Origin of the sequence: Leptospira sanjuanensis (assembly GCF_022267375.1) — a bacterium.
GTDB classification, from domain to species: domain Bacteria; phylum Spirochaetota; class Leptospiria; order Leptospirales; family Leptospiraceae; genus Leptospira; species Leptospira sanjuanensis.
Window position 1 is genome coordinate 344,920 of sequence record NZ_JAIZBH010000001.1, and the last position, 461,373, is coordinate 806,292.

Genomic DNA, 461,373 nt, shown 5'->3' on the forward strand with positions numbered 1-461,373 from the left:
TGGAGAAGGCCGGAACGAAGAAGTTTATTTTTTCTTCCTCCGCAGCGGTTTACGGTTCTCCGAAATATCTTCCGGTAGACGAAAAACATCCTCTTCATCCCGAAAACTATTACGGTTATACAAAACTCGCGATAGAAGAAAATCTAAAGTGGTTCGAAACTCTCAAAGGTTTCCGTTTTGCCGCATTACGTTATTTTAATGCCGCCGGTTATGATCCTAAGGGAAGAGTGCGCGGTTTGGAAAGGACTCCGGCCAATCTTTTGCCGATCATTATGGAAGCCGCGGTCGGCATGAGAAAGGACTTCGAAGTTTTCGGAACGGATTACGAAACACCGGACGGAAGCTGCGTGCGCGATTACATTCACGTAAGCGATTTAGCAAAAGCTCATGTATTGAGTCTCGAATATCTCGATTCCGAAAAAAAATCGCTGACCGTAAATTTGGGTTCCGAAACGGGATATTCGGTTTTGGAGGTCATTCGTCTTGCGGAGGAAGTGGTCGGAAAACCGATTCCTCATAAGATTTCAGGGAGAAGGGCGGGCGATCCTGCAAAACTATTGGCTTCTTCCGCTATGGCTCGCGAACTACTTCAGTGGAAGCCGGAATTCAGCGAAGCGAAAACCCTTCTCAAAACGATGTGGGACGTTTATCAGAACCCCGTATAACAGATTTCGCATAACGCGAAATCTTATGACGCAGGCACATAATCTCGTTAACGGATCGATCCGCATTCCGGATTTACGGAAGTCACGTATTCCAAGGGAAGATTCTCCAAAAATTCTCCGCCTGAGAATTTTCCTTTGAACTGGATCTTTCCCTCTTTGAATAGACGAACCCAGTCGTTCTGAAGTCGGTTTGCAACGGGCGCATACGACCAGTGCCATTTTTCTTCGTTGTATCCTTTGTTTCCGCGGGAAGCTTTCGGAGAATAAGGTTGGCAGAATCCGAAACGTTTCGCGTTTTTCGTCATCCAAAGATAGAATTTTTCGCCGCGTCCGCCTTTTTCAAAATAAGAATTTTCTAATGCGTTTAGATCGATATCCGTTCCCCAATGATGTCTGGAAGTTCCCGGAGCGCTGGAGAATTCCAGGATCAGCGAGACGATTTCCTGCGGCGTTTTTCCTTTAACGGGTTCGCGCATTTTCCGTTTGCCGGAATACTTTTCTTCCCAGATTCCTTTTTGATCCTTAAACGAACGGAACGCGGAAACGATAAAGGGCTTCTGTCTTTCTTCAGGATTTTCTCTCTGATACGCTTGAAAGAGTTCCAGCAGTTTTTCCAAAACGTCTTTTCTAAGATAATGAACTCGAAATTCTCCCGGATTGGAATAAGCGGTTAAGACCGCTTCCTGTTTAAAATCGCCGAGTACATACGAGTCGTTCGAAACGTTTCCCGTCTGAGCCAACAATGCGTTTTGCAAAAAGAAAACCGTAAGGATGGAGAATAGAATTTTCATACCTGGTTGTCAGGATGCAGAATTCAAAGTCTCTTGCAATGGGTTTTTGCCGCGGATTTCGGGCAAATTTCGATCCGAAAAATTAGATACGATTCTTTGTCGCGGGTTTATAATTAGGATTGAAATATTCCTGATTTCGATAGAGTAGGCGAATTCACTTTTCGGAATGTGCGTCTTTGAATGAAAAGAAACTATGCGCGTACGCCGGGATGTGGATTTTAGTAAAAAAATTTGAGGGAGATCCTTCCAATGAAAAAGTGGTTCATCACTTCCCTGATTCCTTTTCTGTTGCTCACAAACTGTTACCTTTTTGATACGATCGGACTTTCCATTCCGGATACCGTTTCCGGAACCGAAGCTAAAAATCAAATCCTGACCAGCGCTTTGATCGGCGCGATCGCTTCTCCGGACAACACTGCGATCATTGCCGTGATTTCTCCGCAGCTTGCGAAAGTCGACGAAGGTCGTTATTATAAAAAAGCGGATGTGGACGATTGCGCGAATTCCGCGCTGATCATCAACCTCGCTACGATCGATATCGGCGGTTTTACTTGTAACTTGGAACCGAGAGAATACGTTCTCTGGTACGTTTACTAATCGTAGGAATCTGCGGCCGGGCGGACTTCGGTTCGCCTTTCGTCGCAAAATTCGATTTTCATTAAAGGTGAACGTATTAAAATTTTACGAACCGGATGAGAACGTATAAGGTTTCGGCTTCGACTCTTAAATGAATTGCCGATCGAAGTCAAGCGCACATAACGTTTCGATTTCGATGTTTAAAAAACAGTGAATAAAAAAACGTAAAATTCGGGAACGTCACGTCAATTTGAAAACAACAATCTTCCTTCGCTGAATCTTCCCCGAATCTCTTCCTTTTCCAAATCTCCCGGATTTCCGAACAACGCGGTGTCTTCTCTCGTAAGTTCGATCAACTTAGAATCCTCTCTTAAATCGGCGATTCTGAAATCGGGAAGACCGCTCTGACGAACTCCCATCAATTCTCCAGGGCCTCTGAGTTGAAGATCGATTTCGGATAACGCGAATCCGTCCGAAAGATTCACCATCGCGTCGAGTCTGACCTTTGCATCTTCCGTGACTTTCGAATCGGTCATCAGAATGCAAAAACTTTCCTGATCTCCTCGACCGACTCGTCCGCGCAGCTGATGAAGCTGGGAAATCCCGAAACGATCCGCGTGTTCTATCACCATCACGGTCGCATTGGGAACGTCGATTCCGACCTCGATCACCGTTGTCGATACGAGGATCTGAATTCTGTTTTTGGAAAATTCCTTCATCACACGGTCTTTCTCTTCCGTTTCCATTTTTCCGTGAACGAGGCCGACTTCGAAATCGGGGAAGATTTCGTGTTTTAATTGTTCATACGCTTCGATGCAGGATTTGAGATCCACCTTTTCCGATTCTTCCACGAGAGGATAGACGATATAACACTGTCTTCCGGAGGAAACGTATTTGCGTATGGATTTGTAAACGCCTTCTCTTCGATCTTCTTGAAACCATTTCGTCTGGATCGGAATTCTTCCTTTGGGTTTGGATTTGATCGTCAAAAGATCCAAATCACCGTAAAGAGTTAAACAAAGAGTTCTCGGAATCGGCGTCGCGGTCATAGCGAGAATGTCCGGATTTTTTCCTTTGGAACGGAGCGTTTCCCTTTGATCCACTCCGAATTTGTGTTGTTCGTCTATGATTACGAGACCGAGTTCGGAAAAGATCACGTCTTCCTGAAAGACGCTGTGGGTTCCAATGACGAATAACGCGTCTCCTTTTTTGATGCGGTAGAGTTTTTCATATCGGTTCTTTTTCGGTTCCTTTCCCACGAGAAGTTCGATTCCCAAAAAAGGCATGTTCCCCAAAAAGGAAAGAATCGTTTGATAGTGTTGTCTCGCGAGAATTTCCGTCGGCGCGACCATACAAACCTGGATCTGATTGTCCATATAACGCAGAGCCGTCAAAAGAGCGACTAACGTCTTTCCCGATCCCACGTCGCCCTGCAGAAGAACCGCAATCGGCCGATCTTTTTTCGTGAGATCGTTGATTTTTTCCAAAGCGGAATTCTGATCCTCCGTGAGTTGAAACGGAAGATTTTTCCGAACGGTTTCCGCGGTTTCCGATTTCGGCAAAGGCCAGAGAACGCGCTTGATCTTTTCCCGTTCCTTCTTTTTGTGTTCGATCAAAAGATTGAAGTAAAACAGTTCCTCGTATTTGAGTCTGTATTTCGCGTTATCCAGAGAAACCTCGCCGGTCGGAAAATGGATTTCGCGAAACGCTTCTTCTCGTTGAATCAGTTCTCTTCGCTGAACGATTTCTTTGGGAAGAATTTCGGGAATTTTTCCCTTTAACGTCTCCAAGGCGGAGTAAAGGATTTTGCGAAAACCGCGAGAATCGAGTCCTTCCGATTTCAACGCTTCTCCGGAAGGATACAAAGGAATGATTCGTCCCGCGTGAATCATTTCGGGAAGTTCGGCCAATTCTTCCTCCGGTTCCTTTTTTTTGGAACTCGTCGCCGTTACATTGTATGTCGGTTTGATCGCGCTCGTGAGAATTTCGTAATCGGGATGAATGAGTTGAAATCCGCGGAAGTATTCGAGCTTGCCCGTGGCGACTAACGTGGTTCCCGGTTGGAAGATTTTCTGAAAGAAATTCACTCCGCGAAAGAATACGATAGAAATTCTTTCGTTGTTTCTCGTTTTGGCGCCGACTACGAGTCTCGACTTTTTTCCGTGCGCGAGATATGCGTCCACGACTTCTACGACGAGGGTTACGGTTTCTCCCGTTTTTAAAAGGACGTTGTCCGTAAGATTGCGGTCCAAATATCTTCTCGGAAAAAAGTTGAGAAGATCCTGAAAGGTATGAATGCCGATGGATGCGAGAGCCGCAGCCTTGGCCGGGCCCACTCCTTTGATGAGGGTAACGGGCGAAAGAAGTCCGCTGTTCCCGTTCGTATTTTCCGTTTTAAAGACCGAGTTCTTCATCCTTGACTTCTGTGGGCGTCCATTCCGAATCGGTAGTCTGCACAACGTTAGACGGAGAATTCTGATTCTCCGTTAAGGATTCTTCTCCTAAACCGAGATAACAATATCTGCATCCGTAAATTCTCGCGTGGCGTTTTATACCGGGAGAAGGAGGTTCAGCAATCACGGCATATAAATATTCCGTTTTTTGCAAGTATTTTCCGCAGACCGGGCAGATCCTCGGCTTCGGAAGATTCGGGTCCCAATTTTTCCCGTAGACTTTTTTCGGATCCCCGTATTCTTTCGAAACTCCGTTCGCGACGTCTCTTTTTTTTTCGGCGCGATCGATTCGTTTCGTGTCGACGGAGTAAAGAAGATGAAAGAAAACCGCGGCCACTCCCAAACAGAGCATCACGGTCAAAAAGCCGGTCATTGTTTTAGATAATCCTTGATTTTAGCCGCCATCGTCGGCGGAAGTCCGATGCCTTTATCCTGGAGTCGATGGGAATATTTATGAAACGAATACGTGTGCTGCGAGGTTTGAACGATCCCGTCGAAACATCCTTCGATCGATTCTTCCAAGGATTTGCTCAACGGGATGTTGGAAGCGATCTGTTGTTCGTATTTTCTCAAGAGCTTTCTGTTGACTCCTCTGCAGATCGATCGGTAAAAACAGAATCGAATCACCATTTCCGATTCGGCATGTCCGTTTAAAATATCCCGTTCCAGTTGATTCAGATTGATGCAATCCACGATTTCGAGTTTATACGCGTCCTTACTGTGTTCGTATGTGACGAGGTTCATAAACAAGTGTTTGAATAGGGAGATCTTATAACAATCCTCCATCCCGCACTCGCCCATTTTCGAATTTTCGCATTGAGTGTACATCACAATATCCGTGTCGGATTCCGCGGTCGCCTGACCGAAATTAAGCGAACCTAATATATCGAACGCGACGACGTCTCCTCCGAAGTTGATGAGCTTGGAGAATTTTTTAAAATCTTCGATTCTTTCTCTGGAAATTTTCGTTTCGTGGGACCGGAAATATCTTTTTAACCCGGTGAACTTTTGAATGGTGGGATTGTTTTTGAAACCTGAGATCGTCATTGTTAGATTCTCACAAAATTTTCTGCCGACACCTCCGAATCCTGGCTTACGAACGTCACGCAGGGAACGTTTCCTCTGCAATCTACGTTCATTAAGAGGCGAATTTTGTGGTCCACCAGTCTATTCAATTTTACGGTTTCTACAAGCCCATTTTCTAAAAATATTTCCGAGAAGAATCCTCCGGGTTGAAATCCGAAGACCGAATCCACCGCTCCGAAGTTGGAAGGATTTAAGAATACTGTTTTTCCTTTTTTGATTATTCCTTGGTCTTCGTGAACGTGTCCTGAAACTACGAGAGCCGGATGATAATCGTCCAAGTATCTCCGAATTCCCTGAGAACCCACGTTTCCGTAGTTCGGAATCTTATCCAAAAAACCGTAAGGGGGATTGTGAATCACGACGATGTCCGGTTGTTCTTCCTTGAAGAAGTCTTCTGGTTCGCTGTAACTCTTACCGTTGCGATTGTATTCGTGAAATTTGACGGCGAGCTTTTCGGGAATTCCGGAAGTGAGAATCGGAGCGCCGCCGTAACCCGCGAACTTATAGCCGTCCTGTTCGAACGTCTTACGATGAATGTCGCGTTCGTAAAGAGCGCTGTATTGAAGATCGATGTCGTAGTTTCCCGGAAGAACTCTTACCGGTGCGCGGGAATATTTTTGAATGAGGATTTCGATGAGTTCGTATTTTTCCTTCATCGTTTTTGCCGCTTGATGAAAGAGAGTTCTGTATTCTTTAGATTTTTCTACTATATCAGAACCGTATTTTTCGGGAAAACGAATCGCTCTTGTCGCATAATCGTAAGCGTTGATTTCCTCTTTTTGATCTTTGGAGATGCGGTACATCTCCTCTTGAATGGTGCAGAATTCGATGATGCGGTCTGTACTGAAGAAGGCTTTGTAGATGATGTCGCCTGAAAAGAGATATAGATCGGCCGTCGTTTGCTGAAGGATCTCTTTCAATCCTCTCAGACCGTCGTGGATATCAGTCAGATAGATGATTTTCATTTCAATCGACCCGAAACGTTACCGTCTCCTTTGCGCTACAGTTTTCCTTTCGAAAAACGGAGGCCGTACACTCAATTTAGAAATAGGTTATGGAATGTCCAACCTTTCTAAAGATTAGTCTCTCCACAGAAGAAGAAGGGTGTCGTGATTTTCGGAAATCGGTTCGATTCGAATGTATTCGGGACCGAAAAAATCGAGAAGCGGTTTTAAGATCGTTCCGGACTTTACGAATAAGAACACGTTTCCCTTTTCAGGAATCACCTTTTGAATCGTGATTTTTCCGGCGAGGTCCGGAATTTCCGAAAGGAAATAATCCATGTTCACCGTGATCACGTTTCGAATTCCTGTTAGACGAAGAATTTCCGGAATTTCCTCAACAATGGTTTCTAAAATGTAACGTCGATAGAATTGGAATATTTTCGAAAAAATTCGGATGGGATCGATCCTTCTCGGAGTGTGACTGAACAAACGAAAGGAACGAATCTGAAGGCGAACCTGATTCTGCACCACGCGAACGGGAGTTAGGCTAACGTTGTAATCGACGAAATCCGTTTTCAACAAACGGGACCAGAACAAACCTTGAATCGAAAAATGTCCGGTTAAAATCAGAACGCCGTTGCCCGAATCGAACTCGAGGGATTCGAGAGGATCGTCGGACTCGGCGATTTTTTTCTTCAAAATTTTATTCAAAGAATGGAGTTTAAGAGTGATTTTATAATTGCTCTTCTGGCTTTCCTTTTCGGACGAGTGTCCGAGAAAAATGTCAAGCGGATTGAAGCCTATGAGTTTCCTCAAATTGAGCATGGGAGATCAAAAATAGTTTGCGGGCAAAGAAGAGTAAACTAAATTATTGATTCGAAGTCGGGATCGATATTTCGGATTCGAATTACGAAAGAATTTTTTTCGACTCTATTCAGTCTTGAGGAGCTTTCATGAAAATCGGAGTGATCGGATCGGGAAGTTTTGGAACCGCGTTAGGAAGCCTGTTGGCGGACAAGGGCTACGACGTTACGCTCTGGTGCAGAAACGATTCTCAGGTGGAAAGTATCAACCGAGATCACGTCAACAACAAACACCTGCCGAGTTTCACTCTTCCCGAAAAGCTGACCGCGAGCAAGGATCTACGAACGGTCGTGGAAGGAAAGGATATGATCGTATCTTCTCCTCCTTCTCACGCGTTGACGGATATCTTACGCGAGATCAAAACGTACTTACCGGAAAAAGTTCCCATCGTATCGGCGAGCAAAGGAATCGAAAACGGAACCCTTCGTCTTGTATCGGAGATTTTCGAATCGGAACTTCCCGGAAAATATCACGCATATCTTTCGTATTTATCCGGACCTTCTTTCGCGAAAGAAATCATACAAAAAGTTCCCACCATCGTAAGCATCGCTTCGAAAAACGAAGCGACCGCACGGAAAGTTCAGGAGATATTCAGTTTCTTATATTTCAGAACGTATTGGACTCCGGATGTTGTCGGGGTCGAAGTGGGCGGCTCCTTGAAGAACGTAATCGCATTGGCCGCGGGAGTGAGCGACGGACTCGGCTTCGGACAAAACACAAGAGCGGCTTTGATCACGAGAGGACTCAACGAAATCACGAAGATCGGTTTGAAGTTGGGCGCGGACCCGATGACCTTTCTCGGTCCTTCCGGAATGGGGGATTTGATTTTGACTTGTTGCGGAGAACAATCGCGCAATCGTACGGTCGGTTTTCGATTGGGAAAGGGAGAAACGCTCGAACAAATTCTTTCCAGCATGAACGAAGTTGCCGAAGGAGTAAAGACGACGCAGAGCGCGTACGAACTTTCGCAGAAATTGGGAATCGAGATGGCGATTACGAACGAGGTTTATAAAATGCTTTACGAAGGTAAGAATCCGAAAGAAGTTGTGAAAGACCTAATGAAACGCGATCTAAAGAGAGAAGGCGTTTCCGTCTGATCCACCTTGAAGCTTCTTTCCTCAAAATTCTTACTTTATCTGTTGATCGGTCTTGTTTGTTCCCATTCCGTTGCGGCTCAGAACAAACAGGAATTCGGTTGGGCGAAAAGTTCGGACGGTTTTTCGTTCAACTTAAACGGAAGAACCGTTTTTCAATCGAACTCGGAAGTCAATTCCTTTCCCGATAGTTTAAGTCTATTAGAAAAATCTGATTTTCTATTCTTCGCCGGAGAATACTACGTTCTGAACAAGGACGTTCGGCGGTACGAGTCTCTGCTCAAGCTTACGAACGGCGCGGAACCCGAACTTGTTTTGGGAGGAATATTTTTAAGAATATTAAAAGAATTGAATTTTAATTCCAAGGAATCTTCCCGCGCGTCGCTTACGCAATTCGTCAGGAACGAAAAAAATTCTTATCTAAAGGAACTCGCGGAGGGTTTCGATCTTGCGGTCTTCGAAAAGAAATCCCCCGAAAATCTGAAGTGCTCCCGGAAGAACGTTTATTATTCTCTTTGTAAAACCCTGCGTTTGAAAAAATATCTTTCCGATTTTTCTCCCGAAACGAAATCTCACGAACGGGAATATCTGAATTTAAACCGAACTCTCGCCCCGTTTTTGGAGGATCCCGAACTCAAATACATTCCGTTTCTGAGTAATTTCATTTTCAGCATCGCGGATCAACTCGCGGAACTCGGTCTTTCCAAAGAAGCAGTTCACTTTCAAAAAATTCTCATCATATCCGAAAATTTGAGCGGAAGAATCATCGGATATTCGTACGAAAAGCTCGCGTATTTCTATTTGATCGGAGGAGATCTTGTTTCCGCCGAAAAGGTTTTGGATTACATTCTCAAATACCATCCCGACTTGCGGACTCCGTATAAGAATCATCTTTATCTAAAGTTGGGAACGATCGCATATCTCAATCAGGAATATAAGAAATCCTTGGATTATTATTTGAATCTGGATTTTCTGGAATGGTCTTCCACGATTTTAAATCCGTTTTTAGGAGAACCGATTTCGATCAACAGCGCGCGGGACTTGATTTCGATGGCGATTTGGAGATCGAAAAGTTCGTTCAAGGCAGTGGACGCGCTCAAGTCCGTTTCCACTCCGAAGAATTTAACGGAAGACGATCTGTTTACGCGACTTCGCATTATACAAATTCTTATGAACGACGAACCGGAAGTCGCCGGAAAAATGGCGACCGAGATTACGTTTCTCGCGCAGAGCAAGGGTTGGAAGCGCGTCGAATACGCATCCACTCTTCTCAACGGATTCATTCATTACAAAAAGAACGATCTGAGAAAAGCGATTATAGAATTCACGAAGGCATACGGAATTTTAAAAACGGCCGATCCGGTTTATACGGAAGAATGGATTCGATTGACGGGATTGTTCTATTCTCATAAGGAATCGAGAAATTTGAAAACGGTGAAAGGCGCGCTCGATCAAGCCGTTGCGATTACGATTCATCGAAGACCGGACGATATGCTTCTTCAATTGAAGAATTATCTTCCCGCCGTTTACGGCGTTCGAGAGTTCACGGATGCGGCTATCAACTACTACATTCTTCACGGACACAATACGGAGTTGTTGGGATTTTTGTCGCGTCTTGAACAAAAGGACGTTATGGGAAACACGGCTTATCCGAACACGCTTGTTTCGATGATCGATACGAGCCGAAGAATTTCCTCCTTTCGCGGATTTTATCCCGGTCCGAAAGAACATCTGACCTCGAGCCGATCGGAGATTCGCAAAACGGAGGTTGTAAGACTTCTGGAAGAGTTGGATCCGTTTCGAAATCAAGAAATCAAAAAATCTCATATTCCGGTTCTCAGTGTTTTTGTTCGCAATAAAAGAACGTATATATTTTGGAAGGCCGGAGATTCTCAGGAATTGGAGTTGAAGGAAATTCCTTCCGAGTCCGCGTCCTCGTTTACCGTTCAAGTCGTATTAAAATCTTTGATCGAATCTTTGTATAAACGGGACAGCGTTCAGATATATTTGAACGTTTCGGGAATGGAATCCTTCGATTATCTCAAAAAAGAATTTCCGGATATCGATTTCCGATTGTTCGCAAAATTCAGCAGAAAAGAAGACACGGTGAAAGCCGATCGGGTTTACGTAAGCGATTGTAAAAACGTCGAAAATTTAACGAAGTCGAATTTTGAAAAAGTGGGCTCCGCCTACTTCGAAGGGAACAAACTTCTCGCCGGAAATCATTCGATGATGGTTTGGAATTTGAAAGTGGAGGATAATTCTCCCGAAAGTTTGAACGAATATTCTTGGAGTTGCGGAGAGGATCAGATTCGTTTTTCCAGATTACATAGACGTTACGATTTTAGAAACACTCCGAGCCGTTTGATTTTTACGAGAGATTCTTTGAGCGGCAACGGTTGGAAAGGAAGATCCGAAGATTTTTTGGATTGGGTTTCTTTTTGGATCAATTCCGGAGTTCATCGAATGTATTATACGAAGTCCTTGGATTTGAATTCAGAATCGGACATAAATTTATTGGAAAGACTTTCTCAGGAAACGAACGAACCGGAATCTTCGTTTCGCGGAATCCGGATTCGAAAACATATCGAATGAATCGGATCGGTTTCTTTTTTTCATAAGAGCGTTCTATAAAATTCAAAGATTTTTGCTTTTTAACGATCGACATTTTACGCCAATTCAAAGACTCTATCCAGTAAGTCACATGGACCCCGAAGGTAGTCAGTTCTACATTCCAACGAACCTCAATTTCCGTCTCTTAAACCCAGAATCCGGGCGCATTTTCAAATCACACAATCTTAGATCCAATTTAATCTCTATTTTTCCACGATGGAACTAATCGGTTTTTTTATTATCATCCTACTTATATTCGCGAACGGGTTTTTCGTTTCCGCGGAATTCGCCTTGGTTTCGATCCGGCCCTCCCGCTTGGAGGAATTGATTAAGGAGAATCGACCTCTCGCGTTCATTACGAAACGTGCCGCGCAAAAGTTAAACGACATGTTGTCCGTTTGTCAGGTCGGAATTACGATCGCCAGTCTTCTGTTAGGTTGGGTCGGCGAGGGTTATGTTTCGCGCTGGCTGACTTTTCTTCTCGAGACGCTCGGGTATTCAGTGAACGATGCGACGATTCACGGTTTGGCGATCACGGTTTCGTTTACGATCATCACGTTTCTTCATATTCTTTTGGGGGAGCTTCTTCCTAAAACGATCGCGATTCAAAACACCGAAACGATCGCGCTTTTTATCAGCATTCCTTTATTCTTCTTTTATTATATATTTTACCCGATCACGTTTTTTTTAAACGAACTGACTTCCTTTCTGTTAAAGCTGATGGGAATTCAGGCGAACAAAAGTAGAATGATGCATTCTCCCGAAGAGTTGATGATCATCATTGAGGAACAGAATAAACAGGGTAAGATCGATCAGGAAGAATTTCAGATCATCCAAAATACGTTTCAGTTTTCCGAACATCAGGCGAAGGACGTGATGACGCACCGTCTGAGCATCATCGGAATTCCGCACGATACAACGATGGACGCTTTGATTTCGATTATCGCGGAACATCATTTTTCTAGATATCCGATCTACGAAGGAAACACGGATAAAATCATCGGAATCATTCACGTTCAAACATATCTGACTTGGTTGTCCAATTCCAAAAAGGGAAGAAAGGAAAAAGTCACCGCCATCATGCAACCGCCGATCTTCGTTCCGGAAGGGCTTTCGATCGAAAAAGTGATGCAGAAACTGAGGGAAAACAAACAGCACATGGCGATCGTCATCGACGAATACGGCGGTGTTTCCGGTTTGTTGACCCTCGAAGATATTATCGAAGAAATTTTCGGACAGATCCGGGACGAGACCGACGATCATGAAACCGATCCGTTTCCCGCGCAACATTCAGATAGTTTTACGATCGACGGAGAAGCGGAACTCGACGAACTCAAAGAGATTCTCGTTGGAGTTCAAGACGAGGAGATCAAAGATATTCGGACGATTGCTGGTTTTATTCTCGGGCGTTTGGAAGATATGCCGGAAGAAGGTTCTACGATCGCGCTTCAAACCGGAACTCTTACGGTCGAAAAGATGGAAGGAAATAAAATTCTTTCCGTTCGCTTTACTCGGGGCAGTTTGAGCAATAAGGCTCAGTCTAAGAAATAATACCGGAAAACATTATGGCCCATCCTGGAAAAGAAATACTCATTGCGGTTTCAGGAAGCATCGCAGCTTACAAGGCCTGTGAGCTTGTGCGCAATCTTACGAAAGAAGGATATCCGGTGAGCGTGATTATGACGGCCCACGCGACCGAGTTTATCGGACCGATTACCTTTGAAGCGATGACCGGAAAGAAAGTTCGGATCGACGAATACGAGCAAGGAATGGCTCATATCGATGCGAAGAATTCCGCCGCTGTGATTGCCGTAGTTCCGGCCACTGCGAATATCATCGGGAAAATGGCGAACGGAATTGCGGACGATCTTGTAACTTCCACCTACCTTGCAGCGAATTGTCCGGTAATCGTCGCTCCCGCGATGAATCCGTTTATGTATTCTCACCCCGCGGTTCAAAGAAATTTAAAACGCCTTGCGGAAGACGGGGTGATTCTTGCGGATCCTTCCGAAGGTGTTGTAGTCTGTGGAGACGAAGGTTACGGAAAGTTGGCCGACATTTCCGCGATTCAAAAGTTGATTTTGGACGTTTACAAAAGAAATTCTTAGATAAAGGTAAGAGATTGGGATTTTCCAAAGCTATTATCACTTCCGGGCCGACTCGAGAATGGATCGATCCGGTCCGTTATATTTCGAATGCTTCTTCCGGTAAGATGGGTTTTCACATTGCCGAAGAAGTAGCTCTCTGGATTCCCGAAGTTGTTTATATTCACGGTCAGGTTTTGGACGACTATAAAAGTCCGAAAGGAACGAAGAAGATTGCCGCTGAAACGACTTCCGATATGTGTGACGCGGTCCTGAGTGAGTTGGCAGAGGGCACGATTTTGATTATGGCGGCCGCTCCGGCGGACTTCCGACCATCTCGGAGCAACGAATCCAAGATTAAAAAGGAAGATGGTAGTGAAACCATTCTCTTGGAATTAGTTAAGAACCCGGACATTCTGAAAACCGTTAGTTCTAAGATACAAAAAGAAGAAATTACGGGTTGTTGTTTGGTCGGTTTTGCCGCGGAGACGGATTCTTTGGAAGATCACGCGCAGGGAAAACTCAAAAGTAAGAATTTGGACTATATCGTTGGGAATTATGTAGGGAAAAATCAGAAAGGCTTTGGAGAAGTGGATACGACCGTGATTATTTTTTCTTCGTCGGGAAAAATGACGGAAATCGGTCCTTTTTCGAAAGAAGTGATTTCTCAGAAGATCGTAGCGTTTTTAAAAGGGGAGGCCGAGAAATCTTCGTGAGATCCTAGTTTAGGTCGGAACTACGGCTTGAAAGAGGGATTTCGGTTGAACGAAACCTTCCTTCAAACCAACCCGGCTAATTTTTCCTGGTCTTGAGCAAGGAGAATAACGGATTCACAGTATGTTTCCCAATCGGTTCTGCCGGAAGCAAAGTCGAGATAAATGGATTCCAATAAAAGAAAAAACATAAATCACCTCTTTCCTATAGAATCGAACAGAACTTGGAATTTCCTTGAGTTCTTTTTCTTGCCGAAGATAATAGGGAAGTTCTTTAAGTATTAAATATGTCTCTCGCGCTTTCCGAATCCAAGATCCGGAATCTAAAACAAAGCTTAGAATCCTCTAAAATTCCTTTTAGGTCGGAAGTCCGTCTCGGAATTTTGTCTTCATTTAAAATCGGCGGCACTTGTCCGGTTGTCATAGAACCGGAAAATTCGGCGCAAGTATTGGAAGCGCTTCATAACTTTCATAAATTCGAAATACCTTGGAAAATCCTTGGGGGTGGTTCCAACATTTTGATTTCGGATCATCCGGATAACTTCGTAACTTTGAGATTATCGGGAAAATTTAAAGAGTTCGAATCCAAGGGTGATGGACGGTTCCGCATCGGGGCCGCTACGAACACTACCCCGACGTTTCGCCAAATCTCGCAATTGGGTTTCACCGGGGCCGAGTTTCTAAGCACGATACCAGGGTGGACGGGTGGAGCTGTCATTCAAAATGCAGGGTGTTACGGCGGGGAACTTTTTGATTTGATTCAATCAGTTGAATTCTTAAGAGGAAATGAAGTTTTAGTTCGTAAACCTTCCGAAATTCAACATGGATATCGACACACGGAATTTCTAAAAGAAAAGAACTCGATCATCTTAGGGATAGAGATTCTTCTTAAAGAAGGAAATATAGAGGAGATTGAAGACTCACTGAAGGATAAACGCGATCGAAGGAATTCTTCTCAACCCGAAAATAAAAAAAGCGCCGGTTCTGTTTTTAAGAATCCAAAAATTTTTCGGGAAGACGGAAAAGAAATCAAAGCGTGGGAATTGATCGACCGGGCTGGTTTGCGAGGAGAAACGCGAGGGGGTGCACAAATATCTCCCGAACATTGTAATTTTATCGTTAACGTCGGAACAGCGACTGCTTCTGATGTAAATTATTTGGTAGAACTGGTTTTGGACAAGGTATTCAAAACTTCCGGAGTTATATTAAACCGAGAGATCGAATATTTCGGCGACATTCCGTGATTCTTTCGGAATTCCGACCAACATTACCCATTCACAGAAAAATCCTAATCCTTAGACGCATACATAGAAAGATCAGCTTCGTGAATTAACTCATCCAGTTTTTGAAGTGAACCGACGGACATTCCCCAAGTAAAATTGTAGGGAGGATTGTGATCTTTGCATTTTCTAATCAATACCGACATCGCTTCATGGAATCTCGTTTGGGTCTGTGTAATTTTCTCTTTGTTTTCGTGTTGGACCAGGATTAAGAATTCATCCCCACCGATTCGAAATATTTTGTCAGTTCCCCGGATCACATATCGAAGAATATTAGCGAAATGGCAAAGAACCAAGTCCCCTGTTTTATGACCATAGGAATCGTTAATTACCTTGAAATCATTCAAATCTAAAAGCGCAACTAATGCAAGATGGTCTTCCATCCGTCTACCGGACCATTCTTCCTTTAGATGATTCAATTTGTTTCTATTAAAAACTCCCGTGAGAGCATCGCGAAAAGCAAGAACTTTCGTTTCTTCATATTGATTCGAATGAACTAACGAAATTGCAGTGAAGTCGGCAATCGTTTGCAGAATCACCAAGTCCTCTGGAGAAAAAGAAGAACCATCGAATCGGTTCACGAGCTCGATTACTCCGTGAACTTGACCTCTAAAGATCATCGGGACAGCGATAATCGTTTTCGTTTCGAATCCGGTTCGCTCATCGACCTTTCTAGAAAATCGCGGATCGTTTCTGGCGTTTTCCACAAAAACGGGACATTTCGTTTGAACAACGGAGCCAGCAATTCCTTCTCCAGACTTTAAGCGAATATTTTTAATTCGCTCGAGTTCAAGACCTTCGGCAATCAGAAAAAACAATTCTTCAGAACTTTCATCGTATCTCATAAGACTCCAGTTCTCAGGGCTGAAGAATAAGCGCACTTCTTCCATGACAGCATCTAAGATCTCTTGCTGTTCGAGTGATGAAGTAATAATTTTACCGATCGAAGAATACAGTTTGATCAGCTCAGGTTTTGTATCTTTTAAGGTCATAACGAATTCTATTTCTTTAGACGAATCCATGGTTTGTTTGCCATTTTAGCGTAAGTTTTTATTTTAAGAAACAAAACCACTATATAGCAAGAGATTTCTAAAAAAAAATCAGTATATTTTTATTTTATTAGGAATCAATGATCAGTTCAAAGACAATTTGTTGATTTTTGACCGAAAAACTTTGTAGCAGACTTGTTATTCTGCATTTCGTTTTATCAATTCTTTGATCTAAGAATTCCTTTATAGTCGATTTGCGCATTTCCAAAGCCATCAAGAGGACGAATGTTTTACACATAGACGTCCCCAAATATCTTCCGAGGGTTCGGAGTTCCGCCCAGTCTTGTCCGTTCGGTCGAAATGATATTCGCATTAAACCTAATGACTTCGATTGATATGATACTCTTTCTCGTTTATGAGGTTTTTGATTTTTTAAGATCTCAAATTTATAACTTTGAAGAAGATTTTTTAGATAGTTTGCTAAATTTCTATTTTGATGAATTTTTTTGAGAGCATACGAATAGAATTTAGTCGGGATGTAAACATCTGCAGTAAATCTTCCATTTGAAGTTTGTAATTCTCTGCTGTGTTGGAATTTCGGGAAACGTATCTTTTTACCGTTCATATCCGAAGCGGTTCCAAGACCTATTTCCGGAGAACGGTAAAAAAGCGATTTTTTTGTGAAAGCAGGAATTTTTGTACCAGCTTAATCACCGGAATTCCGACCACTAAAGATCCAGGATCAGCCGAACTCGCTCTTCCAGCCCGCGAACCCGATCTAGATACAAAGCATCAACGGAACAAGCCAACACCAAACTATGCAAAAGATCCACGCAAAGAGAAAGTTTTTCTTCCTTCCTTCGAATCCTTTCGTTCCGTTCAAAAGCAACTTCGAGTAATTTACGGTATTGACTTCCATATCTTTCTGTGTATTCGTTCTGTAAATTAACGGGGGCAGAGTAAATCAGACTAAAGGGCAATCTCGCTTTGTCCGGATATTCTTTTGCCGTTTCAGCAACCGCTTTAAAGATCGAAATCACTTCAATATGAAGGCCTTGATCGCGAACGACTCTTCTTCTAATCTCGTTGAGAATGAGAAGATGGGTCGCAATCAACGCCTTTCTAAAAAGATTTTCTTTAGAATGAAAATGATGATAAATGCTCGGCTGTTCTAAACCACACTCTTTGCTAATTTCTCTCAGGGATGTTCCGTGAAAACCTTTTCTAGAAAACGCGATTGCCGCTCCCTCCAAAATCCTTTCACGGGAATTTTTATAGTCTCTATTTAAGGGATATAGAGGACTTCCGTCTTTTCTTAACACTTGCTTGGTAACTCCGGCTTTATGGATCTTTTTCTATGGATGATCCTAAAGCTTTTTTTCAAATATCTTAATATTCTATCCTTCAAACGTCAAAATTCTTTTTTGAAAACCTCAAAATAATTTCGAGTATCGTTAGGGAGAATAGAAGGAGAGGGTCCGAAGCCCGGATTGTTTTGATTCGGATTATATTGACCTTTGTTGTCTTTCTTATTATTGTTTGCCTGATAACTTACCAAGGTGCTGAATAGAAGTTCAAAATTCGCAACATTTAATGTAGAATCTTCTAAAGTAATTTCTACTAAGAAGTGATTTCCCGAACTCGTGTAGTCAAATTCGTAAAAGAAGACTGGATCGGCATAAGCGGAAAAGATCGGAGCGATTTTCCTGTCTTTTTTGTCGCTTCTATAAATCTGGACAAGGAAAGAATGTGCCGAGTCGTCGTGCGCGAGTCCTATTCCCAGTTTGTAATTTTGTGTTCCTTCTTCTTGGATAGAAGGAAGATGAATTTTATAAATAACTGAGTTTCCTTTAAAGACGGCACCGTTGAATTGATGCTTTTTTTCGACGTTGTATCCTGAGTCTCTAAGATTTCTCCTGACTTCTTCCAGATATGCCTTGAGATCCCTTCGTTCGTCTGCCGGTTTTCCGACCACCGACGTTCCAGCCGGGGTCTTATCCTGAGGCTCAATGGAATTCGAAATCGAAAAGATAATTAAAAGGAGGAGGAATGGGACAATTTTATCGAATTTGGAAACGGATTCGTTCATTTGATTCTCTTCCTACGTAGTGTAGTCGAGGATATACTTGATGAAAAGATTTTTTTATTCCTTTATCTCCCCTTTTGTTTTTTTCCGATTCGCCGACATATAAAATAGAAACACCAATTCGGCGGAATTTCATGAAATTTAAGATCCTTCTTCCCCTTGTCCTATTAACGTTCACAAACTGCGTTTCCAATTCGAAATACGACTCGTTGCTCAAAGCGTACGAAGAATCCAAATTGGATAACCAAAGAATTCTCGGCGAAAAGGAAGGTCTCTCCCGTTCTTTGGACGAATTAAAACGAATTCAGGAAGAATCCGAACAAAGAATCCAGGAATACAAAGGATTGATGGCAACGTTCCGTTCGCTGATCGATGCGGGTAAACTTAAGATCAAAATTATCGACGGAAGAATGGTGGTCGTTCTTTCTTCCGATATTTTGTTTCCCGTTGGTTCTGCATTTTTATCCCCGTCGGGAACGGCGGCTATTCGAGAAGTCACCGGCCTTCTCGCATCTCTTGAGGGAAAACGTTTTCAAATCGAAGGGCATACGGACGATACTCCGACCGGTATTAAAGGTTATACGAACTGGGAACTGGCGTCATCTAGGGCTTTGAACGTTTTGCATACGATGGTCAAGGCGGGAATGCCCGAGGTAAGAATCAGCGCCGCAAGCATGGGAGCTTCACGACCTGCGGTTCCGAATACTTCTCCCGAAAACCGCGCGGCTAACAGGAGAATCGAAATCGTGATCGTTCCGGATCTGAGTAATCTTCCCGGAATGGAAGAACTGAAGAAATACTCCAATTGATTCCTTTCCGTGAATATTATAAAAATTGAATTTAGGTGAAGGTATAAGCCCAGTAGATCAGCAAAAGCTGAATGGGTAATCTTAACAATAGAGCCCACTTCGGAGGATCGGTCTTTCTTCTCGATTGATAGTGATATAGATTGGCGGGGAATACCGCTATGAGAAGAAGGATCACTCCCCAGGCGCCGATTTGTCTCGTTTCGGGAAAAAGCAACATTCCTCCCAGCGCGATTTCCACTACGCCGCTGAAATAAACGACGAACTTGGGATAGGGAACGTAAGGAGGCATGATTCTTAGATAAAATTTGGGTAATACGAAGTGCATTACTCCCGCAAAGATATAAAGAACCGCCATTGTATAAAGGCTGATCACGGATGTTTCCGGCATAATTGTTTCCTTTTTAAGAGTTAAAGATTATACCAGATCGACAAGAAATCGGATTTAAAAAATTTCAAACCGTCCTTTTTTCCCTTCCTCGGAAACGGCTTCTTTGTTTCCGGATTTTAATCCGAAATCCGGCGATTCGAAGAGAATGAATCTGCTTCTGACGAAATTCTTCCCTTTTAAAAAAGTCCTTCTGAGTAAGGAAACGGTTCGAAGTTAAATTCATAGGCAACATTCTCCTTGCCCTGGAATTACTCGGTCATCATAGGAAAGTTCGATAAAGTACAAGAAAAAAAAGTATCCGTCCGAAATTTTTTTACGTTTCGTTACTCAGGATAGATTTTCGTTTTTAAATTTCTCTTTCCTCCGTATTTAAAAATCGAAGGCTCGAAAACATGGATCTAGATAAACGGCTTAAAGACGTGATGACGACGCGGATCATTACCATAAATATAAATGACACGGTCGCAAGGATCGGCTCAATATTCGACAAACTGGAATTTCACCACCTTTTGGTGATCGACGACCAAAAGAATTTGATCGGTGTTATTTCCGATCGGGATTATTTGAAAACGATCAGTCCTTTTGCCGGAACTAGAATGGAAAGAATACAAGATACGCAGACTTTGACGAGGACGGCTTCGCATATCATGAGTTCCTTTTTAATTACGGTTCAGGAAGAACAAAACGTTCGGTACGCCGTGGAACTGATGCTCCGTTATAAGATTTCCTGTCTTCCGGTAATGAATTCTAAGAATGAAATTGCCGGTATCGTGACATCAAGGGATATATTGAACGAAATTTTGAAAGGTCCGGCCGGGTTAAACCCTTGATTCGGCGATTCTAAGAACGCCTATTCTTTCCTTCGGTTTATTCGAAAGATAATCCATAGAAATCGAATATTCGGAATATATGTTTTCTAAAGTTTCCGAGACTTTTTCCCAAGTGCATTCGATCGCTTTCTTTCTCGCTTTTGCGGCGACCTTTTTTCTTAATCCGGGATTATTGGAGAGAAAACTAGTCATATCGATAAATTCCTGTTCTTTACCAAAGCGAGGAAGAAGAGCGGAAGTTCCGTGCTCTAAGTAGGAACCCGCCGCCGCATATTGATAAGCGACCAACGGTAAACCGCTTGCCATCGCCTCCAAAACGACGTTTCCGAACGTTTCCGTCATACTTGGAAAAAGGAATAAATCTCCGGAAGCATAATGTTTTGCTAATTCTTCACCTTTCTTTAAACCGCAGAAAATCAAATCAGGATTCTTCTTTTCCAGAGTTTCGCGGAGCGGTCCTTCGCCGACTAGAACCATCCTTGCGTTCGGAATCGTTTCTTGGATTTTACGAAACGCTTGTACCGCAAGCTCTATGTTTTTTTCCGCCGCGATTCTTCCCACATAGAGCGCGACAAGTTGATCTTGCGTCACTCCCCATTCTTTTCTAAGGGAAGAATCCCTTTTGGATGGATGAAATAAATTCGCATCGATCCCTCTCGATACGATTCTTACGTTCTCGTATCCTTGTTTTAAAAGATGATCGACCAAGTCTTGCGAAGGAGTTAAGGTGATCGCCGTACGATTGTGAAGTCGTCTTAGATAATTCCCCACAAGTTTGCCCGCGAATCCTACCTTGTAATATTCCGTGTAAGAATGAAAGTTCGTTCTGAAATCGCTGACCACCGGAATTCCTAGATCCTTTGCGGCGCGAACGGCGGACCAACCGAGCGGTCCTTCGGTGACTACGTGAACGATATCGGGTTTTTCCTTTTTGAAATGTCGCTTTAATATCCGTTTTGCGGGAAAGCCGAAACGCATATCGGAATACATCGGAATCCTGCATCCGGCCATAAGAACCTCGGTATATCCTTTTCGATTGTGATTCGAATCATTCAACCCTTGTCTTGGACGGAAAAGAAGAATGTCGTGACCTCTCTCCACGAGATCGTGTACCATCTTGTGAAGCGTTTTTGCGACACCGTTGATTTCGGGATAATACGTTTCCGTGATCACCGCGATTCGAAAGATTCTTTTTCCTGGAATCGAAGCGGGTTGGAATGGTTGAAGTTCGGAGTCGGGTCTCATGCCCGGAGATGGTACCGGGCGGCGGTGAGATTCCCATTAAAGGAATATTAAATTTTCGTTACAGAGTCGAAATTCATCGAAAGAGATATTCTTTAATTCTTCTTTCCTTTGGAAGGTTTCGCGGGAGCGTTCTTCTTATTTTGGATCTCGTCCCATTTTTCTTTCAGCCAAATTCCGGATTCCTTCGTTTTTCCGTCGACGAATTTAACGAGATACGGTTTCCCGGATACGCTCGACTTGGATCCGATATGTTCTATAAAATCCGGTATGGTTTGGATTCGTCCGCCTGCGGAGTTCAGTTTTCTTTCCATGTGTTCTCTAGCTTCTTTCGGATCGTGTTCGGTCCCGTTGCGTACGAACTTGCAGGCGCAGGATTCAAGCGAACTCATCAATAGATCGAGGTCGTTCCGAAAATCCGAGTTTCCTTCGGCGAAAACGGATAAGGACAACAATAGGATGATAAAGTAGATTCGATTTTTTCTCATAGATTCAATTTCCTGAATATTCTTTTCTAAAATTCGATCCGGGTAAACAAAGCGAGATGAAACGTGCGGAATTCATACGTTTATCCGTTATCCTTGAACGACGAACCTCGAAACGCGCGTTGAAATTTTCAAAACGAAAACGAAATTTCTTTTCGGTTTCGAAAAACATTCTATAAGCGCTGCAGTTCTTCCAGAGCGTCCTCCAAACGGTCGTCCCCCCAGAATAATTCCTCGCCGATCACGAAACTAGGAGCCCCGAAAATCCCGAGTTCGACGGCTCTTTCGGTTTGTTTGCGAAGAAGATTTTTCACTTCTTCCTTTTGCGTGTCTTCGATAATTTTCGTACCATCGAGCTTCAGTTCGTCCAAAATGGGAATCAGAATTTCCGGTTTGGAAATGTCCGAGTCCTTCGCAAAATTAGCGCTGAACGTGTTTCTAATAAAAGAAGAAATCCACGGCGCTTCCGAATTCGCGACAGCAACTCTAGAGGCAAGCAGACCGTTTCTCGGAAATTGCGAAGGCATTTTGAACGGAATTCCGTATTTACGGCTTCTCCGCTCCAGATCCTTCCACATATACTTTCCCTTGGAAGGATATATGTTAAAGGGAGAATCGTTCCAGCCCTGTTCCTTAAAGATCGGTCCCAATAGAAACGGTCTCCAGAGAATTTGAATTTCTTTATTTTTGAGAAGGCTTTCGATTCTAATTGCGGAAAGATAGGAATAAGTGCTCGCAAACTCGAAAAAGAATTCAATTTTTTGCATATAGTTTCGACCTTTCGTTTTAAAAATTACGGTTCCCATGTCGATCGAAAGAAGGACCAGATGTCCTCCGCCGTATCGAGTTCGTATGTGGGAGTTCCGAGCGAACCTACGAAGGGAATTTTTCTTTCGATCCCGGGCCAATTGTGACCGCCTCCGATCACCTTGTAAAGACGAACGGAGGTTTTTCCTTTGCACTGATCGTAGGAACGGATTTCCAGTTTCGTATTATCGTCTTTAGCGTCCCGAGTTTCCAGCTTCGGATTTTTAGAACAGGAGTTCCAAGCGAGCCAACGATTCACGGAATCTTCCACGCTGAGAATTTGGCCCCCGTCTCTCACATAACCTCCGTAATACGGAACCGTGGGATCGTCCGTTCCGTTGATAAACGCCACGGAAACGTTTCCCTGCGGTTCGAAGTTTTTTAATACGAACTCGGAAATTTGAGAGGCCACGCTGACTCCCGCCCGAAAGCGCTTCGATTTTTCGATCAACATTCTTTGCGTCATAAAGCCGCCGTTCGAATGGCCTACTATAAAGATCCGATCGTTTGCGATCGGAAAAAGTTCGGAAAGATGATCGATGAGTTTTTCCAAAAAGAGAACGTCGTCTATTTTATCCCGGTCTGCGGGTGTCGCTCCCCGTCCATCGGCCCAGCTTCGATTGTATCCGTCCGGATATGCTACGAAAAAACCTTCCCTGTCGGAAACTGCGTTGAACTTGGAATCTTCCAGAATATTTTTTCCGTTTCCGAGTCGTCCGTGAAGTACAAGAATCAACGGAAGTTTTTGCCGATCGCCGATCGGTTGTTTGGGAACGTGAAACCAATAATTTCGCGTTTTTCCGTTTATGACGATGTTTTCATACGTGGAACCGTCCTTCAGAGGAATTTGGTTTCCGCGCAACAACCTGCAATCGGAGATTCCGATCCAGATCAGATATATTATAATTTTAGAATATATAAAACGGTTTCTCATTGTTTTTCGAATTCCTCGATCGAGTTCAGCAGATTTTTTTCGAAACTGGAAGAAGGCCAAAAAAAGGGAGAAAGCGGAAGGACCAAAATTCCTCGCCATTGATCCAGCGTTAGATGATGGACGGATTCTTTCGGTTGTTTCGATTTTTCCGAGATGCGATATATGATTCTGTGCTCGGTCCGATTGTAATACGGAACGATTCCCAAAGTGAAGAGGCTGGCGAAAAAATTCAGGACGTGAATCGTCCGGTAACTGTAGAAAGGTTTTTGTTCTTCGAGAATGATTTCCAGAAGCAGGTCGGCTGCTTCGTCCTCTTGAAATCCTTTTTCCAAAAGATTCTTTTTGATATGAAACATTTCTGAATTGTAAAGAGAAAATCCGGTGAATTCGAAACGGACTTTTTTGTCCTTCGGAAGCGCGTTTCCGTTTTGGACGATTTCGGTAGGATTGGTAAAACCGGCGCAAAAGTTAAACGTTAAAATACAAAAGAATATTATAAATTTTTGATTCATTTAATAAATCGACCTCGAATCGGATAGAAACTTCCTCGTATAAAGCGAATAAGCGGATTCGATTTCCTCGCCGTCGTCGATGAACGTCAAACCGAGTGAAATCCATCCGAAAGAATGGACGCTATCGATCGAATACGAGTATTCTCCGATCTTTTGATTCCATTTCCAAACGCGGAAGGTGATCTTGTCCTCGGACTTCTGTAAGATCGGTACGATGAAAAAAGTCTGAATCGCAAGAATTCGATTGAGAAGATACAGAGAAAAGGGCCACGGCTTTTTCTCCACCATCCAAGAAACGGGTTGCGGTTGTTCTCCGAATAAAAGACCGAGACGCGGAGATGATTCCAGAATGATCTGAATCTTAATCTCGGAATCGGTTTTCGTATGAAGCGAAATTCGTTTAAACCGATTGGAAAGATGAAGCGTTCGCAAAATTTCCGAAGCGAGTTTTTTACTGGAATCCTCCTGCCAACCGATGAGTTCGTACGTCACTTCCGCTTCGATTTGGGAAGAATCCTTCGGCGTGATCGGAAGCGAATTGCCGGTAAGAAATACGGAACAGCCTTGCAGAAAAAGGAAGCAGAAGGATAGAAGAATGATTCTCGACATTGATAGTAAGATCGGAAGTTTCCGTTTAAGATCAAGCCGGAATTGAAGCGGAATGATTAGAGGAGATTTCCCCAAGGATCGATTTGATGATCCACCGCATACAATCCGGGTGCGACCAGCTTTCCTTTTTTGGATTGATCTGCCATTCCCAAAGTCGCGGAGGCGAGTTGTCCGATGATCGCGTCCATTCCTTCCGTGGGAACCCCGTAGAATAAAAAGTTAATCGGACTCAAGTCGCTTAACAAAAAGAACGTCTTTTCGATTTCTTTCCCGTCTTTTGAAACGTTGAACGTTACCTTACCGCCTTGATCGATTCCCGATTGAGGATCCAATATACGATCGAATTCCAAGCGCGCCGGATAACCTCCGATCTTTTTGTCTTCGGAAAACGAAAGTTCGTCGAGCCAGTGAATCAAATCTGTGTATTCCGCGGTTTTGGTGGAACCGGAGGCGATTAGGATTTTCGATTTCGTTCCGTTCAGAATCAGATCTTCGAAATGTTCTTTTTTTAAAATCGAAATGCCCACGACTCCGAGAATCAGATCTCTGGAAAGAAATTCTTCCCTTGCGATTTCGTCTATCGTTCGATAATCGAGATTACCCGGTTCGGAAACTTTTAAATCGACTTGAACCAAATCCTGATTCGTATCGTGAAGTCGTGATCGCAGATATTTGCACAAGAACGTCCCGATGTTTCCCTTTGCTCCGAGAATCAGGATCTTTCTCGAAGATAAAATCATTCCTTGTCCGTTTAAAATGGACTCGATCGCGCTGAGAATGGAATACGCGACTTCTTTGGATTCTTCCCTAACCTTTTGGTTCGAGATCGCGATGGAGAACGCCGGTAAAAAGAGTTTTTGATTTTTGTCCTCAACGTTTTTGAGTCGATCGTAACCGTTTCGCGTATGTTCCACCGATCCGATCAAGGTTTGCGATAGGAAGTCCGCGACTTTCAATTTCGGCGTCGCGCGGTTTACGGAATATTCTTTGCAGAGAAACTCGACGTCCTTTCCCGCGATCGCGAATTCGTTGAAGAACGGCGCGATATAACCGCCGTCTTCCACTAAGATCGCTTTTTCCTTTTTTTCGTACGAATCCAAAAGTAGATTTAAGAAGAGATGTCCCGAAAGAAGTTTCATCGCGTCGAAGAAGCCGAGCTTTTCCTCTTCCAAACGGTCGTACAAATTTTTGAGTTTCGAAGAATCGCTGTAAAGCGGCGATACGGAATAATAGATTTTGTTTTTCGGTCCGACTTTGAGTTGAAGTCCGGACATATAAAAATGATCCGTGGGAACGTCCAAAAGAACGTCCAAATATGCGGAAGGAACCACTCCGCCGTATTTTACGAAGGCGACGGTGAGTCGTCGGGAGCCGAGTCTGCGAAAGGTTTCGATCAACGCGACGATTTCGGACGTGATATGATGTATTAGAAAAACGTTAAATCCCGTTAAATCGAAGTCGTGATTTTCTTGGTTCGCGATTTTTTCCAGGATCGGCATCCGCTTGAGATAATGATTCAGATCGAGGGTCGTCCGTTTTGTGTTGAAGCTGAAGTTCAACACGCGGTCCAAACGCGAAAGGTCGATATAAACTCCGGTTTCGTCCGTAAGTCGAACGAGAACGGTAAAACCTTCTTTGAGATGTTTTGTTATTTCATGATCTTCTAATACAAGAAAGATTTTTTTAAACAAGGGAAGAGCTTCGATCGGATCGGTTTTGACGATCTCATCGGAAAACCGTTTATCCCAGAAAACGCTGATCTGATCCAACTTTCCGAGAGGGGTTTTTTCGATTTGTTCGAATACGCGGGAAAAGGAACGATTCTCCTCCACGTAAAATTTTTCTCCTCTTTGCGCCGCGCTGAGAATTCCGTTGTTGATCGCTTCGGCGATTTTCGTGCTTCCCGCTATAAAGATTCTGGAACCGATATCGTCCACAACAACGTGCGGCACTGCGGTAAGATCGATGTTGGCTCGATCGTAATTTTCCACCGTTAAGCGAAAGAAGAATTCTCCCGGTTCCTTTTGATTGGGAACCCGTTCCAGGATGAATTGATAGTCGATGTTTTCGTTGGGGCTCGCGTGATGAAAGGGAAACACGAGCGCGTAGATCTTGCAGTTCGCCGGATCTTCTCCGTAAAATTCGGGATGTATTTTTTTCGCCCAAACCTGTCTTTGAAACGTTCCGAATACGGTTCTTAAATGATCCTGAAATTCTTCCTTAAAAAGAAGGACGTCCTTTAAAACTCCGGCTCTTGCGTAAATTTGAATATAACCGATATGTAAATTCAAAAGTTCGCTGTTTATATTCGGGTTGATCTTGTAAAAGATCGTTACGTCTCCGATTCCGTTTTGGACTTGTTCGAAAACTTCTTCGCCTAGGGTTCTGGAAAGAATGGAAAGGCCCGTAAAGATACGGAGGTTTCTGAGATCGAGATCCCAAATTCCTTCCTTGCCTTCCTTCAGATTCGATCCGAGGGAGGTTTCCAATTCTCTCGGAGATGAAGAGTTAGGCATGTTCGATCACTACTTTGATGGCTTCGGGCGTATGGGCCTTCGTGAACGCTTCCGGAAGATGATCCGGAGAATACGAATGAGTCACCATATTCTTTTCCAAAGCGTCGGAAACCTTTTTGTTTTCCTGAAGCAGTTTGATCGCCAGGTGGAAATCTCCGCATCGGGAAGAATGGATCGATTTATTCGCATTCAAAAATTCTAATAAAGAATTTCCTTTCGATTCTCCTTTGAAAAGGATCGCGCTGCGAGGACGGATCAGCGAATTTTCGTGTCGTGGGTTCGGGCGTATGAGAAGATCGATTTCCTCCGCGGTTCCCGCGATTCCCAGGTCGAAACGGGGAACGCGTCCTTGAAAGTCGGGCGATTCCAAAATCTTCTCCGCTTCTTCGACGCTTCCGTAATATGTTTTAAAATGAGAAGGCAGATTCAATTTACCGACGCTCGGCGAGACGTAAACCGTTTGGTTTTTGCGATTCTCCTTTTCCCAATGAAAGTTCAGATTTTCTTCGCTGAATTTCAAAACGGAAAGTTCGTCTACCACGAGTTCGGTGAGTTTTTTGACTCCGAACACTTCCTGGCCGTTCGTCGTCTTGAGATGCAATTCTCTATTAGAAAGTTTTAATGCGGTTTCGAATCCGGAGGTCGTACTGGTCGTATCGTAGACGATCGCGAAACGATCTTTGAGAGATTCAATACTTTCCTTTCTTAGATCGATCGCTTCGTCCGCTCCGAGATTGAGGGAAAGTTTGAGAAGGTGATCGTGTCTCGCAAGCGCCGTAATTTTGAATTTGATTCCGGAAGAGGCGCGAAAGGCGTCTAACGCGGCTATGACGAGGCTGCCCAATCTTCTCGGGCCGAGCACGGCTACGTTGTCTCCGTTCTTGGGCGGGGAAGCGATGACCGCTTGCAAAGACGCTGCGAACGGTTCGATTAGAACCGCGGTTTTATCGGGAAGATTTTGAAACGGGATCGCCGCGTTTTGCGGGGCCAAAATATAAGGACCGAATCCTCCGGGCAATCGATCGATTCCGAGAACTTTTCGTTCGGGGCTGTGGGACGGAATTCCTTCTTCGCAAAATTCGTCGGAAGGAACTTCTCCTCTTGCTTCGTATGTGTCGTTGATTTCGACCACGTATTTTTGTTTGATTCCGTTGTTCGCTTCCACGTCTTCCGCGATCACTTCGTGTCCGATCACTTGCGGAAGCGGGAAGGGAAGAAATCTTCGGGAAAGATCGGTGGAACAAACTCCGCAGAGTTTCGATTTAAGAAGTTTATAACCGGGGCCGAGATGCAGATATTCCTTTCCGTTTCTGGAAATGTCCCAACCTTTTTCCAGGCTTCCTTCGAACTGATAATCGGCTTTTTCAAACGTGTCGTCCGAACGATAGTCCATGGCTTCGAATTGGATTTTCATACATCACCCTTGGTTTAGACAAAGAATCTTGGAATTTCGGTCAGTGTAGAATTCGTAGGGATTCCGACAAATCCATTCTCATTGATTGGAGAATACGATTTTGCCCTTTCTCCAGACTTGAAACTGTCCCGGCTCGCAGATCGTCCATTCTTCGTTGGAAGTGAGAGGTCGAGTCGCGATCACTGTGACGATATCTCCGGGTGTTGCGACTTTTCGAAAGTCCACGCTGAGGTCCGCGTCGACAAGCCGGGCTTTTCCAAACGGAGATTTTCGGGTGATCCAGGAAAGTTTGGTCGAACAGAACGCGTAGAGATTTTTTGAATCGCTGAGAAGGATATTGGAAACCCCTTTTTGATGGAGTTCCGTCATCAGTTGTCCGATCGTTCGGAAGAGTTCTGTCTCATTGCGGGGAGAATTTTTGAATTTCTTTTTGAGTTTGCCTAAAAGCCAACAGAACGCGTATTCGGAGTCCGTACTTCCGACCGGGAGAAAATCACCGAGGGATTCTTCCTTGATCTTTTTGAATTGTCCGTTGTGTGCAAAAGTCCAATAGGAACCCCAAAATTCCCGTACAAAGGGGTGCGTGTTTTTGAGTTCGACCTTGCCTCGGTTCGCTTTGCGGATATGGCTGATTACGGTTTCGCTTTTGATCGGAAGTTTTTGGACAAAGGCGGCGATTTTGGATTCTATCCCCGGTTCCGGATCATGGAAGACACGAAGTCCTTTCCCTTCGTAGAAGGCAATTCCCCAGCCGTCTTTATGAGGCCCGGTTTTTCCTCCTCTTAGAACGAGGCCGGTCAAACTGAAACAAATGTCTGTAGGAACATTGGCGCTCATGCCGAGGAGTTCACACATGATTCTTCCTTTAAAAGTTCGTTTAATATATTAGAATATTTTTCGTAAAAACAGAATCTTTCTGTCCAGCGATTTTTCAAGGATTCCTTGCAGAAATGGACAGGCAACTGGAAACTGAGCCGGTGATTTTGCATATAGATACGGAAACAGGCTGGAGGGGAGGAGAAAGACAACTTCTTCTTCTGGCAGAAGGATTAAAGAAGCGAAAGATCCCACAACTCATCGTGGGCAAACCCGGATCCGCCTTAGAAGGACGGTGTTCCGACCATGGGCTTCCATTCCAAGCCATCGACATGAAGGGAGAATGGGATCTCGCATCTGTCAAATCGATCCGCGCTGTCGTTCAAGAAAAAAAAGTAAAACTCATCCACACGCACACCGCAAAGGCCCACACGCTTGCTTTGTTCGCAAAATCAAAACTCCCCGAAACGAAATTGATCGTTTCCCGACGAGTCGACTTCAGCATTCGAAAAAACTTATTTTCGATTTGGAAATACAAATCCAAACGCAACGATCTCTTCTTAACCGTTTCCAATAAGATCCGCGAAATACTTTTGAGGGACGGAGTCGATCCCGCAAAGACCGTGACCGTTCACAGCGGAATCGATTTCTCTTTCGCGAAAAAACTTCCCGATCCTGCAAAATACAAAAAAGAATTCTCGATCAAAAAGGATACGATCGTGATCGGAAACGTGGCCGCGCTTGTCGATCACAAGGATCAGAAAACACTTTTGAATGCGGTCGCGAAAATCGATTCTTCCAAAAACTTCAAAGTGTTTCTCATAGGCGATGGAGAACTCAGAAAAGAATTGGAAACGCTCGCAAATACATTAGGAATTTCTGATAAAGTCGTTTTTACCGGTTATCGCATGGATGTTCCCGATATTCTTTCCCTGTTCGATATTTTTACGCTAACCTCGAAAGAAGAAGGACTTGGAACCTCGATTCTCGACGCGATGGCGGTCGGACTTCCGATCGTCGCGACAAAGGGAGGAGGAATCGGAGAAATGCTGACGCACGAAAAAGGCGCCTTTCTCGCCGATGTGGGCGACGCCGAAGCTCTGGCAAAACATTATGAAACTCTAATGGATGACGTAAAACTCCGTAAAACGTTCGGAAGTTTCAATAAGGAATCGGTCAAACGATTCTCCATCAAAAACACGATTCGCAAAACGGAGCTTGCGTATTATTCGTTTCTGGGCGAAGAACTTTTCGGAGAAAAAGAATGAAACGTCTTCTTATCATCGACGGACACGCGTTCGTCTTCCGCGCGTATTACGCCTTCGGAGCCTCCAATCTCACCAATTCCAAAACCGGAAAACCGAGCGGAGCAACATTCGGTTTTTTTAAAATGCTTTTTAAACTGCTGCAGGATTATGCGCCGACTCACGTCGCGATGACCTTCGATCCGGGCGGTCCTTTGGAACGAGGAAAAACCTTCGAAGAGTACAAAGCCAACCGCAAACCTATGCCCGAAGATCTGCGTCCTCAAATCAAAGAAGTCATGGAGACTTTGGAAAAGATCGGGTTTAAGGTCTTGAGAATGGACGGCCACGAGGCGGACGATATCATCGGAACTCTCTGCGATACGTATCGTTCGACCGCAAAGGAGATTCTGATTTTTTCGGGCGATAAGGACTTATATCAATTATTAGAAAAAAAGAATATTAAGATGCTCCGCGGTAAAAAGGGAGTCACCGAATTCGTGGAAATCGATTCGACCTGGGTTAAGGAAGAACTGGGCGTGGACGTAAAACAAATTCCCGATTACATGGGAATCGTCGGCGATACTTCGGATAACATTCCCGGGGTAAAAGGAATCGGAGACAAAGGCGCATCCAAACTTCTTCAGGAATACAAGACTCTAGACGGGGTTTATAAGAATCTCGAGAAAATCAAAAATCCATCGATGAAAACCAAGTTGTCGGAACAGAAGGAAAACGCCTATCTTTCCAAACGACTTGCGACGATCCGCAGGGATTTGGAATTAGGAATCACTGAAAAGGATATCGAAACGCCCGATTACAAATCGGACGCAGCGATCCTCTATTTTAAATCTCAGGGTTATAACGTTCTTTCGAGAGATCTCGCGAAATCGGCGGGGAAAGAAGTTCCCAAAGACGCGGAAGTTGTCGATGCGGCCTCGGCTGGAACGGATGAAACGAAACCGCTTCCTAAAGGCGAAAAAGGAACGTATCGACTCATCACGAGCGCGGAGGAGCTTTCTAAAATCTGCAGAGGTCTTTTGAAATCCAGGGTTCTATCCGTGGATACGGAAACGACTTCGCCTAATCCTGTTATGGCGGAACTTCTGGGAATTTCCTTTTCCAATCAGGAGAAAACCGGGTTTTACGTTTCGGTAAAAAACAATGCGTCCTTATTTCAGGACAAGTCACTCAGTCTGGAAGAAGTCCGCGAACATCTCGGGCCTGTTTTGTCCAGCGATGTCCCAAAGGTCGGACAGAACATCAAATACGATCTGATCGTATTAGAAAATCATGGTTTTGTGTTGAACAATATTCAGTTCGACACCATGCTCGCTTCCTACGTTTTGCGGCCGGAAGGAAGACGTCACAACATGGACGATCTTGCGAAGGATTTGCTGAACTACGATACGATTACCTATGACGATCTGGTTGGAACCGGAAAAAAGAAAAAGGAACTGACCGACATCGATCCCGAACAAGTCGCCGAATACGCCGCGGAAGACGCGGATGTCACGTTCCGTTTGTATCAAATTCTCAGAAAGTCGATCAAAGAATCTGGAGTAGAACCGATTCTCCGCGATATGGAAATGCCCTTGATACCGGTTCTTGCCAAGATGGAAAAGACCGGAATCGCTCTTGATGTTCCCTACTTCGAGGAATTGGCCCGCGATTTCGATCGAGAGATCCGTCATCTCGAAGGCGAGATTCACAAACAGGCGGGCGGACCGTTTAACATCGCTTCGACGAAAGAATTGCAGAAGATTCTTTTCGACGATTTGAAACTCAGGGTCGTGAAAAAGACGCAGACCGGTTATTCGACCGACCACGAGGTTTTGGAAGAACTCGCGGGAGAACATCCGATCATCGAAAAACTTCTGGATTACAGGAAATACACAAAGCTAAAATCCACGTACGTGGACGCTCTTCCGAAAATGGTAAATCCTAAGACGGGAAGAATTCATACGAGTTACAATCAAACGATCGCCGCCACGGGAAGACTTTCGTCCACGGATCCGAACTTACAAAACATTCCGATCCGCGACCGGGAAGGAAGACTTCTGCGAAAAGGTTTCGTCGTCGGTTCGAACGATTACGAAATTCTCAGCTTGGATTATTCCCAGATCGAACTTAGAATCATGGCGCATGTTTCAAAAGACGCGGCGATGCTCGACGCGTACAATCACGGCATAGACATTCATAAAAGAACGGCCGCGGCCTTGTACGGGGTCGCGGAAAAAGACGTCACGCACGAGATGCGCGATAAGGCGAAAGTAGTTAACTTTTCCGTAATATACGGAGTTACTCCGTACGGTTTGAGCCGAAATCTTAGAATTTCAAGAGACGAGGCGAAATCGTTTATAGAACGTTATATGACACAGTATCCCGGCGTAAAAGCGTATATGGATTCGATGGTCGAATTCGCCGAAAAGAACGGTTATGTTCAGACTTTAACGGGACGCCGCAGACCCGTTACGGATATCAACAGCACGCACAAATCCGCGAAAGAAGCCGCTAAAAGAATCGCGATCAACAGCCCGATTCAGGGAACAAGCGCGGACATGATTAAGATCGCGATGATCAAAATCCACGACGAGATCGAAACGAAAGGATACAAATCGAGAATGCTGTTGCAGGTTCACGACGAATTGGTCTTTGAAGTTCATAAAAAGGAAAAAGAAGAGTTCAAGGCTTCCATGAAAAAGCACATGGAGAACGCAATGCCATTGGATCTGCCGATTCTCGTGGAAGGAAAGTTCGGAGTCAACTGGGACGAAGCTCACTAAAGTCGACATAAAGACATCGATTCAAGGAACGTAAATTCTGCGGATTGATAAAGAATCAGAAGAAAAACCGTTCAGTCCGTATTATCGGTCGTTCATTCCCTTTCCGAGAAACGCGTTCGAAGATTTGCAACTCGATCCGTTGTTGGATTGTTATGCTTGGTGCAACTCTTCACTTCTCATATAACGGGAAAAAAATAAAATTCCCGTTATTTCTTTTTCTGATTTTATTCATTCAAATTCTTTCGGTTTCCTGCACGATTTGGCCCGTTGTGACCGCTCTTGCTGCGCCCCAGTCGGGATCTTCCAATGATAACAGTTCTCTCGTTCTGCTTGCTCTTCTGCAAAACGGAAATACGACAGGAGCTTCGGAAACACCTGGAGGAAGCGTTAGTTCTGCAGGTTGTGCGCAGAGTAGCAGTTGCGCGGTTTTTTTATATATTCATCCGACTGCGATCGGAGGTAATTGGGGAGGCGTTTCCGGGGCCGATGCAAAATGTGCTTCGGGTGCACCGGGAGTTGGGGCGCCCGGGGATCCGAATAATTACAAGGCGCTCCTAATGGCCGAAGATGGAAGTCGAAATCTTACAACCGACTGGGTACTGTATCCCAATAAGGTTTATAGAAGTATAAGCAATAGCAATCTTACTGTCACGTCCACGGATGCCAACGGACAATTTATTTTTCCGGTTACGAATACGATCACCACGACTGCGAATGGGGTGTATACGGGAATCGACACAAGCGGGGCTACCTGGGTTCCTAAGACAGGACAAACTTGTGTGAGCGGAGGGGTATCTTGGACCTCAACCTCTACTTCCGTGAACGGCTCGTTTGGAATCAGCAACGGTAACGGTTCCTTAGGTAGCACGCTCGTGGAGGATGTGGGACCGGGATTTGCCTGTAACAATACCCTTGTGCTCTATTGCGTACAGAGGTAAAAGATGATACGAAGAATAATATATTACGGAATTATAATTCTTTTATCTTTGCAAACCTCTTTTTGTCAACATGCGCGGGTGGAAGTTGCGCCCATCGCGACCAAAAAAGCACAAACAAAGGAAATCAATCGTGAGACGATCCTGTTAAAACAGAATTATTATTTGATGGGACTTCTTCCCCGAAAATTGGAATATTCGGAAGCACAATATTGTCCCGAACGCGGAATCAAGGAAGTTCATCAATATTCCTCCTTTACGAATATATTGTTCGAGCAAATCACGATCGGAATTTATTCTCCCCGTTCCTTGGAAATCGTATGTCACTGATCGGAACTCTGTATTCATATTCAAAAACCGGAATACGTCTCCCGCGATTTACGGTTTCATTTCTGCTTTGTTGTTTCTTTTTGGCTTGTCATCAAACGAACATCATTCCTTCCAAATTTCCGAGAGCGGGCGAATCCTTCAAAGGAGCCAGCTTTACCTCCAGGAGTTACGTGCTCGGATATTTCGAGGGAGGACACGATCGTGCGGAATGTCCGGAAGGAATTGAAAGTTTTAAAATTTTCAGAAGTATATCCGATTTTTTTATCCACATCCTTTTCGGAGGCGTATACGATACGAGGAGCGTGGAAGTCGAATGCGTTCGTTCCAAACTCGATCTCGATTCCATTTTGAAATCGAACACGCTCGTGTTAAGAGGGGTTTATTTTAGATCCAACTCGGATCAGATCGACGAGGATTCTTTCGAAATTCTGGACGAGTTAGCCTCCATTCTGAAAGAGAATCAGAACTTGAAAATCGTGATTTCCGGCCACACCGATTTAAATGGAAATCGAAAACAAAATCAGGTTCTCTCGATAAAACGAGCCGCTTCCACGAAAGAGTATTTACTTTCGAAAGGAATCGATTCGAGCCGCGTGGAAACGCGGGGTTTCGGTTCGAATAAACCGATTGTCCGTCGTTTGGACGAGGTGGCTTCGTTTCAAAATAGAAGGATCGAAGTTCAAGCGATAAAACAGGACGAGATTCTTCCTTCCAAAAAAAGGATCGAACCGATTTCGGATGACACCGAACCGTACGCGTCCGTCATATTTCTCGGTAACGGTCGGAAGTTGAAGGGAAACATAACCGATCAAACGAGGGACGAAATCCATCTCGAATACAAAGGCGCTGTACAAATCATCTCGAAGAAAAAAATCCGCAGAATCAGATACAATCGTCGATAGAGTTCCTTTTTTTTCTTTTATCTTCCGAACTTTCGAAGTAGATTTTCGTTTTAAAGGAAAGGATAAAACGTATGAATTCGATTTCACGTTCCGTTTTTTTAAAACGAAGTGCCGCTTTCGCATTCGCGGCCGGCTTGATCGAAATTCCGTATCGGAATTTATTCGCAAACGAAGGAGCTAAGATCTTGGAAAGAACGATTCAGAAAAGCGGAGAAAAAATTCCTTCGATCGGCCTTGGAACTTGGCAAACGATGGATGTCTCGAGAGACTCCTCCGAACTCGATTCCTTAAAAGCAGTTTGGAAAGAATTTATTGCTGCCGGGGGACGAGTCGTCGATTCTTCTCCGATGTACGGAAGAGCGGAGGAAATCGTGGGCGTTCTTTCCTCCGAACTTTCCGAAGAATCGAGAAAGAAAGTTTTTTACGCCACCAAGGTTTGGATTCGAGGAGAATCCGCGGGTAAAGCGCAGATTCGATCCTCTTTCGAAAAATTCAAAACGGATAAAATCGATCTATTCCAAATTCATAATTTAGTGGATACACAGACGCATCTTAAAACTCTGCGAGCGCTACGGGAAGGCGAAAAGATCCGTTATATCGGGATCACTCATTACGTTTCTTCCGCGTTTACCGAAATGGAAAAGATCGCGAAGAACGAAAAAATCGATTTCATTCAGATTCCGTACTCGATCGCGACTCGAGCCGCGGAGGATCGTATTCTCCCGTTTGCGGAAGCGAACGGAATCGGCGTCCTTATCAATCGCCCCTTCGAGGAAGGAGAACTCTTTCGCAGAGTAAAAGGTAAAAACTTGCCTGCGTATTTTAAAGAATGGGATTGTGATTCTTTCGGTCAGGCGTTTTTGAAATTCATTCTTTCTCACACGGCGGTCACCTGCGTGATTCCAGCGACTTCGAAGGTTTCTCATCTTAAAGACAATCTAAAGGCCGGTTTCGGAAAATTCCCCTCGGGTACGGATCGGGAAGAATTCAAAAAGCGTCTCTTGCAAGAAATTTGATTTTTGAATTCGATTTGATTGCCTCGCCTCGCCTCGCTCTCAACGTCGCGATCGATTCTCACATCTTCGGTGCAGCTTAATCATATTCAAAATTTAGAATGTGATTTGTTAATCGAACTCGATTTAAATATTAGTTCTTTTTGATTATTTTTATCGGACATTTTAATTAGAATGGATTATTCTTTTCCCCTTGATTCTCTTGAAATTATAATTTAAGAGATGGAGAATTATCGTTCGGTCTTTTCAAAAATAGAATTCCGAAAACATTGGCTTTAGAACTAGCGGGGAGTCGTCCATGCATCGGAGCAGTCTCAAATTTATTCTATTGATTTCGGGAATTTCAATTTTATTCGCATTAACCTGTATCGTTTCCGGAACGGCTTATTTTTTCGGGAGAAAAAAGATCACCGAAAATTATATGAGTCAGATGCGAAGCGTAATCGGCGTTGTGGGCTTGGAATTCGACGCGTTTTTGACTTCTCATACCAATATCGCTTGGACCATCGCCAAAGATCCGCGAACCTTGGAATCGATCCGATCCGGAACGCCCGTTGCCGGAAGTTTCTATCAGGATCTAATGCAGCGGTACGGAGTATATGAGAATATCTTCATATGCCGTTTGGATGGAGATTCTAAGATCATTGCGGACGGCCGAGGCGGAGTCACGATCGGTTTTAAACTTTCGGAGGCGGGGATCGAAAAAAGTTTACAGGCCGCTAAGGAAGGAAAGGTTTATTTGGCAAAGGCGCGGAAATCTCCCGTTACCGGTTTAGCCGTTTCTTTGCTTTCCGTTCCGATCCTTGAAGGGAATCGTCCGATCGGACTTGTGGGCGTTGCCCTTTCTTTCGATTCCATTTCGGAAAAAATCATCAAAGAGATCAAAATCGGAGAACAGGGATATGTCTCCGCCGTCGATCACGACGGATTGATCATCGCACATCCTAAGAAGGAAATGATTTTAAATTTGGACGTTTCCAAAGAATCGTACGGTCAGACTATGCTCGCTCTCAAAACGGGAGAAGCAATGGAATTTACGTACAACGGAACGGACCGTTACGCTATGATCTACCGTTTGGATAACTGGGGAATCTCGATTGCGGCTATTCAACCGAAAACGGAAATCCGGGAATCTCTGATCGGACTTTTGGTCTTGATCGTCATGTCCGGTTTGGCGACCGCATCGATTTCCGCATATCTTCTCTATTTCCTTTTGAAAAAACGTCTTAGTCCTTTGGAAAACGCGAGTAAATTGTTTAAGACGATGGCGGAAGGGGATCTGACTTCGGATATCAAAGTGGTTTACGAAGACGAGATCGGTTCTATGAGCCGTGATATGAATTCGTTTATATTCAGTATTCGTAATTCGTTGAAAGACATTCAACGAGTTTCCACCGAACTCGCAACGGCTTCGGAGGAATTGACCGCTTCTTCCGATTCGTTCGCTTCCGGTGCGCAGGCCACCGCGGCTTCCACGGAAGAAATGTCGGCGACCGTAGAGGAGCTTTCTTCCGGTATGGACAGCATCGCATCGGGGACAGATCGTCAGTATAAAAATATAGTAGAATTTCATAATAATATAAAGAATCTTTCCTCCAGCGTAAGAGAGATCGGCCGGGAAATAAAACAAGCCTTGGAACTGACTCGGAATATTTCCTCGCAGGCGGCAAAAGGGGAAGAATCCCTCAGTCAAATGAAGACGATGGTTCAGAACATCATCAAATCCTCCGGCGAAATGTCGGCGATCATCGGAATCATCAACGACATCTCCGATCAGACGTCTCTTCTTTCTCTGAACGCGGCGATCGAGGCGGCGAGAGCGGGAGAAGCGGGGCGGGGGTTTGCGGTCGTCGCGGAAGAAATTTCCAAACTTTCGCAAAAGACCGCGTCTTCCATCAAATCGATCAGCGAAATGATTCTTCGAAACAATCGCGAATTGGATTCGGGAGCGAGCGGAATCGAGTCTTCTTCCGAAGTCATTCACGGTATTATCAAAAGTACGGATACGGTTTCCATAGCGATGGAAAAATTATTCGGAATCACGAGTTCGCAGGAAGGAATCAATAGACAAGTCGCCGAACACGCGGACGAAGTCGGAAAAGACGCCGAATTCGTAAAACAGGCGATGGACGAACAGAAACAGGCCTTTCATGAAATCACGCAGGTCATCGTTCAGATCAACGATCATACTTTGGGAACGGCTTCCGGGGCGGAGGAAATCTCGGCTTCGGCGAAAAGTCTCGAAATCTCCGCTGAAAATCTGCGGAGAATCGCGGATCGATTCATCTTATAAAGAATTTATTTCAAAAAGACGCATTCAATTCGTATAATAGTTGTTTTTTGCGATTTCTTCTGTAGGATCTAAATCCGCTTCCGATCGTTCCATTAGAACGTCGTGCGGAGGATGGGAATTGAAAATGAAATCGCTCACGACACTTTCCATTCCGTTTTTGTTCGTTATAATATTTCCGATCGTACTTTGTAAATATGATCCTCAATCTTCTTCGATCCCGGAATTGAGTTTCGGATTTACGCGGCTTAACGGGTCGTCCGGCTCCGGACCTTCCGGACCGATCGCTGCTTCCATCAATCAAACGAACTTTTCAGCTGGGGCGATATACGATTTTCAATCGGTGTTAAACGGATTCAAATCTCCTTCCGCTTCGATTACGATCACGAATTCTTCCGGCGGAGATATTCAAATTCCTGCATCTAATTTCCTAAGTCTAACCGGGGCGAACGCGAGCGATTTTGTCGTCGTTGGAGCGCCAACGGGGACGATCACGAGCGGTTCGAATGTAAACGCGTCCATTTATTATAACAGCGTTTCACCCGGAATAAAAACGGCGACTCTGACGATTCAACCGGGAGGAAATATTTCACCCGTCAGTGTTTCTCTGCAAGCAACGGGAGTTGCGAATTATTCCGGAAATTCTCTGACGATGCAGTTTGAAAGTATGTCATTTATCGATATATCCGGAAACGGTAACGGCGGAATTGTAACCGGTAATTTCGGGGGAACGATTGTTCCGGGAGTAGTAGGAAATGCGATCCGGCTCGGTTACGGACCGTTTCCTACATTCGATTATATTGATATTCCCGATTCCGCCGGAGGCAATTTTCACTTTGCCGGCAACCAATCGTTTAGCGTCACCGCTTGGATTTCCCCGGATACCGCATCGGTTGGAACCATTTTCGACAAGTCCGAAAACAACGGACCGTTTTCGAATTTGATTTTCGATTTTCACGCGAGTAACGGTAGTGTGGGCGTGATGTCCTGGAGAGAAGGGGATTTCAGCGAGGGGTTTAGTTGGGTCGGTCCGATTATCGGTTGGCATCACGTAGCCTGCGTTTACAATCCTAGTTTAGGGAATCCGAATACGACTTTATACCTTGACGGAGTTGTCGTTCAGAGCGGATACTTATTTTCGTCCACATTTGCGACCGCGAATTCCTATCCCGCCAATATCGGAAGATTTAGGAGGGACGCGAGTCAATTATATGTAGGCTTGATCGACGAGCTTAGAATTTATTATCCGGTCGCATTGACCGCCGCGCAAATTCAAACGATCTATAACAGCCGTTAAACGGAGAGTTTATGACTTTAGAAGAATGGAAACGTTCCGGTTCGACCGTCGCGTATCGAAATTGGAAAATCTTCTTTAAGGAAGAAGGCAAAGGGGAGAATCTTCTGTTGATTCACGGATTTCCTACCGCGTCCTACGATTGGGAAAAAATCTGGAAACCTCTTTCCAAAAAAAGAAGACTCATCGCTTCGGATCTGCTCGGATTCGGATTCTCATCCAAACCGGAAATCGATTATTCCATTTTTTTACAGGCGGACATCATCGAAAAATTGTTAAGCGACAAGAAGATTTCCGAGGTGAAGATTCTCGCGCACGATCTGGGAGACACAGTGGCTCAGGAACTTCTCGCGCGGTTTATCGAACGTAAAAAATCGAAAATAAAAGGTTTGAAGATCAAGGCCGTTACACTTTTGAACGGCGGAATTTTTCCGGAATCGCACCGGCCTAGATTTATCCAGAAATTATTGAATAGTCCGATCGGATGGATTCTTTCCAGACTGATGAATCGTAAATCCTTTCAGAAAAGTTTTGCGGCGGTTTTCGGACAAAACACGAAACCGAGTCGGGAAGAATTGGATCGCTTTTGGGAATTGGTCGCTTCCGACGGAGGAACCAAGATCGCACACAAACTGATACGATATATCGAGGAAAGAAAAACGAATCGAGAACGTTGGGTCGGTGCGATTTTGAATTCTCCCGTTCCCGTTCGAATGATCAACGGGGTCGACGATCCCGTCAGCGGCGCGCATCTCGTACAAAGATATAGGGAACTATCTCCTTCGGCGGATATAGTTGAACTGAAAGGCATCGGTCATTATCCGCAAGTGGAAGCCGCGGATCGAGTTTTGAAATCGATTCTTTGAATCGATTTTAATAAAGATCAAGAATCGCATCTTCGATTTAGAATCATTCTTTTTCGTTCGAGGGATTCTCCTTGAAAAAATGGAATGCTAAAAGATCGTGATTGAATCGGGGACAAAAGAAGATTTTCGATCGGAGAATCTTCGATTCTTTTCATGGCAAAATCGAGTTATAATAATCCTAGATTTTTCGACTTTGTTTACGATGAATTTTTAGCGGCGGCAGTCGATGATTCCGATTCTTCGTTTCAGGAAGGAATTCTGTTTCACTCTTTAACGAGCGAGAATATTCTGGAACTCCTCGAAATCACCGGAATTCTTCCCGAGATCAAAAAGAAAGGTTATCCGAAAGTTCAGCTCGAGATCACGGGTATGGGACAGGATTTTCAAAGACTTACCCTCGTTTCGGATAAAGAGATTCTTCTTCATCTTCGTCTTAGCATTCAAGAATATCGATTGGAAATCAACGACTACTTCTTTAAAGAAAAGTATCTGATCATCAACTGGCTACAGACACGTCATCCGAAATCACCTTCCATGGATAAGAGCCGATTGTATCCGGGACAGGACGTTCCGGGCCTGGGAATCTTTCATCAGATCTCCGACTTTATCGGATTTCTGATCTTGTCGCTTCGTTTGAACGGAGCGGTGATTCGTCCCGAATACTTTCATGATGCGGTTTTGTTTTCTAAGAAGTTTCATTTTCTAACTCCGGAAGCGCAGGCCTTGTTCATCGCTTTAAGAAGGGATTTTAAAAACGAATCGATTCGTGGAATTTCCACCTTGCTTCATTCCGGGAAAATCCGCGATCATAAGAACGTTCTCGAATGGAAAGCGGTGGAAATGATTTTGTTTTTGGAAAAAACACTGAACCCGTTCGTCTTTAATAAGAAGTTCGACAAGAAGGTATCGAAGATCTTGGACACGATTAAACTGAGCAGCGTTGAGTCCTAAGGGCGAATTTTAATCCGTTCGGTATAGCTTTTATTTTCGAACGCTTGATTACTTATTTTGATTTATAAAAAGCTATAAAAAGAACTTGTCTTTCCAAACTGTTGATTTCAAAATCTGACTTCGTCGAATTCTACATGAGCACGAGAGTCACCATGGATCAGAGAAAATTTGCCCGAGTATTTCCGGCGGCGAACGAAGTCATCGAGGTTCAATTGATGGGCCTGAATTTTTTGGATATTCTCAATGCGAAGGATATCAGCATCGGCGGACTCGCGATCGAAGTTCCCCATTTGTTCGAAGGTTGTGATTTGAATTCTCCGATTCAAATGATTCTGACTCTTCCCGGAAGAAATCCTCTGAAACTTTCCGGTAAGGTAAAACGCAAGGTTGCAGCTCCGGAAGCTTCTTTGTTTGGGGTTGAGTTTTCAGCTTTGGATGCGAAAGCGAAGTATCTGATTGAAACTTACATTCAATCGAGAATGCAGATGGCTTCCTGATCTTTTGAATTTCGTTTTATTCGTAACGTTTCTTCTTGAATTCGCTATTAGTTTTGGCATAAGAATTCACCGTTTTTTCTGCCGCTGTTTGATAACGTATGGAAACGATCGCTTTTCGAAGATTTTCAAAAAATTCGAATCGTTTTCATAAGAACCTGTCCCAAAACCGGGACAGAACCTTGCAGCTGATCTTTCTGGTAAAGTAAAATTAGGTTTTGGGACACGCTGTAAAATTCCAATTCCACTTTTTTTCCCTTTCGAGTCACCGGAATTTATTTCCCGTGTAATCTGAACGTAACGAGAACGAATATGATGGGGAACAATTTAAAACCGAAGGATAACCGCTATGGGCACAGGTTTAGACAACAAGGTTAAAACAGAAAGAAAACTGGAAGTTCGTATCGCACAGAACCAGTTGGAAATAGAGCGAACTCTCGCACTTCGTTATGAAGTATTCAATCTTGAACTGGGGGAAGGTCTTCCCCAATCCGCCGCAACGCGCAAAGACAGAGACGAATACGATCTTTTCTGCGATCATCTCATCGTAATCGATAAAAACCGCGACGATAAAATCGTGGGGACGTATAGAATTCTCCGCAGATCGATCGCAAAAAAGAACTTAGGTTTTTATTCGGATAACGAATTCAACATCACTAAGATCTACGAACTGGACGCGGAAACCGCCGAGATCGGAAGAAGCTGCGTTCATCCCGAATACAGAGACGGTTCCGTGATCTCGATGCTTTGGGCCGGCCTCGGATCGTATATGCGCAAGCACAACGTTAGATACCTTTTCGGCTGCGGTTCGATTCATCACACGGACGCACAATCCGCAAACGAAGTTTACGCTTATTTAAAAGAGAAGAACGTTCTCGCAGGAAAAGAATTCGACGTTACCCCTCTTGCAGGATTCGAAGTTCCGGGTTTCGATCCGAACTACCTAATCGACGATATGAAAGTGGTTCAAAAAAGAATTCCCGCTCTCATCAAAGGTTATATCCGCGCCGGATCTCAGATCTGCGGAATTCCCGCTTGGGATCAGGTCTTCAAAACCATCGATTTTTTTATCCTCTTCGACCTCCGTGACATAGAATCCAAATACGAAAAACGTTTTCTGGATTAAAACCGCCTCTACATCGCACCGGAACCCCCTTGACGGGAGTTCCGGCGTTTTATTAGTATCTTTTTAAGCGCAAGTTTAAAGATATCCTTTCCGATGAAACAAAACGAAATTGATTTCCAGCATCCTAGTAAAAAGGATCAGATCCGATTTTATTCCCTAGTCGCGATCGCCGGAATTTTGATGGTTGTCGCTTATCAACTGGGATCCCCTTCTTACTATTTGGGTTGGTTCGCGTTTTTTATCAGCGCGTTTTCCGTGGCCGGAAACGACGCGGTTCAAACGGTGGGAACGTTTATCGAAAGTAAAAGAACGGTTCACTGGATTCCGAAGCTCGTCGTTTTAGGCGGAACCGTCGTGATTATCTTTTTGGGTGCTTGGGTCTTTAACGATTCACAGGTTCACTTCGGACGTTTGGAAAGTTTTCCCGAAGTTAGACAATTCAATCTTATCCAACTGTTAGCGCCGCTCATTCTCGTCATCATCACAAGATTGAAATCTCCGATCTCAACGACCTTTTTGATTCTCGGTTTGTTCGGTGGAAGCAATATCGAGAAAATGCTCACGAAGTCCTTTTTCGGATACGGAATCGCTTTCGGCGTTGCGATTGTTGTCTGGGGAATTCTCGTGAAATTCGATCCGAAAGAATATACGGAAGACCACGTTCCCGATCCCAGAAGCGAAAAACGATGGGCCTTGTTTCAATGGTTGTCCACCGTTTATCTTTGGATCGCTTGGCTTCGACAAGACGCGGCAAACATCGTAATCTATCTTCCGAGACACCTTTCTCTTTTAGAATTCTCTCTCGCGATCGCGATGCTCGTGGTGGCGCTCGGAATCATTCTTTATACGAACGGGGGAACGATTCAGGAAATCGTCACCGAAAAATCGGACATTCAATGGTCCAAGGCGGCTACGATCGTCGACTTGGTGTACGGAACGATTCTGATCGTTTTTCACGAATGGAGTAAAATGCCCATGTCCACGACTTGGGTCTTTTTAGGGATGCTCGCAGGCCGGGAAATCATCTTGAACTTTATGACCTTTCGGGATCTGCCGTATCTCGAAACGTTTCGTAAAGTGGGGAAGGACGTTCTACTTGCGTCGATGGGAATCGCCGTCAGCGTTTTTATCTTTATTCTCGCTTCCCAGATCTATCCGGAAACATCCGCGGGTTTTTTAAAATAGGATAGAATGAAAAAAGTCCGCGGGTGTCTCCGCGGGCTTTGGGAATAGGAAACTGGATTAGACTGTAACGCGCGAAAAACGGAATATTCCGTTTTACTGAAACAGATTGTATCTCACGATACAATAGATCGCGCGAAACCCGTCCTTCCAGCCGATCTTTTTACCTTCCGCATAGGTTCTTCCGTAATAGGAAATTCCCACTTCAAAGATACGAACATCCGGAATTTTGGCCACCTTTGCGGTGATTTCGGGTTCGAAACCGAAACGATTTTCCTTGATCTCGATGGATTGGATAATTTCTCTTCGGAACGCTTTGTAACAAGTTTCCATATCCGTTAAGTTGATGTTGGTAAACATGTTGGAAAGAGTGGTGAGAACCATGTTTCCGATACGATGCCAATAATACACGACTCGATGCGGACCGCCCCCCAAAAATCTGCTGCCGAAAACGACGTCCGCTTTTCCCTTATAGATCGGATCGATAACGCTCGGAATTTCAAAAGGATCGTATTCCAAATCAGCGTCTTGAACGATAACGATGTCGCCCGTTGCGGCTTTAAAACCGGTTCTCAGAGCGGCGCCTTTGCCTTGATTGACTTCGTGAAAGATCATCTGATCGACGAGTTTTTTAAAAACGGGAGTTTTCAGAAGATCTCTGGTTCCGTCCTTGGAACAATCGTCGACGAGAATGATTTCCTTGTTTTTGATCGGAACTTTTTGAACCGTTTCCAGAATATTGCGGATCGTATTTTTTTCGTTATAACAAGGAATGACGATGGAAACTTTCATATTTACCCCAGACCGGTGATCTCAGCCATTCGAAAATCGCGGATGATCGTTTCGGCTCTTACGATTATTTTTTCAAGAGCGATCCCGAAAACCAAATTCTGATACGACTCGACCGCCTTGGGAAATTCTTTCTCGTCTATCTTGACCGAAAGAGTTTCGGAAACACGGTTCTTATTCACGCATTCCTGAATCGAAGTGATGATTCCTTTGAGAGCGAGGCAGACTTCTTTCAAAATATTCTGACCGTCCTTTTCCATCGCGCTCTGATTTCCGTTCGCGTCTAACAAGGCTTTGACGTGTTCGTTGATTCGAATCGAAGGCAAGCCCCTTCTGCTGATTCCCATTCTTTCGATGATCGTGATGGTATCTTTAAAAGCGGAAAATTCCGGAGTTCCTTTGAAGATATAAATCAAGGCGGGAAGTTCCGTTTCCGCAAAGGAAAGAATCGCTCCGTAAAAGTAGCGGATCTCGGGTTTAGCGAGAGGATGAAAATCGATTCTCTGGTATTTTTTGAGTCTGGCTTCCTGTTCCTCGAGGATCTTGTTAATTGTATCGCCTTTGGCGGCTTGTTTTTTATCTTCGAGTTCCTTGTGTTTGGCTTTCAGAGTTTCGATGAATTGAATCTCGTCTTTGAGAAACTGGGCGAGACTTCCCTTCTGTTGAAGGATCATCGTCAGTCTGGATTCGAACGCTCTGAGGTCGAAAACCTTGGGATTCTTTTTTGAATGTTCGGTGTATTCCGCTCTGAGTTTTTCGAGAACGGCTTTAATTTCGGCGCTTTGTAAGGGTTCCATAGGAGATTTCTCCTATTCAGTATCGACCCATCTTTCCAAGGAGATAAGCAAAGAAGATATATCTTCGGAACAATAGAGAAGAGCGGTTCTCGAATCCCGGAACATCTGTTGTTGGTTGTAAGGAAGTTGTTTGATGTGATTGTCGTTTTTCGTGTTAAGAACGTTCAAAGTGTTCAAGACCATCTTCTTCAGTTTTTGAACCAAACCGAGCATCATTTCCTGCATTTCCCAAAGGGTAACGAGTTTGAGTTTTTCGCTGTCCAAACTTTTGGACTGGAGAATCTGCTTTCTGGAAGATTCGTATTTTGCGGTGTAATAATTGACCGATCGGGGGTAGGTGGTCAGTTCCTTGTGATAGTTCACGATCTTATCGAGCTTTTGAAAAAACTCGATGTCGAATTCCCGGTTGAGGTTTCCGATGATGTTCTTGTTTTCAGAAGGATCTCCGGTGATTTCGAAAATCTTGGAGTTCTGGAGATTGTTGAGAACGGAATGAATTCGATCCTTGATCTTGGTAAGTTCGGAGATTCTTTTCTCGATCCCGCTCGAATCTCCGATCGAGGAGTTGGAACCGTATTCCATTCTAAGGGAAGAATCCCCCGAATCGCGGTATGAGGAAGAAGGAACCGAGTGTTCCAGGATGTTCAGATCCATTCTTCCCAAATCCAGATTGGAAGTATCCTTTGCCTTGTGCGGGTCCCAAGCGGGTTCTTGAAAGATACTTTTCTGAACCGCGGCTTCGTTGATCGCCGCACCCGATTCGTTCGGTTTCGGAAGTTTCACCGAAGTCTGTTGCTGGGTCTTTGCCATGATTTCCTGAAGAGAAAGTTTTTTCACTTCGGGCGGATGAATCGGTTTTATTCCCGATTGACGTTGCGGATGATGTGCGGCCGCAGTCGGATGCGAAACGTGTTTGTGCTTTTGCGCTTCATTCGGAGATTCTAATGTGATTCGTACGAACTCGGCTCTTCTTGTGTTGCGGTTGAATCGAAGAGCGAAACGATTCCCTTGTTTATCGATGAATTTTTGATTCATCTTATCCAAGGAAAGCGCGTTGGGGTCTACGGAAGAAATGGAATCGACTACGATGTATTCGGATTTTTTCAACATGAGAATTCTTCTCCGAAAGAGGAGAGTTGTCTAGGATTGGTCGAAAAAAAAAGGCGATCCATATCGAGAGACCGGAAATTCTTTTCGTCCATTCGGGCAAAATAAAAATCCAAATAAGCGTTCTGAAGAATTTCTTCCATCATCGAATAGAGCGAACGGGAGCAATGGAAACAGTAAGCGAAGATTTGTAAATAAGAAGTTTCCTGAATTATAAACGAGGCGGAAACTTTTTCACGTTCCATCGACAAAAAACACCTCCCGGTTTCCTCGAAGTCCCGCAAAGAGGAAATTCCCAGTTCCGCGAGTTCCGAAAGATCGACTTCCTCTTCTTGAAGACGGGAAAAAAAGTCCCGATCCAATGAAACGGTCAAAAAAATATTTCCAAAACGATTTCGATTCATTCTAGTTTCTCCGCTGGAAGCGGTTCCGGAGGGAGATAAGGCAGGTTCCGGTTCAAAACGGAATCGTACCGAAACCTAAGGTCGGATTTCGGGCAATTTTCCGAGAATTACGACGTACGGAACGGAATTTTCCTAGAATTCATTTGACAGGGGGTAGGGTACAGAAAACCTGGAAACACTTATTCGATAGGAAGTGTAAGCCTTGGCTAATATCAAGTCTTCAGAAAAGGACATTCGGAGAACAAAACGCAGAAATGCGGCAAATTCCCAGAATCGTTCCAGGCTCAGAACTCAGGCTAAAAAAGTTCTGAAAGCCATCAAAGAAAAAGACCAAAAAGCGGCGACAGCTCTCTTTGTAGAGTACACCTCTCTTTTGGACAAAGCTGCTAAAACAAACCTGATCCATTCTAAAAACGCAGATAGAAAAAAAAGTAGAATGGCAAAACGCCTCAACGCGGTATCTGCAGCTTAAAAAAACGGAATTATAGAGGGCGATTAGCTCAGCTGGTAGAGCGCCTGCCTTACAAGCAGGATGTCGGCAGTTCGATCCTGTCATCGCCCACACCCTTTCTTCCGCAAACTCCTCCTAAATCCAAACAACCCCTATGAATACAAAAAGCCCCGTATTCAATCATCCTGATCTGATGGTTTCTGTTTCCGGGATTCGAGGAATTATTCCAACCGGTCTTTCACCCGAAGTTATTTTTGACGCCTTGCGTGCGTTCGGAACTTGGATCGAAGGTTCCAAAATCGTAATCGGACGAGATTCCCGTCCATCCGGTCCTTATATTGAAAATATTGCACTCGGTTTGATGCAAGCCATGGGCAAAGACGTTTTACAACTTGGAATCGTTCCGACCCCGACCGTAAAGGCCGTGGTCAATCTTTCCAAAGCGGGGGGTGGAATTATGATCAGCGCCTCTCACAACCCGATCATCTGGAACGCGTTTAAGTTCGTAGGACCGGGCGGATTCTTTACCGGGGCCGCAGATCTGGAAAAGATTCTGGATACGGTACGCAATCAATCCTACAGACAAATTCAATACAAACCCGCTTCTAAGATCGTTTCCGGAAAAGAATGGTGTGAAAAGCACATCGAATCCGTGCTCAAACGGGTAAATGTAAACGCGATTCGTAAAAAGAAATACAAGGTCCTCGTGGACGCGGTCAACGGTGCAGGCAGTTCCCTGGTTCCCGAACTTCTTGAAAGACTTGGATGTAAGCCGATTCTACTTCATTGTAGTCCGGACGGAACGTTCCCAAGACCGCCCGAACCGACCCCCGAGGCGCTCAAGCAAACTTCCCGCAAAATGAAATCTTCCGGTGCGGACATCGGTTTTGCGCTCGATCCCGACGCGGATCGACTCGTGGTTCTTACGCCGAAAAAGGGCGCGATCTCCGAAGAATTCACACTTCCTTTGAGCTTTCTTTCCTTAACTCTGAAAAAGGCTCCGAAAAAAGCCAATATGGTCGTGAATCTTTCCACTAGCTTTATTAACGAATTTGTCGCCGGTCAATACGGAGTTTCCGTTACCCGCTCTAAAGTCGGAGAAGCCAATGTGGTTGCGGATATGCGCGCCCACAAATCCATTTTCGGCGGAGAAGGAAACGGCGGAGTGATTGATCCGGCTGTCGCTTCTTTCGGAAGGGATTCTTTGTCCGGAATCGCTCATATTTTAAATGTGATGGCTGCGACCGGGAAGAAGATCGATTCGATTGTGGATGAACTTCCCGCGATTCATATGCAGAAAACCAGCTTTCAAGTGGCCGGTAAAAATCTGCAGGATATTTATTCCAAATTCAGGGGAGAATTCTCCGCCTTTGCCGAAGAAACCTTAGACGGCCTTCGTTTGGCCTCCGAAGATTCCTGGATTCACATACGTCCTTCTAACACGGAACCCATCATTCGAGTCATCGGGGAAGCGAGGACCAAAAAAGACCTCAATTCTCTGCTGGACCGCGCGGGAAGGCTTATGGAGAATGCCTGAATATGTGTGGAATTGTCGGTTATGCCGGTAGTAAAAATGCGGAATCGGTACTTGTAGTCGGTCTAATCTGCCTCGAATACAGGGGTTACGATTCGGCCGGAATCGCCGTCCTCGACCAAGGGGACATCATCGTCAGAAAAGCAAAAGGAAAGATTAAGGATCTGGAAGCGCATCTCCGCGAATTTCCGGCTCCGGGTAACGTAGGGATCGGACATACCCGTTGGGCGACCCACGGAGAACCGAATCAGATCAACGCTCACCCTCATACGGATACGAATTCCACCGTTGCGGTGGTGCATAACGGAATCATTGAAAATTATCTCGAACTTAAAAACGAACTCAAAAAGAAAGGCCACGTATTTCAGAGTTTAACCGACACCGAAGTTCTTCCTCATTTGCTTGAAGAAAGCAAAAAGAACGGCAAGTCCAACAAGGATTCTTTCTTGGAATTGTTCGGAAAAATCCACGGAAAGTGGGCGGTTTCCACCGTGTTTGAAACGGAACCGGACCGCGTTTATTTTGCGCAAGACGGCGCTCCTCTTTTGATCGGAAAAGGAAAGGGAGAATACTTCCTCGCCTCCGATATTTCTCCTCTCACTAGAAACTGCGAAGAAGTGTATTATGTGAACTCCGGAGAATGGGGTTACTTTACTCAAAACGAATTCAGACTTTTCGATTTTTCAGGAAAGGAACTGACTCCGGTTTTCAAAAAACAGGAACTTCGCTGGGAAGACTTGGACAAGGGCGGTTATCCGCACTACATGATCAAGGAAATCCACGAACAAGCCGGGATCTTTCGTAAGATCATCCAAGAGAGAATCTTAGATAACGGTGAAATCGTTTTTCCAGAAATCAAACTCAACAAGGACGTTCTTTCCAGAGTCAACCGGATCATCATCCAAGCAGCGGGAACGAGTTATTACGCGGGAATGATCGGCAAACACTATCTTGAACATTTCGCGAAGATTCAAACGGACACCGAAGCTTCTTCCGAATTCCGTTATAGAAATCCGGTTGTCGAAGGCGATACTCTCATCATGGGGATTTCCCAATCGGGAGAAACCGCGGACACGTTAGCTTCCATTCACGAAGCGAAAGCGAAGTTCATCAAGGTTGTTTCGCTCGTCAATAACGTGAACTCAACGATCGCGAGAGAATCCGATTCTTACATCCGCACCGATGCGGGACCGGAAATCGGAGTCGCGAGCACGAAAGCTTTCACCGCTCAGGTTTTAAATCTTCTGTTATTCTCCATTTATATGGCCAACCTCAAGTGGCTCATCAGCGACGAAGAGAAAAAGGCGTTGATCGAAGAGATCCGTCAGCTTCCTACAAAGATCGAACGAATCCTCGCGCAAGCGAGCAAGATCGAAGAGATGTCTTCTCACTTTACCGCCGCAAAAGATTTTATCTTTTTAGGAAGAACTTACAATCATCCGATCGCTATGGAAGGCGCGTTGAAGTTGAAGGAGATTTCCTACATTCACGCATCCGGTTACGCGGGCGGGGAATTCAAACACGGACCGATCGCCCTCATCACGAACGAAGTTCCCGTCGTTTGTATCGCTCCTAAATCCGAAATTTATACGAAGATGGTTTCCAACATTCAGGAAATCAAAGCGAGAAAAGGGATCATTATCTCGATCGTAACCGAAGGAGATCACGAAGCGAAGTCCCTTTCGGATTATTCTTTCGAAATTCCGGAATGTTCCGAAATCTTAAGTCCGATTTTGAACGTGATCCCTTTACAGTTGCTCGCGTATTATTCCGCGATTTCGAGAGGTTGTCCGCCCGATCAGCCGAGAAACCTCGCCAAGTCCGTAACCGTAGAGTAGGCCATGTCTAAGATCCAGAGAATTCTCATCGACGAAAGAGAGGTTCCGGCTGGCTTACGATCTCTCACGAGAATTCGCTCCTTTTCCGAGATTCGAAGCGGAATTCTCAATTCTCTTCAAAGAACACGGGAACTTCATCCAGACGCAAAGATCTTCTACGCGCATTCGAATGCGACGTTTCAACAGGCTTTTTTAGAAAGAAATCCGAAACTTCTTCCGTACGACGATAAGGACGTCGATCTGGTTTTATCGCCGGAATCTTGTCTGCCTTGGAACCTGATCGACGGCATTGCAAAGAACATCGAAGCCGATATCGAACTCAGCCGAGACGTTCAAAAATGGATTCGTAAACTCAAAGTAAAAGCGAACCACTTTCACGTGGTCGGAAAATCCAAACACCTTCACGTTCATCCTTCCGCGATCGTTTATCCGGGAGTCGTTTTCGATACGACCAACGGACCGATCGTCGTCGACAAAGACGTGAAGATCACTTCGTTCACGTTTATCGAAGGCCCCGTTTATATCGGACACCATTCTCAAATCGACAACGCGAGAATCACCGGCGCTACAAGCATCGGAGCGACTTGCAGAATCGGCGGAGAGGTCGGAACCTGTTTGATCGGAGATTATACGAACAAGCACCACGAAGGATTCTTAGGACATTCCATTCTCGGAAGTTGGGTGAACATTGGCGCGCTTGCGACCACATCCGATTTAAAGAACAACTATGGGGTTGTGAAAATCCGGGAAGAACACGACGAATGTATTACAGGTTCCATCAAGTTCGGCTCGGTCATTGGGGACTATTGCAAGATCGCGATCGGAGTGATGTTGAATACGGGAACCGTCGTGGATTTCGGATCGAACGTGGTATCTTCCAGAATCGGCGGATACGTTTCTCCGTTTACTTGGGCGGAATCGGGACAACCGTATATTCTCGATCTATTTCTGAGGGACGCGCGGAAAATCATGGCGAGAAGAAACAGAGAACTCACGTTATCCGAAACCGAACTGATCCGCATCCTATACGAATCAAAAGTAAAAAAATAAAAATCCGGAGGGTTTTGTGGAAATCATAGAATCCAAAATACGTACGTCCTCATCGGAGTATAAAGAGAATTTTGAAGATCTGAAACAAAAGGTGGAATCCCTGCGCGGCTTAATTCGAAAGATCGAAATGGGCGGCGGAGCGAAAGCGATCGAACGTCATAAGGGAAGAGGCAAGTTCACTGCAAGGGAAAGAATCGCTTCTCTCATCGATCCCGGAACTTCTTTCCTGGAATTTTCTCCTTTGGCGGCGGAAGGGGTTTATCCGGACTCCGTTCCTTCTGCGGGAATTCTTACCGGAATCGGAAGAATCTGCGGAGTCGATTGTGTGATCGTTGCAAACGACGCTACGGTGAAAGGCGGAACGTATTATCCTCTTACCGTAAAAAAACATATCCGAGCGCAGGAGATCGCGCTTCAGAATTTTCTTCCCTGCATTTATCTTGTGGATTCCGGAGGAGCCTTTCTTCCGATGCAGGACGAAGTGTTTCCCGATAAGGATCACTTCGGAAAAATCTTTTACAACCAGGCCAATCTTTCCGCGCTCAAAATTCCTCAGATTTCCGTCGTGATGGGAAGTTGCACCGCGGGCGGCGCTTACATACCGGCGATGTCCGACGAGTCGGTGATCGTAAAAGGAAACGGAACCATTTTTTTAGGCGGACCTCCTCTCGTAAAAGCCGCAACCGGAGAAATCGTAACTCCCGAGGAATTGGGCGGGGCTTTGGTTCACAGCACGATTTCCGGTGTGACCGATCATTACGCGGAAGACGACGCACACGCGATCGAGATCACGAGAAACATCGTATCCACGTTGCATCACGCTGGGAATTCTTCGCAGAAAGGATCGATCAGTTGGGAAGAACCCTTGTATCCTTCGGAGGAAATCTACGGAATCATTCAGAAGGATATTCGTAAGTCGTACGACGTTCGTGAAATCATCGCTAGGATCGTGGACGGATCGCGTTTTCAAGAATTCAAAAAGTATTATGGAACCACTCTTGTAACCGGCTTCGCGAAAATTTACGGAAAGATGGTGGGAATCATCGCGAACAACGGTGTATTGTTTTCGGAAAGTGCGCTGAAGGCTTCTCACTTTATCGAGCTTTGCAATCAAAGAGGAATTCCTCTTTTGTTTCTGCAGAACATCACCGGGTTTATGGTGGGTAAGAAATATGAAAACTCCGGGATCGCAAAAGACGGAGCGAAGATGGTGAACGCAGTTTCGACTTCCATCGTGCCGAAGTATTCCGTTGTAATCGGCGGTTCTTACGGAGCGGGGAATTACGGAATGTGCGGCCGTGCTTTCAATCCGAGATTTCTATGGATGTGGCCGAACTCCAGAATTTCCGTAATGGGAGGAGAGCAAGCGGCTAACGTGCTATTGACGGTTAAGATGGAACAGCTCGAAAAAGAAGGTAAAAAACTTTCTGACGAGGAACAGTTTTCGTTTCGTAAGCCGATTTTGGACGATTATGAAAGCAGATCTTCCTGTATCTATTCTTCCGCACGTCTTTGGGACGATGGAGTGATCGATCCAGCTCGAACAAGGGATATACTGGGTATCGCTCTGTACGCCGATCATTCAAAAAAACCGGAATATCCTCGATATGGAATTTTTAGAATGTAGAAAAAATTGCTTTCAAATTATAGTTCGACTGGTTTCTCTATGGAAAGTATTTCGTAGAGAAACATGTCTGTAAAAAGTTATTTCCTCTTCTTTTTTCTTCTCTTATTTCTCCCTACCTTTCTTTCGGGAGAATCCATCATCCTTAAAGATGGAACCGTAATCAAAGGAAAGGTTTCCGCGCAGACTGCATACAACGTTACCGTTAAGACGGAAGACGGCAAAAGCCAAGACATTTCCAAAATCCGAATTCTCAAGATCGTTTATAAAGACGTGACGAACGAAGAAGCGCTTCGCATTAAAAAAGAAGAAGAAACGAAATTAGCAGAGAAAGAACAGAAAAAGAAAGAGCAGGAAGATAAGAAAAAGGCCGAAGAAGAATTGGCTCAAAAGGCTAAGGAAGAAAAACAAAAGCAGGAACTTCTCGATAAACAGGCCAAAGACGCCGCAGCGAAAAAGAAGGAAGAAGAGCGACTGGCTCGGGTCCGACAAAAGGGCTTGAGTCCTTGGAGCGTCGCTTGGAGATCCTCGGTTCTTCCCGGCTGGGGGCAGTGGACCGACGAAAGAAAAACTTCCGCAATTATCTATTCCGCTCTGTTCGTAAGTTCTCTTTATCTCGTTTATCGCGAGAATCAAATTTATAAAAACTCGGTGCGCGATCTGAATCACATGAACAATCCGTATGAAACGTTGATCCCAGTTCCCTCATTTTCCGATCCGGCCGCTCTTTATCTTTACAGCAAACCCTTCGACGATCAGCGCGATCGTGTAAATCGGAATTACCATAATTTGCAGTTGTCCATGATGTTTGCCGTTCTGGTTTATGCGGCCAATATCTTTGACGCATATTACTTTCATCCTCGTTTTGCAAAATCCACCTCTTCTCATTTGATCTTGGATTATAATCCCATGGCAAGATTGGATTCTAACTTTCTCTCAAATTCTTCCTCTTCTATAGAAAGCTTCTGGAAACTCGGTTTACGGTTTCATTTAGAATAACAGCAGTTTTTTGATTTTATTAGCATCTTCTATAGAGAAAGGGCAAAAAGTGAAAATATGCCCTTATTTTGAGCAGATTGAAGTACTTTATAAACTGTGCACTTTGCTGGTTTCGTAATTCCGACCTTGGCTGAACGGAAAATTCCTCGATTTCTCGATAAATTGTAGGATCTCCTTCATTTTCGGGTTATTCTGCTTCGTTCAGAGAATTCTTAAATAATTCTCCATCTGGTACCAATCTTGCATTAAAGTAGGCAAATTGATTTGGGATGAGAATGATTATGAATTGGACCAAGAGACTACTCTTATTGCTCACTCTGCTTCTTCCATTTGTTTTATTTGGACAAGAAGCGACTGCTCCTGCGGCGGCTCCCGCTCCCGTTGCGGATAAAGGAGACACGGCCTGGATGATCGTTGCCTCGGCACTCGTGTTTTTTATGATTCCCGGACTCGCTCTTTTCTACGGCGGTCTTGTAAGATCTAAAAACGTTCTTTCGACTATGATGCACAGCTTCGTAGCGATTTTGGTTCTGACTCTTCAATGGACCATCTTCGGATACAGCTTCGCATTTTCGGGAACCAACCCTTATTTCGGTAATTTCGATCTCGCTTTTCTCAACGGAATCGACGAAAATACTCTGGAATTAACGATTCCAAAATACGTTCACTTCCTTTTCCAAGGAATGTTCGCGCTCATTACTCCGGCTCTGATTTCCGGAGCGATCGCGGAAAGAGTGAAATTCGGCGGGTATGTCGTGTTTATTCTTCTTTGGTCCACGTTGGTTTATGATCCGGTCGCACACTGGGTTTGGGCGGCTGACGGTTGGTTGTTTAAAATGAGCGCTCTTGACTTTGCCGGTGGAACGGTAGTTCACTTGATTTCAGGGATTGCCGGTCTTGCGGCTGCAATCGTTCTTGGAAAGAGAAAGGGAGAAGGCCCAGCTTTGATCGCTCCCAACAATCTTACTTATACTTTGATCGGCGCCGGTTTACTCTGGTTCGGTTGGTTCGGTTTTAACGCGGGTTCCGGTCTTGCTATAAACGGAATTGCGGCGAGAGCATTCTTAGTCACATTGATCGCTCCAGCTGCGGCCGGTGTTGCTTGGCTCGTGATCGAATACGTTCACACCAAAAAAGCGACCGCTCTCGGTGCAGCTTCCGGTATCGTTGCAGGTTTGGTTGTGATCACTCCGGCTTCCGGTTTCGTAGGAGTTCAAGGCGCGATCATCATGGGACTTCTCGTTAGCCCTGTTTGTTACGGTGCGATTCTTCTGAAAGGAAAACTCGGATACGATGACAGCTTGGATGCTTTCGGAATTCACGGCGTAGGTGGTGCGTTAGGCGCCGTTCTTACGGGAGTGTTCACACTTTCTCTCGGCGCGGGTGTTGCGAGCAAAGGAGATCAGATTTTGGTTCAGGTAATCAGCGTTGTCGCAACCGGAGCTTATTCCTTTATCGTTTCCGTTATCCTCGTGTTCCTGATCGACAAAACGATCGGATTCCGCATCTCCGAGGAGAAAGAAATCGCCGGTCTGGATTCCGAGATCCACGGTGAAAAAGGTTACATCCTTTAATTTACGTTACTGAAGAATTTTAATAAGGAGATTATATGAAATTAATCGTTGCTATCATCCAGCCTCATAAATTGGAAGAGGTTAAGGCAGAATTGACCAAGAACGAAATTTACAGACTTACCGTAAGCGACGTTCAAGGTTACGGACAACAAAAAGGAAAGACCGAAGTGTTCCGTGGTCACGAATATCAAGTGAATCTTTTGAGAAAGGTTCGTCTTGAAATCGCCGTAAACGACGAGTTCGTAAAACCGACTGTTGACGCGATCTTGAAAGCGGCAAAAACCGGAGACGGAAAAATCGGCGACGGAAAAATTTTCATCACTCCTCTCGAAGACGTAATCCGTATCAGAACGGGGGAAAGAGGAAGCTCGGCGATTTAGAACGCGACCTGAATGCGACCCATAGGGAGCAGTCATTGAGTTGAGGGAGCGTTCTGCTGAGTTCACGCTGATCGGTCAAATGACCGGCCTGCGTTACTCAGCAGAATCTTTTCGAAAAATAAAAAGCCGGGTTTGTGCCCGGCTTTTTATTTTAGGATATAAGCGTTGTAGGAACTCCTACAAAACGAAGGTTGGACGGTAGCGTCATTTGTTGCTTTTGTCAACAAATGTAGGAACTACAACGAAAGATGATTTCGGCAGAAAATTACCTTCTTTAGCGGTATTTGTAGGAGTTCCTACGTTTTATCAAAAACGATGTTTGTAATTCGTCTAACGTCTCCGATTTATCTCATTAAAACGACAAACCGATCTTTTCCGGAAAGATCTTTTTCCACCTTTCCTTCTTTCCACCCGTTTGCAATCGCTTCCGCGACTAGAATCGGTGCGAGAGAAGGAAGGGTTTCCATATAAAGTTTGCCGCCTTCGTTCAGGCGAGAACTGGCTTCGTTTATCAATCGGGTCAGAAATTCCTTCGGATTTTCCAGGAACAACGCAAGATGCGGTTCGTAGTCGATCACATCCTTCATCATCGTTTCCTTATCCGTCAAAGGGATGTAAGGCGGATTGGTCGCGATCAAATCGAATCGTAACTCGGAAGGAATCGACGCGAACAAATCACTTTCCAAAAATTGAATGGATTCGCTTTCTTCGGACAGAATTTTTTCCGCGTTCTTATGTGCGGTTGCAAGCGCCTCTTTGGAAACGTCGCTTAAGATTACGTTCCAATCCTTACGGGCAAGCTTTAGGCTGATTCCGATACAGCCGCTTCCGGTGCAAAGATCCAAAACGGTTTGTTCCTTCGTGTTTTCCTTGAAATCGAACAACACTTTCTCGACCAATTCTTCCGTTTCTGGTCTCGGAATCAGAACCGATTCGTTCACGAAAAAGACGGAATTGTAAAACGCTTTTTGACCCGTGATATAAGCAGTCGGCTTGTTTTTAGAACGATCTACGATTCTTTCTCTGTAAGCGTTCTTTTCGGTTTCCGTCAAAAGCCGTTCGAAGTTTACGTAGAGTTTGACTCTTTGCAAGTTGAGGAGATCGGCCAAAAGGATTTCTGCGTCGAGTCGAGCGCTCTGGATTTCTTTCTTTTTTAAGAAGTCTTCCGATTTTTTTAAGAGGGAGAGAATCGAGTCTGGATGTTGCATGGATTTGAATCGGTTCGATTTTTCCCGCAATCGTACAGGTTATCATTCGAAGGGCATTGCCCCCGAGAGGATTCGAACCTCCGACCAAAAGTTTAGGAAACTTCTGCTCTGTCCACCTGAGCTACGGGAGCTTTTATGAATTCGGTTTCCGTTTTTGTGCGACTATTCTCTGAAAGTCCGCGATATTGTGTATAACAATTTTGTCTTCGTAGAGTTCGATTTTGCCGCTTTTGGAAAGGGTGTTGAGAACTTTTTGAACTTCTCCCACGGGTTGTGCGCACCATTCCGCGACGTCGTGTTGCGAAACGTTGAGAACAATCTCTTTAAAATCGCTGTGCGCGTGCATCTTTTCGTATAACATCAGGAATACGTCCGCGACCTTTCCCTGAATGTCGTCCATTAAAAGAATGAGAAGTCTTCGTTTGGCATCGTTGATTCTCACCGAAAAGATGGTGAGAATTTTCAACGCAAGCATCGGATTCTTGGTCATCAGGAGTTCGAAGTTCGCGCGATTGAAGTTCAAAACCTTCACTTCCGAAATTGCGATCGCGGTCGCGGAACGGGGTTGCTCTTCTAAGATCGCCATTTCGCCGAAGATATCCCCTTGTTCGAGAATGTCCAAGGTCTTGATGAGATAGTCTTCTTTTTTAGTCGGGTTCGGAACGGTCTTAACGATCTTCACCTTTCCGGATTGAATCAGATAAAAATTATTTCCAGGTTCGTTTTCACAGAAGATGATCTGATTCGGTTCGTAGGTCTGGCCGAATTTCGAAAACATGGATTCGAGCATCATATCCATCAGGTACTCATCTCCTTGGCTTTCAGTCTGGATTTTTGGGAGATGCTATCCTTTTCGGGCGGCAGAAGCGCGACCTTACCGTAAAGCATTCTCGCTCTCTGGCGATCCCCTTGCAGTTCGGAGATTTCGGCGAGATGAAAGAGCGATTCTTTGATCGATTCTCCCGATGGATATTTTTTGATATAAGTCGAAAAGGAAGAATTCGCGTTGTCGAGATCGTTCTGTTTCAACAGACAAACTCCGAGTTGAAAGAGAGAATTCTCCACCAGCTTCTTTTCCGAATCGAATTTGAAATCGGTTCTGTTGAGAAGATCCTTATAGATCACCATCGCTTCGCTGTGTTTACCCACGTTCACGAGCGTGTGAGCGCGATTGTAAAGCGAAGTAATCGAGTTGTCCACACCGGCCGTGATCGTCGATTTTTCAACGGCGGGTTTCATGATGTTTTGTAAAGTTTCGGGCGTGACTCTGCTCGTGCTTCCTTCGTAGACCAATGGAGGCATGTTCAGAGGGAAAGGACTTCCTCTTCTCGCGAGTTCGAGAAGTTCCGTCGCGCGTCCCGTATATGCGGTTCCGGGGTAATGCTGCAGATATTTTTCAAACGCATAGACTGCGTGAGGGAGATTGTTGTTTTTGTAAAAGACTTCCGCGACGTTCATCAACTCGAACGCCGGATTGCGCGTGTCGGATTGGCCCAAAATCTCTTTGAGCTTTTTGTGAACCTGTCTGAGCTGGCTGGAAAAAACTTTCATCATCTTGAGAATGAGATGTGTTTTTTCGGCAACGAATTGTTCGAACTCGTTCGGTTTAAAAACGAGGACGGTCGCACTTCCGATTACTTGAGCGGTTTCTTCTCTGGGGTATTTACCGAGCGCCGATTTGACTCCGAAGAATTCTCCGATCCGAACGTCTTCTTTGACTTCTTGACCGGTGTCGACGGCAGGAAACGTAAGAATGACGCGACCGTTTCTTAGGACGTAAATATCCTCGGCTTTATCCTTCTCAAAATATATGATGGATCCGCCTTTATAATTTCTGATGATCGGACCGGCCAAATGGATTACCTACTCAAAGTTATCAAATTCTTTCTGTGCGGGGAAAAATGCCAAATCCTTTTTGTAGCCAAGGGAGATGACAAGGGACTCCAGGAGTTTTCCGGGAGATGCAACTAAATATTTATCGGCATTATCGATGCGGATTCTTTCCACCGCCGCGCCGGATTCTTCAAAAAAAGATTCCAAACTAACGTCTCCGTAAACGGGAACTCCGTCTCGGAGAACGAGGCGTATGCTGTTCAAATCGGATTGGCAGAGATTGGAATACGGATCTTCCGAGTTTCTCGTTAATACGACCAAATCCGCGATTTTTCCCTCTTCTATACTTCCGAGTTGTTTTTCGATTCGAAATGCTTTTGCAGGATTAGACGTTACCATTTCAAAAAGCGCTTTCGGAGAAAGGTCTTCCCCGTATTCACTTTGATAAAATTTTCTCGCGGCGCGGATTTCCTCCAAAAGATTGAGCGAACCGCAGATGCTGGAATCCGTTCCGAGAGAAACGTTGACTTTGTGTTTCAGCAGATCGCGTATATCCGTCGTTCTTTCGTATAAAAACAGATTCGCTTCGGGACACCAAACCAGATGCGCCTTTTTTTCAGCGATCAAAGAAATGTCCGATTCGGATAATACGACTCCGTGAATCAATACCGTATGTTCTCCGAGACAACCGAGTTTGTTCAGAACCTTTAAAGAATCCCTCGATTCGGAATCGAATCCCTCCGCGATCCGTGTGATATACGGAATGTTCTGCTTTAGAGCTTTTGCATATTCTTCCTTGGGACCTTCCCCCCAATTCAAAGAATAGCTACAGATGCTGTGGGATAGGGCGTATTTGTCGAGAATTCTCACGGGCATCGTCGGAACGAACGGATCCTGTACAAAATGCGGAATGTGATCCTGAACCGAGGTTACGCCCGAGATCAAGTTCTTATAAGAACCCAGAAGATAGAGCTGTTCGGGATCGAGCTGCTGCCTTTCGGAAAACACGATCGACGATTTGAGATCGTTGTCCCAGGGAAGCCAATTCAAGTAAGGTTTGCTCGGCGCGACTTTCGGAAGATACGTACTGAGAAGATGATCGTGCGCGTTGATGAATCCCGGATAAACATAAAGACCGTTGAGGTTCAATCGGATTCTTTTACCCGGAGGAGGTCCGCCCGCGTTTACGGAGGAAATGATTCCGTCTTTTACGACGATGCTTCCGTTCGGAATCCATTGGTCCTTGGTTACGATGCAGGCGTTGACGATTTCGAATTCCATAGTTTTCTAATATTCTTCTTATCGAATTTGCAGACCCGGGTCGACCGGAACGCTTCCGCGGTTCAGTTGAAAGTAAAGTCCTTTGCCCGATTCAAGCGCGCCCAGAATTTTGGAGGAATCTACTGTGTCTCCTTCGGAAACGGATACGCTTTTGAGATTCGCATAAACGCTCGAATAACCGTTTTTATGCTCTAATATTACGTATTTCTTATATCCATCCATCTCGTCCACGACCAAAACCCTGCCGGAAGTAGCCGGTCGAACCTCGTTGTGCCGCGACGCTTTGAATAAAACGCCTTTGTGCGGAGCGAACGTAAGTTTGTTGAACGGAGTCTGCACGGGCGCACGGCTTTTTAACGGAAAGTGAAGAGGAGGTCGGGAAGAATCGAAAGATTCCTCAGGCAAGGGCCGAATCGATTTGGAAATCGGAGAAGGTTTGTCATTTTCCCGTTGCGACTTTTGAACCCGCAGCTTTTCACCGGGAATAAGATGGTCAGTCTGTTTCTTTCCGTTCCATTCCATAATCTTATGATAATCGACTTTGAATTTTTTTCCCAGAGAATAGTAAGTATCCCCCTTTTCGACGGTGTAAAAGGAAAGATTCTGCGATCCGGCCGCAAAGATCCGGGAAAAGATCGGAAAAAGCAAAAGAATTCCGATTTTTAAAAAGACGCGGTTCATCCTTTTTAATATCGGCAATTTTTCGGAGGGAAACCCGTCTCGGAATCCGCGCGGACAAAAAAAAGGAGCCTTTTCGGCTCCCTTTTTCGAAGAAAGAATTTCTTTCGAGAATCAATCTTCGTCTTTGTTGTTGACCTTGTATTTTTTCATCAACTCTTCCGCTACGTTTCTTGGAACCGGAGCGTATCTGGAAAATTCCATGGAGAATTCCGCCTTTCCTTGAGTTGAGGAACGCAATACGGTAGAATATCCGAACATGTCCGCGAGAGGAACTTCGGCTTCCGTTTTACAGTAAGCATCCTCTTCGGTCGTATTCAAGATCATGCCGCGTCTTTGGTTCAGAGATCCGAGGATTGCTCCTTGGAACTCGGAAGGTCCGTCGACTTCCACTTTCATGATCGGCTCAAGAATCTGAGGATTGGCTTTGTTGAATCCCTGACGGAACGCATAACGACCCGCGATTTGGAACGCCATATCCGAAGAGTCGACATCATGGTAAGCACCGTCGTTGATCACGCAGCGAACACCGATGATCGGGAACCCGATGAGGGACCCGCGCTCCAAGCAGCTCTTAAATCCTTTGTCCACGGACTGGATGTATTCTCTCGGGATCGCACCACCCACGACTTTGTTTACGAAATCGTAATCCAGCGTTTCTTCGAGCGGGATCGGTTCCATATAACCCGCAACACGACCGAACTGACCTTGACCACCGGTCTGCTTTTTGTGGGTATAATCGAAATCCGCTTTGGAAGTGATCGTTTCACGATACGCAACCTGAGGCGCTCCCGTGATCAGTTCCACTCCGTATTCGCGTTTCATACGCTCGATATAAACTTCGAGGTGAAGTTCTCCCATCCCTTTGATGATGGTTTGTCCGGATTCCGGATCTACGTGGGTTTGGAACGTAGGATCTTCCTTGGTAAAACGGTTCAACGCTTTCGCAAGGTTGTTTAAGTGTTTCGATTCTTTTGCTTCGATGGTAAGAGAAATCACCGGAGCCGGAACGAACATGGATTCCATGGAAACTTTGAGTTTTCCGTCGGTGAACGTATCCCCGGAAGCGCAATCGATTCCGAAAAGAGCAATGATATCGCCCGCTTCCGCGTAGTCGATATCTTCCATCTCGTCGGAGTGCATCCGACAGAGTCGGCCAACGTTGTGCTTCTTATTATTCGACATGTTGTAGATGGTCATACCTTTGGAAAGTTTTCCTTGGTATACGCGCACATAGGTGAGCTGACCGTAACGACCATCTTCCAGTTTGAACGCGAGGCAAACCAGGGGTTTCTCGTAGTTCGATTCGAGAACGATCATTTCTTCGTTGTTGTTTTGGTCGAGAGCCTTGTTCTTTACGTCCACAGGGCTTGCGAGATAATCCAAAACTCCGTCCAGAAGTTTTTGAACTCCTTTGTTTTTGAAAGCGGAACCCATAAAAACGGGGGTAAGTTTGAGTTCGATCGTTCCGGTACGAATCGCTTTTTTGATCATCTCTTCGGTTGGAGTTCCTTCGAGAAGGGCTTCGGTCAATTCGTCGGAGAACATAGAAGCCGCATCCAAAAGTTCTTCGTGTTTCTTTTGCGCGAGTTCTTTGAGATCATCCGGAATTTCTTTTTCCTGGATGTCCATTCCGTCCTTACCTTCGAAGTAGTAAGCTTTCATTTTAACGAGGTCTACGATCCCTTTCAGGTCGTTTTCCAAACCGATAGGAATTTGAACCGGAACCGCGTTGTGTTTCAGCTTTTCTTTAAGTTGTTCGATGACGCGGAAAGGATTTGCGCCGGTTCTATCGAGTTTGTTGATGAATGCTACGCGAGGAACGTTGTAACGTCTCATCTGACGATCAACGGTGATCGACTGTGATTGAACGCCCGCAACGCCGCAAAGGACGAGGATCGCGGAATCCAATACGCGGAGGGAACGCTCTACCTCGACGGTAAAGTCAACGTGACCCGGAGTGTCGATGATGTTGATCGTATGATCTTTCCACTGGCAATAGGTCGCGGCGGACTGGATGGTGATCCCTCTTTCTCTTTCGAGGTCCATGCTGTCCATCTTCGCACCGACTCCGTCCTTTCCACGAACTTCGTGGATGGCGTGAATTCGGTTTGTATAAAACAGAATTCTTTCGGTAAGGGTCGTTTTTCCAGAATCGATGTGGGCGGAAATCCCGATGTTTCTGGTTTTCAGAAGTTTTTCGCTCGGTTTGAATTCGGCTACAGCAGTGCTCATGGCCATCCTCTTATAAAAGATTGCAAATGCCCCGGTGAAATACCGGTAAGGGACGATTTGGAGAAAGTCCCTCAATTTACCATAATCCAAAAAAGAGCGGTTTTGTAAACTCAAATCGATGAGTCAGACCGTTTAAGAACCGTTTTTCATTTGCCCCGAAAGGATTTGGAAAAATCATGAGCTTTTGCATTCTCCGCCATGCATCCGTTAAAACTGATTAAAAGAAACGTAAACCGAATTGCGAAAGCCTTCCTTTTGCTGTCGGTGGCCAGAACCCTTTGTTTGGGTTTTGCTGCGGCGATTTTAATCGGTTCATTCGGAATTTACATTTCCGAATCCGGAAAACTGACTTATACGAATTCTTTGTATCTTGCGACATCCTCGATTTGTGTTACGGGGCTTTCGCCCGTTCTTCTTTCCGAACTCCAAAGATCCACTCAGCTGATCATGATGTTTCTGATTCAGATCGGAGGTTTGGGAATTATCACGTTTACGGTGTTGATCGGCGTGTTGGTCGTGCGCGGTTTGTCGCGAAGCACTCGTCTTGCTTCCTTCGTGTACGAAGCAACGGACGCTCACCTTGCAAAAAGATTGAGGGAGAAGAAGTCTCCTCCTTCTTCGGGCGTCGTCGCACCGGGAAAAACAAAAATCGAAGCCGAAGCTTCGTATGTTCGAAGAATGCTGATTTCTTTGTTTAACATTTCTCTTTCGATCGAAGCGGTGGGCGCGACTCTTCTGTATTTTTGTATGCCGGAAACGGACAAACTTCCGGGAACTCCCGGCAAATTGTTTTTAAGTATTTTTACTTCGATCTCGGCGTTTAACAACGCTGGATTTTCCATCGTGGACGATTTGAGTTTTTTGGCGAAAGATCCTCTTTGTCTTTTGATCGTTCAGTTTTTGATCGTGATGGGCGGGATCGGATTTCCCGTGATCATCTTTATCGAGAAGTCGCTCCTCGAAATCGTGCAAAAGTTTATGGGAAAGGTGGAAGCCGTTACCGAAACGTTTATGATGCGGAGAACGGTTCTTCTCGGAGAAGATCCTCCCGGATGGTATATCTTTGTCATCGCGACTTCGGTTCGATTGGAAGAGCGTTTGGAAGTGTATCGTAAGGAATTGTTCGGCGACGCGAACCGGATGCAGATGGCGATCATCGTTTTGGGTTCTTTGATCTTGATTCATATCGGAGGAATTTCGATTCTTTTGATAGAATATAACAACGTCGAGACGATCGGTAAGATGGGTTTTACGGAGAAGCTGTTCAATTCGTTCTTTCTGTCCGTTTCCTCTCGAACCGCCGGATTCAATACGTTCGACATCACCGAGATCCGAAGCGCGACATACGTATTGCTTTGTTCTTTGATGTTTATCGGTGGCGGTCCGCAAGGAGCCGCGGGCGGGATCAAGATCACGACCTTCTTTATATTAATCTTATATTTGAAAAATGTAATTAGCCCGCAGGCGCGGGTTCAGGCCTGGGGAGAAGACGTATCCAAAAACTCGGTTGCGATTTCCACTCGGATCTACTTTCTTGCTACGTTGTCTCTCGTTGTCTTTATGTTCATCATCACTCTCGCCAACGGAAACAAACACGGAATCGAAACGATCTTTTTCGAAGTCATGTCCGCGTTCGGAACCGTCGGTTTGAGTTTGGGGATGACTCCCTATACGAACGATCTCGAGAAGTTTCTTTATATCGCGCTGATGTTTATGGGAAGAGTGGGGACGTTCACTCTTTTGATCGCGTTTACCGGCCACTCGGGTCTCGGAGATCTCGGAAGCAAAGACGACGGTTTGAAAATTCAAGTCGGTTAAAGGCCGTTTTTGATGTTCGATCGTTCTCATCGTTTCGGAATATATACGCGTTTCCCTTCGATTCGATCCGCGTTTTCCATTCTTTATCTTAAAAAATTCTAGTTGCAGTTCCTTAAAAAAAACGGAATCTCTGGTCCGTGGAATACAGAACCAGGATTCAAAATCGCCATTATCAATTCGGAGATCTGAAGAATCTTCTCGCAAAGGCGAGTCCTCTACGCTCGGGGGATATTCTCGCGGGGATCGCAGCCGCGAGTTACGAAGAACGGGTCGCGGCACAGATGATTCTCGCCGATCTTCCTTTGTCCGTATTTCTGGAAGAACCTTTGATCCCATACGAAGAAGACGAAGTAACGCGCCTGATCCTGGATCGTCACGATCGGAATTCGTTTTCCAAGATCTCTTCGATGAGCGTGGGAGAATTCCGCGAATTTTTGTTAAGCGAAAAGACCGACTCGGAGGTTTTGAAAAGTTTAGTCTTCGGCATCATTCCCGAAATGGCGGCGGCCGTTTCCAAACTTTGTTCGATCCAGGATCTCGTTGCGATCTCTAAAAAGTGCAGGGTCGTTACGAAATTTCGAAATACGATCGGTCTTCCGGGGCGAATTTCCGCAAGACTCCAACCCAATCATCCCACCGACGATTTGAAAGGAATTTCTGCGGGAATTTTAGACGGACTTCTTTTAGGAAGCGGGGACGCGGTGATCGGAATCAATCCGGCGACGGACAATCTTCCATCGGTTCATTCTTTGCTGAATCTACTGGACGCGCTCATTCAAAAATACGAAATCCCGACGCAGAGTTGCGTTCTCAGTCACGTTACCACCACTCTCGAATTGATCCGCAGAGGCGCACCGGTGGATCTCGTTTTTCAATCGGTGGGAGGAAGTCAAAAGCTCAACGAAAGTTTCGGGATCAATCTCCAATTGTTAAGCGAAGCGAGAGAAGCGGCGCTTTCCCTCAAACGCGGAACGGTCGGAGATAATGTGATGTATTTCGAAACCGGTCAAGGCGCCGGACTTTCCGCGGACGCACATTGGGGAGTCGATCAACAAACGTTGGAAGCGAGAGCGTATGCGGTCGCTCGAGAATTCTCCCCTTTGCTCGTAAACACGGTCGTAGGTTTTATCGGACCCGAATATCTATACAATGGAAAACAAATTCTCAGAGCGGGAATGGAAGATCACTTCTGTGGAAAACTTTTGGGACTTCCGATGGGGGTCGACGTTTGTTATACGAATCACGCCGAAGCGGACGGGGACGACATGGATACGTTACTCACTCTTTTGGGAGTCGCGGGATGCAATTACATCATGGGGGTTCCCGGAGCGGACGACGTTATGCTCTCTTATCAAAGCACTTCCTTTCACGACGCGTTGTATCTCAGACAAGTTCTCGGTTTAAAACCCGCTCCCGAGTTCGAAGAATGGCTTTTGAAAAAAGGAATCTTGGATTCCAATCTGATTCCTATGGATGAAAAATTACAGACCGGACTTTTATCCGATTTGGAAACGTTGGCGGGTTGACGTATGAATTGGGAAGAATGGAAACGATGGACCTCCGCAAGAGTCGGCTTGGGCCGTTCGGGAGTTTCACTTCCTACGAAAGAAATTCTAAGATTTCGTTTGGATCACGCGCGCGCAAGAGACGCGGTCTGGGCCGAAGTGGACTTTGCCAATCTATTCGATTTTTTATCGGCGTACGGTTTGCCGTATGTCGATATCAAATCCAAAGCCGACTCGCGGGAAGAATATCTCGCTCGTCCCGACCTCGGAAAAAAAGTTTCTTCGCAAGGTTATAAAACTTTGGAAGCTCTGAAGGAAAGCGATTCCAAGTTTGGGGGAGAATTTGACCTGAGTTTGGTGATTTCGGACGGGCTTTCCGCGAGCGCGATTCGAGATTCTTTACTTCCTTTTTTGGAAACGTTTCTTCCCGCATTACAAACCCTGAAACTCAAGATAAGTCCGGTTACGATCGTAAAAAACGGAAGAGTGGCGATCGGAGACGAGATCGGAGAATTTTGGAACGCAAAGGCGGCCGTCATTCTGATCGGTGAACGTCCGGGGTTATCGACCGAAAACAGTCTCGGTTTATATCTAACGTATCAACCTACGAGCGGTCTGACCGACGAACGAAGAAACTGCATTTCCAACATTCGTCCCGGAGGAATGTCCTTTGCGGACGCTTCAAGAAAAGCGGCGTATCTTCTTGCCTTGTCCCTTCAAAAACAAATCTCCGGCGTTCAACTTAAAGACGAAGAAGCGCTTCCGATTTCGGAAACGAAAAAGATCGATTCGTAAAATTGGTCTGAAACGATTTCGAAAGAAAGATTCTATCTTGATTTCTGAATTCATCGATCCTCGTTCAAGAATCTCAGATCCGTTTTACCGTTTCCATGTCCGGTTTTTCCTTGCTGAATTGAGGGATTCCAAGGAATGTAACCGGGTATGCTCTTCCAGTATTTGAAATTGCTCCGAATCCATCAGTGGATCAAAAACGTAATCATTTTTGCGGGCATTATCTTTGCAAAGAAGCTGACCGATCCGGAATCCGTGCAGCGTGTGGTCGCGGCTTTTTTTCTTTTTTCCTTAGTCGCAAGTTGTCAGTATGTGGTGAACGATTATCTGGATCGTAAGGAAGACGCGCTCCATCCCGAAAAAAAACACAGACCTCTCGCTTCCGGAAAATTGGATCCTTCGTTCGCACTTTTTATCACGGCGATCATTCTTCCCTTATCCTTGATCCTCGCGTATTTATTGCATCCGGTCTTTTTCGGTCTCGTCGCGTTTTATCTCGTGTTCAACGTTCTTTACAGCAAGTTCTTAAAACACATGGTGATCTTGGACGTGATGAGCATCAGCATCGGTTTCGTGATCCGCGCGATCGCGGGTTCCGTGATCATCCACGTTTCGTTTTCTTCCTGGCTTCTTTTGTGTACGTTCATGCTCGCTCTTTTCTGGGGATTTTCCAAACGAAGGGGAGAATTGATCATACTCGAAGGAAACGCAAAAGGTCATCGGAAAATTCTGGACGAATATTCGACCGGATTTTTGGACATGATGCTCGGAATCGTCGCGACGATGACTTTGATGAGTTACGTTTTATACGTTACGAGTCCGACCACCATCGCAAACCTCGGAACCGATCAGATGATTTACACCATTCCTATCGTAGTATATGCGATCTTTCGTTCGTTGTACATCATTTACATCAAGAACATGGGGCATAACCCGACAAAGGCGATTCTTTCCGATTGGGGAGTTTTGTTTGCAGGTCTGATCTGGGTCGCGTTAGTCATCGCGATCATGTATTCCGGTTTCGGAAAGGGAATTCGTTTCGATCTTTGATCTGAAAGTTTTTTCCGATAGCGCGTTCATTGCGGCCGATTCTCGAAACGTTGTTTTTCATTTGATAGGTCTGGTTCTCGGTGGGATATTCGTTCAACGAAAAAACGATTCCCCAAACTTTTTGAACGAAACCTTTGTAGGAAATCCGCGATCGAACGTAACGATCCCAGCCGGGAAACGAATTCAATACCGATGAAAGAATTTTTGAAAAAGAGCGGAACCGCCGCTTTTTGGATTTTGCTGTTCTTAACGATAACCATAGCGTTATCGATTTTCAAAGCTTCCGATTTAAAACCGGGTGTTTCGCTCAACGGAACGGATCTGTACGGCGGAGGCAAATACGATTCCGGACAAAAGGTGACGGTCGCCTATTTCTGGGCGACTTGGTGCGGAGTCTGTTCGACCAATCTTCCTTTGGTCCGATGGTATGCGGATCGTCTCGAACAAAGTTCGAGATTCTCCTTTGTGAGTTTGGAAGAGGGGGAAAATCGCGCCGAACTCGAACGGTATGTCCGCGAACGCGAAGTGAACTTCAAGGTCGTTCCCGCCAATCCTCAATTATTGAAAGAATGGAAGGTGAACGCCTATCCGTCGTTCGTCGTTTTGGATCGTTCCGGTGTGATCCGTTTTGCCGATACGGGTATGATGAACCCGTTGAGTTTTTTCCTGAGAATCTGGATCGCGTATTTCTTTTTTTGAACGGAAAGTTTCCGTTTTCATTTTGGAAATATTTTTCCAAATTCTGGATTCAATTCTTCCGATAATGATTGTAAAATCGGTTTTTTTTACATCCATTGATACTGTGGACTTTCATCCCGGGAACTGCCGTTTCATGCGAACAAAAATGTCTTTTCGATTCTCACTTTTATACTTTATCACTTCCGTTTTCCTTCTTGCGAACTGCAAACCCAAACTCGAAGAAAACATCTGTGATCCGAATTCCAAGGCCTATTTAGAATCGGCTTTTTTAAGTTCCGGTTCGGGCGGTTTGTATCCTTTCTGCGGACCCGCTCCGACTTCTCTGAGTTATCCGGCTGCCGCGTTTGCGAACGGAAGTCCGATCAGTTTGAGTCCGACCGCGGTTGGAAACGGATTGAGTTATTCCGTTTCTCCTGCGTTGCCTACGGGCGTTTTTTTGGATCCGATCGGAGGAGGAATTTCGGGATCTTACATCGGTTATGCGGGAGTCGATTCCGTGTATCAAATCAAAGCCGCGAATTCCGCGGGAAGCATTACGTATTCTTTGGAATTGATTTTGTACGGGCCTCCTCCTTTAAAAACAGGTCAGACTTCTTGTTGGGACGGATCGGGAGCTGCGATTTCCTGCAGCGGAACCGGACAAGACGGAGAACTGCAAAACGGATCGACTTCGAGTTTAACCGGACCGACGAACGTAACTGGGACGGATTATACAACTACGGACAATCTTTCGGGTTTGATTTGGAAAAGCTGCGAAGAAGGGCAAACCGGGTCCACGTGTACGGGTGCGCCGAACAACTTGAGCTGGGCTGCGTCGCTGACCGCTTGTACCGCGTTGAATACTCCCGGGTATGGAAATCGAACCGACTGGAGACTTGCATCTTTGCGGGAATATGCGACCATGTTGAACTACAGCGGGGCAAGCCCCGCGACTTACGCTTCCTTCTTCCCGAACGCAAACGGTGTGGGACATTGGAGTTCTGATCGGGATCCGAACGCACCGGGAACCCAAAGCGTATATGTTTCTTTCACAGATGGAATCGTAGGATTGACGATTCAGGGAAATACGAACGACGCGCGTTGCGTATCGGGAAGCGCCTTGCCTTCTTTGTCGTTTAAGAATAACGGAGATTCTACGATCACAGACATTAACACCGGATTGATTTGGATGCAATGTACGGTGGGTCATTCCGGTTCCGCCTGCAATACGGGAATCGCGACTTCGTTGACTTGGTCGAACGCTTTGACCGCGTGTAATTCTTCCACGCAGGGTGGAAGACGTTGGAGACTTCCTTCCGTTAACGAATTGAGAAGCATCTTGGATTTGAGCGCGGTAAGTCCTTCGATCAGTACGACCTATTTTCCGAACACTCAGGCCGCGAACTACTGGACTTCTACGAGTTATACGAACCCGGCCGATGCGTGGGTGATTCAATTCGGAGCCGCAAACAACGTGATGAATCTTACGAAACCTTCGGCCGCGTATGTGCGTTGTGTTTCGACCGGGCCTTGAGTTTTTCGAAAGGATCTCGATTCAGAATCGATTCTTCCCAAACCGATAAATAGATTATGGAGCCGTTCAAACCAAAACCCCTATTGAATAAGTCGGAATTACGGCAGATCAAAAAATCAAGAACGAGGGTTGAAGGGAAAAAGGTAATCACGGACGACGTTAAAAAGCTGAAGTCGCTCAGCGTAACGCCGGATCTTCCCAAAAAAGAACTCATCCATTATTACAAAGAACCGATCTGGATCGAATATTACATTCCGAGAGAATCCAGATTCGCGTACGAAATCAAATATCTATTCGTTAAACTGGTCGATCCGATTCCGAAACCGGCGCCCGCTGACGAGATTCTGCGCGAGGCGATTTCCAAAGGAGAATTTGTCGACGTGATGGACGTGCTGTTTCGGTATCCCGAAAAGGAAACTATGATTCGAAACAGTTATCTCAATACGTTTTCGTTTTTGGAATCGATCTCCGCCAATTACAAACATTATCTGCAAACGAAGGACGCATACGACTTGAGAGTTCCCTTGTTTCACACCGAGGCGCTGATGAAACGAGAACCCACGGTTGCGACATTGGAATTTTTAGGGCCGTATACGATTTATAATCTCAATTGGTTGATCCGCAAGTTAAACGAGGCCGGACAGGAATTTTCCCTGGAAGACGAAACGATTTCCGTTTTGATCAAACGCAGAAACGAATACTGGGAGGAAAACTCCTTGGCTACGGACGAAGACTTCGAGTTATTTGCGGCCCTTTTCTACGAACAGGCCTTTCCGCATCGCGGTTCCGACTTCGACGACGCGCTTTTGTTTAAGGAAACGGGCGAGAATGATTTTAAAAAATAGAGTAAAGAATTCAAACATTAGTATATAGAAAGAATTAAATATTCTGAATATAAGATTTCCGTGTGTCCGTTTTCCGGATTTCTCGAGTCTACAAAAACAGCCAAACCTTTCCGCGCAGTTTTTGGAACGGAACCAAGCCGTAGTTTCTGGAATCCGTAGAGTTTTCGCGGTTATCGCCTAACACTAAAAAATAGCCGGGAGGAATTCTTCCCGCGTCTCCGATCGGAACGTTCCCTTTGACTGCGCTCATCGGAATCATGGACAGGGACGGCGCGATCGTTTTAAAGCCCGGTTTTAAAAACGTTTCCTGTAATGGTCCGTCGTTGATGAGAATGCGATCGTTTTCAAAACGGAAATAATCTCCCGGAAGTCCGACGACTCTTTTTAAACTGAGTTCTTCTTCCAATCCGTCGAGAACGAGAACTTCAAAACGATCGACTTTTCCTTCGATGAAGGAAATTTCCCATTTCCCGATTCTCGCAGGAAATCCCCATTTAGTGACTAAGATTAAATCTCCTTCCTTATAAGAAGGGGCCATCGAATAACCGGAAATGAAATATATTTGAAATAAAAAAATCCTCATCAGTAGAATCGTGAACAAGGAAAGGAATACGGGAAGAATACTTCGCATATACTTTCTTATCTTCGATTTTAATTCGAGGTCTTTCATTTTCTATTTTGCTCTGAAGTAACTTCTGTCAAACGCAAGAGCTCTTCACTACTCGGAACTTCTCTGATTACGAATTGCGCCGAAAACTTTTCTCGAACAAGAACGGATAAGGATTTGTCGAGCTGGTCTTCCACTAAAAAGAACGTTTCTTTCGGATTTGAACGGAGAATTTCCTCCAGGTCTTTCGGACTGTGAATCAGAAGAATCGTTTGTGAAAGATAATTTAAACCGAACGTATTCGCGATATGAATCTTTTGTGTAATAAAGACTTTGGATCGGTCCCAAGGGATTGCGTTTTGAATTCGATCGAGTTGGATCGCGATCTTTCTCATCAAGGGGATCACTTTTAAATTCACGTTGACGGAATAAAGAATCAAAATTCCAAAACCGAGTAAAATCAGATTCCGAATCCATTTTTTCGGATTTTCCGGAATTTTGATTTCGTTTAAAAGTACAAGCGGAATAAAAACACTGCAGGTCAGGTAACGTGAACCCCAATCGATATTCGAATCGTTCGGAGTGAGAATTCCTACGGCAATCAGATTCGTGCAAAAGGCGAGAATCCAAATTCTTACGCTATCGCTCGCTTTCTTCCACTTCCAAAATCCGAAAAGAAGAATGAAAGCATACCAGGGGGAATATCCGAAAAATCCAAGACGACCGTTCCCTGCGAATAAAAGACTTTGTACGCTTGAAATTTTCACCGAAATATTGAAGTCGGAGATCGATCGGTTGGAGGTAACTCGCGGACCTAAGAGCGAGTCATAATTTAGAAAATTATAAAGTACAAATGCGCTAAAGATTATGGCAAAGCCGAAAAGAAACGCGGTTATTTGTTTCCAGTCGTCGGAAAGTCGGCTTTGTTTCGAAAAAAACTTTACAAATACCGCTGAGCCGCTCAGACATACGGCAAGAATCAGCGCTTCCGGTCGATACCAGCAAGACAATCCGATTAGAGTTCCCGAAAGAAACATTGGTGCCGTGCGGTTTCCCGAAAAAATGGAATTTTCGCGATATACAAATAGAACGGCCAAAAGAATCAAAAGCGCCGCAACGGCAACATCCGAAAAAGAAATGAAGTGATGAAACAATGGCGTTGCGAACACTGCTGCAATCGAAACCATGAAACGTTTTGTCATCGTATATAAAAGAATTATATAAGCGCAAAAAAGAATCGCACAGAGATAAACGAGCCATCCTGGGCGATTGAGCCAAAGGAATGGGGCTGTGATCAAAGTGTTCGCGATCGGGAACGGACCGATTTTTTCGCCTCGCTCCGTGGTTGCGGTTGCGATCGGAAAGAAATGAAATTCAGAGTCGATTCGTTTTCCCAAATAAAAAACTTCCTGGGATCGAAAATCGCTTTCGACCCAGCCCTTCGCTTGTAGAACTTTCATTAGGCTGTCCGCCGCAAAGGAAGCGTCCGGTTTCGTATAGTAGGCCGCCGTCAAAGAACCTGCAAAAAGTAAAATCAGCGCCGCGATTTTGAGTCCGGTCGAAGAGGCGATTTTTCGGATCGATTCATAAGAAATATTTTTAAATTTCATAATATTCTCATGTATTTCCGTTTTCTGAAACGAGCGCACGATCGCGCTGCGCCCTATTTTTCCTCATATATCCCATAAAGGATCTCGATGCTTCCGATCTTTTTTTTATCCAGAATTCGAATGGATTCGATCTTGGAAACCGCGTTTGAATCGAAAAGGCTCAGAAAGCCGATCATTCCTTCTTTTGTGTTCGCGTCGTATTCCAAGGTTTTCATTCCTTCCGTATATTCTTTCGAATAAGCGAAGTATTCGAACGGAACCGACTTTCTTTTGTGGAATGCGGAAAACTTTTTCAAAAGATCGATGAGTTCCTGAACTCCGACCGCTTGATAGACCCGACCTTGAAAATACAGACCTTCGCTCGCCATTCCGCCGATCAACCCGTTTTGAAAGACGAGAAGATTCTCCTGCGGTTCTTTTAAAATAAATTCCTGAACGATCTTTGTATTCTTCGCGAAACCCTTCGTGGTTTTGTAATAGATCCAAGTCGGAAATACTGAAACCGCAAGAAGCGCGTAAAATAAAATTCTCCATACGACCGTTTGAGTTTTGAGAAACGTAAAGGTTCTGGAAGCAAGTAAAAACAATCCGGGAAGGCCGGGCGCGAGATAACGAGAGCCGAATTCCGCACCGCCGTCGTTCGGCGCGACGCTTGCGGCGGCGAGTATCCCCAGAATCGAACTGAGAATCAGAGCGGTTTCTTTTTCGGAGAATTCAATTTTTCTTTTTAAGAATAGAAACGCGGAAGTGAAAAGCCCGATGAATAAAAACGGAGAATATCCGAAAAGACCTAACTTTAGGTTTCCGTAAAATAAGAGATTTATGAAATTCTTAAATAGATTGGAGCCGCCGGCGGAGTCGTAATTCGCGTTATATCTCGGTCCTAAGGGGGAATGAAAGAACGTCTGGTTGAATCCGCAATACGCCAAAAACAAAAGAACCAGAATCGCCGAAGTTAAAAAGAATCGCGTTTGATTTCCGTTTTTTTCTCGGAACGGAAAACGGAAAAACGCCTCGCAGGCCCAATAGATTCCTATAAAAATCAGATATTCCAATCGGAACCAATAACAAAGAGATACGACGATCCCTGAGGACGCCGCAAATAATATCGATCGTTTCTCTTTGGATCTTTGGTAGAGAACCGTTCCGCATACGAAAAGAAACAGTCCCACTCCTACGTCCATAAATAGATAGCCGTTCATCACGACGGGAGTAAGAAAGGAAAACAAGAGAATCTGCCAGGACGGAACGTCGTATTCTTTGCCGATCCAATACAACGCAAAACCGATCAACAACGCGGACAAAAAATAAATTCCGTATGCGCCTCCGAGCGGATACGCAAACGCATAAAGAATTCCTAATGAAACAGGAAACGCGATGATCGTATGCCCGTTTACGATCGACATCTTGAGAAGGCTGAACTTGAGTTCCGGATCGAACTTTAATCCGGGATAAAAAACGTCCAAGGATCGGAACCCGCTGAGAAAGATCGATTTTCCGAGGATGAACTTTTCGTAGTGATCCGCGGAAAGAAGATATTTCGGAGGAACGGTTAGGTATAAAAAATAGGAAAAGAAAAAAGCGGCCGGTATGAGCGAAGCCTTATGGGTAAAAACTCGGGTGATAAAATCTTTCGTTCGAGCGATCATGAATTTGTAAAAATCGTTATTTAAGGAGGAATCCCGTAAGGAGTCAACGTATCGATTTCCGTTCCGAGGTCAATCCGTTTCGTTTTTTCATTGATCCAATCGGAGAATCGTGTAAAACTTGAGGATTATGCAGCAGGAAACTTCTACAGGTCAAAATTTACTTGGTCAATTTCTTTCAACGTCGCCGGTAAAAACTCTGATTTCCCGTTATCATACGGAACGCGGAAAAATCCGAAGTTTTATGGAAAAGCTCCCTCTGTATTCGAGCGCTCTTAAGGATCATGAATTTCAGAACGCCGATTCTCTATTGAGAAAAGAGTTGGCTTCCAAGATTTCCCTTTTGAAAGAACCCGTTCGAAGAATGGAAGAGGCTTTCGTTTCCGCAAGAAAGATGGATCTCATCGGGAGCAGCGAAATCGCGGTTTTGCTGATCGATAAACTCGTGAATACGATTCAATCGGCGGGTTACGGAACGACCGGGTTGGGAACTGGTTTTAAAGCGACTTCGGAAGAATTGGAAAAACTTGCGGAATTCGATTTTTCCTTGTTTAAAGAAGTGGAAGGAATCGAATCCAAAATTCAATCTCTCAAAGTTACGGCCGATTCCTCCGTTCAGGAAATTAAGAATACGATCGGGGACATTCGTTTCGCTTTGGACGGATTGGAAAACGCGTTTCGATCCAGAAAGACGTTGTTCTCGAAACTCTCTTGATAGGAAAGCGGGTCTTATCTTTCGTATCTTTGAAAGAATGTCGAAAGAATCGGCGTCTATACGCTCGTGCAATCTTAAATAACGATAAAGGAAATAAACCATGGCATTGATTGATGTAATAAAATACGAGGGACAACCCGGAGAAATCGTTTGGAAATTTCCGAGAAACGATATCAGTCACTTCGGTCAACTCGTCGTAAACGAAAGTCAGGAAGCTGTCTTTTTCAAGGAAGGAAAGGCTCTCGACGTTTTCGGTCCGGGAACGCACACGTTAAAAACCGGAAACATTCCGATTCTCGAAAAACTTGTAAACTTACCGTTCGGCGGACAAACCCCTTTCACGGCGGAAATCGTCTATGTGAACAAATCCGTTATCAACATGACCTGGGGAACTCCGGCTCCGATTCAGATCGAAGATCCGAAATATCATATCACTCTCGGATTAAGAGCATTCGGAAATTATAATATTAAGGTCATCGATTCCAAATCCTTCGTAAACACCGTTGTCGGAACGCAACAGAGATTCAACCACGACGGAGTGGACAAACTTCTCAAGCCGATGGTGGTTACGAGACTCAGCGATTTTATCTCCGAAGTCGTATTAAAAAACGGGGTTCCGATCACTCAGATCGCGCAACATCTCGAAGAGGCTTCCGCCGCCGGGAAAACGAAAACCCAGCCGGACTTTCAAAAGTACGGACTCGAGGTCGTAGACTTCTTCATTCAATCGATCAACTTCGATCAGAACGATCCGAACTTCCAAAAGATTCAGAAAATTCTCACCGATAAATTCGAGATCGATACGATGGGCAACATGTATCAGCAAAAGAGAATGTTGGATATCGGCGAAGCGGCTGCGAGCAATCCTGGCGGTTCCGCTGGAGAGGGAATGAGCGCAGGGATGGGTCTCGGAATGGGAATGAACATGGCGGGGATGATGGCAAACATGATGGGTCAAAACCAAGGCGGAGCAAAACCGGCAGCGGAAGACGCGACGGCAAGACTCGCCAAATTGAAAACCCTCCTGGATGGAGGGCTCATCACTCAGGAAGAATTTGATACCAAAAAAAAGGACATTTTGAATTCTATCTAAAATATGGTTTCCACTCTTACCCGATACAAAGCAGAATTTGAATGTATTAACGACTCTTGCAAAACTCGATACGATCTGAACGAAATCGTTTACGAGTGTAAAAAATGCGGAAGTCTTCTCCAGGTCTCACACGATTTGGACGCGCTCAAAACCGTATCGGGTCAGGAGTGGAAAAATCAATTCGACTCCCGATTCCGCTCCGTAAAGTTTCCGAATTCTTCCGGGATTTGGAATAAGAGAGAATGGGTTCTGCCTCATATCGAAGACAAGAACATCGTAACCTCCGGAGAAGGTCTCACCCATCTTTTTAACTCCGACCGACTTACGGAAAGCCTCGGGCTCGGAAGTTTTTATGTAAAACAATGCGGGATCTCCCATACCGGGTCTTTCAAAGACCTCGGAATGACGGTCTTATTATCCCAAGTAAAACACATGATCGCATCGGGTGTTCCGATTCATGCGGTGGCTTGCGCAAGTTCGGGAGATACTTCCGCGGCGCTTGCGTCTTACGCCGCTAAGGCGGGAATACCGGCGATCATCTTCTTACCTGCGGGGAAGGTTTCTCAAGCGCAGTTGATCCAACCTGTTTCCAACGGAGCCAAAGTGATCGCACTGGATACGGACTTTGACGGTTGTATGCAGATCGTCAAAGAAGTGACTCGCGAAGCGGGAATCTATCTTGCAAACTCGATGAATTCTTTGCGGATCGAAGGTCAAAAAACGATCTCCGTGGAAATCACGCAACAGCTTGAATGGAACGTTCCGGATTGGATCGTGATTCCGGGAGGCAATCTCGGAAACGTATCCGCACTCGGAGCCGGATTCGAAATGATGCTTTCCCTCGGGTTGATTTCTAAATTACCGAGAATCGTTTTGGCGCAAGCAGAGCATGCAAATCCGTTGTATCTTTCCTACTTAAAGAATTTTGAAAGTTTCGAACCGGTCGCCGCAAAAACGACGCTGGCTTCCGCGATTCAAATCGGAAATCCCGTTTCGATTCAAAAGGCGATCAAAACCCTCAAAAAATTCAACGGGGTTGTGGAACAAGCCAGCGAATCCGAGTTAGCCGATGCGGCGGCAAGAGCCGATCTTTTCGGTTTATACAACGATCCGCATACGGGAGTTGCGTTGGCGGCTTTGAACAAACTCGTCCGAAAAGGAACGATTGCAAAAGGGGAGAATGTGGTCGTAATTTCGACGGCGCACGGATTGAAATTCACCGAATTCAAGCTTCAATTCCATGACGGTAAAATTCCGGGAACCGATTCTAAGATTGTGAACTCCATTCATCGAATCGAGCCTAATGCGACAAAGGTCGTCGGTCTGATTCGGGAATTGTTACGCCTCGGATAAACTTTTTTCGGTTCGAAAACTTGGAATTTTTTTAAGACTTTTTTTCCTAATTATTTTTTTTTCGTCGAAACTCGGAAGTTTTTCGTCATATATCTCTAATTCATGAGGGAGTTTGACGACGTATCCGCCGATTTCCAAATGGAAGTCGATTCTGCGATTTCGAAAGAAATTCCCATTTCGTTGATCACGCACGTCCTCACACCGAAGGGCGAGAAAAAACTCAAATACATCATTCAAGGAATTCTCACCCGATACGATCGTCTCGATCTTACCGAACTTTTATACACGTCTTCGAAAGAATTGATCGTAAACGCCACAAAGGCCGCGATCAAACGGATCTTATTCAAAGAATCGAAACTGAATATCGAATCGACCGATGACTACGCTCGAGGGATGGAATCGTTTCACAGCAGTTTAAGCGACAAAAAGTTCCCATTTTATAGAGAGAAAATGAAAGAACATGATCTGACAATCAAAGTAACCTTTTATTTTAACGAACATAGAATCATTTTGAAGATATTAAACAACTTTCAGCTTACCGATCAGGAAGAAAAGAGGGTTCGGGAGAAGTTTCGTATATCAAGAGACTTCGACAATCTCTTCGAGTTCTTTATGAAGTTCGGCGATTCTACGGAAGGTGCGGGTCTCGGAATTACGATGGTGGAAATTCTGGTTGCACAGAGCGGATTTGACAGGCATCTGTTTACGATTTACAGTAGAAAAGGGATTTCCCAGACTGTTGCCAGAGTCGAAATCCCGCTCAGAGAGGATTACATTCCGAGAAGATTGAAGTTCGCCCGAGGGCAGAATTTCGCTTCGAGTATGTAGAATGAGGACGAATGGAACCGAGCAATCAAGTAAATAAATTACAGGAACAAGCGAATCTTATGAATCTTGCGCTTGAGTCCGTGTTAACGGAAGATCAAGCCGTTGAATTGATCCAAGGAAAGATCCGCGATGCTTTCTTATTAAAAATCAGAATCGATATCGAAAACCGAAGCGGCGCGGTAGTCGCAATCGTCAGTAAATATAAAAACGACGTCATTGAAATCTTTTCCTTATTTTCGAACTCGTCGTTGATCCGTAAAATCCGGAGCTTTGAAGACTCGGCCGCATTCGCTTTGGATATGGTGGAAGCCGCAAAATCCGAACCGTTCGATCCCGGTCTTTCGGACAGCATCGGAAGAATCGTTTATTCCAAACTTACGAAAGCCGTATTAGAATCTTCTTATGCGAATTGGGAAAAGAACGACGCTTCCAGCTTCGTAAACATTCTCGAGAATCAGATCAAAACTTCTTTGAAAGTGAATCAGGTTCGGATTCAGGCGGACGTTGAATTCTTATCAAGCCCTAAGTTCAGAGCGAAAAACGTTTTTGCCGGTATTATTCCCGCAGTAAACAGACCTTCGGAAGAACCCGCCATCGGACAAGTTCCCGAAAGCCAGGAAAAAACTCCGGTTCAAAGACAAATCGAACAATTCCGTAAACCGTTCGGAAGAGTGATTCTTTCCAAAACCGTTCTTGCTCCCGTTGGAGGAGTTGACTTCGACGAATTGACCGAAGGCGATAAATTATATTTTCAATTACCGACCGGATCCATGGACGAAAAAGCCATGGCGAAGACTCTCGGAGGTTTTGACGAAGCGGGAAATCCGAAAAACGTCATCGGAGAATTTATCGGAATCGCCGCAGGCAAAGGGGAATATCATATCTTCGCGAAAGGACCTTCCGGCGTTTTACTTCAAGCGTTTGAAGAACGTCCCGTGCGGCTTGCGAAAGTGAAGACCAAATCCGCTTCTTCCTCGCCAGCGCCCTCAAAGGTCGAATCCGGAGGCGGTGGTTCCTTGGGGATGATCATCGTGGCCGGTGTGGTGATCGTTGTGGGCCTGCTCGTTTTCCTGATTATGAAATAACGATACAGCCGCCGAACTGGGGTCGGTGTGTTCTCGGAACGTGTGGGGTTTTTCCGTAGTTGCGGGAGTTCCCACAAATTCCTAGTCTTACGATCCGACTGATTTGTCGGTGCAAGTTTTGTTGGAACTCTTACACGAAACTGAAACTTCGGTATATTAGCCGATCACGATATTGACGAGCTTGCCGGGAACGTAGATTTCTTTTCGAATCGTCTTTCCTTCCAAGATTCCTTTGATCTTATCCAGATTTTTAGCCAATCCGATCGCCTCCGCTTGAGAAACGTCCTTCGGAGCTTTGAACTCGTCTCTGAGTTTTCCGTTCACTTGAACCACGATTAGAATCTCGGATTCGACGAGATATTGCGGGTTAGCCTCGGGGAATTTTTCGTAGGTCAACGATTCTTTTTTGCCGGCGCGTTTCCAAAGTTCTTCCGCTAAGTGAGGAGCGAACGGAGCCAAAAGAAGAATAAACGGTTCCAGCGCTTCCTTCGGTCTACGGTCGGTCGGTGTGAACTCGTTCACAAAGATCATCAGCTGCGAAATCGCTGTGTTAAACGAAAAGTTCGGAATGTCTTCGCTGACTTTCTGGATCGTTTTGTGAAGAATTTTCAATTCTTCAGGGGTCGGAACTACGTCGTCCAAGCGGAAGGATTCTCCCTCGCCTGTGTGAAAGAGTCTCCAGATCCGATTGAGAAAACGGAACACACCTTCCACACCTCTCGTGCTCCAAGGTTTGACCATTTCCAGCGGCCCCATGAACATTTCGAAAAGCCGCAAGCTATCCGCGCCGTATTCTTGAATGACGTCGTCCGGGTTGACTACGTTTCCGAGAGATTTGGACATCTTGCGTTTGTCTTCTCCGAGGATCAAACCTTGGTGAATCAATTTCGCAAACGGTTCCTGTGTGGAAACGACTCCGATATCGTATAAGAATTTATGCCAGAACCTCGAGTAAAGAAGGTGAAGCACCGCGTGTTCGGAGCCGCCGACATACAAATCTACGGGCATCCATTTCTTTTCCAATTCCGGATCGCAGAACAGTTTTCCGTTTTTCGGATCGATATAACGCAGATAATACCAGCACGAACCGGCCCACTGAGGCATCGTGTTCGTCTCGCGCGTTCCGATTTCGCCCGTTTCCGGATCTTTGTATTTCAGCCATTCTTTCGCGAGCGCGAGAGGGGATTCTCCGGTTCCGGAAGGTTTAAATTCTTCTAAATTAGGAAGTTCTAATGGAAGCTCGGATTCAGGGATCGGTTTTGTGACTCCCGAAGGATAATGAACGAGAGGAATCGGTTCTCCCCAATATCTCTGTCTTGCGAAAAGCCAATCCCTGAGTTTGAATTGGATCTTTTTCTTTCCGATCTTCTTGTTTTCCGCCCACGCGATGATCTTGGAAGAAGCCGTTGGACAATCCAATCCGTCGATTGAAATTTCGGAGGAAGACGAGTTGATACAAACGGAAGTTTTAGAATCGAACGCGGTCGATTCCGAAATTTCACCTTCGATCACCGGAAGAATTTTTAATCTGAACGTCTTCGCGAACTCGTAGTCTCTTTGATCGTGTGCGGGAACGGCCATGATCGCTCCGGTCCCGTATCCGTATAACACGTAGTCGCTGATCCAAACCGGAATTTTCTGAGCCGGATCGGCGGGATTGACGACGTAAGAACCCGTGAACACACCGGACTTTTCCTTGGTCAGTTCCATACGATCCAAATCGCTCTTCAAGGAAGAAGCTTTTTGATATTCTTCCACCTTTTGTTTTTGTTCGGGAGTCGTGATCTCCGTAACGATCGGGTGTTCCGGCGCTACGACCATATAAGTCACGCCGAAGATCGTATCGGGTCTTGTGGTAAAAATTCGGATTCCGTCGAGTCCGCTCGGCAGAGTTGCGGGAAACGGAAACGTGATTTCGAGACCTTCGCTTTTACCGATCCAATTCTTCTGCATTTCCAAAGTGGAAGGAGGCCATTGAACCAGTTTGAGATCTTCGAGAAGTCGATCCGCGTAAGCGGTGATTCTCATCATATATTGACGCATCGGTTTACGAACGACTTCGTAACCCTTGCCGACCCATTCTTCCACTTCTTCGTTTGCGAGGACCGTTCCCAAAGCCTCGCACCAGTTTACGGGAATTTCCGCCTGATATACGAGTCTAAAGTCGGAAAGGATCTTTTCCTGATCCGCTACGGAGAATTGTTTCCATTCTTCCGCTGAGAATTCTCTATAATCCAGTCCGGCGGAGCCTTTTGCGGAGAATCGTTGTATAAGTGCATCTATGGATTCCGCCTTGTTCGACTCCGGGTTGAACCACGAACCGTAGAGCCGAACGAAGATCCATTGCGTAAATTTGTAGTAATCCGGATCGGTCGTAGACAATTCACGGGACCAATCGTAAGAAAGCCCGATCATCTGGATCTGGCGGCGAAAATTATCGATATTGTTTTTTGTGGTGATCGCGGGATGGACGCCGGTTTGCATCGCATAACGTTCCGCGGGAAGTCCGAAGGCGTCCCAGCCCATCGGATGCAGAACTTCAAAACCCTTCATTCTCTTAAAGCGGGAAAGAATGTCCGTCGCAGTGTAACCTTCCGGGTGACCTACGTGAAGTCCGGCTCCGGAAGGATAAGGAAACATATCCAAACAGTAGAATTTCGGTTTAGCAGACCGGATGTTTGTCTGAAAGCTTTTGTTATCTTCCCAGTATTTTTGCCAAAAGGATTCTACTTCCTGAAACGGATATTGCATTTGGATCCTTACTTTCTTACGGAGTCGATTACCTTGATCAATCTTTGAAACGTTTTACTCAAACAAGTTTTGCAAAGATCGTATTGGTAAAGTTGCGCGACTTTTGTTCTGCATCCGGTGCAAGTCAAGAGATGGTTTTCCTTTGTATCGGTTTGTTTTTCTTCGAGTAATTGCATTTTGCTCCCAGACTTATCCATGCTGATTTGTTTATTTACAGAGTGTCAATAAATCCGGAAAGAAACGTGATCCAACAACATCCCTTCCCGGCAGATCGGAGATTACGTTATAAAAACCGGGTAGTTTAGAGTCAAAAAAAATTAGCCGGCGGTGATCAGAAATAGATGGAATTTTTTTTAAAAAAAATAAGATCTTTTGTTTTATGTGGAATGCTTTTTAAAAAGCGAGTTTCCAATGGTTGATAGCCGATCGATTGGAAATTTATTTCATTTTTAAATCGGATAAGGAAAGGTGTTTCGTTTGCTACAAGTAAAAAATCTCAACAAGTCCTATTTAGTTTCCGGAAAAAAACTCGAAGTGTTAAAAGACGTTTCTTTTGAGATAGAAGAGGGAGAATTCATTGCGATCATCGGTCCTTCCGGTTCGGGAAAGTCCACATTGCTCGCAATTTCAGCAGGTTTGGATCGTCCGGACGATGGAGAAGTCGTTCTAGACGGAATTCCGCTTCTACAAAAGGAAGAAGACGAACTTGCAAAGTTGCGAGGAGAAAAGATCGGTTTTATCTTTCAGAACTTTCAGCTCATTAAGTCTCTCAATGCGTTGGAAAATGTCTCTTTACCTCTCGTGTTAAATTCGAAACTCTCTTCCACTCAAATCAGGGATCAAGCGATGATCTGGTTGGACAAGGTTTCGATGAAGGAAAGAGCTTCCAACTTTCCCGGTCAGCTTTCGGGAGGAGAAGAACAACGCATCGCGATCGCAAGATCGTTTATTCACAATCCGAAAATTCTTTTTGCCGACGAGCCTACCGCTAACTTGGATAAGAAGAACGGCGAGATGGTTATGAATCTTCTCGCGGAACTCAATCAAGGAACTTCCTCCACGTTGATCGTAGTTACGCACGATCGTTCCGTCGCCGATCTGGCCGATCGTGTATTAGAAATGAGTGATGGACGGATCGTAAAAGAAGTTCGTAAAACGACGAGGACTTCTAAAACGAAATCCACGACAAAGAATCCGACTTCCAAAAGTCGGCAGCGTTCTTCCTCAAAGAAAAAGGCCGTTTCTAAAAAAAGATGAAATTCAATCTACTCATTCAATCCATTCTCCGCGACTTCCGATCCAGAAAAAGTTCCGCTTTGCAGATTGTTTTGGCGATCGCGATCGGAACCGGCTCCGTTACCGCGATTCACGCCTATAGGGAAGAATTGAGCCGCTCCATTTTAAAGGAGGCGCGCAATCTCATGGGCTCCGATCTTCTCGTTCAGACTTCTTCTCCGCTTACCAAAGAACAGAAAGAATTTATGTCCTCTCGTCTTCCAAAAGGTTCGGAAACCTCGGAACTCGTGCAGTTTGCTTCTATGCTGCGGAACAAGGAAAACGACGAAACCACGCTTTCCCTGATCAAAACGATGTCGGGCAGTTTTCCGTATTACGGCGAAATCGTCACCGAACCTGCTGGCGCTTACCGCAAACTCAAAGAAGGGGAAATCCTTCTGGAAGAAAGTCTGATTAAGAATTTAAAACTGAAACTCGGATCTTCTGTTTCTCTGGGAGAACGCGACTTTATCTTAAAAGGTAAGGTTTTGAAGGAACCGGGAATTGCGGGAAGTTTTCTTTCGATGGCGCCCACTTCTATCATCTCCGGTTCTTCGCTTGCGTCCACCGGTTTGGAACAAAGGGGTTCTAGGATCAGTTATCTAGTTCCGATCAAACTGAAAGATCCTTCGATCGCGGGAAAATACAAGGAAGCGAACTTCAAAGAGTATATTCAAAAAGACTTAACTCTTTACGATTCAACGGAAACGAACTCCGGTTCGCGTAAATTTTTGACGAACACCTTGGATTTTTTCAGTCTTCTCGGTTTGTCCGCGTTCTTTTTGGGAGGAATTTCGATTCTTCTTGCAAGTCGAGCCGGAATCCGTGAAAAGTCGGGCGCGCTTGCGGTTTTGAAATGTTTGGGCGCGAGTCCGAGAACGGTGAGTTTGATCGTTTTGGGGGAATTGTTCTTCTTTTCTTTGATCGGTTCCGCTTTGGGACTTTTGCTCGGAAACGTTTTGTTGAATTGGATTCCCGATCTTGCGGGCGAAGACATTCTCAGTTTTCATCCCGTGATCGGATGGTCTTCGCTGTTGTGGGGATTGCTGATCGGAATTCTGATTCCGTTTTTCTCTTCGGCGGAATCTCTGATTACGATCCGATCTCTCAAACCGATTCTCGCGCTCAAACAGGAATTTCAGGAAGAAGCCGATCGGATTCCTAAGTTTAGAATCACGCAGATCGCGGGTTATCTGATTCTTTTTCTGATCTTTTTCGCGCTTGCGTGGTGGAAAACCGAAAGTCCGTGGAAGGGATTGATTCTCTGTTCGGTGCTTTTGATTCTTCCGTTGATCGTATTTATTGTATATTCCGGAATTCGAATATTCATTTCCCGTTTTAGGGACAAGCGGGAATTTACCCCGTTTGCGAGATTTATCATCGGAAAATTCGACAGACCCGGAACGACATTGTCGCTTTCCGTTATCGGACTTACGAGTTCTTTGTTCATTCTTCTTTTGTCTTTGATCGTTAGCGAAAGTCTTTTGGAATACAGCGGAGCCAAGGATACGGAAAGAAGACCGAATCTTTTCGTCATGGATATTCGCTCCGAACAAAAAGAACACTTCGAGGAAGTCGTTAAGGAATTCGGAGCGGAGAAGGTCATCGTCGCTCCCGTGATCGGCGCGAGATTGTCCAAGATCAACGGCGAAACGATCAAAAAGGACGAAACCGAAACCTCCGCGTTAAAACGCGATTGGAGATCCACGGCAAGAACCAGAGAATACTTTCTCTCGTATCGAAACGAACCGTATCCCACCGAAAAAATCGTAAACGGAGATTTTTGGAGAAAGGGAGAAGAGGATCAAATTTCCGTGGAAAAGGAATTCTCGACACACCTGAAAGTCAACTTAGGAGACAGTTTATCGTTCTTAGTCGGCGGCGTGGAAGTGACGGGCGTGATTCGAAACTTCAGAACGGTGAACTGGGCGGACATGAGACCGAACTTCGTCGTATTGTTTTCAAAAGGGATTTTGGAAAAGGCGCCGAGTTATTACCTGAGTTCGTTGCGTCTCGAATCCGAAGAAAAACGATACGATCTGCAGAAGAATCTTATTTCGAAATATCCGAATCTTACGATCATCGATACGGATAAGGCCGTCCGCGCGTTCTTGGGAATTTTGGAAAAAATTTCTTTCACGATTCGATTGATGACTTGGCTGATTTTAGGAGCTTCTTTGCTTTTGGTTTTGACGGCTTTGAATTCGAGTCGCAAGGAAAGAATCGAGGAAACGACTTTGTTGCGGATCATCGGAGGAACTTCCTCCTTTTTGAAAAAGGTATTTTTGTGGGAAGGAATTCTGCTTGGGACGTTTTCGTTTTTATTGGCTTTGTTGTTGGCTTGGATCGCGAACGAGATCATCAGCCAGAAAGTTCTAGAAATAGAACCTTCTCATCCTTGGATCGAGTATCTGCTCGCGTACTTGTTTACGATTTTTGCAACTACGGTCGTGTATTATCTGAACTTACGGGGAGAATGGAAAAAACCGCCGATCAGTTTTATGAAATCGATTTGAATGGAATCGAAAGACGCGCGAATTACGATCGGTTTTAACATCGTTCTATCGTTGCGGACCCGGTAACGAAGCGGTCCGCAACAAAGAACGAAAGATTATCGGCTAACGACGAAAAACGTATCGTTGGAACGGAAATCGTTTTTAGCGGAACAAACCTTGTAATTGGAAGCGGAAGGACAAGAAGCGGTGCCTCCTACCTTGCAGCCTTTGTCCTGACATTTCTTTCTGTTGTCGAACGTATCCGAGCCGGTAAATCTGCAATAGTCTCTGCAGACGTCGGCGGAACCGGAAGTGCAGATATAACATCCGTCCGCGGAAAGTTCTTTGATGAAGAATAAAGAAAGAAGAACGGTGAAAACAAAGAACGAAGTTTGGAATTTTTTCATCATTATGCCTCTCGGTTTTTTGATCCTAAAAATTCGAACTTCTCTGTAAAGGCGAAAAAACGGAATCGATTTTCAGTAGGAAGGCGTTCCTAAGAACGCGATCTCCGTAATCAGTTCAACATCGGATCTTTCGTGTGTTCGACGAAGTATTTATAGATTCCGCCTTTGCTTTTCAGGGCTTCTTGCCACGTCGTTTCCGGATCTTGATTTAAAACGAAATCCTTTGTCGCTTCGTGAACGACCCAAGACTTGCGGCTCATCTCCGTTTCCAACTGCCCCGCACCCCAACCGGAATAACCTTGATAGACGTGGAACTTGGACTTGGAATCCAATAACTCCAACAACGTATCGAAACTTCTTGCGAGATACAAACCGGGTATCACTTCGATGCCCGGTTGAGAAATGGTGTTGTCTTCGTGCAGCACGGAGATGAACGTCGGGTCGACAGGACCGCCGGAATAAATCGGAAGGACACGGCTGCCATGATCGGGGATTCCCTGAATTACGTCTCCGATCGAGGCTTCCTGTTTTTTATTCAGAACCAAACCGAAGGCGCCTTGACTGTCGTGTTCCACCATCAGGATCACCGTCTGGTTGAAATAGTCCATGACAATCGAAGAATTGGAGATTAGAATTTTGCCGTTGTAAGTTTCTTCCATACTTGAACCAATCTTAGACCGGGTTACTTTTTAGACGTTCCGTGGATTTCGGAAAGAATCTGATACGCGATTTCCAGCGTGGAAACGTCCGAACCGCGGGTAACGATCGGATCGGTTTCCTTTTTGATACAACGGATAAAATGCTCGTGTTCCTGTTTGAGCGGATTATCTTTGTGAACGAAGATTTTTTCCACGATGGATTCTTGGCGGTATTTGATTTCTTCGGATAAAAGAAGAATGTCGGACGTCGCCTGTCTATGAAGTTCGATTTCCTGATCCGTAAAATCGAGCATGATATACACGTCTTTTTGCGTTATGTTCAACGTTCGAATTTTGGCCTGAGTCGCTCTTGAAGCGATAATGCTTGCGAGACAGCCGTTTTCGAATTCGATCACCACGTTCGCGATGTCTTCGTGATTGGAAAGAACCTTGGTTCCGGAAGCCGAAACTTTTTTTACCGGCGAATTGACGAGGTTCAATACGATGTCGATATCGTGGATCATCATGTCGAGAACGACGCCGACGTCTTTGATTCTCGGATTAAACGGAGCGAGTCTTCTGGATTCGATGAGCAAAGGATCTTTTACGATTTTGCCCAATTCCAAGACGGCCCCGTTGAATCGTTCCACGTGCCCGACGAGAAGAACGAGATTCTTATCCGAGGCGAGTTTTACGAGCTCCTTGGCTTGTTCGGTGGTTTCCGCGATCGGCTTTTCGACTAACACGTGTTTGCCGGCGAGTAGGGCTTTTTTCGCGATTTCATGATGTAAAAACGTGGGAACAGCGATCACTAACGCGTCCACTTTGGAGATCAACTCGTCGATCGTAGGGAACGCGGAGGTCTTGTGCTTTTCCGCGATTTGTTTCGCTCTTTCCAGATCCGCGTCGTAGATTCCCACCAATGCGGCATCGTTCAAAGTTTTTGCGACGTTCACATGATATTGACCCATGTGTCCGGTTCCGATCACGCCGAGCTTTACTCTTTCAGTCATTGTACTTCCTTTTTGTTTTGCGCTTTGACGCGTCTTCGGTTTTCCCGATTTTTATAAAATGAAAAAACCGATCCTCCTTTTGCTCTTGGGGAGAATGGAAGACCGGATCTTTTTTTACTTAGTAAAGATTTTTCCCTTCGAACCGGGAATGTTTTCTCCCGATTCTCTCGCGAACTCTTCGATCAATTCTTTCTGTCTTCTCGTGATCTTTTTCGGAATTTCGATCTTCACGACTACGTGTTGATCCCCTTTTCCATAGGCTCCGAGATACGGCATTCCGTGGCCTTTCAATCGGAACACTTGGCCCGATTCTGTTCCTTCCGGAATTTTCATCTTGGCCTTTTTACCGTCGATGGTCGGTACTTCTATCTCCGCCCCGAGAATGGCTTGCGCCAAGGTTATCTTGCGAACAAGAATGAGATCGTTTCCTTCGCGGCTGAACAATTCGTGTTTTTTAATATGCGTTACCACATACAAATCGCCGTGAGGCCCGCCGTTCGGTCCCGCTTCGCCTTCTCCCGAAACTTTCAATCGGGAACCGGTTTCGATTCCGGGCGGAATTTTGATATTGATCGTTCTGCGTTTTTCCTGAAGACCTTGTCCGCCGCAGGACTTGCATGGATTGGAAATCGTGGTTCCCTTTCCCCTACAAGTAGGGCAGGTGGTTGCTACGGAAAAGAAGCCTTGTGTTCTTCTGATTTGTCCCGAGCCTCCGCAATCCGCGCAGGTTACGGGAGTGCTTCCTTTGGCGGCGCCGGAGCCGTTGCATTCGGCGCAGGATTCCAATCTTGGAATTTCGATTTTGTATTCTCTTCCAAGGGCCGCGTCTTCCAAAGAAACTTCTAAGTTATAACGTAAGTCGGAGCCTCGTTGCGGACCGGATCTTCTTCCGCCGCTGAAACCGCCGCGGCCGCCTCCGCCAAAGAAATCACCAAAGATATCGCCGAAGTCTCCGAAGATATCGGAGAAGTCCGTATACGCGCCTTGACCATATCCGGCCCCTCCGGCGCCAACGCCGGCTTTGCCGAATTGATCGTAAGCCTGACGTTTTTTTGCGTCTCGGAGAACCTCGTAGGCTTCCGTGGCTTCTTTGAATTTTTCTTCGGATTCCTTATCACCCTTGTTCTTATCAGGATGATATTTGATCGCTAACTTACGATAGGCGGATTTAATTTCCTCGTCGCTCGCGGTCTTGGAAACTCCAAGAATATCATAGTAACTTCTTTCACTCATTGTTTCTTTCCAAGGTTGCATTGAAGCGGACTTTTAAGTTCCGATCGATCTTCAACGCAATCGATGATTCCGATATTGTCGCGCGCGAAACTTTCATTGGAAACTCCGCGCGCGACTAAAATTCAATGGTTCTTACAGCGTATTGAAAGCCTTGTCTTCCTTACGGAACAAGATGCGCTGCAAGGTTCCCTCCAATACGATCGCATCGGAAGGGTTCTTATTTTTTCTCATCATCCACTACGGTATAATCCGCGTCGACGACCTTTTCCCCGCTGTTTGCGGAATTGCCTTGATCGTTCGGTCCTTGACCTGCCGATCCTGGGCCTTGTTCCGCACCCGGAGCGCCGCCTTGCGAATAGATCTTCGTAGCGATGTCGGAAGCGATTTTAGTGATCGAAGCCTTTGCGGATTCGATTCTCGCTTTATCGTTGCTCTCGATCGCTTCGCGAGCGCGTTTGATTTCGTCGGTTGCGAGTTGTTTTTCGCTTTCTCCGATTTTATCTCCCGCTTCGTTTACGGTTTTTTCAAGAGAATACGCAAGCGTGTCTAACTCGTTCTTCGCTTCGATGACTTCTCTCTGAGCCTTGTCCGCAGCCGCGTGCGCTTCCGCGTCTTTTACCATCTTCTGGATTTCGTCTTCGGACAATCCGGATGAGGATTCGATTCGGATCTTTTGTTCCTTACCGGTTCCAAGATCCTTCGCGGATACGTGTGCGATTCCGTTCGCGTCGATATCGAAGGTCACTTCGATTTGAGGAACTCCTCTCGGTGCGGGCGGAATTCCGATCAGATCGAAACGTCCCAGCGTTCTGTTTGCGGAAGCCATTTCTCTTTCTCCCTGGAGAACGTGGATCGATACCGCGGATTGATTGTCGGCCGCAGTGGAAAACACTTGCGATTTCTTGGTAGGAATCGTCGTGTTTCTTTCGATCAACTTGGTCATCACTCCGCCGAGGGTTTCGATTCCGAGTGAAAGCGGAGTTACGTCCAACAGCAGAACGTCCGATACTTCTCCCGCTAAAACCCCGCCTTGGATCGCCGCGCCGACCGCCACAACTTCGTCCGGGTTTACGGATTTATTCGGTTCTTTTCCGAAGATCTGTTTTACCAGTTCTTGAACCGCAGGAATTCGGATCGAACCTCCGACCAAAATCACTTCGTTGATATCGGCAGCTTTCAGCCCCGCGTCGCGAAGCGCATTCTCGCAAGGAATCCGAGTACGATCCACGAGCGACTTTGTAAGTTGGTCGAACTTCGCTCTGCTGAGAGTCATGTCCAAGTGTTTCGGACCGGATGCATCCGCGGTGATAAACGGAAGATTGATCTGAGTGGACATCGTTCCCGAAAGTTCGATCTTCGCTTTTTCGGCGGCTTCTTTCAATCTCTGAACGGTATTCTTATCAGCGGAGATGTCGATTCCGGTTTGGTTTTTAAACTCGGAAATCATCCATTCCATGATCGCCATGTCGAAATCGTCCCCGCCGAGGTGTGTGTCACCGTTGGTGGACTTCACTTCGAAAACTCCGTCCGCGAGTTCGAGAATGGAGATATCGAACGTTCCACCGCCTAAGTCGTAGACCGCGATTTTCGAATTTACATTCTTCTTATCAAAACCGTAGGCAAGCGCCGCAGCGGTCGGTTCGTTGATGATACGTTCCACTTCGAGACCCGCGATTCTTCCCGCGTCCTTGGTTGCTTGACGTTGTTCGTCGTTGAAGTAAGCGGGGACCGTGATTACAGCTTTCGTTACTTTTTGACCGAGATAATCTTCCGCGGTTTGTTTCATCTTCATGAGAACGCGCGCCGAAATTTCCTGAGGAGTGAATTCTCCCGCGGAGGTTTCAAACTTAACGCCTTCGTTCCCAGAACGTACTACTTTGTAGGAAACGTGTTTCAGTTCGGATTCCACTTCGCCGTGTCTGCGTCCGATGAATCGTTTCGCCGAACGGATCGTGTTCACCGCGTTGGTGATCGCTTGGTTTTTCGCGAACTGACCGACCAGCGTTTCTCCTTTTGCAGTGAATGCTACGATGGAAGGAGTTGTTCTCGCTCCTTCGGAGTTTTGAATAACGACTGGGTCCCCACCTTCCATGACGGAAACGACCGAGTTGGTTGTTCCTAAGTCGATTCCTATAATCTTTTCTTTGGACATTGTTTTCTCCTTTATACTTTCCCTGAGATCCTAATTATGACTTGGGTTTTCCGATCCGAACCCTTGCAGGACGGAGCGTAAACTTGTCTTCGTTTTCCTTGTAGTAATAGCCGGGTTGATACACGTCTATCACCGTCTCTTCCGAATACTGATCGCCTTCTTCCGAAGAAAGGGCTTCCATAGACATAGGGTCGAAGGATTCTCCCTTCGGATCGAATCGAACCACATTCGATTTTTCTAATACGGAATAGAATTCCTTGAGAATCATCGCGACTCCGTCCACGAAGGGTTTCAATTCCTCCGACGGTTCTTTAGTCGATCCGACTCGTTCGAGATTGTCGATCGGGTTCAAGAATCCGCTCACGAGGGATTTTACAGCCTCTTTGCGGATCGACGTAAATTCCTGCGCGGAACGGCGTTTGAAGTTTTGAAATTCCGCTCTTTCTCTCGCCCAAGAATCCTTCAGCGATTCGACTTCTTTTTTTGCCGCTTCGAGTTCGGCTTGAAGCGCGTTGGCCGGATCAGGCGTCGAAGTTTGTTCCGTTGTCTGTGTTGATTCTTCAGAATTCATGTTCTCTACTTTAGTTTCCTCTAATGTTGCTGTTTGAGAATTTTTCTCGTTGGCCTTTTCTTCCTGCGAAGTTTTGTTTTCCGAATTTGAATTGTCGGCCATACATTTTTCTCCCTTATTTACTAATGCGGGTCACCATTTCGGAGACGAGCTTGGACGTGAAGTCCACCAGAGGCAACGCCCTGTTGTAATCCATCCTCTGCGGTCCGATGATTCCGAGCGCTCCGATCTTTTTCTCTCCCATCTTATAGTTGGAAGTGATGATGGAAACTCCGGACATCGATTGATCTCCGTCCTTTCCGATGATCGTATAAACTCCGTCCTGATCGATGTAATCGGAAAAGAATCCTCTCAAAAATCCCTGGTCGTCCAGAAGCGAAAGAACCTGTGAAAGCTGTTCCTCTTCGTCCCGGAAGTTCGCGTAGAGATTTTTAAAACCGTCGATATACAGCGAGACTTCGGAATTGTCCGGAGTCATCGCGGAAGAAATCAGCCCTGCGATTCCGCCGAAATCTTCGGGTCCGTCCCTTCGGACCATCAACTTAGGAATGATAATATTCTGAATTTCGTATATATCATATCCTCTCAGGTTATCGTTCAGATACTTAGAAACCTGATAGAGCGCTTCCTGAGAATAATTCCGATCCACGAAAATATTTCTATGTTGAACGGTTCCCGATCTCATCACGAGAATCATCAGGATCTCGTCCCCGTGAACGTGGATGAGTTCGAGATGTTTCAGCGTGTCCAGATTCTTAGCCGGACCGATTACGATTCCCGCCGCGTTCGAAAGAGAAGAAAGAACCGAAGCGGTCGCTTTCAAAATCTGATCCAGCTTGAACTGCATCTTCAGATATTCTTCCTGAATGCGTTGTTTCTCTTTGAGGGTCAGCTCGTAGAGAATCACAAGCGAATCCACATAGAAACGATAGCCTCTCTCGGTCGGAATTCTTCCTCCCGAAGTGTGTCTGGAGGCGAGATAACCGTAATCTTCCAGATCCTTCAATACGGTCCGGATCGAAGCCGGTGAAAGCCCGATGTCGTGTTTGTCATAGAGAGTCTTGGAGCCTACCGGTCGGTTCTCCTGGATAAACTCGTCTACGAGGGCTTTCAGAATTCGTTTATGACGTTCTGTGAGATCCATTCTTTTTCTGGCACTCTGAATGTTAGAGTGCTAATCTATACAATTAGTTTCCGAATTCCGAATAAAAATGTCAAGGAAGAAAGTAATTCAGAGTGGAATTGGCTTGAAATTCCGATTTTTTTTAGCATTGAGGCGAGGAGAGTGCCGGATTGTCGGTTTGATTTGGGACATAATTCTGCCGGTGGTTTCGGAGAAGTCCGCATTTTTGTGGGAACTCCTTCGAAATTCCGGAACAGTTTTGAATCGAAAACAAGACTTTCCGAAATTCAACCATCCGACGATCTTATAAATACAGGATGAATTCTCGCAAAACCAGACTCACGATTCTATTTTCTTTTCTCTGTATTCTTTTCTGCATTCTCATCGGACGGGTTGTATTTCTCACCTTTTTCAACGAAAGAGAAGTCATTCTGAAAACGGGAGATCGAATCATGCGCGGCGCGATCTACGATCGAAGGGGAATCGAACTCGCGATGACCGTCGACGCGGCGACGATCGGAATTTATCCGGCAAACATATACGATCCGAATTTTACCGCGGTTCAACTCGCGCCGTATCTGGAGATGTCGCCTGACAAGATAGAGGCGATGATCCGCGAAAAGAGCCGTTACTTTCTTTTAAAACGCGAGATCGACGAATCCCTCGGAAATAAGATTATGGATCTTTCCTTGCCCGGCGTACGAAGAGAAAAAGAATACAAACGCGTTTATCCGCACGGAAATCTCGCCTCCAGTCTCGTGGGTTTTACGGGAATGGACGACGATCGCGCGCTTTCCGGATTGGAAGTTCAATACAATCAGGATTTGATGACTCCGACCGAAGCCGATTCCTCCCGCGGAAGCAATCTTCATTTAACGATCGACGGATTGATTCAATACAAATTGGAAAAAGCGCTCGCCAAACGTTTTGAAGAAACGGGATCGAAGAAGGCGATCGGAATTCTGATGGAGATCAACACGGGAAAAATTTTGGCGTCGGCTTCTTTTCCCGCGTTCGATCCGAATCAATACAACGAATCGGGGGAGGATTCCCATACGAACTGGGCGATCCGTCACGTCTACGAACCCGGTTCCACGATGAAGATCTTTCTAGCATCGGTATTGTATAATGAAAATCTAATACGTCCCGACGAGAAGTTTCATTGTCCCGGTTACGTCGAACTCGGAAAAACGAAGATCAAATGTACGGACGCGCACGGACATTTGAACTTGGAGGAGATTCTTCAGTATTCCTGCAACGTGGGAATCATCAAAGCCTCGCAAAGAATTCCGGAAACGTTATTGTACGATTATATGAAGAAGTTTCAGTTCGGAGAAAAAACCGGATTCCTGCCGAACGAATCCGTGGGATATTTTCCTCCGTTGAAAAAATGGACTCCCGCGACTTCCATGTTTATGGCAATCGGACAAGGGATTTCAGTGACTCCGATTCAACTCGTCGCTTCGGCCGCTTCGGTCGTTAACGGCGGGAGAATGCTCACGCCCCGTGTGGTTTCTCATTTCAGCGATTCCTACGGAGAAATTCTTCACGAGTTTAAAACGCAGGAAACTCCGATCGGAATCCGCGAATATACGACGGAACGAATTCTCAGAGCGATGACGAGAGTCGTTCAATCGGGAACGGGAAAGAACGCATACATTCAGGAATATTCGATCGCCGGGAAAACGGGAACGGGTCAAAAGGCCGTTTCCGGAAAAGGTTATGTGGAAGGTTTGTGGTCCGCTTCGTTTCTCGGATTTTTTCCGGCGGAACGGCCTAAGATCGTGGGTTTGATTCTTTTCGACGAACCGAAGGGCGGAACTCATTCGGGAGGCGGTTTGGCGGCTCCGGTTTTCAAAGAAGTCGTCGAAAATATCATTCCGATCATCGAACAAGGGGAAAGAACGGTTAACGTTTCTCTCAAACGTTTTCAAAGAAAGAATATAAAGCCGACCGAAATCGGAGAAATCCCCGATTTGATCGGAAAAAGCAAACGAGAAGCTCTCGAGATCGTAAGACCTCTCGGCCTTCCGGTTAAGTTTCACGGAAGCGGTTTTTGTTACGAACAGGAACCCGCACCCGGAAAAAAACCGCAGGACGGAAGGCTCAATCTGTACTTTAAATGATTTGTATATTCTAAAATTAGCATGAATTCCGTCGTCAACGAATCGATCCTCGAAAAGAATCTGAAAGGCTTGGCGAGTTTTACGCCCGATCTCGCGGAAAAAATTTCGAGAACGTTTTCACATTCATCGAGATCCGTTTCTTCGTCTTCGCAGACTTCGGTTTCGAACTCGCGCGGACCTTTGTCGGTTTCGAAAAACGAATCCCCGAAAATGGAGAATACCACCGCTTCAACCTTCGAAATTAAAACTTCCAAAACGGGACTTCCCGTTCTCGTCGCGGATGGAATCGCGCTGCACAGTTTAATGGACCCGGTCACCGAATCCAAACGGCTTTTGGACGGACTCAAAAAAGAGGACGAAGAAAGGGTGTTTCTTTTTTTCGGAGCCGGAATCGGTTACGTCGTTCGGGAAAGTCTTCGATGGACGAAGGTAACTTCCGTTTGGATGGAAGCCGAGCCGGACGTTCTGCGTTATGCGCTTTCTTGCTTTGATTATTCTCCGTTTTTGGAATCGGGAAAACTAAGAATTCTTTTGACTCCGATTTTAGAACTGGATTTGTATGCGGCTTTTCGGGGAATTTCCGGTTTCCCGATCAGTTTTATTCCGCATCGCGGAAGCAATCAGTGGAAAAAGGATTCGTACGAGGAACTTCGTTTTATCTCGGAAGGTTTTTTTCACAAGAAGGATGTGAATATTTCCACGCTAACTCGGTTCGAAAGAATTTGGACTCGGAATTTTATTTCCAATCTTCCCGACCTTTCGAGAATGCGACCCGTTCGTTCTTTGTTTGGAATCTGCAAGGGAAAGACGGATATACTCGTTTGCGGAGCTGGGCCTTCGCTCCTTCGTTCGTTGAACGAAATACGAACGTATAGAAATAATTTCCTGTTGATCGCCGTGGATACGGCGCTGATGGTTCTTTGGAACGCGGGCATAGATCCAGATCTCGTTTTTTCGGTCGATCCTCAGGCGCTCAACGCGAAATATCTGGAAGGTTACGGAGGGGACGCGAGGATCGTTTTCGATCCGACTTCTTCGTATCATACGTTGCGACTTCCGGGAACATTCAAAAAAGGTTATTTTACTTCTTCTCCCTTTCCTTTGATCAAAATTCTTTCCTCCAAGCCGGAAGATGAAATCGGCGCGATCGATTTCGGAGGTTCCGTTTCTACGAACGCGGTCAGTCTTGCGGAAAAGATGGAAGCGAGAAACATTCTGCTGGTCGGTCAGGATCTTTCGTTTCCCGATCGGCTCGCGCATTGCAAAGGCGCCGTCTTGGAGGAACGGCTCAATCATATCGAATCCAGAAAGTTAAGAAGGGAATTTCACAATCACAAACAGATGACCGCTCTTCCCGTAAAACGGGCCAAATCGATTCGAGGCGGAGAAATTCGAACCAACGAAAAACTTCTCATCTTCAAAAAATGGTTCGAAGAACATCCGAAACGAAATCCTTGGTTCAACTTGGGAAAGGACGGAGTCGTGTTGGAAGGAATTCCGAACACGGATCTTTTTAAATATATGCAAGAAACGGAATGTGATTTGTCGTTCGTTCGGACGGTTCGCGATTTGATCGGTCGAATCGCGGAAGGGAGCGAGGAAGCCGACGCAACCTCGGCCGGTTTCGATTCGACCGTAACTTGCATCGATCTTCAAAAGAAAATTCTTACCGAGCTAAAAGTACTGTTCGACCAACTCAAAGGTTTTTCCGAAAAGGTTACCCGCGGAAGAATTCTATCCGACCGTTTGTATTCTCAGATCCGGGCCGAAGACAAGTTTAAGGATCAGATTCTCAAAAATCTAAAAGAAATGGATCGAATCGACGAAGAGGTTTCTTCCCGAAAAGGCCTGACCGAAATTTTGGGAATGAGCATTCAAAGAACGGTTCTGATGATCACAGAAGGTTATGAAGGCGGCCTGACTCTGGAAGAAAAGAAAAACGAAAGACTCGGCGTTGCAAAGAAAAGTCTTTTGCTGTATCAAGGTTTGGAAGAAGCGTGTAAACTTCATTCAAAGCAGATCGGAAAGGCGATTGCGAGAATTTCGGACGCGAAAGGATTGGGTTGATTCTAAAAACTGATAGAAATCAAATTGAATCGGCGATGTTAGACAAGTGCAGACAGATAGGATCATAGAATCGCTTTTCCGTAAGAAAACGATTTTATAATCCTATGTTGAAACGGTCCGATTAAAAATCAGTGAACTTTATACACATATTCAAGAACCAACCCGTCTCCTCCATAAAGAAGATAATTGTTTCTTCTCCAGTCCGCTCTTTCTTGCGGGTTATTACCCATCGTATTGCTTCCTACCGGATAATAGGTAATGTTCGATTCGTGCGAGTTTCCGTTTACGAATAAGCCGATTTTATTCGACGTAACGTAAAAGCTAATGTTATTGATATCGGTAGCTGTAAAAGGAACCTGCAAAGAAATGCCGTCGATCTCTGTGTTATTGATTCCATCGATAAAAAATTCTATAGAGGCGCTATATCGCTTACCGCTCACTGTAAGGAATCTAGGAACTTGATTTTCGATAACGACCGGAATGAATTTGTTGGAAATTATACCGTCTGCATCCATTTCCCGAACGTGAAAAAGCAATCCTCCACCCGCCATTTGATCGTCTCCTTGCAAGACGATCGCCGTATGTCCGCTGGTTGTCTCTGTTTGGTTGGTTGTAGATTTCGGGTCTCCGCTTGTATTGCATTCACGAATCGTAGTTCCGCGGGTGTTCAATACGTTTGCTATCTGTGAAGAACCGGCCAGTGCGAGAAGCGAACTATTGTTTTGCGAATCCTTACTTTGATTACACTGAATTGCGCTGAAAAACGCGGTCAGCAGTGCAAGAAGAACGGCCAACGTGCGAAGTTGAACTCTATTTTTCCGAATTAAAAGAAACATTCTTATTTCCACCTTTTCGCTTATTTTAAACTCCGAAGGCTCCGCGTTTTGCAGATTTAATTTAAAAAACAGTCGTGAGTTATAAGAGCATGCTCCGGTTTTATCTTTTAAAAAAGACGTTTTCCCGAAACCGTTTCCTTGATTACCATAATAAGAATCCCTGCGAAGGCAGAGATTCTTTTTGCTTCAAACTCTGATTCAAAGAGTCGGTTCCGCACGACAAATCGTATTCCATTGAGCTTCAAGGCATACATAAGTTTGTTTTTTATTACAGCCCTTAACTTCAAAAGCACCGCCACCCAATTTTCGAACCGTTACATTTTCTTCGGCACATTGTGCTATTGATTCCTAAGAAGAATACTTACAGCTTGTCCCAAAACCTAATTTTACTTTACCAGAAAGATCAGCTGCAAGGTTCTGTCCCGGTTTTGGGACAGAACCTTATACGGTTTGATTGCAAGGTGAGAGTTCATATAGGATATATTTTCTCAAAAATCCGAGACCGCCGAAACATCGGCGTTTAGCCGATTTTGCAAGTGCGACAGAAAAAATATTTTTTTGCGTAATTTTTTCTTTTTTAGGTTGACTGAAATTGTGCAGTGCAATACAAAAGGATTGTGCATTGCACAAAGAATCTCAAGGAGAAAAATCGAATGGAAAAGCAAATTCTAGATGTTCTGAATGCGGGTCTGGGACTCATCAAAGCTGGTCAAGAAGGTCTGGGTAAAGCGAAAGCTGATCTCGAAAAAACCTATTTGGAGCTTGTTACAAAAGGCGCTGCCGACAATTCCGAAGCGACTGTAAAAATCCGCGAAACCGTTGATAAAGTTATCAACGACATCAAAGAAGTTACTTCCGTTGCTGGAAAGAACTACGAAGAGACCAGAGCTAAGATAATCGAGAACTACAACAAAATCACCGAAGAGATCAAAAACAAAATCCCTGAAGGCCAAATCGAAGCTGTAAAAGCAAAAATTAACGAAGTGGCTGAAGCGATCAAAACAACCACTTCCGGTAAAGCTCCGGCTTCTAAATAATTAGAATCCTATCTTTCCCTCTCGGGCGGGGAACACCCGCCTGAACCCTTTCTTTTTTCCTTTCTCTTGACAACCGACTTCCTTTCGATACACTTTTTGTCCTATGCAAAGAGCCGATTCCGATTACCCATTTCACGTTCTCATTTTTGCGCTTTTTCTAATATTCGCTTCGGACGTATTTTCGCAAAACGTCGTTCCGGTTCCGCAAAACGATCCGCACGAACAAGACCAAGGGAAGAATCCGGATTTGCGTTTCAATCCGAATGCGTCCGATCAACCGCAAGCGGGCCCCGGCCTTACGCAAAAAGAAATTCGAATGAAACGAAAATTCTTTTTGGGAGGAATTTATTTTCCGGGATACGGATCGACGATTCTCGGTTGGAACGCTTGGAAGAACGTCACGATCGGAGTTCAATACTATCAGAACTTACATAAAACAAACGGAGATTACGATTCGAGATATTCGTATATTATAAATTACGGAATTGCGAGACAATCCGACCGCGAATGGAAGACGGCGGGAGTCGGAATTTTTTTGAATTACTTCATCGCGGATTCTTCCGTTTATATTCCGATCGCGATCGGGGGAGAATACTTTAGAAATACTAGATACGATCAGTTTATCGATACGACCGGCGTCCAATCCTATCGTTCGGAAAGAATCAATCTGGATTACGGTCCCCGTTATTACGCTGGAACCGGTTTGGGAATCCGTCATCAACTCGAATCGGGTTTCTTTTTCGGATTCGAAGTCCTTTTGCGAGCGTTCGGGCCGTATCATAAAAACGTAACGATCGAAACTTTGGATATTGCGAATCGGCCCGTTTCCGTCGCGGATTATTGGATTCGAAAAGAAGAAATCAAACGAGATCACGCGGGAAGAGTGTATGACGCGGGCGTCGATTTTTCGGTGGGATTCGCGTTCTGAAATTATGATCGAAAGAATAAAAGATAAGAACGATCTGAAAGCTCCGCTCGTATTCGCGCATCGCGGCTTTAGCGGAGAATTTCCCGAAAACACGATGATCGCTTTTAAAAAGGCGATCGATGCAAAAGCCGATCTCATCGAGTTGGACGTTACCCTTTCGGAAGATCGGGAAGTTGTTGTCATTCACGACGACGATCTGGATCGAACCACAAAACTCGTGGGAAACGTTCGCAACTTTGAAGCGGAGATTTTAACGAACTTGGACGCCGGTTCCTGGTTTTCGCGGAAGTATAAGAAGGAAACGATTCCATTGTTAAGCGACGTTCTTCGGTTGATCCGGAAATCAAAGACGGATCTGAACGTCGAAATCAAATCGACTGCGATGGATTCTTCCGTAAACGAAAACTCGATCGAGACGAAGGTCTTGAATTTGATTCGAACGTTTCAAGTTTCGGATCGAATCGTGATCTCTTCCTTTTCCTGGGAATGTTTGGAAAGAATCCGCAATCTCGATCCGCGGATCAAGTTAGGCGTTCTTGTCGGAGACGAAAGCGGCAACGTGGAAGAGGCGATCGAGTTTGCGCAAACGATTCGCGCTTGGAGCATTCACCCTTCCGCGGAGGAAGCGACCGAGGAGAATCTCCGCCGCATCTCGGAAAAAAATTTCCTGAGCGTCGTTTATACGATCAACGAGGTCTCGGAAATGAAACGGTTTTTAGGAAGAGGCGCGAACGGACTTTTTACGAATTTCCCGAAACAAATGCGGCGGGTTAAATCGTCGCAAGGGACCGTAAAGCGCCGGGATCTGTCGGGATCTATCTACGAAACGATAAATTCTCCGCTCAAAGCTGAATTGTAATCGTTCCGTAATCGCAAACCAATACAAATCCGTCAGATTTTACATTTAAGGAACAACGTCTTCGTTATGAAAAACTTTTTCTCCGCGATCAAATTCGCACTCAACACACGCAATGATGCAACAAAAGGAATTCTCGAAGAAGAGCTGCAGCTGACGGTCGGAAACGAAACCGTGGGAATTCTAAAATTTTTTCCCGAAAACAAAACGACGACCAAAGGAACGATCCTCGCCGTAAACGGAATGGCGTATCTTGGAAATCAAGATCCTCGGTTTAAAGCCGTTTGTCGAGGAATGGCTTCTTGCGGCTTTCTCGTGTTTTCTCCGCAGATGCAGGAGATCAGCGAATTCAAGATCAAACTCGAAAGCATCGAAAAGATCAAGGGATTGATTCTTACCATATCCTCCGATCCTACGTTTTGTCCGGACGGGAGAATTTCTTTGTTCGCGCCTTCATTTTCCGCGAGCATGGGTTTGATCGCAGCGGCGGAACCGGACGTCGGACAAAGAGTCAAATCCATCTGTACGATCGGCGCGTATGGAAACGTACAAACGACTCTCGATTATCTGATGTCCGCGGAAGATTCGGACGAGTACGGAAGAATGATTCTTCTGTGGAACTTCGTTCATTTCGGAATCGGTGAAAACGAAGAAGTCCGCAAGGCGTTGCACGCTAGTATCATGGACGGAAGTATTCTCCGGGATTCTCCGGAACTTCCCAAGGTTTTAGAAACGATGAAGCCGGATAACAGAGAAATCTTTATCAAACTCAAAGAGGATCGTGAATATCGCTCCGAGATTTGGAATCGGATCATTCGTAACGCGGGACCGTTCCGTTCGTTTCTTCAGGATCTTCAGGTTTACAACAAACTCGAGGATTTAAGAGCGCATGTCGCTTTGATCCACGGTGTGAGGGATAACGTGGTTCCCGCTTCGGAGTCTTCTTTGATTTTGGAACGATTGTTGGAAAGGGATCTTCCGAGGAATCGATCCAAGCTGGTTTTAACGCCTTTGATCTCTCACGGAGATATCGGCATTACTTTAAAAACATTGCCCGCGCTGTGGAGTCTTTTGGGAGGGTTTGCGTTTTTTTTCAAACATGCGGCGTCCAAGACCGCCGCTTCCGTTTAAAGGGAGAATTCAGTTTCTTTCCACAGGATCTATGTCCGTGTTGATCCAGTATTCGTCTCCGTAATCGAAGAACAATTCTTCTCCCGCTTTGATTTTGCGGATCGCCTCGAATCTTGCGGTCTTCCAGCGAACCGATACGACTAACTTAACGTTCGGTTTGGAGCTGTGATTCATAAAGCGGGTATAATTGCTTTCTTTGCCTTCTCCATAGATCCAATAGTCCTTGCAGATCCAGAGTAAATACTTCGATTCGCAGTATTTGGATGAGTTCGCGATTTTATCCGAAAGAATTCTTCCGGTATAATAACCGATCGTATCGCCTTTGTTGACGTTCTCTTTGGGGAAGAGTCCCATGCCGATTCCAGGAATCGAAGACGCTTTGATATCGAAGTCCTTTTCTTTAAAGATACGGGAACGAGAAGACTTTTTACGTAACTGCATTGTTGAGACTCAAACTCCTAAGAAGACAAGGATGTTATGTGTATGATTCCCAAGAGAGTATAAAATTTGCAACTGAATTCCAAACATAAAACTTCTTGTCTTTTCAAAGCCGGACCTGAAGCCTATTCGTATGGAAAAGCCCTACAGAAAGAACGTCGGGATGGTCGTGTTCAATTCTCGCGGAGAGGTTTTGGTCGGCGAGAGACTGAATTTTTTAGGCTCTTGGCAGTTTCCTCAAGGCGGAATCGACGAAGAGGAAGATCCCACGACGGCCGCTCTGAGGGAATTGTATGAAGAAGTCGGAATCGACACCGGTAAAATCGTATCCGAATATCCGGAATGGATTCCGTATGACTTTCCCGAAAACCTTCCTCTCAACCGTCATCTTCAGAAATACAGAGGACAGCTTCAGAAATGGTTTCTCATTCATTGGGACGGAGAAGCCAATCAATGCGATCTGGACGTTCATGAAAGGGAATTTGAAACGGTTCGGTTTATACCGATCGAAAAGACTCTGGAGACCGTCGTGCCGTTCAAAAAAGACGTATATTATAAAATTGTAAATGACTTTGGGCCTAAGATTCGAACCTTTCTCGGAAAAACAGGAACGGCATCCTAATGGAAGAACGTCCTCTTTTTATTCCGCCGAGCGGTCCGCCCGGTCCGATTCCCGGTCTACAAACGGTTTTCGCTTCCGCAGGGGAGAATGGTCTACGCAGACTCGTTTCCGATTTTTACGATCAAATTCCGTCGAGCCAAATCGCTTTTATGTTTCCCGAAAATCTGGAAGAGAGTAAAATCAAATCCGCCGATTTTTTGATTCAAGTAACGGGCGGTCCTCCGTTGTATTCCCAGAACTACGGACCTCCGAGAATGCGAGCGAGACATCTTCCGTTTCCGATCGATGAAAAGGCTAGACGAGTCTGGCTTGCTTGTTATCGGAAGGCTTTGGAAGATTGGGAAGCGGAAGAATCCGTAAAGGAAATTCTTTGGAATTTTTTTAGGGATTTTTCGGCGTGGATGGTGAACTTGGAGAGCAAAACGGAGGAATGATCGATGGGATCAAAAAATAATTCAAGGGCGAAGATTCTCGCGCGCGGTAAAGTGCAAGGCGTCGGGTTCCGTTATTACATTCTTCAGAGAGCGCAGGAATGCAGACTCAGCGGTTTTACGCAGAATCTTCCGGGCGGAGAAGTCGAAACCGTCGTCGAAGGCGACAAGATGTTTATCGAAGACCTTTTTAAGGCGATTCAAAGAGGACCGAAAGGTTCCGAGGTGAAAGAAGCGCTCATCACTTGGGAAGATCCGAAAGGCAATTTTAGAACGTTCGAAATCAAGAAGTAAGCCACAGTTTCGTCTAACGCGATCTCGGTTTGGATTTCGGATTCGACACAACCTCCGTTACTGCGTTTTCCAATTCGACTTCGGTTTCGCTCAGCCATTCGGCCCGGATTTTTTCCAATTGTTTTCTGCGGTTTTCCTTATAAGCGATTTCGCGGCTGAGTTGTTCGAATTGTGTGATGGATTCTTCGTGTTCGAGAGAACTTTCCAACAGTCCGTACACTCCTAAAAAGCTCAACACCTTGGAAAACCACGAAAGATTTTCCTTGTAACAGGAATATTTCAGTTTGTTAAGAGCGGATTTGAAATCCGGATTCGCGTAGAGTTGTCCCAACGCGCTTTTTTCCTTTTTCAAAAGATATAAGAAATTCTTAATGAGTTCCGTTTTGAACGAATATTTCTCAATCATCAGTTGAATCAAAGAAAGGATCGTGTCCTCCTTTTTATTACAAAGGCACGCGATCTTTTTCCCTTTTTCGTACCAATCGCAGGAGATACAATCCGGGTCACGTTTGAGATTGTCCACGATCGAATAGGAAAATTCACGATCCTCGTCGAGATTGATCGTGACGAATTGCGATAAGGTCTGGTTTTTCATCGACATCATCGTTTTGAGCATCTTGATCGACTTTAGTTCCTCGGCGGACGCGCGCAGATTCCTTTCCCGATCGTGTTTTTGCGCGATGTAATTCGCCAATATTAGAAAATCTTTAAACGATTCCGGAATTAGATCGTTTAGGTTTTCGCGGATGATTTTCAGTTCGTCCGAAACGAATTTTTCCTCGATTCCCGAAATCGGTCCGCTGTGATTTACGTCGATCACGATTCCCTTTCTATATTCGAGAACCAAACTCCAGGCCGCAGGGAAACGTTCTTTCAGACGTTTGGAAAATTGGTTGAGATAATATCCTTTCAGGATTTCGAACGCTTTCGCGGAAAGTTCGTCGCTAACGTGGAACAATCCCGTCGTTTTTGTGACGGCGATATATTCGCCTTCTTGAATGTTTTCCAGAATGAATTGGATCGAATCGGCGATCGTTTCCTCTTTCAGAAGTTCGCTGAACGTGAACGTTTGAATCCATTTTTTGATGCTGAAGGATTCCTTTACGAACGTTCCCGCCGCGGTCCCGGAAATCAGATATTCGAAGATCGAAATGAGTTCGCTGATTTGAAACGGCTCGCAGCCGAGAATATAGTTTTGAATCGCGAAGGCGGATTTACTCAGGCTGTTGAGATAAATTTCTTTGAGGTTTTCTCGGTTCGAATTTTTGAATTCCTTTTCGGAGACGAGACAAAGACATACGGTGAGTTGGCTCGTTTCCGGCAGGAATTTGAATTCAGGAAATACGAAGATGAGATTTTCATCCGAGAGTTTTTTCAGCGTGTTGACGTAGATCGGTTTGGAACCTTCGTCCCTCCATATCTTCAGAATCTTTCCGCTGAAGAAACCTTCCAACGTGGTATGATTCCGAATCTGATAAAGAATCTCCACTTCTTTCGGGCTTAAAAAAATGGCTTCCTGATCCGTCGCGTCGGCTTCATTTTTCAAATAGAGATACGAGGGCATGAGTTCTTCATACTTCTCATGATCGTAAAGAGATTCCTTATCCAAACGCCGCACCTCGCACGAGTCGAATTTTAGAATAAAGGTCTAACGAGGATTCTACACTACATCGAATTTCAAAATAGCAAAAAAACCGTTCGGGGACTTGATATTTTCATCTGATAAAAAGAAATCAATTCTTTAATCCGAAGTCTAAACGGAAACGTATGCGAAAGTTCTGAAGGACTTTACTTCGCGTTCAAAATAAAGGTCGTTTCCGATTGCGTTTCGGCGCTAAAACGCGATTCTTGGCCTTTGTCTATAGGGGGAACAATTTGAAAAAAAGAAGACTGGGCAAATCGGGAATGGTGGTTTCGGAAATCTGCATGGGCACGATGACCTTCGGTTCCACTTGCGACGAAGCGGAAGCCTTTCGGATTTTAGACCGGGCCTTTGACGCGGGGATCGATTTTTACGATACCGCCGAAATTTATCCCGTTCCGCCTGATGCGAGTTATGTGCATGAGACGGAAAGGATTTTCGGCAAATGGCTTAAGACCAAACGAAGAGACTCGATCCTGATCGCGACGAAAGTATGCGGACCGGGACACGGCTGGTTTGTTCCTCCGGTTCGCGAAGGGAAGACTGCGCTCGATCGTAGAAATATCAGAGTTGCGATCGAAGGAAGTCTTCATCGTCTCGGAACGGATTACGTGGATCTGTATCAGACTCATTGGCCCGATTCCGATTTCGGCTACGAAGAAACGCTCGACGTTCTCACCGAACTTGTGCGCGAAGGGAAGGTTCGTTACATCGGGAACAGCAACGAAACCGCGTGGGGGATGATGAAGAGTCTCGCCGTTTCCGAAAAATTCGGCTTTGCGCGGTATGATTCCATTCAGAATAATTTCAGCATATTAAACCGAAGATTCGAGGACGCGTTAGCCGACATCTGTAGACGGGAAGGCGTAAGTCTTCTTCCGTATTCTCCTCTTGCGGGCGGGGTGCTTACCGGAAAATACAATTCTCCCAATCCTCCGCAGAACGCGAGGTTCAGCCGTTATCTCGCCGCGGGTGAAAGACAAAGAAAGATGGCCCACCGTTTTTTAAACGAAGGAACCTTGGCTTCCACGGCAAAACTCATAAAGATCGCGGAAGAAGCGGGGATGTCGCCGACGGTTCTTGCGGTCGCGTGGTCCAAACAACACGACTACGTAGCCTCGACGATCATAGGCGCGAACACGGTCGAGCAGCTCGAGGAAAGTTTGAAGGCTCAGAATGTCGTATTAACGGAAGACGTTTTAAAAAAGATCGACGAGGTTTCCAAAGAGATTCCTTATCCGATGGGATAAGCGCTCGTAAATCGTTTGATGCTTTCGGAGGTTCCGAAAAGAATCAACACTTCCTTTTCCCGAAATACGGTTTGCGAATCGGGAAGAAACACGACGCCTTCCCGGTTCGCAGAATCTTCTTCGTCCGTTTCGGCTTTTCGCACCGCGACGAGATTGAGCCGGAATTTTTCCCGGAGATTCAAGTCCTTCAGTTTTTTTCCGTATAAAAGAGGGGAAATCTCCACTTCAAAAAGACTGTATTCTTCGCTTAACAAAGTCGCCTTTTTTACGCCCTGATAGCTGAGCTGTTCGGCCATCGATGCTGCCGCTCTTTCTTCCGGGTTGAATAGATTTTCGATTCCGATCATCTGAAGAATTTTACGGTTCACTTCGGAATGATAACGGACATGAAGCGATTCCAATTTCATCTCTTTGAGATGATAAGCGGTCGTTATCAGCGCTTCGAAATTCTCCGCAAGCGAGACTACGATTTCGTCCATGTCTTCCAGATCCAATTCCTCCAAAGAGGATTTGCTGCTTGTGTCGACGCAAACCGCGAGAGCGCAGTGGTCTTTGATTTCCTCTATTACCTTGATGTCCTTGTCGATCGCTGTGACTTCGTGACCGTTCTCGTTGAGATAGACGACGAGGGCTTTACCGAATTCTCCCAAGCCGATGACTGCGATTCTTTTTTTATGAGTTTTCTTTTTGGTTGCCACAAACTCCTCCCGTTATCCAACGATAATCGATTCTTCCGGATAGCGAAGACCGGATTTTTTTTCTTTCGGAACGAACGCGATCAAGATGGTCAGCATTCCGACCCTTCCGCCGAACATCATCAAGCAGATCAGAATCTTTCCAGGAGAAGTCAATGAGGGAGTGATTCCTCTCGAAAGACCCACGGTTCCGAACGCGGATACGACTTCGTAACAAAGATCGATGAACTCGAAATTTTCCGTCAAAGTCAAAAAGAAGATTCCGAAAAAAATCAGAAACAGGGAAACTAAAATCCCGGCCGACGCTCTAGCGATCGAACCGGAAGAAACTCTCCTTCCGAAAATCTCCAACTCTTCCTTTCCTCGGATGTGATTGAAAAGATGCAATGTTGAAACGGCGAGCGTCGTCGTTTTGATTCCGCCTCCGGTTCCGTTGGGCGACGCGCCGACCCACATCAAAAAGAGAGAAACGAAAACCATCGGAATTCCCATTTTAGAAATACTTAATGTATTGAAGCCGGCCGTTCTCGTGCTGATCGAATAAAAAAGGGAATGAAACCATCGGTCCGATGGATTCAGACCGGCGAGTGTGAGTTTCGATTCAAGGATGAAATAGGAAACCGTCCCTAAGACGATCAACGCCGCGGAAACGGTCAGGATCAGCTTGGCGCCGAGCTCCATTCTTTGCGGAGAATTCTCCCGTTGCAACGTCCAGTAAATCAAATGATGCACCGTCGGAAAACCGAGTCCGCCTAACACGATCAAGATCATCACGACGGAGAGAAACATCCTCTGATGCGACATCCATTCCGTTTCGAATCCGGATGGAAAGATCGAAAAACCCGCGTTGCAAAACGAACTCACGGAATGAAACAAGGAAGAGAAGATTCTGTTTTTTAAATTCGTTTCGTTTGTTTCGGGATACCAAAGAAAAATCAACAAAGCTCCGAACGCTTCGATGAGAAACGTCTGGACCGCCACTTGTTTTAATACGAACGAAGCCCTTCCCACGGTTTCCTGGCTGAACAAATCCTTGATGAGAAGTTTGTTCGTAACGCTGACTTGTCCCGCTAAAAAGATCGCAAAGAAAACAGTGAGCGTCATCAAACCCAAACCGCCGATCTGAATCAAAACCATGAGAATCGTTTGTCCCGTTCCCGTAAGTTGGGAAGCGACCGCGATCGTGCTGAGACCCGTCACACAAACCGCGCTTACGACGGTAAAGAAAACGTCGACGAGAGCGATCGGAGTTACTTGCGCTCTCGGTGCGGACAAAGCAAGCGTTCCGAGCAGAATCAAAATTCCGAAACTGCCGGTGATGACGAGCGAAGGACTGATTTGTCTGTAATTCAACAAATCCGTTTTTCGGATCAAACGAGAGAAGTTACTGAACAACAGAAAAATTTGACTCAAGGATAAGAAGGCCAAACTCGCGTCTTCTCCGCTCAACGAATTCAAGGTAAGTAGTTCGTAGATTTCCTTGCTGATGATCTCCTGAAAGACGAGCAGAAACACGACGACCGCTTCGGTGATATGCGTTTTTAAATAATCAAGAAGATTTCCGATCGCGAAAAGAAACGAAAGGGCTTCGTAGACGACGAGGGAAATTACGATTCCGTTTACGAGCAAACGAATCCAATGCGTCCACTCGTGCGGATAATAAAATCCGTAGATTAAAATCAAGAGACAAAGGGAAAGAAGGCCGCAGATCGAATAATAGATTCGTAATATCGGATGGATCTTGGATTGATAAAAAAGTGCGGCCTCGCGTCGTATATTCCAGAAACTGAATTTAGTTTCCTGAGGAGAAGGCATTAGAAGCTGACGTTGAACAGGGAAATGTCGATCTTGTATTCTCTTCCCGGAAACGGCGAGGAGCCCGCGATCGGAATCGGAGCCGCATTTCCGAAACCAAGAGAATCCGCGGAAGTAGGTTCGACCGGAGGAGATTCGGGTTGATTCTCCTTTTTCATGGATTCGTATTCTTTCATATCGTGCCAAGCGTTTGCGAACGCGAGGCTTGTTCCGAAAACTCCGATAAATACCGAACCGCCGAACGTTTTCTGAAATTTATGAACTCCGTTGACTTTTGCGGCGGATGCGATCGCATAACCGAGTCCTAATGTGATCGGAAGCGTCATAAAGAAGATGATCGAAAAACGGCGGAAGGTGGTCTCTGTATATTTCTCTTCTTCGTGGATTTGATTCTGTCTTTTTTTACGATCGGCCTGCTGCGCTTGCCTTTGAAGAATCGCCTCTACGTTGATTTCTCCCGTTAAGGGATTGATGAGATTTTCCTGGCCTCGTTCCACGTTCGGATTGGTCGTTCTTCGTAAACCGCCCGTCGCGGAAAACGGAGGTTCGAACGGAACCTGGGCGTTCTTCGGAGAAACTAAAACCGGTTTTTTGAATTTAGGAGGAAGGGTATATTCCTGATAGCCGTCCCTGCTCGGAGAAGAATCCTTATAATTTCTCAAATTAAAATCATAAGGGTCCGCAAAGTCGGTTTGGCTTTGGGAAAACAAAGAATGCGGATGCAGGAACGAAAATATAAGAAGAACCGCCGCAAAATTTCGAAACTTTACGAATAAATTCGGCTTCTTGGCGATTTCCTGCAAACTGGGCATGGCCTTTCTTCTACAATCTCTCGTGGGCAAGTCGATGCAAGAATTTTTAATGCGGATTAAAACGCCGATTTTCTTCCGCTGAGAATTTCGGAAGTATAAAGAAACGAATTCTGTCTCACGGCTTCGAGCGTTTCCGCGTCGAGACCGATCTTTGCGGCCTTGGAATATTCCTCTTCGATCGTGGTTCCGAAGATTCCGGGATCGTCCGTGGAGATCGTGAATTTCATTTGATTCTTAGCAAAGCGGAGAATCGGATGCGACTCCGGATTGGAAACCATTCCGATGTATTCGTTCGAACTCGGACAGCTTTCGATGACCGCGTTCGTCGTATTTATTTTCGACATACAATAATTTTGAAAGCCGAGACATTCTTCGGAATAAGAAGAATCGAATTGCAAGGAGACGGTTTCCTTATGTTTGAGAGCGTCGATTTCGTTTCCGATCTTTTCTCTCGAAGGAAGTTCCAAGAAAGAATCCAGTTCTTCCCTTCGATCGTAATAGAATCGGAGTTGATCGAGTCTTTCTTCTTTCGACTCAAGAATCGGAACGTTCTTTTTTTCGGAAGGATGAAGCCCGAGCGCGATCGCGTGACCGAGACGATGCGCTCCCCATTCCGCGGATTCCAAAACCCAGCGGCACGCGGAAAGAATGGACTTATCCTGAAAACTTTCCCCCACGTGATACAGAATCGCGAGCGCTTTGTCCGTTTCGGCTCGATTGTCTTTGTTGACTTCCTCGAAAAAATTTCGTTTGTGCTTGGGCGGGAAACCTTCCTCAATATAACAAAAATCTAATCCGGTTAGATATTCCGCGATGAGGGAATTTTTTTCCATGAACCCTTTTAAGAGAGAATATTCCCGAAAGACGTCTCCTTCCCGATGAAGAGAAACGGCGAGCCGTCCGATCGCTTGGCCGTTCGTTTCCTGCTCGGCGCGGGCCAAACCTTCGCAGGCAGCGAGGGTCTTGTCGTAGATTCCCTGTTCCGTATCCAAGGGAGAATACATGATTCTATATTCTCCGTAGACGACTCCCTGGGAAAATTGATCTAGGACGACTCGTGTGGCGACTAACGCGACTTCTTCCGGATTGAATTTGGAAAGCGCGATGATGAGATTGAACTTGGCCTGAAATTCGGGAAACGGTCCTTTGTGATTGAATTGATAGAGTTTGCGGAAATCCTTCGGGTTTTTGTAATCCTCAAAGAAGGTTTCCGTTGAAATCTTTTTACCGAAACATTGTTGATATGAATTCGTAAAAATTTCCCAACGCGGGGAAGGGTTGGACTTTCCCATTTCGTACAGAAATTCGGAAGTGATCGAACCGTAGAGATGATTGTGAAGATCCGCGTATCGTTTCATGACGTTATAAGAATTTTTGTGTCCGTATCGTTTTCCATTCTTCGTTTTCCGAAATTCTCGCCGCGACAAAATGACGATTCGGTTTCGTCCGAGTTTGAAGATCTCTAACGTGGAAGAAAGTTTTTTTTGAAAATGGATGGTCATCTTGTTTCGGAATAAAATTCTGGGAGAACCGTGAGAACTCTTCATCATTTAGCTCATACTTTTTACAGAAACATTCGCCCGAGTCTTTTGAACTCGATGATCTTAAAACTTGCTGTGCCCGTCGTGTTCGGGATGCTCAGTCAAACCGTGGTTTGGGTGACCGATACGATGATGGTCGGAAGGCTCGGAAAAAATTCGATCGCAGCGATCGGGATCGGAGGAATCGCGCACTTTACGGTGCTTGCGTTTCTTATGGGATTTGCGATGGGGATTCAGGTCATCATCGCGAGACGATTCGGAGAAAAGAACGATTCCGAAATCGGAAGGATCGGAGTTACGACCTTATATATCGTTTTCGTATTCGGAGGACTTTTGTCGATCGGCGGCGCGTACGGCAGCGATTGGTTGATGAAGTTACTCAATAAGGACGAGATTGTCCGAGGTTTGTCGAGCGATTACCTTTATTTTCGTTTTCTCGGAACCGTATTCTTCTTTTTACTGTTTACGACAAGAGCGTTTACGGACGGGCTGGGGATCACGACCGCCGGACTTGCGTCCATGATTATAACATGTTTTGCGAATATATTCTTAAACTGGGTGTTGATCTACGGGAATCTAGGATTCGAAGCGATGGGAGTCAAAGGTGCGGCAATCGCTTCTTCCTTGGCGGGAGGAGCGGGTCTGATCGCGTTTCCGTTTTACTTCTACTCGAAAAGTCTCGGAAAATATTTTGCGGGCGTATCTTGGGGTTTTAGTTGGGATCATTTCCGCGAAATTTTAAAAGCGAGCACCGCACCCGCGCTTGCGGAACTTCTCAACAACGTTTCCTTTATGATCTTTATCGAGTTTGCGACCGTAGTGGGAACGACTGCATTAGCGGTTACGAATATGCTTTTTAGCACGTTGAGTTTATCGTTTCTTCCGGGTTATGCGTTCGGAATCGCGGCGACTACGATTTTGGGTCAGGCCTTAGGAGCGGGAAAACCGAAACTCGCGTATCACGGAGCGTTTCGTTCCGCGTTCTTTGCCGCGTGTGTGATGGGAAGCATGGGATTGATTTTTATTCTCTGGGGAAAGGAAATGTTATCCTTTTATACCAAAGATGAGGAACTGATTCAGGAAGCTTATTCTCCGCTGGTGATCTTAGGAGTCATTCAGATCGTGGACGCGTATCATATGGTGATTGCCTGTGCGCTTCGAGGTGCGGGATTGCAGGACTTCGTGTTTCGTGCGTATACGGCCGCTTCTTATCTGGTGTTTTTACCTTCCGCGTACTTTATGGGAATTTATCTCAAAATGGGATCGACCGGATTGTGGTCGGGAATCGTGGCTTGGGTTGGTGTTCTTGCGTTCGTATTCGTGGTTCGATTTCGCAGAAAGGATTGGGTTCACAGCCGGGTTTAAACGGCTTTTCGTCTGAGAATCAGGCATTAAACTTTCTTGCCAGATCCGGTTTTTGGGTTTTTCTGGTCTGAAGATGAAAAAAGCACTCATAACTGGGATCACCGGACAGGATGGATCCTATCTAACGGAGTTTCTCCTGGAGAAGGGGTATCAAGTTCACGGGATCGTCAGAAGATCCAGCATGTTCAATCGTGCGAGAATCGAACATCTCCGCGGAAACTCCAATCTCGTTCTGCATTATGGTGACTTAACCGATTCGAGTAACTTAAATCGGATTCTGGAAAAAGTGAATCCGGACGAAATCTACAATCTCGCGGCGCAATCGCACGTGGGAGTTTCCTTCGAAGTTCCCGAATATACGGCGGAAGCCGACGCGGTTGGAACACTGAGAATTTTAGACGCGATCAAACAGATCGGAGTCAAAAGCCGTTTTTATCAAGCATCCACATCCGAGTTGTATGGAAAGGTGCAAGCGATTCCGCAAACCGAAGCGACCCCGTTCTATCCGAGATCACCGTATGCGGTGGCAAAACTTTATGCCTATTGGGCGGTCGTAAACTACAGAGAAGCGTTCGGGATCCACGCATCCAACGGAATATTATTCAATCACGAATCACCACGCCGCGGAGAAGGATTCGTAACGAGAAAAATCACAATCGGAGTCGCCAACCTTCTCGCGAAAAAAGGCGGACCGATCCAACTCGGGAACATGGACGCAAAGAGAGATTGGGGATACGCACCGGACTACGTCGAAATGATGTGGATGATGTTGCAACAACCCGACGCGGATGATTACGTCGTCGCTACGAACGAAACTCATACGGTAAGGGAATTCGTGGAGAAGTCATTCGGATGTGCGGGAGTTCAAGTTCGCTGGGACGGAAAAGGCGATTCCGAAAAAGGATTCGACGCGAAGTCCGGTCAGCTTCTTGTGGAAGTGAACCCGAAATTTTACAGACCGACCGAGGTGGACATTCTCATCGGTGATCCTGCAAAAGCGAAGAAAAAGCTGGGCTGGGAACCGAAAGTAAAATTCGAAGAGCTCGTCAAGATCATGACCAAAGCTGATTGCGAATTGGTCGGAATCAAACTTTAAGAAGTAGATTCAAGTTTTTGCAAGTAGGCGAAGGCGTTTTGGGCGTCTCTTCGCTGGCGCGAAGACCGAGCTTGCTTCGCGCTCCAGCTAACGCTTTCGGCCGTCTCCTTCGGAGACGGCTGCTGCGCACGCTTCGCATCTCTGACGCGGGGCGATTCATTCGCAGAACGTTTTTGTGAAAAGGCTCGCGATCGCGCTGGAACTCAAAGTTTCTTCTATAGGTCGAAACAGAATGCTCTAATCCTCGCAAACTCGATTCTATAACCAAAATTTTTTTCGGTTCGGAATTTTCGCTCCGATCACAAGCAGTTTGACGCTTGTATTTTTGCATTTTTCGGTATATGCTTTTTTCGATCTTAACGATATTCATATTAAATTTGGAAGAAGTCTTTTAGAAAAGAATTGAAAAAATATGTCTCATAGTATTATTCTTGCTAAAAAAATCGAAATTCTTGAAGTTCTAAAAGGTAAAATTTTACACTGTAAATATGGCTGAGAATTTTCTGGATAACTTTAAATATGACGCCGATCGGGTAAACAAAGGTATAGATAAAGCTATATCCAGAGAAAAAAATAGTGCTCCTCGTTATAATCCTTATTTTCTTCTCCAAGAAACTCCTGAACTTGATGCAGCAATTGAACGAGACCTGAAAGCGCAATCCGTGCGTAAGTTCATTCGTTCCGGCGAGTGACAAAGAAGCGTTTACAAACTCCCGAAGAACTTCGTTATTCCAGGGCCCGGGATAGGATAGATTTATTGATTGGAACTTCCAGCTCTGAAGTTCAGGGGAACTTAAAACTTCTCGCACAAGAAAGATCCAAAATTTCCATCACGCTTATGCACGAATGGGCGATTCGTTATCAAGGTAAAATTCGTGGATTTGCAACTGCCTTCAACGGACAGGATTTACAAAGTATGCTCGGTGACGCTTACTTTCAATATATGCAATATTCGTTTATGTACCGATTTCTGAACGGTTTACATAACAATATTTTATATCGTAAAATCCTATCATTCGAAATTCATTATTTTACAAAGGTCGGTCTCTTAAAATTAGAGCGTGCTCTGCAATTAACGGACCCCTCCGACGATGAGAACTTGTTTTACATTAGTCCTTTAGGACATTTTTTGAGTTACAAACTACAAAAAGAATTTCATATCACGATCGCAAATTTATCCGAAGTGGATGAAAAAAATAAATTGTTTGATTATTTATTATATACGATCCGAACATCTTTCGGCGATTTCTTTAGTTCTTATAGTAGCGAACATGTCATTCCTTTAGACTCATTTCGGGAGTTCCTCAATCAACCGAACAACAAAAACATTGAGGAAATATTTAGAGTTATTGAAAAACGTCCTTTTGAGATGTTTTGAGCAAGATAACGCCCTAACTTTTTCGCACGTTTACGAGTAAACGAGAAGGCTCCCCTGCCGATGGAGATTGTAACCAAACAAATTCAAAAAAGAAAAACCTTCCCTGAGGGCAGTAGGAGAAGCTCTCGCAAGTTCTCATTTGTGCGAAACTTTAACGACACTGTTCACGAACTCTCCCTTTATCAGAAAATTTTGAAATACGCAAGTTGATTTTCTTTGCCAAAATCTGTGGGAACTCTTACAAAGTTAGGTTCTAATCGTTTCCTTTTTGGACCGCAGTTCCTACCAGCCCTCTCCGCCGTCCACATCGGCCCAAAGATACCACGAAAGAATCGTTCGATACGGAGAATATTTCTTCAGAGAGTGAATGATTTCTTTTTTATTGTCCTTTGAAATTCCGTAGTGTTTTTCCACGGATTTACGCAGAATCAAATCGTTGATCGAAAAGTGATCCCAACGATCCAAAGCGAAGATCAATACCATCTCGGCAGTCCAAGGTCCGACGCCCTTCAAGGAACAAAGCAGATCCAACACATTCGAATCTTCTAATTTACGAAGTTTTGCATCCGTGATTTCCTTGGTGGAATAAGATTCGGCGACCCGTTTGATTGTTTCGGTTTTTGCCTGAGAAACTCCGATCTTTCTCATAGCCGTATTCGGAATTTCTAATATCTGCTCGGGGGAAGGAAGTTTCTTTCCTCCCGCAAGCGCGATCAGACGGCGTTCGAACGTAAGAGCCACCTTGGTCGATAGCTGTTGTCCTAAGACGGATTTGATCAAAACTTGATACGGAGTTCCGATCGTTCTAAGTTGACATGGCCCGACGCCGTCGATCAGCTTCTTCGTGATCGAATCTTGTTTACGAAGCCAATCGGTCGCTTTTTGAAGCCGAATGTCTCTGTCCTCCGATTTTGCGTAAGTCGAAACAGAAGAATCTTTCGACTTGCCGTTCTTTTTATTCTTTAAAGGTTCCGACAAAACACGCGAAGATTGTTTGACGGCGCGGGACTTTCGGGACTTTGCGGAAATCGAACCGGAGGAATTTTTCGAAGAATCGGAATCGGAGGAGGGCATCTCGATCAAAGAACGCGTAACGGATTACGCCCTCTTCTTGAGTTTGTTTTCCATCTGGGATTTTTTTCTATAGATATGAACGAGTTTTTCGAGTTCGACCAAGTCGGTGCAACTGAGTTTTCCCTGGTCGAGTTTGATCCATTTGTTTTTGGTCAAAAGATCGAGAACGAGATTTTCATCCTTCGGATACGAAAGACCTACCATTTTGATTAAGTCCTTCGTGCCGATTTCGAAGTTGTACGAAACTTTCGGGGCGATCTTGATACGGTTCTTTTCGACGAGAGTCAAAAGAGTATCCGCGATTCTTCCTTGAGGATCGTTGATCATCAAGTTCGCGAGTTGCTTGTAGGCGGTCCAAATTCTTTCCGAAAGAAGGGTGATCAGACGGGTTGCGAGCTGAGGTTGAGCCTTAACCATTCCCTCGAAGTTCGCTTTGTTGATCGCGAGAAGTTGAACGTTCCCCCAAGCAATGGCGGAAGCGGATCTCGGTTTGTTGTCCAAAAGCGCCATCTCACCGAAAATATCCCCGTTCTGAAGAACGGCGAGCAATACCTCGTTCTTATCCACGATCTTGGTGATCTTCACCTTGCCGTTTTGAATGATGTACAGTTCTCGACCGGGTTCGTGCTCGCAAAAGATCATCTCGTTGTCCGCATACATACGGTTGAATTTGGTGAGATCGATCGCGGGAGCCTGCATAGGCTGGTTCATCGTTTGCAGTTTCAGCTTGGCTTGAGTCGCAAACGGACCGTTCGGAAGATATTGAAGATATTTCTGGAAAGCATACGCCGCGTGCGGGCTGTTCTTCTGGTTGAAGTAGTTTTCACCGATATTGTAAAGCTCGTTCGGATCTTCTTCCACCGCGGAACGGAAAGTTAGACGAGTGATCGTCTGGTCGAACTGACGGAGTTTCATGGAGAAGTAGCGAATGATTTTCATCGCTACCGGAGTATTTCTTTGAATGAGGGTTCCGAACTGATCGTAACTTACCTCGATCACCGAAACGTCGGTGAGTGCCACTGCAGACTCGATCTGCGCGTGCTGGCTCATCGCCGCAACGACGCCGAAAAAGTCTCCCGGACCTTGAACAGAATTCGGATCTTCACCGACAACGGGGTTTTCCCGACCGATTTTAACCTTTCCTTCTCGAATAATAAAGAAGCTAGGAGAGTCCTTTTTGCCCTCTACAATAATGTAGGAGCCCTTCTGGAAATTAACGATTTGGAAGATCCCTGTGGACATGCTGTTGTGTTAGTATTTTTTTTGAAAATCAGAGTTCAACTGTTTTCATTATCGGAATTTGCGAATCAAATCTCGAAAAAAAGAGCTACTTTTCTCCGCATTCCGACATTTCCGTCTTGGAACCGCTTAAAATCTCCCATTCGGAGAGTTCCAGAGCGGCTTTTTCGGCGAGTTCTCGGGAAAAAGACTGGGTGCAAATGGATTTAAAGACGTCCCGTGCCTTGTTTTCTTCCCCGATTTCAAGATAGAGTTTACCGGCTTCGAAAAACGCGTTCAAACCCTGGGAAGAAGTGGGTTCTTGAGAATATTGCTGCAGATTGATTTCCAGAACCTTTTCCGGACGGCCGAGTCTCGAGTAATTGTTCTTTAAGACTTGATACGCCTTATTCTTAAACTTGCTCGAAGGATAAAGAATCAGAAAACTTTTGATTTCTTCGATCGACTTATGGAACTTGCGGTCCTTGTAGGCTTCTTCCGCGATTCGTAATAGGTTTTCTGCCTGGGTTTCTTGAAGGGGACTCGCCTCCGACAACAAAGAACCGGAAAGCGTAATCCATAGTAAGAACAAAACAATCGGAAAGAGGAAGAATCTTTTTGCCTGCAAGATAAGCTCCGGAGGAAAAGATCCCCCTTTAAAGATTATCTGCAGGTTTTCCGAAAAGGTTGATTACTTTTTCTTGTCGATTGTCTTGCGATGGTGTTCGCAAAGTCTGTAGAGTTTGCCGGAGGAAGGGTTCTTTTTGGAGACTTTCGTTCCGCATACGATACAAAGGCCGTTGTTTCTTCTTCTTTGATATAAAAGTTGAACTCTTTCAGCGCCTGACAGATTATATTTACTAACCTGTATTCTGAATCCTTTATATAGATAATTTCCCACCGCTTCAAGGGATTGTGTTTTAACGCCTGTTACCAGGGACTCAAGATCGTCGTTCGAGATTTTTTTCGGTTTCATACAGTTCTTTATGACGGATTCGCCTAATTAAAATTACAGAAAAAATTTAACGTTGGATCATTTTTTATTTAGGTCCGGAAAAAAATGAAACATCTTTTTAACGCAAACGCAAATTAATAGCCAATCATTTGAAATAATTTTTTTCCTAAATGGAAGCGGGAAGAAACGAGGTCATCACTTCATTGAGTGGGTCCGTATAACGGATTAAGACGACCGACCGGTGGTCGGTTCATCAAATTATTTGAATTTAGAATCGAGTATTAGCATCGTTTGATTCTTCTAAACCGGTGAAAATCGGCTAAAAGCTTGCAAAAACGAATGGATCTCTTAAAATTAAGGAGTCTCTTTTTGAAATAGAAAGTAAGGAGGTTTGTTTATGAGAAATGAACGTTTGTACTCGAACGAACCATGTCGGAAAAACTTATCAAAACAAGAACAAGTTCCTAAGAATCTCAAATTTGTATATAGGGTATTTTACCCTATGCTCGTTCTTTCGATCTTCTTCTTCGCTGCAGTTTGTAAACAAAGCGCAAAGGACCAAGTCCAAAAGATATTAACCGATCATCAAATCCCCGTGGAAGAAAAAATCCGGCAATCCTCCTTTCTACTGTTAGGGGATCGTCTGAAGGAAATCGAAATTTCTCCGGGAGTTTCGCCTGACGGAACCACTACGGACTCGGTACGTGTGACTCTTGCGGTGGGTGGAAATTCCGCTCTTACTTTCTTGGGACAAAAAGAATATAAGGAAAGAATGAAATTGGAAGTCGCTTTGTTGTCCTTTCGGCTCTTGCAAACGTTGAAGGATCTTCCGATCGAAAGCTTTCGAGTGAGCATCGTTAAACCCTACTATGTGAAGAATTCCCCGAACGATTCCGTGGAAGAGTTCGAGGTGTTCCGCGCGAAAATGGAAAAGAATTCCATCGTACAGATTCGAGGATTTGATTCCGTAGACTCTTTTGCGGCCGATTCCTACGATTCACCGGACCCGGCGGTTTTGGACGTAATGGTACAGATCGTTCAATCTTGGAAGGTCGAACTCGACGAATTGAATCGTGTGGAAGTGAATTGATTCGTCGGAAAATCCGCGGTATTCGAATTAAATCGGAACGGAATCGATCGAGAAGTTGGGCCTGATTTCAATTCGGTTTCAATCGGTCGATTTCGCGCACGCCGCAACCCGAACGAAGGCGGTGCGTTCGGGTTTTCATTTCGGTTTACAGCGTGTCCCAAAACCTAATTTTACTTTATCGGAAAGATCAGCTGCAAGGTTCTATCCCGGTTTTGGGACAGGACCTTATATTCGGGTCTTACAATAGGAGAATTCTTCGATTATAAATTTTAATCCCCGGAAAACTTCCGTTTATAAACCGTAATCCTAAAAAGATCGTTCTGCTGTTTACGGGTTCGGCGTAAACTCCATTTCCGGGACCGTAGGCCGCGTTCTATCGCTTGTCCCAAAACCGGACCTGTGGGAACTATTACAGTTTCTCTTCCGGTTTCGGGATAACAAGCTCTTAATATTCCGAATCGGAATATTTTATGAATTTTGAATATTCGTAAAATATGTTGTACAAATTAAAAAATTTACAACTTCCGACGCCGATTCCGTTTTTTTGTTCGCATTATTTTACGTTTCCGGTCTATGAATCCGAATTTGAAAAGGGAGGTTTTGTATGCCTTTAGAAAAAGAAAATTCGGAAACTCAAGATTTTAAAAACGTACTTACCAAAGAGGAAATACGGAAACTGATCGATGCCGCCCGGAACTATCCGGATCACTACGTCTGGATTCGATTTTTGTTTTTGTTCGGTTTAAAACCGGAGGAACTCGTTTCGATCCGTTGTTCGGACGTGAACTTGGAAACGAGAATATTACGAATTCGTGGATTCGGACCGAGAGGAGATAGACTTTTAGACGTTCCTCTTTGTTTGTTCAAAGACTTTTATGCGATAACAAAGGGCAAAAAACCGGAAGAATTCTTATTCCGAGGAAGAAACGGCAAGTTGCATCACAAGACGATTCAGAAACTTCTTCAAAAATTAAAACGAAAAACGGGAATCGAAGTCAACATTCCTAAAATAAGAAGAACAATCGCCGTAAGAATGGAAGCATCGGGTGTATCAATCCGATTTATCACAAACTTTCTGGGATTTAAAACAAGACGCGCGACCTATAAGTTGATCGGGAAAAATTCCAAGTCCGAACCTGTAAAAATATTTCCATTGGATGAAATTCTAGAGATCGGGGCTTAAAAATGAGTTGTAAACGCGTTCCGAAACCTTAATTTAGTCCTAATTCTCCAAAAGGAAGCCATCTTTGGAAATCAAAACGAAAAAGATCGGTAAGCACACTCTGGTTGCGCTCAACGGTAGACTGGATATCGGACATTCAGACGAAGTCGAAGCGAAACTACTGGACGATGTTCAATCCGGACAGGGTGATATCTTGATCAACCTGGAAAACATTTCTTACATTTCATCCTCCGGGATTCGTATCTTCGTAGGTATGGTCCGGGAATTGGAAAAGCAGGGAAGAAAGTTGAAACTTTGTTGTATCACTCCTCCCGTAAAAAAAGTATTCGATGTGGTCGAACTCTTAGATCTGTTTGAAGTGTACGAAACAGAAAGTTCCGCTCTCGATTCGTTAACCTAAAATCCGGGATCTTCCCGGATTTCCACTCGGGTCTATGTCCCGGAACTCACTCGCTTCCATCTCAGCAAAAGCAACCCCTTGGGCTCTTTTGGTCCTTTTCCTTACTTTTTTCATCTGGATTCCCTCCAACGATCGACTCGAGTTTCCGCCGGTTTGGCCGGACGAGGTGCTTTTCTTTTCCCCTTCTCAGGACTTTGCCGCATTCGGAACGTTACGAACGCATGTGCTGGAAGGTTTGATTCCAGGAATGGAGGAAATCACTTTATGGATGCCTCCGCTCTATTTTTTAACCGGTGGAACTTGGATGAAATTCGTTTTTCCGGGAATCGTAGGGCTTCGACTTTTTACTCTTGTCACCGCAGCGGTTTCCATTCTGATCTTTTACGGAATTTTAAAACGAATCGGATTTTCCGCGTTATCCGCTTTGTTCTCCTGTTTGCTGCTCGGAACGGATTTATTGTTTTTACGCGTCGGTATGATGGCGAGAATGGAGATGCTTTGTCTCCTGTTCGCATTAACAAGTTTGTTCTTTTTGATTCGCACGGCGCTCGACGAACGAACCGAGGTCGTACATTGGGCGGAAGCGTTGTCGTCCGGAATATTTTTGGGTCTTTCCTTTCTTTCCCATCCGTTCGGTTCCGTCTTCGGAATTCCGGCCTTGTATCTTCTCTGGAAAAGAAAGTCGTTGCTCGCTCCTTTATTCTGGATCGGTGGATTGATTCCTCTTGCGGTTTGGATCGTTTGGTTGTTTCCGCACTGGAACTTATTTCTGTTTCAATTCGGACTTCAGTTCGGAAGAAAGAAGGAATTATTTTCCGTATTTTCGATTTTAACCAAGATCAAAATTCTGATCGGAGGTTATGAAAATCCGGGAGTCAGAATTCTTTTTTATATTTTTCTTTTGGCCGGAATCGGAATCAACCGCAGACTTTTAAAGGAAAAGAAGGAACGTTTTCTTTTTCTCGCGGTTTGGATTTTGGGGACGCTTATCTTTCTCTTTTTATCCACGGAATTCTATTACGTGATGTATTTGACGATTCCGCTTTCCGCGTTAGGCGGAATTCTACTGGAAGAATCGGACCGCAAGCGCGTGATCTACGCGGGTTCCGGACTTTTGTTCTGCAATTTGATCGTTTTGTTTTTGGCGTATCGAAAGGTCGGTTTTGTAAATCCGGAGTTCGATCTTGGAAAGAAGTTTTCCGAGGAAATCGGAGCGGAACTCAAGTATTCCAAAAAGGTTTATTTACAGGCGATTCCCGATCCGTATTTTTATCTGCGCGAAAAATATCCGAACCAACAGATTCTGGAATTCATACCGGGAGAACTTCCCATGCCTTCGGAACTGTTTTCCGGAACCCTAGATTCGATCGATACGTTCGTATTCAGCGAAGGCACGAAACGAAATGAAACGGTCGAAAATTATCTGAAGGAGAATGCTTCTTCCTTTTACAAAAGGAACGTGTCCGTATCGCCTTCGACCACCCGGAAGCTCGTGCGTGCTCAGGCGGAAATTTATCTTCGGAAGAAGAAATGAAATCTTCCGGATTTCGAAACATTCTTCCGATTTCGAATATTCTATTTTTCTTATTTTGTGCGTGTGTCGGAAAGGAACAGGATCAACAAGGACTTTCTTCCCTTTTGCCGTTGGCGGGGCAGCTTTTGAAAGTGGGAATCATCGGAGATTCTCTTTCCCAAAGATCCGACGGGTTCGGTTTAAGGGAGAAATTGGGAACCCGGTTTACGGTCACGGATTACGCCGTTTCCGGTCGAGATGTTCCCGGATGGATTCAATCCATCGGAACCGCCTTAACGGAACCGCAGGACGTTTTGATCGTGGAACTCGGAACGAACGACGTTTCCGGTTATCCCACGGATCAATTTCCGGGGAACTACGAAACTCTTTTGAGTCGGATTCATGAGCGGAGCAACGCCGCCGTTTTGGTGACAGTTTTACCGCCTACGATTTCACCGGGATACAGAACGAATATTCTTCAGATCAATTCCTACTTAAGAAGTCTGAGCTCGCGATACGCGATCGCGGATATGGAAACCGTTTTTTTGGAAACGGAAAAGACGATTCCCTTGTATCCGCAGATCGACCCGATTCATCCGAATCCGGCGGGTTACGATCTGATGGGAACCGTCTATGCGGACGCGATCCGGAAATTTTTCGTTCGATAAAGATAAGTTCGATGAGAAGGCGGATTCTTCTTTTCGGACGGTTTTTTAAGACCTTTTTTTCGTGAAATTTCGAATAAGTCCTTTTAGAGCGAGTCTCAAAAACTTAGATGTGGGAACTCAACCAAAAAGAAATAGAAACAAATCGATGAAATTCTGTGCCAGGAACGCGATTTGTGGGAACTCCCACAAATCGCTATGAGCTTGACAATCGTTCCTTTTAGAGTTTTGAAACAAGCTCTAATTTGAATATTCACAATTCAGAATAAACGGATTGAAAACCTGCGCGATATACAGTCTCCCCTCGAACGGGATTGCCGTGCTTCCCGCGGAAATCAGGGATCCGTCCGTTGCGAACACTTCCTCAAAATTTCCGTCCGAAGAAATCCGAAAAACCTGAGTCGGAGCGAGGTAGTCCGGGTTTTTCGCGTGTCTCAGAAATTTATACGTGGAACCGTGCCCGACAACGAAGATTCTCCCTTTCGAATCCAACTCGAGATTGTCCGAACCGGAATTGATCCGAATTTGACGCGCTTCTCCGAGAACCGGTTTCCCTTGTTCTCTGCGGATCGGAAATTGAAACACACTTTGATCCATGTATCCCGATCTGTATAAAAATTCGTTCCCTTTCGAATCGGGAGCGTACAGAATTCCGTTTCCGTAAGAAAGCGGATTTCCGAGGTTCGACCAGGTTTTGCCGTCATAGTAGGCAATTTCACCGCGTTTGAGTCCGAACAGATCGTCCCAAAGATAACGCACAAATCCTCCCGATCCGTGGTCGTTGGAAAGATAGATTTCGTTTTCGGAAGCGACTGATAAATCGTTCGGGCTCGTGATCAACGGGTCGGAAAGAGTTCCGACATGCGACCAATCTTTTCCTTTGCGTTCGAAGATTTCGACCGTATGGATTTTGTATAAAGTAGGATGAGAGATCACGTAAAGACGGTAAACGTCCTTGGTTTTCAGCAGACTCATTCCGTGAGGTCGGAACTCCGGCGGAAATTTCACCGGCAATTCCTTAGGCACGGAAGAATTCTTCAGATCGATCCAATAGATCTTACCGGTTTGATCGGAAATTCTTCGCTCGTGGCTGGAAATATAAAGAATCCGTTCTTCTTGATCCAAGGCCAAGTCTTCCGGGCCGGGAAGTCCTTCGATTCGTGTGCAGGCGGCCGCAGTAGGTCCGACGGCTTTGATATCCGCGCCGCAGTTTGTAAGGCTTATCGTAGAGGCGAAAACCAGAAGGAGAATCGTTCCAAGAGAAATACTCGAGGAGTTCCCACAAGTTTCAGTTCGTTTTAGCAAATTAGGTCGTTTCATATCGTTTTACGGCCTCCGAACTTCCCGGAAAGTCTCGGCTCGGGCAAGGAAAAAAAGCAAAAAAGTGATTGCTATTTTTATGCACTGCACAAAAATAGCAATAGAGATCCTCGAAAACAAATTGAGGGGTTGCTGTATGGAAAATAAGAAATTAAACGACATAATCAATGCAGGAATCGGGGCCGTTCAAACTTCTCGCGAGATTTTCGATAAACTCGTGGATGATCTGAATGAAGGCAAAGAAAAGATCGAAGAGAGATTCGATCAGTTGAAAGCTCAGGGTGAAAAAGACATGAGCGACAACGCGTTGAAATTAAAAGTCAATTTAGCTTGGGGTTTGGTCCGGTTCGAAGAAATCCGGGACAATATTCTCAATCATTTTATCAAGAAATAAGATCTTTGCTAAAGCGAAGTTCCCTGTTTCTTGCTCTCTGGGTTTTAATTTCCGCCGGAGAGATCGATTCCAAGGAAATTACACTATTCTCACACTTCACTGACTCCTCTCCTCGAATTGCCGGGGAGAGGAATCTTCTCAAACAAAAATTCACTCCGGCCTCCACGTTTAAATATTGGATTACCCTTTTTCTATTGGAAAGAAACCTAATCGGTCCCGCTTTCAAAAGAACAAGCAACGAAGCTCATATCCCGAACGCTCCGCGAGATTTGACTCTGCGGGAAGCGATGTATTATTCCTCCAATTCCTTCTTTCTCGCTTTTTTTGAGGAAAATCCTCTCCTCTACGAAGAACTCGAAGACTTCTTGTTACGGATCGGATACGTCCCAGAGACATTCAAAAAACATTATTTAGATAAAAAGAATATTTATTTTTCGGACGCGATCCAAAAATCCCCGGAAGAACAGCACGAATTTCTGCTCGAGTTTTTAAAAGACGAAGGAAGATCCAAAGGAGTGTCTCCTGAAACGTTTCGACGCTGGAAAGAAGCCGCGTTTTGGTCAGAATGCGATTCCAAAAACTCGATCGTCTACGGGAAGACGGGATCTCTCCGCGGATCGTTTTGGTTTTTGGGATTTTCGGAAAAGAAACAAAATCTTTGGCAGAGATGGATCGCAAACGCACCGAAAGAATATTCCGTAATTACGGTTTTGCAGACGGGAGAAGGCGTTTCAAGGGAAACGGCGATCGATTCTTTTTATAGAACCGCCGGTTGTAAGAGATAAGATCGTTTCGGAAACTTTAAAAATGTTGTTTGATCGAAACCTTTAGAATCGTTTGTGTTAGGTGGGATGGGATCGGAACTTGAATCCGATTGGAGTTCGGTACGATTTTTTTAGAACGAAAGAAAAGACGAATCGAAGTAAGAAAGCGGCGAAGATCAGAATCTCGGAGTGACTGGATTCGAACCAGCGACCCCTTCCCCCCCAGAGAAGTGCGCTACCACTGCGCTACACCCCGATTCTTTACTATACAGTAATGATTTCCGAAAAGGTTCTTCTGTAAACTTAAAAAACGCAGGAGGTCAGCAGAGAAAATCGGGACAGATGAACCAGATGATCTGTCCGTCTAAAAATTTTTCTCTGGGAACGTTGACTGCGAGAGCGGAACCGGGAGAAAAAAGAAAACTCTTACCCACGCCCGTGATTCCCAAAAGTTTTTCGGCAAAGATGGAAACGTCCGGACTATGTCCTACCAAAAGAATCGTATCCGAGTTCGAGTATTCGCGGATCATAGGACAAACGCGGGACATGTCGTTTCCCGCTTCCAAATAATCCAACGATTCGGTTTCCTGTTCGGGATGAAGAATGTCCGTATAAATTTTTGCGGTGTCCTTGGTTCTTTCGTAAGGACTATGATAGATCTTCGTGATTTTGAAACCGGTCTTGAGAAAATTCGCCATCTTCCGTACGTCGGCTTCTCCCTTCTGAGTGAGAAGTCTTGAACGATCGGTTCCATCGGGAGAAGTCGTTTCCGCTTCCCCATGTCTAGCAATAATAATCTTCATGTTTCCCAGAGGATTGACAGGGAATGATTCCCGAAAATCATTGATCCTTCTCTAGTTGGAACTTTCGTCTGCGGAAAAGGTCCAACGTTTTTATATTCTGAAAGCTTATCCCGAAGATCGGATTCTTTTTATAAAGTTCCGCGTTACGACCTATCCCTTACGGAGGATCGGATTCGTCTTTGGGACGATTTTAGAAAAGGCTCTGATTCCAAGGAAAAGCGCATGTCCGAATTTGCAATTGAAATCGATTCGATTCGAAAAAAATACAAGGAACAAAATGCTCTCAGAGGCGTCTCCTTTCGAGTTCCCCAAGGTTCCGTCTTTGGGCTCTTAGGTCCGAACGGCGCCGGAAAGACGAGCTTGGTTCGAATCCTCATGGGATTCTCCAAACAAACCGAAGGAGGCTTTCGTCTATTTGGACTTCCGTTTTCACCCCATTTGCGGAAAAGAATCGGTTACCTTCCTGAAAAAGTATCCATCCCGGGTTTTCTAACGGGAGAAGAATTCTTAACCTTCTCCGCAAAGTTAGCCGGAATTAAAAACGCTTCCATCCGGGAAAAGTCTAAGTTCCTTTTGGAAAAGACGGGAATCGCTGACGCCGCCGATAAAAAAGTTTCCGGCTATTCCAAAGGAATGCTGCAGCGCCTCGGACTCGCGTCTGCTTTGATCGGCGATCCCGAACTTTTGATCTTGGACGAACCCGGTTCCGGTTTGGACCCGAAGGGTTACATCGATTTCCGCGAAACTCTCGTCGAAGAAAACAAAAACAAGGGCACAACCGTATTATTAAATTCTCATAGACTTTTGGAAGTGGAGAAGGTCTGTCACGAAATCGGAATTCTCAACTTGGGAACTCTCGCCGCGCTCGGACCTCTCGAATCCTTGAAGGAAGGTAAGAATCGGATTCTTCTGAAAGTCGAATCGGTAACTCCCGAATTGGATTCATATATCCGTAAAATTTCCTCCGAACAAAAAGTTACGGAGAATCAGATCGAGTTTCTTCCGCAGAACGGAATCGATCTGAAACGAATTCCCGCGGAACTCGTGGACTTAGGAGCGAACATCTTGAAATACGAAAGAACCGTCGAATCTCTCGAAGAGGTTTTCTTAAGAGTCACCGGAGGAAACGATGAATAATCTCCTCTTCCAATTTCAGGATCAGTTTCCGAAAATCTTTTCGATCGCGTTTCTGACTTTGCGCGAAACTCTCCGTAAACGAATCGTATATTTTATTTTTATAATATCCGCTTTGTTCCTGTTTCTGAATTTCACGTGTCAGATTCAGATCGGCGGTCAGGATCAATCCGGAAATCCCGATTTTCAGATCTACATCGTCTTTTTGTTTTTCGCGTTTTGGAACACGGTTCTCGCATTGTTTCTTCCGATTTCCCTTTTGGGAGAAGAGTTGGAAAACAAAACCTATATTCCGATTCTTTCCAGACCGGTTTCCCCTTTGACATACGTCTGCGGAAAATCCTTGGGAGTTCTCGCACTCATTTTCGCGAACGGCGTTTTTTTGATCGGAACGTATCTCGTAAAACAGCAATTCGGTGGAGGCGCGCTTTCCTGGGATCTCTTAAAGGCCTGTCTTACGATGTTTTTCGTTTTTTACTTTCTGATTCTTTTCGGATTCGTGGGAGTTCTCGGCTTCGGTAAGAACGCTGCGTTTTTCGGAGGTCTTGCGCTTTTGCTTTTTACGACCTTTTTGGATTTGTTCATCTACGAATCGGCGGCTGCGAGCATGGTGCAAACCTCGGATTTGAAAAAACAAATTCTCGAGATTTTCTATTGGATTCTCCCGCAGGAAGGAACGGTGTTCTTTTATTCGAGTTCACTTCTTGCCAAAAGCCTTTCTCAGGTTCATTACTACGGAGAATATTCTCTGATTCAAATCGGCGTTTGGATTCTCCTGAGTTTCGTTTTAGCAAAAGTTATTCTGGACAGGAAAGAACTCTAAACGAAAAGTACCGGTTGACAAAACTTTAAAGAGTCATAATTCTACCTTGGGTCGGCGTATGCCGGCTCGGGTTGGTATTGGAAATCGGTACATGAAGATTCAATGGTTTCACTATGAAAAGGAGGGATACTTTCTCTCCGTCAAAAATCTGAACGAACCGATCGAATCGCTCAATCCTCTTTATCTCAGAATCACCCACCTCAACCGAAACATCGACAAGATCATCAGCTTTCTGCTGGATCGTTATCTTCAATATCTCGATATCACTCCGCTCCGCGAATGTATCTTTTCCATTTTGAGAGAAACGATCATGAACGCGGTCAAAGCCAACCAGAAGCGGGTCGTTTTTAAGGAAGCCGGTTTGGATATCAACGATCCGGGGCAATACGCGACCGGAATGGAGAAGTTCAAAGAGGAACTGATCTCCAAAAAGGATCTTTATACGGACCTTCTCGAACGGAACGGATTGCATGTTCTCATTACTTTCGGTTTTAATCAGAATAGTTTTCTTCTAAAAGTCACGAACAACGTGAGTATTCTTCCGGAAGAGGATCAAAGGGTTCGGGAAAGAATTTCGAAAGCGCACACATACAACGATCTTTCCGAAATTTTCGAAAATCACGGGGACGAATCCGAAGGCGCCGGGCTCGGACTTGCGATGTCGCTTTTGATGTTGAAAAACGAAGGGATAGAAGGCGATTCGTATCGGATCAAATCGGAGGAAGGGGTCACGTCGGCGTATATCAAAATTCCTTTCGGTTTTAAAAAGAGAAACATCAATCTTCAGAAAACCGGTGAAATACTTTCCGAAGTGGATACGCTTCCCACCTTTCCGGACAACGTAAATCAGATCATGAGTCTGATCAACAAACCCGATTCTTCCATTCAGAACATCACCGAGCTGGTGGGTCGGGACGTATCATTATCTACGAATATTCTAAAATTAGCGAATTCGGCTTCGTTTTCACAGAGAACCCGCGTCGAAAGTTTGGAAGACGCGATCAAGGTGATCGGTTTGTCCGAGTTGAACAGCATTCTTTTGAGTCTCGGAACAAAAAAGATTCTCGAGGAACGCTACAAAGAGTTCGAAGCGATTTGGGAACGTTCCAGTTTATCCGCGTTCATCTGCAGACGTCTCGGGGAAAGAATGGGCTGGAAAAAACAGACGATCACAGTTCTGGTCTGTGCGGCGCTTTTGCACGACGTGGGCCGAGTGATTCTCCTTTCTTTGGAACCCGAGATTTCGGCGAAAATATCCGAGATATTAGGGAATCGATCCTTTCCTTCTCCGTTGACCTTGGAGGAAGCCGCATTAGGAATTTCGCATACGACTCTCGGAGGAATGATCTGCGAGAAATGGAATTTTTCGGATACGATCCGAGTCTCCGCGGAAATGCATCACAGGCCGCTTTTGGTCAAAAAGGAATTTCAAGACGCGGTGTTTTCGATTTATCTTTCCGATATGATCATCGACATATCGCAGGGACTCGCCGACTTTTCGCTGATTCAGACAGTAGTGCTTCAGCATTTCGGTTTTAAAAAGGAACCCGAGTTCGCCGAGTTCATGGAAACAATCCTTCAGGAATACAAGGATTTCAATAAGAAGTCCTGAAGTTGCGTAAGCCAGACAAGCGCGGCCGTTTCGGCGTTTACGATCCAGGAAAACTGCGTTACCGCGCGGTTTCTGACGATTCTCGATTAAATCAGATTCAAAATTCTTGATATATAGACCGATAGAAATTCGGCCGCCTTATGAAATTCCCGCGCTTGCAATTCTTCGGGACGTTTGTCTAGATCGATCCCCGCTTTTTCCAAAGCCTGAAAACATTCCAAGCGAAACGATTCCTCCGAAAAAAATTTGGACGTATGCACTTCGTTCGGTAGAGACGCGATCGGCGCGTCTCGAAAGGAAGAAGCGAGTTTTTTTCTTTTTCCCCAAAAAGCGGTTCTGCAAAGACATTCCAGCGCGATAAAACCGAATTCGTTCGGAAACACGGAAGCGGCTTTGAATTCTAAGATGGAAGAATCCACGTTCGGTCTCGGATAAAACGCTCCGGCTTTGATATCCTTTTTCAAACTCCAGTTTCCGTACGCGGAAAGATAAAATCGGATCGAAGAAGGTTCGTTGGAAATTCGTTTGGCGAATTCTTTTTGAACCAAGAACGCCGCGCCTTTGAGTCCTTTCAGATTTTTTACGGCGCTTAACGTAAGTTCGGAAGAGATGTAGTAGGGGAGATTTCCGAAAAGATAAACAGACTCGCGGGAAAATTCGGGAAGAAAATCGAGCGCGTCTCCTTCCCTAAGTTCGAACTCGGGAAGATATTCCCGAAGCCAGCTTGCATAAACGGGATCGATTTCAAAGAGAGTCACCGGTTTTTGAAATTCCAAAAGACCGTGCGAAATCGCGCCAAGCCCCGGACCGATTTCCAAGATTCGATCGATGCGCGCAACGAGGTCGGAACTCAGACAGGAAAGAATGGCTTGGATCGCGTTGGGATCGATTAGAAAGTTCTGACCCCATTTTTTCAAGGGCGCGGAGGATTTTGACTCCAGAAATTTCCGGATCTCAGAAACTTTCCGAAATGGGTATTCTCTGGAGCTCATCTTTTTCCAGAAACACCCAACTCTCCGAAAGCCCAAGCAGTTTTCGGTTTTGATTCCAGACTTCCGCCTTGTCTTTGCTGCCGAAAGGAGTTTCCAAAAGAATCCAACCTCGACCCGTTTTCGTTTTTTGGGAAAGCGCAAACAAAGAATCCTTTTTCGTATGAAAGAATACGATTTTGGATTCGTTCCGAAGTGAAATTTCTCGAATCGGTTCCGACCTTTGAAGAGGAAAGCGACTCGCTGCGATCCACGGTTCCGGGTTTTGTCCGGCGTATAGGATCGGTGTTTTAGAAAGGTTCTTCAAACACGAGAAAGCCCAAATCAAACAGGATTCGTCTTCCACAAAAACGCGGTTCAAGGGAGAATCTTTTTGCGATTCGCAAAAATTCTTTTTGGTTTTTTGAAACGCTTTTGAAATCGTCTTGAATCCGTATTTGCATTTTCCCGAAAAGAAAAGAGAATCTCCGCTTCGTAGGATAAGGAAGAATCGATTGTAAATGAGTTTCGTTTCGTTTGGAAACAAGTCCGGGGATCGATACAACAGAACATGAAGCGCGATTGTAAAAAGGATAAACGAGCCGCAAAGAATCGAATCGATCCTCTTTTGGGAAAGGAATCTTTTTTTCGAAAACGATTCTTTTGAATGAGAAAATTGAGTTTGGAAGGAATATTCTGGATTTTGAATGTTATTAAGAGTTCCCTCGATACTATCAGTATTTGAGATGACTTTCGTAAAACGAAGATTTTTGTTTGAATTCTCCCGTGATCGAATTCGTTCGAGTGTTCCTGCGAAAGCGAACACACCGATACAGAGTAAAACCCAACCGGACATTCCGATCGCCGCCGCGTCCCCCATTTCCCTGTAAAAACCCAAAGGTTCGGAAAGACGTTCCGAAAGATACGCGAGAATAAATATTAAGAATTCCGTAATGGACCAAAGTAGTTCGTTTAACAACGGGACGGCGGTTTCCTGAACGCAGATGGAAAGATATAGAATCGGAAGAAGAATTCCCGCCAAAGGAACCACGAGCAGATTGAGTAGGATGGAACCGAAACTGAAAGAACCGAACGCGGATAATAAAACCGGCATGGTTCCGAGTCCGGCGGAAAAAGAGATCGATAGATTCTCCTTAAAAAAGGAGGAAATCCGATTCTCATCCGAAAGAAAGCGGAATAGGATCCGGATCGGATTCGAAAAAAGGAATATACCCGTTACGGCTCCGAAAGAAAGAGAAAAGGAAACCGAATAAAATCGGAACGGATCCGCGATCCATACGATCCACGCCGAACCGAGGAGCAGATCGATCGGACGGAGTTTCCGGTAGAACAATCCTTGAAGCAGAAGCATTCCCGCAAAGATCCAAGCTCTTGTGAGAGAAACGGGATAACCGAGGGCGGAAAGATAAAGAAATCCGGTCAAAAGCGGAAGGATTCTCGGCAAACGATGGCCGAGGCTCGGAATTAAATTGAGAAGTCGAAATTGAACTCCCATCAGAATTCCAAGGTGTAAACCCGAGGCGGCGAACAAATGAAGAATTCCTCCTTCTTTCGCTTTCTCTTTGAAATCTTTGGAAAGTTGTTTCGCTTCTCCGAAAAGCAAACCGAGCGCGATTCGTTGGGCTTTTTTTTCCAAAGCGGCTTGTTTTAAATCGAATAGAACTCGTTCCCGAAATCGTTCTTGGAAAATCTTTTCGGGTTCTCCGAAAAGATTCTTTTTCGGAACGGGCAGAAATGTGTTTTTCGGAAAATGTGAGGGCTGAAATCTTTCGGGATAGAAAGATGTCGCGGCCAAAAGAAAGAATATTCCAAAAAAAAAATATTCGGATATTTGAAATCGTTTTTCGAAAAACCCGCTTAATGAAAATGTGATGAGGACGATTCCGATCCAAAGGATTGCGGTTCCCGGAAAAAGCAAATCGAGTACGATTCCGGTTAGTGTTCCTAGGGAAAATTTCGAGAATGCGGAGCAGGGCACCCAGTCGAGGAGATGTTTTTTCATACCCGATACGGTTCTTGAAGCCGCCGCTCGGGTTTTCGTTTCGTAAAAAAATGGAAAGCCGCAGGCTTTTAAAAACGATACATTCCGAGAGCGGAACGCACTTGATCCAAAACCGCTACGATCGTCTTTTGCGCTTTTTCTTTCCCTTTTTTGAGAGCTTCTTCCGCATAAGATTTGTCTGCGCCGATCTTTTCGCGTTCTTTTCGATACGGAGCGAAGTAATCCAGCGTATCCTGCAAAAGCTGTTTTTTTAAATCCCCGTATCCGGTCCCCGGAGTCAGAAACTTTTGTTTCAGGGCTTCTCTTTCCTGCGCGTCGAGAAAAAGGGAATGAATTGCGTAGATATGACTTTTGGAAGGATCCTTCGCTTCGTCGACTCCTGCGGAATCGGTCATAATTGACATTATGGATTTCTTAAGTTCTTTTTCGGAATCGAAGAAGTTGATCGTATTGCCGTACGACTTGGACATTTTTTGTCCGTCCGTTCCCGGCACGAGCGCGGTCGCTTCGTCGATTTCCGGTTCGGGAACTTTAAAAACGGGGGCGACTTCGCGGTTGAAGCTCGAAGCGATATCTCTCGCGAATTCCAAATGTTGTTTCTGATCCTTTCCGACGGGAACTCGATCGCTGTTAAAACCGAGAATATCCGCGGCCATCAAAACGGGATAAAAGAAAAGACCGCCTCTCGGATGAAATCCTTTCGCGACCTTGTCCTTGAAAGAATGCGCAAGTTCGAGCTGATTTACGCTGATCGAATGACTGAGATACCATGTGAGTTCGGTCACTTCGGGAACGGAAGATTGCAACCAAAACGTGCAACGATCGGGATCGATTCCAAGCGCTAAAAAATCACAGACGGCGTTGTACGTATTTTCCCTTTGTTTCTCTTTTGAGGAGAAGGTGGTCAAAGAATGTAGATCCGCAACGAAACAAAATAAGTCCGTCGTTTCCTGATATTCTTTGAGTTTTCGAATGACGGAAAAAAAATTTCCTAAGTGAAGTTTGCCGGAGGGCTGGACTCCTGTAAGAATCCTCATGCTTCCTCCATCCTTGTCGTTTCGTAGGCTTTACCGGCAAGCCTTTCGTATTCTTTCATCAATGAGCCGAGTTCCGAGTCTATTTTTTTGTGCAATGTAAGTTTGGTGATCGTGAATTTGTCCTTGTAGATCACGGCGTAGTTGTACAGAAGTTTTGCCATTTCCAAGAAAACGAAATCGAGAGTCTTTCCATTCAATCGATTTCCCGAAACAACGGTCGAGTCGCAGTACGGAATGAATCTATGAAGAATTTTGATTTCTTCGATCACCTTTTCTTTGGAAACCAAAACCCGCTCGTTCAACTTCCCGGAAGATTCGTATTGTTTAGCGAGGAGATGATTCTCCACGATGATGTTGATCTTTTCCGCAAACTTGCCCATAAACGCGGCGGCGTCCCCGAGAAGTTTTAAAAGATTCTGAGTGATCTGATCTTCGACTCCGGCCGTTGAAGTCGTATGTTCGTTGTAAGTCGCAAAGCTGTATTGAAAGCTCGGATACTTTTTGTTGAACGCGTCCAAAAGACGAAGCAGGTTGTTGATCTGTTCGATGTCGTTTTTGAAAAGACCGGGTAGCATGATGATGACGTCGCGGCTTTGATTCTTCGTTCCCACTTTTACGGTTCCTTCGAGAATCGGAGCGTAGGAAGCCTGAAAGTCGCGCAACAGAAGATACATCAGTTTGTGAGGAGTTCCTTTAAAGGAAGACTTGATCGAAGCCGACTGCATGTTTTCAGGAACGTGGTTTTCGAAGTAGTCGTCCACGATCAAATTCAGGAAATCGAAGTTCATTCTCCCTTTATCGTCGATCCGGAAATAACGTTCTCTCAGATTCTGCAATTCTTCCTTACGGTTGAGTCTGGTTTGAATGTCGTCCGCAAGACGGATCAAAGTCGTTTCCACTTCCTTGATGATGTCGGACGAACCTTGAAACTTCGTTTCGTTGATGGGAGGAACGTTGAGCTGCTGAACGATTTCTTCCCAAGTGATCATGCGTTTGGTCGCGACGATGTGGAACGCGCGGATCGCATCGGACATTTTCGGTCTTCCGTTTTCGAGATTGAGTCCGTAGGAAAGTCCGGCCATGATCTGAGGCATTTTCGGAACCAGCTTCTCGTCCTTGCGGATCAGTTCCGGTACCTGGGTCATGATGATGTCTTTGGAATCCTCTCGGCTCAGATGTCTTGCATAATAAAGTTCTAATTTAGTCGCGCGGTTCAAGAAGATTTCGGGAGAAATCTGATCGATAAACAAACTGTCCAACGAGATGATGCTGTTGAGAAGTTTATTAAAATTTAATACGACATTGTATACGAGAGGTTTCCAATATCTCCAGCCTTGTTGTTCGCAGAAACGCAAGGCCTGTATCGTCGCGATGATCTGATCTTCCTTCAGAAATTTGAAAAGGTTCTGAACGCCCGGGGCGATCTGTAGTTTTCTTCCTAAAAATCCTACGTCGATGGTTCCCGATTCTTTCGCAAATTTGTTGATGGCGGGATTTCCGCCGAAGAGGTTCGCTAAAAAGCCGATGCTCGCTCCACCGGACGAAGAAGATTCGGTTCTGCGCGCGGGTTTGGCCGCTGTTTTCGCCGAAGCGGCGGAACGATCGGAACCGCCTCTTTTGGATCGGTCTTCTTCGTCGGGCTTTTTCGTATCGTCCTGTTTTTTCTTCTCGAACTCTTCGTCGACCTTCTTCATCAAATCGATACGAATGAAGATATCGTTCGACTTCTGAATGACTTCGTCGATTTGCTCCTGATGTTCGGGGCTTCTCTGTTTTCTATAGAGATCCGCGAAGATCTTGTGGGCGTCGGTCCTTGAGTTGAGAGACAAGAGAGATTATTCCTTTTCGTTCAGAGGGTTTTCAACGATCTGCGCGCTGGAGGGAGCGCTGAAGTTAAACAAAGAAGCGGAAAGACCTACGTTCGTTTGAACGCCTGAAAAGCTGATCGAAGTGTATTCTCCGGATCCTCTGTGTTTCATTCTCAATGATTTCGGTGTGTTATCGGGGTTCATGGTTACTACGATTTCTTCGTACGATTTCGTAGGAGATTTCAAACGGATCGATCCTCCGACTTGAGAGACTTCTTCGTAGCCGCTTAACAATCCGAAAACTCCGCCGGATGTTCCGCGAAGATCTTGTTTACCTACGATCGCTCTTGCTGGAGAATAAAACCAAAGAAATCTTCCGTTGGAAGACACAACTCTGCCGTCCGAGAATTTGACGTGTAAATAGTTGGGTTTCTTATAGGAAAGTGTTCCGGAAATTTCGTTATTGATCGTTACGCTCGCTCTGAGGGAGGAAATTTCTCCCATTCTTCCTAAGAGAGCGTTGAGTCTGTCTCGTCCAGGGTCCCCTGAAACAGAAATGCCGCAGATCATGATCAGAGCTGCGGCACCCGGGAGGATTCTCCTGATTTTCAAAAATGCCATAGTTTCAAACTATGGGCGAAGGTTGATTATCCAAGTACTTTTTTTGAATAAAAACTCATGCTCAACTCCCTCTAACGCAATTTCGCTCTCTGAACTCAATATCTCGCTTCCTAAGGGGCGCTCGATAGATCGCGAAATTCTCAATTCTGAGAATAACCAAAAATTACGCTCCGCTATTTTTGGTTTATTTCGCTCTCTACGGATCGCGAAATAGGGCGTTTCGCAGGTTGGTTATCCAAGTACTTTTTTGAACTCAGCAGTCACCGCAGGAACAACCTCGAACAGGTCGCCTACGATTCCGTAAGTCGCAACCTTGAAGATCGGAGCGTCTCCGTCTTTGTTGATTGCTACGATATACTTGGAAGATCCCATTCCCGCTAAGTGCTGAATCGCGCCGGAAATTCCGCAAGCGATGTAGCAGTTTGGAGAAACGGTTTTTCCGGTTTGTCCAACTTGGTGAGAGTGAGAAATCCAACCGGCATCCACAGCCGCGCGAGAAGCTCCGAGAGCCGCTCCGAGTGTGTCCGCAAGTTCTTGAAGAATCGGCCAGTTTTCCGGTCCTTTGATTCCGCGTCCGCCGGAAACGATGATGGAAGCCTCGGTCAACTGAACCTTAGAACCACCGCTCAGGTCGGTAGAAACGATTTTTACTTTCGCATCGCCAGCAGATGGAGAAGCAGCTTCCACAGCGCCCGCTCCGGCTTTCTGAGTGATTTCTTGAGAGTTCGGACGAACTGTAAAAACTTGAATCGCGCTTGTAACTTTGAAGTTCGCGTACGCTTTTCCGGAATAGATCGGCTTTTTCGCTACGACCTTTCCTCCGTCAACGGAGAATCCCACGACGTCCGCGATGATTCCCGCTCCGACCTTAACGGCAACACGAGGAGAATAATCTTTTCCTTGAGAAGTGTGTGGAAGAAGAACTACCGCAGGGTTTTGTGCTTTCACAACTTCCGCAACGATGGTGGAATAAGTTTCCGCGTTGTATTCTCCGGAGTTAACGGTTACGATCGTGTCCGCTCCGACTGCAGCCAATTCAGGAGCGTGTTTTTCAACTCCGCTTCCGATGAGAAGAGCTACAACTTTTCCTCCGATAGAATCAGCGATTTTTCTACCTGCAGAAGTGATTTCTCTGGAGATTTTTTTCAGTTCTCCGTCTTTCAATTCGCCAACAATTAATACGTTGCTCACTGGTGTTCTCCTTATATAACCTTAGCTTCTTCTCTGAGAGCTTTAACGAGTTGAGATGCGAAACCGTTCGCGTCAGCAGCTTCCAGTTTTCTACCTGGAATTCTTGGCGGAGGAGGTTCGAGTCCTACAACTTCGATTTTGCTAGCAGGGCTTCCGAGATCCGCAGCGGATTTCGTTTCAACCGGCTTTTTCTTAGCTGTCATGATTCCTTTGAGAGAAGGATAACGAGGTTCGTTCAGTCCTTTTTGTGCCGTAAGAGCCACAGGAGTGGAAGTTTCAACGGTTTGAGTTCCGCCTTCTACTTCTTTCGTAGCTTTTACTGCGGTTCCGTTGATTTCAAGGCTAACCGCGAACGCAACGTGAGGAATGGAAAGAAGTTCCGCAACTTGAACCACAACTTGAGAAGAATCCGTATCGATGGATTGTCTTCCTCCGATGATTACGTCCGCGTTTTCCGCTTTCGCGAAGTTTGCGATGAGTTCTGCGGTGTTGTTCGTGTCGAAAGGAACGTAGTTGTCAACTTTGATGTGAACCGCACGGTCTGCGCCCATAGCGTAAGCGGTTCTAAGAGCTTCTACGACTCTGTCCGGTCCAAGGGAAACGGCGATTACTTCTCCGCCGTGTTTTTCGCGCAGTCTGATCCCTTCCTCGATAGCAAATTCATCATAGGGAGAGATAATCCATTTGATTCCGGCTTCGTTGATGGATTTATCCCCTACTTTAATACTGGTTTCGGTGTCAGGTACCTGTTTCACTAATACGATGATTTTCATTAAATGGGTACTCCAAAAAAATTAGTGCTGTTAAACACAAAAATCTTGTGTCTATGTCGTGCAAACCACTTTTTCAACAGGTTTAAGCGGCTTCGTCGGTCGAAAGCAGATATTTCAACCAGTAGTAGGTCCAGATCATAAATCCGATTACGATCAGAACGTTTGCGTCCGTCTTTAGGAAAAACGCAAGTCCCCAAAAGAGGGGCAAAAGCATCCAGGCACAAAGAGACAGAAGCAGAAAAAGCGATTCTTTTTGAAAGGGAGAATTCAGAGCGTCTTGGAATCCGGAACGAATCGAGGACAATCGGAACGGATTTCCTGAGTTTCCTTTTTGAGCCCCGCTCTTATAATATAGAAATAAAAAAAGTCCACAAAGGATTGTCAAAATGAGAGCGTAGATCATAAGATAGTTTTTGGAAAACAAAGATTCTCTGTCGAGCTGTTTTAGTCGTGGGGAAGAGGATATTAGAGAAGAGGACAACATGAGAGCTATACTTGAAAAACCGAATGATTTATACAACCCGACCGAGAACCATCTCGCTCTTCGGGAGAACGTGGCGAAATTCGCAAAAGAGAACATGGATACGCAGGCGAAAGAGAATGACGATCATGAAACGTTCAATCTTCCTTTGTTTAAACGATTGGGTGCCGAACTGGGACTTTTCGGAGTAACGGTTCCGGAAGAAGACGGCGGAATGGGATTGGATGCGGTCGCTGCGGTGATCATCCACGAGGAAATGTCCGCTTACGATCCTGGATTTATGCTCTCGTATCTGGCTCACGAAGTTCTATTCGTAAACAATTTCTATCACAGCGCGAATCCCGCGCAAAGAGCCAAGTATCTTTCCAAAGTGATTTCGGGAGAATGGATCGGCGGAATGGGGATGACCGAACCCGGAGCGGGAACGGACGTGCTCGGAATGAGAACGATCGCCGTGAAAAAGGGCGACAAATACGTGTTAAACGGATCCAAACAGTACATCACCAACGGAAACACGGGAAGCGTATTCTTAGTTTATGCGAAGATGAATAAGGATTCCAAAAAGATGACCTCCTTTATCGTGGAGAGCGCTTTTCCGGGATTCAGCGTGGGTAAAAAAGAAGAGAAGATGGGAATGCGTTCTTCTCCGACCACGCAACTTATATTCGAAGATTGTGAAGTTCCTGCGGAAAATTTAGTCGGTCAGGAAGACGGGGCTCTCGTTCACATGATGAGAAACCTCGAAATCGAACGCGTGACCCTTGCCGCTCAATCCTTGGGAATCGCGAAACGTTGCGTGGACATCATGGCGGACTATACGATCCGACATAGAGAAGCGTTCGGGAAAAAACTCGCGGAGTTCGGACAAATCCAAAGACTTCTCGCGGAATCCTATGCCGATTATCAAGCCGCTCGCGCGCTTGTGTATCAAGTTGCAAGCGGAATCAACCCGGATAGCCGGAATTCTCTCGGAGCCGCTTCCGCGAAATTGGTCGCGACTCAAATGGCAGAACGAGTGTCTCGGAACGCGATCCAAGCCCTCGGCGGTTACGGATATTGCAGAGAATATCCGGTGGAACGACTTCATAGGGATTCGATTCTTCTTTCCATCGGCGGGGGAACCAACGAAGCGATGCAGAAGAATATCGTAGCTGACTTGAAAAAAATCTACGAAGGAACTCCTTGAGTCGAAAGAACATTCAACTTACGGAAAAACTGGAGGAATACATCTTCCGGAATTCCGTAAGGGAGCCGGACTCTTTTCGAAGATTGCGGGAGGAGACCGGCAAACTGGCTCAGGCCAACATGCAAATCAGCCCGGAAGAAGGGCAGTTCCTCCACATTCTCACCAAACTCAGCGGCGCCAAACGAATCATCGAAATCGGAACGTTTACCGGTTATTCCTCGTTGTGTTTCGCATCGGCGCTGCCGGAGGACGGAAAAATTCTTTGTTGCGATATCAGCGAAGAATGGACAAAGATAGCCCGCAAATACTGGAAAGAGAACGGTCTTGAATCCAAGGTCCGTTTGAAGATCGGATCTGCATTAGAAACTTTGCAAGTGTTGATCGATTCGAAATCGTTTCCGGAATGGGCGTCCGATTTTTCGTTCGGCCCGTCTTCGATCGATTTGGTGTTTTTGGATGCGGACAAGGAGAATTATCCGAACTATTATCCGTTGATTCTTAAACTTCTCAAACCCGGCGGGTTGTTGATCGTGGACAACGTCCTTTGGGACGGAAGCGTCGCGGATGAGACGCATCAGGAAATTTCCACAATTGGAATTCGCAAACTCAACGAAATGATTCACAAAGACGATTCGGTTGACGTAAGTTTGGTTCCGATCGCGGACGGGGTTTCGCTTGTGCGGAAGAAGTGAACGGAATTACCCCGAATTTTTTTGATGTTTTGCGATGCGCTTACTAATTTGCAATTAAGACTACTCGAAGGGAACTCTTTCCTCTAAGATCGGATACAATCGTACTGTTTTTTATGGATTTTTTAGATACGATTTCTATATGTACAGTCCGATTTCAGCTCAATAACAATACGAATCCTTTCTGCAATCCGATAGATCTCGAAAACACGTTGTAGGTTGATCCGCACAAGAGTAAGGCTGAGCGGCTCCACAACCGTTCGCAATTCCGCTTGAATTACAACGACCCGACCCGGATGTATTTTCAACGATGAGATCGAATTTAGTCGTCGCTTTCCCCGAATTCAGATTTGCGGTATATGTTACCCGCGTCTGGGATTGGGTAGGCGATCCCGAAAGTCTGCCGGACCGGCTATCGATGGAAATCGAATTCGTTAAACTCGGTGAAATCGTTACAATATCCGAACTGGACGGATTCGTGATTGTCGGTGCGAGAGAATTCGTCGCGTTCTTTACGAAGACGACAGTGTTCGCCCCGTAGGTGATCGTTTGTGTAGTTAAGGCCAATAGCAACATTAGGTTTGTTGTTTCATCGTCCTTAGGATCGTTTTTGCACGCTTGCGTAAAAAGCAAGAGGGAGATTGTGAATGTTGTTAGAAATTTTTTCATATTTCCTCGTTTCTTATTTTTTAAAGTTCTATCCGGATGTCGTACGATGCAGACAGAAATCGAGAAACGATGACGTTCGTTTTTCTATTTGATTATTTTAATTTTTAAAAAACATTATAAATTTATAATAATCAAAAATGAATTTTATTTGCGGGCGGAAATGTTGAAATTTTGTTTTTGAATTATCGGTTTAATTTTTAATTTGGTGTTCATGTTGTATTATGAATTCATAGTTCTGCTTTTTGCTTTGGGATTTCGTTTTAAAAGAAACTCGATCTCGGTCTGAGCGAAAGAAGTGTAGGCCGGGTTACCGGAAAATCGGCCGAAATCCGAAAAAGGCCGCCGGATTTGTGGGACTTCTATGGTTTTTATCAAAGGATGGCGTGGAGAGAAACGCTGTTTCGATCTTCAAGGAACGAAGAGGCGACTATTCAAAAAGTTTCATTTAGTTTTGTTCTCTTATTGAAAGATTCGACTTCGGTAAAAGAAAAATACTCGGTTTAAAAACTCTTACAAGTTTTTTTAGATGGATTCGATTTATAGTTTCCTTCTTGGAAAGCTCGTTCAATAGATGCTTCCTGCTGGATCGAATTCTTCGGTTCAAAGTCGGATCGACAAACTGTTTGGAGTTAAAATTGTGAATCCATTTCAACAAACGAATGATACATCTAAAAAGAGGACATTGGATCCTTTATCTTATGAAATCTTAAAGAGTGAAATCGTTCGAACCAAAATTCTTTGTATATTTTTTTCTTTTACGTCGGTGTTGATTGGGGTTATATTCACCGTTTTCAATGAAAAGATTCAAAAAGAGATCGGAGGGGAAATTCCTTTTTACCCCGTTCTTGGAGTGAATATTGGGATCGCCGTTTATGAATTCATCGCGAATCGAATCTTCAATCGTTTTTTGAAGAACAAGAAAAACATCATTCCTTTTGCGAGATTCGTGAACGTATTCGTGGAGATAACCGCCATTGGATTGCTGATTTGGCTGAACGTTAAAATCTTCGCCTCTCCTTTGATTCCGTTGTATTCCCCCGTGGTGATGATTTTCTTTATGTTCATCATTCTTTCGGTTTTGCGACTCGAGTTTTGGTTGAGCGTGTTTACCGGATTTTTGGCCGGAGTGGAGCTTTTTGCATTAGCATATTATTATATTCCGCAGAATCCGATCCCGATGCCGATTCAATTTTTCAATACGTTCGTGCCTTTCGTTTCCAAGGGGCTTTTGTTTTTGTTCAGCGGAGTCGCGGCGGGATTGGTGGGACTTCAACTAAAACGTTCTTTGATTTCCGCAATTTCCGCGGTTCAAGAAAAGAACGAAGTGGTCGGTATGTTCGGTCAATATGTTTCACCGGACGTCGTGGATAAACTTTTAGAGCAAAAGAACGAAAACTTTTCCGAGTCCAAAAGCGTCTGCGTCATGTTTTTGGATATCCGTAATTTTACCAGCTTCTCCGAAAAAAGGGCTCCCGGAGAAGTCATCGATTATCTCAATTACATCTTCAGTCATTTGATCGATATCGTGAATCAACACAACGGTATGATCAATAAATTTCTTGGAGACGGTTTTATGGCCGTGTTCGGCGCTCCTCTTTCGGACGGATCGAACGACGTGAAGAATGCGGTCGACGCATCGATGGAAATTCTCAGAAAAATCGAATTTTTAAATCAGGAAGGTAAAATTCCGGAAACCAGCATCGGGATCGGTTTGCACACGGGCAAGGCGATGACGGGTAACGTAGGTTCCGAAACGAGGAAAGAATATACGATCATCGGAGACGTCGTGAATCTCGCATCCAGGGTCGAACAATTGAATAAACAATTCGGAACGAAACTTTTGGTCACTCAAGCGGTTTACGAGGATATTAAAACGACGATGTCCGGCAGACATCTCTCTTCGATTCATGTGAAAGGTAGAGAAGAGCCGGTCGACGTTTACGAGTTGGATAAAGTTTAAATCTCCGCGTGGTTCGGGTATTTACGATCGGATAATAAGAAAATTCTCCGGTGAACGTTTGGCGAATTTAAATCGTAACCGTTCTTTGGGATTGGAAGGACGTTTTGTAAAGGATGGGAAGCGGAAAATCGCGATGAATGCGGAGAGAACAAAGCGGCACTTGGATTCCGAGGATGGAATCCAGGACTTAAAAAAAAACGGGGAACGAAAAACTGGCGATTCCCCGATTTTTATTCTTTAATCAATCTCTCGATCGTTCTTTCGGAGAGTTGTTTCATCTGAACGTTTTTGCCGGTGATCGCTTCCAAGGATTTGGAAAAATTATCCTGTCCTTTCAACATTCCCACGGAAAAAATATTCTCGGATTCTACTTCTAAGTTACGGATCGCGTCTGTGATTTTGTTTTTCTTTTCCTGAATCTGCTCTTTGAGAACGGCTTGGTCGATATCCGGATTCTCCGCAAGTTCCCGAAACAATGGAGTTTCTCCGAACAGAATGTTGATGAGTTCGCTGTTAGGCGTACTTCCTTCGTTCAGAACTCCGAGTTTCATTTGCTCGCGAGTGAATTCTCCCTGAAGACTTGAAAGTGTTTCCTGAATTTTCAGATAACGAGAGGTGAGTCCCGAAGAAAATTCGGTTTTGTCCAGACTTCCTTGTCCTTCTTGAGTGGGTAAGGCTTTCCCGCTAACGGAAGACCGTTTATCGCGGATGAGCTTTTCCGCAGAGCTTATCAGATTTGTGAGTGGAACGTCCATGTTCTTTCCTCCTCTTCAGAATTCAGATCCGGAAAGAATACCGACTATGGTGCAAAACTTTAGAAGGGACTTCTTTCGTTGAATACTCTATGTCGCATCAAGGATCTTACTTCTGTAGACAATCTATACTAGATATCGGACGGTACCCGGGAAATAAATGAATTTTTTTTCCGAAATTATAAAAAAAATTCAGTTCGCGCTAAAGCTGTTAATAATTTTTTGAACAATTTGACCGGACTCCGACCAAATCCGGAATCCTTGAATCAAGCCGGATTTCAGACAACGTTCCCGTTTTGTCTCATCCCGATAGGGAGTTTACGGGGTTCCTCAAATTTTAACCGGAGTGAAAATTCTTAAAGATTCATTTTTCGAAACATCCAGAAACACAATCCGAGAAAAAGTCCGGGTGTGATCCAAACTCCAACGAAGGGAGGAATAACGCCGTTTTCGCCGAGCGATTTTCCCGCGGAATTGAAGATATAATAGATCAACACGACTCCGATCGTGATTCCGAGAGACGCGACTCCCGCCGTCTTCTTCGTAAAATATCCCGCAATGGTTCCGATGAGCGTAACGATGATCGTCATCATCGGCAAAGCAAACACGGAATGTTTTTCCGTGAGAACATCTCCGTAGGAAAGACCTTTTTGAATTCTTCTTTTTTCCTCTTCTCCGAGTTGAAAGAGATTCATTTCCTCCACGGAACCCGCCGGAACCTTAAAGTAAGTCGGGTCTTCGGGAAGTTCGTATTCCTTTTCGTCGAACGATTCTTGGGAGGATAACTTAAGGTCGTTGTCGAAATGCCATTCTTCGACCTTCTTCATCTTCCAAAGTCTCGTATCATAGTTATACTTTGCCTTTAAGGAAGAGATTACGGTTTCGGGAGAACCGTCGGGTCGAAGACGGATGTAATTGAAGCCGCCGTTGATTTCGTCCTTATCGGGATCGTAGAAGTATAAATAATAAAATCCCTCTTTTCCTTTTACGTGAAACTGATAAACGCTGTTGGCGAGAGTTCCCATCCCTTCGGTGAGAGTATCGTGTTCTATCTTGGCGAGTTTGTTCACCGGTCTTACGATGAACTCCGTTCCGAGCAACATAACGATCCACATTAAAATTCCGAAGATAATGAGAGGCGCGACGATTCTAAAAAAAGAAACACCGGCGGCCATCATGGATACGAGTTCCTTGTTTACGGAAAATTGACCCACGGTGAAACAGATCGAGAACATCAAGGACATCGATACGACCGTGGTCGAGATGATCTTAGGCAGACTGTAGATTAAAAATAATGCGACATGATAACGCGGAGCCTTGGTGGCCGTGAAGTTCCGCATGTTGTCGTTTACAAGAGAAAGCAACATAATGCCCGTGAGAAGAATCACGGTTCCGATAAAGATCTTAAAAAATTCTCCGAATAAATATCGGTCTAAGAGTTTCGGCGGAAAAAATTCTTCCTTCCATTTGCGGAAGAAGGATCGGATCGAATCCGGATTGAGTTGAATCGAAGGTGTTTTCATTCTTTTTCGAATTCTCGAACCATTCTCGCAGAGTTCCCGCAATTGACAAGATCGTTTAAATAGAAACCGAAACCGCAGGACGCCCTTGCCCGGATGGTTTCTCTTTTTGGAGAAGATTCCTTTTTCCGTATTTCCGACCGGTAAATTCGAACGGATGGAAGGAGTTCCCCCGCAGATTTGAGTCGAATGGAACGACACGCGCGTTTCGGTGTCGTTTACAAAGCGAATCGGGTCCTATCGAAAAACCGCAAAACTCGTGAGATACAAGGCTCCGCCTATGATTCCCGCAGCAACCGCAAACCGAAGAATTCCCGGAACCAATCCGTCCGCGGTTTGAAACCGATCCCAAAGATCCAAACGGGTTTGTAGTTTTCGCTCCTGACCCGGAATCAAAGTCGGATATTCTGGAACCGCTTTCGAAGGCGGAGGGGCGGATTCCAATTTCGTTTTCGGATTCCGGATTTTTTCCGCGATCTTCGCTTCCGCGAGAAGAAGTTTTTCGAGGCTCGCTTGTTTTAGCGCGTAAAGCGCGTCGATCGCCTCGTTGATCCAAGAATCGACCACTTCCAGCCACTGCTGCATATTGTCTTCGGTCGCACGGGTGAATTTGAATTCGCTGAACGCTGAATTCCAGTCCTTCAATTCCAAGCGCTCTAGAAGTTCGGAATCCAATATTATGTTTTGCTTATGATTGTGCACGGCTGCGATCGCGTCGTAGACTTGATTGCCCGCCGATACGAGACGGATCAATTCTTGACCGCTCACGTGCCGATCCGCCGTTACGACCGCATACACGTTGTTCAACAACGCCCTGCTGTCCTCGATATTCTCCATTGAGTGAACCGCGTAGTGAAGCAAGTCCATCAAGCCGCGCAGATACTCGGGCCATCCTTGGCCGATCTGTTCCGCCGCTTTGAGATGGGCCGTTCTGCATTTTTGATCGTGTGCAAAAACTTCCGCTTGCAGTTCGTTACAATCCTTTTCCAAACTTTCGATGGCCGAGGGAAGTTCCTTTTTTTTGAGTTCCGTTCCGCGAAAGCGGATGATTCCGTCGGGAGGAGTGTAGAATCCTTCCTTGAGCGCGGTGAGAAGATTTTTTTCCTTTTCGAGAGAGCGGAGCTTCTCCAGTTGTTCCGTTAAATTCGGCGGATACAATTCGTTCAAGGCTTCGGAAACGGAATCGATCTTCGTTTCGTAAAATTTATCGGGAGATGACGCATAACGTGCAAAGGATCTTCCCAAATACGCGCCTCTATAACGGCTGTTTAGATATTCCTTTTCGTAGAATTGATCGACCGCGTTCAGGATTTCCGCGTCCTTACTCAGTTCCGTTTCGTAACGGGAAAGAAGCCGATCCGTGAATTTTTCACGAAGAGAATCCGCGTCGTCGAACACGAGCCAGCTGCTTCTATCGTCGAGCAAAGCGGGAACGTATCTCTTTTTCGCGTTCGCTTCCCGTTCATGATTGTATGGGTGGGTCGCCCACATTCTCGGAGGTTGAGCGATCTCGGACGTAAAGATGCGATGTCCTTGCGGATTTTCCGAAGGCAGCGCGGGAACTCTTCCGTAATTCGGATTGTTCCAGAGATTTCTAGACTTATCAATGATTTTGGAATGAACCGGAAAAATATCCTTGGCCGCTTTCCCCAAACGAACCTGATCGACAAGAAATCCCTGCGTCGTTTCCCATGCTTCGTCCGCCGCTTGCAGTTTATGAAGCGCGTGAATCAATGCGTCGCTTCCTGTGACCGAAACCGCTACGAGGTCCGCTTGGAATTCCATTTCTCTGGAAAGCGCTCTTTGTGCTAATACGACAAGATTGAAAAAGGATTCCAGAGCGGACCGCAAGGACCAAATGATTAAGCGAAGCGACCAACCGATCCAAGCGACCCGAATGTCGAATCTCGAAACCGAACGAAGAAAATCATCAAGCGCGTCCCTTCTTCCGATCAAATGCGCCGCGATCTGCTGCGCGATGTAAACCCAATTTCCCACGGCCATGCTGCGTTGCGCGAAATGTCCGAATTCGTGTGCGAGAACGGCTTTGAGTTCGCTGATGCTCAGTACGTTTACGAGCGCGAGTCCGATCTCCAGATTCTTCTTGGAAGGGAAGAAAAAATTGAGCATCGATAAATCGTAAAATACGCACGCGTTGACTCTCGGGGAAAGAAATACTCGATGAGGACGGGGCGCTCCGGTTTCGTCCGCTAAACGATATAGGAAGTGAAACAGTTGGGGCTGGTCTTCGGATGTGATTTCGTATTCTTCCTCCATGTTTCCTTTTTTTACGAAGAATAAGGCCTTGATCATAAACAAGGCGATCAGCCCGGAACCGATTCCCGCGATCCAGGAATAAATTCCCGCTCCGTCTTCGTCCAATCCGTGTCGAATCAAGGAATACGACGACCAAGCGAACCATCCGCTTAATGCGAGATATACGAGAAGAAAAAGAATCAGACCGATTACGGTCAGCCAAAGATTTCGTTTGTGAGCCCGGTTCAATTCGGTAAGATCCGAAGGAATATTCGCGGGGCTTGCGGGGTATAAGTGATCCATAACAACGTCCTTGAATTCGAGGATTTTGCGATTGTTTGTTCTATCGGTCAAGGTTGAAACGAGAGACACAAAACGAAAAGAACCGGCTAAAACCCGCGCGGAAGAAGGTGAATATTTGGATTGACGCTTTCGTTTCACCGCGCGATTCTTCCGAAGGAAAGGAGTCACTCATGAAATTTCGTTCTATTCTTGCTATTGCGTTCGCGGTTTCTTTTACAACCGGCGCTCTGTTTGCCGAAAAATCCACGGAAGAACATATCAAATCCCTTTCTTCCGGTTCCGATTCCGAAAAATACGAATCGGCGGTTGCGCTCGGAAAGAATAAGGAAAAATCCGCGATTCCGGAACTCATCAATCTTCTCAACCGCAACAACGAACCGAAGGTTGCTTCGGCGGCAGCGATCGCTTTGGGAAGAATCGCAGAGCCGGGCGACGCGACCATCGCACTGAAGAATAAAATTATTTCCTCCGAAAACGGGGACATCGTTTACGCTTCTCTCGCTTCTCTTTTAAATATCACGACAAAAAACGAAAAAGTCGAAGATTCCACGAAAGAAGCCTTCGAATACGCGGATAAGAATCGCAGAGGAGACGAGTTTGTTTCCGATTTTCTGGATCTTATCAAGAAGAAGTTAAAACTCTAATTTCCTAAAAGACCTTGTTGACTCCTCCGGAAATCAGCCGGTATTCCCGGAACATTCTTCTGGATGAAGTAAAACGAAAGGGTCAAGAAACCCTCAAGTCCTCCCGAGTGACCGTGATCGGCGCCGGGGGGTTGGGTTCTCCCGCTCTCTATTATCTCGCCGCGGCGGGAATCGGAAAGATCCGAGTCTTGGATTCCGATACGATCGACACCACAAATCTGCAAAGACAAATTCTGTTTAAACATTCGGAAATCGGTCTTTCCAAATCGGAAACGGCCAAACATAGAATCGAAGAATTGAATCCGTACATCGAGATCGAATCGTTTTCAGTTCGTTTGAATCCGGAGAATGCGGAAGAGCTTCTGAAAAACAGCGATTTGGTTTTGGAAGGTTCGGATAATTTCGAAACTAAGTTTCTTACAAACGACGTATGTTGTTCTTTGAAGATTCCTCTTTTAATCGCGGGAATTCTCCGTTTTGACGGAATGGTTTTGGGAATTCGTCCGGGCATCGATCCTTGTTACCGCTGTATTTATGAAACTCTTCCTCCGGCGAACGCGATCCCGAGTTGTTCGGAAGCGGGTGTGATCGGAAGTATTGCCGGAATCATCGGAAGCATTCAGGCGACCGAAGCCGTAAAATTTTTACTCGGACTTACCGCTTCGGAATCTCCCGGGGTTTTCGGTTCCATGCTTCAGCTCGAATCGAAGTCCATGGAATTTCATAAGGTTTCTCTGATCAAACGGAACGACTGCAAGGCTTGTTCGCATCTATGAGTAAAAAAGAATATTCTAAAATGGAAAAAGGATATCTCGAACAATCGGATATTCTGAAGGAATTTCAAACGCTTCCCGGAGTCGGGAAATCGATCGCAATGGATTATTGGAATCTCGGTTTTAGAAGTCTGGACGAGATCGGTTCGGCGGACCCCGAAAAATTATACGTTCGCTGCTGCGATCTTCACGGAGGAACCGTGGATCGTTGTATGCTTTACGTTTTTCGATGCGCTCACTACGCGTTGAATACGAAAAAGCCGAACGCCGAAAAACTCAAGTGGTGGAACTGGAAGGATTCCGGAAAACCTCAAAAATCGAAACGATAATTCCCGCCGATTTGAAAATACGTCAGAACGGTTTTCGAGTCGTACAACATCGGAATCAAAATTCTCGGCCCGAAAATCTTTAATCCGATCTGATCGCTACCTCCTTCGTTGTCCGTGATATATCCCGTTTGCAGTTTGTTTTTGAGCGTCATATTGCTCGCTTCCGCAAATAGGCTGAAGTTGCCGACGATCCTCGCGGAAAGTTTGAGATTGACTTCGGTTCCAGTTGATTTCCACCAATAATCCAAACCGGTTTGATTGAGACGGATCGTGGAAGAAGAGGACGAGCTGGGGTCCATTCTATATTCGTAATTTTGCAAACTGGAAGGGCTCGACATGCTGAGATGAAGCAGTTGTCCCTGAAACGTATATCGTTCCAAAAACTTGAACTCGAAACCGATACCGTAACTAATCCCTTTTTGAGATTGGGCATATTCGCGAAAGCTAATGCGACTCGGATTGATACCGCTCGCGGTCGTCTGGCCGAAGCTATCCACTTCCTGACTGGTCTTGGACCAAATTCTTTCCACGCCTCCGAGTATCTGCAAATCCAGAACCGGATGAGGATACGGGGTAAAACCGAAACGAGAGGACACCTTTTGGAATTTCGTGTTCGCGTCGCCTACGATGAGGTTCGCCGTTCTTTCGCCGGAACTCGAAGAGCCGCCGCCCGTTCCGAAAGCCAACGTTTGAATCCCGCTGACGTCTATGTTTCCTTTCGCCTCGGTTCCTCTCAGCTCTACCGTAAAACGGTTCCATGCGTATTTAAGTCGCGTCGTCGAACTCTTGTTAGTCGTCGTAAACGGGTCCATGAGAATCTCGGCCTGACCGGAACTGCTGAACAGCAAACCCGCGTAGGAAATCGTTTGATAAAAAGGACGAAGTTCGGTCTGTTCCTTGCCGCTTCCGGCTCCGAAGGAAGCTTCGAGATAATGTCTTTTGGAAGCCGAAAGTTCCTGTTCCCTTTTTTTGGCCTTTTCCTCTTTCGTTTTTTGTTTTTCCGATTCCGTCTTTTGCTTTTCGGCGAGTTCGGCCGCTTCTTTCTTTTGTTTCTCCGCAAGCTCGGCGGCCTCTTTCGCTTTCTTTTCTTCCTCGCTTACTTGCGGTTCCTTTTTCGTCGTAGCATCCTGAATTTTTGCGAAAGAGATTTTTCGGATCGTTGATTTCGGAAGAACCTTTACAGTTCCGTCTTCGAGTTTGAATGTCACCGATTCCTTATCCTGGCTCACGATATGCCCCTCCATCTTTTCGCCGGACTTTAAAAGAAGGGTTTCGCTTCGCAGCGAAAAAGAAAAAAGAAGAATGATAATTATAACATAGGAAATAAATTTTTTCATAAGCCTTTCGATCTGAAACACGATAACGGGAATGTTAACACACCGATGAAATCCTGCAATTCGATTTAAAATTCTTAAGATTAAATTCGATGGAAAAGAATCGGATTTTCTTACGAAAGAAATTCGGAATTTATGCTTTTGGAAACGTAGAATCCTTTCGGAAAAGAGATTACAACTGTAATATAAACGAAACTTTAAGAGTTGGGATTCCAATTATAGATCGGATCTCTTTTGAAAGAAAGTTTTATGATGACGCTCGTTACTCGAGTGAACCGGGTTCCCGGAAAAAAGTTCGAACGTTCGTTAGGCGATTTTGTTTTTTAAGAAAGAGATCAGCTTCTCTTCTTTGTCGAGTTTGCTTTCCAAAAGAAGAATTTTCAGATTCTCCGGAGGTCTCGAAATCTTAATCAGATCCTTTTCCGTACAAACCAGATAGTCGTTGTCTTTCGAAATCGTATCGAGCGCGTTTTCGTCTTCCAACGTATACGAATGGTGATCGCGGAACGCTCTCGTTTCCAACTCCAACGGTTGAAACTTGCGGATCATCGAAAAGAAAACTTCCGGATTTCCGATTCCCGTAAAGGCATACACCTTCCTACCGTAAAAGATTTTCGGAGAATCCAACTGCAGATCGGGCGATAACAACTTATCCGGTTCGGAAGTAAAACGCAGAATTCCCTGAGGAAATTTTTTCTGAATGTTCTGAACGATTCTTTCCACCGAAGGTTCGTATTTCGAGAATACGATCCAATCCGCCCTTGTAAGAGAGGAAATCGGTTCACGAAGATTTCCGGCGGGGATTAGAAAACGTTCGCGATGAATCCTGCTCGAATCCAATAAAACCATATCCACGTCTCGTTCCAATACGTGATGTTGAAATCCGTCGTCCAAAATTACGATCGGGTTTTCCTCCATCTTCAATTCTTTTTTAAAACGAAGATAGGACGCGTATCGATCCCTTCCGATCCACACTTCCGCGAACGGAAGATGTTTTTTTAAAAGAAGAGGTTCGTCTCCCGCTTCTCTCGGAGTCGATTGTATGGTGACTCGATATCCGCTCTTCGATCCGGTCGCGCCGTATCCGCGGGACAACAGCACGATTTTTTTTTCCGGGAACTCGCGATGAATCAATTTTGCAAGATAAATGGAGAAGGGGGTTTTACCCGTTCCGCCCATGGAAAGATTTCCCACGCTGATTACGAACGCACCGGGAAGTTTTTTCTTTTCCGTAAATTTCCGATCCAACAAAAAAATTCCGCGATAGACGAACGAAAGCGCGTATAGAATCGGGAATAGAACGACTTGCAAGAGCGAAAGGGGAGTAAAGGATTTCATGAGAGAATTATAATTTTCTTATGTTAGAAGGTTTCGGAGGATTCTACGAACTGGATGTCGTAGAGTTTTTTGTATTTGCCGTCGAGTTGGATCAGCTCCGCGTGTGTTCCCGATTCCACGATTCTTCCGTTTTCCATCGTAAAAATACGGTTCGCGATTTGAACGGTGGAAAGTCTGTGCGCGATGATGATTACGGTTCTGTTTTTGTAAAGGGATTCGAGGGCTTGTTGAACCAGTCGTTCCGATTCAGTGTCGAGTGCGGAAGTCGCCTCGTCCAAGATCAAAATTTCCGGATCGAGCAATAAGGCACGGGCGATCGCGATTCTTTGTCTTTGACCGCCCGAAAGCATCACGCCTCGTTCGCCCACGATTGTGTCGAAACCTTCCTCCATGGAAAGAATGAAGTCCATCGCAAAGGCTTGTTCGCAAGCGGCGTGAAGTCGATCCTCCGAAACGTTCGAGTTTCCGTAACAGATGTTTTCCCGAATCGTTCCGTTGAATAAAAAAACCTGCTGCGATACGATTCCAATTCTTTTGCGGAGATTGCTCAGATCCATTTCCCGAAGATCGATTCCGTCGACGGTGATGCTTCCTTCCTGAGGATCGATCAATCTCGGAACAAGATCGACTAACGTGGACTTTCCCGCCCCCGATGCGCCCACGAGTGCGATCGTTTCTCCTTTCGGGATTTCGAGATTGATTTCCTGGATCGCGGGGTTTTTCGCGCCCGGATACGTGAAGGTCACATTGTTAAACGAAATGCCTTTTTCGATTCTTTTTAGGATTTTAGGATTCGAGGGATTTCGAATGTCGGTTTCCTGATCCAGAAGTTCGAACACCCGATCCCCGGCGGAGATCGCGCTTTGGATCGAGTTGGACAACATGCTCATCTGCTTGAACGGTCGCATTAAAAAAATGAGCGTTAAAAAGAACGCCATAAACATCCCGCGGGAGAACGTTCCGTCTTCCATCAGATACGCGCCGAAGCTCAAAAAAATCACGGCTACGATCGAGCTGAACAATTCCGTAAGGGAAGGTCCGACTTGATGATAAAAATGTCCTTTGAAAGTTTTGTCCGAAAGATCTTGGTTGAATTCCCAGAAACGTTTCGCCTCCGCCTTTTCCATCGAGAACGCGCGGATCACACGGATTCCGGAAATGACTTCCTGAAGATGTCCGTTTAACGAGGACAGACGTTCCTGTTGGTTTCGGGTCGCCCTGCGGATCTTATCGGCGAATGCGGAAACGGGGCCCATCACGATCGGAACGATGATGAACACGGCAAGAAACATCTTCCAGCTCAGATAAAGAAGAAGAAGCAAATGCGTGACGATGTAAAAGAAATCCGTGATCGCGTCCTTCAAATCCGAACTGATCAGTTTACCGAGAACTTCCACGTCGTTGATGATTCTACTCATCAGGATTCCCGTTTTTTCCTGAACGAAGTGATTGAGAGGAAGAGTTTGCGCCTTTGCGTACAGTTCAGCCCGCAAATCCCGGATCGCCAGATAACCGGCCGAGTTGATACAATAAACCGCCGCAGCGAGAAAGATGAGCTTCAAAAGATATACGGGAAAAACGATAAAACAAAACAGAAGAACGAGTTCATCGTGACTCATCTTCTTCAGCGAAGAGTTCAGTTGCACTTTCCAGTGAGCGAGCTGCAGTTCGATGGATTCCACACTCGTAAAAGAATGTTTCTCTTCGTAACGCTGGATCAGGGCTTTGTCTTTTTTGGTAAGGGAAATTTCGAAATTCGTTTTTTCTCCCGTGCCAAGAGAATCGAAAATCGGAATCAAAGAAGTAAGAGAAGCTCCGTTCAGAACCGATACGAGAAAAGAAAGTACGATACCCGAAATCAATCTGTATTTGTACTTGAAGGAATACTTTAGGAGCCGTTTATAGATGTTCATTGGACAGGTTTAGTCTTTTGAATACTTCTCTACCCTTTTTTGCAGGAATCGTTGTTTTGTCCCTTCTTTTTTCCGGTTGCGGTTTGCAGGAGGAAGACCCCGAGGAATTGATTCTTTCTTTGCCTTCCGATCCGATCAGTTTGGATCCGCTCTTTTCCACCGATTTATCTTCGCGCACTTTGGGAAAATTCTTATATCCGTTTCTATTTCAAAAAACGCCGGAAGGAAATCCGGCTTATCAACTCGTGGAATCGCATCAATTAACGGGCAAGGGAGAAGTTCGTTCTCTCAAACTCAAACTGATATCGCATCGATTGACGAACGGTGAAGAATTGAGCGCTTCGCAAGTCAAAGATTCTTTGGATCGACTTAAGAATACTCCCGGTCCGCGACGAAATCAATACGCGTTCCTAAAAGAAATCAACGCGACCGGTGAAAAGGAAATCGAACTGAAAATCACGGGCGGATTGCGGCAAGCGGTCGACGCATTGTCCTTGCCGCCCGCTGCGATCGTATGCTGTAAATTTTCCGAAACGGGGAGTTTGGTGGCGGAGTCGCTTGAAACATTAGAAAAAAAGAATATATCCGAATCTGCGAAAGCGGGTAGATATATTCTCAAAGAATGGAAAAAGAACAATTACATTCTTCTTGAAAAAAATCCTTCCGTAACCGAAGACCTTCCGAAAAAGATCCGTTTGCGGATATTGGCTTCCGCGTCCACCGGCGTGTTTCTTTTTTCCAAAGGAAGAATGGATCTGATGCGTCTTCCGAATTTTCTATTAAAAAATCCTCATATTCAAAAAGAAAATCTCCGTTTTCGAAAAGGATCGGGCGTGCAATACGTCGCGATCAACGCGAACGAACCTTGTTTCGACGTGAACTTTAGAAAAGCCTTAAATACCGCCGTCAATCGTCATCTCGTCATCGAAAAACTTCTGGAAGGTAACGCAGATCCAACGTTCGGTCCGGTTCCGCCGGTAAACATTTTGCAGACAAAGATGCAGGAGATCGTCGGCGCGAATCCGGAGTTTTCGGCGATTCAAAGTCATTCTCCGGAAAAGGCGAAAGAATATCTGAAAAAGTCCTCTTGTTATCCGAACATTCTGGAAAGAGAAATCGATTTTAGAATGCGGGGCGACGACGAAAACAATGCGAACGGTTTGGCCTTGGCGGGTTTTTTAAAAGAACTCGGACTCAAGGTGAAAATCCGCCCGATGGAAAAGGCCGTTTTGTATAAGGAGAATGGAGAGGGCAAAGGGGATCTGACGTTGCTTTTTTGGTACGCCGATTTGCCGGGCGCTTGGAACTTTATCGATCCTTTGTTTTCGGGAAAGGATAAGGGGAACGGGGGAAACCGAGCGCACTATGAAAACAAGGAACTCGAACTTCTTTTTACGAAGGCGAGAAGTTCTGATTCTTTGAATCTTGAAACGGAAACCACCAAGGCCTTGCGGATTCTTTTGAGAGAATATCCTTGGATTTTTCTTTGGTCGCCGTATGAGACTTTTCTAATATCCGAAAAAGCGAAACGGTATCCTAGTTTGGCGGAATATCTTTAGTCGGCGGAAGTTCGAGTTCGACCGAATCTCCGTCTCCTTCTTCCGCTTGGGGAAGAATCGTCCGATCGTTGGTCGCGGTTCCTCCTTCCGGGGCGGTCGTTTCCGGTGTTGCGGCAGAGGTTCCCGCGGGAGGCGCGGGTTGTTCTCCGATATAATAATACTGTCCGTATAAAGGATAGGTGCAGGGAACGGAAGAATGAAGAAGACTTCCCGTGTCGCCGCACACGTCCACTTTCACAAAATCGCCGTTAAACGGTTTGATGAGCGTTTCCGAAAAACCGATGTTTCTAGCGATATAATTTGCGTAACGAAACCAGATGTTTCCGCTGATTGCGGAACCGGAGCCTTCGAACGGAGCGCCCACGTCGTTTCCGATCCACACGGTCGTTACTAAGTCGGGGTTGACTCCCGCAAACCAAGCGTCCCGGACCCCTTTGCGGCTTCCCCATTTTTTACGCGCTTCCTTAGGAGATTGAACCGTTCCCGTTTTGCCGCCCATCGGAAACGAATCCTCCGCTTTGAGGCGGAGCTTCATCGTTCCTTGTTCGCTCAACACGCCTTCCAAAAGATTGATCGTTTCCGCGCACGCGACCGGATCGAGGATTTGAATCGCCTCGTTCGGATCTTTTAAAGGGGCGGAAAACATTTCGCTTCCTTCCATATCCGTAATTCTTAATATCTGAACCGGCGTTACTTTCTTTCCTCCGTTCGCGATCGTCGAGTAGATCAGCGCCAGTTCCATCGGAGATAATTCTCCCGAACCGAGAGCCAGAGAAAGATTGGGTTGGAATCTTTTTTCCAGAGTTGTCTTGTCTATGTCCAAGATCATCGCGATCTTTTCGAGAAATTCGCTCACTCCGAATTCGTTTAACAATTTCACGGCGATCGTATTGATCGACTGTGCGAACGCGATTCTCGCGGTGACTTCTCCCTTGTAACCTTTGTACCAGTTTTTCGGCGAATATCCGCGTATGTTGATCTCCTCGTCCATGACCTTGGAGGAAGGAGTGATGATTCTGTTTTCGAACGCGATCGCGTAGACAAGGGCTTTGATCGTGGAACCGGGTTGTCTTACCGCGGAAACCGCCCGGTTGAGCCTGAATATATTAGAAATTTTGTAACTGCCGACCATCGCTTCGATATAACCGTTTCCGGGATTGATCGAAATCAGCGAACCGTTCATATTGTCGATGATGGATTGTTGGATTCTCGCTTCTTCCGAATCGCCTTTTTTCGCGTATGCGGCTTTGACGTCGGTCAGCTTTTTGCGTACGGACTCGATCCCTTCGCGCAAAGACTTTTCCGCAGCGTCCTGTTTGTCGTAATCCAAAGTCGTGTAGACGTTCATTCCTCTGGTTTCGATATCGATCTCGGAAAACGTATCGAGGATATGTTGACGGATTCCGTAATTGAAATCGGGCGCGAGATTGACTGTAAAGTCTTTGTCGAATCCGTATCTAGCGATCTCGGAGGCGTAGAATTCCTTCTCTCCGTCTTTCGTGATCTCGACCTTATAAAAGGATTTGAACGATTTCAGATTTGCGTCGATCTTCTTCGCAAAATTCTTATCGATGCTGGACGGATTCGGATGAAGTTGCGTGTTCTCTGACATCGGAACCATCACGAGCCTCTGCCGTTTGAGAGCCGTCTTTAAACTGCGGACAGGATTGTAATTGGAAGGAGCGGGAATGATACCCACGAGCATCGCGGCTTCGGCCGGGGTTAATTCCGCCGCGGCCTTGTTGAAGTAATAACGGCTCGCTTCTTCGACTCCAGTGTTTCCTTCTCCCAAAAAGATCCGATTGAGATACATCGAAAGGATCGTGTTCTTGTCGAACTGACTTTCGAGATAAAACGTACAGTAGAATTCCGTAATCTTGTTGAATATGTTTCTCGCTCCGAGATCGAGAGTCAGCTTTGCAAGCTGTTGTGTGATCGTCGAACCACCTTGTTTTTGAAACGTGGTCAGGTTGATGAGAATCGCGCGCAAAAGCGCGGTGTAGTTGATTCCGTGATGATTGTAAAATTCCCGGTCTTCGGACGAGAGAAGTGCCCAAACGATGTTGCCGTGTTCCTTGAGATTATCCGTGCGGATCGGTTTGAACTTTCTTCTCGAGAATTCCCCGATCAATTTTCCGTTTCGATCCAGGATTCGAATCGGACGGATCTGGCTGATTTCGTAATAATTCGTGACTTCGTTTTTGAACTTATCGAGATTGGAAACGACCTCGTCTTTTTTAGTAAGCCAAACGACGTAAGAACCTCCGATTAAAAACGAGGCGATCGCGATCGCGGCGATCGTCGCATAACGGAGAATTTGCCTCCAGTGAGCTTTGGAAAAGAGGAAAAGTTTACGAACGGTTTCTTGGATTGAACTTAGAAGGGAGAATACTTTCTCGTTGCCGGATGTCATCATTTCCTCTTATCGAATCGGATCTCAGAGAAAGACAATAGAAACCGTGGAAACTTTGTAAAGTATTAGAAAACGTTCCGAATAGAATCCTGTAAGATTTTAAAACGTTCTTCCCGTTGCGGATTTTTAAAATGTCAATCCGAATTCGCATCGAAAGAGTTGTGGGAACTCCCACAAAATCGGGTTTTTAGAAAGGTTGACTCCGGTTTTGCGTTATTTGGAAAGAACTTATTTTTAAATCGCGAATTTTCCCCAAAATCATTTCTTCTTGAGAATTGTGAAATTCACTCTTCGATTCCTTTTGCGTCCTTCTTCCGAATCGTTTTTGGCGAGAGGCATCTCGTCTCCGAAACCGCGCGTTTGGATTCTTGCCGCGGGAATCGAATGTTTTTGGGAAAGATATGCCGCGACCGCCTTGGCGCGTTTTTCGGAAAGAAGGCGATTGTCCTTTTTTTTGCCGACGTTGTCCGTATGTCCTTCGATCTGAATTTCGATCTCGGGATTTTCTTTGATGATTTCGGCGAGACGATCGAGTTCCGGCGCGGATTCGGGAGCGATTTGAACGCTCTTGGATTCGAAGAATAAATTATTGATCTGAATTGTTCCACGTTCCCGGATCGGTGGAAGTTGCAGAAGAACCTCCACCTTTTCGGAAGTTTTCTTTTTGGAACTCAGGTTCAAATTTTGGGAAACGGGAAGATATCCCTTCTTCTGAGCGTAAAAACCGTAGTTCTCTCCGAAGGGGAGAATGATCGAGAAATTCCCCGTGGAAGGATCGCTCTTTGCGCTACCGATTTTCTCATGAGACTTTAAAGATTCGTAATGTATGTCCGCTGACAAAGGATTTCCGTCCGTGTCCACGACCTTGCCTTCGACGACGACCACAGTTTCCGGACGCATTTCTTTCGGAAGATACGCCATAAACAACTGGCCTTCTTTACTGATATAAGCCCAATCGCTGTTGGCCGGAATCGAAAAGAAGTTCACACCTTTCAGGTTTTCCGAAACTTCCACGGGTTTGGTCCATTGATCCCAACCGTCTCCGAGCCTTCTCGTCATATAAATCGAAAGACCTTTGTGCCCGTCGCTGGAAAAATACAGAGTTCGATCGTCGCTCGCCAAGAACGGGGCCATCTCTTCGTGGTCGGAATTGATGACTTCTCCGAGATTCGTTCCCAAAGGAAACGTTCCGTCGCTTAACATTTTACTCGCGTAAAGATCGAGTTTGCCTTTCGAATCTTTGTGCTGGGAGGAATAGATCAGAATTCTTCCCGAAGAGGAAAGTGTGGAACCGCCGAACACTTCCTGGCTGGAATCGTTTTTCTTGCGGTAGAGATTGTAAAAATCAGGAAATTTTAATATACTCGGCTTGGACCAGGAATCCTTCTCCTTAAAACTTTTATACAAAGGAACTCTTCTCGTGATCTGTTTCGTCTTCTCGTCGTAGTCGTTTCTGAGTTCTTCGATTTTTTTGCGGTATTCGTTCGAGTTCTTGGAGGAACGCGCGGCCGATTCTCCCTTCGCTTCGAATTCCTTTTCGAGTTCGTCCAAAAGTTCTTTTTCGCCGAACGTCCCGAAGACGAAGAGCTCGTTACCGCCGGGCAACGCGGAGATGACCGCGGAAGGCATTTCGTTGTTGAGAGGAGCGCTCATTTCTTTTCCGTCTTCCCAAAACCCTCTGTCGTCGAGTTTGGAATACCAGATCTTCTGCGTTCCGGAACGGCCGCGTTTGATGTAAGCCGTCCAAAAAAGATATTTCCCGTCCGGAGAGGCCGTCGGATTGAATGCGAATATATTATGATTTACGTAATCGGGAATTTTTTTGATCGTCCAAGGTTTGAGTTCCTTCGTATCGAGAAAGGGATAGATTTCGTAACGGATCGGATTGCAGGTTGCACCCTTCATACCGCAGAGAATCCGCACCGTCTTATCGTTGAGTTTGGAAAGTTCGGAAGTGATTTCGTTGGATTCGATCGGGACGTATGCGTTTTCGGTTGCGAGTAATTTTCCGAACTGAAGGATCTTACCGATCAATAACTGATCGCCGCTTCCGAAGTGCGATTGTTTCCGAGTCGAAAGATTTTCGGCGACTGCAAGACTCCGACCCGTTCGGGATAGATGCCTATCTTCTGCCTGTAGTTCCGTTAAAAACGGAAAACTCAAAATCAAAGGAAGGATGGCCTGAAGTTTAGAACGCATACGATATAAACTTCGGAAGAATTTCAAAAGTCCTTAATTCTCCTTTTTCTTGGCAAAAAACCCTATCTTGAAAATCATGGTCATGATTCTCCCCTGGCAGGTATTCTCAGATGATCAGCACTTCCGGATTAACCCTAAACTTTGGTAAAAAAATTCTTTTTGAGAACGTTTCGGTTAAGTTTAAGGAGAATTGCAGATACGGTTTGATCGGAGCGAACGGTTCGGGTAAGTCCACGTTCATGAAAATTCTTGCGGGATTGGAACAGGCCGCAAACGGCGCGGTTTCCATCGACGCAGGATTGAAGCTCGGATATTTGAAACAGGATCATTACGAATACGAAAACGAAACGGTTCTCAACACCGTGATTATGGGGAACAAGGAACTCTGGGAAGTTTCCCAGGAGCGGGACGCGATTTACGCGAAACCCGAGATGTCCGACGAGGACGGAATGCGTGTTTCCGAACTTGAGGAAAAATATGGAGAACTCGGAGGTTACGAAGCGGAAAGCACCGCGGGCGAACTTCTCGAAGGTTTAGGGATTCCCACCACAAGTCATACCCAGACTCTCGCATTTTTAACCGGTGGTTTTAAACTTCGGGTATTATTGGCCCAGGTTTTATTTCAAAAACCGGACATTCTTCTTTTGGACGAGCCTACCAACCACTTGGATATCAAGACGATTCACTGGCTGGAAGAATTCTTAACGAACTACCGCGGCGTCGTCATCGTTATCTCTCACGACCGTCACTTTATCAATTCGATCGCGACTCATATCGCCGATTTGGACTATCAATCCTTGACCATCTATCCGGGCAACTACGACGACTTTATGGAAGCGTCCACGATGGCCCGCGAACGTCTGTTAGACGAGAACAAACGCAAGAAGGAAAAGATCGCCGAACTTCAGGACTTCGTAAACCGATTCAGCGCAAACGCGAGTAAATCAAAACAAGCGACTTCCAGACAGAAACAAATCGAAAAGATCAAACTCGACGACGTTAAACCTTCTTCCAGGGTTTCTCCTTATATTCGTTTTAAAATGAAGAAGCCTCTCGGTAAGGACGTAATTCTTGCGGATAATATTTCTAAATCCTACGACCGTCCTATCTTTAAGGATTTTACGATCAATATCACCAAAGGGGAGAAGATCGCGATCATCGGAACCAACGGAGTCGGAAAGACCACCTTGTTGAAAACGCTGATGAAACAGATCGAGCCCGATACCGGCAAAGTAACGATGGGAGAATCCGTGACCGCTTCCATCTTTCCTCAGGATCACAGGGAAGGTATATTAGAAGACGCTGATACGATTGTGGAATGGTTGTATCGTTACGCCGATCCGGGAACGGAAATGGAAGAGATCCGGGCGATTTTGGGAAGAATGTTGTTCAGCGGCGATATGGCCAAAAAACCGACCAGCGTTCTTTCCGGAGGAGAAAAATCCAGGATCATCATCGGAAGAATGATTATGACCGGAGACAATCTACTCGCGCTCGACGAACCGACCAATCACTTGGATTTGGAAACGATCGAAGCGCTGAATTACGCTTTGTCCATCTTCGAAGGAACCGTAATCTTCGTTTCACACGACCGCGAGTTCGTATCTTCCTTGGCGACTCGGGTGATCGAGGTTTCCACCGAAGGAATCCGCGATTTCAAAGGATCTTACGAGGACTTCTTGGAACGAGAAGGTGCGGAATTCTACAAACGTTTATCCGGCGGTCCTGTTCTGGCTGAAAGTTGAGGAAGAGGGGTGAAAACGTAAGAATTTTTATATTGAGTTTGTCCCAAAATAGTAAAATGTGGGAACTCCCAAGTTTGCAACGAGAGTATCGGTTCTCAAATTTTATAGCAAGTTTATTTTCAAATGTTTCGTTTCCACTTTCCAAAATCTTCTTTTATTCCATTTATAACATGCAAAAAATATAAATTACGTTTTTCGTGATTTTATAGATCGTTCTGTTTAGATTCGGATTCTCCGAAATTTTTTTTTAAAAATAGATTTGATTTCCTTTTGAATTCAAATAAAAAATTTTCGTATAAAAATTCTAAAATAAATTCAAAATTTTGAATCTACCGATGCCTTCCGAGAACCGTTTCCGATTAGAGACAGTTTTTTTGCTTGCTCAATTATTTTCTCGGGAGTAATTTATGATCATGCCAACGCTAATTCGAAAATTTCCTAAACGTTTGGGTGAGCTTTTGGGTCCTGATGGGATCGTAGAGTTTGTGGGTTTTCTCAATCGTTTCATTGCAAAAAGCCAGTCGAACGCAGTTGAGTTGGCGACGGATCGTTTCGAGCGTCGTCTTTCCGAGGAAACCGGTAAACTTCGTTTGGAAATGTCCGAATTAAAATCCGAATTGCGATCGGAATTTATGGATTTGAAAACGGATTTCGCGGATCATCGTGCCGATGTTAAATCTGAAATTTCGGAAATTCACAAAGCTATTTCCATTCAAACAAAATGGATTTTGGCCGCGGTTTTGGGATCGGCTGGAATCTTTTCCATGATCGTAAAATTCTAATCAATTCGATTACGATTTAGTTTTTAAGAATGTAAGTAGTTTCTCCAAAGCTTTTCTTCGATGCGAAACGGAATTCTTGTCGGATTCCGAAACCTGCGAAAACGGTTTTCGAAACGGCGGATAAATAAAAACGGGATCATAACCGAAACCGTATATTCCAATCGTATCATATTCTTCCGCGATGGTTCCTTCGCATTTCCCTTCGAAGATTTGTTCGATCGTATCGTCCACATAGGCGATCGCGCAGGAATAATGCGCGCTGCGGTTCGTGTTTCCTTTGAGTTTTTCCAATAGAAGCAGTGCGCGGCCTTTGTCGTCCAAACCCGGTCCTCCGAATCGCGCGGAATAGACTCCGGGTTCTCCGTTTAACGCGGAAACGCAGATTCCCGAATCGTCCGCGATCGAAGGAAGTTTGGTGATTCGATGGAGTTCTCTTGCTTTGATGAGAGCGTTTTCCGCAAACGTAACGCCGGTTTCTTCTGCGTCAAAAGAAACGTTCAAATCCTTAGGTGTAAGGATTTGAACTCCCAGCTCCGTAAGAATGAAGCCGACTTCTTTTACTTTATGCGAATTGTTTGTGGCGAGGGCGAGTTGTTTCAAAAAACGATCAGCGATTCAATTTGAATTCGTCGAAAGCGTCTTCGATATTCGGGACAACCTTGAAGACCTTATCCAACATCGTGATCTCAAAAAGCTGCAGCAAATCCTCGTCGTTGACCACGATGATGATATCGCCTTCGGCGCTTTTGAATTTCTTTTTGTAAGAAACAATGATGCCTAACGCGGTGGAGCAGATATGATTCACTTCGGTGAGGTCGATGATGATCTTCGGACTCGGATCGAAATTGTGTTCACTCAGATTTCGGTCCAATTCTTCGCTGTCGGATTGAAGAATGGATCCTGCAATTTTAATGATATGAATATCGTCTTGTACGGTTATTTCCATGGCGTCCCGTTACTTCTGTGGCTGTTTGAATTTGGTTTTTCAACAAAAAAACAGGACCGGAACGGGATTTTTGACGTCTTTTTCGAGGATTCCTCAGTTTTCTATGTCGCTTGCACAAAGAATTTTCGCTTTTTCTTCCGAAGCTTCGTTTCGTTCGGGTTTCATTCCGAAAAACGGATCTTTCCAGCTTTCAATGACTTCTTCTTTCGTGCGTTCTTTGGTCGGAATTACGGCGCTCAAAAAATAAAAGAGAAGAATTTTCCCGAATTTGTGATTCGATCCTTGAATCTTTCGGATTGGTTGGAGCATCAAGAATGGGAAAAAAGATCGGATATATTACACTTGGGATTTTATTCTTATTAGTTTTGTCCTATTGGGCAGGTCAAGGCCCGAAGGTTGCGATTCCTAAGGACACGAAACCGGGCGCTGAATTCGTTTTTCCGGGAGAAGAGCAAACGACGGCGGATACGCTAGCACTTTTGATTTCTTCCCTTAAGGAAAAATATCCGCAAGGCAGCGAAGCGAAAAGGGACGCACATCCGTTCGCACACGGTTGCGTGAAAGCGAAGTTTACCGTCGCCTCCTCCGTTCCGGAGGATTTGAAATTTGGAATATTCAATTTTCCTAAAACATATTCCGCGTGGGTGCGTTTTTCGAACGGTTCCATCACGAAAAAACCCGACTTTGAAGGGGATATCCGCGGGATGGGAATCAAACTCACGGGAGTGGACGGTCCGAAACTCGCCTCCGACGAAAAACGGACGCAGGATTTTTTACTCATCAATCATCCGGTTCTTCCGGTCGGAGCGCCGGACGAATATCTCGCATTGTTCAAAGCGGCGTTCGCAAAAAAGCCGATGTCGTATTTTTTCGGAGGAATGCCTTGGAATTGGAAGCTGAGCGCTTTGAAAGAATCGATTTCGATTCGTAGAAAAAAGATTCCCGATGTTTTGGAAATTCGTTATTGGAGTACGACTCCGTATCGTCTGGGAAAGGATTCCGCCGCGGTGAAGTATTCCGCAAGACCTTGCGAAACGAAAGAATTAAAAGTTCCCGAAAATCCTGCGGAGAATTATCTGCGTCAGACGATGGTTTCCCATTTGAAGGAGAGGTCCGCTTGTTTCGAATTTATGATTCAGAAACAAGGAGATCCGATTTCTATGCCCGTCGAAGATCCTGCCGTTCACTGGAATGAAAGCGATTCTCCCTTTGTGCCCGTCGCCAAGATAGAAATTCCGGTTCAAGAATTCGCAACGGACCAACAGGATCGTTTTTGCGAGAATCTTTCCTTCAATCCTTGGCATTCTCTCGAAGAACACAAACCTTTGGGAGGAATCAACCGCGTTAGAAAACTTGCGTACGAATCGATCGCAAAATACAGACACGAGCAAAACGCGGTAAAACACGTGGAGCCGGCGGAATAAAATGAAATATCGAATCAAAACCTCGTTTTCTTTTTTTCAAAAGAACCTTCTTCTTAGAATAAGCGCGGCCGCGTTCGTTTGTTGTTTGTTCGCATTAGCAAATCCATTATTCGCACAAACGCAAGGCGGCTATTACGCTTTGGTTTATTCCAAATCGGGAGTGATCGGTTCCATCGAATTCAACGGTATGACGATCGTTCCCGAATCGGGAACGGAAGACGTAAGCGGTCAAATCGATTTGAACGTTTGGATTCTCCCCGGCGTGAATCAAATCAAAGTCAAAGGAATCCGCAAAAGAAAAGAGGACGAGTTTGCGCCCAAGATAAAAGCCGTTCTCTACCTCGCGCAAAAAGGCCAATTCCCGGACGAAGGGCAGAGAATCGCCGGTTTCGAATGGGAAGAAGGAGAAGGCAAACCGGCTCTTCCGATCGAACAGGAAGTTACGTTTACTCCCGCGGAAGTTCCTCCCTCCGAACTCTGGAAGATCGCCGAAGAGATTCAACTGACCGACGAGGATAAACAAAAGATCCAAAAGGTCGTCGGAGATCTGTATGAAGGTTTTCAGAAGAAGGATGAGAAAAAACTTTTTGACTTAATGGAATTTCGAACGAAAGAGTTCGCACGTGCGAGATATTATTCTCCGGAAGACGATATCAAGGATTTGAAAAAGGGAATCCGGAGTATCCTCAAAACCATCGGCGGAAAATTGGACAAACTCGAATTGAACGAACTTCAATACCGGTTGATCTCGGATAAGAAGGTCGTCGTCGTTACGTTGAAATCCGGAAAGAGTCCGATCGAAAACAAAAAGAAAGGATTCTCCGTTCCTTTGCATCTTTCCAAAGTTAAAGGAGAATGGATTCTTTCGCGTTAAGCAATGTTTGGCAGTTCGATGCTTCTGTTTCTAAATGTCGGTTTAATATCCCGAATTATAAGTCGAAGAGGAGGTTTTTTCGGTTGAATCTCTTAGATCTTGACATTCGGAAAAGAGTAGATTAGATTTTCTTTATGGACGTGAAAACACCTTTGCAGCAGATTTTCTTTTGGTTTCGGAGTTCTCTTACGGTTCGGATTATCGGAATCGGTATTTTGGCTCTTTTGCTTTTGATTCCTTCGTTTATGGTTTCGAATTTGATCCAAGAACGGGAACAAACGCGAAACGCGGCCGAGGAGGAAGTCACTTCGAAGTGGGGCGGATATCAAGTGATCGGCGGTCCGATCGTTTCCGTTCCTTTTTACGATTCGATCAAAAATGATCGCGGAGAATCGGAACGGATTCTGCGTTATGCGCACTTCCTTCCCGAAGACTTGCAGATTACGGGAACGGTAAAACCGGAAAAAAGATACAGAGGAATTTATATCGTTCCTTTGTATCAGGCCGAGTTGAAGATCAACGGAAGTTTTTCCGCTCTCGATCGACATTCGCTTCCGATTTCCAACCGGGATCTGCTATGGTCCGACGCGTTTCTTTCTCTCGGCATCAGCGACGTGAAAGGAATCCGTGAAAAGATTTCGATTCAACTCGGGGGCGACACGAAAGAGATGGGACCAGGCACGAGAACGAACGACGTATTCGGTTCAGGGGTAAACGTAAAACATTCCTGGGATCCGAGTCGTTCCAAAACATTCTCCTTAAAACTTTCGTTTAACGGAAGTAAGGAATTGTATTTTCTGCCGATGGCAAAAGAAACGAAGGTGAACATCGATTCTCCTTGGCAAACTCCGTCGTTCGAAGGTGATTTTTTACCCGATTTTCGCGACATCACGAGTTCCGGTTTTAAAGCGAACTGGAAAGTGTTGGAATTGAATCGGAATTATCCTCAGGATTTTATCGGGGACTCGGAATCCGGTCAAGTCAACGGTTATCGCTTCGGAGTTCGCTTCCTTTTACCGGTCGACGAATATCACAAGACGATCCGTTCCTCCAAATACAGCGAACTCTTTCTTCTTTTGACTTTTATCACGTATTTTTTTATCGAAGTGTATAAAAAGGTCAGGCTTCACTTCATCCAATATTTGCTTTTGGGATTTGCGGTATTGTTGTTCTATATTATGCTTTTATCATTGACGGAACACATTCCGTTCAACGTTTCCTACTGGATCGCAAGTTCTTTGATTCTCGCGTTGGTGACTTTATATTCCCGCGCTTTTTTCAAGGGAGAATCTGTCTTTCTTGTGGCGGGAGGAACGGTCTTTGCGTTTTATCTATTCTTCTTCGCCTTGCTTCAGCTTGAAGACTTCGCGTTGCTTGTGGGAACGTTCGGCTTGTTTATCCTTCTCGCGATCGCGATGTATTTTACGCGGAGAATTCAGGAGTTGGAATCGGACAAGGATTCTCAATCGTAGATTTTTAATCCGTCCGATCGGGTTCCTTTTTCGGAAAATGAATTGTAGAATGATTCGGATCGTTCACTCTGACCCACCATGAACGATCTGAATCGGAAACAATTTATCAAATCCTTCTTTTATTTGGTTTTAAGCGGATTTGCTTTGGACCTTCTTTCTAAAGATAAGAAGGAAAAATCGAAAGTATCGGTTGCGAAAGAATATTCCGATTTCAAAAATACGCATCTCGATTCTAATTTTAAAAGCGTATATCTCGATGCTAAGTTGAGAAACGAATTCTTCCTCTTTCTTCAAAACGTCTATCATCTTTATCCCGAATCCGACTTTCACAATCTCATATTCGAACTTTCTCGATCGAAACAAAACGACAGGGAAATTTACGAAGCGATTCTGAAGGAAATTCCTCAGATTAAACCTTTTGCGGGAATCGTCACCTACGCTCTCCCCGCTCTTAAAAAACAAAAGTCGGAAATCTCGAAAGAGGTCGTCGATTTATTGGGTGAAGGAAATAAATTCAACGGTTATCTGGAAATCGGAACTACCGGAAGATACGTTTCCAATCTTAAAAAGAAGATTCAGATCGACGGCGACATATTCGTGTTAAACGATCTCGAACCGAAATACAGTCCGGAAGATTTGGTCGAGCGCGGTCAGATCGCAAAGGCGGGGAAATTCGTTTCTCTCGGAGATTATGATCCGATTCCCGAAGCGGCAATTGCGCCGGAAAGTTTGGATTTGGTCACGAACTTCATCGGCTTTCACCATTCTCCCGCAAAACGGCTCGACGGTTTTATCCAATCGATCGCAAAGATTTTGAAACCCGGAGGAAAACTCGTTCTTCGCGATCACGATGTGAACTCGAAAGAGATGCGTTCCATCGTCGCGCTGGCGCACGATGTGTATAACGCAGGCCTGGAAATTTCTTGGGAAGAAACTTCGCGTCAGATACGGAACTTTACTTCCGTTTCCGAGATCGAACAGCGAGTCGGTGAGTTCGGTTTAAAACCCTTGGGCAAATATATTCTTCAAAAAGGCGATCCCACTAAAAATACTCTGATGGCATTCGTAAAATCCGCATGAAAAAACTCATTCTTCTTCTTTTTGTTTTTGTAAATTCCGTTTTCGCCGATCCGACGATCGTAAACGACGTCACGCAGATCAATCCGATTCCGGTTTCAAGAGTCGCCGCACCGAAAACGTTAGACGAAATACGAGACTTGGTAAAGAATCATAACGGCCCGATTTCGATCGGAGGCGGAAGGTTTTCCATGGGCGGCCAAATCGCTACGGAGAACGCGTTGTTCATCGATACGAGGGAGTTCGATAAAATTCTTTCGTTCGATGCGAAGACAAAGCTGATAACGGTGGAACCCGGAATTACCTGGAGAAAACTTCAGGAATTCATCGATCCTTTCGGTCTTTCCGTTCAGATCAAACAAACCTATTCCAACTTTACGATCGGAGGTTCTCTCAGCGTAAACGCACACGGTAGATATATCGGTTACGGTCCGATGATTCTTTCGGTTCGATCCATCAAAGTCGTGTTAGCCGATGGAAAACTCGTAAACGCGAGTCCTAAGGAAAATCCGGAAATCTTTTTTGCCGCGGTCGGAGGCTACGGCGGGATCGGGGTCATCGCGGAAGTTACGCTTGCGTTGACGGAAAACAAAAAGGTAAAACGATTCGTGAAAAAACTTCCGATCACGGAATACAAAAAATTCTTTTTTGAAACCGTTCGTAATAACGCGAAAGCGCAGTTTCACAACGGAGATATCTATCCTCCCGCTTACGAAAACGTAAACGCGGTCACTTGGGAAGAAACGGAAGAACCCGTGACGGTGGAAGACAAGATCGTTCCCGTTAAGGAAAGTTATTGGCTTGAAAATCTCATCTACTTCTGGTTAACCGAACTTCCTTACGGAAAAGAATTGCGGGAGTCCGTTTTGGATCCGCTTTATTACCGCAAGGATCGAGTCGTCTGGAGAAATTACGAAGCCAGTTACGACGTCCAGGAATTGGAACCTCCGACTCGAAGAATCAGCACGTATGTTTTACAGGAATACTTCGTTCCCGTCGAGAAGTTCGACGAATTTTATCCGTTGATGCGTTCGATCCTGCAAAAGCACGACGCGAACGTGATGAACATTTCGATCCGTCATGCAAAAGCGGATTCTGGTTCTTATTTGGCTTGGGGAAGAACGGAGGTTTTTTCCTTCGTGATTTATTATAAACAACGAGTCTACGAAAGCGCCAAAAAAGAAGTCGGAGTTTGGACGAGGGAATTGATCGATGCGGTAACGAGCGTGGGCGGCGCTTATTATCTTCCTTATCAGCTTCATGCGACGGTTTCGCAGTTTCACAAGGCGTATCCGGATGCCGACCGCTTTTTCGCATTAAAAAGAAAACTGGATCCGAGTTACAAGTTCAGAAACAAACTCTGGGACAAATATTATTTTCATAAGGAAGAAGACAAAAAAATCCGGCTCGAATTGGATTCACTCAAGAATTATTCGCGCAGCGAGGACCAGACCTTTTTGACGCTTCCGGAATGGTATATCGTTTTTAGTTCGGACGAATATGCGAATTTTCTAAAACATTCTCCTCCGAGTGCGTTTCCGTATTGGGGAAGTGTCGCCCAGTTTTGGAGGATTTACGGAAGGGTGATCGTAAAAACTTGGAATTCTTACGAATTCAATTGGGGTTATCATCTGATGATCAACGTGATCGGAATCAGTTATTCGGGAGAATTGATCCTGAAGTCCCTGTATGAGAACACGATCGGAAGAATCACGGAACGGATCGCTGGAACTTCGGGGCTCACACCGGACACGAATGTCGAATCTTACATGCAAAAAGTCGCAAGAGAATATACCGATTTCGTTCGACTTCGTCCTTGGTATGAATATCCGTTTTATTCCAAGTTCAAGGAATTTTGGACGATCCGCGACGGAGAGGGGACGAGCGTTATTCGCAGATGGGAACGGAGACTGTTTTTTTCGGCGGAACTTCTTGCTAAAGCGACATACGGAAAATTGATCGCGATGGGAACGGAATCCGTTTACGAACCGGAAACGTTCGAAGTTACCGCTTGGGTCAAGGAAAACGGCCGTAGCGCGATCCGTAAAATCCCGAGATACGAGGCTTTTACGCGGACCGTGCCGCAGCTCGTAAAGAAAAACGTTTCCTTCGTGGAAATCGCGGGGAACCAACAAATTCTTTTGACCCTGATCGTTCCCATCGATGCGAATCTACGTGATAAAGAAACGATTCTCTACGAATGGAAGATTTTGACCGAGCCGAATTTAAAGCGAACTGCGGTGATCGTTCCGATTTCAAGACTTCATGAAATTCTAATAAAGACGGAATCCAACGGATATAAGCTCGACCATATTTTCGACTATTGAGTTTTATCGATGCGTTTTAGAAAACATGGGTAACCGCACTTTATGGATCGGTAATCGCGAAGTCTTTGCCCGCGAATCGACGCGCACGCTCCGCAGGTTTTTTGATTCTCTCGCTCTATAGGGATCGCACGGCATATTTACCATATTTTGTATGGGATCGTTTAAATCCGTCTTGCTGATTTTGCTTGAATTGAAATCCTTCGAAACATGAGATATATACTTCAGTTCTTATGTTTTCTTGTTTTCGTTTCCTGCGCCGTTACTTCGCGCCCGTCAACGATGGTAACCAAGGGAAAACCGGTTTCGGTAAATAATTTCGTTCCAACTCCGAAAGGTCCGATCGTATTTCAAAAAATAACCGCCGCCGATTGGGTCGTGGACCGCGGAGGTCTGATCAATCTGAAAGATCCGAAGGCGAAAGCGGCCGGATTAAAATCCGAGGAGGAACCGATCCAGATTTATTTTTACGTTATCGATCATCCTAAGTTCGGCAGATATGTGATCGATACAGGTCTTTCTCAGGTTTTTAGAAAGGATCCGAAAGAATGGCCCGTTTCCTGGATCGTAGCTTCGGTGATGAACACGTCCGCTCTGAAAGTAAAACTTACCGTCGACGAATGGCTCAAGAAAGAACCGAAAAAAGTGGAAGGAATTTTCCTAACGCATTTACACCTCGATCACATCATGGGGACGAGCGATTTCTCCTCCGATGTTCCTATCTACGTTGGGCCGAAGGAAGCCACGGCTAAGAAGTTCATCAATTCTCTAGTGCAAGGGAGCACAGACGGTTTGTTAGGCGAGAAGGTTTCTTTTTCGGAATTGGACTTTGCGGAAGCGGCAAAGAATTCTTCCTATCCCGCGATCGACTTTTTCGGAGATCAATCCCTCATTATCATTCATGTCGAAGGTCATACGAAAGGGAGTCTTGCGTTTCTGGTTCAGAGTTCTTCCGGGTCTCATCTTATTCTCGGGGATTCCTGCCATACGAGTTGGGGTTGGGAGAACGGCGTAAGTCCGGGCGATTTTACGGAGGATCAGGAAAAGAATCAGTCGAGCCTGAATTTTCTAAAGGAGTTCGCATCCAAAATTTCCGGCATCCGCGTTCATCCGGGACATCAGAGTTTACCCGAAAAGTAAATTTTAGAAATTTAGAATATACGAAATCATTTCTACGGAGAATACAAATGAAAGAAATTGACCGTTCCAAACCGGTTCTAGTAACCGGAGGCGCCGGTTATATCGCGTCCTGGGTAATTCGTTATTTGCTCGAAGATGGAATTTCCGTACGCGCCACCGTTCGGAATAAATCGGATTCCGCGAAGTTATCGCATCTTCTGAAACTCGCGGAACGTTTTCCGGGTAAGCTGGAGTTTTACGAAGCGGATCTTTTGAAGGACGGATCCTTTTTGAACGCGATGACGGACAAGGGAGGAGTTGAATTGATCATTCACACCGCTTCTCCGTTTTTTATAGACGGGGTCAAAAACCCGCAGAAGGAGCTCGTTGAACCGGCAGTATTAGGAACTAAGAATATTCTAGAATCTGCAAATGCAAGTCCTTCCGTGAAACGAATCGTTCTGACATCCAGCGTCGCAGCCGTGATGGGGGATAATATCGACGCCGCGTCCCTTCCCAATCGAAGACTTTCGGAAGAACACTGGAATACGACGAGCGACCTCGGTCACCAACCGTATCCGTATTCCAAAACGCTTGCGGAAAAAGAGGCGTGGAAGATCGCAGATGCACAATCTCGATGGGATCTGATCACGATCAATCCTTCGTTCGTGATGGGACCTTCCGTTTCGGACAGAGCGGACGGAACAAGCGTAAACTTTATGCTTTCTATGATTAACGGTAAATTTGCGCCGGGCGTTCCCGATATGACGATCGGATTTGTTGATGTTCGCGACGTGGCTCGCGCTCATATCCTAGCGGGATTCACTCCTTCCGCAAAAGGTCGTCATATCGTTTCGAATACGACCTTGAAGTTTTTGGACGTCGCAAAAATAATCCGCGAAAAATACGGAAACCGATTCCCGACTCCGAAAAGCTCCCTGCCTAAGTTTGTGACGTATTTGATCGGTCCGTTTTTCGGGTTATCCTGGACGTATATATCGCGTAACGTGGGAATTCCTTTCGAGCTCGATCATTCGTATAGCAAAAAAGATTTAGGTCTGACGTATCGTCCGATTTCGGAAACGTTCGTGGAACATATCGAGCAGATCGTTTCCTCTAAGATGCTTTCAAAAAAGGGCGCTTAAAAATTCCAAAGAAGAAAATCCGTTTTGTGTTGAAGGTGAAATCCAAAACGGAATTAGGAACGATCGATTATCCGTTCTTTGTTTCTTCGAATTGCGATTTTCGAACGGATTAAATATAAGAACCTCTTCCAAAACTGGCACAGGTTCTTGCAGTTTGTCCTATTATCAAAGTATAATTATGTTTTGGACGCACCTTAAGAAAATTAGAATATTAGCAAGCGTCCCCACCCGACAAAAACATCGTTTGCAGTTGATTGTTCTTGATTCTTGCAAACTCGTTTATGTATCCGTCGTAGCCGTTGTGATGAAGAATCAAAATCGGAGTTCCGTTTTCATCCAGATCGAGAGCGTCGTTTAGATGATATTGACCTCCGTAAACCGCTTGATCCTTGCTCAAAACATCGAATTTTTCGAAGATCCTCTTTCCGACTTCCCCGTTGTTTAGCTCGTAGATCGCCGCGTAATAGGCTTTTTCTTCCGGTTCGACCCGAAGTGCGTAACGAATATAAATATATTCTTTTTCCGGCGATTTGATCGAATAGAAGTCTCCCCGTTTTACGAACTTCAGCTCCGCGACTTTCGGATATTTTTTCTTGAAGATTGCCGCCGCGGAGGAATCGAGTAATGCGCCGATTTTTTCAGAGGGCTCGTAACGATCTGATCGAACCTTATCGCCTATGTTGGAACCGAACATCGCATAAACGGAATTCTGATACGTATTCAGTTTTTTGAATGCAGCTAAGTTTCCGCGAACCACTCGGATTTCCTGGCAACCGGTGGTTTCTTTTTTTTCCGGCGAGAATTCTCCCGCTATGCTTGCACGTTCGTATGCGTTCGCCTTTTCTTTTTCCTGTATCGCTTTCTTTTCCAAATAATACGCCTCGGCGGAGAAGTCGCTTGCGGAAATCCACTGATTTTTAATGCGAATCGCTAACGATCGAAACCAAGATCCTTCCGCGCTTGTATAAACCGAACCGAAGAGTTTTGCATCGGAAAGTTCTTCCGGCGATTTTTTACTTAAAAATTCGGACGCAGCATATCCTTTTGCTCCGGACTTTGTAGAGATCTCCTGCCATTCCTCATATTGGGAATCTTCTTTGACGAAAACGATTTCTCCCTTTTCGAGTTGAAACAACACTTTTCCGTCTTTCGGTTTTTCTCTTACGTTCAATTTTCCTTCCGAAGTCAGAACATATCTCTGCAATTTTTTATCCTGAGCATGGTTGGATTCGGCAAGAACTGTGATCCACACAATCGATGCGATCGCGAAAAGTTTCGTTAAAGATTGAATGGAGATTTTTTTCATGAGCTACTTCTTCGGTTTGGGATTGGTGAGAGGGTAGGCTTTCTTTTGCTGATCGTTTTCCCATTCACCGATAAAAATGATGTTTCCGGTTTCCTCTTTCTTTCAATAAAAATTCAAAAGTTATATTTTGCGTATTTTATGGAAATATCCTATCTTAGTTTGGGAAATAAAAAAGCCCGATTGAAACGGGCTTTCCATAGAAATTAAGAATCAAAGCGATCCATTGAATGGAACGGTTCCGGCGCCTGAATTTGTAGTGTTAACTAGGATGGTGTAAGATCCGGCTTTGTTAAATCGAATTTGAACATTCGTTGTAATCGTCGACGAGCCGCTTAAATACGTATAATCCGTGCCTGTCATGGCCGTTGTGCTCACCGAAGTTAACGGATAAATTCCCTTATCAAGGAGAATAGAAAGGGTTCCCGAGCTTGCCGTAATCGTTTTTGACGGCAGTCAAGTTATTTCAAAATCTAATGTGATTACAGAAAAGAAGAACGAGTAAATCACAAACGAATCTATCGACTCTACTTGGAATTGGGATTAAAATACCGAATTAAACGAAAACGGAAGAAATTATCGTTACTCACGATTCCAAAGATTGTTTCCAAGAATCCGGGAGAAAGGCGGTCTATGGATTTCATGTCGGATACATTGTATTCAGGTAGAAAATTCGGAATTCTGAATATTATTGATGATTGTGGACGATTGGCGATCGCTGCGAGGAGTGAATTTTTGATAACTGCCGGGGAGCTAATCGGAATTTTAAACGAGGCATCGGAAATTTACTCCTTACTAAAGCAGATTTTCGTAGATAATGTTCCTGAGTTTACTTCAAAAACTTTTTTGAAATGGGCTTCTGATCAAAGAATTGATATTCACTTTACTACTCCCGAAAAACTCACCGAAGACGCTTTCATTGAAAGTTTTAACGGTAAGATGCGAAACGAATGTTTAAACGAAAATTGGTTTAAAAATATTGAAGAGGCCAGTTCTTTGTCGAAAAGTGAAGAAACTTCTACAATTCGGAAAGGCCGCTAGCTTACTTGGGATTGGCTCCCGTGGAATATTTAAGATGAACTGCTTAAGAGGATTTTTAACACTTTGTACTGGCTCTAAAAATGGGGGTATGTCAGATGAAATAGCAAGAGAATGGAAAGGCAATGAGAGTGGCAATTATACCTTTGATAAGCAGCCCAACAAAACAAGTTCCTGCACAGATATGTTAGCGCACTCATATTTATCTTGCTATCTTCCATATGTTCAAACGGTTAAGTAAGAAGGAAAGTATGTTGAAGCGTATCTTTAAATTATTTTTCATAACGATTTTCTTTATAACAATGTTTCTCCCTAATGGCTGCAATAAAGTTCAGTCAAAACAATTCTCTAGGCCAGTTGGAGATCACGACAGGTATCTAAAAGAAGATGAAAATGGATTTTCTTCGGAAGATTGGAAGTTAGGTGAATTCATTGAGTTGTATGGGAAAGTTAGAAAACAGATTAAGCTTGGAATGAAAATGACAGATGTTGAGCGACTCTTTAATAATTTTCCATCGATGAGAAAATATACATATCGAAGGATGCATGTAAAGAATGTAATTTGTGACGACAAGAAGAGGGAATTTTTTTATGATCGTATTGTAATTTACCAAGACAATTCTGGGACCACCATTGATCGCAATAAAAATATAGTAAGAGAATCGTTAAGAGAAGTATTTACACTCAGCACATATTATAAGGATGAACACTTAGTGCACTATAGTGCTGTACATCAATATTTGGACTCTAATGATCCGATTTCCGGTCCTCAAACGAATTACTGTTATCTTGATATGAAAAGAGAGAGGAGTCTGGATTTTGGTAGCGATTCGATTATGCGATATCATATTGAAAACATTGAAACTTATAATGATCGCCCTTCAAATATGAGGGCCTGGTCGTTTATACAACAATTCTTAGGTGATGTGGAAACCAAAATGTATAAGGATGCGGTTTTGGGACAATGTAGAATCTCATTTGATTATGTAGAGGATGTTCCGAAAATCTCTTGTGCGAATAGTAAATATAACCGATATCTTAGTGATTTAGCAGCATTTGAATTAGAAAAAGAAGGGCTTTGGCGATTCTTACCCATGGAGACCGACAGTCATTTTTATCTTGAAAGAATATCTGATTCTGAGATTAGAATTAGCATAAGTAAAATGCCGTAACACCGTGATTACACACAATTTATCTGCATAATAATTTTTTCGGTCAATCCTTGGTCTCCATTTTTTGAATCGTATAAAAATAAAAGGCCCGGAGTTTCCTCCGAGCCTTTCGAGTATCTTCATAAAACTAAACTTCTTAGTTCAACTGAAAAGCAGCCCCTGTCGCATTGTTAGAAGTTACAATGATCGTGTAAGTTCCAGCGACGTTAAATCTGATTTGTGAGGTGCTCGTTACATTTGAAGTACCGGAAACGAACGAGTAATCAGTTCCGGATACAGCCAGCGTAGAAGTTGTAGAGAGAGGACAGGCACCTTTGTAGACAACGAATGAAAGAGATCCAGTCGTAACGTTGATCGTACCTAAGCTATTTACCGGTGCAGATGCAATTTGGATCGCTCCTAAGCCGATCGTACCGCTTGTAGTCAAGCTGATTGTCTGAGCTCCACCATTCTGAGTTGCGGAAATAGAAGCGATCGGAAGTGTAATTCCGGACGCAGTGTAAGTGCAAGTATTCGCACCACTCAATGCAAGAAGAAGAGCAAGGTTGGTTGTATCGTCATCCTTTTCGTCTTTTTTGCACGCAGAAAGAAGGCTGATCAGAACGAGACAGACTCCAATTTTTTTAACTAATTTCATTTTGAAAATCTCCAAGAATTTTGAAATATTACATCGATTTGGCGAAGGTTGGTCAAGTTTTTTTAGTTTTGTGTCCGTACCTTTTTTGAAATAAGGAAATACGGATCGATTCAATTTAAAACGGAACAGAATTTGAACCGGAAGGACAGATTCTAATTTAAACGCAAATATAAGAAATAAATTTCATTTGAAAATTCTGATCGCTGTTTCCGAGTATTTTTAATTAAAAAAAATGAATTTTGTGACCGTGAAAGAAATGAAAAGGATATAAATGGATCCTGAAAGTTGGGCTAAGTTGAAATTACCGAAACTCCGCCTGTTTTCATAAAGGACAAAAATCACATTAAGAAAACAGAATGCTTGCGCAGGTTCCCTTGTGTTTTTCGCTCTTAAGAAGTAATTCCGTTCCGGCCAATTTCGCAAAATCTCTGCAAAGTTTAATTCCGAGACCCGCGCCGTTTTCATTGAGAGTTCCGGGACAAGTATAAGATTCTTTCGAGAAAACGCGTTCCAATTCTTCCGAAGTCATTCCGATCCCTTCGTCTTCGATACAGATGAGTCGATTTTGATCGGAGGTTTTTTCGGCTTTCAGATAAATCTTTCCTCCGGGTTTGGAGAATTTGAGCGCGTTGACGAATAAGTTCCGAACGATCACTTTGAAGATATCTTTGTCGCTGAAGAGAGTGATCTCTTGGTCGAACCGCATCTCGACTTGAATGCATTTCAGTTGAATGTAGTCGTTGTAAAGCGCCGAAAGTTCTTCCAAAATCGGAATCGGCGAGAACGAAGTCTTATTGACTACGATGCTTCTCGAGTTCGCCTTCACCCAGTTCAGAGTATTGTCGATGAGATCGATCGTGAGATAGGTTTGAATATTCAATTTCGAAAGATATGGATACAATTCCGAAGCGGAAATCCCTTCGTTTTTGAAAAGAGAAATCAGAGATATGATCTGAATCAAAGGGGTTCGCAGATCATGTGCAAGAATGGACAGGAGCTGCGTCTTTGTGGAGTTGTTGTGACTCAGTTCGAGATTCAAGGTTTCGAGATCGTGTATGTCTTGGAACGCGACCGCATTGAGTTCTCCGAACTCCGTGCTTCGAACGTTAAACCAGCGTTCTCCGTTGTTCTTGGTTCGGATTTTTGCCTTCATCGAGGCGCCCGGTTTTCCGTTTTTTCTTCCGAAATCGACTTCGGACCACCATTCCTTCTCGATTTGTTTTCGGTAGTTGTCGTCCGGATAAGCCTGTTGAAACCAATCTTGGAGCGTGGGTATTTCCTGGATTTTATAACCGAACTGTTCGCGGAAACTTTTGTTGAGGTAAAGCGTTTGGAATTGATCCCCTTTGATATGGGAAAGAAGTACCGGACATGGTACGAATTCCACAAAACGTATTTTATCCCCGATGTGATCTAAGGCTTCCTGAATCAATTCCATTTTATTCGGTTCCGCATCGGATTCGAAATATGCTTCGAATCTTTCTAATATAAAGAATGCCTAATAGTATACTCCGCGAGTGTGATTCTCAAATAAAAAAATAATTTACAGCTGAAAAACGGAATTTTGTTTGTGTCAAAATTCTGTCGTAAATATTCGAAATCCATAATTTACCTTTCGATTTGAAGCATTTTGAATCTTCGGCAATCCGAGTATAAGCTCGCATTTTTCCGGGTTTTTTATCGAACGCATTCGAAAAATATAATATATTGAATCGCTCTTGGATCGATGTTTCTTTTTTCCGATTTTCCCTCCCAAAAAGAATTCTTTGTAAGCGGAATATAAGTGGGTTTTGGAGCGATTCGGTTAACATGCTCCTCAGTGAAAATTTCCCGTTCGGGAAAAGCAAAATACACAAAAGGTGAAACTTATGAAGAGAATTCTATCGATTCTCGCCATTTCTCTCGTTTTGGGAGCGATGGGGAATCTTTACGCAAGCCGCGGAGCGGTGGTGGAAAATCCGATCGACGTTTTTGAAAGATCCTTCGAAAACAAGGTTCTTTCCATTCAGAGAAAAACCCAAGTCAACGCGAACCTTCCGGTTCATCGGGCTCTTTTTTACGGAACCCATAACTCTTATAACAGCAAATCGTATGCGGGACCGTTCTTCTCATACGCGTTTCCGAACCAAAAATATTCGATCGGCGAGCAACTTCGGTTAGGCGCACGTTTTATCGAATTGGATATTCATTGGACCTTGGGTCTGCACGCGCGCAAAGAACTTCTTCTTTGTCACGGACAAGACAGTCACGTCGGCTGCAATGTTTTCGATCGTCCTTTTTACAAAGGTCTGGAAGAAGTTCGTGCTTGGGTTTCCAATCCGGCGAACCGTAACGAAGTTCTTCTTCTTTATATCGAAGATAAATTCGACGGTCATTCTTCCGAAGCTCTTCAAACTTTGAGGGATTATCTCGATCCTTGGTTGTATCGTTATTCGGGAAGTTGTTCGGACGTTCCTTCCCCCGAAAGTATGCCAAAACTCGGCGATATGGTTTCTTCCAACCGAAGAATTCTTCTGATGAGCAACGGCTGCTACGACTCTCAGTGGAGCGTTTACTTCAAAAGAATCTTTTTCGGTTCCGCGACCGGAAGTCCGAAAGATTTCCGCGGTTATCCGGACTGCAACTATTCGAGAGCGACTTACAATTCTACGATGGTGCGTTTCTTTAACGATACTACGAATTACTTCGGTTTTTACGACGGAGTGAAAGAAAGCGGTTCATTCACAAACGCTAATATTGCTTCCATGCTTTCCTGCGAAGTGAACGTTTTCGGCATCGATCAGTTCGATCCCGATTTTGCGAAACAAGCGATCTGGTCTTGGAACGCTTCCGAACCGAACAACTGGGCAGGCAACGAAAACTGCGCCGTTATGTGGAGCAACGGAAGATGGAACGATCTCAACTGTTCCGCTTGGAACCGTTTCTCTTGCAAGGATTCTTCCGGTAACTGGTATGTGACCGCAGGAGGCGGTTCTTGGTCTTCCGGTAATTCCCAGTGTTCCGCGGAAACCGCAGGTCGTTTTAAATTCTCCGCTCCTGCAACTCCGTACGAAAACAAAAAACTTCTGGAAGTGAAAAACGCGGCGGGTGCGGGCGATCTTTGGATGAACCTTACGGATCAAGGCTCCGAAGGAAACTGGACTCCGGGCAACTAACGTTTTCAACTCACTCTTTTAAAGAATCTTCGAGGGACGGATGCGGATCCGTCCCTTTTTTTGTTCTAAATATTTGAAACGAGGGAACAAAAATAGATGGAAATTTCTTATTTTTGTGACAGTCTTATGACCTAAATTTCAGGATATTAAGCGAAACCGCTCTCATTCAATCAAGATGGCCCCCGAAACGATCGAAACCAAGGAGGAAACCCTCCGTCGCTTTAATAAGGAACTGATGTCCTTGGCGAAAAATCCGGTCATCGACAGCGGCGATTTGAATGCGGCGTTGCACGTTCTTACGGAATCGATTGCAAGAGCTTTGTATTGCGAACGCTGCAGCATTTGGTTCTATAAGGAACTGAAGGTTTCCATTCAGTGTTTGGATCTTTTTATTCTTTCGGAGAATTCCCACAACTCCGGAATGGAACTCTTTCAACAAGATTTTCCTAAATATTTCGAAGTGCTGCAACACCAAAGATTGATCATCGCGGACGACGCGGTGAACGACGAAAGCACTAAGGAATTCGCGCAGAATTATCTCATTCCTCTCAATATCGTTTCCATGCTCGACGCTCCGATTCTGATGGACGGAAAACTTCTCGGGATCATTTGCAACGAACAAGTCGGCAAACCCCGCGCCTGGACTTTGGAAGAACAAACCTTTGTTGGCTCGCTCGCCGATATGATTCCCCGCATCTTTCAAGCCGTGGAAAGAAAGAAGGCTCAAGACGAATTAAAAAAAGCGAATGAACGTCTCGAACATACGGTCAAAGCGAGAACGAGAATCATCCTGAGTCAAAAGGAAGAATTGGAACATCAGATCAAGATGGCCAAAAAAATCCAAGGCGCGCTTCTTCCTTCCGTTTTACCCAAATCCAAATATCTCGATCTGCAATTTCTTTACACTCCGATGATGGATATAGGCGGGGACTTCGTGGATTTTATCTACGACGAGGAGAACGACGTTCTCGGATTTTTCATCTGCGACGTTTCCGGTCACGGCGTTTCGGCGGCGCTTCTCGCTTCGATGGTCAAGATGTCCTATCCGAATTGGAGATCGTTCATTCAAGATCCTGAATATGGAATCGCGCAAATCTACGAATCCCTTTGCGGAAAATTCGCCGGTCATTTTATCACAGCCGTTCTCGGCTCGCTGAACGTCAAAACCGGAGAAGGTAAAATGACGAACGCGGGACATTGTCCTCCGGTCCTTCTTCAAAAAGGGAAGAAACCTCGCGTATTCAACCGGACCGGAGCGTTGTTGACCGATTTGATTCCGTTAAAGCTCGAAACGATTTCGTTTCATCTTGACGCGGGAGACAGACTTGTTCTTTATACAGACGGAATCATAGAAGCTTTTAACGAGGATCGGGAAATGTTCTCCGAAGAAAGGCTTCTTGCGGTTTTGGATTCTCATGAAAACGAAACCTTGGACGGTCTTTGTCAGAATGTTTTTTCCGAAGTGAATCGTTTTATGGGAGTCGCACACGAGGGTTTTACGGACGACTTGACGATTCTTGCGCTTGAAAGAAGAATTCCTTAGGAGATTTCCGCTCTTATGAAAGTTGCCCCGACTTATTCCATTCTGTTGGCGGAGGACGATGAAAGCAACGCCGAACTTTTAATCCGTCATCTAGAACGATACAACTTCGATGTGGATCACGTCGTGGACGGAATCGCCGCCGAAATCAAACTCAGAAAGACACGTTATGACCTCATTTTAACGGACAATAGAATGCCGAAGATGAGCGGTTTGAGTCTTTTGGAAAGAATTCCGGAAACGAACCGTATGACTCCGATCATCTTTCTTACGGTGAGCAACGAAAAAGAAACGATCATTCAGGCGGCGCATAATAAAAAACTCGTGGCCTATCTTTTGAAGCCGATCGATACGCAGGTGTTGATCGATAAGATTTGTCAAGCTCTGGGAATCAAAAGCGATTCTCTGGTGGATAAGAAAGAATTTCCGTTCGAGATTCTTCCGTTCACGAATACGGATCAAGGCATCGGAGTAGGAATCCAACTTAAGGGATGTCCGTACGGAAAGAGCATCGAAAAACTCGTTCAAGAAGTTTCCTTTTTCTTAAAGGAGCTTCCGACGTTGAGAAGCATTTTGATCAAGGTCAATCCGGAATTCTTTTATTCGAAAAACGCAGGACAACTTCTTTCCGGCCTCAGAGACCGTCTTGCCATCAAATACGAAATCCAAAAAGAAGACATCGTCGTACAAACGGAACATTGAAAAAAATGGAACCTGCCTTTCTGCTCTTGGTCAGAGCTTTAGAAAATGGGAGGAATCCAATGAAAGGATTTTTAAAAGTTTCCGGTCTGATTCTTGTAGCCGCGGCTTTGTTTGCGGGAGGATGTAGATATTACAAGTCTCCGGAAAAAAGAGCGGAGTTCGTCGTTAAGAAGATCACTTCGGAATTGGATCTGAACGATTCTCAAAAAGAGAAATTGCATAAGATCAAAGACGAAATTCTGTCTAAAAGAAAAGAACTGAAACTTCAGGGACCTCGAATTCCCGCGGAGGCTCTCGCTGAGTTTCGTCAGCCGACTTTGGACGAAAAAAAAATCAACAAGTCCTTCGAACTTGAGATGAACAAAATGACGGAGATGAGAACCTTTATGACAAAGAAAGCGATCGAGTTTCATGCGGTCTTAACTCCGGAACAAAGAAACAAACTGGTGGATTTGATTACAGAGTTTCAACAGAAACATCGTCATCATGATGACTGAATCCGAATTTACGGAAATCGTTAGTTCCACTCGGGACATTGTCCTCTCTGCGATTGAAAAGAACCTCGCAGAGAGGTTTTCTTATGCCATCGACGACGTGGCTCAGGAAACCTATTTTCGCGCGTACAAAGCCCTTAAAAAAGATCAGTTTCGCAAAGAATCAAAACTGAGTACTTGGTTGTACGCGATCGCCAGAAACGAATCCCTGAGAATGAACGATAAATTAAGAAGGGAAGAAGAGCGGACCGAGAAGCTGGCCAAATCCAAAAAAGAAGAAGACTTCCTCACCGCTCACCCTAACGTGAACGGAAATTCGGGATATTCGGAACAGAATTCGCAGGAAGTCATCGGAATGCTTCAATCCCTGATGGCTAAAATTCCCGATAAGTACAGAAGGGTTCTCGAGTTTTATCTTGCGGGTTATTCCGAAAAACAGATCGCAGAAACGATGGGCGTAAAACCCGGAACCGTAAAATCGAGAGCCGCCAGAGGAAAAGAAATGATGAAACGGGTCGGAGTTAAGGAGAAATTTTATGAAGAATAACGACGCTTCTCCGATGAAAGGAGAAATCCTGAAAAGAAAAAAAGACCAGGATTGGGTGAAGAATATTTCCTCGAACGTGATTCGCAGGGATAAACGGGAAACGAGAAACAAACGCATGGTAGGCGCTTCTCTCGTTCTGTTTTTGGGACTGAGCGCATATGCTGGTTTCTGGTTTCAGGATTCCGATCTGGATCCGAGAGATCAGGATCTTTTGAGCATCGGAGTTTTTGAAGAATTGGAAAACGCGCTCGATAAATAAGAATCAACTTTAAAAGGATAATGGCGTTCGAATCGGAAAATACGCATTCCGTTTTTTGAATACGTATTGGCGAACGTTGTCTCCGTCTGTGTCGCTTAACAAAAGCGGTCCTTTGTGGACCGCTTTTTTATTTTATGAAACGGCTTCGGCTCTTTATCGGATTTTGGAACCTTCCTGAATTCCTTCTCCCGGAAATAAAATCACCTCGTCTCCTTCGTTCAATCCGTCTGCGATCAACGCGTTGTCTCCGCTTCTCGCTCCCATCTTGACCTTGGTCTTCTTAGCTTTATTCTTTAAAACTCGGAATACATACCAATCTTCGCCTTCGCGGAACAAAGCGGCGGTCGGTGCGATGATTCGGTTCTCCTTTTTCTCGCTTACGATTTTACAGCGAACTTGAAAACCTTCTCCCATTTCCGGCGGAGGAGCGAAGTCTACGATCGCGCGGACTCTTTGTTCTTCCACTCCCAATGAGGAAACTTTTGTGAACGCGGCGGGTTCCACGAGTTTCAACTTGCCTTCGAGTTTTTCCCCGCCCCATCCTTCGATTTCCACGGGGTTTCCCGGATGAAGGTGAACCGCTTCCTGCGTTAATACTTCGACCGCGATTTCAAGCCGGTTCGTGTCGCCCACTTCCAAGATCGGAGTTCCCATTTCGATCGGACCTTCGCTTTCCCGAAGAATCTTCAGCACCTTACCGTTGATAGGCGATGCGACGGAACGATCCATATCCCATTTCACGACCGCGAGAAGTTCTCCCTTTTTTACGGATTCCCCCGCGTGTTTGTGAATTCGCTTTAATACGCCGCTTACGGGAGAATAGATCGTGAATTTTTCCCGAACTCTCGTGATTCCTTCTTCCTCTACGATCTGTTGATACGTTCCTTTGACGATCTTCGCCGTTTCCGAAACCACGGGTTTGGGCCGGAGTAAAAACCAAACGAACGCGAGCACGACCAACACAACGGCGCCGATCCTAAATTTTTTATCGGAGAGAATCCGTTTGAATATTTCTTTTCGATCCATTATCATTCCCGAATCTTCAATACGGAAAGAAGATCCATATTTTTGATTTTTCTGTATAGAATAAAATAACTCAAGGCCGCGGTCCCGAGTGTCGTGAAAATCGACATTACGTAAGTTCGATACGATATGATCAACGGAATCTTAAATCCTTCCGTTTCGACCGTGTTCATTAAAAGATACGCGCAGAAATAACCGAGCAGACATCCCACCGGAAGGGAAGCTATGATTTCGAACCCCAATTCCCCCGCAAGGATTTGAAAAACTTCCTCTTTCGTAAATCCGAGAATACGCAGACTTCCCAATTCAAATACGCGTTCGGATAAGGAGATCATCGCGGTGTTGTAAACGACTCCGATCGAAATCACGGCCGCAAAGACGAATAGGATCGTGGTCGTCGCAAGAGTACTTCGGGACATCGTATCTGAAAAGACCTTGAGCGTTCCCTCTCTTGTGGAAACTCCCGAAATTTTCGGCACGTCCTTTAATTCCGCTAAGAGCCTGGATTCTTCCTTTGTGTCGGTCCGGAGGGCGATGAGATTCACGTTATCTCCTTCGCCTAACAGACGATTGACGGAAACGAGTTCCATGTAAGCTCCTTGTCCGAGGAGTTCCTCCACGAGTCCGTCCACTCGTACGGAGATTTTTTTGCGGTTCCCTTCCAAAACTTCCATTTCGATTTTGGAGCCGGTTTTGATTCCTAATTTGTCGGCCACGTTCGAGTTGAGAAAAATCCCCGACGTCGGCGGTGTCAGTATGTTTCTTTTTTTACCGACCAATCTTCTGAGTTTTGCGTCGTTGGGAATTCCCTGCAAGGCGAGTTCTTTGGAATGATGTCCGATGCGGATTCGAATCGGGATCATTCTATATCCTTCCGCGGTCAACACGGCTTTGTCTTTTCTCAAATCGTCCACGGCCGTATGCGACACCGGTCCTAAAAAGGAAACCGTGATCGATTCTCTTTGTAAAAGATCGAATTGGATTTCGATCATCGCGTTGACCGCGTCGCGGGAGAACATTCCCAGAACCATAATCATGACCGAGGTCGAAACTCCGAGAATGGCGACTAACGTTCGGGTCGGTCTTCTCGTAAGATTTCTGAGAATCATCCTGGATTGAGCCGAAAGCGAACCGATATACGTTTCGATCCAATTCTTTTTAAAATTCATAGGCACGGGGGGCCGCATCGCCTGAGCCGGATCCAAACGTAAAACTCGCAGGATAGAATACGCCGTTCCGGCGGCGCCCGCGAGAACGCCGATCAAAATTCCGATCAAACCGAGAGAAGGATTGAGACGAAAGTCCAAATGAGGAAAACGATAGTATTCCGAGTAAAGATCGGTCATCGCTTGGCCGAGCCAAACTCCGATGATAACCCCGAGAACGGAACCTAGTCCGCTGATGACAGTGATGATCTTCAGATAGTGAAGCGCGATTTCTATATCAGAATATCCTAATGCTTTGAGGGTCGCGATCTGTTCTCTTTCCTTGGAAATGATTCTCGTGGCGACGATATGAAGAAGAAACGCGGCGACTCCCAAAAAGATCGCGGGTAGAAAATACGCCATCGTCTTGAGTTGTTTGAACTCGTCCCGTAAAAAGGAGTGTGAAGGAAGTTTGTCTCTGTCATAGGAACCGTATCCTCCATACGGTTCCAAGATCCGGTCGATTCTTTTTAAGACGGAAGTTCTATGTGCGCCGGGCGCGAACGTAAAGATCGCGTCGTTGAAAGCGCCTATCATTCCGAAGGCGTTCTCCATTCCTTTGCGATCCATCCATAAAATTCCGAAATGTTTGTCGTCGGGCAGGGGATTGGTTCCCCGAAAGATATAAACGTATTCGGGGGAAAGCGCGATTCCGACCACGGTAAGAATTCTCCGTTCGCCTTGGAGAATTCCCACGATTCGATTTCCGAGCGTAAGTTTGTTTGCGATCGAGAACGCTTCGCTTAACAAAACTTCGTTGTCTCCTTTCGGCAATCTTCCCGATCGGAGATACGGAAGATTGATTCCTTCGGTGAGCGATACGAATCTTCCCGCGGTGGGAAGAGTTTCTCCGGGAATATCCAGTACTGCGTCTTGCACGATCCGGGTGCGGACGACTCCGATTCCCGGAACGTTGGACAATTCTTCCAACTTCGATTCGGGCGCCCGTTTGAGGGAGACGAATCCCTGCGCAAAATACGAGGATACGTAGAATTTTGCGCGAGCTTCGTATAACGAGTCGTAGGCGCTGCGGGATGAGATGAAAATTCCCACGCCTGCCGCGACGACCAAGGCGATCGTGATTCCTTGCGCCTTCAGCGTTTTCATTTCCCGAAAGACTTTTCGGTCGAGCATTTTCACCAGTGCAATTCCCCCGATGTTTTCTTACGGGAATTTTTGCGGTTAGACGTTACGGAGCCGTCCCTCATCTCGACGACTCGATCCGCCATTTCCGCGATGATCGCGTTATGCGTGATTACCACCGTTGTCGTTCCGAGTTCGGCGTTGACTTTCGAAATCGCGTCCAATACGATTCTTCCGGTTTTGAAATCGAGCGCGCCCGTAGGTTCGTCGCAAAGCAGAACGTCCGGTCGTTTTGCGATCGCTCTCGCGATCGCGACTCTCTGTTGTTCTCCTCCCGATAATTGCGCCGGAAAGTGATCCTTGCGTTCGAGCAAGCCGACCAAGTCCAACGCTTCTTCCGAACGCATCGGATCGGAACTGAGTTCGGTCACGAGGGAAACGTTTTCCAGAGCGGTCAAACTCGGAATTAGATTATAAAATTGGAATACGAATCCGATATGATTTCTGCGATAAAGAGTGAGACTTTCGTCGTCCGAAGAAAATAGGTCCTTGTTTCGAAAGCGGACAAAGCCGGAAGTCGGAGTGTCCAATCCTCCGAGAATGTTGAGCAAGGTGGATTTTCCGGAACCGGAAGGTCCGAGGAGGACGACGAATTCTCCCGATCTGAGTTCCAGGTCTACGGAGTGAAGAGCCGGGACTTCGACTTCTCCCATTTTGTAGATCTTTCCGATCCCTTGCGCTTCGAATACGATTTCGGATTTTTTCCCGGTTTTCCGCGTCATTTCAGGAAACCATTCTGCGGATTTTTTGAAAGAGGGAAAACAAAAATTATCCGATTCAGACTTGATTTACGTCATCGGAATCGTATTGTTTACCGGACTTACCCGCGAACTTCGCGTACACTTTTTACGGAAGGAAATATTTTTTACTATGCCTCCTCACGGTCCGCCTCCGCCGCCCGGTCTGCCGATTCCGGAAATTTCTTTCACGATCACGATCTTTTCCATTCTCGTACTTTGGTTTAAACGTCATCGTTTTTCGTTCGATCGATGGTTCGTGTTTTTTCTGATCGCTTTGAGTTGTCTTCACGTCGCTCATATTCTCAAGAGAAGTTTCGGGAGAATCTATTTCGATTTTTTTCATATACCGCAGCTTTTGTTCGGCCCATTGTTCTTTTTGTATTTGAAGGACATTTTGGGAATCGGAGTTCGTAAGAACGATCGGATTCATTTTGTTCCGTATTTTACGTTCGTCGTTTTGTTCTCCGTTCTGAGAATCGTTCCCGCTGCGGAACCGTTTTACGATTTGTTTTTCGGCCGGGACGGATGGGCTTTGCGGATCGTTACGTTTCTTTCCCTGCTTTTCTACTGCGCATTCGGTTTTTATTATATTTTGAAAGCGGAAAGGGAGAGCGGCAATCCCCTGTTCGAATCCCTGCAATTCGGCTGGTTGAAAGTCATGATCGGCCTTGTAGTCGGGATCGTTTTGTATCACGGTGCGGGTTTTGTGCTGAGTCAGGTTTCTCATTCTCCAGAACGTCCGCCCGTACTGCCTCCGATCCGCGGTTTCGACATTCTTGCGTTTACGATTCTTTTTTCCTTGTTCGGGGTTCGACAGAGCATTCTTCATTCCGCTTGGCTTTTAGGTCAGGGGAGCGCGTTCGACGGAATTAAAAAAAGAAAATACGAGCGCTCCGGTTTGGAAACGGATCGACTGAAGAATTATGTTCAAGCGGTCAAACAGCACATGGATTCGGAGAAGCCGTATTTGGACAGCGAATTTTCCTTAGACCAACTTGCGGATCGTTTACGGTTTCCAAGAGCACATATCACGCAGGCTCTCAACGAGGTCTTGGAAACGAATTTTTATAATTTCGTGAACGAATATCGGGTGAAAGAATTCATTCGTCTGGTGGATTCCGCTCCGGAAGAAAAGATTGCGGTTTTGAGTCTAGCCTTTGATGCGGGTTTCAATTCCAAATCCACGTTCAATCAGTCCTTTAAAAGAATCACGGGAACGACCCCTTCTTTATATCTTTCCGAAAAAAAGCAAAAAAAAGAGTCTTAGCCGATTTGTTCGGTCGACGATTTTCGTCCACTTGCATATACTTGAGTGCCATTGCAAAAGGGTGCCTGATTCGGCACGGGCGCTCGATATAAAGGAGAAAATATGATTCAAAAAACGATTCTAATCTTACTCATCACGGCCTCTTTCGTAGTCTGCAAAAAGGATTCGAACAGCAACGATGATCTTACGATCGCAACCCTGGGCGTGATCGCGGCTACGGGATTTTGTAACGGTAGTCTCGCGACTACGGGAACAAGCGTTTCCAAACAAACGGCTACGATCGATTCTTCCTCGGGCTGTGTAACGGGTGTCGTTACCTGTATGGATACGGCCCTTCCTTCTTGGATTAAAGACAACTTTAAATGTTCTACGGCGTATGTTTCCGGTTCGAACTACATTTTCAAATCGCAGAACGTCCCGAATACGAAAAGTTATTATTACGGAAGCACTTCTCCTTTGTTCGAAGCCCTTCCGGGCGGAAATTCTCCCGCGGGAACCAACTCGATTTCCAGCCAACGGCTGGTTTATTCGATTCCTTCCACTCCTGCGAAAGGAACGGGAACGGTGAGCACACAGGGCGGTCTCGTTTCCATCGGAATCACGGTGAACGGTCTTGCCATCTTCAACAACGCAGCGGCTCCTCCCGATACTCTCGCGGTGGAAGCGATGACGTTTGACAACTTCGGAGGTCACCCGCAAAACCAAGGGGTCTATCACCATCACGCTGCCGTTACGAAAATCAGCAACAACGACGCGAACCTGATCGGAATCATCCTGGACGGTTATGCGGTTTACGGTGAAAAATGCGATAACGGAACCGCCGCAACGGGAGATGATTTTGTTCCTGGAGATTTAGATTCTTTGCACGGTCACACTAGAGCAACGGTTCACTTTCCGACCGCAACCTATCACTATCACTACGTAATGGACGCGACCGCAACGATCAAGACTCTCATGGGTTCTTATTTTTACGGTGTCATCGGAAGTGTTTCGAACTAAACCCTTTTTTCTCTCACTCGTTTTCTTGATGGCCTTTTTTTGGATCGGCTGTCAAGGAGGCGATACGGTGGAACACACCGATTCCAATCTCGTCTTCTTTAAGGACAAACTCTATTACAAACGAAACCTCTTTACCGGAATCCTGAAAACGGACGTTTCCGCGTTAGGCGAAACCCAGACCGCGCGTTATAAGGACGGATTGGAGGACGGAGAATTTCTTTCCGTCAACAAGGACGGCCGCGTGCTGGAACGGAGATTCTTTCGCGAAGGATTGAAGGAAGGAGTTCACCGAGCCTGGTTTCCGAACGGGAACAACCGCTTTTACTCGGAATTTCGTTCCGGAAAATACGTAAACGACCGTTGGGAATGGTATGAAAACGGAAAACCTTCCCTTTACGAAAAGTTCGACGAGAATGGAAAACTGATCGTGGTGAAAAAGTGGAATCGAAACGGACAAATTTACATGAACACCGTGATCGCCGCCGACGGAAGTTCCCTGGGACTTCCCGGAAGCAAGATTTGCGAGCCCATCAAAAAAGCGGATTGAAGAATTCTTGTCGGATCGACGCGGCTTACGCGGTATAAAAAACCATGAAAAAGATTCAAATATTCGTATATTCTATTTTACTCATCTTGTTTGCGGCCGATTGCAGAGGCGATAAGGAAACGTTTAATCCCGAGTTGACGTATTCTTCCTCGCCGAAGGCGGGCATTCTTCCGTATTTCAAAGGCGCCGTGATGGATCCTTTTTGGCCGGAAGCGGACGGAAAACTTCCCGAAGATCTCAAAAAAGTGCCCGAGATTTCGCTCGTTTCGCACGAGAACAAGGAATTCAACAACCGCGATTTGAGGGACAAATACACGTTGGTCGTTTTCTTTTACGCGAAGTGCAAGGGAATTTGTCCGATGATCACGCGCAACATGATGAACTTTGTTCCTAAAATCGCGGATCAAAAGGACGTTCAGATCGTTTCGATTTCGATCAATCCCGAGATCGATAACGTCGAGATTTTGAAGAAGTTTCGAAGCCAATACAGGATCACTCAGAATAATTGGACCTTTTTAACGGGTTCTCAAAAAACGATCTACAATCTTGCGAGAAACGAATTCGGCGCGGACGTCAAAGTCATTCAAGGTAAGGACGACCTCAACGATTTCGTTCATACCGAGAACGTCTTTCTCCTCGACCGCAAGCAATATCTAAGAGGAATCTACCGGGCGAAAGGATACGGGGATTTGGAACGGCTCAAAATCGAACTGGAAACGTTGCGGGAATCCGATCGGAAAAATTCTTCCGTGTCGATGTCCGTGTTTTGATCTTAAGGAAATGCCGAATCGGCGGAAAACAGGGTTGAGCTGCGAACCGCCGTTAAACGAACGCAAAGTATGAACGCTTTTTAATATACCTTCAACTTAATATGTTTACTCATCAATTTGAAATGTTTATCCAATGTGAATAGTATCGCCTTGTTCTGAATCGCGTTCTGAGCGATTATCAGATCGGGAATTCCTACCTTATTGATTCCGTTTTTAAGATTCGAAATTTGATAATCTATAATTTGTTTCCAGTCGATTTCTAAGGTAAGACGTTCGATCACTTCCAAAGCTGCGACAATTTTCGATTGTTTTTTCGTTTTTAGAAAAGGAATCAATTCCGCTAAGATGAGGTCGTTCGTGTAAACGTTTTCATTGTCGATCAATTCGTCGACTTTACTCGAAATCGGCGAGTTTGCGTCCCGAAAATAATCGATCCAAACGGATGAATCCAATAAAATTCTGCTCACCGCTTCCGCATCTCGTCTAGGTTGATTCTTAAATTAACGACTCCCTTATATTTTTTAAGATTTTTCACTTTTTCCCTCCGAATCAAAGAAGCGAGTCCTTCCTTGATTACGTCTGTTTTCGTTTTTAAGTGAGTTAATCTCATCGCTTCTAAAAACAATTCCTCTGGAATATCCACGGTCGTTCTCATAGTATGCATAGCATGTTTGATTTATATGCACTGTCAAATCCGATTCTTTTTTCGGATGAGGGAGTATCTAAAGGTCGGCTCGGGAACGGCTGAAGATCGAACTGGAAACGTTGCGGGAATCCGATCGGAAAAATTTTTCCGTGTCGATGTCCGTGTTTTGATCTTAAGGAAATGCCGAATCGGCGGAAAACAGGGTTGAGCTGCGAACCGCCGTTAAACGAACGCAAAGAACAAAAAATTAGATTCTCGTTCGTTCTCCGTAAAAAAAATTCGAATTTACGCGCTCGACTTTGCACGCGCGGAACCGCTCCGAGCGAGGGAGAATTCTTCCTCGCATACAGGAGCATCGTATGAAAAATTTAGCGCATATCATTCTGGACGGAAATCTCACGGCCGATCCGGAACTCAAAACCTTAAACAGCGGCAAGAACGTAGCGACGTTTACACTTGCGGTCAATCACGATTATAAGTCCACTCCCGAAGAACCGGGCGAAGTTTCGTATGTGGAAATCGAGTTGTGGGAGAGACAAGCGGTCAATGCGAACGAGTATCTCAAAAAGGGAAAGAAGGCGACCGTGATCGGCGAATTGCGTCAAGATCGATGGAAGGCTCAAGACGGAAGCAATCGGAGCAAGTTGAAAGTGATCGGTCATACGGTTCGTTTCGACGGCTTGCCGGGAAGGAAAGAAAGGGAAGCGGCGTAAATCTGCGTTAGAAGAATGGTCGACGGGCGTCTCAAAGGCGCTCGTCGCCGTTTCGATTTCGGAAGAACGAAACGTTTCGCCAACGATCTTTGCGATTCTGAGACAAAATCCGAATTAAATTTTCCGTAAAATCAGAACGTAACGTTCTTCCATCTTCTCCATAAAAGAGAAGCGGGGAATGCGACCAAATACATAATCAATCCGTAAAGTAGAATCGTGATCAAAACCTTGGGATCTCCGGATTGTTCCTGCGCGAGCAGCAACGCGAGAGAAAGATTGCGGATTCCGCTTACGATTCCGATGCTTCTTCGATCGTCCGCTTTTTCGCGGAAAAGATAAATCCCGCTCGTAAACGAAACGACGATTAAAAGAAACAGGACGATCCAGATTAAAACTCCGAATTCTAGAATTTCTTTTCCGTATTTGATTCCTAAATAAAGAATCGAGAATGCGAGCGAGACGTTGCTGATTCTTACCAAAATAGGAAGAATGCGCAGCGACAAAGGTTCGTTAGTCCTTCGAGTCCAGATTCCCAATCCTAACGGAATTCCGAAAAATACGAGTCCGATCGAAAGAAGTTTCGGAAGAACCGAAAAGGTTTGTCCTATTTCCGAAAACGAATTTCCGCCATACAAGGTGATTAGAATCGGCGCGGAAAATAGGCTCGTGAAATTCAAAAGGCTCAACAGAACGGCTCCGGTCGCGGGAGCGCCTTTCGCTTTTAAGATAAAAAGTCCGGCCGAGGCTCCTCCGCCCGAACAAGCGCAGAGAAAAATTCCCAAGCTGATCGCGGGAGAAAGTTCGAACATTCTGCAAAGAAGAGACGCGAGAATCGGCAGAGTAACGAGATTCAATATACAAACCCCGAGCCCCGTCAGAGCGGTTTTACGGATCGAATCGAGTTGGGCTGGAATCAATTCCAAACCGAGGGAACTCATCGAAGATAAGGCCAATACCATCAAAGCGGCTTCCAACATAATTCTTTTGCAATTTTCCCCGATTTCGTAAAATTGCAATCAAAGATAGGGGTTCCGTTTATGAACCGGAGAGTCCAAGAAAGTAGGAGATCCTACAGGGGAAGAAAATGGGATTTCGCCGAAAGATCCGGAAAATGAAGGAGTTCCAACACAAGTTGTTCCGACAAATCACCGGTACGTGCTTTCCTATGGACTCAATTCGAATTTCAAAAATCTTGGTTGTAAGAGTTCCCACACTTTCCAAAAAATTAACTTCTTACCGAAGCGAAGGAGTTCCCACAGTTCAATTTACGTTATGAGTTCCCGTAAAATCACAGTCTTACAAGTCCAAGAGCCGACCCGTTCCATTTCCTTTCTGACTCGAATTCCCGAGGAAGAATTACCGCACTATCGAAATTCCCTGCCGCAAGGATTTCGCGAAGAAGTCGATTGCGACGAGGACACGGTCTTATTTCTTCATACAAACTTCTCGCCGTTGTCGTTTGAAACCGTACGGGAACCCTTGTTTCTCCCTAAAAACGAAATGATCCCCGTGGTCGCGATCGATCCGCAAGGTAAGATTCTCATGCAGGCGTTCGGAAACGAAGAAAGTCAAACTCTTACGATCGATACCGGTTACGCGCACTATTTCAGCCGATCTAGAAATCAACTCTGGAAAAAAGGGGATACTTCGGGACATACGCAGAAAATTCTTCGGATTCTAACGCCGTCCGACCGTTCTTTTTTGGTCTATCAAGTGGAACAGGAAGTGGCGGCCTGCCACGAAGGATATTACAGTTGTTTTTTTCGAGAAAGAACGCCGAACGGAGAATGGAAACCGCTTCCGGTTCCTCGAAATTTTCTTCCAGAAAAGAGCTGAAATTGCAATCTGACCCTGGACCGATTCGAAAATTCGCCGAAGGATAAAAAGAAGAAGGAGTTCCAACATTTTCAGGAAAAACGCGCGCTTATGAATCTAAAGAAATTTTTGATATACTCCGGATTAACGGTCGCGGCTCTTTTGCTGATCGCGATCACCGCCTTCTTCATCGTAGACGAACTCAAAGGAGGAGCGGTCGGTGCGGGTCAAACCAAGATCGATCTTTTGATCGAATCGGGCGACACTCCGGGCAAGATCGTGGAAACGTTGTCCACACACGGGATGATCAAGTCTTCCAAATACTTTCTCTACCTGGTTCGTTTTACGAGAAGCGCGGGAAAGATCAAACAGGGACTTTACGAAATCAACGACGGAATGGATTCGAGAAAGATTCTTCAGGTCATCACGGAAGGCCGGGTCAAACTCGTTCACTTTACCATTCCGGAAGGTTACAACAACCGTCAAATCGGAGATCTTCTTACCTCCAAAAAGATCATATCCAAACGTCAGGATTTTCTACTCGCAGCGAGCGAACCCGAACTCCTGAGAGAGTTCAAAATTCCCGCGACTTCCGCGGAAGGATATTTGTTTCCCGAGACATACAGCATTCCGATCAATTATCCGGTGGATAAAATCGTGCGGATGATGTTGAAACGTTTTTACGTTCGGATCGCGAAAATCGAAAAAGCGAAGGATCTTTCTCCGGCGGAACTTCATAAATTCGTAATATTGGCGTCGGTCGTAGAACGCGAAGCCAAACGAAACGAGGAACGTCCTTTGATGGCGGGCGTATTCAACAACCGTCTCAAACGGGATATGCCTTTGGAATCCTGCGCGACGATTCAATATCTTTTTGACAAACCGCACAGCCGAATTTTCGAAAAGGATCTGAAGATCGTTTCTCCGTATAACACGTATTTGAACAAGGGATTTCCGCCGGGACCGATTTCCAATCCTGGATATCCGGCTCTTGAAGCGGCCTTTTATCCGAAAGAATCGGAATATCTATTTTTCCTCTTGAAAGGGGACGGATATCACTACTTCGCAAAAACACTCAAAGAACACTTGGAAGCGAAGAAGAAATACATCGACGTTCTTTACGACTAAAAAAATAAAAGCCGCGTTTTGCTAAAACGACATCGTTTATAAAAGGCGGGCGCGTTCGGAGTTGATTCGGGCGCTCCTGCTCGATCCGATCGATCGACGAGGATCGTATTCAAAAAATCGCAGGCCGAGCTTGTTCCGCGCTCCGGCTTCGCCTTCGGTCGGCTTTCGCCGACTGCGTTGCACGCTCCACATCTCTAGCGCAAAAAGGCCCGGTCCGCGTAAAAATTCTTCTGTACAGAAAAGGAAAGATATTGTCGAATAAAGAAAAGAAGGTCCAAGCCGATTCGGAAACGAAGTTTTTTGGGACCGTTCTTGGATCGAAAGCTATCGTATGAAAACTCGCGACCTGGAAATCAAAAACGTAACACAAGAACTGATCGAAGTTCAGAAAGCTCTGAACGTATTCCGTGAAAAACAGAAAAACCGCGAATCCCTGGACGAAGCGGCGATCGAATTCGTGACCAAAGCCGACCTGGTCATTCAAAGAGCGGAACGAAAAGAAATCTTTCTGACCGAGGATCAAAAAAGAAGGATCAAAAACAACCTCTTACGAATCCGCTCCTCTTTGGTTCGCAATCAAGCTTCGTAAGAAAAGCGCTCCCGCGCATTCGAAACCATCCGCTTTCCGGCGAAAAAAACTCGATTCTCCCTTTCCAACGCGACTGATTTCGCGGAAGTCTTGTCACCAAATCCTTTTTGACACCCCAGGGCGGTAAAAATAGCCTATCTCCAGTGGAAAAGATTGAAGTCGGTGTAATCGCTGCGGCGGGCAAGGGAACCCGAGCCTATCCTCGGACAACTTACATTCCCAAACCCTTGTTCGAGTTTCAGGGGAAAACCATTCTCGAACGAAACGTTGAGCTGATGCAGAACACGTTCAAGGTCAAAAAAATCTACGTCCTGGTCGGTCACCTGAAAGAGATGGTGATCGCCGAAATCCAAAAGATCCAAAACAAATACCGCAACATCGAAATCATTCCTTCTCCTTGGACTACGAGAGGCCTTGCGAGCGATATCGCGAGTTTGGAACCGCAGATCCGTTCTCCGTTTATCACGATCCTCGGAGACGAGTTTTACTTTCATCCCGATCACAAGAAGTTTACGGACACGTTTCGGAAATATCCGAAACTCATCGCTTCCATCGGAGTTCAAAAAACTTCTCTTCTCTCTAGAATCCGGAAGAATTATTCCGTGGAACTCAAAGGGGATCGGATTCTCGAACTCGTGGAAAAACCCTCCGATCCTCCGAACGATCTTCTCGGTTTGGGAAGTTATCTTTTTACTCCCGCGTTCTTCGAATATTTTAAAACGACCCCTCCTTCCGCAAAGAGCGGAGTGATCGAGATCACGGACGTCATCGATCGGATGGCAAAGGACAGCGGAAAAGTTTACGCTACGACCCTCGACGTGGAATACTTCAACATCAATTCGATGCAGGATTATCATCACGCGGTTTACGAAATTCGAAACGAGGAATTCGCCCGTTTTAAAACGACATTGATCGTTCCCACGAAAAACAACGAACGTTCCATCGCGGACGTGATCGTGGACTTCAAAGGCAAGGTCGACGAGATTCTCGTCGTAGACGCAGGTTCCACGGATAAAACATTAGAAATTTCTAAAAAAGAAAAAGCGAAAGTGATTTCTTATGAACCGGAGAATGAGTTCGAAAAGGACGCGGACCTGTTCGGGAATCAGATTCGCCGGGGAATCAACGCCGCATCCGGGGACATCGCGATCGTAGTGACGCCGGACGGATCGTACAGGTCCAAGGATTATCCGAAACTTTTGGAATACCTCAAGGATTCGGATATGGTTATCGGAACAAGAACGACCCGTCAGATGATCGAACAAGGCTCCAACCTTCTTCCGGGAGTGCGTGTAATCAATCTCATCCTCGGTAAACTCATCGAGGTTTTCTGGTGGGGAATGGAACCTCGTTTTACGGACGCGATGTGTTCTTACTTCGCGATTTGGAAGGATTCGTATGCGAAGATCGAACCGGATCTCGAAATGAAGGACCAGAGAATCATTCCCGAACTCATGATGGAAACGGTGCGTTCGTATATGCGCTGTATCGAAATTCCGATTTCGTATTATCGTCCGATCGAATCCGTGAAAAAGAACATGGCCCGCGAATTCTTTTCCATCGTTAGGCTTATGTTTAAGAAGAAATGGCTTGGAAACTGAAGAAACCGAACGGAACCGAAAGATCGAACAAAAATTCGATTTAGAATATTGTAATTTTAGAATATAGAAAAGGGATATTTATGGCAAAGAAAGTTTTAGTGACCGGCGGATGCGGATTTTTGGGATCTCACGTCTGCGAATTGTTCCGCAAACAAGGTTGGGACGTGATCAGCTACGATAGCATGACCAAATACGAACTGAAAAGAACCGGTTACGGCACCGAAGCCACGAGAGAATACAACTGGAATTATTTGCAGGGAATCGGAGTCACGATGGTTAAGGGTGATATCCGCAACCTCGAACACCTAATGGATCGTACCACAGGCTGCGACTTTATCGTTCATACCGCCGCTCAACCCGCGATGACGATTTCTTGGGAAGATCCGGAATTGGACATGACGACTAACGTTGTCGGGACATTTAACGTTCTCGAAGTCGCCCGCAAAAGAAATATTCCCGTCGTAAACACGAGTTCCATCCACGTTTACGGAAACTCGATCAACGATACTCTCAAAGAAGGAGCGACTTCCTACGAAAGAACTCCGGTTGCGATCGGAGAGGATCAGCCCGTGATGGTCGGGGAAATTTCTCCTCTTCACGCTTCCAAGATGAGTGCGGAACACTACGTGAGAACGTATGTCGACATGTATAAGATCAAGGCCGCTTCTTTCCGTTTTACTGGAATTTACGGAGAGCGTCAGTTCGGCGGAGAGGATCACGGTTGGGTCGCGAACTTCGCGATTCGTTCCGTATTCGGTTGGCCTCTGAGAATTTTCGGAACCGGTAAACAGGCGCGCGATATTCTTTACGCGGCGGACGGAGCGGAAAGTTATCTGCGTTGGTTCGAAAATCCGACACCTGGAGTTTTTAACATCGGCGGCGGACCGGATCATAAGATTTCTTTATTAGAATGTATTCATATGATCGGAGACATTCTCGGCAAAAAACAGGAGATTCAATTCGACGTGGAAAGACCGGGAGATATGCGTTACTTTATCTGCGACATTACCAAAGCGAAGAAGTTCGGATTCAATCCGAAGTTCAAGCCGAAAGAAGGCGTCGAACGTTTGATTCGCTGGATCGAAGCCGATAAGTCCGTATTCGAAGTTAAAAAATGAAGAATCTGGTCGTTATCCCGGCTTACAACGAAGAAGAAACGATTCGAGAAGTCGTCGAACGAGCCTTGAAATATTCGGACGTGATCGTCGTCGACGACGCGTCCAAGGACAAAACTCCGGAGATTCTAAAGGCGTTGATCAAAAAACATCCGAAGAAGTTGTTTACGATCCGTCACGAAAAGAACACTCACATACCCGGCGGGATTCAGGACGGAATGAAGTTCGCCGTCGAAAAAAAATACGATTCCGTCGTGACGATGGATGCGGGACTTTCGCACGATCCGGATAAACTTCCCGAGTTTTTCAACACGGATGCGGATCTCGTGATCGGAAGCCGGGTGACTTCGGACGGAGTTCCGTTTTACAGAAAAGTAATCTCCTTTCTCGCTGCGAAAGTGATGAATTACTGCATTTCTCCCGGTCTTTTCGATATCTTTGGTTATCGTCTGAGGGACTGCACGTCCGGTTATCGGAAATATTCCAAACGTGCCTTTACTTGGATAGCACAGTCCAAGCTAGAATCGGTTGCATTCGACTTTCACATGGAAGCCTTAGCCATCGTCGCAAAAAATCAAGGCACGATCCGGGAAGTCGGAATTCATTACGTATTTTCCAATTCTTCCTTCAATCGCAGGGTCTTAAAACAGGCGATCTCGTTCGCGCTCAAACTTCTTCGCAGAAAACTCAATCCGATCGGTTAAGAATATGCAAAAACTTGAATCTTTCTTCCGCAAACTCGATTCTCCCGTCAAGGGATTGATCGTACTCGTTTCGTTGTACGGCTTTGTGACTCTGGCTCTTTGGTCCCGTTACGAATGGAATCCTTCTTCGATGGTAAACTTCGGAGAAGAATTCATCAAAAAGAACGAAGCGGAATCGCCGCGCGGAGTGATCGCTTTTAAAGGTAAGGAAGGAGATCTCGGAGCCGGATACGACGGTCAGATCTTTTATTATTATTCCAGATCGATTTCCAATCTCAGCTTTCAGTGGCCGGAAGGTTTTGATCCGACTTACCGAGCACCCCGCATCGGTTATCCTTTGCTCATTTCCGTTTGGGGAGTTTTCGGGAAATGGGGCAACATCGCGGGGATGTATATCCTCAGCCTTTCCTTATTGTATCTTTCCTATCTTGCGTTGAGAATTCTTCTGAAGGACAAATCGCATTGGGCGATCTTGTATCTGATTTCTCCGTTTACGCTGGCGAGTTATTCGGTTCTCGTGAGCGACACGATCATGGTTTCCTTGATCGTTCTCGCGATTTACTTTTACGAAAAGGAAAACTACGTTCCGTTTTATCTTCTTTCCGGTTTGGCCTTGCTCACCAAAGAACCCGCGCTGTTTTATCTTTTCTCGTTGGGGCTTGCGGCCCTATCCGGAAAAGACGTAAAAAAAATGTTGATCGTGGGCTCGACGCTGTTGGTTCCGTTTCTCTGGCAAATCTATCTCAAATATACGCTGCCGAATTGGACGCCTACAAGACTCGCGGTCTTCATGATTCCTTTCGAAGGAATTTATAAATATCTAATGGAGTTGGGAGCGAGTTTTTCAAGCGGCGGAGGACTTAAGCCGATCATTCGTTCTTTTTCCAAGTTTCCTCTCGTGCTTCAGTTTTTGACGATGTTTCTGATTCCGTTTACGGGCACTTGGAGGAAGGCGACGTTTTACAAGGTCGGTTTTTCTCTGGTGGTTTTGATGATCGCGATCGCGAACCACTACCATTTCTGGTCCGAATACATCAATACGATCCGTCTTTTTACGTTCGCGATTCCTTTGTATCTTTTTATCAAAGCCGAAGACGACGACATCATCGATCGTCCGTTCGTGTTCTTGTTCCTGATCAATTTGGTTCTGATTTTGGCGAGGCTAACGGTTTTGTATAAGGTTCAGGATTACGTGGTGCGTTGAGATCGATCCGAACACATTATAATGTCCGATAAATATTTGACATCGGATTAGAACGGTTCATATTCTTGTTGTGAACCATCCATTGCTCAGTCGTATCACTTTGAATCCGGACGTTTGTCACGGTAAGCCGACGATTCGGAATCAGAGATACACCGTAGAATTAATTTTGGATCTGCTTTCCTCCGGAATGAGCGAAGACGAAATTAGAGAAGATTATCCGGCTTTGGAAAGAGAAGATATTCTCGCTTGTCTGGAATACGCTTCCAACTTGGTAAGGATAAAATCGATTTATAAAGCTTCTGCATGAAGTTCTTCGTCGATGCTCAACTTCCACCGAGTCTCGTTCAATATCTCAAAGATCGCGATATAGAAGTATGGCATACGGAAGATCTTCCGAAAAAGGAAAGAACTCCGGATTCCAAAATCTCCGCCTTTTGCAATGAACGAAACTTAATCCTGATCACGAAGGATTCCGATTTTTTAGATTCTTATCTTTTAAGAAACGAACCGAGAAAACTCCTCTCCGTTACAACCGGAAATATTCGGAATAAGGAATTGATTCTTCTTTTTGACCAATTGATGAATACGATTCTAATCGAGTTTGAAAATAGTCACTGGCTGGAGCTTTCCAACGAAGGGTTGATCGTTCATTAAAGGAATTGGCTTCACCTTCTTTTGCCGCGGATTTCCAGACATAATCTTTTCGATTCAGTCATTTTCTAAATACGTTCTCTTCTCACAGCTTAGGAACGTTCCGTTTTCCGATACCGCTTCCGATACCATTCTTCTCTGAGAATGCCCCTCAAAAAGCAAATGACAGGGGGAGAAGTCGTGATTTTGTAGGTTTAAGATTCGAATTTTTTACATCAGGATTAAAAACCCATGAGCGCAACCAAGACCGCCGTTGATCAAGCAACCGCGAAAAAAGCACTTTCCGTTTCTGCGGGAGTGATTGAAGAAGTTACAAAAGCCCTTGCAAAACGCTGCAGCGTAAACGGAAAAGTTTCCGTGGACAAGATGGACGAAAACCAACTCGTTCAATACCAAATCGCTTGGCTTACTTCCGAACAAAAAATCGCAGAGAAGTTCGTTGAATACGCGTGGGACGCTTCCCGCGGAACCGGCGACCTTGAACAAGAAATGGCGGTCGTGTTTGCGGCTGAAACCGTGAACCACGTTCGTTCCGAAATCAGTTCCCGTCCTTCCGAATACGGAATCAAAGCTTCGGATCTCGTTTCCAAAATCTACAACGACGAAATCAATCAATTCTTAGAAAACGCGATGGCGATCCAAAACTACAACGAGATCGCCGATAAGATCGTAGCAAAAGGTCACTTCGGCGCTTACGGACTGGACGACGATCACGAAATGTTCCGCGAGACTTTCAAAAAATTTGCGGAAGACGTGGTGATGCCTCACGCGGAACACGTTCATAGACACGACGATATCATTCCCGAAGACATCATCGGCGGACTCAAAGACATGGGCTGTTTCGGTCTTTGTATTCCCGAGTCTTACGGCGGAATTCAACCGAACGACAAACCGGACAATCTTTCCATGCTCGTGGTTACCGAAGAACTTTCCAGAGGCGGTTTGGGAATCGCGGGTTCTTTGATTACAAGACCGGAGATCATGTCTAAGGCTCTTCTCAAAGGAGGAACGCAAGCTCAGAAAGACAAATGGCTTCCTCTTCTCGCTTCCGGAGAAAAAATGGCGGGGATCATGGTGACCGAGCCGAATTACGGTTCCGATGTTGCCGGAGTTTCCGTTACCGCAAAACCTGTGAACGGCGGTTGGGTAATCAACGGAGTAAAAACCTGGTGTACATTCGCAGGTTATGCGAACCTTCTTTTGATTCTTTGCAGAACGGAATCAGATCCATCCTTAAAACACAAAGGACTTTCCATTCTTCTCGCTGAGAAGCCTTCCTTTACCGGTCACGAGTTTACTTACACACAACCCGAAGGCGGAAAGATCGAAGGAAAAGCGATCGGAACCATCGGTTATCGCGGTATGCACTCTTTCGAAGTTTCCTTCGACAATTACTTTGTTCCCGCAGAGAACCTGTTAGGCGGAGAAGAAGGCAGAGGAAAGGGTTTCTACTTCCAGATGGAAGGGTTTGCGGGCGGAAGAATCCAGACCGCAGCGCGCGCTCACGGTGTGATGCAGGCGGCTCTCGAAGCGGCTCTTCGTTACGCTCAAGAAAGAGCTGTGTTCCAAAAACCGATCTACGAATACAACTTAACCAAGTATAAGATCGCGAGAATGGCGGTGATCCTCCAAGCTTCTCGTCAGTTTGCGAACCACGTTGCGAATCTTTTGGACGACCATAAAGGACAGATGGAAGCGACTCTGATTAAGTTCTACGCTTCTAAAGTTGCGGAGTGGGTCACTCGCGAAGCGATGCAGATCCACGGCGGTATGGGATACGCGGAAGAATATGCCGTTTCCCGTTATTTCGTGGATGCTCGCGTATTCTCCATCTTTGAAGGAGCCGAAGAAGTAATGGCTCTGCGAGTGATTGCGAAATCTCTCATGGATCAATACGCGGCAGGTTGATCTTCAAAATTAGAATCTAAAAACTCCGTTTGATTTTTCGAAATCATCGGAGTTCGGGCGATTGAAAACTGCATTCTCTTTTTTGAATGTAGTTTTTGATCGGAAGGCGGGTTCGTTCCGCCTTTTTTATTGTAAAAGGAAGAATCGATTCAGTCGCGGTCAGTTTTTGGGCGAATAAATATTTCGTTCTCCGGTGATTCCTTTCAATTTTCTCGCGCCGACGAACTCGAAGTTTTGCGTACCCGCTTTGTTCGCGAATTCTTCGGTGGTAAGAATGCTCTTTTCGAAATCCTTGCAAAGAGATTCCACACGAAACGCTTGATTGACTGCGTTTCCGATTACGGTAAAGTCTAGTCTGTCCTTGGCGCCTACGTTTCCGTAAACCACGTCTCCTACATTCAAGGCCATACCCAGATGAATCTGAGTTTCGGGGCGTTCCAAGTTCCACTGTGTTACTGAATTCTGGATTTTTCGAGCCGCGCTCAAGGCCGCCAAACATGCCTTATGCGGATCATTTTCTTCGGCGGGAAAAACGGCGAGGATCGCGTCTCCGATAAATTTTAGAATTTCGCCTTTTTCTTCCTGGATCGGTTGTGCGGTAAGTTCGAAATAATGATCCAGGACTTCCACGATTCGTTTCGGAGAATTATTTTCACTCAAAGAGGAAAAGTCTCTCAAGTCGGCGCAAAGAATCGCCGCGTAAATCGTTTCTCCCGTTCCTCTCATGAATTCTCCCGAAAGGACGCGTTTGGATGCGTTCGGTCCGAGATAGACTTCGAGCAATTCGTTGACCGCGAACTTTCTCGATTCCAAATCTAAACGCAGAGAAAGAACGCTTCGAATCGAATTCAGCGATTCGATCTGTTCGTCCGTAAATCCTCCGGGCGCGTCCGTTGTCCAAGAGATGGCACTCCGTATATTGGTGCCGAATACGGAAACGAAGATGCAATAATCGGTTCCGCCTTTTTCCCGTAAGTCGACGCAAATCGGGTAAGAAAGATCCGCGTCCGGGCCGACCAACTTGCAACGGATAAAATCTCGCGCGCCTTCGCGGATCAGAAAAATCGGGCTGTCTTTGTATTGTTGCTGTTGAAGGCCGTCGTGAGGAATCAGTACGACTTGCGTTTCTTCTCCTCTGGTCCAGATCAAAGAACGAACCATTACTTCCGGATGCATCGTGGGTATGCTTGTGAAAAATCTCCAGACCGGAATCCCCGCTTCTATAATTTTTTGATTTAAAGTCTCTATAAGTTCTTTGGATTCCAATTCCCTCGACGACGGACTGGACAGCCAATTCAGAATATCTTTCATTCCAATCTCTTCTTGTATTTCCATGCGGAATATAGACCGATGTTTCGATTTGATGGTTCGAAAATCATTCAAACATGGAATGAAAAACGACTTCAATCTCAAGCACAATTTTAGAGAATCTTAGAGAGTTTTGATGAGGAGAGAAAGGGCTTTAGGGGAATTTCGTTTTAATCGGATCGTTTGAATTTCGACTTACAAAAAAAGGTTTCTTGTAAATCGAAGCTCAGTTTTCCAAACGATCGACTTAATTTTCTCCCGGAAAGCTTGTCACGTATTGGATCTTAATGTCCGGGAAACTCGTTACGAATTGAACTTTCGTATCAGGAAAGGAATTTACGATCTCCCATTTACCGCAGGAGTCGGGGAAAGAAGTTACCTTCTGCACCTTTAAGTCCGGAAAGGAAGTCACTTCCTGTACTTTTACGTCCGGGAAACTCGTTACGATCTGAATCTTTCCGTACAATTTCTTTCCGTTGAACGTACAACCGGATTGAACGTTACCTGCATACGCAGTCCCCGCCGCTATCACCAAGCAGATTGAAAAAATCACTAACAATAATTTTCTTGTCATTCGATTCTCCTATTGCTATGAATATAAGTCCGAAAATTTGTTTTTGGAAACTAATTTTTAACCAACGGCGATAAAATGGTAATGAACGACTTGTTATCGGGATTGTTCGTACGAACGAAAAAGGATCGATTTTAGTCCCGGATAAGAAGTTACACATTTGATTTTTACGGAGTGTCTCAAAACGATTCAATGAAACTTTGATATCAGGGAAGTTCGCTACAATTCGTATTCTTCCGTATAACTTCTTTCCTTGAAACATACAAACGCTGTCGCTATTCTTTGCGTATGTCGCATTTCCGCTTAAAAAAAATAAGCAAAGAATGGGAATTTTCGTTTTCATAAGCGATCCGGCTCCCGCGTATATTTTCAAAGCGTCCATCGGAAGGATTCGATTCCTTAATGTTCCAAAAGAAGCGAATTTGCATGGGAAATTGAGTTGCTCAATCGACTCTTTTTTTCGGTATAGTGGAATGAAGGGAAGAAGCGCTTTGTACGATTCTTCCTAATGATGCGGGCAACGGTCCATGAACGATTCTAAGCAAAACGGCAAAGATAAACCATCCATCGATGAGATTCAGGAATGCATTCGCTTTCTCGAATCGTTGACCGAAAAACCGGAATTGTTGACGTCGATTCCCGAAAAAGAACGCATCGCGTTGATGATCGTCGCCGGTAAAATTTCCCGTCCGGATCGGAACGAAATCCGAATTCGCAATAAAACGATCAAACATAGCAGAAGAAAAGAAGTCGTCGCTTCGGAAAAGAAAGCGCGTGCATTGACCGGAATCCGTTTGGCGCGGACCGCGACCGTATTCAAAGCCCCTTTGCAAATCGCGGATCAAACCGATATATGGAAAAGCGAAAGCGCGCCCGAGTTAGCTTCACCACGAAATTGTTATATTTGTAAAAAAGAATATACCCGTCTTCATTTCTTTTACGATGCGATGTGCGTCGAATGCGGGGATTTGAACTATAAAAAAAGATATCAGACCGCTTCCTTGTACGGACAAGTCGCTTTGATTACGGGTGCAAGACTGAAAATCGGTTATCAAGCTACGTTGATGCTGCTTCGCGCGGGTGCGACCGTAATCGCTACGACCCGTTTTCCCGTGGATGCGGCCCTACGATTTTCCAAAGAGGAGGATTTTTCCCATTGGTCCGATCGTCTTCAAATTTTCGGATTGGATCTGAGACATACTCCGAGTGTGGAATTGTTCGCAAGTTATATCGAACAAACCGTGGATCGTCTGGACATTCTAATCAATAACGCGGCGCAAACCGTTCGCAGACCTCCCGGTTTTTATTCCCACATGATTCAATCCGAATTATTAGAATACAATGATATACCGAAAGAAGCCTCTCAGCTTTTGAAGTTGCATCGGGATTGTAAGGAACGTTTGACTTCTTTCGGCGGAGAAAATCTCGCAAACGAAGCGGCTCTTCCCGTAAGCTGGAACGGAAAAATTCCCGGGGTCGGTATTCGATCTTCGGCGCAGCTTTCTCAGATTCCGTATTCTCACGATAATTCTTTCGAATTGGAGACGGTTTTCCCGGAAGGGCAACTCGACGCCGATTTACAGCAGGTCGATCTGAGAAAGACGAACAGTTGGAGACTGAAGCTCGGAGAAATTCAAACTTCCGAGATGCTTGAAGTTCAACTCGTCAACGCGGTCGCTCCCTTCGTACTTTGCAATCGCCTCGTCTCGATTATGCGTAGAGAAAACACGGGACAAAAACATATCGTGAACGTCTCCGCTATGGAAGGAAAGTTTCATCGGTTTAAAAAAGAGGACAGGCATCCTCATACCAACATGGCAAAAGCCGCGTTGAATATGCTCACTCACACGTCTGCGAGCGATTTTGCGAAAGACGGAATTTATATGAATGCCGTGGATACCGGTTGGGTGACCGATGAGGACCCGATCGAATTGTCCCAAAGAAAACAGGATTTACACGACTTTCAACCGCCTCTGGATATCGTAGACGGGGCTGCGCGTGTTTGTGATCCGTTCTTTGACGGAATTTTAACCGGCAAACACTGGTGTGGTAAGTTTTTAAAGGATTACTTTCCGATCGATTGGTAAACGCTAGGTTTTGTACCGTTCTTCGTAATTGAATGCGTAAAAGTCCGATTCCGGTTCGCATCGTAATCTTCGGATTACTCGATTGTCGGATAAGTCTAAGTGGAGAATATAACTGTAACATCTGTGGAATGTGGGAACTCCATCATTCATCGTATATACGATAGAATTTCCGATCCCCACGGTCTCCAACCAAAGAAGATAATTAAAAAGAAAACAGCGAGATACTCCGTGAGCTTGAGCCAAAGTTCCTAAAAACGTCCAGCTTCCGGTGCTAAGACGCACATTCACTCGTCTCATTTTCGAGTTACCGGAACTTACTTGATACAAAGTTCGCCCCGCCTTTTTTCCGATTCTTTTTGTCGCGGAAAGATATTTGCCGTAGGTCCTTAAAAGGTAAGGAATCTTTTTAGGAAGAGCCTTCGCTTCTTTTTCGGAAAAACGAATCCAGGTTTCTTCCGGAATTAAGAGAGTGACGGTTTCGGAAAAATTCTCCTGAAGTCTCGAATTGATTTCATAATCAGAATTTAATGATAAGCATCCCATATCGATAACGGTTTTCAAAATCGTATAAGGAGCCTCGATTATCGGATTTTTTTAAATTAAATCCTCAGGTTCTATTATTTTCAGTTTTCTAAAATAATCGAAAAATTCGTTTTCGATCGTTTCCCTTCTCGTTTTTTTCGCGGGGCCCAAGATCAACAGACGATTCTCCGCTCGCGATAAACCGACGTACAAAATTCTTCTTTCCTCTTCGAGCAATTCCAAGGGAGAATCCGGTTTTGCGTTCCAGCCGTCGGCCACGTCCACGAACACGGTGTGGAATTCCAAACCCTTGCTCGCGTGTATCGTCATCAGGAAATCTTCGGGAACTCCGGCTCGAACATATTCAGCAATTCTAAAGTTTGATCGACAGAGAATTTGAACGTCGTTCTCTGCCGGTTCGAGCGATCGAATCAAAAATGGAATCAAGTCCGAAACTTCTTCGATCGGAATTTTTCCCGCGAGTCCCTTTCCTGCGCACGCCGGAAGAACTTCCTTTTCGATTTTTTCGCGGTTTTTCCCGATGGGAATCGCGGAAGCACGAATGATTTCGGGAAGAGATCGGTAGTTTACGTTCAAGAAATGAATCCTACAAGGCTGAAAGAGTTTTTGAAAATTCAAAAAAGCGAATGGAGAACAACCTCTAAATCCGTATATGCTTTGAGAATCGTCTCCGACGACCGTAATCGAAGCGCTTTGAGAAAGGAGTTTTAAGAACTCGAGTTGTTCCGAATCCGTATCTTGAAACTCGTCTACGATGATTTTTCGAAGCGTTCGTTTCGGTTCGAGTGTCCAAACCTCTTCGTTTTTCAGACCGTCCAAAAACATTCTCACCAAATCCTCAAAGTCCAAAAAAGCGTTTTCCAGTTTGTAATTTTGATAAGCGAACTCGAGATCCTTTTTCAATTCCGGAAAATATTCCCGAATATAAGGAACATTCTCCGCCCAAAAAAGCTCGTAAGGAATTCCGCCGACTTCTTCTCGCTTCGATTTCAGATATTCACGATAAAAGACGATCTTATCCTCCGGCGGAAGGATTTTCGGTTTTTGAACTTTAAACTTAGGATGCCAGCGGCTGAGCGCATACAAACAATAGGCGTGAAACGTCTGCACTCGAATCGAATCTTTTGCGGTGGCCCGTAAGATTCGTTCCGAAATTTCTCCTGCGGCTTTTCTGGAAAACGTCAAGACCAGAACGGATTCTTCAGGAAATAAGTTTTCAACTAAAATTCGTTCGATGATTCCGACCATCGTGCTCGTTTTACCGGAACCGGCCGCGGCCACGACTTGAACGAATCTTGTATCATCTTCGATGACCGCTTTTTGGGCTTCACTATATAGAACCTTCTTTTCCATTGGTTTGCTCCGTTGCTGAAACCGGTTCTTGAAAGCGAAAAACAAGGGAGAATATTCGGATTTTTTGATAGGTTCGGGAAAAAGGCTGTACTTTTTCGAAAAGAAACCGGAGGATTGAATCGGTCCTTCCGATTTCGATCGGGAAGTGACTTCTCACAGGTTTGAAGATCGAATGATGACGCAAAGCCCCGTTCCCATTTTACCGCGAAAAAGAACCCGATTCCGCGCAACGGTTGGGTCCGTGCTTCCTCATAAAAATCCGGAGTTGTCGAGAATTCTTCTGCAGGACATTTGTCTTTTGATTTCCGGAAGACCGGTGATTCAGGCACAACTCTTCTATCTTTCCCGAAAATTCCGATCCATGGATCTGAAACCGGGAAACGAAGTCGAGTTTGACGCAAGGATCAAACCCGATCGAAAAGGCCTTTCTTCCGATTCGATCCGATTGAATTATCCAACGAAAATCTTCCGTTTTAATCCTGGAAAAGAGCGCTTCCTTTTTTAGCGTTTTACGCGTTTGACTTACCCGATCCTCGGTAAATTCTATCCTAAAATGAATTTACGATAGAACCTCGCTCTTTCGAGCAGGGGAGGTACCTTGGAAACCCTTAAGTTTTTTCTCGATTTCTTTTTAAACCTGGAAGCGCACTTGGATACGATCATTCAAACGTATCAAAACGGCACTTACGTCATTCTATTTTTGATTATCTTTGCGGAAACCGGTTTGGTCGTTACGCCGTTCCTTCCCGGAGATTCCCTTCTTTTTGCGGTCGGCGCGTTTATTGCGAGAGGTTCCCTAGATTTGGGGAGTACGCTCGTCCTTCTTATCATCGCAGCGATTTTAGGCGATACGGTCAATTATTCGGTAGGGAACTTTACCGGAGAAAAGATATTAGAAAAAGAGAAAATACCTTTGATCAAAAAGGAACATCTCCAAAAAGCCCATCGATTTTACGAAATTTACGGCGGTAAAACGATCATCATCGCTCGATTTATTCCGATTATCCGTACGTTCGCCCCTTTCGTCGCGGGAATCGGAACCATGACATATGTTAAGTTTATTGCATATAATGTGATCGGCGGAATCGTTTGGATCTCGATCTTTATCCTCGGCGGGTATTATTTCGGGAACTTAGAATTCGTAAAAAGAAATTTTAAAATTGTAATATTCGCAATTATTATTATTTCTGTCATGCCTGCGGTAATCGAATACTGGAAGGAAAGAAGAAAGGGTAGAGTTTAATCTTTTCCGAACAAAAAAGCTCGCCCGGGTTGTTGCTAAACGATGAACTTAAGAGAAAGTTTTATTTCGAAATTTTCGGCGAGCTTTGTAAAACCCAGATTCGAGATCTGGTTCGCGGCCATTTTGATTCCTGAAACTCATCAGGCGTTTTGGGTCCGATATTCCACTCTCAATCCCAGAAACAATCGGGATTTATTTCCATCCGGAGCACTTTGGGCATCTTTGTTCGATCGAAAAAATCCTAAAAATCATCGAACCACGGTCCAATCCTTTCCGTATGAAACCGTAACGATCTCCGACGATGCGATCGATTTTCCGGACGCGTCGGTCGGCCCCGATCACATGCGGGGTAAAATTCAAACGCAGCAAGGGGAGAATTTATCCTGGGATCTGGAGTTTCGTCATAAACAAGAACCCGCTTGCCATCTCCCACCTTGGCTCGAAAAAACCCCGATTCCGAAAACGAGAAGTATCGTATCTTCTCCGTTTACCGAAGTTGCGGGGTGGATTCAGCTCGCGAATCAAAAATTCACATTCCAAAATGCGAATGGACATTTCAATCATATCTGGGGAACCAATCGGGTCGCTCAGTTGTATTGGGCTTTTGTTCCGAAATTCGACAACGATCCGGACAATTGGTCCTTGGAAATCGTAACGGTTCGCCCGCAACCCTTCGCGCCGGCCTTGACCTTCGTTACGCTCTTAAAAGCGGGAATTCCGATCCATCAACATTCCATTTTCCGTTCTTTAAGAAGCGCCACAAAAGTGGAATATCCTAAAGTGACTTTCAAAACCCGTCTCGATGATTATGAAATTTTTGTGGAAGGGGAAATGGACCGAGAACAAATCGCGGGTTATATCTACCGCGATCCGGACGGAAGCCCGAGATATATCGAACAAAGCGATATCGGAACCGTAAAGTGCGTTATCCGACATCGCGGGAAAGAAATCACTTTAAAAGCGGAGCAGGCCGCGGGCGTTGAGTTTCACGGAATGCGACCTTGGAGAAACGATCACGCTTACTTGGACCCGTATCAGGTTCGGTTTTAGAACCGGCTTTATTGAATGATCGATACCGCCGAACTACGGGAATCGGTTTTCAAAAAGGAAAATCTTACTCAAAAAAAGGGCGGATTTGACCCGGAAACCCGTCTAAGAAAAAAGATTAAAAATAATTTTGACGAGAATTGGTTTGCACCCTGAGAGGAAAATCATTTCACTTCCAATCGGACGATTCGATTTCGTCGATTCTTTTTATGGAGTCTTCAATTCGGCGTTCTAATTGAAAAACATGAACCTTCTATTCAACCTGAATCATAGAATTCTCGCGCTCCTGAGCTCCGTTTTGATTCTTTATACCGTAATTGCGCTGATTCGACCGATGGATTCCGGTAGAAACGCCTCACCGGCTGCGGCCGCGACGGAATCCTCGGAAGCCTCCGAAGCGGAGGCGGAAAAGGAAAAAGCGGCCGAACTCAAACTGGAGGATCTTGCTTCGCAAGAGAATTCTTTCGCACTTCATTATGATTTGGAATCGGCTCGTTACATCGATCCGGCAAATCTCGTTCCGGTTCAACACTTCACCGAAATAGAAAACCCACCCCCGGAAAAACTCCTGCTTTCGATCTGATTGTTTTCGAAATTTTCGGGCCTTTGCCCGAACAGGAGTTTTTATGAATATTCTACAATCATTACCCCGTGTTTCCTGGGACGACTTGAAACACGATCTATCTTCGGGTTTGGTCGTCTTTTTAATCGCGCTCCCTCTTTGTATCGGAATCGCCTTCGCATCGGGCGCTCCGATCATCTCCGGTTTGATCGGAGGTATCGTCGGAGGGGTTGTCGTTTCCATGATCAGCAAGTCGCCTTTATCGGTCAGCGGCCCCGCCGCCGGATTGACGGTCATCGTTTACGATTCGATCCAAACGCTCGGAAATTTTAACGACTTTCTTTTGGCTCTCTGCATCGCGGGAGTCTTTCAAATCCTATTAGGTTTTTTGAAAGCGGGAATTCTCAGTAATTTTTTTCCGTCCTCCGTGATCAAGGGATTGTTGGCGGCGATCGGCGCGGTTCTGATCTTAAAACAGATTCCCCACGCGATCGGTTACGACATGGATTACGTAGGCGATATGGGATTTTTTCAGAAAGATCACGAAAATACGTTTTCGGAAATTTTGACCGCCTTTACCCGGTTTACGCCGGGAGCCGTGGTTCTGTTTGCAGTTTCGATTTCTTTGATTTTACTTTGGGAAAAGATGAAGCTTCAGAAAAGATTTCTAATTCACGGATCCTTGGTTGCGATCGTAGTGAGCGTTTTATTAAACGAAGTCTTTCGCTCGTTCGGATTCGGCATCGCCGTCGGTCAGGATCATTTGCTACAACCGATTCGATTGGACAACGTCTGGGATCTTTTCCAGGACGATCTTTTTCCGAACATTTCCCAATGGAAGAATCAGGCGGTTTATATCATCGGTGTGAAGATTTGTATCGTGGCCAGTTTGGAAACACTTTTGAATTTGGAGGCGGTAGAAAAATCGGATCCGGAAAGAAGAATCGTTTCCAAAAACCGCGAACTGGTTGCACAAGGGGCCGGGAACTTAATTTCCGGAATCGTAGGAGGATTGCCGATTACTTCCGTCATCATTCGAAGTTCGGCGAATTTACAAGCGGGTGCTAAAACGAGACTCTCCGCATTTCTGCACGGTATTCTGCTTCTTTTTTCGCTCGTTGTGATTCCGAGCTGGATCGCGAAAATCCCTCTGTCTGCTTTGGCGGCCGTCCTTCTCGTTGTTGGTTATAAACTCACCGATTACAGCATTCTCAAATCGCAATACAAAAAAGGGATGGATCAGTTCGTTCCTTTTATGGCGACTTTGTTGGGAATCGTTTTTACGGACATTCTGATCGGAATCGGAATCGGCGCACTGTTTTCCATCTTCTTTATTATGAGAAGAAACGTTCTCAATCCTTACGTATTCAACAAGAAGGATATGGCTTTCGGAGTGGAAGCAAGGATCGATCTTTCCGAGGACGTCTCGTTTCTGAATAAGTCGAGTATGTTGTATAAACTCGAAAAAGTTCCGAATAACTCGCGTTTGATTATCGACGGTTCCAAGTCCAAATACATCGATCCCGACGTTTTGGAGATCATCGAAGACTTTAAGATCGTCGCGAAGTCGCGTAATATCCGGCTGGAAATCATAGACGTAACGACTCCTTATCAGAAGATCAAAAACAAACCTCTGGATGTCGTCGCTCAACAGGATTATCAAAGGCTCTTCGATAACAATCGGATTTGGGTCGAGGAGAAGCTTGCCAAAGATCCCGATTACTTTAAGAATCTTGCATTGGGTCAAGCGCCTCAATACCTTCTGATTTCCTGTTCGGATAGCAGAATTTCCGTTAACGAAATGACCGGTACGAGCGCGGGGGAACTTTTCGTCCACAGAAACATCGCGAATTTAGTGATCGATACCGATATGAACCTGATGTCCGTGCTTCAGTATTCGGTCGAGGTTTTAAAGGTGAAACATATCGTAGTTTGCGGACATTACGGATGCGGAGGAGTAAAGGCTGCGATCGACGGAAAGTATCACGGTCTGATCGACGCATGGTTGAGGCACATTAAGCAGGTGTATCGAATCCATAAAAAGGAACTCATTGGGATTTTGGATGAGAGCGAAAAACACGAACGTCTCGTCGAACTCAACGTGCGGGAACAGGTTTACAATCTTTGTATGACGACCATCGTCCAGAACGCATGGGCGCAGGGCAACGACCTTCAACTTCACGGTTGGGTTTATGATATCAAAGAAGGGAAGATTATCGATCTGCACATAGAGATCGATAAGGATTTTCGGGATTACGATATTTTCCGTTATCAATTCGAAACGAACTAACAACGTTTCGATGATGGAGTTCCGAATCGTTATGGGTTTGGAAATCGTAAGTTGTCAATATCAGGAACCGGAGAACCGCTCCGGCTTCCTGATCTAAAGCCGCTTTTTATGCGTCAATATTACATCCACTTATTCCCATCGGTTCGTTTAACGTTTTTAACGTTTCGCCTTCGAGTTTCTTAAGAGATAGGAATATTCAAAAATTTTAATATTTATTCGAATTTTTACTCTCATTTGAAAGCGATCCTGCGAAACGTTCTCAGTTTAAGCGGAGATGCGGGAAAAGAAAATCCGTTCCTGAACGAAATTCTCTTTTTCCGTTGACAAGCTAATCGTAGCTTTAAGCTGGAGACATGAGGAGCGGGATCTATAAAGCGGGAATTTTTCTTACGATGCTGTCCGTCGTTGTCTTGCTTCTGGATTGCGGACCGACTTGCGGATTTAACGGTTTAGAAGATACGTCCCTTTATTCCGAATCCGTTTCTCCTTGCCATCAGGACAAAAATTCGGATTCCGAAGAGGAAAGAAACTGCGAATGGGATATCGGTTCCGTCTCGATTTCGGAATCGGATTCTCAATTCTCCAAATTCATTCGATTTTATTTACCGATTCACTTGTATTCGGCGAACGTATTCTTTTTGTTTGTCTTTTCTTTTCCGCAATCCGAGATCGTTCCAAACGAAATTCTTTCGACCGATCCCCAGCCGATCCGTTTGATTCGATCCGTCCGCATTCTAATTTGATTCAATTCTCCTAAGCTTATTTGCGGACTATGATAGGAAACTACGTTGCGTTTTCTATCAGCAGTCCGAGATCGTTTCGATTTTTTAGGAGGTATTTATGAGATACGATTCGAATTCCGCTTTCGGGAGAATTCTTTTCTTATTCGCGGATCAATTCCGATCACAACAGAATATTCGAAAAATAATATATTCCGTATTTTTAATTTTATTTTTACCGTTCATGTCCTCGCATGCGGAATCGAACGAAACTCTGGATGTTCCCAAAATCGTCGGTTTGGCGGAAAAGAATTCTCCGTTGCTTTTGTCTTTGAACGCGGATTTGGAATCCTTGTTTTATCAGCGCAAACAACAGGGAAAAACGCAGAATCCGGCCGTCACGGTCGACTACGGACAAAGAAGCGCGGCCAACGAAAGCGGTGCGGAATACGCGCTTCAATTCGAACAGCCGATCTATTTTCCGGGAAGAAAGGAATTGCGTCAGCTTTTGGTCGATAACGATTCTCGAATCAAGGAAATCCAACTCGCCGAAGCTTCCAATTCCATACGTTTCAACGCGGTCAAATTCGCGTATCGGTATTTGGTTTCGGCGGGAAAACGAAACCACGTCAAGGAACGACTGAGAAGACTTTCGATTCTTGAAAGTTATATTCGGGCGAGACCGTTCATCACTCCTCAAGCGAAGACGGATCTGTTCATCATTCAAAGAAGAATTCTCGCGTTGAGAAAACATTTCAACGATCTCGAACTGGATGCGAATAAACAGTACGAGGCGATGAACTTGTATCTGATGCTGGAATCTTCCCCTTCGTTGCGGATTCCGTTTTTTTCGGAGGGTGCCAAGTTCGATTTCAACCAATTGCAGACCAAAGCCGTTTCGCAAAATCTTAGTTTGATGGCGGCCAAGGGAGAAATCGAAAAGGCAAAAACAGAACTGAATCTCGCTACTTTGGAAAAATATCCCGATTACTCGATCATCAGCCAAGTCGGAGAAGACCGGTCGGGGGTCGCGAACCGGTTTTACGATTTCGGTTTAAAATTTCGAATTCCTCTTTGGGATCAGTTTCAAAATAAGGTTTCCGCCGCGGAAACGAACGTAAAGTCGAAGCAGGGAATTCTTCAACATCAGGAGAATCTAGTAAAGACCGCGTTCAAGCAGGCGTTTCTCGATTACGAACAATCCAAGATCAATCTGAGGCTTTACGATCTTTCTAAGTTAGACGAAATCGAGCGCGACCTGAATTACGCGGACGTAGAGTTTAAAAAGGGAAGAATTTTGATGATGAGCTATTTGGAATTGGAAAATCAGCTTCATGAAACCCATCACGCGATCTTAGACGCGCAGATTTCCCATCTTGAGGCGTTGCTAAATCTTCTCCACATCACGAACGAAAAAGATATTATAGGAACTTTTAAACATGCTGTCCAGACTTTTGAATATCAGCTTAAGTAATCCGATCCTTTCGGCGGGGATCGTATTCTTCCTATTCGTTTATTCCTTTTTCACTTTGAAAGAGGTCCCGATCGACGCGGTTCCGGACATCACGAACGTGCAGGTGATAGTCACCGTAAAAACGGGTTCTCTCGATCCGGAACAAGTCGAAAAGGTCGTCACGTTTCCTCTCGAAACGGAACTGATGGGAATGCCGAATCTAATCGACGTCCGTTCCGTATCTAAATTCGGACTTTCTAATATATCTCTGATCTTTAAGGAAGGAACGGATATCTATCAGGCGCGCAGCATGGTGCTGGAGCGATTAGCGAGCGCCAAGGAAAAACTTCCCAACGGAATTTCTCCCACGATCGTCCCGAACACGACCGGTCTCGGAGAAATTTTCTTTTATACGGTCGAGGCAAAACCGGGAAGCAAACTCGCGTCTCTTCCGGAAAAGGATCTTCTTCTTTATTTAAGAACGGTTCAGGACTATACGGTTCGTCCTCAGTTGAAGGCGCTCGTTCCGGGGATCGTCGAAGTCGATTCCAACGGAGGATACGAAAAGGAAATTCATATCGATTTGAATCCTTCCAAGATGAAATCCTGGGGAATTACGATCGATCAGTTGATCGGGGAATTATCCACGATCGGAGAAAGTTTCGGCGGCGGTTTTATCGAAAACGACGGAAAGGTTTCGATCGTGCGCGCTTACGGAATCAAAAAGAATTTGGCTTCGTTGTCCGAAGTGACGATTAAAAGAACTCTGACAGGATCTTCGATTCGCGTGGGCGACATTGCGGAAGTGAAGGAGCACGGTAAACAGCGATTAGGCGGAGCAAGCTCCGAAGGAAAGGAGATCGTTCTCGGAACTGCGATGATGCTCCGCGGCGAGAATAGTTATCGGGTGAACGCGGATTTGAATCAGGCGGTTTCGCGTCTGAATCTTCCCGAAGACGTTCAGGTTCGGGTTCTTTTGGAAAGATCCTTTTTGATCCACTCGACGATCCGAACCGTGATCAAGAATCTCGCCGAAGGAGCGATTCTCGTCGTTCTTACTTTGTTCTTTATTTTGTTCAACATTAAAGCTTCCGTAATCGTTGCGATGATCATTCCCGGTTCCATGTTGTTGACAGCCATCTTTATGAAGGTTTTCGGAATTTCCGCGAACCTCATGAGTTTGGGCGCGATCGATTTCGGTCTTCTTGTGGACGCTTCGATCGTGATCACCGAAAACGTTTTGACCCGTTTCGAAAAGACTTCGTTTATCAATCGAGAGGAAAAGATCGAAATGATTTTGAACGCTTCTCTGGAGGTTTTAAAACCGGTTTCGTTCGGAGTCGTCGTGATTATGCTTGTATACGTTCCGATTTTAACGTTAGACGGAATACCGGGAAAGATGTTTCGTCCTATGGCGGAGACCGTCCTTCTCGCTTTGGGTTTCAGTTTGATTTTGGCGGTTTTCTTTTTGCCTCCGATGCTTTTCTTTTTCATTTCACCTTCCGCTAAAGGACAAGGCGCACATCGAGAGACGAAAAAAAGCAGAATCGTAGAGTTGTATGAAACTTATCTTCCTATTCTTTTGAATAACCCGAAACCGATCGTGATCGGTTCGGTCGTATTCTTTCTTCTAACCTTGCTGATCTACTTCAGAATGGGAACGGTCTTTCTTCCGAAATTGATGGAAGGCGATTTGATGCTCGTCGTCGTGCGGGAAGGGGATATCAGCATAGAAGAAAGTCTAAAGGAACAGAAGGAAGTCGAAAAACTTCTCATGGAAATGCCCGAGGTGCAAAGCGTGTTTTCGAGAATCGGAACGAGTTCCGTGGCGAACGATCCGATGGGAACCTTCAACGCGGATACGTTCATCCTTCTTAAAAAGAAATCCTTGGACGATCTCCTTCAGGCAAAGAATTGGGAACTTTTTTTGGATCGGATTCATAAAAAGGTTCAGGATCGTTTCCCGAGTTCGGAATTGACGCTCAGTCAACCGCTGGAAGCGAGATTCAACGAGCTTCTGGAAGGAAGCAGGGCAGACATCAGCGTTCGGATTCTGGGAAAGGACTTAAACGTTCTATTAGGATTGCAGGAAAACTTGAAGGAAACGCTTCATAAGATTTCCGGGGCTGCGGAGGTGGAACTCGATCCGATCATGGCCCTTCGGAAATCCCGGGTGATCGACATCACTCCGGACCCTTCTAAATTAAAATATTATAATATATCCCTTCCTTCGTTTAACAACGTGGTCGAATCTTCGATGAGCGGATTCGAGCTCGGAGGATATTACGAGGAGGAGGTTCGGTTTCCGATTAAAATCTGGCTTTCGGAGGAATTCAGAAATAGGGAATCGGAAATCTCCGATATCGGAGTCGGCACGTTGGACGGAGGGATGATTCCGATTAAACTTCTCGCCTCGATCGATAAAAAGGAAAAGGTCATGACGATTTCCAGGAATCGATCCAGACGATTCGTCGCCGTATCGGTGAATCTTCGCGGAAGGGATTTGGAAGGATTTTATTCCGAAGCGAAGGATAAGATTTCCGCGATGAACATACCGCAGGGGTATTCGGTTTTTTGGGGAGGTCAGATCGAGAATCTTGCGAAAGCGAAGGAAAAATTATCGGTCATTCTTCCTTCCACATTGTTGATGATCTTTGTCGTGTTGTATCTCGGATTGAGATCGGTTCGACAGGCGCTTCTTGTTTTCTTTTGTGTTCCGTTCGCTTTGACGGGAGGAATTTGGTTTTTATTTTTGCGCGGAATGGATCTAAGCGTTTCCGCTTTCGTGGGATGTATCGCGTTGTCCGGGATCGCCGTGTTAAACGGACTCGTTAAGTTGGATACGATTCATCGAATCCGAGAGGAAAAGAATCTTTCCGTGCGGGATGCGGTTTTGGAAGGTGCGACGAGCAGAATCCGTCCCGTAATTATGACTGCTCTTGTCGCTTCTTTCGGGTTTATTCCGATGGCGTTCGGTGGCGGCTTGGGTTCGGAAGTTCAGAAACCGTTGGCAACGGTCGTCATCGGGGGAATCGTTTCTTCCACAATGCTTACGCTTGTCATTCTTCCCGTGTTCTATTATTGGATGGAGGAAAAAACAGAAAATTAGAATATTCCGAGTTTATGATATAATAGATATAGACGAAAGAGATTCTTTTCTTTTTGAAAAATCCTCAAGCGAATGTGCGGAGTGAAACGGAACAACGTTAAAAAACTTCCCGAAATCGGAACGGTCTCGGGAAGTTTTCAGCGAATTACTGATTGGATTTGGCGTTGTTAGCCATTTTCAAGAAGTAGGCGTTCGTGTCATACCAGAGTTGTCCCAAGTAGAGAGCGTTGGTCGCTTCCAAGTGGTCGATTCCGGTGGTTAAAAGAGGGATAGAGGGGCCTCCCTTCCAAGTACCCCATCTTTGAGAAGAATCGGGAACGACGCCGTCGTTCGCGATGCTCATCCCGTAGAAAGGAGCGCCGATCGCGCAGATTGGATGCAGTAATCCCATAGCAGGATGTTGAATCAGATCCGCAACGCTGATTGTCGAACCGTAAGAAAAATACTTCACTCCGGAAGCGTTCGGTGCGGAAGCGTTGAACGTTTTCGCTCCGTCCGTTGTGAGCAACTTTAACGCCGCGGTTGCGTTTTGGCTGGAATCTCCGTAAACCACACCCGCAAGTGTTTCGATAATCGTGGAAACGTAAGGGAGCGCCCAGCTCGGGATCACTGCCAAAACGATGTTTGCGATCGGACTTCCTTGGTGCGGCGTATTCAGAGTCGTTACGCTTGCGACCTTGCTGCTCATGGAAAGATTAGAAACCATGTAACGCGCATCCAATCCGCCTTGCGAGTGGCCGATGATATGCACTTTACCGGTGTAATTGTTTGCAGCCATTGCCGCGAGGATTGCCGTCTTCAATTGAGAAGCTCTGCTTGCGCTGGAATTCAACGCAGTAACGGAAGGAGTTAGGACGGTTGCTCCTTGATTGCGAAGATACGCCGCGTTTCATCCCCAATAGTCGACTACCGTAGAACCGTTTCCCCAACCGAACAAGCCGTGAGCTAAAACGATCGGATAACTTCCGGAGAGCGGCTTTCCCGTTCCTCCGCCGGACGCCGACAATACGCTCGTCATAAAGAAGACAAGCACTACACTTAATATTCTCATCACACTTTTCATTTGTATTTACCTCATGCGATCCATCCGGAACCGCAGAACGAAGGATATAAAGGAGCGAACGCCGTTCAAGAAAAAAATGTTAAGCGACATGCAAAATGCTTCATTTTATCGCATAACGTACGTCCGTTATATGAAGCGTTAATTTAATATTCTTAAAATATTATATTCTTTAAATTTAATGTATTTGATCGCAATTTGGGGATGTTTTGAACTGGCAGCCGTGTTTTGCGGAGAGAAAAAGAGGCTGAACGTCGTGTTCGAAGGCGCAAAAGAATCGCCCCGCAGTTATAGAAACCGCGGGAGCGGGAAAAAGTCAGAGGAATTGATCTGCGATTCTCAAAGAGAACGAGAATTCTTCTTATCCGAAAGAATCGAACCTTCTCTTTGAATGCGGATGTTTACTGGTTACTTTTTGCGTTAGACGCCATCTTCAAGAAGTAGGCGTTCGAATCATACCAGAGTTGTCCGAGATACAAAGTATTCGGAGCTTCCAGGTGATCGATCCCGGTCGTTAAAAGAGGAATCGAAGGCCCGCCTTTCCAAGTCCCCCATCTTTGAGAAGAATCAGGAACGACTCCGTCGTTTGCGATGCTGAGTCCGTAGAAAGGTCCGCCGATCGCGCAGATCGGTTGGAGCAATCCCATCAAAGGATGTTGAATCAGATCGGGAATCGTGATCGTCGAACCGTAAGAGAAGTATTTCACGGCGGAACTATTTGGAGTATTCGCGTTGAAAGTCGTCAGATTTGCGGTTGTGAACATCTTCAAGGCGTTCGAAGCGTTTTGGTTGGATTGACCTAAAACGACCTGAACTACGGTTCCCACGATTGTGGAAACGTAAGGCAAAGCCCAGCTTGGAATCACGGAATACATGATGTTCGCAATCGGGCTTCCGCGGTGCGGAGTGTTCAACGTAGTAAGCGACGCGATTTTGTTCGCCATTCCGAGGTTTGCGATCATGTAACGGGAATCCAATCCGCCTTGAGAATGGCCGATGATATGAATTTTACCGGTGTAATTGTTGGCTGCGAGCCCTGCTAGGATCTGTGTCTTTAGTTGAGTCGCGCGAGCGGAGCTGGATTCAAGAGAGGTTACGGTAGGAGTAAAAACGGTTGCACCTTGATTTCTCAAATACGCCGCATTTCCACCCCAATAGTCAGTGATGGTCGATCCGTTTCCCCAGCCCAGGGTTCCGTGAGCAAGAACGATTGGGTAAGTTCCGGAAAGGGGCTTGCTCGAAGATCCGCCGCCGGATGCATATAAAACGTTCGTTATTAAAAACGCGAACGTTAACAAAATTCTAAGTTTCACTTTTCTCATTTTCTTCACCTTATTTATTTTCAAATCGAAACGCAGTGGAACGTAACGTGGGTGGGGAATGAATCAAGTAAAAAACGGAATATAAGCGGGATCTAAGTAAATTATTTTAGAAAAACGTTATATATTCCGAACGTTCGTAATTTTAAAATTAGAATTCAATCAATCATCAATCTCCTTTAATTTTTCAGTTTTGCTATCGCATACGAAAAACTAAAGATTTAGATATGGATATAGAGTTACGGAGATATCGTGAACCAAGGCGTCTCTTCGAAATCTTTCCTTACTCTTTCTAACAAGTTTATCTTTAATTTATTTTGGGTTTCTAATCCGAGAGCTGGCGCCTCTCCTACATAAACCGACGGCGGAATTTCTAAAAGTCCTCCGCTTGGTTTCCAAGAAGAAGAACCGGGAGTAATTAATTCCATATATTTCTTTTGTATAGGATCGATTTTGTTAAAGTTTTTTGAAACAATCACTCGGTACGCGCCCATGTTATAAAATTGGGAAACATTAGGTTTTACTTCTACTTCGGAAAGTTTAATTAATGTCTCCGGATGTGCCGTAGGAAACGGCATTGTCGCTGAACTGGAAAAGCCGACTCCGCCGCCCAAGCTTCCGGATGACGATACTTTGGTTGAAGTAAAAGAACCTACTAATGCGTATGTTCCCGGCTCAGGATTGAAAATATAACCAACGCCTCTGTTGATCCAATCAGCTTGAAAAACGGCGTTTTGTTCACTTAATGGTTTATTAGGATTGAAATTTCGAACAAAATAGAAATTTGTAGATTTTTGGGGAAGATTGAAAAGATTTCCTCCCGCAAATTTCATCATAGCACTTTCAGCTTGGTTTTCTAATTCCACATAAACGCCTATCGCCGCTATTCTACTATTATCTTTTGGTAGAATGGTGGGCTTCGAAACGCATTGTGCAATAAAAACTACTGGAACTATCAATTTTAATAAAGTCAATTTTTTCATAGTGGAATCCATTATGAAAACTCATTTGTGATGGTAAATTGTTTTTTAAATCACAAGTGAGTTTTTCTTTTTAAAATCGGAACGAAGTATGAGGATATCGAATCGAATTCGACGAATTCAATGAAAATAGTCGCGAAATTCATTTTAAGCCACAGTTTCTGATTCGACTGATCCTGTTAATTTTTGGGAAATCAGAAAATGTTTTTATTTGATTTTTCTCCATACGAGATGGATTTTCATTAGAAGGACTGACTCCTACGGGGCCGAACGAAGTGGGAGGAGCAAAGCAGGTCGGGAATTCCACGGCCTTTTGCAGATCCTTCTTCCCTGGATAGGCCGCAAAAATAGATTCAGAAATTTGAATATAAATTTTATCCGATTTTTCAGACCAGCGAATTCTATGAACGGGCGTTTCTTTCCATTCTGGAAGATCGATTCTTGCATTGGGGTTAAGGGAAGCATCTTCGCTTCGATCCAGCCATATCAATTCGGGCTTTAAGAATTCCAAGTCGTTGTCCAAAACCGCAACAATCAACGCCAAAGAATTGCCGTTCGGAGACGGAACCAGTTGGATCGGAATTTGTCCCGGCTGTAAATATAAAGAAAATGGAATGTGTTTTTTATCGGTTAAACGAATTCCGGCCGGTGTTCTCGAAAAGCTTCCGTATTCGTCGTCCAAACCGCCGATCCAATAAACCGACTTCGATCCCGAGTGATAATAAACGCTTCCCGGAAGGATCCAAGACGAAAAAGGAATTTGTTCCACGGGCTGTGAAGCAATATTCGGATCGAAGATACGGATCAGGGAACGGTAATTTCTTTTGAGAGTGGTTCCCATCAACGGATTCCAAGAGTCCTTTTCTTCATACAGGGTTTCCATTTGTACGATTTCTTTGCCCGAGGAAGACCATCCTCTTTCCAGAGATATGGAAGAATTCTTCCAAACCAAAAAGGAGCACGAATAAAAAAGGAATATAGAAGAGAAAGCGATACTTTTTAAAAAGAAAGCGATTGCGGATTTCATTGTATAGATTTTGGAATTTTTAATTCGAAGCGGATGTTGGGAAATAAGACCGAAACGATTCGATTTTCGTTTCGATCGGGCAACCCCGCTCCCATCGAGCGGAATTGCGCATTCGATCGAGAGTTGTTTATCTCCAGCCCTCGTTTTTTAACTCACTGTGGTTGAGATACAATCCTGAAGTCCCAACGGAAGGGGCTCTTGTATGTCCCTGAAACTGAGTGTAAGTTACATTCGAGTTAAAGGGCCAAATACCTTCGCTCTGTGTCAGGGAAGATTGGCATTTGCTCACTCCGCCGGCTTTGTTGTAAGCGCAGGAAGAATGAAACGCAACCGCGTAGTCGTCCTCTCCAGGAAGAATCGCAGAAGCACCGAACATTCCCTTATAACCGGGAACTTGATAAACGGTAACGCCCGCGGTGTTGTTGTGGTTGTATGCTCCTCTCGCAGTGGAAACGATGAGGGATTTATCCATCGCGTTTCCGCCGAACCCGAAAGTGATTCCGTTCAGAGCCGAAGCAAGTTCGGATCCGCCGGAAGCCGCAGCCAGAGCGGTAACTTTTGTAATGTTATATCCGCGGCTGGAAGCGCTCGCTCCCAAGTTTGCAAGCCAATACTCGGTTACGTAACAACCCGCACTGTGACAAACGATTTTGCAGGAATTGCTTCCTTTGCAATATGTGTTTACCACGGTTGTGAAGTTGGTTTGAGCACGAGCCGTTCCGTATGTTCTCGGATCGGAAGTACCATCGTAACCCACGAACACCTTCGCTCCTGAAACAGAATTTACGCTGCTTCCCCAGTAATTATTCACATCCACAGTTCCGGTTCCGTTGTGGTTCTTATCCGACTTTCCGTGAACGAACACGGTATAAGTTTGAGCGGAAAGAGCTCCCGCAAAAAGAAACACACAGAGTGCCAGTCCCATCATTCGCTTTGTTTTCCAATTTCTCATCATTTTTCACTATTCTCCATTTCTTAGGGGAGAAGAAATTCCTCTCCCGCTCTAAAGGTTTGACTCTTTCCGATTTAAGTCAAGTGATAGTATGCTGATTTATAAATAACGAGGAAAATAAATTAAAAATCTAAAAAGAACGCTAATTATAAATAAAAACAAATGTGATTGCTCTGCTTGGGAGAGAATTTACACTGTTCTCCGAAAAAAACGGCCTGGACCGCGTTAGGCGCTCTTTTCCGAAGATAAAAGAAGAGGAATTCATGAAATCCGGCAATAAATATGTGATCTATGGATCGATTGTGGCAGCGATCTTGATTTTAACGGTGTTAGCTTTCTGGCCCGATGAAAGCGGGGAATCCTGGTTCGAAACGGAAGCCGAAAAGAAGGAAAGAGCGGAAAGAATGGCGAAAACTTCTCCTCCCGGCGGAGGCGGTTCCGCTTTTGAATCCGATTCGAGCGGCACCTTACAGGACGTAGACGATTCCGTTCCGATCGAAAGAATATTAGAAGATTATAAAGAATGGTCCCAATATCCGCCGAACTCGAGACCTCTTACGAAATACAACGAAGATCTGATCAAACCGTTTTTTATACAGACGACTGCGATTCCGATGGCGGATTCTTCCGAATCGAAGGAACCGAACGGTTATAGCTGTCAGCTCCAGCCTTTGAGTTGGGCCGTCGTTGGACCGCAGGATCAAATGCGCATAACGTTCGAATGTAGAAGTCCCGAAGGAAAACGGATTCCGATCGATATCAAAGGCGTTCGCATGTGGAGAGAATTCGACGGAGAAAAATTCGGAACGCTCAGTCCCGACTACGGCGACAACGGAGTAAACGGGGACGATCTGGCAAAGGATTTGCTTTATACGTTTCAGTGGAAACCGACGCAGAAGGATTGGGGAGATATGATCATGGAAGTCGACTTTCGTTATTCTCCCGGATTTAAAAAGACGGGAAAACTCAACACTTCGTTTTATTCCTCTCCGGGCAAACCCGCGGAGCTCAGCGGATCTTCTTCTGATACGACGAGCGACGGTTCGCTTGTGGTTCGAGTCGGCGTAAACGTTTACAAGGCCGGGAACTATCATCTTGAGGGAAATCTCAAACACGCGGAAACGGGAGAATACATCGCCTGGGCCACGTTCGATTCCAAGCTTCCTTCGGGTTACGGAGAAGCCGAATTCTTATTTTATGGAAAGCTAATACGGGATTCCGGTCTGGACGGTCCGTATGTTTTGACGGACGTGCGGGGACATCGGGTCAATCTCGCTGTCGATCCGGAATGGTTCGGCCAAGGAGAAGCGGGTCTTAAAAAAATCCAGGCTGCTAAAACCGTGGAACCGGATCGAGAACTCGTTCTTCCGTATAAAGAATTCTTTAAGACGAAATTCTATGACGCAAAACAATTCACATCCAAACTTTGGGACAGTAACGAGAAACAGAGAAGGATTAAGGAATTGGAAAGTATGGAACGATGATCGGAGCGGTCCGCTTTCGGAAAGAATATTCTAAATTTTGAAAGTTGCTTGAGTCAATCCCGCTTTTAGAAAGCGGGATTTTTTTTACGTCAAAAACGAATCTATCTCCAGCCTTCGTTTTTCAATTCGCTGTGATTCAGGTAAAGACCTGCGCTCCCGACGGAAGGCGCTCTTGTGTGACCTTGGAATTGTGTGTAAGTCACATTCGAGTTGAAAGGCCAAATGCCTTCGCTTTGAGTCAAAGAAGCCTGGCATTGACTGACTCCGCCCGCTTTGTTATAAGCGCAGGAAGAGTGATATGCCACTGCGTAATCGTCTTCACCCGGAAGAATTGCGGAAGCTCCCGCCATTCCTTTGTAACCGGGAACCTGATAAATCGTAACACCTGCAGTGTTGTTGTGGTTGTAAGCTCCTCTCGCCGTGGAAACGATGAGCGCTTTATCCATCGCGTTTCCTGCAAATCCGAAAGTCGCTCCGTTCAACGCGGATGCGAGCTCGGATCCGCCGGAAGCGGCTGCCAGAGCGGTTACTTTTGTGATATTGTAGCCTTTGCTGGAGGCGCTAGCTCCCAGATTTGCTAACCAATATTCGGTTACGTAACAACCCGCGCTATGACAAACGATTTTGCAGGAATTGGATCCTTTGCAATACGTGTTCAGCACAGTGGTAAAGTTGGTTTGCGCACGAGCGGTTCCGTAAGTTCTCGGATCGGTAGTTCCATCGTATCCGACGAATACCTTTGCTCCGGAAACCGAGTTCACACTTGTTCCCCAGTAGTTATTTACGTCGGTCGTTCCTGTGCCGTTGTGATTCTTATCGGACTTCCCGTGAACGAACACGGTGTAAGTCTGAGCAGAAAGCGATCCTGCAAAAAACAACAGGGCACACAAAATCAACCCAACGCTCTTCGTACTTTTCTTTTTCATTCTCTTCACTATTCTCCTGATATATAAATTAGGAAGGAGTTCCGCAGCATTGTTCAAAACTTCGGTAAGTTTAGTCAAGCCCAAGTGGAATCTTTTTTAAATAACGGATAGAATAAAAAATCTTTCCCTTCGATGTGTTTGTCTTACGTCAGACGACATTGTTCTTAAGAAAACGATGTTAGTTATATTCGTATTAAAAAAATTGTTAAGCGAAGTGGATTAGGATGCGCTCTGTTCTCTTTTCGACTCGGTAATTTTACGGATAAATCGCGATCGAAGGCGTAGGGACGGGAATTGCAGTTACCTTATAGACCCGGAATTAAGTTTTCTCCTTTTGTTAAGCGAATTCGATAGATGTCCGGAATTTTAAAAAGGGTTTTATTCAAAGGCATATCGTTCAGTAAATCGAGGCGTTTTCGCGCCGCAAAGAATCGTTTCCAAAGCATTTCCGCGTAATTTCCCTCTCCGGTCATGCGGACGGAATAATCGGAATCGTAGAGTTTTCCTCCTCTTGCTTGTCGAATTAAATGTTCCACCTTGTCCTTTTTGAGCGGATAATTTTTTTCTAACCAATCCATGAACAACGGCGCAACCTCATAAGGTAGACGAAGAAATACCATTCCCGCCGATCTTGCCCCCGCTTGTTTTGCGGCTTCTAAAATCCGTTCCAGTTCGATATCGTTTAGCCCGGGAATCATGGGTGCCGCCATCGTTCCCGCGGGAATTCCCGCTTCGGAAAGTTTTCGAAGCGCTTCCAATCTTCTCTCCGGATTGGCGGTACGCGGCTCCATTCTCTTCCAAAGTTCTTGATCGAGCGTCGTTACGCTGATATATACTTTTGCTAAATTGTTGAAAGCGAGTTTTTCCAAAAGGTCGATGTCTCGGGTTATTAGAAAGGATTTGGTGATCATCGCTACGGGTTGTTTGAATTCAAGAAACACTTTGAGAAGCTCGCGCGTGATTTCCAATTTTCGTTCCGCAGGTTGATAGATGTCGGTTACGCCCGCGAGCTGGATCGTGTGAATCTGGTCTTTTTGTTTGGAAAGATATTTTCGTAAAAGTTCGGGAGCGTTCTTTTTTACGAAGATCTTCGTTTCGAAATCGATTCCCGGTGAAAGATCCACGTATGCGTGATTGGGTCTTGCGTAACAATAGATGCAGCCGTGTTCGCATCCGCGGTATGGATTGATCGATCGTGTAAATCCCAAATCCGGGCAGTCGTTTTCGGAAACGATCGTTTTGGCTCGTTCTTCCAAAAGGATCGTACGCGGAGACATTTCCTCGTCTTGAAATTCGAGGTCTACCTCGCGTGTTGTAGATTCGAAACGTCCGGGGATTTTAGAAACGGTTCCTCGATTGATTTTGGATTGTTCCATTGTTCGTACTATTCCTCGATTCAGAAGGCATGCTATTTATATGAATAGTAAACAAAAAATAAGTTAAAATTTTCTTCGAAACCGATTTTTTTGAAGGATTTCGTTTATTAAAACGTCTATAGTATAGGGGGGTAGGGTATGAAACCAAAACACAAGCTGCATTCCGATCCGAAAGTTACGGAGAATCTGCTTCTCCGTTTAAAGAAGATAGAGGGTCAAATCCGAGGAATTCAAGGTATGATCGAAAGGGAAGAATATTGCGACGACGTTCTCAATCAATTATCGTCCACGAAATCCGCTTTGGACGGAGTGGCAAAAACCCTTCTGAAAAGCCACATTCAAACCTGCGTCGTGGAAAGATTTAAGGAGAACGATTCCAAGATACTCGACGAGTTTATGACCACCGTCGACCGCATTCTTAAATAAAGTTTTAGGAGATAGAATCATGAAAGAAATCAAACTTACGGTAGAAGGAATGACATGCTCGCACTGTTTAAAGACCGTCGAGGGGGCCCTTAAGGATGTCGGATTAACGGGAAAGGCAAACTTGGAAAACAAGGAAGTCGTTTATCAGGGAGAGGGAACGGAAGAGGAATTGGCGAAAGTCAAAGCCGCGATTTTGGAAGAAGGGTATACCCCGGGTGAAGTCAAATGAACGCTCCGCAACAAACGGTCGAGGAAGGAATCACGTTAGATCTGATCGGTATGACCTGCGCGAACTGCGCGCTTCGGATCGAAAAAGGACTGAAAAAAGTTCCGGGGGTTAAGGACGCACGGGTCAACTTTGCGATGGAAACCGCCAAAGTGGAATTCGATTCTTCGGTTACGGAAGAGGTTCTTCTGGATAAGGTCGATTCGCTCGGTTACAGAGCGCTCGTTCATAAGGATCTGGAAATTCATGGAGAATCGGAAAAGGCGCACGAAAAGGAATTCAAAAAATTAAAACTACGTCTCGTTCTTTCGACGCTTTTTTCCCTTCCGCTCCTTGCGAGCATGATCGGCCATTTCGGGAATAATTCAATTTCTGAATATTTATCTTTTCTAATGAATCCTTGGCTTCAGTTTGCGCTCGCGACTCCGGTTCAGTTTTGGATCGGAGCCGCTTTTTATCGCGGAGGTTTTCGCGCTTTGAAAAACGGCGGAGCGAACATGGACGTCCTCGTCGCTTTGGGAACTTCGGCGGCGTATTTTTACAGCGTTTATCAGACCTTCGTTTCCTTGGGTGCGCATCATCACGGAGACGTTCCTCTGTATTACGAAACGTCCGCCGTATTGATCACACTGATTCTTTTCGGAAAATTTTTGGAACATATTGCGAGAGGAAAATCCTCGAGAGCGATTCAATCTTTGGTCGGCTTGCAGCCGAAGACTGCGAACATCATTCGAGAGGAGGAGATTCAGGAAATTCCTCTTCTCGCCGTCCGCCCCGGAGATCTTCTGTTGGTGAAGGCGGGAGAAACGATTCCCGTGGACGGAACCGTGGAGGAAGGAAACTCTTCCGTCGACGAATCGATGTTAACCGGTGAAAGTATACCCGTCGAAAAAACCATCGGAAGTTCTTTGTTCGGAGGTTCTCTCAATCAAAACGGAATTTTAAAATTAAGAGCTTCGAAAGTAGGCAAGGACACATTGCTTTCGGGAATCATTCGGGTAGTTCAAGAAGCGCAAGGTTCGCGTGCGCCGATTCAAAGAATCGCGGATCGGATTTCCGGAATTTTCGTTCCGATCGTGATCCTTCTTTCGGCGATTACTTTGCTTCTCTGGTATTTCTGGCTGGAACCCGGAAATTTCTCCGGGGCTTTGGAAAAGGCGATCGCGGTTCTCGTTATCGCGTGTCCTTGTGCTTTGGGTTTGGCGACTCCGGTTTCGATTCTTGCGGGTTCGGGAAAGGCGGCCACTCTCGGAATTCTTTTTAGAACCGCTGAAGCATTAGAAATCGCTCATAAAGTGGATACGATCGTTTTCGATAAAACCGGTACTTTGACGAACGGAAAACCGGTTTTGAAAGGTTTGGAAAGTTTGAATCCGAAGGATACGGATTCTCTTCTCATTCTTGCCGCTTCCGCAGAACAGAATTCGGAACATCCTCTTTCTAAAGCGATTGTGGATTTTGCCAAATCGAAAGGTTTGAGCCTTTCGATTCCGGAGAGTTTCGAAACCGTTCCGGGCGGCGGAGTTTCGGCCGTGGTCGACGGGAAAAAGATTCTGATCGGAACCGATCGTCTTTTCAAGGAAAGAAACATAGCTCTCAGCGAGATTCTTCTGAATTTGAAACGACTTCGGGAAGAAGAAGGAAACACCGTCGTTCATTTAAGCGTGAACGGGATTCACTCCGCAGTTCTTTCTTTGGCGGATACGATCAAAGAATCGACTCCGATCGCGATCGAAAGGCTGAAATCGCTCGGAATGGATTTGTATATGATCACAGGAGACAACGAAAGAACGGCGCATGCGGTCGCGAAGGCTTGTGGCATTGAACACGTGTTAGCCGAAATTCTTCCGGAAGGAAAATCGAACGAGGTAAAAAAACTCATGAACTCCGGAAAGGTCACCGCGATGGTCGGAGACGGGATCAACGACGCTCCAGCGTTGGCGGTTTCCGATCTAGGAATCGCGATGGGAACCGGAACGGACGTCGCAATGGAATCGTCTGATGTCGTGATTATGAACGGGGATCTGATTTCGATCGCAAACGCGTTTGCAATGAGTAAAAAAACGGTGTATAACATCCGCCAGAATCTTTTCTGGGCCTTGTTTTACAACGCGCTCGGAATTCCGATCGCGGCTGCGGGGTTTCTCGCTCCTTGGATTGCGGGAGGCGCCATGGCTCTTAGTTCGGTTTCGGTGGTTTTGAACGCTTTACGTTTGCAACGAAAGTGAGAATTCGATTTGCGGAGGAACGGAGAGCTTTCGTTCTTCCGCAAATTAGAACATTCAAGAATTCTAAAATTTAAATGTTTTTTCCGCCCGATCGTGTTTAACTTTTTTTCAGAGCTCCATCCAACCATTCCTTATAAGAATATAAATTGCTGATCTTGGAGATGTAAGCGGTCGCCTCCGGTCCGAGTTCGATTCCGTAGGTCAGAAATCTTCCCACTACAGGCGCATAAAAAGCGTCCGCAATTGTGAATTCTTTTCCGAAAAGGAAAGGCCCTTTGGAGTTGTTCAGACATTCTTTCCAGATGAATTCGATTCTTCGAATATCTTTCCACGCTTCTTCGGGGAAGGTCCTTCCGTGAAGTTTTTCAACGAGGTTCATGGACAGATTCTTTCTAAGATCCGTAAAACCAGAATGCATTTCCGCGACGACGGAACGTGCAACGGCTCTTGCCTCTTTGTCTTTGGGCCAAAGATTTTTTTCCGGAAAAGTCTCGGCGAGATATTCGACGATGCTGAACGTGTCCCATACTTTGATGTCGCCGTGGATTAAAACGGGAACCTTTCCGGCTTCCGAATAGAATTTGATCTTTTCGTAAAACTCGGGCGTGTTCAGGGTCAGTGAAATTTCAGTAAAAGGAATATTCTTTTCTTTTAATAGAATCCAAGGACGCAGGGACCAGGATGAGAATTTTTTATCGCCGATAACTAGTTGAAGATCCGCCATACAACCAGATTCGATCTGCGATCCGATCTTGAAAATTGAAATTCTCGGCGGATCGGATCAAATTCGTTCTTCCTTTGATGTTTGCCCGCGCGTCGCGGTTTTCGCTCAGTTTTTTTGTTTGTCCGAAAGGTAAAGACGAACCTGTGTTTCGGGAGTTTCCGCAAAGTTGATCGGATAAATTTCGTAATCCGTTGCAAAGGCTCTTCTGTTTTTGATTTCGGAATCGGACCAAACTTGTTGCCAGAGTTGAACGACGATATCCGGGCTTTTTCCTTTTTCGGTGGTCAATTCGAGATACGTTCCTTCGGGAAGGGAAACGGTTTCAAAACCGTTCGTATCGTTGGAAGCGGCCGGAACTCCGATAAAGTAGGAGTATTCTCCGTTCTCGTCGCTTTCATAATCCCAATACACAGCGTAGATGGAATCTCCCGGATCGCCGAGTTTCGGAAAAACTTCCTGAAAGAATTTTCCCCAGAGCGGTCCGATTTTTCCGTTCGGTCCGAATTCGTCCGCGTTTTTTGTTCTCGTGCGGACTCCGACGAGATTCTTTTTCGGCATCGGGATTTGTTTCATGATTTCCTCTTTATTAAACGAAGTCTAACGGATCGAAAAATACGATACGAAACACGTTCAACAAGAGGCAATCCAATTCTCTCGACTTTTTGAATCGGATTTGGGCGAATATCGATCGTTCGCGAGCAGCGTCCATTACCTAACTAATCCGATTTCCTGATTTTTATCAATCTTTCCAAAGGCTTTTCGACGCCGCTTCGATTTGACGAATCGATCCTTCTATGGAGTACTTAGGTAAGTTTATGGAGATTCTTGTTCAAAAGAATCTTATATCTCCAACGGGATAGGAGGAAGTCTATGTGCGTTTCAGATAATCAAAGTGGGTACGGATCGGGGAATACGAATCTTTCGTCCATTTTGACTTCTTACTTTTACCAAGATCCTCACGCGATCTTTATCACGGACCGCGACGGTAGGATCGAATACATAAATCCGGTGTTTGAGAATATTTCCGGATATAAACAAACCGACTTGATCGGAAAGAATCCGGGCTTCTTTCAGTCGGGCGCGCACGGACGGGAATTTTACGAACAACTGTGGAAGACCATTCTTGCGGGAAAAGAATACGAAGGATATTTTTTAAACCGAAATGGATTCGGTGAAACGATTTCCTGGAAGGAAAGAATCACTCCTCTCCGCGACGAAGAAGGGAATATTTCGAATTTCTTATGCAGAGTCGACGTTCCGTCCGAAAAGGCGTCCGATTCCGCGAATACGGAGCAGGCGTTCGGGACTTCCGTTCAGAAACACGAAACAGCCGGATTCTCCGCTTCTACGGAAATCGGAAAGGTCCGGGAATCCTTGTTTCCGAAACTTCAAAAGGAATACGGACTTACGTATCAGGAAGCGAAGATCTGCGATCTTTTGGTCGCAGGTCAAACTCGTGAAAGTCTGGTCCGGGAATTGGGAGTACATTCAGGAACTCTAAAGAACCATTTAAAGGCGATTTATCGTAAAACGATCGAAAAGGATTTGGCGGAACCCGGTCAGGGCAGGGACAAGCTGCAAAGACTGACGATGTTTCTAATCCGACTTTGTTAAGCGACATCGATTGGTTTCGATTCGCGAAATAAAAGAATCGGAGTCGTCGCAAAAACGATTCCGATTCCTCCGTATGACTTCGGTTTAATTTTTTCCCCAGACGTTTTCCAGATACGCCTCTCTTCCGGAACCTTTTCGATACGCTTTGTAGTGATCGGGATTGGTTTTGTAGTAATTCTGATGATATCCTTCGGCTGCATAGAACGCGGTGAAGGGAAGAATTTCGACCACGATCGGCCCTTTGAATTTTCCGGACTTTGCGATCTCTTGTTTGGATTCTTCCGCTGCTTTCTTTTGAGCCTCGCTGTGATAAAAAATTCCGGTTCGATATTGATTGCCTCGATCCGCAAATTGTCCTCCGTTATCCGTAGGATTGATCTGTTTCCAGAAGACCTTCAGCAATTCCGCGTAACGAATCTTAGAAGGATCGAATTCTATCTGAACGCTTTCTCGATGACCCGTTCTTCCGTAGCCGACGTCCTCGTAGGTCGGATTGACCTCTTTACCGCCCGAATAACCGGACGTAACGGAAATCACTCCGTTCAAAGATTCGAACGGACCTTCCATACACCAAAAACAACCTCCTGCGAACGTAGCCTTCTCCGTTTTGGGCGCGGACCAGAGCGGATAAAAAAAGAAAAGAATTCCGAGGGAAATCAATACTTTAGAGTAAAACACATAAACCTCTTTAAAAGAAAGTTCGAAACTTTTACGAAACGGTTACACGAAGAATAAGGAACCCTTTTTCAGTGAACGACTCGATCGAAAAACCGATTTTTCTGTTTTTCATTGCGAAAGAAAAAAATTCCTATGTTTTCTTTTCGAAGATCTAATTCTAAGAATAGAATATGAAAATCGCAATCTTAGGAAGCGGAATCGCGGGGCTCAGCGCTTGCTGGTATTTGAGTAAGGAACACGAAGTCGTTTTGATCGAGCGCCACGCTCTTCCCGGAATGGATGCGCACGGAACGGACGTTGCGTTAAAAGATAGAATCTTCCGTTTCGACGTTCCTTTCCGCGCATTCAAACAAAACTATTATCCCTGCCTCATCGAGATGTACAACGAAGCGGGAATCGAATTCAGACCCGTGGATTATTCCTTTTCTCTGAGCGAACGGGACGGAACTACGTACTTTCAATTCGCCACGTTCGGACTCGGCGGAAATTTTTATCCGTTCGTTTCTCCCGTTTGTTTTAAAAGCGGGGAATCCAGAAGAATCTTTTCGGATACGATCCGATTTTACGGAGAATCCGCGACTCAATGGGAATCCTTAAAGGGAGAACAACTTACGATCTCCGGTTTTCTGCAACGTTTCGGATATTCGAAAGAATTCGAGGACAAATATCTGATTCCTATGTTTGCGACGATCAACACTTGCACTCTCAAAAGCGCGAAAAATTACCCGGCCGAAGCGGTGATCCGTTATCACGCAAAAGGATTGAAGTTTCTCCGATTTTTAACCGCGAGCCACGGAACCAGGGACATCACCGAACGGCTTTCGGTGGGCGCAAAAGAGATCCGTCTCAAATCCAATCCGAAAAGACTCGAACTCAACGGTAAAAAAGTTTTTGTTTCCTTTGACGGCGGAAAGGAAGAATTCGATCGGGTCGTGATCGCGACCCCGGCCAATCAGGCGATTCCTCTTTTACCGGACGAAATGACGAAGGAGAAAGAACTTCTTTCCTCCTTTCGATACGAAGAATCGGAAATTTTGATGCACACCGATCCTTCGTTTATGCCCAACAAAAAAAGACACTGGGCTCCGCTCTGTTTTACTCTTTCTCCCGAAACCGACAAACCTTCGGCGACGATTCGTCTCAATAAGGTTCTTCCCGAAATCGGAAACGAGGAGATTTTTCAGACTTGGAATCCTTTGGAAGAGCCGAAACAAGGAACGCTCATTTCCCGTTCCCGTTTTGAAAGACCGGTGATCGATCTCAAAAACCAAAAGACCATCGACGAACTCAAGTCCCTTCAGGAACAACCCGGTCGCAAGATTTGGTTCTGCGGTTCTTACGCGAGATACGGAATTCCCCTTTTGGAAGCGGGGGTTTCGACTTCTTTGGACGTAAGACGCTGGGTTGAGAATTCGATGCGGTCTTAACTTCGTTTCGGGATGCTCTTTCGATCGGACTTTGAATCCATACGATGCGGATCGTTTGAGTCGGGTTTGACCGCGGCATAAAGAACGAAGCGGAAATATCTTCTCATTCTTTCACTTCCTAGAAAGTCCGCGAATCTCGCATAGTTGTCCGCGATTCTTTCCGGAATGGATGTCTGCGGTTTGGCGGTCACACGTTTTAAAAAACGGGAGAATCCTTCAAAGACATCCTTCTCTAAAAACGCAAAGCCGTCCTCAAACTCGAACCCGGCGTCGCGCAAGATTTGAGAAAGGGAATCAGTTGTGACCCGATTCCGTTTCGGGATGGAACTTAACGTACAGACCGCGCTTCGAAACCAAGAATCCAAAAGGTTCAAAGGCGATTCGTTCAGGATCAATTCGGCCGAGACCAATCGTCCTCCCGGCTTGAGAATTCGAAACGCTTCCTTACAAAACGCGATTCGATCGGAAAAAAAAACCGCGCTGTCCAAACAAAGAATCCGATCGAAGCTCCGATCCGCAAAAGAAGGAAGAGCCGTTTCGATCGGGGACAGGATGAGAGTCGGTCGAGGATCGGACGGAGAAAACCCGCGTCGGTCCAACAGATTTTTTGCAAATTCGGTTTGAACCGAAGAAGCGTTGACCCCGGTCAGATCTTCGAACGCAACGGAGAATTCTTCCTTCCAAACGAAGAACTGGTCCCCGCAACCGAAGCCGAGATCCAAAACCTTAAGTCCCGTTCCGAGTTCGGCCTTTTGTCCGAGCAGAACGGCTAACGTTTTGCAAGCGGCGGGATAATCGTCCGTGTCCCTCCAATAACCGAAGTTGGCCCAGGAAGAATTTTCCGGATTCAGATACAGATGCGTAAGAGTGTCGGGCGCTTCTTCGATTTTTTTTCGGGAAAAAAAACTCACCTTAGAAAATTCTCCTTAAAACGGGACTATTAAAATTCTTACAAGAATCGGCGATTCGAGGCGTTCTACGAAGATTCGATTGTGTGTAAACAACCGTTCCGGCGCTCGAAGAAGGTTTCGATTTTTCAAGTCGCATTAAATAATATCTAAACATACATTAAGTTTGTCCGATATATCCTGTAGAATTATCGGGAAACATGTTCGTCATCACGCTCTTAGATCCGAATCAAACCAAAAGCAATTTATTGCTTCGCTGGAAAATCAAACTCGATCGCAAGCAAGTTACTCCGGTTCTAGTATTTCCGGAAGCTTCGATCAATTTGGAAAAGCTGCACGTTCTCGCAAAAATTTCGTCCAGACAAAAATCCCGATCCTCCGTTCCCGTTTTTTTTCACGCGGAGTCCCTTCTGAAGGCCGCGGACTTTCTGCTTTCGGATAGAATTCCCAAGGGAGAAAAAATTCTTCCGGTCTTTGTCGACTTCGGATCGATCGGCAAGGACAAGAACGGAAACGACTTCGAAGAACAAGTGGAAATTCTTCAGAGAAAGATTGAAAGAAATTTCTCGGCCGTTTGTTTTTTAGAGACAGGGAAGGCGCAGGCAAGCATAGAACGTTCGGGAAATCGGAACTGGCTCTTTCACAAGTCGTCCTTGGTCGTCGGGATGGAAGGAAGAGGCTTTAAAATTTTACGGAAGGACTTGCCTCAGGCTGAAGAAGGGGAGTTGTCAGCGGAGTCTTGGATTCCCGGTGGACTTCTCGAAGGCGGACGTTAAGAAAATAATTTACGTTTTTAGAATGGTTCTTCTTCCCTCGTCTTATGTTCGAGGGGACTCGCATTAAATATTACTCGAATTCAGTATTTTAATTGAAGTTTTTTTTATACCATTCTTGATAGATAAAAATTTTGCCATTGGCAATAAACGCAGGGATCTTCTGCATGATCGAGAAACGAATCAACAAATTCGGGGAGAACGGAACCTTCGCAACGAAGAACATCCCCAAAGGAACCTTGCTGTTCAGCTACAGCGAGTGGATCGAAGACGAAGAGTTCGGATGGAAAGTTCTGACGGTTGAAGAAGCCGAGTCTCTTCCCGATTCGGAAAAGGAAATCTTCATGAAATACGGTTACGACGTGGACTTCGGTCTGGTCACCGGCCCTACCAGCGATCAGTACGTGATCAACCATTCCAACTTCATGAATCATTCCTGCGATCCGAACATGTGGTACGATCAGGACGACAACATCGTCGCCAAGAGAGAGATTCAGGCCGGGGAAGAGCTTACGATCGATTATGCGAACTTTATCGTAAACTTCGATCAAACCTTCGAATGCGGCTGCGGATCGACGAACTGCAGAAAATCCATCCGGAAAGACGATTGGAAACTTCTGATCAACGAATATCAGATGAACTTCCCGAAATTCATCCAAAAAGAAATCAAAAAACTCTACGTAAAAATCCCAGTATAGAACGACCTAAAAACGAAAATCACTTTCTAACCTTTAAGATTCTTTCCAGGATTCCTCTCCGCAGAAGTCCTGGAGAATCTTCGGCGAATGCGGAACTGGTGCTCCGGGCGTTTTCTATGGAATAGAACACGTCCGGCTCGACGGTCTGTACGATTCTCATCGCCTGACGAATCTTCTTTCTTTTTAAAACCGTAAAAACGATCTTAACCGGGCCTCTGCTTCCTTGGCCGTTCATGGTCGTCACTCCGTAACCCGCTTTGGAAAGTTTGTCCGCGATTTCCTCACCGTGTTCGGGGGAAATGATTCTTAAGAGAGAATAACCGATCGCCAACTTTTCTTCGAGAATCATTCCGATAAACGTTCCGGTCGCGAAGCCGCCGGCGTACGCAAGATAACAAAGGACGTTGTTTAAATTCTTGATGACCTGCGTGATCACGATCACCCAAAGTAGAACTTCCAAAAATCCTAGAGAAGCAGCGATCGCTTTCTTTTCGCGTGTAAGAAGAATGACCCGGATCGTTCCGATCGAAACGTCCGTCACTCGGGCGCAAAAAATAAAACAGGGAAGAAGAACGTAATCGAAGATAGGATTTCCGGGAGAAGGAAAACTCAGTTCCATACGAACTAGCATTGCCGAAAGAAGCAAACTCGTCGAGGAGAATTGATCCGTTTGGAATGAACGATTCGTTTTGCAGGAGTCCAACGAATCCTTTTTATAGACGGAAAGGAATCAAATACGGCAGAAACGAAATCAAATCTCGTTCGGGGATTTTTAAGAATGACCGATCTACGCGCGTTGCGCCGAAAAAATCCGTAACCTACACATCTGATAAACGACTTATAAATTTCTTAAAAAGAGGAAACGGAATTAAAAAAATGGAATCTTGATTTCGTTTAACGTTTCGCTTTTTAATCGTTAAAACGGATTTCCGGTTTCTTTTTCAAAAGAAACGTTGAGAATCCCTCCCTATGAAAAGAACCGCGTCGATCCTTGTAACGATTTGTTTCTTCGCTTATCAAAATTGTTCTCCTTCCGATTCGAAGGAAAATTCGCTTCTTTCTTTGTTAAACACGAAGATCGACGTTAGTTCCGATTCGGAAAACAAAACAAAAACGTTTTTATCCGGAGAAGGAACGTCGAACGTTTTTCATTCTTTGGAATATCGAAATCTTCCCGAATCGAGAAGGATTTCCATCGGAGAAAAGACGTATTCGGCGAAAACCGATCCGATCTTTGTCGATTCTTTAGGAAGAGAGGCGAACTTTCGGGGATTTAATATTTCCGGAAATACGAAACTCGTTCAGCACGGATTTAAACCCTTCCAAAACGAATCGGACGCGGAGATTGCGTTTGCACGATTGGGAAAAACTACGGGATCGAATATGATTCGTTTTACGATCGCTTGGGAAGGAGTTCATACGGCCGTCGATACGATCGATTATGCGTATCTCGACGCCGTAATCGATCAAATGAAGAAGGCGATCGCGTTGAAGATGTATGTTCTTGTCGATTATCATCAGGATCTATTCTCCCGAAATCTATTCAACAAAAACTCGTGGTATACGGGAAACGGAGCGCCGAAGTGGGTAACCCCTGCGGGGACATATCCGAACGAATATTGCGGAATCGTTTGCGCGAATTGGAGTCAGAACAACCTTACCAACGAGGCGGTCCGAAAAGGATTTCGGAATTTTTGGAACGACGCTTCGTTTAACACTTCCGCAGGAACCAGAAGAATGCAGACCGAATTCGTTTGGCAATTGGGAAAGGCCGCAAAATACATTCAAGAACGCTTAACTACCGAAGAATTCGATTTCATTCTGGGAATCGATCCGTTCAACGAACCCGTGGACGGAGGAATGGAAGGACTTTCACCGGCACAATGGGACAATCGGAAGTTATGGCCTTTTTACGGAAGAATTCGTCAGGAATTGAACGCGAACGGATGGGAATCCAAATTCGTATATGCGGAACCTGTTGTATTCTGGAATACGAATGTAGGAAGCGCGATCGTTCCTCCCACGGGCGGAGGCCATCTTACTACTTTGCCCGGGCCGGGTTTTGTGTTTAATTCCCATTTTTACGACGCGGGAAGAATGGGAACGGATCTGACCGGAATCGACAACGCGACGTATTTTAAATATTTGGACGAGATCCGAACCGAAACGAGATTTTTGAAAATTCCCGTGTTTTTGAGCGAGTTCGGGATGTGGTTGAACGGAGTCGGCGCGAAAGACACTCCTAGAATGATTTCCGCCGTGTATCAGGCGATGGAAATTTCGGATGTGGGACAGTCGACTAAGACTCGTTATGCGGACTTTTATTCCCTTTTGGTTTCCGGAACACAATGGCACTGGGATTATTATTACGACAATCATTTCGAATATATGAACGGGAACACCTCCAAGCTGATCACGAAAAAGGACGCTTGGAACGACGAGAATTTTTCGGTGATCGGAAATTACGGAACGACCTGGAATGTGGATTATCGTGCGATTCAAAGGAGTTATCCGAGAAGGTCACAGGGAAGAATTTTAAGTTTTTATTATAATACACTCGGTGCGGATTCTTGGAACAATCCGTATGCCTGGGGAGGAATTCGACCGAAGATAAACGGAACCACGTATTTTTCCGATCGAAGATTTGCGATTCTGATTTGGAAAGGAAGAAGTTCAGAAGCGCCCACGGAGATTTTTATTCCTCCGCATTTTTCGGCGCAGAATCTGGTTTTGATTTCCGATTCCGGAATTTACAACAAAACTTTGTCCGCATCGATTGCGAACGGATTTAACGAATCGATTCTTATTCCCGATCCGGATAGAATGACCGGTTCCGGTTCCCTTTTGGTTTCCTGGGACGATTTGGAAGCGGGTGAAAATGAGGAAACGATCCATTACGTTTTGATTGTGGATGGAAACGGAGTTTCTTATACGGATGAGTGGTTGGCGTTACTGCAAGCGGATTTGAACCGAAGAATTTTGAACGAGAAAAAGAGTCCGGTTTATTTAATCGGAAAGATGACGTACGGGGGTTATCCTGCGCAGTAGGGGAGAATGTTGTAGGGTGATTTTATCGTAGTTCCTACGCTTTTTCCGTAAAACATCGAGCCCCGCCCTGTTTTTGGGTGGTGGGGAGAGGCGGCGGGAAATCTTACGAAAATCTCCCTATCACGGAAAAACATTTTCCGCAACGAAAAATTTTATCTCACGCTTTGTAGGAACTCCGACGACGAACGACTCAAAAACTTTTTCCGACCCAAGCCCCGAACAGAGCCAGCCCGATTCCACCGAAAACGCTCACCAAACTATATGCAATAAGTAGCATATAGTTCTCCGTTCGAAACATCTGCAACGTTTCATAGGAGAAAGTCGAAAACGTGGTAAACCCTCCGCACAGACCGGAAGCAAGAAAGAATTTCCACTGGGGATCGAATGCGGGGAAACGATCAAAAACCGCATAAACGACTCCGATGATAAACGAACCGAAAAGGTTTGCGGTTAAAGTTCCCCAAGGAAGCATAAAACCGAGAACCGTTCCGAACCAATATTGAAGGCAATAACGAAAAACGCTTCCGAGTGCGCCGCCGATTCCGATCCAGAGTAAGGTTCTTTCAAGACTCATAAATTCTTGTTCCGTTCCTTAAAATAACGGTAGATCTGATACAGCCCGACTCCGAGCGTCACGATCGAATCATCCACGGGTCCCGGTGCCAAATTCGGAGCGATCCAATAGAGAAGAATGACGAGAACGGGCCAGAAAATTCGCAACGTTTCGACGGGTTTCGAATCCTTAATCCCGAACCAAATCCCGACTAACAAGGCTAATACGACGCTGATGAGAAATCCCGCAAAAAGGAGAACGTGTTTTCCCGCAAGAAGAGTCCAATCGGCAAACGTATGCGCGTTTCCGTAATCGTCCTTCAGAAAGAGAATCGTTCCACTGAGTGCGGCAAAAAAAGTGAAAAAGGGAATCAGCATTCCCCATAAACAACCGTATTTGATTTTACCGGAAACGTCGGACATCTTTTGATTCTCTCGGAAAAAATATTCAGAAAACTTAAAGCGTTTTCAAGTAAGCAAGAATGAAAGGCTCTATATCCCCGTCCATCACCGCGGCCACGTTTCCTGTTTCGTGATCGGTTCTATGATCCTTTACGAGATTGTACGGATGGAAAACGTAGCTTCGAATCTGAGAACCCCAGGCGATGTCTTTTTTTTCGCCCGACTTCTTTTCCAATTCTTCCTTCGCTTTTTCCTGTTCCATCTCGTAGAGTCTCGCCTTTAACATTTTAAACGCCGTGTCTCTGTTTTTGATCTGAGATCTTTCGTTCTGACACGCGACTACGATTCCGCTCGGAATGTGAGTGATCCGAACCGCGGAGTCGGTCGTGTTGACGTGCTGACCACCGGCTCCGGAAGAACGATATACGTCGACGCGGATGTCCTTCTCCTCGATCTTGATGTCGATGTCGTCGTCGATTTCCGGACTTACGTGAACGGAAACGAAGGAAGTATGTCTTCTTTTGTTGGCGTCAAACGGAGAGATCCGCACGAGACGATGAACCCCGTTTTCTCCCTTGAGAAAGCCGAACGCAAAATCGCCTATCACGTGTAAGGTGGCATTCTTGATTCCCGCGCCGTCGCCCGCTTGAATGTCTATAAGAGAATATTGATATCCTTTTTTTTCGAAATAACGCATATACATCCGAAGAAGCATTTCCGCCCAGTCTTGGCTTTCCGTCCCGCCCGCACCGGGATGAATGTTCAAGAAGGCCGGTTTTATATCTTCGGGATTTTTCAGAGCTCCCAGTAATTCGAGTTCGGCGAATTTTTCCTGAAGGCGATTGTATTCCGTGGAGAGTTCTCCCACTCCGTTTTCCCCTTTTTCGTCTAACGTTAAATCCACTAAATCAGGAAAATCTAATATATCTTGCTGAATGGTGAACCAAGGAGTGAGTTTTTTTTCGAGTTCGTTCTTTTTCTGACTTACGATTCTCGCTTCTTCCGGATTGTTCCAAAGATCCGGGTCTTCCGCCTTTTCGCTGAGAGCCTTTAGGCGATCTTTGTCCTGTTCCAGATTCAAGAGTTTCCAGCGGTTGATAAAGTTCTCTTGTAATTCTTTGGAAACTCGTTTGAGTTCTTTTGCCGATTTTACTTCCATATGCTTTGCTTCGATCGATTTGATGATTTCCGGTTATCCTTGGGATGAACGGAGTTATTGAAAAAGAAAGTCTTCCTTTTTTTCCCTTTCTTGTTCCCAGGAAAAAACGGTGTCCCTGAGTTGGGGTGTGTTTCCTTCCACGGTTGCTACTAAGACGTATTCTTCCTTCTTTCTGAATTCTTCCGGATTCTTTTTTAGGATCAATTTGCCCGAGCGGATCAGGTCCAAAATATGAAGAAGGAACGGATCTTTTTCCGATCTGGAAAGTTCTTTCATCGCGGAATAAAACGGCGTGATGCCTTTGTGAAACCAATCCACGATCTCATTTTTTCCGACGGGCCAGAGTTGATTCAATTGAATCATTTCTTCCCTAAGAAGCGATTTTCCCTGAAACGGTTTCTGAAGATGTCGGCATTGAAAATACAGTTCGTGATTGATCTCTCTCGGAAACGTTTTTCCGTAACCGGAACCGATCCATTCGATCCAGGCTTTTTTTTCCTTTGCGGGAAGCGAGGGGATGAGTGCGAAGAGATAATTCTGATTTTTGAATATTCGAGAAGTTGAAAGATGGTCCAGAACCTCGTACGGGATCATATATTGTCCCTTTTGCCATTCCAATACGAGAGGGATTTTTTCCACGTTTAGATACTCGACCGGAGTTTCGTTCTGTACGACGTCTCCGAATTGAGTGAGAATGTAGATAAAGGAAAGAAGTTCCTGACGATTCATCTTTCGGATCAACGTATCCGGATCGAGATTTCTATGCAGCGCGTGTCTTAACAGATTGTATTGTTCAACCGGAAATTGAACGGGAGAAAGAATGATCCCAAGAAATTTTTCCATTTTCTTGAGGCTATATCTCTCCACGAGATCTAAGTTTCCTGAAATCAAAAATGGCATAGGTTTAAAGGGCTCTGTGTCCGATGTCTTTTCTATAAAACGTTTTGGGAGCCTGGATTTTTTCCAGGAAGGAATAAGCTTCGGCCACCGAACTCTTTAGATCGGCGCCTTGAGCTACGACTCCGAGAATTCTCCCCCCGGATGAAAAAACTTTTCCATCTTTTTTTAGAGTTCCCGCGTGAAAAAGATAAACGTTTTGACCGGATGTTTCCGGAAGGTTCAGCGGAATATATTTTTCATAAGAATCGGGATATCCTTGCGCTGCAAGGACTACGACAGCCGCGGCGCCTTTTTTAACCGCCGCTTGAACGCCTTTGATTTTTCCAGTGGAGGCTGTATAAAGAAGTTCTAATAGATCTCCGTCGAGCATCGCGAGTACGCATTGGGTTTCGGGATCTCCGAATCTGCAGTTAAACTCGACGACTCTCGGTTCTCCGTCCGAAGAGATCATCAAACCCGCATAAAGAAGTCCTCGATACGGATGGCCCTTCTTACGGAACGTTTCAAACATGCGATCGAATACTCGTTCTTTCACTTTTTGTAATATACTTTCCGTTACGACGGGAGCGGGACAATACGCGCCCATTCCTCCGGTATTAGGCCCCTGATCTCCGTCGAAAGCGCGTTTGTGATCCTGTGCCGCGGGTAAAAGAAAATACGAATCTCCGTCGGAAACGGCAAAGATGGAAGCTTCTTGTCCGTCCATGAATTCTTCGATGACGACTTGATTGCCGCTCGTTCCGAATTTTTTATCCTCGAAAATTTCTTTGAGAGCTTCTTTCGCCATTTTTTCGGTGGTTGCGACCGTAACGCCTTTCCCGGCAGCGAGACCGTCGGCTTTGATAACGATAGGAATCGATTTGGATTCCAGGTATTTTAGAGAAGATGAATATTCGGTAAACGTTTTGTATTCCGCAGTGGGAACGTTCGCTTCGACCATCAGGGATTTTGCGAAGTCCTTGGAGCCTTCCACCTGTGCGCAGTAGGAATCGGGTCCGAATACGGGGATTTTAAGCTCCGCGGCCCAATCCGCAAATCCGGCTACGAGAGGATCTTCGGGGCCGACGACGATGAAGTCGAAGTGGTTTCGCTTTAAAAAAGACTGAACCGATTCCTTGTTCAACACGTTCAACGAATCGGAAGGAAGAATTTCTTGATCGGGAAAACCGCCGTTTCCGGGAAAAACCTTCAATTCGCTTAACAACGGAGATTTACGGAGATGAAACGCGATCGCGCTTTCTCTTCCTCCGGAACCGATGAGGAGAACTTTCAATTTAGCCTGCAAGATTTTGAATCCCCTTTTTCAGAACTTCCACTTTGTCGATAAGGTTCTTTAGTTTTTCCCTTTCTTTTTCGACCACGTCCGGAGCCGCCTTGGAAAGGAATCCCGGATTGGCAAGTTTTGCTTCGAGTTTTTCCTTTTCGAGTTCGGATTTCTGAAGTTCCTTTTCCAAACGCGCTTTTTCTTTGGCGACGTCGATCAAACCTTCCAAAGGAAGAACGATTTCTCCCTTGGTGAAATGCGAAACAGAATCCGTTTTCTGGATTTCATATCCCGCATCGACTCGAATCGATTCAAGACGCGCGAGTTGTAAAAGTGAAACTTCGTTTTCGGTGATCGCCGAACGGGCGAGATCGTCCGAGGACTTTACGATCGCCTTACACTTCTTATCCGGTGCAACGCCGTTTTCGGAGCGCATAACGCGGATTTTCGTGACCATCTCCTGAAGAAGATTGAGTTTTTGAACTCCGAGTGCGTCCGAAGAAATCGGATACGCTTCCGGAAAAGGAGTCGTTGTAATGTATTGATCGGAGAACACCGAATGAACTTCTTCCGTTAAGAAAGGCATAAAAGGATGCAAAAGTCCTAATGCACGAGTCAATACGTCCGCGAGAACCTGTTTCGCAACTTCCGCGGAGCGTGGGGAAACTTTTCCATACGCTCTCGGTTTTACGAGCTCGATATACCAATCGCAGAAATCTCCCCAAACGAATTCGTAAATCGCCGCCGCCATTTCGTAAAAATGAAATTTAGAATGTGCTTTGTTGTATTCTTCGAGACAACGATTGAATCGGGAAAGAATCCACTGATCCATCGGTTCGAGATCCTTTTCGATTTCGGCCGTGATTCCCGTCGGCACGAAGGATTCTTCCAGGTTCATCAGGATGAAACGGGAAGAATTCCAGATCTTATTGCAGAAAGAGCGATACCCGTCTAACCGTGATTCGTCGAAAAGAATATCTTTTCCTTCCGGAAGTGTGGCCGCGAGAAAGAATCGAAACGAATCCGTTCCGTATTTTTCCATCATCACGAGAGGATCGATCACGTTCCCGACCGATTTGGAGAATTTCTTTCCGTCCTTATCCCGCACCAAACCGTGTATGAGTACTTTATGAAATGGTGGAGCTTGCATGAACTTCATTCCCATCATGATCATTCTGGAAACCCAGAAGAAGATGATGTCAAAGCCCGTAACAAGAACGGAAGTAGGGTAGTATTTTTTTAAGTCTGCGGTTTGTTCGGGCCAACCCATCGTGGAGAACGGCCAAAGCTGGGAAGAAAACCAAGTGTCGAGTACGTCCGGATCGGGTTCCACTTCCTTCGAACCGCAGGAAGGACAAACGGTCACCGGAGTTTCCGCGACTTCCACGTGTTTACAAGTTTTACAATGATACGCCGGGATTCTATGTCCCCACCAAAGTTGTCTAGAAATACACCAATCGCGAATGTTGTTCATCCATTCGAAAAAAGTTTTTTCCCACATTTTCGGAACGAACTCGACTTGTCCGGTTTGAACCGCCTGCACCGCCAAATCCGCGAGAGGTTTGATCTTTACGAACCACTGCGTGGAAAGATACGGCTCGATCACGGCGCCGCCTCTTGAATTGTGTCCTACCGCGTGAACGTGATCTTCTATTTTTTCGATAAGGCCTTTCGCTTCGAGATCCGCGAGAACCTTCTTTCGCGCATCGAAACGATCCAAACCTTCGTAAACTCCCGCGTTCGAGTTCATCGTTCCGTCCGGGTTCATCACGAGGAGAGGTTTGAGTCCGAGCCTTTGCCCCGCTTCGAAGTCGTTCGCGTCGTGAGCCGGAGTGATCTTAACGAGACCGGAACCGAATTCCTTATCCACGAAAGAATCGAAGAGCAACGGAATTTGTCTGTCGGTCAGGGGCAGATCCAAAACCACGTTTTTCAATGACGCATAACGTGTATCTTCGGGATTCGCGCAGACGGCGACGTCGCCGAACATCGTTTCGGGTCTTGTCGTGGCTACGACTAAGAACTGATCCTTTTTTCCGCGGATCGGATATTTGATATGATAGAGTTTTCCTTTTGTTTCCCTGAACTCGACTTCGAGATCCGAGATCGCGGTTTGAGAAGCGGGGCACCAGTTGATGATTCTTTCTCCTCGATAGATCAAACCTTCGTCGTAAAGGGATTTAAAAACTTTGAATACTGCTTTCGAAAGACCTTCGTCGAACGTAAATCTTTCTCTCGACCAGTCGACGGATTCTCCCAAAAGTTTTTGCTGGTTGGTGATCATTCCTCCGGAATGAGCCTTCCATTCCCAAACCTTGTTTACGAATTCCTCTCTGGTAAAATCGGTTCTTTTCTTTCCTTCTTTTGCGAGTTCCCGTTCGACGACCATCTGCGTCGCGATTCCCGCGTGGTCCATACCGGGAAGCCAAAGAGTGGACTTTCCTTTTTTACGTTCGATACGGACGAGAATATCTTGAATGGTATGATTGAGTGCGTGTCCGATGTGCAAAGATCCCGTAACGTTGGGAGGAGGGATGACTATCGAGAAAGATTCTTTCGAGTTCGGATTCGGTACAAAAGATTTCTTCTCTTCCCAGAGTGAAATCCATTTATTCTCTACTTCTTTCGGTTCGTAGCGATCGCCTATTTGCTTTTTCATGGCCGTTAAAAACAGGTTTTCCTGCTTTTTCCCGGGGTCAAGAGGATTCAAACTGATCCGTCTTGGAGAAGGGAAAAATTGACCTTGAGCTTACTTTTTAGGCGATCTTGTATTTTGTCTCAAAGCGGTTTTTTTAGAGGAAGAATTTCCTTTGTTAAGAATTCCACCCTTTCGATCCGTCGACTTCGGCTTATATTTTAACACGGACCGGATCGAACTGCGTATTTCCTTCCAAGGAAACGGATCCGTATCGCGTATCTTCAAACGGGCTTTTCCGCCGATCAAGGATGGAAATTTCTTTCTGAGTTCGGTCAAAGCCTGCGACTTGCAGAGATAGATCGACAGGGAATTCTTTTCGGAAACGAGCGAGATCCAATTGTCGTCGACTCTGTATGTCGGCGTATGATTTTGCATCGATTCGAAGATTTCGGGAAACGTTTCCACGATCCAAGAACGGATCGCGAGAATTCTTTCCCTGCGAATTTCAGGCAGATTGTCGATATAACGAAGAATCGCCGAGGACATAATAAACGTGGGAACGGGTATAAACGAAAAGAGATACATATCGATTCGGTCAAAAATAAAATTCCAAAAAATTCTATTTCGCCTTTCCTCCTTTACGGTTTGCGGACTTGAGAGGATTCGATTTCGCGTTATTTTTGTTCTGATTTTGTTTTTCAAATTCTAAGGAAAACTTTCGGAGATTCTCAGCGGCGGAACTCAATTCTTCTTTTGGAAACGGAAACTCGAATGGGTTCTTGATTCCTAAAATGGATGAGAAAAGATAGTGGGAATTTTTCGAGTCCTCATAGATCGAATCGGGATCGATATCGTTGAACCCGAGCATGTAGAACGCGAATTTTTCGTTCTGCACGTTTCCCATCGCGACGATTGTCTCCGCCAAGAATTCCGCGGGCATCGTCGTAGAAAACGAACCGTCCTTTTGTCCTTCCGCGATCAAGTCCTTGAGGAATGCGACGTCCCGTTTGAAAATTTCCTTTTCGAGTTTCGCTTTGAGGGTCTGGTTTTCGGGCAAATAAATCGCTTTGAGAAAAAAGAATACCATCTCCGGATTTTTGTTTACCCAATCGAAATGAAGTTCGTGAATAATTTTAAGTTTATCTAATGTGTTTTTCGGTTTTCGGCCGTTCACATCCGAGAGCAGCTGCTGAGTAAGTTCGTCGCTCATGAATTTGATCAATTCCATGAGAAGTTCTTCCTTGGAATTGAAATGATGATAAAAGGTTCCTTTGGCGATTCCGAGTTCGTCGATGATGTCGTGAACGGAGGTGCTGTCGTAACCTTTCGTAAAGAAGAAGCCGCGCGCGCATTGTAGGATGTCGTCCCTGCGTTCCTTTCCCTTTTGTTTGTTTTGCGCGAACTTTTTCATGGCTAAAAACCGACCGACGGTCGGTCTATTTTCCGAGAGTGGGGACGCCGTGGTCAACCAAAAATTTTACGGAAGAATGTGGGAACTCCTTCTGAATGGGGACCGGGATTTCTCCGTTGGAGCAAGAAATGTGGGAACTCCTTCGTTTAAGAACGGAGAAACTCCTCGATTTCACGGAGTAATAACGCATATCCTTCCCCGGAAACTCCGTACCAAGCCGAACGAAGCATTGCGACTTGGTCCTCGCTCCGCATCTTTTCGCGCCCGAAGTCGGCTTGTCCCAATTCTCCCGCAAATGGAATTCCGTATTTTTCTTCGCAGAGTCGGGCCAGGGAAGAATGAATCGAACTGATCGAATAACAACAAACCTTCTTTTCCAAAAAGACCGCCTCAAAAAGCGACTGACCGAAATAACCGACAAAACCGGACGACTCGGCCAAAAGATTTTGAAACCGAAACCTCGAGACTCTGGGAAGAAATTCGATTTCCTCCGACGACAAAGGCGGAGTTCCGCCGATTCGGATCAAACGATTCGGGTTTGCCGCCGTCGCAGCGATTGACGACGTTTGTCCGGCCGAGATCGATGCAGATCGGTTTTTTGTGGAAGTATCGTTCGGAGGAATCAAAGACAAAAGAAACGAATCCAGTTCTCGAGTAAAAGAAGAGTTTATGTTTCCCGCATAACAAAGGATATACGATTCCGCCTTACGTTCGACGTTTATAAGAGAAGGCGGGATCAGAATTTTATCCAAGGAGAAACTTTCCCGGATCGAAGGATGAGGAAGAACCTCGTAGTGGCGATATCGTCCCCGATCCGATCCGAAATGATCCAAAAGAAAAATTCTAGTTTTTGAATATGCGGGAATTGGAATGTCTCTGGAGTCGACTACGAGCAGATCCACCGCATCGTCTTTCGGAAATTCCCGAAGCCAGACCGTCTCGTACGAGGCCGCGGACAAAAGAGAAAAAAGAATTCTCGAACGTTCAAAATGACCGCTTCCGAATTCTTTCGGATCTCCCGCTAATACTCCGATTCGGATTTTTTTCGTTTCTACAGCGGAAGACAAGGGGGTTCGAAAACGAATCTGTTCCACGTCCTTGTTTCCCGAAAAGATATCCGGGTTTTTTTGGTAAAGTTCCAGACATTCTCTTGCGCCGAACAGAGGATTCACGTCGTTCAAAGAATCGAAAATGAGAGCCGTTGTTTCAAAATCCTTCTGTTCGTCGATCGTAAGACGAAACATCGGAAGAAGTTCTTTTTCCGATTCCGTCAAAAGGGAGGAAAGTTTTGAAATTCTAAATCGATCCGGATTCTCCTTAATGTGAAGACTTACGTGTTCTTTGTGTCTTTCTTCCAAAACGTCGGGCGTCCACTCGAGAGCCTTTCGGGAAAAAATCTCTCCGCCCATTCCCAAGGGAAGCCCGTTTATATACGCTAGGTCCGCATTCGAAAATTGGAATGTTTGCAGGAGCTGATCCAAGTGAAGCGTATCGTAAAACGGATTGTCTCCGGTTAAACGAAGGATATGATCCGCCTGAAAACGTTCGGCCGCGGAGATATAACGTTGACGAACGTCGTATAAATCTCCGGTAAAAAAACGGTAATTTCTCGATTGCAGGAACGATCGCAATTCTTCGTCCCCGTCAGGGATCAAATATACGATTTGTTCTTCGGGTAGAACCGCCGAAATTCTTTCCTGAATCCGATCGATGAGGGTTTTTCCCGTTCCGGGAGGGAATTCTTTGAGAACCTTTCCGGGAAGTCTTGTCGAATCGGTTCGAGCTTGGATAAACGCGTAGATCTTACGCGTTGAACGTATACCACTCATCGCAACTCAAACAGGGCGCGCCCGTGGTTTCGTGTTTTCCGTTCAGCGAATTTGCGAACGAAGGCAGGCCCTTTTGCCAAATCTGCATTAGGTTTTCTTTATGTAGATTTCCGAGTTCCTTTGCGGGGATCTGTTTGCATACGGAAACGGTCCCCTGAGAGTTCACGTAAAGATCCCGGTTGAGATGCCAGCAGAATTCCCGCTGGATCGGAGTCAGATCGGTGACCCGTTTTTCGGGCATCAATCCCGCATAACGGTTGTATTTCTGAAGTACGACTCCGTAACCCCGTTTTTCGGTTTCGTCCACCCAGGTTTCGACTTCTTCTTCCGCTTCCTGAATTTTTAAGAACTGAAGATAGATTCGGTTTTTCGGAAATACGGATTCGAGTTTGTCTAGATTGGAAAGAACTTTGTTTAAGGACTTTTTGCCGTAAAGTTTTTCGTATTTATCCGCGTCGTTGGTCGTGAGATTGACGATCCAGGTGATTTTTTCCTTTTGTTCCGGAGTAAGAGTATTCAAAAAAGTGAATGTATTTTCCGAATCCGTATAAAGCGCGGTTTCGATGATCAGTTCCTGCAAGAGATGCGACGAGGCGCCGATAACCGCCGAGATCAATTTCGGAAACTCGGGATGCAAAAGGGGTTCTCCGAGTCCGCCGAAACAAACGGTGTATTCGTTGGAAAAAGATTCCTCCTGTTGTTTCACGAGATTCTCCAGAAAGGAAGGAGAAAGAGACGTTCCGTCCTGATCGTTCGATCCGAATTGTCTCGGACAAAAGCTGCAGCTCAATTCGCAGCCTCGATAGACTTCGAGTTCCAGATACGAAGGGCCGGTTCTGAAAACTTCGGGATGTTCCTGAATCCAAGGTTGAATTTCGGAATAACTCCATTCTTCCTTCGTTTTTAAAAAGCCGCGCACTAAGTTGAGAGAGCGTCTGTTTTTCAAGGAGAAGTCGAGGCGGTATTGTCTGAGGTCCGGTGCGTGATAAAAAATTTCGACGTCGTAGTGGTTGATGTTTTTGCCGAGATATTCCTGGGCCGTCGTTTTGGTCGCATCGGGTATTCCGTTCGTGAATTCTCTGGATACGATCGTGGGAACGATTCCGGCGGGAAGATTTTCGCTATAAGAATACTGAGAAAGATAACGATCGTGTCTTTCGTAAATTTCTTGGCTCAGGTCGGTATCCAAACAGGGAAATAATCCCGTAAAATAAAAAAACGAAGCGTCGTCCCAATCAGGATCTCCGGTTCTGGAATCGGGAAGGGCGGCCGCTACTTTTTTTAGGAATACGATCTCGGAAGATTCTTCCAAGATTTGAATATTCAAAGAATTGAATTTAGATTTCGTTTCGGAGAAAGGCCATGAATTGAAAAAAACGGCGGAGTCGGGAAGAACCGAGGCCAATTTATCGAGAGAAAGACGGAGCAGATTCTCCCTTTCGTCCGCGGAAATGGATCGGAGCAGATCGAACGTTTCCGCGTTTAAATATACGGCTGAATGGGAAATCGGAAATTTCATGGCTCGGATTTAGTATCGGTCGAATATCGAAAGATCGTAATACGCAAAATCAATCCAGGTGGAATGTCTCCTCGCGAAGAGGGATCTTATTTTCCTTTCTATATGCGTCGTCGAAGATTTGGATAGGAAGTTCGGCCCTCGTTTCTTTCAGCCATTTGTGAAACGTGTCTTCTTCCTTATCTCGATACAAAATGTTTTGAATTCCACCGCGCAGGTTTTCCATCGGAGTCGGTCTTTTTCCTTCGATTTTCAAAACGCAGTATCGTTTTCTTTCGTCGCGGAACACGTCGGAAACTCCTCCGTTGGGAAGAGGGGCGGCGATCGAAGCGGTGACCTTGCTGTATTTGTAAAGATCAAAGGAAGAAATCCATTCGACCAAACCTCTCCTTGCGCGAAGAGTCGGATCGTTTCTCGGAGATCCCGCGATCAACGCGAAAGAAGAAGGATCGGAGATGACGGACTTTCTGATTTCGGAAACTTCTTTATAAAGTCTATTTTCTTCCTGGACAGAATCGTTGTCGGGTGCGACCGCAATGATTCTGTAGCGAATTTCAAAACCGACCTTGTCCTTGTTTTGGTTATACCAGTTTCTGATTTCGCTTTCGCTCGGAGGAGGCACGGCCACTTTCAACTGGAGAAGCTGTCCTTTCTTGATTTGATACGGAAGTTCCGTAACCCAGAGTTCGAAAGGCATTCCGGAAGAACCTTCCATCGCCTTTTCGAATTGTTTGCGGTTCGTGACTCCCATCACTTCCATTCGTTTTTCGATTTCGGCCTCGACTCTTTGTTCGTTGACCTGAACGGATTCTTCTTCCGCGATCACGTCCACGATGGCGCGGTCGATGAGAAAGTCGATGACTCTGGTTCTAAGTGATTTGCGGTAGTCTTCGTGTTTTAAGTGTTTTTGAAGACGGTTGTATTTTTCGGTCGCGTCGTCGAGGTCCAGTTCGGAGATCGAAACGGTTCCCACGGTGGCGATGACTCGGTTGAGAGATTCGGCGGATTGAACCGGTTTGTGCAGAAACAGGAATCCAAACATCCCTGCAAAGAAGAACGTTTTTGCGTATGTTTGTCGTTTCATAAACGGCTCCAAAGGTAAGAATGCCTTTGATCTGTAAGATCCCCGGCAAGATCCCTTGGTTCAACCGTTTTTCTTCGATTTTAGTTGGTTCGGAACTTTCCTACTAACTGCCCTAAGTTTTCCGCTTGTCCGTGCATGTTTCCGGAGAATGAGGTAAGATCGTCCGCTCCGGCCGCGATTTCCTGTGTTCCATCGGATATGCTCACGATCGTTTTCGTGATTTCGTCCGTTGCACGTTTTTGTTCGAGCACGGCTTCTTCGATCTGCAAACTGAACGTCATGAGTTCGTTCGCACTCTGCGAGATTTCCTTCGTATTCTCTTCCTGGGTTTTTACGGAAGTGAGAACGTTCTTCGCGTAACGATCGAATTCTTCTACCTGTTCTCTGAGTTTTTTCAAGACGTTGGAAGCTTCGGAAACTTTCGTATTCCCGTTTAATACGGCATTGTTCGTTGAGTTCACAAGCGCCCCGATTTCTTGAACGCTTGTGGAAGTTTGGGAAGCGAGTTTTCCGATCTCTTCGGCGACGACCGCGAATCCTTTTCCCGCTTCTCCTGCTCTTGCGGCTTCGATGGCGGCGTTCAATGCGAGAAGATTTGTTTTTTCCGAGATCTCAGTGATGATGGAAAGAATTTCTGTGATTCGGGAAGCGCTGTCACCGATCGCGGCCATTGCGCTGGTAGAGGCGACCATTGCATTCTCCCCCGTGACTCCTTGTTCTTTGGACTCGGCGGCTAAACGCACCAAGTCCTGCATTTCCCGATTGATGTTAACGATTTGTTCTTTGAGACGATCCACGTTCCCGTCGATCTCTTTCATACTGGAAACCGCTTTTTCCATGGACTTACCTACGTTTTGAGCGGAGGCTGCGAGTTCTTCTACTGCCGCCGAAGATTCTTCCGCTGCGGAGGCTTGTGTTTGTGCGACATCGGAGAAACTTCTGGAAGAATCCGCCATCTTTTCGGAAGTTCCTTTGAGCACGTTAGCCGATCCTCCGATCTCACGCACGACCTTGAGAAGATTTTCCCGCATTAAATTCATCGAATGAAGAAGAGTTCCGATCTCGTCCGAACGATGATGATCCGCTTTTTCCGCGACGAGATTTCCTTTTGCGATTTCTTCCGAAAAGCCGATCGCTTTCAAAAGACCGGACGTAATCAATTTTTGGAATATGAAACTGAGGCAAATCAAAACCGAAATCAAAATCAAAATCGCGGATATATAACTTTTAAAAAGAATCGTCAAGACTTCGCTTTGGTAGATCGAATCGGGAACGCTGACCTGCATCACCCAATATCGTTTGTCCTTACCGACGTGAAACGGAAAGTAGTAATGGGTATGTCCTTCCGAGTTGAACGTGAAGTTTTTTCCTTCCTGACTTTTCTTCAGGAAGTGCTCGAGTTCTTCCTTGTCCGGAATTTTATTTCCGATCAGCTTTACGTCCTTTCCGTTTACCGTATACAAGCCGCTCGGAGAAATCAAAGCCATATAACCTTGTTGCCGAAACGGTTTTACTTCTCCGAATTTCTTTTGAAGCTCTTCGACTTTGAGATCGATCCCGCAAGCGCCTCTGAAAAAACCGTCCTTGCTGATCGGAGCGACGATGGAAAGCATCATCGTATCGACGTTTCTGGATTTATAACGATAGGGTTCTGAAACGAAGTAGGTGTTGTTCTTTTTCGGAATTTGATAGAAGTCCCCGGTCCCGTCCGTGTTTTCATAGCCGACGCTCGCCTCGATCTTGGCTTTTCCTTTTTCACCGGATTGATAGACGTAGGGAACGAATCTTCCGCTTGAGTCGTGTCCGACCGCATTGCGGAATTGCGCGTCTTTTCCGTCGTAAAGATTCGGTTCATACACGAGCCAAAGCGCAAAGAAGGAAGGATTTCGTTCGATGACTTCGCGGATGGAACCGATGATTTCGTTTCTAGGAGGAGACGTGTAAATCAGAGGAGAGCGAAATCCCCTCGCATAGAACATCGCTGAATCAAGAATGTCTTTCACTTCCAAAGACCAACGTTCGGATGTGATCGCGGAATTATTTTCAACTTCCGCTTTAAGATTTTGATACGAAGTAACGGAATTGATCGCCGCAAGAATGGAAAAACCGATAAACAACACAATCGATAAATACAATGAAATGCGAACTCGAATACTCATATCGTTCTACCTTTTAACCGCCGAATTGGGAAAAGTTATTGTATCGAAAAATAGAATTCTATCAATTCAAATATTCATCCCTTAAGGATTCGTGGACTTGGAATTATAATTTACGATAATCTTATAAAAACTAAGAACGAGCTCTTTCGGTACGTTCTCGACCTAGCGTATCCGCATCTTTTTTCAATTCGTTTTGAATTTACCGATGAGTTGCCCTAAGTTTTCCGCTTGTCCGTGCATGTTTCCGGAGAATGAGGTGAGATCGTCCGCCCCCGCTGCGATTTCCTGTGTTCCATCGGATATGCTCACGATCGTTTTCGTGATTTCGTCCGTTGCACGTTTTTGTTCGAGGACGGCTTCTTCGATCTGCAAACTGAACGTCATGAGTTCGTTCGCACTCTGCGAGATTTCCTTCGTATTCTCTTCCTGGGTTTTTACGGAAGTGAGAACGTTCTTCGCGTAACGATCGAATTCTTCTACCTGTTCTCTGAGTTTTTTCAAGACGTTGGAAGCTTCGGAAACTTTCGTATTTCCGTTTAATACGGCATTGTTCGTTGAGTTTACAAGCGCCCCGATTTCTTGAACGCTTGTGGAAGTTTGGGAAGCGAGTTTTCCGATCTCTTCGGCGACGACCGCGAATCCTTTTCCCGCTTCTCCTGCTCTTGCGGCTTCGATGGCGGCGTTCAATGCGAGAAGATTTGTTTTTTCCGAGATCTCAGTGATGATGGAAAGAATCTCTGTGATTCGGGAAGCGCTGTCACCGATCGCGGCCATTGCACTGGTAGAGGCGACCATTGCATTCTCCCCCGTGACTCCTTGTTCTTTGGACTCGGCGGCTAAACGTACCAAGTCCTGCATTTCCCGATTGATGTTAACGATTTGTTCTTTGAGACGATCCACGTTCCCGTCGATCTCTTTCATACTGGAAACCGCTTTTTCCATGGACTTACCTACGTTTTGAGCGGAGGCTGCGAGTTCTTCTACTGCCGCCGAAGATTCTTCCGCTGCGGAGGCTTGTGTTTGTGCGACATCGGAGAAACTTCTGGATGAATCCGCCATCTTTTCGGAAGTTCCTTTGAGCACGTTAGCCGATCCTCCGATTTCACGCACGACCTTGAGAAGATTTTCCCGCATCACGTTCATGGAATCTAGAAGAATGCCGATTTCGTCCTGACGTTGATAGGTTTTTTCCGCGACGAGATTTCCTTTCGCGATTTCTTCCGAAAAGCCGATGGCTTTCAAAAGACCGGACGTAATCAATTTTTGGAATATGAAACTGAGGCAAATCAAAACCGAAATCAAAATCAAAATCGCGGTTAAGAAACTTTTGAATAGAATGCTCAAGACTTCTTTCGTATAAATCGAATCGGGAACGCTGACCTGCATCACCCAATAGTTTTCATCCTTACCGACGTGAAACGGAAAGTAGTAATGGGTGTATCCCTTCGAAGACGCGCTGAAGTTCTTTCCTTCTTTGTTTGATTTCAGATACGTTTCCAAGTCTTCTTTATCGGGAATCGTCTTTCCCACAAGACTCGGATCGATTCCGTTGACCGCATAAATCCCCTTAGGCGAAAGCAACGTTACGTATCCTTGTTGGCGAAAGGGTTTTACGTCTCCGAATTTCTTTTGGAGATCCGCGATCGTAAGATCGATCCCGCACGCTCCTCGGAATGTTCCTTCCACGCTGATCGGCGCTACGACGGAAATCATCAAAATCTGTTCTCCGCCTACGACCGTATACGAGTACGGATCGGTCACGAGATATGCGTTTTTCTTTTTCGGAATTTGATAGAAGTCGCCTGTGCCGTCCGTATTTTCGTAACCGACACCCGCTTCCAAAGCGAGTTTATTCTTTTCCTTCGTTTGATGAACGTAAGGAACAAATCTTCCCGTCGAGTCGTGACCGGGAGTATTCGCGAACTTGGCGTCTTGACCTTCGTATGCGTTCGGTTCATACACGAGCCAAATTCCATAGAAGTTCGCATTTCGGTTTAATACTTCCTTCATCGAGTCTATGATCGCTCCTCTCGGAGGAGAAGTGAACATCAAAGGAGAACGAAATCCTCTTACATAGAACATCGTCGAATCGAGAATGTCCTTCACTTCGAGGGACCAGCGTTCGGCCGTCAGCTTGGAGCTTCCTTCTACTTCTTCTTTCAGATTTTGGTACGAGCTGATCGAGTTGATGACCGCAAGAACGGAAAAACCGATAAACAGAACGATTGCGAGATATAAAGAAATTCGAGTGCGAATGCTCATGTTGTTTGCTCCTATTCCGAATCCGTTGTTTGAAACTTGCCGATGAGTTGTCCTAATTGTTCCGCTTGTCCGTGCATTTCGGCGGAGAATGAGGTGAGATCGTCCGCTCCGGCCGCGATTTCCTGTGTTCCATCGGATATGCTCACGATCGTTTTCGTGATTTCGTCCGTTGCACGTTTTTGTTCGAGCACGGCTTCTTCGATCTGCAAACTGAACGTCATGAGTTCGTTCGCACTCTGCGAGATTTCCTTCGTATTCTCTTCCTGGGTTTTTACGGAAGTGAGAACGTTCTTCGCGTAACGATCGAATTCTTCTACCTGTTCTCTGAGTTTTTTCAAGACGTTGGAAGCTTCGGAAACTTTCGTATTCCCGTTTAATACGGCATTGTTCGTTGAGTTCACAAGCGCCCCGATTTCTTGAACGCTTGTGGAAGTTTGGGAAGCGAGTTTTCCGATCTCTTCGGCGACGACCGCGAATCCTTTTCCCGCTTCTCCTGCTCTTGCGGCTTCGATGGCGGCGTTCAATGCGAGAAGATTTGTTTTTTCCGAGATCTCAGTGATGATGGAAAGAATCTCTGTGATTCGGGAAGCGCTGTCACCGATCGCGGCCATTGCACTGGTAGAGGCGACCATTGCATTCTCCCCCGTGACTCCTTGTTCTTTGGACTCGGCGGCTAAACGTACCAAGTCCTGCATTTCCCGATTGATGTTAACGATTTGTTCTTTGAGACGATCCACGTTCCCGTCGATCTCTTTCATACTGGAAACCGCTTTTTCCATGGACTTACCTACGTTTTGAGCGGAGGCTGCGAGTTCTTCTACTGCCGCCGAAGATTCTTCCGCTGCGGAGGCTTGTGTTTGTGCGACATCGGAGAAACTTCTGGAAGAATCCGCCATCTTCCCGGAAGTTCCTTTGAGCACGTTAGCCGATCCTCCGATTTCACGCACGACCTTGAGAAGATTTTCCCGCATGACGTTCATAGAACCGAGTAAGGTTCCGATCTCGTCCTGTTTGTCGCGATCGCTTTTTGCGACAAGGTTTCCTTTTGCGATTTCTTCCGAAAAGCCGATCGCTTTCAAAAGACCGGACGTAATCAATTTTTGGAATATGAAATTCAAACTCAAAAGAACAACGACCAAGATGACTAACGTGGAAACGAAACTTCTAAACAGAATGCCCGCGATGTCGTCTCGATAAATCGAATTCGGAATGCTGACCTGCATCACCCAGAATCTTTTCTCTTTTCCGATATGAAACGGAAAAAGATAATGCGTATATCCGTCGGCTTCGGCGGTGAATTTTTTTCCTTCCTGGCTGAGTTTCAGATAGGCGTCCATGTGTTCTTGAGGAATCGACTTGCCGACGAGTGTCTTATCCAAACCGTTGACCGCATAAATCCCCTTAGGCGAAATAAGAGCGACATATCCTTGATCGCGGAACGGCTTCGTATTTCCGATGAGCCTCTGTAATTCCTCCAATTGGTAATCGATTCCGGCCATCCCGTAATAACGGTTCTCCACGCTGATCGGAACCGTGAGGGAGATCATGAGAATGCTGATCTTGCCTTCGACTTCGTAATAATACGGATCGGTCACGAAAGGGGCGTTTAGCTTTTTTGGAATCTGATACCAATCGCCTTCCGGACCGGCGCTATCGTAGAACTTGCAGGGTTCGAGAACGATGTCGTCGTTCGTTTTTCCTCTGTGAAGATACGGGACGAATCTTCCCGTGGAATCGTGTCCGACCGCATTGACGAACTGAGCGTCCTTTCCGTCGTATGCGTTGGGTTCGTAGGCGACGCTCGCACCGTATAAATTATCATTTCGCTTTAATATTTCCCGAAGGGAAGTGATCACTTCGGTTCTATCGGGCGAGGCAAACATAAGTGGGAAGCGGAAGCCTCGGATCAAAGCCATCGTCGTATCCAAGTGGTCTTTTACTTCGAATGTCCAGCGCTCCGCCGCGACCTCCGAGCTGTTGATGACTTCTTTTTTGAGATTCTGATAAGCGCTGTATGAGTTGATCCCGGCGAGAATGCTGAAGCCGATAAATAAAACGATGGAAAGATAGAGAGAAATACGAAACCGAATGCTCATTGTATAAACTCCGAGAGCGTTACTCGAGAAATAGAAAAAGATGATTAAAAGAGGATGGGACGAATCGTTCGAGCAAAATATTCCTAACTTATAAAAAATTCATTCGTTTTTATGTAAAGAGAACGGTTCAGGCTTCTATGTCGCATAGACCTCGTTTCTCCCCGGAGTGAAAGTTAGGACGTATCTTGCGGCGGCGGAAAGTTGAAAATCATATTTTCAAAACTCACACGAAAGTTAGAAATTCGGGAGAATAAAAAGCGGCACTCACCGATCGTTTCGTGATATTCACTTGTCCGATCCGAATTCTTTGATACGTTAGAAGCAAAGGGAAGCGGTGATAGAGTTTGTTCGATTTTAGAGTGAAAGGTTTATCACTGTTTTCTTTTTTTCACAAAGATAGATTTTTCCAGTTCCCTTCCAAAAAATTTTGGAGGTTTTAACCATGTCGCTTTCTGCGCGTGTATTCCTATTGCGGATCAACGGCGTGATGCTCATGATCGCGTCTCTAGGCGGTTTTATCATCTTGGACGTTCTCGGGATTTTTTTCGGAAAGGGTCCCGCCCGTTTTCTTTTAGAAGGTCAGGAATTTATCGGAATCGGAGCGTTCGAAGCGCACGGACTCGCTTTTATACTCGGTGTTCTTCTTTTCCGCGCCGGAAAGGAACCGAAACGATATTGGCATGTCACCGCCGTCGCGATTCATGCTCTATTAGGAACCGCTAATATTCTCATGTGGGGAATTTTTATCGCGGTCAATAGTCTTCCTATGGGCTACGCGACGACGGCTATGCACTGGATTTTCGTTTTTCTACAACTGCTCGCCGTGTTTCAGTCGGAAAAAGAAGACTGATTGCGGCGGACGAAGAGGATCGCGAAATTCAAACCTCGCTTTCTACCGTAACCTTATCCACAAACCCTGAATTGAAAGACAATTTGTAGGAGGTACGACGGTTCTGCCGTGAAATTTTTCGAACCCCGCCCGCGTTTCGGGTGGTGGAGGTGGGTTTGTGGGAAGACTCGGTAAACTTTTCTCTATCAGAAAATCATACTTTTTGCAAGTAAAAATCTCATTTTTGTCGGAACACTCGAAAAATCAGTGAGAAAAACTCAAGCCTCGCTTTCTATCGATTGCGAGGTTATGCCGAAAGACCGAATACGTCGTGAATTTTGTTGATCGCTACTTTCGCCTGATCTTCCGGGATCACGCAGGAAATTTTGATCTCGGACGTGGAAATCATTTCGATGTTGATTCCGTTGTCCGCGAGCGCTTTAAACATCCCCGCCGCGACTCCCACGTGGGATTTCATTCCGACTCCGACCGCGGAAACGATCGCAATACTTTCGTTGATTTCCGGTTCTTTCGCGTTATGCGACTTTGAAAACCCCTGAAGGATCGGCTTCGCTTCGAGAACGTCCTTTTTCGGAATCGTAAAGGAGATCGTATTGATTCCGTTATGCGGAGAAGATTGGACGATCATGTCCACGAGAATGTGTTTGGAACTGAGTTCCCCGAAAAGTCCCGCGGCTAATCCCGGTTTGTCGGGAACCCCCGCGATTGTGATTCTTGCTTGATCGCTTTTAGCGGTGACTCCGCTGACTTTTAATTTTTCCATAATCTTATCCTCGCTTACTACGAGAGTTCCTTGGTTTTCGTTGAAGCTGGAGCGGACGTGAATGACCACGTCGTAGTTCATTCCCAGCTCCACGCTTCTGGAATGAAGAACACCCGCGCCTAAACTTGCAAGTTCGAGCATCTCTTCGTAAGTGATCTGCGTATGTTTTTTTGCGTTCGGTACGACTCTCGGATCGGCGGTATAAACTCCGTCGACGTCCGTATAAATTTCGCATTCTTTCGCGCCGAGAACCGCTGCGACCGCAACCGCGGAAGTGTCGGAACCGCCTCTTCCCAGAGTGGTGATGTTTTCGTCCGCGTCGATTCCTTGAAATCCCGCGATGATGACGACCTTGCCTTCTTTGAATGCGTTATCGATTTTGGATCGATCGATTTCTTTGATCTTTGCGTTCGAGAAATTTCCATCGGTAAGAAGTTTGATTTGAGAGCCCGTAAACGAAGTCGCGGGAACTCCGATTTCCCAAAGAGCCATGGCGAGAAGCGCCGTGGAAATTTGCTCGCCCGTTGAGAGGAGCATATCCATTTCCCGTTTCGGAGGATTCGTTGAAATTTTTGCGGCGAGGTCCACGAGTTCGTCCGTGGTATGTCCCATCGCGGAAACCACGACTGCGACCTGTTGTCCTTTGTCGTGGTAAGACTTGATTCTTTTTGCAACGTTCTGGATTCTTTCCGGGGTTCCCACGGAAGTTCCGCCGTATTTTTGAACGATGATATTTGCCATAACCTTAACAGTCATGATTTTCTTTCAGGGCGGGGGATCAAGAGAATTCGATTTTGATTCTCCGATTTTGGAAAGAGGGTTTCGTTCTTAGGAAAGGCTTTAAAACTGACGAAAGAAGAAACTATGTTCAGCATCCTCGATTGGTCCATCCTATCCATCTATCTTATCTTTGCGTTCGGCGCGGGCGTTCTGCTTTCTCCCAAAGCGGGGAAAAGTCTCGTTTCGTATTTCGTAGCCGATCGGAAACTTCCGTGGTGGTGGCTCGGAACGTCGATGGTCGCGACAACGTTTGCGGCGGATACTCCGCTCGTGATCACAGGTTTTGTGGCCGCCGACGGAATTTCGGCCAACTGGTTTTGGTGGAGCTGGGCGATCGGTTATATGGCGATGACCGTTTTTTTCGCGGGCAAATGGAGAAGGATGGAAGTTCTCACCGACGTAGAGTTCGTCGAACTCCGTTACGGCGGAAAACCCGCCATGATCCTTCGGATGGTCAAAGCGTTCTACCTGAGTATATTAGTAAATTCGATTGTACTCGGATGGGTGTTTAAGGCGATGTCGAAGATCACCGGTCCCTTTTTGGATTGGAAGGATCTGATCGGCGCGGACGGATTTGCGCTCGTTCAAAGTTTATGGCCTTCTTTTCTAATATTCGATTCTTTGAATAATACGATCACAGTTCTCATTTTATTTTTGGTCGTGATCGTTTACAGCAGTATGGGAGGAATCCAAGGCGTGATCCTGACCGATCTCGTTCAGTTCGCTTTGGGAATGGGCGGCGCGATTTTGTTCGCGGTGTATGCGGTTTCGAGTCAGGGAGGGATTTCCGGTCTTCTTACCAAGATGGAGGAGGTCTATCCCGATAAACACGAATCCATCCTGAGTTTTTGGCCGGACTTTCAGGACGCTTCTCTTCCGTTTACGGTTTTTCTAATCTTCGTTTCGGTTCAGTGGTGGGCGCAGTATTATTCGGACGGCTCCGGTTATTTAGCGCAGAGAATCCACACCGCAAAAAATCCGAAGGAAGCCGAGAAAGGTTCTCTTTGGTTCAATGTCGCCAATTTTATGGTGAGAACCTGGCCCTGGGTTTTGACCGCGCTCGTCACGTTAGTCGTCTTTCCTTTGCACGATCCGACTCGATATTTTCCCGAAGGACAGATCGTGGGCGGGGACCGCGAGATGGGTTATCCTGTTCTGATGAAGCTCCTTTTGCCCAGCGGGGTTTTGGGGATCGTGTTCGCGAGTTTGATGGCTGCATTCATGTCCACGGCGGACACGCATATCAACTGGGGCGCGAGTTATCTGGTAAACGATTTTTATATGAGATTCGTTCACCCGACCGCAAGCGATAAGACTTTGGTGAGAGTCAGTCGAATCGCGGTCGTGTTGATGTCGATCATCGCGATTTTGGTCGCGACTCAAATCCAATCGATCGCGAGCGCGTGGAAGTTTTTGCTGGCGTTCGCATCGGGTATGGGTTTGCCCCAGATTTTAAGATGGGTTTGGTGGAGAACGAACGCTTGGACGGAACTTTCCGGAATGATCACCGCTCTTGTTTTGTCCATGATTTTGTATCCTGCGTTTCCCGAGGTTCGATCGGAATATCTTCTGTTCTGGGTTGCGACCGGTTCGGTGATCGTTTCCATTACGGTGACTCTTTTGACTCCGCCGGTTCCGCAGGCAACGTTAGACGCGTTTGTACAAAGGGTCAACCCGTTCGGATTTTGGAAAGGCGGCGAAAGCAAAGAAAGACTCCAGGATTTTCGAAGAAGAATCGCGCTTTGGTTTTTGGGAACCGTCGCCTTGTTTTTCGGAATGTTTTCCTTGGGATATTTCTTTCTATTGCGGTTTTGGCAGGGCTCTTGTTGTCTGATCGGTTTTGCGGTTTTCGGCGCGGTCTATTGGAAAACGGAATTCGATAGGAATCGGACGGATTGACCTTCGCGGTTTGTTTCGGAGAACAAGACGCGATTGTATTTTGTTCATTTTGAATATTCAAAATTTATTAAGTTTCGATGGTGCTAAGGTCGGCGTTTCTTTTTAGGGAAAGGCCGGGCTTTCTTCGGATGTAAATCGTTTTGTCCGTTTTGGCGATCAATTCTCCGGATTGTTCTAATATCGGGATTTCCACTTTAAAGAACGTTTTCTTTTTGCGATCGCATTCTTCCCGAATTCGGATTAAATCCTCCGGGAGAATTTTGAATTCAGCGAAGACGTCGTTGGAAGTCGCTTTGAGATATTGGATCGAACCTTGAACGTCCCACAAAAGATAATTGTCTCCTAAATTTTCCTTCAGCATCAAAAGAGGAATCGGATCCACGAACGCATACAAAGAACCCCCGAAGTGAGTGCCCATCAATCCTTTCGTTTTCCGATTGAGCGGCAGTTTTACTTTCATCTCTCTCATGTCGTCCGTCATAAGAAGAATTCTTCCTCCGCATCTCCAATAAACCGGCCAACGCAAAAAGATCTTGAGTTGGTAGAGGAACGCTTTCCAAAAACGAAAGAATTTGATTTGGTGGTTCATATAAAGTTTTATATAAAACTATTTATAATTAGACGTCAAACTAAAATCGGAATTCTTTTTTGAGAAAGGAAAAACGGGACTTTTTCCTTTTCCGGAGACGGGCGAGATCGTGCCGAAGAACACGTTTTGGGAAAGAATTATGGATTGAAAAACAAATCGAATTCTATTTTTTGAAAAATCCGGGATAGTAATGATAGAATTCGCACGATTCTTACAAAAAAGGAAATGTCTTTTCAAAGACGGCGTTTCGTCCGAATTCGTACGTTCCGGCCTTTTCATTCTTCCTTGTTTCCTGCGTAACCCCTTTCGTGTTTTCCTTTACATATCGATCGTGTTCTTATCCGGTCCTTTGTTCGCGCAGAAACCCGTTCAAGCGGAAATCGTCGTCATGGACGAAACGGGGAATAACGCGGTCTCAAACACTCCGATCGTATTTCAGGAAATCGGAAAGTATCTCATCACAAACGGAGAAGGTTCGGTCAAGGTTACGTTTCCCGCGCCGGGAACATACGGCCTGAGAATCATGACCTCCGAAAAGGTGTTTAAAAAGTCCGTTACGATCGAACACGACGGTCAAAAGAAATTTCTTTTTATCCGCAAGCCCGTTGCGGGAGAAATCAACGTCTACGGAGACCGCGATCTCGAATCCCTCTCGCGTTATACTCTGCAACAGGAAGAGATCCGAAGATTGCCGGGCGCGCAGAACGACGCGCTCAAGGCGATACAGACGTTACCCGGAATCGCGGCGGTTCCTCCGATCGGACTTTCGTCTTCTTCGTTTAACAATTTGGTGAACAGCGTGGGAAATTCGAATCCGTATTCGAACAGCGAGCGGGGGTTTTTGGTGATGCGCGGGGGAGGAACTCTCGCGAACGGTTATTATCTCGACGGCTTTCCGATGTCGTATCCGTATCACCTCGGAGATCAATCCTCGGTTCTGAACAATAATCTCATCAAGTCGTTTAACATTTATTCGGGCGCGTTTCCGGTTCAATTCGGTTTTGCGACGGGAGGAATCATCGATATTCGAACGCCGGACGCCGTCGCGAAAACGTTTTCGATCGTAAACTTGAACACGTTTCTTTCGGACGTTTATCATCAGAATAAAATTTCCGAAAACATCTACGCGATCGTTTCCGCGAGAAAGTCGTATCCGAACTTCACTTTGCTGAAATTATATCCGGACGGAATTCCTCCCGACGCGAAGTACGCGGACTACGAAGACTATCAAGCTAAGTTCAATTGGAAGCCGGGCGCGAATCATACGTTCAACGTGTTGTTGTTCGGCGCAAAGGATAAACAGAAATACACGAAGGCTCAGGACGATTTCGAAAACAGCAAAAAAGAATTCTTAGGAATCTCCACATTGCAGGAAGCCGCTTCGGGCAGGCCTCCCGTCGGTTTGGAACGATTGTTTCGAACGAGCGGGTTTCGTTATACGTACAACAATAAATCCTGGTTTGAAAGTTCCTTCTCCATTTCGAACAATTATTTCCGCGAGAATTTCGAAGTAAACTTCAACAACCCTTTGACGGCGGAGCTGATCTTCGGTCTTCAAAACGTCACCACTCAGAATATTAACTTTTTGGAAAATAATACGAGAATCAATCTGATCGAAAGGTATCTAACGTTCCGATTCGGCGGTCAACTCCGCGAGAAAACGATTCAACTCCAAGGCGAGGATATTAAGTCTTCCAATTCCACCTTTCTCGATTTCTTCAACAGTCTTTTGGATTCCAATCGTCAGTTCCGCGCTTTGATCGAAGGAGATCACATTCACACGAGAGAAATCTCGGGTTTTGCCGAACTCGAATTCAAACTCGGAGGATTCAGCATTCTTCCCGGTTATCGACACGACTACTACGATAAGGTTCACGAAAAACGGGACGCGTTTCGAGGAAGAGCGGAATACGAAATTCTCAAGACGGGAACGAAATTCTTAGCGGGAACCGGCGAACATTTTAATGCGCCTTTGCAGATCGAACAGTTCTCTTCGAGATCGGGAAATCCCAATCTAAAGATGGAACATTCGATTCATTCTTCCGTTGGAATCGAACAAAGAGTGACCGGCGATTATATCATCAAGGTCGAAGGGTTTCACAACCAGTATTCGAATCTGGTCACGCCCGATACGTATGTTCAAGATCCTTATCATCCGAACAACGAAAAACGGGATATCGTAAATCATCCGGACGACGTTCAAAAAAATCCGTTTCTCGTGCGAAACATGAATTATTCGAATTCAAGAGACGGTTACTCGAGAGGGGTGGAGATTTTTTTCAAAGCGAATCACAATTCCGCGCGTAGATTTTTCGGATGGATTTCTTATACGAATTCCGTATCCAAGCGGAACAATCATCAACCTCAACTTACGGACGACGAGGAAAAACAAAGAACCCGCGACAACCGAAATCGAAGACTTCAATACCAGCTGCACGAGGGCGGAAATTATCTCAACTACTACGACGACGGAAAGTTCGAACTCCTCGTGGACAACGACAAACTGCAGTTATACGATTATGATCGAACCCACATTCTCAACATCGTATTGGCTTGGAAGTTCGGTCAGAGCTGGCAAGTGGGCGGTAAATACACGTATCTTACGAACGTTCCGATCACTCCGATCGTGGGTTCGTCCAAAGCTTCCGCGATCGCTTCTACGGGAATCAATCTCTACAATCCAACGTATTCCGAATATTATAATTCCGGAAGATGGCCCGACTTTCATCAACTCGATATCCGCATCGATCGTTTTATGAATTATCAATGGGGTTACGTGAACACGTATATCGAGTTTATCAACTTCTTCGGTAATAGAAATCAGATCAGTCAGTCGTTTAATAATTTCGGTCCTTATTCAAGGGATGCGGTGACCAATCCGTTGACGGGAATTACCACGCCGAGTAATCCGAATCCGGTGTATAACGCCAATTACATCGAATCGACAGTGATCGGCGGAAAGGTGAAGTATTATCCTTTGATCAGTATCGGAATGCAGATCAAGTTCTAGGATTTTCCGATCAGGGAGAATTCTCCCGCTGAAAAGGATGGACAGAATGCCTTTTTTTTGATTTCTGGAATGTATCATTTAAAACGTCATAAAAGCGATCATAGGGGATAGCAATCATGTCCGGACATTCGAAATGGGCTACGATCAAACGTAAGAAAGACGCGATCGATTCCAAACGCGGAGCCATTTTTACAAGAGTGGGAAAAGAAATCACGGTAGCCGCAAAGATGGGGGGAGGAGATCCGGAAGGAAATCCGAGACTCAGACTTGCGATACTGAAAGCCAAGTCAGTCAACATGCCCAAAGACAACATAGAAAGGGCGGTTAAAAAAGGAACGGGAGATTTGGAAGGAGTCACTTACGAAGAGTGTCTCTATGAATGTTTCGGACCGGGTGGAATTGCGATCATGGTTTCCGCGGTCACCGATAAAAAATCCAGAACGACTCCGGAAATAAAAAGTATTCTTACGAAACTCGGAGGTTCCCTTGCAACCTCCGGCTCCGTAAGCCGGCTTTTTGAAAGAAAAGGAGTGATCGTACTTGAATCCGCTCAAATCGGAGAAGACGAACTCGTCGATCTCGCGGTTGGAGCCGGAGCGGAAGACGTAATCAACGAAGGGGAAGTGTTCCGAGTGATTACAAATCCGGACGATTACGAGGCCGTATTACACGCGTTAAACGAGAAGGGATTGAAAGCGGAGGAATCGGAAATCCGTTATATCGCTTTGGTCAGTTCCGAAATCGCGGACAAAGAGGTCGCCGAGAAAGTGATGAAGTTGATCGATCAGCTGGACGGCCACGACGACGTGACCTCGGTGACATCCAACTTCGAGTTGGCCGCTTCGCTCGAAAAAGAATTTGAGTGACTTCTTGAAATTCCTCGTATCCGATCTCTCTTTTGCAACGAAGGGAGATTCGGATTCTCCCTTCCTATCTTTTTTTCATTCAATCGGGAACGTTTAACTTGAGAATTATCGGAATCGACCCGGGTTCGCATAGAGCCGGTTATGCGGTTCTGGAAAAGAACGGTTCCAAGATCCGAATCCTTACGTACGGGACCGTTGAAGTTCCCTCCGGAACACCTAGTCCCGATAATCTTCTTCTTTTGAGAAGCGGTTTGTCAGAAGTGTTGGAGGAATTCCAGCCTTCGCTTGCATCCGTCGAAGAGATGTTTTTTGCGAAGAATAAGAAGACCGCTTCGCGTGTGTTCGAATCGAGGGGCGTTCTTTTGGTTACATTAGCGGAAAAGAATATTCCAATTTTAGAACCTACCGTTTCTCAGATCAAAAAAGGGACTACGGGAAGCGGAACCGCCGATAAAAAACAGATTCGCCAGGCTTTAAAGCTGCTGCTCAACGTCGAATTGCTGAAAGGACACGATGATTCCTGGGATGCGGTGGCCGCGGCTTACGTCGGCCTTTCGATGAGTTCGAGTCCGTTGTTGGGTGCGCGTTTTAAGGTTTAGGGAGAGGGACGGTTCCAACCGGAAGAATTGTCATAGTTCCGACAATCAGGATCGCATTTTCTCCTTGCCTCATTCCACCTCGCTTCCTTCGAACGGAAGTTTTGTCGTTTGAATGTCCAAAAGAGGACCGAGTTCGTAGATATTCGTATAACCGTACGCTTTCAGAGAAACGAACGTCGAAAGATTCAAAGAAGCCGCCGGAGCTTTTGCGGCAAACGCCTGCGGGCTTCCCATGAAGTTATTGTTACAGTAAATTAGAATTTTTGAATCTAATTTCGGGATTACTTGAGCCAAGGATTCTTTGGTGAACTCGGTGAACGGCAGACTGATCGCGCCGCGGATATGTCTGAGTTTGTAACGGGATTCGCTGCGTGCATCCAAAAGTATCACGTCTTCTTTTTCGATCATACGAAGGAATTCTTCCTCCGTAAGACGTTTGGCCTCTCTTTCTTCCGAAGAGGAATTTACGGTTTTTTGAAACGTTTTGTAGTCGATAAGGCGGTTCGGAATTTTGTTTTTCGTTTTAATAATCGTTTTCTCCTTTGCGATTAAAGTTCCGCTCACTGAGAAGCTGAGTAGAAGGATAAAAAGAATTCTCATAAACGTTGCTCCTAGATCGAACTGACTGAAATTCTCGGCCCAAAACTTCGAATGTCAATTCGCTTTTCCGGTTTTCAGACGCGGTTGATTCAAAACATTGGTACATCCGAATCGGTTTAAAGGAAGAGTTATGGGAAAAAACAGAATCGAAGGCATGATTCAATCAAAAGAATGGAAATTGAAATACGTTTCGGATGGAGAAGGACCGGATGTTTTCGTGATCGGAAGCGCTACCTATTACGATCGAAGTTTTTCCCAAAACATTCGTAACCATTGCCGAATGATTTTTGCGGACCATCGAGGATATGCGGAGGGACCTGCGTCTACGAACAAAAGCAATTTCTCCTTAGATGTTATACTCGAAGATATCGAACTCGTCCGAAATAGGCTCGGTTTGGAGCAAATCGTTTTGGTCGGGCATTCCGGTCACGGATATATGGCTCTTGAATACGCGAAAAAATATCCGGAGAACGTTTCTCACCTGATTTTGCTCTGTATGACCCCGGATCTTTCCCAAAAAAGTCACGAGCTCATCGAATCGTATTTTCAGGAGAATGCGACAACCGAACGAAAGGAATATTTTGCCGAACGAATGTCCGAATTAGGGGAAGCGATCTCCAAAGATCCGCAAAATGCATTCAAATTGTTTAATGTGTATGCGGGTGCGAGGAGCTGGTACGATTTTAAATACGATTCTTCCTGGCTTTGGGCGGACATACCGGTAAACACTGCGGTCTTCGATCACTTATGGGGAGAAGTATTCCGCGATATAGATATCAAGCCTGCGGTGCGATCGCTGAAAATTCCCGTTTATCTCGGCCTCGGAAGATACGATTACCTCATGCCTCCCGCCTCCACTTGGGATCCGGTTCTTCCGCTGTTTCAGGATTTAAAGGTTCAATATTTCGAGAGGAGCGGACATACGCCTCCGTTGGAAGAACCGGAAAATTTCGATCGCGAAATTCTTTCTTGGCTCAAGGAAAAGAAGGCGATCTGAGTTTCGCTTTGGATCGATTTTCTGATCCTTTCCGGATCGGATTATCCGAAAGAAATATTCGTTTTTCTTAATGATTCGATCCGAGGTTCGCCAAAAACCAATCCTCTTGCGAGGAGCGCATTCTGTGTTCCATTGTGATTTTCTTTTCGATCTTTTCCTGCATTCTTCGGATCGAAGCAGCGATCATCGAATGTTCGATCGCTTGTTTGTTTACGCCTAAATTTTGCATCAGCTTTGCGATATTCTCTCCGCCGAATTTTAAAAAAATCGGTTCGTCCAAGGAGGAGAAAACGGTCGCTTCCTTCAGTTGCAGTTTTAGAAAAACCTGTTGTTCGGTTTTTCGAAGCGGATGGTGTTCTACAAAGATCGGATGTTTTTCCAAAAGATCCGTAGTTTCCAGTTCCCATGCGTATAAAAGCCGAGAGGAACCGTTTCCCAATTCGAGAGCCTCTTGAAATCGGCGGAAGGTTTCTTCGAACCAAACGACAAAAACGGTCTCCGGCCGCTTCTTCAAAGTTATTTTACATTTTTCTAATTTAGATTCTTGTGATAAAAAAACCGAATCCTTAATCGGTACGGAAGGGGGTCGGCGTTTCAAAAAATCGAACATTGTTTTCCATTCTCCCCTTAAAAACGGAAACCGGATAAAGCCGAAGTTGAACCGCGACTAAAATCGCTTCCGACTAAGAATTCATATGATGTAAAATCTGAAGTCCGCGCAAGGTCAAAAGAGGATCGATCTGATCGAAGATGCCCGGATGGGCTACGTCGATTACTGTGACAAGACCGCCGGTTCCGATCACGCGATAATCCTGACCTTTTTCCTTTTTGATCTCGCGTATGATTCCTTCCAACAAACCGATCCAACCGAAAAAGAATCCGGATTGAATCGACTCGATCGTAGAATCCCCTAAGATCTTATCGGGTGACTGAAATACGATCGGAGGAAGCTGCGATGTGTTTCTTGTCAGAGCGTCCATCGAAACTTTCAGTCCGGGAGCGATCACTCCGCCGAGATATTCGGGTTTGTCGTCGACGACGCAGAATGTGGTCGCGGTTCCCAAATCGATGATGATGGATTTACCCGGCGAATCGACGACGCAGGCGGCTGCGTTTACAAGACGATCGGCGCCGATTTCATAAGGTCTCGGATAAGAAATCGAAAACGGGAGTTTCATCTGATAATGAACTCGGACCGCTTCGATTTTAAACCAATCATGGAACATTCTTTCCAAGATCGGGTTGAGCGTAGGCACCACGCTGGAGTAGATTCCGCCCGTGATCGCTTCGTTTTCGATTTTAAATTCGCGCAAAAACCCGCGAAAGAACAATCCGAGTTCGTCGGATGTTCGGTCTTTGCGGGTTACGGTTCGTTTGTGAAAGAGGGGAGTGGTCTTTCCGTTTTCAAAAATTCCGAAGACCGTGTTCGTATTGCCTACGTCGACTACTAAGAGCATTTTAGTTTAGAGAATGGAAGTCCTCCGGACTGTCAATGAAATCCAGCCTGGTTCCGGAAGGAGTTTTCAGGATTAACGAACCGTTTTCGTTCAATCCTTCGAGGATTCCCGTTTGTAAACTTCCGTTTTCGGTATAACTAACGGATTGTCCCTTCCATAAAAGGAGTTCGTTTAACAAAATGAGTTCTTTTTTTCTTCCTTCGGAATCCTTCCAAAGAAGGATCGCTTCGTTTAAAAACGGAATCAGCTTTTCCAAGATCTCGCTTTTTTTGCCGGCGCGATCCGGGTTCGTGTTTAAGAAGCCGGCATCGCTCAGATGCGAAGGAATTGTTTCGTTTTTGCCGAACAGATTCACTCCGATTCCTACGATCAACGTTACGGTCGAACCTTCGACCTCGGACTCTATTAGAATTCCTGCAACCTTTTTACTGCCTCGATATAAATCGTTCGGCCATTTGATTTTGATGTCCCGAGCGAGTTCGGGGTAAACGGAAAGAATCGCTTTGCAGAGCGCGGTGCCAATAAAAAGAGAAAGTCCCGGACCCCCGTCGAAATTCTCCAGACCGATTTTTCCGGAAAAAATCAGGGATTCTTCGCCGAAGACCTCCCACTTGCGGTCTTTTCTTCCTCGTCCTGCGGTTTGTTCTTCGGCGACAATCCAGGTTCCGTGCGGGAACTCCTTGCTTTTGATCACCGAGTTGGTCGAGGTTACGGAATCTAAGAAGATCCCTTTTTCCGGTTGGAGCAATATGTTTTGCATGGCCAATACGATTCTTGTGTCTTTGGATTAGGCAAGTAGAAAAAGGGCTGACCTGCAAACGTTCATTCCGAAAGAGAGAATCGCGATGTCGAGATGGAATCGTTTTATTCTCGGAATCTATGACCTACTGACAGTTTGGTGGAAGAGAAGGATCGCTATGGGTATGAGTTCCCGCAGTTTCAGTAAAACCCATCGGATACGAGCATTTTGTTGGAACTGTTACAATGCATGAAAAAACAATACAAGGCTTCCCTTCGGATTAAATTTTAAGGCGGTTTATAAATATTTATTGTTTGATTATATTTTGGTTTGACTCCTTTTTCGTTTTTTGCATTTGTTTGCGTATGAAATCAATTGTGAAGTCGCATCTAACGTATTTATCTATAACCCTTGTTATACTGTCTTTGACAGTTCAATGCAAGCCTCCGGAGAATACAAACGAAGATCCGGCGATTGCTTTAATCGCAGCCGCGGCGGCTGCAAATCCTAATTCGTCGAGTAGCGGAAGCGGTAATTTAAGAGTCTTTGTTACATCGAGTTCTTACAATGGAAATCTCGGCGGAATCAACGGAGCCGACGCAAAGTGCGCGAGCGATGCGAATAAACCTTCCACCGGAACGTATAAGGCTTTTATTACGGGGGATTCCGGTGCCAGCGGACGCAGATACGCTTGCATCAACGACGGCGCCGTTTGTCCAAGTAATCCTGCAACCGGCGCTAAAAATTGGATCTTACAAGCGAATAAGGATTATTATCGAGCCGATCAAACTACCAAGGTGTTTACTACAGACGCAAACGGTTTGATAACTTCGATTACAAATCCCGTGCAGGCTGCTGCGGATGCTTTTTGGTCGGGCTTTGTAGCAAATTCTGCAACCGATTGGTCTATCGCAAATGCGTGTATTACAGGTGGAATGGCATGGACTGATACATCGGGCGTTAATAATGGAAATACCGGTCTCGCGAGTTCCGCCGCTTTTGCACAATTGAAGGCGGATAGTATTCCAAACTGCAGCGGAACCAAAAAACTACTCTGCGTAGAACAATAAGTCCGCGATCGACAAGCTTTTTAACCGGGTTGTCTTGTTGGAACAAACACATTTCGAATGAATATCGTTCGTAAATTCTTTTATAAAAGTCTGCGTCTTTAAGATTTTAAGGCCGCAGGCTTTCTAAACGGGTTTCCCTTAGAATTTTTATTTTTAAAGCCAAAGAGAAACGAAACCGTTTTCTTCTTCGTTCTGCGATAATATCGCGATAAAGATTCTCCGATCGGATGAAACAATGTCATTCTGGAAATTGAATCTCATCGCTACTAAATAAAAAAGCCCCGAATCGTTCGGGGCTTTTTTGATTCTCTATTCTTCCTTTGAAAGAATGGAGATTTTCTAGAAATCGTGAGAACGCTTATTACAGCCGCGTCCTCAGCCGATCGTATTTTAGAAAAATCTAAAGTTCCGATCAGCCTTTGTATCTTTCGATCAACATGGATCCCGCGATCCCGCCGTGCGCGCACGCTGTGATCACGACCTTGTTAGCGGAAGAATCCTCTTTCAAGTCCATGATCGCGTTTGCGATCAGACGGATTCCGGTCGCGCCGAAAGGGTGACCGATCGCGATGGAACCGCCGTTCGGGTTGATTTTCTTTGCGTCGAAAGATTTTTCCCAATCCCAACCGGTATCCATTTTGATTTGCTCGAGAGCTCCGACCGCGGTCGCGGCAAACGCCTCGTGGATTTCAACGTAATCTACATCCTGGATCTTGATTCCTACGTCGCTTAACAAAGCTTCGGTAGCGGCAGCTTGCCCGATTCCCATATTGTTCGGGTGAACACCTTTCATGTGCCATCCGGTTACGACCGCTTCGATTGTAAGACCGAGTTCTTTCGCTTTTTCAACGGTGGTAACGATCACACCCGCAGCTCCATCGGAACGAGGGCTTGCGTTGAAGATGGAAACCGTAGGTCCGTGGGATTTTTTAAGATCCTTCGCGTATTTGGTTTTGAATTCTTCGAACTTCATTCCTGGGTTGTCGAACATAAGCATCGCGCGTCCCATACGGGTAGGGTTTTCCACCAAACCTTCACGAAGACCGACCGCTTCGTCGATAGCAAGTTCGTTACCGTCTTCGTCTTTCATCGGAATGATGTAAGGAGCGTATTTTCCGGCTTTAGAAGCTTCTAATGCTCTTTTGAAGGATTCGAAAGCGAGTTTATCCTGGATCTCGCGGGAAAGACCGTAGTTCTGTGCAACGATCTCGGCAGTTACCTGCATACCGTACGAAGTTTCTCCGTCTCCGAGTCCGTCTTCCAGAGTGTCTCTGAGCTCGACGCCTTCGGGAAGGTTGTCAGGAAGAAGTTTTTTGAGTTTATCGAGAGATCCCGCTTTTTTGTTCAAACGGGCGTTTTTAACGATAAATGGCATGGACGTTTGAGATTCTTCTCCGATTGCGAGAAACAATTCTCCCTCACCGAGAACGATTCTACGAGCCGCTTCCGCAACCGCTTCCATACCGGAAACGCAGTTGTTCGCAACGGTGATACAAGCGATTTCGTCTCTCATTCCGACGAGGTTCGCGATCACTCTTGCGGAGTTAGGCGCGTTGCTGAATCCTTCTCCAACAACCACTCCGTCGATTTGGGACGGTTTCAATTTGCTTTTAGCGAGAATATCTTCTGCGACTATTTTCCCCAGGTGATGTCCAGGGTATGGTCCCAGAGCTTTCGCGATCTGAGCAAAAGGAGTTCTTCTTGGCGTACAAAGTGCCAATGGTTTCGTTAATTTCATTTTCTTTCTCCAGACTTCAAATTCTTAATAAATCCTATATTCACTTTTGAGAATATTCAAAATTCTCAACGTAGTCGCCTACGAGTCTTTGAAACTCTTCGGGAGCTTTTTTCGGACGGGACTTGGCGACCGAAACCACCAATTGTTCGTCCTGAACCGCAAAGTATCTCAGACCGGTTTCCGCATCCGTAACTTCATGCCTCATATAGCTCCGGATTTTTTCAAAAGAATGAATCCATGTGCTGACCTTGATTCTTCTTCCCGCGGGTACGGGATGAAAGAATTTAAAAACGCCGCCCATAAAGAACATCGTGGTATCCATTTCCACGAAACGATCGAGGGTTAAACCGGTTTCGGTCGAAAAAAACCAACGTGAATCCTCGACGATTCTCCAGAGATACGCCGGGTTGTATTCGCCGAAAATGTTTCTCTCGCTGTAGAGAGTGATCAATTCGGTGTCCACGGTTTTGCAGGTTCCCCGAAAATCGGGAATTTCCTGAAACTGGTCGAAGCCGGTCATATCCGTTTTTTCCAAAGGAAGAAGGTCGATCGGGCTTCCTCCTTTTTCCGAAAACGTAAGCGTTTTGATCTCGGCCGCGGTGATACCCGCGTCCGATAAAACTTTTTGATCCCAAAAAATTCTACCGTCTTTCAAAGGGAACGCCTTCGTTTCCGTTCTCAGATTTGCTCCTTCCATCTGCTGCGCAAGGAATCGAATTTGAGACTCCAAAGGATGGATTGCGATCCCTTGAGACAGAATCTCCCTGAGGGAAAAACCGTTCTTTTCCAAAGTCCGAAATCTGCCTTCGAGGCAGAAATTCTCATAAGTCCTGCTGGTCACATGTCTTTGTGTGTCCAGATCGGATACCCGAGTCACGAGTTGAAGTTCATCCGCGATCATATCGGCCCTCCGTAAATTGCGAAATGGAGCGAAAATTGTATTCCCTCACATTTGTCTTTGGGAAGATTCTGACCCTAGTTTAGACCGAGCTAAAATAAGATCAAACAAAAAAATACAGAACGTTCGTTCTGTTTTTTTATCCTATTCTTTCAAAGTCATTGACAGAAGAATTTTCAAGTGGGATAATGAACTTGTAGGAATCGGAATAAACGGCGTTCGATCATGAAAACTCAACCTCGTAAAAAGAAAGAATCCGGAATCGGAGTTCGCGAAAGGATTTTAGACACGGCAACTTCTCTTTTTTACAAACAGGGATTTTCCAATACCGGAATGAGACAGATCATTCAGGAATCGAATTCCGTCGCGGCCAGTCTTTACGATCATTATCCTTCCAAAAAAGAATTGGGTCTTGCCTATCTCGCGCGTCAGGAAGAGAAAACTCTCAGCGATCTTCAAGGTTTGATGGATCGTTATCCCGACCTCGGAGAATTTCTGCGGGCTTGGGTGATTCTTAAGGAAAAACAAATCCGTCACGGTGAATTCGTTGGTTGTCCGTTTGCCGGATTTGCGAGTCAGGTTATGGATTCCGATCCGGAATACACCGAATTCTTAAAAGACATCGTAAACAAATGGACCCGCATGATCGGTGATTATCTGCAAAAGGCGATCGGCTCCGGTCAACTCAAAAGAAACATGGACATTCAATACGTCGCTAGAAGAATTCTCATGGCGTATCACGGTTCCGTAACGATGTGGAGAATGACCCACGAACTTCGGTTTATTCGGGAAATGGAAGATTCCCTCCGCGAAATCACGGAAGAATATAGAATTCTTTAAATTCTCCGCGCCTCGCGGAAAATTCCTTCAAAGACGATTTCCAAATCGACGTCTTGTCCCGCAAAATCGTTTTTCAAAGCTGCTTTACGAAGAATCAAGAATTCCGAATCCTTTCCATTTTAGTAACCAGTCCAAGAATCGAAACGAATCTTCCGGTATGAGAAACAAGATTTTACACTCCATCATCGCGGTTACGTTTCTATTTGCTGGATGTCATGATACGAACGGCGATTCCGATTCAAAAAACAAGAAAGGAGGAAAGATGAAATACGAAGTCAACAAGTCCGAAGAGGAATGGAAGAAAGAACTTACACCCGAAGAATACAGAATTCTCAGAGAGAAGGGAACCGAGATGGCGTTTACCGGCGCCCTTTACAAAAATCACGATAAAGGAACGTATGTTTGCGCGGCTTGCGGCGCGGTCTTATTTTCCTCAGAAACGAAATACGAATCGGGTTCCGGCTGGCCTTCTTTCTATCAACCCGCAAAGGAAGGAGCGATCGAAGAGGAAAGGGATACGAGTCACGGAATGACGCGAGTCGAAGTTCTTTGTTCGAAATGCGGAGGACATTTGGGCCACGTATTTCCGGACGGGCCGAGACCGACCGGGCTGCGTTATTGCATCAATTCAGCTTCTTTAAAATTCAAGAAAGAATAAGCTCGAACTAAAACCGTACATCTACGATGAACGGTTGTGCACAATCACGGAATTTGAGGGAAGAACGTTCCGTCATTCGACTTCCCGGAAAAATTCTCCCGTTCGTTTTTTGATTTTCAAGCGGTTACTCGAAGAAAATAATACCTAAAACCGGAATCCACCGGGAGTAACCTCATGAATGACCATCTCGCATACGTCTCCGACAATCGCTCCGTACGAAACCCGTTCCTCCAATTCTTAGCGGAAAAATGGTATACGATTCTTTATCTCTGGCACGCGATCATCGGAATCTTTACGAAATTGGAAGATTCTCCCGAAGGAGATAAGCGTCCGGTCGTTCTCGTTTCGGGGTTTTTAGGTAGAACCCTCTCTTGGGAACCGATGCTCAAACATCTTTCCGCAAACGGTCATCCTGTTTACGTTGTTCCTCTCGGGTTTCAAGTCGGGAACATTCGAACCAAAAGCAGGATTCTCGAAAATTATCTGATCGAAAAGGACATTAAGGACTGCTACATCGTAGCTCATTCGATGGGCGGGCTGATTTCCGCAGGTCTTACGTATAAAGGAAGAGACCGCGTTAAGAAGATCTTTATCGCCGGAACTCCCGTTCGCGGAACGTATCTCGCGTACGCGGCTCCTATGTTCATTTGCTGCTGGCAGATGATGCCGAATTCGAAATTCATCCGGGAAGTCGGCGACGTTTTCGAGAAGCTGCCTAACGTGCAATCCGTTTTTACGAAGAAGGATCAGATTATTCTTCCTTCCGAAAATTCTCGCTTGGGTCATTTCGACGACGTGGAACTTCCCGAAGCGGGTCATCTCAATTTGTTTATGGGACCGTTGGGAATCGAGTGTTTGTTCGATCTCATCACCGCCGAGGAGAATAAGGATCCGAAGCCGGTCGTTAGAAAAGTGGAGTCGGTCAAACAGGAAAGCGGTTCCGTAAAACAAGGTTTAGGCGACCGAGGTTCGTCGAACGTTTCCCAATCCTCTTCTCCAAAGCCCGGATCTTCCAAATCTGCAAAACAAGCTCCTAAGAAAAAAGCGCATGCGAAGAAGTCGGTTTCTTTGGCTTCGAAAGTCTCTAAACCCGTTGCAAAGAAAAAAGTTCCGGTTAAAAAGAAGAAACGTTAATACGAAACGAAATGTCAGGTTTTATAAACCTGACATCCCCCCAAAAACAAAAAAAGCCGCCTTTGATTTTACGATCGATCTGTCTCAACCTGCTCATTAAAAATTTGCGGAGACATTCTATTTGGTTCGTTCTACGAAGTTTGTGCATTGTAAAAGTTTTTCCTCATTCGAGAAACCTTTATTTCGACCTGTAAAATTTTTGACTTATTTATCTTCTTCCGAAACAATGGATTTAGTCTTTGCTCTAAAAATATTATACTTTTTAGGCGGGACGAATGGATTGAGAGTTGCGTATCAAATATGCAAACATGTAAGAACCTGAATGTAAGATCAAGGTCTTACTATTACGCTTTACATCTCGAATAAGATCATGCCATCCGGTTTCTTGGATCCTATCGTATTTCTAAATTTGACTGCAGTGCTTTTTTTTATTTCTCTCGGGCTTTATGTGGCTTATCCAAAACCACGTAAAGCCGTTCAGATTCACTTTAGCCTTTTGACTTTCTGTTTGGGTTTATGGTTTTTATCTTTTATTATAAGGCCTTTTACGCCTCATGCCTATTTTGTACCTTTGATTAATTTGGGTTTTGCGATCAGTGTGCCGGCTCCTTTTTTGATTTTTCTCATTTCCGAATCGTATCATAGGAAGCCGAACCGTTATATACTTTATCCTCATATTGCTTTAGTGACTTATTTTTTTTATAAAGGCGCGACCTTTCAAGTTCTGACAATGGTCTCGAAAGAAGGCGAGCCTTTGCGTTTTCATTTTTCTTGGGTTTACGTTGCCGTAATAGTGCACGCGTTAGTCGCTTCTACGATTGCGATCGGGCGGTTCGGAATTCGGGCCAGGACGACTCGAGGTAAAACAAGAACGGCTTCTATTTTGATGCTCTTGGGGTTAATTCCTCCCTTAATTTCCATAGCGTTGATATGGTATAACCCGACGATGAAAGCCGTTTTTTCACGTGGTCAAGCCGCGATCGGCTGTATTATCGGAATATTAATTTGGTCCATCGCGATTCTAAATTGCAACGGATTTAGGATCCCCGCCTTTAGCTTAATTGAACCTAAGCTTCCTTGGTTTCATAGATTCACTAAACCCGTATTTATAACTATGATGAAAATTTTTGATCCCGAATATTATTCCGAACAGGAATTAAAGCGAAAGAGAAAGATCGCATTGCAGATTCTCATCCACAACAACGAACTTTCCAAAGATCATCAATTGACGGCGAAGGATCGCGCTCTGATTTTAGCCAGGGTGTATGCCAATCATTTACGATAATGAATTGGTCTTAGTGTCTTTATCGGTTAGGCTTTCGATCAATCTGTAAGCGATTTCTAATTCTCTTTTGGAAAGGGTTGTTAGAATTTCGATGATATCCTGAAGTTTTCTATTGGACGCGATTTTTCTGAGAAGTGCGACTTCAGTGTCGATGCTGGCAATTTTTGCCTGAAGTCCTTTGTGCGAAACTTTGGATGGCATCTCTCCTCTTAGAATCCATTCACGCCTATAACCATGAACCATTTCTATAGTGATTGCAGCATCCTCCGGAACTGGAAATCTCCCGCTAAGCCAGCCGCTAATCGTTTGTTTAGACTTACCGATGGTAAAACCAAATTCCCGTTGATTCCCTTTGAACTTGGAAATGATGATTTTTAGTCGTTCTTTTTGTTCGTTCAAAATAAGTCCGAAAGTAATACTTTTTTATTGACAATAGTATTAAAATAATACTTATATCATGCCAGAAGGGTTTCAATATTTCTATATAATCAAAAAACCGGCCAAAAAGCAACCTAAAAGATATACTTTTTTATTTCGGCTTTATTGCATCCATACTTGTTGTCATTACCAGCAAGGAGAAAGGGTTTAGTCGGCAGAGGAAACGGAGAAGTTGATTCCACTACAAGTTTTATGCGATCGACGGTTCATTATTTTCTCTCGATGATTCACTTTTTTTTAGTTATTGATACTTCCTCGTTCATTCCACCCGCAAGCCCTTGCAAAATGCGATTTGAAAGTTAAAGAGATGGAATCGCAAATTTAAGATAATGCAATCTATGCAAAACCAAATTGCGAAAAAATATTCGGATCTTCCGATAAAAGCGAAAATCAACAATCAAAAGTAAAACAGTTTCAAGAGTTAAATTAGTGAATCCAAATATTCTGATCCCCATTTTCACCGGCCTATTGCATTTGCTTTTAGGCGTTTACGTCTTTCGATTAAAGCCAAGACAAAGAACTCAATCTATATTTCTCGTTTTTAATTCGTTCATGTTCGTTTGGCTACTCATTCAAGGTTTAAGAATTCTTCTTCCTCTTGAATATAGGAGTTATGCACTGAATATTACCTTTCTGCCCATGGCTTTTTCACCGTTTACTTTATACATTCTTTGTGCAAAGATCGGGCAGCCGGATAAGAAGATTCCCGCTTGGATCTTGATCTTAGGGTTTTTGGGATTGAGCTATTTTACGTACGCTTGTCTCTTTCATGAGATGGCTGAACTGAAGAATCCTCAGTATTTCGTTTTCGATTTTAATTTAAATTATCACGCTCTTGTGGTTTTTTGCTCGTTTTGGATGCTTTTATCGATTTACGCCGTTCTTCGTAAAATGATCGTTCAGCGCGGCGACTTTAAGGTGAGATTGTTTTTGGTTTTGCTTGGGGCTATCCTCGCTATGCCGATTACAATGGTGTTCGTTTATTTTCTACCTTTGATGGGGATATTTAAACCCTATCTTTCTTCGATCGGATTGGTTGTTGCTTCCGTTTTATGGGCAGTCGCAATTTTACACTATGATGCTTTTGAAATTAAGGCAGGGGTTTATACGGGTGTTGATCTACCTTTGATCAACCGAGTCGCTTCGAGCGGTTTTCTAAAGCTCATGGAAAAATTGGATCCGATGAGATTCATACAAAAGAGTTCAAAGGAAAAGGAAGAAATCACGAAGCAGATTCTAATACAAGATTACAATCTCGCAGTTCAAACTGGTGAACTTTCCGTCGAAAAGAGGGCGAAAATACTTTCGAAAAAATTCGGAAAGTATTTTAGGTAGAACCGCTTGCCTTACTTTTTGAGACGGCTTGGATCATCTGATAAATTAAATTTCTAGTATCGGGCGGAACGTGCTTAAAGAAAGCGATAAGGATTTCTTCCGCTTTATCGTTCGATATTTTATTCCAAAGGAAATCCCGTTTTTTCATTTTTTCCACCGTTTCAGAGCTATCTTCGGTGGCATTTTTTACTTCGGGATAACCTTTGCCTTTGGTAAGCCAAAGCCCGGAGATATGATGAATCGACTCTATTTCGGCGGCGATTTTATCCAAAAGCGGCCGTTTATCGTTGCAGATATAGCTGATGTAGTTTTGCGATTTTCCAATCGAAATCGCAAAATCTTCATCATTCATCGCTAAGATGTTTTTGATCGCATAGCGAAGCCTTTTTCCGGGCGTGGAAAAATCGATGCTTTCTAATGGAATTGTGATTATTTTATTTGACATATATCACAAAATGAAACAGGATCTCCATGGTAAGTATTTTTATTTCGGAATTCAGAAATATGATTTTTATAAATATACTTTAAATTTGCAATTTAAAAAGAAGTTATAAAAAAATAACAGTAATTTTTAAATCAAACAAAATATTAAGAATTTTGAAATTGATTCTCCGGTTTTTATCAATCTGTAACCGAGGGATTCATTAGATAATTGGAAGAGCATTATATCGCGGAAGCACAAATTCAAAATGTTGAAATGGTATGATTATTATGAACTTGAACATGCTTTAGGGACTTTGCCCGCTCTTGCAAATAGCATTCAACAAGCAATTTCCTGGAGAAGTCATAAGAAAAAACCTCCGAAAGAGCTTAGATTAGAAATTTTTCTACGCAGATTGATTCTTAAAAAACGAATTTTGCAACGTAAATATGATTGGACTCGACGAGAGCTAAAGCTCGTATTTTCCGAAAAAATGAATCTACAAGCAAAGCTTTTAGAAAAAGAAATGCGGTTAGGGATCGTCGAACGCGAAAATTTATATATCAAAGATGAGTTGGAGCGGTTGCGTGGTCAGGTGGATAATAATTTTAAAGAAAACGGAAGACATTGAATAAATTGTTGAATTTCTTAAATACGTTGTCAAAAAAGGCGATTTAAGTTCGTTACGTAAGTTGTAATTGTAATTAAAGGCAAAGAATTTTGAAGTATTATTCGGTAATATGCGTATTATTGCTCTTTGGCGGAATTTCATTTCATGAGTTGAGGGCAACTTCCGTCATTACCGAAGCGTCATTTGAATCTTATGATCAACAGAATCTTTCTGCTCAAAAATCAACTACTTTTGAGCACAATGTGGCGATGGAAGCCCGGATCGCTCGAAAAGGCTGGCAGGAAGAACATTTTCGGAATATTCAGTATCGGGAACAGTCCGCTCTTTCTGTCTTGGATTTTAGATTCGAGGATGATTTAAGATCGATTGCATTTGTTCGATCTTCCATTTTCAACATTCTTTCGCATGAATTGTTTCGAACAAATCTCCCATATTGGGAGCCCTATCAATCTTCTTGGTTAAAACGATTTTTGTTTTTCGATGTTTTACTACCGGAAGAAGATAAGGACTTGATTTTCAAATTTGTAATCTCCAAATCAAAGCGAAATTATCTTTCATTTCAAGTAGCATATCTAAGTGATCCGCTCTCATTCTTGTTGGGGTCGGAATTACCCATCCTCCGTTTTTCTTTTTCTCAATCAATCAATCGAAAACTGATGCGTTACTATGCGATTCGTTCGGATGGTCCGCCTCATCATTCTTTTAAGCAGGTGTTTGTATGAAGTTCATTTCTTCTTCTCGTTCCAGAGTCGTCTCCGATTCTTTTCAGCTTAATTCGTCTCTTTACATTGCCAATCGACGCTTCCGCTTTTGGGAACGATTCTCTTCGGCGGTTTTAATCCTCACCTTCTTAGTTACGTTCGCAGTTCCGTTTTCCGAGTTTTCCTCGCTCGGTGCGCAATCGACTCCTCAACTGAACTCGACACGAGCGTTCAGCGGCGCGGATCTTCAACCGTATGTGGATTCAGCGCGATTGCAAACGGATCAATCTTCCTTTATGAACATTCTAAACGGTGGAGAACAAACGGTGGAAGCCGCTTGGGAAGCGCAAGTGAACGCGGAGATCGACGCGATCGTCAATTCCGTTACGGCGAGCGATGCGGTGAACGACGTTTCGGTTTATCAACAAGCGGTCCGTGCTCAGTTGGAACTTCAAAAACAACAAGCAAAGAGTCAATGGCTTGCGGATGCGGCCGCCTTTGTGCAAACGGAACTACAATCGTTTTTGAATGTTCTTTCGCAGAATACTTCGAACAACGTCACTTCTTCGAATACGACCGCCGTGAATACGGTGGACCCTACGGTTCAATCGACGACGGCGGCTCCCGCGACTCAGGAAGTTTCGCCCGCTCAAGCGGCTCAGAGTTACTATCAAGGAGTTCAGGCTTGGGATACGAAGTGGCAGAATTTACTCGCACAACAATCGGCTTGGGAGCAGAATTCTTTGAATGGAATTCAGGATGGAATTCTTCAGTGGAATACCGCGATTTCCGGTTTAGAAAACGATAAATTAGCGTATTTGAATGGAATCGAACAAACCAAGACACAGTGGCTTGCAAACAAGCAGCTGATTCAGGACGCTCAGAACGGAGTTCGAACCGGTCTTCATAATACAATCCTTTCCATTCGCGCTCAGGAAAACCTGTTGAAGTCGAGCGCCTCGAGCGATCCAAGTTTGAATGCAGTGTTTGAAGAGATGGACTCTCTGCTGGATACTCTTCAAAACGCTTTAGATTCGAACGCATCTCTCGGAACTCTCGCCGAGGCGCTCGGAACTTTTTTCCAAAATCAGATTTCGAACGCAAGCGCGAAAGCCGACTATTGGAACATTCAGAAGTGGCAGGAAACATACGCGACACAAACGTTCGATTTTTCTAAAGAAGTGGGAACGGCGAATTTGAGTTGCGATCATACATCCGGAAGCGGATCAAACTGGTGTTTCGGACAACCTGCAGGTTCTCAAGCTGTGACGTACGGAGTCGACGGGAACGTTTACGGTTGGGCGGCGACAAGCGGGGGATTTCAGAGCGTGTTGGTCAGCAATCCCGCGGTTTCGAACAACAGCAGCGCGTCTCGCAGCGAAGGTCATAATCAGGTTGTGTGTAACGGATTGGATGCCGGCGGTGTTTGCTGGGGCGGACATGGAGCCTATACAAACGGAGGAGTTCTTTGCTCCGAGGCGGGAGTTTTAGTTTGCAATAGTTACGATTTATCTTGGGTAGTCGACAACACATATTCCCTTTCCGTCGCAGAATCGTTTAATCAACAACAAATCGCGAACAACAACGCGATTCGTAATGCAATTTTAGGAAACTTTAATGTAGATTTTGCCCAGTCTTCTCAAGCGGGGAACGCACTCGGAGGTTCCACTCCGATTGCACTGGAAACAAAGGTGTATTTAGGAGGAAGCGCTCTAACTTCCTCCAATTGGTATAGCGCACTCGGAACGAACAATCAGGTTCAGATTCAGACGAAATACAAATACATCGATAGTGCGATGCAAGCGAATCAGAATTTTTGGGCGAATCTTTCCTCTCAATTCACGAACATTTCCACCACATTTTTAAGCCTTGTAAATCCTCTGAAAGATTGGGAAGCGCGATCGGCTCAATACGAAACCGAATACGAAGCGAAGCTCGTGGAGCTGGAACAAACAAAACAAAGTACGATTCAGAATTACGATCAGCAAATCGCACAGATGAAGGCGGCACGCGGGAACTGGGTCACCGACGTTTACGGATTTCAGATCGCGGGCATTGAGGGAAGCGCGGATAATGCAAGCAGCCAATTCAGAAGCGGACAAGAAACTTGGGCCGACACGATTTCGATTTTTCAACAAGCGGAATTGAACTGGTATCTCGCGGCAAAAGACAGCATGAGCTCGGCGATTTCCGGGTCGAACGGAGAGGCTCAGTTCCAATCCAATGCGATCGTTCTTGCGGGTCAGCTTCAGAACCAAATCACGAGTTCGGAAACAAATACCACCAATCTTTACAACGCTGCGAATTCCTTAGTGGATTCGTATCAATATTCCGCTGCGGGAAATCTCATACAGCAAGCGCTCGTCAATCAGCAAAACCAAACGACTTGGAACCAACAAGGGGCCAATCTTTCGCAGAGCATCGCGGATTCTTTCGGTAGAAGCGAAGCTTACAAAACCGCAGAATTGAATGCGAGCAACCGGATCAACGCGCTTGCACAAACAATCTATGGAAACGGCGCCTACATCGTAGACAATATCGAAATCAATTCGATTGCGAATCAAGCGAGCGGTTATTCACAAAACCAAACGTTTTGGCAGGATGAAATCAACGGAACCAACGGCGGTTTTAACTTTAATGGCAGAACGAATCTAAGTCAGACGAAGATCACGCAGTTTACAGAATTTAGAGACGACATCGCTTTAGCTACAACCTTACAGACGGAAGTCGTGGATGAAGAACGCGATTTTTTGAAACAAGCGGGCGAATATTTTGAGAAATCGGAACGGTTTCAGGAACTTTCGGAAAAAGCAAAGAGTGAAGGGAAATTCGACGAATCCTCGTATTACATGACCGCGGCGTTGCGCGAAAAGAACAACGCTCTCGGATTTTTAAAGAAAAAATACCATACACTCGGAGACGAGATCACCGATTCCGTGAGCGAACGAGGATTGAATCATACGAGAGAATCCTTTCTGAATTACAGGGACAGCCTGCTTAACAAGAACTTTCAGTCGAGCGCACAACTCACCAAACAGATCCAAGACGGTAAAAACACGGTCGAGGGTATTCTTTCCGAGGGAGCGAGTTACAATCAAATCCAAGGAATGTTGCAAACAGCGCAGAGTCTGAATCAACAAGGTAGCGAAAGCAGAGAAAAGATTGAAAAACTTTTAGAGGAATCTCAAGAATTAGCAAATCGTGATATATCCGGCGGGCTTTTGGATGGGCTGCAAGAGATGATTGCGGCAATTCAAGGGAATCTTCCGCAAACGATCAGCTCGAACGCGGTCACGCAGGCGATTCTCGCACAAGAGAAGGAACTCGCGGAAAAACAAGAAAAAGCGAACGAGCTACTTTCTCACATGAATTCGCTTGTGACGAATAACAACGATTTGGCGGCATTGCAAACGCTGCTGCAAGGCGGCGGTCAGGCGATGAATCTCGCGGCCAATAGCGCCGTCTCGAAATATTTGGACGATTATTCCAAAAAGCTTCAAAAAGATAACGAGGAACGTAGCGCAAACCTGCAGAAGACATTGCTTGATGCTTTGCAGAACGGAGAATCCTACAAATATCTGAGAGATTCCGGGTATGAGTTCCGAGTAGACGGCGACGGCATCAGCGCGTATCGCCAGATTTACAGCGGAGAGATCGTGATCGACGGGAACGCGATGACGAAGGGAAGTTATTCTCCCGAATTAGAATATCAATATATTCGAATTCAAACGAAGTTTAATCCGGGGAACCTAAGCGTGGATATGTTGGATCCGAACGGATCCTTCAACGCGCAGGCGGTAGCCAACCTCAAAGCATATATCGACGATCTTCAAAAGAACGTCGAAACCATGTTCGCACAATTCAGCGACAAAACGCAGGAAGTAAAAGGAGAATATACACAGAATCAGGAGATTCAAACCGAACAAGAGAAACAATACGCTGAAAATCGGGACAGCATATTGTCGATGTTCCAAGGTTTGGAGCCGAATTTTAAACAAACGTTCCAACCGACGATGACCGGTTTGAAAGACTATCATCAGGAAGCTTCTAAATACAGTTTTGAGGAAGGAACAATCTCCGCAAGAGGAAACGTTTTTCAGAGATTGAGCGGGGAGATGTTCGGAGGGATTCTTACCGGCAACGGAGCATATACGGGAAGCCGCGAACTCAAAGGTACGGTGAACATCAAAGGGATTCCCGTGGAGATCAGCTACGGTTCTCAAGACTTGATCGTAGTATCGGGATTTCAAATCGAGAACTTGGGTTACAACTTCAAGCTGAAGGGAACGGGGACTAAATACGCGGGACAAGAACTCTCGAACGTAAACAACAAATATTCCCAATACCAAGAAGATATCGAAGCACGCATTGCCGCGAAAGCGAAGGCAAATGACGCGGAGAAAGAAAGCAAAGGCTTTATCTTTACCATCCTAAACGGAATGAACGGCGGAAGCGGAAGTATGGGCCAACGATTCACACAGGCCGTAAGGAGCGAAGCACAAAGCCGCATCACGGGAGCGGTTGCGGAAGCGACTGGACTTCCCGCTTCTTTCGTAGGGGCGCTTGTGGGCGGTGGAAGCATGAAGGACGCGGTGAAAGCGTTTGAGAAAGCTACGATCAACAGCGCGATCTCCAAAGCGACAGGACTTCCTGAATGGCTGATTTCAAGCCAGATGGACAAGATGAACAAGCCTAAGGAACAATGGTATCAAAGCCAGACGTTTCAGATGGTGACGACGGTCGCAGCGGTTGCAGCCGCTCCGTTTACCGGAGGAGCAAGTCTTGCCATCGCTATGGCGGTGAACGCGGGGCTTGGGGCGGCGACCGGAGCGGCCAGCGGAGGACTGAAAGGCGCATTAGTCGGAGCCGTCGGCGGAGCGGCAGGAGCAGCGGTCCGAAGCTTTACAGGAGGAGCTGTGACGGTCGGTCTTAGCTACTCGGCAGAGAATGGATTCGGAGCATCCGTCGGAGTGGGATACGGCCCTGCGACTGTGAGTGTAGGAATCTCGGAACGTGGCGGAACGACGGTAGACTTAGGCTTAACCAAAGGCGGGTTTAACGCAGGACTCAGCTACAACAGCAAGACAGGAAGTACGAGTGTCAACGCTGGATTTACTTCCAAGAGCGGAACGGGATTGGCGCTCAGCTACAACGAAGGAGACGGATTCGGAGCGAGCTTAAGCAAAAGCTTCAGCAATGGAGTCAACGCAGGACTGAGCTGGAGTGAAAAAGCAGGAGTCGGAGGAAGCATCGGATACGAAGCACCGGGAGACAAAGACAAACCGAAAGATTCACTTGCTAACAAAATGCAAGGAGCCGGTGGAAGTTTAAGCTGGAATCAAAGAGACGGAGTATCGGCGTCGGTTACTGCATCCGGTGGAGTGACCGCAGGAAGCTGGAGTCAATCCGGAGGCTTTCAAGCAAACACGAACTTTCTAAATGACAAATGGAAGGCCGACTTTGTTTCCGGAAAGGCAAAAGAAGACGCAGATGCGCAGGCTGCTTCCAGAGGGGCTCAAAACAAAAACAACGCGGAATCTGGAGCCGCAGCTATCGCCGCTGCAGGGGTTGAAACACAGAGACGAGAGGATGGAATCCTGGATCACATCTTGAACAAAGCGAGCGACGCGTTAGACGGTGGATTGAATTGGGTTGGAAACAAGATTGACGGAGCGATCGACAGCGTGGTTGGAGCTGCGTCCAGTGCTTGGGATGGCGTCAAGGGCGTTGCGTCTGCAGCTTGGGATGGGGTGAAGAATGCGTTTGGTCCGGACAAGGTTGTGATGATGCCGATTGGCGCTGGTTATGCAGAAAATCCAGCAGATCGTCACTTGAGAGTTGGTGAGGATGCAATATCCAGTTACTTAGACAAACAAAGAAGTGAGAATCCGTATTTGAGGAAGGGCGTAATTGAGGGAGTTAAATTCAATGAAGTGGATGTAAGTATGGATCCAAAATATCATAAAAAGCTAATCAATATGGAACTTGAATCCGGAGTTAGCGGAGGTAATTTGATCTTGAATAAAGAAAGTGGAAAATTGTATTACAGAACGGAAGCAACTGGAGCTGATAGTAAATTGATTCCAACGAATCCAAACGAAAGAGTAACATCTCCTTGGACTAAGGTTGAAATGCATACGGATAACCTCAATGGGATCATGTCCGGTGATTATCATGCTGCAAAAGCATCCGCACAGTCTGTTTGGGGACCGGATGGTGGTACGTTTAAAATTACAGATATAACGAAAATGAAATTAGGCGGTAACGAAATTACAACTCGGACCGTGATCAATGGAAAAGAAATCATAGAACATCATCGCCATGTGATGAATCAAATGCCGGATGTAGCATATAACGCTTTTCAAAAGGGGACTCCACTGCCGTATGGAACCCCAATCGCATACACTGGAATTACAGGAAACATGGCTGTGTCGATCGACAATGACAAGAATAGCCCGAGGTTTGGAATGTTGTCAGCTCCGGCATACCATAAGCACACAAAAGTAGATAACGCTGAAACGCATCGCGGGTTTATCAAAGGTGTGACCTTTGGTCCGGAGGTGAGACAATCCCAGGGGTTACCTGCTTTTGACTATACAAGCTATTACAAAGGTAAAGTAATAGATTTATTAACTGGAGGAAAAAAATGAAAAAGAAGTTGATAACGATTTTAATTATATGTTTGGCGGGAACTATGGGGATTTTTGCGGAAAAGAGTCTGAAAGAAAAAGCATATGAGTATTACAGTTCCATCAGTCCTGACTTCAAAAAATATAAATTAGACATGGAACCCGAAAAGATTGAAAGTTTAAGAATGAAAGAAATGACGGATGAAGGAATGCAATACCTTTCTGTGTTTCCTAATTTGCAAACATTGAATTTAGAAGATTCTAAAGTTACAGATGAAGGATTGAAACAGATTTCTGCACTCCCAAAGTTGGATGATTTAACTTTGGGACGAACTAAAATTACGAACAAAGGAATTGAATACATTTCTAAAAGTACATCAATAAAAACCCTTTACTTATATGAAATTGAAGCGATCGATGATGGATGCATTCCTCATTTGTTGAAAATGAAACAACTGAAAACGTTAGAGCTGTCCGGTACGCATTTTTCCGCACAAGGACTGAAAAAACTGAGAAAAGGATTAAAGGCCAATGTGTCGACCAGTGAGTGATTTTGTTTTACAACTGCGAAAGCGATCGTAGCGGAAATACTGCAATGCAATATGTTTTTAAACATTCTTACTTTGGAATATACGGAAAGACTGAAATGTTGCATTGCAGATTGAAGCGGAGAGCGCGGTTTCTCGGAGCGAAAGCGGAGAGAAATTCGCCAAGAGCATCCGTCGGAGTGGGATACGGCCCTGCGACTGTAAGTGTAGGAATCTCGGAACGAGGCGGAACGACGGTAGACTTAGGCTTAACCAAAGGCGGGTTTAACGCAGGACTCAGCTACAACAGCAAGACAGGAAGTACGAGTGTCAACGCTGGATTTACTTCCAAGAGCGGAACGGGATTGGCGCTCAGCTACAATGAAGGAGACGGATTCGGGGCGAGCTTAAGCAAAAGTTTCAGCAATGGAGTCAACGCAGGACTGAGTTGGAGTGAAAAAGCAGGAGTCGGAGGAAGCATCGGATACGAAGCGCCGGGAGACAAAGACAAACCGAAAGATTCACTTGCTAACAAAATGCAAGGAGCCGGTGGAAGTTTAAGCTGGAATCAAAGAGACGGAGTATCGGCGTCGGTTACTGCATCCGGTGGAGTGACCGCAGGAAGCTGGAGTCAATCCGGAGGCTTTCAAGCAAACACGAACTTTCTAAATGACAAATGGAAGGCCGACTTTGTTTCCAAACAAGGTGAGATTGAAGAACTTCAATCGCAAGGTTTGAGTAAGGAACAGGCGACAGCGATTCTGGATGCAGAAGCGAAAGCAGAATCGAAGGCCGCTCAAAACAAAAATAACGCTGAACAAGGTGCAGCGACGATTGCTGGTGCAGGGGTGAGAAGAGAGAATGAAAGCATCCTTGACCACGTTTTGAACTCAGCGAAAGGTGCGTTGGGTGATGCTTGGGATGGTGCTAAGAATGCTCTTGGTTTTGGCCCAGACAAGGTTGTGATGATGCCGGCAATGGGTGGATATGGGGCGACTGGAGACAACAGTTATGTTCAGACTCGAACAATTTCTGAATCCTATGGACCAAATGGGGACGCGCCTCGATATGGAATTGATGGTCCAGAAAATAAATCCATGCTAAGTACTGCTTCCGATTGGTTTAAAACGACTGTATTGGGTAACAAACCGCAAGATTTTGATTCAGCGCTTACATTAATGCGAAGTGGTAGTGCAGATGCAAGACAGGCGGCTGGTGAATGGCTAAATGCAAACGTTGGTAAGATTTCCAAAGCTCAAGATGCTGAAATGCAAATACAATTGCATAATTTAGGAGGTTTGTCATTGTCAAAGTCACAATACGATGAACACATGAAAACTTTATACAAAGACGGTTTGAACTCCTTTGAAAATCAGAAATTGGGTAGAGAATCCTTCCATGTAACAGCGTATGAAAAGGAGACGTTAAGACAAACCTTTGGCTCCATGGTAGATGAAGTATCGGTGCATCAAAAACCAGGAGTATTATTAGGATTAGTGAATGATTTGAAAAATCGAATCATGGGTATACCCGGTGAGAATGCACTTCAAGTTGGCAATTCTATTTATGCTAATGGTTTAACAAAGGTTGATTATAAGCCGGCTAGCGAAATTAGATACGGTTTTGAAAAAAGGGCTCAAGTCTTGAGTCATGAGTATTTTCATGTGTATCAGGACCAGAATAGTAGTACTCATACTTTGAGAGGGATTAGCGATTGGGTCCATGCCGGTTTTGATCATAATACAACCTATAACGGAACTTTGAGCACTGAAAATTATAAAACTTATGAAAAATTAGGAGTATCGGATTTATTAGGAAATCCCAACATGAAATATTACAATGAGGAACGAGTCTACAATGAGCAGAATGCAGATCAATTTTCAAATCAGTTTAAGGAAAATATTTTTAAAAAATATAGCCATTGAATAAGGTGTAATAGATATGAAACGATTAAAGCTTTCGATTCTTATTTTTTGCCTTTTAAATTTGTCGTGCTTCTTTGGTATTTCGGATGGAAATTATGCACCGGAAATCGATTTAACATTAGAATATCAGGGTAAAGATTTGATCTTTCATTTTCATCCATCAAAAGGGAAAGAGACAGGTATTGATGGAATAATTCTTTATGGGGATGAAAAAACTTATTGGGAGATTTTTCTTTCGTTGAATCGATATACAGGCTATAATATAAAATATGGAGAATTGCATCCTAATGATTATCAACATAAAACTCACATTGGACCTTTAGCATTAATCAATGGAAAAAAATACAAAATGTATGTTAATCAAAAAGGAAATATGAATTCTGATTGTTTTCGATTTTATTACGATCCTGAAAATAAATATGGAAAAAAAGATTTCGTAGAAAAATGCGAGTCTCTAAATCCGTGAAACTATATTGAGCCTCGCAAAAACTAACCTTGCGGATATTTTTCTAATATAACGAAACTCTGATTTGATATTGACTTAGTTTTAATCTCAAATCGGGGTTTTGGATTCTGAAATCGCATTCCAAAAGTCGAATTTCACGATCTTTGAATCAATTTTCGGAAACGAAAGAAAAGTCAGGACGTGAGCCAGCGAACTCGTTTTCAAGACGAGTTTTCAAAACGCTCACAACGGAAACGTTAGGCAACGTTTTCGTAATGATAAGTATGGTAAAGCCCGCCGAGAACGGGAGTGGAAATGAGTTTTCCTTTTCCGTCTTTCGGCGGTTTTAAAATCGGAGAAGGAACCGGTGAATCCTTGTTCAACGCAAGATGTGTGCGATGATGATTGTAAAAGTGGATAAACTCTTCCAATTTCTTTTCCAAATGATATTGATTGATCGGAATAAAGAAATTCAAGAACTCATTTCTACAAGTCTTTACCCAACGTTCTGCATAGCAGTTTTGCCAAGGAGATCGAATCGAAGTCTTTTTGTGTTTGATACCGATCCGTTCTAAATAATCGGAAAATTTCTTTCCAAACAGAGAATCGTTGTCAGACAAGAAATATTGAATCCTCTTCCCCGATCTTGTTTGTTTTCGAATCGCACACTTCAAGACTCGTTTCATCCAATTTGTAGTCGGCTTTGTATGAATATCAAAGTGAAGGATTTCTCTTGTTCCAACATGTAAAAAGAAAACGACACGAAAGATCTCTTTAAAATTGGCTGTCATAGGGACAAAAGAAAATAATCAAGTAGCTAACGTTTCCAATGATTCTAAAAGCCCGGGACACGTAGCTATCAAACCTGGTGAAATCGGTTATTCAATTTTGAATTTTTCTGCCGTCTTGGGTGTTGGCCCGAATTTGACTAAAACGGAAATAACAGATCATACTGGTAGAACCACTGTTTCTTGGGACGCCGGAATTTCTTTTGGCTTAGGTGGTGGTATTTCATATACTGAGGGTAAGGTAGATGGACTAGCACAAAATATTAAATCGAAAGATTTTTCGTTCGATTTAGGAATGAATGTTGGTTTAGGCGTAGCTTCGGTAGATTTTAATTTTTATAATCGTTCTAAGGTTTCTGCATCTTTAGGGGGGGCAAAAGCGCTTCCTACTATACCTGGTAAGATAGGAGTAACAGTAACTCCAGGATCAGGCCAAGGATATCCACAATGGACAATAAGTAAATGGGACAAGAAAATTCAGAATGAAAATGAATAAAAAATACATTCAATATTTTGCATTTTTAATTATCATAGTAGCAGGGCATTACTCTCTTTTTAATTGTTCAAAGGTAATATTACCTAAGAATTCTAAAGTGATTTCCTATGTAATTTGGGACAAAGAGACGCCAGAATTGTTTGATCTTACGTTAGATTACTCTTTTCAGAAAAACTTATCCGTATCTAACATTACATTGTATGAAATTGAAAAAGGAAACTCTCCTAATTTTGAAAAATCACTTACGGAATTTTCTGAATGTGCGTTTGGGCTTATCCCAAGGAATAGAGGAGATTTTTCATTAAACGATGCTCCGTTGGTTGTTATGTTAGTCGAAAATCCAATTGATCATTCTCGTTATACTTTTTTGATCGGTTTACAAAATTTAGAATCAAAAGTCGTGTTCATACGCAGAACTAAAATACATTCAAAAGGAGTGAATTATGTTGAATATGAAAACGAGGGGTGTTATCAAGATAAAAATGGATATCAAGGATATATCCAACTAATTCAAGGAGACAAGGCTCTAAAACGGAATATATCGCTATTCGAAATCTTTAAAGAATATCAAGATCTCGAAAACATTCATTCAGACAAATACCCGGACCTTCATTGGCGTTTATTATTTATTAGTTTTGCATTTTTCGGTGGTGTCGGTTCAATGCTAATTCTTTTAATGTTACCTGATCGTACTAGAAATATCCCAAGAAAAAAGAAATTAATTATCGCCATAGCATATGGAACATTTTGTTTAATTATATCAGCATCGCTCTTATTATAGTATGTGAGGAGCACATTCCAAGTGAAAAATAGGCATCCGGTTCACTATAGTTAACCGACATGAAACTTTTAAGACACTTTCTTTTAAGTGGGGTAACTACATTTAGGACGTTCGCTTATTAAGTCGCAGTCTGTTCAGTATTCGCCTGTTCCGACAATTTACTCAATGCAAGAATCATCATATTCACAAGGACAGCTGCAAAAAAATTAAAGAATTGAGATAGATGATCGATTCTTGTAAAGGCATATTTAAAAATAAGAAAAAGTGGAACAAGGGAAATTAAGATATAATAAGAGACTTCAGGTTTTCTAAATAAAAGAAATAGAAAAAAGGGAATTATACATAAAAGTAGTAATCCCCAAGAAAACGTATCCGCCCCTATCGTCATGCTATAACTATTACCCATTGAAAATTCGAGAATTGAAATTAAATTATTTATTATATTAAAATCTCGATAAATAAGAAATCGAAAAAGAAATAAATTTAGAAGCAGGAATAGAGCAAAAATCATTATTTTTTTCCATTGCTTTTTCAAGAGGCTTGATATAAATAAAGGAAAAAAATAGCCGAACATTGCCACGAAATAACTTCCTATAAAATATCCAAGGACTCCGATAAACAAGGCTGACAAAATAAAAAAATACTTTTCATCTTTGAATACAAATTTGTCGAGAATTAATAGATTACTCACCAAAAGAAAGGGGATGAACCTTATTTCGCTTGCATTCACTATCCAAGTGCATAACAAAATTTGCATCAAAGCGATCAATAAATTAGGTTTATTGATCCTTAACAGAACAATACTGAAAGAAGAAAGGATAAAAAAGAAAAGAAAGCTGTTCCAAAATAAAGTTGAGATCATTATGTTAGAACCGATTGGCAAGGGGACAACTAAGAACCCTAATGGGCCATAGGAGAAAAATATCTGCGTTCGTGCATACTCTAAATTTGCGAAATATTTATTTATTGCAATTACATAAGATTCATCCAATCCGGACTGTATTGGAGCGCCGATTCGATGTATTGAGAACAAATAAATAATGACAGACAACAGAAAGATCAACGTATATCGAATCTTTTTTTTAAGATCGTGTCGTTCTATAATTTTTTGCATATTTGTTCCCATTGATATCGAAATCCCTTAAACATCTTTTTATCTTCCGTCATTAGCATAAAGGATTTTACTTTGTGTTCCATCTTAAGTATATTTTCGATATCTAAGGTATCGACATCTAACTTAGTGATTAGCGGGTTAATCCATATTCCGGATATTGAGTTTTTAGGCACCAATCTAAAGAATTTCTTTTCTGATCCGTTTATATTAAATAAAATTCCTTGTGCGTCCGATTTATATAAGAAATTCTTTAGATGACCTTTTATAGAGTATTTAAAATCGATCTTGACTCTCAATATACAATCCTTATCAACAATCGGCACGGGAATTTCCTCGTTGAATTTACCCGAAGAAATTTCCAATTTTTCTTCAAAAGCAGGTTTTGGAGTTCGATTCAAAGTGAGCGGATTATTTCTTAGCCGTAAAAGTATATGCGGATTTTTTTGAATTACCGGTTTGTAACTGGCTAAGATTCCGAATATGGAAATTGGCTCATCGTTAAAGATATACCTATTATCAATGCTTTCAATTCCGAATTCGGTGTTCCAAAGGATAAACTTCGGTTTGTCTACAGAATTCCAAAAAGCGTTATTCTGTAAATCGATCCAAGGTGTATAGGAAATATAAGACTGAAATGTGGGTCTCGATTTCCAATTTAGATGATGTTTTTCGATTTCCGAGAGTTCCCATGGGTAAGTGTCCACAGTGTTGTCTCCAATCAGGCTCAAAATTTCTTTATCCACGCTGACTTTGGCTAAAGAGGAATTCGTTAACTGAGCAAGATGATTAGAATATTCTACGGGATTGAAAATATTCGAAATGCAACGTTTATATTCATGAACATTGGAATAACAAGGATTAGGAGATAATAAAGACAATGTAACGTTTTGCGTGTATCCGATCGATTGAAGAAAAGATCGACTGAAACAAAAGAATATTGCTAATAATGAAATCGCTGAAAGAACTGGGCTAAATATAAAAGGATTCGCCCTGGAGTTTAACAGTATCTTAGTTTTATTGAATATAGAAATTAAGTTTTGCATAATGACTTGTTGGTAAAAAGTTGCTAATCATCCCGTCAGACTAATTATACTATTTTTTTTGAACGCCTATGTTTTAGCATTAAAATTTCTTTGAAAGAATTTGAGAAGTTTATTTATTAAAGCCAGACAATATGAATCCTTTTGCGAGAATAATGCCACTTAAGTGAATCGTGCATTACGATTGAAGCCCCTTTATTTTATGTTTACAGTTTCCTCTTTCTAACTGGGAGTTACCTTCAATGTTCAAATTATGAAACCGATCAATCGGCTACAAAATCGCATTCGAAAGTTGAATCGATGCCCCTATTTTTTACGAGACTCGATTGCTTTGAGTTCTTCCTATGGAACACCAATTCCCCCCAAAAACAAAAAAGCCGCCTTTGAAGGTTTCCCTTCCAAAGACGGCCGATACGATCGCATCGATCGAAACTGATGAATTCTTAAATTAGAATCTATCGCCTTTCGGTTTTGCGACGTTTACTTTCAGATTGCGGGTAAGAACGTTTTTTCCGTCCAAATCTTTGATCGCTTTGTCCGCTTCTTCCCTGTTCGACATTTCGACGAAACCGAAACCTTTGGATTTTCCGGAGTATTGGTCGGTGATGATTTTTACGGAATTTACCGCGCCGTGCGCTCTGAAAAGATCGCCTAACGTTCCTTCGTTGAGATCGTAAGAAAGATTTCCTACATAAATATTAACTGACATATGTTCCTCGTGTCGTTATAAATTAGATCAAGTTATCTTGATTTAAAAACAGCGTTTCCCCGAAAGGAAGTAGAAGAATTTTAGAGATGCAGGACTTAGAAAGAAGAGCAAACTTTAAGATAGGACTACGTTTAGAAGTTAGAAAATCGATTGAATAACTGGAGTTCTTTGTCAAGAATATCGGCTGAATTTGCTTTGGCAATACTAAATTTATCGCATACGTCGATCTAAAATGAAAACCGAAAGACTGATTCTACGAGAATGGGAAGAAAAAGATTTGGAGCCGTTTTATCGAATGAGTTCGGATCCGACCGTGATGGAATATTTTCCCGCGCTTTTGACCCGCGAAGATTCGGAACGATTTGTCGAGAAGATGCGAGCCCATTTCGAAGAATTCGGATTCGGCCTTTGGATCGTCGAGACAAAAGGGACGGGAGAATGGGTCGGATTTACCGGATTTTTAAACGTTTCCTTCCAAGCTTCCTTTACGCCCGCCGTGGAAATCGGCTGGAGATTGAATTCTTCTTTTTGGAATCGGGGTTTTGCGACCGAGGCCGCATCGGCTTGTTTGGAATACGGATTTACCCGTCTGCGATTTCCCAAGGTCGTTTCGTTTACTTCGATCCTAAACGTAAGGTCCCAAGCCGTGATGAAACGCATCGGTATGAAAGAAGTCGGCGTTTTTCAACATCCGAATCTTCCGACCGAACATATCCTTTCCAAACACGTTCTGTATCAGGCGTCCCGTTCCGAATGGGGAAACGCCGCAGTTCCGACCTTTTAACGGGAGAATTCTCCCGTTCCTCCCGGAAAGTGTGGGAACTCCTTCGTAATTTTTCCGAACGAACTCTGAATTTGTGGGAACTCCTTCAAAATTTCTTTTTACGTCCTGATTTTTTTCTTGCCAAACCTTCAATTATTGGCTAACGTTGTTCAGTAGTAAAGTGAACGCCGTTCGCTAAGGAGAAAACGATGGAAGTGAAAATGAATTCCGGTTCTTCACCTAAGGAAACTCTCGGATCCGTCCGTGAAACCTTGTCTGAAGGAACTTTTGCCAATCCCGCTTACAAAGGGATCGGTTACTTTTTGAGAGATCTATTTTTTTTCGGAGTGGCAATCGCTCTGCTTTGGCACATAGACACCTGGTATCTTCTTCCTTTCTTATGGTTTTTTGCGGGAATGACGATTGCCGCTTTGTTCGTCGTCGGTCACGACTGCGCGCACGAAGCCCTGTTCGAGAACAGATTTCTCCGGTATTGGATCGGACAAATCGCAATGCTTCCTTCTTTGCACGCCTACAATCAATGGGCTTACGGACACAACCGAATCCATCACGGTCATACGATCAAAAGACAAGGGGACTTCGTATGGCATCCGGCGACCGCGGAAGAATATGCAAAATTTGGAATATTCAAAAAGATGATGCACCGTTTTTTCTGGTCGGCTTGGGGAGGCGGTTTTTACTACATGATCGAAGTCTGGCTCAAAGGAATGGTTTTGTTTACGGCTCCTCTTAAGGAAGCGGGCCGGGACAAATGGATTATGCTTTCCTTTGCGTTTATCTCGTCCGGTCTCGTTTTTTATTTCGGCAGTTCGGCAAACGGTGTTTTCGACGCGGGTGCGGGTTTGTGGATGTTCACGAAAGTTTGTCTGGTTCCGTTCATCGCATGGAATTATTTTATGGGAATCACGGTTTACGTTCATCACATCCACTCCGAAATTCCCTGGAAGACAAAGGAAGAATGGACTCCTTTTTACGGACAAATGAAAGGAACCATCAACTATCATATTCACCCTGTGATGAATTTTTTCTTTCACAATATCTTCATTCACATGCCGCATCACGTTCACATGAAGATTCCTTTCTACAATCTCAAACGCGCTTTGAACGAGATCAAGGCGGTTTACGGGGATCACGTTCTGGAAAGAGACACGATCTTCGGAGATTATTTTAAATCGACGTCTCTTTGTAAGGTGATCGATTCCGAAACCGGAAAGTGGATGACGTATCGCGAAGCGAGAAACGTAGCGAACGATACGACCGGCGCGGACGATGAAGAGTTGGAGATTATTCCCGCATAACGTTAGATACGGCCGTAAACGGGGGACTCCTAAGTCCCCCGTTGATTTTTCCTTTTTTTAGCGAGATGATAGGTTAACGCCAAAGAGATACAGACGCTCAGTTCTTTGGAAGGAAGAGGGTCTTTCACGTTCAACCGAATCGCGCGATCCCCTTCGAAATCGAACTTTTTGGGAAAGAGTTCCCGAAAGGTGGAAACCAAATTCGTCTGACAATGAAAATAGATCGCATATCGATTTTCTTCCGCCGGAAGTCGATCGATTCGAATCGTACTTCCGCTCTTAGACTCCGACGTTAGATAACTCGGTTGTCCCCACTTCAAGGTCTCTTCGAGTTTTCCGACTTCCGCGATCGAGTCCGCCGTTTTATAGATCAAATCCCGAAGCGCCAATAATCGAATCCGAACAGGATCCGGATAATTGCGAAAAACTTCGGCCACGTTGGCATTTTTGAATGGGAGCGGTTTTTCCTTGGTCTTTTTGCGTGTTGAGGGCATACCGATTCTTCTAAGGAAATTTATTCCCGTATTTTTTTCCAGCAAGCCGTTTTTGGAAAGAAATTGCGGACCGGAGCCGAAACGATTTTCCTTTATGCAAAAGATGTCATATATAGGATGTTTTCCGGTTCGACCGAAACGATAAGAAGAGCGACTCGACGATCAAAAAAGAATCTTATTCTTATACGATTTCTTCCAATTTAAGAAGTTCTTCTTCCAACCGGTCGATGAATTTTTTATTGCCCGTGATCCCGTAGAGCTGCATCGCTCCTTGATAGAGGAACAACGCCTTTTCCGCGAACTCCAAAGCGGTTTTTGAATTCAGCGTTTTTTTCTTTTTCCAGATCGGCCGAGTGAAGTATTGGCCGAAACTTCGATTCCATCGGTCGAGGGATTCTAAGATTCGTTTTTGCAATTCCGGTTCCTCGTGCGTTTGATTGGAAAAGTTCGCGAGAGGGCAGCCGTATTTGTATTTGGTTCTCAATCTTCTCTGTATGAATTTGATCCAGGCCCGGATAAAGTCCGGATATCTTTCGTATTTGTTCATCATGATTTCGGCTAAGCCGATGATCTGTTCTTCCTGAAACGAAACGTAACTTACGCCGAGATCTTTTTTGGATGGGTAATACCGGTATAAGCTCTTTTTAAACGCGTTCGCTTCGCTTAATATTTCGTTGATACCGGTATTGGAATAACCTCTCTCATAAAAGAGTTTCACCGTAGCCTTCAAAATCCTGTCCTTGGCCGGGTCGTGTTTGAGAAAAGTCTGTTTCATCGATCGAACCGATTGTTCAAAAGTTTCTTCTTTAAAGGGAGAAAAAATTTCCCCTCTTCGAAAAATCTTATACCTGAAATTTAAAATGGTAGACAAATTTGTCTACCATTTTATAGGCTTAATCCAAGGGTAGACCGGTTGTTCTACCGAGGAGGAAAAACATGGAGACTCTGGAACAAGAGACCGCACCGCAAGCGGAAGGAAGATCGTTTACTCATTATGTAAAGGTTCGCTGGGTGGATTTGGACGAGAACGGACATGTGAACAACGGAGTGTATCAGAGCTATTTCGACGAGGCGAGAAGGGCGGCTTTCGAAGATGCGGGTATGAATTTGGGGGAGTTGCGCCAAAAAAATATCGGTCCTGTGATTTTGAAAGCGGAGTTGGAATACAAAGCGGAATTGAAATATCCGGAAACCACGCGCCTTGTGACTCGCTTTGAAGCGAAAAAAGGAAGTCGTGTATTGGTGATTCAAGATCTGTATCGCGAGTCGGATGGCGCCTTGGTATGTTCCTCCAAATTTTTCGGTTTGTTTATGGATCTAAAAAGAATGCGTCCTTATAAGGTTTCGGAGGAAGAAGCTGCGAAACTTTCGTGACGTATTGCGGTTCTTTTCCCGTTAAAAAAAGGTCTTTTTCTTTTCTTGGAACGGTTCATATTCGTCCTAAGAAAAGAAGAAGATGAACAACCGGGATCATTTCATTCGATTAGAACCTTCCGTTCTTGAGGATCGTAGAAAATTCTACGATTGGCTCGTTCATCCGGAATTGGTTCCGTTTTTATTAGGGCCGCCTTTGTTTCCGGACGCGGATATTCCGACTTGGGAAGAATTCTCCGCCGATTATTTGGAGTATTTTTTTACCGGTTCGAATCCGGAACTCGGAAGATGTTACAGAATTCTAATGGATGAGGTTTGTATCGGACAGATCAATTACGCGTCCGATTTGCCGACTCGCCGCGTCGCCGAGCTGGACATCTGGATGTCGTCGCCCGAATTTTGCGGTCGCGGATACGGAGTCGAAGCGATTCGAATCCTGAGCGCTATTTTGTTAAACGAACTGGATATGGAAGAACTTATAATCCGTCCTTCCGCAAGAAATCCAAGAGCCGTCCGCGCGTACGAAAAGGCGGGTTTTCGAAGAATCGAGATCGACCGCCAAACGGCGGCCGTATTGTACGGATGCGGAGATTATTACGACGATGTCGTTTTAGTTTTGCGAAAAAATCCCTGAACCGATAAAAGAAATATTCCTAAAATAGAATATTCTAAAAATCGAATTCCTAAAACATGGAACATCGGGATTCGATAAAATTCGTCCTCATTTTCGTCCCTGCACAGAAAGGCCTGGGTCATATCCGTTCTTTCGGGAAGAGGATGGGTGACTACGAGGTTTCTTGTAACCGTGGTTTTTTCCGGACAGAGAAAATTCATCGGATAGTTGTATAAATAATTTCCAGGTTGGTCGATTGCGACGCCCATGACGGAAAAGAATACGAGAAAGATCGCTTTTGCCGGATCGGGAAATCCGGATCGTAAGGCCGATCTGGCTCCGTAAAATCCCGCGATCAACAGGAGCGCGCTCGCCAAACCCTCCACATTCGATAATGCGACAATGAATAGGATCGGCAGGAGGATCACGCATGCTAATCCGACAAGAATCAACAGCGCCCACCCGAATGTCCCCAATTTGAGAATTTTTTGTAAAAACGAAGTCGAACCGGTGATTTCCGGGTTTTCGCCTTTTGTGTTTCCACATTGAATGCAGCGATCCAAGGTGAGCGGGTTTGCGTATCGGCAGTGGCGGCAGATCCATTTCATAAAGTGGAATTCATTTTGTCGTTCCGGTTCAATCTGCAAGATTTTTTTTTCGAGATTCTGAAGGCGAAGGGATCGATTTGATCGGAATCTCCTGCGCAGCGTCCTTCTGTCGATCGGTTAAAAAATAATTTCGAAATCGTCCTTAATAAAATGTCAAGTTATCATACGAAGGAAATATCGAGCGTGAAGATTGTAGATATCTTATATGATACGGAAGCTTTTCCTACTGATATTGGTCTCTTCGATCGTCTTCGCATGTTCCCATAAGAAAGACGAAATTTCGGAACAAGAAGCGCTTTTGCTTCTTTTGGGTTTACCGGACCGCGCTGAAAACTACGATCGAGACGTTCAGATCGTGACTTACAATTCGGTCGTTCCTCCGAGCGACGGCTCGACATACGTCTGTAATATCAATTACGCCGCAAACGACGTAAATCATTTTCAAACTCTGCTCCAAACGCAAATCTCTCAATATCCCCGCGGTTATCTGATCAAGGGAAAAGTGGAAAGAGTGATCCTGTGCGCAAATCTTTCTATGAACGGTCGAAACGCTGCCGGTTACGCCGACGTTTTGGGAAACGGCGTTTATTTGAACGTAAGTCCGGGAATCGCAAACGGGGCGATGGACGATTGGATCAATCGCGCGATCCATCACGAATTTACGCATAACTTTGATTATGCGGTTCGAGGCTTTTATATGGCCGTTCATTCGGATTGGGCTTCGCTCAATACGGTCGGTTACGCGAGCAATGTAGATTGGTCCTTGCCGAACCTGCTTCAGATCGATAATCCGGTGCCCGGGTATATTACGACTTATGCAACTTCCAATGTGGGAGAGGATTACGCGGAAGTCGGAATGGGGTTGATGGGACCGGCGGCTAGTTATACGCAGATGATCGACGTTTGCAAAACGGATTCGGTTGTTCGTGCCAAGGTGAATCTGATGATCTCCGATATGAAACGGTTTTGGTCGTTTGCGGTCGGAAGCGATACTCTTTGGAAGCAGAGGGTTACGGGAACTTCCTGCAATTGATTCTGAATCATTTTCCAATAAAGGAGAATTTCGTGAAAGTAAAGATTGTTCTTGGTTTTTTATTCTTATACATTCTCATCGCATGTAATCATAAAAAAGAAGATACGGATGCATCCATCGTATTGTTATTAGCTCCGGTCTTTCTCGATCGAGCCGAAAACTACGATCGGGACGTTCAGATTATTACTCGTACGATGCCGCCCTCGAACCAATGGTATACGTTTGATCTGAGTTATTCCGACGCGGATTTAGATGCGTATGTTTCGCTTCTCCGCGCACAAATTACAAAGTATCCGAAAGGATATTGGATCAAAGCGAGAGCCGAAAAAATCTATTTAGTAAAATACATCAACGGAGTAAGCGGAGGCGGCGCGAGAGGACTTTCTCTCGCACCGGAAAACAGCATTTATCTTGCGGTGGGAGAAGGTTTGGCAGCTTGCGTCAATTGTGAAGAAGACTATGCCGCGACGATTCACCACGAGCTGATGCACAATGTAGACTACTCGCAGTTCGGACCGTTTTATTCTATGTCTGTGGATGAGTGGAATGCTTTGAACCCGAGCGGATTTTCCTATGGTAGCGTTTCGAATTCGGGCGCGGCCGCCGCGGTTTGGACTCAAATCATTCATCCTGCTTCCGGTTTTCTCAGTTATTACGGCACCACAAATAAGTTAGAAGACCGCGCAATCTTTGCCGCTGCGATTCTCGGCGGCATGCAACAAAATCAATCCGACACTTTGGTTAACTTTTGTAAGAATGATCCCTTTGTTGCGACAAAGTCTAAAAAGATCATAGCCGACATGAATCGATTCTGGCCGTTTGCGGGAGCCGAAGAAACTTTCTGGAAAAGGAGAATCACGGAAACTGCAACTGCTTGTAATTAGTTACGTAATAGGGAATGTCTCGAAGATTCTATTGTTTATGGAGAGTGCGTCTATGATCTATGATTCCAAATTCTCCGAATCGGAAATAAGCGAACATTCTTGCAGTTCCTATTTTTCCGTTTCAAAACGTGTTTTCGCTTCTGCGATCAATGCGTCCGCAAGTTTTGATAATCCCGGTCGGATCGTTTTCTTATGACAGAGATAAAATCTTCGTTCCACGTACAATTCGGGAATCGGAATCACTTTGAGTTTCGAGTTTAAGCTGTAGGAGGATAAAAATCCTATGCCTAAATCGGATTCGATGCTTTTGATAACCGACTCCACACTTCGAAGTTCCATCGCGATTTTCGGTTTGAATTCTTTTCCGAAGGACCGAATCTTTTTTTCCACCGCCTTTCGGATCGCCGAAGCCGGATGGAAGAATACGAACGATTCATCTTTGATGTCTTTGAGAATCGGTTTTTTCTTTTGAAAGATCGGATGTGTTTTTAATGCGACGGGGACGATTCTATCGGAAAGAAATTCCCGGGAAATGAGACCGGGCTCGTCCGCCGGTCCCGTAAGGATTCCTAGATCCACTTCGTTTAACAAAATCGATTCTTTCGTTTCCAGCGAATCGCCTTCCCGTACGGATAAGACAAGATCCGGATGATCCTTTCTTATTTTTTTGAGGATCGCAGGAAGAATCCAAGCCGACACGGTTCCTCCCGCAGAAAGGGAGAATTCTCCCGAAAGTTCCTTACCCGGTTCTTTCATCGCGGATTTCAATTCTTCCCAGAGTTCGCGCATTCTTTGCGCGTAGCTAAAGAATACTTCTCCGTCGTGTGTGAGGCGAATTTGTCTGGGGCCTCTTTCCAATAAGGAAACGCCCAATTCTTTTTCCAAAAGAAAAATCTGACGGGAAAGCGCGGGTTGTGTCAGGCCCAGTTTTCCCGCGGCCCTTTGAAACGTTCCCGCATCCCTGATTTCCAGAAAGTATCGGATTTGTCTGAATTCCATAGATTCTATACCTATAACTTTTTGTTATGCTGTCAATCAATCCTATTTATTTGCATTATGTTTCCGTTTCTGTTATCTTCTTTTTATCGGAGGCGATATGGCCGGAAAAACATTGTACGATAAAATTTGGGAATCCAGGGTCGTCGCAAAGGACGGAGAAGAGGATATCCTCTTTGTGGACAGACATCTTCTTCACGAAGTGACTTCTCCGCAGGCGTTTACCGCTTTGAAGGAGAAAGGAAGGCCGGTCCGCAGAAGGGAAAGAACTCTCGCGATCATGGATCACAACGTTTCCACGAGAAACCGGAATTGGGACGGCGCGGGAGAAATCTCCAAAAAGCAGATGGAACTTCTTTCCAAGAACTGCGCCGAATTCGGAGTCGAGCTTTTGGATATAAATCACCCGGATCAAGGAGTGGTTCACGTGGTCGGTCCGGAAATGGGACTTACGTTACCCGGAACCGTGATCGCGTGCGGTGATTCTCACACTTCCACGCATGGAGCGTTCGGGGCATTTGCGTTGGGAATCGGAACGAGCGAGATCGAACACGTTCTCGCGACGCAGACGATCCGTTTGAAAAAATCGAAAAATTTTTCCGTACAAGTCAAGGGAGAATTGGGAGCCGACGTTACGGCGAAAGATCTGGCCTTATATCTGATCGGAAAGATCGGAACGGATGGAGGCCAAGGATACGTGATCGAATATTCGGGAGAAACGATCTCCAAATTCTCTATGGAAGAACGGATGACTCTTTGTAATCTTTGTATCGAAGCGGGCGCGAGAGCCGGTATGATCGCTCCCGATCAAACCGCGTTCGATTATCTAAAGGGAAGGGACTTTTCTCCCAAGGGTGAAGAGTTTATCAAAAAAACGGAATATTGGAAAACCTTAAAGTCCGATCCGGATGCGGTCTTTGACAAGACGATCGTTTTGGATGCGCGGGAAGTTTCTCCTATGGTGACTTGGGGAACCAATCCGGGACAGGTGATTCCCGTTCTTTCCACGGTGCCGAATCCGGATTCGTTCGACGATCCGGAAGTCCGAGCCGCGGCGAGAAGATCCTTGGAATACATGGGTTTGAAAGCGGGAGAAGAAATGCGCTCCGTTAAGATCGACAAAGTTTTTATCGGTTCCTGCACGAACGCGCGAATCGAGGATATACGCAAAGCCGCGGCGATCGCCGAAGGAAGAAAGGTTTCGTCTAACGTTGTTGCGATCGTGGTTCCTGGTTCGGGAAGAGTGAAACGTCAAGCGGAGAGCGAGGGGCTGGATAAAATTCTTACCGAGGCCGGTTTTGAATGGAGATTGCCCGGATGTTCGATGTGTCTCGGCATGAACGACGATTATCTTTTGCCGGGAGAACGATGCGCGTCCACTTCCAACCGGAACTTCGAAGGAAGACAAGGACGAGGAGGCCGCACGCATTTGGTAAGTCCGGAAAGCGCGGTGGTCGCAGCCGTGTTGGGACGATTCGGAACCGTTCAGGAATTACAGGAGGAAAAAGTATGAGTGGCGCTTGGACAAAACACAAAGGATTGGCCGTTCCTTTATATCGCAAGGATATCGATACGGATCAAATTCTTCCGAAGCAGTTTATGAAAAAAACCGAGCGGACCGGATTCGGAGTTCATCTGTTTCACAACTGGAGATATTTGGACGAGGACGGTAATACGCCGAATCCGGATTTCGTACTCAATCAGAGCAGATACAAGAACGCATCGGTTTTGATTGCGGGTGAGAATTTCGGATGCGGCTCGAGCAGGGAACACGCTCCTTGGTCTTTGGCGGATTACGGTTTTCGAGTCGTCATTGCGCCTTCATTCGCGGATATTTTTTTCGGAAATTGCGCTAAGAACGGAATCGCTTTGGTAAAACTTTCCACGGAAGAAGTGGAGGAGATCTTGGAATTCGTAACGAATCGGGAAGGGGCGGAAGTTTCCGTCGATCTGGACGCGTTAGTCGTCTTTGCCGGCGAAAAGAAATACCGTTTTACCCTTTCCGAATCTCTTTTGAATCGAATCACCAACGGGTGGGACGATGTCGATCTTACGATGAAACATCTGTCTCGGATCGAAACCTTTGAATCGACTCTCGCATAAACGTCGATTCTCGAATCGATACCGAATCCGATCCGCGGATCTTTGCTCAAAGAAAGATTCTGCGGACGGAAATTCGCGGTCCGTCCTGGATCTCTTTCAAAAAACTTCGTCCCTATTCCATTCTTAATTTATATAAAAAACTCCAAGTTTAAAAAATAACGAACGGTGTCCGTTTTCATAATGTACCGAATTATAATATAAAAAACGAGTTGAGTCCTTCTTTTACGCGGAGAAAATTTGCGTATCATGAAAGCCAAAGATTTAGCGAAAACACTCGGCGTAGAACTTAAGGGTAACGGAGAACTGGACGTAATCGGAATCGGTGATATTGAAAATCATTCCGACGTTCGACCGGATCGAATCTATTACTTTGAAGCGAAGAAGTATCTGACTTCCAACCCCAAGGCGAAACAAGTTCAACTGGCGCTCACCACACCGGCGTTAGCCGAAGAATTTCCTTCCGCATTGATCGTTCCTGAAGCTCAGGCAAGATTGAAATTCATCGAAATGCTTTCTCTGTTCGAAAGAAAACCGAAATTCTCCGCTTCGATTTCGGATAAGGCGAGCATTCATAAATCCGCAAAGATAGGAAAGAACGTTACGATCATGGACTTTGCCGTGATCCAGGAGAACGTCGAGATCGGAGACAATTGTCAGATTTATCCGAACGTAGTGATCGAAAGCGGAGCGAAGATCGGGGAAGGAACGGTTCTTAAATCCGGCGTCGTGGTTTGTTACGATTGTGTTCTCGGAAAATACGACCTCATTCATTCGAACACGGTGATCGGCGCGGACGGTTTCGGCTTTTATGATAAGGGCGGAGTGCGTTACAAAGTTCCTCAGATCGGAAACTCTGTGATCGGCGATCACGTCGAAATGGGCGCCTGCTGCACCGTGGATCGCGCCACGATCGAAACGACGACTGTGGGAAATTATACGAAGTTCGACGATCACGTTCATATCGCTCACAACTGCAGAGTCGGTAACTACGTTTATATCGCGGGAGGAACGGTTCTTGCCGGTTCCGTGACTTTGGAAGATGGAGTCATCATGGGCGGTCAAGCCGCGGTTGCAGAAGGAATCACGATGAAGAAAGGTTCGATTTTGATGGGAATGTCCGGTCTTACGGAAGACAGCGCCGAAAAAGTCGCTTACTTCGGAATTCCGGCAAAGCCCGCGTTGGAGATGCATCGAATTCATTCTTCCATGGCGAAACTTCCGGAACTTGTCCGCGAACATAGGAACCGAACGAAGAATTAAATACGGCCCGATCGTCGGATTTGCAAGTTAGGATTGAATCTGCCTTTCCGTTCTTGAGATTGGTAAAAGAGGTTTATTCCTTTTATGCCAACGAACGCTAGCGCAAAATTCTACGTCCTTCTCGTGATCGCCATGATTTCCTGGGGCTTTGCCTGGCCTTCGGCAAAACTCATCGTCGGTGATCAGCAACCGAACGTAATCATCTTCTGGAGATTTTTAGCGACGGCGATTTCGATTCTTCCCGTCGTGTTGTGGAGAAAGGAATCTTTTCGGCTTCCGAATAAAAAAGTTTGGATCCAGGTCGCGATCGGCGGAATTCTTTATACGATCTACAATCAATTTTTTCTGTTGGGTTTAAAGAACGGGCTCGCGGGTGCGGGCGGCGTTCTCGTTACGACGATGAACCCGATCTTTACGTACGTTCTCGTTCATCTGTTTCAGAAGAAGTTGCCTTCCGCTCGGGAAGGAATCGGACTTTTTCTCGGTCTCGTGGGCGGTTGTATTCTGCTTCGATTGTGGGAATTGGATTTGAATTCTCTCTTTCAATCCGGAAATATTTTCTTTCTTTTTTGCGCGTTCAGTTGGGCGATCCTAAGTATGAACAGTCACAGCACGGGGCAAACGATTTCTCCTCTTGTTTATAGCTTTTACGTTTTTGCGATCGGAACGGTTTTGGATTTGTTTTTGGCTTTTCCTTACGGAGTGGAGAAGGCTTTGGAAAGCGGACCGGTTTTTTGGTTTCATATCCTGTATCTTTCAGTGATCTCGACGACGTTCGGAACGACCGTGTATTTTTTCGCTTCGACCAAACTCGGTTCTCGAGTTGCGAGTTCGTTCATCTTTCTGGTTCCCGTCACGGCCTTGTTCGGAAGTTGGATCTTTTTAAACGAGATTCCGAGTTTTACGACGACGATCGGCGGAACGTTCGCGGTGCTTGCGGTCTTTATGCTGAACCGCAATCAAAACGGAGAATCGAAAAAGCCGGATCGGTAACGGCTTCGTTCCGGTGGAAACGAGATCGTATCGGTTTGCGGACCGGATTTCCTTTTTATGAGAAAACGTTTCCGTTTCGGATCGGAACCGTTGTATTTTTGCTATATTAGAATATTCTAAAACACTCTGTGTTGCGCGGGAATTCCCGAACGCTTGCGGCGTTTTACGGAAAATGATCCGGTCGTTTCGGCCGCACGATTATCCCCAACGGCTTTTGTAGTAATGTTTTCCGGAAGGAGCGATTTCAAAACCTTCCGGATGTTCCACCACAAAGCTGGAATCTTTCAGGTCTTCGAGAAACGGTCTGAGTTGATGCGCGGACTTGGCGGTGTTGATTTCCAAATCCTCCATCGTCGTCATTCTTCCCGATTGAGAAGCCTGATAGATATCCTGAAAAATCTGAACGGTTAAGGAATTCATAACGATTGCGGATCCTTCCTGAATCTCGAAGTTCTCCGCGTTTTTTGTCAAAGAATTTTTGTCGAGGTGACGCGAAACAGGCACTTCTGAACGATTCTTGAAAAATTACGACTCACCTTTCGTATTCGTTTTTTTAAATATTCCGTCCGATCCCTTGAGAAAAAGAATGGAAAAACGTTCTTTTATAGAGGATAATCACCAGACCATGCGCAAAAAGAATCATATGCCTGAAACAAGAAATCCCGTCGAACTTGTGGAGTTCCTCTCGAAAGAAATGGAGAATCCTTCTTTTGACGAATGGCTTTCGGAACTCGCCGATAAGGCGATCGAAAACGACAAATTCGTTTGGAGTTTTCTGTATCAAGTGATGCGTGACGCGGATTCGGGCAGACTTTCCTGGGGATATCACAAAAGACTTCTTTCGGGAGCCGTTCAGATTCTTTCCAGAGTGGGCGACAGCCGTGCGTATCGCGCCATCATCAATTACGTAAAATCCTTGGATCGTCAGATTCCGATCGGCGCGCTCGAGCTCATTACCGATCTTCTTCCTTCTTTTGCCGAAGTGGACGCGGATGAAATTTTGAAAATCGCCGCGCATCAGGATTCTTTGAAATCCGCGTTCGGAGTTTTGGCTCTTTTTCAGCTGATCGTTCAAGGAAAAATTCCGGAAGAGAAAGTCGAAGAAACGAAAATCTTTCTCAAGAGTTATAAGAACTATGTCTATTATTTGGATTCCGTCATCGAGCAGGCGCTGGATTATCTCGAAGCGGAAGAAGAACCGGATATGCTTTCCTTTTTTAACGAAATCGCCGTTTAAACGAACGTTTTACGGCGATTCAACTTCGTATTAGCAAGAAACAACTTTTTTCCGAATTGTTTCTTCCTCCCTGTCTTCTTTTCCTTCCCGAAGGTTAGAATTCTTAAAAAAGAATTCGACCTTTGCGCGGTCTTGTTCAAAATTTCAAAAAATTATTTCACTCCATTCGAGGTTTGCAATGAATCTTGTTTTTAAGGGAATTCAGTTTATCGGGAGATTTTCGATTATTCATAGGATCGTAGGAGTCGCCGCGTGCGGTTTCGTTGTATTCGGTTTTGCCGTACCGGATATGAGGTTTCACTCCGCGAAAAAAAACAAAACAGAATTTACGTTTTCCGAATTCGTTTCCACTCCCGCGGACCAAATTCCGAGATACATCAAGATCAAGGACGGAGTGGTTCCAGCAAACAACTACGTCATTTCCACTAAAAAGAACAGACTGCAGCACATCACGTATCCGGTCGCGACCGTCGATCAATCCGGTTCCAAAAAAGTGAAGGTGATCGTCAAGGACAGCGACGTGACTCAGGAAGAGCTGGACAACGGAACGTATTTTTCTTCGCCTACGTTTGCGATCGAAGGAAGATTCAACGATACTTCATTGGATAGCGAATCCGAAAAAATTTATAAGGACATGGGTTATACTCTCGACGATCGTCTCTACGTTATCGAACGAGGCAGCGAACCTCTGGGATTTTTTCCGGCTCTTGCAATCGCGGTCTTTTTCGCTCTTTTGGGATTTTTTATCGCCGGTTCTTTTATTCCTGAATCTCTTTGGAGAAAATACTTTCCGTAAAATTTCCGGCGACTCGAAAGATCGACAAAGTCTTGTAAATTCCTTTGAACGAACGGGAGAATTTCGATTTCCGAAAAACGATTGAAACGTGGACGCATGGAGATTTAAACTATTGGAAAGAAGGTTCTAATCCATGCAGTCAAAACTTTTCATTCTGTTTTTCGTTTTCGGAATTCTTTTCCCGATCGCGGGCACGTTCGCAAAAGGAAGCTTTTACGATTTCAAAGTAAAAGACATTAAAGGAAACGACGTTTCTCTTTCCAAATACAAAGGTAAGGTCGTAATGGTGGTTAACGTGGCTTCCAAGTGCGGTTACACGTATCAATACGACAACCTCGAAAAAGTATATGAGAAATACAAGGATCAAGGTTTTGTCGTGGTCGGTTTTCCGGCCAACAATTTCGGAAGTCAGGAACCGGGATCGAACCAAGAGATCGAAACGTTTTGCAGAATTCAAAAAGGCGCCAGCTTTGACATGATGTCCAAAATTTCCGTAAAAGGAAAAGACCAACATCCTTTGTATTTATATCTCATCGAAAATTCTCCGACTCCGGGAGAAGTGGAATGGAACTTTGAAAAGATTCTTATCTCCAAAGACGGAAAGATCGAAGCTCGATACCGATCCGCGGTGGAGCCGGACAGTTCCGTCGTGACTCAAAAGATCGAATCCTTGTTGAAGTGACGGAAAACCTTTTTGAAAGAAAGAATTTTTTTCCGAAGAATCAGTTTGTCCGCAGTTGAGACTTCTTTATGGAAAGCTCGGGTTTGGCCGTTGGTCGCATCCCTTTCGATTTTGTTCGGAAGTTTTGTTTCCGCTTTTTCCGAGACAGAACCCAGAGCGGAAATAAATCCGTCGCCGACTGAAACGAAACCGTCGGACTCGGATCGGATGAAGACCGAAAAACAAGAAGCAGATTCATCGAAAGCGGGAAAACGTTCGGAAGCGGACCCGGATCTATCGTCCGAGGTTGTGCAAACTCCCAAGCCCGTTTCCATCCTGAAGGGTTTGACAAAGATGGCTGTCTCGCCCGAAACGATTTTTGATTCATTCAAGAATTATGATGTTTTAATATTGGGAGAGGAACACGACGACGTTTCCGGTCATCGAATTCGGCTGGATTGGTTTCAAAAAATCGCCTCGACCACGCAGGTGATTCTTTCCTTGGAAATGCTGGAACGGGATCAGCAAAAAACCTTGGACGAATATCTGAACGGTCAGATCGGCGAGAAAGCTTTTTTAAACGCGTTGAAACTTTGGCCGAATCATCTTCGGGACTATCATCCGTATCTTCAATTTGCAAAGGAAAATCGGATTCCGGTTCTTGCATCCAACGTTCCCCGAAAATACGTGAATCTGGTTTCTTCTTCCGGGATCGAAGCTTTGTTTCCGGTTCGTTCCGTATTTCTTCCTCCGAAATATCTGATCCGCAAGTTTGCTCAGGAAGGTTACGAAAACAAGATCCGAAAAATTCTAAGCGAACATCCGGGTATGAGTTCGGATGAAAATTTGCAGCGGAGATTTATCGACGCGCAGTATCTCTGGGATGCGGGAATGACGGATTCGATCGCGAATGCGCTTCTGACAAAGGGACGGAAGATCGTTCATATCAACGGGCGTTTTCACAGCGACGAAGGTTTCGGCGTTTCCAATCGTCTTCGGGAACTCGGATTTCGGGTTCTTACGGTTTCTATGTTTCCCCAAAAAGAAGGAGATGAAGTTCCGACGGAGATTCTCCAGGGCTGCGATTATACCGTAATCACGGAAAGGAAAGAAAAAGGGAATTAAGTGCTTGTCCGGATTTGGAAAATCCTCCGACAATTAAGAGGATGATGGATACCGGGATTCAGACTCTCAAAAGTTCTCGCTTTTTGTGTCCAACCTGCGGGACGACTTCTCGGTTGCCGGAGGGAGTTCCCACGGGTTCCGTCTTTCGGTTGACCTGTTATCAGTGCGGTCATAAAGCTTTGGTGAGAATGGAGGTTCCAAAACCTTCTTCTCCTCCGACGATTCCTCCCCGTCTTGAATCGATTGCCCCGACCAACGAAATTTTACCCCGTCCTCGTCCGGAGCCATTGCAAGATGCGGGAACTCCAACGCCTTCGGTTCCACAGCGGCCTTTGCCATCGGCGCCTCCGCAAAAACGAACTCCGGAACCGACCGGACCCGATCTTTTCGAAAGAATTTCGGATTCTTTTTCTGAACTGCAGGTTTCTCTGAAAGAGAAAGTGTGGGAACTCACACAAAAATTCCAAAAAAAACGACCCGATCGAAATCTCCGACCGGATTCTCTTTTCTCGTCGGAAGAACGACAAGGGGAACGGGATCGTTCCGACCAGGATCGTCCGCTTGTTAAACGAGAATCGATTGCCTTTGAAGAAAAACCGTTTTTTGCCGTTCGCAGAGAAATCGAAAACGCACACGAAGAACAGCAACCGAGGATCAAAACTCTCGCCGAAAGATTGAGGGAGCAGGTAGCGGGCCGTCGACTCAAACTTCCGAACGTAGTTTTGCTTTCCGCGGGTGCGGCGGTTTCTCTTTTACTCGTGGGACTGATTCTCTTCTGGGTGGGAGTGATCACAAGAGAAGCGGAACTCAAGGAGATGATCGCTCTTTTTTACAATCACCAACCTTCGGTGATCTACGATCGCGACGGGAAAAAAGTCTCCGAAATCTTCGCAAAAAAGACGAGCAATCTCGAATGGGACGCCTATCCCGAGAATCTGAAAAAGATCGTTCTTCTCGTGGAGGATCGCAAATTTTTCTCCCATAGCGGGATCAATTATTTTTCGGTATTGCGCGCTGTGTTCGTAAACATCACGAGTTTTCGTTTTAAACAGGGAGCATCCACGATCACGCAGCAGCTCGCGAGAATCCTTCTCGACGACCGCGAAAAAAGTCTAGTTCGAAAAATCAAAGAAGCGCAGCTCGCGTTCGCACTCGAATATTCGTATGAGAAAAAGCAAATATTATTATATTATTTAAACAACGTATACCTCGGACACGGAGCGTTCGGGTTCGCCAGCGCCGCGGAATTCTATTTTAAAAAGACGCCTGCGGAATTGACCACGGAAGAAATGATCGTGCTCGCTTCTCTCGCTTCGGCGCCGAATCGTTATTCTCCGCTGAAAAATCCTGATCTTTCCAGACAGAGGGTCAACGCGATCATCCGTTCGTTTCAGGAAGACGAGATTCTCAAGGAAAATCCGAAGACGAAACTCGACGAAATCTATTTGTCCTTTCACATGCGGTCCCCGGGCGAAACCGTTTTCGGAAACAGAAGAGATCATTCTCCTTATGTGACCGAACACGTTCGTAAGTTTTTGAATTCCTTGTATCCCGATTCGAACATTTATGAAACGGGCGGTTTCTCGATTTATACTACGATCGCGGAACCGGTTCAGGCGGAACTTCCGAAAATCGTAAAGGCTTACGTGGACAACGTTCAAAAGAACGGATTGGTTCGTAAGACGAAACTCACGGACAATAAGAATTCCAGCGAAACAGCGGTGTTTCGCCGATACGTTCAGGATCTTTCGCCCGCGCTCGAACTGTTCATCGATACGGATTCGTTCAGCGGAGCGAACGAATCGGGTCTTCAAGTTGCGTTAGTCGCCGTTGATCCTGCAACGGGAGAAATTCTTCTGATGCACGGCGGTTCCGAGTTTAAGGCGGACAATCAGTTGGATCGGACGACCGCGATGAAGCGGCAAACGGGTTCTTCCATTAAACCGATTTTGTATTCCGCCGCGATCGAAACCGGACTGATCAACGCTTCTTCGAGAATTTTAGACGCGCCTCTGATTTACAGAAATCAAACCGGAAACTGGATGCCGGAAAACATCGGAAACCAATACGACGGGGATATCAGCGTTCGACAAGCTTTGGCAAAGTCCAAGAACACCGCCGCGGTTCAGATCGCTGAAAAACTCGGCATTTCGAGAATTCAGGATTTCTTTCAGAAATATTTTTTCCCCGATTCGAAAGTGTTGCAATCCAGATTCAGAGGAGATCTTTCTCTTGCGTTGGGATCTTTGGAAATTTCTCCGTTGGAAATGGCTCTTGCGTATTCCGCGTTCGCGAACGACGGAACGATCAAACGTCCTTATCTGATTCAAAAAATCACCGATCGCTTCGGCAAGGTCATCTACGAAAGAAAGTCCACGGACGAGTTCGGATTAAAAGTTCCTGAAGAAAGGAAGGTGCTGTCCTCGCAAGTGGCGGAAATCATGATCGATCTTCTTCACGGAAGCGCAAACTCGGCCGGAGTCAGAAACACGGGATATAAGGGAGAAGTCGCCGGCAAAACGGGGACGACGAACGACAACCGCGACAACTGGTTCGTGGGCGTGAAACCCGGTTTGTCGATGGCGATCTGGCTCGGTTACGACGATCCGAGTTTCGGACTCGGCTCATCCGCGTTAGGCGGAACCGTGGCCGCGCCTCTTTGGGGAACGATCGCGAAAATTTTCGAGACGGCCGAGGATTCGGACGACACAAAACGGAAATATCCGATTTCAGAACACGCGATCACCGCGACCGTTTGCGAAGAATCCGGTCACCTTCCCGGACCGTCCTGCAAACACACCCGCAAGGAATTATTCAAAAACGGAACGGTTCCTTCCGAGGTTTGTCCGCTCAACCACGGATCGGACGCAAAACGGGAAGTTCTTCGCAATGTATTCTAATCTATTTTCCTTTATTACGATATTCTTAACCGTTTCCATGGCCGTGTATCCGGTTTCGTACGAAGACGCGTATGCGATGGAAAAGGAAGATCCCCTTTTTTCGATACCTCTTTACGAAGAATTGCTCCGAACTTCGCAGAAGGCGGACATTCGAAAAACCGCATCTTCCCGTTTGTTTTTTCTCTATGAGAAATACCGCAAATACATACCCGCGATTCTCATCATGAGCCGCTCGGGAAAAATCACGGATAAAAAGGGGAGATATCCTTCCATCGTTTCGGAGCTTGCCGGCGGATTGAACGTAAGTCCTTCCGCGCTCGTATCGGTGATTTCCGCGTGCAGTAGGCCGATCCCGAATCCCGATCCGTTCTTTCAAGAAACGTCGCCAACGTCTCCTTCTTCATACAAAGAAGATTCGGAAGATCCGAACCCCTCGTCGGTTTCTTCCGAAGCCGCTTCTTCTCCGGCGCAAACGCAGGAGATGCCGTTTTTGTTTCGGATTCTTTCCAGAAAGGAAAACGCTCCTCTCTATAAGGCGTGTTATGCGGTTAAAATCAAAACGGGGGATTTCGACGGTTGGGAAAAGATTCACGCCTTCGGCGAGATGAAGAACGTTCTTACTCCCGAAACTTCCCTCGCATTGAGAATCAGTTATACGCTTCACTCGGGAAAAGGAAGCGCCTATAAACGGATTTATTCGGGCGGAAGACTAAAATCGTTAAGCGAAGAGGGCAAGTCCGATCTTTTGTATCTCTACGGAAAGTTTTTACGGAACCTGGGAAAATACGATTCTTCCGCGCGGTATTTTTGGATGAGCGGTTCCTATGCGAACAAGGAACGAAGCAGAATCGAAACCGCCAAAACTCTTTTGGTTTCCGGAAGAAAACAGGAAGCGTGTTCGTATCTTCAGAAAGGTTTTGTTCCCGGCGACGAATCCGAAGAACTTTTGTCCCGCGTTTGCCTGAAAAATTTCGAGAGCAATCATCCGAGTCAGGATTTTTTAAAGGCCGTCCGAATTTTAAACAACGATACGCCCGATCCTGTCTTTGATTATTTTTTAGGAAGAAGCGGCGGGAATAAAACGGAAGAATCCGATCCCGACGACGGAAACGAATCCGGCACAGCATACGGAAAGATCCTGGATGAAAAATTATTCTCCGGTGAAAAAAATCCGACCCCGTTTTGGGATTACCGTAAAAAGGAAGGAACTCTTTCCTTATCGTCGACTCCTCAGTTTCTCTGTAAGACCGGCCGCTCCGTTCTATTTAAGAAAAATCTAATACAACCTCAGAACTGCGTTCCTTATACGTCGCTTTCCGCGGACGCGATTCTTTCCACGCCGTTGTTCACCGCGGATCAGGAAGAATGGAGTTTGCTACTTTCCAATTCCGCATACAATCCGGTGTCGGGCCGCGCTGTGTTTACGTCGGACGGAACCGAAGAATCGATTCAAGTTTCCGGTTTGATCTATCGCCGATCTTTGAATCGTTTTTTTCTGGAAGGTCATTCCGCAGATGGGAAATACAAACTATACTCGATCGACTGGAAAAATATGCAGACCAGCGTCGCGGAAGGAAACTGAAGAATTCTCCGTTTCGAGTGGGTTTTTAAATACTCTTTCGAATCATTCTGGGCGCGCCCCTTCGGGTCAGGCTACTCCAGGCTCCGCTTCGCTCCGGTCGTATTTCGCGATCCACCGAGTCTGGATACCGGAACGAAGTTCCGAAATACGACCAAGCCTTGCGTATCCTTCGCGCAGAACCGGACCGAATCGGTCGATGTTTTTTTGTTTCCTTCGAGAATGTAGGAACTCCAACGATTTTGGGTTCCACTGAAGGTTCTCCGTCCGGGATCGGCCGTTCTTCCCGGATTTTGTATGAGATCCTACAGTTTCGGTTGCACTGTCGAATTTTTGATTTGTATGAGATCCTACAATTTCGAAGGCTCGATGTTGTTTTATGTCTTTTAAAAAGGGTGAGTTCCCGCGGTTTAGGATCGCACCGCCGTATTTTGATTTTGTGGTAGATTTTACTTTGTCAAAGTCCGACCAAGTTTTCTATCTTTCCAAATGTAAGAGTTCCCACAGTTTGGAAGTTCGTCGGACTTTCTGTTTTTTTAAATGTAAGAGTTCCCACAGTTTTCATTTTGCGATATAATTCCTTCGCATGGAAGAATTCAGAATCGTTAAGTTGAAGCATATCAAGAACGTTCATATCTTTTTTAAAAGCTTGGATCATTCGTTTTGTAACCATACCCATCTGCAGGATCATTTGATCGAACGAATGAGAACCGCGGATTCTCCGATCGGGACGATGGAAGCGGTGATCGAGTTTATGAGAGAAGGCGATGATATCTGCGGGCCGTGTCTAAGCGCGTTGCATTCGGATAAGCGGGAAGGTGTGATCGGTTGATTGTGGTCTTTTCGGTAAGCACAATGTTTTTCAGATCGTAGATGTACTTTGGCACGTTTTTCGTGTTTCCGCTCCTTGTGATTATTGCTACAGAAAAGTTTTTTTAACGGCGTTTCCGTAGGGGAAGGCTGTTCTTTTGCCCTCATCATTTTATAATCCGATACTTATTTTTAATTCCTTATTAGTGATTTAATATTGACTTAAATATCACAATTTGGAATTCTTCGTCACGAATCGATTGTGATCCATGATAAAAAAGCTTACCTTTTAGTCAGGAATTCCACTGGCTTCGATTCAAAACTTTTTTCGAGAGTTTGCAATATGTTTTTGAAACGCCGTTTTCGCTGGATTTTACCGTTAGCTGTCCTGTTCTCCTTTTTCCCGCTCAGTCCTCAGCCCGTAGTAGTTCCGAATTTGAATACTCCCGTATTCAATACGAACAGCATGAATCAGACGTTTACGGTTGCGGACGGTATGCGGACGATCGGCAACTGGGACGCGTTCGTGTTTCAGAACGTGAGTATTTTGCAGACACAGTGGGAAGCGCAGGTTCAAGCTCAGATCACGATGATGGTGAACTCGATCACGACGAGCGATCATTTCGCTTCGGTTCAGGAGTATCAAAGTTACGTTTATAATTCTCTGCAAGGACAGGCCTCGGAACAACTTTTGACATGGCAGAGCGCCGTAGAAGCGGAGATTTTACAGGAGAGGAGCGAATATCTTTCGTCCTTGTATGGAGCGAATTCGAGTGCGGTTGCTAGTTCGACGGCTTCGTTTCAAAGCCAATGGGATTCGTTTGTTTCCGGTAACGGTTTGAATCTGAACTTAGGCGGTGCTCTGAGTCAGGCTGTTTTGAACAGCGGCCAACAGACGTTGGAAGGTTTGCAGAGTCAGTGGTGGAACGATTTTCACAATAATCTGCAGAACGGTTTGCAGACATATCAGCAAGCGCTTCAGGGTTTGACCGACAAATATCAGAACTTAATTTCTCAGATCAACGCTACGGAGATGCAGTATCAGGCGCATCTTGCCCAGATTCAACAGAGTCAAGCGGGCGTTAAGAGCCAGATTCTTTCGAGTTTGGAAGGGTATCAGAACTTTTTAAACAGCAACGGTCTTTTTTGGAACACGATTACCGTGTTGTATGACAACAATTCGAACAGTTATGTGCAGGCGAGTTGTCCGAGCGGTCACGTGTGTGTGACGTATCAATACGATCCTACGAATTCCCAGTTTTACGCGGCCGGTTCTTGTCCGGTAGGTCATACTTGTGCGAACATTCTCTACGACAACAATACGAGCAGTTATCTTCAGAACACGGTTTGTCCTTCGACCTGCAACGGATCGGAGATGGAGAACTTGACGGTTCGCACTAGTTTGAATGCGGACGGTCGTGCGTTTCAGAACGTGATCAACAAGGTGGCGAATGCGATGCAGGAAGGGTATGTGATGCCCGCGATCTTCGACTATACTTCCGGAACGATGCTTAGCTACAACAACAACTGTTTGAACGGCAGTACTTGCGTGAAGGGTTTGTATGACGCGACTTCGGGTTCTTTTGTGGCATCGAACACGTGTTCTGCGGGACATACCTGTTACAGCGCTGTTGTGGACAACACGGTTCCGGCTTCCGCCACCGGTTCCTATTTTGCGAGCAGTTGTCCGGTGGGGGATACGCGTTGCGTTAGCTGCGCTTCCGGTCATACCTGTCAGGTTCAGGAAATGGAAGCAGGCTTTTTGTACGCTTCGAGTCTTTTGAGCAACTTTCTGCACAACGAACTTCTTTCGACGCAGAACGCGCTTCAAAATGCGGTCGCCGTTCAGAACGGGGGAACATACAATTTTCAATACGGGCAGTCTCAAGGTGCGTACAATAACGACGGTATTTGGAGTTACGGGGATCCTATTTTTTCGCATACACCGTTTAACCACTTTTCGGCGACTTCCGGAGGTCCGGCTTCCGTTTCCATTGCGGAGATTTTGAACACTGCGTTTACGGAAGGGGAAGGCGGGCTTGCCAAAAAGATCATGGCTTATATTCGCCAAGAGATCACTCAGTCGGACCTCGCGAACTGGATCATGGACGCGTATGAGAGCGGTTTAACCGGAAGCGGGTCTCCTCTTTCGGGTTTGCTGGGGGCGCTGGGACCGGGCAGAACGATTACCGGGTTTAGTCAGATCGATCTGCGTGCGTTTCAGAACGAAGACGGTTTTACGCCGTTTTTCAATGCCACTCCCTACTGCGGGAGTCCGCTCGGATGTGCTTCCGGAGACATATTCAATTGGACACCCGGGATTTATTTAGCGAATCGGACCTACTCCGAAATGAGAGCACAAGGTTTGGCCGGAGTGAACGGGAGCTGGGGCCAGAATTTTTACGATTATTTTGCGCGAGAGTGGATGATTTGGGACGGAATTCCCTTTCTTGGAGACATCCAACATACGCAGAACTATGCCTGGATCGAGTTGAACTTTCAAGTTACGAATAACAACGCGTATGCGAACGTAACCACGTATCAGGATTTGGTTCTTCAACTTCAGGCGTTCGAGTACGATTGGCAGACGAATGTGATGCCTTCGATCACGAACTGGACGGCGCAGGTTGCTTCTTACCAAGCTCAGTATGCGAACTGGCAGACTCAGATGCAGACCGCATTGACGGATGCGCAGAACGCTTACAATTCCGGGGTGGCTGATCTTCAGGGTCAGCAGTCTTCCTGGCTTGCCCAAATGGGTCAGTTGCAGCAACAGGCAACGAGCGCCTTCAACGCGGCCGGGAACGCTCTTCAGAACGGTCAGGGGCAATCCAATTACATACAACTCACACAACAGGTGTTAGCCGGTTTGAACAAGGGACAAATGAAGTCGAACCTGGACGGGGACTTGACCGTCAACGACGGTTCCTTTAGAGACGCGTTCGGTAACATTTTGAACGGGCTTAACCGCAACGCGGACAGGGGGATTCCTAATTTCGGACTGTTGGATACGATCGGTTCGGGAATGAACCGGATCACGACGGGGATTTCCAACCTTTCTTTATTGTCTTCCACGAACAACGCGACGATGGATACGATCTTGGGATATATGAAAGGTGTTGCGGAGAGTATGCGCAACGAGAAGCAGTTCACCCAGAACGGTTACGGGGATCTGGTAGAAGCTTCCGGCATCAAGACAAGAGAGGTTAAAAGTAAGGATAAGTATTCGGGAGAGACGATCACGACCACGTATGTTTTGAAGGATGACGGTTCGATCGATACATTCACGGACGAGGACGGGAATGTGAAACAAAAGACGTTGGGGGATTGGGTTCAAGGGCATTGCGGTAAGGACTTGGGCAATGCGGAGTGCAGTCGGTTTGTGGAAAACAAATACAGCAGTGTGGATGTGGGGGCCGACGGGAAGATCACGGCTCACAGAAGGGTGTATAACGGAACTTCTTCGTATTGCGGTAGCGACATGACGAATTCGGATTCGTATTGTTACAACACGGATGATGCGGTTGTAACGATTTCGGCTCCTTCCAAGGATTCGTTTCTTTTGGGGAGAGGCGCTTCCCGATTGGGCGATATGTTCAACGAGAGGGAGAAGGGTTTTAGCGATCTCGTAAACGCCACATTCCAAAACGTAAACGGTTATCTTTCCTCGAACAAACATACGGCCGCCCTTTTTACGGAAGTTAATATTACGCAGAACGTTCACGACAAGAACGCGTCTTTGGCTTCGCAAGACGTCAATAACAAGGTGAAGATTGCGAGTATTGTCAAGGATTACGTGGAAGCAGTCTTGCTGGGAGGGATGTCGACCGGCGCTTGGGTGAGCAAACAGGCGAACCAAGCGGTACAGGACGTCGTTGCGACCGCGCTTACGAAGGCTTTTGATTTGCCGCCGGATGTTGCGTCGTTTTTGTCGGGCGGTCTCATGGCGCACATAGAGATGTCGAAGGCCAAGCACGATATGGGCAGTCATAATTTGGGAATTGGGAAAGGAATCCATTCGGCGATCCATCATTCAGGTTTTGGAGGAATGGAAAAAACTCTGCTCAGGGTTGCTCCTTTGGCTACAGAGATCCTTGCGCCGATTGTCGGTTATGGTGCGATAGCTTTTTCTCTATCAACTTTAGATAAGTATGAAAACAATCTTAGCGCGATTGAAAAATGGAAGGATTTCAAAAACAGCATGTACGGTTTTGGAGTTCAGAAAATTGCAATCGCAAACGGGGCGTCACCCGAATATGCGGCCGCCTTAGGCCAAGTTGCGATCGGATACATGGAGATGCGCCAGGCAAAAGAAGAGCTTGGAATGCGTAGCGGAGCGTTTTCTTTACAATCTCTTGGCGGTGAGTTTAAGCGAGTCGTAGCGGGGATATCTGGTAATATCGGCGAGGTTGTGGGAGCGGGAATTAAATCGAGCGCTCATATCACGGGAGATCTTGGATTAACGTCGGAGAAATACGAAAAACATATCAATCAAGAAACCAGATCGATCCTGAACGAACTGAAACTGAGGGATCTGAAAGAAGATATTAAAAACTGGGATACGACGCAACAGGTGCTTGCGAGCGCTTCTGTGAAGGAATACGGCAGAGTTACGCATATGGATCCTGCTCAAATCGAGCTTTGGTCGAAACAGGCGAGCGACTTTGTGGTGCGCAAACAAGCGGAGCGGGATTTACACAGACGGGACGGGATGCTGACCAACGGACTGCCGCTTACACTGGGATACAGCTCCCTTTTTATCCTTGACAACAAGTTGTTCAACGGAGGAATCACGTCTCTCATATCGAAGGGATTCAAAGGAATTCTGACTTCGGTAGCGGATTTAGGGAACATGCTGGGAGAATCGGTCGTACCTTCGGACCTCCGTTCTTCGATATATGACCAAAGTAAAGAGTGGCACAACAAGATAACGCTGGAAGACGTGAAAGGCAGAACGGGACAAGGCATTATCAACAAAGCGTATGTAGAAACGGAGATGCGTAACGTCCTTTTTGACAAGATCGGCGAGGCATTGACGGGAGATCCTGCAATGGGTCACAATCTGGGGTTATTGCTCAAATACCAAATCGACAAACAAGAGGCGAGAAAGGCAGCGAGAGAACAAAGACTGAAGGATGCTGAGGTATTGGTCCAGTTAGCAGCAGCGGCAGCAGTGACCTATTTCGGCGGTCCCGCGGGAATTCAGATGTTAAATTCGGTGATCGGAACGGGTGCGACGGCGATTAACACAACATTGGCGACGGTTGGGCTTTCGCTTAACAATGCGCAGGTGGCCATGCTTGCGGCGAGTACAGCGGCGACGATGGCGATCGAAAACAGAATCAACGGGGCAAATGGCTCGGCTGCAGCCCTTGTAAACGGCCTCATCTCGACGGCGACCTTAGGAGTAAAAACTCCTCTTACGGGCTACGTAACGTATACCAAACATCAGAACGCGAACCTTTTGACGGGTCAACACGAAGTGAAAGGCGGTTGGGGCGGTGGAGTTAGCTTGAACGTGTCCGGTGTCAAAGGGTTACCTGGGGGAGAAATATTAAAGACCGCGTTGGAAGGAATGAAAATGAGCAATCTAACCTTGGGACTGAGCTACAATGCTGATCAAGGTCTTGGAATGAACGTGAACACGAACTTTACGAACAACGTAGGCTTAGGGTTAGACTACAACTTTAAAAGCGGCAGCTATACCGCGAACGCAAGCTATGACGTGAACAAGGCAGGTGGCAAATCTTGGGCGAACGGAAGTGTTAACGTATCTGCGAGTAGAGAAGGTCACTCGAGTTTAGCGTTGTCTTACAACCACGACGGAAACACGGCGATTCCTCAGAGACTTCGCGGAGGTGGAGCGACGCTTGACTTAGGGAATGACGGGGTATTGGGTTTTAGCATCCAGGGACTGAAAGGGGCTACGATCGGTACTGTGAGCTACAACACGAACAGTCACGGTTGGGAACAGGCGACTTTGAACCAGAATTTCCAGAACGAATATCTTCAAGGTGTGACAGCTGAGAACAGCTCTTACAATCACGAGAAGTCTCAGATGGAGATCTTGCGTACGGAGCTGAGTATTGCGACGAAGATGGAGAAACCGTTGTTTACGCAAGCAGATGTGGACAAGTATTTACCTAAAAACAAGGACGGCAGCATCGACGTAGAGAATGCACAGCCTGAGAAGTTGTTAGAGAAATGGAACGCGCACAAGGAAGCGATGTCCCAAACGCCTGAGGGCTTGCAGAAGTGGAAGGACGATGTAACGAGAGCCGGAGAAAGATCGGGGATTGAGATCCGCTTCAACGACGGTAAGAGTGCGACCTCGACGTTCGGTAAGTTTGTGACGGGAATGTTCGGAGATATTGCCCAGAGTTTCGGTATTGCGAACGACGGAAGCAAGATGGTGAACAAACAAGGCGTATTTCACTTAGACACGTGTTTTCGCGGAGACGTCCCGGTATTGCGTTTGAAACACAAAGAAAACGGAATATACGGGAATGTTAAATCACCCGAGTTTAGTTCCGAGGACTACGAGCTAATTGCGATCGAAGAAGTAAAGATCGGGGACGTAGTCCAGTCCTGGAACGAGAAAACGAACACGTTCGAGAACAAGAAAGTCACGGAGACGTTTGTCCACGAAGTTCCGCAGCTTTTCTTTCTTGAGTTAGACGGGGAAGACGAGATTCATACGACTTGGAACCACCCGTTTAGACGGAGGGTGAGTGCAAACGGAAGTCAGAACACAAACCAAAACAGAGTATCACCGTTTGATCTAAAGGGAATCCAAAGAGATTTCAAAACTCATGAACATCTGCTTCATCCGCGAGAAGCAAGAATCGTGACGAGCCTTTTGGGCTCGGGAAGCGAGAGCGAAACAAAGACAGCGAGTGTAATAGAGGAGCTTCCCCATTCTACAGATTCTAACCATTCAGCCTCGGATGTAACGTTGTCGAAGACGGAAAGGTTCTCTTCTAACACCACGACACAAACCTCGGAATGGGTGAAGGTGGAAGATCTGAAAGTGAAGGACCAAGTTCTCCGTTCCGATGGCAGCTGGGGAACTGTAACGGGGATTTACTACTACAACACGGAACCGACTAAGGTTTACAACTTAGAAGTAGAGGAGAATCATACTTACGTTGTGGGCGGAAGAGAATCCAATTCCGGCGCGGGCTACGTTGTGCACAATTACAACAACGCGCAAGAGGCGATGTTCGGAGGATTCAAACGACTTTCGAACGATGTGTATGACGTAGCGAAGAAGTTCGCGGGTCTTGAAGGCGGGGCCGGCAACGAGGTATATCAGAAAGCTGTAGAGTTTCAGCAGGCAGTGAAGGAAACGAACGCGTCCCGGGAAACGTTAAACAAGGAGTCGAACATTCTTGTTACGAAACAAAAAGCAGCGGAAGCGAGTATGCAACTGGGAGTGATCCGCAACAATGAATTCTTGAAAGCGATCCATGATCCGAAGAGCGATTCGATACCGGGAATAGCAGACCTTCGCAAACAGTTGAAGGGAGTCGATCCGAGCAAGGGCTTTAGTGAGAATCACATGAAATCCGTTTCAAGTTGGTTGAGTTCTAACGGAGTGGGCACGAGCGGATTCTTGAAACCTGGAGTTGGCCTTGGTAATCTTCCTGGGGGTAATGCGCTTCCGATGAAAGGATATATCATGTCTGCTGCACTGAGTATATCGAGTGCGGAAGAACGCGGAAAGCTGACAAACACGATTAAAGAAACGAATCAGAAGTTAGCAGAACACAAGATTAAAGAAGACAATATCGGGCGGCAGATGATCGAGCGATCGGAAAAGGTGAAGAGCGACATTGTAAAGCTGATCCAAGAGAAACACCACAACGATCCGAGGTATGCTGAAGTTCTCGTAGAACACGGATTTGTGAAGAAGGACACATTCAATCCGAATGAACACAAGGTAACGTATGAGGAGAAGTTGAAGGCGCTTGGAGACAAGATCAAGCCGGAAACGAGAAAACAACTTGCCGAGTTTGACCGCAAGATCACAGACCTTCGCGTGAGCCAAAACAAACAGGAAGCGGAGAGCTACGCGAAGTGGAACAAGGATCATCCGAACGAGCCCTACAAGCGAACTCCAGAGATGGAGAAACGCAGAAACGACATGGTGACAATGCAGAAGACTTTGGAGAAGGAAAGGGCGATGATCATCAACCGGGAAGTGGCGCCATATCCAAAAGAGTCTGAGCTGCATCGACTTGAGAAGTTGGGTGAAGGTCATTCACTGAACGACAAGCAGAAGACCGAGCTTACGAATCTGCGAAACGAGAAGAAGACGCACGAGACTCAAGTGGCGGCGCTGTTGGACAAAGACAATACGAAGTTGCATGAAACGTTAGAAACGATGGACGAGAAGTCGTCAAAACCGATGACAATTTCAACGACCCAGAGCCGTTTCGAGACGAAGACGATCGAGAAGATGCAATCGAAGGACAATGTCGCTACGAAACAACTGAATTGGGACGGCAAGACGTACGACCGACAAGTGAACAAGGAAACCGGAGAGGTTCACTTTGACCGGGAATACAAGCCGGGTGTGAAGGAAGAAGTGAGCATTACGGATTCCGGATATGTAAAACAGAAGTTGAGTTGGAAAGACCTTTTTGGAAACCCGCAGGAGAGCGTAAAAGTATTTGAGGCGAACGGAAAGTTTCTAACCGAGCTTAGCGGAGAACAACCTACGAAGAAATTGAGTGATCCGAACGAGACTCGAACGATTATTCCGAATGAACCGAAGGGCAAGATTGTTAAAAGTGATTTCAATGAGGTAAAAGATCTGATCGCGAACGCGAACCTAAGTGCTAAAGACAGGTTGGAGAAGATCCATTCTTTGGACGAGATTGAGGTCAACGGGAAACGATATGTGAAAGAGACCGTAGTCACTGAAACAAAAACCAAAACGAAAGTGACCAAGGACTCTGAGGTGACGTTCTTTACATTGCAGAACGCGGGCGGCCAGACGGAGAGAATTTCTTTCCGCGAAGTGGATTCCGGTTACAAAGATGAAAAAGGGAAGTCGATCAAAACGATCGAGATGAAACAAGTTCTTGCAGAAGGGACGGTAGCGGAAGATACGAAACGATATGACAAGTATCTGAACGAGAAGCCGGATCAGGACAGGGCAGGGAATTATCCAACCTTTGCGGAAAATCCTAAGTATTATCAAGACAGAATGGCTCAAATATTCAGAGAAAAGAATATTCAGGCGGAACGCGACGGAGACGGCAATTTGATGAGTTACAACGGAAGACCTGAGCTTGTGCGAATTGCAAACAACGGTTTCATGAATATTACACTCCTGACGCAGACGCAGAGAGGCCAGTCTTACTTAGGGCAAACGAACAAGGAAGGAAAACCAGTGTTGTATTCGTTACCTGGTAACAGAGATGGAGACGTAAAAGACAGTAGCGCTTGTCAGTCTCACGGACCGGCAATGGTGATGGCGGCGGCGGGTTTCAAGATGACGCAGGAACAGATCAACCAATACGGAAAGCTGAACGTGATGACAACCCGCCTCATGGCGGAAGCGGGCCAATTGTTACCTGGAAAACCGAAACCGTCTCAGATGGGTATCGAGCAGCAGGCCGCTATGGTGTATCGGACGATGGGTTTTGACATACCGAAAGATGGTTCTTTGATTGCAATGGCAAGTAGCAAAGCGCCGCCAGCACCGGACAAATTATTATATGAAGACGATCCGTTAGCCTACGCTGAGGTAAAAAAACATTACGACGAAGTAGAAGTTCCGGAATTCAAAAAACAATTTCAAAAAGAACACTTGATTCCTTGGATCAAGGAGAAGCTGGCTAAGGGAGAGGTTGTAGTAGTCGGTGGCAAGTTTGCGGGACTAGATCACGTAATCACCATAACCGGGGTGGATGACAACGGCTTCGTAACGGAAGATTCTTTTGGAGACGCGAATACCGGATATGCGAGCCACGACGGAAAGTCGAATCACTACAACTTTAACGATTTTGTTTTGGGATACGGATTTACCTTAAAGCCGAATGGGCAGAAGCCATTGACTGAGACGGAAAGAAAGGTGTATTGGAAAGATGTTACTTCGTATCCTGGTTTGAAAAAGCAACAAGCGACTCTTTCCGCTTCGATCGAGTCTTTGGAAAAAATCGTCAAGAATACAACGGACGAGAAGAAGAGAGAAGAATCGAATCGGAAGTTGGAAGAGCAGAGAAAAAGTTTAGAGACGACCAAAGAGGAAGTGGAAAGAATACGCAAACAATGGAGCAATATATGGAAACCGGCAAATTAAAACATTACAAACTACTGATACTTTTAGGGATTTGGCTCTCTTTAGTCCCTTTGTTTTCTCAAGTGGAAGAATATGAGGATTGTTTTTCAAAAAAGAGCAATGCGGATTTGAAGAACTTGAACAAGAAACAGAAAGGAAATCCTGTGGAAGGCGTCTTTTACACCTGGGATGCAAATATACCGGCAAAAGGAATGACTTGGCAAACTTCGTTCATGCCTTTGAAGTCAGTACCTAAATCTAAACCATCAAACATGAGTCAAAATGAATGGGCGAAAAATACATGTTTACCAAATGCATATGTTGTTCATGATACTAGGGAAGGAACAAAATGGTGCGAAGGAGTTCCTGGAACTGGAATTGGAGAGGTTGTTGTTGGACTGATCGATATTAAAAACAAAAACTACTTTTACATTCTTCCAGGTGCTAATGGGCTTCGGAAGAATTTCGAATCGTATTCCCGCCCATCGGAGATTGTAGTCCACTATTTACTTCCCGGAGCGACGGATACTTCGCAAGCCGGTGGAACGATGCTACTCGATGTATCGTATTTTGGAAAACAGTCTGTAAAGCTCAGTTCGGAACCTGGCTATCAAAAGATTGAAATCCAACCTTACAAAGACATTTTGAAAGAAATGAAAGGCATGAAGGTAAGAGAAGGCGAGACTTTGGTTTTAGTAGCGATCGAGATTAAATCCGTGATTGAGGGTAAGGAAAACAAAGAACATACTTGTATCGCTGAAATCGGAAATTTCAAAGACGAAGCCTTTTACAAGAAGGCGACGCTGAGGGACTGAGGTTTGGGGATGAAATGGAATCCAAAATATGGAAATATATTTTGAGGATTCACAGAGGGCGGCGATTACTACCCCTGTTTAAGGATTGCAGACTTAGAGTATATGCAATGAATTTAATATATAAGTAACAGAAAGAAAAGAACTCTAAATAATAGAGAGACAAGTTCCGTAAAAAAGACTCTCGGCGCACGGGTCTAAGCGTGAGCTTTGCGTGCTAAAGAAAGTGAATTATATTTTAATAAATTAAGGAAGGATTAAATGAGATTGAAAGTTTGGGTATTTGTATTACTGGTATTGTTTTGTGTCTTGGGATGTGAGACGAAACATAATGAAGACGACGCATTGCTTGGCCTGTTAGTTGCGGCACAAAGTGCCGGTGGCGGGACTCCTATTTTTTTCAATTATTCTTTGCAGAATAAAGCTTTAGGAACGGATCGGCCTCTTCCTGAGCGGTTAGGAAAGCCAGGGATCAATCAAGGGCAGCCAAATTTGTTCACTGTTTCTCCGTCCTTGCCGGCTGGTTTGTCATTAAATTCCGAAACGGGATTAATCTCCGGAACTCCGTTGAATACGAGTGTGGTTACAATGACTTTTGCTATCACAGCCAAAAACACGAAGGCACCAAGTATTCCCTCGAAAACAGAAACCATTTCTATCAAAGCGATTTACGATGATTCAAGTGGTCTTGTGTGCGTTGGTGGTTCCGGTGTCATTGCTCCCGGATGTAATAATTCGGCTCCTTATTCTTGCGGATCCTCTAATTTTTGTTATACGTCTTTTTTTAGCTGTGTGACGTCTGCAAACTGCACGTACTAATTTTAGTATCAAGAACTACAAGTTAGTTGAGTTGAGAAAGATGAATGTGTAACTGATTGCGATCGCTGTAAGAAAGCAAAGAAAATTGAGTGGAATATGAAATGAGAGAGAAACTGAAGAAATTGTTTTTGAGTATGGTGTTGGTCGTATCGTTTGTATCTTGCAGCGGTCCGCAGTTAAAGGACAAAACTCCTGCGTTTGATACGTCTTCGTTTAAAGTATATCTTTTGGGAACTGGACGGTCAGATAATTATTCCGGTTATCGTCCGAAGAGTTCGGAAAACGATTTTTATATCTTTTCACTTGGGTTTGAGAATTCGACGGACAAGCCTGTGGAAGTAGATTGGACGTTAGTGTTTTTGGAGAATGAGAAGGGCAAGTTAGTCGGATTACCCGTCGGATTCAACGATGCGACGTCTTTTTGGGCATCGTTCAAATCGGATTTTCGGCGTTCATTCGGAGTGGCTGACAAGAAAAAAGAAACGGTCGATCCGGGAGAATCGATTGCAAAGTTATACGGTTTTCTTTTGAAACGATCCGACAATCCTGCACATGTGTTATTACTGAGCGATCCGGGAGATGCGTTAGAGAAAAGTAAGGATGTGGAAAAGGATCGCAAAAAATTCATATTAGGAAAGGTGAAACTTTAGAGTTGAGGTAGTTTTACAATAAGGCTACGCTTCGGGACTAAAGTTAGAGAGAAGACGCAGATATGACAACAAACGAAACACAAAAAGGCTTCGTGCTTGGCGAAGCGGTTCGCGACACAACGACGGGCCAAACGATGTATGTAGAAAAGGCTTGGAGTCCGACAGTACCTTGCATTTACTTTGATCCGAAGACGGAAAGCCTTGTGAAGGTGGATCTGTTGCCTGAGAATTTGGAGAGGATCAAGGAGATATTGCCGTATTTACCGAAGTGAAGAACTTTCAAACCCGCGAATGGTAAGGAACAACAAGAAAGGTTCTCTATTGAAAGGACATATTATTTTACATGTGAATCAGGCGAACAAAAATTTCCTTTAATTTCTCCTTTCCCATTGACAATAGCACTCTGTAGGCGACTCTTTGATGTATCAAAGAGTCGGTTCCTGACTCAGTAACTTTCCTTTCATTTTTTCTTCAAACTTTCAACGGCTAACGCTAAAGACATTCCGACTGCACAGGCTGTGCGAAGCAATCAACTGCTGAAAGAAGAACAAGCTATCCCGCGAGAGCGATCGTAGCGTAAATCCGGCATTGCACCATCGAGTAATACGCTGTTCTTTTTCTTTCTTTGGACTTGATGGTGCGATGCTGATTGAAGCGGAGAGCGCGTTTCGCGAAGCGAACTCGCCCCAAGCGGCAGCTATACCGCGAACGCGAGCTATGACGTGAACAAGGCAGGTGGCAAATCTTGGGCGAACGGAAGTGTTAACGTATCTGCGAGTAGAGAAGGTCACTCGAGTTTAGCGTTGTCTTACAACCACGACGGAAACACGGCGATTCCTCAGAGACTTCGCGGAGGTGGAGCGACGCTTGACTTAGGTAACGACGGTGTATTGGGTTTTAGCATCCAGGGACTGAAAGGGGCTACGATCGGTAATGTGAGCTACAACACGAACAGTCATGGTTGGGAACAGGCGACTTTGAACCAGAATTTCCAGAACGAATATCTTCAAGGTGTGACAGCTGAGAACTCTGCCTACAACCACGAGAAGGCTCAGATGGAGATCTTGCGTACGGAGCTGAGTATTGCGACGAAGATGGAGAAACCGTTGTTTACGCAAGCAGATGTGGACAAGTATTTACCTAAAAACAAGGACGGCAGCATCGACGTAGAGAATGCACAGCCTGAGAAGTTGTTAGAGAAATGGAACGCGCACAAGGAAGCGATGTCCCAAACGCCTGAGGGCTTGCAGAAGTGGAAGGACGATGTAACGAGAGCCGGAGAAAGATCGGGGATTGAGATCCGCTTCAACGACGGTAAGAGTGCAACGAGCACTTTCGGTAAGTTTGTAACGGGAATGTTCGGAGATATTGCCCAGAGTTTCGGTATTGCGAACGACGGAAGCAAGATGGTGGACAAGGCGGGCGTATTTCATTTAGACACGTGTTTTCGCGGAGACGTCCCGGTATTGCGTTTGAAACACAAAGAAAACGGAATATACGGGAATGTTAAATCACCCGAGTTTAGTTCCGAGGACTACGAGCTAATTGCGATCGAAGAGGTAAAGATCGGGGACGTAGTTCAGTCCTGGAACGAAAGAACCGGAAAACTCGAGAACAAGAGAGTCACGGAAACTTTTGTCCACGAAGTTCCGCAGCTTTTCTTTCTTGAGTTAGACGGGGAAGAAGAGATTCATACGACTTGGAACCACCCGTTTAGACGGAGAATCGTAACTCAGAATGGTTCGAATGCCAACACAAATCAAAACAGAGTTTCTCCGTTTGATCTAAAGGGAATCCAAAGAGATTTCAAAACTCATGAACATCTGCTTCATCCGCGAGAAGCAAGAATCGTGACGAGCCTTTTGGGCTCGGGAAGCGAGAGCGAAACAAAGACAGCGAGTGTAATAGAGGAGCTTCCCCATTCTACAGATTCTAACCATTCAGCGTCGGATGTAACGTTGACGAAGACGGAAAGGTTCTCTTCTAACACCACAACCCAAACCTCGGAATGGGTGAAGGTGGAAGACCTCCGCTTGCGAGACCAAGTTCTCAAAGCAGACGGAAGTTGGGGAACTGTAACGGGGATTTACTACTACAACACGGAACCGACTAAGGTTTACAACTTAGAAGTAGAGGAGAATCATACTTACGTTGTGGGCGGAAGAGAATCCAATTCCGGCGCGGGCTACGTTGTGCACAATTACGAAGGCGGCTTTGACAAAGGCGTAAGCGCAATCAAAGCGGGACTGAAAGACTTGATGGGAAGAGAAGGATTGTTCGGTTTGGGAGCTGAGAAGCCACTGAGTGGTCAGGCGAAAGAGCTTCTTAGCAAGTTGAATGAATACGACACGAAGGACCGCAAGTTAGGTGCTGAGAGATCTGCGCTGATCACGGAAGTCGCGGTTGGCCAAGGGAAGAAGGAGCTTTTAGGGAAGCGTAACGAATTTTTACTGAGCGTGGTAAGGGACAAAGGATCGGACGGAATCGAAGGAGTAGCGGATCTAAGAAAAGCGCTGAAGGACGTGAATCCGAAAGCGGGATTGAACAAATCTCAAATGGCTGCGGTAGAGACCTGGTTGAAGAAAACATCTGGAGAGTCCGGGCTTGGTGGTGGAATTGGACTTTTCAAAGGTGGGATGCAAAACGGAGCCGGTCAAAGTGGTTTGAAGGGCTTGTTGCTGAAAGCGGCTTCCGAAGCGGGGAGTGCAGGTGAACTTGCTCACTTGAACGAGAAACTTGCGACGAATCAAGAGCAGTTGAGACAGAAGGCATTGGACCACGAGAAGGTTGGATCTGATCTTGCAAAAATAATAACGCACGACTACGCAAACTTAAAGACTGCAGCTGCTTCGATTATGCCACTTCGAATTCCAGCGGATACAAAAACTTTAGATCACACAGTAGCTGAGAATCTTCGCAAAGGTGAGGGCGGAACTACAAAGGAAATAACCTGGAACGACAACAAATACAAAAAACAAATCAACGAAAGAACCGGAGAAGTAAGTTATTCAAGGGAATACAGTCGAGGAGTGAAAGAAGAGATTCGAGTTACACCCGACAACCATATCGAACAGAAGTTGAGCTGGACCGGTGCATTCGGCTTTGGTAAAAAAGAAGACAAGGTAACGATCTTCGAAGCAAACGGGAACGAGAAGAAAGTAGACGAGAAGAACGGCAAAAAGGTCAAGGCATCGACTCACGAAGTTGAGTTAACTCATGTTCAAAAAGATCTACCTGCTTTTACGGAAACGTTGAACTCGGACAAACATTTCAATGTTGATGACAAGGCAAAGTCAAGCGAGTTAAGAGAAAAGATATTCAACGCTCAAGCAAAGGATCGACCGAAGCTTTTGGATGAATTGAAGAAACTTAAAATCGAATCGTATGCTCGTGAAAACAAGTTAGTGGATGAGCTTGGACCGGAAGACAGAAGTAAATTGATCGCAAACCTCGACAAGATATACAGCGGATCGAAAGATTCGGCAGAAGCAAGTAATATCGTATCGAATCTTCTCCAGAAAGCGGCCGGTGGAATGACGGAAAATTCCTTCCCTCATCAGACTGAATTTGACAAGAAGATCAATCAGGGACTACGGACTGCCAAGAACGAAGTTAAGATTCTAATCGAGCATCAAAAGGATGCGTTCCGCAAGAAGTATGATTCGGAAATGGTATATGACGACAAAGGCAATTTTGATATTCGATACACGAGGCAAGATCCTGAATACGTAGGATTTGACGGAATTGCGGAGATGACGGACTACAACGATTCGAATCAGAACAAATCAAATAACTATACGACGATGAAGGAAGGCAAGGCCGGGTTGACGGGAAAACTTCACGACGTGGTCGATATGATGCGCCAAGAATTCCAGGGCGATGGCGGGAAATATTACTATCAAGAAGAGTTGGATAGTGCGTTAAAGAACAAGCAAAGTCTAACAGATCTGCAAACGTCTCTCAAATCGAAAGAGAAAGGAATTTCGGACTCGATCACTTCCTTGTCATCGGAGATTTCGAAGTTAAAGAAAGACAAGCACGCAGACCCGGCCGTGTTGGCGCAGAAGGCAGCTAATTTGGAAACACAAAAGAATTCATTAACGTCGATCAAAGATCAGCTCGTGGATACGAAATCGATGTTGAAAAAAGCGGATTCTCAGGTTTCCTATTTCGAGAGTCGGAAGTCGACGTTTGAGGAATCGAAGAAATGGTTTAGCGACAAGAAGAATACGATCGATCCGACGAAAGGAGTTGCGAGCGGTATTTGTTACGCCTGGAGTGATTACGCGCTGTTGAAGGGAAGTAATTTGGAGAAGCGTCCGTTTGATGTGTGGTATCGAGAGCAGGTTCGTAAAGGAAATCTTTCCTATTCCACGACGCAAGCGGGTGGAGCGGGTGTATTTTTTGGCAAGATTGAGGCCACGGGTGACGGTTTGTTAGCTGGTTACGAGACCGAGTATATCAGTAACAAGTTGAATCAAAAAGACGCTTGGAACGATCAAAGTTGGCAACCTCTGAACTATTCCGAAACGATGAAAACTTTGAAAGACCAGGGAATTAAGACGTTCAAGGTTTGGATTGACAAGACCGCATACGGAAAAGGCGGATTTAACAAAACGTTAGATTTTGGCGGGCAACATTATTTTATCGTTGCTTGGGACGATGCGAGAGGCAAATTCATGATGATGGATCACAACGACAATAGTGTTTATCATGAAAAACCTTTAACAGAAGATTACTTCAAGCAGGTTCGTAAGATCACATATATCAAACCAAAAGGAATGAAATGAGATGAAGAAGATTATTTGCAGTCTATTTATTTTAGCATTTTTGACTTCTTGCAAGGAATGCAAGCCGGGACAGAAGGAGCCTGAGGTTTCTTTCGAAGTAGATGGGGTTTACAGCGTTCATGACGGCCGTTTTTTGAAAGATCTTACAAAAGGTGATGTGTCTCTTGAATATGGTGGCATTTGTTTAGAAATTCAAAGGCCGGATGTAGCGATTGTGCGCTTTGTCGGTTTGAAAGAAGTAAAGGACGTTTCGATGAAATGGTCCAAAGTGGAAGAAGGAAAACACAAAATTAGTTATCATAGCAGTAGCGCTTTTATATATGATTACGAAGTTTGGAAAGGTAAAGGGCCCTATATGATACTAATGCTTAGTTCACAAGAGACTAAACCTTCCAATGATGAAACCAATAGTTATACAAGTATGACAAAGCTCTTCAATTATCCCACCTTAGATGATTGCACCTCTTACAAAAGAGAAGAAATGACTCAGGAGTCTGATCCTGGTCCGGACAACTGAGGATTTAATCTTTCAAAATGAAATTTTTAGAATTGAGACTTGGCTTATTTTTTTTACTCGTTGTTGTTTTGAATTGCGGAGGAACGGCTCCGATCCAAAAGGATTCATCTCTGTCTCCTTCGAATGCTTCCGAAACGGGAATGTATGGATATGTTCGTGGTAGTTCTGTGAATGTTCGTTCGAATGGAAAACTTGCGTCGGACAAGATCGGCATGCTCAAGAAAGGCGAAGTGGTTAAAATCGAATCCGTTTCTCCTGCGAAAGAAGATATTCAAAATGACAGCGAATACTGGTATCAGATCAAAAGTAAAAGCGGTCTTTCCGGTTGGGTATATGGAAAATTTCTAATGTTGTATGACCATGCCCCTTTGAGTGAAAAGGAATATATCGCTTTATTCGCTAAGAAATTGTATCCCGGTGAGTCGATTAAGAAAGTAGCCGCTGGTGAATATGAGGTAAAAAGTCCTTACAATTTTTCGTTCAATGTAAAAATTTCCTTGGAAGACGGAATGATCGAAGTTCACAGAAGCGCGAAGGAAGAATTTCACGCGGAAGATGTAACAGAAGTGTATCTGTTGTTAAAGGAATTTCCGAAGCATGTTTTTAGCGTTAGTGGATATTCTCAAGTATACGTAATCAATACAAATGATTGCTTTTTGTCGATTGTGAACGGAAGGCGATTAGAGCTTTTTGACAAAACAGTCGAGAAGAATACAAGCAAAGGCGACGGAATCCATGCTATTTATCCTAAAACGGATGGCCGTGATGATGACAAAAGCTACGAGTTTGTAGATGGTTTTCTCATCCAGTCTTCTCGCTTTGAAGATGGAAAGGGAATGCGCCCAGCTCAAAAGTTTAAGATTAAGAACTGCAAACTTGTTGAGTTGAAGTGAGTGAACGCAATGACAACAAACGGAACACCAAAAGGCTTCGTGCTTGGCGAAGCGGTTCGCGACACAACGACGGGCCAAACGATGTATGTGGAGAAGGCTTGGAGTCCGACTGTACCTTGCATTTACTTTGATCCGAAGACGGAAAGTCTTGTGAAGGTGGATCTGTTGCCTGAAAACTTGGAGAGGATCAAGGAGATATTGCCGTATTTACCGAAGTGAAGAACTTTCAAACCCGCGAATGGCAAGGAACAACAAGAAAGGTTCTCTATTGAAAGGACATACAGTTTTACATGTGAATCAGGCGAACAAAAATTTCCTTCAATTTCTCCTTTCCCATTGACAAAAGCACTCTGTAGGCGACTCTTTGATGTATCAAAGAGTCGGTTCCTGACTCCGTAATTTTCCTTTCATTTTTTTCTCCAAACTTTCACCACTTAACGTTAAAGACATTCCGACTGCACAGGCTGTGCGAAACAATCAACTATTGAAAGAAGAACAAACGAACCCGCGAGAGTGATCGCAGCGTAAATCCGGCATTGCACCATCGTGTAATACGCTGTTCTTTGTTTTTATCAAAACCGAATGGTGCGATGCTGATTGAAGCGGAGAGCGCGTTTCGCGAAGCGAACTCGCCCCAAGCGGCAGCTATACCGCGAACGCGAGCTATGACGTGAACAAGGCAGGTGGCAAATCTTGGGCGAACGGAAGTGTTAACGTATCTGCGAGTAGAGAAGGTCACTCGAGTTTAGCGTTGTCTTACAACCACGACGGAAACACGGCGATTCCTCAGAGACTTCGCGGAGGTGGAGCGACGCTTGACTTAGGTAATGACGGTGTATTGGGTTTTAGCATCCAGGGACTGAAAGGGGCTACGATCGGTAATGTGAGCTACAACACGAACAGTCATGGTTGGGAACAGGCGACTTTGAACCAGAATTTCCAGAACGAATATCTTCAAGGTGTGACAGCTGAGAACAGCTCTTACAATCACGAGAAGTCTCAGATGGAGATCTTGCGTACGGAGCTGAGTATTGCGACGAAGATGGAGAAACCGTTGTTTACGCAAGCAGATGTGGACAAGTATTTACCTAAAAACAAGGACGGCAGTATCGACGTAGAGAATGCACAGCCTGAGAAGTTGTTAGAGAAATGGAACGCGCACAAGGAAGCGATGTCTCAAACGGCTGAGGGCTTGCAGAAGTGGAAGGACGATGTAACGAGAGCCGGAGAAAGATCGGGGATTGAGATCCGCTTCAACGACGGTAAGAGTGCAACGAGCACTTTCGGTAAGTTTGTAACGGGAATGTTCGGAGATATTGCCCAGAGCTTCGGTATTGCGAACGACGGAAGCAAGATGGTGGACAAACAAGGCGTGTTCCACTTAGACACGTGTTTTCGCGGAGACGTCCCGGTTTGGCGTTTGAAACACAAAGAAAACGGAATATACGGGAATGTTAAATCACCCGAGTTTAGTTCCGAGGACTACGAGCTAATTGCGATCGAAGAGGTAAAGATCGGGGACGTAGTCCAGTCCTGGAACGAAAGAACCGGAAAACTCGAGAACAAGAAAGTGACGGAGACGTTTGTCCACGAAGTTCCGCAGCTTTTCTTTCTTGAGTTAGACGGGGAAGACGAGATCCACACAACTTGGAACCACCCGTTTAGACGGAGAATCGTAACTCAGAATGGTTCGAATGCCAACACAAATCAAAACAGAGTTTCTCCGTTTGATCTAAAGGGAATCCAAAGAGATTTCAAAACTCATGAACATCTGCTTCATCCGCGAGAAGCAAGAATCGTGACGAGCCTTGTCGGCTCGGGAAGCGAGAGCGAAACAAAGACAGCGAGTGTAATAGAGGAGCTTCCCCATTCTACAGATTCTAACCATTCAGCCTCGGATGTAACGTTGTCGAAGACGGAAAGGTTCTCTTCTAACACCACGACACAAACCTCGGAATGGGTGAAGGTGGAAGACCTCCGCTTGCGAGACCAAGTTCTCAAAGCAGACGGAAGTTGGGGAACTGTAACGGGGATTTACTACTACAACACGGAACCGACTAAGGTTTACAACTTAGAAGTAGAGGAGAATCATACTTACGTTGTGGGGGGAAGAGAAACCAATTCCGGCGCGGGCTACGTTGTTCACAACTACGAAGGCGGCTTTGACAAAGGCGTAAGCGCAATCAAAGCGGGACTGAAAGACTTGATGGGAAGAGAAGGATTGTTCGGTTTGGGAGCTGAGAAGCCACTGAGTGGTCAGGCGAAAGAGCTTCTTAGCAAGTTGAATGAATACGACACGAAGGACCGCAAGTTAGGTGCTGAGAGATCTGCGCTGATCACGGAAGTCGCGGTTGGCCAAGGGAAGAAGGAGCTTTTAGGGAAGCGTAACGAATTTTTACTGAGCGTGGTAAGGGACAAAGGATCGGACGGAATCGAAGGAGTAGCGGATCTAAGAAAAGCGCTGAAGGACGTGAATCCGAAAGCGGGATTGAACAAATCTCAAATGGCTGCGGTAGAGACCTGGTTGAAGAAAACATCTGGAGAGTCCGGGCTTGGTGGTGGAATTGGACTTTTCAAAGGTGGGATGCAAAACGGAGCCGGTCAAAGTGGTTTGAAGGGCTTGTTGCTGAAAGCGGCTTCCGAAGCGGGGAGTGCAGGTGAACTTGCTCACTTGAACGAGAAACTTGCGACGAATCAAGAGCAGTTGAGACAGAAGGCATTGGACCACGAGAAGGTTGGATCTGATCTTGCAAAAATAATAACGCACGACTACGCAAACTTAAAGACTGCAGCTGCTTCGATTATGCCACTTCGAATTCCAGCGGATACAAAAACTTTAGATCACACAGTAGCTGAGAATCTTCGCAAAGGTGAGGGCGGAACTACAAAGGAAATAACCTGGAACGACAACAAATACAAAAAACAAATCAACGAAAGAACCGGAGAAGTAAGTTATTCAAGGGAATACAGTCGAGGAGTGAAAGAAGAGATTCGAGTTACACCCGACAACCATATCGAACAGAAGTTGAGCTGGACCGGTGCATTCGGCTTTGGTAAAAAAGAAGACAAGGTAACGATCTTCGAAGCAAACGGGAACGAGAAGAAAGTAGACGAGAAGAACGGCAAAAAGGTCAAGGCATCGACTCACGAAGTTGAGTTAACTCATGTTCAAAAAGATCTACCTGCTTTTACGGAAACGTTGAACTCGGACAAACATTTCAATGTTGATGACAAGGCAAAGTCAAGCGAGTTAAGAGAAAAGATATTCAACGCTCAAGCAAAGGATCGACCGAAGCTTTTGGATGAATTGAAGAAACTTAAAATCGAATCGTATGCTCGTGAAAACAAGTTAGTGGATGAGCTTGGACCGGAAGACAGAAGTAAATTGATCGCAAACCTCGACAAGATATACAGCGGATCGAAAGATTCGGCAGAAGCAAGTAATATCGTATCGAATCTTCTCCAGAAAGCGGCCGGTGGAATGACGGAAAATTCCTTCCCTCATCAGACTGAATTTGACAAGAAGATCAATCAGGGACTACGGACTGCCAAGAACGAAGTTAAGATTCTAATCGAGCATCAAAAGGATGCGTTCCGCAAGAAGTATGATTCGGAAATGGTATATGACGACAAAGGCAATTTTGATATTCGATACACGAGGCAAGATCCTGAATACGTAGGATTTGACGGAATTGCGGAGATGACGGACTACAACGATTCGAATCAGAACAAATCAAATAACTATACGACGATGAAGGAAGGCAAGGCCGGGTTGACGGGAAAACTTCACGACGTGGTCGATATGATGCGCCAAGAATTCCAGGGCGATGGCGGGAAATATTACTATCAAGAAGAGTTGGATAGTGCGTTAAAGAACAAGCAAAGTCTAACAGATCTGCAAACGTCTCTCAAATCGAAAGAGAAAGGAATTTCGGACTCGATCACTTCCTTGTCATCGGAGATTTCGAAGTTAAAGAAAGACAAGCACGCAGACCCGGCCGTGTTGGCGCAGAAGGCAGCTAATTTGGAAACACAAAAGAATTCATTAACGTCGATCAAAGATCAGCTCGTGGATACGAAATCGATGTTGAAAAAAGCGGATTCTCAGGTTTCCTATTTCGAGAGTCGGAAGTCGACGTTTGAGGAATCGAAGAAATGGTTTAGCGACAAGAAGAATACGATCGATCCGACGAAAGGAGTTGCGAGCGGTATTTGTTACGCCTGGAGTGATTACGCGCTGTTGAAGGGAAGTAATTTGGAGAAGCGTCCGTTTGATGTGTGGTATCGAGAGCAGGTTCGTAAAGGAAATCTTTCCTATTCCACGACGCAAGCGGGTGGAGCGGGTGTATTTTTTGGCAAGATCGAGGAGACCGGGGACGGCTTGTTAGCTGGATACAAGGTAGAAAAGATTGACAACAAGTTTGAAAAAGCGGGAGCTTGGAACGATCAAAGTTGGCAACCTCTGAACTATTCCGAAACGATGAAAACTTTGAAAGACCAGGGAATTAAGACATTCAAGGTTTGGATTGACAAGACCGCATACGGAAAAGGCGGATTTAACAAAACGTTAGATTTTGGCGGGCAACATTATTTTATCGTTGCTTGGAATGAATCCAAAGGCAAATTTATGATGATGGATCACAACGATAATAAAGAATATCACAATAAAGAATTCGATTCAGACGTGTTCAAACAGATTCGTAAGATCACATATATCAAACCAAAAGGAATGAAATGAGATGAAGAAGATTATTTGCAGTCTATTTATTTTAGCATTTTTGACTTCTTGCAAGGAATGCAAGCCGGGGCAGAAGGAGCCTGAGGTTTCTTTCGAAGTAGATGGGGTTTACAGCGTTCGTACAAGCCTTGTTTTTAAAGACCGCACATTTGATTACGGTGGGATATGTGTGGAGATTCAAAAGCCGGATACCGCAGTCATTCGATTCGTTGGACTTAAGGAAGTGAAAGACGTCCGTACAAAGTGGCAAAGAGTTGAGGAAGGGAAGTATGAAATCGATTACGATGGCAAGAAAGCCTTTTTCTATGATTACATTATGGATCGTGATCCTAAATCTCCAGAAATAAAGTATATGCTGACTTTTAGTTCTACTAAGCCTTCGACTGATGATGCAGATACTTTTACTGGCATGTCTAAGCTCTTCAATGACACCTTAGACGACTGCACGTCTTACAAAAGAGAGGAGATGACCCAAGAATCCGATCCTGGGCCGGACAACTGAGGGATTTGGCAATTAGGACTTGATTCAAAGAAGAAACGCATGAAATCCAACGGAACACCAAAGGGCTTCGTCCTCGGCGAAGCGGTCCGCGACAAAACGACGGGCCAAACGATGTATGTGGAGAAGGCTTGGAGTCCGACAGTACCTTGCATTTACTTTGATCCGAAGACGGAAAGTCTTGTGAAGGTGGATCTGTTGCCTGAAAACTTGGAGAGGATCAAGGAGATATTGCCGTATTTACCGAAGTGAAGAACTTGCAAACCCGCGAATGGCAAGGAACAACAAGAAAGGTTCTCTATTGAAAGGACATACAGTTTTACATGTGAATCAGGCGAACAAAAATTTCCTTCAACTTCTCCTTTCCCATTGACAAAAGCACTCTGTAGGCGACTCTTTGATGTATCAAAGAGTCGGTTCCTGACTCAGTAATTTTCCTTTCATTTTTTTCTCCAAACTTTCACCACTTGACGTTAAAAACATTCCGACTGCACAGGCTGTGCGAAGCAATCAACTGCTGAAAGAAGAACAAACGAACCCGCGAGAGGGATCGCAGCGTAAATCCGGCATTGCACCATCGAGTAATACGCTGTTTTTTTCTTTCTTTGGACTTGATGGTGCGATGCTGATTGAAGCGTAGAGCGCGTTTCGCGAAGCGAACTCGCCCAACGCCTTAGGCCAAGTTGCGATCGGATATATGGAGATGCGCCAGGCAAAAGAAGAGCTTGGTATGCGTAGCGGAGCGTTTTCTTTACAATCTCTTGGCGGTGAGTTTAAGCGAGTCGTAGCGGGGATATCTGGTAATATCGGCGAGGTTGTGGGAGCGGGAATTAAATCGAGCGCTCATATCACGGGAGATCTTGGATTAACGTCGGAGAAATACGAAAAACATATCAATCAAGAAACCAGATCGATCCTGAACGAACTGAAACTGAGGGATCTGAAAGAAGATATTAAAAACTGGGATACGACGCAACAGGTGCTTGCGAGCGCTTCTGTGAAGGAATACGGCAGAGTTACGCATATGGATCCTGCTCAAATCGAGCTTTGGTCGAAACAGGCGAGCGACTTTGTGGTGCGCAAACAAGCGGAGCGGGATTTACACAGACGGGACGGGATGCTGACCAACGGACTGCCGCTTACACTGGGATACAGCTCCCTTTTTATCCTTGACAACAAGTTGTTCAACGGAGGAATCACGTCTCTCATATCGAAGGGATTCAAAGGAATTCTGACTTCGGTAGCGGATTTAGGGAACATGCTGGGAGAATCGGTCGTACCTTCGGACCTCCGTTCTTCGATATATGACCAAAGTAAAGAGTGGCACAACAAGATAACGCTGGAAGACGTGAAAGGCAGAACGGGACAAGGCATTATCAACAAAGCGTATGTAGAAACGGAGATGCGTAACGTCCTTTTTGACAAGATCGGCGAGGCATTGACGGGAGATCCTGCAATGGGTCACAATCTGGGGTTATTGCTCAAATACCAAATCGACAAACAAGAGGCGAGAAAGGCAGCGAGAGAACAAAGACTGAAGGATGCTGAGGTATTGGTCCAGTTAGCAGCAGCGGCAGCAGTGACCTATTTCGGCGGTCCCGCGGGAATTCAGATGTTAAATTCGGTGATCGGAACGGGTGCGACGGCGATTAACACAACATTGGCGACGGTTGGGCTTTCGCTTAACAATGCGCAGGTGGCCATGCTTGCGGCGAGTACAGCGGCGACGATGGCGATCGAAAACAGAATCAACGGGGCAAATGGCTCGGCTGCAGCCCTTGTAAACGGCCTCATCTCGACGGCGACCTTAGGAGTAAAAACTCCTCTTACGGGCTACGTAACGTATACCAAACATCAGAACGCGAACCTTTTGACGGGTCAACACGAAGTGAAAGGCGGTTGGGGCGGTGGAGTTAGCTTGAACGTGTCCGGTGTCAAAGGGTTACCTGGGGGAGAAATATTAAAGACCGCGTTGGAAGGAATGAAAATGAGCAATCTAACCTTGGGACTGAGCTACAATGCTGATCAAGGTCTTGGAATGAACGTGAACACGAACTTTACGAACAACGTAGGCTTAGGGTTAGACTACAACTTTAAAAGCGGCAGCTATACCGCGAACGCAAGCTATGACGTGAACAAGGCAGGTGGCAAATCTTGGGCGAACGGAAGTGTTAACGTATCTGCGAGTAGAGAAGGTCACTCGAGTTTAGCGTTGTCTTACAACCACGACGGAAACACGGCGATTCCTCAGAGACTTCGCGGAGGTGGAGCGACGCTTGACTTAGGGAATGACGGGGTATTGGGTTTTAGCATCCAGGGACTGAAAGGGGCTACGATCGGTACTGTGAGCTACAACACGAACAGTCACGGTTGGGAACAGGCGACTTTGAACCAGAATTTCCAGAACGAATATCTTCAAGGTGTGACAGCTGAGAACAGCTCTTACAATCACGAGAAGTCTCAGATGGAGATCTTGCGTACGGAGCTGAGTATTGCGACGAAGATGGAGAAACCGTTGTTTACGCAAGCAGATGTGGACAAGTATTTACCTAAAAACAAGGACGGCAGCATCGACGTAGAGAATGCACAGCCTGAGAAGTTGTTAGAGAAATGGAACGCGCACAAGGAAGCGATGTCCCAAACGCCTGAGGGCTTGCAGAAGTGGAAGGACGATGTAACGAGAGCCGGAGAAAGATCGGGGATTGAGATCCGCTTCAACGACGGTAAGAGTGCAACGAGCACTTTCGGTAAGTTTGTAACGGGAATGTTCGGAGACATTGCCCAGAGTTTCGGTATTGCGAACGACGGAAGCAAGATGGTGAACAAACAAGGCGTATTTCACTTAGACACGTGTTTTCGCGGAGACGTCCCGGTATTGCGTTTGAAACACAAAGAAAACGGAATATACGGGAATGTTAAATCACCCGAGTTTAGTTCCGAGGACTACGAGCTAATTGCGATCGAAGAAGTAAAGATCGGGGACGTAGTCCAGTCCTGGAACGAGAAAACGAACACGTTCGAGAACAAGAAAGTCACGGAGACGTTTGTCCACGAAGTTCCGCAGCTTTTCTTTCTTGAGTTAGACGGGGAAGACGAGATTCATACGACTTGGAACCACCCGTTTAGACGGAGGGTGAGTGCAAACGGAAGTCAGAACACAAACCAAAACAGAGTATCACCGTTTGATCTAAAGGGAATCCAAAGAGATTTCAAAACTCATGAACATCTGCTTCATCCGCGAGAAGCAAGAATCGTGACGAGCCTTTTGGGCTCGGGAAGCGAGAGCGAAACAAAGACAGCGAGTGTAATAGAGGAGCTTCCCCATTCTACAGATTCTAACCATTCAGCCTCGGATGTAACGTTGTCGAAGACGGAAAGGTTCTCTTCTAACACCACGACACAAACCTCGGAATGGGTGAAGGTGGAAGATCTGAAAGTGAAGGACCAAGTTCTCCGTTCCGATGGCAGCTGGGGAACTGTAACGGGGATTTACTACTACAACACGGAACCGACTAAGGTATACAACTTAGAAGTAGAGGAGAATCATACTTACGTTGTGGGCGGAAGAGAATCCAATTCCGGCGCGGGATATGTTGTCCACAACTACAACAACGCGCAAGAGGCGATGTTCGGAGGATTCAAACGACTTTCGAACGATGTGTATGACGTAGCGAAGAAGTTCGCGGGTCTTGAAGGCGGGGCCGGCAACGAGGTATATCAGAAAGCTGTAGAGTTTCAGCAGGCAGTGAAGGAAACGAACGCGTCCCGGGAAACGTTAAACAAGGAGTCGAACATTCTTGTTACGAAACAAAAAGCAGCGGAAGCGAGTATGCAACTGGGAGTGATCCGCAACAATGAATTCTTGAAAGCGATCCATGATCCGAAGAGCGATTCGATACCGGGAATAGCAGACCTTCGCAAACAGTTGAAGGGAGTCGATCCGAGCAAGGGCTTTAGTGAGAATCACATGAAATCCGTTTCAAGTTGGTTGAGTTCTAACGGAGTGGGCACGAGCGGATTCTTGAAACCTGGAGTTGGCCTTGGTAATCTTCCTGGGGGTAATGCGCTTCCGATGAAAGGATATATCATGTCTGCTGCACTGAGTATATCGAGTGCGGAAGAACGCGGAAAGCTGACAAACACGATTAAAGAAACGAATCAGAAGTTAGCAGAACACAAGATTAAAGAAGACAATATCGGGCGGCAGATGATCGAGCGATCGGAAAAGGTGAAGAGCGACATTGTAAAGCTGATCCAAGAGAAACACCACAACGATCCGAGGTATGCTGAAGTTCTCGTAGAACACGGATTTGTGAAGAAGGACACATTCAATCCGAATGAACACAAGGTAACGTATGAGGAGAAGTTGAAGGCGCTTGGAGACAAGATCAAGCCGGAAACGAGAAAACAACTTGCCGAGTTTGACCGCAAGATCACAGACCTTCGCGTGAGCCAAAACAAACAGGAAGCGGAGAGCTACGCGAAGTGGAACAAGGATCATCCGAACGAGCCCTACAAGCGAACTCCAGAGATGGAGAAACGCAGAAACGACATGGTGACAATGCAGAAGACTTTGGAGAAGGAAAGGGCGATGATCATCAACCGGGAAGTGGCGCCATATCCAAAAGAGTCTGAGCTGCATCGACTTGAGAAGTTGGGTGAAGGTCATTCACTGAACGACAAGCAGAAGACCGAGCTTACGAATCTGCGAAACGAGAAGAAGACGCACGAGACTCAAGTGGCGGCGCTGTTGGACAAAGACAATACGAAGTTGCATGAAACGTTAGAAACGATGGACGAGAAGTCGTCAAAACCGATGACAATTTCAACGACCCAGAGCCGTTTCGAGACGAAGACGATCGAGAAGATGCAATCGAAGGACAATGTCGCTACGAAACAACTGAATTGGGACGGCAAGACGTACGACCGACAAGTGAACAAGGAAACCGGAGAGGTTCACTTTGACCGGGAATACAAGCCGGGTGTGAAGGAAGAAGTGAGCATTACGGATTCCGGATATGTAAAACAGAAGTTGAGTTGGAAAGACCTTTTTGGAAACCCGCAGGAGAGCGTAAAAGTATTTGAGGCGAACGGAAAGTTTCTAACCGAGCTTAGCGGAGAACAACCTACGAAGAAATTGAGTGATCCGAACGAGACTCGAACGATTATTCCGAATGAACCGAAGGGCAAGATTGTTAAAAGTGATTTCAATGAGGTAAAAGATCTGATCGCGAACGCGAACCTAAGTGCTAAAGACAGGTTGGAGAAGATCCATTCTTTGGACGAGATTGAGGTCAACGGGAAACGATATGTGAAAGAGACCGTAGTCACTGAAACAAAAACCAAAACGAAAGTGACTAAGGACTCTGAGGTGACGTTCTTTACATTGCAGAACGCGGGTGGCCAGACAGAAAGAATCTCGTTCCGCGAAGTAGATTCCGGATACAAGGATGCAAATGGTAAGACCATCAAAACGATCGAGATGAAACAAGTTCTTGCAGAAGGGACGGTAGCGGAAGATACGAAACGATATGACAAGTATCTGAACGAGAAGCCGGATCAAGACAGAGCCGGAAACTATCCTACGTTTGCAGAGAATCCGAAGTATTACCAAGACAGAATGGCTCAAATATTCAGAGAAAAGAATATTCAACCCGAGCGTGACAGCGACGGCAATTTGATGAGTTACAACGGAAGACCGGAGCTTGTGCGAATTGCAAACAACGGTTTCATGAATATTACACTCCTGACGCAGACGCAGAGAGGCCAGTCTTACTTAGGGCAAACGAACAAGGAAGGAAAACCAGTGTTGTATTCGTTACCTGGTAACAGAGACGGAGACGTAAAAGACAGTAGCGCTTGTCAGTCTCACGGACCGGCAATGGTGATGGCCGCTTCGGGTTTCAAGATGACGCAGGAACAGATCAACCAATACGGAAAACTGAACGTGATGACTACCCGCCTCATGGCGGAAGCGGGCCAATTGTTACCTGGAAAACCGAAACCGTCTCAGATGGGTATCGAGCAACAGGCAGCTATGGTGTATCGGACGATGGGTTTTGACATACCGAAGGATGGTTCTTTGATTGCAATGGGTAGTAAAGGAGCTCCAGAAGCCCCAAAAGAGACGAATTATGAAGACGAACCAGGCGAATATACAAAAGCAAAGAACCATTATGAAAAAGTGGAAGTTCCGGAATTCAAAAAACAATTTCAAAAAGAACACTTGATCCCTTGGATCAAGGAGAAGTTGGCTAAGGGAGAGGTTGTAGTAGTTGGCGGTAAGTTTGCGGGACTAGATCACGTAATCACCATAACCGGGGTGGATGACAACGGCTTCGTAACGGAAGATTCTTTTGGAGACGCGAGTACCGGATATGCGAGCCACGACGGAAAGTCGAACCATTACAAGTTTAGCGATTTTGTCTTGGGATACGGATTTACTCTGAAACCGAATGGGCAGAAGCCATTGACTGAGACGGAAAGAAAGGTGTACTGGAAAGATGTTACTTCGTATCCTGGTTTGAAAAAGCAACAAGCGAGTCTTTCCGCTTCGATCGAGTCTTTGGAAAAAATCGTTAAGAATACAACGGACGAAAAGAAGAGAGAAGAATCGAATCGGAAGTTGGAAGAACAAAAGAAAAGTTTAGAGACAACGAAAGAAGAAGTGGAAAGAATACGGAAACAATGGAGCAATATATGGAAACCAACAAATTAAAACATTACAAACTACTGATACTATTAGGGATTTGGCTCTCTTTAGTCCCTTTGTTTTCTCAAGTGGAAGAATATGAGGATTGTTTTTCAAAAAAGAGCAATGCGGATTTGAAGAACTTGAACAAGAAACAGAAAGGAAATTCTGTAGACGGTGTGTTCTATACCTCAAACGCAAATATACCGGCAAAAGGTATGGATTGGCAAACGTCCTTTAAACCACACAAGTCAGTCTCTAAGTCTCGGCCTAAGAACATGAGTCAAAATGAATGGGCCGAGGAAACTTGTGGTTTGAATGCATACCGGGTTCAAGATCAGCGAGAAGCTACTAGATGGTGCGAAGGAGTTCCTGGAACTGGAATTGGAGAAGTAGTAGTTGGATTGATCGATATTAAAAACAAAAACTTCTTCTATATCCTTCCGGGTGCGAACGGACTTAGAAAGAATTTCGAATCGTATTCCCGCCCATCGGAGGTTGTAGTCCATTATTTACTTCCCGGAGCAACGGATACTTCGCAAGCCGGTGGAACGATGCTACTCGATGTATCGTATTTTGGTAAACAATCGGTGAAATTGAGTGCAGAACCCGGGTATCAAAAGATTGAAATCCAACCTTACAAAGAAATTTTGAAAGAAATGAAAGGGATGAAGGTAAGAGAGGGTGAGACTTTGATTTTAGTAGCGATCGAGATTAAATCCGTGATTGAGGGCAAGGAAAACAAAGAGCATACTTGCATTGCGGAGATTGGAAATTTCAAAGACGATGCGTTTTACAAAAAGGCGACGCTTCGGGACTGAATTCCAAAGAGAAACGCAATGACAACAAACGGAACACCAAAAGGCTTCGTCCTCGGCGAAGCGGTTCGGGACAAAGCGACGGGGCAAAAGATGTATGTGGAGAAGGCTTGGAGCCCGACTGTACCTTGCATTTACTTCGATGCAGAGACGGAAAGTCTTGTGAAGGTGGATCTGTTGCCTGAAAACTTGGAGAGGATCAAGGAGATATTGCCGTATTTACCGAAGTGAAGAACTTGCAAACCCGCGAATGGCAAGGAACAACAAGAAAGGTTCTCTATTGAAAGGACATACAGTTTTACATGTGAATCAGGCGAACAAAAATTTCCTTCAACTTCTCCTTTCCCATTGACAAAAGCACTCTGTAGGCGACTCTTTGATGTATCAAAGAGTCGGTTCCTGACTCAGTAATTTTCCTTTCATTTTTTTCTCCAAACTTTCAACGGCTAACGTTAAAAACATTCCGACTGCACAGGCTGTGCGAAGCAATCAACTGCTGAAAGAGAAAGTATTTCCCCGCGAGAGCGATCGTAGCGTAAATCCGGCATTGCACCATCGAGTACTACGCTGTTCTTTGTTTTTATCAAAACCGAATGGTGCGATGCTGATTGAAGCGGAGAGCGCGTTTCGCGAAGCGAACTCGCCCCAAGCGGCAGCTATACCGCGAACGCAAGCTATGACGTGAACAAGGCAGGTGGCAAATCTTGGGCGAACGGAAGTGTTAACGTATCTGCGAGTAGAGAAGGTCACTCGAGTTTAGCGTTGTCTTACAACCACGACGGAAACACGGCGATTCCTCAGAGACTTCGCGGAGGTGGAGCGACGCTTGACTTAGGGAATGACGGTGTATTGGGTTTTAGCATCCAGGGACTGAAAGGGGCTACGATCGGTACTGTGAGCTACAACACGAACAGTCATGGTTGGGAACAGGCGACTTTGAACCAGAATTTCCAGAACGAATATCTTCAAGGTGTGACAGCTGAGAACAGCTCTTACAATCACGAGAAGTCTCAGATGGAGATCTTGCGTACGGAGCTGAGTATTGCGACGAAGATGGAGAAACCGTTGTTTACGCAAGCAGATGTGGACAAGTATTTACCTAAAAACAAGGACGGCAGCATCGACGTAGAGAATGCACAGCCTGAGAAGTTGTTAGAGAAATGGAACGCGCACAAGGAAGCGATGTCCCAAACGCCTGAGGGCTTGCAGAAGTGGAAGGACGATGTAACGAGAGCCGGAGAAAGATCGGGGATTGAGATCCGCTTCAACGACGGTAAGAGTGCAACGAGCACTTTCGGTAAGTTTGTAACGGGAATGTTCGGAGACATTGCCCAGAGCTTCGGTATTGCGAACGACGGAAGCAAGATGGTGGACAAACAAGGCGTATTTCACTTAGACACGTGTTTTCGCGGAGACGTCCCGGTATTGCGTTTGAAACACAAAGAAAACGGAATATACGGGAATGTTAAATCACCCGAGTTTAGTTCCGAGGACTACGAGCTAATTGCGATCGAAGAAGTAAAGATCGGGGACGTAGTCCAGTCCTGGAACGAAAGAACCGGAAAACTCGAGAACAAGAGAGTCACGGAAACTTTTGTCCACGAAGTTCCGCAGCTTTTCTTTCTTGAGTTAGACGGGGAAGACGAGATTCATACGACTTGGAACCACCCGTTTAGACGGAGAATCGTAACTCAGAATGGTTCGAATGCCAGCACAAACCAAAACAGAGTATCACCGTTTGACCCGAGCGGGATTCAAAGAACATACAAAACTCATGAACATCTGCTTCATCCGCGAGAAGCAAGAATCGTGACGAGCCTTTTGGGCTCGGGAAGCGAGAGCGAAACAAAGACAGCGAGTGTAATAGAGGAGCTTCCCCATTCTACAGATTCTAACCATTCAGCCTCGGATGTAACGTTGAGTAAGACGGAAAGGTTCTCTTCTAACACCACAACCCAAACCTCGGAATGGGTGAAGGTGGAAGACCTCCGCTTGCGAGACCAAGTTCTCAAAGCAGACGGAAGTTGGGGAACTGTAACGGGGATTTACTACTACAACACGGAACCGACTAAGGTTTACAACTTAGAAGTAGAGGAGAATCATACTTACGTTGTGGGCGGAAGAGAATCCAATTCCGGCGCGGGCTACGTTGTGCACAACTACACTGAACAAGTTCAACGTGTTTTAGACGGAAATGGAATATTGTCTGAAGACAATACGAAAATTGTAAAATCAGCGAATTCAAAAGACAAAATCCGTGCATTAGGCGAAATCAAAGAATTTGATTATGCTGGATCGAAATGGAAGAATGTTGGATCTGATGAAAACGGCGTAGTTCACTTTCAGTCTGAAAGCAATAAATACGGGCTAAAGGAAGATTTGTTCTTTAAAAACAAGAACGGCAAAGTTGAAATCGAGCAAATTCAGCATTTAAACGGTAAGGACTATTTGACTAAAAGCAGCAGTTTGGATGTATTAAAACAAACCGTAATCGGAGTGAATTTTAAAAGCACAAACGAATATTTAAACCATCTGACCAATGTATTGGGAGAGCGCGGAGGAAGCGGAACGAAATACGATGACGGAACTCCGAAGGTGAGTTTGCGTAAGGACGTGACTGGTCAGCCGATATTGCACGAGACAAAGAATGGCACGCATACGGTTGAGATCGAGAGAAACGGCCACAAGGGAAAAATGGTTGTGGAAGAAGTAGGAAGAACGCAGAGAGAAGCTCAGAGTAGTTATCCTGGAGAGCGTGGTCTTGTTCGAGCATATGACAGGAGCAACCCGAATGAATACAAGGCTTGGGATTGGCAGAACGACAAATATGGAGATGGTAAGGGTGGCGATCTGCGTGACAGCGCGGTTTGCCAATCGACCGTGATTGCAGAAGATCGTCACAACAACGGAAAAACTGTGGGTGAAGTCGCAAAACACATGGGAGACTTTGCCGTTGCTCTTGGAAAGAGACCTTCTCAGTTGGAAGTTTCGGAAATATCTCAAGCTTTGAAGAAAGACGGTCTGAAAGTTGGGGCAGATATTTACATGAAGGAGAGTCAAACTAGAGCCCAATTTAATGATAAATTCTTTGAATTTGCGAAACGACAACTCGATCAAGGAATGGCTGTGAACGTCGGAGGGAAATACGCGAATAGCATTGGTCACGTAACTCGAATTGTTGGATATGTGGAAGGACCACATGGAGAACGTGGATTCATGATCAATGACTCATATGGTGATGCAAACAAGGGATACACAAGTGGAGCCGGTGGACAAGATGGACGTGCCGTCTTTTATCCAATTGACAAATTGAATGTGGCACAATTTAACTACGCATATACAATTGTCGAAGATACGGGAGCGAATACTCCTTCTGGTAGTTCCTCATCGGGATCAAGAAGACGGAGTTCTTCGGGTGGCTTTTGGAACAAGTTCTCTAATATTTTCAAATTTGACTTCTTTAAAAAGGACTAAACCAAAATGAAAAATATCAAATTGCAAATTCTACTTTTGCTCTTTCTTTTCTTCTCTATGAATCTTTGGAGCCAGGAAGAAATTCTTCCCGGTCCGGATTGTATAACTTCAAAAGACAATCCGTCTTTGAAGGCATTGAAGACGATGAAAGACGATGATGTGTTAAAGCAGACTTTTTACGGAACCGCGTTTTTTGATGATGGTCGTTGGTCTTGGGGGCTTTCTTGGGCGACTTCTCATTTACGCCCCAAAGGAAAGGAGCTTTCCGATTTCTTGAAATCCAAACCGAAGGAAAAAGACAAAAAGGCATTTCGGGATTGGACCAAGAAGTCTTGTGACAACATTCCTTATTATGTGCATCGTTATGGCTTGAAAGAAGGAAAGGCGTATTGTACAGATACGAATCGCGGTGTTGGAGAAATCTTACTAAGTTACATATATATAATGTTAGATGAAAAAAAAGTGAATTCCTTTTATATCCTCCCCGGCAAACAAAACAACAAGAAAGGATTTTTGGAACGCAACCGACCCAAGGACATTACGATCTATTATCTGGTCACAGAATATCCTCCAAGTCCGATTCAGGCCGGGGAATTGTCTTTTTCCAATCCTTGGTTGTATCAAAAACAAAAAGTGACTCTCAAAGATACAGTTGGATATCAAAAAATTCAAATCCCAAATTTTGATAATATTTTTGAGGATACTGATGTGTCTGGCGGAATTGATAAAATCGTGATGGTTGCCATTGAGATAAACAGTGTCTGGGACGGAAGCAAGGAGAAAGATATTACTTGTATTACAGATATTCGGAGCGGTGGCGGGGAGGAGAAGGAATACCAATATATTCCTAGGTAAATCAATATGAAACTATTTCTTTTAATCTTAAATATAGTCGTATTAGCAATTGCTTGTGTATTCGGTTATTTTCTTTTCCAGAGCACGAAGCTGACTGAAAGCGTTGAATACGAGAAGTTAAATCCAAGTAAGAGTTTAACGCTCTTGATTTTCAAACAACCGAAGCACGTGTTTGGGGGTTTTCGGTATTATTTTGGAGCGAAACTTCCGAAGGGAGAAGCTCCGTTTGTGAGAAAATATTCACCGATCCTGGATTCGGCGAATGACAAATTTGAGAAGATCGAAGACTTTACGGAATGTGGAAACGATACATATGTGATCACATTAAGAACCGGAGAGACTTTGAACTACAAAAAGTTTACGATCTTTGATCTGGAATCGAAGGAAGTAGATGAGAAATCCTTGAAGTCTTGCAAAAGAGGTCGCGGGTGAGGGTAAAACCTAGTTGAGAGAAGATACAAAGTATGAAATCTAACGGAACACCAAAGGGCTTCGTCCTCGGCGAAGCGGTTCGCGACAAAACGACGGGGCAAACGATGTATGTGGAGAAGGCTTGGAGTCCGACTGTACCTTGCATTTACTTTGATCCGAAGACGGAAAGTCTTGTGAAGGTGGATCTGTTGCCTGAGGATCTAGAGAGGATCAAGGAGATGTTGCCGTATTTACCGAAGTGAAGAACTTTCAAATCCGCGAATGGTAAGGAACAACAAGAAAGGTTCTCTATTGAAAGGACATACAGTTTTACATGTGAATCAGGCGAACAAAAATTTCCTTCAATTTCTCCTTTCCCATTGACAATAGCACTCTGTAGACGACTCTTTGATATATCAAAGAGTCGGTTCCTGACTCAGCAACTTTCCTTTCATTTTTTCTTCAAACTTTCAACGGCTAACGTTAAAAACATTCCGACTGCACCGGCGGTGCGAAACAATCAACTGCTGAAAGAGAAAGCATTTCCCCGCGAGAGCGATCGCAGCGTAAATCCGGCATTGCACCATCGAGTACTACGCTGTTCTTTTTCTTTCTTTGGACTTGATGGTGCGATGCTGATTGAAGTGGAGAGCGCGTTTCGCGAAGCGAACTCGCCCCAAGCGGCAGCTATACCGCGAACGCAAGCTATGACGTGAACAAGGCAGGTGGCAAATCTTGGGCGAACGGAAGTGTTAACGTATCGGCGAGTAGAGAAGGTCACTCGAGTTTAGCGTTGTCTTACAACCACGACGGAAACACGGCGATTCCTCAGAGACTGAGAGGAGGGGGAGCGACGCTTGACTTAGGGAACGACGGGGTATTGGGTTTTAGCATCCAGGGACTGAAAGGAGCTACGATCGGTACTGTGAGCTACAACACGAACAGTCATGGTTGGGAACAGGCGACTTTGAACCAGAATTTCCAGAACGAATATCTTCAAGGTGTGACAGCTGAGAACTCTGCCTACAATCACGAGAAGAGCCAGATGGAGATCTTGCGTACGGAGCTGAGTATTGCGACGAAGATGGAGAAACCGTTGTTTACGCAAGCAGATGTGGACAAGTATTTACCTAAAAACAAGGACGGCAGCATCGACGTAGAGAATGCACAGCCTGAGAAGTTGTTAGAGAAATGGAACGCGCACAAGGAAGCGATGTCCCAAACGCCTGAGGGCTTGCAGAAGTGGAAGGACGATGTAACGAGAGCCGGAGAAAGATCGGGGATTGAGATCCGCTTCAACGACGGTAAGAGTGCAACGAGCACTTTCGGTAAGTTTGTAACGGGAATGTTCGGAGACTTTGCGATGAGCATGGGGATTGCGAACGACGGAAGCAAGATGATCGACAAACAAGGCGTGTTCCACTTAGACACGTGTTTTCGCGGAGACGTCCCGGTTTGGCGTTTGAAACACAAAGAAAACGGAATATACGGGAATGTGAATTCTTCTTTCGAGAAGAGTGACTACGAGCTAATTGCGATCGAAGAAGTAAAGATCGGCGACGTAGTCCAGTCTTGGAACGAAAGAACCGGAAAACTCGAGAACAAGAGAGTCATGGAAACTTTTGTCCACGAAGTTCCGCAGCTTTTCTTTCTTGAGTTAGACGGGGAAGACGAGATTCATACGACTTGGAACCACCCGTTTAGACGGAGAATCGTAACTCAGAATGGTTCGAATGCCAGCACAAACCAAAACAGAGTATCACCGTTTGACCCGAGCGGGATTCAAAGAACATACAAAACTCATGAACATCTGCTTCATCCGCGAGAAGCAAGAATCGTGACGAGCCTTTTGGGCTCGGGAAGCGAGAGCGAAACAAAGACAGCGAGTGTAATAGAGGAGCTTCCCCATTCTACAGATTCTAACCATTCAGCCTCGGATGTAACGTTGAGTAAGACGGAACAACTTTCGTCGAACGAAACAACCCAGACCTCGGAATGGGTGAAGGTGGAAGACTTAAAACTGAAGGACCAAGTTCTCCGTTCCGATGGCAGCTGGGGAACTGTAACGGGGATTTACTACTACAACACGGAACCGACTAAGGTATACAACTTAGAAGTAGAGGAGAATCATACTTACGTTGTGGGCGGAAGAGATTCCAATTCCGGCGCGGGCTACGTTGTGCACAATTACGACCAAACGATGCGAGATATCTTAGCGAAGGTAAATACGCCTGTAGACGCTCGTATTGCAGCAGCGCAAAGCCGGGAGAAGTTCGAGTTTGAAGGTTCGACTTGGGTCAAAAAGGGTGGAGAACCGATACTTGACAAAAAGGGTAATGTGAAAGGTCACCAACCGGTTTACTACGAATCAGCGAGCAATCAATACGGGAAAAACGACCGTTTGTATATCGAGAAGACTGCAGATGGTAAGGATATCGAGTTAAGACAACTACAAAGAGAGGGTGAATACTACCGGGACGTAAAAGTATATGACAAATACTTAAATTGGAAAGGTAACGTAGACACTATCGGTAACTTACCGCACTTGAATCCAGCCGATCCAAGCACAGTTAAGTTCCACTTAGACTATACCGAGAGGTTTGCGACTGAACGGGGTTACAAGTTTGAGAAAGATGCGAACGGAAATACGAAGACATATACGACGAAGAATATAAACGGCGAAGACCAGATGTATAGTAAATCGTCTGACGGAAAGACGATGTTGCTACTTGGATATACAGCGTCGACCCAGAGGGAGACGTATTACCAAGATCTAACGGCAAACAACAAGAAGATCATCTATGATCGCTTGGGAACAGGGGATGATTTGGATGGAACTGGCATTTGTAATGCGAAGGCACCTGGAACGGTGATGCGTGGTCAAGGATATCACATGACCGATGCTCAGGTTCGAGAAAACGGAACGATGGGAGTTATGGTGGCGCGCAGTTCTCAGGAACATGGAAATACGATGATTGACGCAGACAATCCATTTGGTCGCAAACCGAGTAACATACCGGTTGAAGCACTTTCGGCCAACAGCTTTTCGAAATACGGTTTTGAGGTTCCTGCGAAAGGGATTCTTTACAACGATGTAAGGAAGCCAACTTTGCCGAAACGTGAGGATTCTGAATCTGATATAGCTTTTGCGAAAGAAATGAGTATTTACAATAACAAAATTGAGTCCCGTGCTCAAAGCTCTGTCGACAAAGTGAAACCTTGGATCATTGAGCAGATCAAGCAAGGAAATCCAGTGATAGTGGGTGGAGATTTTACCCCTGGAGGTCACGTAGTGACGATTGTAGGTTTTACTCCAACGGGATATATCGTTCATGACTCCTACGGAGACAGAACGAAGGGGTATGACAATGCCAAAACTTCGGGACAATTTGTACATTACCCGTATGGAAGTTACTCGCTTGGATATGGGTATATTTTAAAAAGGAAGAAGTAGGAGAGGAATTTATATATGAAAATTCGATATTTACTTTTTGGACTGTGTTGTTTTGTCTTGAGCCACTTCCTTTTTGCTCAAGAAGACAAATATCCAATCAAGGATTGTATCGGCAAGGATGGAAATCCTGAAATTTACAAGATCGCGAAGATGAAGGAAGGGGATGTATTGCAAGGAACTTGGTATGACAGCTTTGCTGGATCTCCTGGGGATGCTGTTGTCTGGGCGAGTAGTTTTTACAAGAGCCCTAAAATTGCATCGCGTTATTCAGCTGAAAGGCCAAAAGATTTTGGGAAGCTCAAAGAGTGGGCAAGGTCTACCTGTGGACCATATGCTCCATATGGTGTTCAATACAATGAACAAGATGAAACTTGTTTCGATTTGTCGAAGAACAAAGGAATTGGTGAGATAATCCTTTCTCCTATTACGCTTGAGGAAAAAAATATTTACTTCCAGCTAACGATGAATCTTAAAGATTTTCCAATTCAACGAGTGTTTGAATGGACTTCCTTCCCAAAAAAAGTCCGTTTTTACTTTTTAATTCCTGAAGAACTTACCGGCGGACCAAGGGGCGGAAAGATATTCAAAAACTTGAAATTAGTTTCCTCCCAAGAAGCCGAGATTCCATTTGCATCCGGATATCTCAAGGTTCCGATCCAATCGTATGACAAGATACGAAGCCAATTCAAAGTAGATCGCAAGAAGGTATATCACGAAAATATCGTTGTAGCGACTGAGATCTTGGACATCTACGAATCCAAGGGAACTCCAGGCGAAATTGGCCGAACCTGCATAGACGAAATATCAAATACCCTTGGTGAAAAGTATTATCAAAAAGAGCTGATGAAACCATGAAAATCCTTCTTAGTATTACCAATATCATTCTCCTTGGAGTAGCCCTGTTTCTGGGCTACTTTCTTTTTGAAAGCACGAAGCTGACTGAAACCGTTGAATACGAAAAGTTAAACCCAAGCAAATCGTTAACGCTTCTGATTTTCAAGCATCCTAAGAATGTGTTTGGGGGTTTTCGGTATTATTTTGGAGCGAAACTTCCGAAGGGAGAAGCTCCGTTTGTGAGAAAATATTCACCGATCCTGGATTCGGCGAATGACAAATTTGAGAAGATCGAAGACTTTACGGAATGTGGAAACGATACATATGTGATCACATTAAGAACCGGAGAGACTTTGAACTACAAAAAGTTTACGATCTTTGATCTGGAATCGAAGGAAGTAGATGAGAAATCCTTGAAGTCTTGCAAAAGAGGTCGCGGGTGAGGGTAAAACCTAGTTGAGAGAAGATACAAAGTATGAAATCTAACGGAACACCAAAGGGCTTCGTCCTCGGCGAAGCGGTTCGCGACACAACGACGGGCCAAACGATGTATGTGGAGAAGGCTTGGAGCCCGACTGTACCTTGCATTTACTTTGATCCGAAGACGGAAAGTCTTGTGAAGGTGGATCTGTTGCCTGAAAACTTGGAGAGGATCAAGGAGATATTACCGTATTTACCGAAGTGAAGAACTTTCAAACCCGCGAATGGCAAGGAACAACAAGAAAGGTTCTCTATTGAAAGGACATACAGTTTTACATGTGAATCAGGCGAACAAAAATTTCCTTCAACTTCTCCTTTCCCATTGACAAAAGCACTCTGTAGACGACTCTTTGATGTATCAAAGAGTCGGTTCCTGACTCAGTAATTTTCCTTTCATTTTTTTTCTCCAAACTTTCAACGGCTAACGTTAAAAACATTCCGACTGCACAGGCTGTGCGAAACAATCAACTGCTGAAAGAGAAAGTATTTCCCCGCGAGAGCGATCGCAGCGTGCACCTTCTCTGTGAAAGCTAAATTGGAGGGTCCGGATATCCGGACCTTCCAAAAAACTGTCAACAAGAGCCGCAGGGATCGTTTTTGTTGATGCTTGGTCTTTTTGAAGCAGCCTCTTTAATCGGCTTGGCAAAACGAAGTGGATCTGGTATTGCACCTTCTAAAACTTCGTTCGGAGAATAGCCAAATAGAACTCCGCTTGGACGATCATTGTATTCCGTAACTGCAAGCTTTAATGTTTTGATCACATCTTGAAACGAGTAAAGCTTTTTCGGAAATAGAAATTCATATTTTATTTTTTTGTTCACGGCTTCGATCATGCTGTTTGAAAATGTGATGTCAACTTGAGCGATTAATTTTTCAATGAATAAGCGCGGTGAGCAAAGGAATTTATTTACTTCTCCCGCATTTTCCGAACCGTCATCACAAAGAAGCTGTATTTGTTTGTGGAATAAATCGAATTTCTCACAGACCTCTTTTAAATTTAACATCGTATTTTTGGAATTCCATTCTAAAGAAGCTTTCCAACCTAAAATTGTCCTGGAAAAATTGTCCATAATGAAATGGATATATACTTTAGAACCATCTTGTACTCGTAATATGGTTGTATCCATGTGAAGAAGAAGTAAGGGAGCTGTGGAACGAATTCCGATCTTTCTTCTCGCCTTTCGAATGATTTCTCTTTTGGGAGCAAGAACTCTTGCGTATTTGTAGAATGTGGCCAAACTCAAGAAAGCAACGCCGTCTTTTATGATTTTGTAGAAGATGGAACGAAGAGGCCAATTGAAAAATTCAGGCTTTTTGAGATACCGCGCAATGATTTTTTGTTCTTGGATTGTGAGTTGTTTTGGATGGATCTTTCTGCAAAGGCCAAATACGGAAGAGTTACAAAGGATTTCGTTTTTCCATTTGTAATATCTTTGAACGGACACTTTCATGAAACGACAAGAACGTTTTAGGCCGAGGTTAGGAGCTATTCGTTGAATGATAGAAACGATTTCTTTCTTACGATCGTTCCAGATTCTTCTTTTTCCTCGAATGGATTCAGACAGGGAATAATAAAAAGAATAAATGGAGAAAAGTGATTTGAGAGTTTTCATAAACGTTTTGCTATCGAGAGCTTTTTTGTACAAATCCAAATCTTTAAAAATCGGATCTTGGGAATCATATCCCACTAAGGTAGAAAGATTTCGATTTTTTCAATCGCATCGAGTGGATTTTGGAATAACATCTTTTTCTGACGGAGAAAGAAGATTCAACTGAGCTTTGAAAAGAAGAGCAGTGTGATATGAGTTTTTGGTTTTGAGTTGAATGGATTTCATTTGTAAGATGAAATCGTCTCGGAGGAACGAAATCTGAATTAAAAAACAAGAAAGAGACCGTAAAAGAGAGGATATTTAATTTTTTAAAAACGAAGACTTCGTTTTAGAAGGGACTTGTTTTTATTTTTTTAAAATTGGCGCACCGCAGTTGCGAAGAATATTATAAATATATAAATTACTTTTATAATCCAGCGGAGAGTGTTTTTATTAAGCAAGTCGGATTGTTTTGTTGAATGTATGATTGATGTATAATATGAACGAGGTGTTCTGTGTTAGAAAGTCGGATTGCGGAAGAAAATAAGGTTATTATCGAAGAATTGAAATCGCTAAGTAATGGATATAAGGAGAAATTGAGAAGCCTTAATCTTCGCGAAGATGAAGTCGTGCAATATTTAGGAGAGATTCTTTACTATCAAGTTGGGGGGTTGGAACCTGATTTAAAGCAGTTGCGTTCTAAATACAAAAATTCTCCTATTTCCAAGTATATTGAAATTACGTATTCTTATTTAGAGACGGAAAGCGGTGCCGAGCCGTTCATTAAAGAAGCGGGCTATCAAGATGCGTCCGTTTTATACTTTTTGATCGATCGTCTGGATTGGTCGATTGAATCTCTCCCTGACTATGATTTAATGATTCAAATTCTTTCCTATCATCTTAAAATTAAAGAAAAGATCGAAGAAAAACAATTACGCAAAGATTATAAAAAGCTATTCCGATTGAGCGTTGCAAGATCATTGTTTCTTTTGGGAGGGCAGACCAAAGAAATTGACTTTTTTCGCGAGACTTTCATGAGTTTTGCTCCAAAGGAAGCGAATGAATTGATTGAAAGGCTGGAAGAGAGTCTTCTATTTGATTCATTCACGATAGCAAACCTTTTATCACAGCTGTACGAGAATCGATCCGAATATGCTCATTACAAAGATATGGGATGGTTTTATCGTCTTTATCTTCGTTACTTAGTAAAATCGATGCAGCCTGTTCTCAAAGAAATCGGACAGTTAGCGAAAAATACTCCTAACCAAATAGGCAACAGCATCGTTCATCTTAATACTCAAAGAAATTCTAAAAAACGCAAACGTAGGAAATAGCCAAAGAGCTTATCATTTTCCATGAACCAGGACGATATTGATAAAGCTTTGAAAGGCATTTTAAAAATATACGTCGAAATACGTAATCAGAGTAATTTGAATAAAAACACCGTTACATTAGAAGCAAATCGAGAAATCGGTAAGATTCTAAAGAACGCAGAAAAGAATGCGACTGCGGAGGAACAAACGAGTGGCAGTTGGATGAAAACGATTTCGATGCAGTTGCAAAGGTATTTAAAGAAAGGTTTTTTTGAAAGGAACCTCTTTTATGCTCAAAAATTTTACGAAGTCTATGGTAAATCGGAGTTAGATCACAGGCTGAGTTGGAGCCATTATCGTAAATTAGCATCCGTATCCGATGAAAAGTTGAGAGACAAGCTGACAAAGATAGCTATTAAAGAAGGTTGGAGTGAAGAAACGCTTTCCTTTAAAATCAAAGAGGTAGGACAACAAAGAAAATCTCCGATCTTAAAATGGAGACGTCCTGAAGGTTTGCTTTGGCATTACAAAATCAAAGAAACTTTAAAAAACAATACAGTCTACCTGCTTGATTTAGGGTTCTACTGTTACTATGAAACACCGAAGAGTAGGGCTAATAACAAATATAAAGCCGGTGATGTTTTAAGATTTCAAAAGCAAGGTAAATCCTGGTCTCTTGAAAAAACAAAACTTTCCCAATCCTCGGATCTTTATTTCTACTCCGGAGAAATCGAGCGAGTCATTGACGGTGATACAATTCTCGTAAAGCTACAGTTAGGTTTTAATTTAATTACAAGGCAGAGAATCCGATTGCACAACGTTTGGGCGGCTGAGTTGGATACAAATGAAGGAGAAAATGACTTTGAACTTCTGAAAAAGAAATTACCCTCTAAAACGAAGATTATTGTAAGGAGTAGATCGAAAGATATCTACGGACGCTATGTGGGGGATGTTTTATATTCGAATAAAAAGGTAGTGAGTCCTGAAGAAATCTTAACGGATGGAATTTATTTGAACGAAGAATTGTCCGTCGTTGGCACAAAAGAATGATCTTAGTGAAACGATATATTATTTTACATGTGAATCAGGCGAACAAAAATATCCTTCAATTTCTCCTTTCCCATTGACAAAAGCACTCTGTAGGCGACTCTTTGATGTATCAAAGAGTCGGTTCCTGACTCAGTAACTTTCCTTTCATTTTTTCTTCAAACTTTCAACGGCTAACGCTAAAGACATTCCGACTGCACAGGCTGTGCGAAGCAATCAACTGCTGAAAGAAGAACAAGCTATCCCGCGAGAGCGATCGCAGCGGAAATCCGGCATTGCACCATCGTGCACTACGTTGTTCTTTGTTTTTATCAAAACCGAATGGTGCAGTGCTGATTGAAGCGGAGAGCGCGTTTCGCGTAGCGAACTCGCCCCAAGCGGCCGCCCTTGTGAACGGAGTGATCTCAACGGCGACATTAGGAATGGGTTCGAGCTTTACAGGCTTCGTGAGCTACAACAAGCACCAGAACGCAAACATCATCACCGGCCAACAGGAAATCAAAGGCGGCTGGGGCGGCGGCGTGAGTTGGAACGCGTTAGGGAAAGAGGGCGGCTTTATCAAAGAAGTCCTGAAAGCTCAAGGTTTTAACATCGGAGCGAGTTACAACCGCGACAGCGGTCTTGGAGTCAACGCCTCCTTGAACTACACCGTAGGAAGCGGTAACAAAGGATTAGGTGTCGGAGGGGACTACAACTTCAAGGATCGTTCGTATGGCTTGAACGCGAGCTTAGACTTGCACAAGAGTGAAAACGGCCTTCACCACGTAGGGGTGAGTATGTCCGCTCGTAGCGACGGCCACGCAGATGTGGGAGCATACTACAACTACGGCAACGAGAAGATTCCACCGCAGTTTAGAGGACACGGAGGAAGCCTAACGTTTAACGATCAAGGTAACTTTACTGCGAGCGGTCAGATGCAGGGAGCGACAGTTGCGTCAATCACATATGATACAAACACACACGGGTTTAAACCTTTAGAACTCAATTACAACTTTCAGAACGAATTCAACCAGGGGTTAGCTGCAGAGAATGCGCAGAAGAACCATGAGCGTACTTCGATGGAGCTTGCATACAAGGAAGTGAGTTTGGGGACGAAGATGGAGAAGCCGTTGTTTACGCAGTCGGAGGTAGACACATATCTTCCCCGCGACAAGGACGGTAACATCGACATGACGAAAGCTCAGCCTGAGAAGTTGATGGCGAAGTGGGACGAATACAAGGTGCACCTTCTCTGTGAAAGCTAAATTGGAAAGTCCGGATATCCGGACCTTCCAAAAATCTGTCAGCAAGGGCCGCAATCTCGCATCCTGCTCGATTGGGCTCCACGGCGTCTTTCACGTGCGCTTCGCCAGAAACTCAGCAGGTTTCTCCCTATGGGTCGAAACCTACCATGGATTCGCGTCGCATTTCTTCACTCCCTACGGGTCCGCTCAAAATGCTCTCACGTGAAAGCTTCGAAGGAAACTCAGCAAATTGCTCCCTATGGGTCGCTTGAAATACTCTCACGTGAAAGCTTCGAAGGAAACTCAGCAGATTCTTCCCTACGGGTCAGAATCTATCTTCCGGATTCTTTTGATTGTTAAAATTTGATTGCGAGGAAGAGTAGAAATGAAATTGGGCAGGGAAGGATTCGCCTCCCCTTCGCTCGGGCAATCCTGCCTCGCTCGCGTAGGCTCGTCGCAATGCTTGCTCGACTTCCTGTCTCGCATCGCTTCCTATGGGTCGCGACCGCATTTGCTCTATTCGAATCCTTCCAGGATTCTTTTGATTGTTAAAATTTGATTGTGAGGAAGAGTAGAAATGAAATTGGGCAGGGAAGGATTCGCCGTTACGCAATCTCGCATCCATGCTCGATTGGACTCCACGGCGTCTTTCTCGTGCCTCGTCCATCCATGGACTCGGTTCGCGTTTGCGACGTTCCCTATGGGTCACTTGCAAACGCTTTCACTCGAAAGCTTCGAATCCTTCGATTTGCTTTTGTTTATCGGATTTTATTGTAAAAGAAGAGGAAATGAAATTGGGCAGGGAAGGATTCGAACCTTCGAAGACATAGTCAGCAGATTTACAGTCTGCCCTCGTTGGCCACTTGAGTACCTACCCGAAGAGAAAAAGCTGCCTATAGGAATCGAACCCACAACCGTCTGATTACAAATCAGATGCTCTACCAATTGAGCTAAGGCAGCAATTTACTATGGAACCAGTATTTCGGGCTGATTTCCTCGGTCAAATAAAAAATCCAAGGAAGGCGTTTGCCGATATTTCCGAACTCGTTTTTCGGTTTCTCCGAATCCTTTTCGAAAAATTTGTATGGATGAGCGGCCTATGACCGAAAATGGAAGAGATGATTCTAACCCTGATTCACGTCGGAATGACTCTTTCGGTTCTCTGTTTTTACACCGGTTATTATTTTCGCTTTAGAAAGAATCTTCTGCACCGGATTTTCAATCTTGCGGGAGCGTCCTTCAACTTAACGACGGCAATCTCCCTTCTTTACGTAAAATATTTGGGAGGGGGTTTGGAGAACGCCGGAATTTTACCCGCGGTCGATCGATGGATTATCGACACACATCGCGCGTTCGCGATTCTCACCTTGGTTTTGATGCTTCTGATGGTCTGGTCGGGAATAACTCGAAAAAAAGAATTCCACAGAAAGCTGCACTATATTTTTCTTCCTCTATACACTGTCATTTTCCTTTCCGGGCTGGTTCTGTTTCGTTCCGCGAACTGACCTTCTTTCGGCACCTCGTTTCGAGGTTGGAAATCAGCATCTCATTCGCTTAGGAAGAATATGAACGATATCAAAGAACTCAAGAGTTTTGCTAACGAACTCAGAAAGAGCGTGATCCGAATGGTGACCGCAGCGAATTCCGGTCACCCGGGCGGACCTTTGGGTCTCGCGGATATCTACGCGGTTTTATATAAGAAAATTCTAAACCACAAACCGTCCAATCCGGATTGGGAAGAACGGGATCGTCTGATTCTTTCCAACGGCCATGTGTGTGCGATCCGTTATGCGGCCATGGCTCACACCGGTTATTTTCCCGTCGAAGAACTGCTGACGTTCCGCAAACTCGGAAGCAAACTGCAAGGTCACCCCTCGACCCGTTATATGAACGGAATCGAAAGCGCTTCCGGTTCTTTGGGACAAGGTCTTTCCGTTTCCGTCGGTCTTGCACTCGGCGCGAGACTGAAAAAACAGAATCATAGAATCTACACTTGTATCTCCGACGGAGAATGCGGGGAAGGTATGACTTGGGAAGCGGCTCAATCCGCGGCGCATTACAAACTCGATAATCTGATCGCGTTTATGGACAAGAACGGAATTCAAATCGACGGTTTTACGAAAGACGTTATGAACCTCGAGCCTCTCAACGAGAAATTTCTTGCCTTCGGTTGGAACGTGTTGGAAGCGGACGGCCACAATATCGAACAGATCATCTCCGCGTTCGAAAAGGCGCAGCAACACAAAGGCTCTCCTACCATCATTCTGTTCAATACCGTATTGGGTAAGGGTGTTTCTTTTATGGAGAATAACCCGGGGTGGCACGGAACCCCTCCAAAACCGGAAGAAGAAAAGAAAGCTCTCGAAGAATTATCCGCTCTTACCGTTTAAAAAATCTCTCCCCGCCGTCTTCGCGGGGAGCGTTTCCTTTTTTTGCAATTTTTTTCCAAACTTTTTCATTCGGTTTTTTTAGTACTTCGGCCTTACACCGTAAGACATAGTAATTTACAATTTCTCCTAAGCACTTCGGTTCTGTCTCTTTTGCGATGAGGTTTTTATAATTCTCATTTCATTTTTTCCGATGGCAAATTTCATTCTGAATTGACTCATTTCGTTTTTCGTAAAAAGATAATGTTTATGCCCTCATCCGATTCTTATCATGATTCTCTCTCTTTCCCTCCCGATAAGCTGGAAGAAAAATTTTATCAGCTTGAGTTTGCCGGAAGCGACGAAAAAATCCGAGTGATTCGGGAGATCGCGGACATGGTTCCGTGGCAATTTAAGATCAGCGAGTTCGTGGAGGAGTTCAAAGACCCCACGCTTCGCGTTTTTGCGCGTTCTATTTCCTCCGTCGTTCATCTCGAACGTATTAACGCGCGTTATGCGATCCTTGCGGACAAAGGACACGTGAATGATTATTCCGATTTGGAGGAGGCGGTCTTTCTTCTTTCGAGCGTCGGCGATCCGGACGCGTCCTATCACGAATTCAAAATCTATCTGGATCAACTCGCCCTTCGAGTGGAGGAACTCTGCGATCTAAATCCGGAATACGTTTCGGAAGAATTAAAGGTTCATTTTTTGACGAGAGTTCTTTCTTCGGAGGAGAATTTTCAGGGTAACAACGATCAATACGACGATCCGAACAATTCTTTCGTTACCCGCATCGTTCGTACGCGCAAGGGAATCCCGATTTCCCTTTCGGCGATTTATCTGCTCGTAGCCCGCAGACTTTCGCTTCCGTTGTACGGGGTGAACATGCCTTTGCACTTCCTTCTTCATTTCGATTCTCCCGATTACGAAACCTTCATCGATCCGTTTCACGGAGGGGTTCTTCTCGATAAGTCCACTTGCATCCGCTTTTTGGAGGCGAACAGTTTTACCCCGAGTGAAAGATATTTCACGAGAGCCAGCACTCTTTCCATCATCAAACGGATGTACCGCAATTTGATCCACATATACCGTAAGGAACAGTTTCGGGATATGGAGGATATTCTCGCGCGTCAGCTCTTGATTCTCGAAAACAAACTCAAAGCCTGAACTTCCGGAAAGGTTCTTGCTTGAGCCTGTACCGTTGTTTTGAATACTGGCCCCACGGGAAGGGGTAGTGAAAGCGTCCGTATTCAAAGATTCTCTGGTTCGAAAATTCGATAAAAAACTCGAAGCGATCATTCGGGAAGATCTCAAAATTTTGGCCGAGATCAAATCTTATACGATCCAATCCGGGGGAAAACGGATTCGCCCGATTCTTCATTACTGCCTTTGTCAGCTTTTGGGTTATCCGGGCAAACATTGGCTGGACGTCGGCGCCATCGCCGAGTTGATCCACGCCGCGAGTCTTTTGCACGACGACGTCGTGGACGAGGCTGAAACGAGAAGAGGACTTCAGAGCGTCGGGTCCAAGTTCGGAAACAAGACCGCGATCCTCGCCGGAGATTATCTTCTCGCATGCGGAATCGATCATCTGAACGGTCTCGGTTATCCCGAGCTGATGGACATTTTCACCCAGGTCATCAAGGATCTTTCCGTTTCCGAACTCATCCAGATGGAATGGGAGAAAAACCCCAAAATCACTTTAGAAATTTATAATAGAGTTGTTTACGGCAAAACCGCTTCCTTGTTCGGCGCAGTCAGCGCTTCCGCCGGAGTTCTCTCCGAAAAGAACGAAAAGGAAAAGAAGAAACTTCGGCAATTCGGAATCGATCTCGGTTCCTTCTTTCAGAAAAAAGACGACGCGATCGATTACTTCACTCCCGCAAGCAAAAGCGGCAAGGTTCCGCTCAAGGATTTCTACAACGGTTTGTATACGTATCCGATTCTTCTTTTATTGGAAAAAGCGGATAAGAACGACAAAAAGCTGATTCATTCCCTCTTCGCAAAAGAGGAGCGTTCGCAAGGGGACGGAGTCGTGATTTTGAGTCTTCTTTCCCGTTATCAAATCCGCGAACGGATGGACACCGAGTTTCAAGCCATCGCGGACAACTTAATGAAATTCTTAAATAGTTTCGAGGAATCCTCCATCCGCAATCTTTTGAAGGAACAGATTCTAAAACTCCTTGAGGAATAGAATAGGTTTGCATTTCGTTCGAGCCTGACGATCCTTGTTCTCTCAATAGGAGAAAGAAGATGTCCGCTCAACTGTATCCGACCCCCGATCCGAATCTGGATCTCGTTTTGGAAAGAACCATCGACGTTCCTCGCGAGTTGGTTTGGGCCGCTTGGACCCAACCGAAACATCTCGTTCATTGGTTCACTCCCCATCCTTGGAAAACGATCGATTGTGAAATCGACCTAAGACCCGGAGGAATTTTTCGTTCTACGATGCAATCTCCGGAAGGAGAGAACTTTCCAAATATAGGTTGTATACTCGAAGTCATCGAAAATCAAAAATTTTCTTGGACCGATGCGCTTCAACCGGGCTTTCGTCCCTCGCCCGATCCGGCGCATCCATTCGGATTTTTTACGGCGATTCTGACCTTGGAGCCGCACGGAAACGGCGGAACAAAATACAGGGCGACCGCGATTCACGGCAACGTGGTCAACCGCAAAAAGCACGAAGAGATGGGATTCCACGAAGGTTGGGGAACCGTTTTGAATCAGCTCGTCGAGTATATTCAAAAAACGAAATTTTAAGAATATTTCTTCTTACTGAGTAGTAGTCGTGCCGCCGCTCGGAATTACGTTCTTTGCGTTACAGTGAATGCTTCCCGTAATCGTTACGGACGTCCCTGAAGCCGAAGCCGTGGAAACGCAGGTTTGGTTGTCCTGCGTAAAACACTGTTGTGTAGTCGTCACGGAAGTACAATTTACGTTGTCGGATGTGTAACACTGATTGAGAATTCCCGTGCTGGTGGAACTGCTGAGAAGTTTTCCCGTCAGGGAAATATCGATCTCCATGTATTGAAGCGTTTGTTGTTGAGCCGCGCCGCTGCTGCTCGCATATACGGGAATTCCGGATGATCCCCATTCCACCTTACCGACGTTACCAGTAACCGTTTTTGCGAAAGCCCCGCCGGAATAACTGAAGCCCTGTTGCGGATCCACGGATCCTTGATACTGGGCCGAGTCAAATTGAAACCGGAGGACAAGAGACTCTCCGGTCGTTTTCATGATCAATTGGCTTGTAATCGTATAACGGGTGTTACTTGTACCTGTGGTTCCCGTGGTGCCTGTGGTTCCCGTAGTACCGGTAGTTCCCGTGGAAGTGGTTCCGGGGACGGCTACTCCGCATGAGGAGATTTTATCGGGATCTACTTCTCCGTTGATGAAAATTACGTTTCCGTCGGCGAGCAAAACCTTGAGGTCGACGTTATTTGAATCTTTCGAATTGGCGCAGCCAAAAAGAACAGCCGAAGCGAGGATGGAAGTAAAGAATAAGGAATAAGAACGTTTCATGATTTGCCTTTAGAATTCATACTGATCGAAAAGCGGATCGAGGTCAAGGATGAAATCGAAACGCCGCTTTCTGGTTTCGACCTCTTTCCTAAAAGATCGTTCCCCGAACCTATAATTCTGAAACAAAATTTGAAAGAATGGTTTGACAGTTCGGAAAAATGGAATGAACTCCCCCGGCGATGAAAATCGGTTCTCCTTCAGAAGAATATAAACCCGGAATTCTCGAGCGATGGGGAATCGGGATTTTGAACGATCTCGCGAAAAGAGACAAAAGATCCTTGGGAAGTTGGGATTCTCAGGAATTCGGATCGGGTTCCAAAAGGATCATCCGATGGACGGTGTTCTGGTCGCTTCAGACCGGATTCTGGACGACGTTCGCGATCATTCTAGTCGAAAAATTCTTCCCCGAAAATCCCGAACTCTGGTCTTCCGTCTTTCTGGAAAAATGGACTTGGACGGGACTCGCGCTTTTGCTCGGAACCGTTTTGGAATTTTATCTTCTGTATCGGATCGGACTTGTCTCCGTATATCAGATGACGCGTCTCGCGGGTTTGGATCTTCAAGAAGATCCCGATTTGATTACGGGAGTCACCAACCTTCTTTCGAGACTCGCTTTGGAAATTCCCGATCCCGATCTGAAACTTTTGGGAATCGATCCGTATCGGCTTACCAATAAACAAAGTCTTTTTCTCACCACTCTTCTTTACAAAGCGAAAGTGTTTCTTTCCAATCTCGTCGCTAAGATCATCATTCGGAAAATTCTCGCGCGAAATTCCTTTCGAGTTTACGCGGATTTCGTCGCCGCTCCGATTACGGCGCTTTGGGACGCGATCGTACTTTACATTATTCTAAAGGAGTTGAGAACGCGTCTTTTGACTCGGATCATTTCCAAGGAACTCGTCGAGGAGATTCTTTCCAGAAAAGACAAACTCAGTAAGGAAGCGATGATCGGTTGTATGACCGCGATCGGAAATTCGGTCGTGTTCACGCAGAGGTTCCATCCGAATCTCGAATACATTCTGATCAAACTTCACAAGGCGTTTCAGATCGAGGATTATCGGTTTCGTCTGGATGAATGGGAATCCTTCGAAAAAATCCTGAACGGTTTGGATCAAACGGAGAAGGATTTCTGTTTAAAAATTCTGAGTGTTACCTGCTGCTTTGACGGTAAGATCTCCTCTTTCGAGAGAAAACATCTTCCTCTCGTTTTCGGCAAGGACGCCGAGGAACGTTTGATTTGGGTGCAGAAATTGGCGGACGCGATCAACGACGGCGATTTGGAAAACGCGAGAATTCTCGCAAGGCTCGATTAGAAGATTCAAAAATGAATTCCGTCGTTGGGAATTTGATTTACAGTCTGTCTAATGATCCTCTAAGATTTTTTTCCGATCTTCCCGTCCGCCTTTCGAGGCGAATTTCGTTTCGAAAACGATTGTTTGAATGAGGTAAGAATGCTCGTTGTCATTCAGTGGCTTGAATCCATTTTCGAATCGATTCCGCTTCCGATTCTTGAAATCTGGGGGCGCGTCGGATTCATATTAGGATTCGCTTTTATGATCTCCGCGTTTTCCGGAGTGAGCGTAAGGTTCGCAGGCGGTTGGACCTTGAAACGAGAAAGACAATCCTGGAATACGCAGGCTCTGTTGAGCATTCCGTTTACGTTCGTTTTGATTTTCGTCACCGGTTATTTAGGCTCCTTTATCGTTTTGGTTCCCGGAGCGCAGACGTTCGAATCGCTAAAAGATCTTTCCGTTTTTCTTTGTATGCTGCTGTTCGGTTATCCCGCGCTGATCGCGGTTCCGTTCGCCTACGGCCTTTCCGATTTGATCGAAGGAGTTCCTCCTCATTTTCTTTTCGATTGGTTGGTGGGATACTTTATCAATCCTGCATGTTTTTGGATCGCGTATCGATTGATCGGTAGGAATCCCGATTTTACGAGATGGAGAACTTGGCTTCGTTATCTTCTTTTTGTCGCCGTCTTTATGGTCGTCGAACCGCAGTTATGGGGTTATATCTGTTCCAAACAATTCTCCCCTTCGATTTCCTATCGAAACATCACGCCGGCGTTGTTCTTTACCACTTCGATCACTTGGGTCATCGCTCCGTTTGCGATGATGATCGCTCTTCCTTTGGCCCGCAAATACGGAATGTTTTGGGCGGAGATTCCCGGTCATGTCCGCGAATCCGATTTTAATTTTAAAACGTTCCGTTGGGAAAGAAAGGAAAGTCGATTTACGGACGAGACGACCACGATCGAAGGTTTGCCGATTCGTATGCTTCTCGTCGCTCCGTTCATTCTTTTGGTATTGGTGATGGTCGGAGCGACCGCGTATTTGAATCTCAAAAGTTCCGAGATGGCCGCGGATAAACTTGCGGGAAGACTGCATCAGGAAATTTCGGAAAACATCAATCTCCAGTTGGATCAATTTCTCGAAAAAAAACAACGGGAGAAGGAGGTCGTTCTTCTGAGCGGAATCAACGATCTGTTGAAAACGACGAACGTAGCCGCCCACGGAAGAGCGATCATCGTGGATCGTTTCGGACAAGTGATCGGTTCCTCTAAGTCGTATCGAAAACGGGAAACTTCTCCGAGCTCGGACGAGGATCCCGTGATTCAAAACGCGATTCAGAAACTGCGGGATCAATTAGGAAATTTGAATGAACTTCGCAAGCCGCTTCAGTTTCAGTTCGACGTCGTGACCGCGAAACCCTTGGCGTTGGAAACGTGGATGACGCAGGCGACTCCGTACGAGGACAACGGCGGAAATCTGAATTGGATTTTGATCACCGCGATTCCTTCGGCTTATTATTTGGAAGGGGTTCGGATCGGAAGCAGTCAATCGGCGATGGTGTTTGCGGTGGCGTTGACTTCTTCGCTTTTGATCGCGGCGTTTTTAGCCGGATTCGTAACCGCTCCCATACGGAGAATTTCGAACGCCAGCCGTGCGATGGCAAGGGGGGATTTTGCACAACGGGTTCCTGCGAGCCGATTGGAGGAATTAGGATCCTTATCGTTAACCTTCAATCACATGGCCGAACAATTGCAGGAATCCTTTCGAAGAACCAAGGCAAGCGAGGAACAGTTCCGCGACCTTGTTGATACGACGCCCGGAATCGTATGGGAAGCGGACGCCGCCACGTTTACGTTCACGTTCGTGAGCCAGCAAGTTGTGGATATGCTCGGATATCAAACCGAGGAATGGAAACAGCCCGGATTTTGGGCGGAACATCTTCATCCGGACGATCGGGAATGGGCCGTTGAATTCTGCGTGCGCTGTACGGGAAGAATGGAAGCCCACGATTTCGAATACAGATTTATGAAGAAGGACGGAAGCGTCGTTTGGCTTCGGGACATCGTAAAGGTGATCGTAAAAAACGATCAGCCGAAGTGGCTTCGGGGCGTGATGGTGGACGTCACCGAAAAAAAACAGACCGAAGAGAAACTCGTCGAGAGGAATCAGTTCATCGAATCGATCCTCGACATTACTCCGGATATATTATATATTTATGATATAGAAGAAAAAAGGAACGTATACAGCAATAACGGGATCGAAGTCGTTCTCGGATATACGGTCGCGGAAATACAGGAGATGGGCGACAAAATTCTTCCCACATTGATGCCCGCGGAGGATTTTCAGAGATACGTGACGGAGATTCTTCCCCGTTATCAAAATGCGAGCGATAAAGATATTATAGAACATGAATATAGGATGATGCACAGCGACGGAAAGCTGCGCTGGCTCGTTTCGCGCGAACTGATCTATCACAGAAACCGAAACGGCGGTCCGAAGCAGATCTTCGGCATTATCTACGATATAACGAAGAGCAAGGAAGCGGAAGAGACGATTCTCGATCTGAACGCGAATCTGGAACGGAAGATCGATCTTAGAACGAAGGAACTCCGCAAATCCAACGCGGATCTTCGGGATGCCGTTGAAAATCTGGAACGGATCATGAAGGAATTGAAAGGCGCTCAGGATCAGCTTTTGCTTTCGGAAAAACTCGCGGCGATCGGTCAGCTTGCGGCGGGAATGACGCACGAACTCAACACGCCTCTCGGAGCGATCACTTCTTCCAACCGCGCCGTTTTGGAAATTCTGCAAAAAGATTTAAGGGAAATTCCGCAGATTCTCGCGGCGCTGAACAAAACGGAATCGGAGAGTTTCAATTTTCTATTGGAGGAAAGTCTCAAAGACGCGATTCAATCCGAAGTCATTCCCGATCGAAGTTTGAAAAAACAATTCAACCAGATGTTTAAGAACGCCGGATTCAAGGATTACGAAGACGTAACCTCGGCCGTTCTGGATATCGGAGTGTATCGATTGGGTGAAAGGTTGGTCGATCTTCTACAGTCCGAAAAAAGGATGAGCGTCTTAACGGCCGTGGGTTCTCTGTCCACGATCGTTCGACTGAGCAATGTTATATCCGTGGCGAGCGGAAAAGCTTCGCACGTGGTCGAAGCTCTGAAAAATTATTTGAATCCGGGCGGAAGCGATCAGGAAGAGGATATTTTTCCCGTAGATATAAAGTCGGAAATCGAAACGATTCTTACCCTATATCATACAAAAATCAAATACGGCGTGGAGATCGTGAAGGATTATCGTTCGGACGGGATTTGTCTCGGAAACGGCAACAAGCTCAATCAGGTTTGGATCAATCTCTTAAATAATGGTTTGCAATCCATGAATTACCAAGGGAAGATTGAAATCCGCCTCGAAGAACAAGATTCATGGATTGTAACTTCCTTTACCGATTCGGGAGCCGGAATCCCGGAAGAAGTTAAGGACAAGATCTTCGAACCGTTTTTCACCACGAAAAAACAGGGGGAGGGGATCGGATTAGGATTGGATATCTGTAAAAAGATCATAGAGAAGATGGGCGGTAAAATAGAGTTTGAGAGCGTTCCAGGAAGAACAAAGTTCAGCGTGTGGTTGAAATCCGCACGTTAGGAAAAATGGAGAAGATCTTTTGAATGATACTTTAAAAAATAACGCGATTCTTTGTGTGGACGACGAACCGATCATTTTGATCGCGTTAAAGCAGGAACTAAAAAAACAATTCGGGAACGAGTTTCAATACGAGACAGCGATCAATGCGAACGAGGCGTTGGAGGTCGTGGACGAACTCGTCGGAAACGGAATCAACGTGATTCTCATTCTTTCCGATTGGCGTATGCCCGGAATCAAGGGAGACGAATTCTTAATTTTGGTTCATCAAAAATATCCCGATATCCAGTCCATATTGATTACGGGTCATGTGGACGAAGCCGCCGTGGAACGAGTCAAAAAAGAAGCGGGCACATATGCGGTTCTTCCGAAACCTTGGGACCCGAAACAACTCGCGGACGCGGTGAAGGTTTGTTGTAATCGAAATTAATTCGACATCGTTTTGAGCGGAAGAATCGAACCTTTGAAATTTCAATTGCAGCCCTCCTCAAGTCCCAAGACCTTGTAATCAAAAGACGGCGACTCTTTGGGAGAATCGAATGAAAGTCCACCGATATAACTCTATTCCGGAAGTAAAGGATATCGGAGACGGAATCTTTAAAACCGAAATCCCCCAACCTTTCTACGCACCTAACAACATTTACATTCTTCCCGACGGCGAACCGACCATCATCGATTCGGGTTATATCGAAAATCTCGGGATGCTTCAGCGCGCTCTAAAGACGATCGGCCTTTCCCTCAGCAAAATCAAACATATCATCTACACGCACAATCATCTCGATCATATGAGCGCAGCGCTTACGCTTCGTTATTATACGGATGCGAAATTATACGCGATGACAGGGATGGCGGCGGAGATCGGCAACTACGTCGAATTCGTCCAGGTTTTTCAACGGGCGATGAGAAGGCTCGTATACAAGGGACATCATGACAACGCGACGAGAGCGACGGAGCTTAAACGGGTAGATACGGGTATATTCGAATTTAATGATGCGCTGAACAACTCCGAACGGGTCGATCCGTATCTCGACTTCGACGTGGAACTCGTGGAAGGGGACGTCATCAAAGCCGGCGGAAGGGAAATCGGAATTCTCCATACGCCCGGACACAACCGCTGGCATTTAACGCCCTATATACTCGGCGAAAAGATCTACTTTACGGGCGATCTCGTATTGCAGAACATCTCTTCGATTTATGCGGAGATCGACGGGAATTTATACGACTATCATCAATCTTTGGATCGTCTTTCCAAACTTCCGATCCGGAGACTTCTTCCCGCGCACGGAGCCGAACCGGAGGATCCGCAAAGGGCGATCAAATTACTTTCAAAAACTCTAAACCTTTTGGAACGGGGAGTCGTGCGTCGTCTGAAAGAGAACGATCAGGATCTTTCCACGTTGGTTCTCGAAGCGATGGGAGAGAAGGTCGCAAACAGCGGATATTACAACACGGCGCTTGCGATTCTCCATTCTTTGATTCGAAAGCTGATCGATCAGGGGCAAGTGCAGGTATTGGAAATCGATCCTCCTTATGAAAAATACAGATGGATCGGCGGGGATTGAGGTTTCAGGATCGTATCATTGACGAAACGAAATCGAAGATTATCCGCGTCTTTCGGGTTCTTGTATGATTTCTCCGTAAAACGGGGTTTCTTTGATTTTCAGATTATAGCCTTTTACGAAAAGGATTTCAAGATTTACGGTGTCTTCCCGGTTATAACCTTCCAGAATTTTCAGAGCGTCCGTGTCGTCGTAATCGACGTATTGTTTCCACAGCCGAACCGCTTCGATTCCGTTGATCGCAGCCTCTTCCGGTCTGTGAATTCCCAGGGCTTTTTCGCAGCCTTTGAGTCCGCCTTTGATTCCGAGAGATCTTAAGAAAAACATAATATCGATATGATTGTTTCGAAAACGCACGTTGAATTCCTTTTCCAAAAAGGGGACGTCGAAGCCGATTCCGTTGTAGGAAACGAAAATTTGATCCTGTCTCAGATTGTCCAAGAAGAAATCCAAGTTGAAGCCCCTCACGTAAGAACGGTATTCTTCCCCGTCGTAGGTTCCGATGACGGTCGTACGGTCGTCGCTTCCGAGTCCGGTCGTTTCGATATCGAGATACAAAAGTTTTTTACGGATCTTCGGAAAAAGTCTCCAGTGATGTTTTGCGGAAAGAACGTGGAAGAAATAAAAGAAGTTCTCCCGTTCCAATTCTTTTTTGGAAAATTCCAATGCGTCTAAGATGAGATTACGGATCGGAATGGATTCGTCCTTGAGATAGACTTTGAGATCCTTCCAATCGTAGATTCCCTTTTGCCAAAGGTTTTTTTCCTCGACGGAATCGATTCCCGGAAGATGGCAGAACGTATGCTCCAACATTCAGACTTTCCCTTTATTTCCCAGGATGAACGTTAGACGAAATCCGATCGCCAGAATACAGAGAATCCAAATCCCGGCGTTTCCGATCTTCGTATAAACGGTCGAGACGGACGAATCGAGGCGGATCGAAAACGTTCGGATCGACGTTTCGTGAAAACCGATCGGATGAATCAGCGCAATTCCCCTCGCATCCCAAACTTCCGTAATTCCCGAAACAGTCGAGCGGATGAGAGGACGGCCGGTTTCGATCGCCCGTAAACGGACGGTTCCCGAATGTTGATGGGCTTCCAATTCGGAATCGAACCACGAGTCGTTCGTGATGTTGATGAGAATTTCCGGTTTTTCTCCGGCTTTGAAGTAATCCAAAACGAGTTCGGTGAACATCGCTTCGTAACACAGCAAAGGAAGAATGGAATACGAATATTCTGAATTTTGAATTTTCTCTAGTTGTGCGGTTTCCGAGGCGAACGAGGATCGGAATCGGTTCGGATCGTCCATACGGGAAATATCCTCCGGTTCGGGAGCGGCGATCGGTTTTGTTCTCCGGATCGGATTTCCGATTAACAATCTCGGAGTTTCGCCGGGAACATAACGGGAAGTTTCCCGAAAGACGGAACGTAAAAACGGAAGTTGTTCTTCCAGCGGAAGATATTCTCCGAACGCGAGAAGTCTTCTTTTGTTATACCGTTCCACGCTCCCATCCAAATTTTTGAAAAGGGAAATCTGGTTTCTTAGTTTTCCGTGATCCATGTTGAGTTCGTTATAGAGAACGTCGGCTCCGGTCTGTCTGGAAAGATACAAAATCAACCCTTCCATCGTGGAAGAATAGATATGATCTTTGCGGTTCTCTTCCGAATCGATCGTTCCGTGAAAGGGAATCGAGGATTCTGGGATCACGATCAAGGACGGAGTACGTTCCGAGGACATGCTTCCCTGCAAAGCCAAGGAAAGAACCTTACTCATCGTCGCGCTTAAAAAACCCGAATCCGCCTTGAGATCCTTGGTGCCGGGAGAAGTGTCCGGTTGTATGACGACCACGGAAAGTTCCTTCGGTTGCACTTCGTTTAACGACGCAACCGCGTAGCCGATTCTGTAAAGACCGTATGCGTAAATGAAAACGATTCCGACGGCGCCTGCGGCGGAGATTCGAAATTCTTTCGTATCTCTTTTTCGAATCGACGATAATAATATTAGAAAAACGGAAGATAGAAAGAGCAAAAGAAAACTCAAACCGTAGACGCCCGCGATCGAAGCGAATTGTTCGAACACGATCGAACCGGAAACCAAATTTCCCCAATACCAGGGGAATATCTGATAGGTGAGCAGGTCCGCGAGAGCGCCCGCCGCCGGAAATACGAGCAATACCCAGGGATTTTCGATCGATCCTAATTTAGAAAATCGGAATAGAATATAGAACGGAAAAAACTTAAGATGCGAAATGATTCCGTAAAACAAAAAGAACAGAATGGAAACGACCGGACCCGTTCCCGCGATTCTTGAAACCGCGCCCGGAATCCAAGGAAAGGTCGTGTAGTTTAAAATTTGGGAAAGAATCAAGAGCCAAAGCGACGCCTTCCAAAACGGTTCCTTGTCGAGGGAAAGGAATAAAAACAGACAGGAGATCGATGCAAGAATTCCCGCGGTTAAGAATGAAAAAGGGGAAAGTCCCAAAAGGGTTCCGAATCCGACTCCGAGACAAAGTAGGAGCCGGTATTGGATGGAATCTTTCGGGATAAAACTCTGCAGGTTCAATTTTGGTTTTTCTTCATCTCCTCTTCGTATTTCAGTCTTCTTGAATATTCTTCCGCTTCTTCTTTGCCTAAATTTTTAATCCGAATTTCCATCAGAGCCTTTTCTCTCGCTTCTCCCTTTACGTTCGAATTTTTTTGAGCCCAGTCGGCTTCTTCGTTTTGGGTTTGTTTTTCCTTCTTTTCCCGTTCTTCGATTTCCTTATAAACGGCGTCCATACGATCGGCTCCGTCCTTGCCGAAGTATTTTTCGCGAATACTTCTCGTTTTGCTGTTGCGATCGGACGAACTCATCTTCGTCAGTTCTTTGTCCCGTAAGAACATTTCGGTTTCGTATGTATTGTATTTCGGCTCTCTCGTCTTTACGGTATTGTAATATTGCCCGTAGACATTTTTTCGATATTCTTCGTATTTCTGCATCCGTTGATCGCCGTTTAAGGATTCGGTGTCCTTCAGAAAACCGCCGAGGGAATCCCGGTAGGTTTCCTCCGCTTCTTCCATACCGAAGATAAGTTTTGCGTCGTTTTCGGAAAAGAATTCCCTTCTCTTCTTCTTAACGAGTTCGTATTTTTCGGCGCGGCTGAGTTTGTCCGAAAGTTCGAATTCGCGCATCGTCGTTTCGTAACGCAGATAACCGGAAAACAGTTTCATCAGATATTCCGCGTCTTTGCCGGAGTAATGATCCGCGATGAAGGCCCGGATGATTTCGTTGCACTGTTCGTAGACGACGTTTTCGGGGCACTGTCTTCGCAATCCCCAAAGTTCCGAGACAAGATTGACTTCTCCCGTCGTCGCATATTGGATGAGATCGTCGAAGGAAAGCCAGTTTCCGTTTTCATCGAAGATCCTTCTCGAAGTGTCGACGACCGCTTGGTTTAAAACCCATTCTCCCGATTCGTTGCGCTGCAGCGTGAACTCGGCGTCCTCTCCGGTCGAAGAGCCGCCGGGGCCTTTGCCTCCGCTGAAAAAGACGAACCAGACCAATGCGATGACGATCACGCCGATTAAACCGACGACTATGGGGAATGTAATTCTTTCCTGGAGAGATTTCATGGACCTGTGATTCTTAAAAAATTCTTTCTCAAGGCAAACCTTTTTTGTTTTTTCCGAGAATGCGTTCGGATGAAATGACAATGAAGTGCAACAGAAAAGACCGATTCTTTATTACCCTCAAGGAACCACGGGAGCCGAGAAAATTTTTTCCGGATTTACGAAATTGGAAGTGCGATCGTATCCGATCGAACGGATCGGAGAATTGGTTTCGGAAAATCCGGAAGTTTTGATCGCGAATACACGGTTGAAAGTGAATGCGGAAAACGTCCGCAAGTTTCCTTCGGTGAGAATTTTCGCGACCGTAAGTTCGGGCACCGATCACGTGGACTTCAATTCTCTGAAAGAATCCGGTAAGATCTTTCTCAACGCCCCCGGATGCAACGCGGGTTCCGTCGCCGAATACTGTTATGCGGGATTGACGGGTCGGTTTTCCGAATCCGAACTGAAAACCAAAACGGTCGGAATGATCGGTCACGGAAATACGGGAAAAGAATTTCATAAAATTCTAATATCGAAAGGGATCGACTCCGTTTTTTACGATCCGTTTTACAAGGCCGAGTCCGCGCCTCTCGAAGAAGTTCTGCGGAGTTCCGTGTTGAGTTATCACGTTCCCTTGACCAAGGACGGGTTCGAACCCACGTATCGGTTCGTTTCCGAAACCCTGATCGATTCCCTGCGACCGGGAACCGTCTTTATCAACACGAGTCGGGGAGAAATTCTTTCTCCGAAGGCGTTCGAACGACTGATTGCAAGAAATGATATATTCAAAATATTAGATGTGTTTGATCCGGAACCTCCCGCCGAAGAAACCGGCAGGATTCTTGCGGAAACTACCCAATCCGTTTTTACTCCGCATATCGCCGGTTACAGTCAGTTGGGAAGAATCAGCGGAACGTATCGTGTCGCCGAAAAATTATCGATTTTGTATCAAGATCGCCCTTTGCCTCCCTTGGAATCCTTTTTACAGACTTCCGGAGAATTTAAAACTTCGACCTTTTTAAAGGAAGAAGACGCCCTCTTGCGCGATTCTTGGCGCAACGGCGACCGGGGATATTTCGAAAGAAGAAGAAATTCCTATCCGATCCGTTTGGATTGGGGTTTGGTTTGAGAGGAATGTTGTCGGAACAAAAACAGAATTTTCTTTATAGCGGGATTCCGGAAATATGAAGCAATTTTTGATTTGGAACGATTTCGCTACTTATCGCGGAGATGGATTTTCAACCCTGCGTCACAGCCATTTTTACATTCAGATAAGTTTACCCGATTCCGGTCGCGTTCAATTGCGCAATCGCGACGGGGAATGGAAGACATACAACGCGGTTTTTATTCCGTCGGGTGTGAGCCACGAAATGCGGAAAGTGGAAGGCAATTTGACGTTGTTGTTTTTAGATCCTTTGACAACGGGCTATCATCTTTTTTACGAAAGAAGTCTGGCCGCCAATCACTCCGCATTCGAAGTCGGAGATATATTTACGGATCAAAGAAAGGATCGGATCGCGTCCATCGTTCAAACGTCCGATGCGGACGCGCGCTCGCAACTTCTTGAAATTCTAAACAAGGATTTTCCGATGAGAACGAAAGGAGAATTGGACGAGCGCATTCAAAAAAGTATTTCCAATGCGGAACTGGAGGATTTCTCTCTTGCCCGTTTGGCGTTTGACGCTCGATTGTCCGTCGAACGGTTTCGTCATCTTTTCAGACAGGAAACCGGCGTTCCGTTTTCCGCGTATCGTCTATGGTTAAAAACGAAAAAGGCAGTCGATCACCTGGGAAGTCGTCCTCACTTGCTCGACGCGGCGCATGAAGGAGGATTCGCGGATCAATCCCATTTTACGCGCATCTTTCGCCGTTCTTTCGGAGTGAGTCCCTCGGACTTTACGAAAAAAGAAGAACCGTTTCGCGCGATCTTCTTTTCAAAATAGCCGCTGCGTTCAAGACGATTTTCCCGAAATTGAATATCGTTTCGATATTGGAGAGAGGGAAAATGAGTTCAAAAATCACCGCGAGAAACTTGGCTGAGTTGTATTTCGATACGGCTCAAAAATATGCGGATCAACCTGCATTCGGAACAAGAAATAAAAACAAAGAATTCGTTACGATTACGTTTCGAGAAGTTTATGAGACGGGTGTCGCGCTTGCAACGGGGTTGATCGTCGACTTGGGACTGAAAGCCCGCGAACACGTGGCTATCTTATCGGAAAATAGACAAGAATGGATTCTTGCAAATTACGGAATCTTGTTGAGCGGCGCAGCCGACGTTCCGCGCGGCGCGGACGTGACGGACGGTGATATTCGCTATATCGTCTCTCATTCAGACGCGAAGATCGTATTCGTGGAAAACGAATCCCTGTTGTGGAAGGTGAGGAATAATTTAAGCCATCTGCCGAACGTAACTCATATCGTCCTAATGGAAGGAGCGGCGGATTTTACCGATAAAAAAATAATCCGAATGGCGGACGTCGTCGCGAGCGGAAAAAAATTACGAGCCTCCGGAGATCGCAAAGTGGAAGAACGAGTCGCCGCGATTCTACCGGACGATCTTTTTACCATCATCTATACTTCCGGTACGACGGGAGAACCGAAAGGCGTCATGTTGACACACGCCAATATGATCTCGCAATTGCGCAACATTCCGATCGACATCGGCCCTAAAGATCGATTCCTTTCGATTCTGCCCGTCTGGCACAGCTTCGAACGGGTGTTTCAAATGGGAACGATCGCTATGGGAGCCGGGCAATATTACACCAATATTCGAAATATTAAGGAAGATTTAACGATCGTAAAACCTACGTTTATGGCGTCGGCGCCCCGATTGTGGGAAAATATCTATCACGGGATTCAATCGAAAATCCAATCCGGATCGGCAATCAAAAGAATCCTATTCAAAAGCGCTTATGTTTCCGCTCTAAAGGTTCGACGGTCTTTGCATTTTTTTAAAGGGAATCGTCTCGATTTAAAAGGACGGAATATTCAACAATCCTTATGGATGGGCCTTCGGTCGATTTTGTCCCTCGTCGTATTCACGATTCCTTATCTACTTCTGGACACGATCGTTCTAAAAAAAATTCGACAGGCAACGGGAGGGAAATTGCGTGGTACGGTTTCCGGCGGAGGATCGCTGCCTCTTCATATCGATGAATTTTTTAATGCGATCGGAATCCCTCTGTTCGAAGGATACGGTTTGACCGAAACTTCTCCCGGTCTTGCCTTTCGTACTCCCGGTCATTTGGTGATCGGAAGCGTGGGACCGCTTTTTCCGGAAGTGGAAATTCTTTTAAAAGACGTGGAAAGCGGAAAAATATTATACCCGCCTCAAAAAGGCGTGAAGGGTGAGATTCACGTACGCGGTCCCCAGATTATGAAAGGTTACTATAAACGTCCGGATGTTACCGCCAAAGTCCTCACCAAGGACGGTTGGTTTAACACCGGCGATCTCGGGATGATAACGTATAACAACACGCTCAAGATCGTGGGCAGAACAAAAGAGACCGTCGTTTTACTCAATGGAGAGAATATCGAACCGGTTCCGATCGAAAACAAACTCGCACAATCTCCGTTGATCGATCAGATCATGGTCGTCGGACAGGATCAAAAATTTTTAGGAGCTTTAGTGTTGCCGGTCCTCGATAGATTTCAAGAATACGGAAGGACGTATGAAGAACTCGCAACCAATCCGATCGTGCGTGAAAAAATCCTGCGCGAAGTAAAAGACACGATGAATTTTGAAAACGGATTTAAAAGTTTTGAAAAGGTGGGAGACATTCGTCTGCTACCGAAGGCGTTTGAAGTTGGCGATGAACTCTCGGCAAAAATGTCAGTCAAACGTCACGTAATCTCGGAAAAATACAGAGACCTTATCGATTCAATGTATCTATAAATTTTGCCTTATGGAGAATTTACGTTCTACGAATCTCCCGTTCCCCAATTGATGAACTGCTCTCCCTTGGCGGGTTGGCAGTTTGGACAAAAGAAGGAATCATAACCTAAGACGTTCGCTCTTCGGATCGTCGTTCCGCAGACGGGACAAGGTTCGTTCTTTCGGTTTCGCACTTTCACGTGATCGCGCACCTTGACTTCGAGGGGGGCGTGTTTGTTGCGGATGTATTCGATCGAACTCGTGAGAACTACTTTGATGCTTTTGTATAAAAGCGATTTCTCTTCGGGAGAAAGTTTGTGAACGGGAGTCTTAGGATGGATCTTTGCCGCAAACAGAACCTCGTCCGCATAAGCGTTTCCTAATGCACTCAGCTTGGTTTGATCCATCAGAAACACTCGGGTCTGCTGGCGAGCTTTTTCCGTAAGCTTGAAAAAAACCGCTTCGGTGAATTCATCCGAAAGGAGATTTACTCCCTGATTTTCGTATTTGGGAATTTGAGAGATGTCTTCCGGTTTTAAAAAATAAACCTTTCCCATTCTCGTGTCGTCCGCGTAATTCAGAATCGGACCGTTCGTAACGATCCGAACACACAGATCCTTTTTTTTGTATTTCGATTCGAGCGAAAACCTACCGGACAACATCGGGTGAATAATCATATTCCATTTTTCGAATACGAAATTCAAAAACGGACCGTTTCGTTCGATGGATTGGAACGAAACTCCGGAAAAGGTTTCTTCCACGGAACCGCCGGTGAGATTTCGTACGACCACCGGATCGACGATCTCTACGGATTGGGCGGTCTTACCGATAAGTTCGGGGATCAATCGTTCCCGAATGACGACTAAGTCCGGTAGTTCAGGCATACAGCGATTGGATTCGAATCCGAACTTTCGTCAAGAATCAAAAGGGAGAATTCCTCTTTGTAAACCGAATCGGTCGCTGAGTTCCTTCGTTTTAATGCGAAGTGCGTTTCGATACTTAGCCGGCATTTCGCTGCCGTTCGCAAAGAATCTCGAATATTTTTCGATGAGATGAGGATAATGCCGTTCGAGGGCCTGAAAAACCAAAGCCTTGCTATCGGAAGAATCCGGTCCTCCGAACAAGGTTAAGGTTGCCGGGAAGAGATAACGAATGCCCGCGTCTCGAAATGTTTGAAAAAGAAATTCCAAGTTTTCACCCGTATCGCTGATATGCGGAAGCAAAGGCATCAAACTAACTCCGCTGTAAAATCCTTGTCGGAGAGTTTCTTTCAATGCGGAAAGACGCAGGCTCGGCGGTGTCGCGCCCGGTTCGAAAATTCTCGCAACCCCGTCGTCCAACGTGGAAAACGAAAACGTAAGAAACGATTTCGAGGAAAGCCGATCGCGCAAATCAGGAGGAAGAATCGCGGCTTTTTCGATTTCAAAGAGCAGATCCAAATCCCGGAGAACCAAGTCCGATTTCGTGAGAATATGAACCGGGAATCGATACTTTAAAATAATCTGAAGTAGTTCACGGGTGAGTCCAATTTCTTTTTCGGATGGCAGATACGGATCGGTCGCCGAGGACAATACGATGATCCCGTATTGATTCTTCTTGGCTCGGTTCCAAAGCTGTCGATCCAAAACTTCGACCGCATTCTCCTTAACGGAAAGTTTATCCTCGGTGTTCAAACCGTATTTGCTTCCGCCGACGTAACAATACAAACAACGAAAGGAACATCCGCTGTACGGATTGATCGTGTATTCGTCCAAAAACCAAGGATCTCTTCTCTTGGTTTTGTTCAGGATCGTTTTAATCCGAATACTTCGAGGCATATTTGGAGGATCGGCTCAAACCGATTTGGATTTTCGTCTTAACGAAAGAAGATATCGTTTCGTCCGTTTTTAGTCTTGATTCGAATTTACGAACGATGTCCGGATGAAATTTTGCGATCGTTTTGATCGCCCATCCGATTCCTTTCTTGGTATGGAAATCTTTCGTATCCGCTTTTGTTAGGAGAAGTTGAAACGTTTCTTCGACGTATTTTTTTCCGAGACCTTTTTTCACCGCGTAATGAGAAGCGACTCCGACGGAACGAACGACCCATGCGTTTTCGTGATTCAGAAATTTTTTCAACATCGGTAAGGAGTCTTCCGGGTTTTTCAAGAGAGAATGTCCCATGACTCTTTCCCCTACGATATCGCAGACATACCATTCGTCTCCGAGGATCATGTATTCCACGGCCTTCTTCCAGGAAGTTTGGAAGTATTTTTCCAAACGAAGCTGAAGCATCATGCCTGCGATCACGTTTCCTCCCATCGTTTTTCGAGCGGTAATCCGATCGAGAAAGGCGATCTGCTCTTCGTCTGCGATTCTTCCGTGAAGTTCTTTTGCGGCGAATTCCAGCAAAGGAAATTTGATCTTTTTGGTTAAAAGTTCGGATAGAATTTCTTCGCCGATCGCATTCGTTTTTCCTTTTGAAGATTCGAAACTGCGGTCGAGTCGGGCTTTGATTTCTTTTTTGGAAGTAATGGAATCCATCGGATGAGAACGATCTTAAAATACGAAAATTTATAAGCCGCGGCGCCGTTGACTGTCAATATTCTTTAAGTCCATTCTTATTTATAGCCGTATTCATTTGTTCCGACAAACCGATCCACACGAAAAAGATTTGCTCTTTTGGGAAGAAACGATTCGAAGCGAACCAGCGCCGTTTTTCCGCCGAAGTTTTTTGTCCTTGGAGGAACGTTTTACGGAAAAATTCCCAAAAAAAGCGGTTGACAGTTTAAAGAATCTAGTGTGCAGTTACACATGTGTAGATACATGTATGTAGATGCACACTAAAACAAAGGAGGCGCTTATGCTTTCCGTGCTGGAAAAAAAGGAGCTGGAATTTTCTCCCTCCGGTCTTTATCGGATTCGCTTTCAGGATTGTGATCCCTTCGGTCATTTGAACAACGCGCGTTATATGGATTATTTTATGGAGGCGAGGGACGATCATCTCAGGGATTTTTACGATTTCGATCTGTTCGAACACGCTTCGAGAGAAGGAAAGTCTTGGGTCGTGACCCGCGCGCAGACTGCTTATCTGGAACCGGCTAAACAAAACGATCTGGTAAGAATCGTAACTCGTTTGACCGCAAAGAGCGACGGGACCATTCGCAACGAAGATCTAATGTATGACACCGCCGGGAAAAAACTCAAGGCGATGGCTTGGATCGACTTCGCGTTCATCGATTTGAAACGGGGAAGACCGGTTCGTCACGGAGAAGAACTGTCCTTGTTTTTCGATTCGGTTCTTTATCGGGATTCCGGGCTTGAAAACGGAAATTTTGACGAGCGCGTTCGGGAGATGAGACGTACAATGGCTCCCGGGGTGGAAGCGATCCCCGCTTAAAAACTTCAGAGGTCGTTATGGTCAGAAAATCGGAACAAAGGGTTGCTAAAAAGAATTCCGAAGGGGAATCTTCCAATCCCACAAGGGAAGAATTGCTGACCGTAGGTTTGGGATGTTTGAACTTCAACTTGAAACGGGCATCCCGAGCCATCGCGCAATACTTCGATCACGTTTTGGATCAAGTCGGCCTGACTTCTCCGCGTTTTAATATTCTCATGACGTTAGGCACCACGGACGGAATGGAACTCGCTCCGATGGCCGAACTCCTCGTGATGGATCGAACGACTTTGCTCCGTAATCTCGAACCTCTGGAAAATTTGGGGTATGTGGAGGATATTCCTTCGGACAACAAACGCGCGCGTAAAGTCGCGTTGACCGCCGCGGGTTGGGATGCTCTTCGGCTTGCATACCCGATTTGGAAGGAGGCGCACGATCAAGTCGTATCCAATCTGGGGATTCCGGAATGGAAAACACTCATCAAGGGTCTCAGAACGGTTGCAAAAAAAAGAATATTCGAAAATCAGAAAGTTTGAATTCTTTCTTTATGCGAGCCACTTTAAAATCACTTTCGTGAAATCGGCTTGAACGGCCGGCTTACTGACGTAATCGTCCATTCCCGCTTCGATACATTTCTCCCGTTCTCCGGTAACGATTCCCGCGGTAAGCGCGATGATCGGAACTCTTCTTCCCATTTCCAAACCCCGAATCGCCTTGGTAGCCTCGTATCCGTTTAAGTCCGGCATTTGGATGTCCATAAAAACGAGATCGGGAATCCAGCGCAGATTTTGTTCGATAGCTTCCAGTCCGTTTTTCGCTTCTATAATCTTGGCGGAAGGGAGAATTCTCGCAACGATGCTTTTGGTAAGAAGCATATTGACCGGATTGTCTTCCGCGATCAGGATCTTCGCGAGTTTTTGAAGGGAGGGGGCTTGTTCTCCTTTTTCGTTCGGCTTTGTAGTTACGTTCGGTTTCTGAAGAATTTGGCTTCTTCCCAGCAAATCGTAAAGCTGCCGAATATAAATCGGCTTGGTGATGACCTCCTGAATTCCGTTTTTTTGCGACGCTTCGATCGTGTCGGAATCGTCGGATGCGCTGCTGAGTAGCACGATCGGCTGTTCTTCGGGCGAAATTTTTAATTTTTCGCGGACGATCTGCGCCGTTTCTAATCCGTCCATAAACGGCATGTGATAGTCCATTAGAATCATATCATATCGTTTTCCGGTCGATAATCTTTCTATTACTTCGGTTCCGGATTTCACGCATTCGCAGGGTATATTCCGTAATTGTAACATACCTTCGAGAATTTTTCTGTTGTTGTCGTTGTCGTCCACGACGAGCAGATTTCGGATGGATTCGGTTTTGGGCCACTCTTCCGTCTGATCCGCGATTACTTCCGCGTTAAGATCGAAATAGAAAGTGCTTCCTTTTCCTAATTCGCTTTCAAGATATAGCTTGCTTCCCATCATCGAGAGAAGCTGACTGGAAATCGTAAGTCCGAGGCCAGTTCCGCCGAATCTTCTCGTAGTCGAGGCGTCTTCCTGGGAGAACGCGTCGAAGATACGCTTTCGATTTTCGGGAGCGATTCCGATTCCGGTATCCCGCACCGAGAACCGAAGAATGACGAGATTTTCGGACTTTCGTTCCATCGTTTCTATTTTGAATTCTATCTCGCCTTCTTCCGTGAATTTTACCGCATTCCCGATCAGATTTACGATGATCTGTTTCAAACGAACGCTGTCCGCACTGACGAGCTTCGGTACCGAAGGAGAAATGTTGACCAGAACTTCCAGATCCTTTTTATGCGCCTGGAATTTGATCATGTTGATGATTTGGCTTCCGAGTTCGAGAATGTCGGTGGGCACGTAGACGAGCTCGAGTTTTCCGGCTTCAATTTTAGAAAAATCTAATATGTCGTTGATGATCTCGAGCAGTGAGTTCGCGGATTGGAAAACCGTGCTCATATATTGATGTTGGGTCGAATCCAAAGGAGTTCTCAGCAGAAGATCCGAAAAACCTATGATTCCGTTGAGAGGAGTTCTGATCTCGTGGCTCATGTTCGCCAAAAATTCCGACTTGGCGACGTTGGCGCGTTCCGCTATCGCTTTGGATCGTTTTAATTCTTCTCTTTGAAGACAACTTTCCGTGATGTCCTGAGTGAACATCATAATTCCGCCCACGGCCCCGTCGAGTTGATACCAAGGCCGTACTTCCCAACGCAGATATTGATCGTGTTCCCAGCCCGACGGTCTCCATACGTCCTCTTCGTTTTTCAGGATTTCACCTTTTAAACACCGCTGGTGAATCTCCTTCCATTCTTCGGATATGTTCGGAAACACTTCGTAGTGCGATAATCCTATGATCGATTTTCCCCGGAGATGATATTCGGCTAACCACCGTTCGCTGACGGCGATGTATTTGATTTCCGTGTCGAACATGGCCACCGCGGCCGGCGCGTGCTCCACGAACGCGAGAAGCCTGGATCGTTCCTTGAAAAGCTCTATCTCCATTTTCTTGCGTTGATCGATGTCGTATAACGCGCCGTAGATTCGTTTACAGACTCCGTTTTCAAATTCCGCGCTTGCGACGGATCGAACCCAAAGTTCGTTGCCCTTTGCGGTAACGATTTGCATTTCGATATCGTACGGAGTTCCGTCGTGAATGAGTCGATTGAGCGCCTCGGTGACCTTGTTGCGGCTTTCTCCCTCCTTTATGAATTGAAGACCGGTTTGAATCGAAGGGACGTAGTCCGGTTCGACCTCGTGCATTTCTTTTGTCACCATCGACCAAGTTCCGAATCCGGTCGTCAAGTCCGCGTCCCAGGCTCCGATCCGTACGAGTTTGCTCGTTTGTTCGAGAAGCGCCTTTGCTTGGATCAACTCGCTTTCGAAATTTTTACTTTCCGTAATATCATGGGTGATCACCATCACCGAATAATCGGGTAGATCAACGGGAAGCGCGGTTACCTTAGTCCAGATGATCGAACCGTCTTCTTTGATGATCCCGACGGTATCTTTTACGATTTTGCCTTCCTGTTTTGCCCGCTGACTCGGCAGGTCTTTGGTTGCAACGGGGCGTCCGTCCGCGTTTACATACGTTCTATTTTTATGGAGATCGCTCTTCAGATCTTCTTTGCTGAGATCGAGAATCTTTTCGAGCATCGGATTGATTTTGACGATCTTGTCGTTTCTGTCGATCAAAGTCACGCCGACCGGAAGCGCTTCGAATAACGTGTTCAATTCAATGTCGCTCTTTCGAAGCAGTTCGGTGGTCTCTTTAATGGGTGTTATATCGTTTACGATTACGTAAAAACCGTTGCGGATTCCGTTTTGTACGTTCGGTATATAGTGCGCGAGAGTATCCTTGTACGATTGCCCGTCGGGCATAATGATCTTTCTTTCAAAGCTCTGTTCTTCGCCGCGCAATGCGCCTTCGATGTACGGAATATTTTCCGAATATAGTTTTTCCCCGAGAAGTTCCTTTAACGTTTTTCCGAGTAAGTCTTTGGGTTTGATTCCGAACCAATGATAATATTCTTCGTTCGCAAACCGATTGATCAGATCCTTATCCCAGTATGCGATCAAAGAGGGAAGATTATTGAGAATTTCGTTGAGCAGTGTTTCCAACGGACCAGAGGCCGAACCGTTTTCGCGGGCGTTTCGATCGGCGGATTCGATTCCGCCTAAAATACGAATCGGAATTCCGTCCGCATTAAGAATGAGTCTTATATGGGAATTGAAATCCCTGATCCCGCCTTTTGAGTCGAAGGAAAGAACGGCATCTTCTTCCGCGGTTCCGCCTTTTACCGACTTCTCCGCGAACGTTCGGAATTTTCGGACGGTTGCGTCCGGAATCAAGGTCGGGTTGTTCTTCCATTTTTCGATATCGGATTGATGAAAACCCATCGTGGAAAGAAATTTCGGATTATACCAAACTTCTCCCGGAGATTCCAAATTGAAAATCCAAAGTCCTTCGATCGCGCGGTTTTGCATGAATCGAAAGACGTCGAGATCAGCACGGATCCATTCGTAAAGTTCTTGTTCCAAAAGGGATGACATAAGCGTCGAATTCAAGATGTTCTTATTTAGAATGAAGGACTCAATAAATTGATAAAAAAATTCCAAGTCAAATTAAAATTCAAAATGTCCTGAAATCGCGTTTCACGGCCGGAACGAATGACCGGTAAAATTTCATGGGAAACCGCCCGAACCGTTTCTTTTGGCCCTTTTGCAATTTTTATGTCAAAATAAAGGAGGTTCGCTCCGGTAAAACAAGGAAGAATTCCGTCTTACAATCAGGGTTTTCGATTCTTAGGATTGTGTGAAAGCGAAGTCGGACGGGAATTCGGAATAATATCCGCGAACAGAAACGAAGAATATTCAAAAAATCGAATCTACTTTTTCGAGACCGGAGCCTAACCGATCGACGCGGCCGAACTCGAGGGGGTGCGAAGCGAAAACGGTCCGGAAAAAAATAATTTTTATTTCAAATCAGGCTTTGCAATCCCGATGCCGGAAGATCAAATGGAGGCCCGATTTCAACGAAAAGAATGCGTTTTAAAATACCCAACTTTTTAAAGATTCCGGTTGTTTCGGATGCCGAGAAAGACTTCTCCGTACGTTTGCTCTACGGAATCATGCTGGCTTGTTTGACGATCGCTTTGGGTTATCGGGTCTTGCATCCGATTTTAGCGGAAAAACCGAAGGCCGTATATATCGCTCCGTTTTTGATCAGCGTGGCTGTCGTGATCTGTCACATGATCGCGAAAAGCGGAAGAATTCTTTTGGCGTCTCACGTTCTCGTCGGGATCGAATGGATCGCGGCCTTTTCCCTGATGCTTCGGGAAGGAGCGACACAAACCGTCGCCTTTCCCTTTTGTCTGATTTTAATCCTGAGTTCGGCCTTGCTTTTGGGAATGCGGGCCGCGTATATTTATACGTTTTTGTCCATTGTCTTCAGCGTTGCGATCACGTATCTCGTGCAAAACGGAACCGTCAAACCTCCCGAGTCGCCGGGCGGTCCTTGGTCCGCGATCCTCGGAGAAATTTCCGCCTTTCTGCTCGTAGCGATTCTGATGCGATATACTTTGGACGGATTTAGAAAGATAAAATCCGAATCGTCCGAAATTCAACGTTATGCGAAATTGGGAGGCTGGAGTTTGGATACGAAAACTCTCGAACTCACACTGACCAAGGAATTTCAATATCTTCTCGGATACGAAAACGCAAAAGAATCGATAACACTTCCTTTATCCGTTTATATGGAGACGTATGTAGCGAACGAAACGGAAAAAAATCGGATTCTAAACGCTTTTTCCGAAAGTTTAAAGAAAAAGGACGAGCCCGATTTTTCCGTAGAGCTGACATATCAAGTCCGGAGGATAAACGGAGAAGGACGTTTTCTTTCCTTTCGAGGACAATTTCGCGATTCCATAGTCGCATTCGGAACGGCGCAGGACATCACCGAAAAACATCTCGCGGAAGAAGCGCTCCGGCCCACGCAGGAAATCTATTCGAAAGTGTTTACTCTGAGTCCGATCGCTACTTCCATTTCCACCGCGGACGACGGCAAATATCTCGAAGTCAACGACAGCTTCTTAAAACTTTTCGGTTATACGAGAGAGGAAGTGATCGGAAAGACGAGTGTGGACTTGAAAATTTGGCCCGATCCGATCCTAAGAAAACAATATTTGGAAAAGATGATCCGGCAGGGGATCGTAGTCGACGAGGAAGTAATTCTTCAAGGGAAGAATGGTAAGGTCGTTCACACTGAATGTTACAGCGCGTTTGCGGAGATCAACGGAAAACTCTGCGCGATCAATCTCGTAAAAGATCTTTCGGAAAAGAAGGAAGCGGAATCTCTTCGAAGATTGAACCGGGAAATTTCCGATCAAAACGAGCTGATCGAAAAACAAAAACAGGAACTCGAGGGAATTCTCCGGGACTTAAAAAAAACGCAGAACCAATTGATCATCTCGGAGAAGATGGCCGCCTTAGGACAGTTAGTCGCAGGGATCGCGCACGAGATCAACAATCCGATCGGAGTCATCAAGGCGGCAAACGACTCGATCCAGAATTACTTCGAACGTTCCACGGATCGAATGACCCGTGTTTCGGGAATTCTCCGCGACTTAAACAAATCGGTGTTAGACGAACTTTATCTTTTTCTGAAAAAGGGAAAAGAGGATCGGGAGATCGTTTCGCCGAAAGAGGCGCGGGTAAGAATCAAGGAATTGGAAATCAAACTCAAAACGAAAGGATTCGAAAATCCGCATTCTTCGGCTCAGGATTTGGTGGAATCCGGATTGGAGAATTCTCCCGACGAATTTCCGAATCTGTTTTCGGACAAGAACGCGCAAACCCTCCTGCACTTTGCAATCGAGGAAATCCAAGCGGCCCAAAGTTCCAAGCTGATCGACATGTCCGTGAATCGGACTTCCAAGGTCGTTTACGCGCTCCGAAAGTTCACGCACTGGAGTGGTGAGGGAGTCAAAACCCCGGTCGTTCTAGCGGAAAGCATAGAAACGGTTCTTACGATCTATCAGAATCAACTCAAAGTGGGAGTGGAAATACATAGGGAATACGAGAACGTTCCGCCTATTCAAGGTTATGCGGACGATCTGATTCACGTCTGGACGAATCTGGTTTATAACGCGGCTCAAGCGATGTCCTTTAAGGGAAGTATGACGATCGGAATCGCGCGCAAAGGAGATAACGACGTGGAAATCTCCGTAACGGATACGGGCCCGGGAATTCCGGTCTTGGTTCAGGAAAGAATTTTCGAGCCGTTCTTTACGACCAAGGCTCCCGGAGAAGGATCGGGACTCGGTTTGGACATCGCAAGACGGATCATCGAAACCCACGGAGGAACGATCCGCTTCGAGACTTCTTCCTCGGGAACCACGTTTTTTGTCCGTTTGCCGATTACTTAACCAAAGTCTTATCGCCTTGAAACATTCGATTCTTGTCGCGAACGATCGCGAGAATGTCGTCGATCGCAAACAAATCCCTCGTGCCTCGTTTCATTTCGAAAGGCGCCTCGTACAACAAACCCAAAAATTCGACCGGATTCTGTTTCGTAAAAACGATATCTTCCTGTCTGATCTTTCGGATCACGTTGAGCCGAATCTTTTTCCAACCTTCAAAGCTGAGATGAGTAATTAGAATTTTCTTAACTTCTAAAGTAGAATCGCGCAGAAGAATATAAAGAGAAGCTCCCGAACCGGAAGAGTAGATATGAAATTGAAATTCCTGAACGAATCCTTTCGTCTTCCAGGATTGTTCCCAAAGAATTTCGAAGGACTGATTCTTTTCAGCGGGAACTTCCAAGAGAAGACTTCGGGAAGAGTTTCTTTCGGGACTCAGCAAAAGAGAAGAAGTTCGTATGTCCGGAAAATATTCCGCGGGAAGACGGGTCTTCAGATTCTTGGAACTCCATTCCTTCGTTTCAAAATCTTCCACCACAACTTGTTTCCAAATTTCCGCCGAAGATTTTTCTTCCGCATGCAAGGGAACGGACAATCGGATCAAAAGAAGTGCCGCGACTAACAAGTGATTTTGTTTCCGGGTCCAAGGAACGCGAGAGAAGGATTTTTTTTTCATAGAATCGGTTGACACGCTCCTTCCAAAGGTTTCCACTATCCGAATATCGTCAAAAAACTAATTTATCCAATCACAGGAGTGCAAAATGAAGGGTTCTTCTCTCGTAAGACTCGCAATCGCTTTTTTAATGTCCATGTCCGTGGCGCTCATTGCCCAGGAAGATCTGGACGAAGGCTCAGCGCCTCAAGCAAATACACAAGGACAATCCGGAAGCTCAGCGCCTCCGACTACAACCGCTAAGAACTCCGGTGGAACGTCTCAAGGAGACGAAGTAAAGAACGCAGATCTTTATGTGAACTCCAAAAGCTCTTTTGAAATTTCCGCAAAAGACGATTCCAGCACGGTGGATTATATCGAATACAAAATCGGCGAAGCCGACTATGCAAAATATACTTCTCCGATCACCATTCTTAAAGAAGGCGTAAACCGTCTTACTTACAGAGCGGTCGATAAAGCGGGAAACAAAGAACCGGCTAAGGCTCTCGTAGTCGTTGTGGACAACACCGCTCCGACCGTGAAGATCGCTCCAAGCGAAATTCTTTACAATCTCGAAGGATACAACTTCGGATCCAAAAACGTAACCTATACCATTACCGCAACCGACGCTCTTTCCGGAGTGAAGGAAGTAAAATACTCCATCAACGGCGGAGATTTGAGACCATACGACAATCAGCCGATCAAATTGGAAAAAGCGGGTGTGAACCTGATTAAGTATTCCGCGGTGGACAACTCGGGAAACTCTTCTTCCGAAGCGATTCTCGTTGTGACTCTGGACGATGTAAAACCCGAAGTGGAAATCCAAGGAAACACTCCTCTGGTAATCATCGACGGAAAAACGTATTCCAGAAAAGGAAACTCTTTCACGATCAAAGCGTTGGACGGACAATCCGGAATCAAAAGAATTCTGATCAAAGTGGATAACGCGCCTGACTTCGTTCCTTACGCGGAACCGATCACGATCGACGCTCAAGGCGAACACACGATCGAAGCGAAAGCGATCGATAACGTAGGAAACGAAAGCGAAACGAAACGAGTCAGCTTTGCGGTGGACGTAAATCCTCCGACAACTCAAATTCGTAAGGTGGAAGCCGGATCCAACGGAAGTAAACCAGCAGAGTCTGCGGCTCCCGCACCGGCTCCAGCGCCCGCTCCTACAAAACCATCCACTCCTAAAAAGTAAGAATTTCAAATTTACTGAATTGAAAAAAGCCCGGATTTTCCGGGCTTTTTTATTCTCTCGCGACGAGTTGCGGAACTGCGACAAGTATGAATCAATTTTTCATCTTGGATTTTTTTCTTCCCGTTTGCTGCGAGTTCTGTGGAAGATACGATTTCTTTTCCTCAAAGATCGGAATCTGCAAATCTTGTCACCGCGAACAGGCAACGCATCCGATCGATCGACAAAGTTTATGCAAAATTTGTAAGGAACCTTCGGCAAACGGAGAATGCGCCTTCTGTTTTTCGAGGAACGTGTTCTTTGAGGAATTGAAATTTCTGCACAGCCGAACTCCCTTTTTGGCAAAGGCGATCAATTCGATCAAATTGAGGTCCGCCTATCTTCTTTCCGTTTATCTCTGTGTCGGATTAAAAAAAGAACTGAGATCTTGGAAAAACGTAAACTTTACGGGACTTGTCGCAATGCCTTCCACAAAGACGAAATGGTATTCCCCGAACAAAAAGAGAAGTTTCGAATCCTGCGACTTTGCGATCGGAAGAATCGGGAAAATTCTTTCCATCCCTCGAATCGTGCCGATCGAAAAGATCAGTTTGGAAAAACAAGCCGGCAAAAGTTTTGCCGATCGTTTTATTCACGCAAGGCTTGCATTTCGAATCAAAGAAGAGTATAAGGGGAAGTTGAACGGAGACTATCTCGTGATCGACGACGTCTTTACGACGGGTGCGTCCGCAAATGAAATCGCGAGAATTCTGATCTCCAACGGAGCCTGTTCCGTTCGAATTTTGACCTTGATCCGAACGGAAGGAAAGGAACGGCTTTTGAAAAAAGACGTTACAAATGTTTAGCAGTTTATAGTCTGACCGAAACCGTATGGAGCCGCGCAAAATCATTCATGTGGATATGGATGCGTTTTATGCTTCCGTAGAACAAAGGGATTTCCCGGAATACAAGGGAAAACCTTTGATCGTAGGCGGACCTCCCACGAGCAGATCCGTCGTCGCCGCCGCATCGTACGAGGCGAGAAAGTTCGGAGTTCGATCTGCGATGCCCAGTTCCCGAGCGGCGCAACTCGCACCTCAAGCCATCTTCGTATTTCCGCGTTTTGAAGTGTATAAGGAGGTTTCGAGGCAGATCCGCGAAATCTTTTTGGAATACACGGATCGTGTGGAGATGCTTTCTCTCGACGAAGGATATCTGGACGTTACATTCAATAAAAAGAATATACCGTTTGCGGTGACGATCGCAAAGGAAATCCGAGCCGAAATTTTTAAACGCACCGACCTGACCGCCTCAGCCGGAGTCGGAAATTCCAAGTTCATCGCAAAACTCGCTTCCGAAAAAAACAAACCGAACGGCCTTATGGTCGTTCGTCCAGAAGAAGTGATTTCGTTTATCGATCCTCTTCCGGTTGCGAGTTTTCACGGAGTCGGGAAAGTCACGGCTCAAAAGATGGAAGAACTCGGAATCCGCACGGGGAAAGATCTGCGTGACAGAAACATAGACGAACTTATCCGTCACTTCGGAAAGATGGGAATCTACTATTATAAGATTTCCAGAGGAGAAGACGATCGTGAAGTCCAGTCCTCCCGCGAAAGAAAATCTCTCGGAGCCGAAAATACGTTCGAGCAGGATCGAATCGATAAGGAGGATTTGCTCTATCAATTGAAACAAGTCGCCGTCGAGGTGGAGCGAAGATTGAAAAAAAGGGATTTTTCCGGAAGGACTTTGACCTTAAAGATCAAATTCCACGATTTCAGTTTAAAGACAAGATCCAAAACCTTGCCCGAGACGATCTATACGACGGAGGAACTTTTTTCCGTAGCATCGGAACTTTTCGAGGAATTTTTCGAAACCAAGGACGGAAGACAAACCGCGATTAAGGCGATTCGACTTTTGGGAATCAGCCTTTCTCATCCGAGCGCAGCCGAAGACGAACCGAGTTTATTTCCGGAATTATAATATTCTAAATTTAGAATGATCCGTTTTTGACCGACCGAAAATCGTTTCGATTGCCTGCATTTACGGTCGGAATATTAAAAACGCTCTGATCGTATCGATCAGAGCTTGAATCCGAAGTTGATCGCGAAGGCCGGTTCGCTGAATCGATACGAACGCGCGGACGCGATCAATTCCGTTTGTCTGTATTGGACATTCGCATTCAAAAAATAAGAATCGGATTCCCATTGAAATCCGGTTCCCACAAACAAAACCGTTTGTAGAACGGAGCCGGAATAGATTCCGCTCTGATAACTTTTTCCGATTCCGAATCCGGTTTGTACGAACCAAAACAACGAATCGGAAATCGGAACGTAGTATTTTGCGCTCGGCAAAAGGGAAAGGGTTTCGATTCGAAACGGACTACCTGCCTGCCGATTCCGTTTGAAATCGCCGAAATGCGGATCGGTCCAAACTCCGAAATTTGCAAGTCCCGCAAGATTTTGATATTCCGGCAAAGAATTGAGATTGGCGCTCGAAAGAATGCCGAGAAACGGAGATAGGCTTCGATCCGGAAAGGAAAACGAGCTTTGTTCCAAACCGAGAGAAAAACCGAGATTTCTGGTTTTGCGATATTCTCCGGAAACGGAAATCGTTCGGACTTCGACCGTATATTTTTTCTCTAAGTAGGGATCGATATTTACGACTGTGGTGAAAAAATCAAAGACATTGTAACCTCGGCTGACGTCGGGTTTATCCGCGACGTTCGCCCTCCATTCGGAAAATCCGATGGAAAAGTAGAACTTTTTAATATTCTTAAGTTCTTCCTTCGGCGGTTCGGATTTTTTGACTTCGGCAATGAGAATTTTTTCGACCGCCGTTAAATCGATTTTTTCCGTTTTACCGGTTTCTTCCTCCACTAAGACGTGATCTTCGCGTAGGGAAGTTTTCACGTTTTCCAGCGTTCTTCCGTCCTTTAAAAGAATCGTGTCGGCTTTGATTTTTCCCGCATGTAGCAAGAAATAAAGACAACAAAGGCCCGGAAAAAGAGCCGTAATTTTTCCGATGGAATTCTTAAACCGCATTTGCTCCGAATCGTTCAAAACGAGATCGACTCAACTTCTTTGGATGAGACCGTTTTTTTTCTGCCTTCGATTTCGACGACGTATTTGTCACCGTATTGAGTTACGCTTCCTTTGAGTTCCGTCCCGTCCTTGAGTCGAATCGTTTTGTTTCCTAAGCGCACGGGTTGTGCGGGTTCTTCTTTTTTGGTTTTGGGTAGGCGTTCGGTCGACTCTGGAAATTTAGAAATCGAGAATGTTTCCGGTTTCTTTTCGATTTTCGGAGGAAGTTCTATATCGGCGGACTTTGAATTTTCCGATCGCTCCGAAAAACGTTCCAAATTTTGAATGTGTTCCTTGCTTAGGACGGTCGGTTTCTTGCCGGATAAATCGGTTTCGATTTTCTTTTGGATTTTTTCCAGAAGAAGAGAAGTTTTCCGCGGATCCATATTCGTTTTTTCTAAAATGGAAAGAGAGTCTTCGGAAGAATCGTTCGTAAACGAGAGCGAATCGGTTTCCAGCGATGCGTTCGAGATTCTCGTTTGAAACACGTCTTTAAATACTTCTTCGAGCGATAGTTTCAATTTCGGATCGTTTTTGATCATCGTTGCTTCCGATTCGCGTATGGACGTTTCCAAACCCGCATTAAGCACGAAAGGAAGCAGATATCGAACTCCCGAACGGATTTCCGCAGCCCCGTCCCAAACATCGATCTTGAATCCTCCTTCTTCCTTTTGAATCCACACCTTGGTTCCGGTCAATCGGATCGAGGTTCCGTCGATGTAGAGAGTCGTCTTTCCTTGCGGATCGGAAATGACTTCGTTTAACAAAAGATTTCCTTTTTGCAGAAAGAGGGAAAGTTTATATCCTTCCGTTTTACTTTCTTCGATCGATTTTGCCAGATTTAAAACTCGAATCTTCGAGTTCGGAAAGATTCTGAAATGGACGCTTCCTGCCGCTCCGTCGATCTTTACATCGCAAAAGGAGTTTGGATCGGTTTGAATCCAATCCGAAAGAAGTTTTTCCCGAGCGCAGTTCCCCGAGACTTCCATCGGAATCCCTTCCGTAGATTGTGTCGTTTTTGTTCTGAAAATCAAAGTCAGAGAGACCACTAGAAAGACCAACGCCGCGGCGGCTAAAAACGGATTTCTATAGTTTGCTTGAAGGAGTCTTGTTTTACCGGATTGTTTCGCGTTTTCGAAAAGAAGTTTTTCGAGTTCGAGTTTGTGTTCTTTCAAACCGGCTTGTGTTCGAATGTAGTTTTCGTATCTTCGTTTGAGTTCCGGATCGAGATCGATGATTTCGTTTAATTTCCGATTCTCCTCTTGTGTCGTTTCGCCGAAGAGAAATAAAGACATCAGTTCTTCGAATTCTTCGTGTAGATCTTTTCTTTCCATAATTACAAAGCCACTTTTCTTCTTTCTAATTCTTCTCTGAGCAGATCCAACGCTTTTAACAGTTTTCTGCTGACGGTCCTCGTTGAAATGTTTAACGCCTGTGATGTTTTCTCCAAAGTGTAGTTGTTGATTTCTTTTAACAAAATAATGCTTTTTTCGGGTTCGGGAAGAGAAGAGATTACCTCTCTCAATTCTTCCTCTACGATTTTCGCCTCGACGTTTTTGATAAAGTCGTCTTCCACTCGAAAGGTCTCGATCGGTCCGTCTCCCTGTAATAACAGATCTTTCTTCCGATTTTTTCTATACGTAAAGTAAGTATTTTTTGCGATCGCAGCCGCCCAAGTATAAAAGCTTCCTCTTTCGGGAGTGAAATTAGGAAATGCTTTGTAAAGATTCAAAAAAACTTCCTGAGCGATGTCTTCCACTTCTTCCGGATCCGAAGCGAGAAATCGAATCACCTTATAGATGGAATCTTTGTAGTTTCGATAAAACAGGGAAAAATCGTGATCTTGACTTAACTTCATTTTAACCCGTTGGATACAAATAGGAAACACAGCTCCGATCGGAAGTCGACCGAGGATAATTTCATTTTTTGCATGATGGAAATAGAATACGATTTAGATCGAGGCATAAATTTTTCGGAATCCTCTACTTTATCTTTTGAGAAGAAGAAATTCTTTCCTGTGGCATTTTGATATTGCAAAAGAAAATATTTTATAATTTGCATATTGAACATGACATTGATTTTCATTGAGAATTTAAAATAAGAACACAGAAAGGGGCGTAACGCTCCTTTCTGTGTTCTGCTTGCGGGAAAGATCGGATCCTTTCCGGATTTCATAGGTTCCGAAATGTTCGGACTTCTTTCACTTCGTCTGACTTAGGATCGTCGGTAAGCGAAAGATCAGGTTTTTTCTCGCGGTGTTTGTCAGGTTATCCGATCCGCTCGTTGCGTTCGGTCTGTCCGCCGCGTCCGATTGCGGAGAAAATACGTTGTCTCCGGCTGCGGAGTCCCAGAAGAGGACTTTATCTACGGAGACGTTGAACAGAAGGCTTCCGCTCGTTCCTTTCGAAGCGTCAAGGTCGACTACAAGAATGTAAGGATCGTTTGTCCCCAAGGAGGCCGCGGATGCAGGAGTTCTAAATTTCAGTTTTTTCGACTTATCCGTAGTCGCGACACTACCGATCGGTGCGTTTAGGAAGTCGTTCGGTCTTGTAAATTGTTCCTGTGACCCGATCCCGTTGATAAAAGAACCGCTTCCAGAATCTACGAATCCTTCGAGAAAATTACAGCCCATACGCGGCGTTCTTTTTTCCTCGACGGTTGCGAGATCCTGGAATATAAAACTTGGACTCGTCATGTAAGACGCGTAACAGTCTTTCGTAAAGATCGGAGAAACGACATCGCCTCTTTCCGCATTTCCCCAAACGACGCCGGAAGCGCCGGGACTTCCCGCAGGCGGTGTGATTCCTTCGATTTTCGGGTTATTCAATACTAGATCCACATATCGATAGGAATTTTCGGTGACGTCGGCGGATTTAAAATAATATGTAAACGCTCTTGCTACGACGCCTACTCGATCATAGTCTCCTCTTTCACTCTCAGGAATTTGTCGAATTGGAATTGAGATCGGATTTGCTTTTTCGATCTGAGTAATTCCCGCAGGAAAAAATCCAGGACAAGGACCGACGTTCGGCATCATGAGATTGAGTATTCCAAGCATTCCCGCGATGTCAAAGGAAACAAAATTAGCATTTTCTAATGTCTCTTTTCCTCTTTCGGGACCGCCTTTCGCGACGGATTTATAGGCTACGATTTTGCAGACTTGAATTCCCACTGCTTCGGGGGTTAAAAACTTATCATTGAATCCATCACCGGCCCCGTCTCCGTACGTTTGCGGATCTTCCCCGCCCAAATCCGTTAGAAATCCGGAACCTACTCCGATCGAGTTCGGAAGAGTTAAAAAATGGGAAGAATCTTGAGTTCTTGCCGCGAGCAAACCGTTTGTATTGGAAAAATTAAATGTCGCCGTTCCGTTCGGTCCGTTTAAAACCGAAGCGGCCAACAACAGCTCCAAGGTATCGTCCTTTTTATCCTTCTTGCAACTCGTGATCGTGAACAACAATGCGGTTACAAAAGCCGTAACCTGTATCATTCTTCCGTTATGTTTCTTTTTATTTTGTTTCATCGTGTAAAACCTCCAATGAAATCACGAAAGAAATATAGAGAGGTTCCAAGACGACTGAGACAGGATTTGAGAAAAAGCTTTCTTCGGTTTTGGTAACAATGTGAAAGTGATGTTTGCGTACAGTTCAAGTTATAACTGTATAAACTTAAAAAGAGAAGCTTTTTTGAAAAAAGTCGGAACTCCGGATGTTGAGCGGCGGCTTACCGGTCGCGACGATAGATTGGAAGCTCGTCCACTGTGAAGAAAATTGAAAAATGTGGGAACTACCACAAATTGTTCTAAAACGGTAGAATCAGCCGTAACAAGGTCCGCGTTGTGGGAACTACCACGAATCCGGTCTAAAAATACAATCGAACCGCGGAAATGTTGCCCGAATTTATTTCCACTTTTCTAATATACGTAGAATATCGTTTCCGAATTTTTCAACCTTGGCGGAACCCATTCCTTTGATGAGGGAAAGTTCTTCCGTCGTTTCGGGCATGGCTTTTGCGATCTGAACGATGACCGGATTTTGAAGCACCATAAACTTCTTCCACTTTCTGCGCCTTGCTTCTCGATCCCGATAATTCTTTAATTCCTGGATTACGTTTTTTGCGGGAAGGGATTTTTTTTCGGCGTCGGTTTGTTCGTTCGGATCCTTTTTTTTGCGCGGAGTTCTAACGATTACGGTCGATGCGAGAATGAGTTTCGGATATTTATCTCCGACGATTCTGACTTTTTTTTCCGCGATCCATTCGTCGAGAGTCTTTAAGATCGCTTCTTCCGGAACGGATCGCAGCGATCCGTATTGGGATAAACGATCCAATTTCTTTCTGAGAATTTCGTTCGATCTCGAGCCGCGCAGAACTCCCGCGATCATTCGTTTGCCGAATTTGCCGGGGATTTGTTCGAGAACTTCCTCGATCGTATTCAATTCTTCGTCCGAAAAATCGTATCGTTCCTTTTCTTCCCTTTTTTGTTTTTTATCCTCTTCGCGTTTTAGGAATCGTTCTCTTCCGTTTTCCGCAGAAGAATTCGGAGTTTCCTTTTCCAAACAGATGTCGCAGGTTTCGCAAGCGGAAATTTCCTCTCCGAAATACGAACAAAGTATCTGCTGACGGCACTTGCCGGAAATTGCATATTCTTTCACGAAAGAAAGAAGAGTTTCTCCACCCTTACGGTTGCTTTCCTTTCCGATGATAAAACTCTGCGTCACGAGATCGGACGGGTGATAAAAGAGAATACAATCCGAGGACTTTCCGTCCCGTCCCGCTCTTCCCGCTTCCTGATAATAACTTTCCAATGATGCGGGAGATTGATAGTGGACCACAAGGCGGACATCGGGACTGTCGAGTCCCATTCCGAACGCGTTCGTTGCGACAAGAACGTTCGTCTTCCCCGCGCTGTAACCGTCCTGCGTTTTTTCCCTGCTGGAATCCGTTCTTCCCGCGTGATACTTTCCGACTTTGAATCCGTTCTTCTTTAGAAATTCGTAAACCGATTCCACCTTTTGTCTTGTCGCGCAGTAGACGATCGCTCTTCCGCTCGCGGTTTTTTGAAAGTTCCCTTGGATGAGAAGTTTGAGAAGTTCGCTTTCTCTCGAGGTTTCGTTTTGCGGAAATCGGATCGAGAAGTTGAGATTTTCGCGATAAAAACTTCCTTTGATCAGATTCGGTTCTTTTAAACCGAGAGAATCCGATATGTCTTTGACGACTCGGGACGTTGCTGTGGCGGTTAACGCGATGATTGGAATCTTTTTCGGAAATTTATTTCTCAGTTCGTAGAGTTTGCGGTATTCCGGCCGGAAGTCGTGCCCCCATTGGGAAACGCAATGCGCTTCGTCGACCGCGATTCTTCCCAAAGGAAGTTTGGGAAGAATTTCGAATACTTGTCTGCTCAGCGCTTTTTCGGGGGAAAGATAAAGGATGCGGATTTTGCCCGTGGCGGCGCGGCTCAAAATTCTCAATTGTTCGAGATCGTCCTGCGTCGAGTTGCAGTATTCGGCGGCGATCCCTTTCGCTTTGAGGGAATCGACTTGATCCTTCATCAACGCGATCAACGGAGAAATGACGAGCGTTAAAGTCGATTCGTCTAGAACCGCGGGCAATTGATAGATCAGCGATTTTCCTCCTCCGGTGGGAAGAATGACCAACGTATCGTTCCCGACTAGAACGGATTCGATCGCTTCTCTTTGACCTTTGCGGAAACGGGGCAGCCCCCATACTTCCTTCAAAGAAGATTCTAAATTTTGAATGTGATTGTTTTCCGGCGAATTCATCGAATTAAGTTACCGCGAACTCATCTCATTTGCGAACCTTCCGATAGAGGAACCGAGCGGGATGCAAAAATTCCAGTAGGGACGATTCGACGGGAGCGGGTTCTCCCAGTATCAAGGATGCGAGAATCTCCGCACCCAAAAAAGAACTTAAAATTCCTCGGGAGCCCAATCCTCCGAAAACATAGAGGCCGGGGATCGGTTGTAAACGAGGATATTTTTTGGATCGGTTGCGGGGAAGTTCGATTTCCTTGTAGATTGTCGCAAAGGTTCTCGGATCAAAGACCGGTCCCAATACGGGAAAACGGTCCGGCGTTTGCGCGCGGAATCCGACCCGCTCGGAAAGAACGGAGCCTTGATCCCAGTGTAAACTCGGATATTTGTTCCGAAGATATTCGAGCAATTGTTCCGTGTCTTTGGGGCGCGGATTCCGGTCTAGATCGAATTCGTCAAAGGTGGAACCCAAGACGTGTTCTCCGTGAATGGACGGCGTAAAGTAGTGTTCCGCGCAGAGAATGTGCTTCAATTCGGAGGAAGTTTTCGTTTCTTTCAAAACGAGAAGTTGTCCGCGGACTTTTTTGATCGGGAAGGGTTCTTTTCCGTCGAATAGGGGCGCGAGCAGTTCTCCGATCGAATGAGAATTACAGAATATTATAGAATTAGAATGTACTTCCCGATCGGTGTTTTGGAGTTTGAGTTTCCAGGAAGGACGTTCCGAATTGTCCGGCGATGTCGGAGTCGACCGAACGACCTCGGTCACAGCCGCTTGTATGAATTCGATTCCGGGTTGTTTTGCGCATTTTTTCGCGATCGCCGCGGGTTGGGTCCAGAATCCTTTCGGGAAAAAAACTCCTTCTCCAATCTCCTCGGTCAGCGGTGCGCTTCGGATTTTGGTCGGATCGTCCTTTTTGACGTTCGACTGATCTTGATGTTTCGAAATCCAGGATACGATCTCTTCGGAGAGGCGATGATTTGTTATGCCGTTTCGAAATCGTTCCGAATTCATTTCTTCCGTGACTCCGTGAAAGAGTCCACAAGGTTTGAATTCATTCTCGTTTGCAAACGAAGAAAGGAACTGAAGCGCGTATCGAAAGGCGCGTAACGTGAATGAGCTGACGGCTCCGGGAATTTTCGTAAGGTGCGGATGCGAGATCGCGCTGGGAATTCCCGATGCTTCGTTGGCGATTCCGGACGGATCGATCAAAGTCACTCTGATTCCGCGTTGGGATAAGGAATAGGCGAGAGCGGATCCCGCAATTCCCGCTCCGATGATCGCGGCGGTTTCGATTTTCGTTTTCGGATAATTCCGAACGCACCAAGGTTTTTCCGAGGGGGTAAGCTCGGTCGTTTCGGAAAAGAAATTCTTTCGATCTTGGCCGTCAATTTGTGATTCAAGTTCGTTCGGGGAAGAAGTTTGACGGAACGTTTCCGATTCGTTCGGAGGTATATTATGATTTTCGAATGCGTCTTCCGTGATTTTTCCGGTCAACATTTCCCGTTTTCTTCCGAAGCCGGGACGTTTTTCCAAGGTGAAACCGGCGGTCGACAAGGAATCTCGAACGATTCTGGCGACCGTAAACGTGGAAACCGTGGTCCCGATTTTGCAGAAGTTTTTGAGATTTTGTAGAGTTTCGATTTGCCACATATCCGGGTTTTTGGAAGGAGCGAACCCGTCTAAAAATATCGCGTCCGCTTTGCCGGAAATTTCGCGTAACGCATCGGTAACGTCGCCCAGAAACAGGGTAAGATGGATTCTCCCGTTCAAAAAACGAAAGTAATTCATTCCGGGTATCAAGTCTCGATACGAATTCAGAAATTCGTCCGTGATTTCCTTCAATTCCGGAAAAACGGAAAGGGCCTTGGCGATCTCTTCCTTTTTAAGAGGAAATTTTTCGATCGATAAAAAATGGAGGCGGAACCGGTCCTTGTATTCGAGATATTCTTTCCAGGTCGTAAAGAAGTTCAGCCCAGTTCCGAACCCTAGCTCCAAGATGGTAAACGAATTTTGAATATTCGAATTCTTCCATCTTTCGGGAAGATCGTTTCCCTGAATGAAGACGTGTTCTGTTTCCTTCAGTCCGTTTTCCGGGGAAAAGTAAATGTCGTCGAACTCGGCAGATACGGGGGTTAAATTTTCTTTCCAGGAAAGCATTAAATTCTCGGAGGCAGAGGTTGTGTTTCTTTCGGAGGAACGGATTCTTTGGGGGGTTCTCTGTCTTTGCGGAGAAGATCGTCCATAGTCGGTCTGGATAACTGGATTTCTTTGCGGACTCCGATTCGAAGCGTGGACATGGTCAGATAAAGATCGTGATACCCTTCCGCATTGGAGGCGGGAATGGTTTGTGTGATCGGAGTTTTCCCGAAGTTTCCTATATGGAACGAGTCCCGATCGTTGTTCTCGATGTTCCCGATGGTCGAAGCTTCCAAATAAAGATAGACGTTATAAAAGATCGTATCCTCGAAAAACCGGCCGATATTGTATTCGTATAACAATTTGAACCCGGCGATGGCCCTGGTCTGATTTCTCGCCGTAGAAACTCTATAACCTTTTTCTAATATGTCAAAATCGTAAACGCTGTAACCCAGGTTGACGCCGATCCCGAAGTTCCAGTTTTGCGAAGCGATAAAACCGAGATAAAAGGTCGCATAGGCTTGGTAATCCATATAGAGATATTCCGCCTTTCTTCCGAAAGGATCGGGAAGCGGATACAATCCGAAAAATGTCTGTTCCAACAGATTGGAAGAAGTTCTCCCGTCGTCCGGAAAGTTCAAAAGATCTCCTCGGAACGTTCTCGGGGATGTCACGGTAAAACCGTACGCGAAGTAATTGAAGACGGCTAAATAACCGGAATAGGGCGCGCCGGGAAGTCTTCTCGGGATGGAACCGATCGTGTAAAATGGAACCGATTTCGGAGGATCGTGATTTACGGGGCGGACGTCCCGTTCCGGAACCTTAAGTCCTCCGTTGGAACGAATCCATTCTTCCAAGGGATTGTATTTCGCGAAAAAATTCAATTGGGTGGAGTCCACGCCTCCGGTCAAAATGATCGATTCGAAAAAGGATTCTAAGGTTTTGCAGGATGAAAAACATCCGAGACAGAATCCCGCGAGCGATAGGAAAATCCATCGCTTGTATGTGATTCGTTTGCGTTTCGTCCGGAGAAAATCCATCGGTCAGGACATTCTTTTCCGATTCTTTCCGATTTCCAAGCCGTAATTGCCGAGGAGGTTCCTTGACCGAAGCGGCTTGCAAAAAAATTCTGGTAGCGAGCCCTTTCATGATCGTTCCGACTTCTAAAATTCCGAAGCCTTACCCTGTTTCTTTGGCGCCGATGATGGATTGGACGGATCGTCATTTCCGATATTTCTTAAGACTGATTTCCAGACATACGTTTCTTTATACGGAGATGATTCACACCGGCGCGATCCTGCGAGGAGATCGGAATCGCTTTTTGTCGTACAGCGCGCAAGAACTTCCTCTTGCGGTTCAGTTGGGCGGTGACGACGCAAACTCACTCGCGGAATCTTCTAAGATTTGCGAAGATTACGGGTATTCCGAAATCAATCTGAACGTGGGTTGTCCGAGCGATCGGGTTCGGGAAGGAAACTTCGGTGCGTGTTTGATGGAAACACCCGAACGGGTCGCGGAACTCGTATCCGCGATGGACGCGGTTACTTCGATTCCGGTAACGGTGAAATGCAGAATCGGAATTCCCGGTAAAGAATCCTACGAGGATTTAGTTCGATTTATCGATTGTGTTCGCCAAGCGGGCGTCAGGCGATTTATCGTGCACGCAAGAATCGCGATCTTAGGCGGACTTTCACCGGCGCAAAACCGTCAAGTTCCTCCTCTGCGTTATGCGGACGTAGAAACCTTAAAGAAAGAATTCCCCGATCTTTTGATCGAGATCAACGGAGGAATCCGAACGCTATCCGAAATGAAGGAACGACTTCGGTGGAACGACGGCGTGATGATCGGCCGCGCGGCCTACGAAACTCCGTATCTATTTTCCGAAATCGATTCCCTGTTTTACGGAGACGACACACCTTCCTTGAGCAGAAGGGAAGTCGTGGAACGCATGCAGGAATACATCGAAGAAGTGATTCTCAAAGAGAAGCAGGGTGGAAAACCGCATCACGCGCTTCGTCACATGCTCGGTTTGTTTCACGGAGAAAAAGGAGCGCGCAGTTTCCGAAGAATTCTTACGGAGAACATGTATTCGAATTATACGAGCGATCTTTTGTCGAAAGCGGTGAGCGAGATTCCGAACGACGCGCTTGATTTGATTCCTTCGATCTAAATTTCACTTTACATCCATCCGCGCGGGAATAGGTTGATGCCTCCTTCCCTATGAAACCGATTCTCTTCGGATATTTCCTATTATGTCTGATCGCTTTCGACGTATACTCGAACCCGATCGATCCTGAAAAAGTACAACCTCTCAACGAAGGTTGGGAATTCAAACACGAAGGCAAAGAGAATTTTCAGATGATTCTTCCCGGAGTCGGTTTGACGAATCAAGGTTTCGAGATTCCGATCAAAGGCGTTTACAGAGTTCGAGTGGAATATCCGCTAACGTCTCCCACGGGTTCCCAGGGAATTTTTCTGGATCGGATTCAATCCGCGGACAAGGTTTATTTCAACGATAAGCTCATCGGAAAGACGGGAGAAATCGATCCGTATGCAGCGGCGTGGTTTCGAAGCCGATTGTATAAGATTCCTTTGGAATGGATCGAAAAAGGAAAACCGAATACGATCCGAGTCGAGATCGAATGCAGAGAATTAGGATTTCACTGCGGGATCTTCCGCAGCATACCCAAGTTAGGCGACTTTGACGAACTCAAGGATGCGTTGATTCAGGAAGACGCTCTGCAGCTCGTGCTGATCGTTTTGTTTCTCGGAGTTTTTCTGCAACAGTCGATTTCGTATTCGTTGAACAGGCATTCGAGAGCGAGCATCTTTCTTTCCTTGTCCGCGTTTTTGTTCGTCTTCTGGAGAATTCCTCTTCTGCACAAAATGCACTACGCCGAAGTTCCCTTCGGGCTTTTGACAAGATCCTTCTTTTCTTCGCAGAGCGTTTTTCCGGCTTGTATATTATATTTTTTGTATGCGTTGTTCCGTAAAAAAACGGGGACCGCGGCCAAGATCGTGATGAAGTCCAGTCTTGTGATCGGTTCGCTGCATTTACTCGAACTCGACGGAACACAAAGGGCGCTTCTCGTTTATGCGTGGCAGGGACTTCTCGTGTTCATGGCCGTTCTTTTGATTCCCATGTTCTACGAAGAACTGAGAAAGAAGGTGATGGAAGCCTTGATTATGGTGGGCGGGGTCGGACTGCTCGCGCTCTTTGCGATCATCGACGTAGTTCTCGACAATCTTACGGGAAGAAATATGTTCTTATCGCAGTACGGATTTTTCGCTCTTTTGATTTCGGGCGCGGTGAGTATTTCGTATCAAAACGCAAGGGCGCACGCCGAACTCAAAAAACTCAACGCTAATCTCGAAGGAAAGGTGGAACAAAGAACGGCCGAACTCAGAAGGCAGAATCGGATTCTCCACGAGGAATTGGAAATGGCCGCCAATCTTCAGACGCGTTTGATTCCGCAGCTCGACGGAAGAATTCATCGTCTTTCCGTAAATTCGGTTTATATTCCGGTCGATCAGATCGGAGGCGACTTCTTGGACTATCATATTCTCGATGAGAAAAAGGTAATGTTCATTCTTTGCGACGTTCTCGGACACGGGGTTGCGTCCGCTTTGGTTTCGTCGATGCTCAAGGTTTCGTTTTTGGAACTCAGCAGAAAACTGGATGAACCTTCCAAGATTCTTTCCGAACTCAACAACCGGATGTTTCAGGTTTTGGAAAAAAATTTCATCTCCGCTCTCGTATGTTTGTACGATCTCGAACGGGACGAATTTCGCTATTCGATCGCGGGTCATCCTCCCCCCGTTTTGATTCGGGAAGAACCGGCCGAGCCGGAGTTTTTAAAAGGAAGAGGAATGATACTCGGGATGATGAAAACGATCGAACCCGAAACCTACACGATCGCATTAAAAACGGGAGATCGATTCTTTTTTTATACGGACGGGATTACGGAAGCTTTGAGTCCGCAACGGGAAATTTTCGGAGAGCGCAGACTTTTGGAAGTTTTAAAGAATAATTTCTCCCGAAATCCCCGGAATTTGAACGAAGAAATTCTTTCCACGGTGAAATCTTTTTCCTCTTCTAAGATCCCGGACGACCTGACTTACTTGACTGTGGATATATTGTAGTTTAAACTTTGCCTGATTTTGCCCCGCGCGATTTCTTGGACGATTTCGCTTCCATTCGACTTTGGAAAGAGGAGAATTCTTATGCCGCCTTTTGAGAAGGAAGTCTTTCCCGGTTTATTTACGATCGACTGCGATTATATTTCTCCGGGAGTCGCTTGCGCGTATTTAGTCGTGGAAGGCAAGGAAGCCGCTTTCGTCGAAAACAACACGAACAAAGCCGTTCCCATTCTCTTGGAAGAATTGAAACAAGCCGGTTTGAAACCCGAGGACGTGAAATACATCATCGTAACGCACGTTCATCTCGATCACGCGGGCGGAACCGGATTGCTCGCAAAACATTGTCCGAACGCCACGATACTCGCGCACCCGAAAGCCGCGGTTCATCTCATCAATCCGACGAGGCTCGTTCAAAGTTCGATCCAAGTATACGGAGAAGAGAACTTTAAGAAGTTATACGGAGAAATTCTTCCCGTGCCCGAAGCGCGGGTCAAAAGCCCGGCGGACGGAGAGGAGATCCGGTGGGGAAGAAGAATATTCAAATTTTATTATACAAGAGGACATGCAAATCATCATTTTTGCATATACGATTCCCTGAGTAACGGAATCTTCACAGGAGATTCTTTCGGACTCGGTTATCGGGATTTTGCTTTCGGAAAAAATCCGGTTCTTTATCCTTCGACGACGCCCACCGATTTCGATTCGGAAGAAGCGATGAATACGGTGGATACGATTCTTGCGACCGGCGCGGACAAGGCGTATTTGACGCATTTCGGCGTTTGGAAGGATCTCGAATTGGGCGCACGTCAGATGAAGCAGGGTTTGCACGCGATGCAGAATATTCTTTCCTCCGGAGAACGCTCGGGTTTGGAAGGGGAGCCGCTTTTGGAATTTTGTACCGGAAGGGTTCGGGCTTATTTGGAAAGGGAAATTTCCACGCAAGGAATCGCGTTGGGAGAAAAGGAGGAGATGTTGCTCGGCTTCGATTCCAGGATCAACGCGCAAGGTTTGGTCTTTCAAATCGAACGGAAAAAACGAAAGAAGGTTTGAAAAAGAATTGTTTTTTAGAATCATTCTAAAATAAATTCACTTTTAGAATGATTCTAAATTTAGAATCGTAAATACAATAGAGAGAGGAACTGGTATGAAACAATCTACAGCCGGAGTTCTATTCGTAGCGCTCTTGGGGATCGTTATGGTGTCTTGCGGGCCTTCCGAAAAGACAAAAAAGTTGATCGATGATTCCAAGAAGATCTTTGGAACCATTCCCGACAAAATGCCCGGGGGAGAAGCCGATACTCCCGAATTGGTTCAGCTCGGTGAAAAGTTATACTTTGAAAAAAGACTCTCGGCCAACGACACGCAGGCTTGTAATTCCTGTCACAATGTTGTCGGGAAAGCGGGTGGAGTGGACAATCTTCCCACTTCTCCCGGAGCGTTTGGGAAGAATGGCGATCGCAATTCTCCCACCGTTTTGAATGCGGGTTTCCATATCGCACAATTCTGGGACGGAAGAGCGGCCAATCTGAAAGAACAGGCAAAAGGTCCGATCTTAAATCCCGTCGAAATGGCGATGCCGTCTGCTGCGGAAGTGGAAAAGAAAATCTCCGCGATCGCGGAATACAAAGAGCTTTTTGCAAAGGCGTATCCTAAGGACGCAAATCCGATTACTTACGACAATCTCGCGGGTGCGATTGCCGCGTTTGAAAGAACTCTCAAAACAAACGATCGTTTCGACGATTTCCAAAACGGGGATCACAAAGCGCTTTCCGCGGAAGAACAGGAAGGTCTGGAAAAATTCTTAGCTACCGGCTGCACCGCTTGTCATATCGGTCCGCTTTTGGGTGGGAACTCCTTCCGTAAACTCGGTCAGGTCAATCCGTATGAAAATACCGCGGATAAAGGCCGTCAGGGCGTTACGAAGAACGTCGCGGACGCTTTCGTTTTCAAGGTTCAATCTTTGCGGAACGTAGCGATTACCGGGCCGTATTTCCACGACGGTAAGGTCGCTACCCTGGAAGAAGCCGTTAAAAAAATGGCGCGTCTCCAGCTCGGAAAGGATCTTTCGGATTCCGATACAAAGTCGATCGTAACTTTCTTGAAGGCGTTGACCGATAAGAACCGGTCTAATTAACTGGACTTACAGAATTGAAACCTATTCAGCCGGCGGTTGCTTACGCGATTAGCCGGTCTTTTTTTGTACTCGCGGGAAAGGGCCGTTTTTGGGTAGAATGTGGGAACTCCCACGGTTCAAAAAAAATTTCTGAAAGTGCGGGAAATCCGCACTGCGGCCCTAACCGGAAAATCTTAGATGTTTCAAGAGAATGTGGGAACTCCTTCGTTCTACTTGGAAAATCTTCCGTTTTCAGCGCCGTTGTGGGAACTCCTCCCATCGGATTTCTGCTCAATTCGTATGAGTTCCTACATTCTTTTCCTTAAACCCGACAAACCTTGCCCGGAAGAATCCGCGTCCGCAAGGAGTTCCCGCAAATCTTCCGGAATCGGAAAGGATGCGAAGATCGGAACGTCGGAGCCGCCCGGATTTCCGACCGGAATCCGATTGAGCAAGGAACCGAGCCAACCGAAGGAAAGTCGTGGAAGCTGACCGAATACTTCCTTCCAATCTTTTTGACGAACCGCAAACAGCAACATTCTCCCGTGAGAACCCGTGTGCGGAACGGGATGATACTGCCCGATCAGATGGGCCCGTTCTAAAAATTTCCAGGCTTCTTGAAAACGTCCGGCCTTGAGATGAGTTCGATAATTTTCGATCTCTTTGAAGTATGCGGTTTTAAATGAAGAAGGCATTTTGAAATTCATTCTATCCTCGTATTCAAAAGAATGAATCGATGATAAATGAAATCGAGGTGATCGTCTTGAACGAAAGGGCTACGGACTGCGCGAATTTAGATTTACCGGATTTCTTCTTTTTGAATCTGATTCAAAAGTTGTGACCACAATTTTTTGTATTTTAGCGCTTCTTTATCGTTCGGAGCATGTTTTATGTTTAGAGAGAAAGAAGTAATTCCATCCGAACGCAGATAGAAAATAAAAACCGTCAGTCCGTCTACGGTGATTCGAATTGTTTTTTCACCGGCCGCGTCTTCCTTTTTTTTTCCGGAATCATCTCTCGTCAGAATCGTCCATTGTTCGAATTTGAATTGTTTGTCCGTTTGGTAAAAAAGGTATTTATAAAGTTTCGTAAAATTGGAAGACGTGATTCCGAATAGATTTTCATCGATCCAAGAAATTAAGTTAGGAGTCGCCTTTGTAAAAAAGAATTCCTCCTTGTTCCGTTTCGAACCGGCCGAAGCGGACACCTTGAGAATCGCTTTTTCATCTGCAACTCCGAGATACTCGACAAAACGCAATTCGTCGGAGCTTCGTGATTTCGACGCTTCACGGATTAAATTCTTGAATTCCGTTTCACTGATTTCTTTAGACGTGTCGCATCGGAAGAAGAACATCGAAAGAGACGATAGGACGAAATTCAAAAGAATGTTTTTAAACATGGCGAGTTCCTTTTCTTATGACATTCTATGAACCTCGATCCGTAGCAGCGTCGTGATGAAACGATCAAAAAATCTGAATCATTTCCGAAAAGACCGATTTCCAAAATCCTGGATAACGACTTTGTTCCCGTGCCTTTTCCCATTCCTGCGGAGTGTAAACGAACAGATTGAGCTCGATCGGCAAGGCAAGAAGCTCCGGATACGATTCAGGTCTGTTGATAAACGGTATTTGCGTATCGGCGATCAAAATTAAATCTACGTCGCTGTAAGCGTTCTCGGTTCCTCTCGCGATACTTCCGAACAAATAAGCCCAGAGGAATTTTTCCGAGCGAGATTGCGAATCGTATCGATCAGTTCTTCCCGATTCATTCCTCCAAGGGGATCGCGCTTGGGAAATACGAGAACGCTCATGAAATTTTTCCTTGAACGATGCGGATCAATGTTTCCGCAAATTCGACCGCTTCTTCCGCTTGAGCGAACCGGCCTTTCCATCACGGGTTCTGCATGATTATCTTTCCGAAAGAGGAATGTATTTTCTTCCGATTTCTCCGGTGTAGACTTGTTTCGGACGAGCCTTGCTGTAGTTGCCGGAAACTCTCTGTTCTCTCCAATGCGCGAGCCAGCCCGGAAGTTTTCCGATGACCTGCATCGCGGTAAAGAGTTCTTTCGGAATTCCCAAAGAATTGAAAATCACCGCGCTGTAGAACTCCAGGTTCGGATATAACTTCTGGTTGATGTAATATTCATCATTTTGCATATACTCGTCGATCTTGAGCGCCACTTCCGCGATCGGATTCACCGGATGTTTCTTATAGAAATCGTGGAAGAGTTTGCCGGCGATGATCGCTCTTCTGCTCTTTGAGTCGTACGCTTTGTGACCGAAACCGTTGGAAAAGAGTCTTTCCGAATCTCCCTTGAATTTTTCGAAATACTCGGGAACGGTTTTTCTGGACTTGATGATATCTTCGATCAGACCGACGGCTGCAACCTGACGACCGCCTTCTCTCGAACCCCAGAGCGCGTTGATCGCGGAGGAGATGGAAGCGAACAGGTTCGCCTGAGTGGAACCGATGACCTGAACGGTGGTGTTGGAAACGTTTTGTTCGTGATCCGCGTAGAGAATCCAAAGCTGATTCAGAATACGATCGATGTCCTCTGAAGGAACGTAATCCTTGGAAGGAATCGAAAACAGCATATACAGAAAGTTTGTGCAATACGGATGTTTATCGAGCGGATAAACGAAGGGTTGACCCACGATCTTTTTGTAACTGAACGCGGCGATCGTTCTGATCTTCGCGAGAAGTCTCGCCGAATGATCGATCCCTTTGTCCAGAGATTCTTCGTATTCTTCCGGATAATAACTGGAAAGGGAAGTGACCATCACCGAAAGAACCGCGAGAGGATGTCCTTTACCCGGAAACCCGTCGAAGAGATTGATCATGTCTTCGTGAATCAAAGAATGTTTGGAAAGTTTCAGAGAAAAATCTTTGAGCTGTTGTTCCGTGGGAAGTTTCCCGTAGATCAAAAGATAACTGGTTTCGACGAACGTGGAATGTTGCACTAGATCGGCGACGTCGTACCCTCGGTAGTGAAGTTCTCCCGAATCCGGGTCTCTTCTCGAGATGCGACTGACGGCGTATGCGGTATTAAAAAAGCCGGGATCGTAGGAAATGAGTCCGGTCTTTTGATGAAGCTCACGGATATCGATTCCCTTTTTTCCGTCGGTTCCGGAGATCAACGGAAACTGGTAGGATTTCTCGCCAACTTTGATTTCAATGAATTCACTCATACCGATAAGGAACCTCGGAGAATGGTATGCGTCAATACTTCTAATTTTGCCCGCGTCGATTTTTCCCGTTTCTTCTGGACAAAACTTCCGGGTCGGCTTTCCTTCTCCCAGTTTCCATGAATGCCTCGAACACACCGGATCTATTCTGGCTCGGCCTCCACATTCTCATTCAGCTTGGACCGGGGTATTGTATTCTTCTCTTTTTCACCGAACTCGCAAAACGGAAAAAGGGAGAAGACTTTACGGGGATGTTTCTTCTCGCGCTCATCATGGCTTCCTCCGAATCCCGGATCGGATTGGTGCAGATTCCGGGAACTGCTTCGCACACCTATCTTTGGATTTTCTTTTTTTCCTCCCTGCTCGCGATGGGCCCCGCTCTTCTTCTTGTCGTGCGGAGAATGTTGCAGTTCGCTTTGGAAAAAAGAGTTCCACTCAAGCGACATTTTTTCCCCGCATACATCGCCCTCGCGGGAGAAGCGGTTTTTTTCGGCGTTCCGTTCGAATCCAAATCGCAGCTCATTCAGGACGCGTTCGTCAACCGGGGAAGCAATCCGATTTCTCTTATCATCGGAATCGGATATCTTCACCTAACGGTATATTGCGTCTATTCGGTGTATTTGTTTTGGAAGGCGTTCCGCGAAATCGACATTCATCTTTCCAGACTCGCTTCTTCCATTCTTCTCGTGACGATTGCGGCGATCCAGCTTTCGGGAATCGGATTTTATCTGAACGTTCCGAGTCTTTTCGCGTTCGCTTCCGTATTGATGACTTTAGGGAACGGGCTCGTGTTCGTGTTCACCGCGCGTTATCCGAACTTCTTCGTATCCTTAAAGTCCGAGTTTCAGCAAAAGCGGTATGAGAAAACGCAGTTGGGAGGAATCAATCTCGATGCGATCAAATCTCGGCTTGCCGAACTCATGGAAGAGGAACGATCGTATCGGGACGAGGAAATTCGGATGCAGGATCTCGCGGAAAAACTTCTCATCACGCCGCATCAGCTTTCCCGAATTCTCAACGAAACGTATGGAAAGAATTTCAACGAATTCATCAACGGTTATCGAGTCGAAGAGGCCAAAAAGATCCTATTGGAAGAACCGGAAAAGACGATTCTTTCCATCGGATTCGAGGTCGGATTTAATACGAAGTCCACCTTCAACGCGCAATTTTTGAAAATCGCGGGGATGACTCCCGCCGAATGGAGAAAAAAAATCTAAAAATCGGTCGGAAATCATAAGATCGGACGATGCCTTGTGTAACATGCGTTACAATTCCTTCCAACAAAGCGCAAGAAGTTGGGGGAAAGGGAGAATGTCTCGGGAATATTATTCTTCATCGGATCTGGAAGATTTCAAACACGTGCAAAAACTTGCATACGATGCAGTCGAGTGGGTGCGTGGTAGACTCGTGGTCGGTATGACCGAAAAGACCGCGGCATCTCTCATCGATTCCTATATCCGAGAACGGGGCGGGAAAAATTTCTTTCATTACGGATTCGCTTGGTTCGGAGATAGAACCTGCTTTCGAGGTTTTCGCAGACCTCTCACGTTTCAACGGATCGGAAGCGGAGAAGGAATTCTTCCTCACTGGGGTTTTTCCTTTCAACCTTCCAACCGTAAACTGAAAGAAGGAATGGCGGTGATCCTAGATGTTGCGCCTAACGTGAAAGGTGTGACCGCCGACGTGGGTTATTCTTTTTCTTTCGGAAAAAATCCCGCCGTCGAACAGGGACGACGCGATCTCAAAGAATTCCGTTCCTTGATTTTAGAATCCGTCCGCGCGGAAAAGTCGATGGGTGAAATCTACCGCGCCTGCAACGAACTCATTTCCGATCTCGGTTATCAAAACTGTCATACCGTATATCCCAACGGAGTTCTCGGTCATAAGGTGGGAAAGGTTCCCGGTTGGAGCGTTCCCGCGGGAAGAGTTCTCGGATTTCCTCCGCAGACGTTTTTGTATCTCGTTCCTCAAATCGTAAAAGGATTTCTTGCACCTTCCGAAAACGCTTCTCCGCTTTGGGGAGAATTCACCAAGTCTCGCGTGGACGCAGGACTTTGGGCCGTGGAACCTCATATCGGAAAAATCTATTCCGGCGCCGACGCGGAAGAAAGTTTCGGAGTGAAGTGGGAAGAAATTTTGGTCGTGAGCGACAGCGATGCGTGTTGGCTCGACGAGGATCTTCCGCACGTTCGCTTTTGGGAAGAGGAGACTTTTAAGTCAAAGTCCAAGGTTACGTTGCTCGCAGGAAACAAAAAGAGCGAATCTACCAAAGCGGCAAAACGGTTGAAAATCTCCGAGACGGCAAAACGCACAAACGGAAAAGCGAAATCGGCCGCACGAACAAAAACCTCGTCTTCTAAAACGAAAACATCGAATTCATCCAAAAAGGTTCGGGCGGGGGCGGCGTAAGCTCCGTGATCTTTGTCGGAAGAAAATAAGATTCAAATGATTTGATATAGTCGCGGATCTTAGGATCGGAACGGAAAATAAAATTCAAAATATCGAATGTGCGAAACGGGATTGAAGAAGTTATGAAGAAAAAGAAAACGAACGAAGACTACGTCGAAAAACCGGATTATCCGGTTCGAAAACCGAAATTTCAATTTTCCGATACGGTGCCGAAACACTGGTGCGGAGACAACGCTTCCTTGACGCACGTGTTGAATGCGTGGACCATTCTGTTTCCGGAAGGGGAAAAATATTTTATCCGAACGATTCAAAAATACGTTCCCGAACTCGAAGAAGGTAGAGTGAAACGAAACGCGATCGCGTTCGTGGGACAAGAAGCGCAGCACGCGGGCGAACATAAAAAGTTCTGGCAGAATCTGAAAAACCAGGGATACAAGTTCGAAGGTTTTATGAACTTCGTGGTTTGGTTTGCGTTCGGTCTTTTGGAAAAACTTTTTTCCAAAAAAATGAATTTGGCGGCGGTCGCGGGACTCGAACATTACACGTCTCTCGTCGCGGATCTAGGATTGCGCAGAGGACTTTTGAAACCCGCTCATCCGGAAATGAGACGATTGTTTGAGTGGCACGCCGCGGAAGAATTGGAACACAAATCAGCCGCATTCGACGTTTTGAAAGCGATTACACAAAGTTACTGGATCCGAGTGATCGGAATGGGAATCGCCTCTTCGATCTTTTTCGCTTTTACCTTCGTTGCTGTTCTGTTATTTCTTTGGCAGGACGGGATTCTTTTCAAATTCAAAACCCAAAAGGAACTCTTTCAACTTCTCTTCACGAAGGAAAGAGTCCTGCCTTTGACGATCAAGGCCGCGTTGAAATACTTCCGATTCTCCTTTCATCCCGATGAAGAGGACAATCTCTACTTAGCAAAAGAAATTTTTTCATCACAAGAACACCAATATAGAGAAGCGATATGAGCCGATTGAAAGATAAAACGATACTGATTACCGGAGCCAACGGAGGTTTCGGAAGGGAATTGACCAAACAACTTTTGGAAAAAGGAGCGAACGTGATTCTTACCGATCTCAAAGCTCCCGGCACGGACGCGGATTTTTATCTGCATCGTAGATGGCTTGAAAACGGAAAGAACGGATTTCAACCCAAAAGCGCGGGAAAGATTCTCGGAAGTTTTTCCGGCGATCTTCAAACGCAGGAAGGTTGTAAGGACGTATATCAGAATACTCTAAAGTTGTCTCAGAGAGGAGTGGACGTTCTGATCAACAACGCGGGGCTTGCGTTTAAGGGCGGGCTCTTGGACGTTCCCGATAAGAATTGGAATCTGATTCTCGACGTGAATTTATACGCTCCGATTCATCTGAGCCGTTTATTCGTTCCCGCGATGCTCGAAAGAAAACAAGGACAGATCGTAAACCTTTCCTCCGTTGCGGGTCAAGTCGCGCCGGGTGAATTGATCTACTATTCGATTTCCAAATTCGGAATCAGGGCGATGGGCGAGGCGATGGACGCGGATCTCCGCAAGAAGGGAGTCGCCGTTACGAACGTATATCCGTTCTTTGCGGACACCGGAATCTTAAAGTCGCAACAATTCGGAAAACAACAAGACGTTCCGAAATCGATCGTGGATAGTCCGGTGGACGTCGTAAAGGCGATCGTAAAAGGAATGGAAAAAAGAAAACTCCACGTATTTCCGGGAATCAAATCCAAAACGATCAGCTTTTTCAACCGAATGACCCCGAACATCGTACACAAGGTTACGAGTTTGAGCGACCGGTTCTGATTTGCCGATTCGAAAAATATTTTAGGAAAATGGAATGCGCTGACCTTGTTTCAGCGCTCAAAGTCGCTTAACAAAATCAGGAAGTAAAACCGATGATCGCTTTGTATCCCGAAAAAAAGAAAACTTCAAAGGAAACGAAAACTCCTCTCCGTTTTAAAACGACATTCGTTTCGAACGGAAATTTGAATCTTTTTCTGAAATACAACGCGACGGCAAAGGAACGGCCGGATCGCGAGACGATTCTTTTCGTTCACGGTTATCCGGACGAACATTCCACTTGGGATCTGCAGTTGAATTCTCTCGGAGAAGAATTCAACGTGGGTGCGTTCGATTTGAGAGGAGCGGGAAACTCGAGCAAACCTTCCCAACAAAAGGCGTACAATGCCCGAGAGATCTTTAAGGATTTCGAGGCGGTCATCCGGTTTTTAGGAAACGGGAAGCCGGTTCATCTTGTCGCTCACGATTGGGGAGCGCTTCTTGCTTGGGCTTTCGTGGGAGATTTAGAATATTCTAAATCGATCCGTTCGTATACGGCGATGGGCGGTCCTCATCCGATTCTCGCGAGAAATCTAATGTTTCGTTACTTCTTCAGTTTCAATCCGAAAAAGGTCTGGTTGTCTCTGAAACAATCGGTCAAATCCTGGTATATCGTATTCTTTCAAATCCCTTGGCTTCCCGGTTTTTTAATGCGACATTTGGCAAAGCAGATTTGGAACTATCTTATGGCCGCCGCGGAAATTCCGAAGAACGATCCGATGCGGAATTTTACCGAGGAAGAGATCGTAAAAAGCGCGGTTTATCCGATGAATCTGTACCGGGAATTGATTCGGGGGAAAAAATATCCGACTCCGAAACGTATCTCGGTTCCCGCGCGCGTTTTGATTCCGCTGCGTGATATGGCGATCAGTCCGGAATGTTACGATTCTCTCAAGAACGTGTGCGATTCTCTGGAACTGTTCTCCGTGGATTCCAATCATTGGATTCAAAAGGAACATCCGATTCTTGTAAGCGATAAGATCCGAGACTTCGTAATCTTACACTCCGGTTAAATCGCTTCGCAAGAACGTCTAACGATTCGGGTTCGAAGGGATTCGAATCGATGGAGCTTGAAAAAGTTCCCGAAAAAAAAATAGCCACCAACCGCCCCGTCCCGATCTTAGTATTTTGATATACTAGCTTGGAAATATATTTCAATTCTGATCGCATGAACCCGAATTCCATTCGAAATCTACGGATTTCATTCAAACACGCAGTTTCTATTCTTATCTTTTGTATTTCTCCTCTTCCCATGTTTGCGGAATCCAAGGCGAAAGACGTCGATATGCAGGAAGTCGTTCCTTTTGCGCAAACAAATGCGGTTCCGAAAGCGGAACCGATTCCCGTGGATCCTCAGAGTGAGGCGAATCAGGCGGAAGCCAAACGAAGAGTCGATCAACGCAAAGGGACTTGGAGTTTTCAGTGGGGTTACAACCGCGATTCGTATACGCAAAGCGATATTTCCTTCCACGGTCCGGGCTATAACTTCACGTTGAAGGACGTTGTCGCGAAGGATAAACCGGAAAAATTCAATCCTTCCGTTTATTTGAATCCGAGTCTTTGGGAAATTCCCCAATACAACTTTCGTCTAACCTATTATTTTACGGATAAGTTTTATATCGCCTTCGGTCAGGATCACATGAAATACGTGATGAGTCGCGGACAAGCGTCCAACATCTACGGTTACATCGATCCGCTCGCGATTCAAAGGGCGCATCTCGGAACTTCGTCCGATTCTTCCGTTTATCTGTATCTGTTTCCGGACGCATATAAGAGGCTCGAAGGGTATCACAACGGAGAAACGATCAACATCACCCCCGATTTTTTAAAGTTCGAACATACGGACGGATTAAACTTTCTTTATATGGATGTGGGGATGATTCAGCCTCTTTGGGTTTCGTCTAACGGAGAACATGCGATCAGTTTCGTTTCTTCCGTGGGCGGAGGTCCGGTCATTTGCCGTAGCGATATCCGTCTGTTCGGCGAAGGGAAGAATAACCATTTTCACGCGTCCGGGTACGGAGTTTCCGGCTACGTCGCGGGAAGAACGGATCTTTATAAATCCGTGTTCTTCGAGTTCGGAGCCAAGGGCGGTTATATCGATCTTCCGAACATATTGACCACTGGACGTTCCAAAGACAGAGCAAGTCAGAATTTCGGATTTTTAGAGTTGGTCGTCTACGGCGGAGTGAATTTTTAAATCGTCTAAAGAAAGAATGTTTTCTTTCCGTTTGATTCCCTTCTTTTCTCTCTGTCTCGGTTTGGTGTTTTACGCCGTATTGCACGGAGAAAAGAAAGAATTAAGCGAAGCCGAACTCAAAACGTTTTTCAAACACACGCACGGGATTGCGATCGGTTCCGAAAATAATTTTGCGTTGTATCAAGAAGTGTATCGCTGGCTCGGAACCCCTTATAAGGATTTCGGAACGGACGAAAACGGAATCGATTGTTCCGGTTTTACGAGCAAGATTCTTTCCAGAGTCTACGGATCCCGTCTCAGCGGACCGAGTTACACGATGTATCCGAAGACGAATCCGATTTCCAAAGAAGAATTGAAGGAAGGCGATCTGATCTTTTTTACGATTTACGGGGATAAGATCAGTCACGTGGGAGTTTATCTCAAAGACAAAAAGTTCGTCCATGCTTCGGTTAAACGAGGAGTTACGATCAATTCTTTAGAGGAAGCGTATTATCAAAAATATTATACGGCTTCCGGCAGGCTTTGAACTTCCTTCTTTCGGACGATTGAAACGTTTAAATCGCCATGAAAAACGCCTGACCCAGACCGACGATTGCGCCTAACGCGGCTCCTACAAGAATCAAAAGGAGTTCGTCTTCCTTGAAAACGGTCCGTAAAACGTCTTCGAAATCAACGGGCGGAAGAGCCTTCATCTTTTGAGAAAGGGTACTTTCCAAGTCGATGGCCTTTTCTACGTAATCCTCGATATGGGTCGTAAAGTTTTTGAGGTTGTTCATGATCTTTCGGATCACCCGTTCTTTCGTATCGTTGTATTTGTTCGAAGTGAAGGAAAGGGAAAGAGTGGGGCGGATCACGGAGGCCATCGTGTCCATCTGTCGTTCGATCGCGTGAACCACTAGGTTGAACACTTCTTCCGAAGCCCTTCCGAAAAACAGTTCCTCGAGAATCTTTTCCGAACTTAGGATTTTAGTCGCGAGCATTTTGGAATATTCCTCCGAAACTTCCCTTTGACGTTTGATAAACAAGCCTTGAAAACTGAAAGGACCGAGACGAATCGGTTCGAGCGGCCTAAAGATCAAAAGAAGCGCAAGCCAATTGGTAAGATAACCCACGATGATTCCCTGCACCGGAAGAGTCCAAAGCGCAGGATAAACGAGCCAGATTCCCATTTGAATCAAACCCAATACGAAGCCGAAGTAAAAACCGGAAACCTCGATGAAACGGAATTCTTTCGCGCCCACTCTTTGAAACATTTCAACGGTGAGATGAACGTTTTCCCCGGTCATATTACGAATTACTAATCCTCGTATATCGAAGATCCGTTTGGAATCTTTGCGGAGATCCTGAAAGACGGTGGGGATGGTTTCCATCGCCTGTCTTTCGATTTCCTTCATCATGGAATTCTTCACTAGATCCGGGATCAGGTTCCATAAAAGCGGATTGAATTCGTCCGCGACTTCCTTCATCGTTTCCAAAATCGTCTTTTGAATTTCGGGACGAAGATTTTCCTGAATCAATGCGGGATCAACCTTGCAGAACATTTCTTCTACGTCGATGAGATAGCGAGTGACGACGTCCACCGCTCTTCCCGCCATCTTTTCCGCTTTTCTCGGAATGATTCCCTGCCAGCCGAGATAAGGAGGAATTCCGAAAAATTTCAAAGGATAAAACGTCATCTTCAACGCGACCCAATTTGTGACCCAACCCACGAAAGCGTACGTAAACGGCATTAAAAGAAGAGAAATGATTTCAAAGTTCAAGGAGATTCGTCTTCTCTTTGTTATGCGGAATATTTGGAGACGAATTTCCGGATCATTTCCGTTACGATTTCCGGTTGTTCCCGATGGACCCAGTGATTGGAATCCAGTTTATGAATTTCTAATTTGTCCACGTAATCGTACGCGTTTTCATACACTTCGGGAAGAACCACAAAATCCTTTTGAGGAACGATGAGCTGCACGGGAACCTTGATGTTGGAAGGAGCCGCAATCACCGTTTTGCCGAATAACAATTCGCGGAAAAGATTTATGGGAGCCATCGTCGCGCTGTAGATATCGTTGCGGTTGATGTTGCGGAGCGAATCCTTTTTGGGAACTCCGCCTAAATCCATCACTAGTTTGTAGATCAGCTCCCCGAAGTTTTGCCAGATCAATTCGGGCAGAATCGGGATCTGGAAAAACCAGATATACCAGGAACGAAAACCCTGATCCAAAACCTTTTTCCAATTGGAGAGGTTGAAGCTGAAAATATCGTCCAACATCCGTTTACCGGCGAGCCAAGGGTGGGGGCCGGAGATCGCAGTAAAGGATCTAATATATTTTGAATATTCGGGATCACTAATAAATAACCATCCGAGAGCCGCGCCCCAATCGTGGCCGACTAAGTGAACTTTCTTTTCCTTGGAAAGAAAGCGGATCGCTTCCACTAAATCGGGAAGAATGACCGCATAGTTGTATTCCGATTGTTCCAAAGGTTTGGAGGATCGTCCGAAACCTCTCAGATCGACCGCGCCTAACCGATATTTGTCTTTCAACGAATCGATTTGAGGTTCCCAGGTCTTATGGGTATCCGGATAGCCGTGAACGAAAAGAATAACGTCTTTCGAATCCGTCTCCGAATAGCTGAGAAAAATTTTTACTTTTTGATTTTCGAGATAAGTATATTTCAAGAATTCGACTCCAGTGCGCGATCCGGAAAACGGAAAAACGTCCTGCAATCATCGTCGGCGTCTGCAATTTTTCCAGTCTTTTACGGAATTTCATTTTTGTTCTGATTGGTTTTTCTCCAGGACCCGGTAACTTGGTTTCATGTCAGAAAAACGAACCGAGGAATCCAATTCGTTTAATAATTCCGGAACTCCGATGGTGATGTTTCGAAACCGGCTTTCGAGAATGTCCAAACATTGGAAAAAGTGGGCGCGCAAACGGAACATAGAATGTTTTCGTATCTACGATCGCGACATACCGCAGGTTCCCGTAAGCGTAGATCTTTACGGACCGTATTGCCAAATCTCCGCATATAAAAACAGCTACGAAATTTCGGACGAGGAAAGAGAAAGGGAGAATGTCGAGATCGGCAAGGTAGTCGCGGAAACTCTCGGTCTCGAAAACGAATCCATTTATTGGAAAAAGAGAGAACCGAAAAAGGGTAAGGAACAATATGAAAAATATTCCGAACAAGCGGAACTGCTCGAAGTGGGAGAGAACGGACTTCGCTTTTTCGTGAACCTATCCGATTACCTCGACACGGGACTTTTCCTGGATCACAGAATCACTCGGGATCTTGTGCGCCAAGAATCGAAAGGAAAAAAGTTCCTAAATCTTTTTTCTTATACGGGAGCGTTTACCGTCTACGCCGCGTCAGGCGGAGCGGTCAAAAGTCTGAGCGTGGATTTATCCAACACTTATCTCGCTTGGGCGGAGGAAAATTTGAAGTTGAACGGGTTTTCCTTGACCAAACACAAACTTCTTCGGGCGGACGTGATGGAATGGCTCCGCAGTGAAAGAAAGGAACCCGATCGGGAACGATACGATCTGATCGTGGTCGATCCCCCCACTTTCTCCAACAGCAAAAAGATGACCGATGTCCTAGACATACAACGGGATCACGCGGAAATATTAAATATTCTTTATAAGGATTTCGCTTTACCCGGAGCGGTTTTGTATTTTTCCACGAACTTTAGAAAATTCGAATTATCCGAGGCTTCGATCCTTTGGGACAATCTCAAAGACATAACGAAGACGACCGTTCCCGACGATTTCAGAAACGAAAAGATCCACTACTGCTGGAGAATGGAAAAGTCGGTTTAATCCGGCTTCAAACCGAAACGTTTCTGGATTGAAATAAAAATCCCTGCACCAAAGGAAATCTCATTTCCGCAGCGATCAAAAGATCCTCTTGCGTTTCGATTCCTTCGAGAATGCACTGAATGTTCGATTCTCTCGCAAAATCCAAAAGTCCCCAGGCGATGTTCTTATAGGATTCCTTCGTTTTAAAAAGCGTGAGCCAGTGTTTGTCGAACTTGATAAAATTGGAATATTCTAAAAAATCAAAACAGAAAAGATTCTGTTTCCCTCCCACGTCGTCGAGCGCGATCCGAATATCGGCTTCTTTAAATGCGTTTAGGCAGAATCTCGTATCCGCGATCCGGGTCGAATCCGTGTTTTCGATGATTTCGCAGACTACGTTCTTTTGGTTGCTTAAAAATTCGGTCCAATAAGAAGCCTGTGTTTGATCCTTGCAAACGTGCGGATCGATATTCAAAAACAATTTCTTCCCTCGGGGTTTGTTTGCGACCTGAAACCGTTTTAGATTCTTTTCAAATTCAAAAAACAGATCGGGCCAGTTGTGAAGTTCCTGAAAGGCGAATTCGGGAGAGATTCGCTCGCCTTCGATATAAAAACGGGCCAACGCCTCGTATGCGAAAATCTTGCCCGTATCCAAGGAAAGAATCGGCTGATATTCCGTGTGGAAGTTTCCGGTTTCCGAAATCGCAGCAAGCGCATTGATAAGCGACATTCCCGAGGTTAGGCGATCGTTTCGATCCGTTTCGGAAGAAAGGGGAAGGAATTCTTCCGTGCCGATCTCCGCAAGGATCTCGCGTGCGGTTTCGTGTTTCGCATTCAAAGAAAAAAGATTTCGGGCGATCCGTTCGTCCAAAACCGGAATCGATCGCGAAATAACCAAATCAATGTTAGGTGACAAATCCAAAATTTCTTTCATCCGGGACCTCTTTTTTTCCCAGGATAGGGGAGCCCGTGAAAAAGTCAACATAAATGAGACTGAAACTCAGTATCATAAATATGCAATTCTCTCATTTTCCAATTTACTCTTTCTTCGGGAAAAAAGATTCTTCCTCAGATCTTTATGAAATTCAAATATCCGTTTTGCAATCTTGCGTTCTTACTTTGTATCCAGATTCTTTTTTTGCATGCCGAGGCTTTGAACGCGGAGCCGAACGATTCCGAATTGTCCGCGATCGCCGGATCGCAGAGAGAACGTAGAAACGAAAAACGTTTTTACATCGGAGGGTTCGGCATCAAAGAACTCTCTTGGTTTCAAGTCGGTTACAATCTCGGCGAACGATTCTCCATTTCGTTTTTAGCGCACCAAAGATTTCGCGCCGATCACTTCGATTTGGATCGCACCGGTTATCAACCGGGGGCCGCCGCGTTCTCCTTGCAAAATAAGGAATATACGCTGAACCAATATACGATCGCGTTCGAATGGTTTCCGTTTTCCATTCCGTATTATCTGAGTTTTGGAATCGGTCAGGAATTTTATTTCCAAAGGGATCGCAAGAACGAGTTCTGGGTTTATACGGATGGAAGTGCGGACGGTAAGAGTTGGACGTATTCGATTTCCAATAAGAGGGCGTATGCGGCCCCCGGCGCGGGTATACGTTATGTGTTCTCTTCGGGAATTTTTTTAAACGGAGGTTTTAACGTTCTTCTGTTTGCGAATAATTCCGCGCATGTGCAGCGAGAAGATGTTTCCTTTTACAATCAGAAACCGGATCCGGCGATTTTGGAAAGAATTTGGAAGGACGGCAAGGAACAGGAACACGATCGTGCGCGGGGAATCGGAGTTCAGCTGTTTTTAAGCGCCGGGATTTCTCTTTAATCATTTTGTTAAGCGAAGAATGAAGTATCCCCGTTGAACCCGGATGGATACGTTTCGATCAAGGATTTACCGAAAGTCTATAACCTACGCCCGGTTCCGTCAGAAGAAGTTCCGGATTGGACGGATCGGCTTCGATTTTTTTCCGTAAACTCGCGACGTGAACACGAAGCGGTCCCGATTCATTCTTAGCAAACGGTCCCCAAACGTGACGGATGATCTGCTCTTGGGTCAGAACTTTTCCCGCGTGTTGGATCAAAAACGATAAAAACGAATATTCGATCGGAGTAAGATGGATCGTGTTCTGCGAAACTTGGACGATTCGATTTGCAAGGTCCACGTATAAATTTCCCGAAATAAAAATCGGAGAACCCGGTTCCTGCGTTTTGTTTCGGAGCGCGACTCGAATCCTCGCGAGCAATTCACCCATACTAAACGGTTTTGTAATATAGTCGTCCGCACCCTCGTCGAGCAGGGAAATTTTTTCCGAATCCGACGAAAGAACGGACAACACGATCACGGGCGTTTCGCTCCAGGTTCTGATTTCTTTGAGTGCGGTGATTCCGTTTCCGTCCGGGAACTGAAGGTCGAGAAGGATCACGTCCGGAGCTTCGTTTGCCGCTTTGAGAATCGTTTCTTGAATCGTCGCGGATTCGACGACATCATAATGCGAAGCGTTCAGACTGATCCGGATCATTTTACGGATTCGATCGTCGTCGTCCGCAACTAGAATTTTCGGATTCATGAGATTAGGCGGGTTTTACGGGAATCTCGATACAAAATCTGGCACCTCCCTCGGTCCGATTTTCAGCGATCAACGTTCCTCCGTGCGTTTCGACGATGGACTTGCTGATGGAAAGTCCGAGGCCGCTTCCCACGTGCGATTGATTCTTACTTCTATAAAATTTCTCGAATATTTTTTCAAGTTCTTCCTCGGGAATCCCCGGCCCTTCGTCTTCCACCAGATAGATCGTTTTTTCCTTTTCGGAAATGAGACGAATGGAAACAGGAGAACCGGGCGGAGAAATTTGAACCGCGTTGAACACGATATTGAAGAGAGCCTGCTCCATAAGAGTAAAGTCCATCCAGATCGGAATCGGATTTTCCGGAAGATGAATCACACAACGACTGTTCTTTACGGTTTGTCTGAGTCTACGAACCACTACGTGAACGAGATCCGTCGGATCGTGCCAATCCATTCTCAATTTTAAAAAGCCCGATTCGTATCGGCTCATGTCCAAAAGATTTCCGAGCAGTAGATTCAGAATCATGCTGCTTTCGTTGATTTCGTTTAACAATTCTTTGCGCGCTTCCGAAGAGGAATCGATTTCCGGTTCCAATAACGCCGTCACCGCGCCCCGAATCGTCGATAAGGGCGTTTTCAATTCGTGAGAAAGGGAATTGAAGATGATCGTGTACAATCGTTCGGATTGATTGGCGAGATAGCGGGTCCGCGTTTCTTCGGATAACAATTCCCGTTCCAAGGCGAGCGCGATCTGATTTCCCATCGTAAGCAAAAGATTTTCCTGGTCCAGATTGAGTTTTGAAGGAAGAATGATTCCCAACACACCGATTACTTTACCCGGCGCTATCATAGGAAAATACGTCCCTATGGAAAGGGAAAGCGTGTCCGTGAATTTTCCGGCCGAAATCCTGTTCTTATAAACCCAGTTTGCAACCGCCGTTTCTTTCGCATCCGGAAAAAAATTTCCAGCGCGTGAAGAGTTGGAATCGACGTTTCCCTGATTTTCCAAAAAGATCGTCACTTGAGTTTGAAAAACCCGTTTCAGATATTCCGCTCCGATTTCGGAAATCTGCCGTATGTCTCTTGCGTGTCCCAGATCTTTGGAAAGCTCATACAAAGTTGTTAAGCGAAGTTCTCGGTTTACGAGCACCTTCTCCTTTTGTCTCAAACGCGAAGTAACGTTGCCGATGATGATCGAAATAAAAAGGAAAGAACCGAACATCAACACGTCTTCGAGTTTTTCTATAAAGAAAGTGTATTTAGGCGGAATAAAAAGATAATCCCAAAAGAGTCCCGATAACAAACCCGCGAGAATCGTGGGGCCCTTGGAAAAGAAAGCTCCTATACCCGAAACGAAAAAGAGATATAAAAAAGAAATGGTCCAATAACCGGTAATCGGTTCCAAAAAAAGACTGAGACAAGTGGCCAGAAAGATGAGCGCCAAAGAAGCTACGTATTGTTTTCCGCCGGAAGACGTTCTGAGAAAACGATTGAATAAGGATTCTTCTCCCGAAAAGGAAGTGTGGTCGTAAGGAACAAGACACAACTCGAAGTTCGCCGTGGTTCGCGCCAGTTTCGACGCTGGAGAATTCCATTTCTTCCACCAAGACATCGGAGGTTTTCCCAAAACTACGCGCGTGATGTTTTTTTGTTCCGCGATTCTTAGGATTGCGTCCACGGGGTCCTCGTCAGCGGAATGAAGAATTTCGGAACCGAGTTCCCTTGCAAAACTCAGATTCTTTTCGAGCTGGTTTAAACTTTCTTTGGAAAGATTTTCCCTCGTTTGATTGTAGAGCGCGAACAATTCACCGTTTCTTTCGTATGCGAGACGTTTCGCATAACGTAAGATCGAATAGGAATTCGGACTTGCGCTGATCGCGACGAGAATTCTTTCCCGAAACCGCGTGGATTCGGGGGAAGTGTTAACGTGTCTCGCCGTATAATTGAGAGCCGTCTCGCGGAGAAAGGAGAGGTTCTCCTTTTTAAAAAAATGATCTCCCGCCACGTTCGCTTTTTCGGGAACGTAAACCTTTCCCTCTTGAAGACGTTTTCTCAGATCGTCCGGCGAAAGGTCGATCAATACGATTTCATCGGCGATCTCTAAAACGGAATCCGGAATCGTTTCCCTGATTTTTACCGTAGTCGTTTTTTCGACCGCTTCCACCTGACTTTCCAAATGCTGAACATTCAAAGTCGTGAATACGTTGATGCTATGATTCAGGATCTCGATGACGTCCTGATATCGTTTGACGTGTCTGCTTCCGGGAATATTCGTATGTGCGAATTCGTCTACCAAAACCACTTCGGGTTTTCGTTTGAGAATGGAGTCGATATCCATCTCTTCGAAAACGATTCCTCTGTGTTCGATTTTTTTTCGCGGAAGAATTTCCAATCCTTCCAGAAGTTCTTCCGTTTCTTTACGTCCGTGCGTTTCGATATATCCGACCACGACGTCCACTCCTTCTTTTTTCAAAGAACGAGCGGCATTTAACATAGCGTAGGTTTTTCCCACGCCTGCGACCATCCCGAAAAATACCTTTAGTTTTCCGGAAATGGACTTTCGTTCTTCCGCGTGGATTTTACGAAGAATTTCGTCCGGGTCCAGTCGAGGCGTTTCCGACCAATCGCTCATTCTTTGATTCTTCCAAACTCTTGATCCAATTTCAAGTTCAATCGAAGCACGTTGATCCGTTCTTCTCCGATGTAACTTAAGGAAGGTTTCTCAATGGAAGAAGCAAGGATTTCGTTCAATCGGGAGAGCTGTTGCGCATTTAGTTTTCTTGCGTTGGCGACGCGATTTGTTTGAAAGCGCGCGGCTTTCGGACTGATATGCGGATCCAGACCGGAGCCGGATGAGAATAGCAGATCGGGCGGAACTACTTTTTGATCAGGGTGCTCCTTAAGAAGCGACGCTCTGCGTTCTTCGACGCTTTTTTTGAGCGACGCGCTCGTCGCGCTTAGGTTCGAGGCGCCCGAAGAAACGGTCCCGTAATCTACGGCGGAGGGACGGGACCAATAGTATTCCTGTTTCGTAAACTTTTGACCGATCAGTTCGGAACCGACGAGTTTGTCGTCCCGATATAAGAGACTTCCGTTTGCGTTAAACGGAAATAGTTTTTCGCCGAAACCCGTCACGACGATCGGATAAAATACTCCGGTGATAAAGGTCAATACCAGAAGAGTTCTGAGTGCGATGAGAGACGTCTGTAACATGTGTTTCTCCTTAACCGAGTCCCAAGAACGTTAAAATCAAATCGATCCCTTTGATTCCTAAAAACGGAGTTACGATTCCGCCGAGACCGTAGATCAAAAGATTGCGTTTTAAAATCGTATCGGCGCCTAATGGACGATAGGCGACTCCTTTGAGTGCGAGAGGAATTAACGCGGGAATCACAAGCGCGTTGAAGATCACCGCACTTAAGACGGCGCTCTTCTGCGAACCGAGTTGCATTAAGTTTAAAGCGGACAAGGGACCGGCTTCTCCCTGAATCGCGTAAAAACTTCCGAACAAAGCGGGTAGGATTGCGAAGTATTTTGCGACGTCGTTGGCGATGCTGAACGTAGTCAACGCTCCTCTCGTCATCAAAAGTTGTTTTCCGATTTCCACGATCTCAATGAGTTTGCTGGGATTGCTGTCGAGATCGATCATGTTTCCGGCTTCTCTCGCGGTCTGTGTTCCCGTATTCATCGCAACTCCCACGTCGGATTGTGCGAGAGCGGGAGCGTCGTTGGTTCCGTCGCCGATCATTGCGACAAGAAAACCCTTGCTTTGTTGTTCTCGAATTTTTTTGAGTTTGGTTTCGGGTGTCGCTTCCGCGAGAAAATCGTCGACTCCCGCTTCCGCCGCGATCGCCGCCGCAGTGAGTTGATTGTCTCCCGTGATCATCACGGTTCTGATTCCCATCTTTCTTAAGCTCGCGAATCTTTCCTTGAGACCGCCTTTGACGATGTCCTTGAGCTCGATCACTCCGAGAAGTTTATCGTTTTCCGCGACAAGGATCGGCGTGCTTCCTCTTTGTGCGATCATTCGAATCACGTTCTCCATCTCTTCCGAAATTTTTTGACTAAAGTTGTAAAGATAGACACGGATCGCATCTCCCGCGCCTTTTCGGATTCTGCGCACGACGACGCCTTCTTTTTTGAAATCGACTCCGCTCATCTTTGTGGAAGCGCTGAACGGAATAAATTCTCCCTCCATCTCGCCGAGATTTCTTTCTCGAAAGCCGAACTTCTCTTTTGCTAATACGACAACGGATCTTCCTTCGGGAGTTTCGTCTGCGAGAGAGGATAGTTGCGCCACATCCGCGAGATATTTTTCTTCCACTCCCTTTGCAGGGAAGAATGCCCGCGCTTCCCTGTTGCCCAGCGTGATCGTTCCGGTTTTATCCAAAAGAAGAATGTCGATGTCGCCCGCGGCCTCGATCGCTTTTCCGCTTTTGGAAATCACGTTAAACCGAATGAGACGTTCCATGCCGGATATTCCGATCGCCGAAAGAAGACCCGCGATGGTGGTAGGAATCAAACAAACAAGAAGGGAAATCAAAACGGGAATCGACAGATCCGCTTTTTCTCCTCCTTCCTTTGCCACGAATTCGGCGAAAAAAGGAAGGCTCATCACGGCGATGAGAAAAATAAAAGACAACCCGGAAAGGAGCATTGTCAAAGCGATTTCATTCGGAGTCTTTTGACGTTTGGCGCCTTCGACGAGCGCGATCATCTTATCGAGAAACGTGTTTCCCTGTTCCGCAGTTACGCGCATCACGATCCTGTCGCTTAACACTCGGGTTCCGCCGGTAACCGCGCTACGATCTCCGCCGCTTTCGCGAACGACGGGGGCCGATTCTCCCGTGATCGCGGATTCGTCCACGCTTGCGATCCCTTCGATGATTTCCCCGTCGCCGGGAATCAAATCGCCCGCTTCGCAGACGACTATATCACCGATTTTTAATGTAGGTCCGGGCACCGTTTGCAGGTTTCCGCCTACCATCTTTTTGGCGACGATATTGGATCGTGTTTTTTTAAGGCTATCCGTTCTTGCTTTTCCCCTTCCTTCCGCGATCGCTTCCGCGAAATTTGCGAACAAAACGGTGAACCAAAGCCAAAGCCCGATCTGTAGATTAAAGGAAGAATAGTTTCCTGCGAACAGATCCTTAAAGAAGATCCAGGTAGTGAACAACGCCCCCAAAAAAACGATAAACATCACTGGATTCTTCATTTGGGAACGAAGACTCAATTTTTTAAAGGAATTTACGTACGCCTCCTTTAGGACTCCGGACTCGAAAAATACCTTTGATTTGCGACTCATTCGATTCTCCTTAAAACGAAGCGCCTTGAAACATTATAAAATGCTCAAGTATCGGACCGATCGTCAGCGCCGGAAAGAAGGTCAAAGCCCCCACGATCACGATTACGGATAAAAGAAGTGCGTAGAAGGTTCCGCCTTCGGTCGAAAACGAACCTTCCGAAACGGCTTCGGATCTTTTTTTAAGACTGAGAGTTCCCGCGATAACGAGAATCGGAAGTATGACTCCGAATCTTCCGATCAACATCGCGATTCCCATCATGGAATTGTAATACGGCGTATTCGCATTCAAACCGGCAAAGGCGCTCCCGTTGTTTCCCGCTCCGGATGAAAAGGCGTATAGAATTTCGGAAAGTCCGTGGGGTCCCCGATTCGTCAAAGAGGATAACGCGCTCGGCACGTTGAGCGTTACGGCGGTAAAAAGTAGAATCACAGTCGATGGCAACAGGATTCCCAGAATCGCCATTTGGATTTCCCGCTTTTCGATTTTTTTGCCGAGATACTCGGGGCTTCGGCCTACCATGATCCCGCTTAAAAAAACCGTGAGTAGAATAAACAGAACCATTCCGTACATTCCGGCTCCGACTCCGCCGAAGATCACTTCGCCGAGCTGCATATTCAACATCGCCACTAAACCTCCGATGGGAGAAAAACTATCGTGCATCGAGTTGACGGATCCGTTAGACGCAACCGTGGTCGCAGTTTCCCAAATCGCGCTGTTCAGAATTCCGAAACGGACTTCTTTCCCTTCCCAAAATCCGAAATTTCCGAACAAAGGGTTGTATGAGGATTCCGAAAACCATACGGCGAGAACGCCGGCGCAAAAAATCGTAAACATCGCTCCGAAAATCACCCATGCGTGTTTGAGATTTCCGACGATTCTCCCGTATAAAAAAACGCAGGCACCGGGCAGAATCAGGATCGATAACATTTGGAGAAAATTGGAAATCGGAGTCGGATTTTCAAACGGATGCGCGCTGTTGACTCCGAAAAAACCTCCGCCGTTGGTTCCGAGTTGTTTGATTGCGATCTGCGACGCGGCTGGACCTAAGGGAATCGCCTGCGTGCTTCCTTCGAGTGTGGTCGCGTTTACGTATTCCGAAAATGTTTGAACGACGCCCGTCCCGACGAGGATCGTCGCGAGGATCATCGATAAAGGGAGAAGAACGTATAACGTGCCTCGAATCAAATCCTTCCAAAAATTTCCGATCGCCGGATTTGCGTTGGTGGCAAATCCCCGAGAGACGGCCAGCAATACGCAGAATCCCGTCGCCGCGCTTACGAAGTTTTGAACCGTAAGTCCGACGGATTGAGAAAAATAACTGAGCGCCGATTCTCCGCTATAAGCCTGCCAGTTCGTGTTGGTCATAAAGCTGACCGCCGTATTGAACGCAAGAAAAGGATCGAGTCCCGCAAGATTTTGTGGATTCATAGGGAGGACGTTCTGAAAAAGCAGAATCGAAAAAAGCGCGATAAATCCGAAAAGGTTGAAAAGAAGAAGAGAGGTCGCATATTCTTTCCAATTCATTTCCGCTTTGAAATCAAAGCCGCAGATTCGATACAATACGCGCTCGAATCGGAGGGTCTCGGTAGCGGAAAAAACCGTATGCAGATAACTCCCCAGCATAGGAGATAGGATCGCAAGTGAAAATAGAAAGATGAAAAGTTGAATCCATTCCGTTGCCATAACTTCTCCTTAAAACTTTTCCGGTTTGAAGATCGAGTAGATCAGATACGCGATACAAATGCCGCTCAGACCGAGGGCGATGGTCGTTTCAAAATTCATAGATACGTGATTCCCGAATACCGGCGCTTGTTTCCGGTTGATGTATTCAAAGTAAATCACGAAGCGTCGAACGAGTCAAGATCGCTCGAGGTTAAACCTTGGAAAAGACGGTTAAGAAGTTGTTAAGTCGGTTAGAGAACTTCGACGGATAAAAAAGTGATGTCGTCTTGTGCTTGTTGTCCCGAAAGAAAGGATTGAACGTCCGAAAATACGGACTTTACCATTTCCGGAACGGGTTTGGTGGATTCCTTAAGGATCGATTCGAGCAGTCGGTCCTCGCCGAATTCCTCTTCGAAGGAGTTGAACTCCTCCACGATTCCGTCCGAAAAGAAAAACAACTTATCGCCTTGGGAGATTTCCAAAAATTGAGAATGATATTTGACCTTGTCCGAAATTCCGATGATCGGTCCGCTTTTCGATAAACGAGTAATCGTGGAACCGGAAAGAAAAAATTGATCCGGATGTCCCGCGGCCGAATAGGAAAGGGTTCCTTCCCCCGTGTCGACGTCCGCGATGAGGCAACTGAAAAAAGATTTGATCGCGCTGTATTTCGCGATGATCTCCTTGTTGAGTTCGGAAACGACTTCTCCCGGAGGAAGATCGAGATACTTTAAACTTTCGTATTCCGATTTGATCAACATGGTGACTAACGCCGCCTGCACTCCGTGCCCGGTCGCATCCGCCAAAAAGATTCTCACCTTGCCGGGAGAAATTTCCGCATAGTCGTAGATGTCGCCTCCGACCTCGTTCATCGGAATGTATTTCGTGAGGATATAGATTCCGCCTAACGTGACTTCGGGTTTCGGAAGAATCCGATCCTGAATTTTTTGCGCGTAGAGAAGGTCCTTTTGAATCAAGCTGATGGTGTTATTTAGTTCGGAAGTTCTTTCTATGACTTTCTCTTCGAGTTCTGCGTAGAGATTCGCATTTTCGATCGAAATCGCCGCCTGTCCCGCGATGAGTTCTAGGGTTTGAATCCTGTTCGGCGTGAACACTCCCTTGACCAATTGGTTTTCGAGATAAAGAACTCCTTTGAGGCTTCCCGCGTGAACGAGAGGGATACAGATCACGGATTGCGGACGTTTTTCTTTGATGTACTGATCCGTAAAATCCTTGATCGAGGAAGAATCGAATCCGCTCGTAGAGATCATTTTTCCCGTTCTAAATACGTAATTCAGATAGGAAACCGGATATTGCGTTTCGTCCAGCTCGGGAAGATTTTCGACCACGATTCCCGTTTCCCCGCTTTGACCCGCGAGAAAGACCATTAGGTTTTTATTATGTAAGTGAAAATAAATAGCACGCGTCGCACCCGCGGTTTCCATCGCGATCTGAATGAGTTTTTTGAGGAGGTTATCGAGTAAAATTTCTCCGGAGAGAAGATTATAGGTTTTTAATATGATTTCTTGATCCAAATCGGGTGCGTTGTTTTGGACTTTTCTTCCCATCGCTTCGGGCGAAAGAGAAAGATTCAAACGGTTTGCGAAACGATTTTCCAGTTCCTCCGTTTTTACGGACGCCCCCCATCTCGAGTAGAAATCGATCGCTTGTTGGATATAATGGTTCCCGAGGGAGAAGTTTCCGATTTTATAATGAAACTTTGCCGCGATTTCGCAGGAAAGAGCCTGAAAGGAAACGAAACCGGATTCCTGAAAGAGTTTGATCGCCTTTTCGTAACCCGCGATCGTTTCCGCGACTTTGCCTTTGATTCTTTCCTCTTCCGCGCGTAAGAGTTCGAGAAGTCCCATGAAGTTTTCGGGACAATCCTTGCTCCATTTTTCGAAATGGGCCTTCGCTAATTTTAGTTTTTTTGAATATTTGATCCGATCTCCGAAGGAGAATTCGTGAAAATTGGCGAGAATCGTTAACCCGTAAAAAAACCAAAACTCCGCGAAAGGAATCAATCCGAACGCGTTTTGAATGAGTTTTTCGCCTTCCAGTCCGGCGGCGAGTGCCTTGTCGAATCGTCCCGCAAAGTAATGGAGTTTTGTAAGATCGTGATAGTAATACGAGAGCGCGGTGTAATTTTTATCTGCCGCGATTCTTTTTTCGAACTCTTCGCTTTGAAACTCGGAGTCGTTTAACGAATCGGGAGAAGAGGTTTTGCCCGCGAGCGCCTTGATCAATTGGTGAGAACTTTTCGCGATCGTAAATGCGAAGTCGTCCCGAGTCGCGGTGAAATATCTTCCCGCGTTTTCCACGTCGGCAAGAAGTTCTTCGATCGGGGAAGAAGCGAAGATCTTTTTCTGCATCTTTGCCTGGATGCTGAAACCCGCGTAAAAGATATCCCCGTTCTGGAGGGCTCCGTTGTGAACGTCGTCTAACAATCCTATGTCGAGCGTGATATGCCGCTTCCAGTGACAGAGATACGCGGAATACACGTATTGAACCTTCCACTTTACGAGATCGAACGGAATTTTTTCGTTCAATTCCATGGAAAGCCTCGAATAACGGATCGCCTGGTTTAAATCCTTGAGCGCCTGGTTGACGATCATTCCGTAGCCGCTGTAAGCGATCGGGCTGCTTCTGGAAACTCCCTTGGTCAAAGACGTATTAAACATCTTTAATACGATGAGCGCGAATAAATTCTGATTGTACGTAAACGCGGAAGGGCCGAGATCCGCGAATAGATCCATCAACGCCTGGTATTCCGGTTCCGAGTTTTCCTTTGTGTGAACCAATTCGGAATCCGATTTTCCTTTGGACAAAATCAGAGAAAGGAAAAGTTCCTTGAACAAAGTCAACGTCACCTTTAGCGGAGAAGAGGGGATGTTGATCTTGAACCGTTTCATCGCGCGTAAACCGGCGAGAACCGCATTCTCCACCTTGTTCATTTTGGAATAAAGCCGGACTTGGATCGCGTCCGCCCGAATGTATTGTAGATCCGGAAGATGCAAGGTTTCCAGGGATTCCAAGAGCTGCATCGTTCGTTCGTAATTGTTCAGAAGATATTCGGTTTCGGCCGTTTCCAAAATCACGTTCGAATACAGTTCCAAATCCTTGATGAGAGCTTCTCCGTCCAAGGAATTCAAGGCGAAGTTGAGGTATTGCAGGGAACTTTCATACGAACCGGAACTCTTCGCTTGAAGCCCCGCCTTATAGTTCAGAATCGTAAGATTCTTTTTAAGATCGTTTTCTTCGATCGTATCCACGGCTTGGTTCAAGTGATTGGTGATCTGAAAGAGCGTGCGGTTTTTCGGGTTCGGACCGTGCAGCGTTAAAAGGGCGATCCCCACCTTCTTATGGAAATCCTTCCGTTTCCAATCCTCCAATAAACTGTAGGCCGCCTGTTGCACCCGGTCGTGCGAAAATCCGAAGGCTTGTTCGGACGAAACGTTTTCCTCAAACAAGGAATGATCCTGATTGTGCGAAGGCGTCAAAAGACCTTCTCGAACCGCTTCCCAAAGGATTTGATTGAGTTTGGAAGTATCAAAAAAACGTAATTTACTAATAAATCCCGAAGTGAATCTTTCTCCGAGACAGGAGCAGACTCCGAGAAGTTCCTGAACGCCCGGTGAGAGTTCTCGGATTCTTTGGCAAAGGAGGTCGATCACGTTATCCGCAACCGGAAGACGGGAAACTTTTTCCAAATCCCATTTCCAGAGTTTGGATTCGAATTCGTAGGCGATGGAGTTCGTTTTTTCGGCTGCCCGCAGAAGTTGGACGATCGCGAACGGATTTCCCAAGGTCTTTTTATGAAGCGTGGATGCGACGGACCGAATCTGTTCCTCCGGTCCGGGCGCTAAATCCTGTAGGAGACGATGGATGCTGTCCCCGTCCAAAGGATCGATCGTAATCTGATTTTTGGAAATCTTGTTGCTTTCGATCGATTCCAAGACCTTCGAGAACGGACTGGAAGCTTCGATCGCTTCGGGACGAAACGCGAGAATACATAAGAAATTCTTAATTTTCGAATAGATCAAAAACGTTTCGATCAGTTTTAGACTCGCGGGATCAGCCCACTGCAAATCGTCCATATAAAGAACGAGAGGGCGGCTGAGTTCGGAGATCGCCCGGATGAAGTTGCGTAACGTAAAGTAGAATCGGTTTCGATTTTCATCCGGAGGAAGTTCCGCGAGTTCGGGCTGAGGTCCGATGATGAATTCCAATTCGGGAATTTGATTCAGAAGAATTCTTCCGTTCGCGCCCGTGTATTGCTGGATCAGCCGTTTGAATTCGCGGATTTCCTTTTCCGGTTTGGAAAGAAAGATCGAAACCAAATCCCGCAAGGAATGGATCAAACCGCCGAAAGCGACCGAGGTTTCGTATTGGTCGAATTTGCCCTGAACGACGATTCCGCCCCGTTCGGAAATACTTTTCAAAAAAGAACGGGCGAGCGCCGATTTTCCGGAACCCGATTCTCCCGTGATAAAAACGAGTCCGGTTTCACCGCGGAAAACCCTATCCAATGACGATTCCAAAACCGCCTTTTCCCGATCGCGTCCGTACAATGAAGAGGAATCGAACGTCAATTCAGGAACGTCCCTCGAACCGGGAACGAACGTCGAATCGTTGCGCGCGTTTCGAAGCTCCCGTTGACAAAGTTCCAAATCGTAGATCAACCCGTTAATGGACGCATAACGTTGTTCGGGATCTTTTTCGAGAAGTTTCGCGATGACGGACGAAACTGACTGCGGCAATTCTTCCCGAATCGTGTGAACGGGTGCGGGTCTTCTCGCGAGATGCGCGTGTAGAATTTCGTTTCGATCCTTGGAGGAAAAAGGCAAGGTTCCCGTGATCATCTGATAAAAGATGATTCCCAAGGAATAAAAGTCGGTGCGCAGATCGAGCACTCGCGAAAGTCTTCCGGTCAATTCGGGCGGAATATAGGAAAGAATTTCCGCGGACAAGTCGGGCGTGATCGAAGGAGAAGTATCCTTTCCCGAAAACGTAGCCGATGAAAAGTCCGTGATTCTCGCGACTCCGGTTTCGGGTTGAATCCATATATTTCCGGGCCGTAGCGCTTGATGAAGAATTCTCTTTTCATGAATCTCTTTCAGTGCGAGAGAAATACTCATGGCAATCTCAAAGAATTTCTCAACAGAATTAACACCATTTGGAAACATTCTGGAGAGAGGAACGGACCCGCAGTCTTCAATGACGAGTATGGGAACGTCTTCGTGACGGATCAGTTCGAGGGAATTTTGGATGCGCGGTCCTTTCGCAAAACTTGAAATTCTAAAGTCGTGGTGGATCTTCTGAATCTCTTTGCGCGTGGGATTTTTTTGACGCAGGATTTTGAGAAGAACGTGCTTCCCCGATCTTTGATCCAGAGATCTGTATATCAGAAACTGATGATCTATGGAGAAGGATTCGAAGGTTTCAAAGCCGGGAAGTTCCATCTAGGAAGAACTGTGATATTCTCCCTAGGATTAAAATCAAAAAGAAAAAAATTTCGTTTTTGAAATTAAAGGAAACAACTTGCGGCTTCGATCCCGCTCACAACGGTGCTTTCCACACAACCTGCGTTTAACACCGAATTCTGAATCCAGTCTCCGGTGATTACGAGATTGGAATATCCGTTATCCCCCGCGGGAAGTCTGTATTTCGTAGAACCTTTCACCGATAAGACATATCTTTCCGTTGGTTGAATGTTTAATCGGACATATTGCGAGTCGATTCTTTTCGCGCCGAGGGTCTTGTCCTGATCGATCAGCAAATTCCAATTAAAGCCGCTCGTCTTTCCCGTCGGAGTGGAAGCCGGCCAAAGGCCGCGCGCGTCCTGATCGAGAAACTTTACGATTCTTGCTTTCAACTTTTCCATCTCGGCCGGGATGTCCGGATTCGCTAAAGGATTTTTAGGCGCGATCCCGGACGGAGAAGGCCCGCAGAAATACGCGATCTGATTCGGAAACATATCGTCGGGCCAGGATTCCCGATTGATGAGATGGCTCATGTCGCACCAAGTGTCGAACGGTTCGACGTACGATCCGAGTATCGGAGGTTCGTTCTTCCAATACTTCCAACCGAGTCCGGCCGTATCGGGGAACATCCAGAGTTGAAACGCGTCCGTCAAACAAGTTGTGATCGTTTCGGTCATCTGTTTCCACTGCGAGTTCTCTTCGAGAATCTGCGGACATACGAAGGGAATCGCTCCGATGGAAATTCCGAACACGAGACGATCGAAATCCTTTCCGTATTCGAGAACGATCTCCTCTCGATCCTTCCAATCGGACCAATAGTTTTCCAGATCCACATTCTCTTTTTTTAATATTTCTCCTTCCACGATCTGATCGTAGAGGGGTTCGCTCGGCCAACAACCCAATCCTTTGACGTCGATCAAGGGAGAATATTCGTCATTCTTTAAGTTCACCTGCTTTCCGACGCGTACCGATTGAATGCAGGCCTTGCCGTTTGCCGTTCCCGGAATCAGTTCCCTCACACGATGAAAGAATTTGATATGGACCCCTCTTCGTTTCAGGATCTCATACATAGGAGTAAGAATGGTGTCTCCCATTCCCGCCTGCATTCTATACGCGACAGCGCCTTTGTAAGTGAACACCATACGAAGCGCGCCTTTGAGAGCGGTTCCCGCGGCGAACGTATATTGATCGACTCCCCCGAATACGAGTCCGTAGATCGCTTGAACGATCGCGGAATTGATCGTGATCTCGCTTGCTCCGTGATGTCTTAACCATTCCCTGTAGTCGTAGTCGTCAATGCTTTCAAAACCTTTTTCAAAAACCTTATCGACGATCATCCCTTTGATGTTGGTAAGACTGAAATCCATCAGAATCCAGAAACGTCTCGCTTCCGTGTTCGATTCGATTTTTTTCTCGATTCTTTGCCAAAGCGTTTTCGCAAAAAGATCCAGGATGCGGAGAAAACGATCGTGAGGGAAATCGTTGCTGAGTTTATCCAAAAGGTTTTTTAGAACGAGAATGGTTTTTCCGATCAGATCGAGACCTACGTCTTCGATCGTATCTTCGATCCATTCGAGTATTTGTTTCCAGATGCTTTGATCCTCCGAATGTTCGTTATCGGGGAATATGTATTGCTGATTGTTTTTGTAGTATTGATTCACGTAATCGAGAATGAGGGAAGGATACGTTTTCGGATCGGGAAGTTCGACCGATTCTCCGGGGATCTGATCGTTCATCGGAAAGGAAATCGGCCAAGGCTGATACGACCCGTTTACGTTTTCCTCCAGTACGAAATAGTTCGCGGGTTTGAAGGCTTCCTCCCAAGTCGCTAACGGCTGCGTGAGAGTTCTCCCTAATTCGTTGTAACATTTCTGGATGAGCTGAAAAGCGTGATCGTAAAACCCGAACCAAATATGAAGCCCGTGTTCTTCGATACGATTGTAAACGGATTGATTTCTGCCGCTCGCGCATTTTCCTCCGAGTCTCCAGCCCAACTGATACACGGTAATGTCGTATTTCTTTTCCCAACCCGGCTTGGAAGTGATTTCGTAAGCCGTGACGAGCGAACTGAGTCCTCCTCCTAAAATTACAATTTTTTCCTTCTTATCCGCCATAAAACTACCCGCAATCTCCGTTATCTAACTTGTTCAGTAAAATCGTATATTCTAAACTGTTTATGTGTTTTGGTGAATGATTTTTCCCGGAGAAAAATCGAAATCGAAATCGCACCAGATTCCGAACTGAACCGGAACCGAATTCCCTTTTAAACCGAAGTCGGAGATAAAAGGAAAATACGGATTGTCCAAAAGATCGAGGACGTAGTTCCCTTCCAACAATCCGCCTTTGCGGAAATGGGTTACGTTGCTGTTCGCTTCCACGATCGCCTGATAACAAGCCTTGGTCGGATCGGCCGCATCCCGGAATTGTTTTAGAAAAACCATTCCCAGTTCGGGAGAAAATAAAAAGTCCAGAAGGTTGATCACGAGTCCCATTCCAGGAATCGTGATCTTGGAAGGATCTCCGAAAAGAATCTCCGCAAACTTGCTTCCTATCTTGGAGAACTCATCGTACGATTCTTTCGTTTGCGAACCTCCGGGAGGACAAGTCAACGTGAACATTCTTTGCGAAATCGCCTGACGGTCCTTTCCTCTCGGAGTGACCGCGTCCACGGAAAAATATTCGGGAGGAACCTGAAGAGAAGGCATTTGAAAATCGCCTTGAATTTTGTGAAAGCCGTAGATCTCTCTTCCCGTCGCCATCGCCGTCGGAATGTCAACGAAAAGATACGGTTGATAAAAGCGGATTCGGAGCGGATCTTTTGCGAACAACGGAATCCAGAAGCCTACGTCGGTTTCTTCCACCCATCCGCAATCGTTCCCGGGAACGAGATATTGTTGTTTGGCGAAGACTAAAAATAATTTATCGGTGAACGCCGAATAGTGGGCCGTTCCGTTTGCCGGTCCGTTCAGATCCCGGTCGACGATCGATTGAATCGCATTCCGATTTCCTTCTATGCAAAAAGAATAAAATTCCACCTGTTTCATCTGATAGGGTGGAGGGAGTTCCTGTTCGCCGCCGCGAACAACGTAATTTGCCATGCACGCTCCTGTTACAATCGGGGTTCAAGGTTTCTTAGAATTGTAAAATATTGTAAATAATAAAATTACTAAATGCGTATGTTTCTTTCGCTTCTGGGATGAGGGAGGCGATTTAAAAAACGGAAAAAAGGAAGGTATGTTTTTGAATTTTGCGGTTTGATTTCGTCGTGTGGGATTGTGAACGATTGTTTTTGTTTCGGAATCCGCGAGAATTTTAGCGCGGGATAACCTAACGTGTCTCAGGTGAAATCGGTTTTCGGCCCGTCAATTTATGCCAGAGTTCGATTTCTTCCCGCTTCTTTTTGCGAAAACGGGCAAATCGCTCTTCTGAATCCCGGTTCCAGATTAGAATTTCATGATTTTCACAAGCGATGACGGATTGCGGCTCTCCGAATTCTTTTCTTAGATTTGCCGAATCCAATCCCGGTAAAACGGCAAAGTTGTATTCTTGCGCGGGAATTTTTAGAAACCAACTCCAGGAATTCTGCCAATATTCCGGATGCAGATCCCGTAAATAATTATCGGCTCTGATTTCCTTTTTCGAGAAAATTCGAATTCTTCTGGAAGTCCAAAAATCGGAAATCCCTCGTTTTAAGGAAAAACGTTCTTGGTTCGCGTCCAAACAATCGACCAAAGAATCTTGGTAGGGTTTTGGAACCGAGTTCGTCCGAGCTAAAGCAAAAAAAACCAGACAGAAGATCAAAGTATACAGAAATCTGAATATTCCTTTATTATAATTTATTGGTGATTCGGAGAGGAATGCGATCAGGATCGGAAACCACACGAACAAAAGAGGAAGAAAATACCGCAACGGAACACCGTCTTTCTGAAAGATTCCGGAAAGGCTCCCGGAAATAAAGATTCCGATCGTGGATACGATCGTACTTATAATCAGAAAGAGAAGAATTCGCTTCGTGTTGCGTCGTTTCAGTTCGTTTACTGAAGAATCAGTTTGAGGATTTCCGGTATTCTTTGTGGGATCAAGCGGACTCGGATTTGTCTCGTTTCGTTTCCGAAACATTCTCCAGAGAAAAAGCAAGGGGAGTATGCCGATCCAGAAATAAAATGAAATCGGATTCGTTTCGAGCTGGTGCGAGATCGTGGCTGTGACGGGCTCCCAAACATTCCGGGAGGGAGTTCCCGTGTAATAACCGGTCGGAATAAACACGAAGTCCGATTTCGTTAAGGCCCGATAACTAAACCAACCGATTCCGGTGAAAAAAATGATAAACGACAAGCGCGAAACGGTTTCCGGATTTTGTTTCGTTTTCCATTCCCACGCTGCGAGTAAGATGCAGGGAAAAGAAAAATAAAACACGAATAAAGGGTCGGATGCGATCAGAAGAATTTGCAATGTTCCAAAAAATATCCACTTCAGAACGAGTTTCCGTTCTTCCCGCAAAAGAGGACTTTTCGGGAAAGGAAGATTCTTTCTCCAAAAACCGAAACAGATAAAAGTAAAGGAAAGAGCGTTCCCGTGCGAGGCAAAACCTAAAATCGGAAAAAAGAACGCATTGACGGAAAAGAGAATTAAAAAAGAAGAATATGCTAAAACGATAATTCTTCTTGTTTTTATCCGTTCGACCGAGGATTCGTTTTCGGAATCGAAAACGAACAAAAGCGCGAATAATAAGAACAAGGCTTGTCCTAAAAACGCAAGGTAAACGCTGGCGATTCCGTCGTTCACGAACGTTCGAATCAAAAACGCAAACGTCACGTCCGGAAAGAAATACGGAGAAGGGGTCAGGCTCCAACCGCGCGGAGAGTTTTCGTCCTCCATCAAATCCTGTTGCAAGACCATCGGATACAACGTATCCGCGTTGAATGCAAGAGATCGGATTTCCGGGTTGTTGTTCAGCGAAACCGTAAAAACGAAAAAAGAAAATAGCAAAATTACCGTTTCTTTTACGTAATTCTTCATAACGCGAAGTTCGGTTTAGAGTGAATCGACGATCGGCGGAGTGTAAAGTGTTTTTTTTAAGATTCAACTCCGAAGCGGGTATGCGGCCCGCTTCGGTATATTCGAATTTTATTGTGCAGTAGGATTGGAAGTCGTTGTCGTTGTCGTAGTCGGTTTCGTTTGGTTTGCCGGAGTCGTTGCGGTAGGCGCCGGAGTTACGGCCGGTTCCTTGTCTACGACGGTGATTCCGTTTTTCTTATCCACGGTTCCGCCTTCCACCATAACTTGCAGAGATCGCAATCCCGGTTTGTTGCTCGCCAGCCATTTTTGAAAATTGGAAATTTTCTGAACGCAATAATGAAATCCTCTGTCCGTCGAAATCTCGGAACCGGGCGACCAAGGAAACAAATCTCTGCGAACCGAGATGGTTCTAACCACAAGGGAGTTGTCGTTGACCGGAAGATTCAAAAGGGAATTCTTAAATTCCTGCGGATATGCGAAGTATTCTTCCGCGTTGCTGAAATAAATGATTCCGACTTTGTGTCCGACTTTCTTCAGCGTGTTTCCGATTCCGGTTAACGTGGTATTTCCGAGAAGGTTCCCGCGAACCGGAAGAATTCTCCCCTCGACGGCGAGTTTGCGGATGTAAGCGTACTGTTCGTCGTCGGTTTGAAACATCTTGTAATCGTATTTTTTGGAAAGCATCAAGTTGGTTCTATGACGTTTGCGGATAAACGGAGAAGCTTGTTTGTAAACCTTCTTGTACACTTCTGGATCGGGTAAGGAAGTCTGAATCAATTCAAGCGCTTCCTTTTCTCCTTCCTTTCCCCAAAGGCGGATAAAGTCCTCTTTCTTTTCTCCCTTTTTCAAAAAGAGAATCGTGATCGTATTCGCGTGAACCACGATCTGCGTAAAGTCCATGAGATAAATGAAATCCGATTTCGCCCAAGCCGCGATCGTAAGATTCTGTTCCGATCCGACTCCGATATACGCGTTACCCACGTTTTGAACGTGAGGAATCAGAAGATCCAGACGGTCTTCGTTGGAAACGGTCGTATCGCCTACGTCCCATTTGGTGGGAACTAGGGTTTCTTGCGGGGTTTCTTTGAGAATTTCAAGTTTGGAAACGAGATCCTGTTCGCTCAACGCGGAACGGTTTTGGGTTTCCTTGATCTTTTCCGAACCGGAGCAAAAGGAAAAGCCGAGAACGAAGAACGTAAGCATAAGAACCCGTCCCAAAGAGTTCTTAGTTGAATCGTATATTGGGAAACGTAATGTTTGGGACGGAACCTTGCGGCTTTCGCTTTTTTCGAAATTATAAATTCTAATTTTGGAACAAGCCGTAGAATAAATTCTTAAGTTAGAAATATTGAACATGTTATTTGTTTGCATCCTTTGCGCAGCGGAATCCGAAGTGATGGTATTCCGGAAAATTTTCGGGGATATGAGATCTTCTTTTGGAACCTCTTGCGTAACTTGCGGGCCACCACCAAGAACCGCTTTTTAAAACCTTTTTCGTATGACCGGGGCAGACTTCTTTTCCGTCGCACGGTCCTTTCGGATCCTTTCCGCGGCAGGCTTCTCCACACGCTTTGAAGGAGGGAGAATACCAATCTTGAGTCCATTCCCAGGAATTGCCGGCCATGTCATAAAGTCCGTACACTCCGGGCGCTCTCGTTCCCACGTTGGCGGTCGGCATGAGATGCGGCTTGTCCGTTTTTTTAGCGACGCAACCTTTTACGTCGCCGACTTCTATGATCGCTCGTTCGCAGGTCGCGGGTTCGTTTCCCCAAGGATATAAATTTCCGTTGGTTCCTCTCGCCGCCTTTTCCCATTCCGCTTCGGTAGGAAGACGTTTGCCCGCCCATTCGCAGAATTCCTTTGCGGTGTACCAGCTGATTCCCGCGGCCGGTTGTTTGGGACCTAAATACGGTTTACCATAACGCGGACCGATATAATTGCATTTACCGGTCTTTAAACATTCCTGGCATTTACCCGCATTCTTACACTTGTCGAATTCTTCGTTCGTGACTTCGTACGTGTCCATATAGAAGTCGCTGACATACACTTTCTCTTCCGGCCTTTCGTCCGCGTCGTGTGTGTTGCTTCCGCGGATGAATTCTCCCGCAGGAATACATTTCATACCCGCGATTTCCTTGCCTCCGCAAGCGGAAGAATCCGCGAGAAGTTTACACATACATCCGATGCAGATGACCGAAAACGCGGCGGTCAAAAGAAGAATGTTCCGAAGTTTCGATTTCATTGAAGGATAGACTGAAAAAGGAAACGGACAAATCAACATAAAAATCTCTGGATTCTTAAAGCGACCCGAGCAAAGTAGCTCCAGTCGTCGAATCGAATGAAAACGCGTTTTATCTATACGCTCCGAGCCGCCTCGATCGCCTTTCTCGGCGTGTTCGTATCGATTTCCTGTTCCGGTTTTTTTCGAAAGAAGATTCCGAATTCTCCCCTAAACGATCCAAGAAAGATGCTTCTCGTTCGGATCGAACCCGGACGTCTGGGAGAGTTTCGGGAAAAAACCAAAGGAAGATATTCCATCAGTTATCAGGAATCGGATTCCTATTATTCCGTGATGAGTAAAGAGGACGTGGATCGGGCCGGATTTTCATCGCCCGGAATCGCCGTGGTCAAACAATACTTTCCGTTTAAATATTACTCGGGGAACTATCAGGATCTGATCAACGAACGGTTCAACGGACTGGACGATTTAAAGAAAGGATATAAGGATAATATATTAAATATTCATTATCTACTCGGGATTGCGAACCGTTATTCCAAACTGGCGCGCGTGCAGGTGATCGGAAAAACCGCGAGAGGAAGGGAGATTCCCGCGCTGATTTTGACGAACACGAACGTTCCCGATAAGGAAAAGATCTCGGTTCTTTTCAACTGTGCGCATCACGCCAACGAGGTCATATCGATCGAACACTGCTACGATATCGTGTATTCCGTTCTTTCCAAACCGAAGGAATATGATGAAATTCTAAATAAGTTGAAGATCTGGGTCGTTCCGATCGTCAACCCGGACGGAGCCAGACATTTCTGGCACGTTTCCAATCTGATGGGAAGGAAGAACGGTTATCCCGGAGTCGGACCGGTAAACGACAAACTCAATCCGGGCGTGGACATCAATCGGAACTATCCGTTCTTCTGGGGAAAAACGGGAGGAGGTTATTCCTCTCCGAATCCTTCCAATTATTTTTACAGGGGACCGTCGCCCGGCTCGGAGCCCGAAACGAAGGCGATGATGGAACTCGCCAATAAGGAACGTTTTGCGGCTTCCATCAGCTATCATGCGTATGCGAATTGTCTGTTGGTTCCGTATTCCATCGATTCGTTGAATAACCCCGAACCGGATATGGCGGGAGAATTGGGAAAAAAAATCGCAGCTTCGGTTGCGAGTCTCAATCCGGAAAAGGAATTCGAAGCGAGAAAGAACATCTATCCGATCGACGGAGTGGATCAGGATTATTTCTATTTCGCGCACGGAACTCTTGCGTATCTTCTCGAAACCACGCATCTCAATCCGGTTTATAAGGAAGTGGAGAAGGTCAATCTTTCCCTGCGAGAATCCTGGAACATTTTGTTAAACGAAGTCCTCGAAGGAAGAAAGATCTTTTTGAAGGTCACGGACGAATTCGGAATTCCTCTCGAAGCGAAGGTGGAAATAGATCGAGTGAAATATTTTCAGGAAGAAGTCCGCGTCTCCAATCCGAACAACGGATTCTTCTTTCAGTTGTTTCCCGATCGGAAAGAAACCAAAATCAAAGTCTCAAAAGAAGGCTATGAATCCGTGGAAATCCGTTCCCGTCCGAATCGGAATTGGGAGCCGCTTAAAATCGTATTGAAGAAGAGCAAAGCCTGATGTTCAATCTGAAACAATTCGGAAACGAAGCGTATCTGATTCTCTGCACTTTGATCTGGGGCGGAACGTTTACGATGACGATCTTCGGGCTCAGGGACACTTCGCCTTCGATCTTCTTAGGTTTGCGTTTCGGGATTGCGAGTTTGATTTTTTTTCCGTTCGCTTGGAAAGAATTTAAAAACGGAAGAATTTGGTATCCCGGGGCGTTTCTTCTCGGAATGTTTTTGTATCTCGGATTCGCCTGTGAGACGGTCGGATTAAAAACGACCACCGCAACTAAGTCCTCTTTTTTAATCGGAACGTTAGTCGTCATTACTCCGTTTTTGGAGGCGGTCTTCAAACGAAGAATGCCCGCAAAGGGAAATCTTTTGGGAGCGCTGGTCGTTTTTATCGGAATCAGTCTGATTTTTTTGGGAGAAGTCGGACGGGAAGGTTCGTTGCAGATCGCGAGCGGCGATTGGATCACGCTCGGCGGAGCGCTTTTCTTTTCGCTTTACATCATTCAGATGGACCGGATGGGTTCCGATATTCCGATTCGAGTTTCGGTTTTTTATCAATCGTTTGTGGCCGGTTTTTTCGCTCTCTTATCCGTGGTAGTTTTAGACGTGAGCGGAATCGAAGAAGCGAAATTGAATCCGAGTATGAGATTGATCCCGGGAGTCCTTTACAACGCGTTATTGGCTTCGGTTCTCACGACGTTTCTGCAAACCAAATATCAGCATCGCGTGTCGCCTACGAGGGTCGGAATCATCTTTTCTCTCGAACCCGTTTTTTCTTCGATCATCGCCTATTTATTGTTAGGTGAAACTTCCGGACCGATCCGGGTGATCGGTTGTGCGATCGTATTTTGCGGTTTGATTCTGGCCGAATCGATCGGCAAGGATCGAGAATAGTCGTTCGATTTTCCGTCATTCTTTCTTGTGGATCTTTTTTATAAACCGCCATCCAATCGAACGATAGAAGAACTCTTTCGTTTGCCACAGGCCCGACAACTTGTATTCTGCAAATGCAAGTTGTTTTCCTCAATCGTTTGTCGGAACAATTAAGAATTTACGCTTGTCATAAGAATAGATCTCTTTCTCGACCGGATTCACGGTTTTGTTCGACACGAATCCGCATCGAAACGGTTCAATTGCACCGGAGATATATCTCCGACAGCCATTTCGTGTTACGGCATTCGTATGACCGGACCGATTATCCGCAGGACATAGAACTGATTCTTTCGGACGGAAACAGCGTCTATGTCGGAGTAGCAAAATTGTTAAGCGACGGTAAATGTAAATTGTCTACCAATCATCTTTCCGTATTTTAGGAAGCGCAGGAATGCGAAAAAACATATGAAAAAGTGCAACGTCAATAAAACTCGAACCGTGCGCGTTTGTTAACGATCGCCGTATTTCTTCTTCAGCTTTGAGGAATTCCCGGATAATTTGCTCTTCTTAAAAACTGCACGAAGGATTCTGCGAACTTTTTCGCGAAATCGGCTCTCGTGCTTTCGGTATTGCGTAGATTGGGACCGGGAGTTTCCATTTGAAACGAGTCGATTCTCCCGCCGCTGCCCGAACCGTAAGTGGCCGTGTTATAACCGCCCGTAAAATAATGATTGGTGCCGGTCGTCGCAAAATTCCGCAGCTGACGATTGGGAAACGAAGGAAAACCTTTTTCCTCCAGAAGCGTTCCCACCGCGTCGTTTCCGAGAATCGCTTCCTTCAACGTCATATTTCCGTTTTCAACTAACGCACGTAAGCTGGAGGACCGATGAAGATTGTTCGTAGCCCAGTTGTTTTCATTCGATTCCAGTTCGGCCTCCGTCAGATCCAGGCCGATTTGAACGATGTTCTCGTCTTGCGCGTGACCGTGAATGTCCACAAGAATTCCTCTCGTAAATTTTCCGGCGATATGGGTTCGAGTAAGATTGATAAAACGATGAAAGTCCGTATAGGCTCGAAGATTCGTTTGAAAGTCCGGATCGTTTTCGTCGTCCACGGCTTGATTCGTGGAACGATTCATATCGATCTTGGAACGATCCAAGTGATTGAGAATCAAATGCGGTCTTTTTCCGAGAAATTTCTGAAGTTCGTCGCGGATCTTGATCGCCAAGTCCGCTGTATTCGAATCATTTCCCAGAGTTCCCGTGGTTCGCGTTTTCATTTCCGCGGGTAAAAGCGAACCTCCATGCGGAGCCGTAATGATGATCGGCAATTCTCCGACTTGGATTTCGGACCAATCGTTGGCCGCCTTTACCGTGTTACATCCGATTTCGGGAATACAATTCGGATTTCCCGCCGTTGCAACGGCTTCGGCAATCGCGGAAGAAGCCAAAAGAAGATTCAGGTCCATGTGCGATTTTTCGTGTTTGTGACACGAGTAAACGAAAATGAAAGGCATCGCCGTGCTCATGACGATTTTGATAAGAGAATTCCGTTTTTTGAATGTAGTCTTTGCGTTTTTATCTAATGTCTTCAATGTGTCCTCGTTGAAACTGGCCGTAAAAACGAGATTTTCGCCGGTATTCCGATTAACGGATTTTAAACCGAAGTAGTTTCGCGGTTCGTTTTCCTTTGGATAATATAATGAAAATTTTTCGTTTATGCCGCTCGGGGCTTATTTTGAGTTTTTCGATTCGGGTTTATGAGTAAGCGGCGCTCGGAGCCGATATAACGTTAACCGTCATTGAAGTTCATATTTTCTTGTTATGCGAAAATTTTAATCGAATTCATTTTAATATATTCAAATTTTTGAATAAACGTTTTGTTTTGAAATTAAAATTGAGCGTATTCACTCGAAAGGTTATGGCGGCTACGACAAACGGTATAGAGGCGAGCGCTTGTACTGGAGTTTTTTTGGGATTTTGCTTTCAGTTCGGGGAAAAGTGCGGGAACTCCCGCACGTTTTGATGTTCAGACCGGAGGATTCCCTTTGGATTCGGGCTTTTTTCCTGTAAGGAGTGGGAATGTAGGAACTCATACAGTTTCCTTGTATACGACGAGGATCCTTAGTTTGTCGGTAAAACATGCAGGAACTCACACGGAATCGTCGGTGTATTTGACCCGGTTCTAAAAAATTCCAACGTATTTTCCCAAAAAATACGAAGAGGTATTCGTTGGAATGCCCGAGTAAATCCGGAGATCGGGAAGACGGAATCGACACATTCAATAAATATTATGCAGTACGGGTTGAAACAGAAAGTTTTTTGAAATCACTTTTGCAGAGCATTCCTATGCTCAAATTTTTGAGATATAACAATAGATCCAAATCGTTTTCTCATCCGTTTAACATCTAACGTTGAGAAATCGCTGAAACAAAAGTCCTTATGTGGAAAATATTTCATTTGGTTGATCGGAAAGATTAGGAACTTGTTTCAAAGCTCAAAGAAAATTTGCAGGAGTTCCCCAAATGCCGTCGCTCGACGATTCTTTCGATGTTTACGCGATTTCTTTTTATTGGGAACACCGAGTTTCTCCGTTTTCGTGAAACTCGGCATCTCGCTGGTGTTCGAAGATAGAAACGAATTCTGATTCTTGTAAGGATGATATAAGTGGCACTCACTCAAATTTTTGGTTTTATGTAGCTTTATCCTGCTCTCACATTCTTCAGAGTATAAGCTGAACCGTTTAACTTCAAATTCAAAGACTAAAAGATAAAACTGATATGTATAATATAGTATGCGTTTTCATTTTTTAGGCGAAAAAAAATAT

382 protein-coding genes, 5 tRNA genes and 15 pseudogenes (1 of these 402 only partly in view) are annotated in these 461,373 nt (G+C 45.3%); 227 read left to right on the forward strand and 175 right to left on the reverse strand.

Features of this window, described 5'->3' with window-relative positions; genetic code table 11:
- A protein-coding gene (galE, locus tag LFX17_RS01665) for a UDP-glucose 4-epimerase GalE (protein WP_238744704.1) crosses the window boundary here: on the forward strand, positions 1–665 show its 3' portion. It extends 307 nt beyond the left edge of the window; 665 of the gene's 972 nt are visible here — the last part of the coding sequence; its start codon lies beyond the left edge, outside the window; the stop codon is at positions 663–665.
- 47 nt (positions 666–712) lie between these two features.
- On the opposite strand, the gene LFX17_RS01670 is transcribed toward galE, so the two are convergent.
- A complete protein-coding gene (locus LFX17_RS01670; protein WP_238728581.1) occupies positions 713–1,456 on the reverse strand; it encodes a M15 family metallopeptidase in 744 nt (247 codons plus the stop codon).
- 249 nt (positions 1,457–1,705) lie between these two features.
- Here LFX17_RS01670 and LFX17_RS01675 point away from each other — a divergent pair, with 249 nt between their 5' ends.
- On the forward strand, positions 1,706–2,053 hold the full coding sequence (locus LFX17_RS01675; protein WP_238744705.1) for a TIGR04452 family lipoprotein: 348 nt from the start codon (positions 1,706–1,708) through the stop codon (positions 2,051–2,053).
- Positions 2,054–2,277: 224 nt separating this feature from the next.
- Here LFX17_RS01675 and recG read toward each other — a convergent pair whose 3' ends face one another.
- From recG to LFX17_RS01700, 5 genes are all read right to left on the reverse strand, one after another.
- Complete coding sequence (gene recG / locus LFX17_RS01680) at positions 2,278–4,446, reverse strand: ATP-dependent DNA helicase RecG (protein ID WP_238744706.1); 2,169 nt, start codon at positions 4,444–4,446, stop codon at positions 2,278–2,280.
- Entirely contained in the window at positions 4,427–4,858 is a 432-nt protein-coding gene (locus LFX17_RS01685; RefSeq protein WP_238744707.1) for a hypothetical protein, read from the reverse strand. Before LFX17_RS01685 ends, recG begins: the two co-directional genes overlap by 20 nt.
- Positions 4,855–5,532, reverse strand: a complete 678-nt coding sequence (locus LFX17_RS01690; protein WP_238744708.1) for a hypothetical protein — start codon at positions 5,530–5,532, stop codon at positions 4,855–4,857. Before LFX17_RS01690 ends, LFX17_RS01685 begins: the two co-directional genes overlap by 4 nt.
- Positions 5,533–5,534: 2 nt before the next feature.
- A complete protein-coding gene (locus tag LFX17_RS01695; protein ID WP_238744709.1) occupies positions 5,535–6,536 on the reverse strand; it encodes a metallophosphoesterase family protein in 1,002 nt (333 codons plus the stop codon).
- Positions 6,537–6,650: 114 nt separating this feature from the next.
- Entirely contained in the window at positions 6,651–7,340 is a 690-nt protein-coding gene (locus LFX17_RS01700) for a hypothetical protein (protein ID WP_238744710.1), read from the reverse strand.
- Between the two features lie 128 nt (positions 7,341–7,468).
- On the opposite strand from LFX17_RS01700, the gene LFX17_RS01705 reads away from it, so the two are divergent.
- The 5 genes from LFX17_RS01705 (at position 7,469) to LFX17_RS01725 (ending at position 13,886) form a co-directional block, all read left to right on the forward strand.
- Positions 7,469–8,476 carry an NAD(P)H-dependent glycerol-3-phosphate dehydrogenase gene (locus LFX17_RS01705; protein WP_135581680.1) on the forward strand — a complete coding sequence of 336 codons (1,008 nt, stop codon included), beginning with the start codon at positions 7,469–7,471 and terminating at the stop codon, positions 8,474–8,476.
- Between the two features lie 6 nt (positions 8,477–8,482).
- Complete coding sequence (locus tag LFX17_RS01710; RefSeq protein ID WP_238744711.1) at positions 8,483–11,068, forward strand: tetratricopeptide repeat protein; 2,586 nt, start codon at positions 8,483–8,485, stop codon at positions 11,066–11,068.
- 234 nt (positions 11,069–11,302) lie between these two features.
- Complete coding sequence (locus LFX17_RS01715) at positions 11,303–12,637, forward strand: hemolysin family protein (RefSeq protein ID WP_238744712.1); 1,335 nt, start codon at positions 11,303–11,305, stop codon at positions 12,635–12,637.
- A gap of 14 nt (positions 12,638–12,651) precedes the next feature.
- Positions 12,652–13,194: a phosphopantothenoylcysteine decarboxylase gene (locus LFX17_RS01720; RefSeq protein ID WP_238728590.1), complete on the forward strand. Its 543-nt coding sequence runs from the start codon at positions 12,652–12,654 to the stop codon at positions 13,192–13,194.
- 14 nt (positions 13,195–13,208) lie between these two features.
- The gene (locus tag LFX17_RS01725) at positions 13,209–13,886 is read left to right on the forward strand and encodes a phosphopantothenoylcysteine decarboxylase (RefSeq protein ID WP_238744713.1); all 678 of its coding nucleotides are present in this window, start codon (positions 13,209–13,211) and stop codon (positions 13,884–13,886) included.
- Positions 13,887–13,948: 62 nt separating this feature from the next.
- Here LFX17_RS01725 and LFX17_RS20790 read toward each other — a convergent pair whose 3' ends face one another.
- Complete coding sequence (locus LFX17_RS20790; protein ID WP_010572808.1) at positions 13,949–14,074, reverse strand: hypothetical protein; 126 nt, start codon at positions 14,072–14,074, stop codon at positions 13,949–13,951.
- A gap of 96 nt (positions 14,075–14,170) precedes the next feature.
- Here LFX17_RS20790 and murB point away from each other — a divergent pair, with 96 nt between their 5' ends.
- Entirely contained in the window at positions 14,171–15,127 is a 957-nt protein-coding gene (gene murB, locus LFX17_RS01730) for a UDP-N-acetylmuramate dehydrogenase (RefSeq protein WP_238728592.1), read from the forward strand.
- Positions 15,128–15,171: 44 nt separating this feature from the next.
- Here the strand turns inward: murB and LFX17_RS01735 are convergent, their stop codons facing one another.
- The 4 genes from LFX17_RS01735 to LFX17_RS01745 form a co-directional block, all read right to left on the reverse strand.
- Positions 15,172–16,155: a sensor domain-containing diguanylate cyclase gene (locus tag LFX17_RS01735; RefSeq protein ID WP_238728593.1), complete on the reverse strand. Its 984-nt coding sequence runs from the start codon at positions 16,153–16,155 to the stop codon at positions 15,172–15,174.
- Between the two features lie 127 nt (positions 16,156–16,282).
- Entirely contained in the window at positions 16,283–16,777 is a 495-nt protein-coding gene (locus LFX17_RS20915; protein WP_406600653.1) for a DUF1564 family protein, read from the reverse strand.
- A gap of 103 nt (positions 16,778–16,880) precedes the next feature.
- A complete protein-coding gene (locus tag LFX17_RS01740; RefSeq protein WP_238728595.1) occupies positions 16,881–17,474 on the reverse strand; it encodes a TetR/AcrR family transcriptional regulator in 594 nt (197 codons plus the stop codon).
- A gap of 89 nt (positions 17,475–17,563) precedes the next feature.
- A complete protein-coding gene (locus LFX17_RS01745; RefSeq protein WP_238728596.1) occupies positions 17,564–18,241 on the reverse strand; it encodes a hypothetical protein in 678 nt (225 codons plus the stop codon).
- 131 nt (positions 18,242–18,372) lie between these two features.
- Here LFX17_RS01745 and LFX17_RS01750 point away from each other — a divergent pair, with 131 nt between their 5' ends.
- Entirely contained in the window at positions 18,373–19,047 is a 675-nt protein-coding gene (locus LFX17_RS01750; RefSeq protein WP_238728597.1) for an OmpA/MotB family protein, read from the forward strand.
- Between the two features lie 31 nt (positions 19,048–19,078).
- Here the strand turns inward: LFX17_RS01750 and LFX17_RS01755 are convergent, their stop codons facing one another.
- A complete protein-coding gene (locus tag LFX17_RS01755; protein WP_238728598.1) occupies positions 19,079–19,435 on the reverse strand; it encodes a DoxX family protein in 357 nt (118 codons plus the stop codon).
- A 392-nt stretch (positions 19,436–19,827) separates the two neighbouring features.
- Between LFX17_RS01755 and LFX17_RS01760 the strand changes: the two genes are divergently transcribed.
- Positions 19,828–20,265 carry a CBS domain-containing protein gene (locus tag LFX17_RS01760; RefSeq protein ID WP_238744714.1) on the forward strand — a complete coding sequence of 146 codons (438 nt, stop codon included), beginning with the start codon at positions 19,828–19,830 and terminating at the stop codon, positions 20,263–20,265.
- On the opposite strand, the gene LFX17_RS01765 is transcribed toward LFX17_RS01760, so the two are convergent.
- The 9 genes from LFX17_RS01765 to LFX17_RS01805 form a co-directional block, all read right to left on the reverse strand.
- The gene (locus LFX17_RS01765) at positions 20,254–21,510 is read right to left on the reverse strand and encodes a glycosyltransferase family 4 protein (RefSeq protein ID WP_238744715.1); all 1,257 of its coding nucleotides are present in this window, start codon (positions 21,508–21,510) and stop codon (positions 20,254–20,256) included. The two genes, LFX17_RS01760 and LFX17_RS01765, sit on opposite strands and share 12 nt — an antisense overlap.
- 92 nt (positions 21,511–21,602) lie before the next feature.
- Positions 21,603–21,995: a YfeK family protein gene (locus tag LFX17_RS01770; RefSeq protein ID WP_238728601.1), complete on the reverse strand. Its 393-nt coding sequence runs from the start codon at positions 21,993–21,995 to the stop codon at positions 21,603–21,605.
- Between the two features lie 170 nt (positions 21,996–22,165).
- Positions 22,166–22,759, reverse strand: a complete 594-nt coding sequence (locus LFX17_RS01775) for a 2-hydroxychromene-2-carboxylate isomerase (RefSeq protein ID WP_238744716.1) — start codon at positions 22,757–22,759, stop codon at positions 22,166–22,168.
- Between the two features lie 26 nt (positions 22,760–22,785).
- A complete protein-coding gene (locus tag LFX17_RS01780; RefSeq protein ID WP_238744717.1) occupies positions 22,786–23,733 on the reverse strand; it encodes an alpha/beta hydrolase family esterase in 948 nt (315 codons plus the stop codon).
- On the reverse strand, positions 23,730–24,245 hold the full coding sequence (locus LFX17_RS01785; RefSeq protein WP_238728604.1) for a hypothetical protein: 516 nt from the start codon (positions 24,243–24,245) through the stop codon (positions 23,730–23,732). The genes LFX17_RS01780 and LFX17_RS01785 overlap by 4 nt, the downstream gene beginning before the upstream one ends.
- Positions 24,246–24,854, reverse strand: coding sequence for a hypothetical protein (locus LFX17_RS01790; RefSeq protein WP_238728605.1), 609 nt, complete (start codon positions 24,852–24,854; stop codon positions 24,246–24,248).
- A gap of 56 nt (positions 24,855–24,910) precedes the next feature.
- A complete protein-coding gene (locus LFX17_RS01795; RefSeq protein ID WP_238744718.1) occupies positions 24,911–27,370 on the reverse strand; it encodes a hypothetical protein in 2,460 nt (819 codons plus the stop codon).
- Positions 27,363–28,784 carry an alcohol dehydrogenase catalytic domain-containing protein gene (locus tag LFX17_RS01800; RefSeq protein WP_238744719.1) on the reverse strand — a complete coding sequence of 474 codons (1,422 nt, stop codon included), beginning with the start codon at positions 28,782–28,784 and terminating at the stop codon, positions 27,363–27,365. Before LFX17_RS01800 ends, LFX17_RS01795 begins: the two co-directional genes overlap by 8 nt.
- A 78-nt stretch (positions 28,785–28,862) precedes the next feature.
- Positions 28,863–29,639: a class II glutamine amidotransferase gene (locus tag LFX17_RS01805; protein WP_238744720.1), complete on the reverse strand. Its 777-nt coding sequence runs from the start codon at positions 29,637–29,639 to the stop codon at positions 28,863–28,865.
- Between the two features lie 122 nt (positions 29,640–29,761).
- Here LFX17_RS01805 and LFX17_RS01810 point away from each other — a divergent pair, with 122 nt between their 5' ends.
- From LFX17_RS01810 to LFX17_RS01870, 13 genes are all read left to right on the forward strand, one after another.
- The gene (locus LFX17_RS01810; RefSeq protein WP_238747622.1) at positions 29,762–30,868 is read left to right on the forward strand and encodes a glycosyltransferase; all 1,107 of its coding nucleotides are present in this window, start codon (positions 29,762–29,764) and stop codon (positions 30,866–30,868) included.
- Positions 30,865–33,630: a DNA polymerase I gene (polA, locus tag LFX17_RS01815; protein ID WP_238744721.1), complete on the forward strand. Its 2,766-nt coding sequence runs from the start codon at positions 30,865–30,867 to the stop codon at positions 33,628–33,630. The genes LFX17_RS01810 and polA overlap by 4 nt, the downstream gene beginning before the upstream one ends.
- 152 nt (positions 33,631–33,782) lie before the next feature.
- On the forward strand, positions 33,783–34,568 hold the full coding sequence (locus LFX17_RS01820) for a DUF1554 domain-containing protein (protein ID WP_238728610.1): 786 nt from the start codon (positions 33,783–33,785) through the stop codon (positions 34,566–34,568).
- Between the two features lie 3 nt (positions 34,569–34,571).
- Positions 34,572–34,895, forward strand: coding sequence for a Bor family protein (locus LFX17_RS01825; protein WP_238728611.1), 324 nt, complete (start codon positions 34,572–34,574; stop codon positions 34,893–34,895).
- Positions 34,886–35,797, forward strand: a complete 912-nt coding sequence (locus LFX17_RS01830; RefSeq protein WP_238728612.1) for an OmpA family protein — start codon at positions 34,886–34,888, stop codon at positions 35,795–35,797. The genes LFX17_RS01825 and LFX17_RS01830 overlap by 10 nt, the downstream gene beginning before the upstream one ends.
- 71 nt (positions 35,798–35,868) lie before the next feature.
- Entirely contained in the window at positions 35,869–36,813 is a 945-nt protein-coding gene (locus tag LFX17_RS01835) for an aldo/keto reductase (protein WP_238744722.1), read from the forward strand.
- Positions 36,814–37,108: 295 nt separating this feature from the next.
- Positions 37,109–39,103 (forward strand): methyl-accepting chemotaxis protein, encoded by a 1,995-nt coding sequence (locus tag LFX17_RS01840; protein WP_238728614.1) that lies wholly within the window; start codon positions 37,109–37,111, stop codon positions 39,101–39,103.
- A 124-nt stretch (positions 39,104–39,227) separates the two neighbouring features.
- A complete protein-coding gene (locus LFX17_RS01845; protein WP_238744723.1) occupies positions 39,228–40,397 on the forward strand; it encodes a LamG-like jellyroll fold domain-containing protein in 1,170 nt (389 codons plus the stop codon).
- Positions 40,398–40,408: 11 nt separating this feature from the next.
- Positions 40,409–41,260, forward strand: a complete 852-nt coding sequence (locus LFX17_RS01850) for an alpha/beta fold hydrolase (protein WP_238744724.1) — start codon at positions 40,409–40,411, stop codon at positions 41,258–41,260.
- A 153-nt stretch (positions 41,261–41,413) separates the two neighbouring features.
- Complete coding sequence (locus LFX17_RS01855; protein ID WP_238728617.1) at positions 41,414–42,211, forward strand: histone deacetylase; 798 nt, start codon at positions 41,414–41,416, stop codon at positions 42,209–42,211.
- Positions 42,212–42,363: 152 nt separating this feature from the next.
- Positions 42,364–42,708: a PilZ domain-containing protein gene (locus LFX17_RS01860; RefSeq protein WP_238728618.1), complete on the forward strand. Its 345-nt coding sequence runs from the start codon at positions 42,364–42,366 to the stop codon at positions 42,706–42,708.
- A gap of 346 nt (positions 42,709–43,054) precedes the next feature.
- A complete protein-coding gene (locus LFX17_RS01865) occupies positions 43,055–43,831 on the forward strand; it encodes a GNAT family N-acetyltransferase (protein ID WP_238728619.1) in 777 nt (258 codons plus the stop codon).
- A gap of 93 nt (positions 43,832–43,924) precedes the next feature.
- A complete protein-coding gene (locus LFX17_RS01870) occupies positions 43,925–45,016 on the forward strand; it encodes a hypothetical protein (protein WP_238744725.1) in 1,092 nt (363 codons plus the stop codon).
- A 93-nt stretch (positions 45,017–45,109) separates the two neighbouring features.
- On the opposite strand, the gene LFX17_RS01875 is transcribed toward LFX17_RS01870, so the two are convergent.
- From LFX17_RS01875 to LFX17_RS01890, 4 genes are read right to left on the reverse strand one after another with little or no spacing between them, the layout of a single operon-like run.
- Positions 45,110–45,805 (reverse strand): glycosyltransferase family 2 protein, encoded by a 696-nt coding sequence (locus tag LFX17_RS01875; RefSeq protein ID WP_238728621.1) that lies wholly within the window; start codon positions 45,803–45,805, stop codon positions 45,110–45,112.
- Positions 45,806–45,807: 2 nt separating this feature from the next.
- The gene (locus LFX17_RS01880; protein ID WP_238728622.1) at positions 45,808–46,599 is read right to left on the reverse strand and encodes a hypothetical protein; all 792 of its coding nucleotides are present in this window, start codon (positions 46,597–46,599) and stop codon (positions 45,808–45,810) included.
- A 12-nt stretch (positions 46,600–46,611) separates the two neighbouring features.
- Entirely contained in the window at positions 46,612–47,709 is a 1,098-nt protein-coding gene (locus LFX17_RS01885; protein WP_238728623.1) for an LIC_10450 family protein, read from the reverse strand.
- Complete coding sequence (locus LFX17_RS01890; protein WP_238744726.1) at positions 47,703–48,110, reverse strand: hypothetical protein; 408 nt, start codon at positions 48,108–48,110, stop codon at positions 47,703–47,705. Before LFX17_RS01890 ends, LFX17_RS01885 begins: the two co-directional genes overlap by 7 nt.
- Before the next feature lie 202 nt (positions 48,111–48,312).
- Between LFX17_RS01890 and rpsT the strand changes: the two genes are divergently transcribed.
- The 9 genes from rpsT to LFX17_RS01935 all read left to right on the forward strand — a co-directional run bounded on the left by rpsT (position 48,313) and on the right by LFX17_RS01935 (position 57,560).
- Positions 48,313–48,582, forward strand: coding sequence for a 30S ribosomal protein S20 (gene rpsT, locus LFX17_RS01895; protein ID WP_118954156.1), 270 nt, complete (start codon positions 48,313–48,315; stop codon positions 48,580–48,582).
- Positions 48,583–48,599: 17 nt separating this feature from the next.
- Positions 48,600–48,672, forward strand: a tRNA-Val gene (locus LFX17_RS01900).
- 43 nt (positions 48,673–48,715) lie between these two features.
- A complete protein-coding gene (gene glmM, locus LFX17_RS01905) occupies positions 48,716–50,098 on the forward strand; it encodes a phosphoglucosamine mutase (RefSeq protein WP_238744727.1) in 1,383 nt (460 codons plus the stop codon).
- 2 nt (positions 50,099–50,100) lie between these two features.
- Positions 50,101–51,933: a glutamine--fructose-6-phosphate transaminase (isomerizing) gene (gene glmS / locus LFX17_RS01910; protein ID WP_238728626.1), complete on the forward strand. Its 1,833-nt coding sequence runs from the start codon at positions 50,101–50,103 to the stop codon at positions 51,931–51,933.
- A gap of 3 nt (positions 51,934–51,936) precedes the next feature.
- Positions 51,937–52,983, forward strand: a complete 1,047-nt coding sequence (locus LFX17_RS01915) for a GlmU family protein (protein ID WP_238744728.1) — start codon at positions 51,937–51,939, stop codon at positions 52,981–52,983.
- 16 nt (positions 52,984–52,999) lie between these two features.
- On the forward strand, positions 53,000–54,610 hold the full coding sequence (locus tag LFX17_RS01920) for a carboxyl transferase domain-containing protein (protein WP_238728628.1): 1,611 nt from the start codon (positions 53,000–53,002) through the stop codon (positions 54,608–54,610).
- 63 nt (positions 54,611–54,673) lie between these two features.
- On the forward strand, positions 54,674–55,606 hold the full coding sequence (locus tag LFX17_RS01925; RefSeq protein ID WP_238744729.1) for an LA_0442/LA_0875 N-terminal domain-containing protein: 933 nt from the start codon (positions 54,674–54,676) through the stop codon (positions 55,604–55,606).
- 281 nt (positions 55,607–55,887) lie between these two features.
- Positions 55,888–57,180: an ammonium transporter gene (locus tag LFX17_RS01930; protein ID WP_238728630.1), complete on the forward strand. Its 1,293-nt coding sequence runs from the start codon at positions 55,888–55,890 to the stop codon at positions 57,178–57,180.
- 35 nt (positions 57,181–57,215) lie between these two features.
- The gene (locus tag LFX17_RS01935) at positions 57,216–57,560 is read left to right on the forward strand and encodes a P-II family nitrogen regulator (RefSeq protein WP_002619748.1); all 345 of its coding nucleotides are present in this window, start codon (positions 57,216–57,218) and stop codon (positions 57,558–57,560) included.
- 344 nt (positions 57,561–57,904) lie between these two features.
- On the opposite strand, the gene prmC is transcribed toward LFX17_RS01935, so the two are convergent.
- From prmC to fusA, 7 genes are all read right to left on the reverse strand, one after another.
- Positions 57,905–58,768, reverse strand: coding sequence for a peptide chain release factor N(5)-glutamine methyltransferase (gene prmC, locus LFX17_RS01940; RefSeq protein ID WP_238744730.1), 864 nt, complete (start codon positions 58,766–58,768; stop codon positions 57,905–57,907).
- 57 nt (positions 58,769–58,825) lie between these two features.
- Positions 58,826–58,899, reverse strand: a tRNA-Arg gene (locus LFX17_RS01945).
- A 2-nt stretch (positions 58,900–58,901) separates the two neighbouring features.
- Positions 58,902–59,567 (reverse strand): Crp/Fnr family transcriptional regulator, encoded by a 666-nt coding sequence (locus LFX17_RS01950; RefSeq protein ID WP_118954144.1) that lies wholly within the window; start codon positions 59,565–59,567, stop codon positions 58,902–58,904.
- A complete protein-coding gene (locus tag LFX17_RS01955; protein ID WP_238728632.1) occupies positions 59,567–60,622 on the reverse strand; it encodes a tetratricopeptide repeat protein in 1,056 nt (351 codons plus the stop codon). Before LFX17_RS01955 ends, LFX17_RS01950 begins: the two co-directional genes overlap by 1 nt.
- Positions 60,623–60,631: 9 nt before the next feature.
- Complete coding sequence (locus LFX17_RS01960; RefSeq protein ID WP_238728633.1) at positions 60,632–61,882, reverse strand: amidohydrolase family protein; 1,251 nt, start codon at positions 61,880–61,882, stop codon at positions 60,632–60,634.
- Positions 61,883–61,900: 18 nt separating this feature from the next.
- The gene (locus tag LFX17_RS01965) at positions 61,901–62,563 is read right to left on the reverse strand and encodes an LIC_10271 family cell wall hydrolase (RefSeq protein WP_238744731.1); all 663 of its coding nucleotides are present in this window, start codon (positions 62,561–62,563) and stop codon (positions 61,901–61,903) included.
- Between the two features lie 111 nt (positions 62,564–62,674).
- Positions 62,675–64,795 carry an elongation factor G gene (gene fusA, locus LFX17_RS01970; protein ID WP_118954598.1) on the reverse strand — a complete coding sequence of 707 codons (2,121 nt, stop codon included), beginning with the start codon at positions 64,793–64,795 and terminating at the stop codon, positions 62,675–62,677.
- A gap of 198 nt (positions 64,796–64,993) precedes the next feature.
- Between fusA and LFX17_RS01975 the strand changes: the two genes are divergently transcribed.
- From LFX17_RS01975 to LFX17_RS02005, 7 genes are all read left to right on the forward strand, one after another.
- Positions 64,994–66,613 (forward strand): TrkH family potassium uptake protein, encoded by a 1,620-nt coding sequence (locus LFX17_RS01975; RefSeq protein ID WP_238728635.1) that lies wholly within the window; start codon positions 64,994–64,996, stop codon positions 66,611–66,613.
- Between the two features lie 137 nt (positions 66,614–66,750).
- Positions 66,751–68,139 (forward strand): ethanolamine ammonia-lyase subunit EutB, encoded by a 1,389-nt coding sequence (locus tag LFX17_RS01980; protein WP_238744732.1) that lies wholly within the window; start codon positions 66,751–66,753, stop codon positions 68,137–68,139.
- Positions 68,140–68,142: 3 nt separating this feature from the next.
- Complete coding sequence (gene eutC / locus LFX17_RS01985; RefSeq protein WP_238744734.1) at positions 68,143–68,913, forward strand: ethanolamine ammonia-lyase subunit EutC; 771 nt, start codon at positions 68,143–68,145, stop codon at positions 68,911–68,913.
- A 147-nt stretch (positions 68,914–69,060) separates the two neighbouring features.
- Positions 69,061–69,960, forward strand: a complete 900-nt coding sequence (locus LFX17_RS01990; RefSeq protein WP_238744736.1) for a decaprenyl-phosphate phosphoribosyltransferase — start codon at positions 69,061–69,063, stop codon at positions 69,958–69,960.
- A gap of 192 nt (positions 69,961–70,152) precedes the next feature.
- The gene (locus LFX17_RS01995; RefSeq protein WP_238728639.1) at positions 70,153–70,659 is read left to right on the forward strand and encodes a TlpA family protein disulfide reductase; all 507 of its coding nucleotides are present in this window, start codon (positions 70,153–70,155) and stop codon (positions 70,657–70,659) included.
- A gap of 145 nt (positions 70,660–70,804) precedes the next feature.
- Positions 70,805–72,172, forward strand: coding sequence for an Lcl C-terminal domain-containing protein (locus LFX17_RS02000; protein WP_238744738.1), 1,368 nt, complete (start codon positions 70,805–70,807; stop codon positions 72,170–72,172).
- 56 nt (positions 72,173–72,228) lie between these two features.
- Positions 72,229–73,017 carry a hypothetical protein gene (locus LFX17_RS02005; protein WP_238728641.1) on the forward strand — a complete coding sequence of 263 codons (789 nt, stop codon included), beginning with the start codon at positions 72,229–72,231 and terminating at the stop codon, positions 73,015–73,017.
- A gap of 88 nt (positions 73,018–73,105) precedes the next feature.
- Here the strand turns inward: LFX17_RS02005 and lepB are convergent, their stop codons facing one another.
- Genes lepB through LFX17_RS02020 form a run of 3 tightly spaced genes read right to left on the reverse strand, consistent with a single transcriptional unit; the run spans position 73,106 to position 76,883 of the window.
- Positions 73,106–73,687 (reverse strand): signal peptidase I, encoded by a 582-nt coding sequence (gene lepB, locus LFX17_RS02010; RefSeq protein ID WP_238744740.1) that lies wholly within the window; start codon positions 73,685–73,687, stop codon positions 73,106–73,108.
- Positions 73,684–75,234, reverse strand: coding sequence for an LA_3751/LA_3752 family putative glycosyltransferase (locus LFX17_RS02015; protein WP_238744742.1), 1,551 nt, complete (start codon positions 75,232–75,234; stop codon positions 73,684–73,686). The genes lepB and LFX17_RS02015 overlap by 4 nt, the downstream gene beginning before the upstream one ends.
- A gap of 53 nt (positions 75,235–75,287) precedes the next feature.
- Positions 75,288–76,883: an LA_3751/LA_3752 family putative glycosyltransferase gene (locus LFX17_RS02020; protein ID WP_238744749.1), complete on the reverse strand. Its 1,596-nt coding sequence runs from the start codon at positions 76,881–76,883 to the stop codon at positions 75,288–75,290.
- A gap of 127 nt (positions 76,884–77,010) precedes the next feature.
- Between LFX17_RS02020 and LFX17_RS02025 the strand changes: the two genes are divergently transcribed.
- The 5 genes from LFX17_RS02025 to LFX17_RS02045 all read left to right on the forward strand — a co-directional run bounded on the left by LFX17_RS02025 (position 77,011) and on the right by LFX17_RS02045 (position 81,954).
- Positions 77,011–77,595, forward strand: a complete 585-nt coding sequence (locus tag LFX17_RS02025; protein WP_135571190.1) for an LIMLP_15305 family protein — start codon at positions 77,011–77,013, stop codon at positions 77,593–77,595.
- Positions 77,596–77,695: 100 nt separating this feature from the next.
- Complete coding sequence (locus tag LFX17_RS02030) at positions 77,696–78,688, forward strand: SPFH domain-containing protein (RefSeq protein ID WP_118954128.1); 993 nt, start codon at positions 77,696–77,698, stop codon at positions 78,686–78,688.
- Between the two features lie 3 nt (positions 78,689–78,691).
- Complete coding sequence (gene thrC / locus LFX17_RS02035; RefSeq protein ID WP_238744751.1) at positions 78,692–80,041, forward strand: threonine synthase; 1,350 nt, start codon at positions 78,692–78,694, stop codon at positions 80,039–80,041.
- Between the two features lie 102 nt (positions 80,042–80,143).
- Positions 80,144–80,869, forward strand: a complete 726-nt coding sequence (locus LFX17_RS02040; RefSeq protein ID WP_238744753.1) for a hypothetical protein — start codon at positions 80,144–80,146, stop codon at positions 80,867–80,869.
- A gap of 11 nt (positions 80,870–80,880) precedes the next feature.
- Entirely contained in the window at positions 80,881–81,954 is a 1,074-nt protein-coding gene (locus LFX17_RS02045) for an LIC10486 family protein (protein ID WP_238744755.1), read from the forward strand.
- 156 nt (positions 81,955–82,110) lie between these two features.
- Here the strand turns inward: LFX17_RS02045 and leuS are convergent, their stop codons facing one another.
- Together leuS and LFX17_RS02055 are read right to left on the reverse strand one after the other, a co-directional pair.
- Complete coding sequence (gene leuS / locus LFX17_RS02050; protein WP_238744758.1) at positions 82,111–84,705, reverse strand: leucine--tRNA ligase; 2,595 nt, start codon at positions 84,703–84,705, stop codon at positions 82,111–82,113.
- Positions 84,706–84,713: 8 nt separating this feature from the next.
- Positions 84,714–84,881 (reverse strand): hypothetical protein, encoded by a 168-nt coding sequence (locus LFX17_RS02055; protein WP_238728651.1) that lies wholly within the window; start codon positions 84,879–84,881, stop codon positions 84,714–84,716.
- A gap of 301 nt (positions 84,882–85,182) precedes the next feature.
- On the opposite strand from LFX17_RS02055, the gene LFX17_RS02060 reads away from it, so the two are divergent.
- A complete protein-coding gene (locus LFX17_RS02060) occupies positions 85,183–85,962 on the forward strand; it encodes an ABC transporter ATP-binding protein (protein ID WP_238731468.1) in 780 nt (259 codons plus the stop codon).
- Positions 85,959–88,496 (forward strand): ABC transporter permease, encoded by a 2,538-nt coding sequence (locus LFX17_RS02065; RefSeq protein ID WP_238744761.1) that lies wholly within the window; start codon positions 85,959–85,961, stop codon positions 88,494–88,496. The genes LFX17_RS02060 and LFX17_RS02065 overlap by 4 nt, the downstream gene beginning before the upstream one ends.
- Positions 88,497–88,591: 95 nt before the next feature.
- On the opposite strand, the gene LFX17_RS02070 is transcribed toward LFX17_RS02065, so the two are convergent.
- The 7 genes from LFX17_RS02070 to hrcA all read right to left on the reverse strand — a co-directional run bounded on the left by LFX17_RS02070 (position 88,592) and on the right by hrcA (position 95,633).
- Positions 88,592–88,882: a hypothetical protein gene (locus tag LFX17_RS02070; RefSeq protein WP_238747624.1), complete on the reverse strand. Its 291-nt coding sequence runs from the start codon at positions 88,880–88,882 to the stop codon at positions 88,592–88,594.
- 110 nt (positions 88,883–88,992) lie between these two features.
- Entirely contained in the window at positions 88,993–89,541 is a 549-nt protein-coding gene (locus LFX17_RS02075; protein ID WP_238728653.1) for a YqgE/AlgH family protein, read from the reverse strand.
- Between the two features lie 23 nt (positions 89,542–89,564).
- Positions 89,565–90,533 carry a Gfo/Idh/MocA family protein gene (locus LFX17_RS02080; protein WP_238728654.1) on the reverse strand — a complete coding sequence of 323 codons (969 nt, stop codon included), beginning with the start codon at positions 90,531–90,533 and terminating at the stop codon, positions 89,565–89,567.
- A gap of 114 nt (positions 90,534–90,647) precedes the next feature.
- Positions 90,648–91,766: a molecular chaperone DnaJ gene (dnaJ, locus tag LFX17_RS02085; RefSeq protein WP_238728655.1), complete on the reverse strand. Its 1,119-nt coding sequence runs from the start codon at positions 91,764–91,766 to the stop codon at positions 90,648–90,650.
- A 217-nt stretch (positions 91,767–91,983) separates the two neighbouring features.
- On the reverse strand, positions 91,984–93,918 hold the full coding sequence (gene dnaK, locus LFX17_RS02090) for a molecular chaperone DnaK (RefSeq protein WP_238744763.1): 1,935 nt from the start codon (positions 93,916–93,918) through the stop codon (positions 91,984–91,986).
- Positions 93,919–93,952: 34 nt separating this feature from the next.
- The gene (grpE, locus tag LFX17_RS02095) at positions 93,953–94,591 is read right to left on the reverse strand and encodes a nucleotide exchange factor GrpE (protein WP_238728657.1); all 639 of its coding nucleotides are present in this window, start codon (positions 94,589–94,591) and stop codon (positions 93,953–93,955) included.
- Between the two features lie 13 nt (positions 94,592–94,604).
- Positions 94,605–95,633, reverse strand: coding sequence for a heat-inducible transcriptional repressor HrcA (gene hrcA, locus LFX17_RS02100; RefSeq protein WP_238728658.1), 1,029 nt, complete (start codon positions 95,631–95,633; stop codon positions 94,605–94,607).
- Positions 95,634–95,929: 296 nt separating this feature from the next.
- On the opposite strand from hrcA, the gene LFX17_RS02105 reads away from it, so the two are divergent.
- The 3 genes and pseudogenes from LFX17_RS02105 to LFX17_RS20920 all read left to right on the forward strand — a co-directional run.
- On the forward strand, positions 95,930–97,738 hold the full coding sequence (locus tag LFX17_RS02105) for a penicillin-binding protein (protein WP_238728659.1): 1,809 nt from the start codon (positions 95,930–95,932) through the stop codon (positions 97,736–97,738).
- A gap of 21 nt (positions 97,739–97,759) precedes the next feature.
- Positions 97,760–99,293, forward strand: a pseudogene (locus tag LFX17_RS02110) (motility associated factor glycosyltransferase family protein); the annotation flags it as partial.
- A 98-nt stretch (positions 99,294–99,391) separates the two neighbouring features.
- A pseudogene (locus LFX17_RS20920) lies at positions 99,392–99,805 on the forward strand (hypothetical protein); the annotation flags it as partial.
- 128 nt (positions 99,806–99,933) lie between these two features.
- On the opposite strand, the gene LFX17_RS02115 reads toward LFX17_RS20920, so the two are convergent.
- Positions 99,934–100,641 carry a hypothetical protein gene (locus tag LFX17_RS02115; RefSeq protein WP_238744767.1) on the reverse strand — a complete coding sequence of 236 codons (708 nt, stop codon included), beginning with the start codon at positions 100,639–100,641 and terminating at the stop codon, positions 99,934–99,936.
- A gap of 653 nt (positions 100,642–101,294) precedes the next feature.
- Here LFX17_RS02115 and LFX17_RS02120 point away from each other — a divergent pair.
- From LFX17_RS02120 to LFX17_RS02135, 4 genes are all read left to right on the forward strand, one after another.
- Positions 101,295–101,678, forward strand: a complete 384-nt coding sequence (locus LFX17_RS02120; RefSeq protein WP_118954110.1) for a phasin-related domain-containing protein — start codon at positions 101,295–101,297, stop codon at positions 101,676–101,678.
- Between the two features lie 103 nt (positions 101,679–101,781).
- Positions 101,782–102,606, forward strand: coding sequence for a hypothetical protein (locus tag LFX17_RS02125; protein WP_238744769.1), 825 nt, complete (start codon positions 101,782–101,784; stop codon positions 102,604–102,606).
- A gap of 4 nt (positions 102,607–102,610) precedes the next feature.
- The gene (locus LFX17_RS02130) at positions 102,611–103,465 is read left to right on the forward strand and encodes a glycerophosphodiester phosphodiesterase (RefSeq protein ID WP_238744771.1); all 855 of its coding nucleotides are present in this window, start codon (positions 102,611–102,613) and stop codon (positions 103,463–103,465) included.
- A gap of 66 nt (positions 103,466–103,531) precedes the next feature.
- Complete coding sequence (locus LFX17_RS02135; RefSeq protein ID WP_238744774.1) at positions 103,532–104,593, forward strand: alpha/beta hydrolase; 1,062 nt, start codon at positions 103,532–103,534, stop codon at positions 104,591–104,593.
- 9 nt (positions 104,594–104,602) lie between these two features.
- Here LFX17_RS02135 and LFX17_RS02140 read toward each other — a convergent pair whose 3' ends face one another.
- Positions 104,603–105,034, reverse strand: coding sequence for an SET domain-containing protein (locus LFX17_RS02140; protein ID WP_238728665.1), 432 nt, complete (start codon positions 105,032–105,034; stop codon positions 104,603–104,605).
- A gap of 130 nt (positions 105,035–105,164) precedes the next feature.
- On the opposite strand from LFX17_RS02140, the gene LFX17_RS02145 reads away from it, so the two are divergent.
- The 3 genes from LFX17_RS02145 to LFX17_RS02155 are packed head-to-tail and all read left to right on the forward strand — an operon-like array spanning position 105,165 to position 106,378.
- On the forward strand, positions 105,165–105,653 hold the full coding sequence (locus tag LFX17_RS02145) for an RNA pyrophosphohydrolase (RefSeq protein WP_238728666.1): 489 nt from the start codon (positions 105,165–105,167) through the stop codon (positions 105,651–105,653).
- Positions 105,653–106,087, forward strand: a complete 435-nt coding sequence (locus tag LFX17_RS02150) for a globin domain-containing protein (protein WP_238744776.1) — start codon at positions 105,653–105,655, stop codon at positions 106,085–106,087. Before LFX17_RS02145 ends, LFX17_RS02150 begins: the two co-directional genes overlap by 1 nt.
- A gap of 3 nt (positions 106,088–106,090) precedes the next feature.
- The gene (locus tag LFX17_RS02155; protein ID WP_238728668.1) at positions 106,091–106,378 is read left to right on the forward strand and encodes an acylphosphatase; all 288 of its coding nucleotides are present in this window, start codon (positions 106,091–106,093) and stop codon (positions 106,376–106,378) included.
- A gap of 13 nt (positions 106,379–106,391) precedes the next feature.
- On the opposite strand, the gene LFX17_RS02160 is transcribed toward LFX17_RS02155, so the two are convergent.
- Positions 106,392–107,987, reverse strand: a complete 1,596-nt coding sequence (locus tag LFX17_RS02160) for an exonuclease (RefSeq protein ID WP_406600654.1) — start codon at positions 107,985–107,987, stop codon at positions 106,392–106,394.
- A gap of 296 nt (positions 107,988–108,283) precedes the next feature.
- Here LFX17_RS02160 and LFX17_RS02165 point away from each other — a divergent pair, with 296 nt between their 5' ends.
- Entirely contained in the window at positions 108,284–109,270 is a 987-nt protein-coding gene (locus LFX17_RS02165; protein WP_238747628.1) for an aldo/keto reductase, read from the forward strand.
- On the opposite strand, the gene LFX17_RS02170 is transcribed toward LFX17_RS02165, so the two are convergent.
- The 4 genes from LFX17_RS02170 to LFX17_RS02185 are packed head-to-tail and all read right to left on the reverse strand — an operon-like array spanning position 109,255 to position 113,950.
- Positions 109,255–109,968, reverse strand: coding sequence for a potassium channel family protein (locus tag LFX17_RS02170; RefSeq protein ID WP_238728669.1), 714 nt, complete (start codon positions 109,966–109,968; stop codon positions 109,255–109,257). The genes LFX17_RS02165 and LFX17_RS02170 overlap by 16 nt on opposite strands.
- Positions 109,969–109,980: 12 nt before the next feature.
- Complete coding sequence (locus LFX17_RS02175) at positions 109,981–111,780, reverse strand: TrkH family potassium uptake protein (protein ID WP_238744778.1); 1,800 nt, start codon at positions 111,778–111,780, stop codon at positions 109,981–109,983.
- Positions 111,780–112,592 carry a hypothetical protein gene (locus LFX17_RS02180; protein ID WP_238728671.1) on the reverse strand — a complete coding sequence of 271 codons (813 nt, stop codon included), beginning with the start codon at positions 112,590–112,592 and terminating at the stop codon, positions 111,780–111,782. Before LFX17_RS02180 ends, LFX17_RS02175 begins: the two co-directional genes overlap by 1 nt.
- 56 nt (positions 112,593–112,648) lie before the next feature.
- Positions 112,649–113,950: an amidohydrolase family protein gene (locus tag LFX17_RS02185; protein ID WP_238747630.1), complete on the reverse strand. Its 1,302-nt coding sequence runs from the start codon at positions 113,948–113,950 to the stop codon at positions 112,649–112,651.
- 174 nt (positions 113,951–114,124) lie between these two features.
- Between LFX17_RS02185 and LFX17_RS02190 the strand changes: the two genes are divergently transcribed.
- From LFX17_RS02190 to LFX17_RS02205, 4 genes are all read left to right on the forward strand, one after another.
- On the forward strand, positions 114,125–115,498 hold the full coding sequence (locus LFX17_RS02190; protein ID WP_238728672.1) for an MATE family efflux transporter: 1,374 nt from the start codon (positions 114,125–114,127) through the stop codon (positions 115,496–115,498).
- Positions 115,499–115,571: 73 nt separating this feature from the next.
- Entirely contained in the window at positions 115,572–116,594 is a 1,023-nt protein-coding gene (gmd, locus tag LFX17_RS02195) for a GDP-mannose 4,6-dehydratase (protein ID WP_238728673.1), read from the forward strand.
- A 488-nt stretch (positions 116,595–117,082) separates the two neighbouring features.
- Positions 117,083–117,286 (forward strand): hypothetical protein, encoded by a 204-nt coding sequence (locus LFX17_RS02200; RefSeq protein WP_238728674.1) that lies wholly within the window; start codon positions 117,083–117,085, stop codon positions 117,284–117,286.
- Positions 117,283–117,972: a hypothetical protein gene (locus LFX17_RS02205; protein WP_238744780.1), complete on the forward strand. Its 690-nt coding sequence runs from the start codon at positions 117,283–117,285 to the stop codon at positions 117,970–117,972. Before LFX17_RS02200 ends, LFX17_RS02205 begins: the two co-directional genes overlap by 4 nt.
- Positions 117,973–118,254: 282 nt before the next feature.
- On the opposite strand, the gene LFX17_RS02210 is transcribed toward LFX17_RS02205, so the two are convergent.
- The 4 genes from LFX17_RS02210 to LFX17_RS02225 all read right to left on the reverse strand — a co-directional run bounded on the left by LFX17_RS02210 (position 118,255) and on the right by LFX17_RS02225 (position 121,240).
- Positions 118,255–119,046 (reverse strand): DNA-3-methyladenine glycosylase family protein, encoded by a 792-nt coding sequence (locus tag LFX17_RS02210; RefSeq protein WP_238728676.1) that lies wholly within the window; start codon positions 119,044–119,046, stop codon positions 118,255–118,257.
- Positions 119,047–119,070: 24 nt separating this feature from the next.
- Positions 119,071–120,288: a cyclic nucleotide-binding domain-containing protein gene (locus LFX17_RS02215; protein ID WP_010572707.1), complete on the reverse strand. Its 1,218-nt coding sequence runs from the start codon at positions 120,286–120,288 to the stop codon at positions 119,071–119,073.
- An 85-nt stretch (positions 120,289–120,373) separates the two neighbouring features.
- On the reverse strand, positions 120,374–120,892 hold the full coding sequence (locus tag LFX17_RS02220; RefSeq protein ID WP_238728677.1) for a tetratricopeptide repeat protein: 519 nt from the start codon (positions 120,890–120,892) through the stop codon (positions 120,374–120,376).
- Between the two features lie 63 nt (positions 120,893–120,955).
- Entirely contained in the window at positions 120,956–121,240 is a 285-nt protein-coding gene (locus tag LFX17_RS02225; RefSeq protein WP_238728678.1) for an LIC10235 family protein, read from the reverse strand.
- A 481-nt stretch (positions 121,241–121,721) separates the two neighbouring features.
- On the opposite strand from LFX17_RS02225, the gene LFX17_RS02230 reads away from it, so the two are divergent.
- From LFX17_RS02230 to LFX17_RS02250, 5 genes are all read left to right on the forward strand, one after another.
- The gene (locus tag LFX17_RS02230) at positions 121,722–122,309 is read left to right on the forward strand and encodes a hypothetical protein (protein WP_238728679.1); all 588 of its coding nucleotides are present in this window, start codon (positions 121,722–121,724) and stop codon (positions 122,307–122,309) included.
- Between the two features lie 604 nt (positions 122,310–122,913).
- On the forward strand, positions 122,914–123,492 hold the full coding sequence (locus LFX17_RS02235) for a site-specific integrase (protein WP_238744782.1): 579 nt from the start codon (positions 122,914–122,916) through the stop codon (positions 123,490–123,492).
- Between the two features lie 64 nt (positions 123,493–123,556).
- Positions 123,557–123,892 (forward strand): STAS domain-containing protein, encoded by a 336-nt coding sequence (locus tag LFX17_RS02240; protein ID WP_003005878.1) that lies wholly within the window; start codon positions 123,557–123,559, stop codon positions 123,890–123,892.
- A gap of 34 nt (positions 123,893–123,926) precedes the next feature.
- A complete protein-coding gene (locus LFX17_RS02245) occupies positions 123,927–125,426 on the forward strand; it encodes an ArnT family glycosyltransferase (protein ID WP_238728681.1) in 1,500 nt (499 codons plus the stop codon).
- Positions 125,423–126,073, forward strand: coding sequence for an SGNH/GDSL hydrolase family protein (locus LFX17_RS02250; protein ID WP_238744784.1), 651 nt, complete (start codon positions 125,423–125,425; stop codon positions 126,071–126,073). The genes LFX17_RS02245 and LFX17_RS02250 overlap by 4 nt, the downstream gene beginning before the upstream one ends.
- A gap of 237 nt (positions 126,074–126,310) precedes the next feature.
- On the opposite strand, the gene LFX17_RS02255 is transcribed toward LFX17_RS02250, so the two are convergent.
- Positions 126,311–127,375, reverse strand: a complete 1,065-nt coding sequence (locus LFX17_RS02255) for an SMP-30/gluconolactonase/LRE family protein (RefSeq protein ID WP_406600689.1) — start codon at positions 127,373–127,375, stop codon at positions 126,311–126,313.
- A gap of 151 nt (positions 127,376–127,526) precedes the next feature.
- Here LFX17_RS02255 and LFX17_RS02260 point away from each other — a divergent pair, with 151 nt between their 5' ends.
- On the forward strand, positions 127,527–127,784 hold the full coding sequence (locus LFX17_RS02260; protein WP_010572699.1) for an LIMLP_16025 family protein: 258 nt from the start codon (positions 127,527–127,529) through the stop codon (positions 127,782–127,784).
- 5 nt (positions 127,785–127,789) lie between these two features.
- Entirely contained in the window at positions 127,790–128,569 is a 780-nt protein-coding gene (locus tag LFX17_RS02265) for a penicillin-binding transpeptidase domain-containing protein (protein ID WP_255723478.1), read from the forward strand.
- Between the two features lie 163 nt (positions 128,570–128,732).
- Here LFX17_RS02265 and LFX17_RS02270 read toward each other — a convergent pair.
- Positions 128,733–128,804, reverse strand: a tRNA-Pro gene (locus LFX17_RS02270).
- Between the two features lie 64 nt (positions 128,805–128,868).
- Positions 128,869–129,351, reverse strand: coding sequence for a phosphohistidine phosphatase SixA (gene sixA, locus LFX17_RS02275; RefSeq protein ID WP_238728685.1), 483 nt, complete (start codon positions 129,349–129,351; stop codon positions 128,869–128,871).
- Positions 129,352–129,573: 222 nt separating this feature from the next.
- Between sixA and LFX17_RS02280 the strand changes: the two genes are divergently transcribed.
- The 3 genes from LFX17_RS02280 to LFX17_RS02290 all read left to right on the forward strand — a co-directional run bounded on the left by LFX17_RS02280 (position 129,574) and on the right by LFX17_RS02290 (position 132,920).
- Positions 129,574–130,488, forward strand: a complete 915-nt coding sequence (locus tag LFX17_RS02280; protein ID WP_238744790.1) for an ABC transporter ATP-binding protein — start codon at positions 129,574–129,576, stop codon at positions 130,486–130,488.
- Complete coding sequence (locus LFX17_RS02285) at positions 130,481–131,308, forward strand: ABC transporter permease (RefSeq protein WP_238744792.1); 828 nt, start codon at positions 130,481–130,483, stop codon at positions 131,306–131,308. Before LFX17_RS02280 ends, LFX17_RS02285 begins: the two co-directional genes overlap by 8 nt.
- Positions 131,309–131,399: 91 nt before the next feature.
- A complete protein-coding gene (locus LFX17_RS02290; protein ID WP_238728688.1) occupies positions 131,400–132,920 on the forward strand; it encodes an HDOD domain-containing protein in 1,521 nt (506 codons plus the stop codon).
- 86 nt (positions 132,921–133,006) lie between these two features.
- On the opposite strand, the gene rsmA is transcribed toward LFX17_RS02290, so the two are convergent.
- From rsmA to LFX17_RS02330, 8 genes are all read right to left on the reverse strand, one after another.
- A complete protein-coding gene (rsmA, locus tag LFX17_RS02295; protein ID WP_238744794.1) occupies positions 133,007–133,912 on the reverse strand; it encodes a 16S rRNA (adenine(1518)-N(6)/adenine(1519)-N(6))-dimethyltransferase RsmA in 906 nt (301 codons plus the stop codon).
- Positions 133,875–135,911 carry a ComEC/Rec2 family competence protein gene (locus LFX17_RS02300; RefSeq protein WP_238744796.1) on the reverse strand — a complete coding sequence of 679 codons (2,037 nt, stop codon included), beginning with the start codon at positions 135,909–135,911 and terminating at the stop codon, positions 133,875–133,877. Before LFX17_RS02300 ends, rsmA begins: the two co-directional genes overlap by 38 nt.
- Positions 135,912–135,979: 68 nt before the next feature.
- Entirely contained in the window at positions 135,980–136,948 is a 969-nt protein-coding gene (gene trpS / locus LFX17_RS02305; protein ID WP_238744798.1) for a tryptophan--tRNA ligase, read from the reverse strand.
- Positions 136,945–138,777: a hypothetical protein gene (locus tag LFX17_RS02310; RefSeq protein WP_238744800.1), complete on the reverse strand. Its 1,833-nt coding sequence runs from the start codon at positions 138,775–138,777 to the stop codon at positions 136,945–136,947. Before LFX17_RS02310 ends, trpS begins: the two co-directional genes overlap by 4 nt.
- Positions 138,778–138,783: 6 nt before the next feature.
- A complete protein-coding gene (locus tag LFX17_RS02315) occupies positions 138,784–139,377 on the reverse strand; it encodes a LolA family protein (RefSeq protein ID WP_238728693.1) in 594 nt (197 codons plus the stop codon).
- Positions 139,378–139,608: 231 nt separating this feature from the next.
- Positions 139,609–140,568: an electron transfer flavoprotein subunit alpha/FixB family protein gene (locus tag LFX17_RS02320; protein ID WP_238728694.1), complete on the reverse strand. Its 960-nt coding sequence runs from the start codon at positions 140,566–140,568 to the stop codon at positions 139,609–139,611.
- A gap of 11 nt (positions 140,569–140,579) precedes the next feature.
- Complete coding sequence (locus LFX17_RS02325) at positions 140,580–141,341, reverse strand: electron transfer flavoprotein subunit beta/FixA family protein (protein WP_118954076.1); 762 nt, start codon at positions 141,339–141,341, stop codon at positions 140,580–140,582.
- A gap of 82 nt (positions 141,342–141,423) precedes the next feature.
- Positions 141,424–141,825 carry an LIC10362 family protein gene (locus LFX17_RS02330; RefSeq protein WP_406600471.1) on the reverse strand — a complete coding sequence of 134 codons (402 nt, stop codon included), beginning with the start codon at positions 141,823–141,825 and terminating at the stop codon, positions 141,424–141,426.
- On the opposite strand from LFX17_RS02330, the gene LFX17_RS02335 reads away from it, so the two are divergent.
- From LFX17_RS02335 to LFX17_RS02350, 4 genes are all read left to right on the forward strand, one after another.
- Complete coding sequence (locus LFX17_RS02335; protein ID WP_238728695.1) at positions 141,824–143,008, forward strand: acyl-CoA dehydrogenase family protein; 1,185 nt, start codon at positions 141,824–141,826, stop codon at positions 143,006–143,008. The two genes, LFX17_RS02330 and LFX17_RS02335, sit on opposite strands and share 2 nt — an antisense overlap.
- Positions 143,005–143,700 (forward strand): O-methyltransferase, encoded by a 696-nt coding sequence (locus LFX17_RS02340; protein ID WP_238728696.1) that lies wholly within the window; start codon positions 143,005–143,007, stop codon positions 143,698–143,700. Before LFX17_RS02335 ends, LFX17_RS02340 begins: the two co-directional genes overlap by 4 nt.
- A gap of 307 nt (positions 143,701–144,007) precedes the next feature.
- Positions 144,008–144,238, forward strand: coding sequence for a hypothetical protein (locus LFX17_RS02345; RefSeq protein WP_238744802.1), 231 nt, complete (start codon positions 144,008–144,010; stop codon positions 144,236–144,238).
- Positions 144,239–145,000: 762 nt separating this feature from the next.
- Complete coding sequence (locus LFX17_RS02350; RefSeq protein ID WP_238731474.1) at positions 145,001–146,326, forward strand: adenylate/guanylate cyclase domain-containing protein; 1,326 nt, start codon at positions 145,001–145,003, stop codon at positions 146,324–146,326.
- Positions 146,327–146,556: 230 nt separating this feature from the next.
- On the opposite strand, the gene LFX17_RS02355 is transcribed toward LFX17_RS02350, so the two are convergent.
- Positions 146,557–147,081, reverse strand: a complete 525-nt coding sequence (locus LFX17_RS02355; RefSeq protein ID WP_238744804.1) for an LIC10415 family protein — start codon at positions 147,079–147,081, stop codon at positions 146,557–146,559.
- On the opposite strand from LFX17_RS02355, the pseudogene LFX17_RS02360 reads away from it, so the two are divergent.
- Positions 147,080–147,304: pseudogene (locus LFX17_RS02360) on the forward strand (hypothetical protein). The gene LFX17_RS02355 and the pseudogene LFX17_RS02360 overlap by 2 nt on opposite strands.
- 130 nt (positions 147,305–147,434) lie before the next feature.
- Here LFX17_RS02360 and LFX17_RS02365 read toward each other — a convergent pair.
- Together LFX17_RS02365 and LFX17_RS02370 are read right to left on the reverse strand one after the other, a co-directional pair.
- A complete protein-coding gene (locus tag LFX17_RS02365) occupies positions 147,435–148,601 on the reverse strand; it encodes an LptF/LptG family permease (RefSeq protein ID WP_238728699.1) in 1,167 nt (388 codons plus the stop codon).
- A gap of 234 nt (positions 148,602–148,835) precedes the next feature.
- The gene (locus LFX17_RS02370) at positions 148,836–151,157 is read right to left on the reverse strand and encodes a M48 family metallopeptidase (protein ID WP_238744806.1); all 2,322 of its coding nucleotides are present in this window, start codon (positions 151,155–151,157) and stop codon (positions 148,836–148,838) included.
- A 170-nt stretch (positions 151,158–151,327) separates the two neighbouring features.
- Between LFX17_RS02370 and LFX17_RS02375 the strand changes: the two genes are divergently transcribed.
- The 3 genes from LFX17_RS02375 to LFX17_RS02385 are packed head-to-tail and all read left to right on the forward strand — an operon-like array spanning position 151,328 to position 152,903.
- Positions 151,328–151,801 (forward strand): HEAT repeat domain-containing protein, encoded by a 474-nt coding sequence (locus LFX17_RS02375; RefSeq protein ID WP_238728701.1) that lies wholly within the window; start codon positions 151,328–151,330, stop codon positions 151,799–151,801.
- Between the two features lie 14 nt (positions 151,802–151,815).
- Positions 151,816–152,577 (forward strand): HesA/MoeB/ThiF family protein, encoded by a 762-nt coding sequence (locus tag LFX17_RS02380; protein WP_238744808.1) that lies wholly within the window; start codon positions 151,816–151,818, stop codon positions 152,575–152,577.
- Positions 152,574–152,903: a helix-hairpin-helix domain-containing protein gene (locus LFX17_RS02385; RefSeq protein WP_238744810.1), complete on the forward strand. Its 330-nt coding sequence runs from the start codon at positions 152,574–152,576 to the stop codon at positions 152,901–152,903. Before LFX17_RS02380 ends, LFX17_RS02385 begins: the two co-directional genes overlap by 4 nt.
- Here LFX17_RS02385 and LFX17_RS02390 read toward each other — a convergent pair.
- The 3 genes from LFX17_RS02390 to LFX17_RS02400 all read right to left on the reverse strand — a co-directional run bounded on the left by LFX17_RS02390 (position 152,885) and on the right by LFX17_RS02400 (position 157,488).
- Complete coding sequence (locus LFX17_RS02390) at positions 152,885–154,240, reverse strand: LA_0442/LA_0875 N-terminal domain-containing protein (RefSeq protein WP_238744812.1); 1,356 nt, start codon at positions 154,238–154,240, stop codon at positions 152,885–152,887. The two genes, LFX17_RS02385 and LFX17_RS02390, sit on opposite strands and share 19 nt — an antisense overlap.
- A 303-nt stretch (positions 154,241–154,543) precedes the next feature.
- Positions 154,544–155,575: a tetraacyldisaccharide 4'-kinase gene (lpxK, locus tag LFX17_RS02395; protein WP_238728705.1), complete on the reverse strand. Its 1,032-nt coding sequence runs from the start codon at positions 155,573–155,575 to the stop codon at positions 154,544–154,546.
- Between the two features lie 23 nt (positions 155,576–155,598).
- Positions 155,599–157,488: an ABC transporter ATP-binding protein gene (locus LFX17_RS02400; protein WP_238744814.1), complete on the reverse strand. Its 1,890-nt coding sequence runs from the start codon at positions 157,486–157,488 to the stop codon at positions 155,599–155,601.
- On the opposite strand from LFX17_RS02400, the gene LFX17_RS02405 reads away from it, so the two are divergent.
- Complete coding sequence (locus LFX17_RS02405) at positions 157,488–159,047, forward strand: ABC transporter substrate-binding protein (protein ID WP_238744816.1); 1,560 nt, start codon at positions 157,488–157,490, stop codon at positions 159,045–159,047. The genes LFX17_RS02400 and LFX17_RS02405 overlap by 1 nt on opposite strands.
- Here LFX17_RS02405 and LFX17_RS02410 read toward each other — a convergent pair.
- Complete coding sequence (locus tag LFX17_RS02410; protein WP_238747632.1) at positions 159,025–161,460, reverse strand: transglycosylase domain-containing protein; 2,436 nt, start codon at positions 161,458–161,460, stop codon at positions 159,025–159,027. The genes LFX17_RS02405 and LFX17_RS02410 overlap by 23 nt on opposite strands.
- A 258-nt stretch (positions 161,461–161,718) precedes the next feature.
- Positions 161,719–163,659 (reverse strand): OmpA family protein, encoded by a 1,941-nt coding sequence (locus LFX17_RS02415; RefSeq protein ID WP_238744818.1) that lies wholly within the window; start codon positions 163,657–163,659, stop codon positions 161,719–161,721.
- Positions 163,660–163,769: 110 nt separating this feature from the next.
- Between LFX17_RS02415 and LFX17_RS02420 the strand changes: the two genes are divergently transcribed.
- A complete protein-coding gene (locus LFX17_RS02420) occupies positions 163,770–165,404 on the forward strand; it encodes an ABC-F family ATPase (protein WP_238728709.1) in 1,635 nt (544 codons plus the stop codon).
- Between the two features lie 413 nt (positions 165,405–165,817).
- Positions 165,818–166,186 carry an LA_3696 family protein gene (locus LFX17_RS02425; RefSeq protein WP_238731476.1) on the forward strand — a complete coding sequence of 123 codons (369 nt, stop codon included), beginning with the start codon at positions 165,818–165,820 and terminating at the stop codon, positions 166,184–166,186.
- A gap of 9 nt (positions 166,187–166,195) precedes the next feature.
- Here the strand turns inward: LFX17_RS02425 and rdgB are convergent, their stop codons facing one another.
- The 3 genes from rdgB to LFX17_RS02440 form a co-directional block, all read right to left on the reverse strand.
- Entirely contained in the window at positions 166,196–166,786 is a 591-nt protein-coding gene (rdgB, locus tag LFX17_RS02430) for an RdgB/HAM1 family non-canonical purine NTP pyrophosphatase (protein WP_238744820.1), read from the reverse strand.
- 7 nt (positions 166,787–166,793) lie between these two features.
- On the reverse strand, positions 166,794–167,132 hold the full coding sequence (locus LFX17_RS02435) for an STAS domain-containing protein (RefSeq protein ID WP_010572667.1): 339 nt from the start codon (positions 167,130–167,132) through the stop codon (positions 166,794–166,796).
- A gap of 93 nt (positions 167,133–167,225) precedes the next feature.
- A complete protein-coding gene (locus LFX17_RS02440; RefSeq protein WP_238728711.1) occupies positions 167,226–167,444 on the reverse strand; it encodes a hypothetical protein in 219 nt (72 codons plus the stop codon).
- A 2-nt stretch (positions 167,445–167,446) separates the two neighbouring features.
- Between LFX17_RS02440 and LFX17_RS02445 the strand changes: the two genes are divergently transcribed.
- The 7 genes from LFX17_RS02445 to LFX17_RS02475 all read left to right on the forward strand — a co-directional run bounded on the left by LFX17_RS02445 (position 167,447) and on the right by LFX17_RS02475 (position 176,567).
- Positions 167,447–168,556 (forward strand): catalase family protein, encoded by a 1,110-nt coding sequence (locus tag LFX17_RS02445; RefSeq protein ID WP_238744822.1) that lies wholly within the window; start codon positions 167,447–167,449, stop codon positions 168,554–168,556.
- A gap of 1 nt (position 168,557) precedes the next feature.
- Positions 168,558–169,430, forward strand: coding sequence for a hypothetical protein (locus tag LFX17_RS02450; protein ID WP_319941223.1), 873 nt, complete (start codon positions 168,558–168,560; stop codon positions 169,428–169,430).
- 134 nt (positions 169,431–169,564) lie between these two features.
- Positions 169,565–170,902, forward strand: coding sequence for a cell envelope integrity protein CreD (creD, locus tag LFX17_RS02455; RefSeq protein WP_238728713.1), 1,338 nt, complete (start codon positions 169,565–169,567; stop codon positions 170,900–170,902).
- Between the two features lie 78 nt (positions 170,903–170,980).
- Entirely contained in the window at positions 170,981–171,982 is a 1,002-nt protein-coding gene (locus LFX17_RS02460; RefSeq protein ID WP_238744824.1) for a class I SAM-dependent methyltransferase, read from the forward strand.
- Positions 171,979–174,306 (forward strand): FAD-binding oxidoreductase, encoded by a 2,328-nt coding sequence (locus LFX17_RS02465; RefSeq protein WP_238744826.1) that lies wholly within the window; start codon positions 171,979–171,981, stop codon positions 174,304–174,306. Before LFX17_RS02460 ends, LFX17_RS02465 begins: the two co-directional genes overlap by 4 nt.
- Before the next feature lie 207 nt (positions 174,307–174,513).
- On the forward strand, positions 174,514–175,443 hold the full coding sequence (locus tag LFX17_RS02470) for an MBL fold metallo-hydrolase (protein ID WP_238744831.1): 930 nt from the start codon (positions 174,514–174,516) through the stop codon (positions 175,441–175,443).
- Positions 175,444–175,490: 47 nt separating this feature from the next.
- Complete coding sequence (locus LFX17_RS02475; RefSeq protein ID WP_238744833.1) at positions 175,491–176,567, forward strand: SDR family oxidoreductase; 1,077 nt, start codon at positions 175,491–175,493, stop codon at positions 176,565–176,567.
- Positions 176,568–176,778: 211 nt separating this feature from the next.
- Here LFX17_RS02475 and LFX17_RS02480 read toward each other — a convergent pair whose 3' ends face one another.
- The gene (locus LFX17_RS02480; RefSeq protein ID WP_238728718.1) at positions 176,779–177,873 is read right to left on the reverse strand and encodes an SH3 domain-containing protein; all 1,095 of its coding nucleotides are present in this window, start codon (positions 177,871–177,873) and stop codon (positions 176,779–176,781) included.
- A 483-nt stretch (positions 177,874–178,356) separates the two neighbouring features.
- Here LFX17_RS02480 and LFX17_RS02485 point away from each other — a divergent pair.
- A pseudogene (locus LFX17_RS02485) lies at positions 178,357–178,949 on the forward strand (transposase); the annotation flags it as partial.
- A gap of 210 nt (positions 178,950–179,159) precedes the next feature.
- Positions 179,160–180,080, forward strand: a complete 921-nt coding sequence (locus tag LFX17_RS02490; RefSeq protein ID WP_238728720.1) for a hypothetical protein — start codon at positions 179,160–179,162, stop codon at positions 180,078–180,080.
- 136 nt (positions 180,081–180,216) lie between these two features.
- On the opposite strand, the gene LFX17_RS02495 is transcribed toward LFX17_RS02490, so the two are convergent.
- A complete protein-coding gene (locus tag LFX17_RS02495) occupies positions 180,217–180,717 on the reverse strand; it encodes a hypothetical protein (RefSeq protein ID WP_238728721.1) in 501 nt (166 codons plus the stop codon).
- 343 nt (positions 180,718–181,060) lie between these two features.
- Positions 181,061–182,155 carry a PAS domain-containing sensor histidine kinase gene (locus LFX17_RS02500; RefSeq protein ID WP_238744845.1) on the reverse strand — a complete coding sequence of 365 codons (1,095 nt, stop codon included), beginning with the start codon at positions 182,153–182,155 and terminating at the stop codon, positions 181,061–181,063.
- Between the two features lie 430 nt (positions 182,156–182,585).
- Between LFX17_RS02500 and LFX17_RS02505 the strand changes: the two genes are divergently transcribed.
- From LFX17_RS02505 to LFX17_RS02530, 6 genes are all read left to right on the forward strand, one after another.
- On the forward strand, positions 182,586–183,872 hold the full coding sequence (locus LFX17_RS02505; RefSeq protein ID WP_238728723.1) for a lectin-like protein: 1,287 nt from the start codon (positions 182,586–182,588) through the stop codon (positions 183,870–183,872).
- Positions 183,873–184,107: 235 nt separating this feature from the next.
- The gene (locus LFX17_RS02510; RefSeq protein ID WP_238744847.1) at positions 184,108–185,415 is read left to right on the forward strand and encodes a GAF domain-containing SpoIIE family protein phosphatase; all 1,308 of its coding nucleotides are present in this window, start codon (positions 184,108–184,110) and stop codon (positions 185,413–185,415) included.
- A 15-nt stretch (positions 185,416–185,430) separates the two neighbouring features.
- Positions 185,431–186,114 carry a response regulator gene (locus LFX17_RS02515; protein ID WP_238728725.1) on the forward strand — a complete coding sequence of 228 codons (684 nt, stop codon included), beginning with the start codon at positions 185,431–185,433 and terminating at the stop codon, positions 186,112–186,114.
- A gap of 20 nt (positions 186,115–186,134) precedes the next feature.
- The gene (locus LFX17_RS02520; RefSeq protein ID WP_238747634.1) at positions 186,135–186,611 is read left to right on the forward strand and encodes a Spy/CpxP family protein refolding chaperone; all 477 of its coding nucleotides are present in this window, start codon (positions 186,135–186,137) and stop codon (positions 186,609–186,611) included.
- Entirely contained in the window at positions 186,601–187,155 is a 555-nt protein-coding gene (locus tag LFX17_RS02525) for an RNA polymerase sigma factor (RefSeq protein WP_238728726.1), read from the forward strand. The genes LFX17_RS02520 and LFX17_RS02525 overlap by 11 nt, the downstream gene beginning before the upstream one ends.
- Positions 187,145–187,414 carry a hypothetical protein gene (locus tag LFX17_RS02530; protein ID WP_238728727.1) on the forward strand — a complete coding sequence of 90 codons (270 nt, stop codon included), beginning with the start codon at positions 187,145–187,147 and terminating at the stop codon, positions 187,412–187,414. The genes LFX17_RS02525 and LFX17_RS02530 overlap by 11 nt, the downstream gene beginning before the upstream one ends.
- A 153-nt stretch (positions 187,415–187,567) precedes the next feature.
- Here the strand turns inward: LFX17_RS02530 and LFX17_RS02535 are convergent, their stop codons facing one another.
- Genes LFX17_RS02535 through LFX17_RS02545 form a run of 3 tightly spaced genes read right to left on the reverse strand, consistent with a single transcriptional unit; the run spans position 187,568 to position 191,507 of the window.
- On the reverse strand, positions 187,568–188,440 hold the full coding sequence (locus tag LFX17_RS02535) for an efflux RND transporter periplasmic adaptor subunit (RefSeq protein ID WP_238744849.1): 873 nt from the start codon (positions 188,438–188,440) through the stop codon (positions 187,568–187,570).
- A gap of 2 nt (positions 188,441–188,442) precedes the next feature.
- Positions 188,443–190,749 carry an ABC transporter permease gene (locus tag LFX17_RS02540; RefSeq protein WP_238744851.1) on the reverse strand — a complete coding sequence of 769 codons (2,307 nt, stop codon included), beginning with the start codon at positions 190,747–190,749 and terminating at the stop codon, positions 188,443–188,445.
- A gap of 29 nt (positions 190,750–190,778) precedes the next feature.
- Entirely contained in the window at positions 190,779–191,507 is a 729-nt protein-coding gene (locus LFX17_RS02545) for an ABC transporter ATP-binding protein (protein ID WP_238728730.1), read from the reverse strand.
- Positions 191,508–191,532: 25 nt separating this feature from the next.
- Here LFX17_RS02545 and LFX17_RS02550 point away from each other — a divergent pair, with 25 nt between their 5' ends.
- The 4 genes from LFX17_RS02550 to LFX17_RS02565 all read left to right on the forward strand — a co-directional run bounded on the left by LFX17_RS02550 (position 191,533) and on the right by LFX17_RS02565 (position 195,108).
- Positions 191,533–192,792, forward strand: a complete 1,260-nt coding sequence (locus LFX17_RS02550) for a helix-turn-helix domain-containing protein (RefSeq protein ID WP_238744853.1) — start codon at positions 191,533–191,535, stop codon at positions 192,790–192,792.
- A 102-nt stretch (positions 192,793–192,894) separates the two neighbouring features.
- Positions 192,895–193,791: a YHYH protein gene (locus tag LFX17_RS02555; protein ID WP_238744855.1), complete on the forward strand. Its 897-nt coding sequence runs from the start codon at positions 192,895–192,897 to the stop codon at positions 193,789–193,791.
- Positions 193,778–194,338: a toxin-antitoxin system YwqK family antitoxin gene (locus LFX17_RS02560; protein WP_238744857.1), complete on the forward strand. Its 561-nt coding sequence runs from the start codon at positions 193,778–193,780 to the stop codon at positions 194,336–194,338. The genes LFX17_RS02555 and LFX17_RS02560 overlap by 14 nt, the downstream gene beginning before the upstream one ends.
- Positions 194,339–194,382: 44 nt before the next feature.
- Positions 194,383–195,108, forward strand: coding sequence for an SCO family protein (locus LFX17_RS02565; RefSeq protein ID WP_238744859.1), 726 nt, complete (start codon positions 194,383–194,385; stop codon positions 195,106–195,108).
- Positions 195,109–195,188: 80 nt separating this feature from the next.
- Here LFX17_RS02565 and LFX17_RS02570 read toward each other — a convergent pair whose 3' ends face one another.
- Together LFX17_RS02570 and LFX17_RS02575 are read right to left on the reverse strand one after the other, a co-directional pair.
- A complete protein-coding gene (locus tag LFX17_RS02570) occupies positions 195,189–195,575 on the reverse strand; it encodes a PIN domain-containing protein (protein WP_238728735.1) in 387 nt (128 codons plus the stop codon).
- A complete protein-coding gene (locus tag LFX17_RS02575) occupies positions 195,572–195,763 on the reverse strand; it encodes a type II toxin-antitoxin system VapB family antitoxin (RefSeq protein WP_238731479.1) in 192 nt (63 codons plus the stop codon). Before LFX17_RS02575 ends, LFX17_RS02570 begins: the two co-directional genes overlap by 4 nt.
- 350 nt (positions 195,764–196,113) lie before the next feature.
- Here LFX17_RS02575 and LFX17_RS02580 point away from each other — a divergent pair, with 350 nt between their 5' ends.
- On the forward strand, positions 196,114–196,467 hold the full coding sequence (locus LFX17_RS02580; protein WP_118957905.1) for a single-stranded DNA-binding protein: 354 nt from the start codon (positions 196,114–196,116) through the stop codon (positions 196,465–196,467).
- A 131-nt stretch (positions 196,468–196,598) separates the two neighbouring features.
- On the opposite strand, the gene LFX17_RS02585 is transcribed toward LFX17_RS02580, so the two are convergent.
- Positions 196,599–197,444, reverse strand: a complete 846-nt coding sequence (locus tag LFX17_RS02585; protein WP_238744863.1) for a bile acid:sodium symporter family protein — start codon at positions 197,442–197,444, stop codon at positions 196,599–196,601.
- 295 nt (positions 197,445–197,739) lie between these two features.
- On the opposite strand from LFX17_RS02585, the gene LFX17_RS02590 reads away from it, so the two are divergent.
- The 10 genes from LFX17_RS02590 to LFX17_RS02635 all read left to right on the forward strand — a co-directional run bounded on the left by LFX17_RS02590 (position 197,740) and on the right by LFX17_RS02635 (position 207,182).
- Positions 197,740–198,303, forward strand: a complete 564-nt coding sequence (locus LFX17_RS02590; protein ID WP_238728737.1) for a phosphoribosyl-AMP cyclohydrolase — start codon at positions 197,740–197,742, stop codon at positions 198,301–198,303.
- Between the two features lie 90 nt (positions 198,304–198,393).
- The gene (gene mltG, locus LFX17_RS02595; protein ID WP_238744870.1) at positions 198,394–199,410 is read left to right on the forward strand and encodes an endolytic transglycosylase MltG; all 1,017 of its coding nucleotides are present in this window, start codon (positions 198,394–198,396) and stop codon (positions 199,408–199,410) included.
- A gap of 331 nt (positions 199,411–199,741) precedes the next feature.
- Positions 199,742–199,999 (forward strand): hypothetical protein, encoded by a 258-nt coding sequence (locus tag LFX17_RS02600; RefSeq protein WP_118957925.1) that lies wholly within the window; start codon positions 199,742–199,744, stop codon positions 199,997–199,999.
- 143 nt (positions 200,000–200,142) lie between these two features.
- Positions 200,143–201,600 (forward strand): sugar phosphate nucleotidyltransferase, encoded by a 1,458-nt coding sequence (locus LFX17_RS02605; protein ID WP_238744872.1) that lies wholly within the window; start codon positions 200,143–200,145, stop codon positions 201,598–201,600.
- An 80-nt stretch (positions 201,601–201,680) separates the two neighbouring features.
- A complete protein-coding gene (locus LFX17_RS02610) occupies positions 201,681–202,718 on the forward strand; it encodes an NAD-dependent epimerase/dehydratase family protein (protein WP_238728740.1) in 1,038 nt (345 codons plus the stop codon).
- Complete coding sequence (locus LFX17_RS02615) at positions 202,715–203,419, forward strand: glycosyltransferase (RefSeq protein ID WP_238744874.1); 705 nt, start codon at positions 202,715–202,717, stop codon at positions 203,417–203,419. Before LFX17_RS02610 ends, LFX17_RS02615 begins: the two co-directional genes overlap by 4 nt.
- Positions 203,420–203,423: 4 nt before the next feature.
- Positions 203,424–204,623, forward strand: a complete 1,200-nt coding sequence (locus LFX17_RS02620) for an AZOBR_p60025 family cell surface glycopolymer formation protein (protein WP_238728742.1) — start codon at positions 203,424–203,426, stop codon at positions 204,621–204,623.
- 70 nt (positions 204,624–204,693) lie between these two features.
- Positions 204,694–204,930, forward strand: a complete 237-nt coding sequence (locus LFX17_RS02625) for a DUF433 domain-containing protein (protein ID WP_238728743.1) — start codon at positions 204,694–204,696, stop codon at positions 204,928–204,930.
- Entirely contained in the window at positions 204,927–205,277 is a 351-nt protein-coding gene (locus LFX17_RS02630; RefSeq protein WP_238728744.1) for a DUF5615 family PIN-like protein, read from the forward strand. Before LFX17_RS02625 ends, LFX17_RS02630 begins: the two co-directional genes overlap by 4 nt.
- A 228-nt stretch (positions 205,278–205,505) precedes the next feature.
- A complete protein-coding gene (locus LFX17_RS02635; protein WP_238744876.1) occupies positions 205,506–207,182 on the forward strand; it encodes an acyl-CoA dehydrogenase family protein in 1,677 nt (558 codons plus the stop codon).
- 159 nt (positions 207,183–207,341) lie between these two features.
- Here the strand turns inward: LFX17_RS02635 and LFX17_RS02640 are convergent, their stop codons facing one another.
- Both LFX17_RS02640 and LFX17_RS02645 read right to left on the reverse strand, forming a co-directional pair.
- A complete protein-coding gene (locus LFX17_RS02640) occupies positions 207,342–208,493 on the reverse strand; it encodes an adenylate/guanylate cyclase domain-containing protein (RefSeq protein WP_238728746.1) in 1,152 nt (383 codons plus the stop codon).
- A gap of 244 nt (positions 208,494–208,737) precedes the next feature.
- Positions 208,738–209,064, reverse strand: coding sequence for a hypothetical protein (locus tag LFX17_RS02645; RefSeq protein WP_238744878.1), 327 nt, complete (start codon positions 209,062–209,064; stop codon positions 208,738–208,740).
- Positions 209,065–209,588: 524 nt separating this feature from the next.
- Here LFX17_RS02645 and LFX17_RS02650 point away from each other — a divergent pair.
- Complete coding sequence (locus LFX17_RS02650; protein ID WP_238728748.1) at positions 209,589–211,148, forward strand: SDR family NAD(P)-dependent oxidoreductase; 1,560 nt, start codon at positions 209,589–209,591, stop codon at positions 211,146–211,148.
- Positions 211,149–211,151: 3 nt separating this feature from the next.
- Here LFX17_RS02650 and LFX17_RS02655 read toward each other — a convergent pair whose 3' ends face one another.
- Both LFX17_RS02655 and LFX17_RS02660 read right to left on the reverse strand, forming a co-directional pair.
- A complete protein-coding gene (locus tag LFX17_RS02655) occupies positions 211,152–211,691 on the reverse strand; it encodes a DUF1564 domain-containing protein (protein WP_238728749.1) in 540 nt (179 codons plus the stop codon).
- Between the two features lie 51 nt (positions 211,692–211,742).
- Positions 211,743–213,044, reverse strand: a complete 1,302-nt coding sequence (locus LFX17_RS02660) for a UvrD-helicase domain-containing protein (RefSeq protein WP_238744883.1) — start codon at positions 213,042–213,044, stop codon at positions 211,743–211,745.
- 172 nt (positions 213,045–213,216) lie between these two features.
- Between LFX17_RS02660 and LFX17_RS02665 the strand changes: the two genes are divergently transcribed.
- From LFX17_RS02665 to LFX17_RS02700, 8 genes are all read left to right on the forward strand, one after another.
- Positions 213,217–213,549: a hypothetical protein gene (locus tag LFX17_RS02665; protein WP_238728751.1), complete on the forward strand. Its 333-nt coding sequence runs from the start codon at positions 213,217–213,219 to the stop codon at positions 213,547–213,549.
- A 93-nt stretch (positions 213,550–213,642) separates the two neighbouring features.
- Positions 213,643–214,287: a DedA family protein gene (locus LFX17_RS02670; protein ID WP_238728752.1), complete on the forward strand. Its 645-nt coding sequence runs from the start codon at positions 213,643–213,645 to the stop codon at positions 214,285–214,287.
- Between the two features lie 42 nt (positions 214,288–214,329).
- Positions 214,330–215,337, forward strand: coding sequence for a hypothetical protein (locus LFX17_RS02675; RefSeq protein ID WP_238744889.1), 1,008 nt, complete (start codon positions 214,330–214,332; stop codon positions 215,335–215,337).
- Between the two features lie 241 nt (positions 215,338–215,578).
- Positions 215,579–215,917 carry a hypothetical protein gene (locus LFX17_RS02680; RefSeq protein ID WP_238728754.1) on the forward strand — a complete coding sequence of 113 codons (339 nt, stop codon included), beginning with the start codon at positions 215,579–215,581 and terminating at the stop codon, positions 215,915–215,917.
- 43 nt (positions 215,918–215,960) lie between these two features.
- Positions 215,961–218,186 (forward strand): SulP family inorganic anion transporter, encoded by a 2,226-nt coding sequence (locus LFX17_RS02685; RefSeq protein ID WP_238744891.1) that lies wholly within the window; start codon positions 215,961–215,963, stop codon positions 218,184–218,186.
- Positions 218,187–218,539: 353 nt separating this feature from the next.
- On the forward strand, positions 218,540–218,929 hold the full coding sequence (locus LFX17_RS02690) for a hypothetical protein (RefSeq protein WP_238728756.1): 390 nt from the start codon (positions 218,540–218,542) through the stop codon (positions 218,927–218,929).
- A 220-nt stretch (positions 218,930–219,149) separates the two neighbouring features.
- Positions 219,150–220,379 carry a TolC family protein gene (locus tag LFX17_RS02695; RefSeq protein WP_238747636.1) on the forward strand — a complete coding sequence of 410 codons (1,230 nt, stop codon included), beginning with the start codon at positions 219,150–219,152 and terminating at the stop codon, positions 220,377–220,379.
- A complete protein-coding gene (locus tag LFX17_RS02700; RefSeq protein ID WP_238744893.1) occupies positions 220,345–223,467 on the forward strand; it encodes an efflux RND transporter permease subunit in 3,123 nt (1,040 codons plus the stop codon). The genes LFX17_RS02695 and LFX17_RS02700 overlap by 35 nt, the downstream gene beginning before the upstream one ends.
- A gap of 145 nt (positions 223,468–223,612) precedes the next feature.
- On the opposite strand, the pseudogene LFX17_RS02705 reads toward LFX17_RS02700, so the two are convergent.
- From LFX17_RS02705 to LFX17_RS02725, 5 genes and pseudogenes are all read right to left on the reverse strand, one after another.
- Positions 223,613–224,530: pseudogene (locus LFX17_RS02705) on the reverse strand (lipase family alpha/beta hydrolase).
- A 398-nt stretch (positions 224,531–224,928) separates the two neighbouring features.
- Entirely contained in the window at positions 224,929–225,849 is a 921-nt protein-coding gene (locus tag LFX17_RS02710; RefSeq protein WP_238744894.1) for a lipase family alpha/beta hydrolase, read from the reverse strand.
- Positions 225,850–226,085: 236 nt separating this feature from the next.
- Complete coding sequence (locus tag LFX17_RS02715) at positions 226,086–226,829, reverse strand: hypothetical protein (RefSeq protein ID WP_238728760.1); 744 nt, start codon at positions 226,827–226,829, stop codon at positions 226,086–226,088.
- A gap of 139 nt (positions 226,830–226,968) precedes the next feature.
- Complete coding sequence (locus tag LFX17_RS02720) at positions 226,969–227,853, reverse strand: hypothetical protein (protein ID WP_238744895.1); 885 nt, start codon at positions 227,851–227,853, stop codon at positions 226,969–226,971.
- A 127-nt stretch (positions 227,854–227,980) separates the two neighbouring features.
- Positions 227,981–228,805, reverse strand: a complete 825-nt coding sequence (locus LFX17_RS02725; protein WP_238731481.1) for a hypothetical protein — start codon at positions 228,803–228,805, stop codon at positions 227,981–227,983.
- 263 nt (positions 228,806–229,068) lie between these two features.
- Between LFX17_RS02725 and LFX17_RS02730 the strand changes: the two genes are divergently transcribed.
- Positions 229,069–230,289 carry a hypothetical protein gene (locus LFX17_RS02730; protein WP_238728762.1) on the forward strand — a complete coding sequence of 407 codons (1,221 nt, stop codon included), beginning with the start codon at positions 229,069–229,071 and terminating at the stop codon, positions 230,287–230,289.
- 101 nt (positions 230,290–230,390) lie between these two features.
- Here the strand turns inward: LFX17_RS02730 and LFX17_RS02735 are convergent, their stop codons facing one another.
- Together LFX17_RS02735 and LFX17_RS02740 are read right to left on the reverse strand one after the other, a co-directional pair.
- Positions 230,391–231,215: a hypothetical protein gene (locus LFX17_RS02735; protein ID WP_135780425.1), complete on the reverse strand. Its 825-nt coding sequence runs from the start codon at positions 231,213–231,215 to the stop codon at positions 230,391–230,393.
- A 305-nt stretch (positions 231,216–231,520) separates the two neighbouring features.
- The gene (locus LFX17_RS02740) at positions 231,521–232,591 is read right to left on the reverse strand and encodes a PA0069 family radical SAM protein (protein WP_238744896.1); all 1,071 of its coding nucleotides are present in this window, start codon (positions 232,589–232,591) and stop codon (positions 231,521–231,523) included.
- A gap of 138 nt (positions 232,592–232,729) precedes the next feature.
- On the opposite strand from LFX17_RS02740, the gene LFX17_RS02745 reads away from it, so the two are divergent.
- The 3 genes from LFX17_RS02745 to LFX17_RS02755 are packed head-to-tail and all read left to right on the forward strand — an operon-like array spanning position 232,730 to position 235,471.
- Positions 232,730–233,017 (forward strand): metal-sensitive transcriptional regulator, encoded by a 288-nt coding sequence (locus LFX17_RS02745; RefSeq protein WP_118957873.1) that lies wholly within the window; start codon positions 232,730–232,732, stop codon positions 233,015–233,017.
- Between the two features lie 19 nt (positions 233,018–233,036).
- On the forward strand, positions 233,037–233,246 hold the full coding sequence (locus tag LFX17_RS02750) for a heavy-metal-associated domain-containing protein (protein WP_238728764.1): 210 nt from the start codon (positions 233,037–233,039) through the stop codon (positions 233,244–233,246).
- On the forward strand, positions 233,243–235,471 hold the full coding sequence (locus LFX17_RS02755; RefSeq protein WP_238744898.1) for a heavy metal translocating P-type ATPase: 2,229 nt from the start codon (positions 233,243–233,245) through the stop codon (positions 235,469–235,471). Before LFX17_RS02750 ends, LFX17_RS02755 begins: the two co-directional genes overlap by 4 nt.
- Before the next feature lie 97 nt (positions 235,472–235,568).
- Here the strand turns inward: LFX17_RS02755 and LFX17_RS02760 are convergent, their stop codons facing one another.
- Both LFX17_RS02760 and LFX17_RS02765 read right to left on the reverse strand, forming a co-directional pair.
- Positions 235,569–236,195: a glutathione S-transferase family protein gene (locus LFX17_RS02760; RefSeq protein ID WP_238744900.1), complete on the reverse strand. Its 627-nt coding sequence runs from the start codon at positions 236,193–236,195 to the stop codon at positions 235,569–235,571.
- A gap of 105 nt (positions 236,196–236,300) precedes the next feature.
- A complete protein-coding gene (locus tag LFX17_RS02765; RefSeq protein ID WP_238728767.1) occupies positions 236,301–236,768 on the reverse strand; it encodes a GyrI-like domain-containing protein in 468 nt (155 codons plus the stop codon).
- Positions 236,769–237,065: 297 nt separating this feature from the next.
- On the opposite strand from LFX17_RS02765, the gene LFX17_RS02770 reads away from it, so the two are divergent.
- On the forward strand, positions 237,066–237,809 hold the full coding sequence (locus LFX17_RS02770; RefSeq protein WP_238728768.1) for a PAS domain-containing protein: 744 nt from the start codon (positions 237,066–237,068) through the stop codon (positions 237,807–237,809).
- A gap of 84 nt (positions 237,810–237,893) precedes the next feature.
- Here LFX17_RS02770 and msrA read toward each other — a convergent pair whose 3' ends face one another.
- Positions 237,894–238,487: a peptide-methionine (S)-S-oxide reductase MsrA gene (gene msrA / locus LFX17_RS02775; RefSeq protein ID WP_238744902.1), complete on the reverse strand. Its 594-nt coding sequence runs from the start codon at positions 238,485–238,487 to the stop codon at positions 237,894–237,896.
- A gap of 170 nt (positions 238,488–238,657) precedes the next feature.
- Here msrA and LFX17_RS02780 point away from each other — a divergent pair, with 170 nt between their 5' ends.
- A complete protein-coding gene (locus LFX17_RS02780) occupies positions 238,658–239,914 on the forward strand; it encodes an NAD(P)-binding protein (RefSeq protein ID WP_238744904.1) in 1,257 nt (418 codons plus the stop codon).
- A 62-nt stretch (positions 239,915–239,976) separates the two neighbouring features.
- On the opposite strand, the pseudogene LFX17_RS02785 reads toward LFX17_RS02780, so the two are convergent.
- Positions 239,977–240,825: pseudogene (locus tag LFX17_RS02785) on the reverse strand (class I SAM-dependent methyltransferase); the annotation flags it as partial.
- Positions 240,826–241,022: 197 nt separating this feature from the next.
- Between LFX17_RS02785 and LFX17_RS02790 the strand changes: the two are divergent.
- Both LFX17_RS02790 and LFX17_RS02795 read left to right on the forward strand, forming a co-directional pair.
- Positions 241,023–241,598: a hypothetical protein gene (locus tag LFX17_RS02790; RefSeq protein WP_238728771.1), complete on the forward strand. Its 576-nt coding sequence runs from the start codon at positions 241,023–241,025 to the stop codon at positions 241,596–241,598.
- A 164-nt stretch (positions 241,599–241,762) separates the two neighbouring features.
- The gene (locus LFX17_RS02795) at positions 241,763–242,293 is read left to right on the forward strand and encodes an SET domain-containing protein (RefSeq protein ID WP_238728772.1); all 531 of its coding nucleotides are present in this window, start codon (positions 241,763–241,765) and stop codon (positions 242,291–242,293) included.
- Positions 242,294–242,312: 19 nt separating this feature from the next.
- Here the strand turns inward: LFX17_RS02795 and LFX17_RS02800 are convergent, their stop codons facing one another.
- A complete protein-coding gene (locus tag LFX17_RS02800) occupies positions 242,313–242,912 on the reverse strand; it encodes a DUF2179 domain-containing protein (RefSeq protein WP_238728773.1) in 600 nt (199 codons plus the stop codon).
- 350 nt (positions 242,913–243,262) lie between these two features.
- Between LFX17_RS02800 and LFX17_RS02805 the strand changes: the two genes are divergently transcribed.
- Positions 243,263–245,341: a cellulase family glycosylhydrolase gene (locus tag LFX17_RS02805; RefSeq protein ID WP_238744905.1), complete on the forward strand. Its 2,079-nt coding sequence runs from the start codon at positions 243,263–243,265 to the stop codon at positions 245,339–245,341.
- A gap of 190 nt (positions 245,342–245,531) precedes the next feature.
- Here the strand turns inward: LFX17_RS02805 and crcB are convergent, their stop codons facing one another.
- The 14 genes from crcB to LFX17_RS02875 form a co-directional block, all read right to left on the reverse strand.
- On the reverse strand, positions 245,532–245,915 hold the full coding sequence (gene crcB, locus LFX17_RS02810) for a fluoride efflux transporter CrcB (RefSeq protein ID WP_238728775.1): 384 nt from the start codon (positions 245,913–245,915) through the stop codon (positions 245,532–245,534).
- On the reverse strand, positions 245,912–246,316 hold the full coding sequence (locus tag LFX17_RS02815) for a hypothetical protein (protein WP_238744907.1): 405 nt from the start codon (positions 246,314–246,316) through the stop codon (positions 245,912–245,914). The genes crcB and LFX17_RS02815 overlap by 4 nt, the downstream gene beginning before the upstream one ends.
- A gap of 34 nt (positions 246,317–246,350) precedes the next feature.
- Entirely contained in the window at positions 246,351–247,454 is a 1,104-nt protein-coding gene (gene prfB / locus LFX17_RS02820) for a peptide chain release factor 2 (RefSeq protein WP_118957858.1), read from the reverse strand.
- Positions 247,455–247,508: 54 nt separating this feature from the next.
- Positions 247,509–248,354, reverse strand: a complete 846-nt coding sequence (locus tag LFX17_RS02825) for a hypothetical protein (protein ID WP_238728777.1) — start codon at positions 248,352–248,354, stop codon at positions 247,509–247,511.
- Between the two features lie 4 nt (positions 248,355–248,358).
- Positions 248,359–249,639 (reverse strand): phosphoribosylamine--glycine ligase, encoded by a 1,281-nt coding sequence (gene purD, locus LFX17_RS02830; protein WP_238744909.1) that lies wholly within the window; start codon positions 249,637–249,639, stop codon positions 248,359–248,361.
- A complete protein-coding gene (locus LFX17_RS02835) occupies positions 249,629–252,277 on the reverse strand; it encodes a valine--tRNA ligase (RefSeq protein ID WP_238744916.1) in 2,649 nt (882 codons plus the stop codon). The genes purD and LFX17_RS02835 overlap by 11 nt, the downstream gene beginning before the upstream one ends.
- 90 nt (positions 252,278–252,367) lie before the next feature.
- A complete protein-coding gene (locus LFX17_RS02840; protein ID WP_238728780.1) occupies positions 252,368–252,841 on the reverse strand; it encodes a DUF1801 domain-containing protein in 474 nt (157 codons plus the stop codon).
- Positions 252,842–252,875: 34 nt separating this feature from the next.
- Entirely contained in the window at positions 252,876–253,667 is a 792-nt protein-coding gene (locus LFX17_RS02845) for a TetR/AcrR family transcriptional regulator (protein WP_238728781.1), read from the reverse strand.
- Between the two features lie 146 nt (positions 253,668–253,813).
- Positions 253,814–255,496 carry a glycosyltransferase family protein gene (locus LFX17_RS02850; RefSeq protein ID WP_238744918.1) on the reverse strand — a complete coding sequence of 561 codons (1,683 nt, stop codon included), beginning with the start codon at positions 255,494–255,496 and terminating at the stop codon, positions 253,814–253,816.
- Positions 255,471–257,015: a spiro-SPASM protein gene (locus tag LFX17_RS02855; RefSeq protein WP_238744920.1), complete on the reverse strand. Its 1,545-nt coding sequence runs from the start codon at positions 257,013–257,015 to the stop codon at positions 255,471–255,473. The genes LFX17_RS02850 and LFX17_RS02855 overlap by 26 nt, the downstream gene beginning before the upstream one ends.
- A 49-nt stretch (positions 257,016–257,064) precedes the next feature.
- On the reverse strand, positions 257,065–258,096 hold the full coding sequence (locus tag LFX17_RS02860; protein WP_406600655.1) for a putative peptidyl-prolyl cis-trans isomerase: 1,032 nt from the start codon (positions 258,094–258,096) through the stop codon (positions 257,065–257,067).
- 80 nt (positions 258,097–258,176) lie between these two features.
- On the reverse strand, positions 258,177–260,255 hold the full coding sequence (locus tag LFX17_RS02865; RefSeq protein WP_238744922.1) for a methyl-accepting chemotaxis protein: 2,079 nt from the start codon (positions 260,253–260,255) through the stop codon (positions 258,177–258,179).
- A gap of 183 nt (positions 260,256–260,438) precedes the next feature.
- Positions 260,439–262,517, reverse strand: coding sequence for a methyl-accepting chemotaxis protein (locus tag LFX17_RS02870; RefSeq protein ID WP_238744924.1), 2,079 nt, complete (start codon positions 262,515–262,517; stop codon positions 260,439–260,441).
- Positions 262,518–262,528: 11 nt separating this feature from the next.
- The gene (locus LFX17_RS02875; protein WP_238744926.1) at positions 262,529–264,613 is read right to left on the reverse strand and encodes a methyl-accepting chemotaxis protein; all 2,085 of its coding nucleotides are present in this window, start codon (positions 264,611–264,613) and stop codon (positions 262,529–262,531) included.
- A gap of 442 nt (positions 264,614–265,055) precedes the next feature.
- Here LFX17_RS02875 and LFX17_RS02880 point away from each other — a divergent pair, with 442 nt between their 5' ends.
- Positions 265,056–265,463, forward strand: a complete 408-nt coding sequence (locus LFX17_RS02880; RefSeq protein WP_238744928.1) for a hypothetical protein — start codon at positions 265,056–265,058, stop codon at positions 265,461–265,463.
- Positions 265,464–265,749: 286 nt separating this feature from the next.
- Here LFX17_RS02880 and LFX17_RS02885 read toward each other — a convergent pair whose 3' ends face one another.
- Positions 265,750–266,967 (reverse strand): aspartate kinase, encoded by a 1,218-nt coding sequence (locus tag LFX17_RS02885; protein WP_238731483.1) that lies wholly within the window; start codon positions 266,965–266,967, stop codon positions 265,750–265,752.
- Positions 266,968–267,090: 123 nt separating this feature from the next.
- On the opposite strand from LFX17_RS02885, the gene LFX17_RS02890 reads away from it, so the two are divergent.
- Entirely contained in the window at positions 267,091–268,905 is a 1,815-nt protein-coding gene (locus LFX17_RS02890; RefSeq protein ID WP_238744929.1) for a sodium:solute symporter family protein, read from the forward strand.
- Positions 268,906–268,972: 67 nt separating this feature from the next.
- Here the strand turns inward: LFX17_RS02890 and LFX17_RS02895 are convergent, their stop codons facing one another.
- The gene (locus LFX17_RS02895; RefSeq protein ID WP_238728792.1) at positions 268,973–269,494 is read right to left on the reverse strand and encodes a DUF4442 domain-containing protein; all 522 of its coding nucleotides are present in this window, start codon (positions 269,492–269,494) and stop codon (positions 268,973–268,975) included.
- A gap of 274 nt (positions 269,495–269,768) precedes the next feature.
- Here LFX17_RS02895 and LFX17_RS02900 point away from each other — a divergent pair.
- From LFX17_RS02900 to LFX17_RS02910, 3 genes and pseudogenes are all read left to right on the forward strand, one after another.
- A pseudogene (locus tag LFX17_RS02900) lies at positions 269,769–272,504 on the forward strand (TonB-dependent receptor plug domain-containing protein); the annotation flags it as partial.
- A gap of 116 nt (positions 272,505–272,620) precedes the next feature.
- The gene (locus tag LFX17_RS02905; protein ID WP_238728794.1) at positions 272,621–273,370 is read left to right on the forward strand and encodes a YebC/PmpR family DNA-binding transcriptional regulator; all 750 of its coding nucleotides are present in this window, start codon (positions 272,621–272,623) and stop codon (positions 273,368–273,370) included.
- Between the two features lie 98 nt (positions 273,371–273,468).
- Positions 273,469–273,969 carry a crossover junction endodeoxyribonuclease RuvC gene (locus tag LFX17_RS02910; RefSeq protein WP_240009247.1) on the forward strand — a complete coding sequence of 167 codons (501 nt, stop codon included), beginning with the start codon at positions 273,469–273,471 and terminating at the stop codon, positions 273,967–273,969.
- A 69-nt stretch (positions 273,970–274,038) separates the two neighbouring features.
- Here the strand turns inward: LFX17_RS02910 and LFX17_RS02915 are convergent, their stop codons facing one another.
- Complete coding sequence (locus LFX17_RS02915; RefSeq protein WP_238728796.1) at positions 274,039–274,569, reverse strand: rhodanese-like domain-containing protein; 531 nt, start codon at positions 274,567–274,569, stop codon at positions 274,039–274,041.
- A gap of 130 nt (positions 274,570–274,699) precedes the next feature.
- On the opposite strand from LFX17_RS02915, the gene LFX17_RS02920 reads away from it, so the two are divergent.
- Positions 274,700–275,566: an alpha/beta fold hydrolase gene (locus tag LFX17_RS02920; protein WP_238744931.1), complete on the forward strand. Its 867-nt coding sequence runs from the start codon at positions 274,700–274,702 to the stop codon at positions 275,564–275,566.
- A 67-nt stretch (positions 275,567–275,633) separates the two neighbouring features.
- On the opposite strand, the gene LFX17_RS02925 is transcribed toward LFX17_RS02920, so the two are convergent.
- From LFX17_RS02925 to LFX17_RS02935, 3 genes are all read right to left on the reverse strand, one after another.
- Positions 275,634–276,080: a hypothetical protein gene (locus LFX17_RS02925; protein ID WP_238728798.1), complete on the reverse strand. Its 447-nt coding sequence runs from the start codon at positions 276,078–276,080 to the stop codon at positions 275,634–275,636.
- Positions 276,081–276,249: 169 nt separating this feature from the next.
- A complete protein-coding gene (locus LFX17_RS02930) occupies positions 276,250–277,023 on the reverse strand; it encodes a type III pantothenate kinase (RefSeq protein WP_238744933.1) in 774 nt (257 codons plus the stop codon).
- A 1-nt stretch (position 277,024) separates the two neighbouring features.
- A complete protein-coding gene (locus LFX17_RS02935) occupies positions 277,025–277,783 on the reverse strand; it encodes a biotin--[acetyl-CoA-carboxylase] ligase (protein ID WP_238744935.1) in 759 nt (252 codons plus the stop codon).
- A 404-nt stretch (positions 277,784–278,187) separates the two neighbouring features.
- Between LFX17_RS02935 and LFX17_RS02940 the strand changes: the two genes are divergently transcribed.
- Positions 278,188–278,832 carry a DUF1554 domain-containing protein gene (locus LFX17_RS02940; protein ID WP_238744937.1) on the forward strand — a complete coding sequence of 215 codons (645 nt, stop codon included), beginning with the start codon at positions 278,188–278,190 and terminating at the stop codon, positions 278,830–278,832.
- Between the two features lie 412 nt (positions 278,833–279,244).
- On the opposite strand, the gene LFX17_RS02945 is transcribed toward LFX17_RS02940, so the two are convergent.
- Both LFX17_RS02945 and LFX17_RS02950 read right to left on the reverse strand, forming a co-directional pair.
- Complete coding sequence (locus LFX17_RS02945) at positions 279,245–280,570, reverse strand: thiolase family protein (protein WP_238728809.1); 1,326 nt, start codon at positions 280,568–280,570, stop codon at positions 279,245–279,247.
- Positions 280,571–280,610: 40 nt separating this feature from the next.
- The gene (locus LFX17_RS02950) at positions 280,611–281,471 is read right to left on the reverse strand and encodes an acyl-CoA thioesterase (RefSeq protein WP_238744938.1); all 861 of its coding nucleotides are present in this window, start codon (positions 281,469–281,471) and stop codon (positions 280,611–280,613) included.
- Positions 281,472–281,693: 222 nt separating this feature from the next.
- On the opposite strand from LFX17_RS02950, the gene LFX17_RS02955 reads away from it, so the two are divergent.
- The 4 genes from LFX17_RS02955 (at position 281,694) to LFX17_RS02970 (ending at position 285,385) form a co-directional block, all read left to right on the forward strand.
- Positions 281,694–282,308, forward strand: coding sequence for a TetR/AcrR family transcriptional regulator (locus tag LFX17_RS02955; RefSeq protein WP_118957555.1), 615 nt, complete (start codon positions 281,694–281,696; stop codon positions 282,306–282,308).
- Between the two features lie 262 nt (positions 282,309–282,570).
- Positions 282,571–282,966: a peptide-methionine (R)-S-oxide reductase MsrB gene (gene msrB, locus LFX17_RS02960; protein ID WP_238731486.1), complete on the forward strand. Its 396-nt coding sequence runs from the start codon at positions 282,571–282,573 to the stop codon at positions 282,964–282,966.
- A 174-nt stretch (positions 282,967–283,140) separates the two neighbouring features.
- Positions 283,141–284,100 (forward strand): esterase/lipase family protein, encoded by a 960-nt coding sequence (locus LFX17_RS02965; RefSeq protein WP_238728816.1) that lies wholly within the window; start codon positions 283,141–283,143, stop codon positions 284,098–284,100.
- A 370-nt stretch (positions 284,101–284,470) separates the two neighbouring features.
- Complete coding sequence (locus LFX17_RS02970) at positions 284,471–285,385, forward strand: LIC10906 family membrane protein (RefSeq protein ID WP_238744940.1); 915 nt, start codon at positions 284,471–284,473, stop codon at positions 285,383–285,385.
- On the opposite strand, the gene LFX17_RS02975 is transcribed toward LFX17_RS02970, so the two are convergent.
- Positions 285,377–285,784 carry a transcriptional regulator gene (locus LFX17_RS02975; RefSeq protein WP_238744942.1) on the reverse strand — a complete coding sequence of 136 codons (408 nt, stop codon included), beginning with the start codon at positions 285,782–285,784 and terminating at the stop codon, positions 285,377–285,379. The two genes, LFX17_RS02970 and LFX17_RS02975, sit on opposite strands and share 9 nt — an antisense overlap.
- 468 nt (positions 285,785–286,252) lie before the next feature.
- Here LFX17_RS02975 and LFX17_RS02980 point away from each other — a divergent pair, with 468 nt between their 5' ends.
- On the forward strand, positions 286,253–287,158 hold the full coding sequence (locus tag LFX17_RS02980; protein ID WP_238744944.1) for an LIC10906 family membrane protein: 906 nt from the start codon (positions 286,253–286,255) through the stop codon (positions 287,156–287,158).
- On the opposite strand, the gene LFX17_RS02985 is transcribed toward LFX17_RS02980, so the two are convergent.
- On the reverse strand, positions 287,151–287,603 hold the full coding sequence (locus LFX17_RS02985; RefSeq protein WP_238744946.1) for an XRE family transcriptional regulator: 453 nt from the start codon (positions 287,601–287,603) through the stop codon (positions 287,151–287,153). The two genes, LFX17_RS02980 and LFX17_RS02985, sit on opposite strands and share 8 nt — an antisense overlap.
- Before the next feature lie 244 nt (positions 287,604–287,847).
- Here LFX17_RS02985 and LFX17_RS02990 point away from each other — a divergent pair, with 244 nt between their 5' ends.
- The 6 genes from LFX17_RS02990 (at position 287,848) to LFX17_RS03015 (ending at position 298,458) form a co-directional block, all read left to right on the forward strand.
- Entirely contained in the window at positions 287,848–288,210 is a 363-nt protein-coding gene (locus LFX17_RS02990) for an LIC_10907 family protein (protein WP_238744947.1), read from the forward strand.
- Between the two features lie 149 nt (positions 288,211–288,359).
- A complete protein-coding gene (locus LFX17_RS02995) occupies positions 288,360–288,932 on the forward strand; it encodes a hypothetical protein (protein ID WP_238744949.1) in 573 nt (190 codons plus the stop codon).
- Positions 288,929–295,561 (forward strand): TIGR04388 family protein, encoded by a 6,633-nt coding sequence (locus tag LFX17_RS03000; RefSeq protein ID WP_238744951.1) that lies wholly within the window; start codon positions 288,929–288,931, stop codon positions 295,559–295,561. The genes LFX17_RS02995 and LFX17_RS03000 overlap by 4 nt, the downstream gene beginning before the upstream one ends.
- Positions 295,558–296,091, forward strand: a complete 534-nt coding sequence (locus tag LFX17_RS03005; RefSeq protein ID WP_238744953.1) for a leucine-rich repeat domain-containing protein — start codon at positions 295,558–295,560, stop codon at positions 296,089–296,091. The genes LFX17_RS03000 and LFX17_RS03005 overlap by 4 nt, the downstream gene beginning before the upstream one ends.
- Before the next feature lie 44 nt (positions 296,092–296,135).
- The gene (locus tag LFX17_RS03010) at positions 296,136–297,992 is read left to right on the forward strand and encodes a hypothetical protein (RefSeq protein WP_238728836.1); all 1,857 of its coding nucleotides are present in this window, start codon (positions 296,136–296,138) and stop codon (positions 297,990–297,992) included.
- A gap of 16 nt (positions 297,993–298,008) precedes the next feature.
- Positions 298,009–298,458, forward strand: coding sequence for a hypothetical protein (locus LFX17_RS03015; protein ID WP_238728837.1), 450 nt, complete (start codon positions 298,009–298,011; stop codon positions 298,456–298,458).
- Between the two features lie 236 nt (positions 298,459–298,694).
- Here LFX17_RS03015 and LFX17_RS03020 read toward each other — a convergent pair.
- Positions 298,695–299,228 (reverse strand): annotated as a pseudogene (locus tag LFX17_RS03020) (integrase core domain-containing protein); the annotation flags it as partial.
- On the opposite strand from LFX17_RS03020, the gene LFX17_RS03025 reads away from it, so the two are divergent.
- Both LFX17_RS03025 and LFX17_RS03030 read left to right on the forward strand, forming a co-directional pair.
- Positions 299,218–299,721 (forward strand): hypothetical protein, encoded by a 504-nt coding sequence (locus tag LFX17_RS03025; protein WP_238744955.1) that lies wholly within the window; start codon positions 299,218–299,220, stop codon positions 299,719–299,721. The pseudogene LFX17_RS03020 and the gene LFX17_RS03025 sit on opposite strands and share 11 nt — an antisense overlap.
- Positions 299,708–300,502 (forward strand): hypothetical protein, encoded by a 795-nt coding sequence (locus tag LFX17_RS03030; RefSeq protein WP_238744957.1) that lies wholly within the window; start codon positions 299,708–299,710, stop codon positions 300,500–300,502. The genes LFX17_RS03025 and LFX17_RS03030 overlap by 14 nt, the downstream gene beginning before the upstream one ends.
- A gap of 118 nt (positions 300,503–300,620) precedes the next feature.
- Here the strand turns inward: LFX17_RS03030 and LFX17_RS03035 are convergent, their stop codons facing one another.
- From LFX17_RS03035 to LFX17_RS03050, 4 genes and pseudogenes are all read right to left on the reverse strand, one after another.
- Positions 300,621–301,616, reverse strand: coding sequence for a hypothetical protein (locus LFX17_RS03035; RefSeq protein ID WP_238731488.1), 996 nt, complete (start codon positions 301,614–301,616; stop codon positions 300,621–300,623).
- On the reverse strand, positions 301,601–302,641 hold the full coding sequence (locus LFX17_RS03040; protein WP_406600691.1) for a hypothetical protein: 1,041 nt from the start codon (positions 302,639–302,641) through the stop codon (positions 301,601–301,603). Before LFX17_RS03040 ends, LFX17_RS03035 begins: the two co-directional genes overlap by 16 nt.
- A gap of 463 nt (positions 302,642–303,104) precedes the next feature.
- A complete protein-coding gene (locus tag LFX17_RS03045; protein ID WP_238728845.1) occupies positions 303,105–303,365 on the reverse strand; it encodes an RNA recognition motif domain-containing protein in 261 nt (86 codons plus the stop codon).
- Positions 303,366–303,397: 32 nt separating this feature from the next.
- Positions 303,398–303,597 (reverse strand): annotated as a pseudogene (locus LFX17_RS03050) (hypothetical protein); the annotation flags it as partial.
- Between LFX17_RS03050 and LFX17_RS03055 the strand changes: the two are divergent.
- Both LFX17_RS03055 and LFX17_RS03060 read left to right on the forward strand, forming a co-directional pair.
- Entirely contained in the window at positions 303,598–304,149 is a 552-nt protein-coding gene (locus tag LFX17_RS03055) for a GNAT family N-acetyltransferase (RefSeq protein ID WP_238728847.1), read from the forward strand.
- Between the two features lie 188 nt (positions 304,150–304,337).
- Positions 304,338–305,447, forward strand: coding sequence for a fatty acid desaturase (locus LFX17_RS03060; protein WP_238728849.1), 1,110 nt, complete (start codon positions 304,338–304,340; stop codon positions 305,445–305,447).
- A gap of 29 nt (positions 305,448–305,476) precedes the next feature.
- On the opposite strand, the gene LFX17_RS03065 is transcribed toward LFX17_RS03060, so the two are convergent.
- Together LFX17_RS03065 and LFX17_RS03070 are read right to left on the reverse strand one after the other, a co-directional pair.
- Positions 305,477–305,941 (reverse strand): DUF1801 domain-containing protein, encoded by a 465-nt coding sequence (locus tag LFX17_RS03065; protein WP_238728851.1) that lies wholly within the window; start codon positions 305,939–305,941, stop codon positions 305,477–305,479.
- Between the two features lie 181 nt (positions 305,942–306,122).
- Complete coding sequence (locus LFX17_RS03070) at positions 306,123–306,716, reverse strand: TetR/AcrR family transcriptional regulator (RefSeq protein ID WP_238728852.1); 594 nt, start codon at positions 306,714–306,716, stop codon at positions 306,123–306,125.
- 161 nt (positions 306,717–306,877) lie between these two features.
- Here LFX17_RS03070 and LFX17_RS03075 point away from each other — a divergent pair, with 161 nt between their 5' ends.
- Positions 306,878–307,315: an acyl-CoA thioesterase gene (locus tag LFX17_RS03075; RefSeq protein WP_238728854.1), complete on the forward strand. Its 438-nt coding sequence runs from the start codon at positions 306,878–306,880 to the stop codon at positions 307,313–307,315.
- Between the two features lie 82 nt (positions 307,316–307,397).
- Positions 307,398–307,949: a GNAT family N-acetyltransferase gene (locus tag LFX17_RS03080; protein ID WP_238728856.1), complete on the forward strand. Its 552-nt coding sequence runs from the start codon at positions 307,398–307,400 to the stop codon at positions 307,947–307,949.
- Here the strand turns inward: LFX17_RS03080 and LFX17_RS03085 are convergent.
- A complete protein-coding gene (locus LFX17_RS03085) occupies positions 307,910–308,536 on the reverse strand; it encodes a zinc finger Ran-binding domain-containing protein (protein WP_238728858.1) in 627 nt (208 codons plus the stop codon). The two genes, LFX17_RS03080 and LFX17_RS03085, sit on opposite strands and share 40 nt — an antisense overlap.
- Positions 308,537–308,741: 205 nt before the next feature.
- Between LFX17_RS03085 and LFX17_RS03090 the strand changes: the two genes are divergently transcribed.
- Together LFX17_RS03090 and LFX17_RS03095 are read left to right on the forward strand one after the other, a co-directional pair.
- Entirely contained in the window at positions 308,742–309,569 is an 828-nt protein-coding gene (locus LFX17_RS03090; RefSeq protein ID WP_238744961.1) for an LIC13305 family lipoprotein, read from the forward strand.
- A gap of 32 nt (positions 309,570–309,601) precedes the next feature.
- Positions 309,602–310,453 carry an LIC13305 family lipoprotein gene (locus LFX17_RS03095; RefSeq protein WP_238744963.1) on the forward strand — a complete coding sequence of 284 codons (852 nt, stop codon included), beginning with the start codon at positions 309,602–309,604 and terminating at the stop codon, positions 310,451–310,453.
- Positions 310,454–310,561: 108 nt separating this feature from the next.
- Here the strand turns inward: LFX17_RS03095 and LFX17_RS03100 are convergent, their stop codons facing one another.
- Positions 310,562–311,452, reverse strand: a complete 891-nt coding sequence (locus LFX17_RS03100) for a LysR family transcriptional regulator (protein WP_238744965.1) — start codon at positions 311,450–311,452, stop codon at positions 310,562–310,564.
- 97 nt (positions 311,453–311,549) lie between these two features.
- Between LFX17_RS03100 and leuC the strand changes: the two genes are divergently transcribed.
- From leuC to LFX17_RS03120, 4 genes are all read left to right on the forward strand, one after another.
- Complete coding sequence (gene leuC / locus LFX17_RS03105) at positions 311,550–312,962, forward strand: 3-isopropylmalate dehydratase large subunit (RefSeq protein WP_238744967.1); 1,413 nt, start codon at positions 311,550–311,552, stop codon at positions 312,960–312,962.
- Positions 312,959–313,552 (forward strand): 3-isopropylmalate dehydratase small subunit, encoded by a 594-nt coding sequence (gene leuD, locus LFX17_RS03110; RefSeq protein WP_238744969.1) that lies wholly within the window; start codon positions 312,959–312,961, stop codon positions 313,550–313,552. Before leuC ends, leuD begins: the two co-directional genes overlap by 4 nt.
- A 246-nt stretch (positions 313,553–313,798) precedes the next feature.
- A complete protein-coding gene (lpxD, locus tag LFX17_RS03115) occupies positions 313,799–314,812 on the forward strand; it encodes a UDP-3-O-(3-hydroxymyristoyl)glucosamine N-acyltransferase (protein ID WP_238744971.1) in 1,014 nt (337 codons plus the stop codon).
- An 84-nt stretch (positions 314,813–314,896) separates the two neighbouring features.
- Positions 314,897–315,805 (forward strand): DMT family transporter, encoded by a 909-nt coding sequence (locus LFX17_RS03120; RefSeq protein ID WP_238744973.1) that lies wholly within the window; start codon positions 314,897–314,899, stop codon positions 315,803–315,805.
- Positions 315,806–316,003: 198 nt separating this feature from the next.
- Here the strand turns inward: LFX17_RS03120 and LFX17_RS03125 are convergent, their stop codons facing one another.
- A complete protein-coding gene (locus tag LFX17_RS03125; RefSeq protein WP_238728874.1) occupies positions 316,004–316,225 on the reverse strand; it encodes a hypothetical protein in 222 nt (73 codons plus the stop codon).
- Between the two features lie 205 nt (positions 316,226–316,430).
- On the opposite strand from LFX17_RS03125, the gene LFX17_RS03130 reads away from it, so the two are divergent.
- The 30 genes and pseudogenes from LFX17_RS03130 (at position 316,431) to LFX17_RS03275 (ending at position 366,144) form a co-directional block, all read left to right on the forward strand.
- On the forward strand, positions 316,431–317,042 hold the full coding sequence (locus LFX17_RS03130) for a hypothetical protein (protein ID WP_238747642.1): 612 nt from the start codon (positions 316,431–316,433) through the stop codon (positions 317,040–317,042).
- Between the two features lie 178 nt (positions 317,043–317,220).
- Positions 317,221–317,838: a hypothetical protein gene (locus LFX17_RS03135; protein WP_238744975.1), complete on the forward strand. Its 618-nt coding sequence runs from the start codon at positions 317,221–317,223 to the stop codon at positions 317,836–317,838.
- Between the two features lie 133 nt (positions 317,839–317,971).
- The gene (locus LFX17_RS03140; protein WP_238744978.1) at positions 317,972–318,520 is read left to right on the forward strand and encodes a glutathione peroxidase; all 549 of its coding nucleotides are present in this window, start codon (positions 317,972–317,974) and stop codon (positions 318,518–318,520) included.
- Positions 318,521–318,727: 207 nt separating this feature from the next.
- Positions 318,728–319,624: a ChaN family lipoprotein gene (locus tag LFX17_RS03145; RefSeq protein WP_406600692.1), complete on the forward strand. Its 897-nt coding sequence runs from the start codon at positions 318,728–318,730 to the stop codon at positions 319,622–319,624.
- Between the two features lie 572 nt (positions 319,625–320,196).
- Positions 320,197–322,524: pseudogene (locus LFX17_RS03150) on the forward strand (transglycosylase domain-containing protein); the annotation flags it as partial.
- Entirely contained in the window at positions 322,514–324,106 is a 1,593-nt protein-coding gene (locus LFX17_RS03155) for a hypothetical protein (protein ID WP_238744982.1), read from the forward strand. The pseudogene LFX17_RS03150 and the gene LFX17_RS03155, both read left to right, overlap by 11 nt.
- Before the next feature lie 583 nt (positions 324,107–324,689).
- Complete coding sequence (locus LFX17_RS03160; RefSeq protein ID WP_238728879.1) at positions 324,690–324,935, forward strand: hypothetical protein; 246 nt, start codon at positions 324,690–324,692, stop codon at positions 324,933–324,935.
- Positions 324,936–325,256: 321 nt separating this feature from the next.
- Positions 325,257–335,225: a TIGR04388 family protein gene (locus LFX17_RS03165; RefSeq protein ID WP_238744984.1), complete on the forward strand. Its 9,969-nt coding sequence runs from the start codon at positions 325,257–325,259 to the stop codon at positions 335,223–335,225.
- Positions 335,207–336,019, forward strand: coding sequence for an NADase-type glycan-binding domain-containing protein (locus LFX17_RS03170; protein ID WP_238744986.1), 813 nt, complete (start codon positions 335,207–335,209; stop codon positions 336,017–336,019). The genes LFX17_RS03165 and LFX17_RS03170 overlap by 19 nt, the downstream gene beginning before the upstream one ends.
- Positions 336,020–336,277: 258 nt before the next feature.
- On the forward strand, positions 336,278–336,835 hold the full coding sequence (locus tag LFX17_RS03175) for an Ig domain-containing protein (protein ID WP_238744988.1): 558 nt from the start codon (positions 336,278–336,280) through the stop codon (positions 336,833–336,835).
- Between the two features lie 101 nt (positions 336,836–336,936).
- Entirely contained in the window at positions 336,937–337,485 is a 549-nt protein-coding gene (locus LFX17_RS03180; protein ID WP_238744989.1) for a hypothetical protein, read from the forward strand.
- Positions 337,486–337,547: 62 nt separating this feature from the next.
- Positions 337,548–337,757, forward strand: coding sequence for a hypothetical protein (locus LFX17_RS03185; RefSeq protein WP_238744991.1), 210 nt, complete (start codon positions 337,548–337,550; stop codon positions 337,755–337,757).
- 450 nt (positions 337,758–338,207) lie between these two features.
- On the forward strand, positions 338,208–342,275 hold the full coding sequence (locus tag LFX17_RS03190; RefSeq protein WP_238744993.1) for a TIGR04388 family protein: 4,068 nt from the start codon (positions 338,208–338,210) through the stop codon (positions 342,273–342,275).
- A 1-nt stretch (position 342,276) separates the two neighbouring features.
- A complete protein-coding gene (locus LFX17_RS03195; protein WP_238744995.1) occupies positions 342,277–342,792 on the forward strand; it encodes a hypothetical protein in 516 nt (171 codons plus the stop codon).
- Positions 342,793–342,809: 17 nt separating this feature from the next.
- A complete protein-coding gene (locus LFX17_RS03200; RefSeq protein WP_238744997.1) occupies positions 342,810–343,685 on the forward strand; it encodes an SH3 domain-containing protein in 876 nt (291 codons plus the stop codon).
- 9 nt (positions 343,686–343,694) lie between these two features.
- Positions 343,695–343,904, forward strand: coding sequence for a hypothetical protein (locus tag LFX17_RS03205; protein WP_238728882.1), 210 nt, complete (start codon positions 343,695–343,697; stop codon positions 343,902–343,904).
- Between the two features lie 418 nt (positions 343,905–344,322).
- A pseudogene (locus LFX17_RS03210) lies at positions 344,323–348,423 on the forward strand (TIGR04388 family protein); the annotation flags it as partial.
- Between the two features lies 1 nt (position 348,424).
- Positions 348,425–348,925 (forward strand): hypothetical protein, encoded by a 501-nt coding sequence (locus tag LFX17_RS03215; protein ID WP_238745002.1) that lies wholly within the window; start codon positions 348,425–348,427, stop codon positions 348,923–348,925.
- Positions 348,926–348,964: 39 nt separating this feature from the next.
- On the forward strand, positions 348,965–349,174 hold the full coding sequence (locus LFX17_RS03220; RefSeq protein WP_238745004.1) for a hypothetical protein: 210 nt from the start codon (positions 348,965–348,967) through the stop codon (positions 349,172–349,174).
- A gap of 427 nt (positions 349,175–349,601) precedes the next feature.
- A pseudogene (locus LFX17_RS03225) lies at positions 349,602–355,640 on the forward strand (TIGR04388 family protein); the annotation flags it as partial.
- Entirely contained in the window at positions 355,622–356,434 is an 813-nt protein-coding gene (locus tag LFX17_RS03230) for an NADase-type glycan-binding domain-containing protein (RefSeq protein ID WP_238745006.1), read from the forward strand. The pseudogene LFX17_RS03225 and the gene LFX17_RS03230, both read left to right, overlap by 19 nt.
- 18 nt (positions 356,435–356,452) lie before the next feature.
- The gene (locus LFX17_RS03235) at positions 356,453–356,662 is read left to right on the forward strand and encodes a hypothetical protein (protein ID WP_238745008.1); all 210 of its coding nucleotides are present in this window, start codon (positions 356,453–356,455) and stop codon (positions 356,660–356,662) included.
- Positions 356,663–357,112: 450 nt separating this feature from the next.
- Entirely contained in the window at positions 357,113–359,905 is a 2,793-nt protein-coding gene (locus tag LFX17_RS03240) for a TIGR04388 family protein (RefSeq protein ID WP_406600656.1), read from the forward strand.
- Positions 359,906–359,911: 6 nt separating this feature from the next.
- Positions 359,912–360,760, forward strand: coding sequence for an NADase-type glycan-binding domain-containing protein (locus LFX17_RS03245; protein WP_238728883.1), 849 nt, complete (start codon positions 359,912–359,914; stop codon positions 360,758–360,760).
- 6 nt (positions 360,761–360,766) lie between these two features.
- Positions 360,767–361,192, forward strand: a complete 426-nt coding sequence (locus LFX17_RS03250) for a hypothetical protein (RefSeq protein WP_238728884.1) — start codon at positions 360,767–360,769, stop codon at positions 361,190–361,192.
- 32 nt (positions 361,193–361,224) lie between these two features.
- The gene (locus LFX17_RS03255; RefSeq protein WP_238728885.1) at positions 361,225–361,434 is read left to right on the forward strand and encodes a hypothetical protein; all 210 of its coding nucleotides are present in this window, start codon (positions 361,225–361,227) and stop codon (positions 361,432–361,434) included.
- 416 nt (positions 361,435–361,850) lie between these two features.
- Positions 361,851–364,625: pseudogene (locus LFX17_RS03260) on the forward strand (TIGR04388 family protein); the annotation flags it as partial.
- 15 nt (positions 364,626–364,640) lie between these two features.
- Positions 364,641–365,480, forward strand: coding sequence for a hypothetical protein (locus LFX17_RS03265; RefSeq protein WP_238745010.1), 840 nt, complete (start codon positions 364,641–364,643; stop codon positions 365,478–365,480).
- The gene (locus tag LFX17_RS03270) at positions 365,477–365,902 is read left to right on the forward strand and encodes a hypothetical protein (protein WP_238745012.1); all 426 of its coding nucleotides are present in this window, start codon (positions 365,477–365,479) and stop codon (positions 365,900–365,902) included. Before LFX17_RS03265 ends, LFX17_RS03270 begins: the two co-directional genes overlap by 4 nt.
- Positions 365,903–365,934: 32 nt before the next feature.
- A complete protein-coding gene (locus tag LFX17_RS03275; protein ID WP_238745014.1) occupies positions 365,935–366,144 on the forward strand; it encodes a hypothetical protein in 210 nt (69 codons plus the stop codon).
- Between the two features lie 367 nt (positions 366,145–366,511).
- On the opposite strand, the pseudogene LFX17_RS03280 reads toward LFX17_RS03275, so the two are convergent.
- A pseudogene (locus LFX17_RS03280) lies at positions 366,512–367,774 on the reverse strand (transposase).
- A gap of 269 nt (positions 367,775–368,043) precedes the next feature.
- On the opposite strand from LFX17_RS03280, the gene LFX17_RS03285 reads away from it, so the two are divergent.
- The 3 genes from LFX17_RS03285 (at position 368,044) to LFX17_RS03295 (ending at position 371,132) form a co-directional block, all read left to right on the forward strand.
- Complete coding sequence (locus tag LFX17_RS03285) at positions 368,044–368,862, forward strand: hypothetical protein (protein ID WP_238728887.1); 819 nt, start codon at positions 368,044–368,046, stop codon at positions 368,860–368,862.
- 21 nt (positions 368,863–368,883) lie between these two features.
- Positions 368,884–369,891, forward strand: coding sequence for a DUF1016 N-terminal domain-containing protein (locus LFX17_RS03290; protein ID WP_238728888.1), 1,008 nt, complete (start codon positions 368,884–368,886; stop codon positions 369,889–369,891).
- A gap of 326 nt (positions 369,892–370,217) precedes the next feature.
- Positions 370,218–371,132, forward strand: a complete 915-nt coding sequence (locus tag LFX17_RS03295) for a TIGR04388 family protein (RefSeq protein WP_238728889.1) — start codon at positions 370,218–370,220, stop codon at positions 371,130–371,132.
- A gap of 774 nt (positions 371,133–371,906) precedes the next feature.
- On the opposite strand, the gene LFX17_RS03300 is transcribed toward LFX17_RS03295, so the two are convergent.
- Positions 371,907–371,988, reverse strand: a tRNA-Tyr gene (locus LFX17_RS03300).
- Positions 371,989–371,998: 10 nt separating this feature from the next.
- Positions 371,999–372,071: transfer RNA gene (locus LFX17_RS03305), tRNA-Thr, on the reverse strand.
- 158 nt (positions 372,072–372,229) lie between these two features.
- On the opposite strand from LFX17_RS03305, the gene LFX17_RS03310 reads away from it, so the two are divergent.
- The 5 genes from LFX17_RS03310 to LFX17_RS03330 all read left to right on the forward strand — a co-directional run bounded on the left by LFX17_RS03310 (position 372,230) and on the right by LFX17_RS03330 (position 376,240).
- Complete coding sequence (locus tag LFX17_RS03310) at positions 372,230–372,616, forward strand: hypothetical protein (RefSeq protein WP_238747644.1); 387 nt, start codon at positions 372,230–372,232, stop codon at positions 372,614–372,616.
- 60 nt (positions 372,617–372,676) lie between these two features.
- Positions 372,677–373,501 (forward strand): transketolase, encoded by an 825-nt coding sequence (locus LFX17_RS03315; RefSeq protein ID WP_238745016.1) that lies wholly within the window; start codon positions 372,677–372,679, stop codon positions 373,499–373,501.
- A 210-nt stretch (positions 373,502–373,711) separates the two neighbouring features.
- Complete coding sequence (locus LFX17_RS03320; RefSeq protein WP_238745018.1) at positions 373,712–374,647, forward strand: transglutaminase-like domain-containing protein; 936 nt, start codon at positions 373,712–373,714, stop codon at positions 374,645–374,647.
- Positions 374,648–374,714: 67 nt separating this feature from the next.
- On the forward strand, positions 374,715–375,674 hold the full coding sequence (locus LFX17_RS03325) for a polyprenyl synthetase family protein (RefSeq protein WP_238745020.1): 960 nt from the start codon (positions 374,715–374,717) through the stop codon (positions 375,672–375,674).
- Between the two features lie 59 nt (positions 375,675–375,733).
- On the forward strand, positions 375,734–376,240 hold the full coding sequence (locus tag LFX17_RS03330) for an SRPBCC family protein (protein WP_238728894.1): 507 nt from the start codon (positions 375,734–375,736) through the stop codon (positions 376,238–376,240).
- A gap of 12 nt (positions 376,241–376,252) precedes the next feature.
- Here LFX17_RS03330 and LFX17_RS03335 read toward each other — a convergent pair whose 3' ends face one another.
- Positions 376,253–377,002: an LIC10920 family plasminogen-binding lipoprotein gene (locus tag LFX17_RS03335; protein ID WP_238728895.1), complete on the reverse strand. Its 750-nt coding sequence runs from the start codon at positions 377,000–377,002 to the stop codon at positions 376,253–376,255.
- Positions 377,003–377,181: 179 nt separating this feature from the next.
- Here LFX17_RS03335 and LFX17_RS03340 point away from each other — a divergent pair, with 179 nt between their 5' ends.
- From LFX17_RS03340 to LFX17_RS03355, 4 genes are all read left to right on the forward strand, one after another.
- Positions 377,182–378,315 carry an LBF_2804 family protein gene (locus LFX17_RS03340; protein ID WP_238728896.1) on the forward strand — a complete coding sequence of 378 codons (1,134 nt, stop codon included), beginning with the start codon at positions 377,182–377,184 and terminating at the stop codon, positions 378,313–378,315.
- Positions 378,316–378,453: 138 nt separating this feature from the next.
- Complete coding sequence (locus LFX17_RS03345) at positions 378,454–381,951, forward strand: PAS domain-containing protein (RefSeq protein ID WP_238731490.1); 3,498 nt, start codon at positions 378,454–378,456, stop codon at positions 381,949–381,951.
- Positions 381,952–381,970: 19 nt separating this feature from the next.
- Positions 381,971–382,378: a response regulator gene (locus LFX17_RS03350; protein ID WP_238728897.1), complete on the forward strand. Its 408-nt coding sequence runs from the start codon at positions 381,971–381,973 to the stop codon at positions 382,376–382,378.
- Between the two features lie 109 nt (positions 382,379–382,487).
- Entirely contained in the window at positions 382,488–383,510 is a 1,023-nt protein-coding gene (locus LFX17_RS03355) for an MBL fold metallo-hydrolase (protein WP_238728898.1), read from the forward strand.
- 39 nt (positions 383,511–383,549) lie between these two features.
- Here the strand turns inward: LFX17_RS03355 and LFX17_RS03360 are convergent, their stop codons facing one another.
- Genes LFX17_RS03360 through LFX17_RS03370 form a run of 3 tightly spaced genes read right to left on the reverse strand, consistent with a single transcriptional unit; the run spans position 383,550 to position 387,121 of the window.
- Entirely contained in the window at positions 383,550–384,320 is a 771-nt protein-coding gene (locus LFX17_RS03360; protein ID WP_238728899.1) for a ribonuclease H-like domain-containing protein, read from the reverse strand.
- Positions 384,321–386,066, reverse strand: coding sequence for an apolipoprotein N-acyltransferase (locus tag LFX17_RS03365; RefSeq protein ID WP_238747646.1), 1,746 nt, complete (start codon positions 386,064–386,066; stop codon positions 384,321–384,323).
- A gap of 2 nt (positions 386,067–386,068) precedes the next feature.
- A complete protein-coding gene (locus tag LFX17_RS03370; RefSeq protein WP_238745022.1) occupies positions 386,069–387,121 on the reverse strand; it encodes a lipase chaperone in 1,053 nt (350 codons plus the stop codon).
- Positions 387,122–387,206: 85 nt separating this feature from the next.
- Between LFX17_RS03370 and LFX17_RS03375 the strand changes: the two genes are divergently transcribed.
- From LFX17_RS03375 to LFX17_RS03385, 3 genes are all read left to right on the forward strand, one after another.
- Positions 387,207–388,229, forward strand: a complete 1,023-nt coding sequence (locus tag LFX17_RS03375) for an NAD(P)-dependent oxidoreductase (protein ID WP_238745024.1) — start codon at positions 387,207–387,209, stop codon at positions 388,227–388,229.
- Between the two features lie 55 nt (positions 388,230–388,284).
- Entirely contained in the window at positions 388,285–389,043 is a 759-nt protein-coding gene (locus LFX17_RS03380; protein ID WP_238745026.1) for a helix-turn-helix domain-containing protein, read from the forward strand.
- A 62-nt stretch (positions 389,044–389,105) separates the two neighbouring features.
- Positions 389,106–390,998 carry an AMP-dependent synthetase/ligase gene (locus LFX17_RS03385; RefSeq protein WP_238745028.1) on the forward strand — a complete coding sequence of 631 codons (1,893 nt, stop codon included), beginning with the start codon at positions 389,106–389,108 and terminating at the stop codon, positions 390,996–390,998.
- A 26-nt stretch (positions 390,999–391,024) separates the two neighbouring features.
- On the opposite strand, the gene LFX17_RS03390 is transcribed toward LFX17_RS03385, so the two are convergent.
- Genes LFX17_RS03390 through LFX17_RS03400 form a run of 3 tightly spaced genes read right to left on the reverse strand, consistent with a single transcriptional unit; the run spans position 391,025 to position 393,500 of the window.
- Positions 391,025–391,861, reverse strand: coding sequence for an Fpg/Nei family DNA glycosylase (locus LFX17_RS03390; protein ID WP_238728904.1), 837 nt, complete (start codon positions 391,859–391,861; stop codon positions 391,025–391,027).
- A gap of 30 nt (positions 391,862–391,891) precedes the next feature.
- Positions 391,892–392,794, reverse strand: a complete 903-nt coding sequence (locus tag LFX17_RS03395; RefSeq protein ID WP_238745030.1) for an SPL family radical SAM protein — start codon at positions 392,792–392,794, stop codon at positions 391,892–391,894.
- Positions 392,772–393,500, reverse strand: coding sequence for a DNA alkylation repair protein (locus LFX17_RS03400; RefSeq protein ID WP_238745032.1), 729 nt, complete (start codon positions 393,498–393,500; stop codon positions 392,772–392,774). Before LFX17_RS03400 ends, LFX17_RS03395 begins: the two co-directional genes overlap by 23 nt.
- A gap of 319 nt (positions 393,501–393,819) precedes the next feature.
- Here LFX17_RS03400 and LFX17_RS03405 point away from each other — a divergent pair, with 319 nt between their 5' ends.
- Both LFX17_RS03405 and LFX17_RS03410 read left to right on the forward strand, forming a co-directional pair.
- The gene (locus tag LFX17_RS03405; RefSeq protein ID WP_118957507.1) at positions 393,820–394,356 is read left to right on the forward strand and encodes an acyl-CoA thioesterase; all 537 of its coding nucleotides are present in this window, start codon (positions 393,820–393,822) and stop codon (positions 394,354–394,356) included.
- A 17-nt stretch (positions 394,357–394,373) separates the two neighbouring features.
- Positions 394,374–394,889, forward strand: a complete 516-nt coding sequence (locus LFX17_RS03410; protein WP_238745034.1) for a MarR family winged helix-turn-helix transcriptional regulator — start codon at positions 394,374–394,376, stop codon at positions 394,887–394,889.
- A gap of 9 nt (positions 394,890–394,898) precedes the next feature.
- Here the strand turns inward: LFX17_RS03410 and LFX17_RS03415 are convergent, their stop codons facing one another.
- The gene (locus LFX17_RS03415) at positions 394,899–398,426 is read right to left on the reverse strand and encodes a PAS domain-containing hybrid sensor histidine kinase/response regulator (protein WP_238745036.1); all 3,528 of its coding nucleotides are present in this window, start codon (positions 398,424–398,426) and stop codon (positions 394,899–394,901) included.
- 506 nt (positions 398,427–398,932) lie between these two features.
- Between LFX17_RS03415 and LFX17_RS03420 the strand changes: the two genes are divergently transcribed.
- On the forward strand, positions 398,933–401,284 hold the full coding sequence (locus tag LFX17_RS03420; protein ID WP_238747648.1) for a PAS domain-containing sensor histidine kinase: 2,352 nt from the start codon (positions 398,933–398,935) through the stop codon (positions 401,282–401,284).
- Here LFX17_RS03420 and LFX17_RS03425 read toward each other — a convergent pair.
- On the reverse strand, positions 401,277–401,954 hold the full coding sequence (locus tag LFX17_RS03425; protein WP_238728909.1) for a flagellar filament outer layer protein FlaA: 678 nt from the start codon (positions 401,952–401,954) through the stop codon (positions 401,277–401,279). The genes LFX17_RS03420 and LFX17_RS03425 overlap by 8 nt on opposite strands.
- An 85-nt stretch (positions 401,955–402,039) precedes the next feature.
- On the opposite strand from LFX17_RS03425, the gene ompL47 reads away from it, so the two are divergent.
- From ompL47 to dinB, 3 genes are all read left to right on the forward strand, one after another.
- On the forward strand, positions 402,040–403,134 hold the full coding sequence (gene ompL47 / locus LFX17_RS03430; protein ID WP_238728910.1) for a multi-beta-barrel domain surface protein OmpL47: 1,095 nt from the start codon (positions 402,040–402,042) through the stop codon (positions 403,132–403,134).
- Between the two features lie 86 nt (positions 403,135–403,220).
- On the forward strand, positions 403,221–403,976 hold the full coding sequence (locus tag LFX17_RS03435) for a ComF family protein (protein WP_238745038.1): 756 nt from the start codon (positions 403,221–403,223) through the stop codon (positions 403,974–403,976).
- Positions 403,977–404,001: 25 nt separating this feature from the next.
- Positions 404,002–405,090, forward strand: coding sequence for a DNA polymerase IV (gene dinB / locus LFX17_RS03440; RefSeq protein WP_238745045.1), 1,089 nt, complete (start codon positions 404,002–404,004; stop codon positions 405,088–405,090).
- Positions 405,091–405,188: 98 nt separating this feature from the next.
- Here dinB and LFX17_RS03445 read toward each other — a convergent pair whose 3' ends face one another.
- The 7 genes from LFX17_RS03445 to LFX17_RS03475 all read right to left on the reverse strand — a co-directional run bounded on the left by LFX17_RS03445 (position 405,189) and on the right by LFX17_RS03475 (position 415,138).
- Positions 405,189–406,151, reverse strand: coding sequence for a hypothetical protein (locus LFX17_RS03445; RefSeq protein ID WP_238745047.1), 963 nt, complete (start codon positions 406,149–406,151; stop codon positions 405,189–405,191).
- Between the two features lie 14 nt (positions 406,152–406,165).
- Positions 406,166–407,524, reverse strand: a complete 1,359-nt coding sequence (locus tag LFX17_RS03450; RefSeq protein WP_238745049.1) for a FecR family protein — start codon at positions 407,522–407,524, stop codon at positions 406,166–406,168.
- 2 nt (positions 407,525–407,526) lie between these two features.
- The gene (locus LFX17_RS03455) at positions 407,527–408,048 is read right to left on the reverse strand and encodes an RNA polymerase sigma factor (protein WP_238728915.1); all 522 of its coding nucleotides are present in this window, start codon (positions 408,046–408,048) and stop codon (positions 407,527–407,529) included.
- Positions 408,049–408,390: 342 nt separating this feature from the next.
- On the reverse strand, positions 408,391–409,713 hold the full coding sequence (gene srpA, locus LFX17_RS03460) for a sigma factor sigX-regulated lipoprotein SrpA (RefSeq protein WP_238728916.1): 1,323 nt from the start codon (positions 409,711–409,713) through the stop codon (positions 408,391–408,393).
- A gap of 376 nt (positions 409,714–410,089) precedes the next feature.
- Positions 410,090–411,970 carry a RecQ family ATP-dependent DNA helicase gene (locus LFX17_RS03465; protein WP_238745051.1) on the reverse strand — a complete coding sequence of 627 codons (1,881 nt, stop codon included), beginning with the start codon at positions 411,968–411,970 and terminating at the stop codon, positions 410,090–410,092.
- A gap of 25 nt (positions 411,971–411,995) precedes the next feature.
- Positions 411,996–414,119, reverse strand: a complete 2,124-nt coding sequence (mnmC, locus tag LFX17_RS03470; RefSeq protein WP_238745053.1) for an FAD-dependent 5-carboxymethylaminomethyl-2-thiouridine(34) oxidoreductase MnmC — start codon at positions 414,117–414,119, stop codon at positions 411,996–411,998.
- On the reverse strand, positions 414,119–415,138 hold the full coding sequence (locus LFX17_RS03475; RefSeq protein ID WP_238745055.1) for an LIC10647 family lipoprotein: 1,020 nt from the start codon (positions 415,136–415,138) through the stop codon (positions 414,119–414,121). The genes mnmC and LFX17_RS03475 overlap by 1 nt, the downstream gene beginning before the upstream one ends.
- 107 nt (positions 415,139–415,245) lie before the next feature.
- Here LFX17_RS03475 and dusA point away from each other — a divergent pair, with 107 nt between their 5' ends.
- The 4 genes from dusA to LFX17_RS03495 all read left to right on the forward strand — a co-directional run bounded on the left by dusA (position 415,246) and on the right by LFX17_RS03495 (position 420,372).
- A complete protein-coding gene (dusA, locus tag LFX17_RS03480; protein WP_238747651.1) occupies positions 415,246–416,268 on the forward strand; it encodes a tRNA dihydrouridine(20/20a) synthase DusA in 1,023 nt (340 codons plus the stop codon).
- 50 nt (positions 416,269–416,318) lie between these two features.
- Entirely contained in the window at positions 416,319–418,241 is a 1,923-nt protein-coding gene (locus LFX17_RS03485) for a PP2C family protein-serine/threonine phosphatase (RefSeq protein ID WP_238745057.1), read from the forward strand.
- 81 nt (positions 418,242–418,322) lie between these two features.
- Entirely contained in the window at positions 418,323–419,288 is a 966-nt protein-coding gene (locus LFX17_RS03490; protein WP_238728992.1) for an MBL fold metallo-hydrolase, read from the forward strand.
- A gap of 94 nt (positions 419,289–419,382) precedes the next feature.
- The gene (locus LFX17_RS03495) at positions 419,383–420,372 is read left to right on the forward strand and encodes a cytochrome-c peroxidase (RefSeq protein WP_238745059.1); all 990 of its coding nucleotides are present in this window, start codon (positions 419,383–419,385) and stop codon (positions 420,370–420,372) included.
- Positions 420,373–420,659: 287 nt separating this feature from the next.
- Here LFX17_RS03495 and LFX17_RS03500 read toward each other — a convergent pair whose 3' ends face one another.
- The 4 genes and pseudogenes from LFX17_RS03500 to LFX17_RS03515 all read right to left on the reverse strand — a co-directional run bounded on the left by LFX17_RS03500 (position 420,660) and on the right by LFX17_RS03515 (position 423,539).
- The gene (locus LFX17_RS03500; protein WP_238745061.1) at positions 420,660–421,058 is read right to left on the reverse strand and encodes a DUF3703 domain-containing protein; all 399 of its coding nucleotides are present in this window, start codon (positions 421,056–421,058) and stop codon (positions 420,660–420,662) included.
- 92 nt (positions 421,059–421,150) lie between these two features.
- Positions 421,151–421,750, reverse strand: a complete 600-nt coding sequence (locus LFX17_RS03505; protein ID WP_238745063.1) for a hypothetical protein — start codon at positions 421,748–421,750, stop codon at positions 421,151–421,153.
- A gap of 64 nt (positions 421,751–421,814) precedes the next feature.
- A pseudogene (locus LFX17_RS03510) lies at positions 421,815–422,161 on the reverse strand (nucleotidyltransferase domain-containing protein).
- Between the two features lie 97 nt (positions 422,162–422,258).
- A complete protein-coding gene (locus LFX17_RS03515) occupies positions 422,259–423,539 on the reverse strand; it encodes a citrate/2-methylcitrate synthase (RefSeq protein ID WP_238728998.1) in 1,281 nt (426 codons plus the stop codon).
- 116 nt (positions 423,540–423,655) lie between these two features.
- Here LFX17_RS03515 and LFX17_RS03520 point away from each other — a divergent pair, with 116 nt between their 5' ends.
- The 7 genes from LFX17_RS03520 (at position 423,656) to LFX17_RS03550 (ending at position 430,502) form a co-directional block, all read left to right on the forward strand.
- Positions 423,656–424,753, forward strand: coding sequence for an AraC family transcriptional regulator (locus LFX17_RS03520; RefSeq protein WP_238728999.1), 1,098 nt, complete (start codon positions 423,656–423,658; stop codon positions 424,751–424,753).
- A 94-nt stretch (positions 424,754–424,847) separates the two neighbouring features.
- Entirely contained in the window at positions 424,848–425,945 is a 1,098-nt protein-coding gene (locus tag LFX17_RS03525; protein WP_238745065.1) for a M24 family metallopeptidase, read from the forward strand.
- 122 nt (positions 425,946–426,067) lie between these two features.
- Entirely contained in the window at positions 426,068–426,919 is an 852-nt protein-coding gene (locus LFX17_RS03530; protein ID WP_238745067.1) for a metal-dependent hydrolase, read from the forward strand.
- Positions 426,916–427,740 (forward strand): SDR family NAD(P)-dependent oxidoreductase, encoded by an 825-nt coding sequence (locus LFX17_RS03535; RefSeq protein WP_238745069.1) that lies wholly within the window; start codon positions 426,916–426,918, stop codon positions 427,738–427,740. The genes LFX17_RS03530 and LFX17_RS03535 overlap by 4 nt, the downstream gene beginning before the upstream one ends.
- Positions 427,741–427,832: 92 nt before the next feature.
- Positions 427,833–428,789 carry an alpha/beta fold hydrolase gene (locus tag LFX17_RS03540; protein WP_238745071.1) on the forward strand — a complete coding sequence of 319 codons (957 nt, stop codon included), beginning with the start codon at positions 427,833–427,835 and terminating at the stop codon, positions 428,787–428,789.
- A gap of 155 nt (positions 428,790–428,944) precedes the next feature.
- Positions 428,945–429,976 carry a hypothetical protein gene (locus LFX17_RS03545; protein ID WP_238729004.1) on the forward strand — a complete coding sequence of 344 codons (1,032 nt, stop codon included), beginning with the start codon at positions 428,945–428,947 and terminating at the stop codon, positions 429,974–429,976.
- A gap of 16 nt (positions 429,977–429,992) precedes the next feature.
- On the forward strand, positions 429,993–430,502 hold the full coding sequence (locus LFX17_RS03550; protein ID WP_238729006.1) for a C40 family peptidase: 510 nt from the start codon (positions 429,993–429,995) through the stop codon (positions 430,500–430,502).
- Between the two features lie 28 nt (positions 430,503–430,530).
- Here the strand turns inward: LFX17_RS03550 and LFX17_RS03555 are convergent, their stop codons facing one another.
- Entirely contained in the window at positions 430,531–431,736 is a 1,206-nt protein-coding gene (locus tag LFX17_RS03555) for a DUF445 domain-containing protein (RefSeq protein ID WP_238729008.1), read from the reverse strand.
- A 20-nt stretch (positions 431,737–431,756) separates the two neighbouring features.
- Positions 431,757–432,644, reverse strand: coding sequence for an alpha/beta fold hydrolase (locus tag LFX17_RS03560; RefSeq protein WP_238729009.1), 888 nt, complete (start codon positions 432,642–432,644; stop codon positions 431,757–431,759).
- A gap of 139 nt (positions 432,645–432,783) precedes the next feature.
- Between LFX17_RS03560 and LFX17_RS03565 the strand changes: the two genes are divergently transcribed.
- A complete protein-coding gene (locus LFX17_RS03565; RefSeq protein WP_238745073.1) occupies positions 432,784–433,785 on the forward strand; it encodes a class I SAM-dependent methyltransferase in 1,002 nt (333 codons plus the stop codon).
- 7 nt (positions 433,786–433,792) lie between these two features.
- Here LFX17_RS03565 and LFX17_RS03570 read toward each other — a convergent pair whose 3' ends face one another.
- Positions 433,793–434,698, reverse strand: a complete 906-nt coding sequence (locus tag LFX17_RS03570) for an EAL domain-containing protein (protein WP_238745075.1) — start codon at positions 434,696–434,698, stop codon at positions 433,793–433,795.
- 144 nt (positions 434,699–434,842) lie between these two features.
- Here LFX17_RS03570 and LFX17_RS03575 point away from each other — a divergent pair, with 144 nt between their 5' ends.
- A complete protein-coding gene (locus tag LFX17_RS03575; RefSeq protein ID WP_238745077.1) occupies positions 434,843–435,598 on the forward strand; it encodes a hypothetical protein in 756 nt (251 codons plus the stop codon).
- 58 nt (positions 435,599–435,656) lie between these two features.
- Here LFX17_RS03575 and LFX17_RS03580 read toward each other — a convergent pair whose 3' ends face one another.
- The 12 genes from LFX17_RS03580 to LFX17_RS03635 form a co-directional block, all read right to left on the reverse strand.
- Positions 435,657–436,340 (reverse strand): response regulator, encoded by a 684-nt coding sequence (locus LFX17_RS03580; protein WP_238729015.1) that lies wholly within the window; start codon positions 436,338–436,340, stop codon positions 435,657–435,659.
- Positions 436,341–436,344: 4 nt separating this feature from the next.
- Entirely contained in the window at positions 436,345–438,972 is a 2,628-nt protein-coding gene (locus LFX17_RS03585; protein ID WP_238729018.1) for a sensor histidine kinase, read from the reverse strand.
- On the reverse strand, positions 438,969–439,553 hold the full coding sequence (kdpC, locus tag LFX17_RS03590) for a potassium-transporting ATPase subunit KdpC (RefSeq protein WP_238745079.1): 585 nt from the start codon (positions 439,551–439,553) through the stop codon (positions 438,969–438,971). The genes LFX17_RS03585 and kdpC overlap by 4 nt, the downstream gene beginning before the upstream one ends.
- 10 nt (positions 439,554–439,563) lie before the next feature.
- Positions 439,564–441,645 carry a potassium-transporting ATPase subunit KdpB gene (kdpB, locus tag LFX17_RS03595; RefSeq protein ID WP_238745081.1) on the reverse strand — a complete coding sequence of 694 codons (2,082 nt, stop codon included), beginning with the start codon at positions 441,643–441,645 and terminating at the stop codon, positions 439,564–439,566.
- Between the two features lie 10 nt (positions 441,646–441,655).
- Positions 441,656–443,329, reverse strand: coding sequence for a potassium-transporting ATPase subunit KdpA (kdpA, locus tag LFX17_RS03600; protein WP_238729023.1), 1,674 nt, complete (start codon positions 443,327–443,329; stop codon positions 441,656–441,658).
- A gap of 9 nt (positions 443,330–443,338) precedes the next feature.
- Entirely contained in the window at positions 443,339–443,428 is a 90-nt protein-coding gene (locus tag LFX17_RS03605; protein ID WP_238729025.1) for a potassium-transporting ATPase subunit F, read from the reverse strand.
- A gap of 131 nt (positions 443,429–443,559) precedes the next feature.
- Positions 443,560–448,770, reverse strand: coding sequence for a trifunctional serine/threonine-protein kinase/ATP-binding protein/SpoIIE family protein phosphatase (locus LFX17_RS03610; protein ID WP_238729026.1), 5,211 nt, complete (start codon positions 448,768–448,770; stop codon positions 443,560–443,562).
- 65 nt (positions 448,771–448,835) lie between these two features.
- On the reverse strand, positions 448,836–450,905 hold the full coding sequence (locus tag LFX17_RS03615; protein ID WP_238745083.1) for an NAD(P)-binding protein: 2,070 nt from the start codon (positions 450,903–450,905) through the stop codon (positions 448,836–448,838).
- Between the two features lie 60 nt (positions 450,906–450,965).
- The gene (locus LFX17_RS03620; RefSeq protein WP_238745085.1) at positions 450,966–451,889 is read right to left on the reverse strand and encodes an acetoacetate decarboxylase family protein; all 924 of its coding nucleotides are present in this window, start codon (positions 451,887–451,889) and stop codon (positions 450,966–450,968) included.
- Positions 451,890–452,118: 229 nt separating this feature from the next.
- Entirely contained in the window at positions 452,119–453,810 is a 1,692-nt protein-coding gene (locus tag LFX17_RS03625) for a hypothetical protein (protein ID WP_238745087.1), read from the reverse strand.
- A gap of 108 nt (positions 453,811–453,918) precedes the next feature.
- Complete coding sequence (locus LFX17_RS03630) at positions 453,919–455,013, reverse strand: LIC_10091 family lipoprotein (protein ID WP_240009249.1); 1,095 nt, start codon at positions 455,011–455,013, stop codon at positions 453,919–453,921.
- A 154-nt stretch (positions 455,014–455,167) separates the two neighbouring features.
- Positions 455,168–456,052 carry a formylglycine-generating enzyme family protein gene (locus LFX17_RS03635; RefSeq protein ID WP_238729036.1) on the reverse strand — a complete coding sequence of 295 codons (885 nt, stop codon included), beginning with the start codon at positions 456,050–456,052 and terminating at the stop codon, positions 455,168–455,170.
- Between the two features lie 96 nt (positions 456,053–456,148).
- Between LFX17_RS03635 and LFX17_RS03640 the strand changes: the two genes are divergently transcribed.
- From LFX17_RS03640 to LFX17_RS03650, 3 genes are all read left to right on the forward strand, one after another.
- Positions 456,149–457,675 (forward strand): M14 family zinc carboxypeptidase, encoded by a 1,527-nt coding sequence (locus tag LFX17_RS03640; protein WP_238745089.1) that lies wholly within the window; start codon positions 456,149–456,151, stop codon positions 457,673–457,675.
- Positions 457,675–458,568 carry a DMT family transporter gene (locus tag LFX17_RS03645; protein ID WP_238729040.1) on the forward strand — a complete coding sequence of 298 codons (894 nt, stop codon included), beginning with the start codon at positions 457,675–457,677 and terminating at the stop codon, positions 458,566–458,568. Before LFX17_RS03640 ends, LFX17_RS03645 begins: the two co-directional genes overlap by 1 nt.
- Before the next feature lie 272 nt (positions 458,569–458,840).
- Positions 458,841–458,987: a hypothetical protein gene (locus tag LFX17_RS03650; RefSeq protein ID WP_238745091.1), complete on the forward strand. Its 147-nt coding sequence runs from the start codon at positions 458,841–458,843 to the stop codon at positions 458,985–458,987.
- 92 nt (positions 458,988–459,079) lie between these two features.
- On the opposite strand, the gene LFX17_RS03655 is transcribed toward LFX17_RS03650, so the two are convergent.
- Entirely contained in the window at positions 459,080–460,141 is a 1,062-nt protein-coding gene (locus tag LFX17_RS03655; protein WP_238745093.1) for a hypothetical protein, read from the reverse strand.
- Positions 460,142–461,373: the final 1,232 nt, after the last annotated feature.

Bases quoted from the DNA above. Each gene is read 5' to 3' on its own strand.
- LFX17_RS01670 (WP_238728581.1), bottom strand. From the start codon at position 1,456: ATGAAAATTCTATTCTCCATCCTTACGGTTTTCTTTTTGCAAAACGCA.
- LFX17_RS01675 (WP_238744705.1), top strand. From the start codon at position 1,706: ATGAAAAAGTGGTTCATCACTTCCCTGATTCCTTTTCTGTTGCTCACA.
- recG (WP_238744706.1), bottom strand. From the start codon at position 4,446: ATGAAGAACTCGGTCTTTAAAACGGAAAATACGAACGGGAACAGCGGA.
- LFX17_RS01685 (WP_238744707.1), bottom strand. From the start codon at position 4,858: ATGACCGGCTTTTTGACCGTGATGCTCTGTTTGGGAGTGGCCGCGGTT.
- LFX17_RS01690 (WP_238744708.1), bottom strand. From the start codon at position 5,532: ATGACGATCTCAGGTTTCAAAAACAATCCCACCATTCAAAAGTTCACC.
- LFX17_RS01695 (WP_238744709.1), bottom strand. From the start codon at position 6,536: ATGAAAATCATCTATCTGACTGATATCCACGACGGTCTGAGAGGATTG.
- LFX17_RS01700 (WP_238744710.1), bottom strand. From the start codon at position 7,340: ATGCTCAATTTGAGGAAACTCATAGGCTTCAATCCGCTTGACATTTTT.
- LFX17_RS01705 (WP_135581680.1), top strand. From the start codon at position 7,469: ATGAAAATCGGAGTGATCGGATCGGGAAGTTTTGGAACCGCGTTAGGA.
- LFX17_RS01715 (WP_238744712.1), top strand. From the start codon at position 11,303: ATGGAACTAATCGGTTTTTTTATTATCATCCTACTTATATTCGCGAAC.
- LFX17_RS01720 (WP_238728590.1), top strand. From the start codon at position 12,652: ATGGCCCATCCTGGAAAAGAAATACTCATTGCGGTTTCAGGAAGCATC.
- LFX17_RS20790 (WP_010572808.1), bottom strand. From the start codon at position 14,074: ATGTTTTTTCTTTTATTGGAATCCATTTATCTCGACTTTGCTTCCGGC.
- murB (WP_238728592.1), top strand. From the start codon at position 14,171: ATGTCTCTCGCGCTTTCCGAATCCAAGATCCGGAATCTAAAACAAAGC.
- LFX17_RS01735 (WP_238728593.1), bottom strand. From the start codon at position 16,155: ATGACCTTAAAAGATACAAAACCTGAGCTGATCAAACTGTATTCTTCG.
- LFX17_RS20915 (WP_406600653.1), bottom strand. From the start codon at position 16,777: ATGAACGGTAAAAAGATACGTTTCCCGAAATTCCAACACAGCAGAGAA.
- LFX17_RS01745 (WP_238728596.1), bottom strand. From the start codon at position 18,241: ATGAACGAATCCGTTTCCAAATTCGATAAAATTGTCCCATTCCTCCTC.
- LFX17_RS01750 (WP_238728597.1), top strand. From the start codon at position 18,373: ATGAAATTTAAGATCCTTCTTCCCCTTGTCCTATTAACGTTCACAAAC.
- LFX17_RS01755 (WP_238728598.1), bottom strand. From the start codon at position 19,435: ATGCCGGAAACATCCGTGATCAGCCTTTATACAATGGCGGTTCTTTAT.
- LFX17_RS01760 (WP_238744714.1), top strand. From the start codon at position 19,828: ATGGATCTAGATAAACGGCTTAAAGACGTGATGACGACGCGGATCATT.
- LFX17_RS01765 (WP_238744715.1), bottom strand. From the start codon at position 21,510: ATGAGACCCGACTCCGAACTTCAACCATTCCAACCCGCTTCGATTCCA.
- LFX17_RS01770 (WP_238728601.1), bottom strand. From the start codon at position 21,995: ATGAGAAAAAATCGAATCTACTTTATCATCCTATTGTTGTCCTTATCC.
- LFX17_RS01775 (WP_238744716.1), bottom strand. From the start codon at position 22,759: ATGCAAAAAATTGAATTCTTTTTCGAGTTTGCGAGCACTTATTCCTAT.
- LFX17_RS01780 (WP_238744717.1), bottom strand. From the start codon at position 23,733: ATGAGAAACCGTTTTATATATTCTAAAATTATAATATATCTGATCTGG.
- LFX17_RS01785 (WP_238728604.1), bottom strand. From the start codon at position 24,245: ATGAATCAAAAATTTATAATATTCTTTTGTATTTTAACGTTTAACTTT.
- LFX17_RS01790 (WP_238728605.1), bottom strand. From the start codon at position 24,854: ATGTCGAGAATCATTCTTCTATCCTTCTGCTTCCTTTTTCTGCAAGGC.
- LFX17_RS01795 (WP_238744718.1), bottom strand. From the start codon at position 27,370: ATGCCTAACTCTTCATCTCCGAGAGAATTGGAAACCTCCCTCGGATCG.
- LFX17_RS01800 (WP_238744719.1), bottom strand. From the start codon at position 28,784: ATGAAAATCCAATTCGAAGCCATGGACTATCGTTCGGACGACACGTTT.
- LFX17_RS01805 (WP_238744720.1), bottom strand. From the start codon at position 29,639: ATGTGTGAACTCCTCGGCATGAGCGCCAATGTTCCTACAGACATTTGT.
- polA (WP_238744721.1), top strand. From the start codon at position 30,865: ATGAAACGTCTTCTTATCATCGACGGACACGCGTTCGTCTTCCGCGCG.
- LFX17_RS01820 (WP_238728610.1), top strand. From the start codon at position 33,783: ATGCTTGGTGCAACTCTTCACTTCTCATATAACGGGAAAAAAATAAAA.
- LFX17_RS01825 (WP_238728611.1), top strand. From the start codon at position 34,572: ATGATACGAAGAATAATATATTACGGAATTATAATTCTTTTATCTTTG.
- LFX17_RS01830 (WP_238728612.1), top strand. From the start codon at position 34,886: ATGTCACTGATCGGAACTCTGTATTCATATTCAAAAACCGGAATACGT.
- LFX17_RS01835 (WP_238744722.1), top strand. From the start codon at position 35,869: ATGAATTCGATTTCACGTTCCGTTTTTTTAAAACGAAGTGCCGCTTTC.
- LFX17_RS01840 (WP_238728614.1), top strand. From the start codon at position 37,109: ATGCATCGGAGCAGTCTCAAATTTATTCTATTGATTTCGGGAATTTCA.
- LFX17_RS01845 (WP_238744723.1), top strand. From the start codon at position 39,228: ATGAAATCGCTCACGACACTTTCCATTCCGTTTTTGTTCGTTATAATA.
- LFX17_RS01850 (WP_238744724.1), top strand. From the start codon at position 40,409: ATGACTTTAGAAGAATGGAAACGTTCCGGTTCGACCGTCGCGTATCGA.
- LFX17_RS01855 (WP_238728617.1), top strand. From the start codon at position 41,414: ATGGCAAAATCGAGTTATAATAATCCTAGATTTTTCGACTTTGTTTAC.
- LFX17_RS01860 (WP_238728618.1), top strand. From the start codon at position 42,364: ATGGATCAGAGAAAATTTGCCCGAGTATTTCCGGCGGCGAACGAAGTC.
- LFX17_RS01865 (WP_238728619.1), top strand. From the start codon at position 43,055: ATGGGCACAGGTTTAGACAACAAGGTTAAAACAGAAAGAAAACTGGAA.
- LFX17_RS01870 (WP_238744725.1), top strand. From the start codon at position 43,925: ATGAAACAAAACGAAATTGATTTCCAGCATCCTAGTAAAAAGGATCAG.
- LFX17_RS01875 (WP_238728621.1), bottom strand. From the start codon at position 45,805: ATGAAAGTTTCCATCGTCATTCCTTGTTATAACGAAAAAAATACGATC.
- LFX17_RS01880 (WP_238728622.1), bottom strand. From the start codon at position 46,599: ATGGAACCCTTACAAAGCGCCGAAATTAAAGCCGTTCTCGAAAAACTC.
- LFX17_RS01885 (WP_238728623.1), bottom strand. From the start codon at position 47,709: ATGTTGAAAAAATCCGAATACATCGTAGTCGATTCCATTTCTTCCGTA.
- LFX17_RS01890 (WP_238744726.1), bottom strand. From the start codon at position 48,110: ATGAATCGAAATCGTTTTGGAAATATTTTTTTGACCGTTTCATTGGAT.
- glmM (WP_238744727.1), top strand. From the start codon at position 48,716: ATGAATACAAAAAGCCCCGTATTCAATCATCCTGATCTGATGGTTTCT.
- glmS (WP_238728626.1), top strand. From the start codon at position 50,101: ATGTGTGGAATTGTCGGTTATGCCGGTAGTAAAAATGCGGAATCGGTA.
- LFX17_RS01915 (WP_238744728.1), top strand. From the start codon at position 51,937: ATGTCTAAGATCCAGAGAATTCTCATCGACGAAAGAGAGGTTCCGGCT.
- LFX17_RS01925 (WP_238744729.1), top strand. From the start codon at position 54,674: ATGTCTGTAAAAAGTTATTTCCTCTTCTTTTTTCTTCTCTTATTTCTC.
- LFX17_RS01930 (WP_238728630.1), top strand. From the start codon at position 55,888: ATGAATTGGACCAAGAGACTACTCTTATTGCTCACTCTGCTTCTTCCA.
- LFX17_RS01935 (WP_002619748.1), top strand. From the start codon at position 57,216: ATGAAATTAATCGTTGCTATCATCCAGCCTCATAAATTGGAAGAGGTT.
- prmC (WP_238744730.1), bottom strand. From the start codon at position 58,768: ATGCAACATCCAGACTCGATTCTCTCCCTCTTAAAAAAATCGGAAGAC.
- LFX17_RS01950 (WP_118954144.1), bottom strand. From the start codon at position 59,567: ATGGATATGATGCTCGAATCCATGTTTTCGAAATTCGGCCAGACCTAC.
- LFX17_RS01960 (WP_238728633.1), bottom strand. From the start codon at position 61,882: ATGGAATTCGAAATCGTCAACGCCTGCATCGTAACCAAGGACCAATGG.
- LFX17_RS01965 (WP_238744731.1), bottom strand. From the start codon at position 62,563: ATGAACCGCGTCTTTTTAAAAATCGGAATTCTTTTGCTTTTTCCGATC.
- fusA (WP_118954598.1), bottom strand. From the start codon at position 64,795: ATGAGCACTGCTGTAGCCGAATTCAAACCGAGCGAAAAACTTCTGAAA.
- LFX17_RS01975 (WP_238728635.1), top strand. From the start codon at position 64,994: ATGCATCCGTTAAAACTGATTAAAAGAAACGTAAACCGAATTGCGAAA.
- eutC (WP_238744734.1), top strand. From the start codon at position 68,143: ATGAATTGGGAAGAATGGAAACGATGGACCTCCGCAAGAGTCGGCTTG.
- LFX17_RS01990 (WP_238744736.1), top strand. From the start codon at position 69,061: ATGCTCTTCCAGTATTTGAAATTGCTCCGAATCCATCAGTGGATCAAA.
- LFX17_RS01995 (WP_238728639.1), top strand. From the start codon at position 70,153: ATGAAAGAATTTTTGAAAAAGAGCGGAACCGCCGCTTTTTGGATTTTG.
- LFX17_RS02000 (WP_238744738.1), top strand. From the start codon at position 70,805: ATGTCTTTTCGATTCTCACTTTTATACTTTATCACTTCCGTTTTCCTT.
- LFX17_RS02005 (WP_238728641.1), top strand. From the start codon at position 72,229: ATGGAGCCGTTCAAACCAAAACCCCTATTGAATAAGTCGGAATTACGG.
- lepB (WP_238744740.1), bottom strand. From the start codon at position 73,687: ATGAAAGACCTCGAATTAAAATCGAAGATAAGAAAGTATATGCGAAGT.
- LFX17_RS02015 (WP_238744742.1), bottom strand. From the start codon at position 75,234: ATGAAATTTAAAAATATTTCTTATGAATCGATCCGAAAAATCGCCTCT.
- LFX17_RS02020 (WP_238744749.1), bottom strand. From the start codon at position 76,883: ATGATCGCTCGAACGAAAGATTTTATCACCCGAGTTTTTACCCATAAG.
- LFX17_RS02025 (WP_135571190.1), top strand. From the start codon at position 77,011: ATGCAGCAGGAAACTTCTACAGGTCAAAATTTACTTGGTCAATTTCTT.
- LFX17_RS02030 (WP_118954128.1), top strand. From the start codon at position 77,696: ATGGCATTGATTGATGTAATAAAATACGAGGGACAACCCGGAGAAATC.
- thrC (WP_238744751.1), top strand. From the start codon at position 78,692: ATGGTTTCCACTCTTACCCGATACAAAGCAGAATTTGAATGTATTAAC.
- LFX17_RS02040 (WP_238744753.1), top strand. From the start codon at position 80,144: ATGAGGGAGTTTGACGACGTATCCGCCGATTTCCAAATGGAAGTCGAT.
- LFX17_RS02045 (WP_238744755.1), top strand. From the start codon at position 80,881: ATGGAACCGAGCAATCAAGTAAATAAATTACAGGAACAAGCGAATCTT.
- leuS (WP_238744758.1), bottom strand. From the start codon at position 84,705: ATGCAATATCCGTTTCAGGAAGTAGAATCCTTTTGGCAAAAATACTGG.
- LFX17_RS02055 (WP_238728651.1), bottom strand. From the start codon at position 84,881: ATGCAATTACTCGAAGAAAAACAAACCGATACAAAGGAAAACCATCTC.
- LFX17_RS02065 (WP_238744761.1), top strand. From the start codon at position 85,959: ATGAAATTCAATCTACTCATTCAATCCATTCTCCGCGACTTCCGATCC.
- LFX17_RS02070 (WP_238747624.1), bottom strand. From the start codon at position 88,882: ATGAAAAAATTCCAAACTTCGTTCTTTGTTTTCACCGTTCTTCTTTCT.
- LFX17_RS02075 (WP_238728653.1), bottom strand. From the start codon at position 89,541: ATGGAAGAAACTTACAACGGCAAAATTCTAATCTCCAATTCTTCGATT.
- LFX17_RS02080 (WP_238728654.1), bottom strand. From the start codon at position 90,533: ATGACTGAAAGAGTAAAGCTCGGCGTGATCGGAACCGGACACATGGGT.
- dnaJ (WP_238728655.1), bottom strand. From the start codon at position 91,766: ATGAGTGAAAGAAGTTACTATGATATTCTTGGAGTTTCCAAGACCGCG.
- dnaK (WP_238744763.1), bottom strand. From the start codon at position 93,918: ATGTCCAAAGAAAAGATTATAGGAATCGACTTAGGAACAACCAACTCG.
- grpE (WP_238728657.1), bottom strand. From the start codon at position 94,591: ATGGCCGACAATTCAAATTCGGAAAACAAAACTTCGCAGGAAGAAAAG.
- hrcA (WP_238728658.1), bottom strand. From the start codon at position 95,633: ATGGATCTCACAGAACGTCATAAACGAATTCTGAAAGCCCTCGTAGAC.
- LFX17_RS02105 (WP_238728659.1), top strand. From the start codon at position 95,930: ATGAATTCTCGCAAAACCAGACTCACGATTCTATTTTCTTTTCTCTGT.
- LFX17_RS02115 (WP_238744767.1), bottom strand. From the start codon at position 100,641: ATGTTTCTTTTAATTCGGAAAAATAGAGTTCAACTTCGCACGTTGGCC.
- LFX17_RS02120 (WP_118954110.1), top strand. From the start codon at position 101,295: ATGGAAAAGCAAATTCTAGATGTTCTGAATGCGGGTCTGGGACTCATC.
- LFX17_RS02125 (WP_238744769.1), top strand. From the start codon at position 101,782: ATGCAAAGAGCCGATTCCGATTACCCATTTCACGTTCTCATTTTTGCG.
- LFX17_RS02130 (WP_238744771.1), top strand. From the start codon at position 102,611: ATGATCGAAAGAATAAAAGATAAGAACGATCTGAAAGCTCCGCTCGTA.
- LFX17_RS02135 (WP_238744774.1), top strand. From the start codon at position 103,532: ATGAAAAACTTTTTCTCCGCGATCAAATTCGCACTCAACACACGCAAT.
- LFX17_RS02140 (WP_238728665.1), bottom strand. From the start codon at position 105,034: ATGCAGTTACGTAAAAAGTCTTCTCGTTCCCGTATCTTTAAAGAAAAG.
- LFX17_RS02145 (WP_238728666.1), top strand. From the start codon at position 105,165: ATGGAAAAGCCCTACAGAAAGAACGTCGGGATGGTCGTGTTCAATTCT.
- LFX17_RS02150 (WP_238744776.1), top strand. From the start codon at position 105,653: ATGGAAGAACGTCCTCTTTTTATTCCGCCGAGCGGTCCGCCCGGTCCG.
- LFX17_RS02155 (WP_238728668.1), top strand. From the start codon at position 106,091: ATGGGATCAAAAAATAATTCAAGGGCGAAGATTCTCGCGCGCGGTAAA.
- LFX17_RS02165 (WP_238747628.1), top strand. From the start codon at position 108,284: ATGGTGGTTTCGGAAATCTGCATGGGCACGATGACCTTCGGTTCCACT.
- LFX17_RS02175 (WP_238744778.1), bottom strand. From the start codon at position 111,780: ATGCCTTCTCCTCAGGAAACTAAATTCAGTTTCTGGAATATACGACGC.
- LFX17_RS02180 (WP_238728671.1), bottom strand. From the start codon at position 112,592: ATGCCCAGTTTGCAGGAAATCGCCAAGAAGCCGAATTTATTCGTAAAG.
- LFX17_RS02185 (WP_238747630.1), bottom strand. From the start codon at position 113,950: ATGAAACGATACGCGGATCTTCACAATCATCTCTACGGTTCGATCACT.
- gmd (WP_238728673.1), top strand. From the start codon at position 115,572: ATGAAAAAAGCACTCATAACTGGGATCACCGGACAGGATGGATCCTAT.
- LFX17_RS02200 (WP_238728674.1), top strand. From the start codon at position 117,083: ATGGCTGAGAATTTTCTGGATAACTTTAAATATGACGCCGATCGGGTA.
- LFX17_RS02210 (WP_238728676.1), bottom strand. From the start codon at position 119,046: ATGCCCTCCTCCGATTCCGATTCTTCGAAAAATTCCTCCGGTTCGATT.
- LFX17_RS02215 (WP_010572707.1), bottom strand. From the start codon at position 120,288: ATGTCCACAGGGATCTTCCAAATCGTTAATTTCCAGAAGGGCTCCTAC.
- LFX17_RS02225 (WP_238728678.1), bottom strand. From the start codon at position 121,240: ATGAAACCGAAAAAAATCTCGAACGACGATCTTGAGTCCCTGGTAACA.
- LFX17_RS02230 (WP_238728679.1), top strand. From the start codon at position 121,722: ATGCTCGTTCTTTCGATCTTCTTCTTCGCTGCAGTTTGTAAACAAAGC.
- LFX17_RS02235 (WP_238744782.1), top strand. From the start codon at position 122,914: ATGCCTTTAGAAAAAGAAAATTCGGAAACTCAAGATTTTAAAAACGTA.
- LFX17_RS02245 (WP_238728681.1), top strand. From the start codon at position 123,927: ATGTCCCGGAACTCACTCGCTTCCATCTCAGCAAAAGCAACCCCTTGG.
- LFX17_RS02250 (WP_238744784.1), top strand. From the start codon at position 125,423: ATGAAATCTTCCGGATTTCGAAACATTCTTCCGATTTCGAATATTCTA.
- LFX17_RS02260 (WP_010572699.1), top strand. From the start codon at position 127,527: ATGGAAAATAAGAAATTAAACGACATAATCAATGCAGGAATCGGGGCC.
- sixA (WP_238728685.1), bottom strand. From the start codon at position 129,351: ATGAAGATTATTATTGCTAGACATGGGGAAGCGGAAACGACTTCTCCC.
- LFX17_RS02280 (WP_238744790.1), top strand. From the start codon at position 129,574: ATGTCCGAATTTGCAATTGAAATCGATTCGATTCGAAAAAAATACAAG.
- LFX17_RS02285 (WP_238744792.1), top strand. From the start codon at position 130,481: ATGAATAATCTCCTCTTCCAATTTCAGGATCAGTTTCCGAAAATCTTT.
- LFX17_RS02290 (WP_238728688.1), top strand. From the start codon at position 131,400: ATGAAGATTCAATGGTTTCACTATGAAAAGGAGGGATACTTTCTCTCC.
- rsmA (WP_238744794.1), bottom strand. From the start codon at position 133,912: ATGAGCTCCAGAGAATACCCATTTCGGAAAGTTTCTGAGATCCGGAAA.
- LFX17_RS02300 (WP_238744796.1), bottom strand. From the start codon at position 135,911: ATGAAAAAACATCTCCTCGACTGGGTGCCCTGCTCCGCATTCTCGAAA.
- trpS (WP_238744798.1), bottom strand. From the start codon at position 136,948: ATGAGGATTCTTACAGGAGTCCAGCCCTCCGGCAAACTTCACTTAGGA.
- LFX17_RS02315 (WP_238728693.1), bottom strand. From the start codon at position 139,377: ATGGCATTTTTGAAAATCAGGAGAATCCTCCCGGGTGCCGCAGCTCTG.
- LFX17_RS02325 (WP_118954076.1), bottom strand. From the start codon at position 141,341: ATGAAAATCATCGTATTAGTGAAACAGGTACCTGACACCGAAACCAGT.
- LFX17_RS02335 (WP_238728695.1), top strand. From the start codon at position 141,824: ATGAGAGCTATACTTGAAAAACCGAATGATTTATACAACCCGACCGAG.
- LFX17_RS02330 (WP_406600471.1), bottom strand. From the start codon at position 141,825: ATGTTGTCCTCTTCTCTAATATCCTCTTCCCCACGACTAAAACAGCTC.
- LFX17_RS02345 (WP_238744802.1), top strand. From the start codon at position 144,008: ATGAGATCGAATTTAGTCGTCGCTTTCCCCGAATTCAGATTTGCGGTA.
- LFX17_RS02355 (WP_238744804.1), bottom strand. From the start codon at position 147,081: ATGGACGTTCCACTCACAAATCTGATAAGCTCTGCGGAAAAGCTCATC.
- LFX17_RS02365 (WP_238728699.1), bottom strand. From the start codon at position 148,601: ATGAAAACACCTTCGATTCAACTCAATCCGGATTCGATCCGATCCTTC.
- LFX17_RS02370 (WP_238744806.1), bottom strand. From the start codon at position 151,157: ATGGATCACTTATACCCCGCAAGCCCCGCGAATATTCCTTCGGATCTT.
- LFX17_RS02375 (WP_238728701.1), top strand. From the start codon at position 151,328: ATGAAATTTCGTTCTATTCTTGCTATTGCGTTCGCGGTTTCTTTTACA.
- LFX17_RS02385 (WP_238744810.1), top strand. From the start codon at position 152,574: ATGAGTAAAAAAGAATATTCTAAAATGGAAAAAGGATATCTCGAACAA.
- LFX17_RS02390 (WP_238744812.1), bottom strand. From the start codon at position 154,240: ATGAAAAAATTTATTTCCTATGTTATAATTATCATTCTTCTTTTTTCT.
- lpxK (WP_238728705.1), bottom strand. From the start codon at position 155,575: ATGAAATCCTTTACTCCCCTTTCGCTCTTGCAAGTCGTTCTATTCCCG.
- LFX17_RS02400 (WP_238744814.1), bottom strand. From the start codon at position 157,488: ATGAACATCTATAAACGGCTCCTAAAGTATTCCTTCAAGTACAAATAC.
- LFX17_RS02410 (WP_238747632.1), bottom strand. From the start codon at position 161,460: ATGACATCCGGCAACGAGAAAGTATTCTCCCTTCTAAGTTCAATCCAA.
- LFX17_RS02415 (WP_238744818.1), bottom strand. From the start codon at position 163,659: ATGCGTTCTAAACTTCAGGCCATCCTTCCTTTGATTTTGAGTTTTCCG.
- LFX17_RS02420 (WP_238728709.1), top strand. From the start codon at position 163,770: ATGATCAGCACTTCCGGATTAACCCTAAACTTTGGTAAAAAAATTCTT.
- LFX17_RS02425 (WP_238731476.1), top strand. From the start codon at position 165,818: ATGCCAACGCTAATTCGAAAATTTCCTAAACGTTTGGGTGAGCTTTTG.
- LFX17_RS02435 (WP_010572667.1), bottom strand. From the start codon at position 167,132: ATGGAAATAACCGTACAAGACGATATTCATATCATTAAAATTGCAGGA.
- LFX17_RS02445 (WP_238744822.1), top strand. From the start codon at position 167,447: ATGGGAAAAAAGATCGGATATATTACACTTGGGATTTTATTCTTATTA.
- LFX17_RS02450 (WP_319941223.1), top strand. From the start codon at position 168,558: ATGAAATATCGAATCAAAACCTCGTTTTCTTTTTTTCAAAAGAACCTT.
- creD (WP_238728713.1), top strand. From the start codon at position 169,565: ATGGACGTGAAAACACCTTTGCAGCAGATTTTCTTTTGGTTTCGGAGT.
- LFX17_RS02460 (WP_238744824.1), top strand. From the start codon at position 170,981: ATGAACGATCTGAATCGGAAACAATTTATCAAATCCTTCTTTTATTTG.
- LFX17_RS02465 (WP_238744826.1), top strand. From the start codon at position 171,979: ATGAAAAAACTCATTCTTCTTCTTTTTGTTTTTGTAAATTCCGTTTTC.
- LFX17_RS02470 (WP_238744831.1), top strand. From the start codon at position 174,514: ATGAGATATATACTTCAGTTCTTATGTTTTCTTGTTTTCGTTTCCTGC.
- LFX17_RS02475 (WP_238744833.1), top strand. From the start codon at position 175,491: ATGAAAGAAATTGACCGTTCCAAACCGGTTCTAGTAACCGGAGGCGCC.
- LFX17_RS02480 (WP_238728718.1), bottom strand. From the start codon at position 177,873: ATGAAAAAAATCTCCATTCAATCTTTAACGAAACTTTTCGCGATCGCA.
- LFX17_RS02490 (WP_238728720.1), top strand. From the start codon at position 179,160: ATGTTGAAGCGTATCTTTAAATTATTTTTCATAACGATTTTCTTTATA.
- LFX17_RS02495 (WP_238728721.1), bottom strand. From the start codon at position 180,717: ATGAAATTAGTTAAAAAAATTGGAGTCTGTCTCGTTCTGATCAGCCTT.
- LFX17_RS02500 (WP_238744845.1), bottom strand. From the start codon at position 182,155: ATGGAATTGATTCAGGAAGCCTTAGATCACATCGGGGATAAAATACGT.
- LFX17_RS02505 (WP_238728723.1), top strand. From the start codon at position 182,586: ATGAAGAGAATTCTATCGATTCTCGCCATTTCTCTCGTTTTGGGAGCG.
- LFX17_RS02510 (WP_238744847.1), top strand. From the start codon at position 184,108: ATGTCCTTGGCGAAAAATCCGGTCATCGACAGCGGCGATTTGAATGCG.
- LFX17_RS02515 (WP_238728725.1), top strand. From the start codon at position 185,431: ATGAAAGTTGCCCCGACTTATTCCATTCTGTTGGCGGAGGACGATGAA.
- LFX17_RS02525 (WP_238728726.1), top strand. From the start codon at position 186,601: ATGATGACTGAATCCGAATTTACGGAAATCGTTAGTTCCACTCGGGAC.
- LFX17_RS02530 (WP_238728727.1), top strand. From the start codon at position 187,145: ATGAAGAATAACGACGCTTCTCCGATGAAAGGAGAAATCCTGAAAAGA.
- LFX17_RS02535 (WP_238744849.1), bottom strand. From the start codon at position 188,440: ATGGATCGAAAAGAAATATTCAAACGGATTCTCTCCGATAAAAAATTT.
- LFX17_RS02540 (WP_238744851.1), bottom strand. From the start codon at position 190,749: ATGAAAACGCTGAAGGCGCAAGGAATCACGATCGCCTTGGTCGTCGCG.
- LFX17_RS02545 (WP_238728730.1), bottom strand. From the start codon at position 191,507: ATGACGCGGAAAACCGGGAAAAAATCCGAAATCGTATTCGAAGCGCAA.
- LFX17_RS02555 (WP_238744855.1), top strand. From the start codon at position 192,895: ATGATTCAAAAAACGATTCTAATCTTACTCATCACGGCCTCTTTCGTA.
- LFX17_RS02565 (WP_238744859.1), top strand. From the start codon at position 194,383: ATGAAAAAGATTCAAATATTCGTATATTCTATTTTACTCATCTTGTTT.
- LFX17_RS02575 (WP_238731479.1), bottom strand. From the start codon at position 195,763: ATGAGAACGACCGTGGATATTCCAGAGGAATTGTTTTTAGAAGCGATG.
- LFX17_RS02580 (WP_118957905.1), top strand. From the start codon at position 196,114: ATGAAAAATTTAGCGCATATCATTCTGGACGGAAATCTCACGGCCGAT.
- LFX17_RS02585 (WP_238744863.1), bottom strand. From the start codon at position 197,444: ATGTTGGAAGCCGCTTTGATGGTATTGGCCTTATCTTCGATGAGTTCC.
- LFX17_RS02590 (WP_238728737.1), top strand. From the start codon at position 197,740: ATGAGTTCCCGTAAAATCACAGTCTTACAAGTCCAAGAGCCGACCCGT.
- mltG (WP_238744870.1), top strand. From the start codon at position 198,394: ATGAATCTAAAGAAATTTTTGATATACTCCGGATTAACGGTCGCGGCT.
- LFX17_RS02600 (WP_118957925.1), top strand. From the start codon at position 199,742: ATGAAAACTCGCGACCTGGAAATCAAAAACGTAACACAAGAACTGATC.
- LFX17_RS02610 (WP_238728740.1), top strand. From the start codon at position 201,681: ATGGCAAAGAAAGTTTTAGTGACCGGCGGATGCGGATTTTTGGGATCT.
- LFX17_RS02615 (WP_238744874.1), top strand. From the start codon at position 202,715: ATGAAGAATCTGGTCGTTATCCCGGCTTACAACGAAGAAGAAACGATT.
- LFX17_RS02620 (WP_238728742.1), top strand. From the start codon at position 203,424: ATGCAAAAACTTGAATCTTTCTTCCGCAAACTCGATTCTCCCGTCAAG.
- LFX17_RS02630 (WP_238728744.1), top strand. From the start codon at position 204,927: ATGAAGTTCTTCGTCGATGCTCAACTTCCACCGAGTCTCGTTCAATAT.
- LFX17_RS02635 (WP_238744876.1), top strand. From the start codon at position 205,506: ATGAGCGCAACCAAGACCGCCGTTGATCAAGCAACCGCGAAAAAAGCA.
- LFX17_RS02640 (WP_238728746.1), bottom strand. From the start codon at position 208,493: ATGAAAGATATTCTGAATTGGCTGTCCAGTCCGTCGTCGAGGGAATTG.
- LFX17_RS02645 (WP_238744878.1), bottom strand. From the start codon at position 209,064: ATGACAAGAAAATTATTGTTAGTGATTTTTTCAATCTGCTTGGTGATA.
- LFX17_RS02650 (WP_238728748.1), top strand. From the start codon at position 209,589: ATGAACGATTCTAAGCAAAACGGCAAAGATAAACCATCCATCGATGAG.
- LFX17_RS02655 (WP_238728749.1), bottom strand. From the start codon at position 211,691: ATGGGATGCTTATCATTAAATTCTGATTATGAAATCAATTCGAGACTT.
- LFX17_RS02660 (WP_238744883.1), bottom strand. From the start codon at position 213,044: ATGGAAAAGAAGGTTCTATATAGTGAAGCCCAAAAAGCGGTCATCGAA.
- LFX17_RS02665 (WP_238728751.1), top strand. From the start codon at position 213,217: ATGATGACGCAAAGCCCCGTTCCCATTTTACCGCGAAAAAGAACCCGA.
- LFX17_RS02675 (WP_238744889.1), top strand. From the start codon at position 214,330: ATGAACTTAAGAGAAAGTTTTATTTCGAAATTTTCGGCGAGCTTTGTA.
- LFX17_RS02680 (WP_238728754.1), top strand. From the start codon at position 215,579: ATGAACCTTCTATTCAACCTGAATCATAGAATTCTCGCGCTCCTGAGC.
- LFX17_RS02685 (WP_238744891.1), top strand. From the start codon at position 215,961: ATGAATATTCTACAATCATTACCCCGTGTTTCCTGGGACGACTTGAAA.
- LFX17_RS02690 (WP_238728756.1), top strand. From the start codon at position 218,540: ATGAGGAGCGGGATCTATAAAGCGGGAATTTTTCTTACGATGCTGTCC.
- LFX17_RS02695 (WP_238747636.1), top strand. From the start codon at position 219,150: ATGTCCTCGCATGCGGAATCGAACGAAACTCTGGATGTTCCCAAAATC.
- LFX17_RS02700 (WP_238744893.1), top strand. From the start codon at position 220,345: ATGCTGTCCAGACTTTTGAATATCAGCTTAAGTAATCCGATCCTTTCG.
- LFX17_RS02710 (WP_238744894.1), bottom strand. From the start codon at position 225,849: ATGAGAAAAGTGAAACTTAGAATTTTGTTAACGTTCGCGTTTTTAATA.
- LFX17_RS02715 (WP_238728760.1), bottom strand. From the start codon at position 226,829: ATGAAAAAATTGACTTTATTAAAATTGATAGTTCCAGTAGTTTTTATT.
- LFX17_RS02720 (WP_238744895.1), bottom strand. From the start codon at position 227,853: ATGAAATCCGCAATCGCTTTCTTTTTAAAAAGTATCGCTTTCTCTTCT.
- LFX17_RS02725 (WP_238731481.1), bottom strand. From the start codon at position 228,805: ATGAGAAATTGGAAAACAAAGCGAATGATGGGACTGGCACTCTGTGTG.
- LFX17_RS02730 (WP_238728762.1), top strand. From the start codon at position 229,069: ATGAAATCCGGCAATAAATATGTGATCTATGGATCGATTGTGGCAGCG.
- LFX17_RS02735 (WP_135780425.1), bottom strand. From the start codon at position 231,215: ATGAAAAAGAAAAGTACGAAGAGCGTTGGGTTGATTTTGTGTGCCCTG.
- LFX17_RS02740 (WP_238744896.1), bottom strand. From the start codon at position 232,591: ATGGAACAATCCAAAATCAATCGAGGAACCGTTTCTAAAATCCCCGGA.
- LFX17_RS02745 (WP_118957873.1), top strand. From the start codon at position 232,730: ATGAAACCAAAACACAAGCTGCATTCCGATCCGAAAGTTACGGAGAAT.
- LFX17_RS02750 (WP_238728764.1), top strand. From the start codon at position 233,037: ATGAAAGAAATCAAACTTACGGTAGAAGGAATGACATGCTCGCACTGT.
- LFX17_RS02755 (WP_238744898.1), top strand. From the start codon at position 233,243: ATGAACGCTCCGCAACAAACGGTCGAGGAAGGAATCACGTTAGATCTG.
- LFX17_RS02760 (WP_238744900.1), bottom strand. From the start codon at position 236,195: ATGGCGGATCTTCAACTAGTTATCGGCGATAAAAAATTCTCATCCTGG.
- LFX17_RS02765 (WP_238728767.1), bottom strand. From the start codon at position 236,768: ATGAAACAAATCCCGATGCCGAAAAAGAATCTCGTCGGAGTCCGCACG.
- LFX17_RS02770 (WP_238728768.1), top strand. From the start codon at position 237,066: ATGTGCGTTTCAGATAATCAAAGTGGGTACGGATCGGGGAATACGAAT.
- LFX17_RS02780 (WP_238744904.1), top strand. From the start codon at position 238,658: ATGAAAATCGCAATCTTAGGAAGCGGAATCGCGGGGCTCAGCGCTTGC.
- LFX17_RS02790 (WP_238728771.1), top strand. From the start codon at position 241,023: ATGTTCGTCATCACGCTCTTAGATCCGAATCAAACCAAAAGCAATTTA.
- LFX17_RS02795 (WP_238728772.1), top strand. From the start codon at position 241,763: ATGATCGAGAAACGAATCAACAAATTCGGGGAGAACGGAACCTTCGCA.
- LFX17_RS02800 (WP_238728773.1), bottom strand. From the start codon at position 242,912: ATGGAACTGAGTTTTCCTTCTCCCGGAAATCCTATCTTCGATTACGTT.
- LFX17_RS02805 (WP_238744905.1), top strand. From the start codon at position 243,263: ATGAAAAGAACCGCGTCGATCCTTGTAACGATTTGTTTCTTCGCTTAT.
- crcB (WP_238728775.1), bottom strand. From the start codon at position 245,915: ATGAGTCTTGAAAGAACCTTACTCTGGATCGGAATCGGCGGCGCACTC.
- LFX17_RS02815 (WP_238744907.1), bottom strand. From the start codon at position 246,316: ATGTCCGACGTTTCCGGTAAAATCAAATACGGTTGTTTATGGGGAATG.
- prfB (WP_118957858.1), bottom strand. From the start codon at position 247,454: ATGGAAGTAAAATCGGCAAAAGAACTCAAACGAGTTTCCAAAGAATTA.
- LFX17_RS02825 (WP_238728777.1), bottom strand. From the start codon at position 248,354: ATGCCATTTTTGATTTCAGGAAACTTAGATCTCGTGGAGAGATATAGC.
- LFX17_RS02835 (WP_238744916.1), bottom strand. From the start codon at position 252,277: ATGAAAAAGCAAATAGGCGATCGCTACGAACCGAAAGAAGTAGAGAAT.
- LFX17_RS02840 (WP_238728780.1), bottom strand. From the start codon at position 252,841: ATGTATCTCTTTTCGTTTATACCCGTTCCCACGTTTATTATGTCCTCG.
- LFX17_RS02845 (WP_238728781.1), bottom strand. From the start codon at position 253,667: ATGAAAAAGTTCGCGCAAAACAAACAAAAGGGAAAGGAACGCAGGGAC.
- LFX17_RS02850 (WP_238744918.1), bottom strand. From the start codon at position 255,496: ATGAGTGGTATACGTTCAACGCGTAAGATCTACGCGTTTATCCAAGCT.
- LFX17_RS02855 (WP_238744920.1), bottom strand. From the start codon at position 257,015: ATGAAATTTCCGATTTCCCATTCAGCCGTATATTTAAACGCGGAAACG.
- LFX17_RS02860 (WP_406600655.1), bottom strand. From the start codon at position 258,096: ATGAAACGACAAACATACGCAAAAACGTTCTTCTTTGCAGGGATGTTT.
- LFX17_RS02865 (WP_238744922.1), bottom strand. From the start codon at position 260,255: ATGAGTATTCGAGTTCGCATTTCATTGTATTTATCGATTGTGTTGTTT.
- LFX17_RS02870 (WP_238744924.1), bottom strand. From the start codon at position 262,517: ATGAGCATTCGCACTCGAATTTCTTTATATCTCGCAATCGTTCTGTTT.
- LFX17_RS02875 (WP_238744926.1), bottom strand. From the start codon at position 264,613: ATGAGCATTCGGTTTCGTATTTCTCTCTATCTTTCCATCGTTTTATTT.
- LFX17_RS02880 (WP_238744928.1), top strand. From the start codon at position 265,056: ATGTCGCTTTCTGCGCGTGTATTCCTATTGCGGATCAACGGCGTGATG.
- LFX17_RS02885 (WP_238731483.1), bottom strand. From the start codon at position 266,967: ATGGCAAATATCATCGTTCAAAAATACGGCGGAACTTCCGTGGGAACC.
- LFX17_RS02890 (WP_238744929.1), top strand. From the start codon at position 267,091: ATGTTCAGCATCCTCGATTGGTCCATCCTATCCATCTATCTTATCTTT.
- LFX17_RS02895 (WP_238728792.1), bottom strand. From the start codon at position 269,494: ATGAACCACCAAATCAAATTCTTTCGTTTTTGGAAAGCGTTCCTCTAC.
- LFX17_RS02905 (WP_238728794.1), top strand. From the start codon at position 272,621: ATGTCCGGACATTCGAAATGGGCTACGATCAAACGTAAGAAAGACGCG.
- LFX17_RS02915 (WP_238728796.1), bottom strand. From the start codon at position 274,569: ATGAGAATTCTTTTTATCCTTCTACTCAGCTTCTCAGTGAGCGGAACT.
- LFX17_RS02920 (WP_238744931.1), top strand. From the start codon at position 274,700: ATGGGAAAAAACAGAATCGAAGGCATGATTCAATCAAAAGAATGGAAA.
- LFX17_RS02930 (WP_238744933.1), bottom strand. From the start codon at position 277,023: ATGCTCTTAGTAGTCGACGTAGGCAATACGAACACGGTCTTCGGAATT.
- LFX17_RS02935 (WP_238744935.1), bottom strand. From the start codon at position 277,783: ATGCAAAACATATTGCTCCAACCGGAAAAAGGGATCTTCTTAGATTCC.
- LFX17_RS02945 (WP_238728809.1), bottom strand. From the start codon at position 280,570: ATGAAATTAACGAAACCATTGGCACTTTGTACGCCAAGAAGAACTCCT.
- LFX17_RS02950 (WP_238744938.1), bottom strand. From the start codon at position 281,471: ATGATCGCGGATGAACTTCAACTCGTGACTCGGGTATCCGATCTGGAC.
- LFX17_RS02955 (WP_118957555.1), top strand. From the start codon at position 281,694: ATGAAAACTCAACCTCGTAAAAAGAAAGAATCCGGAATCGGAGTTCGC.
- msrB (WP_238731486.1), top strand. From the start codon at position 282,571: ATGAAATACGAAGTCAACAAGTCCGAAGAGGAATGGAAGAAAGAACTT.
- LFX17_RS02965 (WP_238728816.1), top strand. From the start codon at position 283,141: ATGAATGACCATCTCGCATACGTCTCCGACAATCGCTCCGTACGAAAC.
- LFX17_RS02970 (WP_238744940.1), top strand. From the start codon at position 284,471: ATGCCATCCGGTTTCTTGGATCCTATCGTATTTCTAAATTTGACTGCA.
- LFX17_RS02985 (WP_238744946.1), bottom strand. From the start codon at position 287,603: ATGTCAAATAAAATAATCACAATTCCATTAGAAAGCATCGATTTTTCC.
- LFX17_RS02990 (WP_238744947.1), top strand. From the start codon at position 287,848: ATGTTGAAATGGTATGATTATTATGAACTTGAACATGCTTTAGGGACT.
- LFX17_RS03000 (WP_238744951.1), top strand. From the start codon at position 288,929: ATGAAGTTCATTTCTTCTTCTCGTTCCAGAGTCGTCTCCGATTCTTTT.
- LFX17_RS03005 (WP_238744953.1), top strand. From the start codon at position 295,558: ATGAAAAAGAAGTTGATAACGATTTTAATTATATGTTTGGCGGGAACT.
- LFX17_RS03010 (WP_238728836.1), top strand. From the start codon at position 296,136: ATGCAATATGTTTTTAAACATTCTTACTTTGGAATATACGGAAAGACT.
- LFX17_RS03015 (WP_238728837.1), top strand. From the start codon at position 298,009: ATGAAACGATTAAAGCTTTCGATTCTTATTTTTTGCCTTTTAAATTTG.
- LFX17_RS03030 (WP_238744957.1), top strand. From the start codon at position 299,708: ATGAAAATGAATAAAAAATACATTCAATATTTTGCATTTTTAATTATC.
- LFX17_RS03035 (WP_238731488.1), bottom strand. From the start codon at position 301,616: ATGCAAAAAATTATAGAACGACACGATCTTAAAAAAAAGATTCGATAT.
- LFX17_RS03045 (WP_238728845.1), bottom strand. From the start codon at position 303,365: ATGTCAGTTAATATTTATGTAGGAAATCTTTCTTACGATCTCAACGAA.
- LFX17_RS03055 (WP_238728847.1), top strand. From the start codon at position 303,598: ATGAAAACCGAAAGACTGATTCTACGAGAATGGGAAGAAAAAGATTTG.
- LFX17_RS03060 (WP_238728849.1), top strand. From the start codon at position 304,338: ATGGAAGTGAAAATGAATTCCGGTTCTTCACCTAAGGAAACTCTCGGA.
- LFX17_RS03065 (WP_238728851.1), bottom strand. From the start codon at position 305,941: ATGCCCTCAACACGCAAAAAGACCAAGGAAAAACCGCTCCCATTCAAA.
- LFX17_RS03070 (WP_238728852.1), bottom strand. From the start codon at position 306,716: ATGAAACAGACTTTTCTCAAACACGACCCGGCCAAGGACAGGATTTTG.
- LFX17_RS03075 (WP_238728854.1), top strand. From the start codon at position 306,878: ATGGAGACTCTGGAACAAGAGACCGCACCGCAAGCGGAAGGAAGATCG.
- LFX17_RS03080 (WP_238728856.1), top strand. From the start codon at position 307,398: ATGAACAACCGGGATCATTTCATTCGATTAGAACCTTCCGTTCTTGAG.
- LFX17_RS03085 (WP_238728858.1), bottom strand. From the start codon at position 308,536: ATGAAATGGATCTGCCGCCACTGCCGATACGCAAACCCGCTCACCTTG.
- LFX17_RS03090 (WP_238744961.1), top strand. From the start codon at position 308,742: ATGATACGGAAGCTTTTCCTACTGATATTGGTCTCTTCGATCGTCTTC.
- LFX17_RS03100 (WP_238744965.1), bottom strand. From the start codon at position 311,452: ATGGAATTCAGACAAATCCGATACTTTCTGGAAATCAGGGATGCGGGA.
- leuC (WP_238744967.1), top strand. From the start codon at position 311,550: ATGGCCGGAAAAACATTGTACGATAAAATTTGGGAATCCAGGGTCGTC.
- leuD (WP_238744969.1), top strand. From the start codon at position 312,959: ATGAGTGGCGCTTGGACAAAACACAAAGGATTGGCCGTTCCTTTATAT.
- lpxD (WP_238744971.1), top strand. From the start codon at position 313,799: ATGAAAGCCAAAGATTTAGCGAAAACACTCGGCGTAGAACTTAAGGGT.
- LFX17_RS03120 (WP_238744973.1), top strand. From the start codon at position 314,897: ATGCCAACGAACGCTAGCGCAAAATTCTACGTCCTTCTCGTGATCGCC.
- LFX17_RS03125 (WP_238728874.1), bottom strand. From the start codon at position 316,225: ATGAATTCCTTAACCGTTCAGATTTTTCAGGATATCTATCAGGCTTCT.
- LFX17_RS03130 (WP_238747642.1), top strand. From the start codon at position 316,431: ATGCGCAAAAAGAATCATATGCCTGAAACAAGAAATCCCGTCGAACTT.
- LFX17_RS03135 (WP_238744975.1), top strand. From the start codon at position 317,221: ATGAATCTTGTTTTTAAGGGAATTCAGTTTATCGGGAGATTTTCGATT.
- LFX17_RS03140 (WP_238744978.1), top strand. From the start codon at position 317,972: ATGCAGTCAAAACTTTTCATTCTGTTTTTCGTTTTCGGAATTCTTTTC.
- LFX17_RS03145 (WP_406600692.1), top strand. From the start codon at position 318,728: ATGAAGACCGAAAAACAAGAAGCAGATTCATCGAAAGCGGGAAAACGT.
- LFX17_RS03155 (WP_238744982.1), top strand. From the start codon at position 322,514: ATGTATTCTAATCTATTTTCCTTTATTACGATATTCTTAACCGTTTCC.
- LFX17_RS03160 (WP_238728879.1), top strand. From the start codon at position 324,690: ATGGAAGAATTCAGAATCGTTAAGTTGAAGCATATCAAGAACGTTCAT.
- LFX17_RS03165 (WP_238744984.1), top strand. From the start codon at position 325,257: ATGTTTTTGAAACGCCGTTTTCGCTGGATTTTACCGTTAGCTGTCCTG.
- LFX17_RS03170 (WP_238744986.1), top strand. From the start codon at position 335,207: ATGGAAACCGGCAAATTAAAACATTACAAACTACTGATACTTTTAGGG.
- LFX17_RS03175 (WP_238744988.1), top strand. From the start codon at position 336,278: ATGAGATTGAAAGTTTGGGTATTTGTATTACTGGTATTGTTTTGTGTC.
- LFX17_RS03180 (WP_238744989.1), top strand. From the start codon at position 336,937: ATGAGAGAGAAACTGAAGAAATTGTTTTTGAGTATGGTGTTGGTCGTA.
- LFX17_RS03185 (WP_238744991.1), top strand. From the start codon at position 337,548: ATGACAACAAACGAAACACAAAAAGGCTTCGTGCTTGGCGAAGCGGTT.
- LFX17_RS03195 (WP_238744995.1), top strand. From the start codon at position 342,277: ATGAAGAAGATTATTTGCAGTCTATTTATTTTAGCATTTTTGACTTCT.
- LFX17_RS03200 (WP_238744997.1), top strand. From the start codon at position 342,810: ATGAAATTTTTAGAATTGAGACTTGGCTTATTTTTTTTACTCGTTGTT.
- LFX17_RS03205 (WP_238728882.1), top strand. From the start codon at position 343,695: ATGACAACAAACGGAACACCAAAAGGCTTCGTGCTTGGCGAAGCGGTT.
- LFX17_RS03215 (WP_238745002.1), top strand. From the start codon at position 348,425: ATGAAGAAGATTATTTGCAGTCTATTTATTTTAGCATTTTTGACTTCT.
- LFX17_RS03220 (WP_238745004.1), top strand. From the start codon at position 348,965: ATGAAATCCAACGGAACACCAAAGGGCTTCGTCCTCGGCGAAGCGGTC.
- LFX17_RS03230 (WP_238745006.1), top strand. From the start codon at position 355,622: ATGGAAACCAACAAATTAAAACATTACAAACTACTGATACTATTAGGG.
- LFX17_RS03235 (WP_238745008.1), top strand. From the start codon at position 356,453: ATGACAACAAACGGAACACCAAAAGGCTTCGTCCTCGGCGAAGCGGTT.
- LFX17_RS03245 (WP_238728883.1), top strand. From the start codon at position 359,912: ATGAAAAATATCAAATTGCAAATTCTACTTTTGCTCTTTCTTTTCTTC.
- LFX17_RS03250 (WP_238728884.1), top strand. From the start codon at position 360,767: ATGAAACTATTTCTTTTAATCTTAAATATAGTCGTATTAGCAATTGCT.
- LFX17_RS03255 (WP_238728885.1), top strand. From the start codon at position 361,225: ATGAAATCTAACGGAACACCAAAGGGCTTCGTCCTCGGCGAAGCGGTT.
- LFX17_RS03265 (WP_238745010.1), top strand. From the start codon at position 364,641: ATGAAAATTCGATATTTACTTTTTGGACTGTGTTGTTTTGTCTTGAGC.
- LFX17_RS03270 (WP_238745012.1), top strand. From the start codon at position 365,477: ATGAAAATCCTTCTTAGTATTACCAATATCATTCTCCTTGGAGTAGCC.
- LFX17_RS03275 (WP_238745014.1), top strand. From the start codon at position 365,935: ATGAAATCTAACGGAACACCAAAGGGCTTCGTCCTCGGCGAAGCGGTT.
- LFX17_RS03290 (WP_238728888.1), top strand. From the start codon at position 368,884: ATGAACCAGGACGATATTGATAAAGCTTTGAAAGGCATTTTAAAAATA.
- LFX17_RS03310 (WP_238747644.1), top strand. From the start codon at position 372,230: ATGATTCTAACCCTGATTCACGTCGGAATGACTCTTTCGGTTCTCTGT.
- LFX17_RS03315 (WP_238745016.1), top strand. From the start codon at position 372,677: ATGAACGATATCAAAGAACTCAAGAGTTTTGCTAACGAACTCAGAAAG.
- LFX17_RS03330 (WP_238728894.1), top strand. From the start codon at position 375,734: ATGTCCGCTCAACTGTATCCGACCCCCGATCCGAATCTGGATCTCGTT.
- LFX17_RS03335 (WP_238728895.1), bottom strand. From the start codon at position 377,002: ATGAAACGTTCTTATTCCTTATTCTTTACTTCCATCCTCGCTTCGGCT.
- LFX17_RS03340 (WP_238728896.1), top strand. From the start codon at position 377,182: ATGAAAATCGGTTCTCCTTCAGAAGAATATAAACCCGGAATTCTCGAG.
- LFX17_RS03345 (WP_238731490.1), top strand. From the start codon at position 378,454: ATGCTCGTTGTCATTCAGTGGCTTGAATCCATTTTCGAATCGATTCCG.
- LFX17_RS03355 (WP_238728898.1), top strand. From the start codon at position 382,488: ATGAAAGTCCACCGATATAACTCTATTCCGGAAGTAAAGGATATCGGA.
- LFX17_RS03360 (WP_238728899.1), bottom strand. From the start codon at position 384,320: ATGTTGGAGCATACGTTCTGCCATCTTCCGGGAATCGATTCCGTCGAG.
- LFX17_RS03370 (WP_238745022.1), bottom strand. From the start codon at position 387,121: ATGAAATCTCTCCAGGAAAGAATTACATTCCCCATAGTCGTCGGTTTA.
- LFX17_RS03380 (WP_238745026.1), top strand. From the start codon at position 388,285: ATGAAGCAATTTTTGATTTGGAACGATTTCGCTACTTATCGCGGAGAT.
- LFX17_RS03385 (WP_238745028.1), top strand. From the start codon at position 389,106: ATGAGTTCAAAAATCACCGCGAGAAACTTGGCTGAGTTGTATTTCGAT.
- LFX17_RS03390 (WP_238728904.1), bottom strand. From the start codon at position 391,861: ATGCCTGAACTACCGGACTTAGTCGTCATTCGGGAACGATTGATCCCC.
- LFX17_RS03395 (WP_238745030.1), bottom strand. From the start codon at position 392,794: ATGCCTCGAAGTATTCGGATTAAAACGATCCTGAACAAAACCAAGAGA.
- LFX17_RS03400 (WP_238745032.1), bottom strand. From the start codon at position 393,500: ATGGATTCCATTACTTCCAAAAAAGAAATCAAAGCCCGACTCGACCGC.
- LFX17_RS03405 (WP_118957507.1), top strand. From the start codon at position 393,820: ATGCTTTCCGTGCTGGAAAAAAAGGAGCTGGAATTTTCTCCCTCCGGT.
- LFX17_RS03410 (WP_238745034.1), top strand. From the start codon at position 394,374: ATGGTCAGAAAATCGGAACAAAGGGTTGCTAAAAAGAATTCCGAAGGG.
- LFX17_RS03425 (WP_238728909.1), bottom strand. From the start codon at position 401,954: ATGAAAAAAAAATCCTTCTCTCGCGTTCCTTGGACCCGGAAACAAAAT.
- ompL47 (WP_238728910.1), top strand. From the start codon at position 402,040: ATGAAGGGTTCTTCTCTCGTAAGACTCGCAATCGCTTTTTTAATGTCC.
- LFX17_RS03435 (WP_238745038.1), top strand. From the start codon at position 403,221: ATGAATCAATTTTTCATCTTGGATTTTTTTCTTCCCGTTTGCTGCGAG.
- dinB (WP_238745045.1), top strand. From the start codon at position 404,002: ATGGAGCCGCGCAAAATCATTCATGTGGATATGGATGCGTTTTATGCT.
- LFX17_RS03445 (WP_238745047.1), bottom strand. From the start codon at position 406,151: ATGCGGTTTAAGAATTCCATCGGAAAAATTACGGCTCTTTTTCCGGGC.
- LFX17_RS03450 (WP_238745049.1), bottom strand. From the start codon at position 407,524: ATGGAAAGAAAAGATCTACACGAAGAATTCGAAGAACTGATGTCTTTA.
- LFX17_RS03455 (WP_238728915.1), bottom strand. From the start codon at position 408,048: ATGAAGTTAAGTCAAGATCACGATTTTTCCCTGTTTTATCGAAACTAC.
- srpA (WP_238728916.1), bottom strand. From the start codon at position 409,713: ATGAAACAAAATAAAAAGAAACATAACGGAAGAATGATACAGGTTACG.
- LFX17_RS03465 (WP_238745051.1), bottom strand. From the start codon at position 411,970: ATGAATTCGCCGGAAAACAATCACATTCAAAATTTAGAATCTTCTTTG.
- mnmC (WP_238745053.1), bottom strand. From the start codon at position 414,119: ATGCTTTCCTGGAAAGAAAATTTAACCCCCGTATCTGCCGAGTTCGAC.
- LFX17_RS03475 (WP_238745055.1), bottom strand. From the start codon at position 415,138: ATGGATTTTCTCCGGACGAAACGCAAACGAATCACATACAAGCGATGG.
- dusA (WP_238747651.1), top strand. From the start codon at position 415,246: ATGATCGTTCCGACTTCTAAAATTCCGAAGCCTTACCCTGTTTCTTTG.
- LFX17_RS03485 (WP_238745057.1), top strand. From the start codon at position 416,319: ATGAAACCGATTCTCTTCGGATATTTCCTATTATGTCTGATCGCTTTC.
- LFX17_RS03490 (WP_238728992.1), top strand. From the start codon at position 418,323: ATGCCGCCTTTTGAGAAGGAAGTCTTTCCCGGTTTATTTACGATCGAC.
- LFX17_RS03495 (WP_238745059.1), top strand. From the start codon at position 419,383: ATGAAACAATCTACAGCCGGAGTTCTATTCGTAGCGCTCTTGGGGATC.
- LFX17_RS03500 (WP_238745061.1), bottom strand. From the start codon at position 421,058: ATGAATTTCAAAATGCCTTCTTCATTTAAAACCGCATACTTCAAAGAG.
- LFX17_RS03505 (WP_238745063.1), bottom strand. From the start codon at position 421,750: ATGTTTAAAAACATTCTTTTGAATTTCGTCCTATCGTCTCTTTCGATG.
- LFX17_RS03515 (WP_238728998.1), bottom strand. From the start codon at position 423,539: ATGAGTGAATTCATTGAAATCAAAGTTGGCGAGAAATCCTACCAGTTT.
- LFX17_RS03520 (WP_238728999.1), top strand. From the start codon at position 423,656: ATGAATGCCTCGAACACACCGGATCTATTCTGGCTCGGCCTCCACATT.
- LFX17_RS03525 (WP_238745065.1), top strand. From the start codon at position 424,848: ATGTCTCGGGAATATTATTCTTCATCGGATCTGGAAGATTTCAAACAC.
- LFX17_RS03530 (WP_238745067.1), top strand. From the start codon at position 426,068: ATGAAGAAAAAGAAAACGAACGAAGACTACGTCGAAAAACCGGATTAT.
- LFX17_RS03535 (WP_238745069.1), top strand. From the start codon at position 426,916: ATGAGCCGATTGAAAGATAAAACGATACTGATTACCGGAGCCAACGGA.
- LFX17_RS03540 (WP_238745071.1), top strand. From the start codon at position 427,833: ATGATCGCTTTGTATCCCGAAAAAAAGAAAACTTCAAAGGAAACGAAA.
- LFX17_RS03545 (WP_238729004.1), top strand. From the start codon at position 428,945: ATGAACCCGAATTCCATTCGAAATCTACGGATTTCATTCAAACACGCA.
- LFX17_RS03550 (WP_238729006.1), top strand. From the start codon at position 429,993: ATGTTTTCTTTCCGTTTGATTCCCTTCTTTTCTCTCTGTCTCGGTTTG.
- LFX17_RS03565 (WP_238745073.1), top strand. From the start codon at position 432,784: ATGTCAGAAAAACGAACCGAGGAATCCAATTCGTTTAATAATTCCGGA.
- LFX17_RS03570 (WP_238745075.1), bottom strand. From the start codon at position 434,698: ATGAAAGAAATTTTGGATTTGTCACCTAACATTGATTTGGTTATTTCG.
- LFX17_RS03575 (WP_238745077.1), top strand. From the start codon at position 434,843: ATGAAATTCAAATATCCGTTTTGCAATCTTGCGTTCTTACTTTGTATC.
- LFX17_RS03580 (WP_238729015.1), bottom strand. From the start codon at position 436,340: ATGAATCCGAAAATTCTAGTTGCGGACGACGACGATCGAATCCGTAAA.
- LFX17_RS03585 (WP_238729018.1), bottom strand. From the start codon at position 438,972: ATGAGCGATTGGTCGGAAACGCCTCGACTGGACCCGGACGAAATTCTT.
- kdpC (WP_238745079.1), bottom strand. From the start codon at position 439,553: ATGTTACAGACGTCTCTCATCGCACTCAGAACTCTTCTGGTATTGACC.
- kdpB (WP_238745081.1), bottom strand. From the start codon at position 441,645: ATGAGTCGCAAATCAAAGGTATTTTTCGAGTCCGGAGTCCTAAAGGAG.
- kdpA (WP_238729023.1), bottom strand. From the start codon at position 443,329: ATGGCAACGGAATGGATTCAACTTTTCATCTTTCTATTTTCACTTGCG.
- LFX17_RS03605 (WP_238729025.1), bottom strand. From the start codon at position 443,428: ATGAATTTTGAAACGACCATCGCCCTCGGTCTGAGCGGCATTTGTATC.
- LFX17_RS03610 (WP_238729026.1), bottom strand. From the start codon at position 448,770: ATGGAACTTCCCGGCTTTGAAACCTTCGAATCCTTCTCCATAGATCAT.
- LFX17_RS03615 (WP_238745083.1), bottom strand. From the start codon at position 450,905: ATGGCGGATAAGAAGGAAAAAATTGTAATTTTAGGAGGAGGACTCAGT.
- LFX17_RS03620 (WP_238745085.1), bottom strand. From the start codon at position 451,889: ATGGCAAATTACGTTGTTCGCGGCGGCGAACAGGAACTCCCTCCACCC.
- LFX17_RS03625 (WP_238745087.1), bottom strand. From the start codon at position 453,810: ATGAAGAATTACGTAAAAGAAACGGTAATTTTGCTATTTTCTTTTTTC.
- LFX17_RS03630 (WP_240009249.1), bottom strand. From the start codon at position 455,013: ATGCTTACGTTCTTCGTTCTCGGCTTTTCCTTTTGCTCCGGTTCGGAA.
- LFX17_RS03635 (WP_238729036.1), bottom strand. From the start codon at position 456,052: ATGAAATCGAAACTTCGGAACATTCTTCTTTTGACCGCCGCGTTTTCG.
- LFX17_RS03640 (WP_238745089.1), top strand. From the start codon at position 456,149: ATGAAAACGCGTTTTATCTATACGCTCCGAGCCGCCTCGATCGCCTTT.
- LFX17_RS03645 (WP_238729040.1), top strand. From the start codon at position 457,675: ATGTTCAATCTGAAACAATTCGGAAACGAAGCGTATCTGATTCTCTGC.